Source organism: Sphingomonas sp. 7/4-4, assembly GCF_027941955.1.
Taxonomy (GTDB): Bacteria; Pseudomonadota; Alphaproteobacteria; order Sphingomonadales; family Sphingomonadaceae; genus Sphingomonas.
On sequence record NZ_CP115960.1, the window covers coordinates 2,569,301 to 2,987,500 of the forward strand.

351 protein-coding genes, 3 tRNA genes, 2 rRNA genes and 63 pseudogenes (2 of these 419 only partly in view) are annotated in these 418,200 nt (G+C 65.9%); 206 read left to right on the forward strand and 213 right to left on the reverse strand.

The window, feature by feature from the left end; translation table 11 throughout:
* Together PIB19_RS12980 and PIB19_RS12985 are read right to left on the reverse strand one after the other, a co-directional pair.
* Nucleotides 1–305: pseudogene (locus tag PIB19_RS12980) on the reverse strand (DUF2147 domain-containing protein) (its annotated part extends 106 nt beyond the left edge of the window); the annotation flags it as partial.
* A 167-nt stretch (nucleotides 306–472) separates the two neighbouring features.
* Complete coding sequence (locus PIB19_RS12985) at nucleotides 473–1,849, reverse strand: helix-turn-helix domain-containing protein (RefSeq protein ID WP_271237711.1); 1,377 nt, start codon at nucleotides 1,847–1,849, stop codon at nucleotides 473–475.
* A 199-nt stretch (nucleotides 1,850–2,048) separates the two neighbouring features.
* Between PIB19_RS12985 and aceA the strand changes: the two genes are divergently transcribed.
* Entirely contained in the window at nucleotides 2,049–3,326 is a 1,278-nt protein-coding gene (gene aceA, locus PIB19_RS12990) for an isocitrate lyase (RefSeq protein WP_271237712.1), read from the forward strand.
* A gap of 14 nt (nucleotides 3,327–3,340) precedes the next feature.
* Complete coding sequence (locus tag PIB19_RS12995; protein ID WP_271237713.1) at nucleotides 3,341–3,496, forward strand: hypothetical protein; 156 nt, start codon at nucleotides 3,341–3,343, stop codon at nucleotides 3,494–3,496.
* Between the two features lie 104 nt (nucleotides 3,497–3,600).
* Here PIB19_RS12995 and PIB19_RS13000 read toward each other — a convergent pair whose 3' ends face one another.
* Nucleotides 3,601–5,085: an MFS transporter gene (locus PIB19_RS13000; RefSeq protein WP_271237714.1), complete on the reverse strand. Its 1,485-nt coding sequence runs from the start codon at nucleotides 5,083–5,085 to the stop codon at nucleotides 3,601–3,603.
* Nucleotides 5,086–5,233: 148 nt separating this feature from the next.
* Between PIB19_RS13000 and PIB19_RS13005 the strand changes: the two are divergent.
* Nucleotides 5,234–6,378: pseudogene (locus tag PIB19_RS13005) on the forward strand (acyl-CoA dehydrogenase family protein).
* Nucleotides 6,379–6,382: 4 nt separating this feature from the next.
* Nucleotides 6,383–7,170 (forward strand): annotated as a pseudogene (locus PIB19_RS13010) (SDR family oxidoreductase).
* Here PIB19_RS13010 and PIB19_RS23705 read toward each other — a convergent pair.
* The 5 genes from PIB19_RS23705 to PIB19_RS13030 form a co-directional block, all read right to left on the reverse strand.
* A complete protein-coding gene (locus tag PIB19_RS23705) occupies nucleotides 7,136–7,501 on the reverse strand; it encodes a UrcA family protein (RefSeq protein ID WP_443018611.1) in 366 nt (121 codons plus the stop codon). The pseudogene PIB19_RS13010 and the gene PIB19_RS23705 overlap by 35 nt on opposite strands.
* Nucleotides 7,502–7,584: 83 nt before the next feature.
* Complete coding sequence (locus PIB19_RS13015; RefSeq protein ID WP_271237715.1) at nucleotides 7,585–8,799, reverse strand: M56 family metallopeptidase; 1,215 nt, start codon at nucleotides 8,797–8,799, stop codon at nucleotides 7,585–7,587.
* A 25-nt stretch (nucleotides 8,800–8,824) separates the two neighbouring features.
* Nucleotides 8,825–9,091 (reverse strand): hypothetical protein, encoded by a 267-nt coding sequence (locus tag PIB19_RS13020; RefSeq protein WP_271237716.1) that lies wholly within the window; start codon nucleotides 9,089–9,091, stop codon nucleotides 8,825–8,827.
* Nucleotides 9,091–9,465 carry a BlaI/MecI/CopY family transcriptional regulator gene (locus tag PIB19_RS13025; RefSeq protein ID WP_271237717.1) on the reverse strand — a complete coding sequence of 125 codons (375 nt, stop codon included), beginning with the start codon at nucleotides 9,463–9,465 and terminating at the stop codon, nucleotides 9,091–9,093. Before PIB19_RS13025 ends, PIB19_RS13020 begins: the two co-directional genes overlap by 1 nt.
* A 69-nt stretch (nucleotides 9,466–9,534) precedes the next feature.
* Nucleotides 9,535–11,793 carry an NADP-dependent malic enzyme gene (locus tag PIB19_RS13030; protein WP_271237718.1) on the reverse strand — a complete coding sequence of 753 codons (2,259 nt, stop codon included), beginning with the start codon at nucleotides 11,791–11,793 and terminating at the stop codon, nucleotides 9,535–9,537.
* A 205-nt stretch (nucleotides 11,794–11,998) separates the two neighbouring features.
* On the opposite strand from PIB19_RS13030, the gene mutS reads away from it, so the two are divergent.
* From mutS to PIB19_RS13045, 3 genes are all read left to right on the forward strand, one after another.
* Complete coding sequence (gene mutS, locus PIB19_RS13035; protein ID WP_271240980.1) at nucleotides 11,999–14,581, forward strand: DNA mismatch repair protein MutS; 2,583 nt, start codon at nucleotides 11,999–12,001, stop codon at nucleotides 14,579–14,581.
* Between the two features lie 397 nt (nucleotides 14,582–14,978).
* Nucleotides 14,979–15,788: an ATP-binding protein gene (locus PIB19_RS13040; protein WP_271237719.1), complete on the forward strand. Its 810-nt coding sequence runs from the start codon at nucleotides 14,979–14,981 to the stop codon at nucleotides 15,786–15,788.
* A 79-nt stretch (nucleotides 15,789–15,867) separates the two neighbouring features.
* A complete protein-coding gene (locus PIB19_RS13045; RefSeq protein ID WP_271237720.1) occupies nucleotides 15,868–16,878 on the forward strand; it encodes a sensor histidine kinase in 1,011 nt (336 codons plus the stop codon).
* Between the two features lie 35 nt (nucleotides 16,879–16,913).
* Here PIB19_RS13045 and PIB19_RS13050 read toward each other — a convergent pair whose 3' ends face one another.
* Complete coding sequence (locus PIB19_RS13050) at nucleotides 16,914–18,692, reverse strand: ABC-F family ATP-binding cassette domain-containing protein (protein WP_271237721.1); 1,779 nt, start codon at nucleotides 18,690–18,692, stop codon at nucleotides 16,914–16,916.
* A 97-nt stretch (nucleotides 18,693–18,789) separates the two neighbouring features.
* Here PIB19_RS13050 and PIB19_RS13055 point away from each other — a divergent pair, with 97 nt between their 5' ends.
* The 3 genes from PIB19_RS13055 to PIB19_RS13065 all read left to right on the forward strand — a co-directional run bounded on the left by PIB19_RS13055 (nucleotide 18,790) and on the right by PIB19_RS13065 (nucleotide 21,269).
* Nucleotides 18,790–19,053, forward strand: a complete 264-nt coding sequence (locus tag PIB19_RS13055) for a hypothetical protein (RefSeq protein WP_271237722.1) — start codon at nucleotides 18,790–18,792, stop codon at nucleotides 19,051–19,053.
* A gap of 91 nt (nucleotides 19,054–19,144) precedes the next feature.
* Complete coding sequence (locus PIB19_RS13060; RefSeq protein WP_029937243.1) at nucleotides 19,145–19,813, forward strand: response regulator transcription factor; 669 nt, start codon at nucleotides 19,145–19,147, stop codon at nucleotides 19,811–19,813.
* Between the two features lie 106 nt (nucleotides 19,814–19,919).
* Nucleotides 19,920–21,269 (forward strand): sensor histidine kinase, encoded by a 1,350-nt coding sequence (locus tag PIB19_RS13065; RefSeq protein ID WP_271240981.1) that lies wholly within the window; start codon nucleotides 19,920–19,922, stop codon nucleotides 21,267–21,269.
* A gap of 147 nt (nucleotides 21,270–21,416) precedes the next feature.
* Here PIB19_RS13065 and PIB19_RS13070 read toward each other — a convergent pair.
* Nucleotides 21,417–22,300 (reverse strand): annotated as a pseudogene (locus tag PIB19_RS13070) (LLM class flavin-dependent oxidoreductase).
* 233 nt (nucleotides 22,301–22,533) lie between these two features.
* Here PIB19_RS13070 and PIB19_RS13075 point away from each other — a divergent pair.
* The 4 genes from PIB19_RS13075 (at nucleotide 22,534) to PIB19_RS13090 (ending at nucleotide 26,001) form a co-directional block, all read left to right on the forward strand.
* Complete coding sequence (locus PIB19_RS13075) at nucleotides 22,534–23,196, forward strand: pyrimidine 5'-nucleotidase (protein WP_271237723.1); 663 nt, start codon at nucleotides 22,534–22,536, stop codon at nucleotides 23,194–23,196.
* A 1-nt stretch (nucleotide 23,197) separates the two neighbouring features.
* Complete coding sequence (gene dapD / locus PIB19_RS13080; protein ID WP_271237724.1) at nucleotides 23,198–24,019, forward strand: 2,3,4,5-tetrahydropyridine-2,6-dicarboxylate N-succinyltransferase; 822 nt, start codon at nucleotides 23,198–23,200, stop codon at nucleotides 24,017–24,019.
* Nucleotides 24,020–24,130: 111 nt separating this feature from the next.
* Nucleotides 24,131–24,895 (forward strand): tryptophan 2,3-dioxygenase, encoded by a 765-nt coding sequence (locus PIB19_RS13085; protein ID WP_271237725.1) that lies wholly within the window; start codon nucleotides 24,131–24,133, stop codon nucleotides 24,893–24,895.
* Nucleotides 24,892–26,001 carry a class V aminotransferase gene (locus PIB19_RS13090; RefSeq protein WP_271237726.1) on the forward strand — a complete coding sequence of 370 codons (1,110 nt, stop codon included), beginning with the start codon at nucleotides 24,892–24,894 and terminating at the stop codon, nucleotides 25,999–26,001. Before PIB19_RS13085 ends, PIB19_RS13090 begins: the two co-directional genes overlap by 4 nt.
* Before the next feature lie 124 nt (nucleotides 26,002–26,125).
* Here the strand turns inward: PIB19_RS13090 and PIB19_RS13095 are convergent, their stop codons facing one another.
* Nucleotides 26,126–26,563, reverse strand: coding sequence for a CoA-binding protein (locus PIB19_RS13095; RefSeq protein ID WP_271237727.1), 438 nt, complete (start codon nucleotides 26,561–26,563; stop codon nucleotides 26,126–26,128).
* A 5-nt stretch (nucleotides 26,564–26,568) separates the two neighbouring features.
* A pseudogene (locus PIB19_RS13100) lies at nucleotides 26,569–27,533 on the reverse strand (P-loop NTPase).
* A 338-nt stretch (nucleotides 27,534–27,871) separates the two neighbouring features.
* Between PIB19_RS13100 and hflK the strand changes: the two are divergent.
* From hflK to PIB19_RS13125, 5 genes and pseudogenes are all read left to right on the forward strand, one after another.
* Nucleotides 27,872–28,399: pseudogene (gene hflK, locus PIB19_RS23710) on the forward strand (protease modulator HflK); the annotation flags it as partial.
* 319 nt (nucleotides 28,400–28,718) lie between these two features.
* Nucleotides 28,719–29,576: a protease modulator HflC gene (gene hflC, locus PIB19_RS13110; RefSeq protein ID WP_271237728.1), complete on the forward strand. Its 858-nt coding sequence runs from the start codon at nucleotides 28,719–28,721 to the stop codon at nucleotides 29,574–29,576.
* A 94-nt stretch (nucleotides 29,577–29,670) separates the two neighbouring features.
* A complete protein-coding gene (locus tag PIB19_RS13115; RefSeq protein ID WP_271237729.1) occupies nucleotides 29,671–31,170 on the forward strand; it encodes a Do family serine endopeptidase in 1,500 nt (499 codons plus the stop codon).
* A gap of 69 nt (nucleotides 31,171–31,239) precedes the next feature.
* Complete coding sequence (locus PIB19_RS13120; protein ID WP_271237730.1) at nucleotides 31,240–32,853, forward strand: helicase HerA-like domain-containing protein; 1,614 nt, start codon at nucleotides 31,240–31,242, stop codon at nucleotides 32,851–32,853.
* A gap of 44 nt (nucleotides 32,854–32,897) precedes the next feature.
* Nucleotides 32,898–34,925 carry an OPT family oligopeptide transporter gene (locus PIB19_RS13125; RefSeq protein ID WP_271237731.1) on the forward strand — a complete coding sequence of 676 codons (2,028 nt, stop codon included), beginning with the start codon at nucleotides 32,898–32,900 and terminating at the stop codon, nucleotides 34,923–34,925.
* A 144-nt stretch (nucleotides 34,926–35,069) separates the two neighbouring features.
* Here the strand turns inward: PIB19_RS13125 and PIB19_RS13130 are convergent.
* The 4 genes and pseudogenes from PIB19_RS13130 to PIB19_RS23715 all read right to left on the reverse strand — a co-directional run.
* A pseudogene (locus PIB19_RS13130) lies at nucleotides 35,070–36,355 on the reverse strand (glycoside hydrolase family 130 protein).
* Nucleotides 36,356–36,392: 37 nt separating this feature from the next.
* Nucleotides 36,393–38,665 (reverse strand): annotated as a pseudogene (locus tag PIB19_RS13135) (glycosyltransferase).
* A 140-nt stretch (nucleotides 38,666–38,805) separates the two neighbouring features.
* Complete coding sequence (queF, locus tag PIB19_RS13140) at nucleotides 38,806–39,249, reverse strand: preQ(1) synthase (protein WP_271237732.1); 444 nt, start codon at nucleotides 39,247–39,249, stop codon at nucleotides 38,806–38,808.
* Nucleotides 39,250–39,345: 96 nt separating this feature from the next.
* Nucleotides 39,346–39,528, reverse strand: a pseudogene (locus PIB19_RS23715) (DUF7662 domain-containing protein); the annotation flags it as partial.
* A gap of 92 nt (nucleotides 39,529–39,620) precedes the next feature.
* Here PIB19_RS23715 and PIB19_RS13145 point away from each other — a divergent pair.
* The 4 genes and pseudogenes from PIB19_RS13145 (at nucleotide 39,621) to PIB19_RS13160 (ending at nucleotide 44,141) form a co-directional block, all read left to right on the forward strand.
* Nucleotides 39,621–40,453 (forward strand): annotated as a pseudogene (locus PIB19_RS13145) (sulfurtransferase).
* Nucleotides 40,450–41,634, forward strand: coding sequence for a cystathionine beta-lyase (metC, locus tag PIB19_RS13150; RefSeq protein WP_271237733.1), 1,185 nt, complete (start codon nucleotides 40,450–40,452; stop codon nucleotides 41,632–41,634). Before PIB19_RS13145 ends, metC begins: the two are co-directional and overlap by 4 nt.
* A gap of 94 nt (nucleotides 41,635–41,728) precedes the next feature.
* Entirely contained in the window at nucleotides 41,729–42,907 is a 1,179-nt protein-coding gene (locus PIB19_RS13155) for a mechanosensitive ion channel family protein (protein WP_336297143.1), read from the forward strand.
* A gap of 95 nt (nucleotides 42,908–43,002) precedes the next feature.
* Nucleotides 43,003–44,141 (forward strand): annotated as a pseudogene (locus tag PIB19_RS13160) (GNAT family N-acetyltransferase).
* A gap of 147 nt (nucleotides 44,142–44,288) precedes the next feature.
* Here the strand turns inward: PIB19_RS13160 and PIB19_RS13165 are convergent.
* The 5 genes and pseudogenes from PIB19_RS13165 to PIB19_RS13185 all read right to left on the reverse strand — a co-directional run bounded on the left by PIB19_RS13165 (nucleotide 44,289) and on the right by PIB19_RS13185 (nucleotide 50,595).
* A complete protein-coding gene (locus PIB19_RS13165) occupies nucleotides 44,289–45,974 on the reverse strand; it encodes a hypothetical protein (protein WP_271237734.1) in 1,686 nt (561 codons plus the stop codon).
* Between the two features lie 9 nt (nucleotides 45,975–45,983).
* Entirely contained in the window at nucleotides 45,984–46,760 is a 777-nt protein-coding gene (locus PIB19_RS13170) for a hypothetical protein (protein WP_271237735.1), read from the reverse strand.
* The gene (locus PIB19_RS13175; protein ID WP_271237736.1) at nucleotides 46,757–47,761 is read right to left on the reverse strand and encodes a hypothetical protein; all 1,005 of its coding nucleotides are present in this window, start codon (nucleotides 47,759–47,761) and stop codon (nucleotides 46,757–46,759) included. The genes PIB19_RS13170 and PIB19_RS13175 overlap by 4 nt, the downstream gene beginning before the upstream one ends.
* A pseudogene (locus PIB19_RS13180) lies at nucleotides 47,758–49,268 on the reverse strand (NAD(P)/FAD-dependent oxidoreductase). The gene PIB19_RS13175 and the pseudogene PIB19_RS13180 overlap by 4 nt, the downstream one beginning before the upstream one ends.
* A gap of 82 nt (nucleotides 49,269–49,350) precedes the next feature.
* On the reverse strand, nucleotides 49,351–50,595 hold the full coding sequence (locus tag PIB19_RS13185; RefSeq protein WP_271237737.1) for an argininosuccinate synthase: 1,245 nt from the start codon (nucleotides 50,593–50,595) through the stop codon (nucleotides 49,351–49,353).
* A gap of 98 nt (nucleotides 50,596–50,693) precedes the next feature.
* Here PIB19_RS13185 and PIB19_RS13190 point away from each other — a divergent pair, with 98 nt between their 5' ends.
* Nucleotides 50,694–51,113 carry a DUF1801 domain-containing protein gene (locus tag PIB19_RS13190; protein WP_271237738.1) on the forward strand — a complete coding sequence of 140 codons (420 nt, stop codon included), beginning with the start codon at nucleotides 50,694–50,696 and terminating at the stop codon, nucleotides 51,111–51,113.
* A gap of 120 nt (nucleotides 51,114–51,233) precedes the next feature.
* Here PIB19_RS13190 and PIB19_RS13195 read toward each other — a convergent pair.
* From PIB19_RS13195 to PIB19_RS13210, 4 genes and pseudogenes are all read right to left on the reverse strand, one after another.
* Nucleotides 51,234–52,486, reverse strand: a pseudogene (locus PIB19_RS13195) (class I SAM-dependent methyltransferase).
* Between the two features lie 99 nt (nucleotides 52,487–52,585).
* Nucleotides 52,586–53,317: pseudogene (locus PIB19_RS13200) on the reverse strand (molybdopterin-binding protein).
* Entirely contained in the window at nucleotides 53,314–54,021 is a 708-nt protein-coding gene (locus PIB19_RS13205) for a cytochrome b/b6 domain-containing protein (RefSeq protein WP_271237739.1), read from the reverse strand. Before PIB19_RS13205 ends, PIB19_RS13200 begins: the two are co-directional and overlap by 4 nt.
* A 14-nt stretch (nucleotides 54,022–54,035) precedes the next feature.
* The gene (locus PIB19_RS13210) at nucleotides 54,036–54,794 is read right to left on the reverse strand and encodes a sulfite exporter TauE/SafE family protein (RefSeq protein WP_271237740.1); all 759 of its coding nucleotides are present in this window, start codon (nucleotides 54,792–54,794) and stop codon (nucleotides 54,036–54,038) included.
* Nucleotides 54,795–55,063: 269 nt separating this feature from the next.
* Between PIB19_RS13210 and PIB19_RS13215 the strand changes: the two genes are divergently transcribed.
* Nucleotides 55,064–55,537 (forward strand): class I SAM-dependent methyltransferase, encoded by a 474-nt coding sequence (locus tag PIB19_RS13215; protein ID WP_271240983.1) that lies wholly within the window; start codon nucleotides 55,064–55,066, stop codon nucleotides 55,535–55,537.
* On the opposite strand, the gene rlmN is transcribed toward PIB19_RS13215, so the two are convergent.
* Entirely contained in the window at nucleotides 55,534–56,718 is a 1,185-nt protein-coding gene (gene rlmN / locus PIB19_RS13220; protein WP_271237741.1) for a 23S rRNA (adenine(2503)-C(2))-methyltransferase RlmN, read from the reverse strand. The two genes, PIB19_RS13215 and rlmN, sit on opposite strands and share 4 nt — an antisense overlap.
* Nucleotides 56,719–56,910: 192 nt before the next feature.
* Between rlmN and PIB19_RS13225 the strand changes: the two genes are divergently transcribed.
* A complete protein-coding gene (locus PIB19_RS13225; RefSeq protein WP_271237742.1) occupies nucleotides 56,911–57,324 on the forward strand; it encodes a DUF4168 domain-containing protein in 414 nt (137 codons plus the stop codon).
* A gap of 40 nt (nucleotides 57,325–57,364) precedes the next feature.
* Here PIB19_RS13225 and PIB19_RS13230 read toward each other — a convergent pair whose 3' ends face one another.
* Both PIB19_RS13230 and PIB19_RS13235 read right to left on the reverse strand, forming a co-directional pair.
* Nucleotides 57,365–57,769, reverse strand: a complete 405-nt coding sequence (locus tag PIB19_RS13230; protein ID WP_271237743.1) for a hypothetical protein — start codon at nucleotides 57,767–57,769, stop codon at nucleotides 57,365–57,367.
* A gap of 77 nt (nucleotides 57,770–57,846) precedes the next feature.
* The gene (locus tag PIB19_RS13235; protein WP_271237744.1) at nucleotides 57,847–58,305 is read right to left on the reverse strand and encodes an NAD(P)H-binding protein; all 459 of its coding nucleotides are present in this window, start codon (nucleotides 58,303–58,305) and stop codon (nucleotides 57,847–57,849) included.
* A 135-nt stretch (nucleotides 58,306–58,440) separates the two neighbouring features.
* Between PIB19_RS13235 and PIB19_RS13240 the strand changes: the two are divergent.
* Nucleotides 58,441–59,193: pseudogene (locus PIB19_RS13240) on the forward strand (LysR family transcriptional regulator); the annotation flags it as partial.
* A 667-nt stretch (nucleotides 59,194–59,860) separates the two neighbouring features.
* Here PIB19_RS13240 and PIB19_RS13250 read toward each other — a convergent pair.
* Nucleotides 59,861–60,526, reverse strand: coding sequence for a histidine phosphatase family protein (locus PIB19_RS13250; protein ID WP_271237745.1), 666 nt, complete (start codon nucleotides 60,524–60,526; stop codon nucleotides 59,861–59,863).
* Between the two features lie 155 nt (nucleotides 60,527–60,681).
* Between PIB19_RS13250 and PIB19_RS13255 the strand changes: the two genes are divergently transcribed.
* The 6 genes from PIB19_RS13255 (at nucleotide 60,682) to PIB19_RS13280 (ending at nucleotide 64,908) form a co-directional block, all read left to right on the forward strand.
* Nucleotides 60,682–61,272: an outer membrane protein gene (locus PIB19_RS13255; RefSeq protein WP_271237746.1), complete on the forward strand. Its 591-nt coding sequence runs from the start codon at nucleotides 60,682–60,684 to the stop codon at nucleotides 61,270–61,272.
* A gap of 277 nt (nucleotides 61,273–61,549) precedes the next feature.
* A complete protein-coding gene (locus PIB19_RS13260; protein ID WP_271237747.1) occupies nucleotides 61,550–62,203 on the forward strand; it encodes an outer membrane protein in 654 nt (217 codons plus the stop codon).
* A 131-nt stretch (nucleotides 62,204–62,334) separates the two neighbouring features.
* Nucleotides 62,335–63,447 carry a DNA polymerase III subunit beta gene (gene dnaN / locus PIB19_RS13265; RefSeq protein WP_271237748.1) on the forward strand — a complete coding sequence of 371 codons (1,113 nt, stop codon included), beginning with the start codon at nucleotides 62,335–62,337 and terminating at the stop codon, nucleotides 63,445–63,447.
* A gap of 93 nt (nucleotides 63,448–63,540) precedes the next feature.
* On the forward strand, nucleotides 63,541–63,702 hold the full coding sequence (locus PIB19_RS13270) for a hypothetical protein (RefSeq protein ID WP_271237749.1): 162 nt from the start codon (nucleotides 63,541–63,543) through the stop codon (nucleotides 63,700–63,702).
* A 73-nt stretch (nucleotides 63,703–63,775) separates the two neighbouring features.
* On the forward strand, nucleotides 63,776–64,135 hold the full coding sequence (locus PIB19_RS13275) for a hypothetical protein (RefSeq protein ID WP_271237750.1): 360 nt from the start codon (nucleotides 63,776–63,778) through the stop codon (nucleotides 64,133–64,135).
* A gap of 11 nt (nucleotides 64,136–64,146) precedes the next feature.
* On the forward strand, nucleotides 64,147–64,908 hold the full coding sequence (locus PIB19_RS13280; RefSeq protein WP_271237751.1) for a Coq4 family protein: 762 nt from the start codon (nucleotides 64,147–64,149) through the stop codon (nucleotides 64,906–64,908).
* A 3-nt stretch (nucleotides 64,909–64,911) separates the two neighbouring features.
* Here PIB19_RS13280 and PIB19_RS13285 read toward each other — a convergent pair whose 3' ends face one another.
* Complete coding sequence (locus PIB19_RS13285; protein WP_271237752.1) at nucleotides 64,912–65,610, reverse strand: hypothetical protein; 699 nt, start codon at nucleotides 65,608–65,610, stop codon at nucleotides 64,912–64,914.
* Nucleotides 65,610–66,404 (reverse strand): hypothetical protein, encoded by a 795-nt coding sequence (locus tag PIB19_RS13290; RefSeq protein ID WP_271237753.1) that lies wholly within the window; start codon nucleotides 66,402–66,404, stop codon nucleotides 65,610–65,612. The genes PIB19_RS13285 and PIB19_RS13290 overlap by 1 nt, the downstream gene beginning before the upstream one ends.
* A 71-nt stretch (nucleotides 66,405–66,475) precedes the next feature.
* Between PIB19_RS13290 and recF the strand changes: the two genes are divergently transcribed.
* The 6 genes from recF to gyrB all read left to right on the forward strand — a co-directional run bounded on the left by recF (nucleotide 66,476) and on the right by gyrB (nucleotide 73,392).
* Complete coding sequence (gene recF / locus PIB19_RS13295; protein WP_271237754.1) at nucleotides 66,476–67,543, forward strand: DNA replication/repair protein RecF; 1,068 nt, start codon at nucleotides 66,476–66,478, stop codon at nucleotides 67,541–67,543.
* A gap of 34 nt (nucleotides 67,544–67,577) precedes the next feature.
* Nucleotides 67,578–67,937, forward strand: coding sequence for a hypothetical protein (locus tag PIB19_RS13300; RefSeq protein WP_271237755.1), 360 nt, complete (start codon nucleotides 67,578–67,580; stop codon nucleotides 67,935–67,937).
* A 356-nt stretch (nucleotides 67,938–68,293) separates the two neighbouring features.
* Nucleotides 68,294–69,394, forward strand: a complete 1,101-nt coding sequence (locus tag PIB19_RS13305) for a sensor histidine kinase (protein WP_271237756.1) — start codon at nucleotides 68,294–68,296, stop codon at nucleotides 69,392–69,394.
* An 18-nt stretch (nucleotides 69,395–69,412) separates the two neighbouring features.
* Nucleotides 69,413–69,871, forward strand: coding sequence for a response regulator (locus PIB19_RS13310; RefSeq protein WP_271237757.1), 459 nt, complete (start codon nucleotides 69,413–69,415; stop codon nucleotides 69,869–69,871).
* 462 nt (nucleotides 69,872–70,333) lie between these two features.
* On the forward strand, nucleotides 70,334–70,678 hold the full coding sequence (locus tag PIB19_RS13315) for an ArsR/SmtB family transcription factor (protein WP_271237758.1): 345 nt from the start codon (nucleotides 70,334–70,336) through the stop codon (nucleotides 70,676–70,678).
* A 191-nt stretch (nucleotides 70,679–70,869) separates the two neighbouring features.
* Complete coding sequence (gene gyrB / locus PIB19_RS13320; RefSeq protein WP_443018612.1) at nucleotides 70,870–73,392, forward strand: DNA topoisomerase (ATP-hydrolyzing) subunit B; 2,523 nt, start codon at nucleotides 70,870–70,872, stop codon at nucleotides 73,390–73,392.
* Nucleotides 73,393–73,436: 44 nt separating this feature from the next.
* On the opposite strand, the gene PIB19_RS13325 is transcribed toward gyrB, so the two are convergent.
* Nucleotides 73,437–74,717, reverse strand: a complete 1,281-nt coding sequence (locus PIB19_RS13325) for an MFS transporter (protein WP_271237760.1) — start codon at nucleotides 74,715–74,717, stop codon at nucleotides 73,437–73,439.
* Nucleotides 74,714–75,454 carry an SDR family NAD(P)-dependent oxidoreductase gene (locus tag PIB19_RS13330; protein WP_271237761.1) on the reverse strand — a complete coding sequence of 247 codons (741 nt, stop codon included), beginning with the start codon at nucleotides 75,452–75,454 and terminating at the stop codon, nucleotides 74,714–74,716. Before PIB19_RS13330 ends, PIB19_RS13325 begins: the two co-directional genes overlap by 4 nt.
* Nucleotides 75,455–75,608: 154 nt before the next feature.
* Between PIB19_RS13330 and PIB19_RS13335 the strand changes: the two genes are divergently transcribed.
* From PIB19_RS13335 to PIB19_RS13345, 3 genes are all read left to right on the forward strand, one after another.
* Nucleotides 75,609–76,229, forward strand: coding sequence for a TetR/AcrR family transcriptional regulator (locus PIB19_RS13335; protein ID WP_271237762.1), 621 nt, complete (start codon nucleotides 75,609–75,611; stop codon nucleotides 76,227–76,229).
* A 228-nt stretch (nucleotides 76,230–76,457) separates the two neighbouring features.
* Nucleotides 76,458–77,243 carry a right-handed parallel beta-helix repeat-containing protein gene (locus PIB19_RS13340; RefSeq protein WP_271237763.1) on the forward strand — a complete coding sequence of 262 codons (786 nt, stop codon included), beginning with the start codon at nucleotides 76,458–76,460 and terminating at the stop codon, nucleotides 77,241–77,243.
* Nucleotides 77,244–77,596: 353 nt separating this feature from the next.
* Nucleotides 77,597–78,004 (forward strand): hypothetical protein, encoded by a 408-nt coding sequence (locus PIB19_RS13345; RefSeq protein ID WP_271237764.1) that lies wholly within the window; start codon nucleotides 77,597–77,599, stop codon nucleotides 78,002–78,004.
* A 270-nt stretch (nucleotides 78,005–78,274) separates the two neighbouring features.
* Here the strand turns inward: PIB19_RS13345 and PIB19_RS13350 are convergent, their stop codons facing one another.
* The 5 genes from PIB19_RS13350 to PIB19_RS13370 form a co-directional block, all read right to left on the reverse strand.
* Nucleotides 78,275–80,296, reverse strand: coding sequence for a glycoside hydrolase family 97 protein (locus tag PIB19_RS13350; RefSeq protein ID WP_271237765.1), 2,022 nt, complete (start codon nucleotides 80,294–80,296; stop codon nucleotides 78,275–78,277).
* A 74-nt stretch (nucleotides 80,297–80,370) separates the two neighbouring features.
* Nucleotides 80,371–82,254, reverse strand: a complete 1,884-nt coding sequence (locus tag PIB19_RS13355) for a TonB-dependent receptor domain-containing protein (protein WP_271237766.1) — start codon at nucleotides 82,252–82,254, stop codon at nucleotides 80,371–80,373.
* The gene (locus tag PIB19_RS13360) at nucleotides 82,251–83,030 is read right to left on the reverse strand and encodes a hypothetical protein (protein WP_271237767.1); all 780 of its coding nucleotides are present in this window, start codon (nucleotides 83,028–83,030) and stop codon (nucleotides 82,251–82,253) included. Before PIB19_RS13360 ends, PIB19_RS13355 begins: the two co-directional genes overlap by 4 nt.
* A 92-nt stretch (nucleotides 83,031–83,122) precedes the next feature.
* Nucleotides 83,123–83,785, reverse strand: coding sequence for a hypothetical protein (locus PIB19_RS13365; RefSeq protein ID WP_271237768.1), 663 nt, complete (start codon nucleotides 83,783–83,785; stop codon nucleotides 83,123–83,125).
* 171 nt (nucleotides 83,786–83,956) lie between these two features.
* Nucleotides 83,957–85,381, reverse strand: coding sequence for an MFS transporter (locus PIB19_RS13370; protein ID WP_271237769.1), 1,425 nt, complete (start codon nucleotides 85,379–85,381; stop codon nucleotides 83,957–83,959).
* Between the two features lie 143 nt (nucleotides 85,382–85,524).
* On the opposite strand from PIB19_RS13370, the gene PIB19_RS13375 reads away from it, so the two are divergent.
* Nucleotides 85,525–86,538: a LacI family DNA-binding transcriptional regulator gene (locus tag PIB19_RS13375; protein ID WP_271237770.1), complete on the forward strand. Its 1,014-nt coding sequence runs from the start codon at nucleotides 85,525–85,527 to the stop codon at nucleotides 86,536–86,538.
* A gap of 165 nt (nucleotides 86,539–86,703) precedes the next feature.
* Here the strand turns inward: PIB19_RS13375 and PIB19_RS13380 are convergent, their stop codons facing one another.
* From PIB19_RS13380 to PIB19_RS13410, 8 genes and pseudogenes are all read right to left on the reverse strand, one after another.
* Nucleotides 86,704–89,028: a glycoside hydrolase family 31 protein gene (locus PIB19_RS13380; RefSeq protein ID WP_271237771.1), complete on the reverse strand. Its 2,325-nt coding sequence runs from the start codon at nucleotides 89,026–89,028 to the stop codon at nucleotides 86,704–86,706.
* Nucleotides 89,029–89,116: 88 nt separating this feature from the next.
* Nucleotides 89,117–89,620: a hypothetical protein gene (locus PIB19_RS13385; protein ID WP_271240984.1), complete on the reverse strand. Its 504-nt coding sequence runs from the start codon at nucleotides 89,618–89,620 to the stop codon at nucleotides 89,117–89,119.
* Nucleotides 89,569–90,717: a GH39 family glycosyl hydrolase gene (locus tag PIB19_RS13390; protein WP_271237772.1), complete on the reverse strand. Its 1,149-nt coding sequence runs from the start codon at nucleotides 90,715–90,717 to the stop codon at nucleotides 89,569–89,571. The genes PIB19_RS13385 and PIB19_RS13390 overlap by 52 nt, the downstream gene beginning before the upstream one ends.
* Nucleotides 90,714–91,928: a tryptophan halogenase family protein gene (locus PIB19_RS13395; protein WP_336297144.1), complete on the reverse strand. Its 1,215-nt coding sequence runs from the start codon at nucleotides 91,926–91,928 to the stop codon at nucleotides 90,714–90,716. The genes PIB19_RS13390 and PIB19_RS13395 overlap by 4 nt, the downstream gene beginning before the upstream one ends.
* 95 nt (nucleotides 91,929–92,023) lie before the next feature.
* A pseudogene (locus PIB19_RS23090) lies at nucleotides 92,024–92,251 on the reverse strand (tryptophan 7-halogenase); the annotation flags it as partial.
* The gene (locus PIB19_RS13400; protein WP_271237773.1) at nucleotides 92,248–93,810 is read right to left on the reverse strand and encodes a tryptophan halogenase family protein; all 1,563 of its coding nucleotides are present in this window, start codon (nucleotides 93,808–93,810) and stop codon (nucleotides 92,248–92,250) included. The gene PIB19_RS13400 and the pseudogene PIB19_RS23090, both read right to left, overlap by 4 nt.
* Nucleotides 93,811–93,863: 53 nt before the next feature.
* Entirely contained in the window at nucleotides 93,864–95,600 is a 1,737-nt protein-coding gene (locus PIB19_RS13405; RefSeq protein WP_336297332.1) for a TonB-dependent receptor, read from the reverse strand.
* Nucleotides 95,534–96,835 carry a TonB-dependent receptor plug domain-containing protein gene (locus PIB19_RS13410; protein WP_271237774.1) on the reverse strand — a complete coding sequence of 434 codons (1,302 nt, stop codon included), beginning with the start codon at nucleotides 96,833–96,835 and terminating at the stop codon, nucleotides 95,534–95,536. The genes PIB19_RS13405 and PIB19_RS13410 overlap by 67 nt, the downstream gene beginning before the upstream one ends.
* A 607-nt stretch (nucleotides 96,836–97,442) precedes the next feature.
* On the opposite strand from PIB19_RS13410, the gene PIB19_RS13415 reads away from it, so the two are divergent.
* Nucleotides 97,443–98,210 (forward strand): FadR/GntR family transcriptional regulator, encoded by a 768-nt coding sequence (locus PIB19_RS13415; RefSeq protein ID WP_271237775.1) that lies wholly within the window; start codon nucleotides 97,443–97,445, stop codon nucleotides 98,208–98,210.
* A gap of 19 nt (nucleotides 98,211–98,229) precedes the next feature.
* Here PIB19_RS13415 and PIB19_RS13420 read toward each other — a convergent pair whose 3' ends face one another.
* Nucleotides 98,230–99,084, reverse strand: coding sequence for an oxygenase MpaB family protein (locus PIB19_RS13420; protein WP_271237776.1), 855 nt, complete (start codon nucleotides 99,082–99,084; stop codon nucleotides 98,230–98,232).
* 352 nt (nucleotides 99,085–99,436) lie between these two features.
* On the opposite strand from PIB19_RS13420, the gene PIB19_RS13425 reads away from it, so the two are divergent.
* Both PIB19_RS13425 and ppc read left to right on the forward strand, forming a co-directional pair.
* A complete protein-coding gene (locus PIB19_RS13425) occupies nucleotides 99,437–100,123 on the forward strand; it encodes a L,D-transpeptidase family protein (RefSeq protein WP_271237777.1) in 687 nt (228 codons plus the stop codon).
* 33 nt (nucleotides 100,124–100,156) lie between these two features.
* Nucleotides 100,157–102,829: a phosphoenolpyruvate carboxylase gene (ppc, locus tag PIB19_RS13430; protein ID WP_271237778.1), complete on the forward strand. Its 2,673-nt coding sequence runs from the start codon at nucleotides 100,157–100,159 to the stop codon at nucleotides 102,827–102,829.
* 4 nt (nucleotides 102,830–102,833) lie between these two features.
* On the opposite strand, the gene PIB19_RS13435 is transcribed toward ppc, so the two are convergent.
* The 6 genes from PIB19_RS13435 to PIB19_RS13460 all read right to left on the reverse strand — a co-directional run bounded on the left by PIB19_RS13435 (nucleotide 102,834) and on the right by PIB19_RS13460 (nucleotide 107,153).
* A complete protein-coding gene (locus tag PIB19_RS13435; protein WP_271237779.1) occupies nucleotides 102,834–103,226 on the reverse strand; it encodes an acyl-CoA thioesterase in 393 nt (130 codons plus the stop codon).
* Between the two features lie 49 nt (nucleotides 103,227–103,275).
* Nucleotides 103,276–104,148 carry an MliC family protein gene (locus tag PIB19_RS13440; RefSeq protein WP_271237780.1) on the reverse strand — a complete coding sequence of 291 codons (873 nt, stop codon included), beginning with the start codon at nucleotides 104,146–104,148 and terminating at the stop codon, nucleotides 103,276–103,278.
* A gap of 57 nt (nucleotides 104,149–104,205) precedes the next feature.
* The gene (locus PIB19_RS13445; protein WP_271237781.1) at nucleotides 104,206–104,613 is read right to left on the reverse strand and encodes an ExbD/TolR family protein; all 408 of its coding nucleotides are present in this window, start codon (nucleotides 104,611–104,613) and stop codon (nucleotides 104,206–104,208) included.
* Between the two features lie 202 nt (nucleotides 104,614–104,815).
* Nucleotides 104,816–105,409 carry a YdeI/OmpD-associated family protein gene (locus PIB19_RS13450; RefSeq protein WP_271237782.1) on the reverse strand — a complete coding sequence of 198 codons (594 nt, stop codon included), beginning with the start codon at nucleotides 105,407–105,409 and terminating at the stop codon, nucleotides 104,816–104,818.
* Between the two features lie 60 nt (nucleotides 105,410–105,469).
* Nucleotides 105,470–105,820, reverse strand: a complete 351-nt coding sequence (locus tag PIB19_RS13455; protein WP_271237783.1) for a DNA primase — start codon at nucleotides 105,818–105,820, stop codon at nucleotides 105,470–105,472.
* A 97-nt stretch (nucleotides 105,821–105,917) separates the two neighbouring features.
* Nucleotides 105,918–107,153, reverse strand: a complete 1,236-nt coding sequence (locus PIB19_RS13460) for a multidrug effflux MFS transporter (protein ID WP_271237784.1) — start codon at nucleotides 107,151–107,153, stop codon at nucleotides 105,918–105,920.
* Between the two features lie 105 nt (nucleotides 107,154–107,258).
* On the opposite strand from PIB19_RS13460, the gene PIB19_RS13465 reads away from it, so the two are divergent.
* Nucleotides 107,259–107,762, forward strand: coding sequence for a hypothetical protein (locus PIB19_RS13465; RefSeq protein ID WP_271237785.1), 504 nt, complete (start codon nucleotides 107,259–107,261; stop codon nucleotides 107,760–107,762).
* An 80-nt stretch (nucleotides 107,763–107,842) separates the two neighbouring features.
* A complete protein-coding gene (locus PIB19_RS13470) occupies nucleotides 107,843–108,793 on the forward strand; it encodes an isopenicillin N synthase family dioxygenase (RefSeq protein ID WP_271237786.1) in 951 nt (316 codons plus the stop codon).
* Between the two features lie 3 nt (nucleotides 108,794–108,796).
* Here the strand turns inward: PIB19_RS13470 and PIB19_RS13475 are convergent, their stop codons facing one another.
* Entirely contained in the window at nucleotides 108,797–109,417 is a 621-nt protein-coding gene (locus tag PIB19_RS13475; RefSeq protein ID WP_271237787.1) for a hypothetical protein, read from the reverse strand.
* Between the two features lie 108 nt (nucleotides 109,418–109,525).
* On the opposite strand from PIB19_RS13475, the gene PIB19_RS13480 reads away from it, so the two are divergent.
* The 4 genes from PIB19_RS13480 to PIB19_RS13495 all read left to right on the forward strand — a co-directional run bounded on the left by PIB19_RS13480 (nucleotide 109,526) and on the right by PIB19_RS13495 (nucleotide 113,971).
* Nucleotides 109,526–110,824 carry a homoserine dehydrogenase gene (locus PIB19_RS13480; protein ID WP_271237788.1) on the forward strand — a complete coding sequence of 433 codons (1,299 nt, stop codon included), beginning with the start codon at nucleotides 109,526–109,528 and terminating at the stop codon, nucleotides 110,822–110,824.
* A gap of 267 nt (nucleotides 110,825–111,091) precedes the next feature.
* Nucleotides 111,092–112,060 carry a class II fructose-bisphosphatase gene (gene glpX, locus PIB19_RS13485; RefSeq protein ID WP_271237789.1) on the forward strand — a complete coding sequence of 323 codons (969 nt, stop codon included), beginning with the start codon at nucleotides 111,092–111,094 and terminating at the stop codon, nucleotides 112,058–112,060.
* 52 nt (nucleotides 112,061–112,112) lie between these two features.
* A complete protein-coding gene (locus tag PIB19_RS13490) occupies nucleotides 112,113–112,880 on the forward strand; it encodes a CocE/NonD family hydrolase (RefSeq protein WP_271237790.1) in 768 nt (255 codons plus the stop codon).
* Nucleotides 112,877–113,971: a CocE/NonD family hydrolase gene (locus PIB19_RS13495; protein WP_271237791.1), complete on the forward strand. Its 1,095-nt coding sequence runs from the start codon at nucleotides 112,877–112,879 to the stop codon at nucleotides 113,969–113,971. Before PIB19_RS13490 ends, PIB19_RS13495 begins: the two co-directional genes overlap by 4 nt.
* Here PIB19_RS13495 and PIB19_RS13500 read toward each other — a convergent pair.
* The 6 genes and pseudogenes from PIB19_RS13500 to PIB19_RS13525 all read right to left on the reverse strand — a co-directional run bounded on the left by PIB19_RS13500 (nucleotide 113,964) and on the right by PIB19_RS13525 (nucleotide 121,151).
* Nucleotides 113,964–114,452, reverse strand: a complete 489-nt coding sequence (locus tag PIB19_RS13500) for a GNAT family N-acetyltransferase (RefSeq protein WP_271237792.1) — start codon at nucleotides 114,450–114,452, stop codon at nucleotides 113,964–113,966. The genes PIB19_RS13495 and PIB19_RS13500 overlap by 8 nt on opposite strands.
* 3 nt (nucleotides 114,453–114,455) lie before the next feature.
* The gene (locus PIB19_RS13505) at nucleotides 114,456–115,226 is read right to left on the reverse strand and encodes an ABC transporter permease (protein WP_271237793.1); all 771 of its coding nucleotides are present in this window, start codon (nucleotides 115,224–115,226) and stop codon (nucleotides 114,456–114,458) included.
* Entirely contained in the window at nucleotides 115,223–116,173 is a 951-nt protein-coding gene (locus PIB19_RS13510) for an ABC transporter ATP-binding protein (protein ID WP_271237794.1), read from the reverse strand. The genes PIB19_RS13505 and PIB19_RS13510 overlap by 4 nt, the downstream gene beginning before the upstream one ends.
* Before the next feature lie 100 nt (nucleotides 116,174–116,273).
* The gene (locus PIB19_RS13515; protein WP_271237795.1) at nucleotides 116,274–116,933 is read right to left on the reverse strand and encodes a DsbA family protein; all 660 of its coding nucleotides are present in this window, start codon (nucleotides 116,931–116,933) and stop codon (nucleotides 116,274–116,276) included.
* Between the two features lie 94 nt (nucleotides 116,934–117,027).
* The gene (locus PIB19_RS13520; protein WP_271237796.1) at nucleotides 117,028–118,392 is read right to left on the reverse strand and encodes a M48 family metalloprotease; all 1,365 of its coding nucleotides are present in this window, start codon (nucleotides 118,390–118,392) and stop codon (nucleotides 117,028–117,030) included.
* Between the two features lie 117 nt (nucleotides 118,393–118,509).
* Nucleotides 118,510–121,151 (reverse strand): annotated as a pseudogene (locus tag PIB19_RS13525) (Rne/Rng family ribonuclease).
* Between the two features lie 535 nt (nucleotides 121,152–121,686).
* On the opposite strand from PIB19_RS13525, the gene PIB19_RS13530 reads away from it, so the two are divergent.
* The 4 genes and pseudogenes from PIB19_RS13530 (at nucleotide 121,687) to PIB19_RS13545 (ending at nucleotide 127,540) form a co-directional block, all read left to right on the forward strand.
* Complete coding sequence (locus tag PIB19_RS13530; protein ID WP_336297145.1) at nucleotides 121,687–122,892, forward strand: N-acetylmuramoyl-L-alanine amidase; 1,206 nt, start codon at nucleotides 121,687–121,689, stop codon at nucleotides 122,890–122,892.
* A gap of 116 nt (nucleotides 122,893–123,008) precedes the next feature.
* Nucleotides 123,009–125,522 (forward strand): annotated as a pseudogene (locus PIB19_RS13535) (penicillin-binding protein 1A).
* A gap of 127 nt (nucleotides 125,523–125,649) precedes the next feature.
* Nucleotides 125,650–126,777 carry a peptide chain release factor 2 gene (gene prfB / locus PIB19_RS13540; protein WP_271237797.1) on the forward strand — a complete coding sequence of 376 codons (1,128 nt, stop codon included), beginning with the start codon at nucleotides 125,650–125,652 and terminating at the stop codon, nucleotides 126,775–126,777.
* A pseudogene (locus PIB19_RS13545) lies at nucleotides 126,774–127,540 on the forward strand (class I SAM-dependent methyltransferase). The gene prfB and the pseudogene PIB19_RS13545 overlap by 4 nt, the downstream one beginning before the upstream one ends.
* Here PIB19_RS13545 and PIB19_RS13550 read toward each other — a convergent pair.
* Together PIB19_RS13550 and PIB19_RS13555 are read right to left on the reverse strand one after the other, a co-directional pair.
* The gene (locus PIB19_RS13550; RefSeq protein WP_271237798.1) at nucleotides 127,532–127,930 is read right to left on the reverse strand and encodes a JAB domain-containing protein; all 399 of its coding nucleotides are present in this window, start codon (nucleotides 127,928–127,930) and stop codon (nucleotides 127,532–127,534) included. The pseudogene PIB19_RS13545 and the gene PIB19_RS13550 sit on opposite strands and share 9 nt — an antisense overlap.
* A gap of 95 nt (nucleotides 127,931–128,025) precedes the next feature.
* A complete protein-coding gene (locus PIB19_RS13555; protein WP_271241072.1) occupies nucleotides 128,026–128,190 on the reverse strand; it encodes a hypothetical protein in 165 nt (54 codons plus the stop codon).
* On the opposite strand from PIB19_RS13555, the pseudogene PIB19_RS13560 reads away from it, so the two are divergent.
* From PIB19_RS13560 to PIB19_RS13595, 8 genes and pseudogenes are all read left to right on the forward strand, one after another.
* A pseudogene (locus tag PIB19_RS13560) lies at nucleotides 128,116–128,888 on the forward strand (thymidylate synthase). The gene PIB19_RS13555 and the pseudogene PIB19_RS13560 sit on opposite strands and share 75 nt — an antisense overlap.
* A complete protein-coding gene (locus PIB19_RS13565) occupies nucleotides 128,888–129,694 on the forward strand; it encodes a glutaminyl-peptide cyclotransferase (RefSeq protein ID WP_271237799.1) in 807 nt (268 codons plus the stop codon). Before PIB19_RS13560 ends, PIB19_RS13565 begins: the two are co-directional and overlap by 1 nt.
* 5 nt (nucleotides 129,695–129,699) lie before the next feature.
* On the forward strand, nucleotides 129,700–130,182 hold the full coding sequence (locus PIB19_RS13570) for a dihydrofolate reductase (RefSeq protein WP_271237800.1): 483 nt from the start codon (nucleotides 129,700–129,702) through the stop codon (nucleotides 130,180–130,182).
* Nucleotides 130,179–131,344 (forward strand): annotated as a pseudogene (locus tag PIB19_RS13575) (dipeptidase). The gene PIB19_RS13570 and the pseudogene PIB19_RS13575 overlap by 4 nt, the downstream one beginning before the upstream one ends.
* Nucleotides 131,345–131,536: 192 nt before the next feature.
* Complete coding sequence (locus tag PIB19_RS13580; RefSeq protein WP_271237801.1) at nucleotides 131,537–132,460, forward strand: bifunctional riboflavin kinase/FAD synthetase; 924 nt, start codon at nucleotides 131,537–131,539, stop codon at nucleotides 132,458–132,460.
* A gap of 104 nt (nucleotides 132,461–132,564) precedes the next feature.
* A pseudogene (ileS, locus tag PIB19_RS13585) lies at nucleotides 132,565–135,443 on the forward strand (isoleucine--tRNA ligase).
* Nucleotides 135,443–135,957 (forward strand): annotated as a pseudogene (gene lspA, locus PIB19_RS13590) (signal peptidase II). The pseudogenes ileS and lspA overlap by 1 nt, the downstream one beginning before the upstream one ends.
* Nucleotides 135,950–136,423: a DUF3035 domain-containing protein gene (locus PIB19_RS13595; RefSeq protein WP_271237802.1), complete on the forward strand. Its 474-nt coding sequence runs from the start codon at nucleotides 135,950–135,952 to the stop codon at nucleotides 136,421–136,423. The pseudogene lspA and the gene PIB19_RS13595 overlap by 8 nt, the downstream one beginning before the upstream one ends.
* 68 nt (nucleotides 136,424–136,491) lie before the next feature.
* Here PIB19_RS13595 and PIB19_RS13600 read toward each other — a convergent pair whose 3' ends face one another.
* The 4 genes and pseudogenes from PIB19_RS13600 to PIB19_RS13615 all read right to left on the reverse strand — a co-directional run bounded on the left by PIB19_RS13600 (nucleotide 136,492) and on the right by PIB19_RS13615 (nucleotide 138,849).
* Complete coding sequence (locus PIB19_RS13600; protein ID WP_271237803.1) at nucleotides 136,492–137,286, reverse strand: TorF family putative porin; 795 nt, start codon at nucleotides 137,284–137,286, stop codon at nucleotides 136,492–136,494.
* Nucleotides 137,287–137,474: 188 nt separating this feature from the next.
* Nucleotides 137,475–137,941, reverse strand: a pseudogene (locus PIB19_RS13605) (RidA family protein).
* Between the two features lie 9 nt (nucleotides 137,942–137,950).
* Nucleotides 137,951–138,586, reverse strand: coding sequence for an HAD family hydrolase (locus tag PIB19_RS13610; RefSeq protein WP_271237804.1), 636 nt, complete (start codon nucleotides 138,584–138,586; stop codon nucleotides 137,951–137,953).
* Nucleotides 138,583–138,849: a DUF3572 domain-containing protein gene (locus tag PIB19_RS13615; protein WP_271237805.1), complete on the reverse strand. Its 267-nt coding sequence runs from the start codon at nucleotides 138,847–138,849 to the stop codon at nucleotides 138,583–138,585. The genes PIB19_RS13610 and PIB19_RS13615 overlap by 4 nt, the downstream gene beginning before the upstream one ends.
* 22 nt (nucleotides 138,850–138,871) lie before the next feature.
* On the opposite strand from PIB19_RS13615, the pseudogene PIB19_RS13620 reads away from it, so the two are divergent.
* A pseudogene (locus PIB19_RS13620) lies at nucleotides 138,872–139,243 on the forward strand (response regulator); the annotation flags it as partial.
* Nucleotides 139,244–139,467: 224 nt separating this feature from the next.
* Here the strand turns inward: PIB19_RS13620 and PIB19_RS13625 are convergent.
* The 3 genes and pseudogenes from PIB19_RS13625 to PIB19_RS13635 form a co-directional block, all read right to left on the reverse strand.
* Nucleotides 139,468–140,931, reverse strand: a complete 1,464-nt coding sequence (locus PIB19_RS13625) for a S41 family peptidase (RefSeq protein ID WP_271237806.1) — start codon at nucleotides 140,929–140,931, stop codon at nucleotides 139,468–139,470.
* A gap of 48 nt (nucleotides 140,932–140,979) precedes the next feature.
* A pseudogene (gene ung / locus PIB19_RS13630) lies at nucleotides 140,980–141,674 on the reverse strand (uracil-DNA glycosylase).
* An 18-nt stretch (nucleotides 141,675–141,692) separates the two neighbouring features.
* Nucleotides 141,693–142,256 carry an endonuclease III domain-containing protein gene (locus tag PIB19_RS13635; RefSeq protein ID WP_271237807.1) on the reverse strand — a complete coding sequence of 188 codons (564 nt, stop codon included), beginning with the start codon at nucleotides 142,254–142,256 and terminating at the stop codon, nucleotides 141,693–141,695.
* Between the two features lie 233 nt (nucleotides 142,257–142,489).
* Here PIB19_RS13635 and PIB19_RS13640 point away from each other — a divergent pair, with 233 nt between their 5' ends.
* The 4 genes from PIB19_RS13640 (at nucleotide 142,490) to PIB19_RS13655 (ending at nucleotide 144,895) form a co-directional block, all read left to right on the forward strand.
* Entirely contained in the window at nucleotides 142,490–142,840 is a 351-nt protein-coding gene (locus PIB19_RS13640; protein WP_271237808.1) for a GFA family protein, read from the forward strand.
* 20 nt (nucleotides 142,841–142,860) lie between these two features.
* Nucleotides 142,861–143,874, forward strand: coding sequence for an ATP-dependent DNA ligase (locus PIB19_RS13645; RefSeq protein WP_271237809.1), 1,014 nt, complete (start codon nucleotides 142,861–142,863; stop codon nucleotides 143,872–143,874).
* A 10-nt stretch (nucleotides 143,875–143,884) separates the two neighbouring features.
* Nucleotides 143,885–144,256, forward strand: a complete 372-nt coding sequence (locus PIB19_RS13650) for a tRNA-binding protein (RefSeq protein ID WP_271237810.1) — start codon at nucleotides 143,885–143,887, stop codon at nucleotides 144,254–144,256.
* 84 nt (nucleotides 144,257–144,340) lie between these two features.
* Nucleotides 144,341–144,895 (forward strand): carbohydrate binding domain-containing protein, encoded by a 555-nt coding sequence (locus tag PIB19_RS13655; protein WP_271237811.1) that lies wholly within the window; start codon nucleotides 144,341–144,343, stop codon nucleotides 144,893–144,895.
* Nucleotides 144,896–144,901: 6 nt separating this feature from the next.
* Here PIB19_RS13655 and ubiG read toward each other — a convergent pair whose 3' ends face one another.
* Nucleotides 144,902–145,633, reverse strand: a complete 732-nt coding sequence (ubiG, locus tag PIB19_RS13660) for a bifunctional 2-polyprenyl-6-hydroxyphenol methylase/3-demethylubiquinol 3-O-methyltransferase UbiG (protein ID WP_271237812.1) — start codon at nucleotides 145,631–145,633, stop codon at nucleotides 144,902–144,904.
* A 58-nt stretch (nucleotides 145,634–145,691) separates the two neighbouring features.
* On the opposite strand from ubiG, the gene PIB19_RS13665 reads away from it, so the two are divergent.
* From PIB19_RS13665 to PIB19_RS13675, 3 genes and pseudogenes are all read left to right on the forward strand, one after another.
* On the forward strand, nucleotides 145,692–146,972 hold the full coding sequence (locus PIB19_RS13665) for an aspartate kinase (RefSeq protein ID WP_271237813.1): 1,281 nt from the start codon (nucleotides 145,692–145,694) through the stop codon (nucleotides 146,970–146,972).
* Nucleotides 146,973–147,193: 221 nt separating this feature from the next.
* A complete protein-coding gene (locus tag PIB19_RS13670; RefSeq protein WP_271237814.1) occupies nucleotides 147,194–147,988 on the forward strand; it encodes a hypothetical protein in 795 nt (264 codons plus the stop codon).
* A 52-nt stretch (nucleotides 147,989–148,040) separates the two neighbouring features.
* Nucleotides 148,041–149,070: pseudogene (locus PIB19_RS13675) on the forward strand (NAD(P)H-dependent flavin oxidoreductase).
* A 32-nt stretch (nucleotides 149,071–149,102) separates the two neighbouring features.
* Here PIB19_RS13675 and PIB19_RS13680 read toward each other — a convergent pair.
* On the reverse strand, nucleotides 149,103–149,831 hold the full coding sequence (locus PIB19_RS13680) for a hypothetical protein (RefSeq protein WP_271237815.1): 729 nt from the start codon (nucleotides 149,829–149,831) through the stop codon (nucleotides 149,103–149,105).
* A gap of 252 nt (nucleotides 149,832–150,083) precedes the next feature.
* Complete coding sequence (locus PIB19_RS13685; protein WP_271237816.1) at nucleotides 150,084–150,425, reverse strand: PadR family transcriptional regulator; 342 nt, start codon at nucleotides 150,423–150,425, stop codon at nucleotides 150,084–150,086.
* A gap of 189 nt (nucleotides 150,426–150,614) precedes the next feature.
* On the opposite strand from PIB19_RS13685, the pseudogene ptsP reads away from it, so the two are divergent.
* From ptsP to PIB19_RS13720, 8 genes and pseudogenes are all read left to right on the forward strand, one after another.
* Nucleotides 150,615–152,890: pseudogene (gene ptsP / locus PIB19_RS13690) on the forward strand (phosphoenolpyruvate--protein phosphotransferase).
* A 108-nt stretch (nucleotides 152,891–152,998) separates the two neighbouring features.
* Nucleotides 152,999–153,841, forward strand: a complete 843-nt coding sequence (locus tag PIB19_RS13695) for a helix-turn-helix domain-containing protein (protein WP_271237817.1) — start codon at nucleotides 152,999–153,001, stop codon at nucleotides 153,839–153,841.
* 74 nt (nucleotides 153,842–153,915) lie between these two features.
* On the forward strand, nucleotides 153,916–154,152 hold the full coding sequence (locus tag PIB19_RS23095) for a hypothetical protein (RefSeq protein ID WP_336297146.1): 237 nt from the start codon (nucleotides 153,916–153,918) through the stop codon (nucleotides 154,150–154,152).
* A complete protein-coding gene (locus PIB19_RS13700; protein ID WP_336297147.1) occupies nucleotides 154,149–154,865 on the forward strand; it encodes a tetratricopeptide repeat protein in 717 nt (238 codons plus the stop codon). Before PIB19_RS23095 ends, PIB19_RS13700 begins: the two co-directional genes overlap by 4 nt.
* Entirely contained in the window at nucleotides 154,843–155,826 is a 984-nt protein-coding gene (gene tilS, locus PIB19_RS13705; protein ID WP_271237818.1) for a tRNA lysidine(34) synthetase TilS, read from the forward strand. The genes PIB19_RS13700 and tilS overlap by 23 nt, the downstream gene beginning before the upstream one ends.
* Nucleotides 155,827–155,955: 129 nt before the next feature.
* Nucleotides 155,956–157,929: an ATP-dependent zinc metalloprotease FtsH gene (ftsH, locus tag PIB19_RS13710; protein WP_271237819.1), complete on the forward strand. Its 1,974-nt coding sequence runs from the start codon at nucleotides 155,956–155,958 to the stop codon at nucleotides 157,927–157,929.
* Between the two features lie 186 nt (nucleotides 157,930–158,115).
* On the forward strand, nucleotides 158,116–158,310 hold the full coding sequence (locus PIB19_RS13715) for a hypothetical protein (RefSeq protein ID WP_271237820.1): 195 nt from the start codon (nucleotides 158,116–158,118) through the stop codon (nucleotides 158,308–158,310).
* 43 nt (nucleotides 158,311–158,353) lie between these two features.
* A complete protein-coding gene (locus tag PIB19_RS13720; RefSeq protein WP_271237821.1) occupies nucleotides 158,354–158,731 on the forward strand; it encodes a hypothetical protein in 378 nt (125 codons plus the stop codon).
* Nucleotides 158,732–158,735: 4 nt separating this feature from the next.
* On the opposite strand, the gene PIB19_RS13725 is transcribed toward PIB19_RS13720, so the two are convergent.
* Together PIB19_RS13725 and PIB19_RS23720 are read right to left on the reverse strand one after the other, a co-directional pair.
* A complete protein-coding gene (locus PIB19_RS13725) occupies nucleotides 158,736–159,320 on the reverse strand; it encodes a hypothetical protein (RefSeq protein ID WP_443018613.1) in 585 nt (194 codons plus the stop codon).
* A complete protein-coding gene (locus tag PIB19_RS23720; RefSeq protein ID WP_443018614.1) occupies nucleotides 159,236–159,694 on the reverse strand; it encodes a DUF3667 domain-containing protein in 459 nt (152 codons plus the stop codon). Before PIB19_RS23720 ends, PIB19_RS13725 begins: the two co-directional genes overlap by 85 nt.
* Before the next feature lie 144 nt (nucleotides 159,695–159,838).
* Here PIB19_RS23720 and PIB19_RS13730 point away from each other — a divergent pair, with 144 nt between their 5' ends.
* The 12 genes and pseudogenes from PIB19_RS13730 to PIB19_RS13785 all read left to right on the forward strand — a co-directional run bounded on the left by PIB19_RS13730 (nucleotide 159,839) and on the right by PIB19_RS13785 (nucleotide 167,219).
* Nucleotides 159,839–161,098 (forward strand): glutamate-5-semialdehyde dehydrogenase, encoded by a 1,260-nt coding sequence (locus PIB19_RS13730; RefSeq protein ID WP_271240987.1) that lies wholly within the window; start codon nucleotides 159,839–159,841, stop codon nucleotides 161,096–161,098.
* 31 nt (nucleotides 161,099–161,129) lie between these two features.
* Complete coding sequence (locus PIB19_RS13735) at nucleotides 161,130–161,381, forward strand: CopG family ribbon-helix-helix protein (RefSeq protein ID WP_271237823.1); 252 nt, start codon at nucleotides 161,130–161,132, stop codon at nucleotides 161,379–161,381.
* The gene (locus PIB19_RS13740; protein ID WP_271237824.1) at nucleotides 161,378–161,668 is read left to right on the forward strand and encodes a type II toxin-antitoxin system RelE/ParE family toxin; all 291 of its coding nucleotides are present in this window, start codon (nucleotides 161,378–161,380) and stop codon (nucleotides 161,666–161,668) included. Before PIB19_RS13735 ends, PIB19_RS13740 begins: the two co-directional genes overlap by 4 nt.
* Nucleotides 161,665–162,323 (forward strand): annotated as a pseudogene (locus PIB19_RS13745) (nicotinate-nucleotide adenylyltransferase). Before PIB19_RS13740 ends, PIB19_RS13745 begins: the two are co-directional and overlap by 4 nt.
* Nucleotides 162,324–162,401: 78 nt before the next feature.
* Nucleotides 162,402–162,713 (forward strand): ribosome silencing factor, encoded by a 312-nt coding sequence (rsfS, locus tag PIB19_RS13750; protein ID WP_156022401.1) that lies wholly within the window; start codon nucleotides 162,402–162,404, stop codon nucleotides 162,711–162,713.
* 36 nt (nucleotides 162,714–162,749) lie between these two features.
* Nucleotides 162,750–163,172, forward strand: coding sequence for a 23S rRNA (pseudouridine(1915)-N(3))-methyltransferase RlmH (locus PIB19_RS13755; RefSeq protein WP_271237825.1), 423 nt, complete (start codon nucleotides 162,750–162,752; stop codon nucleotides 163,170–163,172).
* A gap of 130 nt (nucleotides 163,173–163,302) precedes the next feature.
* On the forward strand, nucleotides 163,303–164,007 hold the full coding sequence (locus PIB19_RS13760) for a hypothetical protein (protein ID WP_271237826.1): 705 nt from the start codon (nucleotides 163,303–163,305) through the stop codon (nucleotides 164,005–164,007).
* On the forward strand, nucleotides 164,004–164,348 hold the full coding sequence (locus PIB19_RS13765; protein ID WP_271237827.1) for a murein hydrolase activator EnvC family protein: 345 nt from the start codon (nucleotides 164,004–164,006) through the stop codon (nucleotides 164,346–164,348). Before PIB19_RS13760 ends, PIB19_RS13765 begins: the two co-directional genes overlap by 4 nt.
* Before the next feature lie 65 nt (nucleotides 164,349–164,413).
* Nucleotides 164,414–165,744, forward strand: a pseudogene (locus PIB19_RS13770) (S41 family peptidase).
* Between the two features lie 3 nt (nucleotides 165,745–165,747).
* On the forward strand, nucleotides 165,748–166,230 hold the full coding sequence (locus PIB19_RS13775; RefSeq protein WP_271237828.1) for a disulfide bond formation protein B: 483 nt from the start codon (nucleotides 165,748–165,750) through the stop codon (nucleotides 166,228–166,230).
* The gene (locus tag PIB19_RS13780) at nucleotides 166,227–166,760 is read left to right on the forward strand and encodes a demethoxyubiquinone hydroxylase family protein (protein ID WP_056609989.1); all 534 of its coding nucleotides are present in this window, start codon (nucleotides 166,227–166,229) and stop codon (nucleotides 166,758–166,760) included. The genes PIB19_RS13775 and PIB19_RS13780 overlap by 4 nt, the downstream gene beginning before the upstream one ends.
* Before the next feature lie 48 nt (nucleotides 166,761–166,808).
* A complete protein-coding gene (locus tag PIB19_RS13785; protein ID WP_271237829.1) occupies nucleotides 166,809–167,219 on the forward strand; it encodes a hypothetical protein in 411 nt (136 codons plus the stop codon).
* 6 nt (nucleotides 167,220–167,225) lie between these two features.
* Here PIB19_RS13785 and PIB19_RS13790 read toward each other — a convergent pair whose 3' ends face one another.
* The 3 genes from PIB19_RS13790 to PIB19_RS13800 all read right to left on the reverse strand — a co-directional run bounded on the left by PIB19_RS13790 (nucleotide 167,226) and on the right by PIB19_RS13800 (nucleotide 168,989).
* The gene (locus PIB19_RS13790; protein ID WP_271237830.1) at nucleotides 167,226–168,086 is read right to left on the reverse strand and encodes a hypothetical protein; all 861 of its coding nucleotides are present in this window, start codon (nucleotides 168,084–168,086) and stop codon (nucleotides 167,226–167,228) included.
* Nucleotides 167,995–168,438, reverse strand: a complete 444-nt coding sequence (locus tag PIB19_RS13795) for a hypothetical protein (protein ID WP_271237831.1) — start codon at nucleotides 168,436–168,438, stop codon at nucleotides 167,995–167,997. Before PIB19_RS13795 ends, PIB19_RS13790 begins: the two co-directional genes overlap by 92 nt.
* Before the next feature lie 71 nt (nucleotides 168,439–168,509).
* Nucleotides 168,510–168,989 carry an Lrp/AsnC family transcriptional regulator gene (locus PIB19_RS13800; protein ID WP_271237832.1) on the reverse strand — a complete coding sequence of 160 codons (480 nt, stop codon included), beginning with the start codon at nucleotides 168,987–168,989 and terminating at the stop codon, nucleotides 168,510–168,512.
* Between the two features lie 115 nt (nucleotides 168,990–169,104).
* Between PIB19_RS13800 and PIB19_RS13805 the strand changes: the two genes are divergently transcribed.
* From PIB19_RS13805 to PIB19_RS13820, 4 genes and pseudogenes are all read left to right on the forward strand, one after another.
* Nucleotides 169,105–169,467 (forward strand): VOC family protein, encoded by a 363-nt coding sequence (locus tag PIB19_RS13805; protein ID WP_271237833.1) that lies wholly within the window; start codon nucleotides 169,105–169,107, stop codon nucleotides 169,465–169,467.
* Between the two features lie 65 nt (nucleotides 169,468–169,532).
* Nucleotides 169,533–170,723 carry a parallel beta-helix domain-containing protein gene (locus tag PIB19_RS13810; protein ID WP_271237834.1) on the forward strand — a complete coding sequence of 397 codons (1,191 nt, stop codon included), beginning with the start codon at nucleotides 169,533–169,535 and terminating at the stop codon, nucleotides 170,721–170,723.
* Nucleotides 170,720–171,739: an SO2930 family diheme c-type cytochrome gene (locus tag PIB19_RS13815; RefSeq protein WP_271237835.1), complete on the forward strand. Its 1,020-nt coding sequence runs from the start codon at nucleotides 170,720–170,722 to the stop codon at nucleotides 171,737–171,739. Before PIB19_RS13810 ends, PIB19_RS13815 begins: the two co-directional genes overlap by 4 nt.
* Nucleotides 171,739–172,395, forward strand: a pseudogene (locus PIB19_RS13820) (UdgX family uracil-DNA binding protein); the annotation flags it as partial. The gene PIB19_RS13815 and the pseudogene PIB19_RS13820, both read left to right, overlap by 1 nt.
* Here PIB19_RS13820 and PIB19_RS13825 read toward each other — a convergent pair.
* From PIB19_RS13825 to PIB19_RS13845, 5 genes and pseudogenes are all read right to left on the reverse strand, one after another.
* Nucleotides 172,392–173,198 (reverse strand): aldo/keto reductase, encoded by an 807-nt coding sequence (locus PIB19_RS13825; protein WP_271237836.1) that lies wholly within the window; start codon nucleotides 173,196–173,198, stop codon nucleotides 172,392–172,394. The pseudogene PIB19_RS13820 and the gene PIB19_RS13825 overlap by 4 nt on opposite strands.
* A gap of 111 nt (nucleotides 173,199–173,309) precedes the next feature.
* The gene (locus PIB19_RS13830; protein WP_271237837.1) at nucleotides 173,310–174,923 is read right to left on the reverse strand and encodes an alpha-amylase family glycosyl hydrolase; all 1,614 of its coding nucleotides are present in this window, start codon (nucleotides 174,921–174,923) and stop codon (nucleotides 173,310–173,312) included.
* Nucleotides 174,920–176,707: an alpha-amylase family glycosyl hydrolase gene (locus PIB19_RS13835; protein ID WP_271237838.1), complete on the reverse strand. Its 1,788-nt coding sequence runs from the start codon at nucleotides 176,705–176,707 to the stop codon at nucleotides 174,920–174,922. The genes PIB19_RS13830 and PIB19_RS13835 overlap by 4 nt, the downstream gene beginning before the upstream one ends.
* Nucleotides 176,704–178,157: pseudogene (locus tag PIB19_RS13840) on the reverse strand (tryptophan halogenase family protein). Before PIB19_RS13840 ends, PIB19_RS13835 begins: the two are co-directional and overlap by 4 nt.
* 114 nt (nucleotides 178,158–178,271) lie before the next feature.
* Nucleotides 178,272–181,058, reverse strand: coding sequence for a TonB-dependent receptor (locus PIB19_RS13845; RefSeq protein ID WP_271237839.1), 2,787 nt, complete (start codon nucleotides 181,056–181,058; stop codon nucleotides 178,272–178,274).
* Nucleotides 181,059–181,370: 312 nt separating this feature from the next.
* On the opposite strand from PIB19_RS13845, the pseudogene PIB19_RS13850 reads away from it, so the two are divergent.
* Both PIB19_RS13850 and PIB19_RS13855 read left to right on the forward strand, forming a co-directional pair.
* Nucleotides 181,371–182,413: pseudogene (locus PIB19_RS13850) on the forward strand (LacI family DNA-binding transcriptional regulator).
* A gap of 145 nt (nucleotides 182,414–182,558) precedes the next feature.
* A pseudogene (locus tag PIB19_RS13855) lies at nucleotides 182,559–184,050 on the forward strand (MFS transporter).
* Nucleotides 184,051–184,142: 92 nt separating this feature from the next.
* On the opposite strand, the gene PIB19_RS13860 reads toward PIB19_RS13855, so the two are convergent.
* The 4 genes and pseudogenes from PIB19_RS13860 to glmM form a co-directional block, all read right to left on the reverse strand.
* Nucleotides 184,143–184,775, reverse strand: a complete 633-nt coding sequence (locus tag PIB19_RS13860; RefSeq protein WP_271237840.1) for a ribonuclease HII — start codon at nucleotides 184,773–184,775, stop codon at nucleotides 184,143–184,145.
* A pseudogene (gene thiD / locus PIB19_RS13865) lies at nucleotides 184,768–185,924 on the reverse strand (bifunctional hydroxymethylpyrimidine kinase/phosphomethylpyrimidine kinase). Before thiD ends, PIB19_RS13860 begins: the two are co-directional and overlap by 8 nt.
* A gap of 4 nt (nucleotides 185,925–185,928) precedes the next feature.
* On the reverse strand, nucleotides 185,929–186,153 hold the full coding sequence (locus PIB19_RS13870) for a DUF1272 domain-containing protein (RefSeq protein ID WP_271237841.1): 225 nt from the start codon (nucleotides 186,151–186,153) through the stop codon (nucleotides 185,929–185,931).
* Between the two features lie 108 nt (nucleotides 186,154–186,261).
* A pseudogene (glmM, locus tag PIB19_RS13875) lies at nucleotides 186,262–187,601 on the reverse strand (phosphoglucosamine mutase).
* Between the two features lie 71 nt (nucleotides 187,602–187,672).
* On the opposite strand from glmM, the gene PIB19_RS13880 reads away from it, so the two are divergent.
* Entirely contained in the window at nucleotides 187,673–188,944 is a 1,272-nt protein-coding gene (locus PIB19_RS13880) for a dicarboxylate/amino acid:cation symporter (RefSeq protein ID WP_271237842.1), read from the forward strand.
* A gap of 3 nt (nucleotides 188,945–188,947) precedes the next feature.
* Here PIB19_RS13880 and era read toward each other — a convergent pair.
* The 4 genes and pseudogenes from era to lepB (PIB19_RS13900) form a co-directional block, all read right to left on the reverse strand.
* Nucleotides 188,948–189,855: pseudogene (gene era, locus PIB19_RS13885) on the reverse strand (GTPase Era).
* 52 nt (nucleotides 189,856–189,907) lie between these two features.
* Complete coding sequence (locus tag PIB19_RS13890; protein WP_271237843.1) at nucleotides 189,908–190,249, reverse strand: GIY-YIG nuclease family protein; 342 nt, start codon at nucleotides 190,247–190,249, stop codon at nucleotides 189,908–189,910.
* Between the two features lie 103 nt (nucleotides 190,250–190,352).
* Entirely contained in the window at nucleotides 190,353–191,045 is a 693-nt protein-coding gene (rnc, locus tag PIB19_RS13895; protein WP_443018617.1) for a ribonuclease III, read from the reverse strand.
* A pseudogene (lepB, locus tag PIB19_RS13900) lies at nucleotides 191,018–191,880 on the reverse strand (signal peptidase I). Before lepB (PIB19_RS13900) ends, rnc begins: the two are co-directional and overlap by 28 nt.
* 257 nt (nucleotides 191,881–192,137) lie before the next feature.
* Here lepB (PIB19_RS13900) and pgi point away from each other — a divergent pair.
* Nucleotides 192,138–193,476 (forward strand): annotated as a pseudogene (pgi, locus tag PIB19_RS13905) (glucose-6-phosphate isomerase).
* Nucleotides 193,477–193,486: 10 nt separating this feature from the next.
* Here the strand turns inward: pgi and PIB19_RS13910 are convergent.
* On the reverse strand, nucleotides 193,487–194,407 hold the full coding sequence (locus PIB19_RS13910) for an NmrA family NAD(P)-binding protein (protein ID WP_271237844.1): 921 nt from the start codon (nucleotides 194,405–194,407) through the stop codon (nucleotides 193,487–193,489).
* Between the two features lie 53 nt (nucleotides 194,408–194,460).
* Between PIB19_RS13910 and gorA the strand changes: the two genes are divergently transcribed.
* Nucleotides 194,461–195,807: a glutathione-disulfide reductase gene (gene gorA / locus PIB19_RS13915; RefSeq protein WP_271237845.1), complete on the forward strand. Its 1,347-nt coding sequence runs from the start codon at nucleotides 194,461–194,463 to the stop codon at nucleotides 195,805–195,807.
* A gap of 32 nt (nucleotides 195,808–195,839) precedes the next feature.
* Here the strand turns inward: gorA and PIB19_RS13920 are convergent.
* Nucleotides 195,840–196,520: pseudogene (locus tag PIB19_RS13920) on the reverse strand (NAD-dependent deacylase); the annotation flags it as partial.
* Between the two features lie 51 nt (nucleotides 196,521–196,571).
* Here PIB19_RS13920 and PIB19_RS13925 point away from each other — a divergent pair.
* From PIB19_RS13925 to PIB19_RS13995, 15 genes and pseudogenes are all read left to right on the forward strand, one after another.
* Nucleotides 196,572–197,276 (forward strand): hypothetical protein, encoded by a 705-nt coding sequence (locus PIB19_RS13925; protein WP_271237846.1) that lies wholly within the window; start codon nucleotides 196,572–196,574, stop codon nucleotides 197,274–197,276.
* A 135-nt stretch (nucleotides 197,277–197,411) separates the two neighbouring features.
* Nucleotides 197,412–198,383, forward strand: a complete 972-nt coding sequence (locus tag PIB19_RS13930; protein ID WP_271237847.1) for an AraC family transcriptional regulator — start codon at nucleotides 197,412–197,414, stop codon at nucleotides 198,381–198,383.
* A gap of 224 nt (nucleotides 198,384–198,607) precedes the next feature.
* The gene (locus PIB19_RS13935) at nucleotides 198,608–198,973 is read left to right on the forward strand and encodes a putative quinol monooxygenase (protein WP_271237848.1); all 366 of its coding nucleotides are present in this window, start codon (nucleotides 198,608–198,610) and stop codon (nucleotides 198,971–198,973) included.
* Between the two features lie 63 nt (nucleotides 198,974–199,036).
* A complete protein-coding gene (locus tag PIB19_RS13940; protein ID WP_271237849.1) occupies nucleotides 199,037–199,684 on the forward strand; it encodes a DUF1579 family protein in 648 nt (215 codons plus the stop codon).
* A 170-nt stretch (nucleotides 199,685–199,854) separates the two neighbouring features.
* Nucleotides 199,855–202,242, forward strand: a complete 2,388-nt coding sequence (locus PIB19_RS13945) for a glycoside hydrolase family 2 TIM barrel-domain containing protein (protein WP_271237850.1) — start codon at nucleotides 199,855–199,857, stop codon at nucleotides 202,240–202,242.
* A 115-nt stretch (nucleotides 202,243–202,357) separates the two neighbouring features.
* A complete protein-coding gene (locus tag PIB19_RS13950) occupies nucleotides 202,358–202,687 on the forward strand; it encodes a UrcA family protein (protein WP_271237851.1) in 330 nt (109 codons plus the stop codon).
* Between the two features lie 314 nt (nucleotides 202,688–203,001).
* Nucleotides 203,002–206,013 (forward strand): TonB-dependent receptor plug domain-containing protein, encoded by a 3,012-nt coding sequence (locus PIB19_RS13955; protein WP_271237852.1) that lies wholly within the window; start codon nucleotides 203,002–203,004, stop codon nucleotides 206,011–206,013.
* Between the two features lie 66 nt (nucleotides 206,014–206,079).
* Complete coding sequence (locus tag PIB19_RS13960) at nucleotides 206,080–207,669, forward strand: amidohydrolase (protein WP_271237853.1); 1,590 nt, start codon at nucleotides 206,080–206,082, stop codon at nucleotides 207,667–207,669.
* Between the two features lie 190 nt (nucleotides 207,670–207,859).
* On the forward strand, nucleotides 207,860–209,029 hold the full coding sequence (locus tag PIB19_RS13965; RefSeq protein ID WP_271237854.1) for a hypothetical protein: 1,170 nt from the start codon (nucleotides 207,860–207,862) through the stop codon (nucleotides 209,027–209,029).
* A 126-nt stretch (nucleotides 209,030–209,155) separates the two neighbouring features.
* Nucleotides 209,156–209,758 (forward strand): RNA polymerase sigma factor, encoded by a 603-nt coding sequence (locus tag PIB19_RS13970; protein ID WP_271237855.1) that lies wholly within the window; start codon nucleotides 209,156–209,158, stop codon nucleotides 209,756–209,758.
* Nucleotides 209,727–209,828 (forward strand): annotated as a pseudogene (locus PIB19_RS13975) (anti-sigma factor); the annotation flags it as partial. The gene PIB19_RS13970 and the pseudogene PIB19_RS13975, both read left to right, overlap by 32 nt.
* A 271-nt stretch (nucleotides 209,829–210,099) precedes the next feature.
* Nucleotides 210,100–210,708, forward strand: a complete 609-nt coding sequence (locus tag PIB19_RS13980) for a FecR family protein (RefSeq protein WP_271237856.1) — start codon at nucleotides 210,100–210,102, stop codon at nucleotides 210,706–210,708.
* A gap of 90 nt (nucleotides 210,709–210,798) precedes the next feature.
* Nucleotides 210,799–212,799 (forward strand): TonB-dependent receptor, encoded by a 2,001-nt coding sequence (locus PIB19_RS13985; protein ID WP_271237857.1) that lies wholly within the window; start codon nucleotides 210,799–210,801, stop codon nucleotides 212,797–212,799.
* A complete protein-coding gene (locus tag PIB19_RS13990) occupies nucleotides 212,724–214,040 on the forward strand; it encodes a TonB-dependent receptor domain-containing protein (RefSeq protein WP_271240989.1) in 1,317 nt (438 codons plus the stop codon). Before PIB19_RS13985 ends, PIB19_RS13990 begins: the two co-directional genes overlap by 76 nt.
* Nucleotides 214,040–215,671: an alkaline phosphatase D family protein gene (locus tag PIB19_RS13995; protein ID WP_271237858.1), complete on the forward strand. Its 1,632-nt coding sequence runs from the start codon at nucleotides 214,040–214,042 to the stop codon at nucleotides 215,669–215,671. The genes PIB19_RS13990 and PIB19_RS13995 overlap by 1 nt, the downstream gene beginning before the upstream one ends.
* Before the next feature lie 138 nt (nucleotides 215,672–215,809).
* On the opposite strand, the gene PIB19_RS14000 is transcribed toward PIB19_RS13995, so the two are convergent.
* From PIB19_RS14000 to PIB19_RS14030, 7 genes are all read right to left on the reverse strand, one after another.
* On the reverse strand, nucleotides 215,810–217,264 hold the full coding sequence (locus PIB19_RS14000; RefSeq protein WP_271237859.1) for a serine hydrolase domain-containing protein: 1,455 nt from the start codon (nucleotides 217,262–217,264) through the stop codon (nucleotides 215,810–215,812).
* Between the two features lie 369 nt (nucleotides 217,265–217,633).
* Complete coding sequence (locus PIB19_RS14005; RefSeq protein ID WP_271237860.1) at nucleotides 217,634–218,395, reverse strand: hypothetical protein; 762 nt, start codon at nucleotides 218,393–218,395, stop codon at nucleotides 217,634–217,636.
* Between the two features lie 270 nt (nucleotides 218,396–218,665).
* Nucleotides 218,666–218,742, reverse strand: a tRNA-Arg gene (locus tag PIB19_RS14010).
* A gap of 69 nt (nucleotides 218,743–218,811) precedes the next feature.
* Nucleotides 218,812–219,486 carry an endonuclease III gene (nth, locus tag PIB19_RS14015; RefSeq protein ID WP_271237861.1) on the reverse strand — a complete coding sequence of 225 codons (675 nt, stop codon included), beginning with the start codon at nucleotides 219,484–219,486 and terminating at the stop codon, nucleotides 218,812–218,814.
* Complete coding sequence (dapB, locus tag PIB19_RS14020) at nucleotides 219,483–220,211, reverse strand: 4-hydroxy-tetrahydrodipicolinate reductase (protein WP_271237862.1); 729 nt, start codon at nucleotides 220,209–220,211, stop codon at nucleotides 219,483–219,485. Before dapB ends, nth begins: the two co-directional genes overlap by 4 nt.
* Nucleotides 220,212–220,251: 40 nt before the next feature.
* Nucleotides 220,252–220,584: a hypothetical protein gene (locus PIB19_RS14025; protein ID WP_271237863.1), complete on the reverse strand. Its 333-nt coding sequence runs from the start codon at nucleotides 220,582–220,584 to the stop codon at nucleotides 220,252–220,254.
* Nucleotides 220,585–220,654: 70 nt separating this feature from the next.
* The gene (locus PIB19_RS14030; protein WP_271240990.1) at nucleotides 220,655–221,119 is read right to left on the reverse strand and encodes a low molecular weight protein-tyrosine-phosphatase; all 465 of its coding nucleotides are present in this window, start codon (nucleotides 221,117–221,119) and stop codon (nucleotides 220,655–220,657) included.
* Nucleotides 221,120–221,190: 71 nt separating this feature from the next.
* Between PIB19_RS14030 and PIB19_RS14035 the strand changes: the two are divergent.
* Nucleotides 221,191–222,749, forward strand: a pseudogene (locus PIB19_RS14035) (MFS transporter).
* Here the strand turns inward: PIB19_RS14035 and PIB19_RS14040 are convergent.
* The gene (locus PIB19_RS14040; protein ID WP_271237864.1) at nucleotides 222,746–223,216 is read right to left on the reverse strand and encodes a hypothetical protein; all 471 of its coding nucleotides are present in this window, start codon (nucleotides 223,214–223,216) and stop codon (nucleotides 222,746–222,748) included. The pseudogene PIB19_RS14035 and the gene PIB19_RS14040 overlap by 4 nt on opposite strands.
* Here PIB19_RS14040 and PIB19_RS14045 point away from each other — a divergent pair.
* Together PIB19_RS14045 and PIB19_RS14050 are read left to right on the forward strand one after the other, a co-directional pair.
* Nucleotides 223,190–223,882 carry a hypothetical protein gene (locus PIB19_RS14045; protein ID WP_271237865.1) on the forward strand — a complete coding sequence of 231 codons (693 nt, stop codon included), beginning with the start codon at nucleotides 223,190–223,192 and terminating at the stop codon, nucleotides 223,880–223,882. The genes PIB19_RS14040 and PIB19_RS14045 overlap by 27 nt on opposite strands.
* A 26-nt stretch (nucleotides 223,883–223,908) precedes the next feature.
* Complete coding sequence (locus tag PIB19_RS14050) at nucleotides 223,909–224,130, forward strand: hypothetical protein (RefSeq protein WP_271237866.1); 222 nt, start codon at nucleotides 223,909–223,911, stop codon at nucleotides 224,128–224,130.
* Between the two features lie 16 nt (nucleotides 224,131–224,146).
* On the opposite strand, the gene PIB19_RS14055 is transcribed toward PIB19_RS14050, so the two are convergent.
* The 3 genes from PIB19_RS14055 to PIB19_RS14065 are packed head-to-tail and all read right to left on the reverse strand — an operon-like array spanning nucleotide 224,147 to nucleotide 226,199.
* A complete protein-coding gene (locus tag PIB19_RS14055; protein ID WP_271237867.1) occupies nucleotides 224,147–224,575 on the reverse strand; it encodes a hypothetical protein in 429 nt (142 codons plus the stop codon).
* Complete coding sequence (locus tag PIB19_RS14060) at nucleotides 224,548–225,294, reverse strand: hypothetical protein (RefSeq protein ID WP_271237868.1); 747 nt, start codon at nucleotides 225,292–225,294, stop codon at nucleotides 224,548–224,550. Before PIB19_RS14060 ends, PIB19_RS14055 begins: the two co-directional genes overlap by 28 nt.
* The gene (locus tag PIB19_RS14065; protein WP_271237869.1) at nucleotides 225,294–226,199 is read right to left on the reverse strand and encodes a glycoside hydrolase 43 family protein; all 906 of its coding nucleotides are present in this window, start codon (nucleotides 226,197–226,199) and stop codon (nucleotides 225,294–225,296) included. The genes PIB19_RS14060 and PIB19_RS14065 overlap by 1 nt, the downstream gene beginning before the upstream one ends.
* Nucleotides 226,200–226,293: 94 nt before the next feature.
* On the opposite strand from PIB19_RS14065, the gene PIB19_RS14070 reads away from it, so the two are divergent.
* Nucleotides 226,294–227,841 (forward strand): N-acyl-D-amino-acid deacylase family protein, encoded by a 1,548-nt coding sequence (locus tag PIB19_RS14070; protein ID WP_271237870.1) that lies wholly within the window; start codon nucleotides 226,294–226,296, stop codon nucleotides 227,839–227,841.
* Here the strand turns inward: PIB19_RS14070 and PIB19_RS14075 are convergent.
* Nucleotides 227,838–228,488 (reverse strand): hypothetical protein, encoded by a 651-nt coding sequence (locus PIB19_RS14075; protein WP_271237871.1) that lies wholly within the window; start codon nucleotides 228,486–228,488, stop codon nucleotides 227,838–227,840. The two genes, PIB19_RS14070 and PIB19_RS14075, sit on opposite strands and share 4 nt — an antisense overlap.
* Nucleotides 228,489–228,895: 407 nt before the next feature.
* On the opposite strand from PIB19_RS14075, the gene PIB19_RS14080 reads away from it, so the two are divergent.
* Nucleotides 228,896–229,354: a hypothetical protein gene (locus PIB19_RS14080; protein WP_271237872.1), complete on the forward strand. Its 459-nt coding sequence runs from the start codon at nucleotides 228,896–228,898 to the stop codon at nucleotides 229,352–229,354.
* Between the two features lie 54 nt (nucleotides 229,355–229,408).
* Here the strand turns inward: PIB19_RS14080 and PIB19_RS14085 are convergent, their stop codons facing one another.
* From PIB19_RS14085 to PIB19_RS14120, 8 genes are all read right to left on the reverse strand, one after another.
* Nucleotides 229,409–229,558 (reverse strand): hypothetical protein, encoded by a 150-nt coding sequence (locus PIB19_RS14085; protein WP_271237873.1) that lies wholly within the window; start codon nucleotides 229,556–229,558, stop codon nucleotides 229,409–229,411.
* A 205-nt stretch (nucleotides 229,559–229,763) separates the two neighbouring features.
* Entirely contained in the window at nucleotides 229,764–230,363 is a 600-nt protein-coding gene (locus tag PIB19_RS14090) for a hypothetical protein (RefSeq protein ID WP_271237874.1), read from the reverse strand.
* The gene (locus tag PIB19_RS14095) at nucleotides 230,357–231,076 is read right to left on the reverse strand and encodes a hypothetical protein (RefSeq protein ID WP_271237875.1); all 720 of its coding nucleotides are present in this window, start codon (nucleotides 231,074–231,076) and stop codon (nucleotides 230,357–230,359) included. Before PIB19_RS14095 ends, PIB19_RS14090 begins: the two co-directional genes overlap by 7 nt.
* Nucleotides 231,077–231,524: 448 nt before the next feature.
* The gene (locus PIB19_RS14100) at nucleotides 231,525–232,718 is read right to left on the reverse strand and encodes a serine hydrolase domain-containing protein (protein ID WP_271237876.1); all 1,194 of its coding nucleotides are present in this window, start codon (nucleotides 232,716–232,718) and stop codon (nucleotides 231,525–231,527) included.
* A 95-nt stretch (nucleotides 232,719–232,813) separates the two neighbouring features.
* The gene (locus PIB19_RS23100) at nucleotides 232,814–233,107 is read right to left on the reverse strand and encodes a superoxide dismutase family protein (RefSeq protein WP_336297148.1); all 294 of its coding nucleotides are present in this window, start codon (nucleotides 233,105–233,107) and stop codon (nucleotides 232,814–232,816) included.
* A gap of 305 nt (nucleotides 233,108–233,412) precedes the next feature.
* Nucleotides 233,413–234,432 carry a hypothetical protein gene (locus PIB19_RS14110; protein ID WP_271237877.1) on the reverse strand — a complete coding sequence of 340 codons (1,020 nt, stop codon included), beginning with the start codon at nucleotides 234,430–234,432 and terminating at the stop codon, nucleotides 233,413–233,415.
* A gap of 224 nt (nucleotides 234,433–234,656) precedes the next feature.
* Nucleotides 234,657–235,496, reverse strand: a complete 840-nt coding sequence (locus PIB19_RS14115; protein ID WP_271237878.1) for a hypothetical protein — start codon at nucleotides 235,494–235,496, stop codon at nucleotides 234,657–234,659.
* An 81-nt stretch (nucleotides 235,497–235,577) separates the two neighbouring features.
* Nucleotides 235,578–236,723, reverse strand: a complete 1,146-nt coding sequence (locus PIB19_RS14120; RefSeq protein WP_271237879.1) for a lipase family protein — start codon at nucleotides 236,721–236,723, stop codon at nucleotides 235,578–235,580.
* 184 nt (nucleotides 236,724–236,907) lie between these two features.
* On the opposite strand from PIB19_RS14120, the gene PIB19_RS14125 reads away from it, so the two are divergent.
* Nucleotides 236,908–237,069, forward strand: a complete 162-nt coding sequence (locus PIB19_RS14125; RefSeq protein WP_271237880.1) for a hypothetical protein — start codon at nucleotides 236,908–236,910, stop codon at nucleotides 237,067–237,069.
* A 169-nt stretch (nucleotides 237,070–237,238) separates the two neighbouring features.
* Here the strand turns inward: PIB19_RS14125 and PIB19_RS14130 are convergent, their stop codons facing one another.
* Genes PIB19_RS14130 through PIB19_RS14140 form a run of 3 tightly spaced genes read right to left on the reverse strand, consistent with a single transcriptional unit; the run spans nucleotide 237,239 to nucleotide 239,136 of the window.
* The gene (locus tag PIB19_RS14130) at nucleotides 237,239–237,631 is read right to left on the reverse strand and encodes a type II toxin-antitoxin system death-on-curing family toxin (protein ID WP_271237881.1); all 393 of its coding nucleotides are present in this window, start codon (nucleotides 237,629–237,631) and stop codon (nucleotides 237,239–237,241) included.
* Entirely contained in the window at nucleotides 237,628–237,762 is a 135-nt protein-coding gene (locus PIB19_RS14135) for a hypothetical protein (protein WP_271237882.1), read from the reverse strand. The genes PIB19_RS14130 and PIB19_RS14135 overlap by 4 nt, the downstream gene beginning before the upstream one ends.
* Before the next feature lie 51 nt (nucleotides 237,763–237,813).
* Nucleotides 237,814–239,136 carry an nSTAND1 domain-containing NTPase gene (locus PIB19_RS14140; protein WP_271237883.1) on the reverse strand — a complete coding sequence of 441 codons (1,323 nt, stop codon included), beginning with the start codon at nucleotides 239,134–239,136 and terminating at the stop codon, nucleotides 237,814–237,816.
* 338 nt (nucleotides 239,137–239,474) lie between these two features.
* Here PIB19_RS14140 and acnA point away from each other — a divergent pair, with 338 nt between their 5' ends.
* Complete coding sequence (gene acnA, locus PIB19_RS14145) at nucleotides 239,475–242,144, forward strand: aconitate hydratase AcnA (RefSeq protein ID WP_271237884.1); 2,670 nt, start codon at nucleotides 239,475–239,477, stop codon at nucleotides 242,142–242,144.
* A gap of 207 nt (nucleotides 242,145–242,351) precedes the next feature.
* On the opposite strand, the gene PIB19_RS14150 is transcribed toward acnA, so the two are convergent.
* The 4 genes and pseudogenes from PIB19_RS14150 to PIB19_RS14165 all read right to left on the reverse strand — a co-directional run bounded on the left by PIB19_RS14150 (nucleotide 242,352) and on the right by PIB19_RS14165 (nucleotide 245,726).
* The gene (locus tag PIB19_RS14150; RefSeq protein ID WP_336297149.1) at nucleotides 242,352–242,843 is read right to left on the reverse strand and encodes an FKBP-type peptidyl-prolyl cis-trans isomerase; all 492 of its coding nucleotides are present in this window, start codon (nucleotides 242,841–242,843) and stop codon (nucleotides 242,352–242,354) included.
* 56 nt (nucleotides 242,844–242,899) lie between these two features.
* Nucleotides 242,900–243,343, reverse strand: coding sequence for a DUF6916 family protein (locus PIB19_RS14155; RefSeq protein ID WP_271237885.1), 444 nt, complete (start codon nucleotides 243,341–243,343; stop codon nucleotides 242,900–242,902).
* Nucleotides 243,344–243,436: 93 nt separating this feature from the next.
* Nucleotides 243,437–244,302: pseudogene (mtnP, locus tag PIB19_RS14160) on the reverse strand (S-methyl-5'-thioadenosine phosphorylase).
* A complete protein-coding gene (locus PIB19_RS14165; RefSeq protein WP_271237886.1) occupies nucleotides 244,299–245,726 on the reverse strand; it encodes an amino acid permease in 1,428 nt (475 codons plus the stop codon). The pseudogene mtnP and the gene PIB19_RS14165 overlap by 4 nt, the downstream one beginning before the upstream one ends.
* Before the next feature lie 120 nt (nucleotides 245,727–245,846).
* On the opposite strand from PIB19_RS14165, the gene PIB19_RS14170 reads away from it, so the two are divergent.
* A complete protein-coding gene (locus tag PIB19_RS14170) occupies nucleotides 245,847–246,353 on the forward strand; it encodes a rhodanese-like domain-containing protein (RefSeq protein ID WP_271237887.1) in 507 nt (168 codons plus the stop codon).
* A gap of 36 nt (nucleotides 246,354–246,389) precedes the next feature.
* Here PIB19_RS14170 and PIB19_RS14175 read toward each other — a convergent pair whose 3' ends face one another.
* From PIB19_RS14175 to PIB19_RS14190, 4 genes are all read right to left on the reverse strand, one after another.
* The gene (locus PIB19_RS14175; protein WP_271237888.1) at nucleotides 246,390–247,499 is read right to left on the reverse strand and encodes a sensor histidine kinase; all 1,110 of its coding nucleotides are present in this window, start codon (nucleotides 247,497–247,499) and stop codon (nucleotides 246,390–246,392) included.
* A 153-nt stretch (nucleotides 247,500–247,652) separates the two neighbouring features.
* On the reverse strand, nucleotides 247,653–247,991 hold the full coding sequence (locus PIB19_RS14180) for a hypothetical protein (protein WP_271237889.1): 339 nt from the start codon (nucleotides 247,989–247,991) through the stop codon (nucleotides 247,653–247,655).
* A complete protein-coding gene (locus tag PIB19_RS14185) occupies nucleotides 247,936–250,413 on the reverse strand; it encodes a xanthine dehydrogenase family protein molybdopterin-binding subunit (RefSeq protein ID WP_271237890.1) in 2,478 nt (825 codons plus the stop codon). The genes PIB19_RS14180 and PIB19_RS14185 overlap by 56 nt, the downstream gene beginning before the upstream one ends.
* A gap of 3 nt (nucleotides 250,414–250,416) precedes the next feature.
* Nucleotides 250,417–250,878, reverse strand: a complete 462-nt coding sequence (locus PIB19_RS14190; protein ID WP_271237891.1) for a (2Fe-2S)-binding protein — start codon at nucleotides 250,876–250,878, stop codon at nucleotides 250,417–250,419.
* Between the two features lie 127 nt (nucleotides 250,879–251,005).
* Here PIB19_RS14190 and PIB19_RS14195 point away from each other — a divergent pair, with 127 nt between their 5' ends.
* The 5 genes and pseudogenes from PIB19_RS14195 to PIB19_RS14215 all read left to right on the forward strand — a co-directional run bounded on the left by PIB19_RS14195 (nucleotide 251,006) and on the right by PIB19_RS14215 (nucleotide 257,607).
* Nucleotides 251,006–251,566 (forward strand): RNA polymerase sigma factor, encoded by a 561-nt coding sequence (locus PIB19_RS14195; RefSeq protein ID WP_271237892.1) that lies wholly within the window; start codon nucleotides 251,006–251,008, stop codon nucleotides 251,564–251,566.
* Nucleotides 251,567–251,659: 93 nt separating this feature from the next.
* The gene (locus PIB19_RS14200; protein WP_271237893.1) at nucleotides 251,660–253,414 is read left to right on the forward strand and encodes a vWA domain-containing protein; all 1,755 of its coding nucleotides are present in this window, start codon (nucleotides 251,660–251,662) and stop codon (nucleotides 253,412–253,414) included.
* A gap of 825 nt (nucleotides 253,415–254,239) precedes the next feature.
* Nucleotides 254,240–254,653 (forward strand): tetratricopeptide repeat protein, encoded by a 414-nt coding sequence (locus PIB19_RS14205; protein WP_271237894.1) that lies wholly within the window; start codon nucleotides 254,240–254,242, stop codon nucleotides 254,651–254,653.
* Between the two features lie 112 nt (nucleotides 254,654–254,765).
* Nucleotides 254,766–256,873: pseudogene (locus PIB19_RS14210) on the forward strand (TonB-dependent receptor).
* 23 nt (nucleotides 256,874–256,896) lie between these two features.
* Nucleotides 256,897–257,607 (forward strand): phosphatase PAP2 family protein, encoded by a 711-nt coding sequence (locus PIB19_RS14215; RefSeq protein WP_271237895.1) that lies wholly within the window; start codon nucleotides 256,897–256,899, stop codon nucleotides 257,605–257,607.
* Between the two features lie 130 nt (nucleotides 257,608–257,737).
* Here the strand turns inward: PIB19_RS14215 and galE are convergent.
* Nucleotides 257,738–258,732: pseudogene (galE, locus tag PIB19_RS14220) on the reverse strand (UDP-glucose 4-epimerase GalE).
* A gap of 86 nt (nucleotides 258,733–258,818) precedes the next feature.
* Between galE and msrA the strand changes: the two are divergent.
* The gene (msrA, locus tag PIB19_RS14225; RefSeq protein ID WP_271237896.1) at nucleotides 258,819–259,364 is read left to right on the forward strand and encodes a peptide-methionine (S)-S-oxide reductase MsrA; all 546 of its coding nucleotides are present in this window, start codon (nucleotides 258,819–258,821) and stop codon (nucleotides 259,362–259,364) included.
* Between the two features lie 35 nt (nucleotides 259,365–259,399).
* Here msrA and aqpZ read toward each other — a convergent pair.
* Nucleotides 259,400–260,127 (reverse strand): annotated as a pseudogene (gene aqpZ, locus PIB19_RS14230) (aquaporin Z).
* A gap of 55 nt (nucleotides 260,128–260,182) precedes the next feature.
* Nucleotides 260,183–261,157, reverse strand: coding sequence for an L-threonylcarbamoyladenylate synthase (locus PIB19_RS14235; RefSeq protein ID WP_271237897.1), 975 nt, complete (start codon nucleotides 261,155–261,157; stop codon nucleotides 260,183–260,185).
* Between the two features lie 55 nt (nucleotides 261,158–261,212).
* On the opposite strand from PIB19_RS14235, the gene PIB19_RS14240 reads away from it, so the two are divergent.
* Nucleotides 261,213–262,907 (forward strand): acyl-CoA dehydrogenase, encoded by a 1,695-nt coding sequence (locus PIB19_RS14240; protein ID WP_271237898.1) that lies wholly within the window; start codon nucleotides 261,213–261,215, stop codon nucleotides 262,905–262,907.
* On the opposite strand, the gene PIB19_RS14245 is transcribed toward PIB19_RS14240, so the two are convergent.
* Entirely contained in the window at nucleotides 262,874–264,007 is a 1,134-nt protein-coding gene (locus PIB19_RS14245; protein WP_271237899.1) for a GNAT family N-acetyltransferase, read from the reverse strand. The two genes, PIB19_RS14240 and PIB19_RS14245, sit on opposite strands and share 34 nt — an antisense overlap.
* Nucleotides 264,008–264,101: 94 nt before the next feature.
* On the opposite strand from PIB19_RS14245, the gene PIB19_RS14250 reads away from it, so the two are divergent.
* A complete protein-coding gene (locus PIB19_RS14250; RefSeq protein ID WP_271237900.1) occupies nucleotides 264,102–264,560 on the forward strand; it encodes a DUF2721 domain-containing protein in 459 nt (152 codons plus the stop codon).
* Between the two features lie 7 nt (nucleotides 264,561–264,567).
* Here PIB19_RS14250 and PIB19_RS14255 read toward each other — a convergent pair.
* The 5 genes and pseudogenes from PIB19_RS14255 to PIB19_RS14275 all read right to left on the reverse strand — a co-directional run bounded on the left by PIB19_RS14255 (nucleotide 264,568) and on the right by PIB19_RS14275 (nucleotide 270,740).
* Nucleotides 264,568–266,167: pseudogene (locus PIB19_RS14255) on the reverse strand (amidase).
* Between the two features lie 279 nt (nucleotides 266,168–266,446).
* Nucleotides 266,447–267,607, reverse strand: a pseudogene (gene chrA / locus PIB19_RS14260) (chromate efflux transporter); the annotation flags it as partial.
* Nucleotides 267,608–267,691: 84 nt separating this feature from the next.
* Nucleotides 267,692–268,789 carry an HlyD family secretion protein gene (locus tag PIB19_RS14265; protein WP_271237901.1) on the reverse strand — a complete coding sequence of 366 codons (1,098 nt, stop codon included), beginning with the start codon at nucleotides 268,787–268,789 and terminating at the stop codon, nucleotides 267,692–267,694.
* Between the two features lie 39 nt (nucleotides 268,790–268,828).
* On the reverse strand, nucleotides 268,829–270,493 hold the full coding sequence (locus tag PIB19_RS14270; RefSeq protein ID WP_271237902.1) for an MFS transporter: 1,665 nt from the start codon (nucleotides 270,491–270,493) through the stop codon (nucleotides 268,829–268,831).
* Nucleotides 270,494–270,551: 58 nt separating this feature from the next.
* Nucleotides 270,552–270,740 (reverse strand): dihydrofolate reductase family protein, encoded by a 189-nt coding sequence (locus PIB19_RS14275; protein ID WP_271237903.1) that lies wholly within the window; start codon nucleotides 270,738–270,740, stop codon nucleotides 270,552–270,554.
* A 17-nt stretch (nucleotides 270,741–270,757) separates the two neighbouring features.
* On the opposite strand from PIB19_RS14275, the gene PIB19_RS14280 reads away from it, so the two are divergent.
* The 4 genes from PIB19_RS14280 to PIB19_RS14295 all read left to right on the forward strand — a co-directional run bounded on the left by PIB19_RS14280 (nucleotide 270,758) and on the right by PIB19_RS14295 (nucleotide 274,812).
* Entirely contained in the window at nucleotides 270,758–270,895 is a 138-nt protein-coding gene (locus PIB19_RS14280; RefSeq protein ID WP_271237904.1) for a hypothetical protein, read from the forward strand.
* Between the two features lie 391 nt (nucleotides 270,896–271,286).
* Complete coding sequence (locus PIB19_RS14285) at nucleotides 271,287–271,775, forward strand: winged helix-turn-helix transcriptional regulator (protein WP_271237905.1); 489 nt, start codon at nucleotides 271,287–271,289, stop codon at nucleotides 271,773–271,775.
* A gap of 595 nt (nucleotides 271,776–272,370) precedes the next feature.
* Nucleotides 272,371–274,284 carry a ribonucleoside-diphosphate reductase subunit alpha gene (locus PIB19_RS14290; RefSeq protein ID WP_271237906.1) on the forward strand — a complete coding sequence of 638 codons (1,914 nt, stop codon included), beginning with the start codon at nucleotides 272,371–272,373 and terminating at the stop codon, nucleotides 274,282–274,284.
* Between the two features lie 153 nt (nucleotides 274,285–274,437).
* Nucleotides 274,438–274,812 carry an endonuclease domain-containing protein gene (locus PIB19_RS14295; RefSeq protein ID WP_271237907.1) on the forward strand — a complete coding sequence of 125 codons (375 nt, stop codon included), beginning with the start codon at nucleotides 274,438–274,440 and terminating at the stop codon, nucleotides 274,810–274,812.
* A gap of 67 nt (nucleotides 274,813–274,879) precedes the next feature.
* Here the strand turns inward: PIB19_RS14295 and PIB19_RS14300 are convergent, their stop codons facing one another.
* Nucleotides 274,880–275,146: a DUF2171 domain-containing protein gene (locus PIB19_RS14300; RefSeq protein ID WP_056610399.1), complete on the reverse strand. Its 267-nt coding sequence runs from the start codon at nucleotides 275,144–275,146 to the stop codon at nucleotides 274,880–274,882.
* A gap of 68 nt (nucleotides 275,147–275,214) precedes the next feature.
* On the opposite strand from PIB19_RS14300, the gene PIB19_RS14305 reads away from it, so the two are divergent.
* From PIB19_RS14305 to PIB19_RS14330, 6 genes and pseudogenes are all read left to right on the forward strand, one after another.
* Complete coding sequence (locus tag PIB19_RS14305; protein WP_271237908.1) at nucleotides 275,215–275,541, forward strand: hypothetical protein; 327 nt, start codon at nucleotides 275,215–275,217, stop codon at nucleotides 275,539–275,541.
* Nucleotides 275,538–275,756: a hypothetical protein gene (locus tag PIB19_RS14310; protein ID WP_271237909.1), complete on the forward strand. Its 219-nt coding sequence runs from the start codon at nucleotides 275,538–275,540 to the stop codon at nucleotides 275,754–275,756. The genes PIB19_RS14305 and PIB19_RS14310 overlap by 4 nt, the downstream gene beginning before the upstream one ends.
* The gene (locus PIB19_RS14315) at nucleotides 275,753–275,977 is read left to right on the forward strand and encodes a hypothetical protein (RefSeq protein ID WP_271237910.1); all 225 of its coding nucleotides are present in this window, start codon (nucleotides 275,753–275,755) and stop codon (nucleotides 275,975–275,977) included. Before PIB19_RS14310 ends, PIB19_RS14315 begins: the two co-directional genes overlap by 4 nt.
* 4 nt (nucleotides 275,978–275,981) lie before the next feature.
* Nucleotides 275,982–277,039 (forward strand): annotated as a pseudogene (locus PIB19_RS14320) (ribonucleotide-diphosphate reductase subunit beta).
* A gap of 3 nt (nucleotides 277,040–277,042) precedes the next feature.
* Entirely contained in the window at nucleotides 277,043–277,390 is a 348-nt protein-coding gene (locus tag PIB19_RS14325; protein WP_271237911.1) for an AlbA family DNA-binding domain-containing protein, read from the forward strand.
* A 311-nt stretch (nucleotides 277,391–277,701) separates the two neighbouring features.
* Nucleotides 277,702–278,058, forward strand: coding sequence for a hypothetical protein (locus PIB19_RS14330; protein ID WP_271237912.1), 357 nt, complete (start codon nucleotides 277,702–277,704; stop codon nucleotides 278,056–278,058).
* 210 nt (nucleotides 278,059–278,268) lie between these two features.
* Here PIB19_RS14330 and PIB19_RS14335 read toward each other — a convergent pair whose 3' ends face one another.
* From PIB19_RS14335 to folK, 3 genes and pseudogenes are all read right to left on the reverse strand, one after another.
* Nucleotides 278,269–278,580: a GIY-YIG nuclease family protein gene (locus PIB19_RS14335; RefSeq protein WP_271240992.1), complete on the reverse strand. Its 312-nt coding sequence runs from the start codon at nucleotides 278,578–278,580 to the stop codon at nucleotides 278,269–278,271.
* 179 nt (nucleotides 278,581–278,759) lie between these two features.
* Complete coding sequence (locus tag PIB19_RS14340) at nucleotides 278,760–279,227, reverse strand: DUF1905 domain-containing protein (protein ID WP_271237913.1); 468 nt, start codon at nucleotides 279,225–279,227, stop codon at nucleotides 278,760–278,762.
* Nucleotides 279,224–279,687, reverse strand: a pseudogene (gene folK / locus PIB19_RS14345) (2-amino-4-hydroxy-6-hydroxymethyldihydropteridine diphosphokinase). The gene PIB19_RS14340 and the pseudogene folK overlap by 4 nt, the downstream one beginning before the upstream one ends.
* 23 nt (nucleotides 279,688–279,710) lie before the next feature.
* Between folK and PIB19_RS14350 the strand changes: the two are divergent.
* Nucleotides 279,711–280,355, forward strand: coding sequence for a uracil-DNA glycosylase (locus PIB19_RS14350; RefSeq protein WP_271237914.1), 645 nt, complete (start codon nucleotides 279,711–279,713; stop codon nucleotides 280,353–280,355).
* Between the two features lie 354 nt (nucleotides 280,356–280,709).
* On the opposite strand, the gene aguB is transcribed toward PIB19_RS14350, so the two are convergent.
* Genes aguB through PIB19_RS14370 form a run of 4 tightly spaced genes read right to left on the reverse strand, consistent with a single transcriptional unit; the run spans nucleotide 280,710 to nucleotide 284,644 of the window.
* Nucleotides 280,710–281,558, reverse strand: a complete 849-nt coding sequence (aguB, locus tag PIB19_RS14355; protein WP_271237915.1) for an N-carbamoylputrescine amidase — start codon at nucleotides 281,556–281,558, stop codon at nucleotides 280,710–280,712.
* Between the two features lie 11 nt (nucleotides 281,559–281,569).
* Complete coding sequence (locus PIB19_RS14360) at nucleotides 281,570–282,034, reverse strand: GNAT family N-acetyltransferase (protein WP_271237916.1); 465 nt, start codon at nucleotides 282,032–282,034, stop codon at nucleotides 281,570–281,572.
* Nucleotides 282,031–283,005 (reverse strand): agmatine deiminase family protein, encoded by a 975-nt coding sequence (locus PIB19_RS14365; protein WP_271237917.1) that lies wholly within the window; start codon nucleotides 283,003–283,005, stop codon nucleotides 282,031–282,033. The genes PIB19_RS14360 and PIB19_RS14365 overlap by 4 nt, the downstream gene beginning before the upstream one ends.
* Nucleotides 283,006–283,015: 10 nt before the next feature.
* Complete coding sequence (locus PIB19_RS14370; RefSeq protein ID WP_271237918.1) at nucleotides 283,016–284,644, reverse strand: M28 family metallopeptidase; 1,629 nt, start codon at nucleotides 284,642–284,644, stop codon at nucleotides 283,016–283,018.
* A gap of 132 nt (nucleotides 284,645–284,776) precedes the next feature.
* Between PIB19_RS14370 and PIB19_RS14375 the strand changes: the two genes are divergently transcribed.
* The 5 genes from PIB19_RS14375 to PIB19_RS14400 all read left to right on the forward strand — a co-directional run bounded on the left by PIB19_RS14375 (nucleotide 284,777) and on the right by PIB19_RS14400 (nucleotide 287,234).
* Entirely contained in the window at nucleotides 284,777–285,070 is a 294-nt protein-coding gene (locus PIB19_RS14375; RefSeq protein ID WP_271237919.1) for a hypothetical protein, read from the forward strand.
* 618 nt (nucleotides 285,071–285,688) lie between these two features.
* Nucleotides 285,689–285,973, forward strand: coding sequence for a phage tail protein (locus PIB19_RS14385; protein WP_271237921.1), 285 nt, complete (start codon nucleotides 285,689–285,691; stop codon nucleotides 285,971–285,973).
* Nucleotides 285,973–286,191: a phage tail protein gene (locus tag PIB19_RS14390; RefSeq protein ID WP_271237922.1), complete on the forward strand. Its 219-nt coding sequence runs from the start codon at nucleotides 285,973–285,975 to the stop codon at nucleotides 286,189–286,191. Before PIB19_RS14385 ends, PIB19_RS14390 begins: the two co-directional genes overlap by 1 nt.
* Before the next feature lie 12 nt (nucleotides 286,192–286,203).
* Nucleotides 286,204–286,722 carry a phage tail protein gene (locus PIB19_RS14395; RefSeq protein WP_271237923.1) on the forward strand — a complete coding sequence of 173 codons (519 nt, stop codon included), beginning with the start codon at nucleotides 286,204–286,206 and terminating at the stop codon, nucleotides 286,720–286,722.
* Complete coding sequence (locus tag PIB19_RS14400; protein ID WP_271237924.1) at nucleotides 286,722–287,234, forward strand: GNAT family N-acetyltransferase; 513 nt, start codon at nucleotides 286,722–286,724, stop codon at nucleotides 287,232–287,234. The genes PIB19_RS14395 and PIB19_RS14400 overlap by 1 nt, the downstream gene beginning before the upstream one ends.
* Here PIB19_RS14400 and PIB19_RS14405 read toward each other — a convergent pair.
* The gene (locus PIB19_RS14405; RefSeq protein WP_271237925.1) at nucleotides 287,231–287,506 is read right to left on the reverse strand and encodes a DUF6916 family protein; all 276 of its coding nucleotides are present in this window, start codon (nucleotides 287,504–287,506) and stop codon (nucleotides 287,231–287,233) included. The two genes, PIB19_RS14400 and PIB19_RS14405, sit on opposite strands and share 4 nt — an antisense overlap.
* Nucleotides 287,507–287,711: 205 nt before the next feature.
* Nucleotides 287,712–288,326, reverse strand: coding sequence for a 30S ribosomal protein S4 (gene rpsD, locus PIB19_RS14410; protein WP_271237926.1), 615 nt, complete (start codon nucleotides 288,324–288,326; stop codon nucleotides 287,712–287,714).
* Between the two features lie 211 nt (nucleotides 288,327–288,537).
* Between rpsD and PIB19_RS14415 the strand changes: the two genes are divergently transcribed.
* On the forward strand, nucleotides 288,538–288,840 hold the full coding sequence (locus PIB19_RS14415) for a chorismate mutase (protein WP_271237927.1): 303 nt from the start codon (nucleotides 288,538–288,540) through the stop codon (nucleotides 288,838–288,840).
* 18 nt (nucleotides 288,841–288,858) lie between these two features.
* On the opposite strand, the gene PIB19_RS14420 is transcribed toward PIB19_RS14415, so the two are convergent.
* From PIB19_RS14420 to rpiB, 5 genes and pseudogenes are all read right to left on the reverse strand, one after another.
* The gene (locus PIB19_RS14420; protein WP_271237928.1) at nucleotides 288,859–289,065 is read right to left on the reverse strand and encodes a hypothetical protein; all 207 of its coding nucleotides are present in this window, start codon (nucleotides 289,063–289,065) and stop codon (nucleotides 288,859–288,861) included.
* An 83-nt stretch (nucleotides 289,066–289,148) separates the two neighbouring features.
* Nucleotides 289,149–289,888, reverse strand: a pseudogene (locus PIB19_RS14425) (RNA methyltransferase).
* A pseudogene (gene nrdR / locus PIB19_RS14430) lies at nucleotides 289,866–290,324 on the reverse strand (transcriptional regulator NrdR); the annotation flags it as partial. The pseudogenes PIB19_RS14425 and nrdR, both read right to left, overlap by 23 nt.
* On the reverse strand, nucleotides 290,325–291,635 hold the full coding sequence (glyA, locus tag PIB19_RS14435) for a serine hydroxymethyltransferase (RefSeq protein ID WP_271237929.1): 1,311 nt from the start codon (nucleotides 291,633–291,635) through the stop codon (nucleotides 290,325–290,327).
* The gene (rpiB, locus tag PIB19_RS14440) at nucleotides 291,632–292,084 is read right to left on the reverse strand and encodes a ribose 5-phosphate isomerase B (protein WP_271237930.1); all 453 of its coding nucleotides are present in this window, start codon (nucleotides 292,082–292,084) and stop codon (nucleotides 291,632–291,634) included. The genes glyA and rpiB overlap by 4 nt, the downstream gene beginning before the upstream one ends.
* A gap of 63 nt (nucleotides 292,085–292,147) precedes the next feature.
* Here rpiB and PIB19_RS14445 point away from each other — a divergent pair, with 63 nt between their 5' ends.
* Nucleotides 292,148–292,417 (forward strand): hypothetical protein, encoded by a 270-nt coding sequence (locus tag PIB19_RS14445; protein WP_271237931.1) that lies wholly within the window; start codon nucleotides 292,148–292,150, stop codon nucleotides 292,415–292,417.
* Here PIB19_RS14445 and PIB19_RS14450 read toward each other — a convergent pair.
* Nucleotides 292,414–292,584, reverse strand: coding sequence for a hypothetical protein (locus PIB19_RS14450; RefSeq protein WP_271237932.1), 171 nt, complete (start codon nucleotides 292,582–292,584; stop codon nucleotides 292,414–292,416). The two genes, PIB19_RS14445 and PIB19_RS14450, sit on opposite strands and share 4 nt — an antisense overlap.
* 719 nt (nucleotides 292,585–293,303) lie before the next feature.
* Between PIB19_RS14450 and PIB19_RS14455 the strand changes: the two genes are divergently transcribed.
* The 3 genes and pseudogenes from PIB19_RS14455 to PIB19_RS14465 all read left to right on the forward strand — a co-directional run bounded on the left by PIB19_RS14455 (nucleotide 293,304) and on the right by PIB19_RS14465 (nucleotide 295,861).
* The gene (locus tag PIB19_RS14455) at nucleotides 293,304–293,876 is read left to right on the forward strand and encodes a DUF1579 domain-containing protein (protein WP_271237933.1); all 573 of its coding nucleotides are present in this window, start codon (nucleotides 293,304–293,306) and stop codon (nucleotides 293,874–293,876) included.
* An 88-nt stretch (nucleotides 293,877–293,964) separates the two neighbouring features.
* Nucleotides 293,965–295,208: pseudogene (locus PIB19_RS14460) on the forward strand (DUF3419 family protein).
* Nucleotides 295,205–295,861, forward strand: a complete 657-nt coding sequence (locus tag PIB19_RS14465; RefSeq protein WP_271237934.1) for a class I SAM-dependent methyltransferase — start codon at nucleotides 295,205–295,207, stop codon at nucleotides 295,859–295,861. Before PIB19_RS14460 ends, PIB19_RS14465 begins: the two are co-directional and overlap by 4 nt.
* Here the strand turns inward: PIB19_RS14465 and PIB19_RS14470 are convergent.
* Nucleotides 295,858–296,457: a hypothetical protein gene (locus PIB19_RS14470; protein ID WP_271237935.1), complete on the reverse strand. Its 600-nt coding sequence runs from the start codon at nucleotides 296,455–296,457 to the stop codon at nucleotides 295,858–295,860. The genes PIB19_RS14465 and PIB19_RS14470 overlap by 4 nt on opposite strands.
* Before the next feature lie 10 nt (nucleotides 296,458–296,467).
* Nucleotides 296,468–297,711 (reverse strand): annotated as a pseudogene (hemA, locus tag PIB19_RS14475) (5-aminolevulinate synthase).
* Between the two features lie 272 nt (nucleotides 297,712–297,983).
* Here hemA and PIB19_RS14480 point away from each other — a divergent pair.
* Nucleotides 297,984–298,148 (forward strand): hypothetical protein, encoded by a 165-nt coding sequence (locus PIB19_RS14480; protein WP_271237936.1) that lies wholly within the window; start codon nucleotides 297,984–297,986, stop codon nucleotides 298,146–298,148.
* Here the strand turns inward: PIB19_RS14480 and murI are convergent.
* A pseudogene (gene murI, locus PIB19_RS14485) lies at nucleotides 298,145–298,940 on the reverse strand (glutamate racemase). The gene PIB19_RS14480 and the pseudogene murI overlap by 4 nt on opposite strands.
* 114 nt (nucleotides 298,941–299,054) lie before the next feature.
* Here murI and plsY point away from each other — a divergent pair.
* From plsY to topA, 4 genes are all read left to right on the forward strand, one after another.
* Complete coding sequence (gene plsY, locus PIB19_RS14490; protein ID WP_271240993.1) at nucleotides 299,055–299,639, forward strand: glycerol-3-phosphate 1-O-acyltransferase PlsY; 585 nt, start codon at nucleotides 299,055–299,057, stop codon at nucleotides 299,637–299,639.
* Nucleotides 299,632–300,711 carry a DNA-processing protein DprA gene (gene dprA, locus PIB19_RS14495; protein ID WP_271237937.1) on the forward strand — a complete coding sequence of 360 codons (1,080 nt, stop codon included), beginning with the start codon at nucleotides 299,632–299,634 and terminating at the stop codon, nucleotides 300,709–300,711. Before plsY ends, dprA begins: the two co-directional genes overlap by 8 nt.
* A 92-nt stretch (nucleotides 300,712–300,803) precedes the next feature.
* Nucleotides 300,804–301,706, forward strand: a complete 903-nt coding sequence (gene yghU / locus PIB19_RS14500) for a glutathione-dependent disulfide-bond oxidoreductase (protein WP_271237938.1) — start codon at nucleotides 300,804–300,806, stop codon at nucleotides 301,704–301,706.
* Between the two features lie 170 nt (nucleotides 301,707–301,876).
* On the forward strand, nucleotides 301,877–304,402 hold the full coding sequence (topA, locus tag PIB19_RS14505; RefSeq protein WP_271237939.1) for a type I DNA topoisomerase: 2,526 nt from the start codon (nucleotides 301,877–301,879) through the stop codon (nucleotides 304,400–304,402).
* A 37-nt stretch (nucleotides 304,403–304,439) separates the two neighbouring features.
* Here topA and PIB19_RS14510 read toward each other — a convergent pair whose 3' ends face one another.
* Entirely contained in the window at nucleotides 304,440–304,736 is a 297-nt protein-coding gene (locus PIB19_RS14510; protein ID WP_271240994.1) for a hypothetical protein, read from the reverse strand.
* Between the two features lie 74 nt (nucleotides 304,737–304,810).
* On the reverse strand, nucleotides 304,811–305,659 hold the full coding sequence (gene panC / locus PIB19_RS14515) for a pantoate--beta-alanine ligase (RefSeq protein ID WP_271237940.1): 849 nt from the start codon (nucleotides 305,657–305,659) through the stop codon (nucleotides 304,811–304,813).
* Nucleotides 305,660–305,759: 100 nt separating this feature from the next.
* Between panC and PIB19_RS14520 the strand changes: the two genes are divergently transcribed.
* The 5 genes and pseudogenes from PIB19_RS14520 (at nucleotide 305,760) to PIB19_RS14540 (ending at nucleotide 309,632) form a co-directional block, all read left to right on the forward strand.
* A complete protein-coding gene (locus PIB19_RS14520) occupies nucleotides 305,760–306,533 on the forward strand; it encodes a division plane positioning ATPase MipZ (RefSeq protein ID WP_443018621.1) in 774 nt (257 codons plus the stop codon).
* Entirely contained in the window at nucleotides 306,533–306,745 is a 213-nt protein-coding gene (locus tag PIB19_RS14525) for a J domain-containing protein (protein ID WP_336297151.1), read from the forward strand. Before PIB19_RS14520 ends, PIB19_RS14525 begins: the two co-directional genes overlap by 1 nt.
* 415 nt (nucleotides 306,746–307,160) lie before the next feature.
* A pseudogene (gene pgmG / locus PIB19_RS14530) lies at nucleotides 307,161–308,554 on the forward strand (phosphoglucomutase/phosphomannomutase PgmG).
* A gap of 74 nt (nucleotides 308,555–308,628) precedes the next feature.
* Complete coding sequence (locus PIB19_RS14535; protein WP_271237942.1) at nucleotides 308,629–308,808, forward strand: hypothetical protein; 180 nt, start codon at nucleotides 308,629–308,631, stop codon at nucleotides 308,806–308,808.
* A 59-nt stretch (nucleotides 308,809–308,867) separates the two neighbouring features.
* Nucleotides 308,868–309,632 (forward strand): exonuclease domain-containing protein, encoded by a 765-nt coding sequence (locus tag PIB19_RS14540; protein WP_271237943.1) that lies wholly within the window; start codon nucleotides 308,868–308,870, stop codon nucleotides 309,630–309,632.
* Here the strand turns inward: PIB19_RS14540 and PIB19_RS14545 are convergent.
* From PIB19_RS14545 to PIB19_RS14585, 9 genes and pseudogenes are all read right to left on the reverse strand, one after another.
* Nucleotides 309,629–310,105, reverse strand: coding sequence for a DUF1440 domain-containing protein (locus PIB19_RS14545; RefSeq protein WP_271237944.1), 477 nt, complete (start codon nucleotides 310,103–310,105; stop codon nucleotides 309,629–309,631). The two genes, PIB19_RS14540 and PIB19_RS14545, sit on opposite strands and share 4 nt — an antisense overlap.
* Entirely contained in the window at nucleotides 310,105–310,980 is an 876-nt protein-coding gene (locus tag PIB19_RS14550; protein ID WP_336297152.1) for a TraB/GumN family protein, read from the reverse strand. The genes PIB19_RS14545 and PIB19_RS14550 overlap by 1 nt, the downstream gene beginning before the upstream one ends.
* Nucleotides 310,981–311,014: 34 nt before the next feature.
* Nucleotides 311,015–312,240: pseudogene (locus tag PIB19_RS14555) on the reverse strand (NAD(P)/FAD-dependent oxidoreductase).
* Nucleotides 312,237–313,070, reverse strand: coding sequence for an S-formylglutathione hydrolase (gene fghA, locus PIB19_RS14560; protein ID WP_271237946.1), 834 nt, complete (start codon nucleotides 313,068–313,070; stop codon nucleotides 312,237–312,239). Before fghA ends, PIB19_RS14555 begins: the two are co-directional and overlap by 4 nt.
* Nucleotides 313,070–313,441 (reverse strand): cupin domain-containing protein, encoded by a 372-nt coding sequence (locus PIB19_RS14565; RefSeq protein ID WP_271237947.1) that lies wholly within the window; start codon nucleotides 313,439–313,441, stop codon nucleotides 313,070–313,072. Before PIB19_RS14565 ends, fghA begins: the two co-directional genes overlap by 1 nt.
* Complete coding sequence (locus tag PIB19_RS14570; RefSeq protein ID WP_271237948.1) at nucleotides 313,423–313,821, reverse strand: VOC family protein; 399 nt, start codon at nucleotides 313,819–313,821, stop codon at nucleotides 313,423–313,425. The genes PIB19_RS14565 and PIB19_RS14570 overlap by 19 nt, the downstream gene beginning before the upstream one ends.
* Before the next feature lie 16 nt (nucleotides 313,822–313,837).
* Nucleotides 313,838–314,950 (reverse strand): S-(hydroxymethyl)glutathione dehydrogenase/class III alcohol dehydrogenase, encoded by a 1,113-nt coding sequence (locus PIB19_RS14575; protein ID WP_271237949.1) that lies wholly within the window; start codon nucleotides 314,948–314,950, stop codon nucleotides 313,838–313,840.
* A gap of 173 nt (nucleotides 314,951–315,123) precedes the next feature.
* Nucleotides 315,124–315,198: transfer RNA gene (locus PIB19_RS14580), tRNA-Thr, on the reverse strand.
* A 308-nt stretch (nucleotides 315,199–315,506) separates the two neighbouring features.
* Nucleotides 315,507–317,301 (reverse strand): annotated as a pseudogene (locus tag PIB19_RS14585) (aminopeptidase P family protein).
* Between the two features lie 59 nt (nucleotides 317,302–317,360).
* On the opposite strand from PIB19_RS14585, the gene PIB19_RS14590 reads away from it, so the two are divergent.
* From PIB19_RS14590 to PIB19_RS14620, 7 genes are all read left to right on the forward strand, one after another.
* Nucleotides 317,361–317,684 carry a hypothetical protein gene (locus PIB19_RS14590; RefSeq protein ID WP_271237950.1) on the forward strand — a complete coding sequence of 108 codons (324 nt, stop codon included), beginning with the start codon at nucleotides 317,361–317,363 and terminating at the stop codon, nucleotides 317,682–317,684.
* The gene (locus PIB19_RS14595; RefSeq protein WP_271237951.1) at nucleotides 317,633–318,490 is read left to right on the forward strand and encodes an alanine racemase; all 858 of its coding nucleotides are present in this window, start codon (nucleotides 317,633–317,635) and stop codon (nucleotides 318,488–318,490) included. The genes PIB19_RS14590 and PIB19_RS14595 overlap by 52 nt, the downstream gene beginning before the upstream one ends.
* A 95-nt stretch (nucleotides 318,491–318,585) precedes the next feature.
* Nucleotides 318,586–318,837 (forward strand): hypothetical protein, encoded by a 252-nt coding sequence (locus PIB19_RS14600; RefSeq protein WP_271237952.1) that lies wholly within the window; start codon nucleotides 318,586–318,588, stop codon nucleotides 318,835–318,837.
* A complete protein-coding gene (locus PIB19_RS14605) occupies nucleotides 318,834–319,442 on the forward strand; it encodes a GGDEF domain-containing protein (protein WP_271237953.1) in 609 nt (202 codons plus the stop codon). Before PIB19_RS14600 ends, PIB19_RS14605 begins: the two co-directional genes overlap by 4 nt.
* A 20-nt stretch (nucleotides 319,443–319,462) precedes the next feature.
* Nucleotides 319,463–321,526 carry a S9 family peptidase gene (locus tag PIB19_RS14610; protein WP_271237954.1) on the forward strand — a complete coding sequence of 688 codons (2,064 nt, stop codon included), beginning with the start codon at nucleotides 319,463–319,465 and terminating at the stop codon, nucleotides 321,524–321,526.
* A 132-nt stretch (nucleotides 321,527–321,658) separates the two neighbouring features.
* Nucleotides 321,659–322,390: a hypothetical protein gene (locus PIB19_RS14615; RefSeq protein ID WP_271237955.1), complete on the forward strand. Its 732-nt coding sequence runs from the start codon at nucleotides 321,659–321,661 to the stop codon at nucleotides 322,388–322,390.
* A 55-nt stretch (nucleotides 322,391–322,445) separates the two neighbouring features.
* Nucleotides 322,446–322,928 (forward strand): cytochrome c, encoded by a 483-nt coding sequence (locus PIB19_RS14620; protein WP_271237956.1) that lies wholly within the window; start codon nucleotides 322,446–322,448, stop codon nucleotides 322,926–322,928.
* A gap of 3 nt (nucleotides 322,929–322,931) precedes the next feature.
* Here the strand turns inward: PIB19_RS14620 and PIB19_RS14625 are convergent, their stop codons facing one another.
* Together PIB19_RS14625 and PIB19_RS14630 are read right to left on the reverse strand one after the other, a co-directional pair.
* Nucleotides 322,932–323,579, reverse strand: a complete 648-nt coding sequence (locus tag PIB19_RS14625) for a DUF4893 domain-containing protein (RefSeq protein ID WP_271237957.1) — start codon at nucleotides 323,577–323,579, stop codon at nucleotides 322,932–322,934.
* Between the two features lie 280 nt (nucleotides 323,580–323,859).
* On the reverse strand, nucleotides 323,860–324,288 hold the full coding sequence (locus PIB19_RS14630) for a winged helix-turn-helix transcriptional regulator (protein ID WP_271240995.1): 429 nt from the start codon (nucleotides 324,286–324,288) through the stop codon (nucleotides 323,860–323,862).
* A 223-nt stretch (nucleotides 324,289–324,511) separates the two neighbouring features.
* On the opposite strand from PIB19_RS14630, the gene PIB19_RS14635 reads away from it, so the two are divergent.
* The 4 genes from PIB19_RS14635 to PIB19_RS14650 all read left to right on the forward strand — a co-directional run bounded on the left by PIB19_RS14635 (nucleotide 324,512) and on the right by PIB19_RS14650 (nucleotide 329,453).
* Nucleotides 324,512–324,826: a CC_3452 family protein gene (locus PIB19_RS14635; protein WP_056610293.1), complete on the forward strand. Its 315-nt coding sequence runs from the start codon at nucleotides 324,512–324,514 to the stop codon at nucleotides 324,824–324,826.
* 151 nt (nucleotides 324,827–324,977) lie between these two features.
* Nucleotides 324,978–327,065, forward strand: a complete 2,088-nt coding sequence (locus PIB19_RS14640) for a RelA/SpoT family protein (RefSeq protein ID WP_271237958.1) — start codon at nucleotides 324,978–324,980, stop codon at nucleotides 327,063–327,065.
* A gap of 58 nt (nucleotides 327,066–327,123) precedes the next feature.
* Nucleotides 327,124–328,149, forward strand: a complete 1,026-nt coding sequence (locus PIB19_RS14645; protein WP_271237959.1) for a glycosyltransferase family 2 protein — start codon at nucleotides 327,124–327,126, stop codon at nucleotides 328,147–328,149.
* A gap of 134 nt (nucleotides 328,150–328,283) precedes the next feature.
* The gene (locus tag PIB19_RS14650; protein WP_271240996.1) at nucleotides 328,284–329,453 is read left to right on the forward strand and encodes a phospholipase D-like domain-containing protein; all 1,170 of its coding nucleotides are present in this window, start codon (nucleotides 328,284–328,286) and stop codon (nucleotides 329,451–329,453) included.
* On the opposite strand, the gene PIB19_RS14655 is transcribed toward PIB19_RS14650, so the two are convergent.
* Entirely contained in the window at nucleotides 329,450–330,091 is a 642-nt protein-coding gene (locus PIB19_RS14655; RefSeq protein WP_271237960.1) for a TetR/AcrR family transcriptional regulator, read from the reverse strand. The two genes, PIB19_RS14650 and PIB19_RS14655, sit on opposite strands and share 4 nt — an antisense overlap.
* A gap of 90 nt (nucleotides 330,092–330,181) precedes the next feature.
* Between PIB19_RS14655 and PIB19_RS14660 the strand changes: the two genes are divergently transcribed.
* Genes PIB19_RS14660 through PIB19_RS14670 form a run of 3 tightly spaced genes read left to right on the forward strand, consistent with a single transcriptional unit; the run spans nucleotide 330,182 to nucleotide 334,334 of the window.
* Nucleotides 330,182–331,651, forward strand: coding sequence for an efflux transporter outer membrane subunit (locus PIB19_RS14660; RefSeq protein ID WP_271237961.1), 1,470 nt, complete (start codon nucleotides 330,182–330,184; stop codon nucleotides 331,649–331,651).
* Nucleotides 331,644–332,792, forward strand: coding sequence for an HlyD family secretion protein (locus PIB19_RS14665; RefSeq protein WP_271237962.1), 1,149 nt, complete (start codon nucleotides 331,644–331,646; stop codon nucleotides 332,790–332,792). Before PIB19_RS14660 ends, PIB19_RS14665 begins: the two co-directional genes overlap by 8 nt.
* Nucleotides 332,793–332,804: 12 nt before the next feature.
* A complete protein-coding gene (locus PIB19_RS14670; protein ID WP_271237963.1) occupies nucleotides 332,805–334,334 on the forward strand; it encodes a DHA2 family efflux MFS transporter permease subunit in 1,530 nt (509 codons plus the stop codon).
* A gap of 100 nt (nucleotides 334,335–334,434) precedes the next feature.
* Here PIB19_RS14670 and PIB19_RS14675 read toward each other — a convergent pair whose 3' ends face one another.
* The 9 genes from PIB19_RS14675 to PIB19_RS14715 all read right to left on the reverse strand — a co-directional run bounded on the left by PIB19_RS14675 (nucleotide 334,435) and on the right by PIB19_RS14715 (nucleotide 342,140).
* A complete protein-coding gene (locus PIB19_RS14675) occupies nucleotides 334,435–334,803 on the reverse strand; it encodes a YdbL family protein (protein ID WP_271237964.1) in 369 nt (122 codons plus the stop codon).
* Nucleotides 334,803–334,994, reverse strand: coding sequence for a YnbE family lipoprotein (locus tag PIB19_RS14680; protein WP_271237965.1), 192 nt, complete (start codon nucleotides 334,992–334,994; stop codon nucleotides 334,803–334,805). Before PIB19_RS14680 ends, PIB19_RS14675 begins: the two co-directional genes overlap by 1 nt.
* Before the next feature lie 112 nt (nucleotides 334,995–335,106).
* Complete coding sequence (locus tag PIB19_RS14685; protein ID WP_271237966.1) at nucleotides 335,107–337,683, reverse strand: intermembrane phospholipid transport protein YdbH family protein; 2,577 nt, start codon at nucleotides 337,681–337,683, stop codon at nucleotides 335,107–335,109.
* A gap of 226 nt (nucleotides 337,684–337,909) precedes the next feature.
* Nucleotides 337,910–338,068 carry a hypothetical protein gene (locus tag PIB19_RS14690; protein WP_271237967.1) on the reverse strand — a complete coding sequence of 53 codons (159 nt, stop codon included), beginning with the start codon at nucleotides 338,066–338,068 and terminating at the stop codon, nucleotides 337,910–337,912.
* 150 nt (nucleotides 338,069–338,218) lie between these two features.
* Entirely contained in the window at nucleotides 338,219–339,793 is a 1,575-nt protein-coding gene (locus tag PIB19_RS14695) for a sensor histidine kinase (RefSeq protein ID WP_271237968.1), read from the reverse strand.
* The gene (locus PIB19_RS14700) at nucleotides 339,790–339,987 is read right to left on the reverse strand and encodes a winged helix-turn-helix domain-containing protein (RefSeq protein ID WP_271240997.1); all 198 of its coding nucleotides are present in this window, start codon (nucleotides 339,985–339,987) and stop codon (nucleotides 339,790–339,792) included. Before PIB19_RS14700 ends, PIB19_RS14695 begins: the two co-directional genes overlap by 4 nt.
* A 38-nt stretch (nucleotides 339,988–340,025) precedes the next feature.
* Nucleotides 340,026–340,508, reverse strand: a complete 483-nt coding sequence (locus PIB19_RS14705; RefSeq protein WP_271237969.1) for a response regulator transcription factor — start codon at nucleotides 340,506–340,508, stop codon at nucleotides 340,026–340,028.
* Between the two features lie 40 nt (nucleotides 340,509–340,548).
* On the reverse strand, nucleotides 340,549–340,800 hold the full coding sequence (locus PIB19_RS14710; protein ID WP_271237970.1) for a hypothetical protein: 252 nt from the start codon (nucleotides 340,798–340,800) through the stop codon (nucleotides 340,549–340,551).
* Nucleotides 340,801–340,877: 77 nt separating this feature from the next.
* Nucleotides 340,878–342,140, reverse strand: coding sequence for a DUF4153 domain-containing protein (locus tag PIB19_RS14715; protein ID WP_271237971.1), 1,263 nt, complete (start codon nucleotides 342,138–342,140; stop codon nucleotides 340,878–340,880).
* Between the two features lie 395 nt (nucleotides 342,141–342,535).
* Here PIB19_RS14715 and PIB19_RS14720 point away from each other — a divergent pair, with 395 nt between their 5' ends.
* A complete protein-coding gene (locus PIB19_RS14720; RefSeq protein ID WP_271237972.1) occupies nucleotides 342,536–347,776 on the forward strand; it encodes an Ig-like domain-containing protein in 5,241 nt (1,746 codons plus the stop codon).
* Between the two features lie 30 nt (nucleotides 347,777–347,806).
* Here the strand turns inward: PIB19_RS14720 and pncB are convergent, their stop codons facing one another.
* Nucleotides 347,807–349,111, reverse strand: a complete 1,305-nt coding sequence (gene pncB, locus PIB19_RS14725; protein WP_271237973.1) for a nicotinate phosphoribosyltransferase — start codon at nucleotides 349,109–349,111, stop codon at nucleotides 347,807–347,809.
* A gap of 18 nt (nucleotides 349,112–349,129) precedes the next feature.
* Nucleotides 349,130–349,837 (reverse strand): NUDIX hydrolase, encoded by a 708-nt coding sequence (locus tag PIB19_RS14730; protein ID WP_271237974.1) that lies wholly within the window; start codon nucleotides 349,835–349,837, stop codon nucleotides 349,130–349,132.
* 278 nt (nucleotides 349,838–350,115) lie between these two features.
* On the opposite strand from PIB19_RS14730, the gene PIB19_RS14735 reads away from it, so the two are divergent.
* Together PIB19_RS14735 and PIB19_RS14740 are read left to right on the forward strand one after the other, a co-directional pair.
* Nucleotides 350,116–350,490, forward strand: a complete 375-nt coding sequence (locus PIB19_RS14735; RefSeq protein ID WP_271237975.1) for a hypothetical protein — start codon at nucleotides 350,116–350,118, stop codon at nucleotides 350,488–350,490.
* A 144-nt stretch (nucleotides 350,491–350,634) separates the two neighbouring features.
* Nucleotides 350,635–350,946, forward strand: coding sequence for a PilZ domain-containing protein (locus PIB19_RS14740; protein ID WP_271237976.1), 312 nt, complete (start codon nucleotides 350,635–350,637; stop codon nucleotides 350,944–350,946).
* Nucleotides 350,947–351,095: 149 nt separating this feature from the next.
* On the opposite strand, the gene PIB19_RS14745 is transcribed toward PIB19_RS14740, so the two are convergent.
* Entirely contained in the window at nucleotides 351,096–351,326 is a 231-nt protein-coding gene (locus PIB19_RS14745) for a twin transmembrane helix small protein (protein ID WP_336297153.1), read from the reverse strand.
* 10 nt (nucleotides 351,327–351,336) lie between these two features.
* Nucleotides 351,337–352,297 (reverse strand): annotated as a pseudogene (gene gluQRS, locus PIB19_RS14750) (tRNA glutamyl-Q(34) synthetase GluQRS).
* A 100-nt stretch (nucleotides 352,298–352,397) separates the two neighbouring features.
* On the opposite strand from gluQRS, the gene PIB19_RS14755 reads away from it, so the two are divergent.
* The 5 genes from PIB19_RS14755 to PIB19_RS14775 all read left to right on the forward strand — a co-directional run bounded on the left by PIB19_RS14755 (nucleotide 352,398) and on the right by PIB19_RS14775 (nucleotide 357,291).
* Entirely contained in the window at nucleotides 352,398–352,964 is a 567-nt protein-coding gene (locus PIB19_RS14755) for an HNH endonuclease (RefSeq protein WP_271237977.1), read from the forward strand.
* A gap of 107 nt (nucleotides 352,965–353,071) precedes the next feature.
* On the forward strand, nucleotides 353,072–355,129 hold the full coding sequence (locus PIB19_RS14760) for a transglycosylase domain-containing protein (RefSeq protein ID WP_271237978.1): 2,058 nt from the start codon (nucleotides 353,072–353,074) through the stop codon (nucleotides 355,127–355,129).
* A complete protein-coding gene (locus PIB19_RS14765; RefSeq protein WP_271237979.1) occupies nucleotides 355,096–355,302 on the forward strand; it encodes a hypothetical protein in 207 nt (68 codons plus the stop codon). Before PIB19_RS14760 ends, PIB19_RS14765 begins: the two co-directional genes overlap by 34 nt.
* A gap of 31 nt (nucleotides 355,303–355,333) precedes the next feature.
* Complete coding sequence (locus PIB19_RS14770; protein WP_271237980.1) at nucleotides 355,334–356,335, forward strand: threonine aldolase family protein; 1,002 nt, start codon at nucleotides 355,334–355,336, stop codon at nucleotides 356,333–356,335.
* Nucleotides 356,332–357,291 (forward strand): DMT family transporter, encoded by a 960-nt coding sequence (locus PIB19_RS14775; RefSeq protein WP_271237981.1) that lies wholly within the window; start codon nucleotides 356,332–356,334, stop codon nucleotides 357,289–357,291. The genes PIB19_RS14770 and PIB19_RS14775 overlap by 4 nt, the downstream gene beginning before the upstream one ends.
* Here PIB19_RS14775 and PIB19_RS14780 read toward each other — a convergent pair.
* From PIB19_RS14780 to PIB19_RS14795, 4 genes are all read right to left on the reverse strand, one after another.
* Nucleotides 357,201–358,040: an NAD(P)-dependent oxidoreductase gene (locus PIB19_RS14780; protein WP_271237982.1), complete on the reverse strand. Its 840-nt coding sequence runs from the start codon at nucleotides 358,038–358,040 to the stop codon at nucleotides 357,201–357,203. The genes PIB19_RS14775 and PIB19_RS14780 overlap by 91 nt on opposite strands.
* Nucleotides 358,041–358,174: 134 nt before the next feature.
* On the reverse strand, nucleotides 358,175–359,779 hold the full coding sequence (locus tag PIB19_RS14785) for a M20/M25/M40 family metallo-hydrolase (RefSeq protein WP_271237983.1): 1,605 nt from the start codon (nucleotides 359,777–359,779) through the stop codon (nucleotides 358,175–358,177).
* 47 nt (nucleotides 359,780–359,826) lie between these two features.
* Entirely contained in the window at nucleotides 359,827–361,434 is a 1,608-nt protein-coding gene (locus PIB19_RS14790; protein WP_271237984.1) for a M20/M25/M40 family metallo-hydrolase, read from the reverse strand.
* A 2-nt stretch (nucleotides 361,435–361,436) separates the two neighbouring features.
* Nucleotides 361,437–363,122 (reverse strand): M28 family metallopeptidase, encoded by a 1,686-nt coding sequence (locus tag PIB19_RS14795; RefSeq protein WP_271237985.1) that lies wholly within the window; start codon nucleotides 363,120–363,122, stop codon nucleotides 361,437–361,439.
* 113 nt (nucleotides 363,123–363,235) lie between these two features.
* Between PIB19_RS14795 and pepN the strand changes: the two genes are divergently transcribed.
* Nucleotides 363,236–365,824, forward strand: a complete 2,589-nt coding sequence (gene pepN / locus PIB19_RS14800; RefSeq protein WP_271240999.1) for an aminopeptidase N — start codon at nucleotides 363,236–363,238, stop codon at nucleotides 365,822–365,824.
* Nucleotides 365,825–365,986: 162 nt separating this feature from the next.
* Here the strand turns inward: pepN and PIB19_RS14805 are convergent, their stop codons facing one another.
* On the reverse strand, nucleotides 365,987–367,477 hold the full coding sequence (locus PIB19_RS14805; protein WP_271237986.1) for an alkaline phosphatase D family protein: 1,491 nt from the start codon (nucleotides 367,475–367,477) through the stop codon (nucleotides 365,987–365,989).
* A gap of 253 nt (nucleotides 367,478–367,730) precedes the next feature.
* Between PIB19_RS14805 and PIB19_RS14810 the strand changes: the two genes are divergently transcribed.
* Nucleotides 367,731–369,197, forward strand: a complete 1,467-nt coding sequence (locus tag PIB19_RS14810; RefSeq protein ID WP_271237987.1) for a hypothetical protein — start codon at nucleotides 367,731–367,733, stop codon at nucleotides 369,195–369,197.
* Here the strand turns inward: PIB19_RS14810 and PIB19_RS14815 are convergent.
* The 3 genes from PIB19_RS14815 to PIB19_RS14825 form a co-directional block, all read right to left on the reverse strand.
* A complete protein-coding gene (locus PIB19_RS14815; protein ID WP_271237988.1) occupies nucleotides 369,131–370,333 on the reverse strand; it encodes a glycosyltransferase in 1,203 nt (400 codons plus the stop codon). The two genes, PIB19_RS14810 and PIB19_RS14815, sit on opposite strands and share 67 nt — an antisense overlap.
* 10 nt (nucleotides 370,334–370,343) lie before the next feature.
* Nucleotides 370,344–370,757, reverse strand: a complete 414-nt coding sequence (locus PIB19_RS14820; RefSeq protein ID WP_336297154.1) for a DUF2141 domain-containing protein — start codon at nucleotides 370,755–370,757, stop codon at nucleotides 370,344–370,346.
* A gap of 93 nt (nucleotides 370,758–370,850) precedes the next feature.
* Entirely contained in the window at nucleotides 370,851–371,687 is an 837-nt protein-coding gene (locus PIB19_RS14825; RefSeq protein WP_336297155.1) for a hypothetical protein, read from the reverse strand.
* Between the two features lie 283 nt (nucleotides 371,688–371,970).
* On the opposite strand from PIB19_RS14825, the gene PIB19_RS14830 reads away from it, so the two are divergent.
* Nucleotides 371,971–373,062, forward strand: coding sequence for a glycosyltransferase (locus tag PIB19_RS14830; RefSeq protein ID WP_271237989.1), 1,092 nt, complete (start codon nucleotides 371,971–371,973; stop codon nucleotides 373,060–373,062).
* A gap of 80 nt (nucleotides 373,063–373,142) precedes the next feature.
* On the opposite strand, the gene PIB19_RS23110 is transcribed toward PIB19_RS14830, so the two are convergent.
* The 8 genes and pseudogenes from PIB19_RS23110 to pyrE all read right to left on the reverse strand — a co-directional run bounded on the left by PIB19_RS23110 (nucleotide 373,143) and on the right by pyrE (nucleotide 379,696).
* A complete protein-coding gene (locus tag PIB19_RS23110; RefSeq protein WP_336297334.1) occupies nucleotides 373,143–373,562 on the reverse strand; it encodes a TonB-dependent receptor domain-containing protein in 420 nt (139 codons plus the stop codon).
* Nucleotides 373,499–375,190 (reverse strand): TonB-dependent receptor plug domain-containing protein, encoded by a 1,692-nt coding sequence (locus PIB19_RS14835; protein WP_336297156.1) that lies wholly within the window; start codon nucleotides 375,188–375,190, stop codon nucleotides 373,499–373,501. Before PIB19_RS14835 ends, PIB19_RS23110 begins: the two co-directional genes overlap by 64 nt.
* Complete coding sequence (gene maiA, locus PIB19_RS14840; protein ID WP_271241001.1) at nucleotides 375,187–375,807, reverse strand: maleylacetoacetate isomerase; 621 nt, start codon at nucleotides 375,805–375,807, stop codon at nucleotides 375,187–375,189. The genes PIB19_RS14835 and maiA overlap by 4 nt, the downstream gene beginning before the upstream one ends.
* Before the next feature lie 114 nt (nucleotides 375,808–375,921).
* Nucleotides 375,922–376,989: pseudogene (locus PIB19_RS14845) on the reverse strand (AI-2E family transporter); the annotation flags it as partial.
* Nucleotides 376,986–377,867 (reverse strand): signal peptidase I, encoded by an 882-nt coding sequence (gene lepB / locus PIB19_RS14850; RefSeq protein WP_271237990.1) that lies wholly within the window; start codon nucleotides 377,865–377,867, stop codon nucleotides 376,986–376,988. The pseudogene PIB19_RS14845 and the gene lepB (PIB19_RS14850), both read right to left, overlap by 4 nt.
* A complete protein-coding gene (gene acpS, locus PIB19_RS14855) occupies nucleotides 377,867–378,280 on the reverse strand; it encodes a holo-ACP synthase (RefSeq protein WP_271237991.1) in 414 nt (137 codons plus the stop codon). The genes lepB (PIB19_RS14850) and acpS overlap by 1 nt, the downstream gene beginning before the upstream one ends.
* On the reverse strand, nucleotides 378,277–379,005 hold the full coding sequence (locus PIB19_RS14860; protein WP_271237992.1) for a pyridoxine 5'-phosphate synthase: 729 nt from the start codon (nucleotides 379,003–379,005) through the stop codon (nucleotides 378,277–378,279). Before PIB19_RS14860 ends, acpS begins: the two co-directional genes overlap by 4 nt.
* Before the next feature lie 106 nt (nucleotides 379,006–379,111).
* Nucleotides 379,112–379,696, reverse strand: coding sequence for an orotate phosphoribosyltransferase (gene pyrE / locus PIB19_RS14865; protein ID WP_271237993.1), 585 nt, complete (start codon nucleotides 379,694–379,696; stop codon nucleotides 379,112–379,114).
* A gap of 390 nt (nucleotides 379,697–380,086) precedes the next feature.
* Here pyrE and coxB point away from each other — a divergent pair, with 390 nt between their 5' ends.
* The 12 genes and pseudogenes from coxB (at nucleotide 380,087) to PIB19_RS14925 (ending at nucleotide 390,761) form a co-directional block, all read left to right on the forward strand.
* Entirely contained in the window at nucleotides 380,087–380,989 is a 903-nt protein-coding gene (gene coxB, locus PIB19_RS14870; RefSeq protein WP_443018622.1) for a cytochrome c oxidase subunit II, read from the forward strand.
* A 4-nt stretch (nucleotides 380,990–380,993) separates the two neighbouring features.
* Entirely contained in the window at nucleotides 380,994–382,670 is a 1,677-nt protein-coding gene (gene ctaD / locus PIB19_RS14875) for a cytochrome c oxidase subunit I (protein WP_271237994.1), read from the forward strand.
* A gap of 282 nt (nucleotides 382,671–382,952) precedes the next feature.
* Nucleotides 382,953–383,905 (forward strand): annotated as a pseudogene (locus PIB19_RS14880) (serine hydrolase domain-containing protein).
* A gap of 51 nt (nucleotides 383,906–383,956) precedes the next feature.
* Nucleotides 383,957–384,858, forward strand: a pseudogene (locus PIB19_RS14885) (heme o synthase).
* Nucleotides 384,855–384,995 carry a hypothetical protein gene (locus PIB19_RS14890; protein ID WP_197021395.1) on the forward strand — a complete coding sequence of 47 codons (141 nt, stop codon included), beginning with the start codon at nucleotides 384,855–384,857 and terminating at the stop codon, nucleotides 384,993–384,995. Before PIB19_RS14885 ends, PIB19_RS14890 begins: the two are co-directional and overlap by 4 nt.
* Before the next feature lie 47 nt (nucleotides 384,996–385,042).
* Complete coding sequence (locus tag PIB19_RS14895; RefSeq protein ID WP_271241002.1) at nucleotides 385,043–385,525, forward strand: cytochrome c oxidase assembly protein; 483 nt, start codon at nucleotides 385,043–385,045, stop codon at nucleotides 385,523–385,525.
* Nucleotides 385,526–385,830: 305 nt separating this feature from the next.
* On the forward strand, nucleotides 385,831–386,715 hold the full coding sequence (locus tag PIB19_RS14900) for a cytochrome c oxidase subunit 3 (RefSeq protein ID WP_271237995.1): 885 nt from the start codon (nucleotides 385,831–385,833) through the stop codon (nucleotides 386,713–386,715).
* A gap of 9 nt (nucleotides 386,716–386,724) precedes the next feature.
* A complete protein-coding gene (locus PIB19_RS14905) occupies nucleotides 386,725–387,228 on the forward strand; it encodes a DUF3291 domain-containing protein (RefSeq protein ID WP_271237996.1) in 504 nt (167 codons plus the stop codon).
* Nucleotides 387,207–387,590, forward strand: coding sequence for a DUF983 domain-containing protein (locus PIB19_RS14910; RefSeq protein WP_443018624.1), 384 nt, complete (start codon nucleotides 387,207–387,209; stop codon nucleotides 387,588–387,590). Before PIB19_RS14905 ends, PIB19_RS14910 begins: the two co-directional genes overlap by 22 nt.
* Before the next feature lie 70 nt (nucleotides 387,591–387,660).
* Nucleotides 387,661–388,212 carry an SURF1 family cytochrome oxidase biogenesis protein gene (locus tag PIB19_RS14915; protein WP_443018625.1) on the forward strand — a complete coding sequence of 184 codons (552 nt, stop codon included), beginning with the start codon at nucleotides 387,661–387,663 and terminating at the stop codon, nucleotides 388,210–388,212.
* Between the two features lie 177 nt (nucleotides 388,213–388,389).
* The gene (thrC, locus tag PIB19_RS14920; protein WP_271237998.1) at nucleotides 388,390–389,781 is read left to right on the forward strand and encodes a threonine synthase; all 1,392 of its coding nucleotides are present in this window, start codon (nucleotides 388,390–388,392) and stop codon (nucleotides 389,779–389,781) included.
* A gap of 111 nt (nucleotides 389,782–389,892) precedes the next feature.
* Nucleotides 389,893–390,761: pseudogene (locus tag PIB19_RS14925) on the forward strand (class I SAM-dependent methyltransferase).
* 4 nt (nucleotides 390,762–390,765) lie between these two features.
* Here the strand turns inward: PIB19_RS14925 and PIB19_RS14930 are convergent.
* Genes PIB19_RS14930 through PIB19_RS14940 form a run of 3 tightly spaced genes read right to left on the reverse strand, consistent with a single transcriptional unit; the run spans nucleotide 390,766 to nucleotide 394,409 of the window.
* Nucleotides 390,766–392,448, reverse strand: coding sequence for an AMP-binding protein (locus PIB19_RS14930; protein ID WP_271237999.1), 1,683 nt, complete (start codon nucleotides 392,446–392,448; stop codon nucleotides 390,766–390,768).
* 31 nt (nucleotides 392,449–392,479) lie between these two features.
* Nucleotides 392,480–392,686: a hypothetical protein gene (locus tag PIB19_RS14935; RefSeq protein WP_271238000.1), complete on the reverse strand. Its 207-nt coding sequence runs from the start codon at nucleotides 392,684–392,686 to the stop codon at nucleotides 392,480–392,482.
* 40 nt (nucleotides 392,687–392,726) lie between these two features.
* Nucleotides 392,727–394,409, reverse strand: coding sequence for a GGDEF domain-containing protein (locus tag PIB19_RS14940; RefSeq protein ID WP_271238001.1), 1,683 nt, complete (start codon nucleotides 394,407–394,409; stop codon nucleotides 392,727–392,729).
* A 115-nt stretch (nucleotides 394,410–394,524) separates the two neighbouring features.
* On the opposite strand from PIB19_RS14940, the gene PIB19_RS14945 reads away from it, so the two are divergent.
* The gene (locus PIB19_RS14945; RefSeq protein WP_271238002.1) at nucleotides 394,525–395,721 is read left to right on the forward strand and encodes a DUF418 domain-containing protein; all 1,197 of its coding nucleotides are present in this window, start codon (nucleotides 394,525–394,527) and stop codon (nucleotides 395,719–395,721) included.
* On the opposite strand, the gene PIB19_RS14950 is transcribed toward PIB19_RS14945, so the two are convergent.
* On the reverse strand, nucleotides 395,673–396,062 hold the full coding sequence (locus tag PIB19_RS14950) for a hypothetical protein (RefSeq protein WP_271238003.1): 390 nt from the start codon (nucleotides 396,060–396,062) through the stop codon (nucleotides 395,673–395,675). The genes PIB19_RS14945 and PIB19_RS14950 overlap by 49 nt on opposite strands.
* A gap of 1,108 nt (nucleotides 396,063–397,170) precedes the next feature.
* Between PIB19_RS14950 and PIB19_RS14955 the strand changes: the two genes are divergently transcribed.
* Complete coding sequence (locus PIB19_RS14955; protein ID WP_271238004.1) at nucleotides 397,171–397,428, forward strand: hypothetical protein; 258 nt, start codon at nucleotides 397,171–397,173, stop codon at nucleotides 397,426–397,428.
* Nucleotides 397,429–398,052: 624 nt separating this feature from the next.
* On the opposite strand, the gene PIB19_RS14960 is transcribed toward PIB19_RS14955, so the two are convergent.
* From PIB19_RS14960 to PIB19_RS14975, 4 genes are all read right to left on the reverse strand, one after another.
* Complete coding sequence (locus PIB19_RS14960; protein ID WP_271238005.1) at nucleotides 398,053–398,433, reverse strand: hypothetical protein; 381 nt, start codon at nucleotides 398,431–398,433, stop codon at nucleotides 398,053–398,055.
* A 757-nt stretch (nucleotides 398,434–399,190) separates the two neighbouring features.
* Nucleotides 399,191–401,833: an RHS repeat domain-containing protein gene (locus PIB19_RS14965; protein WP_271238006.1), complete on the reverse strand. Its 2,643-nt coding sequence runs from the start codon at nucleotides 401,831–401,833 to the stop codon at nucleotides 399,191–399,193.
* A gap of 20 nt (nucleotides 401,834–401,853) precedes the next feature.
* Complete coding sequence (locus PIB19_RS14970; RefSeq protein WP_271238007.1) at nucleotides 401,854–403,530, reverse strand: DUF6531 domain-containing protein; 1,677 nt, start codon at nucleotides 403,528–403,530, stop codon at nucleotides 401,854–401,856.
* A gap of 204 nt (nucleotides 403,531–403,734) precedes the next feature.
* On the reverse strand, nucleotides 403,735–404,019 hold the full coding sequence (locus PIB19_RS14975) for an Ig-like domain-containing protein (RefSeq protein WP_271238008.1): 285 nt from the start codon (nucleotides 404,017–404,019) through the stop codon (nucleotides 403,735–403,737).
* 469 nt (nucleotides 404,020–404,488) lie between these two features.
* Between PIB19_RS14975 and PIB19_RS14980 the strand changes: the two genes are divergently transcribed.
* Entirely contained in the window at nucleotides 404,489–404,770 is a 282-nt protein-coding gene (locus tag PIB19_RS14980) for a hypothetical protein (protein WP_336297157.1), read from the forward strand.
* 702 nt (nucleotides 404,771–405,472) lie between these two features.
* Here the strand turns inward: PIB19_RS14980 and PIB19_RS14985 are convergent.
* From PIB19_RS14985 to PIB19_RS14995, 3 genes are all read right to left on the reverse strand, one after another.
* Nucleotides 405,473–405,796: a hypothetical protein gene (locus PIB19_RS14985; protein WP_271238009.1), complete on the reverse strand. Its 324-nt coding sequence runs from the start codon at nucleotides 405,794–405,796 to the stop codon at nucleotides 405,473–405,475.
* 2 nt (nucleotides 405,797–405,798) lie between these two features.
* Nucleotides 405,799–407,178, reverse strand: a complete 1,380-nt coding sequence (locus PIB19_RS14990) for a serine hydrolase domain-containing protein (protein WP_271238010.1) — start codon at nucleotides 407,176–407,178, stop codon at nucleotides 405,799–405,801.
* A gap of 167 nt (nucleotides 407,179–407,345) precedes the next feature.
* A complete protein-coding gene (locus PIB19_RS14995; protein ID WP_271238011.1) occupies nucleotides 407,346–408,551 on the reverse strand; it encodes a LytR/AlgR family response regulator transcription factor in 1,206 nt (401 codons plus the stop codon).
* A gap of 614 nt (nucleotides 408,552–409,165) precedes the next feature.
* Between PIB19_RS14995 and PIB19_RS15000 the strand changes: the two genes are divergently transcribed.
* The 3 genes from PIB19_RS15000 (at nucleotide 409,166) to PIB19_RS15010 (ending at nucleotide 412,699) form a co-directional block, all read left to right on the forward strand.
* Nucleotides 409,166–410,350, forward strand: coding sequence for an alpha/beta fold hydrolase (locus tag PIB19_RS15000; protein WP_271241003.1), 1,185 nt, complete (start codon nucleotides 409,166–409,168; stop codon nucleotides 410,348–410,350).
* 1,066 nt (nucleotides 410,351–411,416) lie between these two features.
* Nucleotides 411,417–411,959, forward strand: coding sequence for a hypothetical protein (locus PIB19_RS15005; protein ID WP_271238012.1), 543 nt, complete (start codon nucleotides 411,417–411,419; stop codon nucleotides 411,957–411,959).
* Between the two features lie 68 nt (nucleotides 411,960–412,027).
* Entirely contained in the window at nucleotides 412,028–412,699 is a 672-nt protein-coding gene (locus PIB19_RS15010; protein ID WP_271238013.1) for a hypothetical protein, read from the forward strand.
* Nucleotides 412,700–413,083: 384 nt separating this feature from the next.
* Here the strand turns inward: PIB19_RS15010 and PIB19_RS15015 are convergent, their stop codons facing one another.
* From PIB19_RS15015 to PIB19_RS15050, 8 genes are all read right to left on the reverse strand, one after another.
* Entirely contained in the window at nucleotides 413,084–413,653 is a 570-nt protein-coding gene (locus PIB19_RS15015) for a hypothetical protein (protein WP_271238014.1), read from the reverse strand.
* Nucleotides 413,608–414,123 (reverse strand): right-handed parallel beta-helix repeat-containing protein, encoded by a 516-nt coding sequence (locus PIB19_RS15020; protein ID WP_271238015.1) that lies wholly within the window; start codon nucleotides 414,121–414,123, stop codon nucleotides 413,608–413,610. The genes PIB19_RS15015 and PIB19_RS15020 overlap by 46 nt, the downstream gene beginning before the upstream one ends.
* Nucleotides 414,117–414,695 carry a glycosyl hydrolase family 28-related protein gene (locus PIB19_RS15025; protein ID WP_271238016.1) on the reverse strand — a complete coding sequence of 193 codons (579 nt, stop codon included), beginning with the start codon at nucleotides 414,693–414,695 and terminating at the stop codon, nucleotides 414,117–414,119. The genes PIB19_RS15020 and PIB19_RS15025 overlap by 7 nt, the downstream gene beginning before the upstream one ends.
* A 234-nt stretch (nucleotides 414,696–414,929) precedes the next feature.
* Nucleotides 414,930–415,889 carry a tyrosine-type recombinase/integrase gene (locus PIB19_RS15030; RefSeq protein WP_271238017.1) on the reverse strand — a complete coding sequence of 320 codons (960 nt, stop codon included), beginning with the start codon at nucleotides 415,887–415,889 and terminating at the stop codon, nucleotides 414,930–414,932.
* 82 nt (nucleotides 415,890–415,971) lie between these two features.
* Nucleotides 415,972–416,154: an Arm DNA-binding domain-containing protein gene (locus PIB19_RS15035; protein ID WP_271238018.1), complete on the reverse strand. Its 183-nt coding sequence runs from the start codon at nucleotides 416,152–416,154 to the stop codon at nucleotides 415,972–415,974.
* 185 nt (nucleotides 416,155–416,339) lie between these two features.
* A tRNA-Met gene (locus PIB19_RS15040) sits at nucleotides 416,340–416,416 on the reverse strand.
* A gap of 181 nt (nucleotides 416,417–416,597) precedes the next feature.
* Nucleotides 416,598–416,712: ribosomal RNA gene (rrf, locus tag PIB19_RS15045) — 5S ribosomal RNA — on the reverse strand.
* Nucleotides 416,713–416,874: 162 nt separating this feature from the next.
* Nucleotides 416,875–418,200: ribosomal RNA gene (locus tag PIB19_RS15050) — 23S ribosomal RNA — on the reverse strand (it continues 1,468 nt past the right edge of the window).

Genomic DNA, 418,200 nt, shown 5'->3' on the forward strand with positions numbered 1-418,200 from the left:
CCGTCCTCGGCATTGTAGATCTTGCCGCCGGTCCAGTAATTGCCGCTCTGCGTGAAGCCGCTCAGGATCTGGAGCCCGCGCAGCGGCCGATTGCGCAGCGCCGCGTCGGAATTCTTGGCGTCCTTCAGGTTCGGATTGGTCCGCAGCATATCGGACGTGAGAATCCGCCCGCAGATCGAAGCGCCGCAGCGCTGGATCTCGACGATCCCGCCGCGTGTCTCGGTCTTCCAGCGGCCGATCGCCGCGTCGGCGGATTGCGATGGAGGCGCCGCCGCGACGGCCAGTCCGATCAGGGTAAGCAACATACACATCCTCTCGACACGCCTCCTTACCGGGCAGCCCGGCGGAGGTCAGGATAGCGTCGGGACCAAAGCCCCGCGCTCAGGCACGCAACCGCGCCAGGGCGCGCTGGTTCCAGAGCAAACCGACGCAATTATGTCCTTTTATGTCCGGCAAGTTGCACCGGCGGCGGTCAATCGCTGGCGAAACCGAACGGCGTCACGCCGCTTTCGCGCTCGTTCGACAGCATCGCCCGGCCGGCAGGCGGCGCGGAACGCTGCGGGCAATCGGGGCGCGTGCACGCCCGGCAACCGAGCCCGATCGGAACTGCGCGCGCCGCCAGATCGCGCCCCGACGTTACGGCAAGCGTCGCCGCCTGGTCGGCCGCGAGTCCGATGCCCATCACGAAGCGCGCGGGGACGCTCGCCACGCGCGCACCCTGCGGATGCACTGCGCGGGCCAGCGTGAACCACCGGCTGCCGTCCTCGAGCTCGACCAGATGGCTCAGGATTTCGTCGCGGGCGAACGCCTCGAAAATATTCCACAGCGGACAGATTCCCGGCCCCTCGACCAGCGGCGAGGCGCTCGCGCCGGCATAGCGTTTCGAAACCTGCCCGGCGCAATCGACTCGCAGCAGGAAGAAAGGCAGCCCGCGCGCACCCACCCGCTGGAGCGTGGTCAGCCGATGCGCGACCTGGCTGAAGCTCGCACCGAAGCGGCGCTGGAGCAATTCCACGTCATAGCCGCTCGCCTCGCACGCGCGCAGGAAGCGGGCATAAGGCATCATCACCGCGGCGGCGAAATAGCCGGTGAGATGGCGCCGGTAGAGGCGTTCGGCGGCGCGATCCAGCGCGGCACCCTTCACCAGCGCGTCGATCTCCGCCCGCGCCTCCTCGGCCAGCCGTTCGGCCAGCGCGAAGCTGCGCGCCGACGCATCGAGCATTTCCGAGAGCTGGATCTGACGCGCATGCAAGTCGAGCCGCTTCATCCGATCGGGCATCACATCGGCGGGCAGGATGCGCACCGCGAGCTGGTGCTTGACCCGCAGCCGCTCGGCCATCGCGCCGTAAAGGTCCCCCGCGGCGATGCGGAGTTCGTCCGCCAGCGCTTCGGCGGCGGCGTCGAGATCGCCGAAATGATTGCGCCAGCGTTCGATCTCGCGGCGGACCTGGCGGCCGGCATCGTCGGGCTCGGCCGCGCCCGCCGTCCCGCCGCCGATCCGGTCATAAGCGCGCGCGAACGCCTCGGCGCCGCCGGGCGCGCCCGCCAGCCATTCCTCGAGCTGGTGCCGATCGATCTCGAGATCAGCGAACAGCGGGTCGGCGAGCCGCCGCCGGAGCGCCTCGCTGCCGCCGCCCGGCTCGCTCGCGGCGAGCCTGCGCGGATCGAAGTCATAGGTCTGGGCAAGCCGCAACATCAACGTCGCCGAGACCGGGCGCTGGTTGCGCTCGACGAGATTCAGATAGCTCGCGCTCACGCCCAGCGCCTCGGCCATTGCTGCCTGGCTCAGTCCCAGCTGGCGGCGCAGCCGGCGGATCGCATGCCCGGCGAACAATTTCGCATCTGCCATTGCCTATACGCCTTGTTCCTATTATGTTCTAATTCTCGACTCGGACTCAGTTTGTAAATATATTTACATAGTTACAAGAACGGCCTGTTTTTCGACCACGTGTCAACGCTACAATTGAACGAATTTCCGACAAAAGAGTCAATTTAGCGCGCAGATCAGCTTCCGACACCGTTCACATTGTCAAGGAAGTGACATGCCGATGACGTTCGAAGATCTCGTCCCCGCCCCCAGCGGCCGCTTCGACGGCATCGTCCGTCCCTATTCGGCCGAGGACGTGACCAGGCTGCGCGGCTCGCTGCCGATCGAGCACACCATTGCCCGCCGCGGCGCGCTCAAGCTGTGGGAGTTGCTGAAGAGCGAGGATTATATCCATGCCCTCGGCGCGCTTTCGGGCAACCAGGCAATGCAGATGGTCCGCGCCGGATTGAAGGCGATCTATCTGTCCGGCTGGCAGGTCGCGGCCGATGCCAACACCGCCGGGCAGATGTATCCCGATCAGTCGCTCTACCCCGCCAATGCCGGCCCCGAACTGGCCCGGAAAATCAACGCGACGCTCCAGCGCGCCGACCAGATCGAGCATATGGAGGGCGGCGCGACCCGCGACTGGTTCGCGCCGATCGTCGCCGATGCCGAAGCCGGCTTCGGCGGTCCGCTCAACTGCTTCGAGATCATGAAGGCCTATATCGCCGCAGGCGCCGCCGGGGTGCATTATGAAGACCAGCTCGCATCGGAAAAGAAATGCGGGCACCTCGGCGGCAAGGTGCTGATCCCGACCCAGGCGCATATCCGCAACCTGGACAGCGCCCGGCTGGCGGCGGACGTGTCCGGCGTCCCGACGGTGATCTGCGCACGCACCGATGCCGAAAGCGCCAGGCTCATTACCTCGGACGTCGACGCGCGCGACCACGAGTTTCTGACGGGCGAGCGCACCGCCGAGGGCTTCTTCCGATTGAAGGAAGGCACCGGGGTCGATCATTGCATCAAGCGCGGGCTCGCCTTCGCGTCGCATGCCGACCTGCTATGGTGGGAGACGTCGAAGCCCAATCTCGACGACGCCCGCCGCTTCGCCGAGGCGATCAAGCGCGAACACCCCGAGAAGATGCTGGCCTATAATTGCTCGCCGAGCTTCAACTGGGAGAAGAATCTCGATCGCGACGACATCGCCCGTTTCCAGCGCGAATTGGGCGCGATGGGGTACAAGTTCCAGTTCGTCACGCTCGCGGGCTTCCACCAGCTCAATTACGGGATGTTCGAGCTGGCACGCGGCTACCGGGATCGCGGCATGGCAGCCTATTCGGAGCTCCAGCAGGCCGAATTCGCCGCCGAGGCAAACGGCTACACCGCGACGCGCCACCAGCGCGAAGTCGGCACCGGCTATTTCGATGCGATCGCCCAGGCGGTGGCCGGCGGCGAGAGCTCGACCACCGCGCTCGCCGAAAGCACCGAAGCCGCCCAGTTCAACAAGCAAGCTGCCTGAAAGGAGCAACTACGATGACCGGAGAACCCCAGCGCAGCCGCGCCGTCTTCTCGACCGAGGATTTCCGCCTGATCCGCGAGGCGGTCGGCACGCATCTGACCAAGATCAAGGACCAACCTGAATCGATCAAATACGCCAATCTCTATCACCGCCTCGGCCGCGTCGCCTGAGGCGAGACTTTCCTGGGGAGGAAAGGATGTCCGCCGGAGCTCAGGCCCCGGCGGACATTTCCCGTATGACGGTGCTCCGGCGAAGGCCGGAGCGTAGGCAGCCGTCAGCCCTCGCCCTCCAACGCTCCGGCCTTCGCCGGAGCACTGCTCTCGGCCAGCCGCTCCACCCGGGCGAGGTGCTCGTCCTTGCCGAACGGGAAGCGCCGGTAGAAGAACGCCGCCGCGAAGCCGAGCGACAGATAGAGCGCGGCGAACAATATCGTCAGCCGGTCCACCGTCTCCACCGGCACACTCCCCGGCTTCGCCGCCTCGGGAAAGCCGGCGATGGCGAGGATCGATCCGGCGACGAAGATGCCGAGCCCGCTCGTGCATTTCTGGACGAAGAACGCCCCGGCAAAAAACACGCCCTCCGAACGCCGCCCGGTCTCGGCCTCCGAATGCTCGACGACATCGGCCATCATCGACGCACCGAGGATGGTCGACGAGACCGAGCAGGTCGCGTTGATCGTGAAGATCGCAAGCAACAGCGGCACCAGCACCGGATTGCCCGGCTCCGGGAACAGCCCAGCCAACCGCAGCCAATAAGGCAAAGTGAGAAGCACCGCCGCCGCGATCATGAACCCCATCCCCGCGACCGGCTTGCCGGTACGCTTGGCGACGCGCGGCGCGATCAGGAAGGCGCCCACCACTCCGAGCAGGAGGACCAGCCCCAGCCACTGGAAGTCGGCGCCGCGAAATCCCCAGACATGCGCATAGAGATAATTGGACAGCGCGTAGCTGATCCCCTGCGCCGAATAATAGCAGATGCCCGCCGCCATCAGGATCAGAAAGGCACGGTTGCGCACGCTCTCGCGCAGCTCGCGGAAATTGGCGGCGAGCGACTGGCGCTCGATCTCGGGGCGGGGAAGCTGCCCGATCTCGCGGTGCGTGCCCAAGGCCGAGACGAGGATCGCGACGAACATCGCCACTGCGCCGGCAAGCGCGAAGCCGACATAGCCCTGCCGGTTGAGCAGCCCTGTCTCCTGCCCCGGCTCGGGCGCGAGGAAATAGCTGTACGAAGCCACCAGCATCGCCATGCCGCCCGCCCAGCCGAACAGATAGCGATACGCCATGATCCGCGTCCGCTCGTCATAATCGGCGGAGAGTTCCGGGCTCAGCGCTTGCGACGGCACTTCATAGGCCGAGACCGCGGTACGTACGAGCACCGCGCTCGCGAATACCCAGACCAGCATCGCCCCGTGCGACCAGGCGGGCGGATTCCACAGCAGCAACCAGCCGAGCGCGATCGGCGCCGCCGACGCATACATCCATGGATGCCGCCGTCCCCAGCGCCCGCGCGTACGGTCCGACAGGAAGCCGATCGCCGGATCGATGAACGCATCGAGCAGCAGCGCGCACATGATCGCGAAGCCGACCTGCGCGGAGGGCAGGCCGAGCACCTGATTGTAGAAGAGCAAAAGGAAGGTGGAGAAACAGAAGTCCTTCACGCCGTAAGCGACTGCGCCGAAGCCATAGGCCAGCATGGTGCCCTGACGCACCCGGCGGACCGGCGGAATCGCGGGCGTGCCTGCGGCTTCGTTCGCGGCCATGGCCGATCCTCTCACGCTTACTCTTCGCCGCAGCATAGGTGGCGCAGTGGCTGCGTCAATCGCCCGAATTGGAAGATCGGGTATGGCTTGCCGGATGCATAAGGGCGGCTATAGCTTGCCGCTTCGAACAACAGGAACGGTTCCCCCGATGGCGCTCGACCCGGAGATCTTCGATACGCTGATCGACACGATCCGCCGCTTCGTGCGCGAAAGGCTGCGTCCGCTCGAAGGCGAGGTCGAGGCCGCCGACGCTATTCCCGATGCGGTGATCGAGGAGATGAAGGGGCTCGGCCTGTTCGGCCTGTCGATCGCCGAGGAATATGGCGGGCTCGGGCTGACGATGCTCGAGGAGTGCAAGGTCGCGATCGAGCTGGGGCGCACCACGCCCGCGTTCCGCTCGACCTTTGGCACCAATGTCGGGATCGGCAGCCAGGGACTGGTGATGGCCGGCACGCCCGCGCAAAAGGCCGAATGGTTGCCGCGCATCGCCAGCGGCGAAGTGATCACCAGCTTCGCGCTGACCGAGCCCGATGTCGGCTCGGATTCGGGCGCGGTGAAGACGCGAGCCGTTCGAGACGGCGACGTCTACCGCCTGTCGGGCACCAAACGCTTCATCACCAATGCCGACAAGGCACAATTGTTCACCGTGATGGCGCGGACCGGCGACGAGCCCGGAGGACGTGGCGTCTCGGCCTTTCTCGTGCCGCGCGACTTGCCCGGCATATCGATCGGCGAGCCGGAGAAGAAGATGGGCCAAAAGGCGCGCGCGTCGCCGATGTGGTGTTCGACGACACTCCCGTTCCCGCCGCCAACCGCCTCGGCGAGGAAGGGCAGGGCTTCAGGATCGCGATGCAGGTGCTCGATCGCGGGCGGCTGCACATCTCTGCAGTGTGCGTCGGCGTCGCCGAGCGGCTGATCGCCGATTGCGTCGCTTATGCCAGCGAACGGAAACAGTTCGGCAAGCCGATCGCCGAGCACCAATTGATCCAGGCGCTGATTGCGGACTCAAAGACCGAAGCGATGGCCGCGCGGGCACTGATGCTCGAGACCGCGGCACGCAAGGACGCCGGTGAGAACACCACGATGGAAGCCGCCGCCACCAAATATTTCGCCAGCGAGATGGTCGGCCGCGTCGCCGATCGCGCGGTGCAGATCTTCGGCGGCGCGGGCTATATCGCCGATTACGGGATCGAACGGCTCTATCGCGACGTTCGGCTGTTCCGGATCTACGAAGGCACCAGCCAGATCCAGCAGCTGATCATCGCGCGCGAGACGCTCAAGCGGGGAGGATAAGACCATGGACACCAACAGCTTGTTCCGCCTCGACGGCCGCATCGCGCTGGTCACCGGCGGATCGCGCGGGATCGGGCGGATGATCGCCGAGGGCTTCGTCGCGCAGGGCGCCAGGGTCTATGTCTCGTCGCGCAAGGCCGAGGCATGCGAGGAGACCGCCGCGGCGCTCGGCGAGAATTGCATCGCCCTGCCCCACGACATCTCCACCGTCGAAGGCTGCCGCGCGCTCGCCGAGGATCTGGCCGCGCGCGAATCCCGGCTCGACATCCTCGTCAACAATGCCGGTGCCGCCTGGGGCGAGCCGTTCGAGACCTTTCCCGAAGCGGGCTGGGACAAGGTGATGGACCTGAACGTCAAATCCCCTTCTTCCTGACCCAGGCGCTGCACGCTCTGCTCAAGGCCGGCGGCTCGGCCGACCGTCCGGCCAAGGTGATCAACATCACCTCGATCGACGGCCAGCGGCTCAATCCGTGGGAAACCTACAGCTATCACGCTTCCAAATCCGCGTTGATATATTTGACCAAGCGCATGGCCGCACGGCTGGTGCACGATCATATCAACGTCACTTCGATCGCCCCCGGCGCCTTCGCCAGCGACATGAACAAGGCTGCGCGCGATCATAAAGATGCGGTTGCCAAGGCGATCCCGGCCAAGCGCATCGGCAGCGACGAGGACATGGCCGGCACCGCGATCTACCTCGCCAGCCGCGCCGGCGACTATGTGATCGGCGACACGATCACGGTCGACGGCGGGCTGGTCAACGCCTCGCTTGGCGGCAGCATCGACGGCTAGAGCCGCCGTCCGCGAACCCCTGCCTCGCGCCGTGCCATCGCATAGGCCTTGCGGATGTCGGGCGACATCCCGCCGACAATCCACGACCGGAGCATATCGGTGCAGTAAAGGGATCCCATCGCGCCTCGTAGGGCGCAAAGGCCGCGCCCTGCGCCGTACAATAAGCGCGCGCCGTGTGCGCCACCCGTTCACGCAATGCGGCGCGACCAGCCACGATATCGAGGCGCAGCTCCGACAGGGAAACCCGTATCGGCGCTTCATGCGCCAGCCCGGGTCCTCCCGAAGCGCATGCGGCGAGCAGTATCGCACAAGCCGGAATCGTCAGGCGCATCTCAACCTCCCTTCGTTCGCCGGACAGCCGGCCCCGTGGCGCGGAACGCGCTTCTTGCTTCGATTTTCATGGTCGGCGGCGGCCTAGCCGCGCGTCATTTCCGCCGCCTCTGCCTCCAGCTTGGCCGCGCCGTCCCGAAGGCTCTGTGCCCCGGCTCGATGGCCGTTAAGGAGCGACTCCGGCTGGTCGGGCTGATCGGCGATCTGTTCGAGATTGTCTGCCTGACGGCGCAGGTCGGCCGCCGAATCGAGCATCGACCGGGCACCTTCCCGACGGCCCTGATCGGCACCACGTCGACCCTCCTCTGCACTGCGCTGGCCCTCCTCTGCCGAGAGCCGCCCCTGCACAGCGGGATCCTCAGGTGCCCCGATGATCGTGGCGCCCCCGGGCCCCACGATTACCTTGGCACCGGTTCTACCGATGATCTGGGTAACGCCCGACGCGGGTTGGATCGCCGGTATGGTGGCAGCTGGTATCGGCTTGCGATCGGGCGTAGCCGGAAGAATGCTCGGTCTCCGCCCACTTTCGGCGCGAGCAACCACGCCCGCACTGGCGATAGCGACACGAGCGGGAGTCGCTCGAGGCGATACGGATTCGAGCAGCGTAGAAGCGGGCCGCTCCTGCCCGGGTGCAACCGCATGCACCAACTCGACGGCGCCGAGGGTCGGCGCTGCTGCGATCCCGCAGCCCAGCACGAGTATCGCCAGAACTCGGCTGCTCCGCCGGTGTGATCGAAGCTCGACCACGCGTGCGATCCTGTCCCTCAGCGTGTGGGGCCACAGCGCCATTCCCGTCGCCGCGCCATGTCCGGCAGGCACGGAAGCAAAGGCGAGCAATGCCTGCGCGTAATCGAGCCGCTCGACCCGCCGTATGGCGGCCTCGTCGGCGGCGATCTCGCTCTCGCGGGCAAGCGCCCGGGCAAGCAGCCACACCAGCGGATTGAACCAGTAAAAGGCCACCGCGATCCGCGCAGCGATCAGCATCGACCAATCGAAGTTGCGTACATGCGCAGCCTCGTGCGCGGTGACCGCATCTGCGGCTGCACGCCGCGCGAGGCTGTCCGCATCGACCAGTATCCAGGCAGGCGCGACTCCCCAGCTCAGCGGACTGGTCACGTCGCGCGAAACAAGCAGCCGCACCGGCCGGCGCAACCCCGCCGTCGCGGAGCGGAGCGCGTCCTGCCAACGCGCATCGGTGACCGGCGTGGCACGGCGTGTCCAACGGGCTAGCGCCGCGACTCCGGCAGTCAGGTGCAGTAACAGCGCAGCGGAGCCGATGACGTAAAGCGCCGCCGCCAATGTCCCGATTTCCCATCCCGGCGGTTCAGGCGCCAGGCGCCACCTGCCGCACCGCTTCGCTCGTCGTGATCGCCGTCACTGCGTCGGCCGGCGCGCGTGCCGGCAATACCCCAAGTTCGATAGCGGGGAGCAAAGCCGCCGCAATCGGCAGTGCCACCAGCATCATGATCGCGACGCGCAGGAGGAACACGCGTTCCTGCGCGGGGCGCGCGCGCATCGCCTGGCTGGCGGACAACGCCAGCGCGGCGACCAGCGCCGATTTCCAGGCCAAGGCACCCAACAGTGCCAGCATCACTCCGCCTCCTTGCGGGCACGGTCGATCATACGCTGGATGGCTTCGATCTCGCCAGCGTCGAGCCTCGGCTCCATTCCCAGCAGCGCCGTCGCTGCGCTGGCGGCAGAGCCGTGGAAAAATGTCTGGACCAACCGTTGCAAAGCAGTTTGCGCCATTGCGTCGGTTTGGGGAGCAGGCGAGTAGACATAGGCTTGGTTGGCCGTGCGATGCTCGACCAGTCCCTTCGTCACCAGTCTCGAAAGCAACGTGCGCACGGCCGAATCCGTCGGCGGGTCGATCATCGCGCTCCGCACCGCCGCAGCCGTGGCCTCCTGCAGGCTACACAGGATTTCGAATACCTCGCGCTCGCGGCGCGGCAGCGACTCGATCATCACGGCCCCCGCTACTTCATCCTGCTACGTTTGCAGCATGTTACAAATGTAGCAGCAAGGGCACGAATATCAGCGCGCGATGCCTCCCGCGGCGAGCACCGCCAGCGTCACCAATTCGCTCGCGGTCGCGGTCATCGGTGCGATCTGGACCGGCTTCTCCATTCCGATCAGCATCGGCCCGATCGTCGAGTCGCCACCCAGCTCGCGGAGCAATTTGGCCGAGATATTGGCCGATTGCAGTCCCGGCATGATCAGGACATTGGCGGGCCCCGAAAGCCGCGCGAACGGATATTTCGCCATCTGCCGCGGGTTGAGCGCGACGTCGGGCGACATCTCGCCTTCATATTCGAACTCGACCGAGCGCCCGTCGAGCAGCTTGATCGCGCCGCGGACATTGTCGAGCCACTGGCCCTCGGGATTGCCGAAGTTCGAATAGCTGAGAAAGGCGACGCGCGGTTCATGTCCCATGCGGCGCGCGACTTGCGCCGTACCTTCGGCGATATCGGCCAGCTCCTCGGCATTGGGACGTTCGTTCACCGTGGTGTCGGCGATGAACACGGTGTGCGACTGGCCGACCAGCACGTGCATGCCGAACGGCGTGCGGCCCGGCTGCGGATCGATCACGCGCTTCACCTGACGCATCGATTCGGCCCAGGTGCGCGTGACGCCGGTGATCATCGCGTCGGCCTTGCCGAGCTGGAGCAGCAGACCGCCGAAGATGTTGCGGTCGCGATTGACCATGCGCTCGGCGTCGCGGCGCAGATACCCGCGGCGCTGAAGCCGGCAATAGAGGAACTCGACCATCTCGGGCACCAGCGGCGAATTGACGCTGTTGTGCAGTTCGAAATCCTCCGGGTTGGCGCCGAGCGCCTTCAGCCGGTCGTGTACCGATTCGCGGCCGACCAGCACCGGCGTGCCGTATCCGCCGTCCTTGAACGCGATCGCCGCGCGGAGCACGACTTCCTCTTCGGCTTCGGCGAAGATCACGCGCTTCGGATTGGCGCGGGCGCCCTCATAAGCAAGGGTGAGCACAGAAGTCGTCGGGTTCAGCCGCGCGCGCAGCTCCTGGCGATAGGCCGCCATATCGGTGATCGGCTTGGTCGCCACGCCCGAATCCATCGCCGCCTGGGCGACGGCCGCGGGAACGATCTCCATCAGCCGCGGATCGAACGGCGCTGGGATGATGTATTCGGGACCAAAGCTGTGCTGCACGCCGTAAGCGGCGGCGACTTCCTCGGGCACCTGCTGGCGGGCGAGTTCGGCGAGCGCCCGCGCGGCGGCGATCTTCATCGCGTCGTTTATCGTCGTCGCCCGCACGTCGAGCGCGCCGCGGAAGATGAACGGGAAGCCGAGCACGTTGTTGACCTGGTTCGGATAGTCCGAACGCCCGGTGGCGATGATCGCATCGGGCCGCGCCGCCTTGGCGAGCGGCGGGCTGATCTCGGGATCGGGATTGGCCATCGCGAAGATGATCGGATTGGGCGCCATTGCCTTCAGAAGCTCGGGCGGCAGCGAATTGGCCGAGGCGAGGCCGAAAAACACGTCGGCGCCGTCGAGCGCGTCAGCCAGCGTGCGCTTGTCGGTGGCCACGGCATGCGCCGACTTCCACTGGTTCATGCTCTCCTGGCGGCCCTGGTAGATCACGCCCTTCAGGTCGAGCATCAGCAGATTGTCGTGCGGCAGGCCCATCGCCTTGATCAGCTCGGCACAGGCGATCGCCGCCGCGCCCGCGCCCAGCATCACGCAGCGGGTGCGCTTGATGTCGCGGCCGGTGAGGTGGAGCGCGTTGATCAACCCTGCGGCGGCGATGATCGCCGTGCCGTGCTGGTCGTCATGAAACACCGGGATGTTCATGCGTTCACGGAGCGTCTGCTCGATCACGAAGCATTCGGGAGACTTGATGTCCTCGAGGTTGATGCCGCCGAAGCTCGGCTCCATCAGCTCGACTGCGTCGATGAAGCGATCGACATCCTCGGTCTTCAGCTCGATGTCGATCGAATCGACGTCGGCGAAGCGCTTGAACAGCACCGCCTTGCCTTCCATCACCGGCTTGGACGCCAGCGCGCCGAGATTGCCGAGGCCGAGGATCGCGGTGCCGTTGGAGATCACCGCCACCAGATTGCCCTTGGCGGTATAGTCATAGGCGAGCGAGGGATCCTCGGCGATGGCGCGGACGGGCACCGCGACGCCCGGCGAGTAAGCGAGCGCGAGATCGCGCTGGGTCGCCATCGGCTTCGATGCGATGATCTCGATCTTACCCGGCCGTCCCTCGGAGTGGTACAGCAGCGCCTCGCGCTCCGAAAACTGGACGTTCGATTCCTCAGACATGCATCTCTCCCATAGCGGCTCTTTAGGGACCGCATACGGGAGCCGCAACACGTCCGGGATGCCGCATGCAAGAAGAATGATAGCGCTACCAAGTGGTTTGCGCCGACTGGTTGCCCGTTGTCCCCAGGAAATCGGAAGGGCGGAGTTGATCGGCGGGCGCGTTCGGCTAACTCGGGGCCGCATGTCCAGCGCGGCCCCTACCCCGATGATGGCGCAGTATCTCGCCTTGAAGGCGGAGGCCGAGGACTGCCTATTATTCTATCGCATGGGCGATTTCTTCGAATTGTTCTTCGACGATGCGAGGATCGCCAGCGCCTGCCTCGACATCGCGCTCACTGCGCGCGGCGAGCATGACGGCGAGCGCATCCCGATGTGCGGCGTGCCGGCGCATGCGATGGACGGCTATCTCGCCCGGCTGATCAAGGCGGGCCACCGCGTCGCCATCGCCGAGCAGACCGAGACCCCGGAGCAAGCCCGGAAGCGCATGGGCTCCAAGGCACTGGTCAACCGGGCGATCGTCCGCGTGGTGACCGCGGGGACGCTGACCGAGGAAGCATTGCTCGACAGCCGCAGCGCCAATTGGTGCGTCGCGATCGGCGAGGCGGCGAGTGGAGTGGCGATCGCCTGCGCCGATATCTCGACCGGACGGTTCGAAGTGATCGAGACCGACGGTGATCGCGTCGCGGCGGAGATCGCGCGGCTGAACCCTGCCGAGACGATCGTGGGCGACGCCACTGCCTTCGCCGATCTGGCGACCGCGACGCGGCCGAGGGTGGATTTCGACAGCGCCGGGGGCGAGGCCCGGCTCAAGCGCCTGTTCGGCGTCGCGACACTGGACGGATTCGGCAACTTCTCGCGCGCGGCGCTCGCCGCAGCAGGCGGGTTGGTCGCCTATCTCGAACATACCGCCAAGGGATCGCTGCCGTTCCTGCGGCCGCCCCGCCTCAGCCGCACCGATGCGGCGATGGCGATCGATGCCGCCACGCGCGAGAGCCTCGAGCTCACCGTCAGCCAGTCGGGCGCGCGCAAGGGCAGCCTGCTCGACGCAGTCGACCGCACCGTCACCGGCGCGGGCGCGCGGTTGCTGGGGCAGGACGTGGCGGCACCGCTGATGGACCGCGGCATGGTCGAGGCGCGGCTCGACCTCGTGCAGCGTTTCCACGACGATCCCGGCCTGCGCGACATGGTGCGCGGCAGCCTGCGCGCATTGCCCGATATCGGCCGCGCGCTCGGGCGGCTCGCGGCAGGGCGCGGCAGCCCGCGCGACCTCGGCCAGCTTCGAGACGGCCTCGACGGCGCGTGGCGGCTGGGCGAGCGGCTCGACGCGATCGACACGCCGCCTCCTCTGCTCGCCGAGCTGGTCCCGCAACTGCGCGGACACGGCGCGCTGATCGACCTGCTCGCCCGCGCAATGGTCCCCGAACCGCCGATCGACGCTTCGCATGGGGGCTATATCGCCGAAGGGTATGACGCCGCGCTCGACGATCTGCGCGATGCCGGCGCGGGCGGGCGGCGCGCGATGGCGGCGCTCGAGGCCGAATATCGCGGGCGCACCGGTATCACCGCGCTCAAGGTGCGGCACAACGGCGTGCTCGGCTATCATATCGAAGTGCCCGCCCGCGTCGCCGACCCGCTGATGAAGCCGGAGAGCGGCTTCACGCATCGCCAGACGCTGGCCGGGGTGGTGCGGTTCAACGCGCCCGACCTTCACGATGTCGCGATCAAGGTGACGCAAGCGGGCGCGCACGCGCTTGCCGCGGAGGCGGCGCATCTGGAGGAACTGACCGGCCGCGCGCTCGAACGGCGCGAGGCGATCGCCGCAACCGCCGACGCGCTCGCCCGGATCGACGTCGCCGCCGCGCTTGCCGAACGCGCGGCCGAAGGCGGCTGGGCGCGCCCGGCTCTGGTCGATCATGCCTGTTTCGAGATCGAGGGCGGACGTCATCCCGTCGTCGAGGATGCGGTGGCACGCGCCGGCGGCCGCTTCGTCGCGAACGACTGCAAGCTTTCGGAAGATTCGCGGCTATGGCTGGTCACCGGGCCGAACATGGGCGGCAAATCGACCTTCCTGCGCCAGAACGCGCTGATCGCCGTACTCGCACAGGCCGGCAGTTATGTTCCCGCCGCATCGGCGACCCTGGGACTGGTCGATCGGCTGTTCAGCCGGGTCGGCGCATCGGACAATCTCGCGCGCGGGCGATCGACCTTCATGGTCGAGATGGTCGAGACCGCAGCGATCCTCGCCCAGGCGACACCGCGCAGCTTCGTCATCCTCGACGAGGTGGGGCGCGGCACCTCGACTTATGACGGGCTGGCGATCGCCTGGGCCGTGGTCGAGGCGATCCACGAGGATAACCGGTGCAGGTGTCTGTTCGCGACGCATTATCATGAGCTGACCCGGCTTGCGGAACGCTGCGAGGCGCTGACGCTGCACAATGTCCGCGCGCGCGAGTGGAAAGGCGAGCTCGTCCTGCTCCACGAAGTGGCGGAAGGGCCGGCGGATCGCAGCTACGGTCTCGCAGTGGCGCGGCTCGCGGGACTGCCACCGGTGACGATCAAACGCGCCAAGGCAGTGCTCGACAAGCTCGAGGCGGGGCGCGCGAAGACCGGCGGGATCGCGGCGGGGCTCGACGATCTGCCCCTGTTCGCAGCGGCGGCCGAGGCCGAGGAGGAGAAGGTCGACGCATTGCGGAGCGAGCTGGAGGCGATCGACATCGACGCGCTCAGCCCGCGCGAGGCGCTGGAGACCTTGTACCGGCTGAAGGGGCTGGCGGGCGAGCCAAACTAGGGGCCCACGATGGGAAGCCCGTCGCGGGCAAGGACTTTCGCAGCGGCGCGCGCCTCTTGCGAAACCAAAGGTCACACAAAGGTCACACTGCCGAGCATGTTCCAGCGGCGGTGTGGCCATGCGGAAAAATCTCGAAGTTCAGCCCGACGCGATGGGCGTTCTGGCCGGGATCGACATTGTCAAAGAGCGAGGGGTCAAAGAGCGAGGGCGAAGCGCCCGAGCATCGATCTCAGCAGGCGAAATCCTACATTTCAAGCGGTTTGTCAGGCCGCAGCCAGACGCCCCTCTGCCACAGGGAGACGGCCATCGCCCAGCCGCGCGCCCGTCGGTTCCAATCGGGCACAAATCCGGGGCCTCCCCGCTTCGCGAGGGGGATTTTGGGGTATAGCCGCCTGCGATGACCGACCCGATGATCCGTATCGCCGAGGCGCTCGAACGCCTTGCGCCGCCGCCTGCCCCGCCTGCCGACCCGCTCGCCCATCCCGCTTATGTATGGCGCGGGCACAGCCTGGCGGCAGCGCGTGCATTCGCACCATTGCCGCTCGAAATGCTCCGCGGAATGGAGCCGCAGCGCGATGCACTGCTCGCCAATCTCGAGAGGTTCGCCAGCGGGAACGCTGCACAGGACGTGCTGCTCTGGGGCGCGCGCGGGACGGGCAAGTCGGCACTGGTGAAGAGCGCAGTCGCATCCGTGCAGACCAAAGGCGGCGGCCTCGCTTTGGTCGAGGCGGTCACCCAGCATCTCGATGCCCTGCCGGAACTGTTCGCTTTGCTCGCCGCTTCGGCCCGGCCCTTCGTCGTGTTCCTCGACGATCTCGGCTTCGACGCGGCGGGCGATGCGCGGGCGCTGCGCTCATTGCTGGAAGGCGGCGCCGAGGCGCGGCCGGCCAATACGCGGCTGATCGTCACGTCGAACCGCCGCCATCTGATCCCGCGCGACATCGCCGAGCAGGCCAGTGCGATCAATCCGCGCGATTCGGTCGACGACAGTCTCGCGCTCGCGGACCGCTTCGGGCTGAGCCTCGGCTTTCACGCGATCGACCAGGACACCTATGTCGATATCGTTCGCGGCTATGCCGAGGCGCATGGTTTGAGCTTCGATCCTGCGGAGGCGATCAACTGGGCGACGCGGCGCGGCAGCCGTTCGGGACGGGTCGCCTGGCAATATGTCGTCGACCTCGCGGGACGCTCGTCCAAGTCTTTGTAAAATACAGTTGATCCAGATCAAATATAACCAAGACGAGGCTTGACAGCAGTAAGACAAGTGGGCCTTTTCAGCTCCGGATATGGGGCGAATAGGAGAGCTCGACCTGCCCGAAAGGCTGGCGCCGTACGCGCCGGCCTGGGTGACGCAGTTGCTGTTCGCGTTTCTCTGCGCCGCGGCAGGAATATTCGCGCGCGCACTCGTCGACATCTTCGCGCCGGGCGCTGGTCCGTTCGCGCTGGGCTATCCGGCGGTATTGGTCGCGGCGCTCTTCGCGCGTTGGCAGTCGGGCGCGCTCGCCGCCCTTCTGACATTGCTCCACACCTGGTATTTCCTGCTGCCGCCCGTCAATTCCTTCTACCCCAAGGGTCCCGGGGATGGGTCGCGGCTGCTTGTCATCGTGATCGCTTATGTGATCATGCTCGCCGTCGCCGAAATCTTCCGCCGGGCAGTGCGCCGCGCCAGCGCCGAGCGCGACCGCCAGATTGCCGAGCGCGACCTGTTCCTCGAAGAATTCGATCATCGGGTGAAGAACAACTTCACGCTCGTAGCGTCGCTGCTCGACATGCAGCGCCGCCGCGCGGGCGAGGGCGAGACCGCCGAGGCATTGGCGAGCGCATTGGCGCGGGTGGAAAGCATCGCCCGCGCGCACCGGCATCTGTACCGCGGTGCCTCGGCGCCGGGAACGGTCGACATGGCGACCTATATCCACGAGCTCTGCACCGCGCTGGAGGAAGCGCTGTTCCTGCGCGGCGCGATCACGCTCATGTGCGGAGCCGATCATGCCGCTCTGCCCCGCGACCGCGCCGTGTCGATCGGACTGATCCTCAACGAGCTCGTCACCAACGCCGCAAAGCACGCGTTCGGCGAGCGTGAGAGCGGCGCGATTTCGGTGCGGTTCTCGGCACGTCCGGGAGGCTGGAGGCTGATCGTTGCCGACAATGGCAACGGCATGCCGGTGGGGACCCGGAAAGGCCGTCCGGGCGGGCTCGGCCAACGGCTGATCGAAGGCTTCGTCCGGCAGGCACGAGGGGCGATCCGCACCGAGAGCAGCGGCGAGGGGACCGTAGTTACCGTGGATCTGGAGGCTTAGTCTCTCCCTGCCTCTCGGGGAGGAAGTAGTTCAGTTTACCCCAGCGCCTCGACCTGCTCGGCGAGCTCCAACCAGCGCATCTCGGCTGCGTCCTTCTCGTCGCGCAGCTTCGTGATCCCATCGCTCAAGCTGGCGAACTTGCCCGGATCGCGGGCGTAGAGATCGGGATCGGCGAGCGCGGCCTCGTCCTTCGCGATCTGCGCCTCGATCTCCTCGATCCGCCTGGGCAGCAGATCATAATCGCGCTGGTCTTTGTAGCTGAGCTTGGTCGCTTTCGCCTTGGGTGGTTCCGCCGCGACCTGCTTGGCCGCAGCCTTTTTCGGCTCGGCGCGTGGGGCACGCTGTGCCTCCCAATCGGCATAGCCGCCGGCGACGACATCGACCTTGCCGCTGCCGTCGAGCCCCAGGGTCACCGTCACCGTGCGATCGAGGAAGTCGCGGTCGTGGCTGACGATCAGCACGGTGCCTTCGTAATCGGCGATGACTTCCTGGAGCAGGTCGAGCGTCTCGAGATCGAGATCGTTGGTCGGCTCGTCGAGCACCAGCAGGTTCGACGGCCGCGCGAATTCACGTGCGAGCAGCAGCCGCGAGCGCTCACCGCCCGAAAGCGTACCGATCTTCGCATCGGCGAGGTTGGGCTCGAACAGGAACTCCTTGAGATAGCCGTGGATGTGCTTCTTGACGCCGAGCACCTCGATCCATTCGCCGCCCTGGGCGAGCACGTCGCGCACGGTCTTGGCCGGATCCATCAGGCTGCGCTGCTGATCGATGATCACTTCGTCGAGCGTCTTGGCCAGCCGCACACTGCCTTCGTCGGGGGCCAACTCGCCGGTGAGCAGCTTGAGCAAGGTGGTCTTGCCCGCGCCGTTCCGGCCGACCACCCCGACCCGGTCGCCCTTGGTGATCCTGAGCGTCAGGTCCTTGATGATCTCGCGGTCGCCGAAGCGCTTGGTGATGTGCTTCGCGTCGATCACCACCTTGGTTTGCGCCCCGTCGGATCCGATCGCCAGCTTCGCCGCACCCTGCGGCCCCATCATCGCGGCGCGTTCGGCACGCATTTCCTTGAGCTTGGTCAGCCGGCCCTGGTTGCGCCGCCGCCGCCCCGTGACGCCGCGCAGCAGCCAATGCTCCTCGATCTTGAGCTTCGCATCGAGCTTCTGCGCGTTGCGCTCCTCCTCGGCATAGACCTGTTCGGTCCACGCCTCGAAGCCGCCGAAACCGATCTCGGCACGGCGGATCGTGCCGCGGTCCAGCCACAAGGTCTGTTTCGTCAGGCGGGTGAGGAAGGTGCGATCGTGGCTGATCGCGATGAAGGCGCCGTTGTAGCGGCTCAGCCAGTTCTCCAGCCAGTCGATCGCCGCGATGTCGAGATGGTTGGTCGGCTCGTCCATCAGCAGCACGTCGGGGTTCTGTGCCAGCGCGCGGGCAATCGCGGCGCGGCGGCGCTCACCGCCCGAGGCAGTGGCGGCGTCGCGGCCGAGATCGATGCCGAGCTGGTCCGCAATCGCCTCCGCCTCGTAGCGCTCGGGAGCATCGTCTCCGGCGAGGACGAAATCGAGCAGGGTATCGAAGCCGGTGACCTGCGGGTCCTGTTCGAGCAGGACGACATGCGTACCCGGCACGATCGTGCGACGGCCCTCGTCGGAATCGATGCGGCCGGCGATCAGCCGGAGCAGAGTCGACTTGCCCGCGCCGTTGCGGCCGATCAGCGCGAGGCGGTCGCGCTCGCTGATATAGAGGTCGAGCCCGCGGAACAGCCAGCCGGAGCCCTGGACCAGTCCGAGGCCCTCATATGCAAGTACAGGTGCAGCCATGGCGGGCCACCTAGGGGGCCGCGCGCGCGCTGCAAGTTACACGCGGCTGACATGCGTGTTCAGGGGCTATTCAATGGCCGGACCCTATGCCATGCGGATGAAGATGCTGGCGAAACCGGTTTTATGCGCGTGCCTGGCAGGCCTCTCGCTCGTCGGGAGTGCCGACGCGCGCGTCCTTTCGATCGGGCAGGACAGCAATCAGGAGGCCGCCAACCAGCGCCGGCAGAGAGGCCAGAACCTTCCGGTCCGCGAGATCGAGCGCCGGGTGATCCCCGCGTTCCCGGGGCGCAATATCTCGGATTCGATTACGATCCCGGCACGGACATTTACACGCTCAAGTTCCTGCGCAATGGATCGGTGATCTGGGTGGATGCCGACGGACGGACGGGCAACATCATTCGACGCACGGGCAATTGAGCGCCGGCTACGGGCGCGAGCACAGGGATTAGAGCATGCGACTTTTGATTGTCGAGGACGAACCCAATCTCGGACAGCAGCTCCGCAACGCGCTGGAAGGCGCGGGCTATGCGGTCGATCTCGCCACCGATGGCGAGGAGGGCCATTTCCTCGGCTCTACCGAGCAATATGACGCGGTGATCCTCGACCTCGGCCTGCCCGAGATCGACGGGCTGACCGTGCTCGATCGCTGGCGCAAGGAAGGCAAGACCACGCCGGTGCTGGTATTGACCGCGCGCGACAGCTGGTCGGACAAGGTGGCCGGGCTCGACGCCGGCGCCGACGATTATGTCGCCAAGCCCTTCCAGACCGAGGAACTGATCGCCCGCCTCCGCGCGCTGATCCGCCGCGCTTCGGGCAATGCGTCCGCAGAGCTCATTGCCGGCGATATCCGGCTCGACACCCGCTCGGGCAAGGTCACCAAGGCGGGCGAGCCGGTCAAGCTGACCGCGCAGGAATATAAATTGCTCAGCTATCTGCTCCATCACAAGGGCAAGGTGGTCAGCCGCACCGAGCTGATCGAGCATATCTACGACCAGGATTTCGACCGCGATTCGAACACGATCGAAGTGTTCGTGACGCGCATCCGCAAGAAATTGGGCGCCGACGTGATCACTACCATCCGGGGGCTGGGCTACAGTCTCGAGGAACCCGCGGACGCCTGAGATGGACATATCCGGGGACAGCGTCCCGTCCCCCGTGAGCGACGAAGCGGCGATCGAGCCGCAGCCCCGCCAATATGCACGCGCCCGCGGCTCGGTGAGCCGGCGGATGATCCTGATCGCCAGCACGTGGATCTTCGTGCTGCTGGTAGGCGGCGGCGTCGCGCTCGACCGCGTGCTGACCACTGCACTCGAGCGCAATTTTAACGAACAGCTCGACTATTTGCTCAACTCGATGATCGTCACGGCCGAGCTCGGGCCCAGCGGCGAAGTGGTGAACAACCGCGAGCTCGCCGACCAGCGTTTCCTCGAGCCCGGCTCGGGCGCCTATTGGCAGATCAGCGGCGGGGGATTCGAGCCCTACAAGTCGCGCTCGCTCTGGGACCGCACGCTGCGCGTCAACCAGCGCCACGACGACCGCGACGTCCACATCTACGACAGCGACGAGTTCGTCGACAAAACCCCGCGCGCCGACCGCGACTCTGATGAGTCAAGCAACCAGCTTCTGCGGATCGCCGAGCGCGACATCAAGATGCCCGGCTCGCCGGTGCGCTGGAGGTTCCAGGTGGCGCAGAGCCGAGACGGGCTGAATGCGCAGATCGCAACGCTTCGCCGGACCCTGGTGCGCAGCTTCGTGCTGCTTGGCCTCGGGCTGATCGTGATGGTCGGGCTGCAGACCTGGTACGGCCTGCTGCCGCTGCGGAAGGTGCGCAAGGAGATCGCGCGGCTGCGCGCGGGCAAATCGAAGCGGATCGAGGACCGGATGCCCGCCGAAATCGCGCCGATGGTCGAGGAATTGAACGCTTTGGTCGAGCATAACGATCGCCAGGCCGAGGAGGCTCGGCGACATGCCGGCAATCTCGCCCACGCGCTCAAGACCCCGCTCAGCGTGATCATGAACGCCGCCGCGGCGGGTCAGGACGATCTCGGCCCGACGGTGATCCGCGAGGCGCGGACGATGCGTCGCCAGATCGACCACCACCTTGCCCGCGCCCGCGCCGTCGGCCGCCGCGGCAGCGCGCACAGCCGCGCGCAGGTCTGGCCGTCGGTCGAGGCGGTCGAGCGCGCGGTGGCACGGCTCTACCCCAATGTCCGCATCGACGTGGACGGCCAGAAGGACCTGATCGCGCATATCGAGCGGCAGGACCTCGACGAGATCCTCGGCAATCTGGTGGAGAATGCCGCCAAATATGGCGGGGGCAGCGTGTTCATCACCGCGGGCGTGCAGGCGGGGTTCGTCGAGATCATCGTCGAGGACGACGGCCGCGGCATCCCCGAGGCGGACCGCATCCGCATCTTCGACCGCGGCGTCCGTCTCGACAGCGGCAAGCCCGGCACCGGGCTCGGCCTCGCCATCGTCCGCGACGTCGCGGAGATTTACGACGGCACCGTCAGCCTTGAGGAGAGCGACGATCTCGGCGGACTGCTCGTGCGCCTGCGGCTGCCGGCGGCGAGCTGAGCGTCTGGGGAAATAAAAATCCTCCCTCGCGAAGCGGGGAGGTGGCGCGCGTAGCGTGACGGAGGGGGCGTAGCCGCAAGTACATAGCTCGCGGAGAGGCCCCTCCACCAGCTTCGCTGGTCCCCTCCCCGCTTCGCGAGGGAGGATTTAGAACGAGCGCATCGCTTCGGCGGCGATCGTGAGGCTTTTCCTGCGCGCGTCGTGATCGAACATCGCGCTGGTGAGCATCAGCTCGTCGGCGCCGGTGCGGGCGATAAAGGCAGCGAGTTGATCGCGGACCTTGTCCGGCCCACCGATCGCGCTGGCCGAGAGCACCTGATCCAGCATCACATTGCCCTGCGGGCCGAGGCTTTCGCGATAGCCGTGCACCGGTGGCGGCAGCTGGATGCCCCGCCCGGTGCGGATCGCCACGAAAGCCTGTTGCTGCGACGTCGCGAGATACGCTGCCTCCTCGTCGCTGTCGGCGGCGAAGACGTTGAAGCCGAGCATCAGATGCGGCTTTTCGAGCGCTGCCGAGGGGCGGAAGTTGCGGCGGTACATGTCGCTCGCCTCGTCGAGCAGCCCCGGCGCGAAATGCGAGGCGAAGGCATAAGGCAGTCCCAGCGCCGCCGCCAATTGCGCGCCGAACAGGCTGGAGCCGAGGATCCATAGATCGACCTTCGCCCCCGCCCCGGGCGTGGCGCGAACGCCGGTCTGGCCATCGTCGGCGAAATAGCTCTGCAGCTCGATCACGTCCTGCGGGAAGTCGTTGCCGTCGCCGCCCAGCCCACGCCGGATCGCCGCCGCGACGCGCTGGTCCGAACCCGGCGCGCGGCCCAGCCCGAGATCGACGCGGCCGGGGAAGAGCGCGTCGAGCGTGCCGAACGCCTCCGCGACCTGCAACGGCGAATGGTTGGGGAGCATGATGCCCCCGCCCCGACACGGATCGTCGCGGTTGCCGCGCCGACATGGGCGATGACCACGGCGGTGGCGGCACTGGCGATCCCCTCCATGCCGTGATGCTCGGCGACCCAATAGCGGGTGAAGCCCAGGCTTTCGGCATGGCGCGCGAGATCGGCGGCATTGGCGAGCGCCTGGCCGGCGCTCCCGCCCTGGACGATGGGAACGAGATCGAGCAGCGAATATGCGGTCATGGGAGCGGAGATGGGGCGCACCCCGCCCGAGCGCCACCCGAAGCTTTGCTTTCAGGCGGGCAAGAAGCTTCTCGGGAATACCCCGGGGTCCACCTTGCGGCACTCGCGTCCACTGCCTAGAGCCCGGGACGATGCTTCCCGCGCTCTCGCATATCCGCAACTGGATCTTCGATCTGGACAACACGCTCTATCCGGTGAGCGCGAACCTGTTCGCGATGATCGATGCACGGATCGGCGACTATGTCCGCACCCTGCTGAACTGTACGCCCGAGGAGGCGCACCGCATCCAGAAGGGCTATTTCCACGCGCACGGCACCACGCTGTCGGGACTGATGGCCGACCACGGCACCGATCCGCATCACTATCTCGCCGACGTCCACGATGTCGACATGAGCGTGCTGACACGCAACGAGGCGCTGATCGAGGCGCTGACGCGGCTGCCGGGGCGCAAACTGGTCTTCACCAACGGCGACGCGCCTTATGCGGGGAAGGTGCTCGACCGGCTGGGGCTGGGTGAGACCTTCGAGGCGATCCACGACATTCACGCGACCGAATATCGCCCCAAGCCCGATCCCTCGGCCTATCAGGGGTTGTGCGACGCCTATGGCCTGGACCCGAAAGAGTCGCTTTTCGTCGAGGACATGGCGCGCAATCTGAAGCCCGCCAAGGCGATCGGCATGACCACGGTGTGGATCGACAACGGCTCCGAGCAGGGACCCGACGAGGGCCGCAACTTCATCGACTATACCGTGACCGACCTCGGCCAATGGCTGCACGAAATTTTGGAGGATTGACGTGACCGACCTCGCCGCAACCATCGACGCCGCCTGGGAAGACCGGGCCAATCTCGGCTTCGGAACCGGAGGCGCGGTGCGCGAAGCCGTCGCCGAGGCGCTCAACCTGCTCGACCGCGGCGAAGCGCGCGTCGCCGAACCGACCGCGGACGGCGGCTGGCAGGTCAACCAGTGGCTCAAGAAGGCGGTGCTGCTCAGCTTCCGGCTCAACGACAATGTCGTGATCGAGGGTCCCGGCGGCGCCGGCTGGTTCGACAAGGTGCCGAGCAAGTTCGCGGGCTGGGGCGAGGCGGCTTTCCGTGAGGCGGGCTTCCGCGCCGTGCCCGGATCGATCGTCCGCCACGGCGCGCATGTCGCCAAGGGCGCGGTGCTGATGCCGAGCTTCGTCAATATCGGCGCCTATGTCGGCGAGGGCACGATGGTCGATACCTGGTCGACAGTGGGAAGCTGCGCGCAGATCGGCAGGAACGTCCACCTTTCGGGCGGCGTCGGCATCGGCGGCGTGCTCGAGCCGCTCCAGGCGGACCCGGTGATCATCGGCGACGGTGCGTTCATCGGCGCGCGCGCCGAAGTGGCCGAGGGCGTGCGCGTCGGCGAGGGCGCCGTGCTGTCGATGGGCGTCTATCTCGGCGCCTCGACCAAGATCATCGACCGCGCGACCGGCGAGGTCCATCGCGGGCATGTGCCGCCTTATTCGGTGGTGGTGCCGGGCAGCACCGGCGGCGGCGACGGCAAGCCCGCGCTCTATTGCGCAGTGATCGTCAAGACGGTCGACGCGCAGACGCGGAGCAAGACCGGGATCAACGAGTTGCTGCGCGATTGATGCCCTGATCGTCACCCCGGCGAAAGCCGGGGCCCAGAGCCACAAGTCGCGTCGCCCGTGACTCTGGATCCCGGCTTTCACCGGGATGACGGGATAGCGTAGAGCGTCGACATGACCGAACCCATGACCTATGGGCGCTATCTCGCGCTCGACCGGCTTCTCACTGCCCAGCATCCGCTGTCGGACCGGCACGACGAACTGCTGTTCATCATCATCCACCAGACCAAGGAGTTGTGGCTCAAGCAGATGATTGCCGAGTTGTTGCCGGCCAAGGCGCTGGTGCGCGAGGGGCGGCTGATCGAGGCGTATAAGGGGCTTGCCCGGGTGAGCCGGATCCAGGCGGTGATGACGCTGAGCTGGGACGTGCTCGCGACGATGACGCCGTCCGATTACACCCACTTCCGCGAAGTGCTGGGCCCAAGCTCGGGCTTCCAGTCGGACCAGTTCCGCGCAGTCGAGACCTTGCTCGGCGTGCGCGGCGGCGGCGTGCCGGGGCCGCTGACCACCGAATTCGCCGCGCAACCGAGCCTGTGGGACGATGCCAATGCCGCGCTCGCACGCGCCGGGTTCGACGTCCCCGCCGAAGCCCTGATGCGCAACTGGCCCGACAAATACGAGCCCAATGACCAAGTCCGCGCGGCCTGGACCGTGGTCTATCGCGATCCGACGACGCATTGGGACCTCTACCAGCTCGCCGAGAAACTGGTCGATATCGACGACGCGTTGGCGACGTGGCGGCACAAGCATGTCCTCACCGTCAGCCGGGTGATCGGCGGCAAGAAGGGCACCGGCGGCACCGCGGGCGTGCCCTATCTCGAATCGACTCTCGTCAAGCGCGCCTTTCCGGAGCTGTGGTCGCTCCGCACCGACCTGTGAAATCGTACAAGCACCTGTTCCAGCGGGCGATCGCCGCAGCGCCCGAACGGCTGCACTTCGCCGCGCATTCGCATCATTTGTGGCCCGATGCCTCTTATGTCGGCCAGCTCGCCGCATGGGAGGACGGGGTGCGCCTTGCCGACCGCAAATGGGAGCGCGTGATGGGCGAGATCTGGCCCGCGGCGCAGGGCCATGTCGCCGCCGAGCTGGAACTGCCCGACCCTTCGACGATCGTCTTCGCGCCCAACACACACGAATTGCTGCTGCGGATCGTCTCGGCGCTGCCCCGGCGACCGCTGCGCATCCTGACCAGCGACGGGGAATTCCACAGCTTCCGGCGGCAGAGCGCGCGGTGGGAAGAAGCGGGCAGCGCGGTGGTCGAACGCGTGCCGCTCGATTCGCTTGTCGAGCGGGCGGGTTCGGGCGCGCATGACCTGATCTTCGTCAGCCAGGTCCAGTTCGGCACGGGACACGTGTTCGACGGGATCGCCGAACTCGCGGCGCTGGCGCGTCCCGAGGGGCCGTGGGTGGTGATCGACGGCTATCACGGCTTCATGGCGCTCGAGACCGATCTCTCGGCAGTGGCGGACCGGGTGTTCTACCTCGCCGGCGGGTACAAATATGCGATGGCGGGCGAGGGCTGCGCGTTCCTCCATGCGCCACCGGGGTTCGGGCCGCGGCCGGAGACCACCGGCTGGTATGCCGAGTTCGACGATCTGTCGCTGCCCCCGGGCAGCGTGGGCTACGCACCCGATGCGCGGCGTTTCCTCGGCGCGACCTTCGATCCCTCGGGGATCTACCGGTTCGTCGCGGTGCGCGACATGCTGCGGCAGGAAGGACTGGGCACCGGCGACATCGCGGCGCATGCGGGCGCGCTGAAAGCGCATCTGCTGGCGGAGCTGCCGCTGAAGGCGGAGCTGCTCAATCCGGGATCGCCGGCGCGGTTCCTCGCATTGCGCTCGCCCGAGGCGGCGCGGTGGAAGGCGCGGCTCGAGGCGGAGGATGTGATCGTCGACGTGCGCGGCGACGTGCTGCGGATCGGGTTCGGGCTGTACCAGGACGCGCGCGATCTTGAGGGGCTGATCTGGGCGTTGAAGCGGGTCTGAAGGTGTCGCCACTCCACCGTTCGTGCTGAGCCTGTCGAAGCACGGTCTCAGGCAAATCGCTTGCGGATAGGCGCCCTTCGACAGGCTCAGGGCGAACGGAAGAAAGAGCGTTTGTTCAAAAACCTCAATGTGCGCCGCCGACCCGGGGCACGCCGAGCCGGGGGATCTCGATCTTGGGGCAGCGGTCCATCACTACCTCGAGCCCCGCCGCCTCGGCGCGCGCGGCCGCTTCCTCGTTGATCACGCCGATCTGGAGCCAGACCGATTTCGCCCCGGCGGCGATCGCCTCATCGACTGCCTCGCCCGCCGCGATGGAGCGGCGGAAGATGTCGACCATGTCGATGGGTTCGCCGATCTGGGCAAGGTCGCGGAACACGAATTCGCCGTGGATGTGCTCGCCGGTGATCTGCGGGTTGACCGGGATCACGCGGTAGCCGCGGCTCTGGAGATAGGCCATCACGCCGTAGCTCGGCCGATCGGGCCGGTCCGACGCGCCGATCATCGCGATCGTGCGCGTCTCCTCGAGCAACTGGCGAATGTCTTCGTCGCGGGTCAGCGGCATGGGCTTCAATCTCCGTTCGCGGCGAGCCAGTCATCCAGCCGTGCCGCCAGTGCAGCGAACGTCTCCGCCTGCGGGCCGTTCCCCGCCGCCGGCGGATCGCCTGCGTCCGAGGCGGTGCGGATCGTCAGTTCGAGGGGCACGCGGCCGAGAAACGGCAGCCCCATCTTCGCCGCCGCAGCCTCTGCACCGCCGCTGCCGAACGGATCCGAGATCTCGCCGCAATGCGGGCAGGCATAGCCGGACATGTTCTCGATCATGCCGACGATCGGCACGTTGACCTTGTTGAACAGGTCGATCGCCCGGGTCGCGTCGATCAATGCGAGATCCTGCGGCGTCGAGACGATGATCGCCCCGGCGGGCTTGTGCTTCTGGACCATCGTCAGCTGGAGATCCCCGGTGCCGGGCGGCAGATCCATGATCAACACTTCGGCATCGCCCCAATCGGCATCGACCATCTGGCCGAGCGCCCCGCCCGCCATCGATCCGCGCCACGCGATCGCCTGCCCGTCGGGCACCAGCCCGCCCATCGAAAGCAACGGCACGCCGAATTTGGTCTGCACCGGGATCAGAGTCTTTCCGCGCGCCTGCGGCCTTATGCCGTCGACGCCGAGCAGCCGGGTCTGCGAGGGCCCGTAGATATCGGCATCGACCAGTCCGACCCGCCGGCCGCGCTTCGCCAGCGCGATCGCCAGATTCGCCGCGACGGTGGACTTGCCCACGCCGCCCTTGCCGCTGGCCACGGCGATCAGCCGCCGCGTGCGCCGCTCGCTGGTGAGCAGCACGCGGACTTCCATGACTCCCGGCGCGGCCTCGGCAGTGCGCCGGACATCGGCCTCGAGCTCGTCGCGCGCCTCGGGCCCGAGCCCGGTCACGTCGAGCACGATGCTCGCTTTGCCCCTTCGAAGCGCACCGTCGCGCGGCCCGCCGCGATCGGCGCGAGCGCCGCTTTCAAGCTCTCTGAGTCAGTCATTACGCGCCAGATAGGCGCACAATCGGCGGCTGCCACTGTAAATCCGCGTATGCGTCCTTATAAAGACAGGCATGATGAACCTATCGGGCTGGCGCGGACTGGCCGGCATCTTCAAGAACGAAGCCCCCAAGAGTCCGTGGGGCAGTGGCGGCGGCGGCTCCGGCAACGGGGGCGGCTCGGGCAATGGCGGCAATGGCGGCGGCCCGCGCAATCCCTGGTCCTTCCCGCCCGACGGCAAGCGTCCGCGCCCCGGCGCGACCAGCCTCGACGAGCTGCTCAAGCGTGCGCGCGGTGGTGGCGGCGGCTTTCCCGGACTTCCGTCCGGCAGCCGGCTGTGGATGCTGGTGATCGGCGGCCTGCTGCTGATCTGGGTACTCTACACCAGCATTCATCCGATCGGCCCGCGCGAACGCGGCGTCGTGACCACGCTCGGTTCCTATTCGGCCACGCTGACCCCCGGGGTTCGGCTGACCTTGCCCGCGCCGCTTCAGCTCGTCGACGTCGTGGATGTCGCCAATATCCGCACCGAGAATTTCCCGACCGGCGGCGAGAATCTGATGCTGACCGGCGACCAGAACATCGTCGACCTCGCTTATTCGGTGCGCTGGGACATCAGCAGCGCAGTCGACTACAAATTCCAGATCGCGCGGCCCGAGGACACCGTCCGCGCGACTGCCGAGAGCGCAATGCGCCAGATCGTCGCGACGACATCGCTCAACGAAGCCATCGGCCAGGGCCGTTCGCGGATCGAAGGCCAGGTCCAGGCGACGATGCAGCAGATCCTCGACCAATATCATTCGGGCATCCGCATCCAGGGCGTCGCGATTCAGAAGGCCGCCGCGCCGCAGCAGGTGGACGAGGACTTCAAGCAGGTCACCGCCGCGCAGCAGGAAGCGCAGGCCAACAAGAACAACGCCAATGCCTATGCCCAGCAGGTGCTCGCCCAGGCGCAGGGCGAAGCGGCCGAGTTCGACAAGATCTATGAGCAGTACAAGCTCGCACCCGAGGTGACCCGACGCCGCATGTATTACGAGACGATGGAACAGGTGCTTTCGCGCACCAACAAGACGATCGTCGAGGCGCCCGGCGTGACGCCCTATCTGCCGCTGCCGGCAGTGCGCGGCGGGGCAGCACGCCTGCGGCCGAGCCCACGGTCCGGCCCCAGGCCCAGGCAGGAGCGCAACGATGACCGCCAGCTGGCTCCGCAGCCCGATCGGCATCGCCGTCGCCGTGATCCTCGTGCTCGTGGTGATCATGAGCACGATCGCGATCGTCCCCGAAAGCAAGCAGGTCGTGATCCTGCGACTCGAACAGCCGCTCCGGACAATCAACGCCTATCGGGCCGGCGAGCAGTTCGGCCGCACCCAGGCGGGGCCGATCTTCCGCATCCCGTTCATCGACCGCGTCGTGTGGGTCGACAAGCGCGTGCTCGACATCGACCTGCCCAACCAGCCGGTGCTCTCCACCGATCAGTTGCGGCTCGAAGTCGATGCCTATGCCCGGTTCCGCGTGGTCGATCCGCTCAGGATGGTCGTAACCGTGGGTTCCGAAGAACGCGTGCGCGACCAGCTTCAGCCGCTATTCGGCTCGTCGCTGCGCAACGAGCTTGGCAAGCGGCCCTCGTCCACCTTGCTCAGCCCCGAGCGTGGCGAAGTGATGGACAATATCCAGAACGCGCTGCAGCGGCTCGCCAGCCAATACGGCGTCGAGATCGTCGACGTGCGGATCAAGCAGACCGAGCTGCCGACCGGATCGCCGCTCGACAGCGCACTCAACCGCATGGCGACGGCGCGGCGGCAGGAAGCGGCGACGATCAAGGCGCAGGGCCTGAAGGAAGCGCAGATCATCCGCGCGACTGCCCAGGCGCAGGCCGCGCAGGTCTATGCCCAGGCATTCAACAAGGACCCCGCATTCTACGACTTCTACCGCGCGATGCAGTCCTATCGGGCGACCTTCCTCGCGCAGGGCGAAGGCAAGGGCGAAACGTCGATCGTGCTCTCTCCGCAGAACAGCTATCTGCGCGAGTTCATGGGGCAACGATGATCCTGCAACTTCGTTCATATTCAATCAGCGTTCAGCATTCGGGCGCGACAACCGCGCCCGAAACCTTGCCCATCCTTTGAAGGGATTCGTATCCGTGCGTTACGCCTACGCTCTTACCACTGCCCTTGCCCTGAGCGGCGCCGCCGCCGTGATGACCCTGAACACCACCGCCGGCGCGCAGACTGCGCAGAACGAGCCCGGCGCGATCCAGGCGAGCGCGCCGCGCGCCGGCGCGCCGATGAGCTTCGCCGACATGGTCGCCAAGCTCCAGCCCGCGGTGGTCAACATCTCGACCACGCAGCGCGTGCAGGTGAACACCAATCCGTTCGCGGGCACCCCGTTCGAGGGGCTGGTCCCGGGCCAGGGCGGCCAGCCGGTGACGCGCCAGGCGGAATCGCTGGGATCGGGCTTCCTGATTTCGGCCGACGGCTACATCGTGACCAACAACCATGTCGTCACCGCGGGCACCCGCGGCGCCGTGGTCGAATCGATCACCGTCACGCTGACCGACCACAAGGAATACAAGGCACGCCTCGTCGGCCGTGATGCGCAGTCGGACCTCGCCGTGCTCAAGATCGACACAACCAACCTGCCCTTCGTTCGCCTGGGCGATTCCAATCAGGCGCGCGTGGGCGATTGGGTGGTCGCGATCGGCAGTCCCTTCGGCCTGGGCGGATCGGTGACCGCCGGCATCGTGTCGGCATTGCATCGCTCCACCGTGGGCGGGGCGTTCGACCGTTTCATCCAGACCGACGCCTCGATCAACCGCGGCAATTCGGGCGGTCCGCTGTTCGACCTCAGCGGTAACGTGATCGGGATCAACTCGCAGATCCTTTCGCCGACCGGCGGCAATGTCGGCATCGGCTTCGCCATTCCTTCGACCGAAGCCAAGCCGATTCTCGACCGGCTGATGAAGGGGCAGACGATCACCCGAGGCTATCTCGGCATCCAGATGCAGGAGCTCACCGCCGATCTCGCCGAATCGTTCGGCGTGCCCAAGAACGGCGGCACGATCGTCGCCCGCGTCGAACCCGGCCGGCCGGCGGAAAAGGCGGGCCTCCGCCAGGGCGACGTGATCGTCCGCGTCAACAACCAGGACGTCACGCCGGATCAGACGCTGAGCTACATCGTCGCCAATGTGGCGCCGGGCGCGCGCATCCCGATCGAGCTGATCCGCGACGGCAAGCGCCAGACCGTCACCGTCACCGTCGGCACGCGCCCGGCCGAGGAAGAACTCGCGCAGCAGTTCGATCTCGACGACAATGACAGCGGTCCGCAGGACGGCGAGACGACCGCGGCCGCATCGCTCGGCGTCGCCGTGACGCCGCTGACGCCGCAGATCGCGCGCCAGATCGGTGCCGATGCCAATGCCCAGGGCGTCGTCGTGGTGCAGGTCGATGCGAGCAGCGATGCCGCCGGCAAGGGCCTTACCCGCGGCGACCTGATCACCACGGCCAACCGCATCCCGGTGCGCACCGCGGCGGATCTGGCGCGGATCGTGGGCCAGGCGAAGAGCGGCGGCGCCAAGCAGGTGCTGCTGTTCGTCCAGCGCCGCGGGCTCGGCCGTTATGTGACGGTGCAGATTCCCGGCTGAGCGATCACGTTCGACGGCTGACTATTGCCCGTTTCTCCCCTAGAACGATCTCCTGAAAGGGAGTTGGTCATGGCGGGAGAGACGGGCATTTTCATAGGCACGGCCGGCGAAGCCCGGCAGGAGCTGGTGCTCCGCCGCGCCAATCGCCACGGGCTGATCGCCGGCGCGACCGGCACCGGCAAGACCGTGACACTGCAGGGACTAGCTGAGGGCTTCTCGGCGGCGGGCGTTCCGGTGTTCGTAGCCGACGTGAAAGGCGACCTTTCCGGGCTGGGCATGGCCGGATCGCCGACCGCGAAGACCCATGAGATCTTCGCGAAGCGGGCGCAGGAGATCGGCGATACCGAATGGCGCTATGGTGCGCTGCCGGTGCAGCTCTGGGACCTGTTCGGCGAGCAGGGACACCCGATTCGCGCGACCATTTCGGAAATGGGGCCGCTGCTGCTCGCGCGGCTGCTCGACCTCAACGAGACGCAGGAAGGCGTGCTCAACGTCGTCTTCCACGTCGCCGACGAGGAAGGACTGCTGCTGCTCGATCTCGACGATCTGCAGTCGATGCTCGCGCATTGCGCCGATCGCGCGGGCGAGCTCTCGACCAAGTTCGGCAACATCACCAAGCCCAGCGTCGGCACGATCCAGCGCCAGCTGCTGCAGCTGCGGGCACAGGGCGCCGAACATTTCTTCGGCGAGCCCGCGCTCGACATCAGCGAGTTCATTCGCACCGACGAGAACGGGCACGGGGTGGTCAACATCCTCGCCGCCGACAAATTGATGTCCAGCCCGCGGCTCTATGGCAGCTTCCTGCTGTGGATGCTTTCCGAGCTGTTCGAGACGCTTCCCGAAGTGGGCGACCCCGACAAGCCGAAGCTCGTTTTCTTCTTCGACGAAGCGCATCTGCTGTTCGACGACGCCCCCAAGGCGCTGCTCGACAAGATCGAGCAGGTCGTGCGGCTGATCCGATCGAAGGGCGTCGGCGTCTATTTCGTCACGCAGAACCCGATCGACATCCCCGAGGACGTGGCGGGGCAGCTCGGCAACCGCGTGCAGCACGCGCTGCGGGCATTCACGCCCAAGGACGCCAAGGCAGTGCGATCGGCGGCGGAAACCTTCCGCGCCAATCCGGACGTCGATGTCGCGACGGTGATCACCGAGCTGAAAGTCGGCGAGGCGCTGGTTTCGGTGCTGCAGGAGGACGGTTCGCCCTCGCCGGTGCAGCGCACGCTGATCCGCCCGCCGGGCACGCGTGTCGGCCCGCTCGCGCCCGAGGAACGGGCAGTGCTGGTGACCACCGATGCGGTGGGCGACAAATACGACACGCCGATCGACCGCGAATCGGCCGAGGAGATCCTCGCCGCGAAAACCAACGAAGCGGTCGCCGCCGCCGCCGAGGCGCAGGCCGAGACCGAGGCCGACAAGGCCGCCGCGGCGCAGGCCAAGGAGCAGGCGCGGCTGGCGAAGGAAGCCGAACGCACCCGTATCGCCACCGAGCGCGCGCAGGCGACGGCGACTTCGCCCTGGGCCAAGATGGCGACGTCGGCCGCCCGGTCCGCTTCGTCCTCGATCGGCCGGCAGGTCGCGAACGAGATCGGACGCGAGATTTTCGGCGGTTCCAAGAAGCGCTCCGGCGGGGGCCTGGGCGCGCAGCTGATACGCGGCGTGCTGGGCGGGCTGTTCAGGGGGTGACAAGCGCGGCATAGTATCTCCCGTTACCTTGGGGAGATAAGGACTTGGCGACCGACGCCGCGGCCCGCGCGCCGCTAGAACTCACGCTTCGCGGCGTTCTGCTGGGGGCAGTGATCACTATCCTGTTCACTGCGGCGAACGTCTATGCGGGCCTCAAGGTCGGGCTGACCTTCGCGACGTCGATCCCCGCCGCGGTGGTCTCGATGGCGATCCTGCGCTTCTTCCGCGGCGCCACGATCCTCGAGAACAACATCGTCCAGACGATCGCGAGCGCGGCGGGCACTCTCGCTGCCATCGTCTTCGTGCTGCCCGGGCTGATCATGGTCGGCTGGTGGTCGGGCTTCCCTTATTGGACCACCGTCGCCGTGTGCACCACGGGCGGCGTGCTGGGCGTGATGTTCTCGGTGCCGCTGCGCCGCGCATTGGTGACCGGCTCCGACCTTCCCTATCCCGAAGGCGTCGCCGCCGCCGAAGTGCTGAAGGTCGGATCGAACAGCGGCGCGGGCGATCTCGAAAATGCCACGGGACTGCGCGTGCTGATGCTCGGTTCGCTCTTCTCGGGCGGGTTCGCGCTGATCGCCAAGATGAAACTGGTCGCCGAGGAGGCGGGCAAGAATTTCGCGATCGGCGGCACCGCCACCGGCTGGTCGACCAGCTGGTCGATGCTGCTGATCGGCGTCGGCCACCTCGTTGGCATCTCGGTGGGCGCGGCGATGTTCTTCGGGATGATCATCTCGTGGACCGTGCTCGTGCCGTGGCTGGCTTCGAGCGGCGATCTTTCGGCCGGCGTCGATGCCCTGGTCGGCGGCACCTTCCGCGGGCAGGTGCGCTTCATCGGCGCGGGCACGATCGGCATCGCGGCGATCTGGTCGCTGCTTAAGATCATCGGCCCGATCATCGCCGGCCTCCGCTCGGCGCTGGCGGCGTCGCGCGCGCGCACCGCGGGCGAGACGCTCGACCTGACCGAGCGCGACTTGCCGATCGGCATCGTCGCATTGGTCACGCTCGCCACGCTCGTCCCGATCGCGTGGCTGCTCTGGGATTTCTCCGCCGGCGGCCCGGTGCACGATTATCCGATCGCAGTGATCGGTGGCACCTTGCTCTATCTGCTCATCGTCGGCGTACTGATCGCGGCGATCTGCGGATACATGGCGGGCCTGATCGGCGCGTCGAACTCGCCGGTCTCGGGCGTGGGCATCCTCGCGGTGCTCGGCGCATCGCTGCTGCTCGTGCTGATCTTCGGGCACGAGGCCGACCCGACGCGCACCAACGCGCTGATCGCCTATGCCTTGTTCACCACGGCGATCATCTTTTCGATCGCGACGATCTCGAACGACAATCTCCAGGACCTCAAGACCGGCCAGCTCGTCGGCGCGACGCCGTGGAAGCAGCAGGTCGCTTTGGTGATGGGGGTGGTGTTCGGCAGCCTTGCGATTCCGCTGGTACTCGACCTGCTCAAGAATACCCTCGGCTTCGTCGGCATGCCCGGCGCCGGACCGAACGCTCTGTCCGCGCCGCAAGCCGCGCTGATCTCGTCGATCGCCAAGGGCGTATTGGGCGGCGACATCGACTGGGGCCTGATCGGAATCGGCGTCGCGATCGGAGCGGGCGTGATCCTGCTCGACGAAACCCTCGGCCGCGCCCGCAAGATGCGGCTGCCGCCGCTCGCCGTGGGCATGGGCATCTATCTGCCGATGGCGCTCACCTTGCTGATCCCGGTGGGAGCGCTGATCGGCAGCCTGTACGACCGCTGGGCACGGCGCAGTGCCAATCCCGAATTCGCCGAGCGGATGGGTGTGCTGGCGGCGACCGGCCTGATCGTCGGCGAGAGCCTGTTCGGCGTGGCATTCGCGGGCGTGCTCGCCTGGGCGAACCGCCATTCGCCGATCCCGCCCAACGACGCGCCGCTGGCGCTGATGGGCGAAAGCTTCGAGAGCGTGGCGATGTGGCTGGCGCCCTTGTTCTTCTTCGGGCTGATCGCGATCGCCTATGCGATGACGCGACGGATGGTGGCCAGCGTGCCGCCTGTCTCCGAACCGCCGGTCGATCAGGACATCGCGAACTATCGGTGAACTCTTAATCCTCCCTCGCTTCAGCGGGGAGGTGGCACGCGCAGCGTGACGGAGGGGCTTGGCCGCGAGCGAACCGCCTGTGGAGAGGCCCCTCCGTCGCCTTCGGCGCCACCTCCCCGGTTCCCGGGGAGGATTAAAGATGGGTCAGTCCATCTGCTCGATTAGGGATTTGATCGGCACGAAGGCGAAGGCGACCGAGCTGTCGGCCACGCCGTAGGGAATGAACAGCTTGCTGCCGTGGCGGATCGCGCCGCAGGTGTAGACGACGTTGGGGACATAGCCCTCGCGGTCCTGATCCGCCGCCGCCAGCAAAGGCTCCTTCGAGCGCGCCAGCACCTTGGACGGATCGTTCTTGTCGAGCAGAGCCGCGCCGATCGAATATTTGCGCATCGCGCCGACGCCGTGGGTGAGCACCAGCCAGCCCTCGTCCACTTCGATCGGCGGGCCGCAATTGCCCATCTGGACGAGCTCCCATGGATATTGCGGCTTGATCAGCAGCTCGCCGCCTTCCCAATGGGTGATGTCGTCGGAGGTATGGAGGAAGATGTTCTCGCCGTCCTGCCGGCCGAGCATCATGTACTTGCCTTCGATCTTGCGCGGGAACAGCGCCATGCCCTTGTTGCGCGATGCGCCGCCGCTCATCGGCACCAGATCGATCGACCGCCAGTCGCGTGTGCGCATCAGCTCGGACTGGATCACCGAGCCGTTATAGGCCGTGTAGGTGCCGATCCATTCCTCGGTGCCGTCGTCATGGGTGAAGTGGCAGATGCGCAGATCCTCGAGCCCGTTGGACTGCGCCTTGGTGATCGGGAAGATCACCGTGCCCGACAGAGTCGAATCGCGGTGGCGATAGACCGTCACCGGCCCCTCGGGAATCCGCATCTCTTCCTCTTCGCGCGCATCGGCGGCAGTGGCGAAGGGCGGCTCGGGAGCGAGAGTCAGCTCGTTCTTGTCGGTGATGATGCCTTCGCGGAACGACACCGACGAGATGTGCCCTTCCCCACTGCGCGCAGCGACATGAGGATGCGCAGCGATCCCTTGGGCATGCCCGACTGATCGTAGTGCGGCACGGCGCTGGGGTTCATCAGCGCGGCGGCGGCATAGCTGTATTCGTGGCAGAAATAGGCGCCGAGCAGCTGGCGCTTCTCGTCGCCGATATCGCCGCCGTCGAGCTTGAGCATCTCCTCGATCTCGTCATAGCGCGTCATGAACACGCGGCGGGTCTGCCAGTGGCGCGCCTCGAAATCCTTGAGCACGATCTCGAGCTGGGCGCTCGCCTCGGCGGGCGACATCGCCAGCACTTCCTGAACGATGCGCTCGGAACGGCTGGGTCCCGAGCCGTTCTGCGCCCAGGCGATGTGAAAGGGGCGAACCACAACGCGCGACGGATCTGCCCGTAGCCGCAGCGTGTGATTGAACAATTCCTGCATTAACCCCCGATACCGTCCCGGTAGCCGGCGCGCAGGGTTACGCGACAGCGGTGCGCGGGGTGCTTGCCACGTTTTCGGCGGGCTTTGAAAGGGCGGAAATGGCACAATTCGCCAATTGGAGCGCCAGAATCGACTCGGCGCCCTGATTCCGGTTCAAACCGGTTGGCATCAGCCCGTCGAAGCACCCGCCGTCCGCTGCGGTGGCAAGCGGCAGTTCGAGGTCGTTCGCGCCGAGATACCAGCGATAGGCCCGCATCGCCTCTTCGCACCAGCGCTTGTCGCCGGTCGCCTGATAGGCCGCGACGCACGCATCGACCGTCGCCTGCGCCTCCAGCGGCTGCTGATCGAACTGCAGCGGTTCGGCATAAGGACGGCCGAAGCTCTCGCTGCCCACGGCGCGGAAACGGCCCTCGGGCGAGGTCTGGCGCCCGACGATCCAGTCGAGCGTCTCGAGGCCGACCTGGAGGAAATCCGGGCGGTGCAGCGCTTCGCCGGCGCGCAGCAGCGCCTCGGGAAGCCGGGCATTGTCATACGCCAGCACGATCTCGAACCACTGCCATTCGGGGCGTCGCGCCTCGTCGAGCAAAGTGATCAGTTCCTCGCCATAGCGGGTGAGGATCGTGCGCGAGAGCGCGTGGCCGGGATGCGCCTCGATCATCGCGGCGGCGCCGAGCATCGCAAAGGCGTGGCTGCGCGGCGCCTCGAGCTCGAGCGCGATCGACGCGGTATCGTCGAACAGCACCGAGGCCCAGTCGCGATGCTTCTGCGCCCGCGCATCGCGCGCCGTGACGCCGAGCGCCCAGATCGCGCGGCCGTTCGAATCCTCCGAGCCGACATCCTCGCACCAGGTGCGATCGAAATTCATGAAATTGCGGAAGCGGCGCTCATCGGGATTCCACGCATATTGGACGAACGAGGCATAGATGCTCGTCCACTTGTCGCGCACGCTTTCGTCGATCCCGTCGATCTTCGACATCAGGATCAGCGCGCGGGCATTGTCGTCGATGCAATAGCCATGGCGGCGATCGGGCACCGAATAGATCGAATGCTGGAGCATGCCGGTCGAATCGCTCATCCGCTCGACCGCGGCGAGAGTGGGCTTCAGCGTGGCGAGCTCGGCCGGCGCCTTGTGGAAGCGGTGCGGCTTGGCGGCGACGATCGCGCCGAGCTCGACCATCGCATTCTCGGCGAGGCGCGGCCAGATCATCGTGCGGCCGCGGGCATAAGCGCGCTGCGCCAGCGCCAGCCGCTCCTGCCCGTCGGTCAGCAGCCGGTCGATCTCGCGCGCGAAGCCGGCGCTGTCGCCGAAATTGACGAGCACGCCGTGATCGTCGGCCAGGATTTCGGTGGCGTGGACATAGGGGTGGAGATCACCGGTTTGCCGACGCCGACCGCGTAGGAGAGCGTTCCCGAAGTGATCTGCGCCGGGTTGGTGTAGGGCGTGACGTACAGATCCGCCGCCTCGAGATAATCGATCAGCTCGTCATGTTCGACGAACGCGTCGATGAACTGGACATGCCCGGCGACGCCCTTTTCCTCGGCAAGCGCTGTGAGGCGATCGCGATAGGCCTCGCCTTCGTGCGCGACGAGGTTCGGATGCGTCGCACCGAGCACGACGTAGAGCGCCTGCGGGTGATTGGCGACGATCTGGGGCAGCGCCGCGATCATCGTCTCGATGCCCTTGTTGGGGGCGAGCAGGCCGAAGGTCAGCACGACTTCGCGGCCTTCCCAGCCGAACCGGGGCTTCATACTGTCCGGATCGGCAAAAGCGCGATCGGGCACACCGTGCGGGATCATCACGATGCTCTTGTCGTCGGCGCCGTGCACGCGCTTGAGGATATCGCGGCCCTTCTCGGCCATGACGATGATCCGCGACGAGCGGCGCAGCAGAGCCTCCATCACCCGGCGCTCGTCGGCGCTGGGCCGTTCGAGCACGGTGTGGAGCGTGGTGATGATGGGAATCGAGAGCCGATCGGTCAGCGCGATCAGGAACTCGCCCGCGGGGCCGCCATAGATGCCGTATTCGTGCTGGATCCACAGCGCCTGCGCGCCGCTCGCCTCGATCGCGCGGGCCGCGTCGAGATAGGCGGCGCGATCATGCTGCGGGATCGCGCGGGTGACGGCATCGGGATAATCGTAGCGGCCGGGATGATCGTCCATCGCATAGACGTCGACCTGAAGATCGGGATAGCGCTGCTGGAGCGCGTTGTAAGTGTCGGTCGTGTAGGTCGCGAGGCCGCACTTGCGCGGAAGAAAGTTGCCGAGAAGCGCGAGGCGGGTGATCCCCTGTCCGAGCATGAACGGCGCCATTCGTTTTCCTTCGCTATTGCAACCAATCAGGCCGTCGTAAGCCCGCGACACGTCTCCCAACTCTTGCTAAGCAATATGGTTTCATTCTTGTTGCAATGCAACATAAATGAATCCGACGAACCGTGCCGTAAATCTGAGGTTCAGCCTCGGCCGCGGTAACCCGGCACGTCCTGCGGCGGAATCCAGACGCCGGCGGGGGCCTCGCCCGACTGCCAGAAGACGTCGATCGGGATGCCGCCGCGCGGATACCAATAGCCGCCGATCCGCAGCCATTCGGGCTTCATCTCCGCGAACAGCCGCTCGCCGATGCCGACGGTGCAATCCTCATGGAACGCGCCGTGATTGCGGAAGCTGCCGAGGAACAGCTTGAGCGACTTGGATTCGACGATCGTCTCGCCGGGCACATAGTCGATCACGAGATGCGCGAAATCGGGCTGCCCGGTGATCGGGCAGAGCGACGTGAATTCGGGGGCGGCGAAGCGGATCATGTACCGGCTGCCGGGGCGCGGATTGGCGACGTAATCGAGCTCCGCTTCCTCCGGCGTGGCGGGGAGGCTGGAGGTCTGGCCGAGATGCTTGGGCACGCCGGAAGCTCGACGCTCCGTATTCGACGGAGAGCGCTCAAATGTAACGCAGCCCTTGAACATATTCACTTCGCACGTCCGCCACCCGGCGCTTTGCCAAACTTGCGAATGCCGATGCGTGCTGTCATCGGTTTGGTTCGCCCACCATGCTTGGTGTTCGTAGGCGCTCCTCGGGAGTGGCACCCCCACGACCTCCTCGATCTGCTTGAAGTATGCAGTCCAGCGGTCGGTCTCGAGGCTGGAGAGATGGTCTCCAAGCTTGGAAAATTTGCTCATCATCAATCCTTTGATATATACACTGTATATAACTGTATATTTCTCAGGTCAAGCGGAGTCGACGCGTCTATCCGGTGCCTCTAGAAGGCGAGCTTATGCACGCACTCGTAACGACAGAGTGGCTGGCAGGCGCATTGGGCTCGGAAGGCCTCGTGATCCTCGACGCCACCTACACCTCGACGCTGCCGGGATCGGCGAAGCAGGACCCCAAAGTCGAATATGCCGTGGGGCATATCCCAGGCGCATTACTGCTCGATCTCGATACCTTGGTCGACGCGGACGATCCGCTCCCGTCGATGCTGCCGCAGCGCGACCTGTTCGAGGCGCGGATGGCGGATCTGGGCATCACCGCGGAGAGCCGCGTCGTCCTGTACGACAACAGCCCGCACCACACGTCGTGCCGGGCATGGTGGGTGCTGGGGCGGTTCGGAATCGAGGCGGCCTTGCTCGACGGCGGCATCGCGAAGTGGACGGCGGAGGGGCGACCCGTCGAACGGGAGGTTCTGAACCCCGCTCGCAGCCGGTTCGAGGCCGGAGCGCCGCGAACGCAGGTGCGCAGCCTCGTCGAGATGCAGGCGACCGACGAGCAGATCGTCGACGCGCGTTCGGCGGCACGCTTCACCGGCGACGAGCCCGATCCGCGCAAGGAATGCGCGCCCGGCCATATCCCCGGATCGAAGAACATCCCGCAGGGCCGCTTCTTCGAGGCGGACGGCACCTGGAAGTCGCCCGAGAAGCTCCGCGCCCTGTTCGAGGAGGCGGGTCTCGATCTCGGCAAGCCGCTGGTGGCGACCTGCGGATCGGGGATCACCGCGTCGGTGATCGCCTTCGCCGCGCATCTGCTGGGCCGCGACGTGCCGGTCTATGACGGCAGCTGGTCCGAATGGGGGCGCTTGCCGCCACGCCTAAGGCGGTGGGCCCGGCATGAGCGACGAGAAGGACGCGACAAAGGTCGTCCAGGCCGGCCGGCGATCCGAGTGGACGCAGGGCATCGTCAATCCGCCGGTGTGGCGCGCCTCGACGATCCTCTACGATTCGGTCGCCGAGCTCCGCGCGCGCGGAGCGGCGGATACGCACCACAAGCTGTTCTACGGCCGGCGCGGCACCCCGACCCAATGGTCGCTCGCCGAGGCGCTGACCGAGCTCGAGCCCGGCGCCGAGGCGACTTTGCTCTATCCCTCCGGTGTCGCGGCAGTGGCGGCGGCGTTGCTCGCAGTGCTCTCGCCCGGTGACGAATTGCTGCTGGTGGACAGCGCCTATGATCCGACCCGCAACCTCGCGAACGGACTGCTCGAGCGCTTCGGCATCACCACGACCTTCTACGATCCGCTGATCGGCGCCGGGATCGCCGAACTCTGCACGGATCGGACCAGGGCGATCTTCATGGAGAGCCCAGGCAGCCTGACCTTCGAAGTGCAGGACATTCCGGCGATCGTCGCCGTGGCGAAAGAGCGCGGGATAGCGACCCTGCTCGACAATACCTGGGCGACGCCCCTGCTGCTGCCCGCGATCCAGCTCGGCGTCGATTATTCGATCCTCGCCTGCACCAAATACGTCGTCGGCCATTCGGACGTGATGCTCGGATCGGTCACTGCCGCCGAGGGCCAATATGAGCGCCTCCGCGCCGTGACCTACCAGCTCGGCCAGACCGCCAGCCCCGACGACGCCTGGCTCGGCGCGCGCGGGCTCAGGACAATGGCGGTGCGGCTCGATCAGCACGGGCGCTCGGCGCTCAAGATCGCCAAGTGGCTCGAGACCCGGCCCGAAGTCGCGCGGGTGCTGCATCCGGCGCTGCCCGGATGCCCGGGGCACGAAGCGTTCGTACGCGACTTCCGGGGCGCGTCGGGGCTGTTCTCGTTCGTGCTGGACGGCGGATCGGACAAGGCGCGCACGGCGCTGATCGACGGACTGAGGCATTTCGGCATCGGCTATAGCTGGGGCGGGTTCGAGAGCCTCGCCATCCCGGTCGACCCGCAGCGCTATCGCAGCGCGACGAAATGGGAGGCCGAGGGGCCGATGGTGCGGCTCCAGATCGGGCTGGAGGATGCGGACGATCTGATCGCCGATCTCGAAGCCGGGCTCGCGCGCTACACTGCGGCGCGCGGCTGATGGAGCGGCTCGGGGCCTGGCTGGCGGGACATAATCTGCCGGGCACCGCCGAGCTTCGGAAGCCACGATCGCGGCCGGGCTGGCGGCGATCGCGATGATCCTGGGCTGGCTCGCCGGGCGGCATATCGGCACCCGGATCGCCGCCGCCTGGGCCGAGCGCATCAACGGCAACGCCGCGACCTTCCACCTGCGCGCCTGCGCGATCGTGCGCTGGAGCTCGGCGGCGATCCTGCTCGGGCTGATCGCCGTGAGCTGGCCATGGATGCCGCTGGGCGCGCTGGTCGTCGGGCTGGTTCAGGCCTTTTCGGTGGCGATGCTCGCGGTCGCCGTACTGCGCGGACTCAATCTGCCGCGCTGGGCGGCCTGGACGCTGGCGGCGCTCGCCTTCGTCGCGGTGCTCAGCCACGCGATCGGGGGCTTCTCGGTGGTCGAGGTCACGCTCGATCGCGTCGGCATCCAGATCGGCCAGCGGCGCTTCTCCTTGCTCTCGGCGCTCACCATCGGCGTCACCGTCCTGCTGCTGTTCGCCGGCGTGCGGCTGGCGAACAAATTGCTGAGCCATTCGATCGGCAGTGTGCGCGGGTTCGATCCGACGCAGAAGCTGCTGGTCCAGAAGCTCGCCGGCATCGCAGTGGTGGTGCTCGCCTTCTTCATCGGCGTCGACCTGCTCGAAGTGGACCTCACCGCCTTCACGGTCTTCTCGGGCGCCTTCGGGCTCGCGATCGGCTTCGGCATGCAGAAGACGATCGGCAATTTGATCGCGGGGATCCTCCTGCTGATGGACCGATCGATCAAGCCGGGCGACGTGATCGTGGTGGGCGACAGCTTCGGCTGGGTGAACAAGATCGGCGTCCGCGCGGTCTCGGTGGTCACCCGGGACGGCAAGGAGCATCTGATTCCGAACGAGAATCTGATGACGCAGGAAGTGGAGAACTGGTCGTACACCGACCGCAACGTCCGCGTCCGCATTCCGGTGACCGTCGCTTATGACTGCGATCTCAAGCTCGCGCAGGAACTGATGCTGCGCGCCGCCGCCGAGAGCCCGCGCGTGCTCGACAATCCGAAATCGAACGTGTGGCTGATGGCATTCGGCCAGACCGGTGCCGAGCACGAGATCCTCGTCTGGATCAGCGATCCCGAAAGCGGCGTGGGCAATGTGAAGAGCGATTTGCTCAACCGGCTCTGGGTGCTGTTCAAGGAACATGGCATCCAGATCCCTTATCCGGTTCGCGACGTGCGCGTGCGCGAATGGCCGGGGCGGGAAAAGGCGTAGGACAACAGGCGCCTCCAAACGCCGTCATTCCGGAAGTTACGAACCTTCTTCACTCCCCTCTCCCGCTCAGCCCGTTCCACGCCTATCTTGCGCCCGTGAGTTCCCAGCCGATTACCGCCCGCATCGCCGACGGCGTCGCTTCGATCCCCTCGGCGGAGTGGGATGCCTGCGCGGGCGAAGCCAATCCGTTCGTCGGCCATGCCTTCCTGTCGATTCTCGAGCGATCGGGATCGGCGACTGCACGTACGGGCTGGCAGCCGCTGCCGATCCTGGTCGACGGCTGTGCGGGGGCCGCCGGGGCGATCGCGCCAGCCTATGTCAAATCGCACAGCCAGGGCGAATATGTCTTCGACCATGGCTGGGCCGATGCCTGGGAGCAGGCGGGCGGGCAATATTATCCCAAGCTGCAGGTGGCGGTGCCGTTCACGCCGGTGCCCGGGCCGCGGCTGCTGCTGCGCGACGAAGCGCTCGCGCCGGCGCTGATCGCGGCGATCGAGGCAGTGACCGACCAGAACCGGCTGTCCTCGGCGCATGTGACCTTTATCGAAGACGCGCAGCTGCGCTGGTTCGAGAGCGCCGGGTGGCTGGTACGCGCCGGCACCCAGTTCCACTGGCAGAACCAGGATTATGCCGGCTTCGACGATTTCCTCGCCGCCCTCTCCAGCCGCAAGCGCAAGGCGATCCGCAAGGAGCGCGCCGCGGCGCTGGAGGGCCTGACCGTCCGGCATCTGACCGGCGCCGAGATCACCGAGGCGCATTGGGACGCGTTCTGGGAATTCTATCAGGACACCGGATCGCGCAAATGGGGGCGGCCTTATCTGACCCGCGCCTTCTTCTCGATGCTCGGCGCGGAGATGGCGGACAAGGTGCTGCTGATCTTCGCCGAGCGCGACAATGTGCCGATCGCGGGAGCGCTCAACCTGATCGGTGGGGACGCGCTGTACGGGCGCTATTGGGGTGCAGTCGAGGAAGTGCCGTTCCTCCATTTCGAGCTTTGCTACTATCAGGCGATAGACGCCGCGATCGCGCGCGGTCTGGCGCGGGTCGAGGCGGGCGCACAAGGCGAGCACAAGCTCGCGCGCGGCTATGCCCCGGTCACCACCTGGTCCGCGCACTATATCCCGGATCCCGGCTTCCGCCGCGCAGTGGCGGACTTCCTGCGGCGGGAGCGCGAGGCGATAGAGCGCGAGCAGGAATGGCTGGGGAAATGACGCCGTTCAGGCGCGGGGGATGATGCTCCCGCTCTCTGCAAGCACCTGTGGGAACGGCAAGTAGCATCCTCGTGCTCCGGCGAAGGCCGGAGCGTTGGCGGTCGAAGGAAAGGCTCTCCAGCGCTCCGGCCTTCGCCGGAGCACGTATATGCTCAAGGACAGCAATCTGACTAAGGCAGAGGCGAAGGCGATGCCTCGGGCTCGGGCAGGTTGCTGGTGAACTGGCGACCGTCGTTGAGGATAAGGTCGCGCTCCCATTTGGGGAGCGGCAGCTCGCCGGGGCGGATGACCGGCGCAGGAACATTGTGATCGACGCGGTAGAGCCCGCTATGGCTGTGATCGTCGACATAGATGGGCACCAGCCCCTGCAGGAAGCGCTGGTCGAACTGCGGCGGGCGGATCATCCAGACATAATCGAACGCATCGCGCGGGAAGCGAGTCAGCGCCCAGGCCACCGGGCGCCACCATTCGCGCGGGCACTGGATGTCGGTGACGATCTGCGAGGGATCGTGCGCGAAGCGTTGGGCGTCGGCATAGCGCACCGTCAGCAGCTGGGCGCCGGGCATCGACCATTGATCGTTGGTGTAAGCGAGCTTGCGTTCGAGCGCGAGCGCGGGGACGTGCTGGAGGCGCGTCATCTTCCACTCGTTGTAGCAGGTCTCGCCGACGAAGCTGACCAGCCGGGCGCCTTCGGGCAGATGCTCGAGCGCCTTCAGCTCGCGATCATAGGATTTGTCGTAGAGGAAGAAGCTCCACGTCGTCGCGGCGATGCGCGCAGTGAAGAACGCCATGCCGATCGCCGCCACCACTGCCGCGCCGCGCATCGACATGCCCGGCTTGGGGCGGATCGCGATGATTCCGATCGCCATCAGGAACGGCACCAGCCGCATATCGGCATAGGCCGATCCGAACACGATCCGCGGCAACAAGACATAGACTGCCGCGAGGAACAGGAACGACAGGCTCAGATTGCGCGAATACTGGAGGTTGGGGTCGCGGATCGCCTTGAACAGCAGCAGGAACAGCACGCCGACCGAGGCGATGTCGAACAGCTGCCAGCGATCGCGGAAGACCTGGACGATCCACAGCATCTTGGCGCGCCAGTTGAACCAGTCCGCGGTCTGCCCGGTGACATGGCCGCCGCTGCGCCACATCAGCATCAGCAAGGCGGGCGGCGCCAGCACGAGGCACTGGATGCCCGCCTTGAACCAGGGAAGCAGCCACTCGCGGGCGAAGCCCTGTCCGCGATGCGCATCGTGGTGGCGGACCAGTTCGGCCGAGAAAGCGAGTACGCCGAGCACGCCCCAGCCGAATGTGTGCGTGATCCAGATCAGCACCGAGATCGGCAGGAACACGAGGCTGCGGAAGTGGAACTTGCCGAGTCGCCCCAGCCGCAGCCACCAGCCGAAGGCGAGCAGCGCCATGCCCATCGACAATGCGAAATTGACGAAGCCGAAATGGAAGGGGAAGGCATAAGCCAGCGGCAGCGCGAACAGGGCCGTGGCGGGAATGCGGCCATGGACCTCGCGCGCGATCATCAGCAGCCCGGCGACGGTCATCGCAGGGATCGTGATGACGATCAATTTGACCGCGAGTTCGAGCCCGAACACCTTGGACATGGGGATGACGAGCAGGTCGACTCCCAGATTGCCCATCAGGCTCCAGCTGAAATTATACCAGTCGTGCAGGTGTGGATATTGCGCGTAATCGAGCTGGACGCGGTACCGCCCCATATGACCGGGCAGGTCGACCAGCGGCGGAATGTCCGGCCACAGCAGAGGCACGATCGCCATGAACGTGGCGAGCGCCACGAACCATCGTGTCTGCCACCAATGCAGCCTTTCGCCCCGATCCATCGCGCGGCTTTAGTCGCGCATATGGGCTTGCCGCAAGCGGGCGTTAGCTACGCACGCGCCACACGAGGACAGGCGAATCCGCAATCGGGACCGGCTGCAGCCAGTCGAACCGTTCCCCCGCTCGAGGCGCGGGCCGAATCCGGCCGGGTTCCACTCGCGATAGACCTCCGGCTCGTTGAGGCCGGGACAGATCACGACATAGTCCGCCCCGGAACGGCGGATCAGCGCGTGCGCGGCTTCGGGCGTGCCGGTGAAGGCGGAAATGACGTCGCGCATCATCGCCATGTTCCGATGGTGGCCGCTGGCCATCGCCCGATGGTGCGTGGCCACGACGATATCGGGCGCGATGTCGAGCGGCGCGAACAACAGGGCCGGCGGCAATTGGGCGACGGCGCGGGCCTGGGTGCCGTCGATGCAGGCGGGATGCCCCGCCTCGGCGTAACGTTGCTGTGTCTCCCGGGCCGCCTGCGCCTGCGGGAAGCCGAGCAGTGAAAACGCGACGAGCCCCGGCGAGGCGGCGAGCAGCGCTCCGGCCGTGGCCAGCGTGCGCTTGAGTACGGAAGATATCGCCCGTGCCCGCGTCAGCATCGCGTGAAGTGCCCAGGCGGCGCCGGGAAGCGCGAATGCGCTGGCCGTAGCGCCCGCGCGCGCCACCAGCAACGCGAGCAGGAATGCGGGCAATTGCGCGGCGATCAGGAGGATCCATCGCGTCCGCGTTTCGCCTTCGCTGCCGCGGAGCGCGAGGACGGAACCGATCAGGCCGACGATCGGCAGGCCGATCGTCATGATCGCCCAGCTGGGATATTGCTCCCAGAAGGGAGCCCTTCGGAGACTTTCTGATACCACAAGGCGCGCGTCAGCGGATCGAGCTGGGCGAACGGGCCGGCGACGCATTCGGGTGCCGTAGCGAGCAGCAGCCCGAGCGGAACGCAGCCGGCCAGGCCGAGCGCCCCGAGCCGCAGCGCGAGCGGCGCCCGCCCGGCAAGCGTGGCGAAGCTCACCGCGACTGCGGCCGCTCCGGCCACCGCGACCCAGTCGAACGTCACCGCATCGCATAACGGCGCCGCGTAATGGAGCCCGCGCGTGGCCAGCTGAAGCGTCGCGAGGCTAGCGAAAAGCGACCAGGCGATGCCGAGGAGCACGAAGCGGCGGGAGGGCTCGAACGCCCATGCAATCGCTGCGATGCCGCACAAGGCGGCGGCGATCGGCAATCCCTCGAGCGAGATCATGATCAGCACCGCGAGGCAGAGCCCGATCGCCGCGCCGTTTCGCAGCGTCGGCTTGCCGAGCAGCAGGAACAGCGCCGCGAGCGCGAGCACCACTTGCCACCCGTGATGGTCGATCCGCATCGGACGCAGCTGGTACAACAAAGGAACCGAGAGCGGCGCAATCAGCACCGCGAGCCGGGCGCGTTCGGTGTCGAGGACTCGGCGCGTCAGCCCGGCGCCCAGCGCGAGCACTGCGAGCAGAGTGGCGAGCGGGACTATGACGAGCGCGATACGCTCCGCGCCCGCCTGACCGAATAGCGGCGCGGTCAGCAGCATGACCGCCGCCAGCGGCAGATCGACGAGCCGCGACCAGTGCATGTCTCCCGCGACGAGACGGTACTGGGTCACGTCCCACCAGCTCTGTCCCGCCAGCCAGTCGCGCACTTCCATGAGGCGCATGGCATCGTCGGGATCGGGAAACGCCAGCGTGTAGATGCTGCCGGCGCTGACAGCGAGAAGCACTGCGGACGCCAGCAGCCAGCCGGTCAGCACCGCCAGCCAGGGCGAGCGTTCGCTCATGCCGCCTTCAAGCGGCCCGGGACGAGGCGCTCGGAAGCGAGCGCGGCCTGTTCGCCTTCGGTGCCCGATTCGTGATATTCGGCATCCTCGTTGACGTTCCAGACGTCGTAGACCCGGCTGCCCGCCGCGATATTGCGGACGGTGAGCATCGCCGTCATCATCGCATGGTCCTGGTTGTTGTAGCGATGCATGCCGTTGCGGCCGACCATGTGAAGCGTGGGATAACGGCTCTCGAGCTCGCGGCGGAGCGTGTCGACATTGTCGCGATAGCTGTCGTCATAGACGGGATAGGCCTTTTCCTGACGCACCACCGCACCGCCGACGACCGTCGCGGGATCGGCCAGCCCGAGCTGCGCCAGCTCGCGCGTTGCGAGTGCGACCAGTTCGTCGTCGCTGGAGGTCCACAGGCCATCGCCTTCGAAGCAGAAATATTCGAGGCCGACACAGGCAATGCTCTCGTCGGGCACCATTTCGGGCGACCAGCTGCGGAAGTTCTGAACGCGGCCGACCTGGACCCCTCCTCATGGATGTAGATCCAGTTGTCAGGGAAGAGATCCTCGGAGCGGATCATCAGCGCGACGGTGAGGAAGTCGCGGTAATGAAGGTCCATCGCCGCCGGAATGCTCGCAGGGAGCGGCTGGATGCGACCGGCGAGCTCGCGCATCGGTGCCGAGGAAATCACGTGCGCGGCGTTGATCACGACCATCCGGTCGCCCTGCATGGCCTGCACGGTCCAGCGCTGCGTGGCATGGTTGAACGCCAGCGCCTTGAGCGCATGATCCATCAGGACGCGGTTGCCGCCCTCGACGACACGGTCGCGCGCGGCCTCCCACATCATCCCCGGACCTTTGCGCGGATAGCGGAAGGTCTCGAGCAGGGTCTTGGTGGCCATGCCGTCATTGGGCTTTTTGTTCAGCCCGAGCGAACGCTTGAGGCCGTCGATCACGGCCTTGCCGAGGCTGAGCCCCTTGATGCGCTGCGCCGCCCAATCGGCCGACATCTCGTCGCACGGCATGCCCCACACCTTCTCGGTATAGGTCTTGAAGAAGATCGAATAGAGCTTGTGGCCGAACTGGTTGACCACCCAGTCCTCGAAGCTCTTCACGTCCTTCTTCGGAAACAGCTTCGCCCTGGCATAGCTCGCCATGCACAGAGTCGAGGTCCACACGCCCAGGTTCATCAGCGCTTCGAAGGCACGCAGCGGATAGCTGTAGAATTTGCCGCCATAATAGATGCGGCTCATCCGCGGCCGCTCGATGAAATCGTCGGGAAGGATCTCGTTCCAGAGATCGACGACTTCCTTCGATTTGGAAAAGAAGCGGTGGCCGCCGATGTCGAAGCGGAAGCCTTCATGCTCGACCGTGCGGCTGATGCCGCCGACATAGACCGGATCCTTCTCGATGACCGTCACCGAATAACCCGCCTTGGTGAGCAGATAGGCGGCAGTCAGCCCGGCCGGGCCGGCACCGATGATGGCGACATCAACGGCGTTGGTGGATTCAGGCATTACTGGTCGTCCCCCGGTGCGAGTGCACGAGGAGGTACGGTCAAGGCGATAAAGTTAGGTTAACGCGAAGTGAAATCCGGCCTCAGCCGTCGCGCCGCCCGAGCAGCCGCAAGCGCAGCGCATTGAGCTTGATGAAGCCCGCGGCGTCGCGCTGGTCGTAGGCGCCCTGATCGTCCTCGAAGGTCACGACTTTCTCGCTGTACAGGCTGTTGGGCGAGCGGCGGCCGGTGACGGTGACATTGCCCTTGTAGAGCTTGAGGCGGACGGTGCCGGTCACCTTCTCCTGGCTGTGATCGATCGCCGCCTGGAGCATCTCGCGCTCGGGGGCGAACCAGAAGCCGTTATAGATCAGCTCGGCGTAGCGCGGCATCAGCTCGTCCTTGAGATGCGCGGCGCCGCGGTCGAGCGTGATCTGCTCGATCCCGCGATGGGCGAGATGATAGATGGTGCCGCCCGGCGTCTCGTACATCCCGCGCGACTTCATGCCGACGAAGCGGTTCTCGACCAGATCGAGCCGGCCGATGCCGTGCTTGCGGCCGAGTTCGTTGAGCGCGGTCAGCAAGGTCGCGGGCGACATCGCCTCGCCGTTCAGCGCAACGCCGTCGCCGCGCTCGAAATCCACCGTGATCGTCTCGGGCTTGTCGGGCGCGTCCTCGGGATTGACCGTGCGCGAATAGACATAATCGGGGACTTCGTCCCACGGATCCTCGAGCACCTTGCCCTCGGACGAAGTGTGGAGGAGGTTCGCGTCGGTCGAGAACGGCGCCTCGCCGCGCTTGTCCTTGGCGACCTGGATCTGGTGCTGCTCGGCGAATTCGATCAGCCGGGTGCGGCTGGTCAGATCCCATTCGCGCCACGGCGCGATGACCTTGATGTCGGGCGCGAGCGCGTAATAGCCGAGCTCGAAGCGGACCTGGTCGTTGCCCTTGCCGGTCGCGCCGTGGCTGACCGCGTCGGCGTTGACCAGCCGTGCGATCTCGATCTGGCGCTTGGCGATCAGCGGGCGCGCGATCGAGGTGCCGAGGAGATAGAGGCCCTCGTACAGCGCATTGGCGCGCATCATCGGGAATACGAAGTCCTTGACGAACTCCTCCTTCAGATCGTCGATGAAGATGTGCTCGCGCTTGACGCCCGCTTGCTCGGCCTTGCGCCGCGCGGGCTCCAATTCCTCGCCCTGGCCGAGATCGGCGGTGAAGGTCACCACTTCGCACTGATATTCCTGCTGGAGCCATTTCAGGATCACGCTCGTGTCCAGCCCGCCCGAATAAGCGAGGACCACCCGTTTGATGCCGGCATCGCCGGCGGGGCGGTTGATCTTGTCGGACATGAGGCAGGCGACTCCTGAGATGTGCGGGAAAACCGGGGGCGCTCTAGGGTTCCTGCACTCGCGGCGCAACCATGGTAAGAGCCGGGACGGAGGAGAGGATGGCCGAAACCAGGACCAAGCCGACCCAGATGCAGGTCGCCGACTTCATCCATGCCGCCCCGGACACGGTGCGCCGCGAAGATGCGAGGACGCTCCTCGCGCTGATGACGCGGATTTCCGACGAGGAACCGGTGATGTGGGGACCCTCGATCATCGGCTTCGGCAGCTATCATTACCGCTATGAGAGCGGGCACGAGGGCGACGCGTGCCGGCTGGGCTTCAGCCCGCGCAAGGCGGAGCTGGTGCTCTATGTCCTGAACGGCAGCCCCGAGCAGGAAGCCCAGCTCGCGCGGCTGGGCAGACACAGGACCGGCAAGGCGTGCCTCTACATCCGGAAGCTGGCCGATGTGGACATGGCCGCGCTCGAGGAGATTATTCGCGGGGCACTCGCCTCGATGGACGCGCGCTATCCGCGCTGACGCCTGTCCCACACGCCGTCATCCGGCGAAAGCCGGGATCCAGAGCCCCACAGACCATCACTTGTGACTCTGGTACTTGTGACTCTGGGCCCCGGCCTTCGCCGGGGTGACGAAAAGGGATTAGCCCGCCTCGCGCATCGCCTCGGGGGTGGCTTCGCGCAACGCCGTCTCCGCTTCCATCATATAGTCCCGGGTGATCGGCAGTGCCGTGCGCGAGCGCGAGAACTGGAGCTGGTAATTGACCAGCCCGCCATTGACGAAGGCGACATAGGACCCGGCGAGATAGAAGGTCCACATCCGGAAGAAGCGTTCGTCATAGAGCGCGACGATCTCGTCCTTCGCGGCGACAGTGCGGTCGTACCAGGCCTTGAGCGTGTGGGCGTAATGCAGCCGCAGCACCTCGATGTCGGTCGGGAACATGCGCAGGCCTTCATAGCCGCGCGCGATCTCCGACAGCGCCGGGATATAGCCGCCGGGGAAGATGTATTTCAGCGTGAACGCATCGGTGACGCCGGGGCCGCCCGCCCGCCCGATCGTGTGGAGCAGCATCACGCCTTCGGGGGTGAGCAATTCGCGGCACTTGTGGAAGAAGGTCCGGTATTGCGGCGTGCCGACATGTTCGAACATGCCGACCGACACGATCCGGTCGAACTGGCCGGTCATCTCGCGATAATCGATCAGCTCGAAGCGCACCTTGCCGTGCACCCCGCGCTCGGCGGCACGCTCGCGGGCGACCTTGAGCTGCTCTTCGGACAGCGTGATGCCGACGACTTCGGCGCCGGTCTTCTCGTGGAGATAGAGCGCCATCCCGCCCCAGCCGCAGCCGATATCGAGCACGCGCATGCCGGGCTCGATCGCCAGCTTGGCGGCGATATGCGCCTTCTTGTCGAGCTGGGCCTGTTCGAGGTTGTTCGCCGGATCGGTGTAGTAAGCGCAGCTATATTGGCGGTCGGCGTCGAGGAAGAGATCGTAGAGCCGCCGCGACAGATCGTAATGATGCGCGACGTTGCGCTTCGCCCGCCGCGCCATGTTGTAGCGGCCGATGCGGTGCATGACGGTGTTCGCCAGTCGGGCAAGCGGCTTGGGATCGAGCGCGGCGGTCGCGTCTTCCCAGCGATTGTTGCTCGTCATCAGCACGAGCAGGTCGAAGATGTCGCCCTGCTCGATCGCGAGACGGCCGTCCATGAAGCATTCGGCGGCGCCCAAGCTGGGATCGCGCACGATCGCCGCGGCTGCACCGGGGCCGAACCGTACCGTGACTGGCTTGATGTCCGGATCCGGCGCCCCGAAGCTGCGGCTGGTGCCGTCCGCATGGATCACTGTCAGCTGCCCGCGCTTCACTGCGCGCGTAAAAACGTATCGATCAACGCCATTGGCCGTACTCGTCAACAGCCCCCACCAGACCCTTAAATTAGATGCGTAACGAGTTTCCGCAATGCGGAAAAAACACAGGGACGCGCAAGAGCGCGGCGTCAGATGCCGGCATACCATTCATAGCCGTTCGAATCCTCCCAATAGCCCCCTTGCCCGCGCCGATTCCGGCCAGGCTGGCCACGGCTTCAATCCGCATGACGTACTTCGCCTGTTTGTAGCCGAGCTGGCGCTCGACCCGCAGCCGCACGGGCGCGCCGTGACCGACCGAAAGCGTTGCGTCGTTCATCGCCCAGGCGAGGATCGTCTGGGGGTGGAAGGCGTCGACCAAATCGATCGATTCGTAGAAGGGCGTGCCGCCGAAGCGGTCGGCGCAGTGGAAGACGATATAGCGCGCGGTGTCGCGGATGCCGGCGAGCTGGAGCAAGGTCTCGAGCCGCGGCCCCTGCCATTTGCCGATCGCGCTCCAGCCCTCGACGCAATCGTGCCGGGTGATCTGCGCGCGCTGGGGCAATGCCTGGATCTGCGCGAGGCTGAGACGGAGCGGGCGCGCGACGAGACCGTCGACCGTCAACCGCCAGTCGGCGAAGCGGTTGGCGGCGAGGGCATTGTACGCGGGCGTGTTCGGGCTCGCGGTGCCGTTGACCCGGAAGATCGGGCTGCGTTGTTCGGCGCGGAACTCGCGGGCGAGCGCGGCGCGCCCGTTGATCGAACGCTGAAGGAAACGATGCGCGTCCTCCGCGCGCATCAGCACCGGACTGTCGGTGAGCGAGATCGCAGCCGGCCAGCAGGCTGGCGCCGGTGCCGACGAGCAGGGTCCGCCGCGTGATCACGAATGATCCTCCTCGGGCACGCGCCACCAGCCGGTGATCATCGAGCGCACTTCGTTGATCGGGCCGGCGAGGATCACCAGCGTCAGGTGGATGACGACGAACAAGGTCATACACGCCATCGCGATGAAGTGGACCGAGCGCGCTGACTGGCGCCCGCCGAACAGGTCCGCCAGCCACGGCCACATGCCCGGCGAGATCGCGAGGCCCGATGCGATCAGCAGCGGGAGCAGCACGAAGATCACGCCGGCGTAGCTCGCCTTCTGGAAGATGTTATAGGCGCCCGGCTTGGCGGGATCGTGAAAGCGTAGCGCGAGATGCGCCCTGAGATCGGCGGCGAGGTGGCTTGGCGCCAGCTCTGCGCGGCGGATGCGCAGGTCGCGCTGGAAGTGGCGGTTGATCAGGCTGGCGATCATGTACGCCAGTAGCCCGAAGCCGAGCACCAATGCGAAGAACAGATGCCAGTGGCGCGCACCGGCGAGGCTGTAATGGCTGGGGATCGTCGCCCAGCCGGGGAAGCGCGGCAGCTCGAGCCAGGCGTGGTCGAAATTGGCGCCGTAATGCCCCCAATAGAGCCGGGGGTGCGCGTTGAAGATCATCAGCCCGCTGGGGATCAGGATCAGGATCGCGAGCGCGTTGATCCAGTGCCAGAGGCGCGTGAACAGCCGGTGCCGATAGACCGTGCGGGGCTCGGGAGGCGCATCCATTCCAGCCCCTTAGCCTATCCGCCGTATGCGCGCACGAAGAAGACGAGCGTGGTGGCGCCGGTGACCAGCAGCGTCCATGCGCGCACCATGCCGGGCGACAGCTTCTTGCCAATCACTGCACCGAGCCAGCCGCCAAGGATCGAGCCGATCAGCATCGGCAGGCACGCCCACCACCAGACCATCGCGAAGCCGATGAAGATGAACGCCGCGGCGAAATTGGCCACCGCCAGCATCAGGGTGCGGATCGCGAACAGCTCGCGCGGGCGGATATTGGCGAGGAGGCCATAGACCGCCGTGGTGATCAGCCCCACGCCGCCGCCGAAATAGCCGCCATAGATGCCGAGAAACGCCTGCGTGATCAGCAAGGTCGGGCGACCGATCGTGACGCGGGCATGAAGCCAGTCGGCCGCGCTTTTGCCGAACACCATCACCGCGAAGGCGAAGAGGAGCAGCCATGGGATGAGCAGATCGAACACCGCAGTCGGAGTGAGCACGAGCAACAGGCTGCCGACCAGCCCGAACGCAAAGGTGATCGCAGCCAGCAGCCGCACCGACAGACCCGCAACGGGCGCCAGCTCGTCGCGATACGCCCAGGCGCTGGTGCCGGCGCCGGGCAGCAAGGCGACATTTGAGGTGGCATTGGCGATATTGGCGGGAAGCCCGAGTGCGATCAGCGCGGGCAGCGTCGCGAAGGTGCCGCCGCCCGCCAGCGCGTTCATTGCACCGCCAAGCACGCCGGCTCCGGCGGCCAATGCTATCGAGAAGAAGTCCACCGTAAATCCGTTCGCCTTGAGCCTGTCGAAGGGCCGTACTTCTTTTCCGGCGGTGAAAAGAAGAACGGTGCTTCGACAAGCTCAGCACGAACGGGTTAGGGTCATCCGACCTGTTTCCATGCGGGAGAAAAGCGGATGAACGATGTGCTGGCCGATTATGCCGCAGCGGCGACTCCGGAGCTGATCGCCGGCTACGACGCGCTTCCTCCCGAGCAGATCTATGCGGCGGTGCTCGATCTCCTGCCGCGGGGCCCGCCCGGATCGCCGATATCGGCGCGGGGACGGGCCGCGACGCGGCGTGGCTCGCCGAACAGGGGCATCGCGTGCTGGCGGTCGAGCCGGTGCAGGCGTTCCGCGAGGCAGGGATTGCGCTCCATGGCGACCGGATCGAGTGGCTGGACGACCAGCTTCCCGAGCTTTCGAAGCTGCAGCAGCACGGCCCCTTCGATCTGGTGATGCTGTGCGCCGTATGGCACCATCTCGATACCGCCGGCCGCGCGCGCGCCATCCCCGGCCTCGCGCAAGCCACAGCGCCGGGAGGCCAATTGATCCTGTCGCTGCGCCACGACCCGACACCCGACCGCGGCACCTTCCCTGCACCGCCGGAAGAAGCGATCGAACTGGCATCTGCGGCAGGATTCGATCTGACTCGCCGGGCGGAAACGGAGTCGGTGCACCCCGTAAGCCGGGCGAACGGAGTCAGCTGGACCTGGCTCGTCCTGACGAAGGCCGAGCGCCCTTAGCCCAGAGCCGCGAGCTTTTCCTCGGCCTGCCGGTCGAGCTCGGCGCGGCTCTTCTTCTCGGAGGCGGTCTTCAATTGGCCGCAGGCGGCGTCGATATCGCGCCCACGAGGCGTGCGCACCGGCGCCGAATAGCCCGCTTCGAACAGGATGTTCGAGAAGGTGCGGATCCGCTCCGGCGTCGAGCATTCGTACGGCGCGCCCGGCCAAGGGTTGAACGGAATCAAATTCACCTTCGCTGGCAGCTTGTACTTCTTGATCAGCCGGACGAGTTCGTGCGCCTCTGCATCGCTGTCGTTCTTGTCCTTGAGCATGACGTACTCGAAGGTGATCCGCCGGGCATTGTTGGCGCCGGGATAATCGGCACAGGCCTGGAGCAGCTCCTCGATGCCATATTTCCGGTTCAAGGGCACGATCTCGTCGCGGACTTCCTTGGTCACGGCGTGGAGCGACACCGCAAGGTTGACGCCGATCTCCTCGCCCGCGCGCGCCATCATCGGCACCACGCCCGAAGTGCTCAGCGTGATCCGGCGCTTCGACAGCGCAAGGCCGTCGCCGTCCATCACCAGCTTCAATGCATCGCGGACATTCTCGAAATTGTAGAGCGGCTCGCCCATGCCCATCATCACGATGTTGGTGAGCATGCGCCCCTCGGGCTGGCTCGGCCATTCGCCCAACGCGTCGCGCGCGAGCATCACCTGGCCAACAATCTCGGCGGGGTTGAGGTTACGCACCAGCCGCATCGTGCCGGTGTGGCAGAAGCGGCAATTGAGCGTGCAGCCGACCTGCGACGAGACGCACAAAGTTCCCCGATCCGCATCGGGGATGAAGACCATCTCATAGTCCTGTCCGTCATCCGAGCGCAGCAGCCATTTCCGGGTGCCGTCGGTCGAGACCTGCGCCTCGACGACTTCGGGGCGCGAGATCACGAAGCGCTGCTCGAGCCAGGGCTGCATCGCCTTCGAGATGTCGGTCATCAGCGCGAATTCGGTGACGCCGCGATTGTAGATCCAGTGCCACAGCTGCTTGGCGCGGAGCTTGGCCTGTTTCGGCTCGAGCTGCGCGGTCTCCAGCGCCATGCGCAGATCGGCCTTCGAAAGGCCGAGCAAGTCGATGCGGCCGTCCGCGCGCGGCTTGAATTCCCGGGGCACGGGCACGGGATCGATGTGCCCCGGAATGGGCATGAGGGCGGCCGACTCTGTCTGCATGACGGCGCATCTAGTCGATTTCGCGCGCGAATTCCACTCCCGGTGGCGAATCCCGCCGCAAAAGGCTGCTCCATCCCGCTTCTGCCACGCCGCGTCGCGGAGCGGTTGCCCCGGCGGGACCCCGCCGTCCAGCTTGGCGTTGGGGGCGTACCCAATTCGGAGCGTAATATGAAGTTTCGTACCTCGATGATCCTCTCCGCGGCGCTGATCTGCGCGCCGGCGGCGATGGCACAGACTGCCCAGACCTCGCCTGCGCCCGCCGAGCCGGCACCCGCCGCGCCGGCACAGGAAGGCACCACCGGTGCCGGCACCGCCTCTACCGCTACTGCGGTGAGCGATGCCGAAGTGACTCAATTCGCTACCGCGGCGCTCGCCGTCGCCAAGGTCCGCCAGGACGCGACCGTTCCCGATGCGGAAAAGAACGCCAAGATGGTCGAGGCGATCACCGCGACGGGGCTTCCGGCACAGCGCTTCAACGAGATCGCGCAGGCGATGCAATCGGATACGGCGCTGAACAAGAAGATCCAGGACGCCGCAGCGGCACAGCAGCCCGCCGCGGCGGCAGCCCCGACGCCGAAGTAACCGACCAACGGGCGGCGGTGCGATCGCCGCCCGCATCGGCTCAGGCAATGCCTAGCGCGGCAAAGCTGGCCGCCAGCGATTGCGCCAGCGGCGTATGCGGCTCCTCGCCCAGAAAGGCGACGAGTTCGCGATTGTCGGGCCGCACCGGATGCCGCCAATAAGGCCGCATCTCGATCATCTCGCGCATCGTCGGATTGAACGGCGCGATCAGCGGCAATGCCCACCACGGCATGCCGCGCACAGGCAATTTCCTGCCGAGCACTTCCTGAATCGAGCGCGTCAGGCGCGTGCCGTCGGCATCCCAGAGCCCGGCGAAATGGAAGCGCGCAAAGTGCGGCAGCTCAGGCTCGCGATCCAGCAGCCGCGCGAAGGTCTCGGCGATATCGGGCAGATAGGCCCAGGCATGGCCGACGCCCTTGCCGCCCGGATACAGGATCGAGCGCACTCGCCCCGGCTTCACCATCCCCTGCGACAGCCAGCTATTGCCCGGCCGCGGGCCGTAGAAATCGCCGGCGCGCAGGATCAGCGCGCGGACCCCGAAGCTTCGATGCTCCGCTCCATCTCGACGCGGATCCGTCCCTTGCGCGTCGCCGAATCCTGCGGCGAATCCGCCTGCGCCACCGGCGTGGCGACGGGATCGTAATTATAGATCGTGCCCGGCAGCACCAGCCGCGCGTCGTTCGCCCGCGCTGCGGCGATGCTGTTGGCGAGCATCGCCGGCACGAGCCGCGCCCAGTCGCGATAGCCCGGTGGATTGACGGCATGGACGATCGCCGCGACGCCCTGCGCGGCGCCCGATACCGCGGCGGCATCCATCGCATCGCCTTCAATCCATTCGATCACGGCGTCGAGCCCCGGCCGCGTATTGCGCACCAGCCCTCGCACCTTCCAGCCGTGCCGCACCAGCGCACGCGCCGTTTCGCCGCCCACGCCCCCGGTCGCACCGAGCACCAATGCCGTCTTCTCCATGATCGTCTCCATTGCTTGACGGACAGGAGATGGACGCGGAGCAGCTCAAAGAAAATTGCCGGACCTTTGCAGCTCGCCTATACAAATTTGATGAGCTCACTCGAAGCCGGGATCGATTGGGAACGCCAGCGCGCGTTCCTTGCGGTGATGACCGAAGGCAGCCTGTCGGCCGCCGCCCGGCGGATCGGCATCGCGCAGCCGACGGTCCGCCGGCGCATCGAAGAGCTCGAGGCCGAGATCGGCACGCCTTTGTTCACGCGCAGCCCCAGTGGCCTGCTGCCTACGGAGCAAGCGCGCGCACTCGCCGAACATGCCCGCGCGATGGCGCTCGCCGCCGATGCGTTCGGGCGCACCGCCTCTGCCGAAGCCGCCGAGATCGCGGGGCGCGTGCGGATCTCGGCGAGCGACGTGATCGCCATCGAGGTGCTGCCGCCGATCCTCGCACGCCTCGCGGCAAGGCACCCGGCGCTGGTGATCGAGCTCAGCCCCAGCAACCGCAACGAGGACATGCTGCGCCGCGAGGCCGATGTCGCGGTGCGGATGGTCGCTCCGATGCAGGAGGCGCTGGTCGCGCAGCGTATCGGCGCGGTACGGCTCGGGCTCCACGGCCATCCCGACTATCTCGCCGCGGCGGGGACGCCGCACACGCTCGAGGCGGTGCGCGACCATCGGCTGATCGGAGTCGAGCGCGATACGCCGATACTCCGCGCGCTCCAGGCGCAGGGATTTCCGGGGCGCCTTGCCGACTTCGCCTTCCGCAGCGACAGCGATCTCGCCCAGCTCGCCGCGATCCGCGCGGCGCTCGGCATCGGCGTGTGCCAGGTGCCGCTGGCGGCGCGCGACGGGCTGGTACGGCTGGTGCCCGAAGGCTTCGGCTTCGATCTGGAGACCTGGGTCGTCTGTCACGAGGATCTGCGCGGCGTGGCACGGGTGCGCGCAGTGTTCGACGCGCTGGTGACGGGGCTGCGGGAGTATCTCGGTCCGTCCAATCCTCCCCCGCCAGGGGGAGGTGGCATGCGCAGCATGACGGAGGGGAGGAAGCACTTCGCTAAATCAGCGTTTCCTCCCCTCCGTCGCCTTCGGCGACACCTCCCCTGGCGGGGAGGATTGAAACCAGCGCCCGGCGCACCCCAGAGCCGCTGCATCGATCGCAGTCGCGGCGCCCTTCAGCGCATAGGTATCCGCAAATGCAGCGCCGTTGGCCGAAACCGTCTCGACGCTCATGCTGCGACCGTCACGGATCGCCGCCACCACCGCGGCATCGGTGCGCGGATCGGGGCCCCAGGCGTCCATATCGCCCGCGCGCAGCTCGAAGCGACGCTCGCCGATCGCCAGCGTCACCCGGGCGTTGGCCGCCCGCGTACGGCTGAGGCGGATATGAAGCTGGTTGCGCGCGCCTTGCCCCGGCCAGGTCGCGATGCTGGCGAAGGGCTGGCTCCGGCCGCGCTCGACCGGCCTGGCGATCGCGAAGCAGCGCAGCGGCGAAGAGTCGCGAAACGCCCCCAGCTCCCGAAAACCCCCAGCGCATCGCGCGGCTGGAGCAGCAGCAGCGCCAGAGCGAGCGCGATCATGCCGGCGCCGCGCCGCGTCCGGTGCCGAGATGGACGACACGCTCGACACCCTGCTCGATCAGCACGATCGAGCCTTGCGGCAGATCGGGCGCCACCGGCGCGTCGAACTGCGGCATCACGTCGGCGCCGGTCATCACCCCGCGCAGGATGCGGCTCGACATGCCGTGCATGATCACCAGTCGGTCGCCCGGATCCTGGTCGGTATCGGCGAGCCAGCCCGAAACCCGCGTGGCGATCGCATCATACCATTCGCCGCCTTCGGGCGGCCGCGTATAGAGCCCGTGCTCGAGATCGAGGAAGGTCCCGACCTCCTTCTGCAGATCGGCGTAATAGCGCCCGCTCCAGCTCCCCATGCCGATCTCGACGAGGCGATCGTCGGTCTTCGCCTGATGCCAGTCGAGCTCGAGATGCTCGGCGATGATCGCCAGCGTCTGCAGCGCCCGCCCCGCGCTCGACGACCACAGGGTCAGCTTCGGCTTCGCGCCGAGCAATTCGCGCAGCGCCGCACCCATCGCATCGGCCTGGGCGAAACCGGCGCGGGTGAGCGGCGTATGCGGGTGATCGCCCTGCATCCGGCGTGCGATGTTGAACACCGTCTCGCCGTGACGGGCGATGAAATCGCGGCCCTTCCTGGTGCTGACGGGGCAGTTGCTGGCTGGCATGTGTCCTTCCTCAGCGCCTCCCGGCGCCAAAGGCAATGGCGGAATTGCGGCATGCCCCGATTCCGCCTCGTTTCGTTCATGCAACAAACAGGTGGCTTACGGCATCAGCACACCGGCTCCGTCATCGGAGCTCAGTACAGTAAATGGAGTATCTCATGCGTAAGCTTATCCTCGCCGCGCTCGCCGCATCCGCCGCAGCCACTCCCGCCTTCGCGCAGGACGCGACTTTCACCGGCCCGCGCGCCGAAGCGATCGTCGGCTGGGATCATGTCGGCGACGATTCGATCAGCAACGGATCGCGCGACGGCGTCGTCTATGGCGGCCAGCTCGGCTATGACTATCAGGCCGGCAAGGCCGTGTTCGGCGTCGAAGGCGAAGTCACCGGTTCGACCACCAAGGACACCGCCAACGGCGTGCTCGTCGCCGGAGACCGGCTGAAGACCTCGGCCGGCCGCGACCTCTATGTCGGCGCCCGCGCCGGTTTCGTCGTCGGCGAACGCGCGCTGATCTATGCCAAGGGCGGCTACACCAATGCCCGCTTCAACTCCGAATATACCTCCACCACGGGCACGATCGAGGACCATGACACGGTCGGCGGCTTCCGCGTCGGCGCGGGTGCCGAGGTCAAGCTCAACGACAAGGTCTATCTGAAGGGCGAGTACCGCTATTCGAAGTACGATTCGGACAGCACGGGCATCGACGCCAAGCGCCATCAGGTGCTCGGCGGCGTCGGCGTCCGCTTCTAGAAAATATTCCTCCCTCGCTTCAGCGGGGAGGTGGCGTGCGCAGCACGACGGAGGGGCCTGGTCGCGAGCGATGTGCTCGTGGCCAAGCCCCGCCACCCGCTTCATAGTCCCCTCCCCGCTTCGCGAGGGAGGCTTCAGGCGCTTCAACACCCGCCCCGGTGTTGCTCAAATATCACGATTTTTTCTGTTTATCTGAGGTTCATGCAACTGCGGACTCGCATCCCCAGTTAGGGCCCGGCTCGCTCGAACAAGCGGGCCGATTACCCAAGGAGTAGTTATGCGTAAGCTTGTATTCGTCGCCGCCCTCGTCGCTTCGTCGGCACTCGCCGCCCCCGCCTTCGCGCAGGATGCGGCCCCCGGCGGTTTCCGTGTCGGCGTGGTCGGCGGTCTCGATATCGTCCGTCCGGGCGACAGCGAGGATTCGCGCGTCCGTGGCGACGATCAGAGCATCGAGGGTGTCCAGTACGGCGTCGAGGCCGGTTATGACATTCCGGTCGGTGGCGTGGTTCTCGGCCTCGAAGGTGAATTGAGCGGTTCGACGGCCAAGGTCACGACCGACACCAGCGATCCCAATTTCTTCGGCTATGGCCGCGTCAAGGCGGGCCGCGACATCTATGTCGGCGCACGCGTCGGCGTTCCGGTCGGCACGGGCACGTTGCTCTATGCCAAGGGCGGCTACACCAATGCCCGGCTGGACGTGACCGCCGACAACGGCACGACCACGCAGGACGAGAATTTCCAGCTCGATGGCTGGCGTGTCGGTGCGGGCGTCGAGCGGTCGATCGGCCGCAACACCTATGCCAAGGTCGAGTATCGCTACTCGAACTACACCAATGCCGATTTCCAGTTCGCGAACGGCACGGTGACCGACACGTTCAACGTCGACACCGACCGGCATCAGGTGGTGGCGGGCGTCGGCTTCCGCTTCTGAAGCCGTCTTACGCCAATTTTGGTGTGCATGAGAGGGTCGGGGCGCTTGCCCCGGCCCTTTTGGCGTTAGAGATTAAGGTCGAGCCAATCGTCAGCGCCCGGATTCGAGCGCGGCACCGGGGGTTTTGAGTGATGAAGGCGACGATCGAACGCGCAACTCTGTTGAGGGGCCTCAGCCACGTCCAGTCCGTGGTCGAGCGGCGCAACACGATCCCCATTCTGTCCAACGTGCTGATCGAGGCGCAGGCGGGCGGGACGATGCGGCTGATGGCGACCGATCTCGACCTGCAGATCGACGAGACGATCGCCGCCGCGGTCGACCAGCCGGGCGCGATCACCGTCTCGGCGCACACCTTGTTCGACATCGTCCGGAAACTGCCCGAAGGCTCGCAGGTCGAACTCGCCGCCGCCGAGGGCAGAATCACCGTCAACGCCGGCCGCGCCAAGTTCACCCTGGCGACCTTGCCGCGCGACGATTTCCCGATGATCGCCGAGGGCGAACTGCCCACGACGTTCGAGCTGCCGGCCGAGACGCTCAAGCAGATCATCGACAAGACTCGCTTCGCGATCTCGACCGAAGAGACACGCTATTATCTCAACGGCATCTTCCTCCACGTGACCGACGACGCCCAGCCGTTGCTGCGCGCCGCCGCGACCGACGGCCACCGTCTCGCGCGCGTCACCGTGGCGCGCCCCGACGGTGCCGAGGGCATGCCCGACGTGATCGTGCCGCGTAAGTGCATCGCCGAGCTGCGCAAACTGCTCGACGATGTCGATGGTTCGGTCGGCGTGTCGCTGTCGGGCTCGAAGATCCGCTTCGATCTGGGCCAGGCGATCCTCACCTCGAAGCTGATCGACGGCACCTTCCCCGATTACAGCCGCGTCATCCCGACCGCGAACGACAAGATCCTCAAGATCGACCCGAAGAGCTTCATGCAGGGCGTCGATCGCGTCTCGACGATCGCCACCGAGAAAACGCGCGCCGTGAAGATGGCGCTCGATCGCGACAAGATCATCCTCTCGGTCACCAGCCCCGAAAACGGCGCGGCGGCGGAAGAGGTGCCGGGCGAATATGCCGCGATGCCGTTCGAGATCGGCTTCAACAGCCGCTATTTGATGGACATCCTCGCGCAGATCGAAGGCGACCTCGTCGAGGTCCATCTCGCCGACGCCGCGGCACCGACGCTGATTCGCGAGAATGACAGCTCGCCGGCACTGTATGTGCTGATGCCGATGCGGGTCTGAATCGCGACGAATCGAGGCCGGTTATCCACGTATTTCCGCGAGTCGCATCAATACGTAGGATTTTGTTTTCACCCGCGATGCTACAGCGTTGTCATGCACGCACTCGAGGCTTTGGTATCGTTCAATTGGCGTCGCGCACGCGAAGAGCGCGAGCGGGCTGAACGCGCGGCCAATGCGCGCGACCGTGCGCTCCACCTCGAAATGGCGTCGATTTTCGAGCGCCGGGCCGAGGTTCGCCAGCGCCTGCTCCAGTAATTCTCAGCGTGCCTTGAGGGCACTCACATCGGCGCGGGCGCGATCGCGGACCGCGCGAGATCTGCGCATCGGCATGACGCTCGACGATCTTGGCCTCCTTGCGGAGTGCCTCGGCGCGGGTCTCGAGCCGCTCGGCATCGAAGCTGTTGGCGATCTCGGCCTGGCTGGCGATCGTATCGGCCTCGGCACGAATCGCCGCGGCCTCGTTCCCGGACGCGGACTTGATCGCATCGGCCTCGGCCTCGGCCGCCTGCTGGATATTGTCGATCCGGGCCTGCTCGGGAGTCTGCGGGCCGCAACCCGCGAGCAGCAAGCCGATGAATGCGGCGGGCACGATCCAGCTTCGCATCTTTTTCTCCCTGTTCGCCGATCAGGATGGACCGAATTGAACTTTCCGACAATGTTTGCTATTTACACTATTGTCAGTAGTTGAGCAGGCAGATCATGGCGACCCAGGCACCCGAGCCCTTCAATCCCGGCATCCCGATGAAGCGCGAATGGGGCACTGCGCTCTCGGCGCTGCGCCGGCTGCTGTCGAACGGCGACGATACCGAGCAGGTGTTCCGCATCATGCGCGCGCTGAACGGCGACGTTACCCAGAAGAATTACCGCAAGCTGCTCACCGTTCCCGGCGGCGGCAAGCTCGCTTATCACCGGCTCGAGCTGGCCGAGCGGCTGACGGACCGCAGCTGGATCAACGGCTTCGCCGAGGGCACCGTGGGTGCCACCTATCGCGCGTTTCTCGATGCCACCGGCTATTCGGCGAAAGGACTGGCGGAAGTCAGCATGAACGCGATCGGTGCCGACGCGCTGGAGATCGAACATCCGTACGCGTGGATGGGCCGCCGCGAGCGCGACATCCACGATCTCTGGCACGTCCTCACCGGCTACAAGGCCGACGAGCATCTCGGCGAGGCGTGCCTCGTCGCCTTTTCCTACGCGCAGACCGGCGGGCTCGGCTGGGCATTCATCGCCGCCGGCGCCGCGCTCAAGAGCATCCGCATCACCGGCAAGCTCGATTTCCTCCGCGCCGTGATCGAGGGATACCAGCACGGCAAGCAGGCCGGCTGGCTCCACGGCGAGGATTATGAGGCACTGCTCGCCGAGCCGATCGACGTGGCGCGGCGCCGGCTCGATATCGCCGAGCCGCAGGCCTATCGCGTCGCGCAGGCGAGCCTCGCCGAAGCGGGGCTCACCGGGATCTGAGACTCAGGGCTTGGCGGGCGGCTGCGTCGGTTCGCCGAGCGCGGCATCGAATGCCGCCGAGTCGAGCAGTTCCGTGGGACTCGCGAAACGCCCGGCATCGATCTCGTCGCCGTTCACATTTTGCAGCACGATGCTTTCGGGGCCGGCGATGCGCAATACCGCCCCCTTGGCCAATACGGCAGTGATCTGATCGCGGAAGCCCGTATTGTTCTCGAAGGCCGACGCGAACGCATCGAGTGCGCGCACGATGGTCCGATGGAACACGCCGCCGACCGGCACGAGTTGCGCGTCGGTGCTCATCACCATCACCAGCGCGCCGGGGCCCTGCGCCTCCGGCGCGATCTGCCAGTTGCTGCCCTTGCGGCCGGCGACGACCTCGTCCTTTCCCTGCGTCGTGACGAAACGCATCGTCGCACCCGGCCCGTCGGCCGAAGGCCCTTTCGCCGTCTTCGTCTTGAGAAGCGCGAAGAATATGTCGCTGCGCGTTGCGCGCACCTTGCCATTGTGGGTGATCATGATGAATTCGTCGCCGCCGTGGCGGACCAGCGCGAACTTGCCCGGTATCTCGGCACGATAGTCGCCGCTGTCGTCGACCTCGATGGTGAGCTGCGACTTGCCGACCGAATAGGTCGCGGTGACGTCGGCCGCAGCTGGCAGCGGCGCCAGCGCAAGCGCGAATCCAAGAACGAATGCCCGGCGCATCACTTCGCCTTGGGTGCAGGCGTCGGCGCGGGCGCAGGTCCCGATCCCGGCTTCTCCACCGGCGGCGTACCCGATGCGGCGCGGGCGCGGGCGCGTTCGGCGTTGAGCCGCGCCTTGAGCGCCGTCTTGTCGATCACCGCCGGCAGCGCGAAGACCTTGGTGTCGATCGGCGCCTTCTCGATCTTGTCGAGCTTGAGGGCGTCGCCGAAGCGCAGCACCATGCCCTTGTCGAGCATTTCCTCGACGCGCTTCTCGAGATTGCCCTGCCCGCCCTGGACCTGCTGCATGCCCGCGGTGCTGAGGCGCGTCTGCATCGACAGCGCCTTGCCGACATTGGCAAGCGCCGGATCGCCGCTGATCACTGCCTCGATCGTCTCGGTCGGTGGGGCGGCCTTGGCGTCCTTGGCCGGCTTCGCGCGCACGTTCCACACATCGCCTGCGATGCCGGTCACGGTCTCGGTGCCTTTCTTGACGAGCTCATAGTCGCTCTGCGGCCCCAGCCCGCTGGGCTTCATCCCTTCCTCGCGCATCATCTCGCCCATCGCCGCGATGAAATCGCTCACCTTTGCCGCGAACCGGCCCTTGCCGTCGGTCAGCACGAGATATTCGGTTCCGCCGTTGCGGACGAGGACCTGCTGGCCGGCCTCGACCCGCGCATCGCCATTGGCGGCCGCCTGGACGGTGATCGTCCCCACGCCGCCGCCCAGCGTGTAGCGGGCAGTGGTGTCTTCGGGCGCCTTCGAACAGGCGGCAAGGGCTAAAACCGCGAACGCGGCAACGCAGATACGGATCATGATGTCTCCTTTGCGCCTTCATCGGCGAAGCGCTGTCCGGCGGCAAGTGGCTGCGCTAGAGGAACGGTCAAATGGCCGTCACGCGACTTGTCCTCACCGATTTCCGCAACCATCGCGACGCCGTCCTCGTGGCCGGTCCGGGATTCGTCGTGCTCACCGGCGAAAACGGCGCGGGCAAGACCAATGTGCTCGAGGCGCTGTCGCTGCTCGCCCCCGGCCGCGGGCTCCGGCGCGCACCGCTGTCGGAAATGGTGCGGCAGGGTGCCGCCGGCGGTTTCGGCGTGGCGGCGACGCTCGGCGATGTCGAGATCGGCACCGGCACCCAGCCCGACGCCCCCGAGCGGCGGCTGGTGCGGATCAACGGCGCGGGTGCCGCAGCCGCCGTGCTCGCCGAATGGGTGACGATGCTCTGGCTCACACCCGCGATGGACCGGCTGTTCGTCGAGGGGCCGGGCGAACGCCGCCGCTTCCTCGACCGCCTCACCCTCGCCCTCGCCCCTGGCCATGCGCACCACTCGACGCGCTACGAAGCCGCGATGCGCCAGCGCAACCGCCTCCTCGCCGAGGAGGCGCCCGCCGACCCCGAATGGCTGACGGCGCTGGAAGCGCGGATGGCCGAGCACGGTGCCACGATCCACGCCGCCCGGCGCGATGCCGTCACAGCGTTGGCCGAACGGCTGGCGGCGCAGCCCGAGGGCGTCTTCGCCCGGGCGGGCCTCGCGATCGAGGGCTGGGAGGGCGATGCCGAAACGCTCGCCCGCGAATTGCGCGAAGGCCGCCGCCGCGACGCCGCCGCCGGGCGCACGCTCGCCGGCCCGCACCGCACCGACCTGCTCGTCACCCATCTCGGCAAGTCCCAGCCCGCGCATCTCTGCTCGACCGGCGAGCAGAAGGCGCTGCTGCTCGGCCTCGTCCTCGCCCATGCCGAACTGGTCGCCGACCGCGTCGGCCGCGCGCCGATCCTCCTCCTCGACGAAGTCGCCGCGCACCTCGATCCGGGCAGGCGGGCGGCATTGTTCGAACGCCTCGCCGGCCGCGGCCAGGTCTGGATGACCGGCACCGAAGCCACCTTGTTCGATGCCGTGCCGGTCGACGCGACGCGCTATGTCGTGGCCCACGGAACGATCGACCTCAGCTAGCGGCGATGGCGCTCGAACCTGTGTGGAGAAAATGATGACGGATCCGCCAAAGGCCTGGGATGCAGAACTGGTCGGCAAATGGCTCGAGCGCCGGTTGGCAGCCGCGCGACACGATCAGGCGGCGGCGGACCGGCGCGGCTACGAAGCCCAGGACGATTACGACAAGGCGGCGGCCGAGGAATGGGTTTGCCGCGCGCTGCAGTCGCCCGACTGCACCGGGGACCAGGTCGCGCTCGCCCGCCGCATCAAGGAACTGATCGGTCAGGACGACTATCGGGCGACGGGCATCTACGACGACATACGGTTCGAACGCCATGTTCGCGGCCACCTCAGGAAACTGGCGAAGATGACCAAGGCGAATGAGGGCTTCGAGAAGACGCTGCGCTATCAGTGAGCGGGGTGGAGGGCTTCTTCCTGGACCGGAGCGAGTGGCAGCTAACGCCCCAATCTCGGACGTTCAGGTCTGATTCCCCGCTTCCCAGAACCGGACGTTGGTTCATGTCCCGAGCTTCGGCCTCGTCTGGGCCGGTAGCGGACTGGCAGCTTTTGGGGAGATAGACGGTCAAGCTGACATAGGTGAACTGCGAGACGGTCGCGGCATTGTTCACTGCCGCAACTTTGCACGCCGTCATCCGTTTATACTTTTACGCGACCACGCCCAAGGGTGTCGATCCACGCCCGCTCTGACCCTCGCGACTTCCCGGCCACTGGCTTTCGCTCCGCGAGCCTCCGGTTTTCCGAAGGCTGATTATGTCTGCCGACAAACATAGCCCTGAAGACGTAGCGCTCAGCCTGACCTTGGCTATAGTCACGTCCTCGCCCACGCCGCTGTTGCTGTTGGACGGTCAACTCACCGTCATCGCGGCGAGCGCGTCATTCTGCTCGGTTTTCGAAGTCAGCGCGGCGCAGTTGACGGGCCAACAGCTCTACGCCCTGGATGACGGCAAATGGGACAGTCCCCAACTGCAATCCTTGATCACCGCAACGATGTCGGGTGACGGGGCGCCCGACTCCCGCGATATAGACCTCCAACGGTCGCGGCTGCCCGTTCGGCACCTGATCGTCCAGGCCAAGCGGTTGGTCTACCTCGATCTTGAACAGACGCGCATTCTCGTGGCCGTGTCGGATGTCACGGATGCGCAGGCCGACGCAACATTGAAGGAAGAAGCGGCCCGCGGAAATCGTATCCTGCTGCAAGAGGTTCGCCACCGGGTCGCCAATAGTTTACAGATCATCGCCAGCGTATTGCTGCGCAATGCGCGAACGACCACGTCGGAAGAGACACGCGGCCATCTCCAGGACGCCCATCATCGGGTGATGTCCGTGGCGGCCCTCGAACGATTGCTGTCCACTTCCGAAGACGGCGACATCGAAGTGCATGCCTATTTCACCCGGCTTTGCGAAAGTATCTCGGCTTCGATGATTGGCGAAGTCGATCCGATCTCCTTGATTGTTGAAGGTGGAGACGGCGTGGTCGAAGCAAGGGTGTCGGTGAGCCTGGGCTTGATCGTGACCGAGCTGGTGATCAACGCGCTGAAGCATGCCTTTCCCGATGGAAGGCCGGGAAAGATCACGGTCGACTATAATTTCCACGGGCCGAACTGGATCCTGTGCGTGCGCGACGACGGGGTCGGCATGCCGCTGACTGGGCCTGCGCGAACCGGTCTGGGCACCAGCATCGTCGCGGCGCTGGCCGGACAGTTGAATGCTTCGGTCGAAGCAACACCGAAGCACCCGGGGACCCAAGTTTCCATCAAGCATACCCAGATCGCTCTGGTCGAGGATGCGCCGGATTTCGAAAGCGAGCCGCACACGGCGGCACGCCCGGCGAGCAGCGCGATCGGCAGCTGACAAATAGAGGAATTGATCATGACCGCACCGCAAGATCGAAAGCCAACCCAGACTCTGATGATTGTCGAGGACGAAGCGCTGGTAGCGACGCTTCTCCGGGATGAACTGCGGGAGGCGGGATACAAGGTCCTCGACCTGACGGACCGTCATGCCGAGGCGCTGGAAGTCGCCAAAGCTGAAAAACCGCATCTGGCGTTGGTCAATATCCGGCTCGCCGGGGGTGACGATGGCATCCAACTCTCAGAGCATCTGAAGGCTCTGGATATTCCGGTCCTGCTCATCAGCGGACAGGTCAGCCGGGCCAGTTCGGCAAAGACCGTAGCGATAGGCTCGATGCCCAAGCCCTATGACGCTGCGGAGATGGTGCTCGCCGTGACCTATCTCCTCGCGCGCCTGAGAGGCGACGCTTCGCTGCCAAGGCCGGACCAACTCGAAGTATTTGACGAAGAGGGCTTTGATCTCGCGCCGGCCGCCTAGCGCGGCGCCTGTGGTCTGAGAAGGGTGTGGGCCGGCCCGGTCAGGCCTACTACGCAACTCTCCGCAGGTAGGGCAATAATCGCAAAAGGCGGCTTTTGGAAAGTTGCTTCGCGACACTGAACGACCGGGATCGGGCGCGTAGCTGCCGTTGCGCTCCAGCTGAATGAACGGCCGGAATCGTCGGATTGCCGCCCGAAAGCAGCCAGGTTGCCATCCAACAATAGCCACCCGCCTCCGTCCACCGAATCCGCTGGAAATGTAGGATTTGTTCTGCTTTCGTTCACTCATGAGCGAACCACAGAACCCCCGCGCCACCGCCCCTCGATCGGCCTTGTCGCTTGACTCGCAAACACGCAAACGCGTCAAGCAAGACTCCCCGGTCCGACCGCCACATCCGGCAAGACCCGCGGAAATCCGCCATTTTCCGAGCCAACCAAAAGGTTGGATCCCGCCGGCGCGGCCGTGCTTGCCAACCTTATGGTTGGCTATCGGCTTGACGCGACGTTCCGCGCGCTCGCCGATCCCACGCGCCGCGCCCTGCTCGCACGGCTTGCCGGGGGCGAGAAGCGCGTGACCGAGCTCATCCGCGGCTTCGCGATGAGCGAGACCGCCGCCGCCAAGCATCTCGCATTGCTCGAAGCCGCCGGGCTGGTCCGCCGGCGCCGCGACGGCCGCCACAGCTTCTGCACGCTCGCCGCCGATCCGCTGACCGAGGCGGCGTTGTGGCTGCGTCGCTGGCAGCGGTTCGAGAGCAAGCGCGCCGCCGGGCTTCGCCGGCTGTTCGATGTCCCGCAAGGCGCCGAATGACGCCCGCCGCCGTCCACCTTGCTTCTCCTGAAGCCCCTCCCCTTCAGGGGAGGGGTTGGGGGTGGGGCCTGGCCGTCTCACCGAGACTTTCGCTTGGGGCACTGCCCCACCCCAACCCCTCCCCTGAAGGGGAGGGGCTACTTCCACCCATTTTGCTTCCGTTTCGCAGGGAGCGACCCTATATGCTCGGCATGGCAAATACCGACGATCAGACTCCCGAAAACCTCCCCAACGCAAATGCCTACGGCGCAGACTCGATCAAGGTCCTCAAGGGCCTCGACGCAGTGCGCAAGCGCCCCGGCATGTATATCGGCGACACCGACGACGGCTCGGGCCTTCACCACATGGTGTTCGAGGTTTCGGACAATGCGATCGACGAGGCGCTCGCCGGGCATTGCGACAAGATCATCATCCAGCTGAACGCCGACGGATCGGTCTCGGTCGAGGATAACGGCCGCGGCATCCCGACCGGCATCCACTCGGAAGAAGGCGTCTCGGCAGCCGAAGTCATCATGACCCAGCTCCACGCCGGCGGGAAGTTCGAGAACACGTCGGACGACAATGCCTATAAGGTGTCGGGCGGCCTGCACGGTGTCGGCGTCTCGGTGGTCAACGCGCTTTCCGAATGGCTCGATCTCAACATCTGGCGCGACGGCGAGGAGCATTACATGCGCTTCGCGTTCGGGGATGCGGTCGCCCCGCTCAAGGTCCTCGGCCCCGCGCCGGAAGGCAAGAAGGGGACGCGCGTCACGTTCCTCGCGAGCCCCGCGACCTTCAAGATCACCGAATATGATTTCGAGAAGCTCGAGCATCGCTATCGCGAGCTCGCCTTCCTCAACTCGGGCGTCCGCCTGTTCCTGCGCGACGCGCGGCACGAGGAAGTGAAAGAAGTCGAGCTCTATTACGAGGGCGGCATTGCCGCGTTCGTGAAGTATCTCGATCGCAACAAGATCCCGCTGATGCCCGATCCGGTGGCGATTGCCGGCACCCGCGACGACGTGACGATCGACGTCGCGCTCGAGTGGAACGACTCTTATTACGAGAACGTCCTCTGCTTCACCAACAACATCCCGCAGCGTGACGGCGGTACCCACCTCGCCGCGTTCCGCGCCGCGCTGACCCGCACGCTCAACAACTATGCCGACAAGTCGGGCATGCTGAAGAAGGAGAAGGTCACCCTCACCGGCGACGACATGCGTGAGGGGCTAACCGCGATCGTCTCGGTCAAACTGCCCGATCCCAAGTTCAGCTCGCAGACCAAGGATAAATTGGTCTCGTCCGAAGTCCGCCAGCCGCTCGAAAGCCTGATGGCCGACAAGCTCGTCGAATGGCTCGAGGAGAACCCCGCCCATGCCCGTTCGATCATCGGCAAGGTGATCGACGCCGCCGCCGCGCGCGAAGCCGCCAAGAAGGCGCGCGAGCTCACCCGGCGCAAGGGCGTAATGGACATCGCGTCGCTGCCCGGCAAGCTCGCCGACTGCCAGGAGCGCGATCCCGCCAAGTCCGAACTCTTCCTCGTCGAGGGTGACTCGGCCGGCGGATCGGCCAAGCAGGGCCGCGACCGCCATTTCCAGGCGATCCTTCCGCTGCGCGGCAAGATCCTCAACGTCGAGCGCGCGCGCTTCGACCGGATGCTGGGCAGCCGCGAGATCGGTACGCTCATCCAGGCGATGGGCACCGGCATCGGCCGCGACGACTTCAACGTCGAGAAGCTCCGCTACCACAAGATCGTCATCATGACCGACGCAGACGTCGACGGCGCGCACATCCGCACGCTGCTGCTGACCTTCTTCTACCGCCAGATGCCCGAGATCATCACCAACGGGCACCTCTACATCGCCCAGCCGCCGCTCTACAAAGCGAGCAAGGGCCGCAGCGAAGTCTATCTCAAGGACGATTCGGCGCTCGATCAATATCTGGTCGATGCCGGCGTCGGCGGGAACGTGCTCGAAGGCCCCGGCGGCGCACGCAGCGGCGAGGATCTGCGCAGCCTCGTCGAGCATGCCCGCCGGATGCGCACGCTCATGCGCTATGTCCCGCGGCGCTACGATCCGATGATCATCGAGGCGCTGGCGCTCGGCAACGGGCTCGATCCCGCCGCGACCCGCGAGCAGCGTGCCGCGAGCCTCACCAGTGTCGTCACCCGGCTCGACGCCGCCGATGCCGAGGCGCGCTGGTCGGCGCGCGTGACCGAGGATGGCGGCTATCATTTCGAGCGGCGCTGGCGCGGCGTGACCGATCACCACATCGTCGAGGCGGCGTTCCTCGTCTCGGCCGAAGCGCGCAAGCTCCATTCGCTCGCCACCGAACAGGCCGAGAGCTATCTGCTGCCGTCGAAGCTGGTGCCGTCCAAGGCGATCCCCGCCACCGAGATCGAGGCCGCGGCCGCGCTCGAGGGCGAAGAGGGCGAGGAGCCGGTGACGGTCGCCAAGGGCGAGGCTCTGGTGTCCCGCCCGAGCCAGCTGCTCGACGCGATCCTCGCCGCGGGCCGCAAGGGCCTGTCGATCCAGCGCTACAAGGGTCTCGGCGAGATGAACGCCGAGCAGCTCTGGGAGACCACGCTCGATCCGCAGAACCGCTCGATGCTGGTGGTGCAGGTCGATCAGGCCGATGTCGCCGACGCGATCTTCACCCAATTGATGGGCGACGTGGTCGAACCGCGCCGCGAGTTCATCCAGGAAAATGCGCTGAGCGTCGCGAACCTCGACGTCTGAGGACTTGGTGTGAGTAGACCCAAATACGGCGTATCTGGCCTTACTCACGCAGTAGATGGAGATGGCCATAATTGAACGGGAACGGCCTGCAGGCACTCAGCAGGCTGTTGGCGTGTTCCTGTCAGTGACTCCCGTGTCGCCGTGTGAGCACGGTGAGCGCCTTTACGCCCCCGGTGACGCGTCACAGCTGCTCCGTTCTCGTAGCATGCCTCTTCCAACAGCAGGGCGACCGATCCAGAGCGCGACGCCCATCGAACCCGTTGCCAAGGCAAAGGTCGTGAGTGCCAGGGCAAGGGGCCCCGTTCGATCGCAAGGCCGCCTGCAAGGGCACCGATCGCGATGCCAATATTGGCGGCGGAGATGTTGAGGGCTCCTGCAAAGCCCGGCGCCTCCGGTGCCACCGCCATCACGCGCACCTGGCAGAAGACGAAGCCCGCCGAATGCGCCAGTCCCCAGAGCAGGATCACCAGGCCGATGGCGAAGGCGTCCGGCCGGGCAATCAACGACAGCCACGCCGTCACGGCGACGACGGCCAGCGCCACGCCATGGGTAGCCGTCAATGCCCGTCGGGCCAGCAGGCCGGCGAGCCAATTGCCGACAAGTCCCGCGCCGCCGAAGCCGAGCAGCGCGACAGTGACTGCATCGGGATCGAGCCCGGCGCGTTTTAGCAACAATGCGATGTAACTATAGCCCGAGAACATCGCCGCGAAGATCAAGGCCGAGAGCAGAAGATGTGCCGGCATCGGGGCGCGGCCGAGCAGTCGCCACGAAATGCCGCGATCGTCGCTGGGCTCGCGTTCCGAGAGCAGGAGGCACGCTGCAGCCGCAATCAGAGCGAATGCGCCAAGCGCCGCCAGCGGCACTTCCCAGCCGAGCCGTGCAGCGGCAAATGCCCCGGCCGGCGGCGCCAGCGTGCCACCAATTGTCACGCCGACATACAGCAGGGCGATGCCCGCTCCCGCGCCTCGCCCCATTGCAAGCTGGGCGCCGGCCAGGCTCATGAACAGCGGCAGGGCGGCGCCTTGCAGCACGCGCAGGACGACCGCCACCGCGAAGCTCGGGAACGGGAAAAGCAACAGGCTCGCCGCGAACGGCACAAGCGCGGCCGCCAGTATCGGCGCCGGGCGAAGACGTGCGGTCATCGCGACCAGCACCGGGCCGAGCAGCGCCGAGGCGAGCGCGAACACCGTTACGAGAGAGCCGGCCTGGGCAGGCGAAAGCGCGAGTTCGTCCGTCATCGCCGGTGCCACCCCGATGACGACGAACTCCGCCGCGACCACGACCGCCGCACCGAAGCCCAGCAGCGTGGCCGCCCCCGCCCTCATGCGTTGGCGCCGCTATCGACGAGGATCGAGGTGCCCGTCACGGCCCCTGCCTCGGGCGCGGCGAGATAGGCCACTGCGGCGGCGATATCGTCGGGCGTTCCGAAGCGCTTGAGCGCGGTACGGGCAACCTGACCAGCGGCGTGAGCTCCGTCCGCGGGGTTCATGTCGGTGTCGGTCGATCCGGGATGGATGGTATTCACGGTGATGCCGCGCGGCGCCAGATCGCGCGCCAGCGCTTGGGTCATCATCGCGAGACCTGCCTTGCTGGCCGAATAAGCAGCGAGACCCGCATCCGGCGCCTGGATCGCGAGATTGCTGCCGATCGCGATGATCCGGCCGCCCTCCCCCATATGCGGCAATACCGCGCGGACCGCGACGAACGCCGCGCGCAGGTTCACCGCGATGGTCGCATCGAAATCCTCGAGCGTGAGCGAGTCCACCGGTGCGGCGATGAAGATACCGGCATTGTTGACGAGGATGTCGATGCCGCCAAAAGCGCGCGCGGCTGTTTCGACCGCCGCTTCGATCGCCCCTGCGTCGCGATTATCCGCTTTGATCGCCAACGCCCTGCGGCCCTGGCGCTCGAGTTCACCCACTATCCGGGCGGCCGCGTCGGCCGATGCGGCGTAGGTAATGGCCACATCCGCGCCTTCGGCCGCGAGCCGGCGTGCGATGGCGGCGCCGATACCCCGGCTTCCGCCGGTTACCAATGCGCGCTTGCCAGTCAGTCTCGTCATTGCCTTTCTCCATATCTGTAGTGATTGATACAGATATGGTAGACTTGGCGGATCCGTCAATATGAATATATAATGATCGCTACAGAAAGGAGGATATATGGTGGAGCGTGGACGGCGGCGCGGGTTCGATCGCGCGGAAGCGCTCGGGCAAGCGATGCGGCTGTTCTGGCGCAAGACCTATGAGGGCACCTCGCTCGCCGATTTGACCGAGGTGATGGGCATCAATCCGCCGAGCCTCTATGCCGCCTTCGGGAGCAAGGAGGAGCTGTTCCGGGAGGCGGTGGCGCTCTATGCCGAGCATCAGGGTGTCGAAATCTGGCGCGCGCTGGAGGAAGCTCCGACGGCACGCGAAGCAGTCGAATCTTTCCTGCTGGTGACCGCCCATGCCTATTCGGAGCCGGACGATCCGCCCGGCTGCCTCATCGTGCTCGGGGCACAGCATGGCCTCGACGAGGACAACGCCGCGCGTCGCGAGCTTAGGACCCGGCGCCGCAACAATCTCACTCAGATCGCCGACCGCTTTGCGCGCGCGGTGCTTGAAGGCGAATTGCCGCCGGCATTCCCGGTCGAGGATGCCGCGGCATTTTATCTCAGTGTCCAGAGCGGCATGTCGGTGCTCGCGCGCGATGGTGCCGATCGCGCCACACTGGAAGCTGTAGCGCGGGGGCGATGCTCGGTTGGGATCGCTGGTGCGTCGACGGAGCGTCTCACTGAGACGTCGCAGCGGTCGACGAATGTCTGCCGAAAAGCTGTTCGTCGAGCGGGAGTGAGCTGACGCGAGCCTGAAGCGGCCCTTTCAAGTCAGTTCGTGGTGCCTGACAGGCGGCCGCCGGTCGTCCGACGAAGCGATACCCGCCACGTTGATCCGGCGCCCAACTCCAACCCCAGCATGATGCCAATTGCAGACGAGACCCGATCCAGCCTTGCTATGTTGGATTTCAAATGTTCCTGAAATGTTCTCGGCAACGCGGTTGCGGAGATAATGATAATAGGAGCACCAGATATGTATACCATCAGGGCCGAAGCCTCCGGCGCCTTTTTCGACGGTGTGACCGACGATACGGACGCGCTCAAGCGGGCAATCTCCGCTGCCGGCGCGGTCTACAACGGCGTCCTCGAATTGCCCGCCGGCATTGCCATCATCAGCGGCACGCTCGATCTTCGGGGGCAATACATCACCATCCGCGGGGCAGGCTATGCCAAGACGAAGCTGCTCGCCAGGGGTGCGCTGACCATCATGCTCGACGCGGGCGACGGTTGGGACGATCAAGAAGGCACCAGCGATGTCATCTATTCGCCGCTTGTGCTCGACGGATTTACGATCGACGGCAACAACAGTATAGTCGCTCCGGTCGGCACTGCGGAGACTGGCGTCCGCATCAGTCATCGCCACAACAGCGTTTTTTCCAATCTCGTCGTCCAGAATTGTGCGACGGGCGTGCTCGAGCGCGATACTTGGCTCTCGCGTCGCTATAACTGTCGCTCCGAATCGTGCGGGGTTGGTTGGCACCTGCTGGGATCGAATCATGCCAGCATCTTCGAGGGTTGCAGCTTCAACGGCGCGAGCCACACCCACCTGCTGATCGACAGCCAAGGCACGGCGATCGACGGCAATCAGGCGCTCACCTTTCAGACGTGCGATGTCGAGTTCAGCCGCGCCGGGAGCACTGCGCGGGGCGTTGTCATCGCCGAAGGGGCGCTCGCCCGGTTCGAGGGCTGCTATCTCGGTGAAAACGTCACAGGCCCGATCCTGACCAACAGCGGGCACACCCAAATCGAGGGGGCGTAATCTACTTTGGCAACCAGCCGGCCAGCAAAGGCATCACCTGTCTGGAGGGGCGCGTCGTCGTCAACGGGAGCGGCCTTTACGGCAATGACACGGCCGGTGCAGCGAGCTTTGGCACGCTGGTAGCGGGCAATGCCGTTTCAGATAAGAACCGCGGCCGCGTCAAGTTTTACTGACGTCCGCAGCCAATTTCCCATCGCTTCCGAGAACGCGATCGAGGGCGATCCGCTCGACTATGGCCCGGCCGCACATGTCTTTGCGCCGCGTCTCGGTCGAATGTACCAGCCGTTCTTCTTCAATGCGACCGGCACGTCCAGTCTGGGTACCGACGCCACCGCGAACTCGCTCACCGTTGCTTGTACCAGCTCGTCGGCGACCAATCGGTCATCGGAATGTCGGCTCCCCTGACGGGTACCGACTGGCGCCGTGGCGAGCCCTTCTATCTGGTCGTGGTCTACGAGGCGACGCAGGATGTGGTTGTGCGCTTGTCCGCCGGGGCGGGTGGCACATTGCCACTCGCGCCGTTGGCCGTTCTGCCTGCGACTGCGACCGCCAAAACCTATGTCCGGGTCGATATCGATGCGACCGACGAAGCCGTCAGCGTCATCGAGTTGTTCGTACAGCTCGCCCCCGATGCGGATGAAGCAGGCCAGAGCCTGACGCTGCACGAGCTATTCCTCGCCGACAGTTCAGTCGTAGGCCATCACGCTCAAAGTTCGAGCGCCTCGAGCGCGGGTGCCGTCGCGAACCTTCTGAAGTGCTGACGGCCGCACGCGTCCAATCGACTGCGGTCTCGGTGGAATACCCGGCGCCGTTGTGAAGTTGGCGGCCGGTGGGACGGGAAGCTCTCGTTCTGCCGGCCCCCAATCAATAAGATTACGCGTCCTTTACGATCATGCCACTCGGCGTCCAGCGCAACTGCGCCAACAATTGTCAGCGAACGACGAGAATCAGGATTGGAGACCGGCAGCTGCAGGGAGCCCAAGGCGTGATAGCCGTTACACGGTGGCGGGTGCGGGCCACCAGCGAATGCCTCAGCCTGGGACCGCGCGAAAGCGGATCGCCGTACCGCCGCCGGGTTGCAACGCCAGATCGAGCACATCCTTGCTGGTAACGCTGCGCCTTTCGATGCGCAGGGCCTGCGGATTGGTGCGGTAGTCCGCACCCGGTGCGTCGGCATAGATCTGCGCCTCATAGCTCTTGCCTGGCGCCAGGAAATCAAGCGGCAGGTGCAGCGTGCGCGCGTTCTCGTCGGTGATGGCGCCGAGATACCAGTCCGCGCCGCCGCGCTGCTGGCGCGCCACGACGACGAAGTCGCCGATCTCGGACTGCAATGTGCGCGACTGCTCCCAGTCGGTGGGCACATCCTTGATGAACTGGAAGGCTTCGGGGCGCGCCTCGTAATTCTCGGGCAGGTCCGCCGCCATCTGCACCGGCGAATAGAGCACCACATATTCGGCCAGCTGCGTCGCGAGCGTCGACTGGACCCGGCGGGTCAGCTCGGTCTGGCCATGGGCGAGATCGAAGATGCCGGGAGTGAAGTCCATCGGCCCCGCGAGCATCCGCGTGAACGGGAGGATGGTGAGGTGCTCGGGCGGGTTGGTCGGCACGCCCCAGGCATTGAACTCCTGCCCACGCGCGCCTTCGCGGCTGACCATGTTGGGCCAGGTGCGCCTGAGCCCGGTATCCTTGACCGGCTCGTGCGCGTCGATCGCGATATGGTGCTTCGCCGCGACCTCGGCGACGCGGAGATGGTGGCGGACCATATATTGGCCGGCGAACCATTGCTTGCCGCCTGCCGCATCCACGATCTCGCCGCTGTGGCGGACATAGCCGGTCTTGACCAGGCCGACGCCGAGCCTAGCGTACATGGCCATCGCGTCTTCCAGCTGCGCCTCGTAATTCTCGACTGCGCCGGCGGTCTCGTGGTGGCCGATCAGCCGCACGCCCTTTTCGCGCGCATAAGCCGCGAGCGCCGGCGCGTCGAAATCGGGATAAGCGTGCGTGAAGCTGAACTTCTCGCCATTGGCGATCCAGTCGCCGTCCCAGCCCTGGTTCCAGCCTTCGACCAGCACGCCATCGAAGCCGTTCTTCGCGGCGAAATCCACGTAACGCTTGACGTTGGCGGTATTGGCGCCGTGACGCCAGCCGCTGCCCCAGGTCGAGTGGTTGAGGTGCATCTCCCACCAGATCCCGACATATTTCCCGGGCTTGAACCATGAGACGTCGCCCAGTTTGTTGGGCGCGTTGAGATTGAGCTCGATCCGACTATCCGCGAGGGCGGCGGGGGAATCGCCGATCAGCACAGTGCGCCACGGTGTGGTGAACGGTCCGGTCTTGTCGGCCGCGCTCCCGTCGGGCGCAGGCATCAGCGACGCGGTGAGCGTTCCCGTGCCGTTGCCGGCGAGCAGCATACTGGGGAAATCGATCAGCGCGGCTTCGTGGAAGGCGAGATAGACGCCATTGTCGCCCTTGAGCGTGAGCGGCGTTTCGGCCAGCGTGATCCGGCGCGCATCGGTCTGGGTATAGAGATATTCGTCGCGTTCCTGGCCGAGCGCCTGATACCACCACGCCTGATTGCGGCCGATCGGGCGAAACTGGGTATTATCGGCGGTTACCTTGACCCGCTGTCCGGCGGGGATCGCGCCATAGCCGTAGCGCAGCCCGATGCCGTCGTCGAACAGACGGAAGGTGACGTCCACCGCACGGCTGAGCGGCGTGTCGCCTGCCAGCGTGACGATCAGTTCGTCGTGGCGGTCGCGGATCACCCGTTGCTCGCCCCAGGGCTGCTCCCAGCTGGTATCCACCGAGCTGCGCCGCGGATCGAGGAGCGCAGTGAAACGCGCGGCAGGCTCGCCCCGGAAGCTCAGGCCCAGCGCGCCCGGCGCGAGCACCGGCACGCCGCGGCGACTGACTTCGTACACCGCCTTGCCTTCGCGTACCTCGACGCACAGCTCGATCACCTTGCCCGGCGACTGCGCGCACTCGCGCGCCTCGGCCGCGGCGATGCCCTGCGCGAGGACGGCGAGCGAGACGAAGGCACGGCGAACATGCATGGTGAAATCCTTTGCTGAGCCCTGAAAAATACGCGCCGCCGCAGGGGTTTTTGCGGCGGCGCGAAGGAGGGTCTTCAGAACTTGGCGCGGACGCCGAACTGGAAGCGGCGGTCGACGCGGCTCCACGCGGAGTCGAGATAAACCGGCCGGGCATCCGGGGTCTGCGGCGAGTCGCCGAAGATCTGCTGCTGATACACACTGGTCGTGTTGAGCAGGTTCGATGCGTCGACCGACAATTCGAGGAAGCGATTGACCGAGAGACGCAGCGATCCGTCGAGGAAGCCCGAAGCCTTTTGGAACACCGGCAAGCCGATGCAGCAATCGAGATTCTGCGTCAGATAGCGTGAGCGCCAGTTATAGGCGAGGCGGAAGCCCACCGGCCCCTTCTCGTACAGCGCGACCGCGTTGAACGTGTGATCGGAGATGCCGGCAAGCCGATGCGAGTCGAGCACCGATCCAGTGCCGCCCAGCGATTGCTGGCCCGCGCCGAACGCACCGACATCGCCGCTCGACGAGGCCGTGAACAGGTTCGAGTTGTTGATTCCCGACTGGTGGACATAGGTGTAGTTGAGCTGCGCGCCGAGCCCGCTCAGCACCCCGGGCAGGAAGTCGAAGAACGACTGGAAGGCCGCTTCGAACCCCATCAGCTCGCCACCATCGTCCGTATTCGCCGGCCCGAGGATACGCACCGCCTGGGCGGAGCCGTTGTTGGTCAGCGTGCGATCGAACTGACCGAAGCTGATCGAATTCTTGAGCTTCTTGTAGAAGCCGGTGAGCGTCAGCGACGAGCTGCGGCCCATATAGCGTTCCAGCGACAGATCGAACTGGTCGGCGATGACAGGCTTGAGCGCCGCATTCCCCGAATTGGCCTGGAACACGAAATTATAGCCGGTGACGTTGGCCGCAGTGTGCGCCGCGGTCGGCGAGTTATAGACGATATAGGGCGAATCCGGTCCGGTGTTGATCACCGGCGCGTTGATCGCCAGCGTGTTGCGCAGATAGCCGAATTCGGGCCGCGACATCGCGCGCGAATAGGCGAAGCGGAGGAAGTCCTTGTCGCTGAGCCCGAAGCGGATGTTGAAGCTCGGCAGCCACTGGGTGTGCGACCCCTTGTAGCTGTCGACCGTCGCGGCGCCGTTGGCGAAGGCGCGCACCGCCGGCGTCAGGTAGCAGGAAGGATTGACGATCGCAGTGCCCGAGAGTGGCGTGCCGCATGCCGGCAGATTGTTGAAGATGGTTGCCACGGGGAAAGCGAGGCTGCCGTCGCTGGTCTCGCGGGTATTGACCACGCGGAGACCGATATTGCCGACCACGCTCATCCCGCCGATCGTCTTGTCGTCGCCGCCGAAGCGCATCATCAGATACGCCGCCTTGGTCTGCTCGCGCACCTTGAGGATCTCGCCCGGCGTGAAGCAGTCGTCGACCGTGGCTTCGGCGCGGTCGCAGATCGCCGTATAGCCCGACGGGACCGGCGAGTTGGTGGCAGCGCCGCTCAACGAACCGATCAGCTTGCTGAAGTCCTTGAGCGTGTCGCGGTTGAGGAAGACGAGCGGTCCGTTGGGGAAGACCTTCCCGTCATAGAAATCCCCCATCGCATAGGATTCCCAGATCCCCGCGCCATAGCCCTTGAAGGGCGCATGCCCGGCATTGCCGCCACAATTGCCGGTGTTTGTGGGATAGGCGCCGCCGGTAGTGTTGTCGGCATTGAAGCCCGGGCCGTTGCAATACCAGGGGGCCGCGATCGGGGTCCAGTTGAAGGTCGAATAGCGGACGTTCTGCTTGCGGTCGGCGTAACGGACACCGCCCTTGATCGAATCGAACCAGCCGTCGTCGCCAAATTCATATTCGAGGTCGCCGCGCAGCGCGACTTCGGTCGCGTCATTGTCCTCGACATGGCCCTGGATGAACGGGATCCAGTAATTATGCGCATTGGCGAGCCCGCCGGTCGCGTAATTCACGTTCGAGCCGGGCAGATACGCGATCTGGGGGTTCCGTTCTCGTTGGTGCTGTACTGGAAATTCGCCATCGAGCCCGAGGCGACGAGGATGTCGTTATTGTAGGTCGACGCATCGATATATTGCCCGTCGAGATTGGCGTGCAGCCGGTCCGAAATGTCCCATTTGAGATTGGCCGAGTAATCGCGCGTCCCTTCGCGGTGGGCGAAGTTGCGCGCCTCGTTCTCGAGATAGAGGCCGTCGCGGAGCGTGGTGCACACAGAAGGCGCGGCGCAATTGTTGACGAAGGGCATGCCGGGGATCGCCGAGCCGGCATTGATCGCCGCCTGGGTGCTCTCCCACGTGCCGCTGAAGCTGCCATGCCCCTGCGTCAGAATGCCCGACTGCAGCATGCCGTTGGCGCCGAACACCAATGCCCCAGTGCCGTCGGCTGGTCCCAGCACCGTCCCGGTGCGCGGATTGAAAGCGGGCGTGCCGAAATAGCCGCCCTCGAGCTTGGCGTGGCTGGCGCGCTCGAACCACGCATTGCGATAGTGCGAGTCGACATATTGCAGCGTCGCGCGGACCGTGCCGGCATTGTTTTCATATTGCGCGGCAAGCGCGATGCCGCGGCGCTTGCGATCGTAATCGACTTCCGAAAAGCGGACGCCGTCCGGTGCATAGCGGAAGCCCGAGCCGCCGAACGGATTGGCGGTGCAATTGATGCTGCCGTCCGAAGTCACCGTGCCCGCGGCCGGAGTGCCGAAGCCGGCACCGCAATAGGTGTCGATCTTGTCCATGATCACGCTCTCGGTGCGCGTGACGACCTTGCTCTCGGCATAGCTGGCGAGCAGGCCGAACCGGCCGATCGGGGTTTCGAAGGTGTTGCTGATCAGCCCTGAGAATTCGGGGTCCAGCGATCCGAACGATCGCCATAATTCATCCGGAAGTTGCCGGTGACGGTCAGCCCCTTCTGATCGAAGGGCAGGCGGGTGCGCAGATTGACCGTGCCGGCAATGCCGCCCTCGATCATCTCCGCGGTCTGGTTCTTGTACGCATCGACGCCGGCGAGCAACTCGGGCGAGACGTCGTTGAACTGGAGCCCGCGCGCCGAATCCGCCGAGAAGCTGTCGCGCCCGTTGAATTCGGTGCGCACCTGCGTGAGGCCGCGGATCAGCACGCCGGTAGGCTCGCCCGAGGGTGCGTGCTGTCGTCGGCCGACTGGAGGCGGCTGACGGTGATGCCCGGCACGCGGGCCAGCGCCTCGGCCGCCGACTTGTCGGGGAAGGCGCCGATGTCGGTCGCGGTGATCGAGATCGACGAAGGTATCGGCGTTCCGCTTGATGTTCTGCGACGTATCCAGCGCGGCGCGCACACCGACCACGACGATGTCGGGCCCGGCCTCGCCTTCCGCTTCCGTCGGGCCCTGTTGTGCCTGCGCCTGGGCATCGGTCTGCGCCCGTGCGGCGGATGCCGTGCCGATCGCGATCAGCGCGCAGAGCGAAACACCGCCGTGCAGCGCGCGAAACCGACGCGTGGAATTGAAACCCGTCATGCATACCTCCCCATGTGCTCCGCTTTTCGCGGATGCGGTTCGGGTACGGCTATGCGCCGCCCCTCTCGGTTGCATTGAATTGCGTAAATTTGCACAACTTGCAAGTGGCTTTTTTACTAGCGTTGCTCGCTTATATTGTCTCTCCTACCAGAATATTTATGCAAATTTGCATTACGCGGGTGCCTTGGGAATGGTCAATGCCAGGCACGCGCCGATCCCCAGCGCGAGTGCGGCGCTCGTCATTGCTCCGGCAGGAGCACCGTCGAACGGGATGCGCACCAGCGCCCCGAGCGTCGCCGCGGCGACGAGTTGGGGCAGCACGATGAAGATGTTGTGGATGCCCATATACACCCCCATCTTTCGTGCCGGCACGCCGTCCGACAGCATCGCATAAGGCAATGAGAGGATCGCTGCCCAGGCGATCCCGATGCCGATCGCGGGCAGCCAGAGGTCCGTCGCCCGCCCGAAGGTGGCGAAGCCGAGCAGCCCGAGCGCGCCACAGCCGAGACAAAGGGCATGGCAAGCGCGTCGCCCCACCCGACGGGCGGCCGCGGGTAAAACCAGCGCCACGAGCGCCGCCACGGCATTATATTCGGCGAACAGCATGCCGACCCAGTCGGCGCTGCGGCCATAGCCCGCCGAGGCGGGATCGCGGCTGGCGGGATCGAGCGCGGCGACCGCGGGAATCGCATAGACCCAGAGCGCGAACATCCCGAACCAGGTGAAAAACTGGACCAGCGCCAGCCGCTTGAGCACCAGCGGCATGTGAAGGATGTCCTCGACGATCACCACCATGCCGATCGACCTGCGCCCGCGCCGGCGCAGCGCCACCGCCGCGAGCTGGAGCAGCCCGAACACCGCGGCGATGCCGGCCATAAGATAGAGCTCGCGCGGCGCCCGCAGTGCCGCGGTCAGCCCGGCGAGCAGCGCTCCGCCCAGCGCCCATGCGCCGCCGCTGAACGCCAGCGCCGCCGCCCCGCTCGCGGTCGGCACGTCGGGATGCGCGATATCGCCGGGACCGGCGAGCTGCCCGGGCGGGCGCTCGCGCGTGGTCGCGACCGACCAGACGACGGTCACCACTAGCACCACCGCACCCACCGCGTAAGCGGCGGCAACCGTATCGCCCCTGCCCCCCACGCCGAACCAGTTGGTCAGCATCCAGGGCAGCGCCGAGGCGAATACCGCGCCTGCGCCGATGAAGAACACCTGCAGCGCGAATGCCGAAGTCCGTTGCGGCTCGGGCAAGGTATCGGCGACCAACGCGCGAAACGGTTCCATCGCGATGTTGATCGACGCAGTGAGCACCCACAGCATCAGGCAGGCCGACCAGAGCGTCGTGACGCTCGGCATCGCCAGCAGCGCCAGCGCAGTGAGCAAGGCACCGGCGAGGATATAGGGCCTGCGCCGCCCGAGCCGGCCCCAGGTGCGATCGCTCAGATGCCCGACGACCGGCTGGACGAGCAGCCCGGTGATCGGCGCCGCGATCCACAGCAAGGCCAGCTCGTCGACATTCGCGCCGAGCGTCTGGAAGATGCGGCTGGTGTTGACGTTCTGCAGGCCCCAGACGATCTGGACGCCGAACAGGCCGAGGCACATATTCCATAAATGCCATGCGGCACCGCGCGGCGCGGCGGCGCGACCGGGACCCCGGCTTCTGCCGACCGCCTCCTGATCGCTTGCAAAGCCCCCTCCCGATGCGCTACTATGCCGCATTCGGCGTTGCCGTAAGTCTGGGTCCGATGGGTAGCAATAGCAACAACAATACCACCCTGCAGGATCTGGCGACGCTGGCGGGCGTGTCGGTGTCTACGGTGTCGCGTGCGCTCAACGACCACCCGTTGATCAGCACCCGGACCAAGCAGCGCGTCTGGGCACTGGCGCGCGATCACGACTATCCGTTCAAGCCCACCATGCCCTCGGGCCCGATCGGGGCAGTGGGATCGATCGCGATCGTCACGCCGGTGATGCGCGGCCGGCCGCTGCCGCTGTCGCACCCTTTCTTCCTCGAGCTGCTCGCCAATATCGGCGAGGCGGCGCGCGAGCGCGACTGCGACTTCACCGTCAGCCATACCGCGCCGACCAGCTTCGACGATCTGATCGTCGCGACGACGACCAGCCGCGCGGACGGCGTGATCTTCCTCGGCCAGTCCGTGCTCCACGACGAGTTCAATCGTCTTGCCGGGACCAATGCGCGCTTCGTGGTCTGGGGTGCGCAACTTCCCGGCCAGCTCTACTGTTCGATCGGGTCGGACAATCTCCTCGGTGGCGGGCGCGCGACGCGGCACCTGGTGCGGCTCGGGCGGCGCCGGATCCTGTTCCTCGGCGGCAGCGACCCCGAGGCGATGCAGCGCCGCCGCGGCTATATGGAAGCGCTCACCGAGAGCGGGCTCGAAACGGACCCGGAACTGATCGTCTCGGTCGAGTTCGAGCTCGAATCGGCCTTTTCGGCGGTGAGCGGGTTGCTCAAGCGCGGCGTCGTGTTCGACGGCGTCGTAGCGGCAAGCGACCTGATCGCGCTCGGCGCGATCCAGGCGTTGCGGCACGGGGGCAGATCAGTGCCGCAGGACGTCTCGGTGGTCGGCTATGACGACATGCTGCTCAGCCGGCTGAGCACGCCGACGCTCAGCACGGTGCGGCAAGACACGTTCGCCGCGGGCCGCCTGCTCGTCTCGCGGATCATGGACAAGGACGATCACCAGGAAAGCAAGCGGCTGCCCACCGAACTGATCATCCGCGAGTCTTGCGGCGGGTAGCGCGCGAAAACGCCCGTCTCTCGAACACGCACTCGAGTTGCTCAGTACGATGCAGAGCGACTTAGGTGGCAAGACGCCCGGACAAAGCGCGGAACATCTGCTGGAGTCTCTCCATTTCGCGCGTTCCCCGATCTCTTTATGGGCCTATTCACACTTGGCGTGGCGTCACTGCGCCGCGCCGCCCATGATCTGCACCAGCTTCTTCGGATCCTGGTTCGAGGGTAATGGCGAGCGGCTGGTCAGCGTTCGATTGGCGTCGTTCCAGATCAGTTCGGCCTTGACGCCCTTGCCGCTGCGATAGCCGTTGGTGGTGCCGTCGTCGTCATAGAGCGTGAAGCGCGCGTCGCGGCCCGGATATACCCGGATCGCCTCCAGCGCCTGCTTCTCCGAGGTATTGGCCACCGGCGACCCGACCGGAAGGATCGAGCCGGCGCGGACGAACAGCGGAATCCGGTCGATCGGCGCCGCGGCCTCGATCGTCTGACCGCCGCTGTAGCGCCGGTTGGTCCAGTAATCGTACCAGTCGGCGCCGGCCGGCAGATAGACCGGGCGGGTGGTCCGTCCCTGCTCGGTGACCGGCGCGACGAGGAACGCCGGGCCGAACATATATTGGTCGCCGACGGTCGCGGCCTTGGGATCGTCCGGAAAGTCCATGAACAGCGCCCGCATGAACGGCGCACCTGTGTCGTAGGTCTGCCGGCCGAGCGAATAGAGATAGGGAATGAGCGCGTAGCGAAGCTTGAGATAGCTCGCGAGGATCGGTTCCGCCGCCGGGCCATATTCCCAGATCGCCGTGGCCGGACGCTGCCCGTGGATGCGCAAGGTCGGCGTAAACGTGTTGTACTGGAACCAGCGGACGAAGAGTTCGGGATAGTCGGCATAATCCGGCCCCATTGCAGTCGCACCCGCCGGCGCGACCAGCACCGGCCGTTCGGCCTTGGGTCCGTTGGGCCACATCCAGCCGCCCGTGTCGCTGCTCCAATAGGCGATCCCGCTCGCCGTGAAATTGAGCCCGGCGGGAACCTGTCGCCGCAGCGCCTCCCATGTCGAAGCGACGTCGGAAGACCAAAACAGCCCGCCGTTGCGCTGCGCGCCCAGATAGGCGGCGCGGGCGAGGATCAGATTGCGCTTGTCGGGCCGGTCGCGCGCCGAACCGTCGGCGACGATGCTCGTATGCACCAGCGGATAGACATTATAATAGCGGTCGCCCGAGCCGATCGAGAAGAAATAGCCGCTCGGCACCAGATCGGGCTCGGTCTCGTCCAGCCAGAACCAGTCGAAGCCTTCGCTCGCGATATTGTCGCGGATCCTGTTCCAGAACCACTCCCGCGCCTGCGGGTTGGTGCTGTCGAGGAGCGCGCCTGCGCGGTCCGACCGGACGGCGAGACCGTCCGCGACTTGGCCCTCGGCGTCCTTGAGGAACCAGCCCTTGGCCGACAATGTATTGTAGTAGCGTGATTCGCGTTCGAAGCGCGGCCAGACGCTGATGATCGAGTGCATGCCCCAATCGTGAAGCTGGCGGTTCATGCCGGCGGGGTCCGGAAAGGCGTTCCGATCGATGTCGAGCTGCCCCATCCGCGTCCAGTGGAACCAGTCGAGCACCATGACGTCGAGCGGATAATGGCGGCTGCGATACCCTTCCGCGATCCGCATCAGTTCGTCGCGGCTCTCATAGCGTGCCTTGCTCTGGATGAGGCCGAACGCGGCCTTGGGCGGCAGCGGGGTTTCGCCGGTCAGCTTGGCATAGCCCGCGTAGATCTCGTCGGATGTCTTGCCGGTGATGATGAAGAACGACACGCGTTCGCCGACTTGGGACTGGAAGCGCGTGGCATTGTGCAGGCCCGGCGATACGGTCGTCGCCGACGCATTGTCCCAGATGATCCCATAGCCTTTGTTGGTGACGAGGAAGGGCACGCAGACCGACTCGCCTGCCGGCGCATCGTAATTGTGCCGGCAGTCGATCGTCCTGCCGCGTAGATCGAGCGCGCCCTCCTGATTCTGCCCGAGGCCGTAATAATGCGTGTCGGCAGTGTCGGCGAAGCTTGCGCCCACCTTGAACGTCTTCTCGCCATTCACGGTCTGGGGCGCCATCTCCCAGCCGTTCATGCGCGTGATCTCCCTGCCGTCGGGCGTGCCGATCGTGATCGAAACCGGAGGGAGCGACGGCGCGAAATAGCGCTGCATCTGGGTCGGTGGCTTGGGCCAGGGCTGGGCGTTGACCGTCACGCGCAATGCCGAAGACGTGAACAGATCGCCCGAAGCGCCGCCGCTATGCGTCCAGCCGCTCGCATCCGGCTTGGCGCTGATACCGTATCCCGGCCCTTCCTCGACCTCCTTGCGGTCGAGCGACAGCGTCACGCGAACGATGTTGGGGCCATAGGCCTCAACCGAAACCAGGCTGCCGTTGCGATCCATGGTCGCGAGCGACTGGGCGGCGGCCGGACCAGCGGCGAGCGCCGCGCTCGCGAGCAGAATGTGACGCAAAATCATGAAGTCTCTCCATCGATTCTCTGGCTTTCGCCGTGACTGGTGTTCTCGCAGGTCGCGCGTCAGGCCCCGTACGGGCGCGCGCGATATGTCACTTGCCGCGCACCGGCTTCACCGGCTCGAGCAGAGCCAGCACGACATCGTTGCTCCGCATCGGCACCCGCAAAACATAGTTTCCGTCGCTACCGATACGGACGGTCATGTTCTTCTCCGGCGCATCGCTTGTGAGAGACTGCAGCTCGGTGAGCTGCGTGCGGGACAGCGAAGCGGGCGAACCCATTTCGAGATAGCGCGTATGGGCGTCGTTGGCCTTGAAGCCGGTACGGCGGACCGTCAGCCGATAGCTTCCGCGTGCCAGTCCGCGGAAACGCACTTCCGCGCTGCGCGCTGCCTGCGCAGGCAGCACCCTGGTGAAGAACGGCCGGTTGCTCAGTTCCTGCTTCGGCAGTTGCCAATCCCAGAACAGCACGCCGGTCCTGCCCTTGTCGGTCGTGATCCACGTCTGCGGGTCCGCCGACGGCACTTCACGGCCGTTCAACGCATTCAGATATTTGTACGCGAAGAATGCGGGTTTGCGGATGCCTTCGCGATTGATGAGGCCGAAACCGCCGTGGAAAGGCGTGGGCGGGGGCCAGCCTCTTCGAACAGGTCGCTGAAGGTCCAATAGCTCATTCCCTGCGCGAACGTGCGCGTCGCGCGCAGCTTGGTCAGGATATAGGCGGCGCTGATATAGGAATCGTGGACCGGATCGCGCGGGTTGTAGCTCGCGCTCCATTCGGTGAAGAACAACGGCAGCGAGGGAAATTTCGACGCCGCGATCTGCTCCCGCACACGCCGCACATCGCCGACGACCGCGTCGGGATTGGTCGAAAGCCTGTTGTCGTCCTGCCCCTTTTCATCGAGGAAGCCGCCATCGACACCATAGGTATGCGTCGCGACGAAATCGACGGGGATGCCCCGGCTCGCGGCATAATCCAGGAACTCGGGAACCCAGGCTGCTCCCGCCGTGGCCGGACCGCCTACCCGCAAGCCCGGATCGATCGCCTTGATCGCACGCGCGCTCGCCTCATAGAGTTCGAAATACGCTTTCTGATCCGCGCCCTCCCAGAAACCGCCGAGATTGGGCTCGTTCCATACCTCGAAATACCAGCTGCGGACCTCGGCCTCGCCATATCGGCTGCGCAGATGGTGCACGAACGCGTCGACAAGCGCACTCCACGCCTTCGGATCCGGATGCGACGTGTTGCCCTTCCAGTAGAAGATCGTCTGCGGCGAGCTCGCCATCGCCTCGGGCGTGAAGCCCAATTCGACGAAAGGCTTGATCCCCATGCCGAGCAGCGCGTCATACAATTGGTCGATCTTCGTCCAGTCGTAGATCGTCTTGCCGTTCTCGACCCGAACGGTCCGGAAGACATCGTGGAAGATCGCGTGGAACCGGACATAGCGGAAGCCCAGCTCGTCGACGGCGAGCTTGAGCTGCGCCAGACTCTCGGGACGGATCAGCGTGCCGGGATAATCCGATCCGACCGAGAAATTGAACGAGCGGTCCAGCGGTCCGGCGGCCTTGCGCAGGTCCACTTCGATGTGCCGCGGCTGCGCCTCGGCGGCAACCTGCGGTTGCGCGGCCGAAGCCGGCGCCATCACGCAGGCGGCCGCCGCCGCGAATGCCATGCCGAGTCTCTTGAAATTCATTGCGCCGCCTGGCGCGCCATGGCGCAGTTCATAGCAATATAGTCCTCGTGGGTCGGCATCGCCTCGGCGGTGCGCGCGACGATCTCGCGCATATGGTTCATGAACTGGACGGTCTCTCCGACCGGCAGCATCGCCACCAAAGGATCGGCGGCCCGCGGGACGATGTTCTGGCCGAGAAGGACGGCGATCCAGCTCTCCTCGGTGAAGAGCGAATTATGCGCCCTGAAGATTCGCCCCTTTTCGCGCCACAATTCGATCCGCGCGGCGAGGCTGTCTGGGACATCCATCGTGCGGCAATGGTTCCAGAAGTCGGAATCGGCGCGCTCGGTGGCGTGATAATGCAGGATGATGAAATCGCGGATGTGCTCGTATTCCTCGATCAGCCAGCGATTATATTCGTCGATCTCGATTCCGCTGAAGCCGCGATCCGGGAACAGCGACATCAGGCGGAAGATGCCGGACTGGATCAGATGGATGCTCGTCGATTCGAGCGGCTCGATGAACCCGCCGGCGAGGCCGATCGCCACGCAGTTCTTCTCCCACAGCTTCTCCCGCCGCCCGGCGGTGAAGCGAAGCAGCCGCGGATCGGCGATCGTCGGCGCGTCAAGCCCGTCGAGCAGCCGCTGCAGCGCAGTCTCCTCGTCGGTATGCGCGCTCGAGAAGACGTGGCCGTTGCCCACGCGGTGCTGCAGCGGAATGCGCCAGCGCCATCCGCCCTGCTCCGCATTCGCGCGCGTATAGGGGACGGGCGGTGCGACGTTCGCAGTGGGCACTGCGATGGCGCTGTCGCAGGGCAGCCAATGCTGCCAGCTGCGATAGGGAACGCCCAAGGTCTGCCCGAGCAGCAACGCGCGGAATCCGCTGCAATCGACGAAAAAGTCGCCTTCGATCCGCCGGCCGTCTTCGAGGACGACCGCAGTGATATGCCCGTCGAGCGGCGCCTGCTCGACGTTCGCGATCTTGCCCTCGACGCGCTTCACGCCGCGCGCTTCCGCATGCCCGCGCAGGAATTTGGCATAGAGGCCGGCATCGAAATGATAGGCGTAAGCGAGGCCGGACAGCACCGCGTCGGGATTGCTGGCGGGCTTGGCGAAGCGCCTCCGCCGGGCCGCCGCAATCGAGATGGCATAATCGTCCACCGGACCCGGATCCGCATCGCCGCCCAGCAGATGCTGGCGCAGCCAGATCTGGTGGAAATTGATGCCCAGCATCGAACGGCCATATTTGCCGAAGGGATGGATGTACCTGTCCCCCGCCTGCCCCAGTCGACGAATTCGATCCCGAGCTTGAACGTGCCCTGCGTCGCGGCGACGAATTCGTTCTCGTCGATGCCGAGCGCGGCATTGAAATCCAGCAAGGGCGGGATCGTCGCCTCGCCCACCCCGACTGTGCCGATCTCGTCCGATTCGACCAGGGTCACGGCGACGCCCGCAGCGACCAGGCGCGACACCGCGGCCGCCGTCATCCAGCCGGCCGAACCGCCGCCGACAATCACCAGCCTGGTGACCGGCGCTTCCGTCGGCGGCCGCGTCATGCTGCGTTCGCGCCTGGACCGAAGCCGGACTTCTGCGCGAAGCGGACCAGTTCGCGGTTCGACGGCAGCTGGCGGAGCGCGAATTCGGCCTGCTGCCGGATCTTGGCAAAAGCCGCCTTGGCGTCCTCCTCGAACCGGAAAACGCCAGCCTTGGCCGACAGATCGGTTTTCCAGCCCATCCCGTACAGCACATATTGCCAGCTGGATTCGGTGAAGATGTCCACGTTCCGGTCGACGTCCATCTCGTTTGGCGGCCGGAACCGCCAGCGATCGAGCAATTCCTTCAGGCTGTCGGGAACCGAGGCCGGATCGACATTATCACGCCAGAATTGGCTGTCGCGCCGTTCGCTGAGGCAATAATGCAGCTTGATGAAATCGAGCGTGCGCTCGTAGCGACGGCGCATATTGGCATTGAACTGGCGCGCCGAAGTCTCGAAATCGCCCGCCCAGGGAAAGAGATTGGCGATCACGCCCGCGGCGATTTCGGAGAAGACGATTCCCGTCGCCTCAAGCGGTTCGAAGAACCCGCTGGAGAGGCCTACCGCCACGCAGTTCTTGTACCAGTTCACTTCGCGATATCCGGCGTCGAAGCGGAACCTGCGCGCCTCCAGCTTTGCACCGGCGGGGCCGATATACTCGCGCAAAACCCGTTCCGCCTCGTCCGCGTCGCCATGCGCGGACGAATAGACGTGGCCGATGCCGCGCCGGGCCTCGAGCCCGATGTCCCAGATCCATCCCGCCTGCTGGGCAGTCGAGATGGTGTAGGAAGCGATCGGATCGTCGGGCCGTGCATAAGGGACCTGGATCGCCACCGCGCCGTCGCAGAAAAGCACGTCGCGGCAGGACTTCCATGGCTGGCCGAGCGCCTTGCCGATCAGCTCGGCACGAAAGCCCGTGCAATCGATATAGAGATCCGCCGTCAGGACGCCGCGTTCGGCGCAGCGGACCCCGGCGATCGCCCCGTCTTCGCCGAGCAACACTTCCTGCACGGTATCGACCAGATGCGTCACGCCATTGGCGATGCCCTGCTCGCGGAGCAGCACGGCGAGCGATACCGCATCGAAGTGAAAAGCGTAGTTCAGCGGCCCGACAAAATCGGGATGGCTCGGCAATTTGGGCGCACGGTGCGCGTCGGCCGCGCGCTTCTGCGGCGTGTTGACTTCATCCCAATTGGCATCGCCGGCGAGACCGAGCAGCCAGTAGGGGAGGAGCTCCGGACCGTCGCGGTCGTCGGTTTCCTGAAAGGCGTGAAGATAGTGATCGTGCCCCGGCGTGCCGGGCGTGTGCCGCCAGTGGACGAATTTGGCACCTTGCTTGAACGTGGCGCCGCAGCGACGGACCAGTTCGGCCTCGTCGATTCCGATCCGCGCCAGCGTCCTGCGGATCGTCGGGAAAGTGCCCTCGCCGACGCCGAGAATGCCGATATCGTGCGATTCCACCAAAGTGATCGCAACGCCGCCGGGAAGATCGGCACCCAGCATCCGCGCGAGATACCCTGCCGTGATCCAGCCGGCAGTCCCGCCTCCCACGACCAGGATTCGCCGGCATTCGGAAACCATCGATGCACTCCGAACAAAATTGGTGGCGGGCCCGGCCCGCCACCAGGAGGGTATCAGAATGCCAGGTTCGCGCCGAGACTCACGCGCCGATCGCTCTGAAACCAGCTGCGCGTATAGATGGCGTCGTTCTTGTAGCCGCCCATCAGCGTGCGTTGTGTCGCGTTGAGCACGTTCGTGCCCCTGATGGTGAACGACAGATTGTCGGTCACCTTATAAGTCAGGCCAACGTCCACCTGACCATAGGCATCACCATAGACCGGCAGCGCGATCTGCACACTCTGCCCGGCCGCCCCCGGCGCCGAGACAAAGGTATAGGTCGGGGTGGTGCCGTTCGCGTTGGTCGACTGAAGATATTTCGACCGCCACGAATAAGCCACGCGCGCCGAGAGCTGGCTGCGTTCGTAGAGCAGGGTGAGGTTGTAATTGTGCTTCGAAAGCCCCTGGAGCGGCGCATCGTTGCGGATCGCACCGAAGATGTCGCGATAGAGGTCGCCCGGATTCTTGCTGTCGATGTAAGTGTAGTTGGCTTCGATACCGAAGCCGGCGAGAGCACCCGGCAGCATATCGAGGAAGGCGCGGCCGCCCACTTCCACGCCCTTCACCGTGGCGGCTTCCGTGGCGGTGATCACGTCCGAAGCCGCCGCGCTGGCGAGCTCCGTGGTTCCGTTTTGATACCGGATCGTCACGTCACGCTGGGTCAGCGAGAAGATCGGCAGATCCGTGATGCGCTTGTAGAAGCCGTTCAGATAGAACATCGTTCCCGGCTTGGCATACCATTCCAGCGACACGTCGACATTGTTCGACATGGCGGGCTTGAGGAAGGGGTTGCCGGTCGAGGCCGTGAAGTTGGTGAAAATGCCCGGCTGGCCCGAAATCGGATTCGAGGTCGTCGCGACACCGATGTTGCCGCCGCCGCGCGTCGCGTTGAAGTTCGGCAGGTCCATCGTGATGTTGTAGGCGGCGCGCAGCTTGACGTCCTCGGCCGGCTGCAACTGCAGGTTCACCGAAGGCAGGAACCGTGTGAAGCTCGCGCTGCCTCCGCGCGGATCGACCCGCTGCGCCAGGCTTACCGTCTGGCCATTGCGGATATAGCTAAAGGCGTCCTGGACGATGAAGCCCTGGGACTCGTTCTTCACGTGCACCACGCGTCCGCCGATGTTGCCCGAGAATCCGAGCTTGCCGGCCTCATAGTCCCGCCCGAAGCGGACCTGCGCATAAGCGGCGGAAGTTTCGGTCTTCCACAGGCCCAGGTCCTGCGGCAGGAACGAAGCTGGCCGCGACCGCGCACCGCCATATCCCAGGGGTGCAGGGCGGTGCAGTTCGTCGGCGGTCACCCCCTCGAGGAGCGCGATGGATGGCCACAGCGTATTCGCCGGGACACCGATATCGCCGTGGAAGAAATTGTCGAAGGCGTAATATTCCACATCCCCCGGCCGGGCGTCGGCGAAGGTCAATTGCGGATCGCCGTTCCAGCCGCGGCCCAGCGCCGTCCAGGTGAAGCCGTTGTTGAGATCGCGCTCCCTGCGCTCCGACACGCGCCCGCCGACCTTCACGGCACGGAAGAAGCTGTCCTCGAACGTGTATTCCGCATCGAGGTTGAACGAATCCATCGTTCCGCGATTGCGCTCATTATGCGGCATCGCCGCCGACCAGCTATAGTTTGCCGGATTGGCGAGCGTGGTCGCGACCGATGCCGGTACGGTGACCTGGGGGAAGTCACCGGTCAGATCGAAGCCGAACGTCGAGGGAAGGGGACGTCGCGGAATATCGCGAGGCGATCGAGCCGGGATGTCGACAGGGTATTCTGGTAGGCGCCCGAAATTTTGAGCGGGCCCTGTCCCGGCTGCCAGCTGAATTGGGCCGAGATATCCCGGGTCATCGAGTTCGAGCGCGTGCCCTCGGTGCCGCCGCCGCCATTGATGGTGCCGCCGGTGGGCAGAAAGGTGTTCGCATCGCGCAGGAACATCGAGCTTGTCGACAACAGCGCGCCGTTATCGTCGAACGTGCTCCCGGTTCGATTGACGGCCAGATCCTGCGAGGTCTGCATCGCGAAGTGCGACTGGTTGTGGTTCTTGTAGCGTGACTGGAAGTAGATGCCGGTCAGCGTCAGATCGTCACTCGGCGCCCATTGTGCTGCGGCGTAGATGCCGCTCCGGTTGCGCTTGAATTCCTCATCGCCATAGTCATAGCCGCCGGGGAGGAACACGTCCTGGGTTTCTCCCAGCAGCCGCCGGCGAAAATAGGGCTCGGTGCGGAAGAAGTTGGACCGCGAGGTGAGCTGGCTGGTCGCCAGATCGACGAGGATGCCGATATCGCCGATCCCGGTGTGCCAGCGATTCGAGAGGAGCATCGATCCGGAATAATCCGTCTTTTGCGTCAAATCACCGTAGCTGACTTCCGCGCTGCCGGCGGCATGCCAGCCGGGCGAGAAATCGAACGGCAGCTTGGTGCGCAGATCGATCTGGCCGCCAGTCCCGCCTTCGATCAGGTCGGCCGTCGCCGATTTGTAGACGTCGACCGCCGACATCAGCTCCGGAGTGACGTCACCCCAGACGAGTCCGCGTCCGCCATTGGCACTGAAAATCTCGCGGCCGTTCAGGCGCGAGGCGACGCCGCTGAGGCCGCGCACCTGAATGCCCGACCCTTCGACCGAGAAATGGTCCGGATCGCCCAGCGCGCCGAAACGAACGATGCTCACGCCCGAGACGCGTTGGAGGACTTCGGTGATGGAATTGTCGGGCAGCTTGCCCGCTTCATCGGCCACGACCGAATTGATGATGCTTTCCGACGCCTTCTTGCGCTCGTCGGCCGCCTGCAGCGCGGCGCGGCGGCCCGTCACGACGATGGTCTGTTCCTCGCCCTCGGTAGGAGCTTGCGCCTGTGCGCCTTGCGCGTCCTGCGCACCAGCGGCGGCCGGCTCGTTCTGCGCAAGCGCCGGATGCGCCGCTCCTGCCAGTGCCAGCAAAGAGACGCCGGTGCGCACAGCCCAACCACGTCCGTTCCGCCCAGACTTTCCGATCGCCATTCAATCCTCCCCAAGGGTGAACCTCCGCACGCATCATTGCCGTGCCGAAGTCGCAAACCGCGCTTTCTGAGCGTCGGTAGCGCTAACATGATTATTCCGATTAATGTTTCTCGTCCAGCAATAATAATATCATTATGACGCAAAACGCTATGTGGGCGCCGGGGTGTGCCGATCTTGCAACAGCATAAATTGGTCGGCGGAATGCGTTAGCGTTAACATATTTTTGCCGCGCACTCTGACCATCCCCGACGCGCCTTATCGCTTCGAATTACGCCTACTCTACTCGGTGTCTCACGCTGCGCGGGGCGCAGCGCTAAAGCAGATTGCCTTCTGTTTTCAGTTACATACCGAGAATCAATATGCCTGCCGCTCTAACGGCGGTAGATTTTATATATGCAGGATAAATTCACCCATGAGAAGTCATTAAAATACGGTCAAATTGTTGCCGCTCGCACGCGCATTGCGTATGTGAGCGGTAACGTTCTCATGTGAGAGAATGCCGTTCTGCGGCGGCGGGCGCGTCAGCAGAAATGCGCACTAAGTAGAGGATTTTCGCGATTTTCCCGGTACGGGCGAGTATCGCGCATGGGGAAAAGGCACGACAGCGATGTTCAGCAGTCGGGATGTGGGACGCGCTGGGCGAAATGTCGGCCATGATGAGATAGCGGCGATTCTGGGATGCGAGATTCTCTCGGGATCACGTCCTCCCGGTTCGCGCATGCCCGGCGCGCCCGAGCTCTTCGAGCGATTCGGCGCGTCCCGGGTGTTGATGCGCGAAGTGACCAAGACCCTCGTCGCCAAAGGCATGATCAGCGCAAAGGCTCGCGTCGGCACGCAGGTGTTGCCGCCGGACCAGTGGAACTGGTTCGACCCCGACGTGCTGGCATGGCGCGCGCGGGTCGGCCTCGACGCCAGCTTCGTCCGACATCTCGGCCAGATGCGCCGGGCAGTGGAGCCGGCGATTGCCGCCCTCGCCGCGACCGAGCGCACGCCGGATCATCTCGATCGGATGCGGGCGGCACTTGCGGCGATGCGGTTGGCCGGCATCAACCGGCACGCATTCGCCAAGGCGGATCTCGAATTTCACGTCGCGGTCGCGATTGCTTCCGGGAACCCGATGTTCCGCTCCTTCGCCAGCGTCATCGAAATCGCCTTGGGGGCTTTATTCTCCTTGAGCAGCCCGGATCGGCCGGACGCGATTGCTGAAAATGTCGCCCGGCACGCAGCGATCGCCGACGCCATCGAACGCGGGGATGCCGAGGCCGCAGCCGCCGCGATGCTGGCGGTCATCCACATGGGCTCCGATTATATGACAGGCAGCGGCAACCATGAACTGAGCTCGGTCCGCCCCCAGGAAGCAGTCAAGACCGCCTAGCCTCCCGAACCGGCGGGCCTCAAGCCTGGCCGAACGCCCAGCGCAGGGTGCCGGCCACACCGCGTGTGCCCATCCGCACTGCCGGCGTCGCCAGTCCCGGTCCCTGCAGTCCGTGCATCGCACGCGCCCAGCCCGGCAGCAGGTCCACGGCCGCGCCGAAGGTCAACGCCTGAAAGGGCTTCACTGCAAGGCTCGGCGCGGGCTGATCGAGCACCATCCGCGCGACTTCGCGCGTCCGCGCATCGGCAACCAGTTCGCCGCGCATCTCTGCGATCAACGCATTGGCCTCGGCGCGGCTGCGCGGGATCGGATCTGCGCCCAGTGCCTCGGCGATGTGCGCGAAATCGGCGAAATAGCGGTCCTGATCGGCGAGCGGCATGTGCGGCTCGGCATAGCGAATCCATGCGTCGAGGAAGCTCACCGCCTCGGTCACGTGCACCCAGGCGAGCAGCCGCGGATCGTCCGCCGTATAGGGCGTGCCATCGGGCAGAATGCCCTTCACGCGCGTGTGCACGTCGCGCACCTTCTCGATCATCGCCTCGGCCTCTTGCGCCGAACCATAGGTCGTGACGGCGATGAACCGCGCGGTGCGTCGCAGGCGCCCGAGCATGTCGCCGCGGAAGCTCGAATGGTCCCAGACGCCCGCGAGCACCGCCGGGTGGAGCATCTGGAGCAGTAACGCCGCGACTCCGCCCACCATCATCGTGGTGACATCGCCATGCACCCGCCACACCACGGATCGCGGCCCGAACAGGCTCTCCTCGGGCTTGCGCTGGACCGGCTTCTCGCCTCTCGACTGATCGTTGAACACCGCGCGCACCTGCCCAATCAGGGCGCGTCTGAGCGTGCGGGCGACGGGAGCGGCTGGAGTCATCGGCTCCCAAGCTAGGGGTTCACGGCGCGGCCGCAACCCGCCCGTGCACAGTTCCGTCTCCGCGCTTTCGCTGATAGGCTCGCATTAACCATATCGGGGGACTCGCGGACTTGCCGAACCTCAGGCCCGCCTGCGTATTGCTGCTCGCCGCGACATTGCTCGCCACGGCCGGACGTGCCGTCGGCACTGATCCCGCGATCGAGAGCCTGCCGCAGCCCGCCATCGAAGGTGTGGCTCCGATGCTGGTGGTCGTCGACCTCGCGAGCCAGCGCCTCGTCGCCTATCGCGGCGGTGAACCGATCGCGACCTCCCCGTCTCCACCGGCAAGCCCGGCCACGGTACCCCACGCGGCGTGTTCACGATCCTTCAGAAGAAGAGCTTCCACCGCTCGAATCTCTACAGCGACGCGCCGATGCCGTTCATGCAGCGCCTCACCTGGAGCGGCGTCGCGCTGCACGCCGGCACTCTGCCCGGCTATCCCGCCTCGCACGGCTGCATTCGGCTGCCGCACGATTTCGCGCGGAAACTGTTCGGCGAGACGCGCACCGGAATGACAGTCATGGTCGTCGGCCAGCGATCCTCCGTGCGGGTCCGCCCGATGACCGGGCCGGCCTGGTGGCGGCCCGGCCTCGCCACGCGCGGTCCGGTGACGATCGTGGTCAGCGGCGCCGACCGTCGGATGATCGTGCTGCGCGACGGCATGCAGATCGGCTCGGCACCCGCCGCATTCGACGGGGTCGTCGAGCGTCCCCAGGCCTATGTGCTCCGCGCGGACACCGGCTGGACCCGCGTCACGCTGCCGGGTGAGCGCGTGACGCCGCGCATTCCCTTCGCAGTTGCCGATAGCGATGATTCGCAAGCGCGTGACCCCTTCCAGCGCGGGCTCGCCACGGTGGTCGGGCCGGGCGCGACGATGGTGGTCGTGCCCGAAAGTCTTGCCTCCGGGGTCGGCGCATTGCCGCCGCCGCGCCAGTTGTCCGGCGACGAGGAGATGGTCGACCAATGGCTTGCCGATGACGGGGTGAGCGGAGGGCGTTGACCGCGCGCCTTTTGCAGTGCAGCAACCGCTGCCATGGCTAGCCTGGCGATCGCAAACAACCCGGACATCCGTTTTCTGGGTCGGCTCCTCGGCGACGTGATCCGCGCTTATGGCGGCGAGGAGCTGTTCAAGCGCATCGAATATATCCGCGCCACTTCAGTCGACCGGCATCGCGGCGTCGCCGGTGCGGGGGCGATCGATTCGGGACTCGATCGGCTGACGCTCGACGAGACGCTCGATTTCGTCCGCGGCTTCATGCTGTTCTCGATGCTCGCCAACCTCGCTGAGGATCGGCAGGGCGTCGAGACCGAGCCGCATGCCGACATCGCCTCGGCGCTCGCGCGATTGAAGGAACACGGCATCGGCCACGACGCCGTGATGGCGCTGCTCGATCACGCTTTGGTCGCCCCGGTGCTGACCGCGCACCCGACCGAAGTGCGCCGCAAATCGATGATCGACCACAAGAACCGGATCGCCGAGCTGATGTCGCTCAAGGATCGCGGGGTCGAGGAGACCGAGGACGGCGACAAAGTCGACGAGGCGATCCTGCGCCAGATCGCTTTGCTCTGGCAGACGCGGGTGTTGCGCCGCGAGAAGCTCGGCGTCGCCGACGAAGTCGAAACCGCGCTCTCTTATCTGCGCGACGTATTCCTGCCGGTGCTCCCGGCGCTCTACGCCCGCTGGGATCGCGCACTCGGCGAACGCGCGCCCTCGTTTCTGCGCGCGGGGAGCTGGATCGGCGGCGATCGCGACGGCAATCCGTTCGTCACGGCCGACTCGATGAAGCTCGCACTCGCGCGTTCGGCCGAGGCGGTGCTCGCTTATTATATGGACGCGGTCCACGCGCTCGGTGCCGAACTGTCGATCTCGACCGAGCATGCCAGCGTCAGCGAGGCAGTGCTCAAGCTCGCCGAAGCGAGCCACGATACCGGCCGCAGCCGCGAGGACGAACCCTATCGCCGCGCGCTCACCGGAATCTATGCGCGGCTGTCGGCGACGCACGAGAAGCTCACCGGCAAGCGCCCCGGCCGCCCGGCGCCGCTTCAGGGTGAACCCTATGCCGAACCTGCGCAGCTTCGCGAAGAGCTCGCCGCCATCGCACGCGGGCTGGCGGCAGAGGGTGCCGGCCCGCTCGCCAGCGGCGGCGCGCTCGGCCGGCTGATCCGCGCCGTCGAGACCTTCGGCTTCCACCTCGCCACGCTCGACATGCGCCAGAACAGCGCGGTCCACGAACGCGTGATCGCCGAATTGCTCAAGGCCGGCGGCGTCTGCGACGATTATGCCGCGCTCGACGAGGATGCGCGCATCGCATTGCTCCGCCGCGAGCTGGAAAGCGTGCGGCCGCTGACCAGCCCCTATGCCGACTATTCGGAAGAGACCGCCTCCGAGCTGGCGATCGTCCGCGCCGCGGCCGACGCGCACGCCAGATACGGGCGCGAGTGCATCACGCATTACATTGTCTCGATGGCACAATCGGTATCGGACCTGCTCGAGGTCCATGTGCTGCTCAAGGAAGCCGGCCTCTACATTCCCGGCGAACGGCCGCAGGCGCACATCATGGCGATCCCCTTGTTCGAGACGATCGCCGATCTCGAAGGCGCGCCGGCGATCATGGAAGCCTGGCTGAGTCTCCCCGAAGTCGCGGCGATCGCCGCCGGGCGCGGCCATCAGGAAGTAATGATCGGCTATTCGGATTCGAACAAGGACGGCGGGTACCTCACTTCGACCTGGCAGCTTTCGCGCGGCTCGACTGCGTTGAAGCCGGTATTCGAAAAGGCCGATCTCGCGATGCAGCTGTTCCATGGCCGCGGCGGCGCGGTCGGGCGCGGCGGCGGATCGAGCTTCTCGGCGATCCTCGCCCAGCCGCCAGGCACGGTGCAGGGCCGGATCCGCATCACCGAACAGGGCGAAGTGATCGCCGCCAAATACGGCACGCGGGCGAGCGCGATGACCAATCTCGAGGCAATGGCTTCGGCGACTCTGCTCGCCAGCCTCGAGCCCGAACAGCTCGCCCCCGCCGATGCCGAGCGCTTCGCCGCCGCGATGGACGAACTCTCGGCGACGGCGTTCAAGGCCTATCGCGGGCTGGTCTATGGGACCCAGGGCTTCACCACTTTCTTCCGGCAGGCCACGCCGATCGCCGAGATCGCCGGCCTCAAGATCGGTTCGCGCCCGGCGAGCCGCAAGAAATCGGACGCGATCGAGGATTTGCGCGCCATCCCCTGGGTGTTCAGCTGGGCGCAGGCGCGCGTGATGCTGCCGGGCTGGTACGGCGTCGGCGCGGCGATCGAGGCGTTCGAGGACAAGGGCCTGCTGCGCGAGATGGCCACCGGCTGGCCGCTCTTCGCCTCGACGCTGGCGAACATGGAGATGGTGCTCGCCAAGTCGGATATGGACGTGGCCCGGCATTATGCCGCCCTTGTCGAGGACAAGGCACTGCGCGACGGGATTTTCGGCCGAATCCGCCACGGCTGGAAGGCCACGCATGACGGGCTGCTGACGGTGACGCGCCAGACCCGATTGCTGGAGAAGCATCCCGGCCTCGAAACCTCGATCCGGCTGCGCACGCCCTATATCGAGCCGCTGAACCTCCTGCAGATCGAATTGCTCAAGCGCCACCGCGCCGGCGAGGAAGACGCCCGGATCGGCGAAGGCATCCTGCTCTCGATCAACGCGATCGCCACGGCGCTCCGCAACAGCGGCTAGTTCGTCAGGCCAGAAAAGGCGCCGCCACTTCCGGCGGCACGCGCACCAGCCGGCCGGTGGCGCGGTCGAGGATCGCCCAGGTCGTCTTCGCCTCGACGCGCACCTTTCCATCGGCGCCGGTGAACTTCATGTACCGGTTGAACCGCGCACCCTTCGGCGGTTCGGGGACCCAGGTCTCGGCGGTCACGGTCTCGCCTGCGGAGACATTGCCGCGATAGTCGATCTCGTGGCGGGTCACGACCCAGATATAGGCGTCGTGATGCTCGGGAGCGGCGATCGCGTGCCAATGCGCCACCGCGACATCCTGGATCCACTTGACCCACACCGCATTGTTGACGTGGCCGAGAATGTCCTCGTCCTCGGGACCCGCGATGATCGTGGCGATGTAGGGCGTCATGGCCGACCCTTAGCGCAACTGATCGCCGAAGGTCAGCCTCAGGCCGCGCTCAGCGAATGGCCGTGCACGCGATCGGCGGCGTGCCGGGTGCCGTAAAGGTCATGTCGCCGCCCTTGCCGCGCAGTTCATACCCCTTGGCCGTGTAGCGAATCCCCGAGGCGACGCGCTGTCCGTTCAATGTCGCGAGGGCCTTGCCGCCGCGCGAGACGGTGACGCGGTCATTGTCGGGATCGAAGCGGGCGACGAGGCGCGATCCGTCCATGCAGCGATAGCGCGCAGTCGAGCGATTATCCTCGGTCGGCACCGGCGAAGGCATCGCCTCGCCCGGACTCGGTTTGATGTCGGTGCTGCGGATGCGCCAGCGGCGCTGCTCCGCCGTCGCGCCGTCGATATCGCCGGCACGGTGCAGCGTCACCGATCCGCGCATGTTGAACGGCCGCGCACCCTGCTTCAGCCGGCCATAGACCTGCACCGGCACCGTCACATAACGCTGCCCCGCGCCCGCATCGATCCTGCCCGGCGCACCGATATTGGCGTGATATTCGGAATAGCGGGCGAAGCTCGCCGCGAAGACCTTTGCGTCCATCCCCGCCGCGCCCGGCTCCCACAGCCGATACGCCTGGCCGTATTTCCCCTGCTCCAGCAGCGCATAATAGGTCTGCACGACATTGGCCGCGCCCTGTGCGCTGTCCTCGGTGAACGGCGCCTCGCTGACCGGCGTCCTGTCATCATCGAGCCCTCCCGGCTCGCCGGGCGCCGGCGGATTGAGCGGCGCGGGCGTCGCCGCCACCGGCGGAGACGCGGGGCTCGGCGTAGCTTCGTCCGGAAGTACCGCGACCTGGTTCGCGGGCACCGCGACATTCTCGGCAGGTTGGGAAGAGCAGGCGGCAAGCGTCAGAAGCAACGGCAGGGACAGGCGCATGAAATTGATCCGTGTTAAGCGGCGGGCGACGAACGCACCCGCCGCCGCGCCAGTTCCTCAATTCGGGAAAGGACGGTTCCCGATAAAGCCGAGCCGATCGACGCCGGCACGCTTCACTACCGCAAGAACGCTGTCGAACCGGTCATAGCGCGCATCGGGATCGGTGTTCATGTGAAGCACCGCCGCGGTATCACGCTGCATCGCCTCCAGCAAAGCCGGCAGCTCGGCATCGGCGATGCGGCGCCCGTCCCAGAACAGCGCGCCGCCGCGATCGATCGCCAGCTGGTGCGGCCGTTCGATCGGCGGATCGCCAATACCGGTGGGCAAGTCGATCGGCACCTTGTGCGTGGCGAGGGGAATGCTGAGGATCATCACGATCAGCAGCACCAGCATCACGTCGATGAACGGCGTGACGTTGATCGCGCTGAACGGAACGGGCTCGGGGACACGCGCGGCCTTGACCATGGCACCTCTCCTCATCGTTGATGATGTAACATATCATGATGAGGAGAGGCCACAATAGTTCTTTCAAATCCTCCCTCGCGCAGCGGGGGAGGTGGCGCCGAAGGCGACGGAGGGGCCTCTCCACAGGCGGTCGCTCGCGGCCAGGCCCCCACCACCAGCTTCGCTGGTCCCCTCCCCGCTGCGCGAGGGAGGATTTTGGCCCTCAGCAATTCTCGTATTTCCAGTTGCGCCGCTTGCCCTCGCGCATCCACTCCACCGCTTCGGCGACGCGCTTCGCCTTGGTCTCGGGCCGCTTGGCCTCGGCGATCCATTCGCAATATTCGCGGCGGCAGCTCGGCGGAAAGCCGGTGAAGGTCTCCGCCGCCTTCGCATCGCCCGCGAGCGCCTCGGCGAGCTCGGCCGGCACTTCGGCCTCAGGCTTGGGCGCCTTTGCCGCGCGCACCGGCTTGTGCCCGGCATCGATCCGCGTGACCGCATCGCGGACCTGCGCTTCGAATATCTCCGCAGAAGGCAAACCGTCGAGGCTCTCGATCCGGCCATACTGGCCCATCGCCTCGCCTTCCTTGCCCGTCGCCAGCGCCTGGCGATCCCAGAAGCCGAAAGTCGCATGCGCCTTGAACGCAGCCACGTTGGCCAGCGGCTTACCCTTATAGGTGAAGGCCGGCATCGACCATTTGATCGACTCCTCCACCTCCGGACACGCCGCATGGACGCGCTCGCGCATCCAGCCGAGGATCGGCTGCGCGAACTCCGCCCTGCTGGCGATATAGGTATCGACGCGCGTGTCCCGCGGCATGGCGCCCCTCCGATTGACCGGCGGCATGCTGGGTTCGCGCCGCCGCCCCGTCAAGCAGGGTCAGGGCTCGAGCGCGATGTCGTCGCCGTCGTCGAGCTCTTCGTCGAGATCCGCCTCGTCGACATCGTCGTCGTCGAGATCGGCCTGGATCTCGTCCTCGCGGACATCTTCGTCGTCCTGGTCGACATCGTCGTCCTCCTCGCCGAGCTCGTCGTCGATCATATCGAGCTCGTCGGTATCGTCCTCATCGCCATCGTCGCCGAGGTCGATCGGGATGTCGGTCAGGATGTTGCCGTCGCTGGGCGCGTCGTTGGTCGCCTCGATGATCTCGGCGCGCTGGCTTTCGTCATAGCCGTCCTCGTCGAAACCGTCGTCGTTGGGGCCCTGTGCCGGAACCTGATGACCACCCATCGCCTGTCCTTTTCGCTTCGGGGACATAGGAATGTCCCCCATCACCGGTCGAACGGGGATCATGCCACATCCGTTCCGTGATAGCGGAAGGAACCGTTCAGCTCGGGCGGAAAAGCCTGCCCTTCTCGGCGATCGCGATCGCCACGAAGGCAAGCACGCCCAACACGAGGAAACCCAAATAGAGCGGCACGGTGGTACCATCGAACGACTGGCCGATCTGCGCGCCGATCAGTGCCCCGCCCAAGGTCGCGACGAAGCCCTGCAGGCTCGAGGCGGTCCCGGCGATCTCGCCCATCCGCTCCATCGCCATCGCCGAGAAATTCGAAGTGGCGAGGCCGAAGCTCGCCATCATCAGCGCCTGGAGGATCGCAAAGGTCCAGAGGTTCTCATGCCCCGAAAAGGCGATCACGAGGTGGATCGCGGCGAACAGGATCAGCGCCGAGAGCGCGGTGTGGGAGATCCGCCGCGTGCCGATCTTCATCACGATCCGCGAATTGAGGAACGATCCGATCGCCATCGTGCTCGCCACCGTCGCGAACACCACGGTCAGCAGCTCGGGGCGACCGAACACGTCCTGCATGATCTGCTGGACCGACCCGATGAAGCCGAATAGCCCACCCGAAAGCAGCGCGGCGGCGATCGTGTAGCCCACTGCGCAGCGATCCCGCAGCACCAGCCCGTAATCGGCAAGGATCCGGCTCGGCTGAAGGCTCTGGCGCGAATCCGGGTTGAGCGTCTCCGGCATGCGCAGCCAGAACCACGCCACCACCAGCGCCGAAACCGCGCCGACGCCCCAGAAGATCATCCGCCACGATCCGCCCGCCGCGAGCACGCCCTGGCCGAAGGCGGGGGCGAAGATCGGCGCGGCCATGAAGACGATGAACGCGAGGCTCATCACGCGCGCCATCGCCCGGCCGGCGAAGCAATCGCGCACAAGCGCTACCGTCACCACCCGCGCGCCCGCCGCCGACGCGCCCATCGCCGCCCGCGCGATCAGCAGCAGGACGAAGCTGCCCGAGATCGCCGCGAGCGCGCTGGTGAGCACATAGCTGGTCAGCGCGATGATCAGCACCGGCCGCCGCCCGAACCGGTCCGAGAGCGGACCGTAGACGAGCTGCGCGAAAGCGAAGCCGAGCAGGAACGCTGTGATCACGAACTGACGGTGATTGGGCTCGGTCACGCCGAGGCTGTCGCCGATCGCCGGGAGCGCCGGCAGCATCGAATCGATGCCGAGCGCGGTCAGCGCCATCATCGACGCGATCAGCGCCACGAACTCGCCGAACCGGAGCGGCGCGCGATTGGCGGATTCGGTGGAGAGATGCGGCGCGGACATGACTGGAGCCAATGGCGGATCGCCGCGCGGGCGTCACCCCTTGTTGACGCTCGGGCGACCGATCCCTAGTGTGTTGTGACAATAATACGCATGCGGAGATCCGGAATGCATCGTGCCTTGCTGCTGTTGACGCTCCTGCCTCTCGCCGCCTGCGGCGGATCGGGGACGGGCACCAGCTTCTCGATCAACGCCACGTCCGACGAGGACGGCAATTCCACGATCACCACCGACAGCAACGGCCAGATGGCGATCAAGGCTCCCGGCTTCGAAGGCGCGATCAAGCTGCCCAAGTTCCATGTCAACGCCGAGAATTTCGATTTCAACGGCGTCAAGCTCTACCCCAATTCGCAGGTCAGCGAGCTCAACGTCGATGCCGACGACAACAAGACCGGCGAGGGTAGGGGCAAGGTCCGCGTCGCATTCGAAAGCCCGGCGGCACTGGCGAAGGTGCAAGGCTGGTTCCGCGAAAAGATGACTGCGCGCGGCTTCAAGATCGAAGCCGATGGCGACGGGCTCAAGGGCACCACCAACGACGGCGACCCCTTCAGGCTCGTGCTCGGCGCCGACGGCGACCAGAAGACCAAGGGCAAGCTCGAGATCGGCAGCTGAGCCTTGAACAGATAGCAAGGCGGACCCGCTTGTTCCGCAGCGGGTTGCGGGTCTAGGTGGAGCATAACCCGGAGACTCGCATGCTCGACACTCTCGCTGAAATCCCGGCGCTTTCGCTCGCTGATCAGCAATCCGATCCCGACGGCTTCGCTCAGGAGTTCGGCCGTTCCTTCCAGCGCTTCGGCTTCGCCGTGGTGCGCGAACACGGCATTCCCGCCGATCTGATCGAGCGCGCCTGGGCGATGACCAAGGCGTTCTTCGACCTGCCGGAGGCGGAGAAAAGCAGCTATTTCGTCGAGGGCGGCGGCGGCGCGCGCGGCTATACGCCGTTCAAGACCGAAATCGCCAAGGGCGCGACTCATGTCGACCTCAAGGAATTCTGGCATGTCGGCCGCGAGATCGCGCGAAGCCATCGCTTCGCCGAACAGATGCCGGCGAACATCTGGCCCGACCGGCCCGAGGGTTTCCGCGAGACCTTTCTCGAGCTATTCCAGGCGTTCGACGATGCCGGCGACAAATTGCTCTCGGCGATCGCGCGCTATCTGGGGCTGACGCCGAACTGGTTCGACCCGGCGGTCAAAGACGGCAATTCGGTGCTCCGCCTGCTCCATTATCCGCCGGTCGACGCAAATGCGCCCGAAGTCCGCGCCGGCGCGCATGAGGACATCAATTTGATCACCCTGCTGCTCGGCGCCGAGGAGGCCGGGCTCGAATTGCTCGACCGCGACGGCAAGTGGCTGCCGGTCAAGCCGCCCGAAGGCGCGATGGTGGTCAATGTCGGCGACATGCTCCAGCGGCTGACCAACCATGTCCTGCCCTCGACCACGCACCGCGTGGTCAATCCGCCGCCCGAACGCCGCGGCCATGCGCGCTATTCGATGCCCTTCTTCCTGCATCCCGCGCCCGATTTCCTGATCGAGACCCTGCCCGGCTGCATCAGCGCGGAGCGGCCCAACCGCTATCCCGAGCCGATCAGCTCGCACGACTATCTCCACGAACGGCTCGTCGAGATCGGCCTGATCAAGAAGTAAGTGCTAGAGCCCCTTGCGCCCGAAGCCCGGGCGCTCGGGTGTGCGCGGCGCCGCCATCAGCGAGTCCCGCCGCTCGGCGAGATAGCGCGCCATGATCGCATCCGCGTCGAAGCTGGCGCTGGCCGGCTCGTTTGGCGCGGGCGCGGCACCACAGGGCGGCGCCGAGGCGGCGATTGGCGTCGAAACATCGCGCGCGGCACTGAGTTCGGCGGCGAAGGCTGCGGCGGCCTTGCTCCCGCCCGTGACATTGCCGAGCGTGATCGCGAGCTTGCGCACCCCGGTCATGCGGGCGAACAGGCCGTCGCTCTCCTGCGCCCGGAACGAAAAGATCATGTGGCGGCTCGTCGGGATGAAATTGACCCAGAGCGTCCGCTTCTCGATGCCGATCAGGTCGGCGATGCACGCCGTCCTGCTGCCGATGCGGACATGCGCCCCTTCGATCCGCGCGACCACGCGGGTAGGCAACTGCCAGCCGAGGAACGGTGATCCCAGGATCACCAGCGGGTACAGGCGATCGCCGAACAAAGGTGCGCCGAACAGGCCGGTGGTGATCATCGGCCACACCACGAGGGCGAGTCCCAAGGCGAGCAGCGCATTGTGCCAGCGTGCGGATCTGAGTTCCATGCAGCGAGCCTCCCGGCCCCGAATAACCCAGGCGGCTTAACGCAATCTCTACTGCGGGGCAGATTTGCTTGGCTTGCGGCGCGGGGGAAGTTCCTCTAGGCGAGGCGCATGCCTGAAACACCGCCTCTCCGCATCGCACTCGCCGGCCTCGGCACCGTAGGCGCGGGCGTGATTCGCCTGCTCGATGCCAATGGCGAGCTGATCGCCCGGCGCGCGGGGCGGCCAATCGTGGTGACGGCGGTCTCGGCACGCGACCGCACCAAAGATCGCGGCGTCGATATCGGCCGCTTCGAGTGGGTCGATGATCCCACCGAGCTGGCGCGGCATCCGGAAGCCGATGTGGTGGTCGAACTGGTCGGCGGATCTGACGGCCCTGCCCTCGCACTCGCCCGCGCGACGCTCGCCGCGGGCAAGAGCCTCGTCACCGCCAACAAGGCGATGATCGCGCATCACGGGCTCGAACTCGCGCGTGCCGCCGAAGGGGCGAACCTCGCGCTCAAGTTCGAAGCCGCGGTCGCCGGCGGCGTACCGGTGATCAAGGGCCTGCGCGAAGGCGCCGCCGCCAACGTGATCGCCCGCGTCTACGGCATCCTCAACGGCACCTGCAATTTCATCCTCTCCAAGATGGAGGCCGAAGGCCGCGACTTCGCCGAGATCCTCAGCGAAGCCCAGGCATTGGGCTATGCCGAAGCCGACCCCAGCTTCGACATCGACGGCGTCGATGCCGCGCACAAGCTCTCGATCCTCGCCAGCGTCGCGTTCGGCACGCAGCCCGGCTTCGACGATGTCGCGATCACCGGCGTGCGCCACATCCTCGCCGCCGACATCGCCGAGGCCGCGGCGCTCGGCTATCGCATCCGCCTGCTCGGCGTGGCGGATGCAGGGCCGCACGGCCTGTTCCAGCGCGTCCACCCGCACCTCGTTCCGCTCAGCCACCCGCTCGCGCACGTCATCGGCTCGACCAACGCCGTCGTCGCCGAAGGCAATTTCGTCGGCCGATTGCTGTTCCAGGGCGCCGGCGCGGGCGACGGGCCGACCGCTTCGGCCGTCGTCGCCGATCTGATCGACATTGCCCGCGGCGAATTCGGCCATCCTTATGCGATGCCCGCCGATGCGCTCGCCGCGCAGCACGCCGCCGAAAGCGGCGACCGCCGCGCCCGCGCTTATGTGCGCCTGACCGTCACCGACAAGGTCGGCGTGCTCGCCGAGATCGCCGCGGCGATGCGCGATGCCGGCGTCTCGATCGAGAGCCTGATCCAGCGCGGCGCCAATCCCGACGGCAGCGTCCTCGTCGCGATCGTCACCCACGAAGGCCCCGAGCGCAGCGTCGCCCAGGCGCTCGAGAAATTGCGCGGATCGCAGAGCCTCGTCGGCGAGCCGATGTGGATGCACATCCTCGGCGAATAGGCGCGAGTGGCTTCGATTTCCCCGTTCGTGCTGAGCCTGTCGAAGCACTGTTCTTTTGCGGTAGGAAGAACGGCCCTTCGACAAGCTCAGGGCGAACGGGGCTATGCGGACCAGCATCAGCAGCCGCGAAATCCTTGATCCTTGCGACGAAGCGAGGCTGCCGCGCGGTTGTGATGAGAGTGCAAACCGTCTGACAGCGCTAGCAGCCTCGACAGTGCAATATGCACCCCTATCGCGACCGGACATCTGTAAGGGGATTACCAGCCGATGACGACCGCCAGCCACGTTCTCGATCGTGTCCTCGTGCTCGAAATGGTGCGCGTCACCGAAGCGGCGGCGATCGCCGCGTCGAGCCTGGTCGGGCGGGGCGACGAGAAGGCGGCCGATCACGTCGCGGTCGAGGCGATGCGCGAGGCGCTCAATTCGCTCTATATGGACGGCACCGTGGTGATCGGCGAAGGCGAGCGCGACGAGGCGCCGATGCTCTATATCGGCGAAAAGGTGGGTTCCGCGATCGGTACCGGCCCCAAGATCGACATCGCGCTCGATCCGCTCGAGGGCACGACGATCTGCGCCAAGGCCGGCCCCAATGCGCTGGCGGTGCTCGCAGTCGCCGAGCATGGCGGTCTGCTCAACGCTCCCGACGTCTATATGGACAAGATCGCGGTCGGTCCCGGCTATCCCGACAATATCATCGACCTCGCCAAATCGCCGACCGACAACGTCAAGGCGCTCGCCGCCGCCAAGGGCGTCGAGCCCAACGAGATCATCGTCTGCGTGCTCGATCGCCCGCGCCACGAGAAGATGATCGCCGAATTGCGGTCGATCGGCTGCGGCATCGTGCTGATCGGCGACGGCGATGTCGCGGGCGTGATCGCCACCACCAATCCGGACACCACGATCGACATATACATGGGCTCGGGCGGCGCTCCCGAGGGCGTTCTCGCCTGCGCGGCTTTGCGCTGCGTCGGCGGCCAGTTCAAAGGCCGGCTGGTATTCCGCAACGACGACGAGCGTGCCCGCGCGCGCAAATGGGGCATCGAGGATCTCGACAAGATCTACGACCTCACCGAACTCGCCAAGGGCGACTGCATCTTCGCCGCGACCGGCGTCACCGACGGCTCGCTGCTCGAAGGCGTCAAGCGCGTCCGCGGCAAGATGACCACCGAGAGCGTGGTGATGCGCGCAAGCTCGGGCACGGTGCGCTGGGTGAAAGGCGAGCACCGGCTCGATTGACAGCCGCGCGGAGCGTCCCTTTAGTCCGGCCAGAACCGGACGGGGATCGCACATGAACAAGCTGATGTTGTTGCTCGCGGCTGGCGTTGCCGCGCTTCCGATGGCAGCGGCGCCCGCGCGTCAGCAGACGTCCGCATCCGTCGCGGACTTTCCCTTCACTTACGAAGAAGTGATGGTGCCGATGCGCGACGGCGCCAAGCTCCAGACCGTCATCATCCGCCCCAGCGGCAAGACCGGCAAGCTGCCGATCCTGCTCCAGCGCACGCCCTATGGCGTCCCCGGCCAGCCGCCGTCGAGCGTGCCCGCATCGATGCGCTTCCTGATGGAGGACGGCTATGTCCTCGTCTTCCAGAACATGCGCGGCCAGTTCAAGTCGGACGGCGATTTCACCATGTCGATGGCGCTCGACGCGAAGGGAAAGAATCAGGTCGACGAGGCGACCGACGCATATGACACGATCGACTGGCTGGTGAAGAACGTGCCCGACAATAACGGCAAGGTCGGGATGTGGGGCGTCTCCTATCCCGGCTATGCGTCGGCGGTGGCGCTCGCCCGCCCGCACCCGGCGCTCAAGGCGGTCAGCCCGCAAGCGGCGTGGAACGACTGGTGGATCAACGACGACCTCCATCGCTACGGCGCGATGCGGCTCTCCTACGCCACCGACTGGCTGTTCAGCCTCCAGAACAACGACAAGGGCGACGATTTCGACTATGGCGGCAAGACGCCAGTCGACACCTATGACTGGTTCTTGAAGCTCGGCCCGGTCGCCAATCTCGACAAGCTCTATTTCAAGGGAGCGTGCCCCAACTCACCGCGATGATCGAGCATCCTGATTACGACGATTTCTGGAAGCGCCAGCGCTGGACCGAGAAGCTCGGCCGCACGACGGTACCGACGCTCCACGTCGCCGGCTTCTGGGATCAGGAGGATCCGCTCGGCACGTGGAAGATCTACGAGAAGATGGAGACGCAGGACCCCGACGGCCTCAACATGATCGTCGCCGGCCCCTGGGCGCACGGCACCTGGCGTTCGCCGGGCAGCGATGTCGGCTATATCAAGCACGGCAAGGAGAGCGGCACCGAGTTCATGCGCGACATCGAGGCGCCGTTCTTCGCCTATTGGCTCCACGGCAAGGGGACCAAGCCCGCCTTCGAGGCGCGCATGTTCCAGAGCGGATCGTGGGAGTGGAAGTCGTATCCCAAATGGCCCGCCCCCGGCGCGACCCTGACCAACCTCTATCTGCAGAGCGACGGCACGCTTTCCTTCACTGCCCCCGCCGATGCCGGCCAGTGCCGCGAGTACGTCTCCGATCCCGCCAATCCGGTGCCGTTCCGCGAACGCCCGATCTCGCGCACTTATCCCTCGCAGGAATGGCGCTGGTGGGAAGCGGCGGACCAGCGCTTCGTCGATCACCGGCCCGATGTGCTGAGCTACACCAGCACCCCGCTCGAGGCGGACCTGACCGTCACCGGCGAAGTCGCGGCGAAGCTGATGGCCTCCACCTCGGGCACCGACAGCGACTTCGTGGTCAAGCTGATCGATGTGCTGCCCGACGATTACGAGCCCTTCCGCCCCGGCGCGCTCGGCGAATACCCGCGCACGATGAACGGCTATCAATTCCCGATCGCAATGGAGGTCCGCCGCGGCCGCTATCTCCAGAGCTTCGAGAAGGCGACGCCGCTCACCCCGAATCAGGTGATCGCATGGGGCGTGCCGCTGCGCAGCCACGACCATGTCTTCAAGAAGGGCCACCGGATCATGGTGCAGGTCCAGTCGAGCTGGTTCCCGGTGATCGACCGCAACCCGCAGAAGTTCGTGCCCAACATCTACAAGGCGGCGCCCGAGGATTTCGTGAAGGCGACCCAGCGCGTGTGCGGCGGATCGCTGATAGCGCTGCCGGTCGTCAAATAGCGACCGGCATCCGCATCAGATGCGCGCCCGCGCCGTAGGAGGGGTCGGCCTCGCGCGGGACAGTGTCGAAGCCCTGCGCGGCCCAGTAAGGATCGGCGCCGCCAACCGCTATCAGCGTGATGTCGGTGAAACCGAGCGCGCGGGCGTCGCCGACGACGAGGTCCAGCGCCGTCTTGCCGGCGCCGGTACCGCGCGCCGAGGGCAGCAGCGCAATGTCGTGGAGGTAGAAGGTGTCGGCATCCGCAGGGATCGCACCGAGCAGCGCCCCCAGCTTTGGTGGGCTCTGGCGATGCCACGGGTGGCTGATCAGATAACCGACGGCTTCGCCCTCGCACTCGAACACCCGACATCCGGCAGGATGCAGCGCCAGCCGTTCGGCATAGACTGCCACCGGCTCGGTATAGCGCCCGTGCACCGCATCCGAGATCGCCGACACCGCCGCGAGGTCACCGGCGCGCATCGATCGCCAGAACCCCGCCACTGACTAGCTCTTCAGCCGGTATCCGGTCCGGAAGATCGTGACGATCAGGCCGAGGCACAAAACGAGGAACAGCCCGGTCACGCCGAGGCTCCAGCCCACGCTGACATCGCCCGCGCCGAAGAAGCTCCAGCGGAAGCCGCTCACCAGATACACCACCGGGTTGAACAGGCTCACCGTGCGCCACGGCTCGGGCAGCATGTCGATCGAATAAAAGGCACCGCCGAGGAAGGTCAGCGGCGTGACCAGCAATGCCGGCACCACGTTCAGTTGCTCGAAGCCCTTGGCCCAGATGCCGATGATGAAGCCGAACATGCTGAAGGTTACGGAAGTGAGCACCAGAAACGCCAGCATCGCCGCCGGATGATCGATCCGCAGCGGCACGAAGAACGCCGAAGTGATCAGGATGATCAGCCCGATCACGATCGACTTGGTCGCCGCCGCGCCGACGAACCCGATCACCATCTCCACTGCAGAGATCGGCGCGGAGAGCAGTTCGAACACCGTGCCGGTGAATTTGGGGAAATAGATGCCGATCGATGCATTGGCGATGCTCTGCGTCAACAGCGAGAGCATGATCAACCCGGGCACGAGGAAGCTGCCGTAATTGACGTCGCCGATCGACTGGATCCGGCTGCCGATCGCTCCGCCGAAGACGATGAAATAGAGCGACGTGGTGATCACCGGCGTCGCCACGCTCTGCCAGAGCGTGCGCAAGGTGCGCGCCATCTCGAACCGGTAGATCGCCCAGATGCCATGGAAGTTGACGCCGGTCATGCCACAGCTCCTTCGTTCGACGCGTGCTTCGCCTCGACCAGATCGACGAAGATGTCCTCGAGGCTCGACTTGCTCGTGTCGAGATCCTTGAACGCGATCCCCATGTCCGAGAGCTTGCGCAGCAGCGAGGGAATGCCGGTGCGCTCGGCCTGCGCGTCGAACACGTAGCGCAGCCGGTGCCCCTCGTCCTCGAGGCTGAGATGCCATTCCTCCAGCCCCGCCGGAACCGCCGTCATCTGCTCGACCAACGCGATGTCCATCTCGCGCTTGCCGAGCTTCTTCATCAGCGCGGCCTTCTCCTCGACCAGCAGCAGCTGCCCCTTGTTGATCACGCCCACCCGATCGGCCATCTCCTCGGCCTCTTCGATATAATGGGTGGTGAGGATGATCGTCGTGCCGCGCTCGCGCAGCTTTCCGATCATCTTCCACATGTCGCGACGCAGCGACACGTCGACACCCGCGGTGGGCTCGTCGAGGAACAGGATGTCGGGCTCGTGGCTGAGTGCCTTGGCGATCATCACACGGCGTTTCATGCCGCCCGACAATTCCATGATCTTCGCGTCGCGCTTGTCCCATAGCGACAGGTCCTTGAGCACCTGATCAAGATGCGCCTGGTCGGGCTTCTTGCCGAACAGCCCGCGCGAGAAACGCAGGGTCGAGCCCACGGTGGAGAACATGTCGACTGCGATTTCCTGCGGCACCAGCCCGATCCGCGAGCGCGCCTCGCGCGGGTGGCGGATCGCGTCATTCCCGTCGACGAGGATCGTCCCCGAGCTCGGCGTGACGATGCCGCAGATGATGCTGATCAGCGTGGTCTTGCCCGCGCCATTGGGGCCGAGCAGTGCGAAGATCTCGCCGCGGCGGATCTCCAGATCGACATGCTCGAGCGCCTTTTGGCCCGAACCATAGGTCTTGCTGACCTGAGAAACCGTCAGAATGGATTGCATGGGGGACCCCGGACCGGAACGGACCCGTTACGTAGGGGCGGGGCCGGGAGAGGACAAGCGGTGCGAAAAAATCCTCCCCCGCCTGGGGGAGGATCGAAACCTACTTCCCCGCCCGCGCCTCGGCGACGGCCGCGGCCAGTCCGGCATAATCGCGCGCGCCGGAGAGCAGTTTGCCGCCGATCACCCAGGCCGGCGTTCCGGTCATCGCCAGCTTTTCGCCAAGCTTATGATTGGCGAGAATCTCCTGCTCGACGGCTTTGGACCGTACCGCCTTGTTCACCAATTCCTTGTCGAGCCCGGCCTTGCCCGCGGCCAGCGTGATGTTCTCCACGTTCGGCGATCCCGCCGCATAGAGCGCGTCGTGGAATGCCCGGAACTTGCCCTGCTCGGCTGCCGCCAGCGCCCAGCGCGCCGCGACCACGCTCTCGGGCCCGAGCACCGGGAATTCGCGATAGACCACGCGAACATTCGGATCCTTGGCGAGCAGTTCCTCAATCCCGGGCAGGCTCGCCCGGCAATAGCCGCAGGCATAGTCCATGAACGCGACGACGGTGACGTCGCCGTTCGGATTGCCCGCCCAGGCGCCGGCATAGGGCTTTTGCAGCTGCGCGAGATGCTGCGGCACGGCCGCCTGTGCGCCCTGCTGCGCCTTTTCGTAGCGCGCGGTCTCGCGCGCCTGAAGCCGGTCCATCGCCTCGGGCAGCACTTCGGGATGCTCGAGCAGATAACCGCGGATCGCCGGCCCGGCGATCCCGGGCACCAGTTCAGGATCAGCGCGAACAGGCCCGCGCCGAGCAAGGCGGACACGAGCATCGCGCTGGCGAGCGCCAGCGGGCTGCGCAACAGTCTTTCGGTCATCGCCGCCGCCGTTTCTCTTCGTCCATCGCGGTCTGCGATACCATCGAAATGTCCTGCGCGCGGATCCAGTCCGCCGAGCCCTGCGGCAGGTTCGCCATCGCCGATCGCGCGCTCACCAGAGCGGTGCGCGCATCGCCCATCAGGTTCGCGCGCTCGGCAGTGGCGAGCGCGGTGCGCGGCTCGTCGCCCTTGCGCTCATAGACGGTGCCGAGCTGCATCCAGGCGAAGGGGTTCTCCTTGTCGCGCGCGACTGCGGTGCGCAGCACGCCCTCAGCTTCGGCGAGATTGGCCTTGTCCTCGGTCGCGAGCAGCGCGTGGCCGAAGGTCGCGGCGATCAGCGGCTGGTTGTTCGAACGCTTCGTCGCCTCGCGCAGCGGGGCGATCGCTTCGGCCGGCTTGCCCGATTCGAGCAGGATCTGTCCTTCGAGCTCGAGAAAATAGGGATCGTCGGGCGCGGTCTTCACCAATGCGGTCGTCTCCGCCGCCGCCTGCTCGGGATAGCCCGATTTATGATAGGCATAGGCACGCGCATAATGCGCGGGCGCCGACTGGTCGGTCGCCGGATAGATGCGCAGCGTCGCCTCGGGCTCGTTGACGAACCCGCGCAATTTGGCCTGCACCCGCTTGAAGCGCGCTTCCAGCTTCGGATCGATCGACTTGTTCCATGCCGGCGACGATTCCAGGTCGGCCCGGAGATTCTCGACGCGATCGGCCGACATCGGGTGAGTCTGCGCGAACGGATCGACTTCGGGATTGGCCTGGGTCGCGTAATAGCCGTAGCGATGCATCTGCGCGGTCAGCTTGTTGAAGAAAGTCAGCATCCCCTTGCCGGTGACGCCGGCGGTGTTGAGGAAGCGCGCGCCCGCGGCGTCGGCCGAGGATTCCTGGATGCGGCTGAAGGCGAGATATTTCCCGATCGCGGCGCGCTGGCCCATCATCAATATGCCGGTGCCCGCCTCGCCCGCGCCCGCCGCCATCGCCGCGGCGCCGAGCAACAGGCTGAGGATCGAGATCTTGGTATAGCCGCCGTCGTTCTGGAACACCGCGTGCCCGCCGACGATATGGCCGATCTCGTGCGCGATGACGCCCTGGACTTCATTGGCGTTGTCGGCGGCGTCGATCAGCCCCGAATGGATATAGACGATCTGCCCGCCGGCGACGAAGGCGTTGATCGACGGATCGTTGACCAAAACCACGCGGACATTGTTGGGCGAGAGCCCCGCCGCCTGGATGATCGGCCGGGTCATGTCGGCGAGCATCGCCTCGGTCTCGGCATCGCGCAGGATCGATTGCGCCATTGCCGGGCGCGCCGCGAACAGGCTCAGGCAGAGCAGGGCGATCAGGGCCGCAAAACGCTTCATGCGCGGCATCATCGGGGCAAACTCCTCTGGCGGCAACGCTGTTGGATATGCGCGATGAACATGTCGTGAAGCCTCTCGGGAGCGCGCGGACCCACCGGCCCGCGCGCTCCCCTGAAGTCAGGCGCCGAAGGTCCGCTGCCACCAGCCGCGGCGCGGGCCCGATTCGCCGTCGGCGTCGCCCTCGGCACCGAGATCCTGCGCCAACGCCTCGGCTTCGGCAGGTGCCTCGACACTGGCGTCGGCGGGCGCCGGAGCGGCCTGCGCGGCAGCCTTGCGGCGCGCCCGCTTGGGCTTTTCGGCCGGAACCTCGGCAAGTTCGGCGACCGGTGCGGCTTCGACCGCGACCGGTGCTGCCTCGGCATCGGTATCGGCCTTTTGCGACGCGCACGCTTCGGCTTTTCGGCCGGAGCCTCTGCCTCGGGAGCGGCGACGACAGCAGCCTCGGCCACACTCTCGGCAGGCGCTTCGGCATCGGCCTTCTTGCGGCGCGAACGCTTGGGCTTCTCGGCCGGAGCCTCGGGCTCGGGAGCCACCTCGGCCAGTGCCTCGACGTCACCCACAGGCTCCGCGGCGTCGCCAGCCTCGACGACATTGTCCTCGGCATGACCCCGACGGCCGCCACGGCGACCGCGACGACGGCGCTTGCGACCGGCCTCACCCTCGCCGCCTTCCTGCTCGGCACGCTCGGAAGAGCCTGCCTCAGCAGTGACGTCCTCGGCGTCCTCGGACTCTTCGCCCTCGCCCTTGGCCTCGTGCTCGCCTTCGGTGCCTTCGCCGGCCTCGTTCTCACGACCACGGCGACCGCGGCCACGGCGGCGGCGGCGGCGCTTGCCGCGGCCTTCGCCTTCGCCCTCGTCGCGCTCGCGCGCTTCGCGGGGCTGGCGGTCGCGCGGCGCTTCGGCCTCGACTTGCTCTTCCTCTTCTTCCTCGTCGATCTCCTCGACGTAATCGTCCTCGTCCTCGGCGACATCGATGAGCCGCTCGATCTTGGGTGCGTGCGCCGGCGGCGGACCGCCCGCCTCGACCGACATGCGGGCGCCCTCGACCTCGCCGTCCGACACGACTTCGACGAGGACGCCGTAGCGATCCTCGATCTCGGCGAGCTCGCCGCGCTTGCGGTTGAGCAGATAGAAAGCCGCTTCCTGGCTGGCACGCAGCGTGATCTGCGATCCGCGGCCGCGCGCGGCCTCGTCCTCGATCAGGCGCAGCGCCGAGAGGCCTGCCGACGAAGCGGTGCGGACCAGCCCGGTGCCTTCGCAATGCGGGCACTGGCGAGTCGATGCCTCAAGCACGCCGGTGCGCAGGCGCTGGCGGCTCATCTCCATCAGGCCGAAGGCCGAGATGCGGCCGACCTGGATGCGGGCGCGATCGTTCTTGAGCGCCTCCTTCATCGCCTTCTCGACCTTACGGACATTGGATCCGTGATCCATGTCGATGAAGTCGATGACGACGAGGCCGGCCATGTCGCGCAGCCGCAGCTGGCGCGCGATTTCCTGCGCGGCTTCGAGGTTGGTCTGGGTCGCGGTCTGCTCGATCGAATGCTCGCGCGTCGAACGGCCCGAGTTGATGTCGATCGAGACCAGAGCCTCGGTCGGATTGATCACGAGATAACCGCCGGACTTCAGCTGCACCACTGGATGGTACATCGCCGACAATTGCTCCTCGACGCCGGCGCGCTGGAACAGCGGCACCGCATCGGCATATTGCTTCACCTTGCGGGCATGGCTCGGCATCAGGAGCCGCATGAACTCCTTGGCTTGGCGATAGCCGTCCTCGCCCTCGACGATGACCTCGTCGATGTCCTTGTTGTAGATATCGCGGATCGCGCGCTTGAGCAGGTCGCTGTCGCCATAGACCAGGGCCGGCGCCGACGACTGCAATGTCGTCTCGCGGATCCCGTCCCACAGTCGCGCGAGATAGTCGAAGTCGCGCTTGATCTCGGTCTTGGTGCGCTGGAGTCCGGCGGTGCGGACGATGCAGCCCATCGTCGGCGGCAGCTTCAGGTCCGACATGATCGTCTTGAGGCGCTTGCGATCGGCGGCCGAGCTGATTTTCCGGGAGATGCCGCCGCCATGCGCGGTGTTGGGCATCAGCACGCAATAGCGGCCGGCGAGGCTCAGATAGGTGGTCAGCGCCGCGCCCTTGTTGCCGCGCTCTTCCTTGACGACCTGGACCAGCAGCACCTGACGGCGGCGGATCACGTCCTGGATCTTGTAGCGGCGGCGCAAGTTCATGCGGCGCTGGCGCAGCGCCTCGGCCTCGTCTTCCTTGCCGCCACGCCCGCGGCGACGGCCACGACCGCGTCCGCGACCGCCTTCGCTGCTTTCCTCGCCCTCGGCGCTCTCGCCTTCGGAATCCTCGTCGTGCTCCTCGTCGTCGTGGGGACGCTCGAGAACTTCTACGCCGTCCTCGCCTTCGTGATCCTCGTCGTCGCCGTCATCCTGCGCGCGCAATGCGGCTTCCTCGGCGGCGTGCTCGGCCTCCTCACGGAGCAGCGCGTCGCGGTCCTCCTTGGGGATCTGGTAGTAATCGGGGTGGATTTCCGAGAAAGCGAGGAAGCCGTGGCGGTTGCCGCCGTAATCGACGAACGCAGCCTGGAGCGACGGCTCCACCCGCGTGACCTTGGCCAGATAGATATTCCCCTTGAGCTGCTTTCGCTCGGCAGACTCGAAGTCAAACTCCTCGATTCGGTTCCCTTTGACGACGGCAACCCGGGTTTCCTCCCGGTGCCGCGCGTCGATCAGCATACGCATGGTCATTTATTGTTCTCCGGGCGCGCCGGCCTGGACCCCTGAGGGTAATGTTCCTGAAGGGCTGGGGCGCGTGCGCGCGATACAGAATGCGGCCTTGGCCGGTGTCGCCGGCTGCGGTCTCGCAGGTTTCGAAAACTGCTGCTGCTCGAAGGGCACGCCCGGACGCGTGGTCCGGAAGCTTCGCCATCGTCACGCGGCCGGCCGAAAGGGCCTGGCGGGTGGGACGATGGGAAAATTGCCTCATGCGAGCGTCAACCTGAACTGTCGCGACGAATTTGGTCGCGAATACGGCCCGATGCAAGGATCGGAGCGAACTCCTGCTAGCACCCCCGCGCCATGCGGCAACCGCGGGCGGCCGGTTAAATGCGCGGCGCCGCGGCGGCAACCGCCTGCCGGTCTCCGGCAGATTTATGCCGGTTAACCAAGCTGTTTCACTTCGATTTGAAGGTCCCCGGCTACCACGCTCCCGTCAGGGAAGACGCGTTCAAGAGTTGATCAATATGCATTTGGGCTGGACCCCCGAGTTCCTGCGCGGCATAGCGTGCGGGTGCTATTCCTGCTTGCCCTGATCTCCGGCTGGTTGACCGGGGTGCCGAGCTGGGCAGGCGTCGTGCAGGAAGTGCGCGTGCACGGTGACCGCGTCGTCGTGAAATTCGACGCGCCGGTCACCCAGGCGAGCGCTTTCCTGCTCTCCGGGCCGCAGCGCATAGCGCTCGACATCGCCGGTGCCGAACCGGGCCGCAGCGCCGCCGCCGGCGGCGTGGTCGCGAAGATCCGCCAGGGCGCGCAGGGCGACGGCGCGCGCATCGTCTTCGATCTCGCACGTCCGGCGATCGTGAGCGAAGGCAGCTTCGGCAAGGACGGCCGCACGCTGACGCTCCAGCTCCGGACCGTCGACGACGAGCGCTTCGCGCGCGCCGCGGCCGAGCGGCGGATGAGTTTCCTGCCGCCCTTCACCTATCTCCAGCCGGCCAGCCGGCATCCGTACAGCGTGTCGATGGCGCTGCCGAAGCGCATGCCCGCCGCGCCGCTGCCCCGCGTCTATGGCGATGCGCGCCGTCCGCTGGTAGTGATCGACGCCGGGCATGGCGGGCACGATCCCGGCGCGCTCTCCGGCGACGGCAGCCTGCGCGAGAAGGACGTCACGCTCGAAGTCGCCAAGGCGATCAAGGCCGCCCTGCTCGCCTCCGGCCGCGTCCGCGTCGCGCTCACCCGGGAGGATGACCGCTTCCTCGTGCTCCAGGAGCGCTACGGACTCGCGCGGCGATTGAAGGCCGACCTGTTCATTTCAGTCCATTGCGACAGCGCCGGCAACGCCGACGCCACCGGCGCGACCGTCTACACCCTTTCCGAAGTCGCCTCCGACAAGGAAGCCGCGCGGCTCGCCGCGCGCGAGAACAAGGCCGATATCCTCGCCGGCGTCGATCTCGGCGCCGCCAGCCCGGACATCTCGTCGATCCTGATCGATCTCACGCAGCGCGAGACGATGAACGCCAGTGCCAATTTCGCCCGATTGCTCGGCCGCGAGGCGCAGCCGCTGATGCCGATCAAGCCGAACTATCACCGAATGGCGTCGCTGATGGTGCTCAAGGCGCCCGACATGCCGTCGGTGCTGTTCGAGACCGGTTATATCTCCAACGCCGCCGATGCCGCATTCCTCGCGTCGAACGAGGGGCAGCGCAAGGTCGCGCAGGGCGTGCGCAAGGCCGTGGAGATCCACTTCGCCACTCGCATGGCCGCGCGCTGATGCTGCTGTTCCGATAGTCCCCACCCCGTCCTTATAGAGCGGAATGCGACGGGTTGGTTTCGGGCGCGTTTTGATCGGGTTTCATCGCCCGAGAAAGTTGCTACACCGCACCCCGCATGGCGGACGGCAGCATTTCCAGCGAAAAGGTGACGATCAAGCGCGGGGCGGGCGGAGTCCGCGGCTGGTATGACCGCGTGCATCGTCGCTGGTGGTTCCGGATCCTCGCCTGGCTGGCGCTGCTTTCGGGCCTTTTCTGGTTCCTGATCTGGGCGCTGATCGCGCGCAACCTGCCCTCGGTCGATAGCTTGCGCGCCTATGAGCCGCCGTTGCCGACCAATGTCCGTTCGGTCGACGGGGTGCCGATCCACAGCTATGCCCGCGAGCGCCGCGTCCAGCTGAGCTACGCCGAATATCCCAAGCAGCTCGTCGAGGCCTTCATCTCCGCCGAGGACAAGACCTTCTTCAGCCATCACGGTGTCGATTTTCCCGGGCTGGCGCGCGCCGCCTTTCAGGGAATCGTGAGCGGCGAGACTCCCCGCGGCACTTCGACGATCACCCAGCAGGTCGCCAAGAACCTGCTGATCGGCAACGAAGTCAGCTATCTGCGCAAGGGCAAGGAAGCGATCCTCGCCTGGAAGATCGAGAATGCGCTTCCCAAGGAGCAGATCCTCGAACTCTATCTCAATTCGATTGAGCTCGGCCGCAATGCCGGCGGCGTCGAGGCGGCGAGCCAGGCCTATTTCGGCAAGGCGCTGAGCGAACTCAGCCTGCCGCAAATGACCTATCTCGCGATCCTGCCCAAGGGCCCCGCCAATTACGCTCCCGAACGCTACGAGGCCCGCGCGCTCGAGCGGCGCAACTGGGTGCTCGGGCAGATGCTCGCCAACGGCTTCATCACCGAGGCGCAGCATGCCGAGGCGGTTGCGGCGCCACTGGGCACGATTCCGCGACAGACCCCCGATATGAGCGCGTCGGCGGCTATTTCGTCGAAGAGGTTCGCCGCCAGCTGATCGACAAGTTCGGCGAGCAGGCCGCGGACGGCCCGAACAGCGTCTATGGCGGCGGCCTGTGGGTGCGCACGTCGCTCGATCCCCGGCTTCAGGAATATGCGCAAAAGGCATTGCGCGACGGCCTGCTGCGTTACGATCGCGGGCGCGGCTGGTCCGGACCGATCAACCATGTCGACGTGTCGAAGGGCTGGCTGCAGCCGTTCCTCAACACCAATATCGGCGTCGACTATGAGGATTGGCGCGCCGCTGTCGCGATCGAGCGCAATGCCGGCGGCTGGCAGATCGGTTTCGACAACGGCCAGACCGGCACGCTCCTCGCGACCTCGCGACGATGCCGGTGCGCGGCCAAGGCGGCGAGGCATATGGTGCGATCAAGCCCGGTGACATCCTCGCCGTTGCGCCCGAAGGCAACAGTTGGTCGCTCCGCTCAGTGCCCAAGGTCTCGGGCGGCATGGTGGTCGAGAATCCCCGCACCGGCCAGATCTACGCGATGCAGGGCGGGTTCGATTCGCGCATCCAGTCGTTCAACCGCGCGACGCAGGCGCAGCGCCAGCCGGGCTCGACGATCAAGCCGCTGGTCTATGCCGCGGCGATGGAGCAGGGGCTGACTCCGCGACGATCGTCGTCGATGGCCCGTTCTGCGTGTGGCAGGGCGCCAATCTCGGCCAGAAATGCTTCCGGAATTTCGGCAATCAGCGCGGCGCCGGCCCCAAGACGCTGCGCTGGGGCGTCGAGCAGTCGCGCAACCTGATGACCGTGCAGGTCGCCAACCAGATCGGCATGGAGCACGTCGTCGACCTGATCCAGCGCGTCGGCGTCTCGAAGCAGAAATTCCCAAACTACCTCAGCTACGCGCTGGGCGCCGGCGAGACGACCGTGCTGCGCATGGTCAATGCCTATTCGATCCTCGTGAACCACGGTCGCGCGCTCAACCCGACGGTGATCGACTTCGTCCAGAACCGCCGGGGCCAGGTGATCTGGCCCGAGAATTGGCGCGCCTGCGACCGCTGCAACGCGCGCGACTATGACGGCGGCGCCATGCCGCGACCGATCACCCGCGCCCGCCAAGTCGTCGAGCCGATGAGCGCCTATCAGATCGTCCACATCACCGAAGGCGTGATCCAGCGGGGCACCGCCACGACGCTGCGTGAGCTCGGCCGGCCGATGATGGGCAAGACCGGCACCACGTCGGGACCGACCGACGTGTGGTTCGTCGGAGGCACGCCGCAGCTGATCGGCGGGCTCTATCTCGGCTATGACAGCCCGACCAATCTGGGCGGCTATGCCCAGGGCGGATCGATCGCCGCGCCGATCTTCAAGCAGTTCGCCATCCCCGCCTTCAAGGGCATGGAAGTGCTGCCCTTCACTGCCCCCGCCGGCATCCGCATGGTCCGCATCGATCGCGCGAGCGGCCGCAAGGTCGCCGGCGGCTGGCCGACCAGCGATCCGCTGGCCGGCGTGATCTGGGAAGCCTTCAAACCCGAGAGCGAGCCGCAGCGCCGCCGCCGCACCCCGGCGGAGGAAGCGGCCGAAAGGAAGACCGTCGAGAAGAAGGCCGCGCCCGCCACCAAGGCGCCCTCCGACAGCGACTTCTTGCAACGTCAGGGCGGAATCTACTAGCGCCGCCAAAGCACCCTATATGCGTCATCCCGGCGAAGGCCGGGATCCAGAACCACCGGCGAGGTGGCTTGTGGCTCTGGGCCCGGCTTTCGCCGGGGTGACGGCAAGTTTCGAAAGGTTACTCCCAATGCGCGCCGAAGCGCAGGCTCATGTCGACAAGATCAAGGCGGCGCTGGCGCTGCTGCGCCGGTTCCTCGATTGGGACCGCGCGTTGCGCCGGCTCGACGAGCTCAACGCGCGCGTCGAGGATCCGACTCTCTGGAACGATGCCAAGGCCGCCCAGGACGTGATGCGCGAACGCCGCCGCCTCGACGAGGCGGTCAGCGCGACGCGCGCGATCGAGACCGAGCTCAACGACACTGCCGAGCTGATCGAGATGGCCGAGGCCGAAGGCGACGAAGAGATGGCGAACGAAGGCACCGCCGCGCTCGCCGCCCTCGCCAACCGCGCCGAGATCGACAAGGTGAAGGCCCTGCTCTCGGGCGAGGCCGATCCAAACGATACCTATATCGAGATCAATTCGGGCGCCGGCGGAACCGAGAGCCAGGACTGGGCGGGCATGCTCCAGCGCATGTACACGCGCTGGGCCGAGCGCCACGGGCTCAAGGTCGAGTTGATCGATTATCATGCCGGCGAGCAGGCCGGGATCAAATCGGCCACTCTGCTGATCAAGGGCGAGAACGCGTACGGCTATGCCAAGACCGAGAGCGGCGTGCACCGGCTCGTGCGCATCTCGCCCTATGACAGCGCCGCGCGGCGCCACACCAGCTTCTCGAGCGTGTGGGTCTATCCAGTGATCGATGACGACATCAACGTCGAGTATAACGAGAGCGATCTGCGCATCGACACCTATCGCGCCTCGGGCGCGGGCGGGCAGCACATCAACACGACCGATTCGGCGGTGCGCATCACGCACATCCCCACCGGCATCGTCGTCCAGTGCCAGAACCAGCGCAGCCAGCACAAGAACAAGGCCGAAGCCTATAACCAGCTCCGCGCCCGCCTCTACGAGCGCGAGCTGCAGATCCGCGAGCAGGCCGCCAATGCCGAGAACGCCACCAAGACCGATATCGGCTGGGGCCACCAGATCCGCAGCTACGTGCTCCAGCCCTATCAGCTGGTGAAGGACCTGCGCACCGGCGTGACATCGAGTGCGCCGGGCGACGTGCTCGACGGAGACCTCGACGCGTTCATGGCGGCTGCGCTATCGCAGCGGGTGACCGGCGAAACGGTCGAAGTGGAGGATGTCGATTGAGGCCAGCGCTCGCCCTGGGCACCGCTCTGCTGCTGCTCGCCGGGTGCGACGGCGGCAAGCCGGTCCTGCGCGAGCAGAAGGCGCAGACCAAGAATACCGGCTTCCCCGCCGCCGACCGTCCTGTGGCGACGATCGTCTCGGCACGCTGGTCCACCGAAGAGGCGCGCGACCGGCTCAACGAAGCGGGCCAGGTGATGAACCTCGCCGGGATCAAGCCCGGCATGACCGTCGCCGATATCGGGGCGGGCGAAGGCTATTACACGATCCGCCTCGGCCAGCGCGTCGGCAAGGAGGGCCGCGTCGTTGCCGAGGACATCGTGCCCGAAGTTCGCGACGCGCTGGCGACGCGCGTGGTGCGCGAGCGGCTCGACAATGTCAGCGTCCGGCTCGGCCTGCCCGCCGATCCGCGGCTGCCCGAAGCGAGCTTCCACCGCGTGCTGATGGTGCACATGTACCACGAGATCGAATCGCCCTACGAATTCCTGTGGCGCCTGCGCCCATCGCTGACGCCCGACGGCCAGGTGATCGTCGTCGATGCCGATCGCCCCACCGAGCATCACGGCACGCCCCCGAACTGCTCAAATGCGAATTCGCCGCGGTCGGCTACGAACTGGTCTCGATGCGTCCCATGCCTTCGGCCGGCGGCTATCTGGCGATCTTCCGAGCCGCCGGCGAACGTCCCGAGCCCGGCATGATCAAGGCGTGCAAGAGCGGCGCGCGCGCTACTCCGGCGGCAATGCAACCGGGCGAAGGCTCAGAGTAATCCCAGGCTGCGGAAGCTGACGATTCCTCCGGTCGCCACGATCAGATGGTCGACCAGCCGGATCTCCAGCGTTTCCAGCGCCCGCGCCAGCAGACGCGTCGCCTCGCGATCGGCGATGCTCGGATTCGGGTCCCCGCTCGGATGATTGTGCGCCATCACCACCGCCGCCGCGCCGAAGGCGAGCGCGTCGGCCGCGATCTCGCGGATCGGCAATACGAGCCGGCTGGCCGAACCCGAACGCGCATGGCGCAGCCCCAGCACCCGCTGCTCGGCATCCAGATAGACGAACGCCATCACTTCGACCGATTCGTCCGCAAGGCAGGCGAACAGCGCACCGGCGGCATTGGCATCCGCGAGACGGCGCGGCGCGTCGAGGGCTTCGAGGGCCATCGCCGAAAGCTGCCAGCGCCGCGGAGCGCACCGAAGCGCAGACCGCTCCACTTCGGCGTGACCGGCTTATTCCTCCCCGCTTCGCGAGAGAAGAATTAGATGCGGCGCGATCTTGCCGCCTCGACCCGCTTGGCGCGCGCGCGCGGCCCGGCTAGGCTGCCGCGATGCGTCAATATCTCGACCTGATGGAACGCGCGCTGGAGCACGGCGCCGAGACGATGGACCGCACCGGCACGGGCACGCGCTCGGTGTTCGGCCACCAGATGCGCTTCGATCTCGCGGCGGGCTTTCCTTGCTCACCACCAAGAAGCTCCATATCCGATCGATCATCATCGAATTGCTGTGGTTCCTGCGCGGCGACACCAATGTCCGCTGGCTGCAGGAACGCAAGGTGAGCATCTGGAACGAATGGGCCGACGAGGCCGGCGATCTCGGCCCGGTCTACGGCAAACAATGGCGCCGGTGGGAAACCGCCGACGGCCGTGAGATCGATCAGATCGCCGAATTGCTCGACCAGATCCGCAACAATCCCGGTTCGCGCCGCCAGATCGTCAGCGCATGGAATCCCGGCGAGCTCCAGGCGATGGCGCTGGCGCCGTGCCACTGCCTGTTCCAGACCTATGTCGCGAACGGCAGGCTCAGCCTGCAGCTCTATCAGCGCTCGGCCGACATCTTCCTTGGCGTGCCGTTCAACATCGCCAGCTATGCTTTGCTCACCCATCTGCTCGCCCAGCAAGCGGGGCTCGAAGTGGGCGAGTTCGTCTGGACCGGCGGCGATTGCCATCTCTATTCGAACCACCTGGAGCAGGCTCGCGAGCAGTTGACCCGCGAACCGGGGCCGCTCCCCCGGCTCGAGATCCTGCGCAAGGCGCCTTCGATCGACTCCTATGACTATGAGGATTTCGTGATCCACGATTATGCGGCGCAGCCGCACATCAAGGCGGCGGTGGCGGTTTGATGCGCAAATCGATCATGTCCGGGCTGCTGGTCCTGGCCGGCTGCGGTGCGCAAGACGAGATGCCCAGGGTGCAGGCCGTCGAGGTAGTGAAGAGCTACCCGCACGACACGCAGGCATTCACCGAGGGACTGTTCCTCGACGGCGGCACCTTGTTCGAGAGCACCGGCGAGGAAGGCACTTCGGGCATCCGCAAGATCAATCTCGACAGCGGCGAAGTCGTCGCGCAGGCACCCCTGTCGCCGCCTTATTTCGGCGAGGGGATCATCGGCTGGAAGGACAAGATCTACCAGCTGACGTGGAAGGACCAGAAGGGGTTCATCTACAGCAAGGCCGACTTCAAGCCGCTCGGCGAATTCGCGTACAAGGGCGAAGGCTGGGGGATGACGCATAACGGCAAGTCGCTGATCATGAGCGACGGCACCGCGACGCTGCGCTTCCTCGATCCCGAGACGATGGCGCAGCAATCCACGCTCGACGTCACTGCCAATGGCTGCGCGGTCAAGGAATTGAACGAGCTCGAATGGATCCAGGGTGAGATCTGGGCGAACATCTGGCGCACCGATCTGATCGCGCGGATCGATCCGGCCAGCGGCAAGGTGAAGAGCTTCGTCGACGTCTCCGCGCTCGGCCCGCCCACGCCGAGCGAGGACGAAGTGCCCAACGGCATCGCCTATGACGCGAGCGGCAAGCGCATCTTCGTCACTGGAAAGATGTGGCCGCAGCTCTACGAAGTGAAGCTGAGCGACGCCCCGCCCAACGGATCGGCGCAGGACCAGGCTGCGGCGCTGATGCGCTGCCAGCCCTGAGCCGCATGGCGCGCATCACCTTCCACCTCGCCCGCGCCGATAACGGCGTGATCGGCAAGGACGGTAAACTGCCCTGGCACCTGCCCGCCGACCTCAAACGCTTCAAGGCGCAGACGATGGGCAAGCCGATGGTGATGGGGCGGAAAACCTTCGAGAGCTTCCCCAGTCCCCTGCCCGGCCGCCGCCACATCGTACTGACCCGCGATGCGGGCTGGCATGCCGAAGGCGCCGAAGTTGCGCATTCGCCCGCGGCGGCGCTGGCACTGGCGGGCGACGGCGAAGTCGCGGTGATCGGCGGCGGCGAAGTGTTCGCGCTTTTCCTCGACCGCGCCGATTGCGTCGAACTGACCGAAGTACATGTCGATGCTGAGGGCGACGCGACCGTCCCGGAATTCGGCGAAGGCTGGCGCGAAACCGCGCGCGAGGATCATGCGAGCGAAGCCGGGCGCCCCGCCTACAGCTTCGTAACCCTGGAGCGCGTGCGATGAGAAAATGGCTCTGGGGTCCGGCGGCGGTCCTCGCGCTCGCCGCAATCGGCTTTTCGGCTTCGCGCCGGCGATGGTCGAATCGGATATGAACAAGGTCGCACCGGTCGCGCTCCCCAGGGTGACCGACCAGACCCGCGCGCTGCACGCTTCGCTCCAGATCGTCGATATGCACGGCGACACCCTGCTCTGGCGCCGCAGCCTGCTCGACCGGGCGAATCGCGGCCAGGTCGATCTGCCGCGGCTGATCCAGGGCAATGTCGCGCTGCAGATCTTCTCGTCGGTGACCAAGACGCCCAAGAACCAGAATTACGATTCGAACGGCGCCGATACCGACAACATCACCATGCTGACGGTGGCGCAGCTCCAGCCACCCAAGACCTGGTCCTCGCTGCTCGAGCGCTCGCTGTGGCACGCCCGCAAACTCGATCGCGCCGCGGCCGGATCGGACGGCAAGCTGCGCGTGATCCGCGCGCCCGCCGAACTCGACCGGCTGCTCGCCGATCGAGCGGGCGGCAAGAAGATCGTCGGCGGCATGCTCTCGATCGAGGGGCTGCAGGATATGGAGGGCCAGCTCGCAAATCTCGACAAGCTCCACGCCGCGGGCTTCCGCATGGCCGGCCTCGCCCACTTCTTCGACAACGAAGTCGCCGGATCGATGCACGGCGTGAACAAAGGCGGGCTCACCCCGCTCGGCGTCCAGACCGTGCGGCGGATGGAACGGATCGGGATGATCGTCGATATCGCCCATTCGAGCCACAAGACGGTGGCCGAAGTGCTCGCGATGGCGAAGCGCCCGGTGGTCTCCAGCCATGGCGGCGTGCAGGCGACCTGCAAGGTCAATCGCAACCTCACCGACGAAGAGATTCGCGGCGTGGCGAAGACCGGCGGCGTGATCGGCATCGGCTATTGGGACGCGGCGATCTGCTCGACCGCGCCCGCGGCGATCGTCAACGCGATCGCGCATGTCCGCGATCTGGTGGGGATCGATCATGTCGGGCTCGGCTCCGACTTCGACGGCGCGGTTACGACCGGGTTCGACACGTCGCAACTCGCGGCAGTGACACAGGCGCTGGTGGACCGCGGGTTCACGCCGGAGGATATCCGCAAGGTGATGGGCGGCAATGTCCTGCGCGTGCTCAGGGCGGGGATCGTTCCCCAATAAATTCCTCCCTCGCTTCAGCGGGGGAGAGGGCGACGGAGAGGGCCGGGCCTGAAGGGGCATCGCCTGCGGAGTGCGGGGTCGAACATGCGGGGCATGTTCGACCCCGCGCTCCCCTCCACCACTTCATGGTCCCCTCCCCGCTTCGCGAGGGAGGAATTGCTAGGCCCAGCCCCTCTCCCTATAGCCACCCCGATGGAGCGACTGGACAACGGCTCGCCGGTGCCGGCGCGGCTTCGCGGCGGGATCGTCGCACTGGGCAATTTCGACGGGTTTCACCTCGGGCATCAGGCCGTGATCGGCCGTGCTGTCGCACACGCGCGGGCCGAGGGGCGGCCAGCGATCGTCGCCACCTTCGATCCGCATCCCCAACGCTATTTCCAGCCGCAATCGGGGCATTTCCGTCTCACCACGCTCGACCAGCGCGAACGCCTGTTCGCTGCGGCGGGCGCCGACGCGATGCTGGTCTTCCACTTCGACGCGGCGCTGGCCGGGCTGAGCGCGCGCCAATTCGCCGAGCAGCAACTGGTCGAGATCATCGGCGCGGGCGGCGTGGTGACGGGCGGCGACTTCACCTTCGGCAAGGGCCGCGAAGGTGACGTCATGACGCTGGCCGCATTGGGCGAGGAACTCGGTTATTCGGCGGGGGTGGTCGCGCCGGTGACGCTCGACGGCGAGACCGTCTCGTCGAGCCGCATCCGCCAGTATCTGCGCGAGGGCGATCCGCGCGGCGCCGCGAAGCTGCTCACCCGGCCGTTTGCGATCCGGGGACCGGTGCAACACGGCGCCAAGCTCGGCCGTGAGCTGGGCTATCCGACCGCGAACATGGACATGGCCAATTATCTGCGCCCGGCATACGGCATCTATGCAGTGCGCGGTCGGCTGGCCGACGGGCGCGTGCTCGACGGAGTCGCCAATCTCGGCATCCGCCCGAGCATCGATCCGCCCGAGGAATTGCTCGAAAGCTATTTCTTCGATTTTCAGGGCGATCTCTACGATCAGGTCATCGAAATCTCGCTGATCGAATATCTGCGCCCCGAGGCGAAGTTCGATTCGATGGACGCGCTCAAGGTCCAGATGGACGCAGATGCGGCGAAGGCACGCGCGGTGCTGGCCTGATTTCCCTGTCACCCCGGCACGAAGCCGGCGTGGAGGGGATGAAATGGGGTGCAGCAACATCGGCTTTGCAACTATCGGGCCCATCCTCTAATCGGCGCGGACCCATGACCGACGCAACCGATTCCACGCGCGACTGGCGCGACACCGTCTTCCTGCCGAAGACCGATTTCCCGATGAAGGCCGGCCTTGCCGCCAAGGAACCGGCGATCCTCGAACGCTGGGCGAAGATCGGGCTCTACCAGAAGCTGCGCGAGGCGCGCGCGGGCCGTGAGACCTTCCTACTCCATGACGGCCCACCCTATGCGAATGGCGACATTCACATGGGCCATGCGATGAACAAGATCCTCAAGGACATCGTGGTGCGCAGCCAGACCCTGCTCGGCAAGGACGCGCCCTACGTCCCCGGCTGGGACTGCCACGGCCTGCCGATCGAGTGGAAAGTCGAGGAAACGTACCGCGCCAAGAAGCTCAACAAGGACGAAGTCGACCCAGTCGCCTTCCGCGCCGAATGCCGGGCCTATGCCGAAAAATGGGTGGCGGTACAGCGCGGCCAGTTCGAGCGGCTCGGGGTGATGGGCGATTGGGCCACGCCGTATCTCACGATGAACTATCAGAGCGAGGCGATCATTGCCGGCGAGCTGCTCAAGTTCGCCGAGAGCGGCCAACTCTATCGCGGCGCCAAGCCGGTGATGTGGTCCCCGGTCGAGAAGACGGCATTGGCCGAGGCAGAGGTCGAATATGAGGACGTCGTGTCGACGCAGATCGACGTGGCGTTCGAGATCGCGGAGGCGCCGAACGCGCCCGAGCTGGTCGGCGCGCATGCGGTGATCTGGACGACCACGCCGTGGACGATCCCCGTGAACCAGGCTTTGGCTTATGGGCCTGAGGTTGAGTACACTGCCGTCCGTGCTGCTGGCCGAGTATTACTCTTCGCCGGCGACCTCCTTGTGGAGTCAATGGGCCGCTATGGGCGCGCTCTTTCGCCTTGGCTTTCAGAGGGTGAAGGCTGGACGATCGTTTGGACCGGCAAGGGCTCTGATCTTGCCGGCGCAGTAGCGCGCCACCCAATGCGCCATCTCGGCGGGTTCTTCGCCAAGCCGCGCCCGTTCCTGCCCGGCGACTTCGTCACCACCGATGCCGGCACCGGCCTCGTCCATATGTCGCCCGATCATGGCGAGGACGACTTCCTGCTCTGCAAGGCGCACGGGATCGATCCGGTGTTCGCAGTCGATGGTGCAGGCATGTACCGCGCCGACTGGCTGTGGCTCGGCGGCCAGGGTTCGGTGATCAACAAGAAGTTCGTCGCGTCGGACGGCCCGATCTGCACCGATCTGCGCGCGGCCGGCGCCCTGCTCGCGGCCTCGGACGATTTCGCGCACAGCTATCCGCACAGCTGGCGGAGCAAGGCCAAGATCATCTTCCGGGCGACGCCGCAGTGGTTCATTCCGATGGATACTCCTTCTCCCTCTCTCCGGATGCGGGGAGAGGGCCGGGGAGAGGGGCTATCGATAGTTCGTCGCACTCATCCCTCTCCTCGACCCTCTCCCCTGAAGGGGAGAGGGAGACGAATGGTGCCACCCTCCGCGGCATTGCCCTCGATGCGATCGAGACCACCCGCTGGGTGCCCGAGCGCTCGATCAACCGCATCCGCTCGATGGTCGAAGGCCGCCCCGATTGGGTGATCAGCCGCCAGCGCGCCTGGGGCGTGCCGATCGCGCTCTACGTCAACCGTGCGACCGGCGACTATCTCCGCGATCCCGAGGTCAACGCGCGCATCCTGCAGGCCTTCACCACTGGCGGCGCCGATGCGTGGTTCCAGGCCGATCACCAGTCCCTGCTCGGCGAGAAATACAACCTCGCCGACTATGAGGTGATCACCGACATCCTCGACGTGTGGTTCGACAGCGGCTCGACCCACGCCTTCGTGGTCGAGGCGCGCTACGGCGAAGGCGTCCGCACCGACCTCTATCTCGAAGGCTCGGACCAGCATCGCGGCTGGTTCCAGTCGTCTTTGCTCGAAAGCTGCGGCACGCGCGGGCATGCACCCTATGGCGCCGTCCTCACCCACGGTTTCGCGCTCGACGGCAATGGCCGGAAGATGTCGAAGTCGCTCGGCAACGTCGTCGATCCGCTCAAGATCATCGGCGAGAGCGGTGCCGACATCCTGCGCCTGTGGGTCGCGCAGACCGATTATTTCGAGGACGTCCGCATCGGCAAGGAAGTCCTCGCCGGCACCGGCGACACCTACCGGAAACTGCGCAACACCTTCCGCTACCTGCTCGGCGCGCTCGACGGGTTCGACGAGAGCGAGAAGGTCGCGGTATCGGAGATGCCCGAGCTCGAGCGCTACGTGCTCGCCAAGCTCGCCGAGCTGGATGCCGAGTTGAAGGCGGCGGCGAACGATTTCGAGTTCAACCGCTACAGCCGCGCGCTGACCGACTTCGCCAATGAGGACCTGTCGGCCTTCTTCTTCGATATCCGCAAGGACTGCCTCTATTGCGACGCGGCCACGGATCCGAAGCGGCGCGCGTACCGCACCGTGCTCGACACGCTGTTCCATGCACTGGTGCGCTACGCCGCGCCGATCCTGAGCTTCACTGCCGAGGAAGTATGGCAGGCGCGCTTTCCGAGCGAGGACGGATCGGTCCATCTGCTCGACTGGCCGGTGCTGCCCGAAGGCGCGGCCACGACCGCCGACTGGACCGGCATTCTTTTCCTGCGCGGTCTCGTCACTGAAGCAATCGAGCCGAAGCGCCGGGAGAAGATCATCCGCTCAAGCTTGGAAGCCGAAGTCACAGTTCCGGATCTGCCTGCATCAAGCGAACTTCTGACGGAGCTCTTCATTGTCTCGAAAGTCGAGCAGGGGTCGGCCATCACGGTAACGCCCACCCAGCGCCATAAATGCGGCCGGTGCTGGCGGCATCTTCCCGAGGTTGCGGAGGACGGCTTGCTGTGCGACCGCTGCGCCAAGGTGGTGGGTTGATGAAGAATTGGCATATCGGGCTGCTCGTCGCAGCGGGCGTGTTCCTGATCGATCAGGCCGCCAAATATTATGTGACGGGCCCGCTCGGGCTCGACGTGCAGGACGCGTCGTTGACCGTGCTGCCGGTCTTCGACCTGCGCTTCGTCAAGAATGTCGGCGTGTCGCTGGGGCTGCTGCCGGCTAGCGGGGCGACGATGCGCTGGCTGCTGGTGCTGCTGACCGCGGGAATCGCGGCGGGCGTGCTCTGGTGGATGTTGCGCGAGAAGAAGCGGCCCGACGTGATCGCTCTGGGCCTCGTGCTCGGCGGCGCGCTGGGAAATATCCTCGATCGGACGCGGCTCGGCTATGTCGTCGACTTCGCCGATTTGCATTTCGGGAACTGGCGCCCTTTTTGGTCTTCAATGTGGCCGATGCGGCGATTACCATCGGCGTGCTGATCCTGTTGATCCGCGCCCTGTTCGTGCGCGATAAGGCCGGGCAAGCGCCCGCTGTGGAGAATGAAGTCAATGCGTAAGTTGATCACCGTCGCTGCGGGCATCGCGCTCGCGGGCTCGCTCTCCGCCTGCGGCAAGAGCGGGATGGACCGCAGCCGTCCCGATGAATTCGCCGTCGCGCGCGCCGCTCCTTTGGTGATCCCGCCCGATTTCTCCCTGGTGCCGCCGCGGCCGGGTGCGCCGCGCCCGCAGGACGCCAATCCCTCCAGCCAGGCGCTCGACGCGCTGTTCGGCGGATCGCAGGCGCGCAGCGCTTCGGAGAACGCCACGCTCGATGCCGCCGGCCGCACCTCGGCCGAAATCGGCACGCGGAGCAGCGCCGGCAGCCCGACCACCAACGTGGTCGACAAGGGCAGCACGACCCGCGACATCATCGCCGCGCCGCAGGGCGACGGCCAGGCCGCCCGCGCCAGCACGCCGCAACCCGCCGCGCCGCAGACCGCCGCACCGCAGCCCGCTACGCCGCAGCCCGCTACGCCGCAATAACGCGGTACCAGACATGAAAAAGGGCCGGTCGCTCGACGAGCAACCGGCCCTTTGTTCGTTCCGCGCCTTTAGAAGGCGAAGGTCAGATAGCCGAGCACGGTCTGCTTGCCGCCGACGAGCCTGTTGAACTGTTCGCCGCCGAGACGGGTCGAAGTGATGTCGGTATCGACATATTGAACGCCCAGGGTGAAGCCCTTCTGCGAAACCTCGGCACCGAGCGACCAATCGAGATAGGAATCATCGTTGGGATCGAGGTTGAACGCCCCGAGCGCCCCCTTCGAGCGCCCGACATGGCCGAGCAGCTTGATCGGGGTCGTCGGAATGCTGGCGCTGACATTGCCGTACAGATAGAGGCTGTCATCGTCGCCGAGGCCCGACTGGCCGCTCCACGCATAATTGCCGCCGACCTTCACGTTCACCGGCCCGAGCGTGTAGTTCACCGATGCATAGGGCTCGAAGAAGTCGGTGTCGTTGTCGGCACCGCCGAGACGGTTGGGCGCGCTGGCGTAGAAGTAATAGAGTAACCCCACGTCGAAGCCGACGCCGCTCTCGAGCGTTTTGGTGTAGCCGCCGTACAGATCGACCTCGACATCGCCATAACCGGGAAGCGACGTCTGATCGTCGATCGTCGACGTCCAGACCCCGGCATAGAGCCCGGATTCGTGGTTGACGTTGACGGTCGATTGCGCAGCCACTTTCTTATCGGACTGGCTGAGACCGCGGAAGCGGTAGTCGGTCGTGAGCGTGATGCTGCCGGTAATGGTGACGGGGCTCGCCGGCTCGGTCTCGGTCGCATCCTGCGCCATTGCAGGCGCGGCCGCGGCGAGCATGAGCGCGCCGAGGCTGATCATCGAATAGCGCATGGAAATCCCTTTCAATTCAAACGCAAGGGTCCCCACCTGCTGTCGCCGGCGCCGTATCTATTGAGCATCAAGTGCCCGCACGGCTTTCGGTCGACACAAGATCATTGCCGGATGACGCTGCAGCGCACAACATTATTTGCGGTTTTGTTGCTCGATCGTGACGAACTGTTGCTGTACCGCCACAGCGATCAGCTGCGGATCGCCACCACTGCGTCGACTTCGACCGCCGCGCCGAGCGGCAGCGCCGGCACGCCCACCGCGCTGCGCGCGTGCCGGCCGGCCTCGCCGAACAGCGCCTGCATCAGCTCCGACGCGCCATTGGCGACCTTGGGCTGATCGGTGAAATCGGCAGCCGAATTGACGAACACGCCGAGCTTCACGACGCGCTCGACCCGGCCGAGATCGCCGCCCAAGGTCTTCTTGATCTGGGCGACGAGCATCAGCCCGCACCGCTCCGCAGCCTGCCGGCCATAATCCAAGTCGCGATCCTCGCCGAGCCGGCCGGTCATCAATTGGCCGTCGAGAAACGGGAGCTGCCCGGAAACATATAGGAGGCCGCCCGCCTCGACCGCTGGAACATAAGCCGCGACCGGAGCCGCTGCTTCGGGGAGGAAAGGCCGAGCTCGGCCAGCTTCGCGTCGATTGCGTCAGTCATGACAGGTGCTCAACCATTCGCGGCATCGGCGGTCAAGCCCGCCGCGAACCGCGCCGCGATCCAGTCGCGCGCCTCGCGCCAATCGTCGATCCGGGCATGTGCGTGCGGCGCGGGCGGGACATCTGGGGCAAGGCTCGGCTCGGCGATCATGTGGAGGCGGTGGACCTGCGGCGCGTGCCTGGCGACCGATTCGTGATGGACCGCAAGATCATCGACGAACACCGCGACCGGCGCGCTGAGCTCGGCGACCAGCCTCGCCACCGGCGGCCCTTTCGGCCCCTGATTGCATTCGACGCGGTGCGCGATGCCATGGGTGGCGAGCTGGGCGATGCGGTGCTCGCGGCAATGATCGCCGAGATTGGTGAGGACGACAATATCGGCGTGCTCGGCAAGCGCAGCCAAAGCCTCGCGGGCATACGGCACGAGTGTCTGGCGATCCATCTCGGCGGGGAAGAAGCCGTCGAGCAATGCCCACATCTGCGTACGCTCGACCAGCGCCTGATCGGCGCGACGGCGCATCGAAGTGGCGAAATCGCCGCCATTGGGGGTGAAATCGATATCATGCGCCTCGTCGAGCCAAACGCCGAAATGGCGGACCATGTGGAGCAGGACTTCGTCGCAATCGGTGATCAGCAGCGGTTTCATGCGCGTTCGAGCTCTGCACGGGCGGCGACGAGTTCCGCCGGCTTGACCGACAGTGCCTCGGCACAGGCGACGAGATCGGGCTCGTGCGCCTCGAGAAAACCGAGCGTCGCCGCGAGCAATGCGGGCTCGCCGGCCCGGGCGCGCAGCCCCTCGGGATCGAGCCCGGTGAGATCGAGCAGCCGCGACGCGCGCCCGGGATCGCCGAGCGTCCAGACCAATGCCTGGAGCGCAATTGCGTCTGCGTTTGTTTCCATTCGCGGCATCGCCTAAACCGTCTCCAACTGCATGAGGTCTGCGCGTGGCAAAAGGGTTCTCGTTGTCGAGGATAACGAACTCAATCTGAAGCTGTTCTGCGATCTGCTCCGCGCGCATGACTTCGCCGCGGAGCCGGTGGTCGACGGGCGCGAGGCGGTGGCCAAAGCGCGCGAGTTCGAACCCCATCTGATCGTGATGGACATCCAGATGCCGCATGTCACCGGATTCGACCTGATCCGCGAGATGAAGCAGGACGCCGGCCTGCGCGCTATCCCGATCATGGCAGTAACCGCCTATGCAGGCCGGGAAGATGAGGATCGCATACGCGCTGTGGGTGCGAATGCCTATGTCTCCAAGCCGATCAGCCTTGCGCGCTTCATGGAGGAAGTGCGGGCGCTGGTGCCGGGCGGCGGCAAGGCGGTCGAGGAAACGGAGATCGACGAGCCAAAGGCCGACGACGAGACATCGCGCAGTAGCGAAAACTAATTCCTCCCTCGGCGCAGCCGGGGAGGGGACCGCCAGCGTAGCTAGTGGTGGAGGGGCTGGCCGCGAGCGGCGTCGCTTGCGGAGATGCCCCCTCCGTCGCCTTCGGCGCCACCTCCCCGCTCCGCGAGGGAGGATTTCGTTTAGAACGCCCCGGGAACCTCCCGCTGGACGGTGCTCGGCCGTTCGGGGGTGAGCAGTTCGCGGGCCGTGTCGGTCGTGGTGGCGGTGGTGCGGAGCGCGAGCGTGGTTGGACCGCTCGATGTGATCGCAGTGCAGCTGCGGCCCGCGAGGAAATCGAGCGCTGCCTTGGTCGAGGCCTCGCGCGGATCGCCGAGCGGCAAGGAAATGTCGTCGCCGGCGCGGCAGCTCGCTTCGACGGTGCTCGCCAGACCACTAAAGTAATTGCCCTGATGCGCGGCGTTCTGCGTGGCGAACGCGATCACGCGGAGGCGATCGTCGCACGCGGCGCGATCGACTGCGATCTGGCCGACCGGCTTGCCATAGGTGTTCGTGCCGATCAGCCCCGCATTGGCGTGGAGATACGGAATGAAGGCATTGACCACGAGCTCGCTCGCCGATGCCGTGCCGCCGGTGCCGATGAAGGCGATGCGCGTCGGCGCGATCGATTCGGTCTTCGGCTGGAAGAAGCGCGTCTCGTTGTTCTCCACCGATTTCTCGGGGCGGAAGACCATATAGTCGAACACATCGGTCGCTGCGCGATTAGCGCCCATCAGATCGCCCATCAGCTGGGCGATCGAAACGAGACCGCCGCCATTGTAGCGCAGATCGACGATCACTTGCGTGATTCCCGCGGCCTTGAACTGCGCGAAAGCCGCGCGCAGTGCGGGGTCGGCAGTGGAAATGAAGGTGCGCAGATTCACATAGCCGACCTTGCGGCCGCCATCGTCCAGGACCTTGGCGCCGTAACGCGACGACACCGGCGTCAACGCAAAATCAGCCATGGCGACGGTCAGGTCGCGGGTGCCGGCGGCGTCGCTGATGCGCAGCACGCGCGTCGTGCCGACCGCCGAGGGACCCAGCGCCTCGGTCACGCCAGCCGTGCCCTGGCTCGCCAGGATTGAACTGACCGTGCGCAATGTAGCCGTGCTGGTGCCGATCGCGACGATCTGGGCCCCACGATCGATCCCGGCATTCAGCGCCGGTGCGCCCTCGAACGCTTCGGCGACGAATATGCGCCCGCCCGCCGAATCATAAGCAAGGCGGAAGCCGTATCCCGCGCTGGAGCCCGAGGAATAATAGGCATTCTCCTCGGCGATCGAGGTCAGATAGGTGAAATAGCGATCGCGGCCCTGCGCCCGCGCGGTGGCAGTGAGCGCGTCGATATAATCGTCGACATTGCCATAAGCGGCGGGGCTCAAGCCGGCCGGCAGCGTCTCGGGGAAGAGGTACCATTCATTGAGCTGCGCCGCCGCCCAATCCTGCCGCTCCCGGAGCGAGCAGCCCGCGACCGCAGTAGGAGTCGGGGTCGGGGTCGCGCCCGTTGGGGGCGGCGTGACCACCGATCCGCTGCCGCCGCCACCTCCGCCGCAGGCGGACAGGACCATCGCGAAGCTCAACACGGACGCAACGGGCTTACGCATCATCGGGTCTTTCTAAATATTCTAGATGCTTACCAGCGTGGCGACCCCATGTCACGGCAGCGCCCAGTCGATCGGCTTCTGCCCGCGGCTCACAAGGAATTGGTTCGCCTTCGAGAAGTGCTTGCAGCCGAAAAACCCGAATGGGCGGAGAGCGGCGACGGATGCGGCGCCTTGAGCACCAGGTGCCGCCCGCCTTTGTCGATCGAATCGACGAATGCCGCCTTTTTCTGCGCGTGGCTGCCCCAGAGCAGGAACACCACCGGCTCCTGCTTGGCATTGACCAGCCGGATCACCGCATCGGTGAAACGCTCCCAGCCGCGCCCCTGATGCGATGCCGCCATGCTCATCTGGACCGTGAGCACTGCATTGAGCAGCAGCACGCCCTGCTCCGCCCAATGCTCGAGAAAGCCGTGGCGCGCCCGGGGAATGCCGAGATCGGCCTCCATCTCCTTGTAGATGTTGACGAGGCTGGGCGGGATGCGCGTTCCCGGCCGCACCGAAAAGCACAGGCCATGCGCCTGCCCTTCGCCGTGATAGGGATCCTGCCCGAGGATAACGACGCGGACATCCTGGAGCGGCGTCAGATCGAGCGCGCGGAACCATTCGCCGCCGGCGGGGAAGATGCGCTTGCCCGCGGCCTTCTCGGCAACGAGGAATTCGCGCAATGCCGCCATGTACGGCGACGCGAACTCGCTTTGCAGCGGTTCGAGCCAACTCGGGTGCAGCTTTACGTCCGCCATGGACATCAATTGCGGTATGCAGCGCTACTCCGTCAACCGCTTCGCGCAAGCGGCGGAGAGTGGACAGGCATCGCATTGCGGTGCGATCGGGCGACACCAAATCTGCCCCACCAGCTTGAGCGCGACATGGAGATCGAGGAAGTTCCTGCCCTGCCAATCGGGCAAGGCGGCAGTGGCGGTTTCGCTTGCGACGCGACCGTCGGCATGCCCGCCGACGAAGCCGAGACGCTGAAGCACGCGCAGCACATGGCTATCGACGATCAGCACGGGGCGCGAAAGCGTGCTGGCATTGAGCGTCGACGCCGCGACCTTGCGGCCGACTCCCGGCAGACGCTCGAGCCAGGCGAGCGCATCGTCGAGCGGAAGATCGGCGAGGAAATCGAGATCGAAGCTTCGGCGCTCCACCGCGATCCGGCGCAGCGCGACCACGAGGTGCGTCGCCTTGACCTCGGCGAAAGTGACGCCCCGGATCACGCGCTGCACGTTTCGCGCATCGGCGGTGGCGACCGATCGCGGCGAGCCGAACGTCGCGACCAACCGGTCATAGGCGACCTGCGACACCGCATCCCGGGTGCGGCCGCTGATCATCGATTTGACCAATTGACCGACTGGCCGCCGTGCCGGGTGGGGCCGGACCCGCTCCAGCAGCGGAGTCAGCCTCCGATGCCAGAGAAGCAGATCGTCGCGGCCTCGAAACGCGAAGCTCGATTGCATTGCCCAAGTCTAGAACATATCAGGAACATTTGCAATGGTCCTCACGGCAAATCCGGGGTATCGGATCGCCCGACGCGCGAAGACGTTCACAAGCCAGGAGACAGGACATGCCGTTCACCGGAAGCTGCCATTGCGGCGCGATCAGCTACACCGTCGACGAGGAACCGCCAACCAGCGCATTGGCTTGCAATTGCTCGATCTGCCGGCGCAAGGCGCCGCTCCATCACTTCACCACCCCGGACAAGTTCACGCTGCACGGATCGCGCGGCGCCGTCGGCACCTACAAGTTCAACCATCATGTGATCGGCCATCATTTCTGCAAGACGTGCGGAACCGCGCCCTTCGCCGAGGGCACGGGTCCCGACGGCAAGGCGATGGTCGAGATCAACCTGCGCTGCGCCGACGGAGTCGATCTCGAAGCGCTCGAGATCCAGCATTATGACGGGGCCAGCAGCTGAAACTCGCCGGCATCGAGCCCATGGAGGCCCGGCTCGTCGAGGCCCTGCCCGACGAGCCGGGCTGGCAGTTCGAACCCAAATGGGACGGGTTCCGCTGCCTCGCCTTCAAGCGGCGCGGCGGAGTCGAGCTCCAGTCCAAATCGGGCAAACCGCTCGCGCGCTATTTCCCCGAAGTGGCGGCGGTGATCGCGGCACTGCCGGTGGAGCAGGTGGTCCTCGACGGCGAGCTGCTGATTCCAATGGGGCCGACTCTGTCGTTCGAAGCATTGCAGATGCGGCTGCATCCGGCGGAGAGCCGGATCCGGAAACTCTCCGTCGAAACGCCGGCGCGGCTGATGCTGTTCGATTGCCTGTGGTCGCCCGAACGGGGCGCGCTCGCCGATCGACCGCTGGCGGAGCGCCGGGCGGTGCTGGAAGCCTTTCATGCGGAGCATCGCTCGGAGACGTTGCGCCTGTCGCCGCTGACCGAGGACCGAGCAGTCGCGCAACGCTGGCTCGACGCGGCGGGCGGGGCACTCGACGGCGTGATCGCCAAGCGGCGCGACGAGGCCTATCAGCCCGGCGAGCGCGCGATGCTCAAGGTCAAAAGGCTGCGCACCGCCGATTGCGTGGTCGGCGGCTTCCGCTACGCCAGCAAGAAGCGCGAGGTCGGCTCGCTTCTGCTCGGGCTCTATGACGATGCCGGCCTGCTCCATCATGTCGGCTTCACCTCGGCGATTGCCGCGGCCGAGCGTCCGGCGCTGACCAAGCGGCTGGAAGCATTGGTCGAGGCGCCCGGCTTCACCGGCGACGCCCCCGGCGGGCCGAGCCGCTGGTCCACCGAACGCTCGGCCGAGTGGCAGCCGTTGCGGCCCGAATTGGTCGTCGAAGTGCGCTACGACCATGTCACCGGCCGCCGCTTCCGCCACGGCACCGGCTTCCTGCGCTGGCGGCCGGACAAGGCACCCCGGCAATGCACGATGGCGCAACTGGGCGAGGAGGCGCGGCCGGCGTTGGTCGAAGCGGCCTTGGCGGAGGCGGAGTCGGCGCGATAAAGGGCCGGCCATGCACGTCACCCACGATCCCGCCGCCCTCCCCGCCGAGACGATCGGCTTCGACCAGTTCCTCGCCGTCGACATCCGCGTCGGCACGATCGTCGAGGCGTTGCCGTTTCCGGAGGCGCGCAAGCCCGCCTACAAGCTGTTGATCGATTTCGGGCCGGTGATCGGGCGCAGGCGCTCGTCCGCGCAGATCACCGAGCATTATCGCCTCGAGGAGCTGCCCGGAATGCAGGTCGCCGCCGTGGTCAACTTCCCGCCGCGGCAGATCGGGCCGGTGATGTCCGAAGTGCTGACGCTCGGCTTTCCGGACGAAGCGGGCAAGGTCGTGCTGGTCCGGCCGAGCACCGCTGTGCCGAACGGGGGCAGGCTGTTCTGATCGCTGCGTTGGCCCGCCCGATTTGCCGTTGACGGCGGCGCGGCGCGGCATAGTCTCTCCCTCAAAGACATAAGGAGGGGAATCATGAACTTGCGGATCGCACTCGCGCTGGGGGCCGCCGTGCCTGCCTTGCTCGCAATGCCCGGCGTCGCGCAGGATGCCAAATCGGCCGACGACGCGCTCGCGGAGAAGGTGATCACCAACACCAACCCCGCGAGCTTCCAGGCCTATGGCTTCACTCCCGCGCCCAAGCTGGTGAACGACAAGGCGGTGCAGGGTGGTAAGGCGCTTCGCCTGCCGCTGACCGGCACGGGCGACCCGTGGAGCATGGGAGTCAACGTGCCACTGCTCAAGCCGGTCAAAGCGGGCGACAAACTGGTCGTCGCTTTCTATGCCCGGCTGAACAAAAGCGACGCGCCGACCGCCAAGATCAATGCGCAGATCCAGCTTACGACCGCGCCCTACACCGCATTGTTCGGCAAGCCGTTCGACGTCACGCCCGAATGGAAGCTGCTCCAGTTCTCGGGCAAGGTCGACAAGGACTATGCCGTCGGGACGATCGGCGCGGCGTTCCACCTCAATACCGGCAAGCAGGTGATCGACATGGGGCCGGTCGCAGTGCTCGACATGGGGCAATAGGGACGCTCAGGCACGGCGCGCGGTGACCAGATAATCGAGGCTGGTATCGTCGCGGAGGACGAAGCCGCGCGCGGGCGAGAAACCGAGACCGCGCAGGTCGCCGACCTTCAGCCCTGCGCCCTCGAGCAACGCCGTCAGCTCGTCGGGCGTGAGGAATTGGTTCCAGTCGTGCGTGCCCCTGGGAATCGCGCCGGTGCCTTCGCCGAGCGTGATCATCGCCAGCCGCGACAACGCGGTGCGATTGGGCGTCGACAGGATCATCAGCCCGCCGGGCGCGAGCGCATCGGCGAGGCCGGCGACGAAGGCGGCGGGATTCGTGACATGCTCGATCACTTCCATCGAGGTGACGAGATCGAAGCGGCGGCCGGGCAAATCCTCGATCCCGCCGGCGATATATTCCACCGCGACTCCGGCAGCAGCGGCGTGCGCGCGGGCGGCGCCGATATTCTCGGGCGCGGCGTCGAGGCCGGTAACTTTCGCACCGAGCCGGGCGAGCGGCTCGGCGAGCAGGCCGGCACCGCAGCCGACATCGAGCGCGGTCTTGCCGGCGAGCGGCGTGAACGACATGCCGTCGCCCTGGAAATGCGCGTCGGTGACTTCGCGGATATAAGCGAGGCGCGCGGGGTTGAGGCGGTGGAGCATCGCCGACGAACCCTTCGGGTTCCACCAGTCCGCGGCGAGCCTGCCGAAATGCTCAGCTTCTCGGCGGTCAATAGTTGCTTTGGTTGCGTTCGCCATGGCCGCCTCCTATCAGGCCGCCTCATCCTTCCCAAGGCCCGGAAAACAAGCACCCGACATGGCACGCATCGTGATGAAGTTCGGCGGCACCTCGATGGCCGGCATCGAGCGCATCCGCAATGTGGCCGCCCGCGTCAAACGCGAATGGGAAGCGGGCAACCAGGTCGCAGTGGTCGTCTCGGCGATGGCCGGCGACACCGATCGGCTGGTCAATTTCTGCCGCGAGGCGAGCTCGCTCTACGATCCGCGCGAATATGACGTGGTGGTCTCGAGCGGCGAGCAGGTCACTTCGGGGCTGCTTTCGGTCGCGCTGCAGGCGCTCGGCGTGCCCGCGCGCTCGTGGCTCGGCTCGCAAGTGGCGATCCACACCGACAGCGCCCACGCCAAGGCGCGCATCCAGTCGATCGATGCCACCGGCCTCGAGGAAGGCTGGAGCCGTGGCGAAGTCGCGGTGATCCCGGGTTTCCAGGGCGTGACGAGCGACGGCAGCAACCGCGTCACCACGCTCGGCCGCGGTGGATCGGACACGTCCGCCGTCGCCGTGGCGGCGGCGGTCAAGGCCGATCGCTGCGACATCTACACCGATGTCGACGGCGTCTACACCACCGATCCGCGGATCGTGCCGCGGGCGCGCAAGCTCAAGAAAGTGACGTACGAGGAGATGCTGGAGCTCGCCAGCGTCGGGGCCAAGGTGCTCCAGACGCGTTCGGTGGGACTGGCGATGAAGGAACAGGTCCGCGTCCAGGTGCTGTCGTCGTTCACCGGCGACACGGCGCCGATGGCGGACACATTGCCCGGCACGATGATCGTGGGCGAAGAGGAGATTCAGGACGTGGAAAGCCAGCTCATCACCGGCATCGCGCACGACAAGAACGAAGCCAAGATCACGCTGACCGCAGTGCCGGACAAGCCCGGCGCAGTGGCGTCGATCTTCGACCCGCTGGCCGAGGCCAACATCAACGTCGACATGATCATCCAGAACATCGCGCACCAGAGCTCGGGTTCGGCGAGCGCGACCGACGTGACCTTCACGGTGCCCGCGGCCGACCTCGCCCGATCGATCGAGACGCTCAACCAGTCCAAGGCCGATATCGGTTTCGCCGAACTGCTCCAGGACACGCGCGTCGCCAAGATCTCGGTGGTCGGCGTGGGCATGCGCAGCCATGCCGGCGTCGCCGCGACGATGTTCAAGACGCTGGGTGCGCGCGGGATCAACATCCAGGCGATCACCACCAGCGAGATCAAGGTCTCGGTGCTGATCAACGAGGACGAGACCGAGCTCGCGGTGCGCGTGCTGCACACGGCTTATGGTCTCGACGCGGAAGACGCCGCGGCCTGATTGCCAACCGGATGGTGGTTGACTCGGTTGACTCGAAACGCGGTTTTCCGCGGAACTTGGCACACGGTTGACACTGTCGCCGGTTTGCGCGCGGCGTGTCAACGAGGCGGGGCTGGTCTCCATCGATCAGGATACAGCAGGCGAAATCCTACATTACCAGCACCGATTGGAGCGCGACTGACATCTTTCCGCCGCCTTCGGAACGCATCGCTCGCACCGCCTTGTCCGTAGCCGATTCCATCGAAACGCGCCCCAGCGCTACCGTCCGGCTGCGCGCCTCGCTCGGCCAGCGCGGCATCGCGTTCGTCCTCGCGCTGCTGATCGAATTGCTGGTGGCGCTGCTGCTTTGGTTCATGACGCCGGTGATCCCGGGCAAGGAAAAGGGCGATGTGCCGAGCGTCTTCGGCATCGAGGGACCACGCAGCGACAGCGAGGAAGCGGACAAGACACCGGAGAAAAAGGCCGTCGAGCGCAAGACGGAAAGCGGCAAGCCCCGCCCCGTGCCGCCCAGGCCGGTGGAGCCGCCGCCCGTGCCCAAGCCGCCGACGCCGCCGCTCCCGCCCACCTTCGTCCGGATGACGCGCCCCGAATACAAGGCCGCGGACATTGCCGACAGGGGCTCGGCACCAGCGCCGGCGCCGGAGGGCGAAACGGCAGCCGCGGTGGAATCGGGGAGCCGGCCGGGCGACAGCGCCGTGGTGGGCAAGGCGCCCAATGGCGAGCCGCTCTACGCCGCCGAATGGTTTCGCCGTCCGCGGGACGTGGAGCTTTCGCCCTATATCTCCAGCCGCGCCCGCGGGCCGGGCTGGGGGCTGATCGCGTGCCGCACCGTCGCCGATCACAGGGTCGAGGATTGCCAGGAGCTCGGCGAGGGACCGCGCGGCTCGGGCTATGCCGGATCGGTGCGGCAGGCGGCATGGCAGTTTCGCGTGCGTGCGCCGCGCGTCGGCGGCAAGGAGCTGACCGGCACCTGGGTCAGCATCCGCATCACTTATGGCACTTTAGCGGACGAGTGAGCCGCGTTCCGCGCTTGCCCCAAAGCCTTCGCCCCGGCTAGGCCCTGCCGCCATGACCACTGACAGCAGTATCGGCGCCGAGCGCCTGGCCCGCCGCATGGCGCGCGGATGCGAATTCCTGGGCAGCGAGGTCGCGATCATGTGCGGCGCGATGTCATGGGTGAGCGAGCGCAATCTCGTCGCGGCTATGTCCAACGCCGGCGGGTTCGGGCTGATCGCGTGTGGGGCGATGAACCCCGAGCAGCTCGACAAGGAAATTGCGGGCACCAAGGCGCTGACGGACAAGCCGTTCGGCGTCAATCTGATCACGATGCATCCTCAGCTGCTCGAGCTGATCGCAGTGTGCAAGAAGCACGAGGTCACCCATGTCGTGCTCGCGGGCGGCCTGCCCCCGCCGGCAGCCTCGACGCGATCAAGGAATTCGGCGCAAAGCTGATCTGCTTCGCGCCGGCGCTCAGCCTCGCGAAGAAGCTGATCCGCTCGGGCGTCGATGCATTGGTGGTCGAGGGCATGGAGGCCGGCGGGCATATCGGCCCGGTTTCGACCAGCGTGCTGGCGCAGGAGATCCTGCCCGAGGTGGCGACCCAGGTCCCCGTGTTCGTCGCCGGCGGGATCGGCCGCGGCGAGGCGATCGCCGGCTATCTCGACATGGGCGCGGCGGGCGTCCAGCTCGGCACGCGCTTCGTCTGCGCGACCGAGAGCATCGCGCACGCCAATTTCAAGAAGGCGTTCATCCGCGCATCGGCACGCGATGCCACTGCCAGCGTCCAGATCGATCCGCGGCTTCCCGTGATCCCGGTGCGCGCGCTCAAGAACGCCGCCGGCGAATTGTTCACTGCCAAGCAGCGCGAAGTCGCCCAGTTGCTCGACGAGGGCAAGGTCGAGATGATGGAGGCCCAGCTCCAGATCGAGCATTATTGGGCGGGGCGCTGCGCCGCGCAGTGATCGACGGCGATGTCGAGCATGGCAGCGTGATGGCCGGCCAGTCGGTCGGCATGGTCACCAAGGAAGAGCCCGTCGCCGAGATCATCGCCACGCTGATGGCAGAGGCCGCACACGCACTGGAGAAGCGCGCGGCCTGAGCCGCCCTCCCGGCTTTCGCCGGGAGGAGGTTTCAACGAACCGGGCGCTCCCGATAGATCTGCCAGAGCTCCGCTGCGCATTGCCAGACGGAGACCAGCGCAACCGCTACGACCGCCACCCCTAGCCCGGTATCGAGACCGTGCTGGATCTCTGCTGCCTTGGCGGCGTCGGTGGCGATCGGCGTGACGAGGACGATGCGTCCCGCCTGATGGAGCACCGCCGCGATGGCGAGGGTGCCGGCGGTACCGCCGATGGAAAGTGCGGCACGCAGCGGCTTCCATCCCGGCCGGAACAGCGTGACCAGTCCCTGGAGCATGCGCAGCGAGACCAAAGCCGCGACCGGCCAGAACAAGCTCGCCCAGACTGACGCTGCATGGATCGCGACATCGGAATCGTGCGGAAGGAACGGCACCCGGATCGCACCGAACCACCAGGCGAGGAAAGCCGCACCGAACGCGATGCTGGCCACCGCTTCCCAGACCCGGTTCCACGGCGTGCGCTTCGGGTGATGAATCCGCAGCGCCGGCAGATCGGGCAATTCCTCGGGCTTCCAGCGCGCGAGATAGGCGGCGAGCAAGCCCGTCCGCTCGACCACCGCGAAGCCGAGCGTGACCCACGCGGCATTGACGAGCAGCGAAGTGATCATCCCGCCCCCGCCGTGGGCCAGTGCGGCGCCAAAGGCCTCGCTGCCGGTCACGAACCGCCCCGCGACCTGGATCGCCTCGATCACGAACACGATGGCGAGGACGATCTTCAGCACGAACCAGTAAAGGAAACAATTCGGGTCCGATGAGCGCGCGCTGATCGTGATATTGCCCGGCGACGGCGATCGGATGGCCGAATTCCCGGAGCAGCGCGCTCACTTCGTTCCGCGTCAGCGCGCGGCCGAGCGTTTCTTCGCGATCCTCGATCCGGGCAGCGATCAGGTCGCCGAGCTCGGCGAGGATGTCGTCGGCCTTGGCGGCGGGAAGGTTCCAGCGCACCGCGCCGAGATAGCGTTCGATCAGGTCCATTATCTGTCTCCCTCGGTCAGGCGGACAATCGATTCGGAAATGGCGTTCCATTCGCCGAGCAACTGGGCGAGGATCTCGAGGCCTTCGGGCGAGAGGCGGTAGAAGCGCTTGTTGCGCTTCGCCTCTTCGCGCCATTCGCTGGTGAGCAGGCCCTGCGTCTCGAGCCGGCGCAGCAGCGGATAGAGCGCGCCTTCGTCGATCGGCAGCCCGGCCTCTTCGAGGCTGGTGCGCAATGTGTAGCCATAGCGCTCCTCGCGCAGCGCCCCGAGCACCGCCAGCACCAGCGAGCCGCGCCGGAGCTCGACGCGCAACTTTTCGAACAGGTCCTCTTCGATGGGCATTGCCGTGTCTCACATGGTATGTGTCATACACTGTATGATATACAGTAATGGCAAATGCAATAGGGAAATTGCACGCAAGGATGCCGGCCGCGACCCGGCTCCTCAGTGGTTCGGCGCGCCGGTTCGCCGAGGCGCGCTTTGTCTTGCGGGACAATGGCGCGCGCCGGGACAATCTGTTAGCCGAGGAGCATGGCCCTCACTGCCGCCGCTTCCGCCCGCGAGATCCTCACCCGCCTTCACGACGTGATGGCCAAGCGGCTGCCTGCGCAGTCCAAGCTCAATTCGGTGGCGGAGATCATCGGCACCACGCTGGATAGCGAGGTCTGCTCGATCTACCTGCTGCGCGAAGGCGTGCTCGAACTGTTCGCGACGCGCGGCTTGGCGCAGGAAGCGGTGCACGTCACCAAGCTCGCATTGGGCGAGGGTCTGGTCGGCACCATCGCGGCCAATGTCGAGACGTTGAACCTCGACGAGGCGGCGACGCATCCCGACTTCGCCTATCGCCCCGAAACGGGCGAGGAGCGCTTCCACAGCTTCGCCGGCGTGCCGATCATCCGGCGCGAGCGCGCGGTGGGCGTGCTCGCGGTCCAGCATGCCGAGCCGCGGCGCTATGCGGATGTCGAAATCGAGGCGCTGCAGACCGTCGCGATGGTGCTGTCCGAGCTGATCGCCAACGCCGATCTGGTCGACCAGACCGGCGGCGCCACCACGCGCCCGCAATCGACCGCGGCGACGCGATCGACGGGATTCAAGCTGGTCGAGGGCATGGCCGCGGGAGTCGCGGTGTTCCACCAGCCGCGCATCACCATCGAGCATACCGTCGCCGAGGACATCGAGGTCGAGCGCCACCGCGTCTATGCCGCGTTCGACAAGATGCGCGACCAGATCGAGCGCATGGCCAGCCAGGCCGAATTCGGCGGCGGCGGCGAGCATGACGAGGTCCTCGCGACCTACAAAATGTTCGCCTATGACGAAGGCTGGAGCCGGCGGATCAACGAGGCGATCGACTCGGGGCTGACCGCCGAGGCGGCGATCGAACGCGTCCAGCAACGCACCCGGATGCGGATGCGCGAGATCGACGATGCGCTGCTGCGCGACCGGATGCACGATCTGGAGGACCTTTCCAACCGACTGCTCCGCATCGTCTCGGGCCAGCTGGGCACTGCGGCGCAGATGGGCCTGCGGCAGGATTCGATCCTGATCGCGCGCAATCTCGGCCCGGCCGAATTGCTCGAATATGACCGGCGGCGCCTGAAGGGCGTGGTGCTGGAGGAAGGATCGCTGACCGCGCACGTCACCATCGTCGCGCGGGCGATGGGCGTGCCCGTGCTCGGCCGCGTGCGCGACGTGCGGCGGCTGATCGCCGAGGGCGACATGCTGCTGCTCGACACCGCCGAAGAGAGCCTGTTCGTCCGCCCGACCACGGCGATGCAGGAGGCGTTCGAGGCCAAATTGGCGCTCAGCCAGAAGCGCCGCGCCGCCTTCGCGCAGTTGCGCGGCGAAATCCCGATAACCAGTGACGGGCACCGCATCACGGTGATGGTCAATGCCGGCCTGCGCGACGATCTCGCCGCACTGGACCTGACCGGCGCCGACGGGATCGGGCTGTTCCGCACCGAATTCCAGTTCCTCGTCTCGGCGACCCTGCCGCAGCGCGAAGCGCAGAAGCGGTTGTACAAGGACGTGCTGGAGGCCGCAGGCGAGCGCCCGGTGACCTTCCGCACCGTCGATATCGGCGGCGACAAGGCCCTGCCTTATCTCAACCACGACGAGGACGGCAACGAGGAGAACCCGGCGATGGGCTGGCGCGCGCTGCGGCTCGCGCTCGATCGCGACGGCCTGATGAAGGCGCAGGCGCGCGCGCTGATCGAGGCGGGCGCGGGCAAGACGCTCAACATCATGTTCCCGATGGTCTCAGAGCCTTGGGAGTTCGACGCCGCGCGTGACCTGTTCGAGGCGCAGCGCGCATGGCTGGCGGCGCGCGGGCGGAAAATGCCGACCGAGATCCGTTATGGCGCGATGCTCGAAGTACCGGCGCTCGCCGAGGTGCTCGACATCTTGCTGCCGAAGATCGACTTCCTGTCGATCGGCACCAACGATCTCACCCAATTCCTGTTCGCCGCCGATCGCGCGCATCCCAAGCTGGCGCTGCGTTACGACTGGCTGAGCCCGTCGATCCTGCGCTTCCTCAAGCGCGTGGTCGATCACGCGCACGCCGCCGACGTGCCGGTGGCGGTATGCGGCGAGATGGGGGGCGTCCGCTGGAGGCGATGGCGCTGATCGGGCTCGGCATCGACCGGCTTTCGATCACGCCGGCGGCAGTGGGACCGATCAAGGCGATGGTCCGCTCGCTCGACCGCGGCGCGCTGATCGACGTGATGACGCCGTGGCTCGCCGACCCGCGCGCGCCGCTGCGCGACGTGCTCACGGGCTGGGCGAGTGAGCATTCGGTCGAACTCGCCTGATCTTTCGCCAGATTTGCTGCGGCAGCGTTGACAGGCGCAGCGGCGTGAGGGACACCCGCGCAAAGGCGGGAGCACCCAGGGCCGCGAACCCTTCCGCCGGAGGTGAGAATGGAAGGCGAAAACGCCGACAACCCGACGCTTTTCCCCGCCACCGTGGGCGAGAAACTGCGTGCGGCGCGCGAGGCGCAGAAGCTCGAATTGAGCGAGATTGCGAGCCGCACGCGCATTCCGCTACGCCATCTCGAGGCGATCGAGCAGTCGAACTTCTCCAGCCTGCCCTCGTCCACCTATGCGCTCGGTTTCGCCAAGGCCTATGCCCGGGCGATCGGCGCCGACGAAGTCGAACTCGCCCGCGAATTGCGGCTCGAGATCGGCGAGCGGCCGGAGCGCCCCGCGCCGCCCCCGGCCTATGATTTCAACGAGCGCTCGCGCACGCCGCCGAGCGGCATCGTCATCGTCGGCGTGATCGTCGCCGTGCTGGTGCTGATCGGCGTCGGGCTCTGGTATGGCACCGATCTGTTCCGCGGCGGCGCGCCGGACGAGAATGTGATCCCCATTGAAAATACGATCGCCGCCGATCCGGGCAATGCCACGGCACCCGCACCAGCGCCGGTCACCGGCGGGCAAGTGACTTTGGTGGCGACCGACAGTGCGTGGATCCGCGTGACCGATGCGAGCGGCAAACGGCTGTTCGAGAAGGAAATGGCGCCGAACGAGCGCTATGACGTACCGGCCGATGCCGATCGCCCGCGGGTTCGCACCGCCCGGCCCGACCGGATCCAGGTGCTGCTCAACGGCTCGAACGTGCCGCCGCTGGGCACCGGCGTGACGACTGTCGAAGTCGAGGTGAGTGCCGCGGCGCTACAGGCGCGCGGGCAATCCGGCGCGCCAGCGACCCCATCTGCCGCACCCGTGGACGCGCCTGCTGGCAACGCCGCCGCCACGCTTTAAGGCTGGCGACAAGGCACGGCGTGTCGACTATATCATCTGGTTAATTCCCGAAATCAGCACCGGGGGTGTGACGAATGCGTTTTCTGATTGTCGCGGCAGGCCTGACCGCCGCCATTGCAGGGCCGGTCTCCGCCCAGGCCCAGACCACAGCGGTCGAGGGCCGCGTCGACCGGCTCGAGCGCGAGATGCGCGCCGTGCAGCGCAAGGTGTTCCCGGGCGGCGCGGGCCAGACGATCGAACCGCAGATCGTGCCCGACGCCGCCACCACCGAGATGCCAGGCGTCCTTCGGGGAGCCCGGTCGCCGACTTGACCCAGCGCGTCGCCGCGCTCGAGAATCAGGTGCAGTCGCTCACCGGACAGGTCGAGCAGGACGGATATCGGCTCCGCCAGATCGAGGACGGGTTCAGCGCCTATAAGCGCGCGACCGACGCGCGGCTGAAGGCGCTGGAAGACGGCGGCGCGCAGATCGGCGCATCGGGCGCCCCGGTAATCGCACCGGTCGATCTCGGTGAAACCTCCACGCGGCCCACCCGGCCCGCGACCCGCCCGCCCGCCGAAGAGACGCCCGCCGCCAAGCCGACGGGCACCCGCGCGCAGCAGGTCGCGGCGATCCAGAAGCCCAATTCGGGCGATCCGGCCGAGGACGGCTATACCTATGGCTATCGCCTGTGGCAGGCCAAGCTCTATCCCGAGGCGCGCCGCGAACTCGAGGCGGTGGCGACCAAATATCCGGAGCATCGCCGTGCGAGTTTTTCGCAGAACCTGCTCGGCCGCGCCTATCTCGATGCCGGTGCGCCGAGCCTCGCGGCGGTCGCCTTTTACGAGAATTACAAGAAGAACCCGAACGGCGAGCGCGCGCCGGACAGCCTCTATTATCTGGCGCAGGCGCTCACCAAGCTGAAGAAGCCCGCGAGCGAAGTGTGCAAGGTCTATACCGAGCTCGACCAGCTTTACGGCGCGCGGCTGTCGGCGGAGATGAAGAACGGCATCGCCGAGGGACGTGTCGCGCAAAAGTGCAAATGAGCTGACGCCTCCGGCGGAGCTCATCGCGCGCTTCCGGCGCGACCTGGAGGCGATCATCGGACATGCGCCGGATGCGGAGCATAAGCTCGGCGTGGCCGTTTCCGGTGGAGCGGATAGCCTTGCGCTGCTGTTGCTCGCCGCCGCCGCCTATCCGGGACACGTAGTCGCAGCCACAGTCGACCATGGCCTGCGGCCCGAAGCCGCGGAGGAAACGGCATTCGTGCATCGTCTCTGCGAACGCCTCGGCGTACCTCACGACATTCTGACGCGCCCGGACGGCACTCCGCCTGTCGGCAATTTGCAGGAATGGGCGCGCTGGCTACGCTATTTCCTCCTTCAATTCTGGGGCGCATCCGGAACGTTCCGGTCGGACCGGCCATGGCGCGCCGAGTGGGTGGCGGTCGCGCACCAGCAGGATGACGTCGCGGAAACCTTCCTGATGCGGGCGCGGCGGGGCGCCGGCGTGCGCGGGCTGGCGGCAATGCGTCGCACGCGTCCGCTGTGTGAAGGCATTCCGGGGCCCGCACTCGTGCGGCCGCTTCTCGGCTGGAGCCGGACCGAGCTGGCGGATATCGTGGCGACGGCGGGATTGAGCGCGGTTGAAGATGCGTCGAATAGCGATGCCCGCTATGACCGGGCCCGCATGCGCGCGCTCCTTGCGGAAAGCGACGAATTGCCGGCCGCGCGCCTGGCGCTGGCAGCATCCAACCTGCGGCACGCAGAGGATGCACTGAAATGGATTGCCGAACGCGAATGGTCCGCGCGCAGCCGAATCGAGAATCATGAAGTCGTCTGGCTCGACCCGACCGATCTGCCCCACGAACTCCGGCGCCGACTGGCAGAAGAGCGATCGACTACATCCGGTTCGAGTTCGAGCTGGAGACGGAAATCCGCGGCGACAGCCTCGATCGCATCGTCGCCACACTCAACTCCGGAGGCACCGGTACGATTGCGGGGGTGAAAGCCGAGGCCAAACGTGCTGAATGGCGTTTCAGCAAAGCTCCGGCGCGCCGATCACACTGATCGACGTTGTTCCATTGCCATTAACCCGGCGGTGCCTATCTATGACGGGCGAAAGGTATCGAGCTCGATGAACGACAACAACAAGCCGCAGGGTCCCGAAAACGGCGGCGGCAATCCCTGGATGAAGAGCCTCCTGATCTGGGTGGGCATTCTCGCAGCGCTGGCGCTATTCGTGACGATGTTCGATCGTCCGGGCGCGCAGACCGCGGGCGACGCGATGTCCTATTCGGCCTTCCTCGACAAGGTTCAGGCCGGCGAGGTCAAGTCGGTCAACATCGCCGCGGGTTCGGCGGGCACGAGCATGGTCTCGGGCACGCTCTCCAGCGACGCCAAGTTCCGCACCAACGCGCCCAACGATCCGCAACTGATCTCGACGCTGCGCGAGAAGGGCGTCGCGATCAATGCGCGCCCCGAGGAGCAGCCATCGATCTGGTTCTACATCCTCTACCAGTCGCTGCCCTTCCTGCTCTTCCTCGGCATCGCCTTCTTCGTGCTGCGCCAGATGCAGAAGAATTCGGGCTCCGGTGCGATGGGCTTCGGCAAGAGCCGCGCCCGACTGCTGACCCAGAAGGAAGGCAAGGTCACCTTCGACGACGTCGCCGGCATCGACGAGGCGCGCGAGGAACTGCAGGAGATCGTCGAGTTCCTGCGCGATCCGACCAAGTTCGCTCGCCTCGGCGGCAAGATCCCCAAGGGCGCGTTGCTGGTCGGTTCGCCCGGCACCGGCAAGACCCTGCTCGCCCGCGCGATCGCGGGTGAGGCGGGCGTGCCGTTCTTCACCATCTCGGGTTCGGACTTCGTCGAGATGTTCGTCGGCGTCGGCGCGAGCCGTGTCCGCGACATGTTCGAACAGGCCAAGAAATCGGCGCCGTGCATCCTCTTCATCGATGAGATCGACGCGGTCGGCCGTTCGCGCGGCGCGGGCCTGGGCAACCAGAATGACGAGCGCGAGCAGACGCTCAACCAGCTGCTGGTCGAGATGGACGGCTTCGAGGCGAACGAAGGCATCATCATCATCGCGGCGACCAACCGCCCCGACGTGCTCGATCCAGCGCTGCTGCGTCCGGGCCGCTTCGATCGCCAGGTCGTGGTGCCGCGTCCGGACATCGAAGGCCGCGTGAAGATCCTCTCGGTCCACATGAAGAAGGTGCCGCTGGCGCCCGACGTCGATCCCCGCGTCATCGCGCGCGGCACGCCGGGCTTCTCGGGTGCCGACCTGGCGAACCTCGTCAACGAAGCGGCACTGCTGGCGGCACGCCGCGGCAAGCGCCTCGTCGCGATGAGCGAGTTCGAGGACGCCAAGGACAAGGTCATGATGGGCGCCGAGCGCAAGTCGATGCTGATGACCGAGGACGAGAAGCGGATGACCGCCTATCACGAGGCCGGTCACGCCATCGTCGCGATGCACGAGCCGGCTTCGGATCCGATCCACAAGGCGACGATCATCCCGCGCGGCCGCGCGCTGGGCATGGTGATGCGCCTGCCCGAGCGCGACCAGAACTCGATGCACCGCGACCAGATGTATGCGCATCTCTCGATCGCGATGGGCGGCCGCGTCGCCGAGGAGCTGATCTTCGGCTATGACCGCGTGTCTTCCGGTGCTTCGTCGGACATCCAGTCGGCGACGCGTCTCGCGCGCTCGATGGTCACCCGCTGGGGCATGTCCGAGGCGGTCGGTCCGCTCGAATATGCCGAGGATGACCAGAATTATCTGGGCTACGGCATGGCGCGCCCGGCGCAGATGTCGAACGAGACCGCGCAGCTGATCGATGCCGAGATCAAGAAACTGGTCGAGGGCGGGCTCAATCGCGCCAAGCAGGTGCTGACCGACCATGTCGACCAGCTTCACAGCCTCGCCCAGGCGCTGCTCGAATATGAGACGCTGACCGGCGAGGAGATCAAGCGGCTGATCGCCGGCGAGGACATGGGCCGCGAGGATGCCGGTTCGAAGGCGGCGCCGGTCGCCACCGCGGGCACTTCGATCCCCAAGATCCGCAAGCCCAAGGGCCCGTTCGGCAATCCTGCCCCGCAAGGTGCGTGAATTCAGTCGGCGTTAAACCCGTTGCGACTAGCCCTCCCCGAGAAATCGCGGGAGGGCTTTTCATATGCGGCGTCTGACGGCTGTGGTTGCCGTGTTGGTACTGGTATTGCCGAATGCGGCGCAGGCGATGACCGTCGCGCAATTCCTCGCCAAGGCGAAAGCGCTGCAGGCACAGGGGCGCTGGCGTTGCTCTCGCCCGATGCCGAGCTGCTCAAGCGTGAAGTCACCGCGATCCGGACTGCCTATACCGCCGACCTGCGTGCCGCGCGCGCCACCGGCAAGCCCCCGCACAGCTGCCCGCCGGAGACCGGCAAGCCGAAGCTGACACCGAAGCAGATGCTCGCCGAGCTCGAGAAGATCCCGCCGGCGAAGCGGGGATGAGCATGAAGGCAGCGGTCTACGCCTATATGAAGCGGACTTATCCGTGCCGGTGAGGCATCGGCTGCTTCCGGCTGCGGCGATCAGCCTGTTCGCGGCTCCCGTGCAGGCAATGCCGGTCCGCGAATTCATCGCGCGATGGACTGCGGTGGGGAAGCTCGGCGAGATGGCGAAGCTCGATCCCGAGCTGCGGCGGCTCACGAACGAGCTGGAAGCGATCCTCGAGGCCTGGCGTGCCGATGTCGACAAGGCGAAGGCGACGGGGAAACCCATCGCGTGTCCGCCGCCTCCCGGACAGGCAACATTCGATAGCGACAAGCTCATGGCCTATTTCAAGGCGCTGTCGCCGGCCGAGCAGGAAGTCGAACTCAAGGACGGCCTCTACGCCTATCTCAACAAGACCTACCCCTGCCCGATGGTATAGCCACTCAGCCCGTCATCCCCATCGCCACCAGGATCAGCAGGAAGAGCACCAGCACGATCGTGATGAACCAGGTGAGCACCATCGCGCGCAGCACCGCCGACCACCAGCGCAGCTGATAGGCCTGCTTGAGCTGCCGGGTGATGTGGAGGAACGGGATAAACACGCCCGCCGTGCCCAGCCAGCCCGAGGGCACTCCCAATTGCGCCGCCAGCGTGATCACGATGAACAGCAGCGACATGAACGCGATCGAATAGATGATGAAGACCGCGTGGTCGTAGAGCTTGTACTGGCGCTTCCAGAAGAACAGCAGCCAGAGGAACGGCAGCGACAACGGGATCAGCAGCCACGAGAATTTGTAGACGCTCGACTGGAGCTTGTAGATCATCAGCGCGGGGTTTTGCTGCCACTTCTCGATGCCGTGATCGAGCGCGTACCAGCCGGTATGCGCGACATTGACCTCGACCGGATCTTCCTTGAGTGCCTTGGCGGCGCTGTCGAGGTCTTTCAGCCGCGCATCGGCTTCGGCGAGGTCCTTGACCGCGTCCGCGCGGTCATCGGCATCGAGATCGGCGTCCCGGGTCTGGCGCAACGCCTTCTCCCGCTGCTTCTCGACCTGGCCCCGCTCGGTCTTGATCGCCGCGAGCGGATAGGTGTTGACGCCGCGCATGTCGGTCGGGGGTGAAATCCCCGCGAACGAGAACACCGCGAACATCGCGAAGATCGAGAAGAGGAAGATCGCCATCGGCGAGACGAAGCGCGCGCGCTCCCCGCGACATAGCGCCGGGTGAGATCGCCCGGGCGCCATGCGAGCAGCGGCAGCGTACGCCAGAACTTGCCTTCGAAGTGGAACACGCCGTGGACGATCTCGTGCCCGACCGCGCCGAGCGAACGATGGACGTGGCCCGATTGTCCGCAATGATGGCAATGCGCACCGATCAGCGCGGTGCCGCAATTGAGGCACATCCGGTGCCCATGTGGTTGCCCCTCGCCGGCCCGCGGCTCCAGCGCGCGGCCCAGCAATCCTCCGGTGACGATTTCGCCGGCTGCTTCGAATTCCCCATGTGCGACGCCTACCAGCTTGCACCAAGTCGTGCTAGCGGGTGCAGCATGGCCGATGCCGATATCCAGATGCTGATCGCAGACATAGCCGCGCGGGCCCGCACCGCCTCGCGCCGGCTTGCCGCGATGACCAGCGACCAGAAGAGCCGCGCATTGCTCGCGGCCGCAGCAGCGATCCGCGAGGCGAGCGACGCGATCGTCGCGGCCAATGCCGAGGACATGGCCGCGGCCGAAGCCTCGGGGCTGTCGGGTGCGCTGCTCGATCGGCTCCGGCTCGATGCCGGACGCGTCGAGGCGACCGCAGCAGGCGTCGAGGCCGTCGCCCGACTCGACGATCCGGTCGGCAAGGTGATCGAACGCGTCGAGCGCCCCAACGGGCTGGTGCTGACCCGCGTGCGCATCCCGATCGGCGTGATCGGCATCATCTATGAGAGCCGCCCCAACGTCACCGCCGATGCCGGCGCACTCTGTGCGATGTCCGGCAATGCCGCGATCCTGCGCGGCGGCTCGGAAGCGATTCGCAGCAATCGCGCGATCCATGCCGCCCTGGCCAAGGGCCTCGAGGCCGGCGGGATGCCCGCCGATGCGGTCCAGCTCGTCCCGGTCACCGATCGCGCCGCAGTGGGCGCGATACTGACTGCCGAGGGCGCGATCGACATGGTCGTGCCGCGCGGCGGCAAGGGCCTCGTCGCGCGCGTCCAGGCCGAAGCGCGCGTGCCCGTGCTCGCGCATCTCGACGGGCTCAACCACACCTTTATCGACCGTGCCGCCGATCCCGCGATGGCCCGGGAGCTGGCGCTCAACGCCAAGATGCGCCGCACCGGTATCTGCGGCGCGACCGAGACGCTGCTGATCGACCGCGGCTTCGGCGATCCCGCGCCGGTCCTCGCCGCGCTCGCCGATGCCGGCTGCGAGCTGCGCGGCGATGCCGAAATCCAGGCGATCGAGCCGCGGGCGCTGCCGGTGGAATGCGGCGACTGGGACACCGAATATCTCGACGCGATCCTCTCGGTGAAGCTGGTCGACGGCGCCGACGAAGCGATGGCGCATATCGCCGCGCACGGATCGCACCACACCGACGCGATCGTCACCGGGGATGCGGGCACTGCCGAACGCTTCCTCGCGCAAGTCGACAGCGCGATCGTGATGTGGAACGCCTCGACGCAATTCGCCGACGGCGGCGAGTTCGGCCTCGGCGCCGAGATCGGCATCTCCACCGGCCGCCTCCACGCCCGCGGCCCGGTCGCGCTCGAGGGGCTGACGACGTATAAATGGGTGGTGCGCGGGACCGGCCAGGCGCGGCCTTGAACGCGACGTATCACTTGTATACATTCGTTGCATGAAGACTTCGGTTGTCACTGCCCGCCTCGACCCGGAGACGCTCGCCGCCCTGGATCAGCTCGCCGAACATCATGAGCGCTCGCGCGCCTGGCTCGTCGCCAAGGCGGTCACGCGATATGTGAAGGAAGAGAGCGAATTCCTCGCGTTCCTCCAGGAGGGTGAAGACGCCATCGATCGCGGTGACTATGTCACGCACGAAGAGCTCGTCGCGGAAATTCAGGGAATGCGGCAGCGCAAGGACGCTGCTTGAAACGCCTGATCTGGGCGGGGCCGGCGCGCCGCGATCTCTTTCGCATCGCCGCCGACGCGGGTGAACTGGACCGTGATCTCCCGCTCATTCTGCTGGAACGCGTCGAGAAGGCACCGCTGAAGTTGCTTGACTATCCCGGGATGGGAACCCCGCTCGGCAGCACGCGACTGCGCAAATGGCCGGTCCGGAAGACGCCCTTCATCCTCATTTATGCCGAACGTGGCGATACGGTGGAGATTCGACGCGTGCTTCACGCCGCCTCGGACTGGCTTGCGCTCTTTTCATGAAACGCATCGGCCTGCTCGGCGGCTCGTTCAATCCCGCCCATCGCGGACACCGCAAGCTCTCGCTCCATGCAATCCGCGCGCTCGGGCTCGACGAGGTGTGGTGGCTGGTCTCCCCGGCAATCCGCTCAAGGACAAAGCGGGAATGGCGCCGTTCAAGGCGCGCATGGCCTCGGCACAGAGGATGGCGCGCCACGCACCGATCCGCGTCACGGATATCGAGAAGCGGCTCAGGACGCGCTATACCGCCGATACGCTGGATCGGCTGCCGCGCATCTTCCCCAAACATCGCTTCATCTGGCTGATGGGCGCCGACAATCTTGCCCAATTCGATCAATGGGAGCGGTGGCGCGACATTGCGCGACAGGTTCCGATTGCGGTGATTGCACGTCCAGGCTATGATGCACGCGCTCACGCTAGTCCCGCGATGAGTTGGCTGCGGCGCGCTGTGCGGCCCGCAGGCCAGGCGAAGAAATGGACGAGTTGGAGATTGCCGGCCCTCGTGCTGCTGCGCTTTCGCCCCGATCCGACTTCGGCGACCCGCATCCGCGCCGCCGACCCTGCCTGGCACCGGCACTTTCCGAACGCGCGTTCGATATCCATATCGGCGCCGTCCGTGCCGTCTCCACCGTCGCGCACAGACATGTCGCAACCCTGAGGAATTAACTTGGCCACTTCCCCCAATGTGCAGCGCGTCCCCGGTGCCGATGGCGTCGAGGCATTGCATGCACTCGTGATGACTTCGCTCGACGACGATCAGGCGGTCGAAACCGTCTCGATCCCGCTCGCCGGCAAGAGCAGCATCGCCGACTATATGGTCGTCGCCTCCGGGCGCTCGACGCGCCAGGTGGCATCGATGGCGACCAAGCTCGCCGAGAAGATCAAGGCCGAGTTCGGCCGGAGCCCACGCGTCGAAGGCCTGCCCACCGCCGATTGGGTGCTGATCGACGCGGGCGACGTGATCGTCCATCTGTTCCGCCCCGAAGTGCGCACCTTCTACAATCTCGAGCGGATGTGGTCGTTCGGGGAAAACGCAGGGCAGGCGTAGTTTGCGGTTGAAGGCCCGTCCTGCGACCGAAGTCTAATGCTGCTCCACATCGTCGCGCGCGGGCGCATCGGGCGCGGGCCCGAGGCCGAGCTGGTCGAGCGCTATCTGAAGCGCGTCGCGTGGCCGACCAGGATCACCGAGCTTCCCGACACCAGCGGCAGGATGCCCGAACAGGCGCCGGGCACGCGGATCGTCATGCTCGACGAGACCGGTGAAAACCTGCCTTCGCGCGTGCTGGCGGAGAAACTCGGGCGCTGGCGCGACGACGGGGTGCGCGAGACGCGGTTCCTGATCGGCGCGGCGGACGGCTTCGACGATGCCCAGCGCGCGCAGGCCGACCTGCTCGTCTCGTTCGGGCGCGCGACCTGGCCGCATCTGATGGCGCGCGCGATGCTCGCCGAGCAATTGTGGCGCGCCACCTCGATCCTTGCCAATCATCCCTATCACCGCGAAGGGTGAGCCATGGGACCCGCGCGGAGCACCGCCACCGCTGTCGCACTGCTGGCGATGCTCGCCGCGGGAAGCATGGCGGGCGCGCAGCAGTTGCGCGAGCAGCAGGTTCGGCTGACATCGGCGAAAGCGGCCTCCAATGCCGCGCAGGCGCGCGCACAGGCGCTCGAGGCCGCCGCCGCCAACGAGCGCGATCAGGCCCTACAGGCACGCGCGCAGGAAGCCGCAGCCGCCGAACGCATCAAGGCCGCCGAGGCCGACATCATCGCCGCCGAGGCGCGAGATCGCGATCGTCGATCGGCTGCTCGCGGGGCAGCGCAGCCAGGTCGCCGAGCGGCAGGGCCCGGTGGTGCGGCTGATCGCGGCGCTGCAGTCGATGGCGCGCCGCCCCGCGGTGCTCGGGCTCATCCAGCCCGGCTCGACCGAAGACATGGTCCATGTCCGCGCCGTTTTGGGCACCACCATGCCGGTGGTCGAGCGGCGCACCGCCGAAGTCCGCGCCGAACTTGCCCGCGTCCAACAGCTTCGCGCCAATGCCGGGACGGCGGTAAAGAGCCTGCGCGACGGCCGGGCGCGGCTCGAGGCGGAGCGTATCGGGCTGGTCCGGCTCGAGGCCGAGCATCGCGCACGCTCGCAGGAACTGGGCCGGAGCGCGCTGGTCGAATCGGACCGCGCGCTCGCGCTCGGCGAACGTGCGCGCGAGATCGTCGACCAGATGGAGACGCAAGGCGAGGCCGAGCAGATACAGGGGGCATTGCTCGCCCTCCCGGCCCGCTGCCGCGCCCCGATGCCCAATCCTCGCCGACGGCTGCGAAGCGGGTGGCGGCCTATCGCCTGCCGGTGACCGGGCAACTCGTCACCGGCCTTGGCGAGCTCTCCGCCACCGGCGTCCGCGCCCGCGGCCTCACGCTGGCCACCGTTCCCAATGCCCGCGCCATCGCGCCTGCCGGGGGACGCATCGTCTATGCCGGGCCGTTTCGCGCCTATCGCGGCGTGATCATCATCGATCACGGCAATGGCTGGACCTCGCTGATCGCGGGGCTCGGTGGGCTGGCAGTGCGGGTCGGCGATCAGGTTTCGCCGGGTCAGTTGATCGGGCGGGCGCCCGGCGCGGGCGATCCCCGGGTGACGATCGAGCTGCGCCGTCGCGGGCAGCCGATGGACCTCACGCAATTGCTCGACTGACAGGCCGTGGAAATGCCGTTATCCTGCACTAGATTACCACGCTTGTTTCCGTCGAAGGTAGTATGATGCTTCGTCCGCTTCTCCAGGTCACTGCCGCAGTCAGCGCGCTCGCACTCGTCCCCATCGCCTCCGGCGCGATGGCGGGTGTCGACACCAACAGCTACCGCGAGCTCGACACCTTCATGGAAGTCTTCAACCAGGTGAAGGCGAACTATGTCGAGAAGGTCGACGATCAGACACTGATCAAGGGCGCGATCCAGGGCATGCTCGCCGCGCTCGACCCGCATTCAAGCTATGCCGACGGGCTCGATTTCGACAATCTCAAGATCCAGACCGACGGCAATTACGGCGGTCTCGGCCTCACCGTGACGCAGGAAGACGGCGCGGTGAAGGTGATCGCGCCCACCGAGGATACCCCCGCCGCACGCGCGGGCATCAAGTCGGGCGACTTCATCACCCATCTCGACGGCAAGTTCATCGTCGGCGGTAGCCTCGACGAGGCAATCGAGCAGATGCGCGGCCAGCCCGGCACCAAGATCAACCTGACGGTCGTCCGCCCCGGCGCCGACAAGCCGCTCCAGTTCAGCCTCGTGCGCGAGATCATCGTGCAGAAGCCGGTGAAGTGGGAGGTCAAGAACGGCGTCGGCTATATCAACATCAACACCTTCACCGCGCAGACCGGCGCCGACACGATCAAGGCGATCCAGGAATCGACAAGCAGCTCGGCCACAAACCGCTCGGCTATGTCGTCGACCTGCGCGAAAATGGCGGCGGGCTGCTGAGCGAGGCGATCGCGGTCTCCGACGTGTTCCTCGGCCATGGCGAGATCGTCTCGCAGCGCGGCCGCGAGAAGAACGACATCGAGCGTTATTACGCCGAATCGATGGTCCCGGGCGATCTCGCCAAGGGATTGCCGGTGATCGTATTGGTCGATTCGGGCACCGCTTCGGCTTCCGAGATCGTCGCCGGCGCGCTGCAGGATCATCATCGCGGGCTGGTGATGGGCGTACGCAGCTTCGGCAAGGGATCGGTGCAGACCATCCTGCCGATGGGCCAGCGCGCCGCGCTGCGGCTCACCACCGCACGCTATTTCACGCCCTCGGGCCATTCGGTGCAGGAAGGCGGGATCAAGCCCGATCTGCTCGTGCCGCAGATCTCCGATCCCGATTACAAGGATCGCACGGTGATTCGCGAGGCGGACCTTCGGAAGCATTTGATCAACGCCGAGAAGGTCGACGACGCGACGCTCGAGGACGACGCGCGCACCGATCCGCGCTTCGCCCAGACCGCCGAGCAGCTCAAGAAGCAGGGCATCGAGGACTTCCAGCTCCATTATGCGCTGCAGACGATCGCCCGCTCGGGCGGCAAGCCCCAGGTCGCAGTCAAGGGCCGCTGAGGCGTGCGCAAGGACGGGCTCCGCACCGCGCGGCTGATCGCGCTCCTGCTGCCGGCCGCATTGCTGGCCGGGGCGTGGGGATCGCAATTGTTCGGGCTGGTGCCGTGCGAGATGTGCCACTGGCAGCGCTGGCCGCATTATGCCGCGGTGGGTGTCGCGGTGCTGGCCTTCGTGCCGTTGCCGCGTCCGGTGCAGATGCTGCTCGTGCTGTTCGCCGCGGTGCTGATCGCAGTCAGCGGTGCGATCGGCGTGTTCCACGCCGGAGTCGAATATCATTGGTGGCAGGGTATCACCGCGTGCAGCGCGCCGGTGGTCCATGGCGACGCGATGGACATCCTCAACCAGGCACTTCGCCGACCGCTCGTGCGTTGTGACGTACCGCAATGGACACTGTTCGGGATCAGCCTCGCGGGCTTCAACGCGATCCTCTCGCTGGGCGGAGCGGTGACGATCTTCGCGCTGGCGCCGCGAAAGGCGCGGCGATGAGCTGGAAGCCGGGCGATCGCCGCGAGGGCCATGACGCGATGGTCCGCGTCGATCAGGCCGGCGAATATGGCGCGACGCGCATCTATGCGGGGCAACTCGCGGTGATGGGCGATCGCACGCCGATGGCGCGCATGATCAACGGCATGGCCAATCAGGAAGAGCGCCACCGCGCGTTCTTCGACGCGATGATCGCGCGCCGCGGTGTTCGCCCCACCGCGCTGCAACCTTTCTGGAACGTCGCCGGTTTCGCATTGGGTGCCGTTACCGCAGCGATCGGTCCGTCCGCCGCAATGGCCTGTACCGCGGCGATCGAAACCGAGATCGACCTGCATTACCAGCGCCAGCTCGCGGAGTTGGGCGACGGCGATCCCGAATTGCGCGATGCCGTGGCGCAGTTTCGCGACGAGGAGATCGAGCATCGCGACACTGCGATCGCATCGGGCGCCGAGAATGCAGTGGCCTATCCCTTGCTCTCGGGATTGATCCGGATGGGCTGCCGCGCGGCCATTGCAGTATCGAAACGGATATGACAGGCCGGGTCAGGCGTTGAGGCGCCAGGACAGGCGCGAGGAGACAGCATGATGCTCAAGCGGATCGTGATCGTGGCGGGGCTCGCCGCAGCGCCCCTGCTGGTACCGGCCGCGCAGGCGCAGAATGCCGTGCAGAACGGCGTGCTGGTCATCTATGGCGACGACAAATGCCCGACCAACGACAATGGCGACGAGATCGTCGTGTGCCAGCGGCTCGACGAGGGCGAGCGCTTCCGCATTCCGCAAACGCTGCGCGACCAATCGGTCCGCCCGCAGATACGCGAGAGCTGGGCCGTACGTTCGGAGGACGCGCTGGATACGGGCCGGACGGGCGGCGTCGGCAGCTGTTCGACGGTGGGCCCCGGCGGCTCCACCGGATGCTTCGTGCGCCAGGCCACCCGCGCGCGCGCCGAGACGCGGGCGCGTCGGGAAGAAGCCTCGAACCTGCCGCTGCCCTGAACGGGCTCAGGCCCTGCGCACCAGCCATGCCGGCGGATCGCGGACCACGCACTCGCCGATGATCCACAGCATCGCCGCGGCGCGGAAACTCGCGGCGATCGCGATGTGGAGCGGGGTGGTCGCCGGCCAGCCATGCTCCATCCCCGCGAACCACCAGAATTCGGCGAAATAGGCGGCCACGTCGCCCAGCACGAACAATGCGACCGGCCATAATCGCGGCGCGGTCATCAGCAGCAGCGGATAGAGCCACAGGTCGAATTGCGGTGAATAGACCTTGTTGGTCAGCATGAACCAGGCGAGCACCGGAGTGAACAGCACCCACAAATGCGTCCGATGCTTGCGCCAGCCAAAGCCCAGGATCAGCACGAAGCCGATGACGAAGGCGATCGCCGCGTAGCGATTGCGCTCCTCGATCAAGGTGAACCACCAGCCCATATTGGCCAGCACGTCCCATGTCGCCGCCGCCGTCCCCGACCGCCCCTGCGAGAAGCGGTAGAATTCGCTCCAGTTCTCGAACGCGAAGAGGGCGACCGGCAGGTTCACCAGCGCCCAGGCACCGATCGCCGCCGCCGACAGCGCGGCGGCGCGGAGCAGACGCTGCGCCCACGGCCGATCGTCGCCAAACAGCGCGCTCAGCCCGATCAGCGGCAGCGCGAGCACCGGAAACAGCTTCGCGGCGGTGCCGAGCCCGGCCGCGGCGGCCGCGGGCACCAGCCGCCCTTCGCGCGCGAGCAACATCGCACCGATCGCGAATACGGCCGCGGCCATGTCCCAATTATGCCCGACATAGAGGACGAGCGGCGGCGCCAGCGCCCACGCCCACAGCCTGCGCCGATCCATCCCGGCCTGCAGGAACAGCTTCAGCACCAAAGCCGCGAGCAGTCCGTTGGCGACCACCACCACGCCGAGGAAATGCCAGTCGCGCGCTCTCTCCGAACAGCAATCGCGCCGCGCCGCCTTCGACCCAGATCTGCGCGCCGGTGAGCACCGGATATTCCATCCGCGATTGGAAATAAGGCACCTTGCCCTCGGCGACCGCGCGGCCGTGCCAGAAGGGCATCACGTCGTTGTAGCAGCCGGTGGTATATTGCTCGGCATCGGTCCAGCCGCCGGGCACGCAATGCCCCTTGAACAGCCAGCCCGCGCCGATGGTGAGGGTCAGCGCGATCCACAGCCACGCCACGCGCCAGTTCACATCGCGTGGAAGAGCCCAACCCATGGCCCGGCTGCTTATCGCGCGCGACGAACGGCGTCCATGCCGCTGGACCGCTTGTCGAATGCCGATAAGCCTCAGTCCTCAAGCTCTACGGGCACGAACAGGCTGCGCTTGCCCACGCCGAGCGCGACATTGGTGGTGAAGCGGCGGACGTTCGGATTGTCGCCCATCAGCCGGCTCATCAGCGTGTCGTACGCACCGACATCGGGTGCGACCACCACCAGCACGAAATCGGCGGTGCCGGTGACGTAATAGACCTGCTGGATCCACGGCTCGGCCACGAGCCATTGGCGCAGGCGCGCGATCAGCTCGGGCCGCTCGCGCTCGATCTCGAGCGCGGCGAGGAAGAAATTCGGTTTTCCCACCTTCAGCGGATCGACCACCGCGGCGGTGGCGACGATGACACCGTCGTCGCGCAGTCGCTTGAGCCGGCGCAGCACGGCGGAGGGCGAGAGCCCGACTTCCTCGGCGAGCGCATCTGCGGTGCGCGCCGCGTCGCGCTGGACGAGGGTGAGGAGCTTGCGGTCGAACGCGTCGAGGTCGGAACGGGCCATCGCCGTCACTCTAGCGCCGATCTTCGCCGAAATCCGCCATTTCTATACGTCATTTCGCCGGAATCCGGCGCGCGCCGCCCTTATCTCTCTCCGTGCATTCTTCAAGGAGACCCCGATGATCGACCATATCGAGATCCGCACGTCGCGCATGGCGGAAAGCCTGTCCTTCTATGCCAAGGCGCTCGGCCCGCTTGGCTACACCCAGAAGGTCGATGGCGACGCCAAGGGTTTCGGCAATGACGATGCGCTCGACCTGTTCCTCGTCGAGGGTACGCCGTCGGACGTGCATTTCGCCTTCGCCGCGCCCGATCGCGCGATGGTGGACCGGATCTACGACGCCGGCCGCGCGGCTGGGCTGACGCTGGATCGGGCACCCGCGCTCGCCCCGCACATCCACCCGAATTACTATGCCGGCTATCTCCGCGATCCCGACGGGCGGTTGGTCGAGTTCGTCTGCCACGCCGCCGAACCAAGCTAATTAACAAGGGTGTCAATTCGCTTCGCTCTGATTATCATGCCCCAAAAATGAAGAGGGAGAGCAGGATGAAGCGATACTGGACGCTCGCGGCCGTGCTGGCTGCCAGTCCCGCAGCGGCGCAGACCGTGACCGTGGAGGCCGGCGCAAATGCCCAGGAGCGGCTGCAGGCCGCACTGATTGAAGCCAAGCCCGGCAGCATCGTGCGGATCGGCGCGGGCCGCTTCGAGCTCACCGACGGGCTCAGCCTCGATGTCGACCGCGTGACCGTGCGCGGCGCGGGGCCGGACAAGACCGTGCTGAGCTTCAAGGGGCAGCTCGGCGCGGGCGAAGGCTTGCTCGTCACGTCGGACGATGTGGTGCTGCGCGGCTTCGCGGTTGAGGACAGCAAGGGCGACGGGATCAAGTCCAAGGGCGCCGACCGGATCGTCTACAAGGACATCCGCGTCGAATGGACCGGCGGACCCAAGGCGACCAACGGCGCCTATGGCGTCTATCCGGTCGAGAGCAGCGACGTGCTGATCGACGGGGTCCTGGTGAAGGGCGCGTCGGATGCGGGCATCTATGTCGGCCAGTCCGACCGGATCATCGTCCGCAATTCGATCGCGACGCACAATGTCGCGGGGATCGAGATCGAGAATAGCGGCCACGCCGACGTGACCGGCAACATCGTCACGCACAATACCGGCGGCATCCTGGTGTTCGACTTGCCGGCGCTGCCCCGGCGCGGCGCGGGATGGGTGACGGTGAGCGGCAACAAGGTGGTCGACAACGACACGCCCAATTTCGCGCCCAAGGGCAACATCGTCGCGACCGTGCCCACCGGCACCGGCGTGCTGATCATGGCTGCCAACAACGTCACCGTCACCGGCAACGATCTCGCCGGCAACGGCACTGCCAACATCATGGTCATCGCCTATCGCCAGCCCTTCGACGACAAGGGCTACAACCCGCTCCCGCGCCATATCCACCTCGCCGCCAACAGGCATGGCCGCGCCGGCTTCGCACCGGCGATGCCGGGCGGCGCCGAGCTCGCCAAGGCATTGGGAGGCACCTTGCCGCCGATCTTCTGGGACGGCACCGGCGGCGACGCAGTGGACCTGACCGGCGACAATCAGGTGCCGGTACTGTCGCTCGGCCTCGCGCTCGGCGCGGGGATCGAGACCGCCAAGCCGCAGCCGGTCAAGCTTCGCGAAGAAATCCCGCCGCCGCTCGGCGTGGTGACCTTGCCCCCGGCGATGGAGGCCGCGGCCAAGTGAAGGCGCTGCTGAGCGCCGCGGCACTGCTGCTCGCGGCGCTGTTCGCGCGGGGCCACGGCGTCAACCATGCGGCGATCACCGGCGACGCCTTCCCCGCGCATCTCTCCGATTTCGGGCTGTTCGGTGATCTTCGGGCGCGCACTCCCGCGGCACGCCTGGTGCGCTACGATCTCGAGACCGCGCTCTTCTCCGATTACGCCGAGAAGGAGCGTTACCTCTATCTGCCCGAGGGCGCGCAGGCCCGATACGATCCCGACAAGGCGTTCGACCTCCCGGTGGGCGCGGCGCTGGTCAAGACCTTTGGTTATCGCGCGGGCGGCGTGTTCAAGCCGCTCGAGACGAGGCTGCTGCTCCACCGCGCGAGCGGCTGGGTGGCGCTTCCCTATGTCTGGAACGCCGCAGGCACTGATGCGGACCTGAAGCGCGCCGGCACGCGAATCCCCGTGACCTTCACCGATCCCGCGGGCACGCAGCGGAGCATCAGCTATGCCGTGCCCAACCAGAATCAGTGCAAGGATTGCCACGCGCTGAGCGGTCGGGTGACACCGATCGGGGTCAAGGCGCGCTACCTCAACCATAACGGCCAGCTCGAAAAGCTGCTCGCCGCCGGCATGCTCGACCGGCTGCCGCCCGACGCGCCGCGCATCGCCCGCTGGGATGACCGCGCCGCATCGATCGAGGACCGCGCCCGGGCCTATCTCGAGATCAATTGCGCGCATTGCCACAATCCCGCGGGTGCCGCGTCGAACTCGGGGCTGTTCCTCGACTGGCGCCAGCGGGACCCCGGCGCGCTCGGCATCCTCAAGCGCCCGGTCGCGGCGGGACGCGGCAGCGGCGATCGCGACTTCGCCATCCAGCCGGGTGCCCCCGACGCGTCGATCCTGGTCTATCGGATGGAAAGCACCGATCCGGGGATCGCCATGCCCGAGCTCGGCCGCGCCACCGTCCACAAGGAAGGCCTCGCACTCGTCCGCGAGTGGATCGCGGAGATGCCGAAATCCGGCCCCGTGCGTTAGGAGCGGATGCCCGGATATGGGAGGCAAGGATGGTGCGGACAGCGCGAAACTCGATCGGCGGCAATATCGAGACGGCCTGGGAAGCGCTGCGTGATGAAGCGACAGGCTGCACGCGCTGCCATCTGTACAAGCATGCGACGCAGACCGTGTTCGGCGAAGGCCCGGTCGACGCGCGGATGATGTTCGTCGGCGAGCAGCCCGGCGATCAGGAGGATCTGGCCGGGCTGCCGTTCGTGGGACCCGCCGGGCAAAAGTTCGACAAGGCGATCGGCGCGGCGGGGATCGATCGCGCGGGCGTCTACGTCACCAATGCGGTCAAGCATTTCAAGTTCGAGCCGCGCGGCAAGAGGCGGATCCATTCGAAGCCCGATGCCGGCGAGATCCAGGCGTGCCGCTGGTGGTACGAGCAGGAACGGCTGCTGGTGAAGCCGGAGATGACCGTCGCGCTGGGCGCCACTGCGGCGCGGCAGATGCTGGGCAAGGTCGTGACGATCAGCGGCACGCGCGGCCAGGCGATCGAACTGGCCGAAGGCGGGCTCGGCTGGGTGACGATCCACCCCAGCTTCCTGTTGCGCATGCCCGACAAGAGCCGCGCCGAGGACGAATTCGCCGCTTTCGTTGAGGATCTGAAAGGGGCGGCGAAAGTCGTCGGCTAGAGCTTGGCGGGGTCCGGGCCGAGCCGGCCGGCGGGATCGTCGAGCGTGTCGATCGCAGCCATATCCTCCGGTTCGAGCGTCACGCTGCCCGCCGCGAGATTGGCGGCGAGCCGTTCGCGCGCCGAAGCCTTGGGAATCACCGCGAGCCCGTGATGGAGATGCCAGGCGAGGATCGCCTGCGCGGGCGTGCAGCCCCGTGCTTCGGCGATGCGGACGATCTCGGGACGTCCGAGCATCGTCCCCTGCCCCAGCGGCGCCCAGCTCTGGGTCAGGATGCCGTGCGCGACGTGGAATTCGCGCAGGACGCGCTGCTGGAAGCCCGGATGAAGCTCCACCTGGTTGAGCGCCGGCGCCACGCCGGTCGCGTCGATGATCGCGCGCAGATTGTCGGCACCGAAATTCGACACGCCGATCGACTTCGCCCGCCCCTCTTCGCGCAGCCGGACGAGCGCCTTCCACGTCTCGACATAGTTGCCGAGCGAGGGCATCGGCCAGTGGATCAGGTACAGATCGACATCATCGCGGCCGAGCTGTTCGAGGCTCCGGTCGAACGCCCGCAGCGCCGAATCGAAGCCCATGTCGCTGCGCCACAGCTTGGTCGTGACGAAGATGTCGCCGCGCCCACTCAGGCCCTCGGCCACGCCCGTTTCGTTGCCGTAAAAAGCGGCGGTGTCGACCAGCTTGTAGCCAACTTCGAGTCCTTCACGGGTGATCCGCGCGGCATCGTCATTGGGGACCAGATAAGTGCCGAAGCCGATCGCGGGGATCGTGCGGCCATCGTTCATCGTCAGCGAATCGGGCATGCCCGCCGCTTAGCCTTGCGGACCGCCTTGTGCCAGCCGCGCGGCGATGGCGCGGACCTTCTCTTCGCGACCGCGGTGACGCCACCCCGGTGGTAGGGTACTTACCCGCCGCTATTCCGCGATCAGCGCGGCGAAGGGCGGCAGCAGTTCGGGGGTGGCGCCGTTGATCGCCTGAACCACGCGCCGGCCGTGCACCGCCGCGGGTGCCGGCAACGCGCTGTCGCCGAGGTTGAACGCGCAGAGCAGGGTCTGGCCTCCGGCCTCGCGCTCGAACAGCAGCAGTGCTTCGTCCGCCTGCCGGATCGTGATCGATCCGGTCATCAGCGCCGGGCTCGAATGGCGCAATGCGATGAGGCGGCGCGTGAGGTTGAGCAGGGATTCCGGATCGGCCTCCTGCCGATCGACTGCCAGCGCGGCATGATCGGGGCCGAGCGGGAGCCAGGGGCGGCCCTGCGTGAAGCCGAGCTGGGGCGCATCGGCCTTCCACGGCATCGGCGTGCGCGCGCCATCGCGGCTCAGGGTCAGCGGCCAATTGGTGATCGCCTCGGGATCACGGAGATGCTCGAAGCCGATCTCGACCTGGGTGAGCCCCAATTCCTCGCCATAATAAAGGATCGCATTGCCGCGCAGCGACAGCAGCAGCAGCATCTTCAGCCGCGCGAAGGCGGCCGCATGTTCGGGTGCGATCCAGCGCGAGATCGCGCGGGGTGCATCGTGATTCTCGAAAGCCCAGCTCGGCCAGCCGATCCCCGGGGCATGCGGCCAGCCCGCCACCGCACCCTGCACCAGAGCGGGAGTCAGGCGATCGGCGTAGAGGAAGTTGAAGCCATAGGCGCTGTTGAGCCGGATCTCGCCTTCGGTAAACAGGTGCATCTCGGGCTCGGGAGCGGGCCCGCCGACTTCGGCCACGGTGAAGCGGCCGCCGAAATCGTCCGCCAGCGCGCGCAGCTTTTCGAGGAAGCGCGGGATATCGGTGTGGCTCTGGTTGTAGATATGCTGCTGGAAATCGAACGAGCGGGTGCGCGGCGCGCCGGTATCGGGCGCGGGCGGGTTATCGCGCAGTTCGGGATCGTGCATCGTGAAGTTGATCGCATCGAGCCGGAAGCCGTCGACCCCGCGTTCGAACCAGAAGCGCGCGACGCCGAGCGCGGCTTCCTGCACCGCCGGATTGTGGAAGTTGAGATCGGGCTGCTCGCGCAGGAAATTGTGGAGATAATATTGGCCGCGGCGCGCGTCCCATGTCCAGGCCGGGCCGCCGAACACCGATTGCCAGTTATTGGGGGGCGAGCCGTCGGGGCGGGCGTCGGCCCAGACATACCAGTCGGCCTTGGGATTATCGCGGCTGGCGCGGCTTTCCTGAAACCACGGATGCTGATCCGAACTGTGCGAATAAACCTGATCGATCAGCACGCGCAGCCCCAGCTGGTGCGCGCGCGCGATCAGTGCGTCGAAATCGGCGAGCGTGCCGAATACCGGGTCCACGCCGCAGAAATCGCTGATGTCATATCCGAAATCGCGCATCGGCGACGTGAAGAAAGGCGACAGCCACACCGCATCGACGCCCAAGGAGGCGACGTGATCGAGATGCGCGGTCACGCCCGCCAGATCGCCGACGCCGTCACCGTTCGAATCGGCGAAGCTGCGCGGATAGATCTGGTAGATCACCGATCCGCGCCACCATTCGCGCGTATCGGTGTCGGGTTGCGGGGCAAGCACTCGGTTCATTGCGACTTTCCGGCGGCGCAGACGGCATAGCCGAAGGCGGGTAGGGTCAAAGTGACGCTGCCGGGGGCGGCGGCGGTTGCGGGGCAGACGCCGGCGAGCGACGCGAAGGTCGTCGAGCCGGCCTCCACCTGAACGTTGCCGGTCCAGGGCTGCGGGCTCGAATTGAAGGCGATCAGGATCTCCCCGCCGGTGACAGGATCGAAGCGCGAGACCGCGAACAGGCCGGGCTTTTCGCCGGCGAAGCGCAGGACCTGCCGGCCGCGGGTGAGCGCGGGGTGCGCGCGGCGCAGCTTCGCCAGTGTGGCGATCTCGCGGAACAACGGGTGATCGGTGTCGAAATTGGCGACGGCGTTGGTGCGGGTCGTGCCGAGCAGCTTGTTGTCGTTATAGACCGCCACCTTGCTGGCGAACATGTCTTCGCGCGCATTCTGATCGTCGCCGTCGCCGACGAAGCCCTGCTCATCGCCCGAATAGATCGTCGGCACGCCGCGCAGCAGGAGCAGCATCGCGTGGGCGAGCCGGTCGCGGGCGAGCAGTTCTTCCGCGCTCGCATTCGGATTGGCCTTGCGGATGAAGAAGGCGGCGCGGCCCTGATCGTGATTGCCGATGAAGGTGGGGAGCCTTCGCGCCGTCGCCTCGCCGCCTTCGTAGAGCGGATCGGCGGCGAAGACGGCGGCGAGCTTGTCGGTGCCGACCTCGCCTGCGCTCACGGCGTTGACGGTGCGTGCGAAGGCGAAATCGAGGACGGTCGGCAATTTGTCGACGCGGGTGTGCCGGGCGAGTGCCGACGTGTCGGGATCGGCGACTTCGCCGAAGATGTGGAAGTTCGGGATGCCCTTCGCCTTGGCGCGTGCCTGTATCGCGGGGACGAAGGCGGCCCAGAATTCGGGGTTCACGTGGCGCGCGGTATCGATGCGGAAGCCGTCGATCCCGAAGCGGTCGATCCAGCTCGCGAAGATCTCGATCATGCCCGCGATCACCCGCGGATGCTCGGTGAACACATCGTCGAGCCCGACGAAATCGCCCATCGTCGAGCTCTCGCCCGCGAAGGTCGAGTTGCCGCGATTATGGTAATAGATCGGATCGTTGAGCCAGGCGGGAACCTTCACGTGCCGCTCGGCCGCGGGCACGAACGGCGTGTAGGCGTAATCGGGCCGGGTCAGTTTCGCGAAATTTTCGGGCGTCCGGATGTCGTCGCCGGCGAAGCCGTTGTTGATCGCCGCACCAGCGACGCCGCCTTTGCGCCCGTACGGAAACTCGGCGCGGCTACGATAGGCGCAGTCGCCGCACTCGCGATACTGGATCACGTCCGCGGTGTGATTGACGATGATGTCCATATAGACCTTGATCCCGCGGGCATGCGCCGCGTCGACCAGGGCCTTGAAGTCCGCATCGGTGCCGAGATGCGGATCGACAGTGGTGAAATCGGTCACCCAATAGCCGTGATAGCCGGCGGATTCCTGCCCCTTCGGGCCCTGCACCGGCTTGTTCTTGAAGATCGGGCCGACCCAGATCGCCGTGGCGCCGAGCGCCTCGACATAATCGAGCCGCGCGCGCAGGCCCTTGAGGTCGCCGCCATGGTAGAAACCCTTGGCCGCGGGATCGAAGCCGGTGACGAGCCGGCCGCCCTTCAGCCCGCCGCGATCATCGGTGGTGTCGCCATTCTCGAACCGGTCCGGGAGCAGAAAATAGAGAACCTCGTCCTCGGGCAGGCGATCGCGATAGCCCTGCGCGGCGGCGGGCATGGCGGCGAGCATGGCAAGGAAGAACGCGGCGAGCTTCATGCGGCGATCTCCTCACGCGCGGCGCAATGCTGGCGGATGAAAGCCGCGTGATCGGACATCTGGGCGACCTCGCGCGCAGTGAGCTTGGCGAGCAGATCGAGATATTCGGCGAGCTCCGCGCTGCCCGGCTGATCGGCGAGCGGGTGGTGCCCTCGGCGGCGATCCCCTGCCCGACGAGCACCTGCAGCCACGCGACTTCGCTGAACAGGTCGCTCTCCTCGCGGACGATCTGGCCCGAGGCGCGCCACAGTTCGATCTTGTGCGCGAGACTCTCCGGCAGCGGCGTCTCGCGGCGCGCGCGCCAGAAAGGCTCGTCGCGATCATTGGCCGCGTAATGGAGGATCAGGAAGTCGCGGATGCGATCATATTCCCGATCAGCCTGACGGTTATATTCTGCGCGCTGGGCCTCGCCGATGCGCCGTCCGGGAAGGAGCTTGAGGATGCGCTCCACCGCCGACTGGATCATGTGGATGCTTGTCGATTCGAGCGGTTCGAGAAAGCCGCTCGCGAGGCCGACTGCAATGACATTGGCCTGCCAGAAGGCACGGCGCTTGCCCGGCGTGAAGCGCAGCGGACGCGGATCGGCGAGCGCGGGTCCGTCGAGATTGGCGAGAAGCTGCGCCGCCGCTTCGTCGTCGGACAATGCGTCGCTCGAATAGACGATGCCGTTGCCGGTGCGATGCTGGAGCGGGATGCGCCATTGCCAGCCTGCCTTGTGCGCAGTGGCGCGGGTATAGGGCGTGAAGTCCTCCGCCCGCGCACTCGGCACCGCGAGTGCGCGGTCGCAGGGCAGCCAGTGCGACCAGTCTTCGTAACCGACGCCCAGCGCGTCGGCGATCAGCACGCCGCGAAAGCCGGTGCAATCGATGAACAGGTCGCCGGGAATGCTGCGTTCGCCGTCGAGCCGCAGCGCAGTGACGTCGCCGGTCCCGGAATCGCGCTGCACCTCGACGATCCGCCCCTCGTGCCGCGTGACGCCGGCCTGCTCGGCATAGCTCCGCAGGAAGCGCGCATAGAGGCCCGCGTCGAAATGGAATGCGTACGGCATTTCGGGAAGCATCGCCGCGGTGCGCGCGGGGCCACGCTGCATCCGGTTGGCGAGCGCGGCGGCGTTGTTGAGCGAATAATCGGCGAGCGGGCCGGCCACGCCCTCGGCCCTGCCGCGCAGCCAGCTGTGCTGGAAGGCGACGCCTCCATTGGGCCGGCCGACATCGCCGAACGCGTGCATATAGCGCCCGCCCTTCGTCCAGCCGACGAATTCGATCGCGAGCTTGAACGTCGCCTGCGTCGCAGCGATGAACGCGTTCTCGTCCACGCCCAGCCCGGCATTGAACATGCGGATCTGCGGGATGGTCGCCTCGCCCACCCCGACCGTGCCGATCTCTTCGGATTCGACCAGAGTCACGCTGAAGCCGGGGCCGAGGAAGCGGACCAGCGCGGCGGCGGTCATCCACCCTGCGGTGCCGCCCCCGGCCACGACGATGCGATAGGGCTGTTCGGACGACACGCTACGCTCCCGGAAAGGCCATGGCCCGGGCTCCGCGGAGCCCGGGCAGGGTACGCATCAGAACTTGTACGAGAGGCCGAGATAATAATCGCGGCCGTAGCGCTGATATTCGCGCGTGAGCCGCGTATCGCCCGCCTCGGTGGTGATGAACGGCGCGTCGGTGAGGTTCTTCGCCTGGGCGAGGATCGAGAGGCCGGTGAGCGGACCGCTCTGGAACTCGTAGCCGATCTGGGCATCGAGCACGCCTTCGGCCTTGCCCGTGCGATATTCGGGATTGGCCGAGAGACCCGCCAGCTCGGCGAGGAACTCGTCGCGCCAGCGATAGGTCGCGCGGGCCTGGAAGCCGTTCTTCTCGAAATAGGCCGTGCCGGTGCCGATCCACTTCGACTGGCCCGGCAGCGTCACCGGGCTATTGTCGGCATAGACGATCTTGCTGTCGACATAGCTGCCGGTGGCGAAGATGCCGAAGCCGTCGAGCGCCTGGCTGAACACGCTGAACGGCAAGGACGCAGTCGCCTCGACGCCGAGGATCTCGCCGCGGCCGGTATTGGCCGGCGCCTTGACGAGGCCGAACTGCGCGTTCTGCGCCACCACGATCGCGCGCTGCGGCGCTGGCAGCACCGAGAGCAATGCCGAGAAATCATAGAGCACGCTGTTGTTCGGATCGACGAAGTCGGTGAGGTGCTTGAAGAAGCCGGTCAGCGCCAGATAGCCACCGCCGTGGAAGTATTTCTCGAACGAGACGTCGATATTGTCCGACTTGTAGGGCTTGAGCTCGAAATTGCCGCCGTTCGAGCTGAACGGGCTGTTCTGCGGCGAACCGCCGAGGCCGATCTTCGAGAAATCGACGCTGACCGCCTGGGTGATGCGCTCCTGGTCGAGGCGCGGGCGCACCATCGTCTGCGCGGCGCCGAGCTTGATGTAGAAGCCGTCGTCGAGCTCGACGCTGAACGTCGCCGAGGGCAGGAAGTTGGTGTAGCTGATCTCGCCGTCAACCGGCGCGGTGATGACGGCGCCGGCCTGGAGCGCGGCGATCTGCCCCGACGAACCCTGCTTGGTGTGCACCACCTGGAAGCCGAGCGAACCCTTCAATGCCTTGCCGCCGACGGTGCCGTCGATCGCGAGCTTGGCATAGCCGGTGAGCACCTTCTCGGTGATGATATTGTCGCGGACCAGCGAGTCCGGGCGGTTGTCGAACACCGAATTGAGCAGGCCGTAGACCTTCATCGGATCGTAGGTCAGCATCTTCGGCACGCCGAGATAGTCGAGCGAGACCTGCTCATCGAGCAGCGCGTCGGCCGGGACGGCGAAGCTCGTGGGCGTGCCGCTGGCGACGGTGCAGTTGGTGCCGCCGCCCGGCGGGCAGAGGAAATACGACGTGTAGCGGCTCTGCTTCTCGCGGCGGCTGTAGTTCGCGCCCACTTCCCAGCTCTTGACGATCGAGTTGCTGAACTCGCCGTTGAAGCTGGCGCGCAGCGACTTGAGATCGTCGGTGAAGTCCGGGCGGTTGAGGAAGCCGGCCTGGACCACGGTCTGGGTGCCGTTGAAGCCCCAGCCGCGCGGATCGGTCAGGCTGATGATGCCGGTATTGGTGTAATCGAGCGTGGGCACGATGTCGTAGGTGCCGTCGCTGTTGTGCGAGATGTGGATCGTGTCCTTGGCGCCCGACGAATTATAGCCGGTGCCCGAATAGGTCTCGAGCAGGAAATCGGTGCGGGTCGCGCGGCTCCAGCTGGCGTCGACGACGAAGTGGACCGAATCGCTGAGGCGGAAATCGTTGTTCCAGCCGAGCGAGAGATTGTCGGCGGAGCGCTTGTTGAAATCGTTGCGCTGGACGCCGACGACATTGGTCAAAGTCGCTTCGGTGACCAGCCCGTCCTCGACCGTGTAGCCCGGCTGGATGATTGCGTTCGAGCCCCAGTTCGGCGCGATCGGGAATTCGATGCCGCGCAGCCGCTGCGTCTCCTCGAAATTCGAATAGAGCGCGTCGAAGGTCGAATGGAAATTCTCGCTCGGCTCCCACTCGACCGTGGCGACGCCGCCATAGCGCTTGAGCACGTTCGACTGGACGTACGGCTTGGCACCGCCGAGGAAGAGGTTGCCGCCGGCGAGCGGCTCGGTCGGGAAACCCCAGGCGGCGTAGCGCTCGATCTGGGTCGGCGTGCTCTGCGCCGACAGGCCGATCGCGATGCCCAGCGTGTCGCCCGCGAACTTGCCGACATAGGTCGCCGAGGCGCGATAGCCGTAGCGGCTGCCGTCGGGATTGAGCTTGTCCTTCTCGTTCATCTGCCCGCGCGCCGATACGACGAAGGCGGTCTTGGAATCGAGCGGACGCAGCATGCGCAGGTCGACCGTGCCGGCGATGCCCGCGGCGACCAGCGAGGCGTCGGCCGATTTGTAGACATTGACCGTCTTGAAGAATTCCGAGGGGTATTGGTCGTATTCGACGCCGCGATTGTCGCCCACGGTCACCTGCTCGCGGCCGTTGAGCAACGTGGTCGAGAAATCGGGGCCGAGGCCGCGGATCGACAGGCGCTGGTCGCGGCCCTCGAGGCGCTGTGCGGTCACGCCGGGGAGGCGGGCGAGCGAATCGGCGATCGAGACATCGGGCAGCTTGCCGACGTCTTCTGCCGAGATCGAATCGACGATCATCGACTGATCGCGCTTGATCGCGGCCGACGAGGCGAGCGAGGCGCGGATGCCGGTGATGACGATCTCTTCGCCCTGGGTGTCGGCGCTCTGCGCCGGATCGGCGGCGGGCGCGTCCTGCGCCATGGCCGGCGCCGCGAAGGCCGCGAGCGCGAGCGCGACGCCAAGTGCGTGGCTGCTTGCCCCAAGAGCCATGCGAGTGGCCGAACGGCCACGGTTATTGCTGATCAAAGTCCATCTCCCCTAAACCGCGCAACGTTCCGGCTCTTGGCGGCCGGTTCATTTCGAATGCGCAACATGTGGCCCGCAAGGAACTGCGTGCCGTTGGGCCGCACTTCTTCCGAAACACCCCTCCCCGACCAGCCAGTCACATACGTATTCAATGCCGTTCTCCGCCCAGAGTGGCCCGTTTGCATCACCCCTGTCGTTGACCTGGGAGGCGATCTGCGCGCATTGCATATTATGCGAAGCGGCACAGACCGCCTGCGGGGAAGGACAGCCAGAGGCATGCAGCGCAAGCCGACCTCATTCGATATCGCGCAACTGGCGGGCGTCTCGCAGCCCACCGTCTCGCGTGCGCTGCGCGGCGAGCTGGGGGTGAACCCGGCGACGCGGCTGCGCATCGAATCGATCGCCAAGCAGCTCAACTACCGCGTCGACAAGGCTGCTTCGAACCTGCGCACGCGCCATTCGCAGACGCTGGCACTGCTGATCTTCGAGGATCCGACCGCGGATGATTCGCTGATCAATCCCTTCTTCCATTCGATGCTGGGCTCGATCATCCGCGCCTGCGCCGAGCACGATCACGATCTACTGATCAGCTTCCAGCAGCTCTCCAGCGACTGGCACACCGATTACGAGGATTCGCGCAAGGCCGACGGGATCATCCTGCTCGGCTATGGCGATTACGAGCTGTATCGCTCGCGGCTGCGCGCGCTCGAGGATGCCGGCACGCATTTCGTGCGCTGGGGCTCGGTCCAGTCCGAAGCGTACGGCCTCACCGTCGGCTGCGACAATCATGGCGGCGGCAAGGAAGCGACGCGGCACCTGCTCGATCTCGGACGGCGCAGCATCGCCTTTCTCGGCAGCGCATCGAGCCATTATCCCGAATTCCACGATCGCTATCGCGGCCACGTCGCCGCGCTCAAGCAAGCGGGGATCATTCCCCGCCCCGGCCTCCAGTTCGACGCGATCACCACCGAGGAAGCCGGCGCCGCAGCGGCGAACGCGTTGCTCGCAAGCGGCGAGAAGTTCGACGCGATCCTCGCGGCCAGCGACTTGATCGCGATCGGCGCGATGCGCGCGCTGCAGGCGGCGGGGCTGGGCGTGCCGGACGAGGTGGCGATGGTCGGCTTCGACGATATCCCCGCCGCCAGCTCCGCCAGCCCCCGCTCACCACGGTGATGCAGGACCCGCGGCTCGCTGGGCGCAAGCTGGTCGAGACGCTGATCGGCCGCATCCGCGAGCAGCCGATGGGTTCGGCGCTGCTGCCGACCAGATTGGTGGTGCGCCGCTCGTGCGGTGCGCCCGAGCAGCCTATTGCAAAGTAGGATTTGTTCTGTTTTTGTTCGTACCGGGGAAGCCCGGATCGGACGGGGATTCCGTGAAATATAATTACGAGATGAATCGCGTTTCGGCGAATTGAGTCAATTTAGTGCCGGTCACGGGCTGCGGCGCCAGCGGGAAGATGAGCAAATGATCGAAAAGCCGCGCCAGTCTCTTGCCGGCCTGTGGAACATCAGTTTCGGCTTTTTCGGCATCCAGATCGGCTTCGCGCTGCAGAACGCCAATATGAGCCGGATCTTCCAGACCTTCGGCGCGAACATCGACGATCTGCCGTGGCTATGGGTGGCGGCGCCGTTGACCGGATTGCTCGTCCAGCCGGTGATCGGGCATATGAGCGATCGGACGTGGCTCGGCCGGCTGGGTCGGCGGCGGCCCTATTTCTTCGCCGGCGCGCTGCTCGCGGCGCTGTCGCTGTTCGCGATGCCGCTGGCGCCCGCCTTGCTGTTCGCCGCCGTGATGCTGTGGGTGCTCGATGCCTCGCTCAACGTCTCGATGGAGCCGTTCCGCGCGTTCGTCGGCGATATGCTGCGCAAGGACCAGCACGCCGCGGGTTATGCGGTGCAGACCGCGTTCATCGGCACAGGCGCGGTGGTGGGATCGATCTTCCCTGGGCACTGGAGCATCTCGGCGTGTCCAATGCGGCGGCGGACGGCGGCATCCCGGATACCGTGCGCTTCGCTTTCTGGTTCGGCGGAGCGGCCTTGTTCCTCTCGGTGCTGTGGACGGTGGTGACGACGCGCGAATATGCGCCCGACGCCATGGCGGCATTCGATAGCCCTGCCGAGCAGGATGCAGGCGACGGCAACACGCTTGCCGGGCGCGGCTATGGCGCCAGCGCGGCCTGGCTGGCCGCGGGTGCGCTGGTCGTCTGGGCGGTGGGGCAGTTCGGGCTGGAAAAGGAAGTCTATCTGCTCGGCGCATTGCTGCTCGGCTATGGCCTCTCCAGCGCCGTTGCGATCGCGCTGGCAAAAGCGGGTCGGCGACCAACATGCTGAGCAGCATCGTCGGCGACTTTTCGGGCATGCCCTTGCTGATGAAGCGGCTGGCGGTGGCGCAGTTCTTCAGCTGGTCGGCCTTGTTCATCATGTGGATCAACACCACGCCGATCGTGACACAGGTCTTTTACGGCGCCGCCGACGCGAGCGACCCGCTCTATCAAAAGGGCGCGAACTGGGTCGATGCGCTGTTCGCCACCTATAACGGCGTCGCCGCCATCGCCGCGCTGACGCTCCTGCCCTTCCTTGCCGCGCGGATCGGCCAGGCGCGAACGCATATCGTCGGGCTGCTGTGCGGCGCGGCGGGCTATGCGAGCTTCTTCGTGATGCCCGACCGGCACTGGCTGCTCTTGAGCGAAGTCGGGATCGGCATTGCCTGGGCGTCGATCCTCGCAATGCCCTATGCGATCCTCGCCTCGAGCCTGCCGCAGAAGAAGCTCGGCATCTATATGGGGCTGTTCAACGTCTTCGTGGTGGTGCCGCAATTGCTGGTCGCGACCGCCATGGGATCGATCATGAAGCGTTTCTTCCCCGGCGAGCCGATCTGGACGATGGCCTTCGCGAGCGCGACGCTGGTGCTGGCGGCGCTGGCGATGCTGCGAGTCGCTCGACTGACGCGGGGGTAATGCTGCCCTTCGTTCGTGCTCCGGCGAAGGCCGGAGCCTTGGCCGAAGCCACCGCTCGCCTCCAACGCTCCGGCCTTCGCCGGAGCACGGGGTCATTCCGCCGCCTGGATCGCCGGCCCGAAATCGAGTTCGGCCTGGGCGACGGGCGCGAAGCTGCGGCGGTGGTGCGGCGTCGGGCCGAGCCGACGCAGCGCTTCCTGGTGGACCTTGGCGGCGTACCCCTTGTTGCTCGCCCAGCCATAGCCGGGAAACGCTACATCAAGCTCGGTCATCATGCAGTCGCGGCGATGCTTGGCGACGATCGAGGCCGCCGCGATCGACAGGCACAAGGCGTCGCCGCCGACCACCGCGTGGCTCTGATGGTTCCAATCGGGGCAGCGATTGCCGTCGACCAGCACGAACGCCGGCACGAAGCCGAGCGCATCGACCGCGCGGGTCATAGCCAGCATCGTCGCCCAGAAGATGTTGAGCGTGTCGATCTCCTCGACGCTCGCCATCCCGACGCCGACCTTGGCGCACTCGAGGAGGCGGGCGCAGAGATCGGCGCGCTTCGCCGCAGTCAGCACCTTCGAATCATCGATGCCATCCGGAATGCATTTGGGATCGAGCACCACCGCGGCCGCGACCACCGGACCCGCCAGTGGACCGCGCCCCGCCTCGTCGACACCGGCGACAAAGCCCTTATGCAGACGCTGATAGCGGCGCTCGAACTTCAAATCAGGCATCGTCGAGCCGCCATGGCGGAAAGCGGCGCATCTCGCCAGCCTGATAGAGACGGATCGCATTGCCCGCCGGATCGCGCAGCCGCGCCTCGCGCCAGCCCCAGGGCTCGTCCTTGGGTTCCTGTTCGAACGTGAACCCCTGTTGCTGGAGATAGGCGACGGTCACGTCGAGATCGCCGCATTCGAAATAGACCACCGGCGCGGTGTAATCCTTGTCGGTGGCGACCGAGAAGGTCGCGCCGCCCTCGGTCTCGAAACGGGCGTAACGCGGGCTAGCCCGGACGACCTGCCGAAGGCCCAGCAGGCGATAGAAACGCTCGGACGCGGCGAGATCCCGCGCGGGCACCGTCACCTGGTTCAGCATCGGCTCGAAGAAGCTCATGTTGAGATCGAGCCGCACCGCCTGCTGCCCCATCGGGCCGTGGCCGCGCCCGAGATCGGGTGCCTCGCGCATCGCGATCCGTACGAAACGGCGCGCGCGGTTGACGGCTTCGGGCAGGTCCCATTCGGCCGCGAGGCCGCAGGCGATCGCCGAAGAGAGCGTACAGCCAGTGCCGTGCGTCGCCTCGCTCTCGATCCGCGGATCGCTCCATTCGATCATCGGCGGATCATCGGGATTGGCCGAGTGCAGCCGATCGGTGACTTGCGGCGTATCGCCATGCCCGCCCTTGACCAGCACCGCGCAGCCATGCGCCGCCACCAACGCCGCGGGATCGCCGCCCAGTGCTTCGAGCTCGGGGAGATTGGGCGTGACGATCGTCGCGCGGGTCATCAGCCGCTCGAACGCGGCGACCGTCGCCTCGTCCGCCAGCGTCGCGCCGCTGCTCGCGACCATGACGGGATCGAACACCACCGGCACCCCGGGAGCTCGGCGAGCTTGTCGGCAAGCGCAAGCGCAGTGCGCGCCGATCCGATCATCCCGATCTTGATCGCATCGACGCCGATATCGCGCACCACTGCGTCGATCTGCGCGATCACCATGTCGGTGGGCACCGGATGCACGGCGCCGACGCCGAGCGTGTTCTGCGCGGTGATCGCAGTGATCGCGGTCATCGCATGGCCGCCGAGCATGGTGACGGTCTTGATATCGGCCTGGATGCCCGCGCCGCCACCCGAATCGGAACCGGCAATGATCAGGATACGCGGCGTCACTGGTCTATCCCTTGAACTTGCGCTCCGCCGACGCGGGGTGGCGCTCGAGCGCCTTACCAGTTCGCGTCGGCCGGTCCATCAGTTCGCCGCCGCAATTGGGGCAATTCTCGTCCATCGCCTCGGCGCATTCGGCGCAGAAAGTGCATTCGAACGAGCAGATGAACGCGCCGGGATCGTCGGCGGGGAGATCCGTGCCGCAGCGTTCGCAATCGGGGCGCATTTCCAGCATCGTCACACACCTCCGTTCGCCCTGAGCTTGTCGAAGGGCTGTACTTCTTCTTGTGCCGCGGATGAAGAAAGAACGGTGCTTCGACAAGCTCAGCACGAACGGATTGGGTCAGGCGGCCGCCTCGCGCACTGCGTCGCATACCCGGTCGACCACCGCCTCGACCTGACCGCGATCGTCGCCCTCGGCCATCACCCGGATCACCGGCTCGGTGCCTGAGGCGCGGATCACCAGCCGGCCATTGCCGTCCAGCTCGGCTTCGGCGGCCGCGATGGCGTCCTTCACCCGCGCATCGTCGAGCGGCTTGCCGCCCTTGAAGCGGACATTCTTGAGTATCTGCGGCAGCGGATCGAAGCGGTGGAGCACTTCGCTGGCCGGCGCGCCGGCGCGGACCAGTTCGGCGAGGACCTGCAGCGCCGCGACGAGGCCGTCGCCGGTGGTGGCATAGTCCGAGAGGATGATGTGCCCCGATTGCTCGCCCCCGACATTGTAACCGGAGGATCGCATCTTCTCGAGGACGTAGCGGTCGCCCACCGCGGTCCGCACCATGCCGAGGCCCTGTGCGGCAAGATGCCGTTCGAGCCCGAGATTGGACATCACCGTCGTCACCAGCCCGCCCCCGCGAGGCGGCCCTGCCGCGCCCAGCCGCCGGCGATCAGGGCCATCAATTGGTCGCCGTCGATCACCCGGCCGGTCTCGTCGGCGACGATCAGCCGGTCGGCGTCGCCGTCCAACGCGATGCCGATCTGCGCGCCGCTCGCGACCACCGTCTCGCACAGCGTGTCCGGCGCGGTCGAGCCGACGCCGTCGTTGATGTTCTTGCCGTTGGGGGTGACTCCGATCGCGATCACTTCGGCGCCGAGTTCCCAGAGCGCCGAGGGCGCGACCTGATAGGCCGCGCCATTGGCGCAATCGACCACGATCTTGAGCCCGTCGAGCGTCAGATCGCCCGGAAAGGTGGACTTGGCGGCGTGGATATAGCGTCCCCGCGCATCCTCGACGCGCCGCGCCCGGCCGATATTGGCGGCGGGCGCCAGCGGGACCTCGCCGTCGATCAGCGCCTCGATCGCGAGCTCGTCTTCGTCGGAGAGCTTGTAGCCGTCGGGGCCGAACAGCTTGATGCCGTTATCGGCATAGGGATTGTGGCTGGCCGAGATCATCACGCCCATGTCGGCGCGCATCGATTGGGTGAGCAGCGCCACCGCCGGCGTCGGCATCGGCCCGACGAGCACCACGTCCATGCCCACGCTGGTGAACCCCGCCACCATCGCGTTCTCGAGCATATAGCCCGAAAGCCGGGTGTCCTTGCCGATCACGACGCGGTGCCGGTGATCGCCGCGCGCGAAATGCGCACCGGCCGCCATCCCCACCTTCATCGCCATCGCCGCGGTCATCGTCGAGACGTTGGTCGTGCCCCGAATTCCGTCGGTACCGAAATATTTTCTTGCCATGCCCTGCCTGTTCGCGCCCTTGTGGCGTTTCGTGCCCGCAGAGATAGCGGCGAAAACTACAAAGGGCGAGCATGTCGCAACCTACCCGTATCCTCCTCGCATTGATCGCGGGGCTCGTCATCGGCGTGATCGCCGCCAACTGGTCCCCGAATGTCGCGCTGCAGGTCGCAGACTGGGTTCAGCCGATCGGCACGATCTGGCTCCACGCATTGCAGATGACGATCGTGCCCCTGGTCACTTCGCTGCTGATCACGGGAATCGCCGCAACCGCCGAGCGGGCCAAAGCGAGCCGCCTCGCGACGCGCGCCTTCGTCACCTTCATCGTCCTGCTCTGGGTTTCCTCGGCATTGGGAGGCGCGCTGACGCTCGGCTTCCTCGACCTCTGGCCGCTCGATCCGGGCGCCGCCGCCGCGCTGAAGGGCGCGCTTGCGCAGGAAGCGCCCAAGATCGGCGAGGTACCGCCGTTCTCCGACTTCCTCATCGCGATGGTGCCGTCGAACCCGGTCACTTCCGCCGCGAGCGACGCCTTCCTGCCGCTGATTCTGTTCACTACCGTCTTCGCCTTCGCAGTGACCCGCCTGCCCGCCGAGGAGCGCCAGCGCCTGACCGGCTTCTTCGAGGCTTTGGGCAATGCGATGCTGGTGGTGATCAACTGGGTGCTGTGGCTCGGACCGATCGGCGTCGGCGCCCTGGCCTATGTCGTCGGCGCGCGCGCGGGCACCTCGGCGTTCGGCGCGCTGCTCCATTATGTCGCGGTGATCTCGGCCGTCGGCATCGTATTGTGGCTGCTCGCGGCACCCTTCGCCTGGATCGCCGGCCGGGTATCGCTGCTCCGCTATCTGCGCGCGGTCGGCCCCTCGCAGGCAGTCGCGCTCAGCACCCAATCGTCACTGGCGAGCCTGCCGGCGATGCTCAAGGCGACCGAGAAGCTCGACGTGCCCGTCGCGCATTCGGGCGTGACGCTGCCGATCGGCGTCGCGATCTTCCGATGGACCGGCCCGGCGATGAACTTCGCAGTCGCGATCTATGTCGCGCACTGGTTCGGCATCCCGCTCGGGCCCGGTCAGCTCGCCGCGGGGCTCGCCGCAGGGGCGATCACGACGATGGGCGCGGTCGGGCTGCCGGGCACGGTGAGCTTCGTCAGCTCGATCGCGCCGATCGCCATTGCCATGGGCGTGCCGATCCTGCCGCTCGGGCTGCTTGTCGCGGTCGAGACGATCCCCGACATCTTCCGCACGCTCGGCAATGTCGCGATGCAGGTGTCCACCACGCGTGCGGTCAGCATCCGCTCGGGCGACGTCGACGAGTCCGCTAGCGAGGCCGACGCGCTGCTGAGCGAATAAGGATCACTCGACCCAGTCGAGCCCGATCTCGCGATAGAGCGAGCGGTCTTCCTCCCATTTCGGGTTGACCTTGACGTGCAGGTACAGGTGCACCGGCACGCCCATGATCCGCGAGAGTTCGGCGCGGGCACGGGCGCCGATCTCCTTGATCCGCGCGCCGCCCTTGCCGAGCACGATCGCGCGCTGGGTCTCGCGTGCGACGAGGATCTGCTGGTGAATCTCGACCGAACCGTCGGGCCGCTCGGAATATTTCTCGGTCTCGACTGCGCTCGCATAAGGCAGCTCGGCATGGAGCTGGAGATAGAGCTGCTCGCGCGTGACTTCGGCGGCGATCATCCGCTCGGTCGCATCGGACACCTGGTCCTCGGGAAAGTGCCAAGCGCTCTCGGGCATCGCCGCGGCGAGCGCGGTCTTGAGCTCGGGGATACCGTCACCGGTCTGCGCGCTGACGAAATAGGTCTCGTGGAACGGCAGCATCTCGTTGAGCCTCGCGGCGTGGCCGAGCAGGCGCGGCTTGTCGGCGATGTCGACCTTGTTGAGGATCAGGATTTTCCGCTCGGGGCGGCCCGCGAGACTCTCGACCACCTGCTGGACCTTTAGCCCCGTCCCGCCCTTGCCGTCGACCACCAACGCGATCAGGTCGGCGCCTTCCGCGCCTTCCCACGCCGCGGCGACCATTGCGCGATCGAGCCGGCGTTCGGGCGTGAAGATGCCCGGCGTGTCGACGAGGATCAGCTGGGCGTCCCCTCGATCGCGATCCCCATCAGCCGCGCGCGCGTGGTCTGCGCCTTGGGACTGACGATCGCGACCTTCTGGCCGACGAGCGCATTGACGAGCGTCGACTTGCCCGCATTGGGCGCGCCGACCACGGCGATCACGCCGCAATGTGTGGTGGGGGTGGGTTCGGTCATTGTTCTCGCGGTTCGGGCTAGCGCCCTTCGACAAGCTCAGGGCGAACGGTATTTAGCTTGCGCCCGGGTTCACAACAGCCGTTCGCCCTGAGCTTGTCGAAGGGCGGCCATCGTCCTGGCGATTTCGCGCCAGTATAGACAATCGCTCCCAATCGCCAGCGATCAGCGCTTCCTTCTTCGCGCGGCTCCAGCCTTTGATCCGGCGTTCGGTTACGATCGCTTCGTACCGGGTCGGAAACTCTGCGCACCACACCAGTTTCACCGGCAACCGGCTCGAAGTGAATCCTTTGATCACGCCGGATTGATGCTGCGTTACGCGCGCTTCCACGTCTTCGGCGTGGCCGGCATAATAGGCGCCATCCCGACAGCGGAGCAGATAGACCCAGAAGCCCATCGCTTGAGACTGCGGCAGGGACGGCGCTTCGACAAGCTCAGCGCGAACGGAGAGAGGACGTATCTACCCACCGTTCGCCCTGAGCTTGTCGAAGGGCGCGTTTTTACTTCGCCAGCTTCTCCAGCAGCGCCGCCGCTGCCGCGGTCTCGGCTTCCTGCTTGCTCGTCCCGTCGCCCGTCGCCTCGGCGAGCTTGCCGATCGCGACCTTCACCTTGAAGCGTGGCGAATGGTTGGGGCCCGAGCGATCGACGATCTCATATTCGGGCGGGCGGCGGCTGTGCGCGGCGGCCCATTCCTGGAGCGCCGACTTGGGATGCCTGGGTGCCTGCACCTGCAAATCGATGCGCTTCGCCCAGGTTTTCCGGATGAAGTCGCGCGCGGGCTCGATGCCGAATTCGAGATAGAGCGCGCCGATCAGCGCCTCCATCACGTCGCCGAGGACATTGTCGCTGTCCGCGGCGCCGTCCTCGCGTGCCTGTTTGCCGAGACGCAAATGCGGGACCACGCCCACTTCACGCGCGACATCGGCGCAGACCGGGCCGGTCACCAGCGCGTTGAGCCGGCGCGACAGCGCGCCTTCGGGTTCCTCGGGAAAGCGCTCGAACAGCCATTCGGCAATCACGAGGCCGAGCACCCGATCGCCGAGGAATTCCATCCGCTCGTAATTGGCGGCGGCCTGGCTGCCATGGGTCAGCGCGCGGGTATAGGCAGTGAGGTCGGCGGGCTTGCGGCCGAACGTCTCGGCGATCCATCCCCCCAGCGCCGCGGTCAGAAGCCTTCTCCGATGCGGTCCCAACGCGCCGCGGTGAACCAGGTCCAGGGCAGGAACCAGTTGGCGCTGCCGTCGGTCGACCAGAAATTCACCACTGCCTTGCCCTCGAGATTCTCCAGCGGCACGAACTCGATGCCCCCATCGGCGTGGCTGAATCGGCTGTCGGTCGAATTGTCGCGGTTATCGCCCATCAGGAAGACATGGCCGGCGGGCACGGTGTAGATGCCGGTATTGTCCTTGGGATAGGTGCCCTGATCGAGCACCTCATAGGTCTTGCCGTTGGGCAGGGTCTCGCGGAAACGCGGGATGCTGCACACCTGATTGCCCGTCGCATCGATGTTCTGGAACTGCGGCTGGCAGCGCTGGAAATTGGGAGTGATTGGCAGCACGAACTTGGCCACCTCGTCCTTGGGGATCGGCTTGCCGTTGAGGATCAGCTGGCCGTTGACCATCTGCACGCTATCGCCCGGCAGGCCGATGACGCGCTTGATCCAGTCGGTATCGTTGCCGGGGGCGCCTTGAACACCACCACGTCGCCGCGCGCGGGCGTGCCGCCGAAGATGCGGCCCGGGATCAGCGGCAGGCTCCACGGTAGCGAATGCTTCGAATAGCCGTAATTCCATTTGGTGATGAACAGATAGTCGCCGATCAGCAGCCGCGGCAGCATCGATTCGGACGGAATCGAAAAGGGCGAGAAGATGAAGCTCCGCACCACGAACACGATCAGCGCGAGCTTGAGCAGGAAACTGCCCAGATCGCGCCATTCGGACTTGGGTTTCTCCGTCGCGGTCCCCACCGAATAAGGCTTCGGGGCTTCGGCTGCCGGCTTTTCGGGCTCGGTAGAGGGCACATTATCCATATGGCGTGCTCTGCTTGGGCTAAGCGGGGAGGTCAAGCGGCTGAATCCGGCTGGAAGCGACCGGTGCGGGACGTTAGGGGCAGCCTGCATCCAAGGAGATGAACATGGCATTGCCCGACTGGTCGACGATCCGCGCCCTGAAATCCGCCCCGTTGCAGCAGCTTTTCGATGCCGATCCGGGCCGTGTCGCCACGCTTTCGGCCGATGTCGCGGGCATTCACTTCGACTGGTCGAAGACGCATTTGACTGCCGAGGCAGTGCAGGCATTCGCGGGCCTGGCGGACTCGATGGGGCTCGCCGCCAGCCGCGACTCGCTGTTCGGCGGCCATGCGATCAACGTCACCGAGGGCCGCGCCGCCGAGCACAGCGCCGAGCGGGGCGAAGGCGCGCCCGAGAGCGTGGCGCGGGCGCGCGGTTTCCACAGCCGGATGCGGGCGCTGATCGATGCGATCGAAGCCGAGGCGCTGGGGCCGGTGCGGCACATCCTGCATATCGGAATCGGCGGATCGGCGCTGGGCCCCGATCTGCTGGTCGACGCGCTGGGCCGCGATGCTGACCGCTACGATGTTGCAGTGGTCTCGAACGTCGACGGGCTGGCGCTCGACGAGGCTCTCGACCGCTTCGATCCGCAGGCGACGATCATCGCGGTCGCGTCGAAGACCTTCACCACCACCGAGACGATGCTCAACGCCGACAGCGCACTCGCCTGGCTCGAAGGGAACGGCGTCGAGGACCCCTATGGCCGCGTCATCGCGCTCACCGCCGCGCCCGAAAAGGCGATCGAGTGGGAGTCGACGAGACTCGCGTGCTGCCTTTCGCCGAGAGCGTCGGCGGGCGCTATTCGCTCTGGTCGTCGATCGGTTTCCCCGCGGCGCTGGCGCTCGGCTGGGACGCGTTCGAGGAGATGCTCGAAGGCGCCGCCGAGATGGACCGGCACTTCCGCCTGACTCCGCTGGAGAGAAACGCCCCCGCCCTCGCCGCATTCGCCGACCTCTATTACACCCAGGCACGCGGCTGCGAGACGCGCGGCGTGTTCGCCTATGACGAAAGGCTGCGGCTGCTGCCGAGCTACCTCCAGCAGCTCGAGATGGAATCGAACGGCAAGAGCGTCACTGCCAAGGGCCAACCGGTTGAATGGCCGACCGCGCCGATCACCTGGGGCGGCGTCGGCACCGACGCGCAGCACGCGGTGTTCCAGCTGCTCCATCAGGGCACGCGGCTGGTGCCTGTCGAGTTCGTCGGCGTGATCGAGCCGGGCGACGGCCAGGCCGACGCGCATCACAACCAGCTGCTGCTCAACATGTTCGCCCAGGGCGCTGCGCTGATGGCGGGCAAGGCGCATGACGATCTGGCGCGCGCCTATCCGGGCGACCGGCCAAGCTCGACCCTGCTGCTCGACACGCTCGATCCGCGCACCTTGGGTGCGCTGCTGGCCTTTACGAGCAGCGCACCTTCGTCAACGCGGTGCTGCTCGGCATCAATCCGTTCGATCAGTTCGGAGTCGAGCTCGGCAAGGAAATGGCCAAAGCGGCAGGAGCCGGCGGCGGCGACTTCGATCCCTCGACCACCGATCTGATCGCGCGCGCCTTTCCCTGAAGCGCGCTCGTCAGGCGGGCACTGCCGCCTGCTCGACCAGCGTGGCGATATAGTCTTCGAGGCGCACGGCTCCGCGAACCGGATCGTTAGGAACCTCGAGATCATCGACGGTCGCCGCAGTCATTCGCGCATAGCTTTCGGCGGCGGGGCTCGAGAAGCCGATCGCCTTGAACGCGGGCGTCCACTGGTCGCGCGGAATGGTCTCGACCCGCACCGTGCGGTCGAGCGCCGCCGCAAAGGCATTGGCGACGTCCTGCGGCGTATAGAGACGCGGCCCCTCGACGAAGAAAATGCCGGTGCGGTCGTCGGTCATCAGCGCGGCGGCATGCGCGCCAAGGTCCTCGGGCGCGACCATCGGCAGTTCGAAATCAGCGTCGAACATCGTTCGCAGCACGCCTTCGTCGCGCGCTTCCGCCAAACTCGCCGCCCAATTGGTGTAGTAATAGGCGCCGCGATTGACGGCGTAGGGAATCGGCTGGGCCGCGAGGCCGTGCTCAAGCTCCCATAATGTGTTCAGATCACCGCGCCGCTCGCCCGGTTGCGCGCCGTAGGTCGATTCCGCCACCAGCTTCTCCAGCCCGGAATCCGCGACCGCGGCAAGGATCGCGGCGACCGTGCCCTTTTCCTCCGCATCCGTGTCGGTGTGCGGCGCCGCGGGCGGGTTGAGCAGGAAGGCGCGTCGTCCGCTTTGAAACACGAAACGCAATGCTTCGACGTCATGGACGTCTGCGATCGCGATCTTCGCGCCCTTCGCCTTCCATGCTTCGCCTTTCACCGGGTCGTGGCTGACGATCGTGACCGGCTCGTTTCTGGCGAGCAGCGCATTGGCGACTGCCGACCCGACGTGGCCGGTACCGCCGAGGATGATGTGCATGGTCCTTCTCCTAACCCGTATCGCAACCCCCGTCGCGCGCGCCCGTTCCGTTGGCATTCGGCGCAGGCGCGCCTATCTGCGGCTCCAGCGCGACGAAGCGGGAGCATTGCATGGCCGACTATGATTACGACCTCTTCGTCATCGGCGCGGGGTCCGGCGGCGTGCGCGCTTCCCGCGTTTCCTCGGCCTATGGCGCGAAAGTGGCAGTGGCCGAGGAATATCGCGTCGGCGGGACCTGCGTGATCCGGGGCTGTGTGCCCAAGAAGCTGCTCGTCTACGGCGCGCATTTCGCCGAGGACCTGAAGGATGCGCGGCGCTTCGGCTGGAACGTGCCCGATTGCAGCTTCGACTGGGCGACACTGCGCGACAATGTCCTCGCCGATGTCGATCGGTTGAATGGCCTCTACACCCAGGGGCTGGAGAATGCCGGCGCCGAGATCATCCTCGAACGCGCCACGGTCACCGGTCCGCACGAAGTGACGCTGGCGAGCGGCAAGAAGGTCACCGCCAAATACATCCTGATCGCCACCGGCGCGCACCCGCACATTCCCGAATTTCCCGGCAACGAGCATGGCATCACGTCGAACGAAGCCTTCCACCTCGAAACCCTGCCCAGGCGCATCATGATCGCGGGCGGCGGCTATATCGCCAACGAGTTCGCCGGCATCTTCAACGAATTCGGCAGCCATGTGACCGTGGTCAACCGCACCGACGTGATCCTGCGCGGCTATGATCACTCGGTTCGCGACCGATTGCTCCAGATCTCGCTGACCAAGGGCATCGACTTTCGCTTCCACGCCGAATTCGAGCGGATCGAGAAGCTGGAGAATGGCTGCCTCAAGGTGTTCCTCACCGGACAGGAGCCGGTCGAGGTCGACGTCGTCCTGTTCGCCACCGGCCGCGTTCCCAATTCCACGGGCCTGGGGCTCGAAGAGCTCGGCGTGGAGATCGACGCCAAGGGCGCGATCAAGGTCGATGCGCAGAACCGCTCGAACATGGACAGCATCTATGCCGTCGGCGACGTGACCAACCGCATCCAGCTCACGCCGATCGCGATCCGCGAAGGCCAGGCGTTCGCCGACACCGTGTTCGGCGACAAGCCCAGGACGGTCGACTACAACAGCGTCCCCAGCGCGGTGTTCAGCCATCCGCCGATCGCCGCGGTGGGCATGACCGAGGGCGAGGCGCGCAACAAGCTCGGCTCGGTGAAGGTCTATACCTCCGATTTCCGGGCGATGAAGAACGTCCTCGCCAACCGCAACGAGCGCGCGCTGTACAAGATGGTGTGCGACGGGATGACGGGACGCGTGGTCGGCATCCACATGATCGGCCCCGACGCACCCGAGATCCTCCAGGCCGCGGCAGTGGCAGTGAAGGCGGGGCTCACCAAGGAAGCGTTCGACGATACCGTCGCGCTCCATCCGAGCATGGCGGAGGAGCTGGTGCTGCTGAAGTGATCAGGCCCGGTTAGGCGCCGAGAAGCGAGATCGACCCAGGCCGGCACCAGCGCGCCAGCCGGCCCCATCCGGCTCTCGCCGAACCAGGCGCTGCCCTCGGAGCGATCGAGGTTGAGCTCCAGCGTCGCGGCGCCGTGATGGCGCGCGGTCTGGACGAAGCCCGCCGCCGGATAGACTGCGCCCGAGGTGCCGATCGAGACGAACAGGTCGGCGCGGGCGAGCGCGCGCTCGATCACGTCCATCTGGTACGGCATCTCTCCGAAGAAGACGATGTCGGGCCGCAGCGCCGGCGTCCCGCAATCGGGGCATTCGGTTTCGGGCGGCAGCGCGTCCTCCCAGTCGCTACGGTTGCCGCACGCCGCACAGAGCGCCGATTTCAGCTCGCCATGCATGTGCACCAGCCGCTGCGATCCGGCGCGCTCGTGCAGATCGTCGACATTCTGCGTCACCAGCAGCAGCTCGCCCGGCCATTCCAGATCGAGCCGCGCCAGCGCGCGATGCGCGGCATTGGGCTCGACGCTGGCGAGCTTCGCACGCCGTTCGTCGTAGAAACGGTGGACCAGCTCCGGATCGCGGAACAGCGCCTGCGGCGTGCAGACATCCTCGACCCGATGCCCTTCCCACAGCCCGCCCGGCCCGCGAAAGGTGGCGACGCCGCTCTCCGCGGAGACGCCGGCGCCGGTCAGGATCACGATGTTGCGAATGTCAGCCATCGCACGAACCTTTTCGCGCGGAGGCCCAGTGGTCAAGGGCCGTCTACCGACGTGGCGGTCGTAGCGAAATTGTGCTGGAACCGCCGCATGAACTTCATGCAGTTCCTCAAGTCGCTCGACGACTTGCTCTACGAGATCATGACGTGGGCGGTTTTCTATCCGGTCACGATGTGGCGGACGCTGCGGCGTCCATGGACGATGATGGAATATGCCGATTCCGAACTCGAAGACAGCGCCGAGCAGCAATTCACCGACACGTTGAGCCCGCCCTTGTTTCTGCTGCTCACCTTGCTGCTGTCGCACACGATCGAGCTGGCGGTGCTCGGGCAGAACCCGCTGGTGGCCTCGCGCGACGGACTGGCGAGCCTGATCACCGACAATACCTCGCTGCTCGTCATGCGGCTGCTGGTGTTCAGCAGCTTCCCACTGATCATGGCGGTGCGGATGGTGCGCAAGCAGAAGATGGCGCTCACCCGCGACACGCTGAAACAGCCTTTCTACAGCCAATGCTATCTCGCCGCGCCGTTCGCGCTGCTGATCGGGCTGGGTGCGATCGGCACGCAATTGCCCTGGATCGGGCTACAGCTTGCCGGCCTTGCGCTGATGGGGGTCGCATTGCTCTGGTATGGCGGACTCCAGTCGCGCTGGTTCGCGCGCAAGCTGGGTGTATCGCCGTTACATGCGTTCTGGATCGCCTCGGTCGGCATGGTCGAATGCGTGGTGGCGATCGCCTTGCTGGCGCCGCTGATCGTCTGAACTGGCGTATGAGCGCGCGGCAAGATGCACCGGCGATGTTTCGATAAATGAACCGGCCAACTGGCCGAGGCCGAAACGGTGTCGTCAAAGCTGCCAATAAGGGTCACCAAGGCCTGCAGCGGGAGAATCATTGCGATGTATGCGGAATTCAAACCGGGGGATCGAGCCGGCCTTGGTGCGGAGAGTGTCTGCGTGCCGCCGCGCGGGCCCGACCTGCTCAGTGAGGTGCTGCAGGATCTCCGGCTGTCGAACGCCACGTACGGCCGGAGCGAATTGACGGCCCCATGGGGCATCCAGATTCCGTTCAAGGAAGGCGTTCGCTTCCATTTCGTGGCCGAGGGACGCTGCCTGATGCGCAGCGACGGTCTGAAACCGGTGATGATGAACGAGGGGGACGTGGTTCTCCTGCCGCATGGCTCGGCGCATGAAATCGCGAACGATCCCACATGCGCCACGCGGCCGCTCGCGGAACTCGAGCCTGCGCTGGTCGGTAACGGAACCTATCGCCTGGCAGCCGGCGGAGGGGGCGAGCGAAGTCTGATCGTCTGCTGCACGATCGGCTTTGAAGGGCCAACCGCCAATCCCCTGCTCGAAATGCTTCCCTCGGTCATCCATGTCCGTCGGGACGAGATAAGGGATTCCTACATCGCGACCGTTCTTGGGCTCATGGCGGAAGAAGTCCGGACGCCGCGGATCGGAGGCGCGACGGTCATGGCGCGGCTGGCCGACATCATCCTCACGCATATCGTTCGCACATGGGTGGAGAGCGCGGACGCGCAGCTCACCGGATGGCTTGCCGCCATCCAGGATCCGCAGGTGGGGCGGGCATTGGCCGTCATCCACCGCGACCCGGGCGTGGCCTGGACCCTCGACTCGCTGGCGGAAATTGCGGGGATGTCGCGGTCGCAGTTTTCACGGCGGTTCGGCAAGCTCCTGAAAATCTCTCCCACGCGCTATCTCGCGCTGTGGCGCATGCGCCTCGCCACTGCCTGGATCCGCAACAACTTCATGACCGTGGCCGAAGCCGCGTCGCGGCTTGGCTATGAATCGGAAGCGTCGTTCAGCCGGGCGTTCAAGCGCGCGATGGGCATTCCCCGAGCTTCGTGAAGCGGCCCGCCGCATAGGCGCCGGGGATACAGCAGGCCGCTGAGAAGCGCACAAATGGCCAAGCGAATGATATTTTCGGCAATGGGAAAGGCGTCTGCGTCTTCCTATTCCTGGCCCATCGATCGTCATGGCGACCCGGAGCGCGGCGCACCTTTCAAATGCTCGCCGATCCTGCCGCGATGACTGAATAATATCTTCGAGGGCCCTTCCATCAGGAGACATGTATGGCGCTGACGTTGCCTGATCTGCCCGGGCCGGCCGCCGGCGAAGACACGCCCTACTGCGTCATCGCGAAGCATCGCGCCGCTCCCGGTCAGGGCGATGCGCTGGTTGCGCGGATGCTCGAGGATCTCGAAGCGACGCGATCGGAAACCGGATGTCTGCAATTCCACATCCATCGCGATCGATCCGACCCGGATCTCCTGATAATCTACGAGATCTGGCGCAGCATCGATGCACTCAAAACGCACTTTGCCGAGGACTATGTCCAGAGGTTCGTCGCGGCCGCCGGCAAATATGAGCCCGGCGACATGGAGACGCAGTGGCTCGAGATGCTGAGCCCGTATGCCAGCGGCAGGGATTCCGGATGATCGGTGACGCGCAGCCTATGCGTTGCAGCAACTTGTTGGAGACGGTGAACGATGAATAGAAAAGTGATCGGGGCGCTGCAGGGCTCCTTGTGCTTCATTGCAACTGCTCTCTCCTTTTCCTCCGGCGCCTTGGCGCAAAGTGGCTCTGCCGAAACCGGACTCCCGCCTCAGTCGGAGATGCCCAAATGGTTTAGTCGTGGATTGCCGGGCCCAGGGCATGCGGTTCTGGCGCCGCTGGTCGGCACCTGGCGCGTCCAGATGAGCTTCTATGGCACGCTCGGCCGCAGCCCCGATCAGCCGCCGCTGGTCACGGAAGACCTGGTCAGCCGCCGGCAGTGGGTGGCGGGCGGGCGCTACATCGAAGACACGATGGAGGGGACGCTGAACGGATCGCCGGTGTGGCGCAAGGGATGGCTCGGCTTCAGCACCATGGACCGACGTTACGAATGGGTCACGATCGATCCGGTCAACACCACCATGATGTACTTCACCGGCGCCCCCAATTCGGAGGGGCAAACGCCGATCACCATGTCCGGCGTCTTCACCGATCAGGGAGTGGCCGGCGAAGAAACCGTCGGCAAGAGCGTGGGAATGCGTACGGTAATCAGGATCGAGAATGCAGACCGCAATGTCTTTGAACTCTATTTCACCCGTCCGGGGCAGAAAGAGACGTTAGCAACGCGGGCCATCTACACGCGGCTGAAGGAGTGAGCGCCGGCGGCCCCGCGCCCGGATTATCGCCTGCTCAACGTGGCCCGCTCCGCGCGCCGAACCTAATCGAGGGGGAATGCAACTCTCAATAACTGGAACGCATCTTTACATTGCGGGATAATCCTTTCTATCCTCCGGCGCCCGCCGCCAGAGCGGAAAAGGAGAGACCCATGCCTGTTGCCCTGGTCGCGCGTGTCGCGCTCGTCCTGCTCGCCGCGTTCCTCTGGGGCGTGCCTGCGCATGCGCAGGTCACCGGAGCGACACCGGTCGACGCCGACTGGCGCTTTTCGAAGGGCGACGTCGCGGGGGCCGAAGCGGCGGGTTTCGCCGACGCGGCGTGGCAGCATGTCGATCTTCCGCACGACTGGGCGATCGCGGGCCCGTTCGATGAGCATGCACCGGCCACCGGATCGGGCGGCTTCCTGCCGAGCGGCGTCGCCTGGTATCGCAAGCATTTCACAATGCCCGCACGCGACGCCGGCAAGCGCGTGTTCGTCGAGTTCGACGGCGCGATGGAGCGATCGGGCGTGTGGATCAACGGCCACCATGTCGGGCATCGCCCCAATGGTTATGCCAGCTTCCGCTATGAGCTGACGCCGCACCTCAATCCGGCGGGTCAGGACAATGTCATCGCGGTGCGCACCGACACCTCGGCGCAGCCGGCATCGCGCTGGTATGCAGGCTCGGGCATCTACCGCCACGTCCGGCTGATAATGCTGGGCGACGTCTATGCCGATGCGTGGCGGACCGCGGTGCGCATCGACAGGCTGGATGGTGAGAGCGCGCAGCTTTCGATCACGAGCGACGTGACCAACCGCACCGCCGCACCGGTCGACGCCCAATTGGAAGCGACGATCCTCGCGCCGGACGGGAAAACGATCGCGACCTTCGTCGGAACGCGGGCGCAACTCGCGGCCGGCCGGGCGACGCCGCTCACGCTCGGAGGCAGCCTCGCGAAGCCGCGGCGCTGGGATTTGGACGATCCCGCACTCCATGTCGCATTGGTCCGCGTGCGCGGCGCGGATGGCACCTTGCTCTATGAGGAGCGCATCCCCTTCGGCATCCGCGAGGCGAAGTTCGAGGCGGCATCCGGTTTCTGGCTCAACGGGCGCAATATCAAGCTCAAGGGCGTTGCGATCCACGCCGATGGCGGGCCGTTCGGAATGGCGGTGCCGCTCGCTTTCTACGAGCGTCGGCTGAAGGGGCTCAAGGCGCTCGGCGTCAATGCGATCCGCACTGCGCACCATCCTTTCGCCCCCGAATTCCTCGATCTGTGCGACCGGCTCGGCCTGGTTGTCATGAACGAGGCGTTCGACATGTGGACCGTCGCCAAGAACCCCAACGACTATCACTTGTTCTTCACCGACTGGTCATCGATCGACGCGCGCGATTTCGTCCGGCGCGATCGCAATCATCCCAGTGTGGTGATCTGGTCGATAGGCAACGAGATCCACGACACGCCCTATCCCTTGGTGGCGCAGTCGATCATCCAGCGTCTCCAGAAGATCTTCCACGAAGAGGATCCGACGCGCCCGGTGACGATGGCTTTGTTCCGCCCCAACACCACGAAAGACTATGAGAACGGCACCGCCGACCTGCTCGACGTGGTCGGCCAGAATTACCGCGAGAACGAGCTCGCCAAAGCACATGCCGACAGACCGACGCGGAAGATCATCGGCACCGAGAACAGCAAGAACCGCGCGAGCTGGCTCGTGGTGCGCGACGATCCGGCCTATGCCGGCATGTTCCTGTGGACCGGCGTCGATTATCTGGGCGAGGCCGATCGCGCGGGCTGGCCGGCGATCAGCAACCCCTCAGGGCTCGTCGACCGCATCGACGGCGTCAAGCCGATCGGCTGGGAGCGGGCGAGCTGGTGGTCCAACAAGCCGGTGGTCAGGCTCGCGCGGCGCGTGACGCCGGTGATCGACACCAGCGAATTGCCGACGATGGTCGGCGTGGCGATGCCGCAGCCGCGCGGACCCGGCGCGCTTGCCGATTGGACGCCCGAGAGCCTCGCCGCGCATGACGAGAAGGTCGAAGTCTATTCCAATGCCGACGAAGTCGAGCTCCTGCTCAACGGGCGTTCGCTCGGCCGCAAGCCGCGCAATGCCGACGACAGTGCGATCGCCTGGACCGTCGGCTTCGTTCCGGGCGAGTTGCGCGCGATCGGCTATCGCGGCGGCAGGAAAGTCGCGGAGGACGTGCTGCGTACCGCGGGTGCCCCTGCGGCGATCCGCGCCGTCGCCGAAAGCCCGAAGGTCGGCACCGGCTTCGACGATGTCGCGGCGGTCCGGTTCGAGATAGTCGATGCCAAAGGCGTGCTCGTGCCGAATGCCCGCGACGTGCTGACGGTCGCAGTGACCGGCCCCGCCACGCTCGCCGCGTTCGATAATGGCAGCGTCACCGATCACACTGCCTTCGCCTCGCCGGAGCGCGCCGCGGCGGGCGGCAAGGCGGTCGCGTTCGTGCGCGGCACCGGTTCGGGCCAGGTGACCGTGCTCGCCACCGCGCCGGGCCTGAAGGCCGGCCGTATTACGCTTCAGGCCAAGGAGGACTGACCGCCTTCGCGACTGCAAGGTGCGGAGTTTGCATTTTCCGCGCAGCATTTCGCGCCTAGGGAGGGACCGTGAGCCACTGGCGATCAGACCAGGTGCCGCAGCAGGAGAGAATGCCATGACCAACGCGATGCTGCTCGCCGCAGCAACGGCCTGTGCCGCGCTGATTCAGCCCGCCCTCGCCACTCCCGAACCCGAAACTACCGTTGTCGTTTCCGCTGCATCCTATGACCTCGGGACCGCCGAAGGCCGCGCCGCACTGGAGACGCAGGTGGCGCATGCGGTGGATGCCGTGTGCGGCAAGGTCTCGGACCCGCAGGAAAGCCGCAAGCACGAGGCATTTAGCTGCCGCCGCGAGACCGTGCCGAATGTGCGGGCACAGCTCGCCCGGCTCTTTCATCCCGGTGCCGGCAAGGTCACGATCGATCGCTCCGCTTCCGGGCGCTGATCCGACGCGGAAACGAAGCAGCAACGTAATTTTCCCGTAATACCCATTGCGCTGCAGCATATGATGTGATTGTTTTGCTCACGGGCGAGCACTTTTGGGCAAGGAAAGTGCGCATTTGATTCCATAAAGGACACAAACGAACGGAGAGGTTTGAAACGGCTGCGCGCCGCAAAGATGCGTGCGCAGCTCCTGAAGGCGTTGTTTCCCGTTGAGGGTGCCTGTGCGGTGAAAACCGAACACAGGGGGAAACGATGGTCGATTACGGGTCGAAAACAGGCGGCAAAAAAGTCGCATACCGAATTCGTTTGATTGCATTGACTGCTACCGCCACCGCCGCGCTGATCGCCGGGTCCGCCGCTTATGCGCAGGACGTGCCGGCGGTCGAAACCGATCCCGCCGTCGAGCTTGCCTCTACGGAGGGGCAGACTGCCGAAGCGCCTGCCGATCCGACGCAGGAAATCAGGGTAACCGGTTCGCGCATCGTGCGTGACGGCTATAGCGCGCCGACTCCGGTGAGCGTGATCAGCGCCGAGGAAATCCGGAGCGAGGCGCCGGCCAATATCACCGATTTCGTCAATACGCTGCCGGCGGTGCGCGGCAGCGGGACCGCGGCGACCTCCAACGGTTCGCTGAGCAACGGCGCGGCGGGCATCAATACCGTGAACCTGCGCAATCTGGGTGCGGCGCGCACGCTGGTGCTCTTCGACGGCCAGCGCTCGGTCGCCTCCGCGACGACCGGCGTGGTCGACGTCAACACGTTCCCGCAGGCGCTGATCGAGCGCGTCGAAGTGGTGACCGGCGGCGCCTCCTCGGCCTATGGATCGGACGCGGTGTCGGGCGTGGTGAACTTCATCCTCGACAAGAATTTCACCGGCTTCAAGATGGATTACGAGTTCGGCATCACCACTTATGGTGACGGCCAGAACCACAAGGTTTCGGCGACGGCAGGCCAGAGCTTCGCCGACGGCCGCGGCCATCTTCTCCTGAGCGGCGAGTATTTCTCGCAGAACGGCATCCAGTCGATCGATCGAGACTGGAACGACGGCGGCTTCTTCCAGATCGACAATCCGGCCTATAATGCCGCGGCCTGTTCGGACGGCAATTCGGCGACGCCCTGCGTCCCCGCCCGCCTGATCCAGGGCGGCATCGGCACCGGCCAGTTCACGCCGGGCGGGCTGATCAGCACGGGCGCATTCCGCGGCGTCTATTTCGGCGCGATCGACCCGGCGACCGGGCGGGCGACGACAAACCAACTCGCCTTCGGCCCCACCAGCGGCCAATGGATGGTCGGCGGCGATTACGACATCACCAGCCAGGGCCACCGCAGCAGCGCGACGCTGCTTCCCGCCGAGAAGCGCGGCAGCCTGTTCGGGCGTCTCAGCTACGAATTCGCCGACGCCTTCAAGCTGTTCGGCCAGGTATCGTACAGCTACTATCGCGGGCAGAGTTATTATCAGCAGACGCCGACCACCGGCGTGGCCGTTCAGGTCGCGGCTTCGGCAGCCAATGGCGGGCTGATCAACCCCTTCCTGCCCCAGGCGTTCGTCGATCGGGTGAGCGCCTATAATCTCGCCAATCCCGGCGCGCGGGTCACCAGCGTGCAGATCGGTACCAGCAATATCGGCATCCCGCCGCAGGGCAGCGACAATACCCGCGAAGTGTATCGCTATGTGGTCGGCGCGAACGGCGACTTCGGCGCGGTGGGCATCGACTGGAGCTGGGACGCTTATTACCAGCGCGGCGAGACGCGGACGAGCGAACTGCTCACCAATGCGTGGAACCTCGCCCGGATGGCCGCGGCGACGGACGCGGTGGCGGCGCCGGCCGGCAATGTCGGCGGCTATGCCCCGGGATCGATCGTCTGCCGGATAAACATCGACGCGAACGCCGCCAATGACGACCGTTCCTGCGTGCCGCTCAACCGCATCGGCGTGGGCGGCATGTCGCAGGAGGCAGTCAATTACGTGCTCTATAACGGCCTGCAGCCGCTGCGCGACCAGACGCTGACCCAGGACGTCGCCGCGTTCAACCTGTCGACCAACAACCTCTTCGACCTCTGGGCCGGCCCGGTCAGCATCGCGGTCGGTGCCGAATGGCGGCGCGAGACCGTCACCGGCAGCGTCGATCCGCTATTCCGCCCGGTCGTTTCGGCAGGCGTCACCAGCGGGACCTGGATCTACGGCAATTATCTGCCCACGATCGGTGCCTATGATGTGAAGGAGGCGTATCTCGAGACCCTGATCCCGCTGTTCGAAGGCGCGGACCTCAACGGCGCGGTGCGAGTCACCGATTATTCGACATCGGGCACGGTCACCACCTGGAAGGGCGGAGTCACCTGGCAGGTGATCCCCGACATCAAGCTGCGCGGCACCATCTCGCGCGACATCCGCGCGCCGAACCTCGGCGAGCTGTTCGCGCCGGGCGTGGGCCGCACCAACACGGTCAACGTGCCGTCGGGCGGAGGCTTCCGCACCGATCAGTTCAACGAATCGACCGTCGGCAATGCCGCGCTCGCGCCCGAAGTGGCCAAGACATACGGCATCGGCGTGATCGCGACGCCCTCCTTCGTGCCGGGCCTCGCCTTGTCGGTCGACTATTTCGATCTCCAGCTGGACGGCGCGATTTCGTCGCTTACCGCCCAGACGCTGATCGACCAATGCTATATCCAGGCGATCGCCGACGCCTGCACCTTCGTCTCGACGACCGGCGGGCGCGGCGTCACGACGCCCGGGCTGGCGGTGACCAGCATCGAGATCAAGCCGACCAACTTCGTCGGCATCGAAGCCAAGGGCCTCGACATCGAGGCGAGCTATCGGCGCACGCTCGGCCCCGGCAACCTGACGCTGCGTGCGCTCGCGTCGCATGCGATCAGCCTCTACACCAATAACGGCGTCGACGTGCCGACCGAGGGTGCGGGCCAGAATTCGGGCAGCCTTCCCGATTGGACCTATCGCCTGTCGGCCGGATACGATGTCGACGGCTTCAACGCGCAATTGGTCGGGCGCGGCGTGAGCGGCGGCGTCTATGACAACAGCTATATCGTCTGCTCGACCGATTGCCCGGTCTCGACCGTGGCGAACCGGACGGTGAACCGCAACGACATCGCCGGCGCCTTCTACCTCGATTTCAACACCAGCTACGAATTCGAGGCCGGCGGCGGCAAGTTCGAGGCGTTCCTGTCGATCCGCAACCTGCTCGACACCGATCCGGTGCTGGTCGGCAACGGGCCGACCGGCAACAACACCCCTGCTTACCCGCAGACCAACCGCGCCCTCTACGACGTGCTCGGCCGCGTCTTCCGCCTCGGCATGCGCATCCGGATCTGACCGTCCCGGCCGGCGCGAATTTCCTCGCGCCGGCACTTCCTCAAATTCGTCACCAGGAGAGCTCCCATGAACATCAAGCTTCGTACTGCGCTTTCGTTCGGCGCCGCGCTCGTGCTCGTTCCCGCCACTGCCCATGCGCAGGCCTCCGCCGGGCTGAAGGCGGAGGCGGCCGCCAGCGTCGACGCCAAGGCCAAATTGGTCCAGGAAATGGTGGATTCGGTGTTCAGCTTCGCCGAGCCCGGCTTTCAGGAGTTCAAGACCTCCGAATATCTGACCGGCATTCTCGAGAAGAACGGGTTCAAGATCACCCGCGGCGTGGCCGGCATTCCCACGGCATGGACGGCGACCTGGGGCGAAGGCGGTCCGCTGATCGCGTTGGGCAGCGACATCGACGGCCTGCTCGGCCTCTCGCAAACGCCCGGCCTGCCCTATCTCAAGCCGCAGGTGCCCGGCGCGCCCGGGCATGGCGAGGGGCATAATTCGGGCATGCCGCTGATCGTCGCGGCGGCGCTCTCGGCCAAGGAAGTGATGATCAAGCACGGCATCAAAGGCCGGCTGATGCTCTGGCCCGGCGTCGCCGAGGAACTGCTCGCCACCAAGGCCTATTATGTCCGCGCCGGCCTGTTCAAGGACGTCGACGCATCGATCTTCACGCATGTCGGATCGGGCTTCGGCACCGGCTGGGGCGACATGGGCAATAACGGGATGGTCTCGGTCGAATACAACTTCAAGGGCAAGACCTCGCATGCCGCGGGCGCGCCCTGGGCGGGACGCAGCGCGCTCGACGGCGTCGAGCTGATGGACATCGCGTGGAACATGCGGCGCGAGCACCTGCCGCTCACGCAGCGCTCGCATTACGTGATCACCAATGGCGGCGGCCAGCCGAACATCGTGCCGGGCGACGCGACCGTCTGGTATTATTTCCGCGAACAGAAGTTCGACACGATCCGCGAGCTCTACGAGACCGGCAACACGATCTCCGAGGCCGCGGCCAAGGCGACGGGAACCAGCGTGACGCACCGCGTGCTCGGCTATGCCGCGCCCAATTACGGCAACCGCCCGCTCGCCGAGGCAGCGCAGAAGAATATCGAGCTGGTCGGCATGCCGAAATGGACCAGCGACGACCAGGCCTTCGCCAAGGCCGCGCAGACCGCGAACGGCCTCAAGCTGAAGCCGCTCGAGGCGACCGTCGGCAAGATCTCCACTCCCGATTCGCGCGGTGAATCGATGGGCGGCGGCTCGGACGATATCGGCGACATCATGTGGACGGTGCCGACCATCACCATCCGCTTTCCGTCCAATATCCCCAGCATGATCGGCCACAACGTCACCGCGGCGATCGCGATGGCGACTCCGATCGCGCACAAGGGCGCGGTGGCGGGTGCCAAGGCGGTGGCGATGACCGTGCTCGATCTCGCCACCACGCCCAAGCTGATCGCCGAGGCCAAGACCTATTTCACCGACGTCCAGACCAAGGAGGTGAAATACGATCCGGCACTGACCGCCGAGGACAAGCCTGCGATCTGGCTCAACGAGAAGCTCATGAAGGAGATGCGGCCGGAGATGGAGAAATATTACTACGATCCCGCCAAATATCCGACCTATCTCGAACAGCTCGGCATCAAATACCCGACGCTGACGACCACCGCGCCTTGATCGTTCCATAGCGCCCGTCTCTTGATGCTGGCCGCCGAGGAGCATGATGCTTCACCTTCGGCGGCCAGCGGATGCGTGTCCCGCGCTCCGATCCGCACGAAACAGGGAACGGGACCACGGGGCCCGTCTTCAAGATGCAATCTTGCGGGGGCAGGTCGATGCTTCGAAGCCCGCTTACCCGCAGGACGCGATGTACCTTATTCTTCCTCTCCTGCTCGCTTCCGCCAACGTGGCACCGGTCCAGCTGGCCAGCCCTGCCGCGATTGCCGGCCTGCCGCGCACGCAGAATGGCGGCACCTGGGATTCCGGTCATGTGCAGGGCATCGCCGTCGACGTGCAGGGCGGCTACATCTATTATTCCTTCACCAACCTCCTCGCGAAATATGATTTCAGCGGGAAGCTCGTCGGCACGCTGGTCGGCTGGACGGGACATCTCGGCGATCTCGACTTCAACCCCGCCGACGGGAAGCTCTACGGCTCGCTCGAATATAAGAAGGACAAGGCCTTCTATATCGCCGTGATCGACGTGCGCGGGCTCGACCGGATCGGCGTCGAGGCGAGCCGGACCGCGATCTTCCGCACGGTCTATCTGCCCGAAGTCGCCCGGGACTATTCGGCGGACCTTGATGGCGACGGCAAATTCGACGGCGACGTCGCCGCGACGCCCGATCATCGCTACGGATGTTCCGGCATAGACGGCGTGGCGTTCGGTCCGGCATTCGGACGCAGCGACGGCAAACGCTATCTGACTGTCGCCTATGGCATCTACGGCAACACCGGCCGGGCCGACAACGACCACCAGGTGCTGCTCCAGTACGACGTGGCCGATTGGGGCCGCTACGCCAGCCCGCTCACCGAGGCGGCTCCGCATCGCCGCGGCCCCGCCACGGCGCGCGGCAAATATTTCGTCCGCACCGGCAATACGCAATACGGCGTGCAGAACCTCTCTTATGACGAGACGCTGCAGCGCTGGTTCCTCGGCGTCTATCCGGGGAAGAAGCCGTCCTTCCCCAATTACCTGCTGTTCGCCGTCGACGCGCGCGAAAAGCCCGTGCGCGCCGATCTCGTCGGAGTGCCGGGACCCGGCGGCAAAGGCTGGGAGCAGGGCATGCTGCTCGGCCTCGCCCAGGACGGGCTCAAGGACCCGGCCACCGGAATCCGCGGATGGAACCAGAAGGCCGATGTCGGCTCGCAGCCCGTCGGCCAGGGGCTGTTCTACTTCTCCGTCAATTCCGGCGGCAAGGGACGGCAGAGCGCCGATCTCACGCTGATGCGCTGGACCGGCAACCCGGAAAAGCCGTTCGTGCCGATGACGGCGGAAGAGCGGCAACGGCCGGCAAGGGCTCCGGCCGGCCGTTGAGCGGGCGCGTCCGAAGCCTGAGTGTCACAATCGCGGGCTAGGCATCGTCTCGAATCAAGCGGTGCCGTCCGGTCGTCCTGGCCGGGTGCTCCGCAAGCGGACGAACGTCCGGTCAGCGGGTCAGGAATGAACGGCACCGACAGGGAAAGAGCACGCTGGCTGCTGCGCAATATCCTGCCACACGAGCCTGCGCTTCGCGGCTGGCTGGTCCGGCGCCCGTTGCCCGGCCTCGATGCCGACGACATCATCCAGGAAGCCTATACCATCCTCGCCGAGCTCGAGACCGTCGACACCATATATTATCCGCGGGCCTATCTGTTCCAGGTCGCGCGATCGGTCATCACTCGCCATGTCCGCCGCACGCGGATCGTCCCGATCCACGCAGTCGACGATCTCGAACGATTCGACCCTCCCGACGATGCGGCCTCGCCCGAACAGCATGCGATCGACCGGGACGAATTGCGCCAGCTCGCCCGCGCGATCGCGGCGATGCCGGCCAAGACGCGTGAGGCTTTCATCCTTCGCCGCGTCGAAGGCTTGCCACAGCGCGAGATCGCGGCGCAGATGGGCATATCGGAGAATACGGTCGAAACGCATATTTCACGAGGCATCCGATTCTTGATTGATTGGTTCGGGCGTGGCGGAAAGGCATCGTCCCAAACCTCTAGGCAGATGGAACCGGAGATTGCCGCGTTAGATGGCCGAGCGAGAAACCAGTCGAGACATTGATCAGGCGGCGTCCGAATGGACGGCGCGGCTGGATCGTGGGCCGCTGACCCCGGGACAAGACGAAGCATTCCAGGCCTGGCTGCAGGGCGATCCCCGCAGAAAGGGCGCGCTGCTGCGCGCGCAGGCGCTGTCGATGAGGAGCGAGTCCGCGCAGGCGCTCGGGCCGGATTTCGATCCCGCCGCGTTCGAGGAGCCCCGGCAGTCGCCCCCGGGCATCTCCCGCCGCAAGACTTTGATCTGGGCGGGCGGGGCAGTGGCTGCGACCACTCTGGTGGCGCTGGGGCTGAACATCCCTCCGGCGGGGGCAGTGATCAGCACCGGGCGCGGCGAGATCTCGTCTGGTGCCGCTCAAGGACGGCTCGACCGTGCTGCTGAACACCGCGAGCCGCATCCGGATCAAGGAGGATGCGGAAGCGCGCCGCGTCACGTTGCTCGAGGGCGAAGCCTATTTCTCGGTGGCGCGCGATCCGCGGCCCTTCACCGTCGAAGTCGACGGACGCCGGCTGCGAACGACGCAGGCGGGGTTCCGCGTCCGCAAGCTCGGCGGAAGCCCCGTCGACGTGCTGGTGGATCGGGGCCGGGTCGACCTTGCGGCGCCGAACCAGGCCGATGTGGCGCTCGGCGCCAACACACGGCTGCTGCTGTCCGACGATCGGTCCGAGCAGCCGCAATTGATCGCGCCGGAGATCGTCTCGCGCGAGCTTTCTTGGCGCGAGGGGAAGCTGGCTTTCGAGGGCGAAACGCTGAGCCAAGCGGCGGAAACCTTCGCGCGCTACAGCGACATCCGCATCCAGATCCGCGATCCCGAGCTCGCGCGCGAACCGGTGACCGGACTGTTCGCCGCCAACGATCCCGTCGGGTTCAGCCGTGCCATTGCACGCGTATTCGATGCCACGCTCGAACAGCAGGGCGACGAGGTCGTCCTCGCCCGCAATGGTGCAGCGCATTAAAAATTTCTGGTTCCGATAGCGGAACCGGCCGGCTGACGGCTCTCAATCCCGAACGTCGCGACCAACGCGATGCCATTGGGGGTCGGCCAAATGCATTCTCGTCATTTCCTCCGCTGCGGAGCTGCCGTCGTCGCGCTTGCGATCGCTGCGCCTGCCGCTGCGCAGGAGCGCATCTTCGATATTCCGGCGCAGCCGGCGGTTCGCGCCATTCCGGAACTCGCCCGCCAGGCGCAGGTGCAGATCGTCGCGCCGGCGCGCGACCTGCAGGGAATTTCGACGCCGGCGGTCAAAGGCCGGATGGACGTCCGCACGGCGCTTCGCCGCCTGATCGCCGGCACGCCGCTGCGGATCGATACCGACGACGGCCAGATCATCACGCTGCGATCCTCGACGGGCGCATCGACCGCGGGACAGGTGCAGAGCGCCGGCACCGGCAGTGTGCGCGGCCGTGTCTTCAACACCGCGACCGGCGAATATGTCCGCAACGCCGAGGTCCGTGTCGAAGGCACGACGATCGGCGCGCTTTCCGATGACGATGGCGATTTTCGGCTGACGGGCGTGCCCGCAGGCGAAATGACCGTCGTGGTGCGATATACCGGCCTGCAGGAGGCACGTGCCGTCGCCAATGTCGTCGCCGGCGAGGTCGCCATGCTCGACGTCCAGCTGCAGGCATTCTCCGACACGGCTAGCGTGGCGGACGACAATGAACTGGTGGTCACTGCGATCCGTTCGGGCCAGGCCAGCGCGATCATGGAGCGCCGCGCCGCGCCGAACGCCAAGAACGTCGTCGCCGCCGACAATTTCGGCGCGCTCACCATGGGCGATGTCGGCGAGTTCATGAAGAACATGCCGGGCATTTCGCTCGACTATACCGAGGTGGACGCCACCGCGGTGCGCATTGGCGGGCTCGACCCCAAATATTCGACCTTCACCACCGACGGCGCCCGCATGGCGACCGCAACCTCGAACAACAATAACGGCCGCCAGAATTCGTTCGAGCAGATGTCGATCACCGGCGTGGATTCGATCGAGCTCAACAACACGCTCACCGCGAGCATGGATGCCGACTCCCCAGGCGGCAATATCAACCTGCGCAGCAAATACGCCTTCCAGCGCAAGGGCCGGCTGCTGCGTTTCCAGCTGGGCGGCGTCGGGACCTCGGATTCAGGCCTGTCCTCGGCCTATTTCCCGGACGACAAGAAGCATGCGCGGATCTATCCCTCGGCGCAGATCGGTTACGCCGACGTCTTCCTCGACGGCACGCTCGGCGTGGCGTTCAACGCCAGCTACAACGCCAATTACGTCCAGCAGGACCGTATCCAGACCGACTGGTCGTATCTCGCGAACGGCCGGGTGATTCCCTATCAGGTGATGTGGCGCCCGGGCCCGAAATTCACCCACCGCGAGGCCGCCAACCTCAGCGTCGACTATAAGGCGAGCGACAAGCTCACCCTGTCGTTGCGCAGCAACTATTCGTTCTACGACGTCGAATATTTCAACCAGTACACCTTCCTGATATTCGGCACGACGACGTCGACGCGCGCCACTGCGGATTCCACGCCGACCCATATCGTGGTCAATCCCAACGGAACGACCGCCACCCGGCTGCACACCCAATATTCGCACCGTTATGCCGGCACCCCGGCATGGCTGGTCGCGCCCAAGATCGAGTATAAGGACGACAGCTTCGAGGCGGTGCTGCGCGGCAGCTATTCGAGCTCCGAGTTCAACTTCCGAGACAATAGCAAGGGCTTCTTCCAGCGCACCGACAGCTGGCTGACCCGGATCGGCTTCACGATGGACCGCCCCTCGGTAGATTCCAACGAATGGACGCTGACCCAGACCGCGGGCCGCCCCTGGGGCGATCCCGCGAACTTCAACCGCGACGACGATATCGGCAACAATATCCGCACGTCCGAATCCAATGCCGTGAACGAGATGTACGGCGGCAATCTGGACCTGAAGAAGAAGTTCGACGTCGCCGGCGTGCCGTTCACGCTGCTGGGCGGCGGGGGCTGCGTCGCAACGACTGGCGCACCAATGAAGGGTCGTTCAACCAGTTCCAATATGTCGGCCCCACCGGCGACCTGACCCAGCGCGCGCCCGAAGCGGTGATCCCGTGGACGCAGAACTACCAGTTCCAGATGCTCGGCTTCGATGCCGGCAACATGAACGCACAGAACTGGCGCGCCGACAGCAATTACGCGACCTACGATATCTTCAAGGCGCATCCGGAATATTTCGTGCCCGACACCGTCGGCAATCTGAAGCGCGACCTCGACAACAACAAGCGCGTCACGGAAGACGTCTTCGCCGGCTATTTCGAGGTTCAGGCGCGCACGGGCCGGGCGCGGTTCGATCTCGGGCTGCGCTACGAGAAGACCAAGACCGGCGCGAAGGTCGCCAATATCCGCCCGGTCAAGGACGTCACTGCGGCCGGCCTGTCGGTCAGCACGGTCGAGGGCCTGCTCTACCAGTATAACGGCGGCAGCTATTCGACGCGGCACGGCGAATATGACGACTGGTTCCTGAGCGGCGGGATCAAATACGATTTCACCGACAATCTCGTCGGCCAGTTCGCCTACAGCCAATCGATCCTCCGGCCGGATTACGGTAATCTCGGCGGCGTCGTATCGGTCAATGACGACACCCAGATCGTCAACGTGCCCAACACGCTGCTCAAGCCCGAGCATTCGACCAAATATTTCGCCGGCCTCCAATATTTCCTCGAGCCCTCCGGCGTGGTCGGCGTCTCTTATTACCGGCTCGACATCAAGGACATGCAGGTCACCGGCATCACCGTCGATCCCGAGGATGTCGGCTATAGTTCGGGCGACTATCCCGGCTACATCTTCCGCAGCGCGCAGAACGCGCCGGGGATCAGCACCAACGAAGGGGTGATCTTCGAATATGACCAGCAGTTCAGCTTCCTGCCCGGCGCGCTCAAGGGCTTCGGCATGCGCGCCTCGCTGACGATGATCGACCCCGATGGCGAGCGGGTGAACATGCCCAAAAAGGCGGCGAACTGGGGCTTCCGTTACAGCTATAGCGGGTTCGACCTCCAGCTCACCGGCAACTGGCAGGACAAATACCGCACCAGCGCGCTGAGCAACACGTCCACCACCGCGAACAACGGCATCCTCTACCACGCCCCGCGCGAGCTGTGGAACCTCAGCGCCAGCTACAAGATCGACAAGAATTTCGAAGTGATGCTGGCGGGGCGCAACATCTTCAACGCGCCGGACGTGATCTATTCGAACGTCCCCGGCCGGGTGCAGCAATACACGATCTACGGCTCGATGTGGAACCTCGGGATCAAGGGCACTTTCTGATGGCACTCAATATCGATCGTCGCAGCCTGATCGTCGGCGCGGGTCTCGGCCTTGGCGCGCTCGTACTGCCCGCCGGCCGGGGCCTCGCGCAGCAGCTCCTCGCCTCGAAAGGCTTCACGCACAATGTGGCGAGCGGCGAGCCCGGCCCGGATTCGATGCTGCTATGGACGCGCTACGTGCCGGCAGCGGGCGACAATGCGATCCGGCTCGATGCCGAGGTCGCGCTCGATCCGGACTTCACCAGGCCAGTATCGGGCGGCAGCGTGCAAACCGGTCCGTGGCGCGACTGGACCGCGAAGATCACCGTGGACGGGCTGAAGCCGGGAACCCTCTATTGGTACCGCTTCGTCGCACCGGACGGCAGCAAGTCTCCGGTCGGGCGCACCAAGACGCTGCCGGTGGGCGATGCCGGCCGCTTCGGGCTGGGCGTGTTCTCGTGCTCGAACCTGCCCTACGGCTGGTTCAATGCCTATGGCCATGCCGCCGCGCGGTCCGATCTCGACCTCTGGCTCCATGTCGGCGATTACCTCTACGAATATGGCACGCCGGCAGCGACCGACGTACGGGTGCTGAACGATCGGGCACTCGCACCGGAACATGAGATCCTCGCCATCGCCGATTACCGCATGCGCTACGCCTGTTACCGCGCGGACCCCGATCTCCAGCGGCTGCACCAGATGGCGCCGATGGTGGCGTTCTGGGACGATCACGAATCGAGCAACGACAGCTGGGAAGGCGGCGCGCAGAACCACCAGCCGGCGAAGGAGGGCGACTGGAACCTGCGCCGCGCCGCCGCGATGCAAGTCTATCGCGAATGGATGCCGGTCTCGGACGAGCCGTGGAAGGCCTATCCGATCGGGACGCTCGCCACGCTATACCGGACCGAATCCCGCCTGCTCGCGCGCACAAGGCAGGCCGATATCGGCGCTACGTTCAACGCGGCCGATCCCGATGCCGCGCTCAAGACGTTCCGCGACGGGATCTGGCACGATCCCTCGGCGACGATGCTCGGCTCGACACAGGAAAGCTGGCTGGCGCATGCACTGAAGGCCAATGCGCGCTCTACTGCCTGGCAGCTGGTCGGCATGGGGACGATACTCGGGCGGACGGTGATGCCGCAGGAAGCGGTGAGCTGGCTTCGTCCCGATGCCACCGAGAAGAGTGTGGCGAGCTTCCGGAACAATGCGCGCGCAGCGAAGCTCGGCCTGCCGATGTGGATGGATCGCTGGGACGGCTATCCCGCGGCGCGTTCGCGATTGCTCAAGGCCGCGCAGGCGGCGGATGCGGATCTGGTGATGCTCTCCGGCGACAGCCACAATGCCTGGGCTTATGCGCTGGTCGAGGACGGCCGGCCGGCCGGCGTCGAGTTCGCCGGCCACGCCGTCACCTCTCAGGGAATGGAAGGCAGCATGGCCGCCGATCCCGCAATCGTCGCCCGCGGCTTCATCGCCGCCAATCCCGAGCTCAAATGGGCGGACACCAGCCGGCGCGGCTATATGATGCTCGAAGTCACGCCCGAGCGCGTCACCGGCGAGTGGCTGTTCCTGCAGACGATCAAGGCGAGAAACACGGCCATGGCGGGCACGCACCGGATGCACGTCCGACGCGGGCGGAGAGTCTTTGCGGACTGAGTCGCGGCAATCTTTGCCATGGGCCTGGCGGCAACGCGACGCCGGCGATTTTCGGGCGCCGGAGACCAATCCGCCAGGTGCCTCGGGCTTCAGCAACGCTCATTTCGCGCCAAAGGCCGCCTTTGCGCCGTCACGCGCTCAATCGGCAGGCAGCCGATGCGCGGCAAACAGCGCAATGCTCTCGGCCGCGCCGGGATCGCGATTGGCCAATACGATCACCGTGACGCCGCGCTTCAGGAAGTGGTGCAAGGAACCGCTCATTCCCGGCGCACCGCCGCCGTGTCCGATGAAGCGTCCGGTTCCCGCCATCGATCCGCCGAAATCGAAGGGGGCGAACTGCCCGTTCTTCGTTCGTATTCCGCCGTCGATCAGCTTCTGAAGCGTGTCGCTCCGCAAAAGCCGATGGGACGTCAGGCCGTTGACGAACCTGTTGAAGTCGCCGACCGTCGAATAGCCGCCGCCCGCGGCCGTGCCGTTGAGCGGCAGCGTCTCATCGGCGCGCTTGAGCCGAGCCCCGGACCCCATATAGCTGACGGCCCGGCGTGACAGCACCGCTCTCTCCGGCTGGTTTCCCGTCGAGGCCATGCCCACGGGATCGAAGATCTTCCGCTGAATGTACGCGTCGTAACTGAGGCCAGAGACCTCCTCCACGATCCGTCCCAGCAGGATAAAGCCATAGTTGCTGTAGGAAGAGCGACTTCCCGGTGCGAAATCCAGAGCGCGCGCGCCATACAGATCCACATAATCCTTCGTACTGCGCAGCGATGCCTTGTGCGCGTCGAACTCGGGTCCGAAAATGTCGCCGGTTCCGCCCGTATGGGTGAGAAGGTTGCCGACGGTCACCTTGGTCGCGACGTCCTGGTTCGGATAATCGGCCAGATAGCGTCCGATCGGCGCCTCCAGGTCGATCTTGCCGTCCTGGGCCAGCTGCATGATCGCGATGGCCGTGAACATCTTGCCCATCGATCCGAACCGAAACTGCGTGTCGAGCGTGTTAGGCTTGCGGTTCTCGCGGTCCGCCAGCCCATAGGCCTTCTGGAGCAGCACGCGCCCGTTCTGCGCCAGCAGGATCGCGCCCGAGAACTGATCCTTCGCCGTCCGGCTCGCCGCGCGCGTTTCGACGGCCTTGATCAGCATGGGCAGCGCGAGCTTCGCCGGCCTGGCGGCGCCGGGCGGAACGTCCTCGCTCCCTCCCAGGAAGACGAACTCGATCTTGTCGGCGGGCGTCGCGCCCAGCTTGAGATGCATGATGCCATACGAATCCCAGTTCGGATCGTAGCTCCACAGCTGCACGCTGCCGGCATCGGCGGATTTGACCCCGCACAGCTGAATGCCGCGCAGATTGTCCCGCAATTCCAGCCACCGCTCCGGACCATCCCGCAGCACGGGGCCACGATCCCTTACGAAGCGGACATAGGTGGCGTCATCCGCCGTGTTGATCACATTGATCCAGTCCCCGGCCAGGCGCACCGCCGTCACCGTCGACGGCAATTGCGATCCCTCCGCCGGCGGAACCTGTCCGCAAACAGTAGATTCCGAGAATGACCCGGGACTTGCAGCGGCAAGCAACATTGTGAGCGCAAGCGAAAGCATGGGGATCTCCTTCGGTCGGATCCGAGTAAACCATTCATGCGGCGAGGTTGCTACGGCGGAGGCGCGACCGATACGCGGCTCGCGAGGAGAAGCGCGCCGAACGGACCCGCGTCACTTCCGGCCTCGAGGTCGACCTGAGGCCAGCGCAGCGACAGGATCGAGCCCGGCCGGGCGCCGGTGTAAAGCCAATCAGGACGTAGAGGGGAGATACAGGCGCACGTCGCCGCGGTTGGTGCGCGCGGCATTCAGCTGCATCGCGGCTTCATGGTGCGTCAGCCAGCGACCCTCCTCATCGGTACCGCTTTAGCAGTAATGCCGCGGCCAGCGCGAGGCCGATCCGGCCATCGGCGACGCCACTTTGCACCGGACTTACATCGGGCTATCAGAGCCGCGCTTTTTGCGCGCGGCCATCTTCGCAACGGCCCATTCGGCCTGGTGTGTTGCAGCGAGAGAAGGGGACTCACTCAAGGCTTCTCGCGCCGCGGTCAATAGGTCAGCATGCGCGGAGCCCAGACTGGGGCGCTCCAGGTACGCGTCCAAGGCGCTTCGGTGGACCAAGCTTGGCAGATCACTGAGGGAGACGACCGCGCGCTCCACTCTCGCCATTCGTTCATCGAAGGCCGCCAGTACTTCATCACGTGGGTCCTGACGTTTGCCGAGCTCGAACAACGCCTTGGATTGCGTCACCGGATTGCTGACCGAATAATCGGACTCCAACGTCCTCGCCGCAGCGTTCTCTAGCCGCGTCTTAGCGCAGACGATGCTGTTATAATCGCCCAAGTCGACAAAAATCGTACGCTGATCCTTATTGTCGAAGGGTAGAGCGACCTGTTCGGTGGTTATGTGAATGGTGGGAAGCTGCGCGCCGTGCCGAATGCCCAGTTCGTAAAATGCATTCGGATTAAACCCCGATAAATCGGCGACCACCAACGGTGCTTCGAGCACGTCCTTGATGAGTGCCGCCGTGATTGAGCCGGGCTCCGCGTCGTCATCGGCTCGCTTGATCGGATCGAAGCCCAAGGGTGCCAACACTGGCCGAAGAACGAGCTCGAGAAGTAAATCCGCCTTTTTGCGGGTTTCGCTTCCCGCTTCGCCAATCGGACCAATGACGAAGCACCAATTATTGGACACGGCTCGACCCTCCTAACCTGCAGTTCTCTTGTGCCCGGAATAATGTGCCGCGCAAGCCTCCTGCCTTCGGAGCACAACGACTGAGCCTCAAAGCCGCAGAAAACCGCGCTAGCCGCAAACCTGTCGGAAGAAACAGGCCGAGAACAAGCACGGAAACGAGCAGATTTGCGCCGGACTCCGAAATGGGACGCGCGATTCGTGCGTTACTCGCACATAACTTGCACGCTGGCCGTCTCGGCCCGCGTGATTTGTCACTAAGTTGTTGAAGGCTGGCGCACCCGACAGGATTCGAACCTGTGGCCTCTGCCTTCGGAGGGCAGCGCTCTATCCAGCTGAGCTACGGGTGCCTTGGAAGCCGCGCCTAGCAAAGCAGAACGGAGCGCGCCAGCCGTTTCCTCGTCGGCGCGTTGCCGGCTTCACTGGCTGGAACCTCGAGTGCCGGGCTTGCGCGCGGACGGCGCGGGGGTCTTGGGCTTGAACGCGCAAAGATCGGCGACGACGCAACGCCAGCATTCGGGCGTCCGTGCCTTGCAGGTGTAGCGGCCGTGCAGGATCAGCCAGTGATGCGCGTGGAGCCGGAAGGGCTGGGGCACGCGCTTTTCGAGCTTGCGCTCCACATCGAGCGGCGTCTTCCCGCGCGCCAGCCCGGTGCGGTTGCCGACGCGGAAGATGTGGGTGTCGACCGCGAAAGTCTCCTGCCCGAAGGCGCTGTTGAGCACGACATTGGCGGTCTTGCGGCCGACCCCGGGCAGCGCCTCCAGCGCCTCGCGGTCGGCGGGAACCTCGCCATCATGCTGCTCGATCAGCGCGCGGCTGAGCGCGAGGACGTTCTTCGCCTTGGTGTTGTAGAAGTTGATCGTGCGCAGCCGCTCCTTGAGCGTCTCCTCGCCGAGCGCGAGCATCTTCTCGGGCGTGTCGGCCTCGGCGAACAGTTTCCGCGTCGCCTTGTTGACCCCGACATCGGTCATCTGCGCCGAGAGCACCACCGCGACGAGCAACGTGAACGGGTTCGAATATTCGAGCTCGGTCTCCGGGTGCGGATTGTCCGCCGCCAGCCGCGCGAAGAATTCGACGATCTCCGCCTTGTTCAAATGCCGAGCACCTGGTCCATCGTGTAGCGGCCCGGCTGCTGGTTCCTGAGCCAGAGCGCCGCCTGGACCGCGCCGCGCGCGAAGATCGCGCGATCGTCGGCGCGGTGGGTGAGTTCGATACGCTCGCCCGCGGTGGCGAAGATCACGCTATGGTCGCCGACCACCGATCCGCCGCGCAGCGAGGCCATGCCGATCGTGCCCTCGGCGCGCGGGCCGGTGAGCCCGGCGCGATCGGTCACGCCGGCTTCGGCGAGCGTGGTGCCGAGGCCGTGCGCGGCGGCATTGCCGAGCATCAGCGCAGTGCCTGAGGGTGCATCGGCCTTGTTGCGATGGTGCGTCTCGACGATCTCGATGTCCCAATCGGGCCCGAGCCGTGCCGCGGCTTCGCGTACCAGCCGGGCGAGCAGGCCCACGCCCATCGAAGTGTTGCCGGTCTGCAGCACCGGGATTTCGGCAGCGGCGGCGTCGATCAGCGCGTGATGGTGCGCGCCAAGACCGGTGGTGCCGATCATGATCGGCGTCCAGGCGGCACGCGCGGCGCCGAGATGTGCCTCGAGCGCGGCCGGCGCGGAGAAATCGACCAGCACATCGGCCTTGCGCGCGAGATCGGCGGGATTGTCGCCGACGTCCGAACCGCCCGCCAGTTGCGCGCCGAGGCTTGGGGCGACCGCGGCGATCGCCTGCCCCATCCGGCCCATGCTCCCGAAGATTCCGATGCTCGTCATGCCGTCTGCTGTGGCACAATCGGGGGCAGCGCGACAGGGGCTATTTCTTGCCCTTGCCCAGCGGAATGCGGAATCGCACCATCGCGGCGGGGCCGCCGGCGCCCGGAAGCGTGCGCTGCTCCGCTTCGACCGAAACTTCGCCGGGTCCCAGTCGGGTGGCTGCGCGCACCGGCTGCTCGACAAAGCGGGGCCCGATTTTGGGCAGCCGATACCGGTTCGGATCATTCTCGCCGCAGACCACGATCTCGTCGGGATCGGTGCCGCAGCTTCGTGCTTCGCTTTTGACGATGTCGAGATCCTCGCCGCCGGGGACGAGGGTCGGGCGGTCCTGCGCGGCCATGGCGAACAGCATCAGCGTTGCGAATCCGGCCAAGGCGTTCCTCCCGCCGCGCGAACACAATCGAACATTGCGGCAGCGGCAAGGCCGGCTTTGACCCGCTCCCTCACCGCTGCAGCATCGCCACCAGCGCATCCGCCGCCGCGCGGACCTGGTCCCACACCGCGTCGAAATCCGCGTCCCCGCCATAATAGGGATCGTGCACCGCCTGCCCCGCGCGGCCGGGCACGTGGTCCATCAGCAGCGCGATCCGCGCGCTGCTCCGCGCCGGCGCCATCGCGCGCAGGTCGCGCAGATTCTGCGGATCGAGCGCGAGGATGTAATCGAAGCCGGTAAAGTCCGCATCGCGCACCGCCCGCGCGCGCAGGCCCGAAATGTCGATCCCGTGGCGGAGCGCCACTGCCCGGCTGCGCGGATCGGGTGCATGGCCCGCGTGCCATCCGCCGGTCCCCGCCGAATCCGCCACCGCCTCCAGCCCCGCGCGCGCCGCCGCATCGCGAAACGCCGCCTCGGCCAAAGGCGAACGGCAGATATTGCCGAGGCACACGAACAACAAAGACGGCGGACGCAGCGGAAATCCCCTCTTTCGTAAACGCGGTATGCTCGCTAGCCTGTACGAAAGACATATAAGGGAGAGAGTGGATGGCCAGTTCGAACGCGGCCGAAGCCGATCGCAAGGCGGGGCCCTATGCCTGGTATGTTCTGGTCATCCTGTTTTTCGTCTATGCGCTGAACTTCATCGATCGCCAGATCCTGACGATCCTCGCTCCGCATATCCGCCGCGATCTCGGGCTCAGCCACGCCGATATCGGCTTTCTCTACGGCACGGCGTTCGGCGTGTTCTACGCCCTGTTCGGCATCCCGCTCGGCCGCCTTGCCGACAGCTGGCACCGCGTCCGTCTGATGACGGTCGGCCTCGCTTTGTGGTCGACGATGACGGCGGTCTCGGGCCTGTCGCGCAGCGGCTTCCAGCTCGCCGCCGCCCGCATCGGCGTCGGCGTGGGCGAGGCGACTGCAAGCCCCTCGGCCTATTCGCTGATCTCGGACTGGTTCCCCAAGCGCCAGCGCGCCACCGCGCTCGCAATCTATTCGGCCGGCATCTATTTCGGCGGCGGCTTCTCGCTGTTCCTCGGCGGCGCGATCGTCGACTGGTGGAATGCGGCCTACCCCGTCGACCCGCCCTTCGGGCTGGTCGGCTGGCAGGCGGCGTTCATGGCGGTGGGCCTGCCCGGCCTCGTCCTCGCGCTCCTGGTGCTGACCTTGCGCGAGCCGATGCGGGGCCAGTCCGAAGGGCTGACGGCGGCGCCGCACCCCGCGCCGTTCAAGAGCTTCCTCGAGGATCTGCTGACGATCATCCCGCCGCTCACCTTGCTCGGCGCCGCCCGCAACGGCGCCAATGCGCTGCTTCGCAACCTCGTCATGCTCGCGCTCGTCGCCGCCGCGATCTACGCTTTGGTCCGGCTCGGCGAGCCGCTGCCGCAATGGCTCGCGGTCGGGATCGGCGTCTATGCGGTCTACAGCTGGTCGGCCGCGCTCCGCCACCGCGACGCGCCCACCTCCAGGTTGATCCTCGGCACCCCGGCCTTCCTCGCGGTCGTGCTGGCCTACGGCCTCAACGCCTTCCTCGCTTACGCCGTCGCCGGTCTCGCCCCCAGCTATGCCGTGCAGGTCTTCGGCATCACCAGCCGCGAGGCCGGGCTGTGGATCGGCGGCCCCGCTATCCTCGGCGGGTTCCTGGGCGTGACTCTGGGTGGGATCGCAGCCGATCGCCTGCGCCGCCGCTGGGCCTCGGGGCGGATCATGGTGATCCTGTTCGGCAGCCTCGCGCCGATCCCCTCGCTGATCATCGCCTTCACTACTGCCGACAAGGCGCTGTTCTACGCGATGCTGCCGCTCACCCAGATATTCTCGAGCTGCGCCCTGGGCGCAGCAGCCGCCGCGACGCAGGACCTCGTCCTCCCCGCATGCGCGGCACCGCCACCGCGGCCTTCTTCATCGGCACCACCCTGATCGGTCTCGCAATGGGCCCCTATCTGGCCGGCCGCGTCGCCGATCTGACCGGCAGCCTGTCGACCGGAATCCTCTCGCTGCTGGTCACGTTGCCGCTGGCGGTGGCCGCCGCGATCACTGCCCTCCGCCTCGTTCCCGCCGCCGAGGCGAGCCGCGAAGCGCGGGCAAGGGAAGCGGGCGAGCCGCTCTAGCCCCGCACACGCAGCCGCAGCCGCGCCATCATCATCCGCACATTCTCCAGCGGCCGCTCGAGCGCCTCGGCAATGTCCTCGGGCAAGCCACCCAGTTCGAGGCGGCTCCGCAGCTCGGTGATGTGGCTCTGGGTCCAGCGCTGATGTGCAATCATCCCGCGCCTATGCACCATACCAGGCGGCGAGGCGCGTTCAATCGGCGCGCAGGGCGGAACGGCGGCTTCCGACGGGAGAGAAGTGAACGCCGATACGTCCTGGACGGACCCGCATTTCCCGTCTTGCGCCGCCTCCGCCGACGCGACATTCTCGCATCCGGGGAGAAGATTCATGGCGAAATACATGCGATGCGCGGGCTTGCTGCTGGCGGCCGCGATGCTGGCCGTGCCGGTCGTCGCGCAGGCCCAGCGGTCGCGCACGATCGAGGTTCCGGCAGGCACGAAATGGCGGCACGCCGGCACCGGCATCATCGTCCCGCAATCGCTGGCGGGACTTCCCGGACCGGCATCACCGACAGCACTGCCGACGAAACCGACATCTTCCTCCAGTTCGGCGATCCGGAAACCACGTCGCTCACGGTGTATCTCTTCCGCCCCACGCTCGCCGACGTGCCCGTCTGGTTCGATCGGGTCGAGCCGCAGATCCTCGGCCGGGACGTCTATGGCAAGGCGACTCCGAACAGCGACCCGGTCGCCTTCGCCCCGCCGGGCGGCGGCACCACTGCCGGCGCGCTCCGCCGCGTCTATGTCCCGGGCAAGCGCCCCTATACCGCCACCGGCGCGGCGATGCTGCCGCTCGGCGAATGGCTGGTCGCGGCGCGGTTGAGCTCGACCACGCTCGATCCCGCCGCGCTCGATGCCAGGCTACTCGAAGCGGTCACCGGCCTCGGCTGGCCGGCGCCTGCCGCGGACGCGAAGCCGGTGCCCGCCGCGGCGCCGATCCAGCCTTGCGCCACGCCGCTGGGCTTCTCGAAAAAGGCGAAGCTCAAGAAACCCGATATGAGCACCTCGCTGCTCGGCGCGCTGGTGGCGATGGCGGCGCAGGATCCCGGCATCAAGAAGACCTGGTCGAGGGGCCGACCGGCTTCTGCCGCGAAGGCGCGCCCGCGCTCGAATCGGCAACCTATCGGGCGCTGAACGGCAGCGAAGGCTATACGATCGCGATGGGCGATGCCGGGCGGACGATCAGCGTCTATCGCGAAGTGAAGCTCGACAAAGGCGAGCCGGGCTATGCGGTGGCGCTCAACGACCTGTCGGTCACCTATGTCTTCCCGTCGTTCGACAAGCTGCCCGCGCCCGACAAGGTGATCGAGATGATCCGGAAGACAGCTCCGATCTCGTCCAACGCCCGCGGCTCGAAGGCCCTGAACATCAACCTGAAATAGGCGCCGCAGTCACCGCTCAGCGCTCGCCAACCGCCACCACGAACCGTGCATGGTCCGCGCGGTCGGAGCGCGCGCCCGGGCTGGTCGCGGAGACTTGCCCGCTCGCCGGATCGACGGTCAGATAGCGGTTGGTCGCCAGCGACATCAGCATCGGCTCGCCATAGATCGTTTCCATCCACTGGAAGGTCTCGCCGACGCCTGCTTCGCCCGGCTTGACCCATGCGTCGCCGGTCGCGTTGATCGAGAGGTGCCCGCCGCCGAGCGCCAGCGCCACGCGCCCGGCTCCCATGCCGACGATCCGGAACCGCGCCGCCTCACCGCCGTCCTGCGCCAGAATTGAAGTCTCGTGCTCGGCCAGCGCCAGTTTCGTGCCCTGCAGCGTCAGCGTCACGGTCTTGTCCAGCGGGATCGGATGCATCAGCCCCTTCGCATTGGGCTCGGCCACCGTGAAACTGTCGAAATCGGCATAGCCCCCGCGCGTCCCGCCGCGTTGAACGCGAACAGCGCGTAGCGGATGCCCTGGAAGGTCTTGAGCTGGAACGCCATCGCGAACGGCTCGCCGATCGGCGTGAAGCTCCGCCCGTCGAGGCTGTAGGCGAAGCGCGCCTGCTCGGTCAGATAATCGGCATCCGCGCGCAGCCAGATCCGCTTGCCCGTGAACGGCACGCACACGCGCCTGTCGCCCAGCTGATCATGGAACTCGATCGCCAGCCCGCCACCTTCGCGCTTCACGCCGAGCGTCCGATACGGCAGCCCGAGCAGCGCCAGCCCCGCGACATCGCCGTCGCGCAATCCCCCGGTCTCGAGCACCGCCGTCGGCACCGAGCGCGGCCCGATCGCCCGCTGGGTCAGCGAATTGTGCGCCGCCATGAAATCCGTGGCCGGCAGCGTGTGCAGCCGCAGATACCCGCGCCGCTCCTTCAGCGACCAGCGCGAATCGTCGGGCACATGGTTCCACTGCCACACCCGCCCCAGCGCCGGCCCTGAGAACGCATCGTCGCGCACATAAGGCGCGAACGGCTTCTGCTTCACGCCGGTCGCCGGCTTCAGCCATGTCCGCGGCGTCCGCCCCAGATTGCCCGGCAGCCCGAAATACGGCCAGCCGTCCTGCCACGTCACCGGCGACAGCCCGGTCAGCCGCCCCAGCGAATTGAAGTCGGTCATCAAGAAGCCCCAATACGCTCCTTGCGCCGTCTGGACCAACCCGCCCTGGTGGAGGACGTTGCGCCCCAGCGTCGTGGTCGGCGGCGCGATGTCGAACGGCGGTTTCGCCGCGCCGCGGTGGCGATAGCCGACCTCGCTCCCCAGCCCTCGTCGAGGCTGACCGCATGGTTCACTTCATAGGGTCCGTACGGCTTGTCGGCGCGCGCCATCGGCATGCGCATCCGCCCCGAATACCACGCGCTGGTGATGAAATAGCGCCCCTCGATCTTGTAGAGATGCGCGCCCTCGCCCATCCCCTGATCGGCGCGGATGATCACCCGCTCGCTCCCCGGCACCAGATCGTCGAGCGCCTGGTTGAGCTGCGCCATCCGCACTTCGCGATAGCCCCAGACGACATAGACCTTGCCGTCGTCGTCGAACAAAACGCCGAGGTCGTGGAGCGATCGCTTCATCGGCGTGCGCGTCCACGGCCCCGCCGGGTTGGTCGCGCGGAAGACCTGGGTGGTGTGCCCGTTGACGTTCGAGAAGATGTAGAACGTGCCGTCGTGATAGCGGAAGCTCGGCGCCCAGATCCCCTGCCCGTACATCTCCTTGCCGCCTTCGAGCCGCATGTCGGGGCCCAGATCCATCCGGTCGAAGGCGTAGCCGAGCAGCTCCCAGTTCACGAGATCGCGCGAATGGAGGATCGGCAGCCCCGGCATCGTGTGCATCGTGGTGCCGGTGAGATAATAGTCGTCGCCCACCCGGATCATGTCGGGGTCGGAGAACTCGTCGTAGAACAGGGGATTGGTGAAGGTGCCGTCGCCGCTGTCGGCGGTCCAGGTCCTGCCGGGCGTCTGCGCCGCCGCGGGCAAGCCGGCCAGGCACAGCAGCAATGCGATCCATAGCCGCGAAGCCCGAGCCATATTCCCCTCCTGCATGGTAGCACAGCGCTATTGAGGGTGCCGCGAAACTGTCAATCGAATTATCAGACTATTGGCAATCAAGGGGAGAGACACGATGTCCCAGCGTCTGACGCGCCGGCAGCTGATCGGCGGAGCCGCGGCGGCCGGCGGTCTTGCGAGCCTTCCCGGCCGTGCCGCGGCTCGCGCTCCGGCCTCGACATTGTTCCGCGAAGTCCTGCTCGTCGACGGCACCGGCGCCGCCCCGCGCCTGGCCGACGTGCTCGTCACCGGCGATCGGATTGCGCGGATTACTGCGCCCGCCACCGCGACGCGCGTCACCGCCACCCGCATCGTCGCGGGCGAGGGCCGCGTCCTCGCGCCCGGCTTCATCGACACCCACAGCCACGGCGATCCGCTCGACGATCTGTATGAGAGCTTCCTCGCAATGGGCGTCACCACGATCGTCCTGGGCCAGGACGGCAGCGGCCCGCGCATCGGCAAGGACCTCGACCTGCGCAGCTGGATGCACGCGGTCGATCGCGCCCGCATCGACGTCAACGTCGCCGCGCTCGCCAGCCACGGCACGCTCCGCCGCGCGGTCAAGATCCCCGACGCGGTCCGCCGCCCCGACGATGCTGCGCTCGCCCGCATGGCGGCCCAGCTCGAGGCCGAGCTCCGCGCCGGCGCGTTCGGCCTGTCCTATGGCCTCGAATATGTCCCCGGCATCTATTCGCAGACGCCGGAGCTGACCAATCTCGGCCGCGTCGTCGCGCGCCACGACGGGGTGGTGATGAGCCATATGCGATCGGAGAATGACGAGGAGATCGAAGCCTCGATCGACGAGCTGATCGCCTCCTCGCTCCCCGCCCGCCCGCACATCTCGCATCTGAAGGTCGTGTTCGGCAAAGGCGAGGCCCGCGCCCGCGCCCTGCTCGATTTCCTCGCCGCCAAGCGCGCGCAGGGCATCGGCCTCACTGCCGACGAATATCCCTATACCGCCGGCTATACCGGCATCGCGATCCTCTTCCCCGAATGGGCGCTGCCGCCCACCGATTATGCCGGAATCGTCGCGGCACGCCGGCAGGAATTGCGCGACTATCTCGAGAAGCGCATGCTCCGCCGCGGCGGTCCCGAGGCATTGCTGCTCGGCACCGCGCCCTATGCCGGCAAGACCCTCGCCCAGGCGGCGCAGGAGGCAGGCCTTCCCTTCCCCGATTTCCTCGTCAAGCTCGGCCCCCAGGCGGGGTCGGGTGCGCATTTCACGATGGACGAAGTGCTGCAGGACACGCTGATCGTCGATCCCCATGTCGCGATTTCGACCGATGGCGGCCCCGGCATGCGCCATCCCCGCGCCACCGGCACCTATGCCAAATGGATCGAGCAATATGTCGTCCGCGACAGGAAGCTCCCGATCGAGGAAGCGGTCCGCAAGGCGACCGGCTTCCCCGCCGCCATCCTCCGCCTCGCCGATCGCGGCGTGATCCGCGAAGGCGCGCAAGCCGATTGCATCCTGTTCGATCCCGCAAAGGTGAAGGCGCGCTCCACCTACGTGAATCCCTTCGCGATGGCCGAGGGCTTCGATCTGGTGATGGTCAACGGCCAGCCCGCGTTCGAAGGCGGCCAGCGCATCGCCACCGCTGGACGCCTGTTGCGGGCGCGTTAGGTGCCGCGCGTATCGAAGAACGCGAACACCTTGAGCGCCCGGAACAGTCCCTCGAAGACAGGCTTTTCGAGGCCGAAGACCGGGGATTCGAGCGCGCTCGCAATCGCCCGATGCTCGATCTGCGGCACCGCGCATAACGGGCTGGCCCGCACCATCCCGAGCAGATAGTCCCGATTCTCCTCGATGCCGCGCCGCGCGACGGCACCGAAGCTCTCCTTCTTGTAATCGGTCTCGTAGACCGGGTTGCCGAGCGCCCGGGTCAGCGCTTTTCGCAGCAATGTCCGGTCGCGCCGATATGCATAAGGCAGGCACGAGACGAAGCGCGCCAGGGACGTGTTGATATAGGGATAGACCGGCCAGAGCCCGAAGCGAAGGACGCGCTGCGATCGTGCCGCGGCGCTCTGCCAGCAGGAGGGCTGCAGCCACGACATGGGATAGTCGCTCGCGAGCAGGTGCGCCCGCTGCAGGCCCTCCTCCGAAAGGAACGGCGATGCCCCGTCCGGCTGCGCGCTTTCTTCCTCGCCTTCGTAGACGGTGTACAATTCGTCGCCCCCGAAGCCGGAGATGAGCGTGTCCATCCCGGCCGAACGCAGTGCGGCGAACAGGATTTCGAAGAGCTCCGGATAATTCTCGTCGTCCGGCAGCACGTTGAAGCCCAGCCGGCGGGCGGTGCCGGGCGCGAAGGGGCGAACCGGTCGGCGGGCACGACCAGATCGTCGAAACCGGCGCGGTCGATGATGAGGCGGCGGCGCGCGTCCTGCGCGCGGCCCATGTCGCCGCGAAAGCGTGCCCCGGCACTCAGCAGGGTGCCTCCGATCGCCTCGGCGGCGGCGAGCGCGGTGAGCGCCGAATCCATCCCGCCGCTCACTTCGACCGCTACGTTCGCGGACGACAGCGGCCGCGCCGCGATTATCGCCGAGACGGTGTCGAACAATGCCGTTTCCAGATCGGCTCCCTGCACGATCTCCTGCGGTCCTTCATACGCGATGGCCGCCGGATAGCGCACCTCCAGGCCCGCCGGGCTGACGGTGATCGTGGAATCGGCCGTCACGCGGTGCAGGCCCTCGACCACGGTGCGCGTGTCGTAGACCGATCGCCCGGCAATCTGGGCAAGCACGATATCGAGCGCCGGGCGGACCGATATCCTGCCGAGCAGGCGGGCATAGTCCCAGTCGATCAGGACCGTGCCGCCGCTGGCGTGGACATAAGCAGGCACCGACACGAGCGGCGAAGCGCTGTACCGGACGAGCGATCCACGCCGATCGAGGAGCAGGACGGCGAAATCGAGCGGATAGTCGCGCATCGCCGCAAGCGCGGCGTCGATCTCCGCATCCTCTGCCTGACGATATTCGCCCGACGCCGCTTCGCCGTCACAGGAGCGTTCGGACGCGAGGACGACCACGCGGCCGGGGCTGGCCAGCACGCGCCAAACTACCATCCGATGATCGAGCGGGCGGACGAACGAGCTGCCAAAAACAAGCGCCCCGTCTGCGATCTCGCAGGGGGCGCTTAGGTCACGAAAGTCGAGATCGGCCTGGAACATGCCGACCGAGCCCGTTTGTCTGTATCAGCCGCGGGACCCGAAAACGGCGTCTTCACCTTCGAAGACCTTGGCCGGGATCGGACGCGCGTTCGAACGAACGCCGCCACGGGCCAGCATCTGATCCAGATTGTTCAGGCGGACGCGCAGCTCATTGGACTTGACGGGAACATTCATGACTTTCTCCAATCGCTAGACGCCGGTTCCTCACATCTTTCGGCGCAAGTCAAAGGCTGAGCCGCACGGAACAGGGGCGCAAGGAGAAGAAGTCGAAGCGTTCCTTTTTGTAGACCAGTTGCCCAGTCAGGCATTCCGCCAAAATTTATTCTCGTCCGAGCTGCTTACCGTTGTTTAGTGTGGGATCAGCGCCTTGTCCTCAGCTTCACTGACCGTTGCGCATGTCTTTGTCGCTGAGTTTCGCGTCGCCGCCCCGCAACCGCTGAATCTTGGTGATTTTTCCGTCAGCCACGTCGTAAGCAACCGCGTCATAGGACCAGCAGCAGTCTGGAGGGGGCGTTCGGCCCCAGCTCGCGAGAGAACTGAAATACTCGATGAACAACAGTCGCCCGGTCGAGGAATAGCCGGATACCATTTTAAATTGGACACCCGGCGCCACGAGTTTCTTTCCGAATGAAGCCATCCATTCACGTTTGCTGGAGGCAACCCGCCGCCCTTCCTCATATACCTGAAGATCGTCAGCCAGCAGGCCAGCATAGGCGACGGCGTCTTTTCGCAATAAGGCATTTGCCAGTTTGGTGCCCAGATCCGATTGACCGGGCAGCGAGGGCGGTGGTGGAACCTGCGCATGAGCAGTGGTCGCTCCTGCCGAGGCTACAGAAACGATCGCGGCCAGACAGAGCGTTCGCGCATATTCACGTACAGCAATTAGTCTGTTACGAGGCATAAAAGAACCCTCCGAAGCATGATGGAAAAGAGCAGATACGCCATTCTGTCCGAACAGCGTATCATTCGCGTTCAGCAAACCTGATAACCGTATGTCGGCGTGAACCCGCTTGCAGATCTATTCATTAATGCCTGGATGGCTCGGCCAACCGTATTGGCGCGTGCCTCGTTCTCCTTGAATTGATCGCTGTTAGGGTACTGTGCGACTTGCTGCTCGTAGGTGAGCCCTGCACCGGCGCCAGTAACATATGCCTCCCATAGCTGCTTGTTGTAGGTTTGCATTGCGTTCAGAGTATGAGCTATTTCATGCGCGACCAAATAGGAGATGCCGTTCGGTAAACTTGCACCTGCATAGGCCTTAACCGCTGTCGCATTGAGACTCACCGGAACACTGTTTCCGTCAGTCGTCCCATGGTAGTTGGCGCCTGCTCGGCCCTCCCCAAAATTCTGGGTCGTGATCGAGAATTTGAGGTTATTGATAATGCTATAGAGTTCCCGCCCTGTCACGTTTCCAATGCAGGGGATGCTATGCGTCCCAGTCAGAATCGGAATGGCTGCTCCCGTGTGATATAGGGCTATAAGTTCCTGTTTGAACTTTTGAGCTACAACCACGATTTCATCGTCTGACGCAGCCGGTTCAACTGTCACGCTCGCATTCGCTTTAGCCTGAGATCTCTGTGCGAACTGGAGTGCACCACCGTCGGTAGACGGACCGGGGGTCGGATTGGTTTGATTGCCGATTGTGACCACATCGGGCTTTGCAATTACAATGATTTCGTTCGAATCTGGCATTTTCATGTTCTCCTCAAGGTTCGCACCGATCTGATGCGGAACGTCTACGGGCCTCGATTCGTGTAGGAACGCTTTTGTTCACTATATGTTCCACAGAAAGCATCGCCTAGTTAGGCGTGTATGATAATAAGTGGCAATAGCAATCCGCCGCGAGAAATTCGGGTATCGCACGATTTTTCGGATTTTTACCCACCCGAATGGCTAAAAAGCCACGTTTTATCAAAGATTTGTGAGCCGATCACTGACACCCAACACAGAATATCGCCAAGAACACCAACGCGCGCGAGGCCGACCTGTGGATAACTTTCGGGACGGGAGCTGAACGAAGAAGAAGCGCAACCTGGGTCTTGGGGAGGACAACGGTTGCTCCGGGTATTGTACCAGCATCGACAGAATGCCCCATTCCAGAGAGTGCCCGAGGGGCTCAGCCGCCTCGCAGATTCACCCCTCACCCCGCCTTGCAAAGCCGGTCGGTCGCCAGCGCGATCCGCGATTCCGCGGTGGTCCGGTTCGAAGGGTCGTTCTCCACGCCGCGCGTCTCGGTGTTGAACGCCAGCAGGCTGCCGATCCCCTGATCGGGGCACAGGCTCAGATAGGCGCGGAAGCCGTTCTGGTCGCCATTATGGCCCACGATCCGCACGCCGTCGCTCCGGTCGAGGAAGAAGGAAAGCCCGCTCCACGTCGTCTTCGCCATCCGCCCCTGGGTGAAGTCCTCGCCCGCCGCGATCTGCGGCCGCCACATCTCCTCGAGCGACGCCCGCTTGAGCACCCCGTCATATTCCGCCGCGCGCCCCGGATCGCCGAGCAGGAACGCGACATATTTCGCCATGTCGGGCAAAGGCGCGTTGAGCCCGCCGTTCGACACCGTCACGCCGGTATCGACGTCGAACGGCGCGGCGGTCCGCTTGCCGCCGCGCACATAATAACTGTGCGACCGGTGCGGCTGCAGGAACGGCGGCGTGCGGTCGAAATAACTCGCATGCATGCCGAGCGGGCGCAGGATGTTCTTGTCGACATAGACTTCGAAATCCTCGCCCGAGAGCCGCTCGATAACCTGGCCGAGATAGACGATCCCCGGATTGGAATAGCTGAACCGGCTGCCCGGCCGGAACTTGACGTCGGTATAAGGCAGCATCGCCGCCAGCTGCGCCCAGCTCTTGGGCTCGAACGGCTGCCAGTCGCGATCGCGCCAGCGCCAGGTGCCGCCGCCGAAGCCGGCGCTGTGGCTCATCAGCTGGCGCAGCGTGATCGCGCCCGTGTCGCCGAACGGATTATGCACCGCCGCCAGCTCGGGCACGTAGCGGACGATCGGGTCGTCGAGCGTCAGCAGCCCGCGGTCGCGCAGCTGCAGGATCGCGATCCCGGTCATCGTCTTGGTGATCGACGCCCAGTGATAGATCGTCTGCGCGTCCACCGGCACATGCGCCTCGGCATCCTGCTCGCCGAGATGATCGGCGATGATCGTCCGCCCGCCGCGCACCACATAGAAGCTGCTCCCGACGATCCCCGCCTTGCGCATCTCGGCGCGGTGCAGCGCGCGGAACTCGGCCACTGCCTTGTCGAACGCCCGCTCGTCGGCCTTTGCCGGCCCCGCGGCCAGCGACGATGCGAGCAGCAGGCAGGCGGCGAGCCGGCGGAACATAGGCAACCTTCCTCAGGGGATGAGCGGTCGCCGATTGTGCGGGCTGGCGGGCGGCTGCGCAACCGGAATACCGGCGCCGACGGCCGCCCCCTGCCTCACATCGCCTGGAACACCCCGCAGGCGATCCGCCCGCCCGAATTGCCCGAGGGATCGGTCTTGTAGTCGTCGGGATCGGCGTGGATCACGATCGCCGCGCCGTCCTGGTCGAGCAATTGCTGATAGGTGCCGCCCGGCAGCGTGAAGATCGTCCGGTCGCGGCCGGTGCCGCCCTCGCCGATGTCGAGATTGGGCATGTCGCCGGCATGCGGCCCCGCGGGGTTCTCCTTGCCATGCTGGTGCGTGGTCGGGTTCCAGTGCGGCCCCGCGCTCGCGAAGCTGGGCCCTCGCACTTGCCGATCGCGTGGATATGCGTGCCGTGCGGCCCCGGCGGAAGCTTGCCCGCCTCGACCATCACCCGGATCGAACCGTCGACTTCCTCGGCGATCGCCGTGCCGATCGACTCGCCCGCGGCGTTCTTGATGTCGGCTTGCGCGCGATAATGCCCCGCCATGTAGCGGGCATTCTCCTGGGGCGTCGCGCACCCGCTCAGGCCCACCACTGCCGCAACCGCCACCATCGCACCGCGCTTCATGACTCACTCCTGCCGGTCATTGTCCGGCTCTAATGGACCCGCATCGCGCAGGTTCCAATCCCCTCAGCCGGTTCCCAGGCAATCTCCGTCGCGCTTACCGCTCACGCTGCCGATGCCGAGCACGATCTTGCCCCGCCGCGAGAAGGTCAGCGCCTGCCAGCGCCCGCTATTCCCCACTGCGGTGCGGCTGCGGATAAAGGTCAGGTGGAGCATCTCATATTGCTCGGGATCGATCATTCCCCTGTCGATCATGCAGCGCCACTGCGCGACGTTCCACGCATAATCGCGCGCCACCCCGTCCTGGTCGATGGTCCGGCTCAGTGCTTCATACCAGGCGAAGATCGCGCGCAGCCGGTCCCAGCGCTCGGCCTCGGGCATCGCCGCCAATTTGCCCCGCAGCCGCGCCAGGTCCTCGTCCGCCGGAAAGAAGCCCTGCTGAATTTTGGTGTCGATCGCCCAGCGCACTTTCCGCATCGTGATCGGCTGCCCCGCGAACACGCGGAGCAAGTCCGCCCGCACGTCCATCAGCAATGCGACATAAGCGTCGGTCTGCACCTGCAGCATCGCATCGCTCTCGAAGATCGCGGTCAATTCGGCGAGGATCACCGGGTTGAGCTTCCCGTCCGCGCCATGCGCCGCGAGGATCCCTTCCCGGCATTTGTCCTTCACCGGCACCTTCAGGCAGGCCTTCGAGAACAGCAATTTGCCGTATACCGGCGCCAGCATTTTGCGCGTCCGCCCGAACCTGCCGCCCAGCCGCTTCTTCCACGCCGCGAGCACCGGCTGCAGGCTGCCCGTGCCGTAATTCCACTGGCTCATCCCCACCGAGACGAGCTGGCTGTCGAAATTGCCCACCGGCATCGCCCAGCAGCCCATCGTCTCGGGGATCGCGGTCTCGGCCATCCGCTCGAAGATCGCCGCGCGGTCCAGCCCGATCTCCGCCAGCCGCGCCGCCGCCTCGGGATCGACTCGCAGAAACGCCTCCTCGCGCACCCGCCGGCACCCCGGCGCGGGCAGCGGCACCGGCGCAACCTGCGGCACCGCCTGGATCATCACGGCAAGCGCCAGCCCCAGCATCCCCATCCCCTCTCCCTCCGTTCGGCCCTGAGCAAGGCGTATCGGCGTTCAAATCCTCCCCGCCAGGGGAGGTGGCGCCGAAGGCGACGGAGGGGAAGTAAGCAGCGCACTTTCCAATCGAGCGCAGTGATTCCGCCCCTCCGTCACGCTATGCGTGCCACCTCCCCCTGGCGGGGGAGGATTTGAAAGCCTCGCTCGCCTGAATGCCACACACGCCAGCACCCCGCCCCTCAGCCGCCGGACCCCGGCGTCCCGCCCCAGCACGCCTGCCAGCGCGCCCAGTCCTGCGCCTGCGCCGTCTCGGCTTCGTTCGCCAGCCTCCGCTTCGCCGCGGCGATCGCCTTGGCCAGAGCGGCGTTGGTCTCCTCGCGCGTCGCCACCGGCTTGCGGAAGACCTTCCCGCCCCGCGCCTGCGCCGGATTCGCCGCACCGGCCCTTGCTCCGCCCGCCGCCGCATCGCGCTGCCCGCGCAGCACCAGCGTGCGCAGCAGCGATTCCGAGAAGCGCCAGCGGTGCCCCACGATCTGTCCGCCGTGCACGATCGGCTCTTCCCAGCCATGCACCGCGCGCTCGAACGCGACTTGCTCCACCGTCACTGCCTGGGTTTCGAGCGCAATGTCCCAGTCCTTGGCGAACCGCGCGCATTGCTCGCGCAGCCGATAGGCCGAAGTCGACGAGATCCGCGCCCGCGCACAGGCATCGCGGACGCTCCCGGTCTCGGAAAGCGCGCGCAGGAACAGCTTCCGCCGCGCCTCGCCCCAGCCGTCGCGCCGCTGCCGCAGGTCGCCCAGCGGCTCCTCGGCCGGCGCCCGCGCCGCCTTGCCCTGCTCGGCGATCCACGCCGTCTGCTGCTCGGCGAGCACCGCCGCCCAGCGCGCCGCGAAGTCCGGACAGCGCCGCCGCCGTCTATAGGCGACCGATTGCGACCGCCCGATCGCCGCCGCCGCATCGCGCACTCGCCCGGTGAAGCGCAGCGCGAGCAGGAACGCCTGCTCGGTATCCACGCTCCACCGCGCGAACGGCTTGGGCGCGGTCCGCGGCGCCCAATGCGGCGGCGACATATCGGTCATCGAAGCGGCTCCCCATCTCAGCGAGCCGAACCAGTTATCGCATCTTTTCCAACATTGAAAGAACCAAATAGGAACAAACCATCACGCCGGCGCAGCTTCCTGCTCCGCCGCCGCGGCCGCCGTGGCAGCCGCGACTGCCTCGCCGACCCCGCTCACGCCCAGCACCAAAGGCAGCAGCGGCGGCTGGATCCAGCTCTGCACTTCGGCCGGGTCGAACAATGCGGTCACCCCGAATTCCTCGTTATAGGCCACGGTGTGCTGGAACAGTATCTCCTTCGCCAGCGTCGCGCTGTCGGTGATCTGGCCATATTGGCGCGCGCCGGTGAACAGCGCATTGTTGTTGGTGGCGACATAGGGATTGGACGATCCGCCCGCGAAGGTCTCCGCCATCGTGCGCAGCGCCGCCACCTCCCCGCTCATCTTGACGCCGGTATAATACATCGCCGTCGTCCACGAGAAGATCCCGGTGGTGACCTGCGCCAGCCCCGGCCCGGTGCTCGCGCCGGCCCAGGCATTGGGCACCAGGTCGTGCGCATTATACTGGTTGGCGTTCCACATCTGATAGCCGCTGCCCGAAACGACCGGATAGGCGGCATTGAACGCAGTCGCGAACGCCGCGTCCGCCGTGGTCGGCCCCGCGGTCGGAAAGGTATAGACGTTCTGCCAGCCGCTGCCCGACGTGCCGTTCGGATAGAGCGTGTAGGCGAGCAGGGGCGTCAGCCCGCCGCCCAGGCTGTGCCCGCAGAACACCAGATCGTCGGACGCATTCGCCGTGCCGCTCAGGAAATCCTGCAGCGATGTCCCGCCCGCCTGGAGGCCCAGCAGCGCCTGCAGCCCGGCGAAATTGCCGACCGTGACGTTCCCCGCATTGGTCCCCGGCACCGGCACCATGTAGAGCGGCACCGCGGCGAGATCCTCGAAGAACACATTGTACGGCGAATGCGGATTGGTCGCCGAGACCGGCACGACATAGACGTTCTGGCTGCTGTTGTAGCAGACCGCCGCGGCCTGATCGGAAAAGTCGCTGAACGGCGCCTGCCACATGGCCGGGCCCCACACGATCTGCCAGTCGTCGCCATTGGTGAAGTCGGGATTGGTGATCAGGGCCTGCAATTCGCCCTGCAGATAGGTCGCCAGCGTCGCCGCATCGCCCGTCTGCGTCGCCGCCGCGCAAATTTCGATGGCCAGACAATATACTTGCTGCTGAATGGTCGTGCAAACAGACATCGCCATACTCCTTCGGTTGGGAACGAAGAGACGCAGGGAATTCTATTGAATACCTGCAAGGAGTCCAGACGATATCTTGCCTAACCGCCATCTCACCATTTCTTCAAGGTGCGCGATTGTTTAATTTACATGAAACCACGGTTTAATTTACATGAAACCGCCGGGTACTCTCCGACATGCCCGATTGAAGGTCACTGGCGACGGCTTCACCGGCATCAAGGTCAACCGCTACCCGGCCGGCGAGGGCCGCACCCTCGAGGTCAAGGACTATACCGGCTATGTCGATAACCCCTCGGCCCAGGGGCGGCGGGACATGGAGATGATCGTGAAGGCGTGCCGGGGGTGACCCCAGACTCCCTCCCTGCAAGGGAGGGGCAGGAGGTGGGTGCGCGCGTCTGCGCGCCCAAAAGAATCGTCAGACCCACGCTTCGCCCGACCCTTACAGGCAAGCGAATGGCTGGAGCCAATACGCCCCACCCGAAAATTCCTCCCCAAGCCAAGCGTGAACGGGAGAGTTACCGCACAATCACATGCGCATCGATCGCCGCCAGATACTCCTCTTCGGAAATCTGGTGATCCACCACGGCGATCATCAGCTCGGCCAGTTCGAGGTCGTCGGGATCGCGGAAAGTGTAGCCGTTGATCCAGAGGAACCGAAACAGCGCCGCCTGCGCCGTCCGCTTGTTGCCTTGGCGAAAACAGTGATTCTGCGCGACCGACACGGCAAGCGCCACGCCTAGCCGCACCACGTCCTCGTCCTTTTCGTAGTGCCGTATCTGCCGGGGCCGATGCACCGAGCTGTCGAGCAGCCCGGCATCGATCAGCCCGAAAGGCTCGCCGCTATCCTCGACCGCGAGCCGATTGAACTCGATCAGCTCGTCAGCTTCGATCCAGCTCGGCGCGCTCACTCAGCGAGCTTGGCCATCACTTTCGGATAAAGCTCTTTGGCCTGCTCCAGCGCAGCCGCCGGATCGAACTTCTCGCCCGTCGGGCGCGCCTTGCGAACAGGGCGCTGATCGGGCTTGCGCAACGCAACCATGCTGTCCTCCTGCTCAATCGCATATGGATATCGGTAGTATCAGGGGTTGAGTCAATGTGAGGTGAACGGTCCGCCTGCTGCATGCCACGAGCAACGGCCATACCAATCTGATTGGCATCTAATCCACTCAGGGGAGTCTGCAAATAATTGCCCCTGCTCAGGAAATCGCAAAAGACCCTTGGCATCTTCCGAAACCATCCCATCAGCTATGCCCTTCATCAATACATAAGGAAGCATCGCAGGATCTCTGAAACGGTATCGATAGCCCCGCTCTTCACCCTTCCTCTGCAGGATCGATCCACGCTTTTCCGTAATGAAATCTGCGAGATGATTGCGGTATTGCGCGATCGTCATTGGCTTTCCACGGATCTTTTCGAAGGGTGTCAGAACTGCCGCAGGGGCAAAATAGCCTGCATCATCAGCAGGCGCCAATGCACAAGAAAGAAGTATTTCTTTAAATAAACTTCCTGGCTGATTGCTATAAATAGCTCTTTCATATCCAACTCGGAGAGATTCTAGGGAACCCCTAAGAACTTCCTCAATGGAATAGTCGACATCCTCTTCATTTATACGCCTTCTCAAGTCGCTTACAGCTCGTCCCGCCGCGTGCTTACCTAAGCGGTGCACATATGTTGGCAGGCCTCGCGCCAAGATAATAATCTTCCATCGAGCGTCTGGCTCTATGTTCAAACCCAATGCCTTCAAACGGGTGTCAATAATCTCACCAAGTTCATCGCGAGACATTCTCGGCATGGGCACTTCTTCAGTGCAGCGCTGTATGGATTCATGTCCAGCGAATAATTGCGAAACACTGTCGCCGACACCAACAATAACTATAGTAGCCGGAACGCCATCGTCTGACAAAGCTTTAATAGTATTCGCGAACAATTTGGCGGTCTCGCCCGCATCCTCTATTTCATTAAATTCATCTACAACGAAAATGGGGATATCATTTGCTGAAAATGTTTTCATTTCACGCAAAATATCGTCCGGTTCAAGCTCGCGACCAGTATAAACATCATTTAACGATGCTACGCGCTGCTCGCCATCTTCAACATGAGTGAATTGCATGTCTTTGAAGAATTTTCGCCAGATCGTTTCGTAAGTGTCCCCTGGGGCGCATGCCTTGCGGGCATGAACTACCGTTTGACGTCCAGCGGGGACGAATAACGCCAGAACCTGAGAGAGCGAGGTTTTGCCTACACCACGCTCTCCGTAGAGAATGGCATGTCGTCCGGGTTCAGCGACCGCATTGAGCAGCTGACCGATCTGCCTCCTTCTTCCAGCAAATAGGTCAGCCAATCTGATGGGCGTTGATGGGGTGAAAAGTTGCCCGATCTCAAAGAGAAGCGAAGGGACATCGTCGCTCGTCAATCTCGGCAAGGGCGCAGGCTTTATACTCATACTCAAACTGATATCACTAAACCCGATAGTGATACAACTTCGGCCGATACTAAAACCCTTTTTGGTTGAAAGCAGGGCATTTTTGACGTCATGAATGCTTGCCGATCATAGCCTTGTGGCGTGAGGATGGCTCACTGTCGGACATCAATGTGCTGTTGCTCGACAGACGCTTCCCCTCCCGCCCCCTCCGCGCTAAGGCCCGGCCCGAATCTCGCATTCGCAGCACCCTCCGGCGCGCCCGCGCGTTCCTCCCAAGGATCGCGTCCCCCGAGCGCCCGGGCCGGACAGTAGAAAGGATCCCGCGCCCCATGACCGCCATCGGCAACGATACGCTCGGCACTCGCGACACGCTCACCGTCGGCACCGCCACCTACAGCTTCTATTCGCTGCCCAAGGCCGCGAAGAAGCTCGGCGACATCAGCCGCCTGCCGTTCAGCATGAAGGTGCTGCTCGAGAACATGCTGCGCTTCGAGGACGGCAAGACCGTCACGAAGGACGATGCCCAGGCGATCGTCGACTGGCAGAAGGATGCCCGCTCGAACCGCGAGATCCAGTATCGCCCGGCGCGCGTGCTGATGCAGGATTTCACCGGCGTGCCCTGCGTGGTCGATCTGGCGGCGATGCGCGACGCGATCACCAAGCTGGGCGGCGATGCGGCCAAGATCAATCCGCAGGTCCCCGTCCATCTCGTCATCGATCACTCGGTGATGGTCGACGAGTTCGGCACCCCGCAGTCGTTCGGCCAGAATGTCGAGCTCGAATACGAGCGCAACCTCGAGCGCTACGAGTTCCTGAAATGGGGCTCGAAGGCGCTCGACAATTTCCAGGTCGTGCCCCCGGGCACCGGCATCTGCCACCAGGTCAATCTCGAATATATCGCCCGCTCGGTCTGGTCGTCGCAGGCGCCGGACGGCTCCACGATCGCCTATCCCGACACGCTCGTCGGCACCGACAGCCACACCACGATGGTCAACGGCCTCGGCGTGCTCGGCTGGGGCGTCGGCGGGATCGAGGCGGAGGCGGCGATGCTCGGCCAGCCGGTGTCGATGCTGATCCCCGAAGTCGTCGGCTTCAAGCTGACCGGCGCGCTGGGCGAGGGCATCACCGCCACCGATCTGGTGCTCACCGTCACCCAGATGCTGCGCGCCAAGGGCGTGGTCGGCCGCTTCGTCGAATTCTTCGGCCCCGGTCTCCACTCGATGACGCTGGCGGACCGCGCGACGATCGCCAACATGGCCCCTGAATATGGCGCGACCTGCGGCTTCTTCCCGATCGACGAGAAGACCATGGACTATATGCGCCTCACCGGCCGTCCGGACGAGACGATCGCTCTGGTCGAGGCCTATGCCAGGGCGCAGGGCATGTGGCACGATTTGGACAGCCCCGAGCCGATCTTCACCGACAGCCTCGAGCTCGACATGTCGAGCGTCCGCCCGTCGCTCGCCGGCCCCAAGCGCCCGCAGGACCGGGTGAGCCTCGACGCCGTCGACGAAGTGTTCAACGCCGACCTTCAGAAGGTCTATCACAAGGACCGTCCCGAGCGCGTCGCGGTCGAGGGTGCCGAGCATGACATCGGCGACGGCGACGTGGTGATCGCCGCGATCACCAGCTGCACCAACACCTCGAACCCCTCGGTGCTGATCGCCGCCGGCCTCGTCGCCCGGAAAGCGCGGGCGCTGGGCCTGACGCGGAAACCCTGGGTCAAGACTTCGCTCGCCCCCGGCAGCCAGGTCGTGACGGACTATCTCAACAAGGCCGGCCTCAGCGAGGATCTCGACGCGATCGGCTTCAACCTCGTCGGCTATGGCTGCACGACCTGCATCGGCAATTCGGGCCCGCTGGCCGAGCCGATCAGCGCCGCGATCAACGGCAACGACATCGTCGCCGCCTCGGTCCTGTCGGGCAACCGCAATTTCGAGGGTCGCGTGAGCCCCGACGTCCGCGCCAACTTCCTCGCCTCGCCCCCGCTCGTCGTCGCTTATGCCCTCAAGGGCACCGTGACGGAGGACATGTACGAGACGCCGATCGGCGAGGGGACCAACGGTCCGGTCTTCCTGAAGGACATCTGGCCCTCGAACGAGGAGATCGCCGGGCTGATCGCTGCCAACATCGACGATGAAATGTTCCGTACCCGATATTCGAATGTCTATCTGGGCGATCGTCACTGGCAGGGCATCACCGTCGCCGGTTCGGACACCTATTCCTGGCGCGCCGGCAGCACCTACATCCATAATCCGCCTTATTTCGAGGGGCTTACGATGACCCCGGCACCGGTGCAGGACATCATCGAGGCCAAGCCGCTGGCGATCCTCGGCGATTCGATCACCACCGATCACATTTCGCCCGCGGGCAGCATCAAGGCGGACAGCCCGGCCGGAAGTTTCCTTCAGGAACATCAGGTTAGCCGGAAGGACTTCAACAGCTACGGCGCCCGCCGCGGCAATGACGAAGTGATGGTCCGCGGCACCTTCGCCAATATCCGCATCAAGAACGAAATGGTCCCCGGCATCGAAGGCGGCATGACCAAGTATCACGATCAGGTTATGCCGATCTACGACGCCGCGATGCGCCACAAGGCCGACGGCACGCCGCTGGTGATCGTCGCCGGCAAGGAATACGGCACCGGCTCGTCGCGTGACTGGGCGGCGAAGGGCACCAACCTGCTCGGCGTCCGCGCAGTCATCACCGAAAGCTTCGAGCGCATCCACCGCTCGAACCTGGTGGGCATGGGCGTGGTCCCGCTCCAGTTCGCCGAGGGCGTCACCCGCGAGACGCTGCGGCTCGACGGTTCGGAGACCTTCACGATCACCGGCGTCGCCAGCCTGCGCCCACGTCAGGACGTCGAAGTCACGCTCACCCGCAAGGACGGCAAGACCGAGACCTTCCAGACCCGCTGCCGCATCGATACGGTCAACGAGCTCGAATATTTCCTCAACGGCGGCATCCTGCAATACGTGCTGCGCAACCTCGCGGCGTAAGCCGTTCGGAACAGACAAAAGGCCGCGGCGGAGCGATCCGCCGCGGCCTTTTGCTGCGCCTATGCCGCGAGTGCCACGCCGCGGGAAATTTCGGGCTTGCAATGTAGGATTTCGCATGGAACAAACCAGAAACATCGTTTCCGGTTTGAACAGCACTGACACACCGTGCGGAAATTTTTTCGGCGAAGGAAGAAAAAACGAAGCGGCTTATTCCTGGATGCCGAGCAATTCGATCTTGAACAGCAGGGTCGCGCCGCCCGGGATCGGGCCCTTGCTCACCGGGCCATATGCCAGGTCGGACGGCGTGGCGATTTCGATCGTGTCGCCCACGCCCATCATCGGCACGGCCAGCTGCCACGCCGGGATCAGCGCGCCGAGCGGGAAGGTCGCCGGTTCGCCGCGGGTGTAGGAGCTGTCGAACTCGGTCCCGTCGACCAGCGTGCCGGCATAATGGATCCTGACCGTGTCGCGCACGGTCGGATGCTTGCCCGATCCGTCGCCCTTGATCCGCCGCCAGCGCAGTCCGCCCTGAAGCGACTGCCACCCGTCGCTGCCCTTCAATTGCGCGAGCGCCAGCATCTGGCGGTTGTGCCACGCGGTATCCTGCGAATGGTCTTCGCCGCCGGCCTGCATCGCCACTGCCGCAGTGCCGAGCAGCACCACCGCGAGCCCGACACCGACGAGTTTCGCGTTCTTCAAGCCAATCACTCCTGTCCCCGAGACGTTACGAGGCAGCGCCATAGCGTGGCGAAGGGCTAGTTGAACAGCGCGAGCACGACGGCCTTGCCGCGCTTGTCGGCGCCGCGGCCCAGGAACAGATTGATCGCGCCCTTCGCCGGATGCGCCACGGTATAGGTCCGCTGGCCCGCGGGCGCGAGGCGCGTGTCCATCTCGAACCAGGCAGTGAAGGGCTGCAGGCGCGCCAGCCCCGCCGGCCGCTTCGGATCGAATGCCGGCCGCTCGACCGCGGCGAGCTTCGCCACCGCCTTGCCTGCCTCGCCGCCGATCAGGAAGCTCGCGCCCACCAGGCTCTCCCATTCGGCGACTTCGCTGCGGGTCGCAGTCGGCGCCGTGGTGCCCCCGGATGTCGCCAGCGACGTGCGCGTAAGCTGTGCCGCGGCAAGTGGCCCCATGCACGCGGCAGCGGCGGTGCCGCCCAGAACGAACGCGCGCCGCGAACTACGACTCGTGGTTTCCATGATTTTCACCCCCGGTTACGCGAAGCGTACTCCAGTGGATTGCAACGCGCCAGAAACATATCCGATATGGAGGTTCCCGATACCGGACAGTGTTCAGCGCAGCGCCCGGCCCGCCACGGCGTCGAGCGCCGCCACCAATGCGGGATCACGCGCCGAAGGCGCGGTGATCAGCGCCGTGTCGAAGCACGTGTCGATCGGCGATGCCGGCCGCGCTTCGGGCAGGTTGCGGAGCAGATGCATCACCAGCCTGCGCGCCTTGGCGGCGTTGGCCGAGAGCTGCGCGATCACCTGCGCGACATCGACCGCATCTTCGCCCTCGCGCCAGCAATCATAATCGGTGACCATCCCCACCAGCGCGTAAGGCAGCTCCGCCTCCCGGGCGAGCTTCGCCTCGGGCATCCCGGTCATGCCGATGACGTGGCAGCCCCAATTGCGATAGAGATGGCTCTCCGCCCGGGTCGAGAATTGCGGCCCCTCCATCGCCAGGTACGTGCCGCCGACATGCGTCTCCGCCCCCGCCGCCCGCGAGGCATCGACCGCCAATGCCGAGAGCCGCGGACACACCGGGTCCGCCATCGAGACATGCGCGACCAGCCCGGTGCCGAAGAAGCTCGACGGCCGGCTTTTGGTGCGATCGATGAACTGGTCGGTCACGGTGAAGCTGCCCGGCGGCCGATCCTCGACCAGGCTGCCGACCGAAGAGATGGCGAGCACGTCGGTCACGCCCAGCCGCTTGAGCACATCGATATTCGCGCGGGCGTTGAGCTCGGACGGGCTGATCCGGTGTCCCCGCCCGTGCCGCGGCAGAAACACCACCCGCACAGGACCGACCCGACCGACGAAGCACGCGTCGGAAGGCTGCCCCACGGGCTCGCCGTCTCGACCCATTCGCCGTCTTCGATCCCCTCGACGTCGTAGAGCCCGGAGCCGCCGATGACTCCGATCGTCCAGCCGCTCACACTGCCCCCTTGTCCACGTTGCGGCGCGCCCAGGCGAAATAGAGCAGCAGCCCGATCACGTTCCACACGCCGAACAACAATTGCGTCTGATGCGGCAGGCTTATGAAAAGATAGAGACAGCCGAACGCCGCGCCGAGCCCGACCAGCCACGCCGCCGGGGTGCGGAACGGGCGCACTGCGTCGGGCGCGCGGCGGCGCATCACCAGCATGCAGATGCCCACCGCCGCGAATGCCGTCAGCGTGCCGGCATTGGCGAGCGCCGCGATCTGGTCGATCGGGAAGAATGCCGCGAAGAACGTCACCACCGCGGCCGTGAAGATCGTGATCCGCACCGGCGTCCCGCGCCGCGACACGGTCGCCAGGCTCTCGGGCAGCATGCGATCGCGTGCCATCACGAAGAAGATGCGGCTCTGTCCGTAGAGGAAGGCAAGGATCACCGTCGGCAATGCGATCACCGCCGAGGCGGCGAGGAAGGTCGCGGTCTTCGGCTGGCCGATCTCGCGCAGGATCAGCGCCAGCGGCTCGGGGCTGTCGGCGAAGCGCGTATAGCTGAGCGCACCCACCGCAGTGACCGCGACGATCATGTAGATCGCCACGCACGCCACCATCGATCCGACGATGCCGATCGCGAGATCGCGGCTCGGATTCTTGGCCTCCTCCGCCGCGGTCGAGATCGCGTCGAAGCCGTAGAATGCGAAGAAGATGATCGCCGCCGCCGCCATCACGCCGCGCTCGACGCCGTCCGGGCTCATGTGCTTGGCGAAGCCGAACGGCGCGAAGGGCTCGAGATTGGCGCCGTCGAAATAGGGCAAAGCCACAGCCACGAACACGGCGAGCGCGATCAGCTTCACCACCACCAGGATGGCGTTGAGCGTCGCACTTTCCCGCGTGCCGACGATCAGCAGCCCGGCTACCACCGCGACAATGAACAAGGCCGGCACGTTGACGCCCCATTCGACGATCTGCCAGCCCGACATCACCGGACCGTGCGTCAGCGCCGCCGGCAGGTGTACGCCGAGCCCATCGAGGAACCCGACGGAGTAGCCCGACCAGCCGACCGCGACGGTCGCCACCACCAAGGTATATTCGGCGAGCAGGCTCCACCCGACCACCCAGGCGATGATCTCGCCGAGCACGACATAGCTATAGGTATAGGCGCTGCCCGAGGCGGGGATCATCGTCGCCATCTCGGCATAGGCAAGCGCGGCGCAGGCGCAGATCGCCCCGGCGACGGCGAACGACAGGATCACCGCCGGACCCGCGCGATCGGCGCCCACGCCGATCAGCGTCAGGATACCCGTGCCGACGATCGCGCCGACGCCGAGCGCGACGAGATGCGGCCAGGAGAGCGTGCGCTGGAGGCGGTGCGCCTGCGGGCGATCCTCCTCCGCGACGATCTGCTTCAGGCGGAACAGGCTGGCCATGGATACTCCCTGGATGGTCTGCGCATCGTGATAGCGCGGACGGGCACGCGCGCAATCGCGTTCATCGCCGGTGCAGCGGGCATGGCGGATCGTTACGGCTATAGATCGATGGAGGCTTCCATGCTGCTCCCCGCGCTCGCCTTGCTGTTGCTCACCGTTCCCGACGATCCGGCGCCCAACCCGCAGATCGACTATGCCGGCTTCGCCACGCTCACCGGCGATGTCCGCGCTTCGCGTGCGAAGCGACTGCTCGGCTTCGACGCGTTCAAGGCGAAAGCGGCGGAGAAGGGTGCGCTGATCCTCGACGCCCGCTCGGCGGACAAGTTCGCGGAAGGGCATATCGCCGGCGCGGTCAACCTGCCGCTCACCGACTTCACTGCCGAGGCGCTGGCCGAAGCGATCGGGCCGAACCGCGACCGCCCCATCCTGATCTACTGCAACAACAATTTCTCGAACCACCGCGCCCCGGTGATGCTCAAGAAGGCGGCGCTCGCGCTCAACATCCAGACCTTCATCAATCTCGTCGGCTATGGCTATCCGAACGTCTGGGAGCTGCGCGACGTGGTGGATTTCAACGATCCACGGGTTGGCTGGACAGCCGGCGCCGCCGCGAAAGCAGGAGCCTGAAGACCGCTTGCGGTGACTTGTCGTCGTGCGTCAGGGCTAAGGCAATGGTTGGGAAATGTAGCGCGAGGTGAAGCTTGCCTTGGTCACCATGGTCTGCAGCCCCACCGCCTGGCCGCCGATCTCGACCGTGGCGCCAAGCTGCTTCGACAGCGCCTTGACGATGGTAGTGCCCAAACCGGTTTCGCCCGCTATTCTCGCAGCGCCGGCCAGCCCTACGCCGTTGTCCGACACCGTCAGCTTCCAATCATCGTCGTCGCGCTCGTATTGGACACGGATCCGCGCATCCGGCTTGTGGTCGGGAAAGGCGTATTTGATGGCGTTGATGACCAATTCGGTGATGATCAGTCCGAGGCTGACCGCCGTCGCGGATTCCGTCACGCCGGGATCGGCGTGAACCTCGATCGAGACGGGGCTGTCTTCCCCGATCATAGACGAACTCAGTCCTGCGCACAGCTTTGCGAGATATGCCGCGACATCGATCTCGGCGACGCCGTCCTGCAGATGCAGGTGATGCTGAACGGTCGCGACCGACATCACACGCAGATGGGCATCCTTCAGATGGTTGCGCGTCTCTTCTGAAACCACCGCCCGCGCTTTCAACAGCAGGATGCTGGCAATGATCTGCAGGCTATTGGCGACGCGGTGCCGCATTTCCTCGAGCAGCATCTGCTTTTGTTCGAGGAGTTGTTCGGTCTGCGCGAGGAGGACCGCCAGATCGGCCGCGATCAGCCGGCTCGCGGTCACGTCACGGAACGCCAACAGGATCGTGATCGCCGGGCTCTCTTCGTAGACCACCTTACGTGCATTCAGCAGCATGGTGCGACTGCCCAGGCCGGGGAAGTCATGTGCGACCTCGAAGCCGTCCATCGCCACGCGATCGGGAATGATGGTCTCCAGCAGATGGCGCAGCGCCGGGATGTTCCACTGGCCGTCGCCAAGTGCGAACAGGGAGCGCCCTTGCGTAGCCGCGGCATCGACCTGGAACACCTCGTAAAAGGCGCGGCTGGCCGCCAGGACATGGAACTTCTCGTCGAGGATCAGGAATGGATCCGGGATGGTATTGACGATGGCGAGCGCAAGGACCTGCGCGTCCTGCAGGCTGTTGAGCGCGTCTGGCAGGAGGGCGGAGGGCGAGCTGGGGATCACGGCGGACTCTGCTTGCAGGCGAGAGCACGATGTCTCCCGGTCACTTTTGCCTGCGCGACGGATCGGTGATGGCTCATATTAGCATCCGATGGCCGGGATAGCCATCCGCAGCTTCGGAACGCACCGATCAGCACGCAGGCAATGCGAACGCCCTTAGCCCGTCGGACACTTCGCCCCGCTCGCCACCCAGGCCCGGGTCAGCTCGCCGAACTGCGCCTGCGTGCCCGGAACCGGGGTGCGCCCGGGTCCCGGGTTCCAGCCCCAGCCGACCAATGTGTCGTGCGCATTATGCTCGATCAGCTGCTCCAGCGTCTTGCCGCCGTTGCGCTTGCGGTCCTTGATCTGCGCGCAGATCTGGCCGAGCGTCTTGCCTTCCCACGCCATCCCGATCGGCGCGACATGCCATTCGGGATGTCCGGGAATGCTGCCGGTGCCGTTAGTGAAGGCGACATTGCGCGGCCCGTGGCAGGTGCTGCATTCGAGCCCCGCCATGCCGCGATCGGCCGGCCCGCGCGAGACCGGCGGGTTGTGCGGCTGCTGCGCGTCGCCCTGCAGCGGACGATCGGTGCGCGGATGGCAGTTCACGCAGCGCGGATGCTGGATCACCTTGCCCATCTCGGCGAAGATCGCGAGCGAGCGCGCATTCGGATCGGCGATGCCGGCGAAAGCACTGACCGGCTTCAACCCTTCCACCTTCTGCTCGCGCGCCTGGCCGGCGATGGCGAGCCCGAGGGTCAGCGCCGCGGCGCCGAGTGCATATGCGCCCAGCTTCATGCCTTGCCTCCCACCACGAACGGAAGCCGCCGCACGGATTTCCCGGTGAGCTTGCGCCACGCATTGGCGACCGCGGGGGCGATCGGCGGCAGCCCCGGCTCGCCGACCCCGTCGGGTTTTCGCTCGACGCGATGATCGCGACTTCGACCTCCGGCATCTCGCCGATCCGCAGCGAGCGATAGCTGTCGAAATTGCTCTGCTTGACGATTCCGCCCTCGCCCAGCTCGACTTCCGAATAGAGCGCGTGGCCGAGGCCGTAGCCGATGCAGCCCTCCATCTGCGCACGGATCACGTTCGGGTTGACTGCGATCCCGCAATCCACCGCGCACCACACCTTATGCACCTTGGGCAGTCCATCGGGCCCCTTAGACACCTCGGCGACCTGCGCGACATAGGAGCCGAAGCTCTTCCACGCCGCCACGCCCCGGGCGCGGCCGGCAGGCGGCTTCCTGCCCCAGCCGGCGATCTCGGCCGCCCTGGCGAGCACCGCTCTGGTCCGCGCATCCTCCATCAGCGCCAGCCGTCCCGCGACCGGATCCTTGCCGCCCATTTCGAGCAGCTCGTCGATAAAGGTCTCGACCGCATAGGCCGTATGCGTATTCCCCACCGATCGCCACCACAGGGTCGGCACGCCGCCGTCCATGATGTGCTGCCCGATATATTGGTTGGTGAACTTGTAGCTCTCGGCGATGCCCTCGGTCAGCGCGTCGTCGATACCGTTCTTCATGCCCATCCCCTCCATCGGGGAATTCTTGAAGAAGCTCTGCGCGGCGACGACCTGGTCCCAGGCGACGATCTTGCCCGCAGGATCGAGCCCGCCGCGGATCGTGTGCACTGCGAGCGGGCGATAGCGGCCACCGCGAATGTCGTTCTCGCGGGTCCAGACATGCTTGACCGGGCCCTTGCCCCACGCCTTGAACGCCGCTGCCGCCTCGATCGCGAACTCCATCGCCGGCGTCGCGCGGCGCCCGAAGCTGCCGCCGGCGAATTGTTCGTGCAGCGATGCCTTCTCGAACGGCACGCCGAGCGTCGCGCAGATCGCACGAAGCTCGCCGACCTGGAACTGGCTGCCCATCCACACGTCGAGCCTGTCCCCGTTCATCTCGATCACGGCGTCCAGCGGCTCCATCGGCGCATGCGCGAGATAGGGGAATTGGTACACCGCCTCGAGCTTCTTCGCCGCGCCCTTCAGGGCGGCCGCGGTATCGCCGGTCTTCTCGACCTGCTTGCCCGGCGCCTCGCTCGCCTCGGCATATTGCGCATAGAGCTCGTCGCTCGTGCGCTTCTCGGCTTTGGAGAGATCCCAGGTCACGTCCAGCGCCGCGGCGCCCTTGCGCGCGGCATAGCCATCCTGCGCATAGACCACGACGCCTTGCGGGATCGTCTTGACGGCGAGCACGCCGGGCACTGCCAGCGCCGCGGTGTCGATCACGGCCTTGACCGTCCCGCCGAACGCCGGCGGATGCGCGATCGCGGTGTGCACCATCCCCGGCCGCTGGATGTCCATCGTGAACATCGCGGTGCCGTTGGTCTTGGCGACGCTGTCGACCTTGGGCGTATCCTTGCCGATCAAAGTGAACTGGTCGGGCGATTTGAGCACGGGTTTTTCGGGCGGCTTGAGCGAAGCCGCGTCCGCCGCCAGCTCGCCGAAGCTCGCCTTGCGCGCGCCGCTGGAAACCATGCCTTTCGATACCTTCACCGACGCGGCCGGCACGCCCCAGCGCTTCGCCGCCGCCTCGACCAGCATCGCCCGCGCCGAAGCCCCGGCGTTGCGCATCTGCATCCAGCTGTTCGAGATCGCCGACGAGCCGCCGGTGCCCATCGTCCCGAAAGCGAGATTCTTGTAGAGCGGGTCATTGGCCGGGGCCATCTCGACACGGACCTGGCCCCAATCGGCGTCCATCTCCTCGGCCACCAAGGTGGCGAGCCCGGTCGCGGGACCCTGCCCGAACTCGACATGCTTGATGATCACGGTGACGAGATTGTCGGTGCCGACGCGAACGAAGGCATTGGGCGCGAAGGGCAGGCCGGTCGTCTGGCCCGGCGCGGCCTTCGCCGCATTGCCGATCGGCAATGCCATGCCGAGCACGAGCCCGGTCGACTGGAGGAAGCCGCGGCGGGTTGGCGTGATGGCGTTCATCGCTCAGGCCTCCATCGCTTTGGCGGCGTCATGAATCGCCTGCCGGATCCGGACATAAGTGGCGCAGCGGCAGATATTGCCCGCCATCGCCGCGTCTATGTCGGCATCGCTCGGCTTCTTCTTCAGCTTCAGCAGGCCCACCGCCGACATCACCTGCCCCGACTGGCAGAAACCGCATTGCGGCACGTCGATGGCGACCCAGGCGCTCTGGACCGCCTCGGCCTCCCTGCCCGCGACGCCCTCGATCGTAGTGACCTGCTTGCCCGAGACCATCGATACCGGTGTGACGCACGAACGCCGGTTCTTGCCGTCGAGATGCACGGTGCAGGCGCCGCACTGGGCGATCCCGCAGCCATATTTGGTGCCGGTCAGCCCGAGATGGTCGCGCAGCACATAGAGAAGCGGCGTCTCGGGATCGCCGTCGAAGCTCGCCGGCTTGCCGTTGAGCGTGAAATCGGTGGTCATGATCCCTCCGTTGCCGCTGGCCCGACCGGATCATAGACACGTTTCCCAAACGGAATCTACCGCCAGTCCATCGGAGCACATTGAAGCAGAGATGGATTGTCCCAACACATTGGCATCCCCGGCCCGAATGAGGCACACAGCGCGCAATGGCGGAAGGGGAGAAGATTCGGACGCCAGGCTGATCGCCGCGGCGGCAAGCGGCGACCGGGACGCGTTCGGCGCGCTGCTTCAGCGCCACTATAACCGCATCCACGGCCTGGCCTGGCAGTTCACCGGATCGCGCGCCGATGCCGACGACATCGCACAGGACGTCTGCTGCGTCCTCGTCGAAAAGCTCGCGACCTTCCGTGGCGAGGCGAAGTTCAGCACCTGGCTCTGCGGCATCGTCGTCAATGCCTGCCGCGACCTGCAGCGCCGGCGCCGCTCGTTCCGTGGGCTGACCGAACGGTTCGCAGTCGTCGCCGGCCTCGCGCGCGGCCCCGACGGGCGCGATCTTCACGACACGATCTGGGTGCAGAGTGCGATCGCGCGGCTGAAGCCCGCTTATCGCGACGCAGTGGTGCTGGTGGCGGGCCAGCAGCTCAGCCATGCCGAGGCGGCGGAGATATTGGGCGTCGCCGAGGCGACGATATCGTGGCGGATGCACGAGGTGCGGCGGATGCTCGGCTCGGGCGGTGACGGCGCCTGAAAAATTTTCGCAGGCGGTCCCAAGGAAATCCGGCGGAGCGGCGTCCCAGTGACAGGCGGGCAATCGTGCACCGCTTTCGTCAGGGAGTGTCTCATGTCCCGATATTATCTTCTGATCGCCGGTGGCCTCTCCGCCGTGCTGCTCGCCTCGTGCACCGGGTCCGCCGTCGAAGAGGCGGCCGCGCCGCCCGCACCGGCGGAGGAAGTCGTCGTCACGGGGTACAAGGCAAACGGAATCGCTTCCGAGCAACGCGCCCGCACCGCCGACATGGCCCAATACGCCCCGGCTCCGGAGCCGGTGTCCGCTCCGGCACCGCCCCCGCCTTCAATCGTCGTGACCGGCAGCAAGATGTCCGCAGGTGCCTACGCGCCTTCGCTCGAACGCCGCCCGTTCCCCGGCACCTACCAGGATGTCGGCCGCGACAAATTCACCAGCGTCGCCGAGAACCCGTTCAAGGTTGCGCGCGAAGAGCCGGTCTCGACCTTCTCGATCGATGTCGACACTGCTTCCTATTCGTTCGTGCGTGCCTCACTCAACGGCAACGTCCTGCCCCAGCCGGCGGCGGTGCGGACCGAGGAAATGATCAACTATTTCCCCTATGATTATGTCGGCGCGCGCTCGGCCGATCAGCCGTTCAGCACCAATGTCGCGGTGTTCCCGAGTCCCTGGACCCAGGGCCGCAAGCTCGTCCGCATCGGCATCCGCGGCTACGAGATCCAGCGCGCCACGCGGCCGCGCGCCAATCTCGTCTTCCTGATCGACACGTCGGGATCGATGAACGCACCCAACAAGCTGCCGCTCGTCAAGCAATCGCTGTCGATGTTGCTCGATCAGCTGAGCGGCGACGACCGTGTCGCGATCGTCACTTATGCCGGCAGTGCCGGCACCGCCCTCGAACCGACGCGCGCCAGCGAGAAGGGCAAGATCCTCGCGGTGCTCGACCGGCTCGGCGCCGGGGGCAGCACCGCGGGCGCCGAGGGCATCCGCCAGGCCTATGCGCTGGCCGAGCAGAATCTCGATCCGCAGGGCGTCAACCGCGTGATCCTCGCGACGGATGGCGACTTCAACGTCGGGATCACCAACCAGGAGGAACTCAAGGGCTTTGTCGAGCGCGAGCGCGGCAAGGGCGTGTTCCTCTCGGTGCTCGGCTTCGGCATGGGCAATTACAACGACGCGCTGATGCAGACGCTTGCCCAGAACGGCAACGGCGCCGCGGCCTATATCGACACGGTGAGCGAGGCACGGAAGACTTTGGTCGATGAAGCCACCTCTACCCTGTTCCCGATCGCCAAGGACGTGAAGATCCAGGTCGAGTTCAACCCGGCCACCGTCGCCGAATATCGGCTGATCGGATATGAGACGCGGATGCTCGCGCGCGAGGATTTCGACAATGACAAGGTCGATGCCGGCGATGTGGGATCTGGGCAGACGGTGACCGCACTCTACGAAGTCGTGCCTGTCGGCGGCCCGCGGGCGATCGGCGACCTGCGCTATTCCACACCCGCCGCGCAGCCCCGCGTCGCTATCGCTGGCGAATACGGCTTCGTGAAGATCCGCTACAAGACGCCCAAGGCGAACACGAGCCGGCTGATCTCGACGCCGATCAGTCGTGCGGTCGAAGTCGCCCGCTTCGAGGATGCCCCGCGGGACGCGCGCTTCGCCACCGGCGTGGCAGGCTTCGCCGAACTGCTGCGCGGCGGCAAATATAGCGGCACGATGAGCTATGACGACGTGCTGCGGATCGCGCTGGCGGCGCGCGGCGACGACGGCTTCGGCTATCGCTCGGAGTTCGTCCAGCTCGTCCGTCAGGCCAAGACCGCCGCATCTTTGGCGCGGGTCGGCCGATAAAGGATACGGGCGCGTGCGGCGATCTGCGTCGCCGCACGCGCCGCATTCGACCCGCCCGCAATTGCAGCTATAAGGCCGGCAAATGCCGTTTTCCGTTCCCTGCCGCCGATCTTTCGATTCCCGCATGTTCGCGGGCAGGGGCTTCTGAATGCCGAGCGACGAAGACCTCTCGGCGCTGCTGCCCGAGCCGCCACCACCCCGCAACACGCGACGCGATGCCGCCATCGAGGCGGCGATGCTGCGCTTCGACGGCAAGGAACCGGCCCCTGCCGCGGCGCCACCACGCCCGGTTAGACCCGCATCGCGCTGGCCGCTGCTCGGCCGACCGCAATTCGGCGCGCTGCTCACTGCCGTCCTGGTCGGCGTGATCGCGGTACCGGTCTGGCTGTCGAACGGCGACCAGCTCACCCCCAAAAGTCAGCCGACCCAACCGGCAGCGCCGCCAGCCACGCCGTCACCGGCTGCGCAGCCCTCCGCCACGCAAATCGCCCGGGCGGATACGCCGCCCGCCAATCCCTCGTCGCCCCCGCATGAAGGCAGCAGCCGCGCGGCGAAACCAGTGGCCATGGGCCAGGTCGCCGAGATGGCGGCGGAGTCCCTGCCACCGCCACCGGCTGAGCCCATGCCGGCCTTTGCCCCGGCCGCGCCCCCACCCCCGCCCGAACCCGCACCCGCGCCGACCCAGATGGCGGCACGCAGCGCAGAGGTGCAGGACGAAGCCGAGGCCGTCGTCGTCACGGGCTCGCGAATGGCCCCGCGCGGCTTCGCCCAGCGCGCGGAAGCCAAGCGCGTCCGCTCGGTCGCCAGGGCAGCCGAGAATGGCGCGTGGGATGCCTGTACGGTGCGCGATTCCGCGCAAAACCTCTCCGCCTGCAAGAAGTTGGTCGATCCCTCGGCCAGCGGCCGCAAGGGCGCGCCGCGGCGCAAGTCGCCGATGGCCTGTCGGCAGCGTGGCGCGGCGACAGTGACGCCGCGATCGCCGCGTTCGACCGCGCGATCGACCAGTCGCCGGGACTCGCTCTCGCGTGGCTCAACCGCGGCCTCGTCCAGGAGCAGAAAGGCGACACTGACCGGGCGCTTGCCGATCTGGACAAGGCAGTGCGCCTCGCCCCCAATGTGGCGCGCAATTACTACCAGCGCAGCCTGTTTCACAGCCGGCAAGGCGAAACCCGACGCGCACGCGAAGACTGGGAGCGCGCGACCAGGATCGATCCGCGCCTCGAGGATGGCGACGAATAATAGCGCGATCGTAACCTGGCCGAACCGTCGCATAAAAACGACAAAAGATATTGATACTTTATATCATCGCCGTTACCGCAGCGCAGCACATCCTGGAGTTCGGGGATCTTTCATGCTGCGTAGCCTTCTGCTTGCCACCGCCACCTTCATCGCGCTGCCGGCACATGCCGAAGAGAAGCCATCGAGCCCCGTGACTTCGGACACGCCCGCCGATGCGCCGGATCCCGATGCGCAGGACCATGATCAGCCCAATCAGGAGATCGTCGTCACCGGCACGCGCGCCCGCGCCACTGCCGATGTGCTCGGCGGCACTGCGATCCTCGCGGCGGAGGAACTGACCCGCGAGATGCGCCCGACCATCGGCGAGACGCTGGCAAAGCAGCCTGGCGTCTCCGCGACTTCGTTCGGCCCCAACGCCTCGCGCCCGGTGCTGCGCGGCTTCACCGGCGATCGCGCACGGCTGCTGATCGACGGGATCGGCAGCATCGACGTGTCGAATACCTCGGCCGATCACGCCGCGATCATCAATCCGCTCACCGCCGATCGCATCGAGGTCCTGCGCGGCCCCTCTGCCTTGCTGTTCAGTCCCTCGTCGATCGGCGGCGTGGTCAACGTCATCGACAGCCGCATCCCGCGCCGCATGCCCGAAAGCCCGCTCCACGCCGACGGAATCGCGACCTATGGCAGCGCGTCCGACGAGCGCTCGGCCTCGGGCGCCGTCGACGTGCCCGTCGCGGGCAAGCTCGTCATCCATGCCGATGGCAGCTACACCAAAACCGGCGACATGCGCAGCGGCGGCTATGTGCTGACCCCCGAACTGCGCGCGCAGGCCGCGGCGAGCGCCGATCCCGCGATCCAGGAACTGGCCGGTCTCAAGGGCGAAGTGCCCAACACCGCGGCACGCACCTGGGACATTGCCGGCGGCGCGGCGATCATCGACGACCGCGGCAGCCTCGGCTTCTCGGTCTCGCGCTACGACAGCCTGTACGGCGTACCGATCCGCTATTCGCTCGATCCGGCGATCGACGCCGAAGCGGTCCGGCTGCATGCGAAGCAGACCCGCCTCGACGTGCGCGGCGACATCCTCACCGAGACCGCAGGCATCCACCAGATCCGCATGCGCCTCGCCGCCGCCGACTATCAGCACAGCGAGATCGAGGACACCGGCGAGGTCGGCACGACCTTCTACAGTCAGGGCTTCGAAGGCCGGCTCGAACTGGTCCAGGAGACCCATGGCGAGTGGGAAGGCGTGACCGGCGGTCAGTTCTCGACGCGCAACACCCGCATCGTCGGCGAGGAGAAATTCCTGCCGCGGACCGAGAGCAACCAGTTCGGGCTGTTCACGCTCCAGTCGCTCGATTTCGGCGCGCTCAAGGCCGAGGCGGCGCTGCGCTACGAGCATAACAGCCTGCGCGCCCAAGCCGATGCCGATATCGGCAATCCACTGCTCGATCGCGGCTTCGACAGCCTCTCGGCCTCGCTCGGTGCCAGCTATGCGCTCGCCGACCATCTGCGGCTCGGCATCAACGTCTCGCGCAGCGAGCGAGCGCCGACGCAGGAGGAATTGTTCGCCAACGGCCCGCATGCCGGCACCCAGGCGTTCGAGATCGGCAACCCTGACTTCACCACCGAAAAGGCGTGGGAGTCGAAGGCACGCTCAAGGGCTCGGGCGACGGCTGGAGCCTGTCGGCCGCCGCCTATTACAGCCGCTTCAGCGACTATATCTACGACGCCCCCACCGGCGCGATCGAGGACGATCTGCCGGTGTTCCAGTACAACCAGGCCGACGCCCGCTATTACGGCTTCGAGATCGAGGGATCGGCGCGGCTGGCGCAGCTCGGCAATTTCGCGATCAATGCCGATGCGCTCGCCGATTACGTCCATGCCGACATCGTCGATCAGGGGCCGGTGCCGCGCATTCCGCCGCTGCGCGTGATGGGCGGGCTCGAGGCGCAGTCGGATGCGCTGACCGGCCGGGTCGAAGTCGAGCACAGCTTCGAGCAGGATCGCGTCACCGATTTCGAGACCCCGACCAGCGGCTTCACGCTCGTCAACGCATCCGTCTCGTGGAAGCCGTTCGGCGCGGGCTCGCACACCAGCCTGATGCTCTCGGCGAACAACATCTTCGACGTCGAGGCGCGCCGCCACACCAGCGTGCTCAAGGACTATGCCCCGCTCGCCGGTCGCGACCTGCGCGCGACACTCAGGGTGCAACTCTGATCCTGATCCGGCATTAGGGGCGGATGGCGAGTCCGTCCCCCGAACCGGTCGTTGAACTGAAGTCCGAGGCCGCGGCATCGCGCCGCATCCCCTGGCCGATCTTCGCGCTGGGCGCGGTGGCGCTGTTGCTGCTGGGCCTGATCGGGTTCGGCCGCGAAGTGATGGAAGGCGACGTCGCGGAACTCGACCGCGCGATCATGCTCGCGATGCGCGTGCCCGGACATCCCCAACAGCCGCTCGGCCCGCATTGGCTGCCCTCGGCGGTGCGCGACGTGACCGCACTCGGCAGCTCGACCGTGCTGACGATGGTGGTGCTGGTCACCGCTGCCTTCCTTGCTTTGAAAGGGCGGTTCCGCTCGGCCGTGCTCGTGATCGCAGCGACGACGCTGGGCGCGCTCGCCGTGACCTTGGTCAAGGTGCTGATCGCCCGCGCACGCCCCGATCTCGTCCAGCAACTGATGCAGGAAGCGTCGAGCAGCTTTCCAAGCGGCCACGCCGCCAACAGCGCGATCGTCTATCTGACGCTCGCCACGCTGCTCTTCCCGGTGGTGCGCGGCTGGCGGATGCGTGGCTTCGTACTCGCCGTCGCGATGCTGCTGGTCGGCCTGATCGGCATCAGCCGAGTCTATCTCGGCGTCCACTGGCCCAGCGACGTCCTCGCCGGCTGGGCGTTCGGCAGCTGCTGGGCGCTGCTCTGGTGGGGCGTGGAACTCCGGATGTTCCGCAAATCATAATCCTCCCTCGCTTCAGCGGGGGAGGTGGCGCCGAAGGCGACGGAGGGGCTCTGGCCACGAGCGAATCGCCCGCGGAGATGCCCCTCCACCACTTCGTGGTTCCCTCCCCGCTTCGCGAGGGAGGATTGAGTCAGGATCGCTCGCCCAGCTTGCGCTCCCAGGCGAGCGCGTCCTTGACGATCCCCTCGAGATCGTCGTGCTTCGGCCGCCATGGCAAGGTGCTCAGGATCTTGCTGTTGTCGGCGACCAATGCGTCGGGATCGCCGGCGCGACGCCCCTCCAGCCGGCGGTCGATCTTGCGGTTGGTTACGCGATCAACTGCGTCGAGCACCTGCAGCACCGAGAATCCGCGGCCATAGCCGCAGTTCATCGTATGGCTCTCCTCGGGCCGCGCGATCAGCAGGTCGAGCGCGTCGACATGCGCCGCGGCGAGATCGCTGACATGGATATAGTCGCGCACGCCGGTGCCGTCCTCGGTCGCGAAGTCGGTCCCGAACACCGACACCGCCGCGCGCTTGCCCGTCGCCGCCTCGGCCGCGATCTTGATCAGGTGCGTCGCCCCCGCAGTCGACTGGCCGCTGCGGCCCTGCGGATCGGCGCCGGCGACGTTGAAGTAACGCAGCGCGCAATAGTTGATCGGATGCGCCGCGGCGACGTCGCGCAGCATGAACTCGGTCATCAGCTTGGACATGCCATAGGGATTGATCGGCACCTTCGGGCTGTCCTCGGAGACCGGCACCTTCTCGGGAATGCCATAGGTCGCGGCAGTCGAGGAGAAGATGAAGTGCTTCACCCCGAAGCGACCGCGCTCTCGATCAGCGAGCGGCTCGCGACGGTGTTGTTGCGATAATATTTGAGCGGATCGGACACCGACTCCGGCACCACCACCGATCCGGCGAAATGCATCACCGCGATCACGCCTTCGCCCTGCATCGTCGCGCGAATGGTCGCTTCGTCCTCGATGTTCGCGACCACGAGCTTGGCGCGCTTGTCGACCGCCCAGTCGAAACCGGTGACGAGATTGTCGACCACGACGACTTTCCAGCCCGCATCGAGCAGCGCCAGCACCGCATGGCTGCCGATATAGCCCGCACCGCCCGTCACCAGCACCGTACCGTCGCGCATGCCCGTCTCCCTTGTCGCGCCTCGCCTAGGGCCGCGATTGCGCTCCGCCAAGCCCCACCTATCTTGGGCGCGACAAGGAGAATGAAATGACAGTCGAAACCGCGACGCTCGCCGGCGGATGCTTCTGGTGCACCGAGGCGGTGTTCAACGACGTGATCGGCGTGAGCAAGGTCGAGAGCGGCTATATCGGCGGCACCGTCCCCAACCCCACCTACAAGCAGGTGTGCGGCGGCGACACCGGCCATGCCGAGGCGATCCGGGTGACCTTCGACACCGATCAGATCAGCACTGGCGAGTTGCTCGACGTCTTCCTCGGGACGCACGACCCGACCCAGCTCAACCGCCAGGGCAACGATATCGGCACCCAGTATCGCTCGGCGATCTTCCCGCATTCCGCGGAGCAGGAGGCCGAAGCCTATGCGGCGATCGAACGCGCCCGGCCCGATTGGCCTCAGCCGATCGTCACCACGATCGAGCCGCTCTCCGACTGGTACCCCGCCGAGGATTATCACCAGGAATATTGGCAGGGCGAGGGCCAGCGTAATCCCTATTGCCTCGCAGTGATCCCGCCCAAGCTGCGCAAGCTCCGGAAAAGCTTCGCCAATCGCCTGAAGGAAGGCGCGACGGCGTAACCCAAATCCTCCCCGCGAAGCGGGGAGGAACCGGATTACCCTGGAAGCGCCTCGCCTGCGATGGGCGGGCGCTTCGCGGCCTCGGCGCCGAGCAGCTTGTAGGCGATCCCGCCGAGTATGCCCCCGGCGATCGGCGCGACCCAGAACAGCCAGAGCTGGTGGAGCGCGATCCCGCCCTCGAGCAGCGCCGGTCCGGTCGAACGCGCAGGGTTCACCGAGGTGTTGGTCACCGGAATCGAGATCAGGTGAATCAGCGTGAGCCCCAGCCCGATCGCGATCGGCGCGAAGCCGGCGGGCGCGCGGCTGTCGGTCGATCCCATGATGATCAGCAGGAAGACGAAAGTGAGCACCACTTCGATCGTCGCAGCTGCGACCAGCGAATAGCCGTGCGGCGAATGCTCGGCGAAGCCGTTCGACGCCAGCCCCCGGTGAAGCCGGGCGCACCGCTGGCGATCTCGTAGAGCAGCACCGCCGCGATCACCGCACCGACCACTTGCGCGATGACGTAGAGTGGAATGTCGCGCGCCTCGAAGCGCCCGCCCGCCCATAGCCCGATCGTCACCGCCGGATTGAGATGGCAGCCCGAGATATGGCCGATCGAATACGCCATGGTGAGCACGGTGAGCCCAAATGCGAGCGACACACCGGCGTAAGCGATGCCGAGCTCGGGAATCCCCGCGGCCAGCACGGCGCTGCCGCAGCCGCCGAACACCAGCCAGAAAGTGCCGATCATCTCGGCGAGTCCGCGTTGTACGTTGGTCATGCTGATCCTCCCTGTGACACCGGCATATCATGGCTTGCGCGTCGGCGGGAAGCCGTCAGGACCGGGGATGCGCCGCCCGCCGCAGCCGATCGTTGATCGCCACGCCGATCCCGGTCTCGGGGATCGGCGCCACCGCAATTTCCGGCGCGGAGGACGCATCGGCGCGGTGGAGGGCGTCGAACAGATTTGCGGCGGCTTCGACGAGGTCGCCGCTGGCGGAGAGCGTGTCGTCGCCGGCGACATCGCCGAAACCGATCAGCCATTCGCCTTCGTGGCGCTCGGCGGCATCGAGGCGCAACAGCTTGCCCGGCGCATAGTGGCTGGCGAGCTGCCCCGGGGCGACCGGCTTGTGCTCCGGCGAAGGCCGGAGCGCTGGATCACCGGGTACTTCGCTCTGCAATCCACGACTCCGGCCTTTGTCGGAGAACAAGTCGGCCTGGCTTAGCGGCCCCGGCCGCAGGATCGTGCGGCCCATGACGATGGTAGACTCGATCCCCGCGCTCGTCGGCCCATCATCGATCACCAGCGGAATGCGCCCGGCAAGGCTCGCCGCGACATGCGCCGCGCGCGTCGGCGAGATCGAGCCGCTGGCATTGGCCGAAGGCGCCGCGAGCGGCTTGCCTGTAGCCGCGAGCAGCGCCTGCATCGCGCGATGATCGGGCACGCGGATCGCGATTGTGTCGAGCCCGGCGGTGACCAAAGCGGCGATCCCCGCATCGGCGCGGACCGGCAGCACCAGGGTCAGCGGCCCGGGCCAGAAGCGCGTCGCCAGATCGCGTGCAACGGCATCGAACAGCGCAATCCGCTCCGCCGCCGCCAGATCGGGGACATGTACGATCAGCGGATTGAAGCTCGGCCGGCCCTTGGCTTCGTAGATCCCCGCCACCGCGCGCGAATCGGTGGCGTCGGCTGCGAGACCATAGACCGTCTCGGTGGGCATTGCGACGCAGCCGCCGGCGCGAATCACTTCCGCGGCTTCGGCGATCGCAGCCGTGCCGTAGAGTAAGATGCGGGGATTTGTCGGGCTCACCCGGGCGGGGCTATAGCGCGGGAAACAAGACGACAAGAGAGGCCCCCGGAAGACCATGAGCTTCACCCCCGCCATCGCCGAGCAGCGGTTCGTCCTCGAGCATATCGTCGGCCTCGCCGAGATCAGTCCCGAGGCGGCTGAAATGGCCGATGCGGTGCTCGAAGGCGCGGGCCAGTTCGCCGCAGGCGAATGGGCGCCGCTCGACCGCCTCGGCGACACCGACGGGCCGAAATGGAGCGAGGACGGCGTGACGATGCCGGCAGGCTTCGCCGCAGCGTACAAGGCCTATGTCGAGGGCGGCTGGGGCACGATCGGCTCGCCCGAGGCATATGGCGGACAGGGATTGCCGGTCAGCCTGTCTATCGCCGTGCTCGAGACGCTCGGCACCGCGAACATGGGCTTCGCGCTCGCCCCGATCCTCACCGTCGGCGCGATCGAGGCGCTGACGCATCACGGCACGCCCGAGCAGCAGGCGCTCTATTTGCCGAAGCTCGCGACCGGCGAATGGACCGGCACGATGAACCTCACCGAGCCACAGGCGGGTTCGGACGTCGGCGCACTCAAGTCGAAGGCCGAGCCGGTCGGTGACGGCACGTACCGGATCAAGGGCACTAAGATCTTCATTTCATTCGGCGATCACGACATGGCCGACAACATCGTCCACCTCGTCCTCGCCCGCACCCCCGATGCGCCCGCCGGCACCAAAGGCCTGTCGTTGTTCCTCGTGCCCAAATATCGGCTCGATGCCGAAGGCACTCCCGGCGACTTCAACGACGTCCGCGTCGTCTCGATCGAACACAAGATGGGGCTCCATGCCTCGCCCACCTGCGTGCTCAGCTTCGGCGATCACGACGATTGCATCGGCACGGCTGTAGGCGGCGAGATGGGTGGCATCCGCGCGATGTTCACGATGATGAACAACGCCCGGTTGAATGTCGGCCTGCAGGGCGTCCAGGTCGCCGAGCGCGCGACCCAGCGCGCGGTGAGCTACGCCCGCGAGCGCGTGCAGGGCGTCCGCGCCGGCGCGCCCGCCGCGATCGTCGAGCATCCCGATGTCCGTCGCATGCTGCTGCGCATGAAGGCGCAGACCCAGGCGGCGCGCGCGCTCGTCTATTACGCCTTCGGCCAGCTCGACCGCGGCCGCGCTGGTGACAAGGCCGCGCAAGCCCGCGTCGAATTGCTCACCCCGCTCGCCAAGGCGCACGGCACCGATCTCGGCAACGAAGTCGCCAGCCTCGGCATTCAGGTCCATGGCGGCATGGGCTATATCGAGGAGACCGGCGCCGCCCAGCATTTCCGCGATGCGCGGATCACCTCGATCTACGAAGGCACCAACGGCATCCAGGCCGCCGACCTTGTCGGCCGCAAGCTGAGCATGGACAATGGCGGCACGCTGCTGGCGCTGCTCGCCGAGATGCGCGGCGATGCCGAGGATGCCGAGCTGCTCCGCCTGATCGACGCATGCGAGGAAGTCGCGCGCAATTTGCTCGCGTCGGAGACCGACGATCGGCTGGCGGCGAGCTACCCGTTCCTGACGATGCTCTCGGTCGCAGTGTGCGGCTGGCTGCTGGAGCAAAGCGGCCGCATCGCCGGGCGTTCGGAGGGCGATCCCGCCTTCCTCAAGATGAAGGCGGCGACTGCGCACTTCTATGTCGCGCAGATCGTTCCCGAGGCGATGGGTCTCAAGGCCGCCGCGATGGCGCCGGCGGATGTCCTCTATTCGATCGACGCGGAGGCGTTCGCGGCCTGAACCTTGGGTTCTGCGTGCCCGCTGCGCCGCCACAGCCCGCGCAGCAGCTTGCCGACGAGCGCGGGAAAGCCGGGCCGCACGAATAGCCAGTCGCGAATCGCCGGGCCGCGCTCGGCGCCGATCACGCGCTTGTAGCCGCTGTCTCCGGCGCCCCAGTCCACGCAGGTGATGCCGTCCTCGATCCCGCGGACGAGGTTGCGATAGTAAAGCAGCTTGCCGGGCGAATGTTTCCCGTAAGCGGGGTCATAGCTGTTGGCGATCGCGTATTTGAGCGCGCCGGCGTTGAGATCGAACGAGAAGGCCGCGGGCGCTCCGTCGACACGAAGCACCGCCGCCCACATCATCTCCGCTATCACCGGATCCGCCGAAGCCGCGCGCCAGAAGCTGCCATGGCCTTCCATAGTGAATTTGGCGTCCGATCCGTCGGTCCGCGCGGCGATCCAGCTCTTCGTCTCGACCTCGGCCAGCGCGTCGAAGGCGGCCTCGTCCCAGCCCGCACCCGAGACGAAGTCCCAGTCGAGCACGCCATGGCTGCCGAGATGCTTTTCGTGGAAGCGGTTCTTGCGCAGCGTCGAATTGCGCGGCCAGGTGCCTTCGGCCTGCAGCGCAGCGACATCGAGCAGGAAGCTCTCCGCGACGAACCGGTCGAGCACTGCCCAGCCGCGCGCCGCCGCCGCCTGCTTGAGCAATTCGAGCGCGGGATCGCCGTCATAGACCGGCCCCAGCCGCAATGCATTGGCCTCGCGCCCGAGCCGTGCCAACAGCGCCTCGCCCACCTCGACTCCGGCATCGTCGCGCACCGGGAAGCTGCGGAACGGCCAGTAGCAGCCGGGAACGCTCGCCAGCTTGAGCCACGCAGGCCCCGCCGCCACGATCGGCAGCGCCACAGCGGGCTCGCCTTCGCGCGCGACGGTCAGCGTCCGCGCCGCGCCGCCATAGGCGCGCAAAGCCGCGGCGAACCAGCCATAGCGCAGGAAACGATGCGACGGCGCGGCGCGCGCGGCGACTTCGTCGATCCCGGCGGCCAGCCCGTCGACACAGTCGGCCGCCAGCGTCGGCGGCAGGCGCGTGAATTCATCGAGCGGCATAGGCTTGGTCATCGCGAGGATAGTAGCCGCCCATCGGTTACCAACCGGTGAGCCTGTTCATAGCGTCTTCACGCGCACGCAGGAGCAGGTAATAACAGGCCGGATGATGTCAGGCCCCTATCTCTCCACCGTCGCCGATACGATCCAGAGTGCGATCGCACCGGTGTTCCTGCTCGCCGGCATCGGCGCGATCCTCAACGTGATGGTGGGCCGCCTCGCGCGCATCGTCGATCGCGCGCGAAATCTCGAGGAAATCCATCCGCGCTCGACCGGGCCCGAGCATGACCGCCATGTCTGGGAACTGCGACTGATCGACCGGCGCATCTCGGTGATCAACATGGCGATCTTCCTGTGCGTCTCCAGCGCGCTGGCGACCTGCTTCGTGGTGGCGCTGATGTTCGTCTCGCGGCTGTTCGGCCTCCATGTCGGCGCGATCGTCGCGGTCGCCTTCGTCGTCTCGATGCTGCTGCTGATGACTGGCCTCGTCTATTTCCTGATCGAAGTGCGGATGTCGCTCGGCGCGATCCATGTCCGCGAGGAACTGCTCGAGCTCGACGGCCAATAGACGCGGCTCACCTGAGCCTCTGCGGCCCCAGATCGGCGGGCGCGCTCGGCAGGTAGCGTGGCGCCACCCGGGCATGCGTCGCCTGCTCGTACGCATAGCCCGCCCTGAGCAGCAACCCGTCGGAATCGGCAGTGCCGATGAACGACAGCCCCGCCGGCAGGCCACCGACGAGCCCCATCGGCACGGTCAGATGCGGATAGCCCGACACCGCGGGGAGCTCGCTCGCCGAGGGACCGCTGAACTGGTCGCCATGTGCGGGGTCGCTCAGCCACGGCGTGCCATAGGTCGGCGTCACGAGAATCTGCGCATCCGCCGCCTCGAGCATCGCGCCGATTCCTCCATGCCCGCCAGCCGCGCCGATTTGGCCCGGGCGCCGAGATATTCGGGATCCTGCGTTCCGCGAGTCTTCTCGGCCTTGAGGAAGCTCTCCTGCCCGAAAAGGGCATCTCGGCCGCCTTGTTCGCCTCGTTGAAGGCGATGACGTCGGCGAGCGTGCGCACCTTCACCGAAGCCGGCGTGGTGGCGAGATAGGCGGCGAGATCGTCCCTGAGCTCGGTATAGAGCACTTCGCTCTCGGCATCGCCGAGGCCCTTCAGCTCGGGCATCTTGACCTCGACGGGGATCGCGCCCGCAGCGCGGAGCTCGTCGAGCGCCTTGTCGAATCGGGCGGCGAGATCGGCACTCATCTCGGGCTTCCAATAGCCGACGCGAATACCCTTGAGCGCATCCGCCGACAGCTCGGCGGCATAATCGGCCAGATAATTGTTCGCATCGATGGTCGCCGGATCATCGGGATCCTTGCCGACCATCGCCGAGTACAGGATCGCGACATCCTTGACGCTGCGCCCCATCGGCCCCGGCGTGTCCTGGCTATGGCTGATCGGCACGACATGGGTGCGGCTGACCATGCCAAGGGTCGGCTTCAATCCGACCAGCCCGTTCATCGCCGAGGGGCAGACTACCGAACCGTCGGTCTCTGTCCCGACCGCCACCGCGGCGAGGCTCGCCGCCACTGCCGCGCCCGATCCGCTCGACGAACCGCAGGCGGAGCGATCGAGCGCATAGGGATTGCGCACCAGTCCCCCGACCGCGCTCCACCCGCTCATCGAATTGTTCGAGCGGATGTTCGCCCATTCGCTCAAGTTGGTCTTGCCGAGGATCACCGCGCCCTGCCTCCGCAGCTGCGCCACAACCTGCGCGTCCCGGCCGGTATGGTTGTCGGCCAGCGCGAGGCTGCCGGCGGTCGTCGGCAGCTCCAGCGTCTCGATATTGTCCTTGATCAGCACCGGAATGCCGTCGAGCGGCCCGAGGCGCTTGCCCGCCTTGCGCCGCGCGTCGCTCGCCCGTGCCTGTTCGAGCGCGTTGGGTGCAATCGCGATCACCGATCGCAGCGTCGGCCCCTTGCGGTCGATCGCCTCGATCCGGTCGAGATAGGCCTGGGTCAGCCGTGCGCTGGTCCATTTTCCCGACGCCAGCATCGCCTGGAGCTCGTCGATCGACTTCTCGACCACCGCCGCACCGGCCGCGGACGATCCGGAAGGCCCGGCATCCTGCGCGGCCACCGGAGCCGCCGAAATCAAAGCCGCAACCGCCAACCATTGCCGCATCTTCGCCCCCGGGATCACTGATTCCGAGGGGAAGCTAGGCGAACGCCATACCGAGCGCCAGCCCGCCCAGCGCGGATGCCGCGAGGAGCTTGAACACACCCAGCCGGAGGCGAAACAACAGCAGGATCGCAAGCAATGCGAGCACACCTGCGCGCCAGTCGAAGCTCGACCAATCGGGCGCGATGACGCGCACCGGACCCCATGCGACCTCCCCGTCCTGGCGAACAGCACGTGGACTGCGAACCACACCGAAAGATTGGCGATCACGCCGACCACCGCGGCGGTCAGCGCGGCGAGACCGCCCTTCAGCCGCTGTGCCGATTCGAGCCGCTCGATCCACGGTGCGAAGGCGAAGATCCACAGGAAGCAGGGCGCAAAGGTCACCCAGGTGGTGAGTGCCGCCGCGGCGATGCCGCCGCCGAGCGAGCCGAGCACGCCGCCCCCGCGCCAGCCGGCCATGAAACCGACGAACTGAGTCACCAGGATCAGCGGCCCGGGCGTGGTCTCGGCCAGCCCCAGCCCGTCGGCCATCTCGCCGGCCGAGAGCCATTGGTGGGTCTGCACGGCTTCCTGCGCCATATAAGCGAGCACGGCATAAGCGCCGCCGAAGGTCACCACCGCGAGCCTGGAGAAGAACAGGCCCACTTCCCACAATACATGCCCGCGCCCCAGCGTCACCAATACCAGCACCATCGGCGCCGCCCACACTGCCGCCCAGCCCAAAACGGTCGCGACCGTCTTCCACAGCCGCGGCCGCGGGCCAGGAGCTGTCGACGCATTTTGCTTGATTCCCACCCATTCGGCGGGCGCCAGCGCGCCCAGCAGTCCGGCGCCGAGTACGACGAACGGGAACGGCGCGGAGAACAGGAACAATGCGAGGAACGCCGCCAATGCGATCCCGCGCTTGAAGCGCGTCGTCAGCGCGCGGCCGCCGACCCGGATCAGGGCCTGCAGCACGATCGCGATCACCGCGGCCTTCACGCCCAGAAACAATGCGGCGAACCAGTCGAGCTGTGCTGCGCTGACATAAGCCAGCGCCAGCCCGAGCATCACCAGCGCACCGGGCAGTACGAACAGCAAACCCGCCGCCAGTCCCCCTTTCACACCATGCAGCCGCCAGCCGATATAGGTGGCGAGCTGCTGTGCCTCGGGCCCGGGGAGCAAATGGCAGAAGTTGAGCGCATGGAGGAAATGCGCCTCGTCGATCCACTTGCGCTCGTCGACCAGCTCGCGGTGCATCAGGGCGATCTGGCCGACCGGCCCGCCGAAGCTCAGCCAGCCGATCCGCGCGGAGACCCGGACCAATTCGCCGAAGCTCGGTCTGTCGCGGTCGCGAATATCCGGCGACGTGTCCACATCATTGTCACCGGAGCTATCGATGGAAATGCCGGTCATGCGTCCTCCTTGTCGGCCAAAGCCTCGGAAGCAACGCTTGGGCATGACGCCTCGCCGGGAGGTTGCGGGTCCCGGTAGCCCATGTGTAACCGGCCGAATCGAGCGCGACAAGGCGGCGACGCCTGCGCCCTACCGCACCAGCTCCACTTCGGCCTCGACCGACATTCCCGGCCGCAACCGCGCCGCCGCCGCCTGACCGGAATCGATCCGGATCCGCACTGCGATCCGCTGCGGCACCTTGACGAAATTGCCGCTCGCATTGTCGGGCCGGATCACTGCGAACTCCGATCCCGCCGCCGGTGCGAGCTGCTCGACGCGGCCGGTCAGCCGCTCGCCGCCCAGCGCATCGACCTTGAAGCGCGCCACTGCGCCGGGGCGGATCTTCGCGGTCTGCGCTTCCTTGAAATTCGCGATCACCCACAGATCGTGCGGCACCAGCGACATGAGCTGGGTTCCCGCAGTGACATATTGTCCCTGCCGCACGCCGATCTCGCCGAGCTGCCCGGCGACCGGCGCACGGATCACGGTGTTGCCGAGATCGATCTCGGCAAGCCTCAGCGCCGCCTGGGCACCCTCGACGCTCGCCTGCAATCCGCCGCGGTCGACTTCGACGCTCTGGATGCCCTCCTCGGCGATCGTCCGCGCCGCCTCGGCCTGACGCAGATCGGCCTGCGCCTGGCGCAGCGCCGCGCGCGATGCGTCGCGCTCGCGATTGGCGACGAAACCCTGCCCCGCCAGCGCCTCGATCCGGGCATTGTCCGCCTGGGTGCGGGTCAGTTGCGCCCGGGCCGCGTCGATCGCCGCCTGCTGCGATCGCAGGGTCGCCGCGCGCGTCGCCGCCTGCTGGGGGTTGTCGGCAAGCGCGGCGCTCGCATTGGCGACATTGGCGCGCGCCTGCGCGACTCGCTGGCGATAGATGCGGTCGTCGATCCGCGCGAGCACGTCGCCCGCCTGCACCGTCGCGAAATCCTTGACCGGCACTTGTGTGACATAGCCGCTCACCTGCGGGCTCACGATCGTCACCTGCCCGCGCACATAGGCATTCTCGGTCGATTCGACTCCGCCGGCGAACGGCCCCACGCGCCACGCCATCAGGATCGCGACCAATGCGGCGATGACGAGGATCACGATCACCACCAGCCCCGCCCGCCCCGGCCGCGGCGGGCTCCAGCGCCGCGCCTCGGGCGCCGGGACAGCATCGGCGCCCTCGCGCGTCTGCGGCGGCACCGGCTCGGCGGGCTCGGCCTCCAGCGGCGGAGGGTGCGGTCAGCCATTTTGCGCTCCTGCCCGTTCGGCGGCGATGCGAGCGAGATTCTCGCGGCGCACGCGGAAGATGTGGAACGACGCCCAGACGATCGTGCCCAATGCGATCGCCGCGATCAGCAGGAACACGTCGTTATAAGCGAGGATATTCGCCTCGCGGCTTGCCTGTTGCGCCAATATCGCCGCGCCCTCCGCCTGGCGCAGCGCCGGATCGGTGAGCACCCGGCCATAGGCACTCGCATTCTGCTGGATGCGCTGCGCTACCAGCGGGTCGGCGAGGTTGAACCCCGCGGTGATCTCGGCGCTGTGCGCGCGCTCCCGCACCACCTGGAAAGTACCGAGCATCGCCGCGCCGAACAGCCCGCCCAGATTCTGGGTGATCCCGAACAAGGCCGAGAAGCTGACGAAATGAGTCGGCCCCTGCTGGAGCGCGCGGGTCAGCCCGACCAGCATCGCCGGCCCCATGAACAAAGCCCCGGCAAAACCGAGCAAGGCCTGGCTCCAATACATGTCGTGCGGCCGCGTGAGGTTGGTCGAGCTCGAATCGAGCCATGCGCCCAATGCGATCAGCGCCAATGCGATCAGGATCGGCCGGCCCAGAAAGGTCGGGTCGATCGTCAGTGCGCTCACCACCCCACCCGCGAAGGTCGCGAGCAGCACCACCAGGAAGAGCATCCGCATCTGGTCCTGCCCCATGCCCAATACGGTCAGCAGCCCGCTCGCGCCCACGCCCTGTTCGGAGAGCACGACGCGAACGAGGATCGCCACCAATGCGAACCGCAATATGTCGCCGCTCCCCAGCCAGCGGGTGTTGAGCAAGGGGTTCTTGCGATAATGCTCGATCACCAGAGCGGCAGGGATCAGCACCGCCGCGCCGAGCAGTGCCGGCCCGATCCACGGCGCCTCGAACCACCACAGGGTTCGCCCCATGCCGAGCACCGCGCAGAGCAGTCCCATGCCGATCGCGAACAACGGGAAAGTGACGAAGTCCATCGGCTCGAATGCCTTGACTCGCTCGACCGGGGGCAGCGCCAGCAGCCGGACGCCCGCAAGGCACAGAAGCGCCAGTCCCAGCTCGAACAGATACAGGGTCTGCCAGCGGTCCGCCTCGAAAGCGCTCGACGGGAACAGCCGCGCCAGTGGCACCGCCAGCTGCGGCAGCGTGATCGCCGTGACGATCCCCTTCAGCCGATGCTTCGCCGACCAGGCCTGGACCATGTAGAGGAACCCGACCGTGCTCAGCGCGGCCCCGGCGATCCCCGAAAACGCCCGCACGAGAATCGCCGACCAGAAGCTGTGCACCAGCAGGTGCGCGCCCGTGGTCAGCACGAAGCCGATCAGGAAGATCTGCGTGAACAGCCGGATGCCGAATTGCTGGCGGAACTTGATCAGCACCATGTTGGCGCAGACATTGGTCATCACATAGACCGTCGGCAGCCATTGCAGCTCGGCCTGATACAGTCCCAGCGAACCCTGCAGATTGGTGAGATTGGCCGTGACGATGCCGTTGCCCAGCGCGCCCGCCATCACCACGAGGGTGGCCAGTGCTCCATAAGCAAAGCGGCGATGCGGCGGATGCCAGGGTGTCGGCGGCGAGCCCGGGATCGGCGAGCGCTCGTGCGGCGCGGGCTGCCATTGCTGCTCCTCGGATCCGCCGCTCGTTGCCATAGCGATATAAAGCGGAAGCGGGACGAACGATCCCGCTTCCGAAACGAGGCGCGGCCGCTCAGTCGCCGCGTACGATCGTCAAATGCACGGCATTCTCGCCCGCTTCCTGGCTGGCGACGCGATAGCCGAGCGCATCGAGGTCGAGCCCGGCGAACAATGCCTCGCCCTTGCCGAGCAGCACCGGCGTCACCGGGATGTGCAGCTCGTCGATCGCCCGCGCGGCCAGATATTCGCGGACCGTTTCCACGCCGCCGCCGATCTCGGATGTCGCGCTCGCCCGCGGCGGCCCGCGCCTGCTCCAGCGCGCTCTCGATGCCGTCGGTGACGAAGTGGAACACCGTGCCGCCCGCCATCTCGAGCGGCGGCCGTTCGTGGTGGGTCAGCACGAACACCGGGCAGTGATAGGGCGGATTGTCGCCCCACCAGCCCTTCCAGTCATGGTCGGGCCATTCGCCGCGCACCGGGCCGAACATGTTGCGGCCCATGATCCATGCGCCGAGCCCCGCCATGCCGCGCGCTGCATAGCCTTCATCCATGCCGTCCGATCCGCCATCATTGCCATACATCTTCCGGAAGGTTCGGGTGCCGAATACCCATTCGTGCAACTCCTCGCCTCGCCGCCCGAGCGGATCCTCGAGGCTCTGATCGGTCCCGGCACCATATCCATCTGCCGAGATGCTGAATGCGTTCACGCGAACCTTCGACATTGCCTTTCTCCATCTGCTTGCATTTTGCAACTAGTTGCGAGTTACGTAAACTGATTGTATATTGCAAGCGGTTTTTGGAGGCCGTGATGGAAGAGCCGCGTTCGGGCTGCCCGATCAATCTCGCGCTGGAAGTGCTCGGCGATCGCTGGAGCCTCGTGATCATCCGCGACATGATGTTCGGCAATCATCGCCATTTCCGCGTGCTGCTGCGCGGATCGATCGAGGGGATCGCCTCGAACATCCTCGCCGATCGGCTCAAGCGGCTCGAGGCGGCGGGGTTGATCAGTCGCGCCGATGATCCCAGCCACAAGCAGAAGACGCTTTACAGCCTCACCGAAAAGGCGATCCAGCTCGTGCCCGTGCTGGTGGCGATGGGCGCCTGGGGCCGCGCGCATCTGCCCGTCACGCCCGAGCTCGCGATCCGCAGCCGGCTGCTCGAGGAAGGCGGCCCGGCAATGTGGGAGCAGTTCATGGACGAACTCCGTGCGGCGCATCTCGGCGCTGCGCCCCGGCCGGGTCCCTCGGTCGCCGAGCGGCTTGGGGCGGCATATCGCGAACTGGCGGGCGCAGAGTGAGCACCGGGTCGTATCGGTATTCAATCCTCCCCCGCCAGGGGAGGTGGCAGGCGCAGCCTGACGGAGGGGAGGAAGCACGCCGCGAATTTGGTGCTTCCTCCCCTCCGTCGCCTTCGGCGACACCTCCCCTGGCGGGGGAGGATGGGGACTGCCCAAAATACCACCCCCGAAATACCACCCATTGTGTCCACCGATTCCTCCCCGGAATATTTTTTCGGTTCGCGCTGTGTTCTCTTGCCTTTGCGGGACCCGAGGATTGACCATGCGTCGCGGCCCGCCACGCGCGTCAGCCGTCCGTGAGTCGAGTCATTTTAGCGACGAACCGTTTGGTTAACCGATGATTTAACCCCTTGTGCCGGGACTCGGTTTGGCACAATCTGTAGTGGTAGGACTGAGGGGCAGGCTCAACTACTGGTAGAACCGCCACCGCATACCCATATGCGGGACAGGCTCTATCGTGCCCGGCAGACCGCGCGAGGATCACTTTTTGTTCTCGCGCGGAGCCGTGGCGATGGTACCATCGCCGTGCCGCCCCCGAGTCGCACCGAGGCCTCCCGGAAGGAGGCGCGTGCAAGGGTATAAGGGGTCGGATGACATGGAATTCAGGGACACGGAAAACAGCGTGAACGACACCGTCGCCGAAGCCACGATTGCCGCCGGGACCAAGGCGAAGCCGCGCAAGTCCGCCAAGGACCAGGACACACGCGCCGTCGCGCCGCAGCTCTACACGCTCGAAGTCGATCATTCGCGCGATGCCCTGCTCACAGAATTCGGCAAGGAGACGCTGAAGGACCGCTATCTCCTTCCCGGCGAGACCTATCAGGATCTCTTCGTCCGCGTCGCTTCGGCCTATTCGGACGACGCCGCGCACGCCCAGCGCATCTACGATTATATCTCGAAGCTCTGGTTCATGCCCGCCACGCCGGTTCTCTCGAACGGCGGCACCGGGCGCGGCCTGCCGATCTCGTGCTTCCTCAATTCGGTGCCCGACAGCCTCGGCGGCATCGTCGATACGTGGAACGAGAATGTCTGGCTCGCCTCGCGCGGCGGCGGCATCGGCACCTATTGGGGCAATGTCCGCGGCATCGGCGAGCCGGTCGGCCTCAACGGCAAGACCAGCGGCATCATCCCGTTCGTCCGCGTGATGGATTCGCTGACCCTCGCGATCTCGCAGGGGTCGCTGCGCCGCGGTTCGGCCGCCTGCTATCTCGACATCTCGCACCCCGAGATCGAGGAGTTCCTCGAGATCCGCAAACCCTCGGGCGATTTCAACCGCAAGGCGCTGAACCTCCACCACGGCGTGCTGATCCCCGATGCTTTCATGGAAGCGGTGCGGAACGGCGAGGAATGGACGCTGCGTTCGCCGAAGGACCAGTCCGAGCGCGGCAAGGTCGATGCCCGCGCGCTCTTCCAGAAGCTGGTCGAGACACGCCTGGCGACCGGCGAGCCGTACATCATCTTCGCCGATCACGTGAACTCGAACATGCCCAAGCATCACCGCGATCTGGGCCTCAAGGTCTCGACCTCGAACCTGTGCTCGGAGATCACGCTCCCCACCGGCAAGGACCATCTCGGCAACGAGCGCACCGCGGTCTGCTGCCTCTCGTCGCTCAACCTCGAGAATTGGGACGAGTGGAAGGACACCAAGGGCTTCATCGAGGACGTGATGCGCTTCCTCGACAACGTGCTGCAGGATTATATCGACCGCGCCGAGCCGGGCATGGAAAAGGCCGCTTATTCGGCCAGCCGCGAGCGTTCGGTCGGCCTCGGCGTGATGGGCTATCACAGCTTCCTCCAGGCGCGCGGCCTCGCTTTCGAAGGCGCGATGGCGAAGTCGTGGAACCTCAAGATGTTCAAGCACATCAAGGCGCAGGTGGATGAGGCTTCGATGCAGCTCGCGGCCGAGCGGGGGCCGTGCCCCGACGCCGCCGAGATGGGCGTGATGGAGCGCTTCAGCTGCAAGATGGCGATCGCGCCGACCGCGAGCATCTCGATCATCTGCGGCGGCACCAGCGCGTGCATCGAGCCGATTCCGGCGAACATCTACACCCACAAGACGCTGTCGGGCTCGTTCTCGGTCAAGAACCCCTATCTGGAGAAGCTCCTCAGCGAGAAGAGCAAGAATTCCGAAGGCGTATGGAGCTCGATCCTCGAGCAGGGCGGCAGCGTCCAGCACCTCGACTTCCTGAGCCAGGAAGAGAAGGACTGCTACAAGACCAGCTTCGAGATCGACCAGCGCTGGCTGCTCGAGCTCGCCGCCGATCGCACGCCCTATATCGATCAGTCGGCGTCGCTGAACCTGTTCATCCCGGCCGATGTCGAGAAATGGGACCTGCTGATGCTCCACTTCCGCGCATGGGAGCTCGGCATCAAGTCGCTTTACTATCTCCGCTCCAAATCGGTGCAGCGCGCCGGCTTCGCGGGCGGCGTCGAGGCCGACAACACGATCGACCTGCGCGAGATCCAGGTCGAATCGAAGGATTACGACGAATGTCTGGCGTGCCAGTGAGGTGGCAGGGGTAAATCACCCTCACCCTCCCACGTCGCTTTGCGACGCGGGCCCCTCCCTCTCCCGAAGGGAGAGGGGTGAAATGGCGCGCCTTACTGTCCCTCTCCCTTTGGGAGAGGGAAGGAGCCGCGCAGCGGCGGAAGGGTGAGGGTGATGCGCCTGTACCAGAGCCAGCCTTCCGGAACGGTGTCCCGCGCAAAGCAACTCCGTCGTGACGCCTCCCCGCCCGAACGGCGATTGTTGCGAGCACTTCGCGAAGCACTTCCGACACACAAATGGCGGCATCAGGCACCGGTCGGCCCATTCTATGCCGACATTCTTTGTTTTTCCGAGGCGCTGGTGATCGAAGTCGATGGCGATACGCATGCCGATGCAATGGAACGCGACACCGCGCGGACCGCAGTGATTGTGGCCGAAGGCTATCGCGTGGTCCGGTTCACCAACGGCGACGTGATGGGCAATCTGGAGGGCGTGCTCTCGAGCGTTGCCTCGATGCTCGCGGACAAGGCAAAGGGCAGCACCGCATGAACGCCGCTGCCCTCACCCTTCCGGCGCTGCGCGCCTCCTCCCTCTCCCAAAGGGAGAGGGATTCAGTTCACCCCTCGGACTCTTCCTCGAACAGCACTGCGTTCGCCGCGGTGGCGCTGAGCCGCACCTGGTCGCCCTCGACATCGGCGACGAGGCCGATCGAGATGTAATGGTGATGCCCGGCATGGCTGCCCTCGGCGCCCTCGATCTCGGCGCCCGAATCCTTCTTGGTCAGCTTGATCCGGTCGCCCTCGACATGATCGACGGTGCCGACATGGACGCCGTCTGCGCCGATCACTTCCATATGTTCCCTGATTGCACTCGCGTCGGCCATGGAAAAGCTCCTCTGGTTGGTTCGGCTCGGCAACGCATGAACGCTGCGAACGATGCAGGAGATAGGAAATGATCCGTCTGCGTAACAGTGCCGCGCTCGCCGCGCTGATGCTGCTCGCCGGATGCGCGACACAAGTGAGCGCCGGCGTGTCCCCGCAGGCGCCCGGCTTCCTGCTCGGACTGTGGCACGGCTTCATCTTCCCGGTCGCCTGGTTCCTGTCGCTGATCATGCCCGACGTCGCGGTCTATGCCGTGCCCAATAACGGCGGCTGGTATGATTTCGGCTATTTCCTCGGTATCGTGGTGTTCGGCGTCGGCGCCAATCGCGGCCGGAAAATCGTCTATCGCGACCGCGTGATCCGCGAGAAGCGCACCACGATCATCGACCACGAATGACGCGCAGTCTCGCCTTGATGGCCGGGCTGGCCGGAGCGGCAGGCGCCGCGGGGCTGACGACGCTCGTCCGCCCGTCGCTCGCCCGCCGCGCCCTGCGCCTGCCCGATGCGGAGGCGACCGGCTACGCCCTACGCATCGCCGGCATGATGCTGTTCGCGCTCGGCTTGTTCCTCGGCGGCTTTGCGGCGGTCGCGACGATGACGGGGGTGGCATGAAGATCCTCCCGATCCTCGGCGCCACGCTCATCGTTGCGCAAGGCCTGCTGATGCTCTTCGCGCCGCAGCGTTTCGCCGCAATCACGCGTTGGAATTACCGCCTGATCGGCGCCCGCCCCGCCGAGCCGGGCCGCGGCACCTTCCTCTTCTATCGCATCCTCGGCGCTGCGCTGTGTGCGCTCATCGCCTTCATCCTCATCACCAAGTTCGTCCCGGAGTAATCCCATGCCTCTTCTCGAAGCCCGCAAGACCTACAAGCCGTTCGAATATCCGTGGGCCTATGAGTTCTGGAAGCGCCAGCAGCAGATCCACTGGATGCCCGAGGAAGTGCCGCTCGGCGAGGATTGCCGCGACTGGGCGCAGAAGCTCACCGATCACGAGCGCAACCTGCTCACCCAGATCTTCCGCTTCTTCACTCAGGCCGATATCGAGGTGCAGGATTGCTACCACGAGAAATACGGCCGCGTGTTCAAGCCGGTCGAGGTCAAGATGATGCTCGCCGCCTTCTCCAACATGGAGACGGTGCACATCGCCGCGTACAGCCATCTGCTCGACACGATCGGCATGCCCGAGAGCGAATACGGCATGTTCCTCGAATATAGCGAGATGAAGGACAAGCACGACTATCTGCAGAAGTTCGGCGTCGACAGCGACGAGGACATCGCCAAGACGCTCGCGATGTTCGGCGGCTTCACCGAGGGGCTCCAGCTCTTCGCCAGCTTCGCGATGCTGATGAACTTCCCGCGCTTCAACAAGATGAAGGGAATGGGCCAGATCGTCTCCTGGTCGGTGCGCGACGAGAGCCTCCACTGCGAGGGCATCATCCGCCTGTTCCACGCCTTCACCCGCGAGCGCGACTGCCTGACCAAGGCGGTCAAGTCCGACATCATGGACATGTGCCAGACCACCGTCCGCCTCGAGGACGCGTTCATCGACCTGGCGTTCGAGCACGGCCCGGTCACCGGCATGACGCCCAAGGAGATCAAGAAGTACATCCGCTACATCGCCGACTGGCGGCTGGGCCAGCTCGGCCTCAAGCCCATCTACATGATCGACGAACACCCCTCCCCTGGCTCGCCCCTTTGCTCAACGGCGTCGAGCACGCCAATTTCTTCGAACAGCGCGCGACGGAATATTCCAAGGGCGCGACGCGCGGGGCATGGAACGAAGTGTGGGACTCGTTCGACAAGCGCCAAAAGGCGAAGGCCGTGCCCGCGGCGAACGAGGATGCGTCCGGTGAGGGCGGGGATATGTTCAAGCAGGCGGGGATTGCGGCGGAGTGAGCTATGGGGCTCTCTGAAGCGCAGTTTAATGAGGCGGCCCTTCTGCAGCTCTGCGTAGACCGAGCTCCGGAATCTCTTACCCTTGAATTCAAGCGAAGCCTCCCTGGTCGTAGCGATCGAGATCGAGCCGAGTTTCTCAAGGATGTTTCCGCGTTGGCCAACGCCGCTGGAGGGCAGCTAGTTTACGGCGTTGAAGAGAAAGACGGTACGGCCGCTGCGTTGATTCCAACCAGTGATGAAGTCATCGACGATATTGTCAGAAGACTGAGTCAAGTTTTGGACGCGGGAATTGAGCCACGATTGGCAAACGTCAGCTTCCACCCCGTCTCGTTAGAAGGGGTTACGCATTAATTATAGATGTTAAACCGTCCAGAAACGGACCACACCGTTACTTATATAACGGGAATAGTCGATTTGTGATTAGGAACGGCACTCACACGTCCGAATTAAATTACGACCAATTGAGAAGCGCTTTTGATAAAAGCGCTTCTTTGGCTGCCGCCGCTCGAATGCTATCGCGAGAGAGATACAACGCTCTAGCTAATAGACAAACGTGGCGCCCATTGCCCGATGGCCCTATATGTGTTGCGCAGTTTATTCCTATCCTCTCCATGGATCCTCGATCAAAAATTGACATAAATTGGGTCCATGAAAATTTCACAATGCTCATGTTTAACGATTGGGGAGGGGCGTCCCGAGCTTTTAATCTGGACGGCGTCGTTGCCTATTCAGGATCTCCAGAACGAGTTGGGGCATACACTCAGGTTTACCGTAACGGAATGATGGAAGCTGTTCGGATGGGAGGACATTCTTTCATGGAACGGCCAGTAGTTCCATCAACTACTGTTTCAACATTCTATCGAGATGCCATTTCAAAATATGTTCATTTCGCCAAACAAGCCTATCTTGCTGGGCCGATAATGGTAACTGCTGCGCTTATAGGTGTTGATGGCCATGAATTTGGCATAGGTGGAAACTTTTTTCTCGCTCCACTCCGATTTCAGATCGCTCTAACATGATATTGCCAGAAATTATGATTGAGGACATTCAATCTGCAGATAATGTGGATGATGTAGCGAGACCGCTACTCGACATACTTTGGCAATCCTTCGGATTACTTAACTGCGCCGAATATACGGAAGAAGGAGTGTGGCAACCTCGTACTTAGAGGGTAAGCACTTGCCACAACCGTCACCCCGGCCTTGTGCCGGGGTCCACCGCGCCGCGCGTCACACCGCCAGCGGCTCCAGCCCCAGCCCCACCGCAAGGTCGTTCCACGCCGGGTTCTCCCGCTCGATCAGATTGCGCTTCCAGTCGCGCCGCCAGCGCTTGAGCTGCTTCTCGCGCGCGATCGCGCCTTCCATCGATTCCCCGGTCTCGAAATAGACCAGCCGGTAGATGCGGTGCTTCTTGGTGTGCCCGTCGAACGTGCCTTCGCGGTGCTGGAGAATGCGGGCGATCAGGTTTGAAGTCACGCCGACATACAGCGCGCCGTTGTAGCGGTTTGCGAGGATGTAGACGCAGGGCGTGCCAAGGATCATCGGCTGTGCAGCCTGTCGCCCGGTGGACCCCGGCACAAGGCCGGGGTGACGGAGCTGGACGGAAACCACACCGATCCGGACACACTTGCCGCGCAACGCCCGCCCACGCATAGTTCGGCAAGTCGACGGATTGGGGATCACGATGCGGCGCATCTTGGGAATAGCAGTGGCCGTGCTGCTCATCGCCGGCGCGGGCGTTTACGCGTTCCACGACCAGATCTGGCCCGACACCAGCGGCCCGCATCGCGGCGCCGGGGGCACCGCCGGGGACAATCTCGGCAAGAAGCGGGGTGGCGGCTGAGCGCGCCGCCCTCGACCCCGCTAGACCCAGATCCCCACTTCCACCAAATCCCCTCACCCACGCCGGCCTTGCGCCGCACCTCGGCCTTGACCGGCAGCAGATAGCCCCCGCTTTCCTTGTGCGGGAATACCGAGCTGTCGAACGCCACGCCGTCGACGCTCGCGCGGACCCGCACCGATCCGAACCCCCGCGCTCCGCCCATCGCGCGCAGCTCGAAAGCCCGCGCGCGGATCGCGTCCGCCGCCTCCCCCACAATCGTCACGAAATACCAGCTCGCCTTGGCCGGCGGCTCGGGCGTCCAGCGCCACAGCTCGGTCTCGAGCACCAAGGGCGCATCGTCGGTCATCGCCGCCCCAGCCGCGCCGCCAATTGCCGCACGCTGAGCCCGCTCACCGGATCGCGCCACTCGGGCACCACCGCCAGCAGCGGCCGCAGCACGAAATCGCGTTCCCGGAACGCGGCATGCGGCACGGTGAGGCGCTTCTCGCCCCAGGCGCCTTCGGACCAAAGGATGATGTCGAGATCGATCACCCGCGCCGCCCAGCTCCGCCCGCGCCGCCGACCGAACGCCCGCTCGATTGCCTTCAGCCGCGCGAGCAACGCCGGCGGTTCCTCGTCGCTCTCGATCAGCGCGGCGGCATTGGCGAAGCGGCGCTTCGAGGGCCGAGCGGCGGCGTGCGCAACACCGGCGACACTGCGACCACGCCGCCCAAAGCCGCGAGCGCCGCGGCCACTTCGGCCTCGGGACTGCCATGGCGCCCCCGGCGATTGGAGCCCAGCGCGATGACATAACTTGTTGTCGGCACGTCCCCGGGACTATCGCGGCTCCATGCCCGCGCCAAGCCCTTTGCCCGATCACGATTGCCCGCTCTGCCCGCGGCTGGCGGCGCTGCGCACCAGCCTCCGCACCGAGCATCCCGACTGGTGGAACGCCCCGGTCCCCGCGCTCGGCGATCCGGATCCCTGGCTGGTGATCATCGGCCTCGCCCCCGGCAAAAACGGCGCCAACCGCACCGGCCGCGCCTTCACCGGCGACGCCTCGGGCGACCTGCTGTTCGCGACGCTGGCGAAGTTCGGCCTGGCCGATCAAGGTGAGCCGCAGGGCGTATTGATCCTCAACGCCGTCAAATGCCTGCCACCCGACAACAAGCCGGTACCCGCCGAAATCCACGCCTGCCGCGACTTCCTCACCGCCGAGATCGCCGCTCTGCCCTCGTCCCGGATCTTCGTCGCATTGGGCGAGATCGCGCACCAGTCGGCGGTCAAGGCATTGGGCGGGCGCCTGCCCAAGGCACGCTTCGGCCATCTCGCCGAGCATCGCCTGCCCGGCGGGCGGGTGCTGATCGATAGCTATCACTGCTCGCGCTACAACCAGAATACCGGCCGCCTGACGCCCGGGATGTTCGAGGCAGTGTTCGCCCGCGCGCTGGCGATCCACGAGAGCATCGGCGACGATGCCGGGAATCAGCGCTAGCGGCTATCGACATTCACTTCCCTCTCCCGTCGGGAGAGGGTTGCGCAGACTTGGGTCTTGCGCAGCAAGGCCTTAGTCGGAGCTGGATGAGGGGATCGCCTTCTCGATAGCAGGACACCCTCACCCAGCTCCGCTAGGCAGCGAGCTGCCAAGCTTCGCTACCTCTCCCACCGGGAGAGGAGAAGAGCTGCCGAATGCCCACGCCACCCAAGGCTTCCAATGTAGGAAATGCTGTGCTGTGGTCTCCCGGCTCTTTGAATCGGTCAGGCTAAGCGGCGGCTTTTCGCGCAACATGCTTTCCCGAACGCGCAATTTTCGTTCGAGAACGATGCGACTTCCGCAAACCGAGTCAATTTAGATGTCTTCCACCAGCCGCCCATAGAGCTCCGGCCGGCGATCGCGGAAGAAGCCGAACGCGGCGCGGTGGCGCTTGATTCGCTCGAGATCGAGCTTGGCGACGATCACGCCGGTCTCCTCGCGGTCGAGCTCCGCCAGGATGTCGCCGCGCTCGTCGGTGATGAAGCTGGTGCCGTAGAAAGTCTGCCCGTGCTCCGTGCCGACGCGATTGGCGGCGACCGCGGGGACGACGTTCGACACGGCATGCCCCACCATCGCCCGGCGCCACAGCCGCGCGGTATCGAGGCTGTCGTCATGCGGCTCGGATCCGATCGCGGTCGGATAGAACAAAACCTCGGCGCCCATCAGCATCATCGCCCGCGCGGTCTCGGGATACCATTGGTCCCAGCACACCCCCACGCCGATCTTGGCGCCCGGGCCGTTCCACACCTTGAACCCGGTATTGCCGGGGCGGAAATAGAATTTCTCCTCATAGCCGGGGCCGTCGGGGATGTGGCTCTTGCGATAGACGCCCTCGATCCGCCCGTCGGGGCCGATCATCGCGAGGCTGTTGTAGAAATGCGGTCCGTCGGCCTCGAAGAAGCTGGTCGGGATGTGGATGCCGAGATCGGCGGCGAGATGCTGCATCGCCAGCACCGCCTTGTGCTCGTGCGCGGGCCGCGCATTGGCGAACAGGCCCTCATCCTCCACCCGGCAGAAATACTCGCCTTCGAACAATTCGGGCGGCAGCACGACCTGCGCGCCTCGGCTCGCTGCCTCGCGGACGAGTTCGGACACGGCCTTGATATTGGCATCGATATCGTTGGTGAAGGCGAGCTGGAGCGCCGCGACGGTGATCTCGGTCATGGTCAGCGCATTTAGTCGATGTCGGCCCGGTTGCCACCCTGCGCGGGCAGAATATCGAAGTGGTGAACCCGGCGCCCCTCGCCGAACCGCGCGTAGAGCGCCTGCGCCGCCGCGTCGTCGTCATCGGCCTGGACGAAGATCGCGGATGCGCCGAGCTTCGTAGCGAGCCCGCCGAGCGCCTCGATCAGTGCGCTCGCCACGCCGCGGCGCCGATGCGCTTCGGCGACGGCAAGGTCATAGAGGTACAGCTCGTCACGCGCCGGATCCACGTGCGGAAGCGCATAGGCGAGCAGCCCGCCGACCAGTTCGCCGCCGTCCTCCGCGACCAGCAGGATCACCTCGGCGCGCGCGAGAAGCCGTTCGAACCCGGCATCTGCCGCCATGCGCCCGGGCTGCTCGAAGGCTTCGTCGAACAACGCCTTCAGCCGGCCCAGCACGGCGGCATCACCCGCACCGAGCCGGCGGACGCCGATCACAGCCGCGGGAGCTGCTGGCTGATGCAGTGGAAGCTCCCGCCGCCGGTCAGGATATGGTCGGCACGCTGGCCGACAACCTGACGGCCCGGGAAAAGCTCCGCGAGCGCGGCGATTGCCGCGTCGTCATTCGCCTGGCCATAGACCGGCACCACGATCGCGGCGTTGCCGATATAGAAGTTCATGTAGCTCGCGGGCACGATCTCCTCCTCGGGGCTGAGCACCCGGCCCGGCGAGGGGAAGCGGACGACTTCAACTCCGAAGCCCCGCGCGCGCTGCGCGGCGTCCTGATAGACGCGCCAGTTCGGATCGTTGTCGGTCGCCTCGGGGATCAGCAGCCGGTTCTCGCCCACGAAGCGCGCGAGATTGTCGACATGGCCGTCGGTATGATCGTTGACCAGCCCGTCACCGAGCCACAGCACCCGGGTATAGCCGAGATCGGCGGCGAGCAGCGCCTCGACATCGGCCTTGCTCAGGCTCGGATTGCGATTGGGGTTGAGCAGGCATTGCTCGGTGGTGACGCACAGCCCGGTGCCGTCGCCGTCGACCGCACCGCCCTCGAGGATCCAGGGATGCGCCTCGACGCCCAGCTGCGCGCGCTTCGCCAGCCGCAGGCCGACATCCGAATCGCCCTCGAGATCGTATTTCCCGCCCCAGCCGTTGAAGCGGAAGTCATGCGCCCGGCCCGCGCCGTCGACGATCGGCCCGGTATCGCGCAGCCAGATGTCGCCGAACGGTTCGATCACGATATGCGCACTGCCGCCGGCATAGCTGATCGCCGCAGCGGCCGCCTCTTCGTCGGCGGCGACGAGGATCACCTTCTCGCCGCGCCCGTCGGCATGGACCGCCCGGGCGAAGGCGGCGACTTCCTTGCGCGCGGGCTCGAGGTCTTCGAGCCACAATTCGGGGTGGCTGGGAAAGCCGATCCAGACGGCGTCGTGCAAAGCCCATTCGGGCGGAGGCGGCTGAGTCATGCGCGCGCTCTTACTTCCCCGCGCGGCTCTTGTCTCGGATCGCGCGGAATTCGGCGGTGGGATACCAATTGGGCCATGCCGACCCCTCGGCGAGCTGGCGCCCGAGGCCATAGAAGATCGTCAGATCCTCGATCGCGCCGTCCCAGTTCCAGTTCGGATCATATTGGTCCTGCGGCTTGTGGTAGCGGTGCTCGGTATAGTCGTCGGAAGCCTTCTTGCCCGCTTCCTTGCCGCCGACGCGCAGATCCTCGCCGCTCTCGCCATAGAGCATCGGCACGCCCAATTTGGCGAAGCTGAAATGGTCCGAGCGGTAATAATAGCCGCGCTCGGGCGTGGGCTCGGGGACGATGATCCGGTCCTGCGCGGCCACGAAGGGCTTCACCAGATCCTCGAGTTCGGACTTGCCGACGCCGACCAGCACGAAGTCCTTAGCCCGGCCGACATTGTTGACGCCGTCCATGTTCACCCCGCCCACCGTCTGGCTGAGCGGAAACACCGGGTTCTCGGCATAGAATTTGGAACCGAGCAGCCCCGATTCCTCGGCAGTCACCGCCAGGAAGACGAGGCTGCGCTTGGCCGGCCCGGCCTTCACATGCGCCTCGGCGAGCGCGACCAGCGCGGCGGTGCCCGAGGCATTGTCGAGCGCGCCGTTGCAGATGTCGTCGCCGTTCACTGCATCGCAGCGGCCGAGATGGTCCCAATGCGCCGAGTAGAGCACGACTTCGTTCGGCCGCTCGCTGCCGGGGAGAATACCGACGACGTTCTTCGATGCCTGGCGCCGGATCGTGTTGTCGAACGACACGTTCGCCTTCACCCCCAGCGGTACCGCCTTGAAGCCCTTGTGCTTCGCCGCTTCGACAAGCGCCGCATAATCCTTGCCGGCGCTGGCGAAGAGTGCCTTGGCGGAGTCCTGCTGGATCCAGCCGATCGCCTTGGACTGGTCCATATGGTCGCCCGGTGTGTCCTGCTCGAGCTGCGGGCCGGTCCACGAGGATTGCACCACGCCCCAGCCATAGGCGGCGGGCTCGGTATCGTGGACGATGATCGCGGCGGCCGCACCCTGCCGTGCAGCTTCCTCGAACTTGTAGGTCCAGCGGCCGTAATAGGTCATCGCCCGGCCGCCGAATTCGCCCTGCAGTCCCGGCGTCTGCCAGTCGGGGTCGTTGACGAGGATGATCACCGTCTTCCCCTTCACGTCCACGCCGGCATAGTCGTTCCAGCCGCGCTCGGGGGCATTGATGCCATAGCCGACGAACACGACGTCGCTGTCCTTCACCGCGGTCTTCGGCGTGACCTGATACGTCGCGATCACCATATCCTTGCGATAATCGAGACTGACCGGCGCCTTGCCCCCGGTGAAGCTGAGCGCGGAAACGTTCTGCCCGGTAATCTCGACCAGCGGCACGTCCTGGAACCAGCTGCCCTTGTTGCCGGGCTTGAGCCCCGCTTTCCGGAAGCGCTCGACGAGGTAGGCGAGCGTCTTCTCCTCGCCGGCGGTGGCCGGGGCGCGGCCCTCGAATTCGTCGGACGAAAGCCGCTCGGTCACTTGCCTGAGCGTGTCGATCGAAATCTGCGGTGCGGTCTGCGCGGCCGCGGACGTGCCGGCGAGCAAGAGCATGGCGGAAAGAGCAAGGCGCATGGAGAACTCCTGGGATGGGATTGTCGCGAGTGTGGCAGCGCGCTGGAGCACCGGCAAGCATTGCAGCTGGCGCGGGCGGGCCCTCAAACATGCCGGTCGCTGACCGAACACGATCTGTCGATCGACTCGCATATGCTGATCACCCTCGCCGTGCCGCGTCCGATATTTATCGGCGCAAGCACGATCGATACGGGTGACGGCTGGGTCGATCCGAAAGGCAGCTTTCTCGCGGCCGCCGCGGCATCGCCGGCCTGGTCGTTGCTGGGACGGCGCGGGCTGTCGACCTCCGATTTTCCGTCAGTATTGACGGCAGTTATCGAAAGTAGGGTCGGTTTTCGACAGCATCATGGCGGCCACAGCGCTCGCGACAACTGGCCCGTCTTCATCGACTTCGCGTCGAAGCATCTTTTCGGGCAAGAACATTGACTTGCAGTACCCCCGTCGCGCTGGTTCCGGGGGTCTGAATAATAAGACTTGCCCAAGTTCGTTTCATGAGTACATTATTGCTCATCGGGGGAGATGCAGGCATGTCTGAGCCGTTTCTATCGGAGCTGAGGCTTTTTCCTTTGCCTTCGCGCCAAAAGGCTGGGCGCTATGCAATGGCCAGCTGCTGCCGATCAATCAGAATCAAGCACTGTTCTCGCTGTTGGGCACCACCTATGGCGGCAATGGCCAAACCAATTTCGCGCTTCCGGATATGCGTGGCCGCGTGCCGATGCATGTCGGCAGCGGGCACACGCTCGGCGAGCACGGCGGCGAACAGGCGCACACGCTCACGATCAACGAGCTGCCCACGCATACGCACGTATTGCAGGCGACCACGACGGTGGCGACCACCAACATCCCCAACAATACGATGCTTCTGGGTTCCACCGCCCCGAACGACTTTTACACCGGACCGGCGGCGCTGACCCCCACCGCTCCGGGCTCGGTCGCCAGTGTCGGCGGGAGCCAGGCGCATCTCAACATGCAGCCGTTTCTGACCTTGTCCTGGTGCATCGCGCTCCAGGGCATCTTCCCTCGCAGAACTGAGGAAACGAGCCGATGGCACAACCTTATGTCGGTGAGATCCGGATGTTCGCGGGCAATTTCCCGCCCGCCGGCTGGATGTTCTGTGAAGGGGCGCTCCTGCCCATCTCCGAGAACGAGACGCTCTTCCAGCTGATCGGTACCACTTATGGCGGAGACGGTCAGTCGACCTTCGCACTGCCCGATCTGCGCGGCCGCGTTCCGCTGCACCAGGGTAACGGCTTTATCCTCGCCGAAACCGGCGGAGCCGAGGAAATCACGCTTACCGTCAACCAGATTCCTCGCACACCCACACGTTGATGGCGTCCCTCAACGTGACGAGCTCGGCGACGCCGACCAACACCGTGATCGGCAAGTCCGGCTCGATCGACGCCTTCATCAACGCCCAGCCGACTGACCCGCTGAACGCGCTCTCGGTAACGTCGATCGGCAACAATCAGCCGCACACCAACATGCAGCCCTATCTCTGCATCGACTTCATCATCTCGCTGTTCGGGATCTTCCCGAGCCCAACCTGAGGAGCCCCTCCAGTGGCCGATCCGTTCGTCGCCGAAATCCGGGTCTTCCCGTTCAACTTCGCGCCCAGAGGATGGGCGTGGTGCGATGGCCAGTTATTGCCGCTGTCGCAGAATACCGCACTCTTCTCGCTGCTGGGCACAGTCTATGGCGGCGACGGCAAGAGTAATTTCGCGCTTCCCGATCTGCAGGGCTCGGTACCGTTTCATCCGGGACAGGGCCCCGGCCTCTCGCTCTACGATCTCGGTCAGGTGGGCGGCTCGGAAAGCGAGACCTTGCTCCAAACGGAGATTCCGTCGCACACGCACGCCCTTCGCGTCTCGACGAGCGACGATGCGGAGACGAATATACCGACCAACAATGCCCTCTCGCGGGCCAAATCGAACATTTACTCGAGCAACACCACCGTCACGCCGATGGCGCCCGAGGCGCTCGCTCTCGCCGGCGGCGGCCTGCCGCACAACAACATGATGCCGTATCTGACCCTTTATTTCTGCATCGCACTTCAGGGCGTGTTTCCACCACGCCCCTGATGACGAGCGTGCCGTTGCCGTTGCGCGAGGCCGCTGCGCTCGACGTCGCGCTGCGCCCCATGTCGGATGCGGACCTGGCCTTTACCGCCGCACTCTATGCCTCGACGCGTGCAGAGGAGCTGGCGCCGGTGCCGTGGCCCGCCGAGGTCAAACAGGCATTCCTCGCGCAGCAGCACGCAGCGCAGCACGCCCATTACCGGCAACATTATCAAGGCATGCACGCGATGATCATCGAGCGCAGCAGCGCGGCGATAGGACGGCTCTATCTCTATGCCATGCCCGCCGAGATCCGGATCGTCGACATCTCCCTGATGCCCGAGGCGCGACGCCAGGGGATCGGCGCGGCGTTGCTGCGCGACGTGCTCGCTCAGGCCGCCTCCTTCGGCAGGAATGTCACGATCCATGTCGAGAAGAACAATCCCGCACGCACGCTCTATGAACGCCTGGGTTTCTCGATCACCGACGACGATCGGGGCGCGTATGACCTGTGGGAATGGCGCCCTGCGGCCTAGTAGAAGATCGCTTCATACCGTGTGCCACCGGCGTCGCGGGCAATCGGCACGATGAAGATGTCGTGATCTGTCCCCTCGCCGACGAAGCGATAGGTCGCCTGTGGCAGGATCGGATCGGCAGGCCCGACGAATTCGAGCCGGAATGCCCCACCCTCGCGCCCTGAATCCGACAGGTCCTGGCCCTTGTCGAGCGTGAGCGGATAGGTCGCGTCGGTCGCGGATACTTCATAGACGGTGCCGGCCACGAAGTCGGAGAGCCGCGGGCCGCTCATGCGATTTTCCCAATCGGCGAAGGAACGGCAATCGAAGCGAAACGCATGCGGCATCCTGACGAACGTGACCGGAGCCGAGTGTGGCAGTGCGATCACACGGCGGCAAGCCCGAGCGGAAGGCCGGCCACCGAACCTGCCCGCATCTCCCAAAGAAAAGGGCAGCCCCGAAGGACCGCCCTTGTTCGTTCCCGAGTGGGAAGCCGGGTCAGCGCGAGTAGAACTCGACGACCAGGTTCGGCTCCATGCGCACCGGATAGGGCACTTCGTCGAGCGTGGGCACGCGCGTGAAGGTGATCTTCGACGCGCCTTCCGGAACGACATAATCGGGGATGTCGCGCTCGGAGAGGCTCTGCGCTTCCATCACCAGCGCCATTTCCTGCGCCTTGGACGAAAGCGACACGATCTGGCCCGGCTTGATGCGGCGCGAACCGATGTTGCACTTCTCGCCGTCGACGCGGACATGGCCGTGGTTGACGAGCTGGCGCGCGGCGAAGATCGTCGGCGCGAACTTGGCGCGATAGACGATCATGTCGAGGCGCATCTCGAGCAGGCCGATCAGATTCTGACCGGTGTCGCCCTTCATGCGCGACGCATCTTCGTACGACTTCTTGAACTGCTTCTCGGTGATGTCGCCGTAATAGCCCTTGAGCTTCTGCTTGGCGCGCAGCTGGATGCCGAAGTCCGACATCTTGCCCTTGCGGCGCTGGCCGTGCTGGCCGGGGCCGTACTCGCGCTTGTTGACCGGGCTCTTCGGGCGACCCCAGATGTTCTCGCCCATCCGGCGGTCGAGCTTGTGCTTGGCGCTGGAGCGCTTCGACATATCTAATCCTTTGCAATCACAGAACAACGTAATCCGCTCTCCCTGTCGGGAATGCGGGGTTAGTCCCGGTATCCGCCTGCTGGTTCCTTGTGGGGAGGGCAGGGCCACCGCTTCACCGGGGTGCGGGGCCATTGCGAATGGCGCGCGGTTAGCCGCCATGCGTCGGCGAGTCAAGCTGGACAGGCGCGCGGGCACCCGCCAAGGGGCTGCCATGCAAGACATTCTCGATCCCGAAGCCTGCACGACGATGGCCGAGGTCCGGGCCGGCGTCGACGCGGTCGATCGCGCCCTGGTCGCCCTGCTCGCGCGCCGCTTCGGCTATATGGATGCCGCCGCCCGCATCAAGCCCGAACGCGGCCAGGTCCGCGACGAGGCGCGCAAGGCACAGGTCATCGCAAACGCGCGTGCCCATGCCGAAGCGGCGGGCATCCCGGAGACGTCCGTCGCGGAGATCTGGGAATTATTGATCGAGGCGTCGATTGCCTATGAGCTTGAGGCGTTCGACCGCCGCTGAAGCTGGCAAAACGCCGGCTCAGTGGAGGCGCGAATCGCGCTCGACCCGCTCCTGCTGCTCTTTCATCTCGCGCTCGGTGCGGCAGATGCGCTTGCGGGCGAGCCGCGAGTAAGAGGATTGCTCGACGACGCAAATCTTCTTCTCTTCGGCCGGTTTGGCGGCTTCCGGCGCAGGGGCATTCTGAAGCGCGGCGGCGAGGGTCAGCGCGAAAAAGCTCGTGAACATTCAATAACTCTCCGGAAGCACCTCAGAATCGGCGCATGCACCACTTCTAGACGCGCAGACGCGCTTCTGCAAAGCTGGAGAGTTCATCGGTCGCGATACAGCTTTCGCCCGGCGAGCGCCGACAGCACGCCCCGCATCGTGCGGACTTCCTGCGACGTCCAGCCCGGCTTGGTCAGCAGCGTGCGAAGCGTCCGTCGTGTGGTGGGCGCGCGCGCGGGCGGGAAATAATAGCCCGATCCCTCGAGCATGGCCTCGAGCTGGCTGATCATCCCTTCCAGCTCGTCCTGCGGCGCCGGCGGATCGAGATCGGTGGCCGGCGGGCTGGCGAGATTTGCTCCTTCGACCATTCGTACGCGATGAGGATCACCGCCTGGGCGAGGTTCAACGAACCGAATTCGGGATTGATCGGCACGGTGATGATCGTCCGGGCGAGCGCGACATCGTCGGTCTCGAGGCCGGAGCGCTCAGGTCCGAACAGAATCGCCGAACGCTCTGGAGCGGAACGGATCTCGCTGGCGGCAAGCTCGGGCGTGACCACCGGCTTGGTGACGCCGCGCTTGCGCACCGTGGTGGCATAGACCTGTCCGCAATCGGCCACCGCATCGGCGACGCTGCCGAACACCTGCGCCTTTTCCAGGACGATGTCGGCACCGCTGGCCGCCGGTCCGGCCGACGGATTGGGCCAGCCATCCCGCGGGGCCACGAGGCGCATCTCGGTCAGCCCGAAATTGAGCATCGCGCGTGCCGCTTTGCCGATATTCTCGCCCAATTGCGGACGCACGAGAACGATGACGGGGTTCACCCTTCCCCGCCTCGCTGACATTGCCGGCGAATTCCTCGAAATCCTTCGCCTCGCGGAAGTCCTTATAGACGCTGGCAAAGCGGATATAAGCGACTGAATCCAGGCCCTTCAGACCGTCCATCACCATCTCGCCGATCCGCTGCGAGGGGATTTCGCTGTCGCCCAGCGTCTCGAGCTGGCGCTGGATGCCCGATACGAGCCGCTCGATCTGTGCCGAAGTGACCGGACGCTTGCGCGCGGCGAGCGTCACCGAACGGATGAGCTTGTCGCGCTCGAACGGCTCGCGGCGGTCTTGGTTCTTCATCACGGTCAGGTCGCGAAGCTGAATCCGCTCGAACGTCGTGAAGCGCGCGGCGCATGCCTCGCACTGCCGCCGCCGCCGGATCGCCGCCCCGTCTTCGGTGGGGCGGCTGTCCTTCACCTGGCTGTCTTCATTTCCGCAGAACGGGCAGCGCAATTACAGCTCCGGATAGATGGGGAAGCGTTCGCACAGCGCACGGACACGCTCGCGAACGTTCGCTTCGATCTGCGCGTCGCCCTGTTCGCCATTCTTGCGCAGCCCTTCGAGCACGTCGGCGACCATGTTGCCGATCTCGCGGAACTCGGCGGGGCCGAAGCCGCGCGTCGTGCCGGCGGGCGAGCCGACCCGGATGCCGCTGGTCTTCACCGGCGGCAGCGGATCGTTGGGTATGCCGTTCTTGTTGCAGGTGATCGCGGCGCGTTCGAGTGCCTCGTCGGCATCCTTGCCGGTGACGCCCAGCGGCGTGAGGTCGACCAATGCGAGATGCGTGTCGGTGCCGCCCGAGACGAGGTTGGCGCCGCGCTCGTTGAGCGTCGCCGCGAGCACCTTGGCGTTCTCGACGATTGCCGCGGCATAGCTCTTGAAGTCGGGGCGCAGCGCCTCGCCGAACGCAACGGCCTTGGCGGCGATCACGTGCATCAGCGGGCCGCCCTGCAAGCCGGGGAACACTGCCGAATTGATTTTCTTGGCGATCGCTTCGTCATTGGTGAACACCGCGCCGCCACGCGGGCCGCGCAGCGTCTTGTGCGTGGTGGTCGTGACGACATGCGCATGGCCGAACGGCGTCGGGTGCACGCCGCCGGCCACCAGGCCCGCGAAGTGCGCCATGTCGACCATGAAGATCGCGCCCACTTCATCGGCGATCGCGCGGAATTTGGCGAAGTCGATGATCCGCGGATAGGCCGAGCCGCCCGCGATGATCAGCTTGGGCTTGTGCTCTTTGGCCTTCGCCTCGACCTCGTCGAAGTCGATCAGGTGCGTGGTCGGATCGACCCCGTACTGGATCGCGTTGAACCACTTGCCGCTCATCGCCGCACGCGCACCGTGGGTGAGGTGCCCGCCCGAATCGAGGCTGAGCCCCATGATCGTGTCACCCGGCTTGGTCAGCGCCAGCATCACCGCGCCGTTCGCCTGTGCCCCCGAATGCGGCTGGACGTTGGCGAACTCGCAGCCGAACAATTGCTTCGCCCGATCGATCGCCAGCTGCTCGACTTCGTCCGAAGGGTGGCAGCCCTGATAGTAACGCTTGCCGGGATAGCCCTCGGCGTACTTGTTGGTGAACACCGATCCCTGCGCCTCGAGCACCGCCTTGGAGACGATGTTCTCGGATGCGATCAGCTCGATCTGGTGCTGCTCGCGGTCGAGCTCGTGGCGGACGCCGGCGAAGACCGCGGGATCGACTTCGGAGAGGCTCTTGGTGAAGAAGCCGTCGGGCTGCAGCCCTGCCATCTGGGGGTTGGTGCTCATACGGGGCTCCTTTCAGGATGGCTGAGTTTGTCGACTCGACGCTGGTGGCGATCGCCGAGGAATTCGGATTCGAGGAAGGCGGTGACGCAGGCCTTCGCCATTTCGAGGCCGATCAGCCGGGCGCCCAGGGCCACGACATTGGCGTCGTTATGCTGGCGCGCAAGACTCGCCGAGAGCGGCTCGGAGACCAAGGCGCAACGCGCGGCGGGATTGCGATTGACGGCGATCGAGATGCCGATCCCCGATCCGCACAGCGCCACCCCGACCTCGGCTTCGCCCTGCTCGATCGCACGGGCGAGCGCATAGCCATAATCGGGATAATCGACGCTGTCGGCATTGGCGGGGCCGAGATCGAGCAGTTCGTGGCCCTCGCCACGCAACCATTCGGCGAGTTCCGATTTCATGACGAAGGCGGCATGATCCGAGGCGATGGCGATACGGCGCGGCATGCGGCGCTCCCTACGCCCTCGGGCCTGTGCTGGCTAGACCGAGACAACCTTTGGGAGACCGAAATGCGTAAATCAATTCTGGCTTGGACGCCCGCGCTCGCTTTTGGCCTGGCCCTGGGCGCATGCTCGCCAAGCGCACAGGACAATCTGACCAGCGCCGTCGATCAGACCGGCGACAGCCTGGAGAACGCCGCCGACAAGACCGGCGACATGATCGAGAATGGTGCCGATCGCGCCGGCCGGGCCATCGAGAACACGGCGGACGATGTCGGCGACACGGTCGCACAGGGCGCCCGCGACACCGGCAACGCGATCGACAATACGACTCGCTAGTCTCCCGCGCGCGGCGGCGGGCGGAGCCATTGCCGCCGCCGTGCTTCCGCCGCGTAGGTGGCGCTGACCGATATCGCCGCTCCGCCGGCGAGCCGCAGCCGCCAGCGCCGGCCGTCGCGCTCGGCGCCTTCGACCGCATCGGCCGCGACCCAGGCGCCGCGATGCACCTGCGCGCCGTCGACTCCTCCAGCTCGGCGAGCGCGTCGCCGAAGCGGTAGTGGATGAGCGCGCTTTGTCCGTCGCGGCGCCGGACTCGGCAATAATGATCCTCGGCCTCCACCGCGGCGAGCGCCTCGGGCGCCACCCGCGCGCGGCCGAGCAAGCCATCGGCCGGAACCGCGGCGGGCTCGGCTTTCCGGCTCAGCACCACCCAGGCGACCAGCGACGCAACGACTATGATCAGCGCGGAGATCGCCAGCGCGCTCACCCAGGTCTCGAACGGGTTGAGCACGAACGGCGCGCCAACCGCACTGGCGCACAGCGCAATCTCGAGCGGAAGCGGCAAGTTCAACAGCGGCGCCCCGATCAGCGATGCTCGCGGCCAGTCGGCCGGCTTGCGGACGAGCCAGGCGAACCAGAGCTGCCACTTGAGCGCGCTCCAGCCCATCAGCAGCAGCCAGAAGCCGATGCGCGGCCCCAGCGACAGGTTTCCGGTGCCGAAGCCGCCGGTCACCACCATCAGTGCCGCCGCGCCGAAACACGCGATCCACAATATCGGAAAGCCGGGCGGGAAATCGCGCCATGCACGTTTCGCGAAGCCGCGAACGCGGTTCGCGAAACGCGGCTTGCCGGTCGCCGTGTCGCGGCGGCTTCGATGTGCGGTCCGGACTGCAGCCATATGCGCAGGCTGCCATGCGCCGGACGACACGACAATTGGAGATTCCAGATGCGGAAGTTGATGCTCTTCGGACTGACGGCATTGTTCGCCGCACTGCTCGCGCCATCGGCGCAGGCGCAACCGACGGACACCGCAGCGATCGCCGCGCAGCGTGAGGCGATGAAGAAGCTCGACTGGATGCACGGCGTCTGGCGCGGCCCCGCCGTCAGCCAGTCGCCCCAGGGTGAGCACCGTGTGATTCAGACCGAGCGGATCGGCGGATTTCTGGGCGGCACGCTCACGGTGATGGAGGGCAAGAGCTACAATTCGGACGGCAGCGTCGGCTTCAATGCGCTCGGCGTTGTCTCGTACGACGCACAGGCCAAATCCTATTGGCTGACGAGCTGGGCGCTGGGCCGCGGCGGCAAGTTTCCGATGCAGGTGACCGACACCGGCTATATCTGGGAAATCCCGGCCGGCGCGATGACGATCCGCTATACCGCCACCGTAACCAATGGCAGCTGGACCGAAGTGGGCGACTATATCGCGCCCGGCCAGCCGCCCCGCCGATTCTTCACGATGACGCTCACCCGCGTCGGCGACAGCGACTGGCCGGGGGCCGGCGGCGTCACGAAACAGTGACCTGACTGACCGGCAGCTGTCACATGCCCGGGCTAGCAGGGCGCGACACCGCCCGGCAGTCCGGGTGGCGCGCATCTGGAGTCCGGCCATGGGAACTCTCGTCAAGGCGCCGAAGAACGGCGCCGTCCGCGGTGCAGTGCATCGTCACGAACATCTGAGCAAGGAGGGCCTGCTCGAACGCGCCTTCACCTTCGCTTTTCGCGGGCTGGTTTATGCGCAAATCTGGGAAGACCCGGTGGTCGACATGGAGGCGCTGGAGATCACGCCCGATTGCCATGTCGTGACGATCGCTTCGGGCGGCTGCAACGTCTTCTCCTACCTCACCGCCGATCCAAAGCGAATCACTGCGGTGGACCTCAATCCCGCGCATATCGCGCTCAACCGGCTCAAACAGGCGGCGGCGCTGCATCTGCCCGATTATGCCAGCTTCCGCGCTTTCTTCGCCGATGCCGACCGCGCCGAGAATATCGCTTTGTACGAGCGCCATCTGCGCCCGCATCTCGACGCGGCGACGCGGAGCTATTGGGAAGGCCGCGACATCAGCGGCCGCCGCCGGATCTCGGGTTTCGCGACGGGCTTCTATCGCCGCGGGCTGCTCGGCAATCTGATCGGCTTCGTCCATTTCCTCGGACGGCTCTATCGGATCGATCCGCGCGAGATCCTGAAGGCGCAGACGATCGAGGAGCAGCGTGCGATCTTCGAGACGCGCTATGCCCCTTCTTCGAGAAGAAGTTCCTGCGCTGGTTGGTCGATCAACCCGCTGCCCTGTTCGGCTTCGGCATTCCGCCGGCGCAATACGACCTGCTCAAGGCCGACGACGCGCAGGGCATCACCGGCGCGCTCAAGAGCCGGCTGCGCAAGCTCGCCTGCGATTTCGACATCAGGGACAATTTCTACGCATGGCAGGCGTTCGGCCGCGGCTATGGCAAGCATGACGCCGCGCCGCTGCCGCCCTATCTGCAGAAGGCGCATTACGATCAGGTTCGGGAGCGCGCCGATCGGGTGGAGATCCGGCACACCAACTATGCCGATTATCTGGAGAGCATGCCGGCGCAGTCGCTCGACCGCTACATATTGCTCGACGCGCAGGACTGGATGACCGACGCGCAGCTCACCCGGATCTGGAGCGAGATCACCCGCACCGCGAAACCCGGCGCCCGCGTGCTCTATCGCACCGCGGCCGCGCCCGACGTGGTCGCCGGTCACGTTCCCGCGATGATCCTCGACCAGTGGGAATATGCCGATGCGGCGAAGCGCGACGACTGGACGCGGCGCGATCGATCGTCGGTCTACGGCGCGACGCATCTCTGGACGCTGAAGCCGCACGCATGACCACGGCCACGCACGACCAGAAGGTGCTGATGGACGACGTCTATTCGCTCCATCGCCATTTCTACGACTTCACCCGGCGGTTCTATCTGTTCGGTCGCGACCGGCTAGTCCGGAGCCTCGCCCCGCCGCCGGGAGGGACGGTGCTGGAAGTGGGCTGCGGCACCGCGCGCAATCTGGTCGTGGCGGCGAAGTGCTGGCCCGAGGCGCGCTTTCACGGCTTCGACATCAGCGAGGCGATGCTCGAGACCGCGCGCAAGTCGGTCGTGAAGCAGGGGCTGGCCGGGAAGATCAGCCTCGCTCAGGGCGACGCAGGCAATTTCGACACGCGCGCGCTGTTCGGGCTGGAAAAGGTCGACCGGATCTTCATGAGCTACACGCTGTCGATGATCCCGCTTTGGCAGGAAGCGATCGAGCGCGGCGCGGCGAGCCTCGCTTCCGGCGGCAGCCTGCACATCGTCGATTTCGGCCAATATGAGCGGCTGCCGGGTTTCCTGAAGCGGCTCCACTTCAAGTCGCTCAACGACTTCCACGTCTTCCCACGCCGCGAATTGCCCGCGGTGCTCCGCCGCGTCGCCGAAGAGCAGGGGCTCAGCCTCGAATTCACGCCGCTCTATCGTGGCTATGCCTGGAGCGCGGTGCTCGGCCGGCCTTAACCACGCCCCGGATCGTACACGCGGATGATCCACGACACGTAATAGATGAGATAGAGCAATGCGAAGAACAGGTGGAAACGCGCGTTGCGCGTGCGCATCGCCACCAGTGCGAGCGCGATGGTGACGATGATCCGCGCCGGATATTCGAGGCCGAAGCTCGCCAGATAATCATGCCCCTTGATCGCGGTGTCGAACCAGTCGGTGAGCATCGACACGATCAGCAAGCCGAAGAACCAGCCCCGCCGCGACTGAAAATAGTCCTGATAGCCTTCATATTCCTCGAGTTCGTCGGGGAAGAGGATGTTCGCCATCAGCGCGAACAGGAAGGCGTAGAACAGGACAAACAGGAACAGTTCGAACCGCCAGGTCGTGACCGCGGTCAGCCCGAACTCCCACCACCAGAAATGGATCGACGCGATCAGGACGATCAGCGCCCACAGGATGTGGACCGGATAGACCTTGAGCTTGCCCGGATGCTGGACGAACCGCGCAAGACCGGCGAGCACGCGGGTGATCGCGATCCCCAGCACGATGCTGATGATCACGCGGATATGAAGGTAGAGGTCGTGAGTGAGTTCGGGGCTGGGCGCGCGCACAGCCAAGGCTTCAGGCCGCGAGCCGGAGTTCCAAGCGGCCCCATATCTCGACCAGCGCTTGCGTGAGCTCGCGCATCATCGCCTCGTCATGCGCGGGGCCGGGGGTGAAGCGCAGCCGCTCGGTGCCACGCGGCACCGTGGGGTAATTGATCGGCTGGACGTAGACGCCGTATTCGGCGAGCAGCACGTCGCTGATCTTCTTCGCCTTGACCGGATCGCCGACCATCAGCGGCACGATGTGCGTGGTCGAGGAAGTACCGGCAGCCCGGCATCGGTCATCAACGCCTTGAGCTTCGCGGCTGATTCCTGCTGCCCTTCGCGCTCGACAGTCGATTGCTTGAGGTGCTTCACGCTCGCCAGCGCCCCCGCGACGAGGACAGGCGACAGCGAGGTGGTGAAGATGAAGCCCGGCGCATAGCTGCGGATCACGTCGACGATCACCTGATCGGCAGCGATGTATCCGCCCATCACGCCGAAAGCCTTGCCCAGCGTGCCCTCGATGATCGTGATCCGCTCCGCCACGCCGTCGCGCTCGGAGATGCCGCCGCCGCGCGCGCCGTACATGCCCACGGCATGGACCTCGTCGAGATAGGTCAGCGCGTTATACTTGTCGGCGAGGTCGCAGATCGCGGCGATCGGCGCGATATCGGCGTCCATCGAATAGACGCTCTCGAATGCGATCAGCTTGGGCGCGCCGGGATCGTCGGCGGCGAGCAGCTCCTCGAGATGCGCGAGATCATTGTGGCGGAACACCCGCTTCTCGCAGCCCGAATTGCGGATGCCGGCGATCATCGACGCGTGGTTCAATTCGTCCGAATAGACGATGCAGCCCGGCATCAGCCTGGCGAGCGTCGAGAGCGTCGCCTCGTTCGAGACATAGCCCGACGTGAAGAGCAAAGCGCCTTCCTTGCCGTGCAAATCGGCCAGCTCGCGCTCCAGCTCGATATGGTAATGGGTATTGCCGCCGATGTTGCGCGTGCCGCCCGATCCGGCGCCGACATCATGGAGAGCTTCCTCCATCGCCGCGATCACCTTGGGATGCTGGCCCATCGCCAGATAATCGTTCGAGCACCACACGACGATCGGCTTGGGGCCGTTATGGCCCGCGAAGCAGCGCGCATTGGGATAGGCGCCCTTGTTGCGCAGGACGTCGATGAACACGCGGTAGCGGCCCTCGGCGTGCAGGCGATCGATCGCCTGGTTGAAGACCCGCGAATAGTCGATGGCGGGTGCAGGGCTGTCCTTCGTGTGCATGGGCCTGCTCCCTACCCCCAAAATCCGTGCATTTCCAGCCATCCGGCACAAGCGAATATCGCATGGACCATGCGCAGTCGCCATGCCGCTTCGAGGGCCGAAGCGATAGAAAAGTTCGAGAATCACCGCGTAAAGCCCGAATCCTGATCCGGATCAGCACAGGACGCCCTGCGAAATGATAGGGATTCGAACATCGTGGGCGACTCGAAGCTTCAAGCGAGCCCGCGGCAGAGAGACAGTTCGTGCTCCCGCTTGTGCAACGGAGCGGCAATATGAACAGCCGAGATCTTGAATATTACCAGCAGCGCGAACGGCAGGAGCGCGAGCGGGCCGCGCGCGCCGACGACACGACCGCGCGGCGAGTCCATCTCGAACTGGCGGAGCGTTATTTGACCCTGGCGCAGAGCCCTGCGTCGTTGGGAGCGGTGCAGGCCTAGAGCCCCTCGATTTCGGTCAGGCCGAAACGCGCCAGCGCGGGCGCGAGCTTTCCGGTACGCGCATTCCTCGCAGTGAAGACGGCGCGGCCGGGCCCAGAGGCCTCCGGCCATTGCTGTCCCTCGGTCAAATGCGCGACGCGCCGCGCGATTCCGGGCCGCCGTCGATAAAGCGGATGTTCCCCCGGTGGCGGCGACCAGCTCGTCCTCCAGCAGCGGAAAATGGGTGCAGGCGTTGACGATCACATCGATCTCATCGCCGCGATCCTGCGTCAGGAGGCCATCGAGCGCGGCACGCACCGAAGCCAATGAAGGCCGCTCTCCGCCCAACGCTGCCTCGGCCATTTCGACCAGATCGGCAGAACCGTGGCGGAGCACGATGCAATCGGCGGCGAAGCGCGCGGCGAGATCCGCGACATAGGGCTGGCGCACCGTCGCCTCGGTGCCGAGCACGCCGATGACGCGGGTGCGGCTCATTTCGGCGGCCGGCTTGATCGCGGGGACGGTGCCCACAATCGGCACGTCGAGCGCGGCACGGACATGCTGGAGCGCGATCGTCGAGGCGGTGTTGCACGCGATCACGATCAGTCGCGGATCGTAGCGCTCCGCCAGCCGCCCCAGCAGCGCGGGCACGCGCGCGGCAATCTCCGCCTCGCTGCGGGTGCCATAAGGAAATCCGGCCGAATCGGCGACATAGACGAGCGGCGCGCGGGGCAACAGTTTCGCGGTCGGCGCCAGCACCGAAAGCCCGCCCACGCCGGAATCGAAGAACAGGATCGGGCGGCGATCGGCCATGCCCGCGAATGGCTTGCCGCCCGGCGCGCGTCAACCACGCCGCGGTTGCGCCGTGCCGGACAGCGATTATGTTGGCAACATCAGGGGAAGCCGTTGCCGACCGAAATAATCTGGATGCCTCCTGCTGCCGCGATCCTGCTCGGCTATCTGCTGGGCTCGATTCCGTTCGGCGTGCTGCTCACGCGCATGGCTGGCGCGGGCGATCTGCGCCAGATCGGCTCGGGCAATATCGGCGCCACCAACGTGCTGCGCACCGGACGCAAGGGTCTGGCGGCGGCGACTTTGCTGCTCGATCTGGCCAAGGGTGCGGCGGCGGTTTTGCTCGCCGAACGGCTGTTCCCCGGAACCGGCGTGCTCGCCGGGCTGGGCGCCTTTTTCGGCCATTGCTATCCGGTCTGGCTGCGTTTCAGGGGCGGCAAAGGCGTCGCCACATTGATGGGGATCGTCGTCGCGCTGCATTGGCCCTCCGGGATGGTCTATGCCGCGGTGTGGCTGGGCTTGCTCGCGGCGTTGCGCATCTCGTCACTAGCCGGGATCACCGCTGCGATCAGCGCGCCCGTCAGCGCCGCCTTCTGGGGGCGCATCGACTTGGTATTGTTGTTCCTAGCGCTCGCGCTGGTCGTGCTGTGGAAGCACCGCGACAATATCGATCGGCTGTTGAGCGGCACCGAGCCACGCATCGGCAAGAAGCGTGACTGACAGCCGCGAAGCGCGGCTGCGGCTGCTGCGCTCGGCGAATATCGGCCCGATAACCTGGCGTCAGCTCATCGCGCGCTTCGGCACCGCCGAAATGGCGCTTGAAGCGCTGCCGATGCTCGCCGCGCGTGGCGGCGGGCGCGTCCCGAGGATCGCGGACCTCGCATCCGTCCGGCGCGAAATCGCCGCGGTCGAGAAGCTCGGCGCCCGCTATCTGTTCCTCGACGACCCCGGCTACCCGGCGCTGCTCGCGGAGCTGGAGAGCGCCCCGCCTGCGCTGATCCTGCGCGGCAGGCTCGACCTGCTCGACCGCACGTGCGTCGCCATGGTGGGCGCGCGCAACGCCTCGGCCGCCGCCTGCCGTTTCGCACGCCAGCTCGCGATCGGTTTGAGCGAGGCGGGCGCGACGATCGTCTCCGGCCTCGCCCGCGGAATCGATACCGCCGCGCATGTCGGATCGCTCCAGGCCGGAACGGTGGGCGTGATCGCCAGCGGGATCGACATCGCCTTTCCGCCCGAAAATGCCGAACTCCAGGAGCGCGTCGCCCGCGAAGGGCTCCTGATCGCCGAGCAGCCGCCCGGCACCGAGCCGCTCGCCCGTTTCTTCCCCTCGCGCAATCGCATCATCGCCGGCCTCGCGCTCGGCACCGTGGTGGTCGAGGCCGCGCCACGTTCGGGCAGCCTGATCACCGCGCGGATCGCCGCCGAGGCCGGGCGCGAGGTCATGGCGGTCCCCGGCTCGCCGCTCGATCCGCGCGCGCAGGGCTGCAACCTGCTGATCCGTGAAGGCGCGACTCTGGTGCAATCGGTCGACGACATCCTCGAGATGCTCCGCCCGATCGACGCGCGCGCGGTCCGCTCGCCCGCACATCCGTTCGGCGGCCCGCCCCCGCTCGACGCCAGCGACGCCGATCGCCGCAGGATCACGGAACTGCTCGGCCCCGTTCCGGTCGCGGTCGACGAGCTGGTCCGCCAGTCCGGCCTCGCGCCAGCCCTGGTACAGACGGTGCTGCTCGAACTCGAGCTCGCCGGGCGGCTCGAACGTCATGCCGGAGGCAGAACGAGTTTGATCTAATAAACCAAAACCATCACCCACCGGTCTGGCAGGTCGGTGGCCGACGCCTACATCGTCACCACCGATGGTCCTGCTTTCCAGGGAGACTTCACATGGCCGATGCCCCCGACCCCGCCAGCAACCAGCCTGCCGGGTATGTGCCTCCCAAGGTCTGGACGTGGGAGCAGCCCAGTGGCGGCCAGTTCGCCAATATCAACCGGCCGGTTTCGGGTGCGACGCACGACAAGGAACTGCCGGTCGGCAAGCATTCGATCCAGCTCTATTCGCTCGGCACGCCCAACGGGCAGAAGGTGACGATCCTGCTCGAGGAGCTGCTCGCCGCCGGCCACGCAGGGGCCGAATATGACGCATGGAAGATCGACATAGGCGAAGGCGATCAATTCGGCAGCGGCTTCGTTGCGATCAATCCCAATTCGAAAATCCCCGCTCTGGTCGATCGCTCGGTCGATCCCGCGCTCAGCGTGTTCGAGAGCGGCGCGATCCTGATCTATCTCGCCGAGAAGTTCGGCGCCTTCCTCCCCACCGATCCGGCGAAGCGCGCCGCGACGTTGAGCTGGCTGATGTGGCAGATGGGCTCCGCGCCGTTCCTCGGCGGCGGTTTCGGCCATTTCTACGTCTATGCGCCGTTCAAGATCGAATATGCGATCAATCGCTATGCGATGGAAGCGAAGCGTCAGTACCACGTGCTCGATACCCATCTGGCCGAGCACCGCTATCTGGCAGGCGACGACTATACGATCGCCGACATGGCGGTCTGGCCCTGGTATGGCGGCGTGGCGCGCGGCGACGGCTATACCGGTGCGGCCGAGTTCCTGAACACTGCCGAGTACAGGCATTTCAACCGCTGGGCCGAGGAAGTCGCCGCACGCGAGCCGGTGCAGCGCGGCCGGCTGGTCAATCGCGGCTCGGGCCCCGAGGAGTTCCGCCTCGCCGAGCGCCACACCGCCGCCGACATCGACGTGATCCGCGCGCGGATGAAGGCGGCTGCGACCTAAGGCGTATCGACACTCATTCCCTCTCCCATCGGGAGAGGGTTGCGCAGACTTGGGTCCGCTTCTTCAGCATGAAGCCAGAACTTGCCAGCCGGCATGCCGTTCCCCGGCTTGACGGGGTCGGTCCAACCTCCCCACCTTACACGCGTACACGTGAGGAACGCTTAACCCCCATGCAGCTTGTCATCGTAGAATCGCCCGCCAAGGCGAAGACCATCGAGAAGTATCTCGGCAAGGATTACCGCGTCCTCGCCTCCTATGGCCATGTCCGCGACCTGCCGGCGCGCGACGGATCGGTGAACCCCGATGAGGGGTTCGCGATGGATTGGGAGACCTATGCCGACAAGTCGAAGCAGCTCAAGGCGATCACCGATCTCGCCAAGACCGCCGACCGCTTGATCCTCGCGACCGACCCCGATCGCGAAGGCGAGGCGATCAGCTGGCACGTCCAGGAAGTGCTGCGGAACAAGAAGGCGCTTCCGAAGGAAGTCGAGCGCGTCACTTTCAACGCGATCACCAAGCCGGCGATCCTCGAGGCGATGAAAGCGCCGCGCGAACTCGATACCGACCTGATCGACGCTTATCGCGCCCGCCGCGCGCTCGATTATCTCGTCGGCTTCACGCTCTCGCCGGTGCTGTGGCGCAAGCTTCCCGGCGCCAAGTCGGCCGGCCGCGTCCAGTCGGTCGCGCTGCGCATCATCGTCGATCGCGAGCGCGAGATCGAAAGCTTCCGCCCCCAGGAATATTGGTCGGTCACTGCCGATATGGAGCAGGACGGCACGTCGTTCCTGACGCGCCTCGTCAAATATAAGGGCGATAAGCTCGATCGCCTGTCGATCGGCGACGAAGGTACCGCGCTCGCCGCGAAAAAGGCTGTCGAGGAAGGCCGCTTCTCGGTCGCCTCGGTCGAGACGAAGCCGGCGATGCGCAATCCGCCGCCGCCCTTCACCACTTCGACGCTCCAGCAGGAGGCGGCGCGCAAGCTCGGCTTCTCGGCGAGCCACACGATGCGGATCGCGCAGGGCCTCTACGAGGACGGCGCGATCACCTATATGCGTACCGACGGCGTCCAGATGGATGGCGGCGCGATCCAGGAAGCGCGCAAGGCGATCGCGACGCGCTATGACGGGTCGTACGTTCCCGACAAGCCGCGCCAGTACACCGCGAAGGCCAAGAACGCGCAGGAAGCGCACGAAGCGATCCGCCCGACCGACTTCTCCAAGGACAAGGCCGGCAGCGGCGATCACGGCCGCCTCTACGACCTGATCTGGAAGCGCGCGCTCGCCAGCCAGATGGCGTCGGCGCGCATGGAGCGCACCACGATCGATCTCGAGGACGGCACCGGCCAGCACGGCCTGCGCGCCACCGGCCAGGTCGTGCTCTTCCCCGGCTATCTCGCGCTCTACGAGGAAGGCCGCGACGATGAGGGTGACGAGGAATCGCGCCGCCTGCCGCGCATGTCCGCAGGCGATGCCCCCGCCAAGAAGGCAGTCAACGCCGAGCAGCATTTCACCCAGCCGCCGCCGCGCTTCTCGGAAGCCTCGCTGGTCAAGCGGCTGGAGGAACTCGGCATCGGCCGCCCGTCGACCTATGCCTCGATCATCCAGACGCTCAAGGACCGCGCTTACGTAAAGATCGAGAAGAACCGCTTCTTCGCCGAGGAAAGCGGCCGGCTGGTGACGGCGTTCCTCGAACGCTTCTTCGAGAAATATGTCGGCTATGATTTCACCGCCGAACTGGAGGAAGAGCTCGACGACGTCTCCGGCGGCCGCGCCGAATGGCAAGCGGTGCTCGAATCCTTCTGGAAGGACTTCAAGCCGCGCACCAGCGAAGTGATGGAGCAGAAGCCGAGCGAGGTCACTGCCGCGCTAGACCTGTTCCTCGAACCCTATCTCTTCCCGGCCAAGGCCGACGGCAGCGACCCACGGCTGTGCCCGAACTGCGGAAACGGCCGACTCGCGTTGCGCGGCGGCAAGTTCGGCGCTTTCGTGGCGTGCTCGAACTATCCCGAATGCAAATTCACCCGCCGCTTCGGTCAGCCGGGCGGCGAGGGCGGCGAGGATTCGGGCCCTGAAGTGCTGGGCCAGGATCCCGAGACCGGGCTCAACGTCGAGCGCAAGTCGGGGCGTTTCGGTCCGTACATCCAGCTCGGCGAAGGCAAGGAGGCCGCGCGCGCCTCGATCCCGAAGGACGTCGATCTCGACCTCGAATGGGCGCTGAAGCTACTGAAGCTGCCGCGCACGATCGGCAACCATCCCGAGACCGGGAATCCGATCACCGCGTCGATCGGGCGCTATGGGCCGTATCTCGCGCATGACGGCAAATACGCCCGGCTCCAATCGACCGCCGAAGTGTTCGAGACAGGCATGAACGCCGCGGTGGTGAAGCTCGCCGAAGCCGCCGCCAATGGTGGCCGCCCGGCGCGCGGCGCATCACGCGAGCCGCTGAAGGTGCTCGGCAAGCATCCGCGCACCGAGGCCGAGATCAAGCTGATGGAAGGGCGCTACGGCGCCTATGTCACCGATGGCGAGACCAATGCGACCTTGCCCAAGTCGATCGACAAGGACCAGCTGACGCTCGAGGAGGCCGCGCAATTGATCGACGCGCGCGCCGCAGCGGGGCCCGCCAAGGGCAAGGGGAAGAAAAAGGCCGCGCCGAAGAAGAAGGCAGCGCCCAAAAAGGCAGCGGCGAAGAAGTAACCGTCCTCCCGGCGAAAGCCGGGATCTCAGGCGGCAATCAGGCCGCCCGCATCTCCAGCCCGCGCAGCCATGCGCGCGCCGCCTTTTGCGCCTCGATGATCTCGCGCGCGGTCATGTCCTCGGCGATCTCGGCACGGCATTCCTGCGCGCGCTCGCTGCCCGAGACGGCGGCGATGTTGAACCACTTATGCGCCTCGACGAGATCGACGTCGATTCCCTCGGCGCCGCTCGAATAGACGATACCCAAATCGAAACAGGCCTTTGCGTCGCCGCGCGCGGCGTCGTGCAGACGACTTTCGACGAGGAAACGTGCGCTCTTGAGACTGTTGCCCATTGCTGCCCACCCCATTGCTTATCCCAACGTTTGCAAGGATTGGCAGGTAAGCGGAAAACAAAAGGTTAACGGGGTTAACCGTATTCGTTCGTATTCACCGGGATATTGTCGATCAACCGCGTACCGCCGATCCGTGCAGCGGCGAGCAGGCGCATCGGCTGGCCCTCGACCGGATCGCCCAAAGTCTCGGCATCGGCGAGCGTCACATAGTCGATCTCGAACCCCGCGGCGGTCAGCATCTCGCGCGCCTGCGCCAACGCGGCCTCGGGATCGCCGCCCTTGGCGATCGCGCGTTCGGCGATGCCCAGCGCGCGCGGCAGCGCCACGGCGCGGGCGCGATCCTCGGGCACCAGATAGACGTTGCGTGACGACAGCGCGAGCCCGTCATCCTCGCGCTGAGTCAGCACGCCCTGGATCTCGATGTCGAGATCGAGGTCCACGACCATCCGGCGGATCACTGCGAGCTGCTGCCAGTCCTTCTCGCCGAACAAGGCGATATCCGGGTGCACCTGATTGAACAGCTTGGTCACCACCGTCGCCACCCCGTCGAAATGGCCCGGGCGATGCGCGCCGTCGAGCACGTCGCTGACGCCGCGCACCGAAATGTTGGTCGCGAAGCCCTCGGGATACATCACCTCCGCCGGTGGCATCCACAGCAGGTCGACTCCCGCCGCCGCCAGCATTCGGGAATCCGCCAGTTCCTTGCGCGGATATTTGGCCAGGTCCTCGTTCGGACCGAACTGCTTGGGATTGACGAAGATCGACACGACGACGCGCCCGCCCGCCCGCTTCGCGGCCTCGACCAGCGCCATATGCCCGTCATGCAGCGCGCCCATGGTCGGCACCAGCGCGACGCGCTCTCCGGCGGCGCGCCATGTGGCGATCGCCTCCCGCAGGAGATCGAGCTGACGGACGGTTTGCACGCTTGGACACTTTCGATAAGACAGGAGCGCGGCCTTCTATGGGGCTGGGGCGGCTGGATCAATAAAGGAAGTTGTGGGCTTGACCGACGGAGCTAAGCGCTTGCACGTGCTCGTTTTTGCCAATGAGAAGGGCGGCACCGGCAAGTCGACGACTGCGGTTCACGCTGCGATCGCCCTGTCCGCCAAGGGCGCGCGGGTCGCATGCTTCGACTTGGACCACCGCCAACGCACGATGGGCCGCTATCTCGACAACCGCCTCGCGACGGTGAAGCGCACCGGCCGCGACCTGCCGACGCCGGTCTATGAGACGCATGACGGCGAGAGCATGGACTATTTCGGCGAGACGCTCGAGCGGCTCGGCGCCGACGCCGACTTCCTCGTGATCGACACGCCCGGCCGCGACGACAAGTTCGCGCGCATCGCCGTCACCAATGCCGACACGCTGGTCACGCCGATGAACGACAGCTTCGTCGATTTCGACCTGATCGGCCATGTCGACCCCGACACCTACAAGGTCACTCGGCCGAGCTTCTATTCCGAACTGATCTGGGAATCGCGCAAGCGCCGCGCCAAGGCCGATGGCGAGACGATCGACTGGGTGGTCCTGCGCAACCGCATGCAGCACATCGAGGCGCGCAACATGCGCCGCGTCTCCGAGGCGATCGACCAGCTTTCGAAGCGCGTCGGCTTCCGCGTGATCTCGGGACTGTCCGAGCGGGTGATCTATCGTGAATTGTTCCCGCAGGGGCTGACGATGCTCGACAGCCGCGAGTTCGGCGAGATGGGCCTCAGCCACGTCGCCGCGCGGCAGGAACTGCGCGAGATGATGGCGGGGCTTGCGCTTCCCGAAGCCGCAATGCCGCTGTTCGCCTGATGACCAAGGCGCTCCTCGCCGCGCTGATCATCGCGGCGGTCTATTATCTGTTCCTCAAGCCGCGGCCCAAGCCCCGCGCGCCCAGAATGCCGCAGGACGAGGCGCGCGCGATCCTCGGCGTGAGCGCCAATGCCGACGAAGAGGCGATCCGCAGTGCGCATCGCCGATTGGTGAGCGCCGTGCATCCCGACAAAGGGGTTCGGCCGAATTGACGCGGCGCATCAATGCCGCGCGTGATACACTGCTTCGCCGTAGCGCATAGCAGACACAGACCGCCGCTTCGGTCTTGTTGCGCTGCGGCAATTGAACTTTCGCGGCGCTCGCGGTTTGGGGCCTGTACTCAGTACCCGCAACGGCCATGACGGAGCGGAGTTTGGCGCTGGGCAAGAAATGAGGAGGGAGCGATGCGATGCCATCGTGACCGACGAATGACGCCGCCCGGCGCCAAACTCCGCCCGCCGCTTGCGGTCGCCCGGAGACGAACGCTGGACTGCGTCAGCGCACTTGCACGGGCCGCCAGCCCGCGCTGCGCGAGCTTCCTTGCCAGCGCCCGTCTCCGGACGATCCTGGCCATTGCGGGTACTGAGTACAGGCCCTAGGCCGGCAACACCCTTTCCCGGAGGCATCATGACGCACCGTTTCGACCCCACTTCGCTGCGCGAATACGACATTCGCGGGATCGTGGGGAAGCGCTTGGCCCCGACGACGCACGCGCGATCGGGCGCGGTTTCGCAACCCTGCTCCGCCGCGCCGGCGGGCACCGTGTGGCGGTGGGCCGCGACGGCCGCGTCTCGTCGCCCGAACTCGAGGCGGCGCTGGTCGAGGGGCTGACCGCATCGGGCTGCGACGTGGTGCGAATCGGCCTGGGGCCCACGCCGATGCTATATTATGCCGAAGCCACGCTGGAGGTGGATGGCGGCATCCAGATAACCGGCAGCCATAATCCCGGCAATTACAACGGCTTCAAGATGGTGTTCCAGCATCTGCCGTTCTTCGGCGAGGACATTCAGAAACTCGGCCGGATGGCCGCCGAGGGCGATTGGGAATCGGTCGAGCCCGGCGACGAAGGCAGTGTCAGCGACTATGACATCCTCGACGATTATGTCGGGCGCCTGATGGCGGGCTATGCCGGCGGCGCCTATCGCGTCGGATGGGATACGGGCAACGGCGCCGCCGGCCCGGTGATCGAGAAGCTGGTCAAGCTGCTGCCGGGTGAGCACCACACGTTGTTCACCGAAGTGGACGGTCATTTCCCCAACCATCATCCCGATCCTACCGACGAGAAGAACCTCGCGGACCTGAAGCGGCTTGTCGCGGAGAAGAACCTCGATTTCGGACTGGCCTTCGACGGCGACGGCGACCGGCTGGGCGCGATCGACGGGCAGGGCCGCGTCGTCTGGGGCGATCAGCTTCTATCCATTCTGGCCGAACCTGTGCTGCGCGAGGTCCCCGGCGCGACGATCATCGCCGACGTCAAGGCGAGCCAGGCGCTGTACGACCGCGTCGCCGAATTGGGCGGCGTGCCGCTGATGTGGAAGACCGGCCATAGCCTGATCAAGACCAAGATGAAGGAGACCGGCGCGCCGCTTGCGGGCGAGATGAGCGGTCACATCTTCTTCGCGCACAATTATTACGGCTTCGACGATGCGCAATATGCCGCCCTGCGGCTGATCCAGGCGGTGCATGTGATCGGCAAGTCGCTGACCCAGCTCAAGGACGAGATGCCGGCGATGGTCAATACGCCGGAGATGCGCTTCCAAGTCGACGAATCGCGCAAATTCGCAGTGATCGACGAAGTGCTCGATCGGCTCGAGGCCGAGGGCGCCGACGTCAACCGCACCGACGGCGCGCGGGTGAATACGCCTGATGGCTGGTGGCTCCTCCGTGCATCGAACACGCAGGACGTGCTCGTCGCGCGCGCCGAGGCGAAGAGCCAGGAGGGGCTCGACCGGCTGATGGCGATGATCGACGCCCAGCTCGCCGCGAGCGGCCTCGAGCGCGGTCCGCAAGCCGCCCACTAAATACGTCGAACCGTTCGGGCGGGTGGAACCCTTGATTTGGATCAAGGGTTTATCCGCCTGAGTGGGATCGGGTTGTGACTGACAAAAACATCAACGACATCGCTGAAATCGAGAACGCGCAGGCCGGACTGCGCGAGAGCATCGAGGCTACCAAGCAATTGTCCGAGCGCGCCGAGCACCTTTTGCAGAGATGCAAGGCGCGGACCGCGCGGGATGCTCCGTCGTCAGGCGAGCGGCCGCGAATCCGGCATTGACCCCGGCAACTGCAAGTTTCGGCTGGCATTTCGCACACTTCCGCCCCACCTAGGCGCGCATGGCCTCACCCGCCCCTTCCATCATTCGCGTCATCGATCTCGAAACCACCGGCCAGGCACCGCCTGCGCATGGCGTGTGCGAGATCGGCTGGCAGGACGTCGCGCTCCAGCGCGACGGCCGCTGGGAGATCGAGGGCGAAGGCGGCAGCCGGATGGTCAATCCGGGCCGGCAGATCCCGCCGCTGACCATGGCGGTCCACCATATCCGCGACGAGGACGTCGCCGACGCGCCGTGGTGGCATGACGTCGCTCGCCCGGTGCTCGATCCGTGGCCGCGCCGCGTGGCGCTCGCCGCGCATCGTGCCGATTTCGAGCAGCAATTCTGCACTGCATCGCTGACCCGCGGGAACGACTGGATCTGCACCTGGAAGTGCGCGATGCGGCTCTGGCCGAGCTCGCCGGGCTTCTCGAACCAGATGCTGCGTTACTGGCGCAAGCCCGAGGGGCTGGTGCACGAGCGCGGCCTGCCCGCGCACCGCGCATTTCCCGATGCCTATGTGACTGCGTTCCATCTGCGCGACATGCTCAACGAGGCCAGTGTCGAGCAGCTGATCCAATGGTCGAAGGAGCCGGGGCTGCTGCCGCGCGTCCGCTACGGCCCCGACCGCGGCAAGGAATGGAGCGAGATCGACGACGAATCGCTGGCCGTATTTCTCAACGACCGCGACGTCGATGTCCGCCACACCGCGCAGCAGGAGCATATCCGCCGCACCGGCGGGGGCTCCGTGGGCCGCAACTCGGCGACCCAGGATTTGCTGCTCTAGCGCCGCCCGGCGATCAGCGCCCGGATGCCTTCGAGCACCCAGCCATAAACGAGATGCGACGCCGCGCCGTAAGCGTGGGCGGCGAGCGGCGTATCCTCCGGCGCAGGCGCCAGTCCCACCGCCGGCACCGCCGCCTCGTCGAGCAACGCCGCCGTCGCGATGCCATAGGCGCCGCCGAAGCCCGAGCGCGCTTCGGGCCGATATTCGGTGAGCACGCCGTAGATGCCGCCGATCACCGCGCCGGCGACATAATGGACCATCTGTCCGGCCGGCTCACGATACGGCTCGGGGACGGGATCGCCGATCACCGCCTCGCTCGCCACATCCGCGGCCTTGACGGTAGCCGGATCGCCCTCGCCCGGATCCGGCAGCAGCTTCTGCGCCTGCGCCTGGAACACCGCCATCGCCGCCGACGCGACCAGCCCGGCGGCGACGCCGGCGAGCAATCCGACAAAGGGTCGCGGGCGCGCCATCAATAAGCGACGCGCGTGGCGGTGAGCTTGTGCTTCGCGAGCTGCACCTGGACGCTCTCGGCACCCGCGAGATGCCCTGCGCCCACTGCGACGAACACGGTGCCCGGCTTCTGCAGGCGCGCTTCGATCCAGTCGGCCCAGCGCGCATTGCGATCGGCGAGCAGCACCTTGGCGAGCTCGGGCGTGTCGGCCAGCTCCTCGTTCATCGTCTTGCCCAGCGTCTCGGGATCGCCGGCCGACCAGCTCGCGATCATCTTGTCGAGCTCGGCCGCCATTTTCGGATAATCGTCGACAGTGGAGACGAGGAATTTGACCTGGAGCGGTTCGGGCAGATTATCGAAATAGCCGAGCTGCTGCTCCGCGGTCTCCAGCCCGACGATCCGCTTGTTGGCGGCCTTGGCGGCAGTGGTGAGCGTGCGCTCCGCGCCGCTCTCCGGATCATAGCCGAGCTTGGGGAGACCGGCGAGGCTCAGCGTCACCGCGGCGAACCACGGATCGAAACGATCCAGCGCCGCGGCCGGAACGCCGACATCGGTCATCGCCTTGGCATAGGCTTCGCGCTTGTCGGCGGGGAGCTTCTCGGTGAGCGTCGGGCCCGCAGGATTGAGCGCGGTCTTCATGATCAGGCCCTGCATCGTCGCGGTGTCGGGCTCGAGCATCTCGAGCACCAGTTCGTCGCTCTTGTCGAACGCCGCCTTCACGGCCTCGTCGAACCAGCTGAGGCCGGGCTTGAGGACGTGGACGGTGCCGAACAGATAGATGGTGGTGTCGGCGTCCTTGACCACCCACAAAGCGGGATCGGCGTCCTTGACCGCCTGCGCCTGGACCGCGGGGGCGAAGAGCAGCGCGAGCGCGGCGAGGGTCTGCTTCAGCATCTGGTTCATACTCCGACGTGAGACTTTCGATTATTCAACTGCTCGGCAAATCCTTGAGCGGCGTGGCCGGATCGGCCAGCCGCGCCGGATCGATCGTCGCGGCCTCGAGGACTAGCTTGCGTCCCTGAACATAATCCTTCGTGGCGTTGACGCAGTCGAGCGCGATGACGCGGCCCGCGCGCAGATAGATCACCGAGAAGCTCCGCGTCGCCGGATCGCCGCGCACTACTGCCGCGTCGTACCCCGTGGAGATACCGACGGTCTGGAGCTTGAGGTCGTACTGGTTCGACCAGAACCATGGGACGGCATCATAACTCGCATCGATCCCGAGAATCGTCTTCGCGGCGACGGTCGCCTGATCGTTGGCGTTCTGGACCGATTCGAGCCGGATCAGGCGATCCCCGGCGAAACGATTGGCATGGAGCGCGCAATCGCCCACCGCGAACACGTCGGGCAGCGACGTGCGGCATTGATCGTCGATCGCGACGCCGTTTCCACCGTTCGCGCCTGCATCGAGCAGCGGTGCGACCGCCGGTTCGATGCCGATGCCCACGATTGCCATTTCGGCAGGCACGGTTTCGCCGCCGGCCAGCTGAACACCGGTGACACGGTCTTCGCCGAGTATGGCATCGACCGAGACGCCGAGCCGCAATTCGACGCCATGCGCGCGATGCTCGTCCTCGAAGAAGCGCGAGAGCGGTTCGCCGGCGACGCGGGCAAGGACGCGGTCCTGTGCTTCGAGCACTGTGACTTGCCGCCCGAGCTTGGTCAGCACCGCCGCGGCCTCGAGACCGATATAGCCGCCGCCGATCACCGCCACGCGACGCACGTCGGGCAATTCGGCAATCATCCGGTCGACATCAACGCGGGTGCGAACGGTGTGGACGCCGACAAGGTCGCCCCCGCGCAGGCGAGCCGGCGGGGCTTGCCGCCTGCGGCCCAGATCAGGCTGCCATAGCCGATCGTCTCTCCATCCATGGTGGTCACGCTGTGGCCGACCGGGTCGACTCGCACCACCGAACGCCCGGCGAGCATCGTCACCTCGCGCTCTTGCCAGAAGGCAGCATTGCGGATCAGCAGCCGCTCGAACGATTTGTCGCCGGCGAGATATTCCTTGGAGAGCGGCGGGCGCTCATAGGGAAGCTCGGGCTCGTCGCCGAGCAGGCCGATCGAGCCCGAGAACTTGTTCTGGCGCAGCGCGATCGCGGCCTGCGCGCCGGCATGGCCCGCACCGACGATCAGGACATCGTAGCGGCTCATGCGCGCAGCCGCTCGGCGTGCCAGGCGACATGTTCGGCCAGGAAACTGGAGACGAAATAATAGCTGTGATCATAGCCCGGCTGAATGCGCAGCGTCAGCGGAATGCCCGCGGCGTCGCACGCCGTGCGGAGCAGTTCAGGGCGGAGCTGTTCGTGGAGAAACTGGTCGGCATCGCCGACATCGACGAGCAATTCGGGCACGCGCGCGCCGTCGAGGATCAGCGCGCAGGCATCGTACGGGCGCCAGCCGTCGCGATCCTCGCCGAGATAGCCGGCGAGCGCCTTTTCGCCCCAGGGTACGACGCTGGGCGCGACGATCGGAGCGAAGGCGGAGACGCTGCGGAAGCGATCGGGGTTGCGGAGCGCGACGGTGAGCGCGCCATGGCCACCCATCGAATGGCCGGTGATGCCCTGCCGTGCCATGTCGGCGGGGAATTCGGCGGCGATCAGCGCGGGCAGCTCCTGCTCGACATAGGCACGCATGTGGAAATGCGAGGCCCAGGGCGCCTGAGTCGCGTCGACATAGAAGCCCGCGCTCTGGCCGAAATCATAAGCGGGATCATCGGCGACGCCCTCGCCGCGCGGCGAGGTATCGGGGGCAACGAAGATCACGCCGTTCTCGGCACAGGCGCGGCGATACTCGCCCTTGTCGGTGACGTTGGCGTGGGTGCAGGTGAGCCCGGAGAGATACCAGAGCACCGGCAGCTTCGCGCCCGCTTCGTGCGGCGGGACATAGACCGAGAAGGTCATGTCGGTGCCGGTGGCCAGCGAGGCGTGGCGATACACGCCCTGCACGCCCCCGTGCGATTTGTTGGTGGAGACGGTCTCCATCAGATCGCCACGGCGCGCGTTGCGGTCGCGGAGTCGCCGGTATTGTCGGTGCCGGCGGGCTCGATCACGATCATCCGAACCTCGCCGTGGCGCGCGACCGGACGATGCTCGACGCCGCGCGGGACGACGAACAATTCGCCGGGACCCACCGTCACAATACGGTCGCGCAACTCGATATCGAGGACGCCGTCGAGGACGAGGAAGAAATCGTCGGTTTCGTCATGCTTGTGCCAGACGAACTCGCCCGCGACCTTCACGATGCGGATGTCGTTGTCGTTATAGGTCGCGACGATCCGCGGCGCCCAATGCTCGGAGAAAGTGGCGAACTTCTCCGCCAGGTTGACGGCGCCGTTCATGCCGGCACGCGCCATAGGGCACAGAGCTTGTTGCCATCGGGATCGCGCAAATAAGCGAGGTACATCGATCCCAGCGAGCCGCCCTCGCGCACGCCCGGCGGATCCTCGATAGCGGTGCCGCCATGCGCGACACCCGCCGCGTGGAATGCCGCCGCCTGCTCGGGTGAGCTGCACTTGAAGCCGATCGTCGCGCCATTGGCGCAGGTCGCGGGCTCGCCATCGATCGGCTCGCTGATGCAGAAGCTGCCGCCGTCATGCCGATAGAACAGCCGGACCTTGCCGGTAGCGTTCACATGGCGATACGGTTCACCGACGCCGAGCGTGCCGAGCACGGCGTCGTAAAAGACCTTGGATCGGGCGATATCGTTGCTGCCGACCATGATATGGCTGAACATGTGCCGTCCCCTTTGCCTAATATACCACGACGCTGCGGATGCTCTCGCCGGCATGCATCAGATCGAAGCCCCTGTTGATCTCGTCCAGCGTGAGGACGTGGGTGATCATCGGGTCGATCTGGATCTTGCCGTTCATGTACCAGTCGACGATCTTGGGCACATCCGTCCGCCCCTTGGCACCGCCGAACGCTGTGCCGCGCCAGTTGCGCCCGGTGACGAGCTGGAACGGGCGTGTGGCGATCTCCTTGCCCGCTTCGGCCACACCGATGATGATGCTGGTGCCCCAGCCGCGGTGACACGCCTCCAGCGCAGTGCGCATCACTTCGGTGTTGCCGGTGCAATCGAAGGTGAAGTCGGCGCCGCCATCGGTGAGCGCGAGAATCTCGGCGATCGTCGCTTCGCGCGACTTGCCGCGCCCATCGATGAAGTCGGTCATGCCGAATTTGCGGCCCCATTCCTCGCGGTCCGGATTGATGTCGACGCCGATGATCCGGTTCGCACCCGCCATCCTCGCGCCTTGCAGCACGTTGAGCCCGATCCCGCCGAGGCCGAACACGACGATGTTGTCGCCGACCTGGACCTTGGCGGTGTTGACCACCGCGCCGACCCCGGTGGTGACGCCGCAGCCGATATAGCAGCTGGTCTGGAACGGCGCGTCCTTGCGGATCTTCGCCACCGCGATTTCGGGCAGCACGGCGAAATTCGAGAAGGTCGAGCAGCCCATGTAATGGAAGATGGTCTGGCCCTTGTAGCTGAACCGCGAGGTGCCGTCAGGCATCAGTCCCTTGCCCTGCGTGGCGCGGATCGCGGTGCACAGGTTGGTCTTGCCACTGAGGCACGACTTACACTGGCGGCATTCGGGGGTGTAGAGCGGGATGACGTGGTCGCCGGGCTTCACGCTGGTGACGCCTGCCCCCACTTCGCGGACCACGCCGGCGCCTTCATGGCCGAGCACGCTGGGGAACAGTCCCTCGCTGTCGAGCCCGTCGAGTGTATAGGCATCGGTGTGGCAGATGCCGGTGGCCATGATCTCGACCAGCACTTCGCCGGCCTTCGGCCCTTCGAGATCGAGCTCGACGATCTCGAGCGGCTGTTTCGCCTCGAACGCGACGGCGGCGCGGGTCTTCATCGGCAATCTCCTTGCTTCCGCGCCTGATCGAAGATGCGAGAGACGCTGGCAAGGCGCTTAAATTGACTCACTTGGCGAAAACGCAATGGATCTCGCAACAATATTGCGCAGCCGGCGCGTCACCGCTCCCCGCAGGGGAAGCGGAGATTATCCTACATTGCAAGAAGGAAAAATGGTGCTGCCGGTGAGGATTGAACTCACGACCTCAGCCTTACCAAGGATGCGCTCTACCACTGAGCTACGGCAGCACTCGCCGGTCCGGGACCGGGCGGGAGGGGCCTATGTGCTTGGGGCCGACCGATTGTCAACCCGAAGCAGACCGGTTTATCGACTGTCCGCATGAACGATGCAGAGAAGAAGGCGCGACTCGCCGAGGCGCTGAGGGCGAATCTGCGGAAACGCAAGGCACAGGCGCGCGAGCAGCACGCCGAACCTGCGCCTCAGAGCGAATTCACCCAGGCAGCGGCGAACGCAGCGAAGTCATAGGCCTTGTCCACGATCGCGTGCGGACCCTTCATGTACATCGCCATGGTGACGGCGCCCGCCAGGAACCACATCATCCGATTGGCGCGACCTTCGCTTCCAACCATTGCCGTTCATCCTCAACCAGCTGCGGGCCAACCACTTCGAGCACCCGCGCGTGATAGGCATTAAGCCACTGAAGTTCCTTTGAGGTTAACAGCGACGGCGCGATCAGCGTGCGCTCGATCGGCGCGAAAGTGAGCGTCTCGAAGCTCAGCATCGGCTGCTCGGCGCCGGGGATCGAGGCCTCGGTCACCAGCACCAGATTCTCGATGCGGATGCCGTATTCGCCGGCCTTGTAATAACCGGGCTCGTTCGAGAGGAACATGCCCGCGCGCAGCGGCTCGAGGCTCTGGCCGCCGGGATAGAAAGGCTGTGCGATGCGCTGCGGGCCCTCGTGCACCGAGAGATAGGCGCCGACGCCGTGGCCGGTGCCATGGCCGTAATCCATCCCGACTTCCCAGAGCGGCGCGCGGGCGAAGCTGTCGAGCTGGGCACCGGTGGTGCCTTGGGGAAGATTGCCGTTGCAATGCCGATATGGCCCTTGAGCACGCGGGTGAAGCGATCCTTCATCTCGGAGTCGGCTCCCCGACGGGCATGACGCGCGTCACATCGGTGGTGCCGTCAGCATATTGGCCGCCCGAATCGACGAGGTAGAGCTGGCCGGATTCGATCGGCAGGCTCGATTCGTCGGTGACCTTGTAGTGCGGGATCGCGCCGTTGGGGCCGGTGGCGGAGATGGTATCGAAGCTGAGGTCCTTGAGCACGCCGGTCTGGTCGCGGAATTCGCGGAGCTTGTCGGCGGCCGACATTTCGGTGAGCTGGCCGGCGGGCGCGGTTTCCTCGAACCATTTGAGGAAGCGGACCAGGGCGGCGCCGTCGCGGGCCTGCGCGGACTTGTGGCCGGCTATCTCGGCAGGATTCTTGAGCGCCTTGGCGAGGACGACCGGGTCGCGCAGGCTGAGGATCTTCGCGCCGCCCGCGTCGAGCGAATCGAAGATCGCGGCGACCGCGCGCTCGGGATCGGCGGCGACGCGCTTGCCGGCGAACCCCTTGAGCGCGGGAGCGAAGGCGGCGCGGTCATGCAACCGGATCGCGTTGCCGAGATGCTGGCGGACGGCGTCGGTGATCTTTTCGGGGCTCACGAACAGGTCGGCGGTGCCGTCCGCATTGACGATGGCATAAGCGAGCGCGACCGGCGTGTGGCTGACGTCGTTGCCGCGGACGTTGAACGCCCAGGCGATCGAATCGAGCGCGGAGAGCACCACCGCGTCGGCCTTGCGCGCGGAAAGCCACTCGGCGATCTCGGCGCGCTTGGCGGCCGAGGTGCGGCCAGCGGCGGCATCGTCCTGCACGCTCAGCGTCGCATCCGAGGGCGCGGGGCGATCGGGCCAGACCGAATCGACCGGATTGGTGTCCACCGCAACCAGCTCGGCACCTTTTTCGGCGAGCGCCTTCTTCGCTTCCTCGACCCAGGCGCGCGTGTGCAGCCAGGCGTCGTAGCCGATGCGGCCGCCATCAGGGGCGTGTTCGCCCAACCACGAGGCCATGCTGGTGCCGGGCACCGAGACATATTGCCACTGATCGGCCGAGACCTGCTGGCGGACCTGCAGCGTGTAGCGCCCGTCGGTGAAGATCGCCGCTTCGCTCGACAGCACCACCGCGCTGCCGGCGCTGCCCTGAAAACCGGTCAGCCAGGCGAGGCGCTGGGCATAAGCGCCGACATATTCGGACATGTGCTCGTCGGTGAGCGGCACGACGAAGCCGTCGAGGCGGTCGCGCTTCAATTGCTCGCGAAGGGCGGAGAGGCGATCGGCGTAGCTGGACATGGCGGTTCCTCGAACATCGGATGCCGCGGACTTCGGACGCGCGCGAGTCGAGCGGCTGATTGCCCGACCGTTTGGCCGATGGAATCGCGATTGGGAAGCGCTATGCCCTGGCGCATGACCACGCCCTCCCCCGCCGCGACCTGCCCACGCCCGCCTTACTGATCGATCGCGCCGCGCTGGAGCGCAACATCGCCGCGATGGCGGCCTTTGCCGAGGCGCAGGGCATCACGCTCCGGCCACACGCCAAGACGCACAAGAGCGGCGAGATCGCGCGGCGGCAGATCGCGGCGGGCGCGGCGGGATCTGCTGCGCCAAGCTCGGCGAGGCCGAGGTGCTGGCCGCGGACGGCGTGGGGAATATCCATCTCACCTCGCCGGTGGTGACTCCGGCGGCGATCGGGAGGCTGGCGGCGCTCAACGAGCAGATCGCGCTGTCGGTGGTGGTCGACCATCCCGGCAATGCGCGGGCGCTCGGCGCGGTGGAGGGGCTCACCGTGTTCATCGATCTGGATCCGGGGAGCCACCGCACCGGCGTGACTTCGGCGGAAGCGGCCGTCGCGCTGGCGCGGGCGATCGCTGCGACGGGCACGCTGAAGCTGGGCGGCGTGCAATATTATTGCGGCTCGCATCAGCACATCCGGAGCCTCGCCGAGCGGCGCGCCGCGATCGTCGAGCGGACCGACTATCTGCGCGGCGTGCTGGGCGCGCTGGCCGATGCCGGATTCGCCATCCCGGTGGTGACCGGCGGCGGCACGGGCACTTTCGCAATCGACGCTTCGCTGGGGGTGTTCACCGAGCTTCAGGTAGGATCGTACATCTTCCTCGATCGCGAATATCTGGATTGCGAGCTGGCCGGGCCGGATTTCGAGCCGGCTTTGTTCGTCGACGCCACGGTGGTGAGCGCCAACACGCCGGGGATGGTGACGATCGATGCTGGGCTGAAGGCCTTCGCGACCGATGCCGGTGTGCCGGTGGTGCTCGGTGGCGCGCCGGAAGGGACGCGCTACGCCTTTACCGGCGACGAGCACGGCGCCTTGCTCGGCGACGGGCTCCCCGGACTCGGCGCGCGCGTGACGCTGATGCCGCCGCACTGCGATCCGACGGTCAATCTCTACGACCTTTACCATGTGCTCGACGGCGACATGGTGACCGGGAGCTGGCCGGTGACTGCGCGCGGCCGATCGACCTGAGCGGATGATTCGCCTGCGTTAAGCTTTACCGTTTCGAATATTTTGACGGCCATGATGGAGAGAGGATCGCTGCAGCCACGAGCGTGAAGGGATCCATGCGCTTTTATTTCGCCACTTCGCCCGCGTTTCCCCGCGCCCTTCGATTGCGGCTGGCCGCGGTCTGCGCCGCGGCGACGAACCTGCCGTTGCTCGTCTGGCTCGGCGGGAGCGTGGCGACCGACGGCGTAGCGCCGGGTCCGTTCGTGGCACTGACGCTGGCGAGCCTGATGGGCACGGCAATCGCATTGTTCGGATCGGGCGCGGTGCTGGCGGGGCTTCCCTGGCGCAGGAACGGCGCGCCTCGGTGACGCCGCTGCCGCAACGCAACGAGGATCCGATCGGCGCCCTTCTCGCCGGGGTCAATCGCCCGGCGAGTGCCGCCGAGAACCGCCGGCGCGAACTCGATCTCGCGGCGAAGGAAGACCTGCTCACCGGAGCGCGCAACCGCCGCGGCTTCCTGGCCGATATCGAAGATTTCCTGCCCGCCGAGCGGCGCGGCACGGTTGCGCTGATCGATCTCGACCGGTTCCGCCAGATCAACGATCAGTTCGGGCACGAAGTCGGCGACCGCGTGCTGCGCGATTTCGCGGGACGGCTCTCGTCCGAGCTGCGCCGCGGCGATCTGGTTGCGCGCTGGGACGGCGAGGAATTCGCGGTCCTGTTCCGCGGCGCCACCGAAGACGAAGCCGCGGGCGTGCTGGGCCGGGTGACCCGGCGGCTGATCGCCAATCCGCTGATCGTGCTCGACGGAGAGGCGCTGACCTTCTCCGCCGGAGTCTGCCGTTTCGGCGGCGAGGCGATCGACGCGACGGTCCTCGGCGCGGAGAAGGCGCTCCACGAGGCGAAACGCGCAGGCCGGGCCCGCGTCGCCTGCGCGAGCCGCCCCGGACAGATATTGTTGCCGCTCGCCTGAACGGCGCGATAAGGCGGGGAATGACCGACCTTCCCAAGCCGCCCGTCGCGGCCACTCGCCCGCACAGTTTCTCCATCCATGGCGTCACCATCGACGATCCCTGGGCGTGGCTGAAGGATCCCGGCTATCCGGAGGTCACCGACAAGGACGTGCTCGCCTATCTCGAGGAGGAGAACGCGTATTTCGAGAAGGTGATCGCGCCCTTGAAACCGCTCAGCGAGCGGCTGTTCAAGGAGATGCGCGGCCGGATCAAGGAAGACGAATCGACCGTGCCGCAAAAGGACGGCGACTGGCTCTACTGGACCGATTTCGAGACCGGCGGCGAATATCCGCGCTGGTGGCGCAAGCCGGTGAGCGGCGGTGAGGACCAATTGATCCTCGACGAGCCGGCGCTGGCCGCGGGCAAGGAATATTTCCGGCTTGGCGCGTTCAGCGTCAGCCCCGACGGGCGCTGGCTCGCCTACGCCGTCGACGATAACGGTTCGGAGCGGTTCGAAGTGCGGGTCAAGGATCTCGAGAGCGGCGAACTGCTGCCAGACACGATCCCGGGCATGCTTTCCGAGATCGTCTGGACCGCGGACTCGAAGGGCTTTCTCTACGGCGTCGCCAACGAGAATTGGCGCACCGACAATGCCCGCTGGCACAAGCTGGGCGAACCGGTGGAACGCGACGTCGAGCTCTTCAAGGAGGCCGATGAAGGCTATCGTGTCGCAGTAGGCGAGACGAGCTCGCGCAAATGGCTGGTGGTCGCGACCGGCGATCACCTGACCAGCGAAGCCTATCTGCTGCCGGCCGACGACCCTTCCGCACCATTGCTGTGCGTATCGCCACGCAAAGTCGGTCGTGAGTATGACGTCGACGAGCATGACGGGACATTGTTCATCCACACCAACGACGTGGATCCGCAATTCCGGCTGGTGACCGCCAGCATCGACAATCCCGGCGAATGGGCCGAACGGATCGGCCCTTCGAAACACTTTTACATGACCGGGGTGAACTGCTTCGCCGACTTCTTCATCGTCGAGGGGCGCGACGACGGGCTCGATCAGGTCGAATTGCACCGTTACGATCCTGCCATCCCACCGGTGCGGCTGCGCTTCCCCGAGGCGAGCTATGTCGCGGGGCTGGGCGACAATCCGGAATACGCTGTCGACACGCTGCGGCTGAGCTACGAATCGATGGTCACCCCGGGGACGGTGCAGGATTACGACGTCGCCACCGGCGCGATCACCACGCTCAAGGTCCAGGAGATACCGAGCGGCTACGACGCGTCGAAATACGGCACCGAGCGGCTGACCATCGCGGCGCGCGACGGGACGCAAGTACCGGTCTCGATCGTCTATCCGAAGGACTTCCCGCGCGACGGCAGCGGCAAGCTGTATCTCTATGCCTATGGCGCGTACGGCTATGCGATCCCGCCCGGCTTCTCGACCAGCCGGATGTCGTTCCTCGACCGCGGCATGGCGTTCGCGGTCGCGCATATCCGCGGCGGCGACGATCTCGGCCAGCAATGGTATCTCGACGGCAAGCTCGACAAGCGCGAGAACACTTTCAACGATTTCGTCGACGTGGCGAAGGGGCTGATCGAGTACGGCTATACCCACAAGGGCGGGATCGCGATCGCCGGGCGCAGCGCCGGCGGCGAGCTGATGGGCGCGGTGGTCAATTCGGACCCGGACCTGTGGGGCGCAGTGGTCGCCGACGTGCCGTTCGTCGACGTGCTCAACACGATGCTCGACGAGAGCCTGCCGCTAACCCCGGGCGAATGGCCCGAATGGGGCAATCCGGTGGAGGATCCCAAGGCATTCGAGCTGATCCGTTCCTACTCGCCCTACGACAATGTGAAGCCGCACGCCTATCCGCCGATGTTCATCTCGGGCGGGCTCAACGATCCGCGCGTTACCTATTGGGAACCGGCCAAATGGGCGGCGAAGCTGCGCGCGACCAGGACCGACGACAATGTGCTGGTGCTCAAGACCAACATGGGTGCGGGGCACGGCGGCAAATCGGGCCGCTGGGAGAGTTTGAAGGAAGCCGCCGACGAGATGGCGTTCGTGCTCTGGCAGCTGGGAGTGGAGGAATAGCGGGCCTGGGGCTGAGGAACCTCTTGCGGACTCGATACCGAGGGGCATTCCTCAGTCTTTCCTCACCTTCCGCTCATGCCGCGCGTTGCCGCCCATGCCACGATATGCCTTCAATTCCGCAGGAGGCGCCCAATGACCGGATCGAAGGAGCAAGCGAGCGGTAGCAGGAACTATGGTGCGGGAGTCGCAATCGCGGTCGTGACATCGTTTCTGACGGTGTGGACCACCGTGGTTCGCGACGATGGCCATGGCATCGGCTTTTTCCTGCTGGTCCTGGCCGCGGGCACAGGCGGGTTCGCCGCCTGGTTTCAGCCCGTAGGCATGGCGCGGACCATGGTTGGCGTCGCGATCATGCAGGCATTGCTCGGGCTGGCCATCGCAACCGCTCCGTCGACCGCGAACATGCCGGGCGGCCCGTTCAAGATCCTGCTGTTCAGTGGGGTCTTCATGATGCTGTGGCTGATATCGGCGGCTTTTTCCGCGCCGCCGGGAAAGCCTGAAGGAAGCCGCCGACGAGTTGGCGTTCGCGCCGTGGCAGCTAGGGGTGGGGGAGTAGCGCGCCCTCAATCCTCCCCCGGAGGGGAGGATTTGATATCGTCCGGCTACCGCCGCGCCCGTTCGATCAGCCGGCTCTCGCGGTGGCAGGTGTGGCAGAAGGCGAAGTCGAATATTTCGCTGAGCATCCAGGCCTGGCTTTCCAGATTCCATTCCGCCCACGCGTCGCGCGTCACCGCCACGCTGCCGCAGCGTTCGCACGCATATTCTACCCGAGGAGTTCTGCCTTCTGCCACGCGCGCATGGTGGCACGGTTCGGGTCCGCTTCGGAGCGAAGTGCCTCCGAAACGGAGAAGTCTGCGCCGATGATTGCCGTGGCGCCGATGCCGCGATAGCCTCGCCCCGGATCAGCGGGAGAATGGATATGCGGCGTACGACAATGGGGCTGGCGGCAGCGGCCCTGATGCTGGCGGGATCGGTCGCGGCATCGGCAGGCGGCCGTGCGGCGGCGCCCGACTCGCAGTCGGACGTCATTGCCGGGCGTCAGGCGGCATTCCGGATGTCCGGGGCATTGATGGGCAGCATGGGCGCGGTCGCGAAGAGCGGCGGCGACGTGAAGACGCAGGCGTTCGCGGCGCGCGCGCTCGCCAGCTGGGCCAAGGCGCTTCCCGGCATGTTCCCCGCCGGCAGCACGGCCGCCAATTCGGCCGCGCTGCCCGCCATATGGAGCGACCGGGCGACATTCGAGGCGCGTGCTGCGGACTATGCCGCGGCCGCCGACAAACTCGCCGAGTTGGCCAAAGCGGGCGACAATGCCGGCTTCGCGGCGCAGCTGGGTGCCGTCGGCAAGACCTGCGGCGCGTGCCATGACGGCTATCGCAAGCCCGAGGAGCGGCGTCCGGGCTGAGGATCAGCCGCGCGGCTGCTGGTCGGCGGGGACGGGAGTGAGCTCGTAGATGTCGAGCTGGCGCGCGTCGGCACCCGCCACCGCGAGGCGCCAGCGGAAGCCGCCGACGCGCTCGACCACGCCGACCATGTCGCGCGCGGGCTCGTTGCCATAGCCGAGCGAATTCTCACCGGCGCGGCGCTGGCGCGCGCCGAGAAAGACGTAGCGCTTGCCATCGGGGTAGAAATAGCCCGCCGCGGGATCGCTGCCGGTCTGCTTGACGAAAGCGACGCCTTCGTCGGTGGCCGAGACGAAGCAATAATCGTTCGTCGAACTGCGGGCGCTCGCCGCACCGCGCGGCGTAGTGCGCAGCCGGACGATGCGGCAGCGATAGGAACCGGGCGTGAGCGACGGCAGGTCGAGGCCGGCACCGGGATCGACCAGCTTGCCCTGGGCGGTGCGCACTCGGGCGGGCAGCCTGGCGTGGAGCTTGCCCCAATCCTCTCCCAGCCGATCGAGCCGGGCGTCATCCTCCGGGGTGATCGACTTGCGCCACTCGGGAACCTCCTCGATCGGCACGGGGGTCACCAGCACGACGCGCGGCGGCTTCTCCTGCGCCGCGCAGGCCGCGAGCAGGGAACACAAAACAATAGTGACGATGCGCCGGTACATTGGCCACCCTCCGATCAACGTCCGGATTGTCGAAAACTGTTATCGAAAAATGAACGTCGGGGGTTAACGAAAGGTAAACGGCGCGGGGCTTTGTTTGCAGCGCAGCGCAGAATGCGGAGGAAACTCCCGATGCCGCAACCCGGATACGCTGGGCATATGCGGCATCGGTGCGGGCAGAATCGACGAGCGCTGCGTTTGTTGCATCGCAACGGAGAAAAACCGCCGCTGGGGGAAAACTGTGGCGCGAAGGCCACGCTTCCTGGACCTCACATAGCCGAAGCTATTCGGCAGCGCGCGCCTCGGGCTCGTCCTCGTCCTCGGCGACATCTTCGGGCAGCGCCCAGACGAGATCGCCTTTCTGGAGCACGCGACCGTCGTGCGACTGGACAGTGACCTGCGCGATCGGCTTGCGGTCGCGCGTGTCGACCAGCACCGGGAAAGCGGGAACGCAGGTCTCCCAGCGCTCGCCCCATTGGCGGAGTGCGATCATCGTCGGGAGCAGCGCATAGCCCTTGTCGGTGAGGCGATATTCGATCTTCCGGCGATCCTCGGGGCACGGCCGCCGCTCGAGGATGTCCTTGTCGACCAGCCGCGCAAGGCGATTGGCGAGGATGTTGCGCGCGATGCCGAGTTCGGACTGGAACTCCTCGAAATGATAGAGTCCGTTGAACGAGCCGCGCAGGATCAGGAACGACCAGCGCTCGCCCATCGCTTCCAGCGCCGCCGGAAGGCTGCACTCTTTCGCCAGCTCGCGCAGCGACTCTCCGGACCGCACCACCCATGACTGAACACCTTACTCCAAATCGCCGATCCAGGGAAACGGCATAACGTATTGCAACGCAGCAAGAGTTTCTGCTTGCAACTTACTTCTATGTCAATTAGGTATTGATTCGCAACTGATGTTGCGAACAGAGGTTCCCCAGGAGGAAAACATGAACCGTTATCTTGCCGTCGCGGCAGCTGCCGCGGCCACGCTGGCGCTCACCCCTGCGGCCAGCTTCGCCCAGACCGCCCGCGGCTATTACGCCGCCACCCCGGTGACTTCGCCCGAGAAGACCAGCCTCGTCACGCGTTCGACGATCTGGAAGTGCGGCGAAGGCGTGTGCGTGGCGTCCAAGGCCAATGCCCGCGACAACATCGTCTGCGAACTCGTCGCCCGCGAAGTGGGCCAGCTCTCGGCCTTCCGCGTGAACGGCGCCGACTTCGACGCCGACGCGCTTGCCAAGTGCAACACGAAGGCACGTTGATCTGAGCGGTGCCAGCCCGCTCCCCATCCGGCCACCCAGAATATACTGCCGTTGGGTGGCCGGGTGGGAGCGGGCCGGCGCCGAACAATGAAGGCACGCTAAAACAACTATTTCGTTGCAATGCCGCAGCACGGGACGCCATCTAGGCCCCGTGCTGCGTCAATATGAACTTGTAGACCGGGTCCTCTCCTACGACCCACAGGCCGACGAGGCGCTGCTCAACCGCGCCTATGTGTTTTCGGTCAACGCGCATGGCAGCCAGAAGCGCGCCAGCGGCGACCCCTATTTCAGCCATCCGATCGAAGTCGCGGGCATCCTGACCGACCTGCATCTCGATGCGGAGACGATCGCCACGGCGATCCTCCACGACACGATCGAGGATACGGTCGCCACCCCCGAGGAGATCCACCGGCTGTTCGGCGACAATGTCGCGCGGATGGTCGACGGGGTGACCAAGCTCTCCAAGATCGAGGCGCAGACCGAGAGCGAGCGCGCCGCCGAGAACCTCCGCAAATTCCTGCTGGCGATGTCCGACGACATCCGCGTGCTGCTGGTCAAATTGGCCGACCGGCTGCACAACATGCGCACGCTCCATCACATCAAGAATCCGGACAAGCGCAAGCGCATCGCCCGCGAGACGATGGATATCTATGCCCCGCTCGCCGAGCGGATCGGCATGTACGAGTTCATGAAGGAGATGCAGACGCTCGCCTTCAAGGAACTCGAGCCCGAGGCTTATGAGAGCATCAGCAAGAGGCTCGACAGCCTGTCGGTCGAAGGCGAGGACCGGATCGCCAAGATCGCGTCGGGGCTCAAGCTGCTGCTCGCGCGCGGCGGCGTCGATGCCGAGATATCGGGGCGCGAGAAGCATCCTTATTCGATCTGGAAGAAGATGTCCGAGCGCCACGTCTCGCTCGAGCGGCTCAGCGATATCATGGCGTTCCGCGCGATCGTCGAGACCGAAGAGGAATGCTATCGCGCGCTCGGCGTGATCCACCGCCGCTGGCCGATGGTGCCGGGGCGGTTCAAGGATTACATCTCGACGCCCAAGCGCAACGGCTATCGATCGCTCCACACGACGATCATGCACGCCGGCGACACGCGCGTGGAGATCCAGATCCGCACCCGCGACATGCACGCCCAGGCCGAGTTCGGGCTCGCCGCGCATTGGGCGTACAAGCAGGATTCGGTGCGGCCGGACACGCAGGTGAGCTGGATCCGGGACCTGATCGAGATCCTCGAACATGCCGAAAGCCCCGAGGAGCTGCTCGAGCATACCCGGATGGCGATGTACCAGGACCGGATCTTCGCCTTCACGCCGAAGGGCGAGCTGATCCAGCTGCCCAAGGGCGCCACGCCGATCGACTTCGCTTATGCCGTACACACCGATCTCGGCGACCAGGCCGTGGGTGCCAAGGTCAACGGCAAGGTCGTGCCGCTGCGCACCGAGATCCAGCAGGGCGACCAGGTCGCGATCCTGCGCTCCAAGGCGCAGGAACCGCAGGCAAACTGGCTCAACTTCGCGATCACCGGCAAGGCGCGCGCGGCGATCCGCCGCCACATCCGCCACAAGGAGCGCGACGAGACCGTGGCGCTGGGGCGCAAGCTCTATGACGACATCGTCCGGCGGCTGCCGACGCCGCCCGGCGAGAGCGCGCTGACCGACGCGCTCAAGCGCTTGAAACTGGCCGACGAAGAAACGCTGATGGAGGCCATCGCGCGGCGCAAGCTGACCGACAGCCAGGTTCTCGAAGCCGTGATGCCCGGATCGACCGAGGGCGCCGAGCATGAATTGCCGACCCAGGCACAGGCGATCGAGATCAAGGGACTGACCCCCGGCGTCGCCTTCCATTTCTCCGAGGACTGCCGCCCGGTCCCCGGCGACCGGATCGTCGGCGTGCGCCGCGCCGGCGAGCCGATCGAAGTGCACCGCATCGATTGCGCGAGCCTCGCCGACACCGACGAGGAGGATTGGGTCGACCTGACCTGGGGCGACAAGGCCGAGGGCGGGACCGCGCGCATCGCAGTGACGCTGAAGAACGAGCCCGGCGCACTGGGCGCGGTGGCGACGCTGATCGGCCAGCAAAAGGCCAACATCCTCGGGCTCAGGATGGACAATCGCGACACCACTTTCCACACCAACACGATCGATCTCGAGGTCCGCAACGCGGCGCATCTGATGAAGCTGCTCGCGGCACTGCGCGCGGCAGACGTAGTGAATTCGGCCGAGCGGATTTGACCACCCCGTTTGGATTTTCATGTGACGCAGACCCCATGCGGCGTTACAGCGGCCGGTCATGAAGAGGCCCAAGCTTTCCATCGTCGTCCCCTGCTACAATGAAGAGGCGTGCCTCGAGATGCTCCACGCGCGCATCTCGGCCGCGGCGCAGGCGAGCGTGGGCCAGGATTACGAGATCGTGCTGATCAACGACGGCTCGCGCGATGCGAGCTGGAAGGTGATGCAGCGGCTTTCCGAAAGCGATCCGCGCCTCGTCGCGATCAACCTTTCGCGCAACCACGGGCACCAGCTTGCGCTCACCGCCGGGCTCGATCTGTGCGCGGGCGAGGAAATATTGATCATCGACGCCGATCTGCAGGACCCGCCCGAATTGCTGACCGACATGCGCGCGGCGATGAAGAGCCAGGGCGCCGATGTCGTCTATGCCGTTCGCCGCAAGCGCGACGGCGAGACGATCTTCAAGAAGATCACCGCCGCCTTTTTCTATCGCATGCTCGACCGGATCACCGACACGCCGATCCCGCTCGACACCGGCGATTTCCGGCTGATGACCCGGCGCGCGCTCGACGCCTTCCTGTCGCTGCCCGAGCAGGCGCGGTTCATCCGCGGGATGGTGGCGTGGATCGGGTTCAAGCAAGTGCCCTTTCCCTATGACCGCCATGAGCGGCATGCCGGCGAGAGCAAATATCCGCTGGGCAAGATGATCCGGTTTGCGCTCGACGCGATCACCGGCTTCTCGACCGCACCTTTGCGCTTCGCCAGCCATGTCGGGCTGCTGCTGACCGGCGCCTCGGCACTGCTCGTGCTTTACATCCTGGTCGGATGGCTGTTCGGCCGGGCGATCCCGGGCTGGACCTCGCTGATGCTGGTCGTGGTGGTGCTCGGCGCGGTGCAGATGTTCGTGCTGGGGATGATCGGCGAATATCTCGGACGGCTCTATGTCGAATCCAAGCGGCGGCCCTTGTATCTGGTCGCCGATGTCGCCGGACCGGTGCGCGGGCATGCCTCGCTCGGCTACCGCTTCGAGGATTCGGGCGAAGTCAGCGTCTCGCCGCAGACGGTGCGAAGCGAGGCGGCGGAGTAGTCCATCCCGTCATCCCGGCGAAGGCCGGGATCCAGAGCCCAGCAGGACTGTCGGGACAGAGTAAGGATCTAGGCATGCGATTGCCGGAGACCGCCACACTTGCCGCCACGGTCGGCGCGGCCCATGAGGCCGCCATGGATCCCTGGTCGCAGCCCTTCACGGTGGACGGTAACCGGCTGACGATGCTGCCCAAGGGGCCCGAACGGATGGAAGCGCTGCTTGCGCTGATCCGCTCGTCGGAACGGACGCTGCGGGTTCTGTACTATATCTACGTCGACGACGCCGCTGGTGCCGCGATCCGCGACGCACTGATCGCGGCCGCGAAGCGCGGTGTGAAGGTGCACCTCATCGTCGACGGGCTGGGCAGCGAGCATGCCGCCGCTCGCCACTTCTTCGATCCGTTGCACGCGGCGGGGGTAGACGTGTGCCGCTTCGTGCCGCGCTGGGGGCGACGCTATCTGCTGCGCAACCACCAGAAGCTTGCCTTGGCCGACGAATCACGCGTGATCATTGGCGGATTCAACATCGAGGACAGCTATTTCGGCACCCCCGAGCAGAACGCCTGGCGCGACCTGGGGCTGATCGTCGAAGGACCGGCGGCCGCCCGGCTGGTCGGCTATTTCGATGCGCTCTCGCGCTGGGCGAAGCGGCCCCGCGCATCGATGCGCTCGCTTGCGCGCATGCTCAATTCGTGGAGCGAGCCCGAAGGCGCGGCCCGCTGGCTGCTGGGCGGCCCGATGCGGCGGCTCTCGCCCTGGGCGCGAGTGGTCAAGCGCGACATGCAGCGGGCGCGGGCGATCGACCTGATCACTTCCTATTTCACGCCCAATCCGGCGATGCTCCGCCGGCTCGACAAAGCGGGGAAGCGCGGGCGGGTGCGGCTGGTGCTGCCGTCCAAAGTCGATCACACCGCTTCGCTCTGGGCCGCGCACTTCACTTATGCCGGCCTGCTGCGCAAGGGCGTGCAGATCTACGAATACCAGCCGTGCAAGCTGCACACCAAGCTGTTCGTCATCGACGACGTCGTCTACATCGGCTCGGCCAATTTCGATATCCGCAGCATGTTCCTGAACCTCGAACTGATGCTCAGGATCGAGGACAGGAAGTTCGCGGCGCATGTCCGGCGCTTCGTGGAGGGCGAGATCGCCCAGTCCGAGCTGATAACCGCCGAAATCCACAAGGCGCGCACGGGGGCATGGACGCGGGTCAAGCAATTCGCCGCTTATTTCGTGATGACCGTGCTCGACTATAACGTCACGCGACGGCTCAATTTCGGCACTCCGCAACGGCGGCGGCGCGGCTAGCTCCGCGCGATGTCGAAAGCGCGGGCGAAGATGTCGGCGGCGTAGCGCGCTTCCTTCTCGACATCGGCCGGAGTCGGCTCGACGATTCCCCACAGCACACGCTGGTGGAGTCCGCCGATGCAGAGGCTGGCGAGCACGCTGGCGGCGGCGAGCGGATCGTCTTCGCGCATGTGCCCCGCCGCCATCTCGTGCAGGAAGAAATCGGCGAGCATCCGCTGGGTCGGCTGCGGCGCGCGGCGGAAGAAGATCTCGCCGACCTCGGGGAAGCGGCCCGCTTCGGCCGCGATCAGCCGGTGCAGCCGGATGCCGTCCTCCATCGTGATCTTGCCGATGAAGCTGTGGCAGAAGGTGACGATCGTCGCATAAAGATCGGCCGAAGGCTGGAGCACGCTGCTCAGCTGCTGACGATAGGCCACCGTCGCGTGATCGAGCACCGCGGCGAACAATTCTTCCTTCGAGGGAAAATAGCTCCATAGCGTGCCCTTCGAGCCGCCGAGCTCGGCCGAGATCGCCGACATCGACGTTCCCGAATAGCCGCTCTCGAGGAAACTGCGCTTGGCAACCTCCAGGATCGCCAGCCGCCGCTCTTCCTTGCGCGCCTCGCGCTTGCCGGGCGCCTTATCCGTTAGAGTTTCCATAACCGTACTATAGGGTACGATTTTCTATTGACAAGGCGCGAGGCCGAGACCATTTGCGCAGCCGTACCCTCCAGTACGGTATATAAATTCATGATCGCTTCCCGTTTCCGGCCTGCCCTTCTCTCGACGCTGGCCCTTCCTCTCCTGTTTTCCGCCTGCGCGCCGGTGCCGCAGCTCGGCGCGCGGCCCGAAGTCCGCACCGGCGACAGCTATGCCGCAAGCCAGACGCTCGCCCCTGCCGTCACGGCCTCGGCCTGGCCGGCCACCACTTGGTGGACCGATTATGGCGACGCGCAGCTGACCGCATTGATCGAAGAGGGCCTGACGGACGCGCCCGATCTCGCCGCCGCCGCCGCGCGGCTGCGCTCGGCCCAGGCTTTCGCCCAACAGGCCGGTGCCGCCCGGCTGCCCTCGATCGGACTCGATGCGAGCGCGACCGAGGCCAAGCAGAGCTACAACAACGGCATCCCCGCCGCGTTCGTGCCGCAGGGCTGGAACGACAGCGGGCGCGTCGCTGCCAGCCTGAGCTTCGACCTGGATCTGTGGGGCAAGAACCGCGCCGCGCTCGCCGCCGCGACATCGGACGCCGAAGCGGCACGGATCGAGCTCGAGCAATCGCGGCTCGTCCTCTCGACCAATATCGCCGGCGCCTATGCCGATCTCGCACGCCTCGCCGCCGAGCGCCGGGTGCAGGAGAATGCGCTGAGCATGCGCACCCAGACGCAGAAGCTGGTCTCGGACCGCGTCGCCGCCGGCCTCGATACCCGCGCCGAGCTCAAACAGGCCGATTCGGCCGTCCCCGCCGCGCGCGCCGACCTTGCCGCGACCGACGAGGCGATCGGCCTCACCCGCAACCGCATCGCCGCCCTGCTCGGCAAGGGTCCCGATCGCGGCCTGACCATCGCCCTGCCCGCCGCGCCCGCCGAAGCGCGTTCGCTGCCCGCCGGCGTGACCACCGACCTGATCGGCCGCCGCCCCGACGTCGCCGCCGCGCGCGCCCGGGTCGAGGCGGCGGCCAGCCGGATCAAGGTGGCGCGGGCCGATTTCTACCCGTCGGTCAATCTCAGTGCGCTGATCGGATTCCAGTCGCTCGGCCTTTCCAACCTGTTCGACAGCGGATCGACCTTCGGCCAGGCGGGCCCGGCGATCAGCCTGCCGATCTTCCGCGGCGGGCAATTGGCCGGCCAGTATAAGGGCGCGCGCGCCAGCTATGACGAAGCGGTCGCCAATTACGACGGCATTGTCGCCACGGCGTTCCACGAAGTCGCCGATGCCGTGACCAGCCAGCGCGCGCTGGGCACGCGACTGTCCGAAAGCCGGCAGGCGCTGGCCGATTCGGAAGCCGCCTATTCGATCGCCAGGCAACGTTATGAAGGCGGCCTGTCGACCTTCCTCGATGTTCTGACTGCCGAAGAGAGGGTGCTGCAGAACCGCCAGATCGTCGTCGACCTCGAGGCGCGGGCGTTCACGCTCGACGTCCAATTGGTCCGCGCGCTCGGCGGAGGCTTTTCCAACAACATCGCGGCTAGCCCCGCACGCAAGGATTCGACCAATGGCTGACGCAGATCCCGCAGGCCTCCAGTTGCGCACCGACGAGGAAGCGCCGAAGCCCAACACGCTCCGCAAGAAGCTGCTCGGCGGCATCGCCGCCGCGGTCCTGCTCGCCGGCGCCGGCTATGGCGGCTGGTATGTTCTGGTCGGCAGCCACCATGTGAGCACCGACAATGCCTATGTCGGCGCCGATACCGCGAGCGTGACTCCGATGGTCGCCGCGCAGGTACTGAATGTCCGCGTTTCGGACACCCAGGCGGTGCGCAGGGGCGACGTGCTGGTCCAGCTCGACGACAGCGATGCGCAGATCGCCCTCGCGCAGGCCGAGGCCGAACTCGCGCGGACCCGCCGCCAATATGGCCAGACTTCGGCGACCAGCACGGCGCTCGCCGCGCAGGTCGACGCCCGCAATGCCGATATCGCGCGTGCCCGCGCCCAACTCGTCTCCGCACAGGCGGATTACGAGCGGGCACGCGTCGACCTCGCCCGGCGCCAGCGCCTCGCCCCCAATGGCGCGGTGTCGGGCGAGGAACTCTCGTCCGCGACCAATGCCTTCGCTTCGGCAAGGGCAGCGCTCGAACTGGCCCGCGCGGGCATCGCACAGGCCAGCTCGACCAAAGGCGCGGCGAGCGGCGAACTGGCCGCCAACAACGCGCTGATCAGCGGCACCACGGCCAACAACGCGCCCGAAGTGCTCGCCGCACAGGCTAAGGTGGCACAGGCGAAGCTCGATCTGGAGCGCACCGTGATCCGCGCGCCGATCGACGGCGTGATCACCCGGCGCAACGTCCAGATCGGCCAGCGCGTCGCTCCCGGCACTGCGCTGATGCTGATCGTCCCGGTCGCCCAGCTCTATGTCGACGCCAATTTCAAGGAAGGCCAGCTTACCCAAGTCAAGGTCGGCCAGGCGGTGACGCTCACTTCCGACCTCTATGGCGGCGATGTCGAATATCACGGCAAGGTCGTCGGGCTTTCAGGCGGCACGGGATCGTCGTTCGCGCTGATCCCGGCGCAGAACGCGACGGGCAACTGGATCAAGGTGGTCCAGCGCCTGCCCGTCCGCGTCGCGCTCGATCCGAAGGAATTGCAGGCGCACCCGCTGCGGGTCGGCCTCTCCATGGACGCCGAGATCGACGTCTCCGCCAAGTAAGGACGGTTCGAAATGAACGCCAAGGCCGAGGCAGCGGCGCCGCTCACCGGGTTCCGCCTCATCCTCGCGGGCGCAGTGCTCGCGCTCACCAACTTCATGGTGGTGCTCGACACCACGATCGCCAACGTCTCGGTGCCGCACATCGCCGGCAGCCTCGGCATTTCGAGCAGCCAGGGGACGTGGATCATCACCTCCTATGCGGTCGCCGAGGCCGTGTGCGTGCCGCTGACAGGCTGGCTTGCCACCCGGTTCGGCACGGTCCGCACCTTCGCTTTCGGGATGATCGGGTTCGGCATCTTCTCCTTGCTGTGCGGCATGTCGACGTCGCTCGGCATGCTCGTCGCCTGCCGGATCGGGCAGGGGCTGTGCGGCGGCCCGCTGATGCCGCTCAGCCAGACGCTGCTGATGCGCATCTTCAAGCCCGAGCAGCGCGCCCAGGCGATGGGCGTGTGGGCGATGACTACGGTTACCGCGCCGATCCTCGGCCCGATCCTTGGCGGCACCATCTCTGATTCCTGGTCCTGGCACTGGATCTTCTTCATCAACTTGCCCGTGGCGGCACTCTGCGCGTTCGGCGCGATGCGGCTGCTGCGCTCGTCGGAGACCAAGACCGAGAAGATGCGAAGCGACGGCGTCGGCCTCGCACTGATGCTGCTGTGGATCGGCGCGCTGCAAATCATGCTCGATCTCGGCCGCGAGCATGACTGGTTCAGCGATCCGACGATCGTCGCGCTGGCCGTGATCGCCGCCGTGGGACTGGTCGTATTCCTCGCCTGGGAGCTTACCGAGGGCCAGCCGATCGTCGACCTGCGGGTGTTCCGGCATCGGGGATTCACGGTGGCGGTGGCGTCTTTGTCCTTCGCCTTCGCGACGTTCTTCGCATCGGCGGTGATCATCCCGCAATGGCTGCAGACCAGCATGGGCTACACCGCCACTTATGCGGGCTATGCCACCGCGTTCACCGGCGTGGCGGCGGTGATCATGTCGCCGATCGTCGCCAAGCTATCGACGAAGGTCGATCCCCGCGCGCTGGTGTGCTTCGGCATCCTCTGGCTCGGCATGACCTCGCTGCTGCGCGTCCACTGGAACAGCGGGGCGGATTTCTGGACGCTCGCCTTCCCGCAATTGCTCCAGGGCTTCGGCATGCCGTTCTTCTTCATCCCGCTGACGACCCTCGCGCTCGCCGCGGTGGAACCGGAGGAGACCGCCTCGGCGGCGGGCGTGATGAGCTTCCTGCGCACCATGGCGGGCGCGATCGGCACGTCGGTCTCGGCGACGATGTGGGACGACAGCAGCCGGGTTGCCCGCAGCGAGATCGTCTCCAGCCTGAACACCCAGGGCACCAGCGACGCACTCGCGGCGCAGGGCTTTTCGGTGGATCAGATCCGGGCGGTGATCGCGCAGCTCGTCGACAAGGAAGCCCTGGCAGTGGCGACCACGCACATCTTCCTGATCTCGGCAGTGGTGTTCGCCTTCGCGGCGATGATCATCTGGCTCACGCCGCGGCCTTCACGGACGGTCGAGATGGGGGCGGCGCACTAACCGCCCCCGCCGTCATCCCGGCGGAAGCCGGGATCCGGAGTCAAATCGGACAGCATTCGTGGGCTCTGGATCCCGGCTTTCGCCGGGATGACGATTCAAATCACAGGCAGCGGGGATCCCGCACGGGTGCCCCGGCACCGCGCGTGAGCCAACGGCCGTCGGGTGCCTGGTATTTCTCGCCCGGCGCAGTGCGCAGGATCAGGTTGCAGCCGGTGACGAATGCCATCTGCTGCACCGTCGAGCCGGCGGCCGCCTGATCGGTATATTGCTTCTTGCGCTGGATATTGAGGTTGTTGACCAGCGCGCGGAGCTCCGGAGTCGCCGTGCCGACGATCCCGAGATAACCGTCGGGCTGCTCGCCGACCTGGCCCGCGGCGCGCGCCGCCGCATAAGCCGGATCGCGTTGCGCGAGCGCGGGCGTGGCCAAAACGGCTGCCGCGAGCGCGGCGGTGAAGAGCATGTGGCGCATCAGAATATCCCCGGATTTTCCTGGATCAGTGTCTTCGCCTTGTTGTCGAGGCGATACACCACTTCCTGGGTGATCGATATGTTGAGGTTGATGACGATCGGCTTGTCGGGCGCCGTCACGTTGACGCAGCCGCCGGCCATCATCACCGGCAGTGCCGCCGCCAAAAGGCCTTGTGTTCGATTCAACCGCATCACGGCTCCCTTCATCGCAGCTTGTCGCTTTCGCGCGGCTGAACCGGCTTCGCGCCGCTTTCGCCGCCAGATCGTTCCTGTTCTTCGAGCAACGAGGGCAGATTGCGCTCGATCAGCCGGTTCGGATCGTACCAGGATTGCACCGAATCGAGCAGTTGCTTGAAGGGGGCGCTGACCCGGACGTTGAACACGAAGGGCAACTTGGCCAGCCGCCGCAGCAGGAAATGGACTTCGTCCCCTTGCCCTGGCTCACCCCGGCGAAGCGGATTTCGGTGACCATGTCGCCGGCGAGCGGACCGTTCATGTCGATCGTCAGGCTGCGATAGTCGAGCGCCTTGAGCGCCTGGAACGCCATATTGCCCCAGAAACCCACGTCGCGTTGCGAGATCTCGCCGACATAGGCGATCGAGCCGCCGGCGCGGGCGCGCAGCGATCCGCCTTCGATCCGGCCGCCTTTCTCGTCGAAGACCATCGGCAGCGTTCCGTCGAACGTGCCGGTGGCGTCGAGATTCTCGAACGCCATCTCCTTCAGGAACAGCGCCGCGTCTGCGCCGATCACGCGGAAGGTCATGCGCCGCTCGCGGCTCTGGCTGAAATCGAGGATCGTCGGTTCGAGCACGAGCTCGCCGCCGGCAAAGGGCCAGCGCCCGCCTTCCACTTCGACGCGCTGGCTGTCGAGCAGGCGGAAGCGGATCGTGCCGCTGGTGACCGGGGCCCCCGGGTTTACCTCCGCGATCGTCGCGACCTGGCCGGGTTCGGTGCGCATGTTGAGCAAGTCGCTGAACCGCACTTCGGTGGCGAGGCCGCGCACCGATCCGAACGCCGCGGCGAGATCGGTGGCGCGGGTGCCGAAGCGGCCGGTGCTGGTCACGGCTTCGGGCGACCATTGGATCCGGCCCTCGCCTTCCACCGATCCGCCGACATCGGCGATGACGCCGAAAGTGAGCGGCGTGAGGTCGCTCGGCTGCAACCCGCCTTCGGCGAAGCGCAGGCCCGGCACTGCGATCGTCGCGACGCCCTTGCCGGTGGAGAGATCGTGCCGGATTTCGACGCGCCCCACCGGCACGCCCGCCGCCGGCGTCTTCAGTCCCGCTGTCGCGACGATGTCGTTGCCCACCAGCCGCAGCATCGCGTCGTCGCTGGCGAGCGGATGGAAGCGCACCGGCGCTGCGGTGTCGGCGACTTGCAGCTTGCCCGCGAGCGACAGGCCGGCGTCATCGGCTTTCCACGTGCCTGCGCCGCCGGAGATTACCAGCGGCACGGTGCCGATCTGCCCGCCGAGATCGGCAAAGTCACCGCCGATGACCTGGCCGAAGCGCCCGGAGAGCGTGCCGATATCGAGGCGCGTGACGCTCTCCGTGCCAAGGCGCACCGCCGCCTCGGTCACGCCGAACCGGCGCGTGCCCAGATCGAGCCGCGCCTCCGCGGCACGCAAGGTCAGCGGGCTGGATCCGACCTGGCCGGAGAGATCGGGGCGCACGAGGCGAATGCCGCCGCCGACACCATCTGGCCCGGTGTGCAGCATCGCACTTCCCAGCGGACAGGCCGTTACACCGCCCGGCGCCAGCACTGCCCCCGCCGCGGCGATCCGCTCGAAACGGACCGGAACGCAGCCGGGATTCAGGGTGATGCTCCCGCCGCGCCAGCGTGCATCGAGCGGGAGCGCGAGGCGATCGATCCGGCCGCCCGCGAATGGGCCCGAGAGGGTGGCGAATGTCCGCATCGTGCCGCTGCTTTCACCGAGCACGAAAACCACGTTCGACAGTGCGAGGCTCGAACCTCCTGCGGCATAAGGCTGGACGAAACCGACGCCGTAGAGCCGCGCGTCGCCTGGTTTCTGGGACAGGCGGACCAGCGCCTCGGGCATTCCGCCACCGCGCAGCGCGAGCGAGCCGTCGATCCGCGGCGCCGTGCCGCTGCCGTCGCCGCGCACGCCGCTCCCGCGGTCGAAGGAGAATCGGGCACCATTTGCCGCGGCGACTTCGAGGCGGGGCAGGCGGTAGTGCATTCCGGTCGGCGAGACGGCGAGGACGAGATCGGCACTCGCATCGAAGGCAGCGGCCGCCGTGGCGGCGGCTCCGGCGATCTGCGCGACGACGGGTCCGAGCGGCGTGCCGTGCGCCGCCGCGGCGGTACCCCGGACCTTGTCGAGCAACGCCTGCGAGAGACCCGCCGAGCCGGCGGCGACTCTCCCGCGATATTCGAAGCCGCCGCTACGCTGGGCATAGTCGCCGCGGAGCTGCAATTGCCCTCCCGCAGCCTCGGGCATGGCGAAGCGCCCCGTGCCGAGAGCGATCTTGCCGTGCGTTCCCGAAACGCCACCGGCGAAGGAGACGTCCCCCGTCACATCGGAAACCCGCCGCTGTGGCATCGAAAGCGCGGCGAGGTTCACCCGCGCCGTGCCGTTCCAGCTGTCCAGCCCCTCGCTCAATATCGCCTTGAGCGCGACCTGCGGCCGATCGGCGCGGATCGTGCCGCAGTCGAGGCGCGCTGCGGCCAGCGGGCCAGCCAGATCGGGCCGGGCCCGGCGGATGTGCAGCTTTACCGTGCCCGACAGGCCAAGCATCGCGCAGCCGGCGAGATCGAGCCTGGACGCGGCAACGCGCGCAGTGCCCGCGAAGCCATTGTCGAGCATCCCCTTGCCCGCGAAACCGAGATCGACGAAGCCGTGGCCGCTGTCGAGCCGCATCGCCAGATCGGCGACATCGAGTTCGACATGCGGCAGCGTGAAAGGCTTTCCGGAAGGGGCGGCATCAGCCGGTCGATCTCCCCCAACGACAAATGTCCCTGCACCAGCCGCGCCTTGATGCGGACCCGGCCGGCGCGCAGGGCCAGCACCCTGGCGCCCCATGGCGACAGCGTAGTGCCCAGCTCGATCCAGTCGGCCACCAGATCGGGATTGCGCGGATCGCCGATCACGACGTTGGTGAGCCTCTGGCGCCAGGAGAGAGCTGGTCGATCTGATACTGCGCGCGGACGCCCCGACGGCTCAGTTCCTGATCGACGAATTCGCGCGCGATGGTTCGCCGCTGCAACCATGCGACGAGCAGCACGGTCAGCAGCAGCACGAACAATGCGAAAAAAGCCGCCGCCAGCGGGCACGGCGAGGGCGCACTCCCGCAATCACTTCGTCCGGCGCTTCATCCAGGCTTGTCGTCACGCCGTAGCAACTCCCGCGCGACCACTATGGCTGCGTTCGAACCTGGTGTCGATTGCGGGCCCGTCTATGTCGCGGCGCGGGCGAGCGGCAAGAGTATCCGGAAACGCGAGCCGCTTTCGACGGGATGATCCAGCGCGAGCCGCCCGCCGCCCGCCCGGAGCAAGGACACCGAGATCGCCAGCCCGAGTCCGGTGCCGCCGGCAGCGCGCCGGGTGGTGAAGAAGGGTTCGAACACGCGTTCGGCATCGGCCGGCGCTATCCCGCGGCCATTGTCGGCCACTGCGATCTCGAGAACGCCGACCCGACGATGCACTTCGATCGCCACGCGATCGGCGCCTGCCTGGCGGGCATTGTCGAGCAATGTGTTGAGTACCGCCTCCACCGTCGACGCCGGCACCCCTACCGGCGGCGCGCCCTCCGACGTGATCGTCACGCGGAAAGCCGGGCCGTCATGGGCATCGGCGATCTGGCGGATCACGGCGACGGCGTCGATCGCCGCATCGGGATCGGGCTGCGCCATGTCGGCGCGCGCCAGATCGAGCAGGCGCGTGACGAGCTGGGACAAGCGCGCCGCATCCGCCTTGATATTGCCGAGAAAACGCTCGCGTTCGGCGGGCGTCATCGCGGCGCCATGATCTTCGAACAGCTCGATCGCGCCCGATATCCCGGCCAGCGGCGTCTTGAATTCGTGGCTCACCGAAGCCGCGAAGTCGCGCAGATAATGCGAGCGTCGGTCGATGGTGGCCGCCATCGTGCGGAAATTCTCGAACAAGGCGCGGATCTCGATCGCGGCGGTCACCGGCGTATCGGGCACCTTGCCCGTGCCGTTGGCGACGCCGTGCGATGCTTCGCCGAGCGCCTCGATCGGCCGGGCAATGCCGCGCGAGAGCAATCCGGTCAGCACCAGGAGCACGAGGAAGATCAACCCGATGCCGAGCAGGATCTTGCCGCGATCCTCATAGAGCCCGCGGAACAATGCGCGCGGCGAGCGCGACAGCAGCAATGCCCCGACCACCCGCCCGTCGACGACGATCGGGCGGACATGATGGATGCGCAGCGACGACGCCCGGCTGAGCCATTCGAACGCGTAGCGCTGGCGATAAGCGCCGTTCTGGCGCAGCACGGTGCCGACCCGCCCCTCGAGCGCAGCCGCCACTTCGGGCACTGCGGCATAGGAACCGCCTGAGTCGTGTCCGAGCAGCACAATGCCGTTGCGATCGATCAGCTGGAGCGATGCCAGCGTCGTGCGCGCAGTAGTGGCGAGGATCGGGGCCAGCCGCCGCGTCATGTCGAGCGCAACCGCGTCTGGCACGCCGGTCCGCGGCTGCGCCGGCGGCCGCTCGCCGAGTACAAGCGTGGTTCTCAGGTCGATCGTCGAGGCTTCGGGGCGGAAAGGTCGCGGATCGCTCGAGTCCGGCGCCGCGTGCGGCCAGATCGCCTGCGCCGCGGCGGCCAGCGCAGCACCCTGCGCGATCAGTTCCGCCTCGGTCTGGCGGACCAAGGTGTTCTCGTACACGCGCAGGAACAATGCACCGACGCCGGGCAGCGCTGCCGTGAACAGCAAGGTGCCGAACAGGATCGTCCGCAGCCGGAGTGCCGGCCAGTGCCGCTTGAGCCGTGCTTTCAGCGCTGCGATCAAACGCGTGCGCCCGTGCAGCTCCCGAGCCGGTAGCCCACCCCCGCGCGCGTCTCGATCACATCGGTGCCGCCGACGCCTGCGAACTTGCCGCGCAGATTGCGGATATGGCTGTCGATCGTCCGGTCGGTCACTGCGAAGCCGGGGCCGTGCAGCCGATCGATGATCGCGTCGCGGCTGAACACCTTGCTCGGCATCACCGCCAAAGTGCGCAGGATCGAGAATTCGGTGACCGTCAGCGCAACCTGGGTGCCTGCCCAGCTGGCGCTCCAGCCCTCGATATCGATCGCGAGCTGGCCGTGATCGATGCGCCGCCCTTCGTCGATCGTGGGGGCCTGGCGCTGGCGCGCCGCAGGATCGCCATCGACCGCGCGACGACTTCACGAGGCGAGAAAGGCTTCACGACATAATCGTCGGCGCCCAGCTCGATCCCCAGCACGCGATCGATCTCGTCGTCGCGCGACGACAGGAACAGGATCGGCAGATCGCCCGCCGCGCGGATCCTGCGGCACGTCTCCAGCCCGTCCAGCCGCGGCATGTTGATGTCGAGGACGACCAGGTCGACACGCCGGCTTTCGAGCAGCGCGAGCGCCGCCTCGCCATCATCGGCCTCGACCGTGTCGAGCCCCGCTTTGGCGAACGCGAACGCCAGAAGCTGGCGGATGTGCGGATCGTCGTCGGCGATCAGGATGGTGCGCGGCATGGGACACATGATCATTGCGCAGCCTCGTTCGTCAATGCCGCGGCAGCCTCGTTCGTCAATGCCGCGGCGGTCGCGTTGGCGGGGTCGAGGGGAGCGGCGAGCCGGTGGCCGGCGCCGATGGCACCGCGCGTGCTTCGCTTTCGACCGGCTGCCGCATCGTGCCGTCGCAGTCCCGCCAGCCCGGCCCCGCCGGCGGCCGTGCAGGCAGGGCCTTCCCGCCCAGCATCCGATCGACCTCTGCCAGCCGCCGCGCGTTGCGCCAGGTCCATTCGCCGCTGTTCTGGCGCGCGACGGTTTCGTCCAGCACGTTGCTGCGCACCCAGGCGAGCCGCTCGGCAAAACCGGGTTCGAGCTCGTGGCCGTGCTCGAGCGCGACCAGGGAGGTCAGCGACGAGGGTCCGAGACGGGCGAGATAGCAAAGGTCGAGCGCCGCGCCCCTGCCTCCGCTTCGCGCGCGTGGCGGACGTTCCAGCTGGCGGCGATCGATCCCAGATCCACCATCGTGCATCCGGCCAGCACGATCAGCGCGGCCGCGGCGTTGGCATTGATCAGCCAGGCGGCGCTGCGCCCCTTGAGCATCCGCCAGACGATCAGGACCAGCCCGACCGCGACGAGCGCCATCCAGACCAAGGCCGCGATGCGCAGCCGGGTCAGCGAATAAGCGTCGATATAATCGAGCGTGCGCAGGATGCTCGAGGCGACGAGGAAGACGTTCTGCGCGATCCAGAGCACCACCAGCCGGCGGATCGCAGGCACCGCCGCAGTATCGGAGCCCGGCCGCAGCGCGACCAATACGAACAGCCCCGCAAGCAGCGCAGTGGCGATCAGCGGATAGGCGCCGCGATGCGCATAGGTGGCGAGCGTCATCCCCTCGGGCAGCGGGGCCCCGCTCCAGAGAAAAGCGATATCGAGGCCGTTCTGCAATGCGAACAGCCCGTTGAAGGTCAGCAGCGCGAGCGTCACCGACCCGACCGTAACTCCCGGCAGGATCTTCTCCGGAGCCACCGACGGCTGCGCCGCGCGGATCGACGTCTTGCGTGGGCGCAGCGTCGCCCAGACCGTGGTCAGCAACACTATCCAGAACAGGAACCGCGCAACCGCAATCCCATCGAGCCGAGGCAGGCCGATATCGTAGAGCGCGTTGCCGATCATCGGATTGGCTGCGGCGAACAGCGCGAGGAACACCGCGCCGCCGAGGAGCGGCAACGGCAGCAGCGGCAGGATGCTCTGCACCCGCATGCGATCGCCTAGCCGGCGCCGCATCCGGAGCAGATCGCGCCAGGGGCCGACGACGCTGACCACGCCATGGACCGCAAGGCGAAGCGCCCAACGCCCGGCGTGATCGAAGCCGGCGGCGCGCGGCAGCAGCACCGCCACCGTCAACCCTGTCCAGAACAGCATGAAGGCGAGCAGGCCTGGGCTGTCGGCGAGCGGCACCGCGAACAGCAGCGCACCCGCGGCGGCGATCCAGCTCCGCCAGTCGCGCCTGATCGCCGGAGTCAGCAGCAGCGTCACTCCCGCCCAGGCCAGCGCGAACAATCCGAGATTGGATCCCACGCCGCCGCCGCGCCAGAACAGCCAATCGCCGGTTCCGACCAGCGCCGCCGCGGCGATGACCTTGGCAACGAAACTTGACCTGATCCGCATCGCGACACTCCCCAATGACGGGAGCTTCTTCGCGGCTCGATATGCCGATCGGTCGGCGGAAGGCGACTGCGCCCGGGGTGATTCCGTGCAGATCCGATGCAGGCGGCGGGCCCCGCTTCGCCGAAGCCGCGCAGCGCGAACCGGCCAAAATGATTTGCTATGGACTCGAAGTCACCGGCGAGTAACCTATGCCTGTTCCGATATGAAATAATGTCGAGTCGCACGGGGCAAAGGTTCGTTCGAGATTTCGAGCGCTGCGATCGGACGGGGGATTGGGACTACCACAACAATTTCTGGAATGCGCGCGCCCATCGTGGCGAGCTTTCTAATTGTTATTCCATATTCTTTTCATCGTGAATCGCCTGTTTTCTGCAATGCAACAATAGGAGACGGATGTGCCCATCTACACCGGCAATAATGGTAACAACACCATCAACGGCTCCAACGGCGACGACACGATCTACGGTCTCGGCGGCAACGACCATCTCTACGGGCGTGGCGGCAACGACACGATCTATGGCGGTACGGGCAACGACGATATCGAAGGAAACGACGGCAACGACACGCTTTACGGCGAAGACGGCAATGACGTTATGTCGGGAGGCAATGGCAACGACGTCATGAGCGGCGGTACGGGCAATGACGACATGTCCGGCGACGCCAATGACGACACGCTGACCGGCGGGACCGGCAACGACGTGCTGCACGGCGGCACGGGCAACGACATCCTCTATGGCGAAGCCGATAGCGACACGCTGTATGGCGATGACGGCAACGATTATCTCCACGGCGGCGCGGGCCTCGACCATCTGTACGGCGGCACCGGCGCCGATACGCTGGATGGCGGCACCGAGGATGACGAATTGTGGGGCGGCACCGGCAACGACATATTGATCGGCGGCGACGGCAACGATCAGCTTTCCGGCGACGACAATGACGACACGCTGTCGGGCGGCAACGGCAATGACAGCCTGTCCGGCGGCAATGGCAACGACACGCTCACCGGCGGTGGCGGAATCGACTTTATCGACGGCGGCGCGGGCACCGATACCGCGGTCTATTCCGGCTCGCTGGCCGATTACACGATCTACCGGCTCGGACCGATCGCGGGGGTGGTCCATAACGGGCCCGGCGGGCCGGGTTCGGGCGCGGACGGCGCGGACCTGCTGGTCTCGGTCGAGCGGCTGCAATTCGCCGATGTCACTATCGACCTCACTGCGAACAACGCGCCGTTCGCGGCCAATGACGCGGCCGCGCTCACCGAGGATGCCGGCAACTACAACAGCGGCACCGCGAGCGTGCTGGACAACGACTTCGATTTCGAAGGCGATACGCTGACCGCCACGCCCGGCGTGTTCAACGGCACCTATGGCACGCTGACGCTCAACGCGAACGGCACCTATAATTACGTGCTCAACGCGACCGCGCAGACGCTGGCGCAGGGGCAGGTAGTCCAGGACAGCTTCACCTACACCGCGTCGGACGGCAGCGCCTCGGACACCGCCAATCTGGTCTTCACGATCACCGGCGTGAACGACGCACCCGTCGCCCATCCCGACAATGCGGCGACGAGCGAAAATGCGAGCGTGCTGATCAACGTCCTCGCCAACGACACCGATGTCGACAATAGCGCGGTGCTCACCGTCACCACCGCTTCCGCCCCGGCGGGCCAGGGCAGCGCCGCAGTGGTCGGCAACCAGGTCCAGTTCAATCCGGGCAGCAATTTCGATCATCTCGCGGTGGGCGCCACCGCCAGCGTCACGGTCAGCTACACGATCCAGGACCAGTTCGGCGCGGCCTCGGCCTCGACCGTGACGGTCATCGTCACCGGCACCAACGACGGCCCCGTCGCCAATCCGGACGCCGCCGCGACGACCGAGAATGCGACGATTCTCGTCAACGTCCTCACCAACGATACCGATGTGGATGACGGCGCGGTGCTCACCGTCAGTTCGGCCTCCGCGCCGGCGGGGCAAGGCACCGCATCGGTGGTCGGCAATCAGGTGCAGTTCGCGCCCGGCAGCGACTTCGACTATCTCGCCGTCGGCGAAAGCACCGTCGTCACGGTCGGCTATTCGATCACCGACGAACATGGCGCCACCGCCGCCTCGACGATCGCCCTCACCGTCACCGGCACGAACGACGCGCCGGTGATCGATGCCGGCGGCACCGATGCGACGGGCAGCGTCACCGAACTGCCCAACGGCGATCCGAACGAGAATGCCTTCACGCATCAGGACAGCGGCACGATCGCGTTCGACGATGCGGATCTCAGCGATACCCACAGCGCGGGCTTCGCGCCCCAGGCCGGCGGCTATGTCGGCACCTTCACGCTCGATGCGGTAAATCAGGGCACCGACAGCGTCGGCTGGCATTTCGCAGTCGACGACAGTGCGATCGACTTCCTCGATGAAGGCGAGACCTTGACGCAGGTCTACACCGTCACCGTCGCCGACGGGCATGGCGGCACCACGACGCAGGATGTCACCGTCACCATCACCGGCGAATCCGACAATCTGCCGCCCGACGCGGTCGACGACGCCTATTCGGTGGCAGGCAACGTCACGCTCACCGTCGATGCGAATGACGGCGTGCTCGCCAACGATACCGACGACGGCGGCGTCGGCGCGGGGCCGGGCGAGGCTTCGGTGACCGCCTTCGACGCTACATCGGCGAACGGCGGCAGCGTGACCGTCAATCCGGACGGCTCGTTCAGCTACGAACCGCCGGTCGGCTTCAGCGGCGCCGACAGTTTCACCTACACGCTCACCGACGCCGAGGGTGAAACCGACATCGCAACGGTGACCGTCAATGTCGGCGCCAACCAGGTCTGGTTCATCGACAATGCCGCGACCGACAGTGCCAATCTCGGTACGCAGGCCGATCCGTTCACGTCGCTCGCGGCGTTCAACGCGGCGCAAGGGTCGCCGAGCGGTCCCGGCACCGGCGATACGATCTATCTGCGCGAGGGCACCGGCACCTATTCCGAGGCGGACGGCATCAACCTGCTGAACGGCCAGACCTTGGTCGGCGGTGGCCAGGATCTCGTGATCGGCGCCGAGACGATCGAGCAAGGCACCGGCCGCCCGACGATCGTCGTCACCGGCGGTGCCAATAACGGCGTCGATCTCGCCCAGAACAACCATGTGTCGGGCTTCGACATCGGCGACACCACCGGCGCGGGCATCGCCGATGGCGGCGGCAGCGTCGGCAGCCTGACGATCAGCGACGTCGGCAAATCGGGTGCCGGCCAGATCGTCGACGTGGATCAGGGCGGCACGCTCAACGTCACGCTCAACAGCGCCGCCTCGTCGGGCTCGAGCGGCGGTGCGATCGACCTCGCCGGAGTGGCGGGCAGCTTCACCGTCACCGGCGCGACCTCGATCACCGGCACGCATAGCGGCGGCGGCATCGACATCACCGGCTCCTCGCTCAGCGCGAGCTTCGCCGGCGGCGGCACCGTGGCGACCTCCACGACCACCGCAGTGAATTTCGTCGGCAATAGCGGCGCGCTCGCGCTCGGCGGCGGGCTCGACATCGTCACCACCAGCGGCGCAGGCCTCAATGCCAGCGGCGGCGGTTCGGTGACCGCGACCGGGGCGGGCAACAGCGTGACCTCGACGACCGGCGTTGCGGTGGCGGTCAGCGGCACGGCGATCGGCGCTGCCGACCTCACCTTCGAGAGCGTCTCGGCCGATGGCGGCGCCTATGCGATCCGCCTCAACGGCACCGGCGCGGCGGGCGGGCTGCACATCACCGGCACCGGCACGACCGACGGCTCGGGCGGCGTGATCCAGAATATCGGCGTGCGCGGCATCGAGCTGATCAACACCACCGAGGTGAGCATCGCCAACGTCGCGCTCACCAACGCCAACACCGTCAACGGTACTTCGACCGATCTCGACGTCAGCAATTCGAACGGGGCGATCTATCTGAGCGGCGTCACCGGGGCGTCGCTCAGCAATGTCGACATCGACGGCGCGGCCGACAGCGGCGTGGTCGGCATCAACGTCGCCGATTTCGTCATGAACAACAGCACGATCACCCAGGCCGGCAATGCCCTGAACGAGAGCGGGCTCGAGTTCACCAACCTCTCGGGCAATTCGTCGATCTCGAACACCGATATCTCTTTCTTCGAGACCAACGGGCTCGACATCGTCAACACCGATGCGGGGCTGAACCTGGTGCTGGACAACGTCACCATCCGCGACAGCCAGACAGCGTCGTCGGGCGGCCCGGCCAATGCCAATGGCGATGGCGGGCTGCAGTTCCGCAGCTTCAGCACCGCGCCGGGCGCGCCGGTCACCAATATCGACATCATCGACAGCGATTTCGTGCGGCTCCGGACCCAGGCGATCCAGGTCATCGGCGACCATGATTCGGTCGTCAGCGTCGATATCGTCAACAATCTGATCGACAGCGAGGCAGCGGCCGGCACCGGCATCGACCTCAATGCGAGCAGCGCGTCGCAATTCGCGTTCAACGTCATCGGCAACACCGTGACCAGCCGCGGCGGCAATGCGATCAACGTCACGGCTTTCGGCGGCGCCGACATCGAGGGCCGGATCAACGACAATATCATCACCGCCAATACGGCCGGATCGGGCGTGCGGATCCTGCCGCAAGACACCGGCAGCACCGCGATCGTCGAAGTGCGCAACAACAGCATCACGATGGGGGTGGGCAACAGCAATGCCGCGATCGACGCGCAGGCGCGGTTCGGCGACGCACGGCTCGACCTCACGCTCGACAACAACACGCTGGATTCGAACCCGACGGCGCTTGCCGATATCAACATCACCTCGGGCTCCTCGGCATCGGGCGAGACCAGCCAGGTCTATGCCAATATCATCGACAATGACGTCCTTGCCGGCGGACCGACCAACGCGCTGCGCCTGCGCGTAGCGGATCTCGACGGCACTTCGGATCCGCGGATTTTCCTCGGCGGTTTCGTGGAGGGCGGGGCCGGCGTCGACGACGATGCGGTCGCCACCTGGAACGCCAATGGCAACACGCCGATCGTCACTGCGGCGACCGTCGCGGTCAGCCTGACCGGCGGCGCGACGGCGCCCAGCGCGGGCACGGCCCTGGTCCCCGACAATCCGACGCCATTGATGGCAGGCGCAGTGGCCGGCGCCTCGAGCGGAACGGGCCATCTGCTCGCCCAGGCCGATCTGGACGGCCTTGTCGATGCCGCCATCCAGCGCTGGGCCGATGCGGGTGCCGGCGCCGATGCAGTCGCCGCGATGCACGCCACGTCATTCGCGGTCGCCGATCTCGCCGGGCTCGATCTGGGCCTGCACGGCAGCGGCGGCGTGCTGATCGACAGCGATGCCGCGGGCTTCGGCTGGTATCTCGACGCGACGCCGTTCGACGATTCCGAATTCCTGGGCGGCAACGGCCCCGCGGGCATCGACCTGCTCACCGTGGTGATGCACGAACTCGGCCATGTCGCCGGTCTGGAGGATCACTATTCGGCAGCCGCCGGCGGCGACCTGATGTTCGGTTTCCTCCTCGAAGGCGAGCGGCGGGCACCGGACGGCGGGGAGACGGAAAGCTCCGGACAGCCCGAATGGGCCGACATCTCGATGCGTGATTATGCCATGCCGCAGCATCATCTGGACTATTGGGTGTAGGGGCACGTGACGGCCGTTCTTTCACGGCCGTCACACGAGGACGGGCAGTACCCCGCGATCTGCGTTCCCGAAAACCCGCAAGTAGCGCTCGATTTCCGATGGCTCGCCCGTTGCCTTTTCGGGATTGTCGGAAAGCTTGACCGCAGGGCGGCCATTGGCGCTGACCACCTTGCAGACGAGCGAGATCGGCGCGAGGCCGGAGTCTCCATCGGGATCGCAGCCGCGAAAGTCGTTGGTCAGGTTGGTGCCCCAGCCGAAGCTCGTGCGCACACGGCCATGGAAATGCCGATAGGTCGCCTCGATCGAATCCACGTCCATGCCGTCGGAAAAGATCAGCAGCTTCTCGCGCGGATCACGGCCATGCGTGCGCCACCAGTCGAGGATCTGCTCGCCGCCTGCGATCGGCGGCGCACTGTCAGGGCGGAATCCGGTCCAGTCGGCGACCCATTCGGGCGCGTTGCGCAGGAAAGCAGTCGTGCCGAACGCGTCGGGCAGCGCGATCAGCAAATTGCCGCCATAAGTGTGCCGCCATTCGTCGAGCACGCGATAGGGCGCCGTTGCCAGCGCCGCATCGTCCCCGGCAAGCGCGGCGGTGACCATCGGCAGCTCATGCGCGTTGGTGCCGATGGCCTCGAGGTCGCTGTCCATCGCGAGCAGCACGTTCGACGTTCCGATGAAGCGGTCGCCCAACCCTTCCTTGACCGCCTCGACGCACCAGCGCTGCCACAGAAAGCCGTGGCGGCGGCGCGTGCCGAAATCGGAAAGAACGAGATCGGGCAGCTGCTGGAGCCGCTCGACTTTGCCCCACATCTTGGCCTTGGCGCGGGCATAGAGAATATCGAGCGCAAAGCGATCCTTGCCGACCATCGCGGCGCGCGCCCGCAATTCGTTGATGATCGACAGCGCCGGGATCTCCCACATGGTGGTGTGCGTCCACGGCCCGGCGAAGTGCAGCTCGAACTGACCGTCCAGGACGCGCAGCTCATAGTCGGGGAGCTGGAAATCCTTGAGCCAGGCGAGGAACTCGGGCTCGAACATCCGCGCGTTGCCGTAGAAGCTGTTGCCCGCGAGCCAGATCAGCTCCTTCTTGCCCAGCCGAAGCGTGCGCGCGTGATCGAGCTGCGCGCGCAGCTCGCCCTCGTCGATCACTTCGGCGAGGCGCACCGACCTGGTGCGGTTGATCAGCGCGAAAGTCGCCCGGGTCTCGCGGTGCAGTTTCCAGATCAGCTGGAGCATCAGCAGCTTGTAGAAATCCGTGTCGAGCAGACTGCGCACGATCGGGTCGAGCCGCCAGCTGTGGTTGTAGGTGCGCGTGGCAATATCGGTGTAGACCATCGATGGCTCCGGGACGGGTCAGCGGGCGCTGAGGCTGAATAATTCCGCGGGACGATGCGACGCGTCCTCCTCGCGCGTGCCAGTCGCAATCAGTCGACCGCGATCGAGCATCCGGCGGCGAAAGGCGGGCTTGTTGAGCGGCGCTCCCAGCACCGCTTCATGCACATCCTGCAGCGCGCGCAAGGTGAAGCGTTCGGGCAGAAACGCGAAGGCAACGTCCGAATAGTCGATCTTGCCGCGCAGCCGATCGCGTGCGAGCGTCAGTATCTCCTGGTGATCGAAGGCCAGTGGCAGCGCTGCCCCGTCCTCGCCGATCGCCGCGACCGTCTCGCCTTCGAGCGCGGCGACGGTGACCAAACCGGCGCGTGCGGCCGAGGCCATCTGCTCCTCGCGGAGCAATGCCAGATAGGCGATCGTGATCACACGCATGCGAGGATCGCGGTCGACGGCGCCGAAGCTGTAGAGCTGCTCGAGATGGGCGCCGTCGAGGCCCGCCTTGTCGCGAAGCAACCGCGCGGCCGCGGCGTCGAGACTCTCGTCGATCGCGACGAAGCCGCCGGGCAATGCCCATCGCTCCGCCTGCGGCGGTTGGTCGCGTTGGACCAGCAATGCCGACAGCCGGCCGCGATGCATGCCGAGCAGTACCAGATCCACAGTGACCGAGGGCCGATCATAGGCCGCAGGATCATAGTCGCTCAGGAATGCCGCATCCTGGCTTATATCCATAATGCACTTTACTTATATCCATATGGCGTCTATGTCAATGCGGCTGATCGGAGATGCGGAATGCAACGCTTTGTGATCGTCGTGGATACGCAGGCTGATTTCATGCGAGCGGACGGGGCGCTGTCGGTCGCCGGCGCCGAGGCGCTGATCGCGCCGATGCAGCGATGGCTAGCGTCGCTCGGGCCGGCGGAAACCGCGGGCGTGCTGTTCACCTTCGACACGCATTCCGCCGATGCATATCCGGCTCCGCCGAGGCCGGACAGTTTCCCATCCACTGCGTGTATCGCACACCCGGCTGGACGAACGTGCTCGATGCCGGAGCCATCGATCCCGCGGTTCCGGTCTACCGGCTCGAGAAAGGCGTGTTCGACATGTGGGCCGAACCCGATGTCGCGATCGAGGCGGTTGGCACGGGCGAGAAGGTGGCGCGCGACGCCTTTTTCATGGAGCTGGAGGCGCGGGGCGTGACCGAGGTGACGGTGATCGGCGTCGCGGCCGATTATTGCGTGCGCTGGGCGATCGAGGGCCTTGTCGCGCGCGGGTTCACGGTCGACGTGCCGCAGGGATTGACCCGCGGCATCGCACGGCCGATCGCACAGGTCATTGCCGAAGACTTCGCGGATGCGCCGGTGCGGCTGGAGCCCGCGGCATGATCGCCCCGTGGCGCGTGTCGAACCATTGCAACCCGGCCTGCGCTTCCGCGCCGCGGCCCGCAGCGATTTTATGCGCCGCTAACCCTGTTCCGGCACCGCTCGTAAACCCCTGGGGAGATATCTGGTCAGGCAGGGGAAATCCGCATGAACCCAATCGATCATGAAACGAACGGCGCGCGCATCGGCAGCATCGCGCAGCCCGATCGACGCGCCAATCCGCGCACCTCGACTGCCCTGACCGCGACGATCCGTGCGAGCGGCGAAGCGCGCCGGATCAAGGGCGAGGTCGCCGATGTCTCGGTCGAGGGATGCAAGGTCTTCACCTGGGGCCTGCACGAAGGCGACGAAGTGTGGGTGGAATCGCGCATCTGGCGCCGATTCCGGCGACGGTGGTCTGGTCGCGCGAAGGCGTGGTCGGGATCAGGTTCAAGAGCCCGCTCCACCAATCGACGGTGACGCATCTCGGCTTCCTGTGAGCGGAACCTAGAGGCGAGCCGATGCGCCGCCCGCCTTTGCTCGATCTTGGACTCGGAATCCTGCTCAGCCTGATGCTGATCGCCCTGATAGCGTGCCTGGCGATCCTCAGCCGCTGAGCGGCATGCCGGTCAGCCCTTCGCCGAAAGGATCAGCAGCAGCAATGCGATGATCGCGATCGCGACTCCCTGCAGCAGGATGCGCTGCTGCATCAGCTTGTTCGACTTGAGCGCGCGATCGCTGGGGCCCTCGCCCTCCAGATCCTTCGTGGTGGTCTGCGCCATGTTCACCAGTCCCTTGATGAGCACGAAGACGACCGCGAGCATGGCGGCGATGAGCAGGGCGGCGAGGAAGAAGGTCATGCCCCCAGCCCTACGCCTTTGCCGACGCGAATCCAACCGGAAGCAGGCCCCGACGGAGCCGATCGGCGAGCGCGCGCCCGTCCTCGCCCCCAGCCGCATCGCCTCGAGGCTGGGCGCGCCATGGCGCTTGGCGAGGCGCGTGCCGTCGGGACCGAGCAGCAAAGGGTGATGGCGATATTCGGGAGTCGGCAGGCCGAGCAGCGCCTGGAGCAGGCGGTGGACATGGGTGGCGGGGAACAGGTCCGTGCCGCGCACGACATGGGTGATGCCCTGCGCGGCGTCGTCGAGGGTGACGGCGAGGTGATAGCTGGCCGGCGCGTCCTTGCGCGCGAGGATCACGTCGCCATGGGATAGCGGATCGGCGCGGACCCAGCCGGCGAAAGCGTCGTGCCAGTATAGCCCCTCTCCCCTTGTGGGAGAGGGGAGGGGCCCGCTCGCGAAGCGAGTGGGAGGGGTTGAGACTCACTCCCTCTCACCCTTCCGCCGACTTCGTCGGCTCCCTCCCTCTCCCACAAGGGGAGAGAGATAGATTGCACCGCCTTCTCCACATCCAGCCGCCAGCTATGCGGTCGCGACAGGTCCGGATCCGCCAGCCCGCGGCAGGTCCCCGGATACAGCGCGCCCTCCGGCCCGTGCGGCGCCGACAGGCTCGCGGCGATGTCGGCACGGGTGCAGAAGCACGGATAGAGCAAATCCATCGCGCGCAATCGATCGAGCGCCGCCTGGTACAGCTCCAGCCGCCGCGACTGGAACGTCACTTCCCCGTCCCACCCGAGATCCAGCCATTCGAGATCGCGCAGGATCGCATCCATATGCTCCGGCCGGCTTCTCGTGCCGTCGATATCCTCGATGCGCAGGCTGAAACGCCCGCCTTGCGCCCGCGCGAAATCATGCGCCTGGATCGCCGAATAGGCGTGCCCCAGATGCAGGCGCCCCGTCGGGCTCGGCGCGAATCGCGTGTGGATAACCATCAGACCGGCCCTTGACCGCGAGTCGCGGCATATGCTGTCATGCGCCCGTCACCATTCCCGGCCAGGGAATGCTGGCCGAGCAAAACGGGTGAGGGAGCGCATGTACCATCCCGATCTGATCCGCCATCCGGACAGTTGCCCCGCGCTCGTGCTCAACGCCGATTACACGCCGCTGAGCTATTATCCACTCAGCGTGTGGCCGTGGCAGACCGCGATCAAGGCCCTGTTCCTCGACCGGGTCGACGTGGTCTCCTTCTACGAACGCGAGGTTCGAAGTCCCAGCGCGAGGCTGAAGCTCCCTTCGGTCATCGCGCTCAAACAATATGTCAGACCTTCGCAGTTCCCGGCCTTCACGCGCTTCAACCTGTTCCTCCGCGACAAGTTCTCCTGCCAATATTGCGGGACCCAGCGCGACCTCACCTTCGATCATGTCATTCCCCGCGCCCAGGGCGGGCGCACCACGTGGGAAAATGTCGCCACAGCCTGCGCGCCGTGCAACCTCAAAAAGGGCGGGCGCACTCCGAAACAGGCGGGGATGCCGCTCCATATCGAGCCGATCCGCCCGACCAGCTGGCACCTCCAGGAGCATGGCCGGCGCTTTCCGCCCAATTATCTCCACCAGACCTGGCGCGACTGGCTCTACTGGGACGTCGAGCTGGAGGCTTGAGGCAGACACCTGCACATTTCCGAACTTGCCCCGCGAACTGTCTTATAATAACAACACACCGTGGTGTTGTGCTTTTCCCAATGGCCTGAGGCCGATAAGAGGCCCTGATGGCCCGCGAACCCGGCTCCGGCGATGTCCGCTTCCCGCTCCGGCGACCTGCTGAAACCGGCGAAGACCCGGCGGCGGTGCAGGTCCGCGCGTGGCGGCCCTCGCGCGCCGATCCCGCCTCGCTGGACGTGAAGATCGGCCCGGTGGCGCCCCAGCCGCCCAAGCCGACCTTGACGCCCGATCCGTTCTGGCGCGCCGCGACGCCGCCACCGCCGCCGCCTCCCGCGCCGCCTGAAGACAGATCGCCCGCCGGCGAAGGCGAGACGCCAAACCTCCCCGCGATCCGCAAACGGTTCCGCTTCCGCTGGCGCTGGGTGAGCTGGGGTGTCGCCGGGTCCATCCTGTTGTTCGTGATCGCAGTGGCGTGGCTCGCGCTGACCGCGCCCTTGTCGAAATCGCTCCAACCGCCGGCGCCGCCGTCGATCACGTTGCTCTCGGCGGAGGGCAAGCCGATCGCGCGACGCGGCGCGGATATCGCCGCGCCGGTCGACGTCACCAAGCTGCCCAAGCATGTCGCCGGCGCCTTCATCGCGATCGAGGACCGGCGCTTCTTCGACCATATGGGCGTCGATCCGCGCGGTATCCTGCGCGCCTTCCTCCACAACGCGACGAGCAGCGGCGGCTCGCAGGGCGGCAGCACGATCACCCAGCAGCTCGCCAAGAACGCGTTCCTCACCTCCGACCGGACAGTGACGCGGAAACTGCGTGAAGTGATGATCGCCTTCTGGCTGGAGGCTTGGTTGACGAAGGATGAGATTCTCTCGCGGTATCTCTCCAACGTCTATTTCGGCGACAATGTGTACGGGCTGCGCGCGGCTGCGCAGCATTATTTCAGCGTCGAGCCCGAGAATCTGACGCTGAGCCAGGCGACTCTGCTTGCGGGACTCGTCAAGGCACCGAGCCGGCTCGCGCCAACGGGCAACCTCAAGGGTGCGCGCGAGCGGCAGAAGCTGGTCGTGGGCGCGATGGTCGCGGCGGGGCTGCTCGACAAGGACGAGGCCGCCCGCGTCCGCCCCGCGGTGCTCCGGGTCAGCAAGGAGAAGGAACTGCCCAACGGCACCTATTTCGCCGACTGGGTGCTCCCCGAGGCACGCGACCGCGCCGGCGGCGTGGCGACCGAGCAGACCGTCAAGACCACGCTGGAGACCAACATCCAGGCGGCGGCCGAACGCGCAGTACGCGGCGCCGGCCTCAGGAAGACGCAGATCGCCCTGGTGGCGATGCGGCCCGACGGGCGCGTCGTCGCGATGGTCGGCGGCAACAGCTATCGCGACAGCCCGTTCAACCGCGCCACCCAGGCGCGGCGCCAGCCGGGATCGACCTTCAAGCTGTTCGTCTATCTCGCGGCCCTGCGCTCGGGGATGACCCCCGACAGCTTGGTCGACGATTCGCCGGTGACGATCGGCGGCTGGTCTCCGACCAACAGCAACGGGCGCTATGCCGGCAAGATCACGCTGCGCCAGGCCTTCGCCAAATCGAGCAACGTCGTGGCGGCGCGGCTGACCAACGAGATCGGCGTGGCCAAAGTGACCCGCGCCGCGCGCGATCTCGGCATCTCGACGCCGATCGCCAACGACGTCTCGATCGGGCTGGGCACCTCGACCGTGTCGCTGCTCGAGCTGACCGCCGCTTATGCCGCGGTGGCAAACGGGAGCTATCCGGTGCGCCCGCGCGGGCTCGACGACGCCGAATCCGCCGACGACTGGCTGGCGGCGCGGCTGGGATCGGCGACGCGCTTCCGCGGCGGCGAGCTCGACGACATGCGTTCCCTGCTGGGATCGGTGGTGACTTCGGGCACCGGACGCAGCGCCGCGCTGTCGATCCCCGCCTTCGGCAAGACCGGGACGACGCAGGACAATCGCGACGCCTGGTTCATCGGCTATGCCGGCGACCTGGTCGCCGCAGTGTGGATCGGCAATGACGACAATTCGCCGAGCCCCGGCCTGTCGGGCAGCGGCATCCCGGCGCGGGTGTGGCGTGATTTCATGGTTCGCGCATTGGGCGTCTCGCTGCCGCCGGCCCCGTGGTCGAGGACGATTATGGCGACAACGAAATGACGCTCGACGACGTGTTCAACGCCGTCGGCGATTTCGTCGAAGGCTCCGGCGTCGAGACCGAGGTGGCACCCTCGCGCGATCGGTTACCGCCCGACGATGAGGGAATCCCGGGAGACGAGCCGGGCCCGCCGCCGCGCGACCGTGACGAGCGCCGCGAGGACACAGGGAATTGACCTGAAGCGCAGGGGCCGCGATGGCAGCCGCATGCGCTTCTTCTCCGACAATGCCGCCCCGGTCTGCAGCCAGGTGCTCGATGCGCTCTCGCGCGCGAACACGCTCGACACGCCCTATGACGGCGATCGCTGGTCGCAGCAGCTCGACGGCGCCTTCTCGGATCTGTTCGGCACGCCGGTACGCGCGCTCTGGGTGCCTTCGGGAACCTCGGCCAATGCGCTGGCGCTCGCCGCGCTCTGCCCGCCGCACGGCAGCGTCGTCTGCCACCGCGATGCGCATATCCAGAACGACGAATGCGGCGCCCCAGAATTCTATACCCACGGCGCCAAGCTAGCGCTCGCCGAAGGGACAGGTGCCAAACTGACGCCCGAGAGCGTGACGGCAGTGCTCGACCGCGTCCAGAGCGGCGTCCATTGGGTCCAGCCGCACGCGATCTCGATCACCAACGCCACCGAATATGGGCTGGCTTATACGCCCGATCAGGTCGCCGCGATCGGTGACGTGGCAAGGGAGCGCCGACTGGGTTTGCATATGGATGGCGCACGCTTTGCAAATGCCGTCGCGCATCTCGATTGCGCCCCCGGCGACGTGACGTGGCGCGCGGGGGTCGACGTGCTGAGCTTCGGCTTCGTCAAGAATGGCGGGATGAGCGCCGAGGCACTGATCTTCTTCAAGCCCGAACTCGCCGACGCGACGCTCTATCGCCGCAAGCGCGCCGGACTGCTCCTTTCGAAGGGGCGCTACCTCGCGGCGCAGCTGCTAGCGATGCTCGAAGGCGATCTGTGGTTCGCCAATGCCCGCGCGGCGAATGCCGGCGCACGACTGCTCGCCGCTGCCGCGGGCGACCGGCTGGTCCATCCGGTCGAGGCCAACGAGATATTCCTCAAAGCCAGCCCCGACGAAGCCGCGTCGCTGCGCGCACTGGGCTTCGACTTTTACGACTGGGCGCCGGGCGAAGTGCGGCTGGTGACCTCATGGGACCAGAGCGAGGACGCGATCCGGCCGCTGGCGGAGGCGATCGCAAGGCTGTGAGACGGTTCACCTCCTACAAGGCACCGATCATCGAGCCGCCGGTCGAGCCGGTTCCGCCGCGTTCGGCGCACCTGGTCGTACTGATCCCGTTCCTCGTCGTGACATTGATCTGGGGATCGACCTGGATCGTGATCCGCGACCAGCTCGCCGTGGTGCCGCCGAGCTGGTCGGTGACCTATCGCTTCACGATCGCGGGGATCGTGATCCTCGGCTGGGCGCTGCTGCGGCGCGATTCGCTGCGGCTCGACCTGCGCGGCTGGGCCTTTGCGATCGCGCTCGGGTTCGCGCAGTTCGTGCTCAACTTCAACTTCGTCTATCGTGCCGAGCAGCACATCACCTCCGGCGTGGTGGCGATCGTCTATGCGCTGCTGCTCGTGCCGAACGCCATCCTCGCGCGCATCTTCCTAGGCCAGCTGATGGGACGCCAGTTGCTGATCGGATCGGCGGTGGCGATGGCGGGGGTGGCCTTGCTGTTCCTCCACGAGGCGCGGCTGAGCGACGCGGGTCCCGAACAGGCGCTCATCGGCATCGGCATCGCCTTGCTGGGCGTGCTCTCGGCCTCGGTCGCCAATGTCATGCAGGCGATGAAGACCGCCAGGGCCTATCCGATGGCGACGACGCTCGGCTGGGCGATGCTGACCGGCGCGGCGATCGATGCGGTCTGGGCCTGGACGACCGTCGGCCCGCCGGTGATCGAGCCGCGCTGGGGCTATGTCGCGGGGACGCTCTATCTCGGCGTGTTCGGTTCGGCGCTGGCCTTCACTATCTATTTCCAGCTGATCCGCACGATCGGCCCGGCCAAGGCCGCCTATACCAGCGTGCTGATCCCGGTGATCGCGATGCTGCTCTCGACGCTGTTCGAGGGCTATCGCTGGTCGCTGCTCGCCGTGTCGGGTGCTGCATTGGTGATCGTCGGGCTGGTGCTGGCGCTCAGGGCGCGCAGGCCCAACCGATAATCCGGGAAAAGCGGCCGCCAGCGTAATAGGCGCTTCGCCTTGCCATTGGCGATGCGGCGGTTCTCCGAATAAAAGGCGCGTGCCTGCGGGCTGAGTTCCGCCTCTTCGAGCGGCACCAGCGGCGGTGGGGCGATGCCGAGCAGCGCACAGGCGTAAGCGACCACATCGCTCTGCGGCGCCGGCAGATCGTCGGCGAGGTTGTATGCCCCGGCCGGCGCGTCGAACCCCGCGACCACGCCGGCGACGATATCGTCGCGGTGGATGCGGCTGAAGACCTGGCCGGGCACGAGGATCCGCGCCGCCTCGCCGCGCGCGGCCCGCTCCAGCGGCGATCGGCCGGGTCCGTAGATGCCGGGCAGCCGGAACACCCGCGCACCGCGCGCGAGCCATGCCGCATCGGCCTCGGCGCGGGCAGCGCGGCGGCCGGTGCCGATCGGCGCGGTCTCGTCCACCCAGGCGCCGCGCGTGTCGCCATAGACTCCGGTCGAGGAGAGATAGCCGAGCCAGGCGCGCGCGGCGGCGAGCTGCGGGCCGTATGCGGCGAGGATCGGATCGGTCTCGTCGGGCGCCACAGTCGAGAGGATGTGCGTGGCGTGGCCGATCTCGAAGGCGACGCGATCGGCATCGGCGAACGCGATGCTGCCGTCGCGCCCGTCGCGCGTGACTGCCGCGATCCGCCAGCCGCCGGGGGCGAGGTGGCGGGCGAGCGCGCTTCCCGTATAGCCGAGGCCGAAGATCAGCAGGCGCATGCGCCGATCCTCCCCCGGAGGAGGGGGACCAGCCGCAGGCTGGTGGAGGGGTAGTTACCACAGGCGACATCGTTCGCGGAGACTACCCCTCCGTCGCGCTGCGCGCGCCACCTCCCCTCCGGGGGAGGATTTGATCACCGCGCGCCATGGCCGCCGAATTGCGCGCCGAAGAAATCGCCCTTGTTCCAGCTTGGCCGCGCATCCGAATCGGCGAGCGCACGGACGGCGGCATAGTTGACGCGGGTGAACTTCGCCGCGGCGGCCCAATCGATCGGCAGGGTGATATCGTCCGAAGGCTTGTGATAATGGTTGGCGAGGAAGTCCTGCGCCGCCGCCGCGCCGGGGCCTCCTGGGCCGGTGTCGATCGAGACCGCGGGAATGCCCGCCTGGACGAAACTGTAATGATCCGAGCGCACGAAGAACATCTCTTCGGGGGTGGGATCGGGCACGACCTTGAGCCCCTCCGTCGCGGCGGCGGCGGCATAGGTCGCGCCGAGGCTGGAGCGCTCGCCGCCGAGCACGACGATATCCTGCATCGCGAAAGTGAGGATCGGCATGTCGAGATTGACGTCGGCGACGAGCGTGCCGGTCACTCCCGGATGCGCGGCGAAATAGCTCGAGCCGACCAGTCCCTTCTCTTCGGCAGTCACGGCGACGAACAGGATCGAGCGGCGCGGGCGCTTGCCCGAAACCTCGAATGCGCGCGCCACTTCGAGCATCGTCGCGACGCCCGAGGCATTGTCCATCGCACCGTTATAGATGGCGTCGCCCTTTTCGGGCTCGCCCACCCCGACATGATCGAGATGCGCCGAGACCACGACATATTGGTTCCTGAGCGCCGGGTCCGAGCCTTCGAGCATTCCGACGACATTGCTGCTGCGCGCCGTCGCGACGCGCGTGCTGGCCGTCGCCTTGAGCACGCCGACCAGCGGTCCTGTGGGCATCCGCGTGCCGCGGCGCTCGGCGGCGAGCACGTCGCGCCACTTGATCCGCGAGCCCGCGAACAGTTTCTCGGCGCCCGCCTGACCCATCGTGCCGACCACCGGCGCGCCGGGGGCGACGATGTACGCCTTGCCGTCCTGGCCGACCCAGGTGGTGCGCTCGTAGTCATAATAAGGCGCCATCGCCTCGAGCGGGAATTCGGCGCGCCGTTCGAGCGATTCGATGATGACGACCGCCTTGGCGCCGCGCGCCTGCGCCAGCCGCGCTTTCTGATCGTCGTCTCCCAGATGCGCGGCGACTTCGCCCGGCAGCCCTTCGGGCACGCCCGCATAGATCGCGACGATCTTGCCGCGCACGTCGAGCCCGCGATAATCGTCGCGCTTGCCCTCGGGATAGACGAGGCCGTAGCCCGCGAAGACGACCTGTCCCTCGGCCGTGAAATCGGGCGTGGTCGGGATGCCCGAATTGACGAAGTCGATCCCGAACTGGAGCGGGATCGCCGTGCCGCCACGCGTGAGGGTCCATTTTGCCCTGGCGGCGGGCCGATAGGTGACGAGCCCGACCGGTTGGAACCAGCCCTCCTCTCCGGCGGGTTTCAGTCCGACGCCGAGCATCTGCGCAGCGACATATTGCGCGGCGATATCATATTCGTGCGTCCCCGCCTCACGCCCGCGCAAGGCATCGGCGGCGAGGAACTGGACATGCGCCTTGAGCGCCGCCTGTTCGGGCGCGAGCTGCTGCGCCTCGGCAAGCGGCGCCAGCACGAGCAGCGGCAGAAGGAGCAGGCTACGCAACATCGAAACTCCTCAGGGCTCCCTCTCCCGCCGGGAGAGGCAGGTCGGCGCTACTTCGCGCCCGGGCCGCCGTACAGCGTTCCGAAGAAATCGCCCTTGTTCCACAAGGGACGCTGATCGGCATCCGCCAGCGCGCGGGCAATGGCATAATTGAGCTTCACGAAGCGCACGCCCTGCGTGAAATCGATCAGCGTGATTTCGTCCGAGGGCTGATGGTAATGCTTCTCGCCGAATTCCTCGACCGCGGCCTTGCCCGGACCGGCGGGGCCGGGTTCGAGCGATACCGCCGGGATGCCGGCGCGGACGAAGCTGTAATGGTCGGAGCGGACGAAGCTCGCTTGCTCGGGCGCGGGATCGGGCGTGAGCGCCAGCCCCTCGGCCTTGGCGACTGCCGCCACCGTCGGCCCGATGCTGGTGCGATCGGCGCCGTACACCACCAGATCCTCGAACTTGTAGGTGAGCACCGGCATGTCGAGATTGACGTCGGCGACGATGCTGCCCTTGGGGACGGTCGGGTTGGCGGCGAAATAGTCGGAGCCGACCAGCCCCTTCTCCTCCGCCGTCACCGCGACGAACAGGATCGAGCGGCGCGGCCGCTTGCCCGATGCAGTGAACGCCTTCGCGACTTCGAGCATCGACGCAGTGCCGACGGCATTGTCCATCGCGCCATTGTAGATCGTGTCGCCCTTCGCGTCGGGCTTGCCGACGCCGACATGATCGAGATGCGCCGAGATCACGACATATTGGCCCTTGAGCGCCGGATCCGAGCCTTCGAGCAGCCCGACGACATTGTTGGCGGAGAGCGTCTTGATCTCGGTATTGGCGGTGCCCTCTGCGGTCACCCCCAGCGCGCCGGTGGGGAGCTTCTTGCCGGCCTTGTCGGCGGCGAGGATTTCGGCCCATTTGATCTTCGAGCCGGCGAACAGTTTCTCGGCGCCGACCATGCCGACATAGGCGAAGGCAGGCGCGCTCGGCCCCTCGCTGTGCGCGCGGCCGTCGGGATCGGCCCAGGTCATGCCCGGGCTGTTCCAATACCCCGCGCTCGCTTCGAACGGGAAGATCGCGTGGCGGGTATTGCCCTCGATCAGGATCACGCCCGCGGCGCCATGCGCGGCGGCGTTCTTCGCCTGCTCCTCGGGCTGGCTCAGATGCGCGCGGACTTCGCTGGGTAGCGATTGCGGGGCATCGCGCAGGATCGCGACGATCTTCCCCTTCACGTCGAGGCCCTTGTAATCGTCATAGCCGGTGGCGCGATCGGTCACGCCATAGCCGGCGAAGACCACCGGCCCCGACACCGCGACCCTCGCCTCGCGCGCGTTCGAGCGGGCGACAGTGTCCTTGCCCCATTCGAGCGGAGTCACCGTCGTGCCGCGGGTGAGCGTCAGCCTGCCGTGATCCATGCCCCTGAACGAGACGAGCGGCACCGGCTGCAGCCACGCGCCGTTCGGCCCGCCGGGCGTGAGCCCCGCGGCGAGCATTTGCGCCGCGACATATTGCTCGGCGATCGCCAGCTCGGGCGAACCGGTGTCGCGCCCGCGCATCGCATCCGAGGCGAGGAAAGCGACATGCGCCTTGAGCGCCGCCTCGGCCGGCGCGAGATCCTGCGCGACGGCGGGCGTGGCGAACAGGAGCGGGAGAAGGACCAGGGACTTGCGCATGATCACTTCTCCATCGGTCCGCCGAACAAGGTTCCGAAGAAGTCGCCCTTCTTCCACATCGGCTTCTGATCGGCATCGGCGATCTCGCGGGCGATGCGATAATTCACGTCCACGAAGCGCGCGCCCGATTCCCAGTCGATCGCCGGCTGCTGGATCAGATCGTCCGAGGGCTGGTGATAATGGGTGCTGAGGAACGCATCGGTCGCGGCCTTGCCCGGGCCCTTCTCGCCCGGCCACAGGAAGACCGAGGGCACGCCCTGCTGGACGAAACGGTAATGGTCCGAGCGGACGAAGAACGCTTCGTCGGGACGCGGGTCGCCGCCCATGCCGACGCCGATCTGCCCGGCGGCGCGCGCCACTGTCGCACCGAGAGTCGAATGCGCCGCGCCGTAGGGCGTCACATCCTCGAACTTGTAGGTGATGATCGGCATGTCGAGATTGACGTCGGCGACCATGTCCGCCTTGGGCACCGTCGGGTTGTTCGCGAAATAATCGGAGCCGATCAGCCCCTTTTCCTCGGCGGTGACGGCGAGGAACAGCACCGAACGGCGCGGCGGCTTGCCCGATGCCTTGAAGCGGCGCGCCTCCTCGATCAGCGAGGCGATGCCGACGGCATTGTCCATCGCGCCGTTATAGATCGTGTCGCCTTTCGCATCGGGCTTGCCGACGCCGACGTGATCGAGATGCGCGGAGAGCACGACGACTTCCTTGCCGAGCGCCGGATCGGCGCCCGGCAGGAGCCCCGCGACATTGTAGCTGGTGATGGCAGTGTTGGCGGTGTTGAGCGTGACCGACAGCGTCTTGGTCAGCTGCGTCGCCTTGAAGGTAGCGCCGTCATCCTGCGAGAGTTTGGCGACATCGTCCCACTTGACCTTCGCGCTTTCGAACAGCTTGGCCGCACCCGCGATGCTCAGCATGCCGAGGCCGGGCGCGGTCGGCGTCGGGATATGGCCCGAACCGTCCGCCTCGGCCCAGGTGAAGCGGGCGCGGTCCCAGTTCGCCGCGATCGTCTTGAACGGATAGCTGCCGCGGCCCGCGCGCGGCGATTCGAGCGTGATATAGCCGACCGCGCCCTTCTTCATTGCGATTTCGGCCTTGGACGCCGGGCTGCTGAAATGCGCGCGCTCCTCGGCCGGGAAGCTCGACGGCGCGCCGCCGAAAAAGGCGACAATCTTGCCCTTCACGTCGACGCCCTTGTAGTCGTCGCGGCCGAGCCCCGAGATGCCGTAGCCGACGAACACCACCGGCGCGGTCAGCTGGAAGGCGGTCTTGTTCGGATTGCCGGCAGGAAGATAATCCTCGCCGAAGACGAGGCTGACCGGCTGGCCGCCCTTGGCCGTGAACGCCATACTGCCCTTGTCGGCGGGCTTGTAGCTGATCAGCGGCACCTTCTGGAGATAGGCGCCGTCGTCGCCGGCGGGGCGCAGGCCCTGCTCGTAGAATTGCGACGCGACATATTGCGCGGCGATGTCGTATTCGGCGCTGCCTGCCTCGCGGCCACGCATCTGGTCCGATGCGAGGAACATGATGTGGCTCTTGAGCGCCGCCTGATCGGCGGGAAGCTCGGCATTGAGCAGCGCATTGTTCTGGGCGGCGGTCGGCGCGGGCGTGGGCGCCGGTGCCTCCTGCGCCATCGCCGAAGTGGCGACGAGCGCGATCAGGCCGAGCGGCGATGTCAGTCGAAGCATAAGGGAGAAACCTCGGTGTCTCTGGAATGCCGTATCGGTAGCATCGCGCCACTCATAGGCAAGCGGCAGTTTGTTGTGGCGGCACCATGGGTTGATCCTATATCGCGGCGATGATGGCAGACGTTCAGACCGCAACCCAGACGCCCAAGGTGACGCGCCGCGAGGATTATCGCGAGCCCGATTGGCGCGTGCCCGAGATCGCGATGGATTTCGACCTCGATCCCGCGGCGACGCGCGTGCGAACGACTCTGCAGGTCGAGCGCAACGGCGTCCACGATCGGCCGCTGCGGCTCGACGGCGACGGCCTGACCGCGATCAGCGTCAGGGTCGACGGTGTCGAAGCCAGCGGCTGGAGCATGGACGGGCCGAACCTCGTCGTGCCGCTGAGCGGGGCTGCGCACACGATCGAGACCGAAGTCGAGATCGCGCCCGAACGCAACACGCAGCTGCAGGGGCTCTATGCTTCGTCGGGCATGCTCTGCACTCAGTGCGAGGCGGAAGGCTTCCGCCGCATCACCTTCTTCCCCGATCGGCCCGACGTGCTCAGCCGCTACAAGGTGAAGCTGACCGCCGACAAAGTTCGCTTCCCGGTGCTGCTGGCGAACGGCGATCCCATCGCGCAGGGCGATCTCGAAGATGGGCACCACTGGGCCGAATGGCACGATCCCTTCCCCAAGCCGAGCTATCTGTTCGCTTTGGTCGCGGGCGATCTCGTCGCCAATCGCGGCACCTTCGTCACCATGTCGGGCCGCGACGTCCAGCTCGGCATCTGGGTGCGCGCACCCGATCTGCCCAAGACCGATCACGCGCTCCGCGCGCTCAAGCTGTCGATGGCGTGGGACGAGAAGGTCTATGGCCGCGAATATGATCTCGACGTGTTCAACATCGTCGCGGTCGACGATTTCAATTTCGGCGCGATGGAGAATAAGGGGCTGAACGTCTTCAACAGCCGCTACATCCTCGCCGATCCCGACACCGCCACCGATTATGATTACGATGCGATCGCCGCCGTGGTCGCGCACGAATATTTCCACAATTGGTCGGGCAACCGCGTCACGTGCCGCGACTGGTTCCAGCTCTCGTTGAAGGAAGGCTTCACGGTCTTCCGCGACCAGAGCTTCTCAGCCGATCAGGGCAGCGCCGCGGTCAAGCGGATCGAGGACGTCCGGGGCTTGCGCGCATCGCAATTCCCCGAGGATGCCGGTCCGCTCGCGCATCCGGTGCGCCCCGACGAATATATGGAAATCTCGAATTTCTATACCGCGACGATCTACAACAAGGGCGCAGAGGTCATCCGGATGATGGCCACGATCCTTGGCCCCCAGAAATTCCGCGCCGCGACCGACCTTTATTTCGACCGCTTCGACGGCACGGCCGCGACCTGCGAGGATTTCGTCCAGTGCATGGAGCAGGGCGGCGAAGTCGATCTCACCCGGTTCCGCCGCTGGTACACCCAGGCCGGCACGCCGCGCGTCTCGGCCTCGCTGGCGCAGGAGGGTGGCCGCGCACGGCTGCAGCTGCGTCAGGTGGTGCCGCCGACCCCCGGACAGCCGGTCAAGGAGCCGATGGTCCTCCCGCTCAAGGTCAAGCTGTTCGGCGCGGTCAGCGGGCGGCCGCTGTGCGACGAACAACTCGTCTTGCTGGAGAACGAGAGCCACGAACTGGTGTTCGAGAACCTTGCCGAGCAGCCGGTCCTGTCGATCAATCGCGGCTTCTCGGCTCCGGTGATCGTGGAAACCGACCGTACCGCGAAGGATCTCGCCTTCCTCTCGGCGCACGATGACGATCCGTTCGCACGCTACGAGGCGATGCAGCAATTGATGCTCGACACGCTGGTCGCCTCGGTCGCCAATGGGGGCACCGATCATGCGCCGGTGATCGACGCGGTGCGCAACACGCTTACCGACGCCAGGCTGGACCGCGCCTTCATCGCCGAAGCGGTCTTGCTACCTTCCGACAGCTTCATCGGTGATCAGATGGCGGTGGTCGATCCCGAGGCGATCTTCCGCGCGCGGGAAGCGCTAAGGCAGGATCTGGGCAAGGCGCTGGCGGGCGAATGGCGCGCCGCCTACGAAGGCAGCCTGGCCAACCGCTTCGAATATTCGCCGGCGGCCAAGGGCGCGCGGCGGCTCAAGACGGTATCGCTCGGCTATATCGCAGCGAGCGGCGAGCCCGATGCCGACACTTTGGCCTTCGACCAGTTCAGCGGCGCCGACAACATGACCGACCGGCAGGGTGCGCTGACCACGCTCGTCAACGGCGATTCGCCGCTGCGCGGGCAGGCGCTCGACGCATTCTACCAGCGTTATGCCGGCAACGGGCTGGTGCTCGATAAATGGTTCCAGACCCAGGCACTGTCGGCGCGCGAGGACACTGCGGAAATGGTCGAGCGGCTGGCCGCGCACCGCGACTTCACGCTTTCCAACCCCAATCGCGCGCGTTCGCTGATCGGCGCGTTCAGCGTCAACCAGCGCGCCTTCCACGATCCGTCGGGCCGCGGCTATCGCTTCGTTGCCGACCAGTTGATCGCACTCGACAAGCTCAATCCCCAGACCGCGGCCAAGCTGATCCCGCCGCTCGGCCGCTGGAAGCGCTTCGACGCCGCGCGTGCCGCCCTGATGCGCGCCGAGCTCGAACGGATCGTCGCGACTCCGGGCCTGAGCAAGGACATGTTCGAGCAGGCGACGAAGTCGCTGGACTGACTTTAAGTCCCGCCCTTTCAGGGGAGGGGCTTTTAAGGAAGTCAGGCCATCAAATTGCGCCCGCGCTGCACCACCGCGGTGTGCCCGACTTTTGCCGCCATGCTCCGCGTCAGGATCGTGTCGACGAACACCCAGTCGTTCGACGCGCGCTCGGGGTGAGGGTCAGCGCCATATAGCCGCGCCGGCTGGTGTCGCACCATTTGAGTTCGGGATTGGTCGCGACCAGCGCCCCGCGACGATCCTGGGGTCGGTCGCCGTCGCGCTCTCATAGCCCGGCGACGTCACGCTGTGCCCGGCGAACTCGACACCGGCGGGCTTGCCGTCCTGTCCCAGATCGAACGCCCAGGCATTGTGGCTGTCGCCGCAGAGCACCAGGAGATTGGCGCCCGCAGCCTGCGCTGATTTGAGGAAACGCGCGCGGGCGGCGGGGAAACCGCCCCAATTGTCGAGATCGGACGGCAGTCCCGCCTTGCTTGCCGCCACGCCGTTGCGGACCCAGGCCTTGGTCCGCTCCGGCGCGTCGGGCTTGAGCCAGTCCATCGCCTGTTCGGGGGTGCGCTGCTGGCCCAGAATCGTGCCGAACTGGACGACCTGCCATTTGCGCCCGCTGCGCACCGAGCCCAGCATCGCGTGCGCCAGCCACGCCTCCTGCTCGGTCCCCAGCATCGTCCGTGCCGGATCCTGCAGCGGCCCGTCGCGAAATTGGGCGAGCGCCGCAGCGGGATTGGCAGCCTTGAACAAGTCGCCGATTTCGGGCTCGTCGCTGCGCGCGATCAAGCGGCTCTCGGTGCGGAACAAGGTCGCGAGGCCGCCGATGTCATAGCTGCCCCAGGGCGTCTCGGAGACCGGCATCCATTCCTTGAACGCCTGCAGCGAAGCCGCCTTGCGATCGCTCCACAGCCCCTCGAACTCGGGCTGGTTGTTCTGCGCACTCATCTCGCGGCTGTTATTGGCCGATTCGTGATCGTCCATCTGGACGAGCATCGGCTTGAGGCGATGCAGTTCCTGGAGGTCTGGATCGCTGCGATAGCTGGCATAGCGGAGGCGATAATCGGTGAGATGGATCATCTCGGTCACCGGCTCGGGCCATCGCCCGCCGACCGCGCCGTCCTCGGGCGCATAGCCGCCCTTCGCATATTCGTAGAGATAGTCGCCGAGATGGACCCACAGATCCACGTCGTCGCGCATGGCGGCATGGCCATAAGCGTTGAACCAGCCGAAGGGCAGGTTCGTGCAGGAGAAGACCGCAATGCCGAAGCGGCGGACATTGCCGTCAGGTAGCGTCTGCGTCCGGCCCACCGAGGAAAAGCTGCCGTCGGGCGCGACGAAGCGGTAGAAATAGCGCGTGCCCGGTGCGAGCCCCTGCACGGTGATCTTGGCGGTGTGATCGCGCCACGGCCCGGTGATCATCTCGCCGCCGCTCACTACGCGCGCGAAATCCTCGCTGATCGAGACTTCGGCGCGCAGCTTTGCCGCGCCGCCGCCCGCCGGCACGTACCGCGTCCACAGCAGCATCGTGTCGGCGCCCGGCTCGCCGCTGGCGACCGAATGGGTGAACCCGCTTGCCGCCTGGCCGAACGCGAAGCCCGGGATCGAGAGTGCGGCAAGCCCGAAGGTGCCGGTGAGCAGCAGGCGGCGGCGATCGATGTTCATGGCGTGGATACCCCTTTTCGTCGCAAGGCTTGCCCGGAAAACTTGGCGGGTTCGTGACAGCGGACCGCGCCTTCGCTAAGCAGCAGCTAAGTGGGTCGCAAACAAGGCAGAAATCGCATGGTCTCGTTTCGGAAGGCGGACTCCGGGCATGGTCGCCTGAGCTGATGGCCGGCAACGGCAACGGCGCCGTCGCAGTGCGCACGGCGCGCTTGCCCTCGCTTGCGGTTCTGCTCGACGCAGTACCCCCTGGGCGGTGCTGCTGCTCGCGGCGATCGCGGTGCGCGCCGTCGCGTTCGGCAACCCGGTGGTCCATGTCGACGAGGAATTCTACTTTCTCACGGCGCAGCGGATGCTCGACGGCGCCCTGCCGTACGTCGACATCTGGGACCGCAAGCCGATCGGGCTGTTCCTGATCTACCTCCCTGCCGCGGCGTTCGGCCCGGTGCTCGGCCTGTGGATCTATCAGGTAATGGCGCTGGCCAGCGTGGTGCTGACCGCAATGCTGATCCTGCGGCTCGCCGCGCATGCCGGCTGGGAAAAAGGCGGGCTGGTCGCGGCCCTGCTCTATATCCTCATGCTCGGCTTCGGCGACGGCCAGAGCGGGCAGGCGCCGGTCTTCTACAATCTGATCACTGCCTTCGCGATGCTGCTCGCATTGCCCTGCGCCGCCTCGGCCGATTCGGAGCGGCTCCGCAAGGGCAAGGCAATCGCGGCGATGGCGCTGATCGGCGTCGCGCTGCAGGTCAAATATTCGGTGCTGTTCGAAGGCATGTTCCTCGGGCTCTGGCTGCTGTGGCGCGAGCGGCGGCTGGGCTATCCGCTGCATAGCATCGTGCGCTTCGGCGCGGCACTGATCGCAGTGGCGATGATCCCGACCCTGCTCGCTTGGGGCGTTTATGCGGCGATCGGGCACGGCAATGCGTGGTTCTACGCCAATCTCGGCTCGATCCTCGCCCGCAACAGCGATCCGGCGCTGGTTCTGGTCGGTGCCTTCCTCAAGGTCGCATTGATCCTCGGGCCGCTGCTGATCGTCAGCGGGCTCTCGCGCCATGTGCCGGTCAACGACGAGAGCGAGCGCCCGGTGCGTGCGCTCTATTTCGGCTGGCTGATCGCCTCGGTGTTCGGGCTGATCGTGTTCGGGACGTACTTTAACCATTACGCGCTGCCGGTGATGCTGCCGGCCTGCCTGTGCTGCGCCGGCTTCCTCGGCAGCCACCAGGCGGGCAGGCGGATCGTGACGCCGTTGCTGCTGCTCGCCGCCGGGCTTGGCGGGGAATATACCGTGTTGAGCGCCGGCTGGCATCGCGGCAACGCCGCACAGCTAGAGACGCTGACCGAGGTGATCGGCCAGGGCCCGGGCTGCCTGTATGTCTATTCGGGCAATTCGAGCCTCTATTCGCGCTCCGGGCGCTGTGCGCTGAGCCCCTGGGTCTATCCCAGTCATTTGTCCCGCGAGCGCGAGAACGGCGCGGTCGGCGTCGATCAGCTCGCCGAGATCGGCCGGATCTTCGCAAAGCGGCCAGAGGTGGTCGTGATGGCCCCTGCCTTTTCCGGAGAACGCGCGGAATCGCGCAATCTGGTGATCGAACGGCTGCGCGAGGGGAAGTACGCGCTGCGCGGGCGCTATCCGCTCGGCAAGTCGCTGCTCGAAATCTATGCCGCGCCGGGCAGCACCGCAGGCCTGGCCGTGCCCCGCCTCGCGGCAAGAAGCCCTTCATAATAAGCCATCAACTCGACCGTATGGTCGCGGTCGCTGCGCACCTTGCCCGCAGCGACGCGGGCGGCGGCGCGCAGGATCGCCGGTTCGCGCGCGAACATGCGGCGGATCGCATCGGCTGCCGACAGCGCATCGCGGGCCGCGTAGGTCTCGGCGAACAGAGGGTCGGCAAGCTCGGCGAACCCGCCCTCGTCGGGCCCGATCAGCGGCAGGCCCGACGCCAGAGCTTCCGACGCGACCAGGCCGAACGGCTCGGCATCCGAGCCATGCACCAGCGCATCGCAGCTCGCCATGATCCGCGACAGCCGGACGCGATCATAGACCGGTCGGAAGATGCGGATATGCGGACTGCCGGCGATCCGCGCCTCGAGCTGCCGGCGCTCGGGCCCGTCGCCGATCAGGATCAGCCCGACCGGAATATCGGTCGCCGCCGCCTCGACGGCATCGATCACCAGCGGCCAGCGCTTTTCCTTGTGATGCCGCCCCAATCCGAGCAGCAAATGCCCCTCGGGCGGCAAGCCGCATTGCTCCAGCAAGGCGACGCGGAGCTTCTCGTCGCGCAGATCGGGGGAGAACCAGCTGCGTTCGATCCCCAGCGGCATCGATGCGTCGACATGCATGCCGCGGCGGCGGAAGCGCTTGGCGAGCGCCGGCCCGTTGGTGACGAACGCATCATAATGGCCGAGGAAGCGGTTCATGTACCGCGTGTACCAGGCAAAGGCGTTCTCGACCTGGATCGGGCTGGCGACGCTGTCGAGCCAGCGCTGGGGATAGGCGCCGATCTGGTCGCCATGCGCGAAGAATACCTTGAGCGATGGGCCCTTCCAGTTGGCGACCGTCCAGGCGGGCAGCCAGGGCGAGCTGCATTCGAGGATGTCGGGCTGAAGCTTGTCGAGCAATTCCCACACCGGCTCGTCCTTGACGAAGATGCAGTAATTCCGGTCGAGCAGCAACGCGGGCGACTTGACCCACAGGATTCGGCCGCCGCCCGGGCGATCCTCGACGCCGTCCTCCAGCGCCGGCGCGATGACGGTCAGCTCATGGCCCAGATCGGCCATGATCCCGATTTTCCGGTCGATATAGGTGCGCACCCCGCCGCCGGTCGGCGAGTAGAATTCGTTGACGTCGACGATCCGCATGGCCGTCTCCTCAGTCGAGCGGGCCGAAGCCGCCCAGCCCTTTCAGATATTGCGCGCGCACGGTGATCTGGCCGCCGGCGGCCGGAATGTTGACCAGCGCCTGACGCACCTTCGGGCGGCTGCGGCCGAGCCGCTGGTTGCTCGGGAAGCCGGCGCCGTCCTGCCAGAAGTTGAACTTGTTCTTACCATCGCGATCGTGGGTGAACAGCAAGGCCCATTGCCCGGCGCTCGGCGCGCGGATGCACAAAGTGACCGGGCCTGAGGCGGGCATCTGCGACCAGACGCGGCGCATCTGCTTGCCCTCCGCCTTGATCGTGCGATCGTCCTTGAGGAAATCCTCCTCGTTGCCCGGATAGAGTTCGAGCTTGAGACGGCCGCTGCGATCCTTGAGGCCGGTCACGTTGACATAGAGCTTGGGCCCCACGCCGTGCGCGCACGAACCGTCGATCGGATCCTGCGCGCGCGCCGCGCCGGGCAGCGCCAGCGCAGCAAGCGCGAGGGAGAGAAGCGGAGCGGATCATTTCTTGTTCCTCGTGACCAGCGCATGGACGCTGAAGGCTGCGATCAGCGCGACGTGCGCGAGCAGCGTCAGCGCCGCGATCAGCGCCATCAGTTCGGAGAGCGCTTCGCCTTGTCCGATCACGACGCCGGCGATCGTCGCGAAGGCGACTTCCTTGTTGGGGACGAGCGGCAGGCGCCAGACGAGCAGGCGTCCGGCGGCCATCAGCAGCCAGAAGCCCACCGAGACCTGCGGCAGCGCGAAATGCCAGGCGACCGCGATGAGAAACGAACCGGTCAGGATACGCACGCAATGGACGCCGAAGATCCACCACAAGGTGCCGCGCGGCAGCGAGAAGACACGCCGCGAGAAGATCATGAAGGGCAGCGAGGTGGCGACGATGATCGCGATCGATCCCCATACCCAATTCTGCTGGACATGGGTGAGCAGGCCCATGCCGAACGGCGCGGCGAGCAGGATCATCGCCAGCGTGACCATGTTGCCGGCGATCGCCGACAGGATCGTCACATCCTTCACGGCGCCGAAGGGCGCTGCCACCATCTGGGTACGTTGCCGCGCCCAGGCGTAGAAATAGGCCTCGCCTGAATAGCCGACCAGCACTTCATTCGAGATGCGCTTCTTGTGGAGCGCGGCCATGCCGGCGAGCGGGATGTTCCACAGCCGCCTGAAGATCACATAGTCGAAGGTCGGCGGCCCGAGATAATATAGCGCGAAGGCCAGATAGAAGAATGGGCTGGTCGGCAGCCGCCGTGAAAGCCCGGCAAGCCCCGAATCGAACAGCTCGTGCGCCAGTGCGCCGATCATCAGCAGCGTCAGCGCGCCGCCCAGCAGCATCGGCCAGCGGCGCGTGATTTTTCGACGGGTTCGAGGCCCGCAAGGTCCGGCGCGCTCCCCAATGGAGCTTCGACAGCGCTGGTGTTCACCGAAGCCTCCACTGCTGGTTCATTCACTGGGTCATTTCCGATGCAGACACGTCAAAACAAATTTCGCTTTGTTTCCGCGTCTTGCATCGCCTCCCCGATATGCGCGCCCGTGCGGAGGTGGCGGATTGACAGCAGATTGCGGTTTATTGCGGGGGCGATTTGGGCCTAAGAGTGGCAATCCGCAAGGGCATATGTTGCACCGCACCTATTCCGAAACCGCGCAGCACATCCTAACCTGCGCCCAAACCATGCGCGGCGGCGGGGTCGAACGCGCACTGCTGCGCATGGCCGAAGGGTGGCTTCGCGAGGGCCGGCGCGTGACGCTGGTGCTCGGCAGCGAAGAAGGGCCGCTGGCCGCCGAGATCCCTGCGGGCATCGAATTGATCCGGCTCGGCGACGCCCGCTATTCGGCGCTGTTCGCGCTCGCCGGGCATGCCCGCGCGACCGCTCCGGACCTGATCTTCTGCCCCGGCAATCACTATAGCGCCGTCGCGGCGATGGCCCGGCTGCGCCTCGGCCGCGCATCGCCGCCGATCGTCGCCAAGGTTTCGAACGCACTGATCCGACCCGAGCAGGGCCGCATCGCCGCCTGGGCCTATCGGCGCTGGCTGCGGCTTCATCCGCGCTTCCTCGACCATGTCGTGGCGATGACTCCGGCGATGGCGGCGGAGGCGAGGGCCGAGATGGGGATGCCGGCCGATCGAGTGAGCGTCATCGCCAATCCGCCTGCACTGCGGCGTCCCGATGCCGCGCCGGTGAAGCTGCCTGACGGCCGCTACATCATCGGCGTCGGCCGGCTCGAGCCCCAGAAGCGCTGGGACCGGCTGATCGCCGCACTTCCCCATATCGCCGACAGGCACGTGAAGCTCCTGATCCTCGGCGAAGGCGGCGCGCGGGCAGCCCTTGAAGCGCAGGTAGCGGCGCTGGGCCTCACCGCGCGGGTCTCGATGCCCGGCCACGTCGGCGATCCGCTCCCCGCGCTTGCCGGAGCGACCGTGGCGGTACTCACGTCGGACTATGAAGGCGTTCCCGGGGTGCTTCGCGAGGCCTTGTCGGTGGGAACCCCGGTGATCTCGACCGAGTCGAGCGTCGCCGTCCGCGAGATCATCACTCTGCCCGAACACGGAATGGTCATTCCCCGCGAGGATCCCGAAACGCTGGTCGCGGCGCTAGACCATTGGCTGAACCCGGCCGCCATCCGTCCCTCTCCCGTCGCCGCCGCCGGCGATCCGATCGCGGAATATCTCGCATTGTTCGACCAACTGGCCGCTGCCCGCCACACCTGAATCGTGCTCCGGCGAAGGCCGGAGCCTAGGGTAGCGGGTACCATGCTCGCCCACGCTCTGGCCTGCGCCGGAGCACGGATTCAGCGCAGCCGGTAGCGGAGGCCCAGCCACAGCGTCCGCGGCGTCGCCCGCTCGATCACGCCCGGCCCGCTGATCCCCGCCTCGACCCGCGCATCTGCGAGGTTCTCGGCGCGTCCCTCCACGCTCAGGTTTCGGGTGAGCGGCAGTGCGGCAACCGCGTCGAAGGTGAGCGCATCGGCGAGCTCGCGGCTGTTCTGGTCGTCCTCATACTGAGGCGAGGCATAACGCGCAGTGAGCGACGCACCGAGATCGCCGCGATGCCAGGCCAAGGTCGCCGAGGCTTGATGCGTGGCGGTCTGCGCCGGGCGAAGATCGTCGAGCGCGGCGGCGCTGCCCGATGCGCGGACGCGTGCATCTACAAACGCATATGACGCACCGATGCTGAGGGGCCCGCTTTCGAACCTGCCGTCCAGCTCGATACCGCGCGCCTCGACTGCATCGAGGTTCTGGCGCTGGCGATAGACGCCCGCCGCAGAGACGAAGCCGACTCCCGCAAAGGTGCCCGGCCCCTGGCGAGCGTGACATTGGCGATCGCATCGTCGAGCCGGTTCCAATAGCCGGTGGCGCGCAGCGTCAATTGCGGGACCGGACGCCAGTCGACACCGATCTCGGCACCGCTCAGCCGTTCGGGATCGAGCGCGGCGTTGGCGGCGGTCGCGTCGGCACCGACGCGGAACGGGCGGTACAATTCGTTGAGCGTGGGAAGCCGCCAGCCGCGATAGGCCGCGGCGCGCAAGGTGACGGGCCCGGCTGCGAACGCTGCCCCGACCCGTCCGGTCGCTTCGGTTCCGCTGCGATCGGCAAAGGCCATGTCGGTCAGCGCCGCCCCGCCTGCAAGCGGCCGCTCGACCAGCGAACCCTTGGTGATCGTCCAGCGATCGAGCCGCCCGCCGGCATTGAGCGTGAGCGCCCCTGCTTCGTAGCTCGCGTCGGCGAATCCGCCGATCGTAGTGCTTTCGCCTCCGGCGACCCGGCGGCGCGTCGGCGCGCGGGAGACGAAGGTGTAGAGCTCCTGCGTCCGGCCCGAGACATGCCGGACATCGCTGCCCAGCCGGAGCGTGATTCCGTTGCCGATCGGGGGTGCGATCTCGATGCGCCCGCCGACCCCCGTGGCCGGGACATTATATTGATCGAGCGTCGCAGTCGCCGTGGTGCGCGCATCGTCGACGCTGGCGAAACCGCTCGCGAACTGGCGGGTCTGGACATAGCCGAGCACCGACCATCCCCAATCGCCGCGCTTGACCAACCGGATGCTGGCATCGGCACCGTCGCTGGCGACGCGGGTGAAATCGACTCCGCGGTCGCGCCGGTCGGTGAAGCCCGAGACATTGGCCTGGAGTTCGGCGCCGCCGATGTCGACGACGCTGCGCAGCGCGAGGCTGGCCTGCTCGTACGGCGCGGCGCGATCGGCGGGGCCGCGATCCTCCTCGACCACGGGGATGAAGCCGTCGCCGCGCGCATATTGCCCGGCGAGCGTGACGAAGCCGGTGCCGAGCGTTGCCGAGGCCAATGCCGTCGCGTCGACGCTGTCGCGGCTGCCATAGGCCGCGCGGAGCCGGAGGGCGCCGAGATCGGCGGGCGATCCGCTGGTCAGGTCGATCGTGCCGGCGAGCGCGCCCGGCCCGGCATAGCCACTGCCCCCGCCGCGCGTGATGCGGACCGAAGCGAGCCGTTCGGGCAGATAGGCCGGGAACGCCACCCAGCCGCCGAACGGATCAGCCTGCGGCACACCATCGAGCATCACCAGCGCCCGGCTCGACGCATTGCCGCCGAGCCCGCGCAGCGTCACTCCCTGGCTGGTCGGATGCGCCGAGCGCGAATCGGAGCGGCGGAATTGCGCCACACCGGCGGCGTCGCGAAGCGCGTCCTCCAGCCGGTTGCTGGCGGTGGAAGTCAGCCGTTCGCGTTCGATGGTGACGATGTCGTACGCGGCTTCGCCGGGCGGCGCATCCAGTCCCCGGCCGGTGACCAGGATCTCGTTCGGATCGGTCTGCGCCAGCGCGGGCGTGGCGAGCAACAGACCCGCCCCGACGCCGAATCGCCTCATTGGGGCGCCACGCGGTCCGGATGCGCGGCGGCGAAGGCCTCGATCTCCTGTGCCGCCGCATCGGCGCGAACCAGCTTGGGGAACGCGTCGATCGAGGCGCCGAAGCGGCGCGCATTGAACATCTGGGGGACGAGGAACACGTCGGCGATATAGGGCGTGGCGCCGCCGAGGAACGGGCCGTCTCCCATCATTGCTTCCAATGCGGCGAAACCCTCGGCGATCCAGTGGCGCGTCCATTCGTCGCGTGCGTCGTCCTCGATGCCCATCGCCTTGAGTCGCCGCATCACGCGCAGATTGTTGAGCGGATGGGTGTCGGCGGCGATCACCAGCGCCTGCGCCATCGCCGCGGCGCGGGCATCGGGATCGGCAGGGATCAGCCGCGGCTCCGGATAGCGCGCATCGAGCCACTCGATGATGGCGAGGCTCTGGGTCAGCACCTTGCCGTCGATCTCGAGCGCGGGAACGAAGCCCTGCGGATTGAGCGCGAGATGCTCGGGGCTGCGCTGCTCGTTCTCGAGCAGCATCACCTCGCGCCTTTCATACGCGACATGCTTCAGGTTGAGCGCGATACGGACACGATAGGCCGCGGACGAGCGAAAATAGTCATGGAGCAGCATGGGACCTCCCCGGGGTGGCTCAAGTAACGGGGGTTGCCCCGGCGGTTCCGCGATGGTTGCGGCGACGGTGTCGCGGTGGCGCACCCGCCAGTGGAAGGCGCGAGGCTCCCTGTCCTGCGCCTTCGCGGCGCGCTCGGCCTCGCTTTCGAGCGCGACCTTGATCATCGCGACGATCGGATCGGCGAGCGCCAGCCCCATGAAGCCGAACAGGGTGCTAGCGAGGATCTGCGCCGAGAGCGTGAGCGCGGGCGGCAGATCGACCGTCTTCTTGGCGACCAATGGGATCAGCACATAACCGTCGAAGGTCTGCACGCCGAAATAGACTGCGATCGCCCAGAAGCCGGTATCGGTTCCCGCACTGAACCCCACCGAGATCATCAGCACCCCGCTGACGAACGCGCCGATATTGGGGATGAAGGCGAGGATGCCGGTGATGATCCCGAGCAGCAGCGCCATCGGCACGCCGGCGATCGACAGCAGGATCCACGTCACCACGCCTTCGAACACCATGCCGAGCAGGCGCCCCGCGAGCAGCACGCGCAGCATCCGCGCCATCCGGCCGATCGTCACCGAGAAATCGTCGCGCGCGGCGACGGGCACCATCCATTGCAGCCCGCGCTCATAGATGCGCGGCTCGATCGCGACGAACAGGCCGATCGAAAGCACCATCAACAGGCTCGCGCCGGCGCCGAGCACCGATCCCACCGCGGAGGTCAGCCGCCCGATCGATCCGAGCGCCTGCTGCGCCATGCTGGTAATGTCGGCGCGTCCGGGCATCAGCCCCAGCCCCGAGATCCACTCGACGACGCGGTTGCCCTGGACTTCCAGCGTGGTGCGGAGCTGCTCGGCCTGCAGCGCGATCTGGACTCCGGTCAGATAGAAGACGCTGCCGATGAAGCCGAGCACGAACAATACGACGATCAGCAGCCGCAGCCCGCGCGGGATCGGCAGCACGCGGCCGAGCAGCCGCACGCCGCCGTCCAGCATCGACGCGACGACGAGTCCGCCGAAGATGATCAGCAGCGGCTGGATCAGCAGCACTACCAAGGCAACGCCGATGCCCAGCCCGAACCATACCGACGCCCGCTTCAGCTCGGCGCGCACGATCGGATCGCGCAGTTCGTTGGGGCCGGGCTCCTGCACGACCCGGATACCTTCGCTGTGCGGAGACTCGGCGGTCATTTGGCCTCCTGTGTCGGGTGGAGCGACGTGCCGGCGCGCCCCGAACGGAACGACGCCGGCCAGCTCAGGGGATTCCAGCTCGCGCTGCCGTCCAGCGAGAAGGTGATGAACTCGGCGCGGCCGCCGATATTCTCCCACGGCACCGGCCCGCCCAGCCCGTTCTGCGCGATCGAGAAGCGGCTGTCGGCGCTGTTGTCGCGATTGTCGCCCATCAGGAACACGCGGTCCTTCGGCACGCGGATCTCGGCGAAATTGTCGCCCGGGCTCCAGCCGAGATCGACGGTGTCGTAGGAACGGCCATTGGGCAGCGTCTCGCGCACGATCGGCAAGCGGCAATAGGCCTTGCCGTCGGCGCCGCGGACCAGCCGGTCGCGATAATGGTCGGCGTCGCAGCGGGTATTGGCGTCGACCGGAATGTCGCGCGTGCCCGTGGCGCGGCGCGGGACCGCCTTGCCGTTCAGATAGACCACGCCTTCGCGCACCGCGATCGTGTCGCCCGGCAGCCCGATCACGCGCTTGATATAGTCGGTCTCGGTGCCTGGCGGCGTCACGATCACCACGTCGCCGCGCTTCGGCAGGCTGCCGAACAGCCGGCCGGGCATAAACGGCAGCAGGTGGAAGGTCGGCGTAACGAAGCTGTAGCCATAGGGATATTTGGTGACGACCAACCGATCGCCGACCAGCAGCCCCGGCATCATCGATTCGGACGGGATGTAGAAGGGCTTGGCGACGAGGCTGTGAAAGCCGAGCACGGCCAGCACCAGCCAGAATATGCCGCGCAATTCGGCCCACCAATCGGTGCCCCGGCGGGTCTCGGCCGCGTCCTCGTACAAACCCTCTTCGTGCGTCAACGCCAACTCATCCGCGACCAAGGTCATCAATCGTCCTTCCCGACCGCGATCGCCTCGATCATCACGCAGGCGAACGCCCAGGGATGATCGTCGGTCAGGGTGAGATGCACCTTCGCGACGTGGCCGTCGGGAGTGAGGGCGTCAAGCCTTGCCTTCGCTCCGCCGGTCAACGCCAGCGTCGGCGCCCCCGATGGCGCATTGACGACACCGATGTCCTTCAGGAACACGCCCTGCTTGAACCCGGTTCCGACCGCCTTGGAAAACGCCTCCTTGGCGGCGAAGCGCTTGGCCAAAGTCGCGGCGTAATTGTGCGGCCGGCGCGCGGCCTTCTTGATCTCGATCTCGGTGAAGGCGCGCTGCTCGAAACGGGCGCCGAAGCGGTCGAGCGAGGACTGGATCCGCTCGATGTTGCAGAGGTCGGAACCGAGACCGAGGATCACCGCGCCGAATCCATCAGCGCGCGCATGCGCTGCACCACCGGTGCCAGCCCCTCGAAGATCGCTTCGCCGATCAGGAAATGGCCGATGTTGAGCTCCATCACCTGCGGGATCGCGGCGATGGGGACGACATTGTCGAAGGTCAGGCCGTGACCCGCATGCGGCTCGAGCCCGGCCTTGGCGGCGAGGGCGGCGGCGTCGGCGATGCGGCGCAGCTCGCCGGCGCGCTCTTCCTCGGCCAGTTCGCAGTAACGCCCGGTGTGAAGCTCGACGACGGGCGCCCCGAGGCGGAGCGCCGCGTCGATCTGGCGCTCGTCGGGCTCGATGAACAGCGAGACACGGCTGCCGTTTTCACGCAATTTCGCCACCATCGGCGCGAGGTGATTGTGCTGGCCGGCGGCGTCGAGACCGCCCTCGGTGGTGCGCTCCTCGCGCTTTTCGGGGACGATGCAGACGGCGTGCGGGCGATGGCGCAGCGCGATCGCGAGCATCTCTTCGGTGGCCGCCATTTCGAGATTGAGCGGGATCGTCAGCTCGGCGGAGAGCCGGGCGATGTCGTCGTCGGTGATGTGGCGGCGATCCTCGCGCAGATGCGCGGTGATGCCGTCGGCACCGGCCTCGGCGGCGAGCAGGGCCGCACGCACCGGATCGGGATAGCCCGATCCGCGCGCATTCCGCACGGTCGCCACGTGATCGATGTTGAGGCCGAGGCGAAGTCTGTTGGTCATCAACCCCTCCGTTCGTGTCGAGCGAAGTCGAGACACATTGGCGAGCGCTTCGGATGCGTTTCTCGACTGCGCTCGAAACGAACGGCGGAAGGGTGGCAGATTTGCTTCATGCGCTCGCCCGGCTTCCCGGCTTGATCGCCGGGATCGCTGCGAGCTCGGGCGGCAGCGCGTCGGGTTCGTAGGTGGGAACGTCGAGCTGGAGCAGCGAGAAGAACGGCACTTCGAACACTGCATTGCCGCCCGAGCGATCGACCAGCGACGCCATCGCGATCACCTGGCCGCCGGCTTCCTCGATCGCCCTGATCGCCTCGCGCGAGGAGAGGCCCGTGGTGACGACGTCCTCCATCATCAGCACTTTCTGGCCGGCCGCGAGACGAAAACCGCGGCGCAGCTCGAAGGTGCCGGTGGGGCGTTCGACGAACATCGCCTCGACGCCGAGCGCACGCGCCATTTCGTGCCCGGCGATAACCCCGCCCATCGCCGGCGACACCACTGCCGTGATCTGCGCGCGAAGATCGGCGGGGATGCGCGCGGCGAGCGCCTCGGCCAGCCGGCTCCCGCGCTTCGGATCCATCAGCACCCGCGCACACTGGAGGTAACGCGAGCTTCTGAGCCCCGAGGAAAGGATGAAATGACCCTCGAGCAGCGCGTCCGCGGCGCGGAACTCCTCCAGAATCTCGTCTCGGGTCAACGCAGGCACTCCTTCAGCTCCAGGCGGCGGCACTCTTAAGGGGGCACCCCGTCACCGCAACGGCCATGCAAAAAGGGTTGAGAATGGGGTCGAGCGGGGTATAGGCCCCTGACTCGGTTCCTTTCCTTTTTCTCTCGCCTACGGCGCAGCCACGCGAACAGGGTGAATATACAAGATGCGCATGCTTGGGTTGACTTCGATTGTCCTGGCAGCGGGGCTGGCGCTTGGGGCGCCCGGCCACGCCCAGGAGCCCGCCGCCGCACCTGCGGCAAACGCCACGGCGCCTGAGGCGACCGTCGCTCCGGCGCCCGCGGTCGCGGCGACTCCGGCACCCGTCGCGGCGGCGACCCCGCGGTCGCCGATCCGACGCTCGATGCGTCGGGCAAGCCGTTGCTCGGCCCGTCGACGACGATCGGGCAGCCGCAGGACGCGCTCTACGGCCTGCAGGAGCAGGTCACGCCCAATGGCCGCGAGGCGCACTGGTTCCACAACGTGATCCTCGTGCCGCTGATCACGATCATCTCGCTATTCGTGCTCGTGCTGCTGATCTGGGTGATCATCCGCTATCGCCGCGGCGCCAACCCGACGCCGTCGCGCACCAGCCACAACACCGCGATCGAGATCGCCTGGACGCTGGTGCCGGTGCTGATCCTGATCGCGATCGCCGTCCCCTCGATCAAGCTGCTCGCCGCGCAGTTCAAGCCCGCGCCGGACAATGCGGTGACGCTCAAGGCGATCGGGAACCAGTGGTTCTGGAGCTATGAATATCCCGATCACGGCGACATCAAGCTGACCGCCAACATGCTCAAGGAGCAGACCGAAGTCCCCGCCGGTCAGCGCTACCGCACTGATGTAGACGGGCCCCGCCTGCTCGCGACCGACCAGCGCGTCGTGCTGCCGGTCGGCGTGCCGATCCGCCTGATCACCACTGCGCAGGACGTGATCCACAGCTGGGCGGTCCCCGCCTTCTGGATCAAGCTCGACGCCGTTCCCGGCCGCCTCAACGAGACCAGCTTCATCATCGAGAAGCCGGGCCTCTATTTCGGCCAGTGCTCGGAGCTGTGCGGTGCGCGCCACGCGTACATGCCGATCGCAGTCGAGGCAGTGAGCCCCGAAGTGTTCGCGCGCTGGGTCGCATCGAAGGGCGGCAAGATGCCGGCCCCGAAGGGTGCCGCCGCTGCGCCGGCACCCGGCAACGAGGCGGCTCCTGCCGAAACCAACGCCGCCGAGCCGGCAGCCACCAACGAAGCCGCGGCCGACAACGCCGCCGCCGGCAACACGACGGGCAACTGAGACCATGACCGACACCGCCGTTCCCTACGCCGCGCATGCCGATCATGCGCATGACCATCACGATGCCGACCATAAGCCGGGCTTCTTCGCCCGCTGGTTCATGTCCACCAATCACAAGGACATCGGCACGCTCTATCTGATCTTCGCGATCATCGCCGGCATCATCGGCGGCGGCATCTCGGGCCTGATGCGCGCCGAGCTGATGCACCCGGGCATCCAGTATCTGCCGACCTGGCTCGCCTATCTGCACGGCGGCGGCCACAGCCTCGACGACGCGCTCCACTTCTGGAACGTGCTGATCACTGCGCACGGCCTGATCATGGTGTTCTTCATGGTCATGCCGGCGATGATCGGCGGCTTCGGCAACTGGTTCGTCCCGATCATGATCGGTGCGCCGGACATGGCGTTCCCGCGCATGAACAACATCTCGTTCTGGCTGCTGATCCCGGCATTCACCCTGCTCCTCGCCTCGCCGTTCGTCGGCGTCGGCGCAGGCACGGGCTGGACGGTCTACGCCCCGCTCTCGACCTATGGCGAGCCCGGGCCGTCGGTGGACATGGCGATCCTGTCGCTCCACTTGGCGGGCGCCAGCTCGATCCTCGGCGCGATCAACTTCATCACCACTATCTTCAACATGCGCGCGCCGGGCATGACCCTGCACAAGATGCCGCTGTTCGTGTGGTCGGTGCTGATCACTGCCTTCCTGCTGCTGCTGGCGCTGCCGGTGCTGGCTGCTGCAATCACCATGCTGCTGACCGACCGCAATTTCGGCACGGCGTTCTACGATCCCGCTTATGGCGGCGATCCGATCCTCTACCAGCACCTCTTCTGGTTCTTCGGCCACCCCGAAGTGTACATCATGATCCTGCCGGGCTTCGGCATGGTCAGCCAGATCGTCTCCACCTTCAGCCGCAAGCCGGTATTCGGCTATCTCGGCATGGCCTATGCCATGGTCGCGATCGGCCTGGTCGGCTTCGTGGTCTGGGCGCACCACATGTTCACCACCGGGCTTTCGGTGACCGTGAAGATGTACTTCACCGCGGCGACGATGGTGATCGCGGTGCCCACGGGCGTGAAGATCTTCTCGTGGATCGCGACGATGTGGGGCGGCTCGCTGAGCTTCAAGACGCCGATGCTCTGGTCGCTGGGCTTCATCTTCATGTTCACCGTCGGCGGTGTGACCGGCGTCGTGCTCGCCAACGGCGGCGTCGACGACTATATGCAGGACACCTATTACGTCGTCGCGCACTTCCACTATGTGCTGTCGCTCGGCGCGGTGTTCTCGCTGTTCGCCGGCTTCTATTACTGGTTCCCGAAGATTTCGGGCCGGATGTACAACGAGCTGCTCGGCCAGCTGCACTTCTGGGTGTTCTTCATCGGCGTGAACGTGATGTTCTTCCCGATGCACTTCCTCGGGCTGCAGGGCATGCCGCGCCGCATTCCGGACTACACCGAGCAATACGCGCACTGGAACCAGGTCGCGACCTATGGCTACATGATCATGTTCGCCGGTGTGGTGATCTTCTTCATCAACATCATCTGGTCACTGATCGCGGGCAAGAAGGCGGAAGCCAATCCGTGGGGCGAAGGCGCGACGACGCTGGAATGGACCCTGTCCAGCCCGCCGCCGTTCCACCAGTTCGAGACGCTGCCGGTGATCGACGGCAACGCGCACCACTAAGCATTCGCCGAAAGGCAGACGCAAGCGCCCCGGGGAAACTCCGGGGCGTTTTCGTTTGGGCGCTGGCGAACTGTATTGCCCTTGTGAGGCACAAGGCCGCACGATACCTTCGTGATGCGATTCCATCGCGGGAGAATGCAAAATGCGCCTCGTCTTGCTCGGCCGGGTCATCGCGCTGGTCGCGATCGCCGCACCCTCCTCGGCGCAACGGCGGTACGCGATGCTCCCGCCGCTGCCAGCGAGACCGGCTTTACTGCCGCCGATGGCGTGGTTCTCGACGAAATGCGCAAGCAGCACATCCCCGGAGTCGCGCTCACCATCCTGCGTGACGGCAAGATCATCCATCAGGCGGGCTTCGGCGTCGCCGATCTCGAGCAGGATCTGCCCGTCCGCGCCGATACCGTGTTCAACATCGGCTCGCTCAGCAAGCAGTTCCTTGCCGAGGGGATTCTGCTGCTGGTCCAGGACGGCAAGGTCGCGCTCGACGCACCGGTGTCGCTTTATCTGCCCGATGCGCCGGCAAGCTGGTCGGCGATCACGATCCGCCATTTGCTCAGCCACACCGCCGGGCTCATCCGCGAAGCGCCGGGCTTCGACGGCGACAAGGTACAGAGCGACATCCAGGTCATTCGCTCGGCCTATGGCGTGCCGCTGAACGCCCCGACCGGCACGCGATTCGAATATAGCAATCTCGGCTATTTCATCCTCGCCGAAGTGATCAGCCGTACCTCGGGCAAGCCCTGGCCCGCCTTCTTCGCCGAGCGCATCTTTAGGCCGCTTGGCATGAACGCGACGCGACCGACCAGCCTGACCGACCTGATCCCGCATCGTGCGCGCGGCTATTCCTGGGGGAGGGGCGCCTCCTAAACGCGCAATCCTATCTGGCGCTTCGCCCGAGCGGCGCCTTCACCTCGACCGCGGCCGATCTCGCCAAATGGGAAGCCGTGCTGGCGCGAGGCGGCCTCACCGGCGGCGCACCGCGCGCGGCGATGTGGACTCCGGCGAAGCTCTCCAGCGGTGAAGCCGCCCCTTATGGTTTCGGCTGGCGGCTCGAATCGGTCGAGGGTCATGCCGAGATCGGCCATGGCGGCAGCCTGCCCGGCTTTCGTTCCTATTATGCGCGCTATCCCGAGGCGAAGCTGGCGATCATCGTGCTGACCAACAATGGCGGCGCCGAACCGCGCGAAATCGCCCGCGGAATTGCGAAGGTCATGCTGGCGAAGCCCGGCGCCTAGATTGCGGCCCTTTCGCCTTTCGCAAGCGGGGCTTATAGCGCCTCGCGAGTCATGACCACCACCGCCGCCCCCATCGCCCTTCCCGCCGACTGGCGCGATTTCCTTGCGCTCACCAAGCCGCGGGTGATGACGCTCGTCGTGTTCACCGGGCTGTGCGGGATGCTCGCCGCACCCGTGCCGATCCATCCGATCCTCGGTTTCACCGCGATCCTGTGCATCGCATTGGGCGCGGGCGCGGCCGGCGCGCTCAACCAATGGTACGAGGCCGATCTCGATTCCAAGATGCGCCGCACCCAGGGCCGGCCGCTGCCCGCTGGGCGGATGGACCGCCAGTCGGCGCTGCATTTCGGCGTGGGTCTCGCCTGTTTCAGCCTCGCACTCATGTATTTCGCGATCAACTTGGCCGCGACAGTCATCCTCGCCGTCTCGATCCTGTTCTACGTCTTCGTCTACACGATCTGGCTCAAGCGCCGCACGCCGCAGAACATCGTCATCGGCGGTGCCGCGGGCGCCTTCCCGCCGCTGATCGGCTGGGCCGCGGCGACGGGGACGTCGCGCTGCTGCCGGTGCTGCTCTTCGCCTTGATCTTCCTGTGGACGCCGCCGCATTTCTGGGCGCTCGCATTGTTCGTGAAGACCGATTACGCCAATGCCGGCGTGCCGATGCTGCCGGTGGTGGCGGGCGAGCGCAGCACGCGCACCCAGATCGGGCTCTACACGCTGCCGATGGTCGCCGCGGCGATCGCGCCCTGGCCGCTGGGCCTCACCGGTGCGCTCTATGGCTGGTCGGCGGTTCTGCTCAACGCGATCTTCCTCGGCCTCGTCGCGCAGGTGACCTTTCGCAACTCGGTCCCGGACGACACGATGGCGCCCGAGAAGCGGCTGTTCAAATATTCGATTCTGTATCTTTTCCTGATGTTCGGCGCACTGGTCGCCGATAGGTGGTTTGCATGAGCGATATCGACCAGACCAATCTGATCCGTGCCCGCCAGCGTTCGCGCGCGCGGATCATGGGCGTGCTGCTCGCGGTGTTCGTCGTCCTCGTCTTCGCGATTTCGATCGTGAAGATCACGCAAGGCTACGGCCCGTGACGCGCAACCTGCGCACCGCATTGCTCGCCGCACTCGGCGTCTGCACGATGACCGGGGTCGGCTTCGCCAGCGTCCCGCTCTACCGGATGTTCTGCGAAGTGACCGGGCTCAACGGCACCACCCAGCGCGGCCTGCGCGCGCCGGGCACCACCGGCCAGAAGGTGACCGTGGCGTTCGACAGCAACGTCAGCAGCAAGTTGCCGTGGAAGTTCGAGCCGGAACGCCGTGCCGACACGATCGACATCGGGGGCCGCGACATGGCGTTCTTCAAGGCGAAGAACCTCTCGGACAAGCCCGTCACCGGCACCGCGACGTTCAACGTCACCCCCGCCGCGGCAGGCAAATATTTCACCAAGATCCAGTGCTTCTGCTTCACCCAGCAGACGCTCCAGCCGGGCGAGGAAGTCCGCATGCCGGTGATCTTCTACGTCGATCCGGCGATCCAGAACGATCCCGACGCGAAGGACATTCAGGAGATCACGCTCTCCTATACATTTTACCCGGTGGATTCCGGGAAAACCTCCAGCTGAGAGCTCGAATCCGCTTCCCGCAATGGTCGGGACGGAGGCGGATTTGCCCGCTGAGTAGAAGCGAGGAGTGAGCGATGCCAAAGCATCGTGATCGACGAGCGACGCCCTTCAGCGGGCAAATCCGCCCCGCCGCTTCGCGGTCGCCCGTAGCAGGCCGCCGGACGGCGTCAGCCGGCTTGCCCGGGCATACCAGCCCGGTCGGCGCCGCCTTCCTTGCCGGCGACCTGCTACGGGCGATCACGACCGTTGCGGGAAGCGGATTCGAGCCCTAAAGCAGCGCCAAACCAAGGAACAGGGACGAGCCGATGGCCGGTGCCAAGAACCATCAATACCATATCCTTCCGCCCAGCATCTGGCCGCTCTTCGGCGCGATGGCGGCCCTGGTGCTCGCATCGGGCGGCATCATGTGGATGCACAGCATGCCGAGCGCGAACCTCGTGTTCTTCGCCGGCGTCGCGGGCATCCTGATCACCTTTTTCGGCTGGTGGTCCGACGTGATCAAGGAAGCGCATCAGGGCGATCACACGCCGATCGTCCAGCTTCACCTGCGTTACGGCATGATCCTGTTCATCGCCTCCGAAGTGATGTTCTTCGTCGGCTGGTTCTGGGCGTGGTTCGATTTCGCGCTCTTCCCCTCGACGGTCGAGGCGGTCGGCGGGACATGGCCGCCCAAGGGCATGGAAGTGCTGAACGCGTGGGAATTCCCGCTGCTCAACACGCTGATCCTGCTCTGCTCGGGCTGCACCGTCACCTGGGCGCACCACGCGTTGCTCCACAATCAGCGCGGCGGCGAACTGAAGGGCCTGTGGGGCCTGCTCGGCGTCGGCGAGAACGACGGCGTCAAGAAGGGCCTGTGGCTGACGATCATCCTCGGCCTGATCTTCAGCTGCGTGCAGGCATATGAGTATGTCCACGCGCCGTTCCCCTTCAAGGGCGCGAGCGAGGGCGGATCGAGCTATGGCGGCGCCTTCTTCATGGCGACCGGCTTCCACGGCTTCCACGTGCTGGTCGGCACGATCTTCCTGATCGTGAACCTCGTGCGCGTCTACAAGGGCCACTTCACCCCGCGGCAGCATTTCGGCTTCGAAGCCGCCGCCTGGTATTGGCACTTCGTCGACGTGGTGTGGCTGTTCCTCTTCGCCTCGATCTATGTCTGGGGCGGCTGGGGCGCACCCGTCCACGGCGGCTGACAAGCGGACATGCGCCGCTGGCATCTTGCGCAGATCAATATCGGCCGGCTCGTGGCGCCGGCCGATGATCCACAGGTCGCCGGCTTCTTCGCCGCGCTCGACCGCGTCAATGCGCTCGCCGAGGCGAGCCCGGGCTTCGTCTGGCGATTGAAGGGCGAAGGCAACAACGCCACCGATATCCAGGCGACACCCGATCCGTTGCTGATCCCCAATATGAGCGTGTGGGAGGATGCCGACGCACTCTTCGCCTTCGTCTATCGCAGCGCGCACACGCCGGTGATGGCGCAGCGCCGCCAGTGGTTCGCGCCTTTCGACGGCGCGTATCAGGCATTGTGGTGGATCGAGGCGGGGCACCTCCCCACTGTCGCCGAGGGCCTGTCCAGGCTGTGGCTGCTCGATCGCTTCGGGCCGAGCGCGCAGGCCTTCACGTTCAAGGCCCGCTTCCCGGCGCCGGGCGAGGCCGGCCTGCCCACCGACATGCAGCCCGATCCATGGTGCATCGGCACGGCGTGAGCGAGCGTCCCGCTTTCGATTCGGGGCTCCATGCCTGCTGTCCGCGCTGCGGCGCGAAGACCTTGTTCCGCAACTTCGTCGCCTTCGCCGATCGCTGCTCCGGCTGCGGGCTCGACTATCGCCAGTTCAATGTCGGCGACGGACCGGTGGTGTTCCTCACCCTCGGCATCGGCGCGCTGATCACTGCATTGGCCTTGTGGGTCGAGTTCACGTTCGAGCCCGGCCTGCTGATCCACATCCTGCTCTGGGTGCCGCTGACCGCGGCGCTCACGGTGGGGTTCCTGCGCATCGGCAAGGGCTGGCTGCTCGCGCTCGAATATCGCAACCGCGCCGGCGAAGGCCGGATCGCGGAGGATCCATGAGCCGGCGCATTCCCCTCATCCCCACCGCGATCGTCGCACTGGCCGTCGCCGCGATGATCGGGCTGGGCCTGTGGCAGCTTTTGATCCGCAAGCCGCAAAGGAGGCAGCGCTCGCGCAGCTCGCCGCCAATCCGGCGCTGCCCGAGATCGCCTTCCCGCGGCTTCCCGACGACAAATTGCTGTTCCGCCGCGCCCACGGTTTTTGCGTCGAGCCGGTATCGGGCAAGCTCACCGGCGCGGGCAATGCCGGCTTCCGCTACATCGTCGAATGCCGCACCGGCGGCGCCGAAGGGCCCGGCATGCTCGTCCAGCTCGGCACCACCCGCGATCCGATGGCAAAGCCCGTCTGGAAGGGCGGCGAGGTCCGTGGCACGATCAGCCACGCGCCCGACGGCCGCTCGATGCTCGCCTCGCTGTTCGATCGCACGCCCAAAAGGCTGCTGCTGGTCGCCGACACCCCTGCCACCGGCCTCGCCCCCAACGGCACGCCGGACCTGTCGTCGGTGCCGAACAACCATCTCGCTTATGGCGTCCAATGGTTCCTGTTCGCGCTCGTCGCCAGCGTGATCTACGTTCTCGCGCTGCGCTGGCGCGGGCGGAAGGCGCTCCCTTCGTCCCAATAGCCGTCACCCCGGCGAAGGCCGGGGCCCGGAGCCAGAAACAATATCGCTTGTGACTCTGGATCCCGGCTTTCGCCGGGATGACGAAGATGGGTTGAGCCGAACCACGAAGACCGCTGACGAACACGAGTAAACATTGCCTATCTTGTGAGCCTGCGCCCGCACCGCTAACCCGCGCCCATGCGCTACCAAAGCACCCGAGGCGCCGCGCCTTTGCTCGGCTTTCGCGACGTCACGCTCGCTGGCCTCGCCAGCGACGGCGGGCTCTACGTGCCCGAGGCATGGCCGAGCCTGACCCGCGACGAGATCGCGGACCTCGCCGGCCTGTCCTATGTCGAGACCGCGGTGCGGGTGATGCTGCCCTTCGTCGGCCCGGACCTGTCGGAAGACGAGCTGCGCGCTCTCTGCACCCAGGCTTATGGCCGCTTCTCGCACGCCGCGGTGACGCCGCTCGTCCAGCTCGACCACCAGCATTGGCTGCTCGAGCTGTTCCACGGCCCCACCCTCGCCTTCAAGGACGTGGCGCTCCAATTACTCGGGCTGCTGTTCGAGAAGTTCCTCGCGGGCACCGGCGATCACCTGACCATCGTCGGCGCGACTTCGGGCGATACCGGCAGCGCCGCGATCGACGCGGTCGCCGGGCGCGCGGGCATCGACATCTTCATGCTCCACCCCAAAGGCCGCGTTTCCGAAGTCCAGCGCCGCCAGATGACGACGGTGCTCGCCCCCAACGTCCACAATATCGCGATCGAAGGCAGCTTCGACGACGCCCAGGCGCTGGTGAAGGCGATGTTCAACGACGCGGACTTCGCCGGCCGCTTCCAGGTGACCGCGGTCAATTCGATCAACTGGGCCCGGCTGATGGCGCAGGTGGTCTATTATTTCTACGCCGCGGTCCGCCTCGGCGCCCCCGACAAGCCGGTCGCTTTCGCAGTTCCAACCGGCAATTTCGGCGACGTGTTCGCCGGCTATGTCGCGGCGAAGATGGGACTGCCGATCGCCAGGCTGATCGTCGCGACCAACGTCAACGACATCCTCCATCGCGCGCTCTCGTCGGGCGACTATTCGACCGGTATCGTCACCCCCACCGCCGCACCGTCGATGGACATCCAGGTCAGCTCGAACTTCGAGCGGCTGCTGTCCGATCTCGCCGGCGGTCCGATCGCCGATCAGATGCGCGGGTTTGAGGCCGAGCGCGCGATGCGGCTCACCAATGCCCAGCGCGAAGGCGCCGCATCTTTGTTCGCCAGCGACCGTATCGACTCGAGTGCAATGAACGAAGCGATGCGCTGGGCGCATTCCGAGGCCGGCGAAGCGCTGGATCCGCACAGTGCGATCGGCCTCGCCGCTGCGCGCCGCGCCGACTTGCCGGCCGAAGTGCCCGTGGTGACGCTTGCCACCGCGCACCCCGCCAAGTTCGCCGAAGCGGTCGAGCGCGCGACCGGCCTGCGTCCTCCGGTCCCGGCGCGGGTCGGCGATCTCCACGAGCGGCAGGAGCGCTACGACGTGCTTCCGGCGACCTTCGAGGCGGTGACCGCCTATATCGCCGAGCGCGCGACCCCGAAGGCCTGACCGTCACCCCGGCGAAAGCCGGGGCCCAGAGCCAGAGGCGACTCGCTCTTCACTCTGGGTCCCGGCTTTCGCCGGGATGACGAATATGGTGTGGCGCTCTAAGGGAGGCCCATGGACCTCATCACTCTCACCGGCGAGCCCTGGACCGATTACGGGCTGATCGACAGCGGCCATGGCCGCAAGCTCGAGCGCTACGGCAAATACCGCTTCATCCGCCCCGAGCCGCAGGCACTGTGGGCGCCCGCGTCCGCCGATTGGGACGCGCATGGCGAATTCCTCCCCGGATCGGATGAGGAAGGCGGCGGCCGCTGGGTGTTCCAGAAGCCGGTCCCGCGCGAGGGCTGGTCGCTCGCCTGGCACGAGGCGCATTTCACTGCGCAGACCACGCCCTTCCGCCATCTCGGCTTCTTCCCCGACATGGCGCCGGTCTGGTCGTGGATGCGCACGCAGATCGCCGACAAGCCCGAAGCCGAGTGCATGAACCTGTTCGGCTATACCGGCGTCGGCACGCTGGCGCTGGCCGCCAAGGGCGCGCGGATGACGCATGTCGATGCGTCGAAGAAATCGGTCGCCGAGGGCAAGGCCAATGCCGCGCTGTCGGGGATGGAGGACCTGCCGATCCGCTGGATGATCGACGATGCCGGCAAGTTCGTCGCACGCGAAGTGCGCCGTGGGCGCCGCTATGACGGCATCATCCTCGATCCCCCAAATGGGGCCGCGGCCCGAACGGCGAAGTGTGGAAGCTCGAAGAGGGCCTCCCCGGCCTGATCGCCGATACGCGGAAACTGCTCGACGCCGATTCGCGCTTCCTGTTCCTCACCGTCTACGCAGTACGCATGTCCGCACTGGCGATCGGCGAGCTGGTCCGCCAGTCGTTCGGCGACCTGGGCGGCAAGGTCGAGGCCGGCGAGCTGACGGTGCGCGAGGAAGCCCGCGGCCTGATGCTACCCACTGCGATCTTCGCGCGCTGGAGCCGCTAGGCGGTCAGGATCCGCCCCGCACTTCGGCCAGCAGATCCTTGCGGCTCAATTTGCCGATCATCGTCTTGGGCAGGCTCTCCCGGATCACGACTTCGCTGACGCGTTCGTGCTTGCCGAGCTGGGCGTTCAGCCAGAGGCTGAGCTCGGGGCCGGAGATCGTTTCGGCATCCGCGTCGAGCACGACATAGGCATGGGGAAGCTCGCCGTGATAGGCGTCGGGCAGGCCGAGCACGAGCGCCTCCTTCACCGCCGGATGGCGATAGAGCACCGCTTCGATCTGGCTCGGAAAGACCTTGAAGCCGCCGACCGCGATCATGTCCTTCAGCCGGTCGACGATCCGGATATAGCCGTCCTCGTCGATCGTGCCGACGTCGCCGGTGCGCAGCCAGTGATCATCGACGAACACGTCGGCGTCGGCATCGGGGCGGTTCCAATAGCCCTTCATGATCTGCGGCCCCGAGACGACGATCTCGCCGGGCTCGCCGGGCGGCGGCGGGCGCGTCGGGTCTTCCTTGTCGACCAAGCGGACACGGGTGGCGGCGAGCGGCTGGCCGATCGTGCCGGGCTTGTTGAGTCCGTTATAAGGATTGGTGGAGACCACGCCCGAGCTTTCGGACAGGCCATAGCCTTCGATCACCCGCGCGCCGGTGGTGTGTTCCCACTCCTCCTTGAGCTGGGCCGCGAGCGGTGCGCCGCCCGAGATGCAATAGCGCAGGCTGGTGAAATCGGAGGGCTTCATTCCCGGCGCGTCGAGCAGCGCCTGGTACATGGTGGGCACGCCGGGGAGCGAGCGCGGCCGGGTGCGGCGCAGCTCGGCGAGCGCCTGCTTGGCGTTGAAGCGCGGCAGCATCACGATCTCGCCGCCGGTGAGCACGGTGCGGTTGAGCACGCAGGTATTGGCGAAGACGTGGAAGAACGGGAGCACGCCGAGGATCGTATCCTGCGTCTTGCCCATTTCGGGATCGAGCTGCGCGACCTGCCGGGCATTGGCCGAGAGATTCTGGTGCGTCAGCATCGCGCCCTTGGGCGTGCCGGTGGTGCCGCCGGTATATTGGATCAGCGCGAGATCGCGTTCGGGATCGAGCGCAACCGAATGGCAATCCCCCTCATTGGCGATGAGCTTCGAGAAAGCGAGGATGCGCGGATCGTCGGGGCGGGGCGCGACTTCCTTCGCCTTGAACCAGCGATAGAATAGCGACTTGGCAGGCGGCAGCGCGCCCGCCACCGATCCCACGACCAGCCGCTCGAGCCCGCTCTGCTCGAGCACCTTCAGCGCAGTGGGCAGCAGCGCCGAGGCCGAGAGCGTAAAGAGCAGCTTCGTCCCCGAATCCTCGACTTGTGCCGCCAGTTCCTCGACCGAATAGAGCGGCGAGAAATTGACCACCGTCGCGCCGAGCCTGAGGATGCCGTAATACGCCGCGACATAATGCGGGACGTTGGGGAGGAAGAGCCCGATCCGGTCGCCGTGACCATAACCCAGCGCCGCGAGCCCGCAAGCGACGCGCCGGGCGCCGTCGAGCGTTTCGGCGTAGGAATATTTCCGGCCCATGAAATCGAGGAGCGGCGCGTGCGGATGCGCCGCGGCGCTCGCCTCGAAAAGCTCGACCATGGAAACGGGCGGGAAGACATCGTCCCATTTGCCCGGATGATTATACGCGGTACGCCAGACCTGCTCGGGATCAGTCATTGACATTGGTGTAAGCAGGCCTCGCTTACGGTCAAGAGCCCAGCCGCTTGCTCCAGGTCACGAGGACCGAGATGGAAGCGAGGCCGAGATCGACGACTGCCTGTGCCTTTTGCGGATCGAGATCGCCGGCGCGGTGCGTGAGGATTCGGATGTCGGCGCGGTGATCGGGCGAGGCGAATGCGATCAGGACCAAAGCCGCCGCGACTGCGATCAGGATCGTTCGGCGGCGCTGCTTCATCCCCGTTTCCATAAACCCCGCCGAGCGAGGCGGCAAGCGATCAGGCGGCGTCGCGCAGCGCATGGCGGACGCGGTCCCGCCCTGCCGACTTGGCGTCGAACAAAGCTGCGTCGGCGACTCGGTACAGCGCTTTCCAGTCGACTTCGCTGGCGAGCGTGCCGCGGCAGGTGCCGATGCTGGCAGTGACCTGGACGTCGAACGGCATGCGCATCTGGCGCAGCCGGACGAGCAATGCCTCGGGCTCGATCGGCGCTTCGGCGGGCGTGAGGATCGCGAATTCCTCGCCGCCGATGCGCGCGACCAGCGTGCCCTGCGGCACCGAGGTGCGCAGCATCCGGGCGAAGACGCGGAGAACCTCGTCGCCGCCGTCATGGCCGAGCGTTTCGTTGACGCGCTTGAAGTGATCGAGATCGATGATCAGCAGCAACTGCTCGCCCTGGCGGCCGATCGCCTGGTGGAGGAAGGCGCGGCGATTGAGCAGCCCGGTGAGCGGATCGGTGTCGGCCAGGCGGCGCATCATCACTTCGCGCTCGGTCGCGTCGTCGCGCTCGTCGCGCAGCAGCCGGATGCGATAGGCGACCGCGAGCGAGGAAACGATCGCCTCGACGATCATCGCGAGGATCGTCGAATTGTCGATCCAGAAGCTCCACGGCAGCACGTGGAGATTGGCCAGCGCGCGCAGCACCGAAGTCAGGAGCGGCGTGCCCCAGGCGATGGCGAACAGCCAGAGATAATTGCTCCTGAGCCGCCACGCCCGCCACAGCACCGGCACCACCGCGGCGGCCAGCGCGACGAACCCACAGGTGAAGGCGAGGTCGACCGCCTGAATCGCGAACGGCGCAGTGAGGAAGTAGAACAGCCCGATGCCGCTCAGCGCGACACTGACCCAGGTCGCGTAGCGGCCGAGCCAGCCGGCGAAGATGCGCTCCTCGAAGAAGCTGCGCGCGAAGACCAGGGCAGCAGTCCCGGTACCGCCGACCAGCAGGTAATTGATGCGCAGCCGGGTGTTGTTGGCGATATCGGGCCAGGCCCAGGCGAGCGCGCCCGACGAGGAGAACGTATAAGCGAGCAGCAGCCCGACCATCATGCAGTAATAAAGCTGGAAGCGGTGGCGCAGCGCTCCCCAGAGCGCGAGATTGTAGATGATCAGCGCGATCGCGAGGCCGGCGAAGCCCGCATAGAGGGCGGCCATGGCCAAGTTGGCGGCCTGGCTCTGGGCCGCGGTGGAGAGGCGGGCGCCGAGGAGGATGCCGCGCAGATTGCTGGCACCCTCGACATGCCACATCAGCCGGACGACCCTGGGCTGCAGACGCGGCAGCGGCTGTTCGACGATCGCGCCGAGCTGGATGTACGGCGTGACTCCGCGCGCGTCGGTGCTCTGCGAGCGGATGCTGCCGTCGCCATAGAGGACGTGGAGCGTGAGTCCCTGCTGCCACAGGCTGGCGACCCGGACGTTGAGCGGCGCACGCGAGCGGGAGCGCTGGCCGATGTCTTCGGAGATTGCCCAGTAATTGCCGGGGCCGAGCCGGTGCTGCGGCGTAACGCAGTCGAAGCGGCCCGGCTGGCGGATCAAGGCCGCGGCGTCCATCCCGCCGGTATCGCGCATCACGCAGACCCGGAGCGGCCTGCCCGCGACGCCCGCCTGCGCCTGCGCGGGCGCGCCGCACCACAGCAGGGTGCACGCGGCGAGCGCCAGCAGGCAGTTCTTCAATCCCCCGAGCATGCCGAACGCTAGCCGCCGCATCCCCAACAACCCGTAAAGATCGAACGCCAAAGCACGGAGAGCACGTTGATTTCGAGGCCGCGGCCGCTAAGTCGTTGCGAAAACGGGAGCACGCATGCACGCCATCACGACCGCCAGGGCCAGCGACGCGCGGCTGGAATCGGTCGACATCGTCCGCGGCTTCGCGCTGCTCGCCTTGTTCCTGGTCCATATGATCGAGAGCTACGAGCTCTATTGGGCCGATCCGAAGACCGGCCCGATCTCCGACGCCGTCTATCTGCTGTTCATGGGCAAGAGCTTCTCGCTGCTCGCGCTCTGCTTCGGGTTCAGCTTCTTCATCCTGATGGACCGCGCGGCGCAGCGCGGCGTGGACTTCACCGCGCGGTTCGCCTGGCGGCTGACGATGCTGTTCGGCATCGGATTCGTCCACGCGATGATCTATCGCGGCGACATCATCCAATTGCTCGCATTGATGGGCTTCCTGCTGCTCGCCTTCCACCGCGTGCGCAGCAACCGACTGCTGATCGGAGTCGCATTGCTGTGCTTCGTCAATCCGATCCAGCTCGTCCAGCTGGCCGCGGCCATGTCCGGGGCAGGCTGGGCCAACCAGCCGCCGCACCATTTCTCGGACCCGGCGATGGCGGTCTATCTGCACGGCAACCTCGCCGAACATTTCCGCGCGAACCTGTGGACCGGCCAGCTGCCCAAATGGTGGTTCATGGTCGAATCGGGGCGGTTCACCCAGATCCTCGGCCTGTATCTGGTCGGCATGGTGCTGGGGCGGATCGGTTTCTTCGCGCGGCTGGGCGACTTCGCCAGAGCGCGCTGGATCGCGCTGGCAGCCGCCGCGGCAACGGCATTGGCGTTCTATTTCCTGCGCGACGGCATCAAGGCATGGTTCGCTGCGCAGCATCACGGCGAGGCGTCGGACCGATTGCTCTCCTACCTGCTCGGCAGCTGGTTCGAGCTTTCGGGCACGGCCTTGTGGCTGCTGGTGCTGCTCGCGCTCTTCCAGAGCCCCGCGCGCGTCGCGATCCGCCCGCTCGCCGCGGTCGGCCGTACGACGCTCACGCTCTACATCCTGCAATCCCTGGTGTTCGTGCCGGTCTTCTACGGCTTCGGGCTGGGCCATTATGACGACTGGAACCAGCTGACGCGATTATGGGTCGGGATCGGCGCGATCGCCGCGCAGCTGCTGCTCGCTGGCTGGTGGCTGCGGCACTTCCAGTACGGGCCGATCGAATGGGCGTGGCGCGCGCTGACTTACTGGCGGCGCGACGTGCCGTTCCGCAGAGTCGCCGCTTCCGCCTGACGCCCGCGAACGAATCCCCGGACCATGGCGGCAAGCGCCAGCGTGACCAGGATCGCGACCGTATCCGCCACCCAATCGCGCCAGTCGGAATCGCGGTGAAGCGCCGGGATCGCCTGAACGACTTCTATCAGCGCGCCGAATGCCGAGAGGATGATCAGCAGCCGCAGCCGCGATATCGCCGGCCAGGCGAGGTGCGCGAGCGCCGTGAGCACCGTGAACGCCGCCATATGCTGGACCTTGTCGACCGGATCGCCCGGAATCCGCGGCGGATGCGGCAGCGCCGCCATGACGAAGGTAAAGGCGAGAGCGGCCCAGAAGGCCCAGGGAAGCAACCGGCGCATGCCGGGCGGGGAATGCCCGAAGCTGTGTCTTCGGGCAATCGCAGCGTTATCAGGGTGGGCGCAAAGAGCTCCGAGGCATTGCCGCCGCGGCATGAAAGGCGTTCGGGGCGCGCGTGGACGCTGGCGACTCCCATTGGAAAAGGCGCTAAACTGTCGGAATGACGCTTCGCAGCTACCTTCGATCTTTCTTCACGCGCGAATATTGGGGAGCTTTTGGAAGCTTCCTGTTCGGCGCGGTTTACCTTCGCCATACAATCCGAACGCAGTTTTGGGAGAAGGTTGAGCGGGAGGCGGCGGCCGATGAGCGTGCGGATAGGCCGGCGTGAGCGGCTCACACGCAGCGGTCTATCTCACTGTTTTATTGATCCTCACGCTATCGATCATTGCCGTTGCGCTTTTGGTCGGATGGTTGTGGCGACGCAGGGCGCGCTAGGCCGTAGTGACGCAACTCCCGTCCCTGCAAGATCATCGGGTCGACCATGCCCCCGGCATGGCCTGAACAGCGCGGGGCGCTGTTCACCCGATGATGGGCCGGGAGTGGGTGCGAGAGTAGCGAGCCCATCGAACCGCTCGGAGAATTGGAGTCGCCCTGGGCCTGCGTTGCGCCTCGCCGGCGGCAAGACGCGAAAAGCCCGCGTGCCTTTGTGGCATGCGGGCTTTGGTGTTTGGTTGCGGGAGCAGGACCTTTTCTCGATCCGATCGAAGTCGCATCTATTTGGAGAAGCTCAACATTTCCTGAGCCCGATTGCCCCGATACCCCTTCTTATACCTCCGCCTAGTTAAAGACGCGATGAAACGCCTTCGGATTGAGCCGACGCGCCGTCGCCGTCGCCGTCATTGCTTAGCTGGCTGGATCGGCACGCTCATGGATGCTCCAGACGCTCAGCCGTTCGCAGCTTCGAATCCCATCCTCTCCGCCACTTTCTTCTTCTATATCACTGATATCTAAAGATACTTCCCGGTGGAGAGATTTCGGTCCCACTGAGGGTCCCATTTACATTCGGGGATTTTATGGAGCGTCTTCGGACTTCCTTAGTCGGATCTCGCCCATGGGAAGGCCCGCTAACGCCCCACCAGCGGACTGTGGTCGCCTCCTATGTTCGGCCACATGCGCATCTTTCTTATCGCCATAGCGATGGCGGCATTTGCATCCGACCTCGCCGCCATCGGTGCGCTGATGCGTCCGCCGATCATATTGGCAATCGAAGTAGCTTTTGTCCTTGGTTGGGCGGCCATCCACTGGCGGAATCGGCAAATTTTGAAGCCCCCTTGGGTCAACTGGGCAACCGGCCTCGTCACTATTTTTGGGCCTCTCCGCTGGGCGCTGTTCAACTGGTGCCTTTTGGTTGAAAGATGCGTCGCCTGAAGAGTCCGCTAACCACCCAATAGCGGCCGTTCGACCGTAATCCCCATAGCGGTCGTTTACGGCTCACGGCCCAATTGACCAGCATGCGTCATTATCCCAGGATCATTTTTCCTGAGTTGGCACCACGAGCGTTGCGTAAAGAGCAACCGCTTGCCGTTCTGGGCCAGCTATCTTCAACTAGGGAGATTTTCCGGGCAGACCTATGACAATCTTGAGCCGGCCTTCGAGACGCTAGACGTCTCCACCCCATATGCCTCCCCACACTGCCCCGGCGAATAGACACAGCATCGAAGCTGCAGCCAGAATCACGACGCGATAGCGTGACAGAATTGCAAGTCGGCTGACAAGCAATGTGAAGGCAATCATTCCGACTGGAATTCCAAGTAGGTAATATAAATCGCGATGAAATTCGCCGTGTCGCCACCACCCAAAGGTTGCCATGCCTAGAAGTAACAACCAAAATAAGCACGCTATAGCAATAAGGGAGCGCGACATCCTCCTATAATACCCGAAGGGCCTAGGTTCGCAACCCTTCTTCCCGACCGACGCTCCGATTTCGTTTCCGGATCCGTGAACGGCCTATGATACAATCCGGACCACTCAGAAGGAGGCACCTCACCTTGTCTACGCGACTCTTGCCTCAATGCGACGGGCACGTACGAAAAAGCCGTCTGTGTCGCTAGGTTCAACAACGATTTGCCCCGCTGCCGGAAGCGTCGCCGCATCGGGATCAAGCGACAAGTAGAAACTACCATCATCCAACTTAAGTAGTTTCAAATCCCATATGTCTAGAAAGGCATTTCCCTCGCAGAAATCCATACTAAATTCGATTATTCCGTCGAAATGTATCATGACGCGGCTAAATGTCGATCCTGCTCTTGCTTCGAACTCAAGCAAAATGGCAGGAACGCCTAAGGAGGAAGCTATTTCGACCCTAACAAGAGACGCATCCCTGAGAGTGTCTTTCCCCTGAAGTAAGGAGATAACCTCTTCGTTTGCAATCATGAGGCGATCCAATCGTGTCTTAGTTGGGTTCGAGGCGCTTGAGAGGAGGAGAGGGGGTTTTGGAGGCCCCGTCATATCCCCAGGTCCGGGCGACCGAGGGGCTCGCGCTTGGGGGAGTGCCGGGAGGCGCTCCTGGTCTCGGATTGTGGTCATGAATATGTGGCTTATCTCCGGGGGCTGGATGGCCTGGATGCCCGCCTATCAATAGCTGTCATTGAACTATAGCACATTGTCGCAAAATGACGCGATGAGATCAGTGGCTACGTCTATCCTTCGTATTGATGCTTGTGGCGACTTCTGGAGCGGCCTAGCTGCGCACCCGCGCGGCCATCTGCAACGCCGGCTGCACGCCACGGCACAACCGCGCGCGCAGCAGAGCGTCGATCTACACTGACAGCCGCGCCGGCCTCATCGGCACACTCGGATTCCGCGGCGGGCGCAGGTAGGGGCAATCGACACCGCCATGCCTGCCGACACTATGCTGTCAAATGGAATCATATTTCTAGAATATAATTAGTCAGGATGTAGCCAAAGGTCACAGCCATCAGCCCGGAGATTAACAGAGCCGCTGCTAAAACAACCGCCGACTCTCCGGCCTTCTTGTCCAGGATGTAATTCGCTCCGGTATAAAACAAGCATACCAATATCAGAAAGCCAATTCCGACATTTCTCCCCCACAAGGCAGTCACGACCGTAGTCAACATACCTATTATACACGATGATATGAATACAGCCGGAAACGTATAGAATCGTGTTATCATTGCGCGCACCCTGTTACGCCTAGCTTGCAGAAATTTTCCGCAGGCAGCGGTTTGTTGGCCCCGGGAAGGGAGTATCCCTGTGGAATAGGCACGTTCTTTGCGCCGACTGCCTCCAGGACACCATATGCGAAGCTATTTGAGTTGTAATCGTCGCCATTCGCAGATGGGAAAAGGCTATAAGGCTTATCATCCTTATAACTCTCGGCTACGCCCACCATGCGATTGATGAGACTGTTTTCATTGTCACCCTTCCCAGGAACAATGCGCGCTACTTCAAGACTTTCACCAGAAAGTGTCTTTGAAATATCTGTGGGTCGATTGATGCCTCCGACAAGTGGCCCGAATATATTGAGTTTAGTGTCGGGACCTCCCCCAATTGTCATAAATCGAACGCCATTCTCATCTGATTGAAATCGCTTATCGTTCATGAACGCTTTCTGGTTATCAGGCACAATGACGATCTTTGTATGATATTTACCGGCGCCTACCTCGTGTATGACTACGCTGATGCGTTTACCGGTTGCATCCTTCAAGTTCACCGGATCGTTTCCGACATAGGCATAAAGATTGACCTGATCCTCATACCCGATGGGATCGGTCTGCAGGAAGCGCCCGAGCGTCGGCGAGTAGATGCGGGCCTTGTAGTGGTACATCCCGGCCCCGGGCAGCCACATCTGCCCCGTGTACTGAAAGCGCCCGAGATTAGGCGTAGTCCCAGGCAAGGCACCATTCGGAATGCCATATTCGTCATATGCATTTATGCTGATGGCGGCCCCATACCCGTCAGCCACTGAAACCACAGAGCCTTGATGATCGACCTGAAGGCTTCGACGATCAACCAGGTTCGCACCCTCGTACCAGATGAGAGGATCGTCCGCGCCGTCGCCGTGGACGTACCGCCGCAATAACGCGCCGGTTACGTTATCATATTCGGCCACGACCTGATCGCCGTCATAAAGGAAGCGCGTCGATACCGAAGTGTTCACATAGGCGTACATCCGACCCTGAGGATCGTAGACCATCGCGAACTTGGCGTAACCCGAACGGAGGCGATTCTCAGCATCATAGAGATAGCTAGTGACGCCGTCCGATATCAGATTCCCCGAAGCGTCATACGTAAATGCCGTGCCATTCACGCTTGCATATTGGTTCAAGCCGTTGACGGTATGGGGTCGGCTCACGGCAGTGATACCGTTGAACGCGTAGGTGGCGTTCGATCGAGCGCGGGTAACGATTTGACCCGCAGGATTGTATGTCAACGTCGTCGTGACGTCCGACGCGGTCCCGGCTAGATCGTCGGAAACGCTTGTGAGCCGCGAGAAACCGTCATAGCCATAAGTAGTCGTGACGTACCCCCGGGTTTCGGTAGCGCGATTGCCTGTCGCGCCGTAGCTGCTCCACTCAATTGTCGCGCCTGCGTTCTCCTGGATCGATTTTAGGCGATTCAGGCCGTCGTAGGTGTAGTTGAAGTAGGTGCCGTCCGGATGCGTCAACCGCGTTCGATTTCCGTCCTCGTCATACTGATAGAGTAGCGTCCGGCTCGTGCCGTACATCGACGTCGTGGAAGACTCGAGCCGCCCGAAGCCGTCATAGGTGCTGAGCACCGCATCGGACCCCGCCGGGCCATCATATCGCGCGGAGACCTGAAGGCCTCGTGCATCATACGCATAATAGACATCGCGAACCCATTCGGCGAGAGGCGCCGATATGGGCGCGGCGCAGGGGAAGCTAGGGTCGCACGCATTTGGAATTGTCTTCGTCGTCACGCGATTCAGCGCATCATAGGTATAGGTGAGCGCCCGTCCGTCGCGCTTTCGTAGCGAGGTGCGATTGCCATTGGCATCATAGGCATAGCCTTCGAAGTCGGTCGCACTGACCGCTCCCGCTGTCGAATAGACTGAAGACACGGTCGAGGGATTGAACGCCGAGGGCGGCGTGGTTGACGGAAAGTACCAGCCCGTCTGCCGGTCAAACCCGTCATAGGTCAGCTGTGCCTTGTTGCCATTGGCATCGATCACGAACTGCTGCTTGCCGTTTTCGGTATAGGCATAGGCGATATAGGCCTGTTCGAGGCTGGTCCCCACTGCCTTGCGCACCTGCACGAGCTGCCCGGCGTCGTCGTAGATGTTCTTCGTGACCCGGTCCGGGCCCTGCGCGCCCGACGTCCCCAATGTGCAGGCGCTCGCCGGCAGGGCGCCGAATGCCGCCGGGTTCATTCGCACCGTGGAGCATTCCAACCGGCCCACAGTATCGTAGCTGTACTGTGTCACGGCGTAGTTTACGCCTGAAGCCCAGACCCGCTCGATGATCTTGCGGCCCATTGCGTCGTACGTCGTGTCGACTTGGTTGAATATTGTCAGTCCGGCCCAGTTCTCAGGCAGCACAGCCTCGGACTGCCACGCCGCAAGCTCACCTTTCTCCGCGCGGATCAATCTTCCCGCCGCATCATAGGTGTTGCGTGTTATGAGGTGGTGCAACGGTCCGGCACCATCGGGATCTGGCGCGATCGTACCTGTCACCCGACCTTGAAGATCATAGCGGGTGGCGCTGGTAAAATTCGATGGCGAGGCCTGGGCGAGCGCCGCCGAAGGAAGTGCAATGGCGACCAGGCAAAGCAGCCCGGCGATGGTCTTCTTCATGGCCATTCCCCCCATGCCGCTCATTGGCACACCGAAAGCCCGGCCCGCGGGCTGGTCTCCCAGATTCTTTTACCCTTCCAGTCATAGCCGTAGCAGGTACGCAGGCTAACGCCGTCTGCGCTTTCCACCTTGGCTCGCAAAAGGAGGTTATTTGCTGACCCATCGGCCCCGTATTCGTACGTCATAGTGCGTATCGGTGCCGCCGGATCGCATGTCGCGGCGTTCGAACCCGCGGCCGTCTGGCACTGCATCTCGGTGGCTGGCAGCCAGATCGGAGATGAAGCTTGCGTCAGCGACCCGCCAGAGCTCAGGATGTAGGCGTATTTCTGAACATAGGTATTCAGCTTCAGCGGTCGAGCAGACCTGGCCGCAGGGGCGGGGCCCATCGTCGACAAGACTCCACCATGCGTCTGATCATAGGCAAAGTCGGTAACATTCCCTTTCGCATCGCTGATGGTCAACGGAAGATAACAGGTTGCGCTGCTGGTGCAGGGCTGCGTGGGAAAGGTCTGCGCTCCCTGCGTAATGGTCGTCAGCCCGGAGTTAGGCTTTGGATAGAAGATATAATTTGGAAATCTCTCGTCTCGCGTGCCGATCACGGCCTTGTTGCCCTCGGGCGAAGTCACGCTGGTAAGATACCGTCCGAAATAGGTCGGTAGATATTGCAGCCCTCGTTGATCCGTGAAGGATACCAGAACATAGCCATGATAATCGAATGAAACCGAATTTCCTGCAGGATCGGTCCATGATGAATTATCATCAGGAAAATCCACATCCCCATCGCTCCGCCCTCCGGTTCCGGAACAGCTGCAATAGAAATACCAGTTCGATCCATCGGCAAGCACCTGATGTTCCACATTATTACGGCCAGTGGCGTAGTAGTTATTTATTTTGCAGGTGGTTGTCCCGGGGTCGGTCAGGCATGTCATTTTTTGCGACCCATACGTCCCATAGTCATAATGAGCCGTATTGCCCCGCACGTCGGTAGCTCCTGTCAGATTTCCGCTCGTATACTGATAGGTAGTTTTCAACGCCGCCGTTGCACAAGTCGTTGAAGTAGATACGTAGTTCTGAGATAAGTTGAAAGCGCAGGCGGCACTTACGGAGGTGCCACTGTAATCGAAAACCAGCGCGGAGCCATCGTTTGCGGTTACCAGCTTGGGAAGTCCGTTCAAGCGAACGACATCAACGTTCAGTCCGTTTGGATGCCTGATGTTAACATCTCGGCTTGTGCCATTAATAGTGTAAACCACGCCATTTCTGTTGGTGAATACGTAGTTTCCGCTAACCACTTGCAGGCTGGTATCTTCCTCGTCACTTTGCGGAACGGCCGAGGCCGGCAATCCATAATAGACATATTTCTCCCGGCCGATGATCACCGTCGTAGTCGCTTCGTGCGTCATTGAGGCGTTCCGCCATGTGATCCAGATGTCGTAATTGTGCGTCCAATTTGGTCCGAACCGCTTTGAGGAAGTCTCCTGCCCGCCAAGATACGATCGCTCCAGCGTCAGCGCCCCGATCGAAAGATCGGTCGCCGACGTAGTGAAAGTGCCGTCGACCATGTTTATGCCAGTGGGGCTCGCCGTAATCACTTTGGGTGGGGTGAGCGTCGACTGCGCTTCCGCGGATGCCGTGAAACCAGCCGCGGCCGTTATGGCCAGCGCTGCGAACGCAGCCCGGCGCGAAATCCGGAACATCGATTTCCCCTTCTCAAAATATTGTATCGCGCGGCGTTGTTTACGTATTCCCGGTGAGCCCGGAGACCGCCGCGAGGGCCGGAGACGACGGTGGATCAAGGTGAACAAGGTTGACGTCAAACTGCCTACTGTCACCGTCAGTGTCCCTTAGAAGCTGCTCCCGAACTGCCGATGATGCAGCCGGAACCGGAAGCTGTGAAATAGCTAGACCTGCACACAAACATTTGAGTTACCTGTCACGGTAACGCTGACGCTGCCCGCGGCGGTCGCCCCCAGACTATCCGAAACCGTATAGTTTACTGTGTAAGATCCCGGCAGGCTGGCCGCCATCTGGATGGAGGTGGAGTTCGCGATATCGACCCACATCGATGGGTCGGAAGCGGTGACGCCGACCAGCGAGAGCGGCGTGTTGCCGTCCGGGTCATAGTCGTTGGCGAGCACATTCAGCGTCTTGTAGCTCGCGCAGTGGAAGGACGTGCTGTCCGCCACCGCAACCGGCGGTGTGTTTGTCGGCGTAGGGGTAGGCGTCGGAGAGGGCGCGGGCGTCGTGCAGGGTGCACCGACTGCTCCCACAACATACTGCGCGCGGTTCCCCGCGGCGTCGAAGCAAGTCCCCGTCACAAAGCCGGTGTTTGGCCCGCCGCTCGTGCTCGTGCTCACCAGACGCCCCAGGGCATCATAGGAGTAGCTCGTGGACTCCTGTGCGCGGGCATGGCTCGACGTGGCGACCAGTGCGCCGAGCGCAGACCCGGTCATCCAGCAGGCGCGCAGGAAAGTTCGGCGCGCCGAAGGCCGCAGATTCATTTTAGATGTCCCCCATACGAGCGGGTATGCGGCCGCCGTAAGAAACCGAATTCAATCGCTATCGTGAATTTCGCCTGCGAGCCCCGTGGCGAATCGATTTTCGTTTCTAGGAGAATGTGAGCGCAAGCCACGCTTATGCGCAACATTTTATTGGATGGTTATCGAGCGGCTAAGTACGAACTCTCTCTGTGCCCGCCAGCAGACCGGTGCGCATCGTGGACCGGTGCTGGATTCGCCAACCTTCACAGCTGTGCGTCAGGTTTCGGCCACGACCTGGTCTTACGGCTCCTCGCTCACCGATCCGCCAGGTTCGAGCGTCCTCGTCGCGTCCGTTGACTGGCTGGAAGGAACGTTGCTCGGCACGATCGCGACGACCATCGCCGTCATTTCCGTCGCCAGCATCGGGTTAATGGTGCTCCCGGCAGGGTGGACCTGAGACGCGCTGCCACCGTCATATTGGGATGTTTCATCCTGTTCGGGGCGTCGAGCATCGTCGCCGGACTCGAAGGCGTGGCGAGAGAGCGGAACACAGTTGGACCTGCCCTTCCACGGATTGTCTCGATCGACGTTTCGTCGCTCGCGCGGCCATCATGGCCGCCGACCGGCTACGATCCGTATGCACGGGCTTCAGTTCCCATGCACTAGGTTTGAGTGTCGATGTTGAGACCGTCCAGCGAGAAACCGGGGTCTTGGCACGAGGCGCACGTACTCGGCTACTTAGTGCATCCACGCTTATAAAGCTGCCGCGGCTAACGGGTACATCTTGCCATTCCACCCAAGATGCAGCGAGTGTTCGTTTTGCGGCAGATGAAACCTAGAAGCGGACGGGCAGCTAGCGGCCCACTTCCTGCCGTAGGGCTTCCGTAGGGATCACCATCGTCAAGCGGAGAACGGCAAAACTGCGCCGTCTCAGGCGATCTGCCCAAAGTCGTTCCCACTTTTCGTCCCACACTTTTCCGCGGCTTTGATGGCATGATCTGGCATGTCATGAGCAATCCCTTGCGATTCTCAATTCCGCTCAATCGCAGAGTCACGATCTTAGCGGCGGCTTTTGGGCCGGAAGCAGACCGACCGGTTTCAAGCTATAAACTTGAGAACCGGTCGTGGACGGCTTTCGCTGGAACGCGCCGACGAAGGGCTATGGCTTCCGAACAAACCGTACATTGCGCGCTCCATTCGCCCACGCGGCAAAGCCGTCAACCTGGCCATCACGGGCCCGCGTGAAGACGAAACTGGTCGTACCACGCAGACGCGTCGTGAAACCGTCGGCGAAACTCGGTGCCAACTGCCATTCGGTCGCGAAGGGTTGCCGCATCAGCAGGGCGTCACCCTCCCGTACTACCGAAATCCGCGTGTCCAGCTCCGCGCTGTAATAGCTTCCGACATAGGCAGTGAGTGCGTCGCGACCGGTTCGGGCAGGCCCGACCGCAACGAAGCGCTGGCTCGGGGCATCGGCACCCAAGGTTAGTTCGACGGCCTTTCCCTTGGCCCGGACAAACCGCACGATACTCCCGTCCGCGCGCTGGAAGCGCTCTCCCCCAATTGGGCTAGCACCTGCGCCGATCCTTGCTGAAAGGTCAGCTGCTGGTCGACGACTTCTACTTTCACCAGTTCGCCGGTGACGGGGTTCCGAAACAATCCTTGGTACGGCGTCAGTTCTGTGCCGGTCATACCAGTCAGCGGCGCACTCTTCCGGGCGGCTGGGCTTGCGGGCCCGCCCTCGATGTAACCGCTTCCGTTGAGGGCATGCTCGGCGACCTTCTCGCCGAGGTCTACCGGATCGACACCGCCATTGTTGCAGAGCACCGCGACCGAGATGCCCTTGTCCGGATAACGGCCCAGCCAAGCCTTGTAGCCTGCGGTCGAGCCGCTGTGCGAGATCAGGCGCAATCCATGCGCACGGGTGACCTCGAGGCCCAGGGAGTATTCGAGAGCTGTGCCATTGCGTAGTTTACCCGGCTTTTGCAGGGCCGCCACCAGAGCCTCGCCGTCGTGTAGATCCGAGGGATGGTCGAGGAACGCGTTCCAGCGCAGCAAGTCCCCGATCGTGGTGAGTAGCCCGCCATTTCCATAGACGTTGGTGAAGGGCATGTTGGCGATGAAGCCATCGCCGGTCGAAGCGTAGGCCATTGCCCGCCCCGGCACGACCGTGCGGAAGTCCTCCCGCCATCGGCTGTTACCCATTCCGAGCGGCTGGAACAGGCGCTGTTCGGTGAAGCGTTGCAGGCTCATGCCGCTCACACGCTCGATGATGATCGCGGCCAGCGCGTAATTGGTGTTGGTGTAAAGGAATTCCGCACCGGGCGCGAAGTTCAGACCCTCCTGACGCGAGGCGAGGTCGAGGATCGTGCCCTGCGTATGCACCTGACTTCCGGGGCCGTTGCCGGTCAGAGCGAGCAGGCTCCATTGCTCGCGCAGTCCGCTGGTGTGGGTGAGCAAATGGCGGATCGTAATCGGAATGCCGTAGTCCGGCATCTCCGGCAGGTAGCGTCTGATATCGTCGTCGAGTGCCAGTTTGCCGTCCTGAACCAGCAATAGCATGGCGGCAGCCGTGAACTGTTTGGCGAGCGATCCCGTCTCGAGCACGCTATCCACGGTGAGCGGTACGAGGTGCTCGAGATCGGCCAGCCCGTGAGCGCGCGTGACAGGCGCCGCCCCCGCGATTTTTAAGCCCACCACGCAGCCAGGTCCCGTAGGAGCGATCGACGCCAATTCTGCATCCAGGTCGATTGCGGGCCGATTCTGTGGGATCGCCGCGAATGGAAGACTCCTGTTTTCGACAGCCGCGCCCCAAGCCACACTCAAGGGAACGCAGGTCAGGGCCGCGATGGTAACGAAGCGCATGGAACGCATTGGACTCTCCGATTGATTCGGCACCGCTGAAGCCCAGTCCGGACGGCAGCCCAACAGCGGATCGGTGAACGGCCCATGCGAGCGGTGAACGACGGCAATAAGCTACCTCACGGGCGTTGAGCGGCCAGGAACAGCTCGGTGCGCAGCGCGATCGTCAGCTAAACCGCCACCGCCGACGCGAGGGGCGGGCTGTCCAGCGCCTCGCGCAGGGCAGGCTGGCGGGAGCGGCTGACTGGCAGGGGCGCGCCCTCACTCAGGTGCAGCCGCCAGCGGTCGCCGTCCCGCTCCAGGCGCTGGACCTGCGACAGGTTTGCGATCACTGACCGATGGACCCGCAGGAAGCTTGCCGGCAGTTGAGTTGCCAGACCGTCCAAACGGGCGGTGTGCAGCAGGCTGCGGCCGCCGACCAGCCGCAGCTCGACATAGTCGTCGGCCCCAACGACGGCGAGGATCTCCGCGATCGGCACCAGCTCGACGCCGCGCGCCGACGCCACGGTCAGCCGGTCGGGGCGGCTGGCGGCGCGCGTCAGGGCGGCCTCGCGGCCACGGTCGTCGCGGCCCAGCCGAACCACCTCTCCCATCAGCAGCGGCAGCACCAGGCCGGCGGCAAGGAGGAAGTAGGAGAAATCGGCCAGCCATTCGGGGAAGCCGAGGGCTAGCGCGAGGAACAGCGCCAGATAGCCCAAGGTCAGCCGCGCGCCGGGCTGTTTACCGCGTGCGCCAGCCGCAGCCGGCACCACGGCGAGCGCCACCCCGCCGATCAGTGCCCATACCGTCTTCACGTCGAAGCCGGGCAACAGAACGGTTGCTCCGACGACGGCCAGGGCAACGCCGATCATCAGGGCACGCGCCTTAGGCAGGAACCGGATGGTAACATAGGTCACCAGCAGGATCGCGAAGGCAGCCGCCAGCACCCAGATGGCGCTCATCCGCCATGCGTGCAGAGGATAGGAATAGTCGAACAGCGGCCGCAAGCTCTCGACAACGGCCTGCAGCGCCGCGACCCCGGCGATCGCGGCCAGGATCAGGCTGGATCCCGTGCGACGCATGGCGTGGATGACGCCGAAGCCGAACGCCGCCGCCAGCAGGGCGCCGGCCGCTACGAAGGTGATGGCCAACAGCGCGGCGCGCTGCGGATAGGGATAGGGTAACACGATTATCGCGCCCATCGGGCGATCGAGACGCAGGCCACCGTGGAAGGATGACAGGTGCCGTACCAGCAGGTTACCACCGGGTTGCCAGATGGCCTCGCGGATCGGAAAGGTAGCCTGGTACTGCCCGGGAACCTCTTCCCGCGCGGTGGCGCCGGGGCGACCGTTGATGCCCAAGCGCTGGCCGTTGAGCCAAGCTTCGGACGAGGCCACGCCCGCCACATAAAGGGCGCGCGGGCGGATGTCGCCGGGGAGCTGATCGTGGAACGGATCCAGAGCTCGCGCCCCTGTGGATCTACGAAATCCTCGATCGGGCGACAGTCGCTCAGCACCGGACCATCCGGTCCGACCACGCCATGACAGGCCTGCCACGGCAAATCCTGGGCTCGGGCCGGGATCGCGAGACTTGTCAGTAGAACGGTGAGGATCAGGATTCGCCACATGCGCGCCGCTCTAGGGCGCCACTCGCCGAGATGCACCGCCATTCGCCGATGACCCACCGCCATTGACCGAAGCGGGGTGGATGACAGCATCGTGAGCAGCTCTGTCGTCGGCATGACCCAGATATCGCTCAATCGCCGTGCCGTGCTCGCTGCCGCCGCCCTCGCCTTTCCTGCCCTGGCACTCGCCCGGGCCTCCACGCAGACGGCCTCTCCGTCGCAGGCTGGCCCGATCCGCTTCAAGGGCTGGCGCGGCGCGGAGACCGACGCCGAACGGGGCTATTTCGAGGTCCCGGAAGATCGCCGCGATCCCGGCTCGCGGAGAATCCGGCTGGGCTATGTCCGTTTCCCTCGACGTCGGCCAGACCCGGTCCGCCGATCGTCTATCTGGCCGGTGGACCGGGCGGTGAAGGAACGGGCGCGGCGACCGGACCGCGCTTTCCGATCTTCATGGCCTTGCGCGCGGTGGCCGACGTCATCGCCTTCGACCAACGGGGCACAGGCCTGTCCAGTACCATTCCGGAGCGGCCGGCCTCGGGACGCCCGCTGCCAGTATTCAACGAGGCCGGGCTGACGTCCTGGTACCGCGCCGAACTCCAGAGCGCCTGGGCCGACTGGACGAAGGCCGGCGTGGCGATGGCCGGCTACAACACCGAACAGAGCGCGGACGACGTGGAGGATCTCCGGCGTCATCTCGGCGCGGAGAAGATCGACCTGTGGGGCACCAGCTACGGCTCGCACCTCGCGCTCAGCGTGCTCAAGCGACACGGCGACAGAGTGAACCACGTGGCCCTGTCAAGCCTCGAGGGTCAGGATCAGACCGTGAAGCGGCCGGCGCGCACCGACGCCTATCTTCGTCAGGTCGACACCCTGTTGGACGCGGACCCCGCCGCGCGTGCGGCCATACCCGATTTGCTCACCCTGATGCGCCGCGTGCACAGCCGGTTGGAGGCGCAGCCGGCCGTTACGGCGGTAACCCTGAACGGCACGCCGGCCAAGATCCGAATGGGCGGCTTCGGCGTCCAGATGCTGGCTGGCGGGCTGATTGCCAATCCACAGACCCTGGCCATGCTGCCGGGCCTGTATCTCGCGCTCGACGCCGGCAAGACCGCCGGGCTGGCACCGTTCCTGGGCGATATGGCCGACTTCCTGAACCTGAGAGGCATGCCCGAGGCGATGGATCTAGCGTCCGGGATTTCTCCGCGTCGGCTGGCCTTGGTGCGTCGGGAAGCGCGGACCGCGGTGTTGGGCGAGACGCTGAACTTTCCGATGCCGCAATTGCTGGGCGCGATCCCAGGCGTCGATCTCGGCGAACGCTTCCGAGCGCCGATCCGCATCGATCATCACACCCTGCTGATCGCCGGTTCGCTGGACGGCCGCACCGTGCTGGCCGAGCAAGATGAAGTCGCGGCCCAGTTCCAGCGCAAGTCCCGAGTGATCGTTGAGAACGCCGGTCACAACGTCTTCGAGGCCCATCCCGACGTGCAGGTCCTGCTGGTGCGGTTCTTCGGCGGCGAGGCTGTGGCCGACACCCGGCTGGCACTGCCGCCGCCGAAATTCCGGTTGGCGTGATCGAGCGTTCGGCGAGGAGGAGGGAGGACCGCTTTCAGGAAGTGCGTGATGGCAGTCGAAAGACCGCAACTGGGCGCATTGCTGCCGCTCGGGACCACTTCGATCCAAGAGCTATGCTGCCATCGCTTCGATGTTTCAATTTGCTCGATTTTCCGGCGCAAGCGACGGCAGCGCGTCGTGAGCGACGGCGCTAATCTCCTAAATTTCACAACCATATGCGCCCCTGCCGACGGCTGCGCTTTTATCTTGCCATAGCTCCGATCGTGCATCCGGCAAGTATCGGCACCCTCCGAACCAGAGCTGAAAGGCCCGCCCGATCATTGGCTGGTCTGTAGCGTTGTAGATCAGGCGACCAGAGTACTAGCTTGCGCCGACGACGGCTCACGGGAGCCGTGGGCCGTAATAGCTGCCCGTCTGGATCGCACCTCCGGAACGTCGGTAGGCGCCTCACCAGCGGACGTTTGCGCGTGGGCAGTTAAAGCTGTCTTTGATCAGGCCGTGAGTCGCTTTGCGATTTTGCCGGCTTTCCCGCCGCTCTTCACGATAACGAGTGCGTCGCGGGCATCTCTCGCCGAGTGGCTCAAGAATCCGATGTTCTACAAGGTCGAAGATCAGCACCGCACATGATCCCGGCGCCGGGATCGCACCACCGTGCCGCTCGACGCTCTACCGAAATTTGGAAGCCGGCACTTTCCCCGAGGGACATCAAGATCAGCACACCGGATGCCGGATGGCACGAGCCCGGGGTTCGCGGCTGGTTTGAGAACCCCGATATCCAACGCAGCGACGATCGGGAAGCTGCGGAACGCCCGTAAACGAGTATGGCCGCGCCGAAGTGTCTCGCCTCTACCCGTTTGACAGTCCTGCAGCCCGCGCTGCTATCTCGCACCCTGTTGGCAAGGAAGGTGAAGTTGGAGCACCGCACATTGGGTCGCGCAATTCAGGTGTACGGTGCCGCAGGCGCCGCCCTGCTCTGCCTCGTTCAGCCTTGTCATGCACAAGAGGCGGCGGCCGCGGCCAGCGCGACCTCCCCTCTTCGCTCGTCGGCGAATATGTCCACTCGCAGATGGAACTCGTCGCCGGTATCCGCCTCAATCCTGACGGCACATTCCTCTACGGCCTCACCGTTGGTTCCCTCGATGAGCGCGCGCGGGGACGCTGGAAAGCCTCGGGCAATCGCATCGAACTGACCAGCGACCCCCGGCCGATCGCGCCCGTTATCACGCCAGCAAAAATAGAAGCGGCACCCAGCCGGCCCTTCGCACTTCGGATTGTGGCGCCCAATGGCCGCGACATCCCGGGCGTGGATCTCCTGCTCGAGTTCGACGCCGGCGAACCGCTCCAGTCCTATGCGGCCGGCGAACCCTGGACGCTGCCAGTCGAAGAGCGGCGAACGCCACGCTTCGTCACCTTCAGCATGCCGTCCTATCGCCTGAGGTCCGACCGGCTCCCGCTCGATGCCAAAGCCGGCACGGTCGCAAACTTCACCCTCACCCCGAACGACTTCGGGGTCGCAGATCTGACCGGTGTGCAGGGCGAGATCCAGGGCGACACGCTGACACTGCTTCGGCCCGAAGGCACGATGCAGTTCAGGCGAGCAGAGAAATAGATGTCGCGCGCGACCGATCGCCGCGTACGCCGCTTGACCGCTCCCTCCGCAGGTGATGGAACGGCGCTGTGAGCGAAGATACTCCCGGCGAGCAGTCCGAACAGGCGAAATCCGGCACGCGTGCCGAGGAGCGCGCGGTAGAAGCAGCGGCGATCCGGCGCCGCTGGATCACGCTGGGCGAAGTACTGGCGGTGATCGCCGTCACGATCTCGGCTCTGACTCTTTGGAACGGCTGGAGCGAGCGGAGCGAGAGCAAGGCAGCGAAGAGCGCGGAAGCCAGGCAGACATCGGCCAAGGCAGCGACGCTGGTGCTCGTCGCCGGAGACAGCGGAAAGCGAGAGCTCACACTCCAACCCGCTTCCGCCGGACAGTCCGTCCAGAGCCAGAAGATCCTGCTTCCCGGCGCACTGAAAGTGGTGCCGGTGGAAACCACCGGAGAGCCTCGCATCGAAGCGAAATGGTTCGAGAGCGCCCTCATCAAAGCGCGCGAGGCGGCGCACCTGCCGGACGACAGCCGTGGCGACGAGCGGCTACCCGTGGTGATAATTACGCGTTTTCTCGCCGATGGCGTTCCACATGAGGATGTGGCGCTCTACGACGTTGGCTACACCGTGACCGGTCGCCTGCTCAGCGGACACAACGTTACCCTGCGCGGCCTCTCTTTCGTCTCACGGGCCACCCCTGAGAACGCCCGGGCCAGGCTTGATGCGCGCTGGAAGACCCTCGTTCCTTCACCGTAGCGCCCGTCACGCTCGCACGCGGTTCAATTTCGTCCTCTGCCCGACGCTGCCGCGGCTGGTTGCTTACTAAGGTATGTGTGGGCCACACCGCCTGAATACGATCGAGGACTGAGGACGACAGCTATGCGCCCAGATGCGGTCACTGCTGTCGTTTTCCACTCCGCTCAAAAGGGGACGTTCATTCGGGTATTGCCTTCGACCAAGTCGGTTCGAAATCCTTGACATGACCGGTGCCGGAGAGGGCGAGGAAGTCCAGATGACCCTCGCCAAGCGCCCAAGGCACCTCGCACGACCGGGTGAGATGAACCGGGCCAATTTCATCAACCGCCTTGGCCGGCGGGGTCGCACTCCCCGCCGGCCTCTCTTCAGATCAAGCGTTCGAGGTCAGACGACTACGGTGCGGACTTCGCTTGTCGCTGTCTTGTAATCACCGCCCACCCCAACGCCTCCTGCAAGGGCAGCGGCATTGTCGGCGAATGTACGTCGGAAGATGCTCACATCGCCGTTTGCGCGAACGACGAGCGAATTCTGCGCTTGCCCAGCGCGATAGATTATTAGGTTGGGCCCATCCGGTCCCTCCTCCTGTCCCAAATAGAAGACAGGCACGCCGGCGGTATTAGTGAACAGGATATGGGCAGCAAGGCCGGCCTGCGGCGTCAAGGTCGCGCCCACACCATCCGACGCATAGAAGACCTGAGGCGCGACGCTGACGTTGCCGGCAAACTCGACGATTCCTTTTCCTTCGGCCCCCTCCGTGAAGCTGTTTGTCCCGAGGCGAACATCGAACGATGTCTGAGTACCGTTGCCGTCATCGATCCGTAGCGACACGCCGTTACCGATCGTGGAATTGTTACCGATGATACAGCGACCCGAGTTCGCGCCGATGTAAATTGCCGCGCCCCAGCCGTTTACGAAGACATTGCCGGTGATCGAGCTGCCAGGTGAGCCGAACACCTTAAGGGCCTGGTTGATCGGTGACTGCGCTTCGCCTGTGCTCTCTGTCGTATTGCCGATGCAGGCGGTTCCGGGGCTAGCTCGATGTTGATGCCGTTCTCGCGGCAGCGGGCGATCGTGTTGCCGACGAAGACAGTGCCGAACAGCTTGCCGCTGTTCGCCCCGCCGCCAAAGCCGCCTTCAGCGTGAAGGCCGTTATAGTGTCGAATATCGGTGATCCGATTGCCATCGGCGACGTTACCCCGACAATCTGCATTCCCGGCGAGGAAGCCAAGCCCCTGTGAAACGAACCGCACGTAGCAGTTGGCGATCAGGTTATCGTTGCCATTGAAGAAGAAGATCCCGCCGTCCGAAAAACCCGAAACTTCGACGCCCGTGATTTCACACTTGTTGCACCACTCGAGGAAGATGGCCTGTCCATTGACGACGGACGGCACGGATCCCGTGAACGTGGCGTTGCCCATCAGCATGAAGTTCCGCAGCTTGATCCTTTCCAGCGGCGCACCCTGCACGCCGCCCCCTTTATGAAGCCTTTGCGGGTATCGCTGTCGGGGTATATTTTGATCCAGTGAATGACCGAGGCGGAGCCCGCGCCGACGAGCTCGATATTCGAATAGAGCCTCAACGTATCGCTGATCCGATAGTCGCCACGGGGAATGTAGACTGATCCACCGCCGCGGGCATTCACCGCATCGATCGCGGCTTGAAACGCTGCCGTATCGTCTTCTTCGCCGTCGCCGATGGCGCCGAAGTCATACACCGACACCACATCGCCAAGCTTCGTGGAAGTCGGCCGCCTCGTTGACCCGATCGCGTCAAGTTTGAAGCTGATGGCGTCTGCCTGCTGACGTACCCAGGCGCCGACAGTCAGAGCGGTATCGTCCTGCTTAACGATGTTGATGTCGTCGGCGGGCCCCTTCGGCGGGCCAGAATAATCACCTTCCGTCCAGATAAACAGGCCTTGCCGGCCCGCCTCGGTCAAAACAGTTGCCCCTTCGGTTGTGCTGAGCGCCTTCAGCGCCGTTAGAGAGGCTACCGCCATGATCGTCTCCTTTGAAGAATCGCGGCCTACCCGCGACTCACCGTCGGAACAAAGAAAGAACATTCCAACATTGCAAGCGCCAAGACGCCGCCACGGCTCGCGGCCAAAGCCCTATAGGGTGCGCCTCTTGGTGAGGCTGATCCCCAGAGCCAGTAGCGGCCTGCCTTCCCTCGGCTTCTAACGTCCGCCCTTCGCAAATATCGATAGAAACCGGACCTTCAGCTTTCGGCCCAATCACGCCATAGCCGGCGCCATGTCGACATCCGATCCGATGTTCATGGTGCCATCGATCATGCCGGCTACCACCTCAGCCCAGTCCTCGAGCATTCGCCGCCGCGGCGTGAGATAGAGCGCGCTGTTATACGTGCTGCGGACATCATCGCGATCGGCGTGGGCGAGCGCCGTCTCGATCCAGTCGGATCGATAGCACTCGGCCTCGTTCGCCCATGTGGAGGCTAGCCCGCGAAAGCCGTGAACGGTCTGCCGGCCGCGATAGCCCATGCGATAACAGGCGTAGATCATGGTGTTCTGGGAGATGGGCTGACCAGGCTTGTCGCCGCCAAAGACGTAGCCGCCACTGGAATATGCGCGCACTTCGGCAAGCAGCGCCACCACCTGCGGTGCAAGGGGCACCAGGTGCTCGCGCTCCATCTTCATGCGGCCGGCGGGCTCGCGCCAGAGCGGCTCGGCGCCGTCGAATTCCTCAAACTCCGCCCACCGCGCGAGCCGGGTCTCATTGGTTCGTGCCCATGTCAGCAGTGTGAAGAGCAGCGCGGCCCGGGTGACGGCGCGCCGCCGCGGCGTCTCCTCGCCGTCATAGCGATCGATCGCGCGCACAAGCGCCGGAAGCTCGTTGAGCCCTACCCGCGCCATATGGCGCGTCCGTGGCTTCGGCTTCAGCAGATCACTCAGATACGCGGCGGGATCCTGATCGGCCCACCCCTGCGGGATAGCGAAGCGATAGATCTGGCTGACATGCTGCTTGAGGCGTCGACTGACGTCGAGCGCCCCGCGCGCCTCCACGGAGCGCACCATGGCGAGCACATCGCCGCTGGTCACGGAGCGCAGGTCCCGCGCGCCGAGCGCCGGAAAGGCGTCGCGCTCAAGTCTGGTGAGCAGCCGGCTGGCGTGCCCGCCATCGAGTGCTTCAAGCCGGTTCTTGTGCCACGCACGGGCAGCCTCTTCGAACGTCATCGCCGGCGCCGCGGTCTCCTTCGCGCCAGGATCTATCCCCTTCGCCAGCGCGACCTTTGCCTCAGCGCGGCGCAGCCGCGCCTCAGCGAGGCTTAGATCGGGATAGCGGCCAAGGCGAGAGCAGCTTGCCGTCGAAGCGGTACTTGAAACGCCACAGCTTTGAGCCGTTGGGGCGAATCAGGAGATAGAGGCCGCCTCCGTCTGCAAGCTTGTAGTCCTTCGCGCGTTTCGTTGCGTAACGGGCTTCGAGTTCCTTGAGAGCCATTTGGGGGTACTCCGCAGGTGTCTGCGGGATTACCCCAGAAAATACCCCCAAATGCAAATCGACGCAGTGGCATCCGGCGGCATCCGGCGAGACGCTCTGGATCCTCGCGACTCGGCTTAAGCTACAGAAAAAGGCACAAAAAAACCGCCCCAGGATGTTCCGGGACGGTTTGATTATTGCGACCTTGGTTGCGGGAGTAGGATTTGAACCTACGACCTTCAGGTTATGAGCCTGACGAGCTACCGGGCTGCTCCATCCCGCGCCACCATGGTGTTGGGATCAGGGACGGAGGCGAAGCCTCCGCAAGGCCGACCGGCCGCCGCGCCTTATTGGCGCGAAAGCCAAAGCCGCGGATGCGGCTGCCGGCGCCTGAGGCCAACAAAGAAAGTGAATGGGTTTTTCCTGTGGGGAACCTTGGATTTGCGTTTCGCACGGGCTGCAATGCCTGGCGACGACCTACTCTTCCATCGCTTGAGCGATAGTACCATCGGCGCTGTCTGGTTTCACGGCCGAGTTCGGGATGGGATCGGGTGGTTCACAGACGCCATAGCCACCAGGCAATGGAGCCCGTGCGACGGGCAGCCGGTGAGGCTGCCCTTTTGGGCGCAAATCTTGGGGTTCAAATCGATACCGTGCACATGTGTTCGAATATAGCTGCGATGATCATCCGACCATTTGCAACACCGGGTGGTACCCAGAATTGTCATTGATGGTGGAACTCTCAAGCGCGAATAGGACAATTAGTACTGGTTAGCTCCATGCGTTACCGCACTTCCACATCCAGTCTATCAAGGTCGTGGTCTCCGACCGTCCTAAGAAATCTTATCTCGAGGGAGGCTTCCCGCTTAGATGCTTTCAGCGGTTATCCCGTCCATACATAGCTACCCAGCTGCGCTCTTGGCAGAACGACTGGTACACCAGAGGTATGTTCAACCCGGTCCTCTCGTACTAGGGTCAACTCCTCTCAAATTTCGACGCCCACGGCAGATAGGGACCAAACTGTCTCGCGACGTTCTGAACCCAGCTCACGTACCACTTTAATTGGCGAACAGCCAAACCCTTGGGACCTGCTCCAGCCCCAGGATGTGATGAGCCGACATCGAGGTGCCAAACAACCCCGTCGATATGAGCTCTTGGGGGTTATCAGCCTGTTATCCCCGGCGTACCTTTTATCCGTTGAGCGATGGCCCTTCCACGAGGGACCACCGGATCACTATGACCGACTTTCGTCTCTGCTCGACTTGTCAGTCTCGCAGTCAGGCTGGCTTATGCCATTGCACTCTAACAGACGGTTTCCAACCGTCCTGAGCCAACCTTCGCGCGCCTCCGTTACTCTTTAGGAGGCGACCGCCCCAGTCAAACTACCCGCCACAGAGGGTCCCAGCACCGGATGACGGTGCGTGGTTAGACATCAGAAACAAACAGGGTGGTATTTCACATTGTGGCTCCACACGGGCTGGCGCCCATGCTTCAAAGCCTCCCACCTATTCTACACAGTTTCTTCCTAATGCCACTCTGAAGCTGCAGTAAAGGTGCACGGGGTCTTTCCGTCTAACCGCGGGTACTCCGCATCTTCACGGAGAATTCAATTTCGCTGAGCATGTCCTGGAGACAGTGGGGAAGTCGTTACGCCATTCGTGCAGGTCGGAACTTACCCGACAAGGAATTTCGCTACCTTAGGACCGTTATAGTTACGGCCGCCGTTTACCTGGGCTTCATTTCGGAGCTTGCACCCCTCCACTTAACCTTCAGGCACCGGGCAGGCGTCAGACCCTATACGTCGTCTTGAAGCCGACTTAGCAGAGCCCTGTGTTTTTGCTAAACAGTCGCTACCCCCTGGCCTGTGCCCCCTCAAAAAGCTTGCGCTCAGTGAGGGCCTCCTTCTTCCGAAGGTACGGAGGCAATTTGCCGAGTTCCTTCAGGACACTTCTCTCAAGCGCCTTGGTATACTCTACCTGACCACCTGTGTCGGTTTCGGGTACGGTCTATACGGTGGGGCTATTTCCCGGGACCTCTTCGAAGCACGATCAATCCGATAAGATCGTA

Bases quoted from the DNA above. Each gene is read 5' to 3' on its own strand.
- PIB19_RS14365 (WP_271237917.1), bottom strand. From the start codon at position 283,005: ATGACTCAGCCGCCTCCGCCCGAATGGGCTTTGCACGACGCCGTCTGG.
- PIB19_RS13175 (WP_271237736.1), bottom strand. From the start codon at position 47,761: ATGAGCGAACGCTCGCCCTGGCTGGCGGTGCTGACCGGCTGGCTGCTG.
- PIB19_RS14180 (WP_271237889.1), bottom strand. From the start codon at position 247,991: ATGGCGGGGCTCGAATGCAGCACCTGCCACGGGCCGCGCAATGTCGCC.
- PIB19_RS13800 (WP_271237832.1), bottom strand. From the start codon at position 168,989: ATGGCCCGTTCCGACCTCGACGCGTTCGACCGCAAGCTCCTCACCCTC.
- PIB19_RS13610 (WP_271237804.1), bottom strand. From the start codon at position 138,586: ATGAAACCGCTGCTGATCACCGATTGCGACGAAGTCCTGCTCCACATG.
- PIB19_RS13645 (WP_271237809.1), top strand. From the start codon at position 142,861: ATGGAGGCCCGGCTCGTCGAGGCCCTGCCCGACGAGCCGGGCTGGCAG.
- PIB19_RS13780 (WP_056609989.1), top strand. From the start codon at position 166,227: ATGAGCTGGAAGCCGGGCGATCGCCGCGAGGGCCATGACGCGATGGTC.
- PIB19_RS13505 (WP_271237793.1), bottom strand. From the start codon at position 115,226: ATGACCGGCGTCAACTTCCATGGCATCTGGGCGATCTACCGGTTCGAG.
- PIB19_RS13880 (WP_271237842.1), top strand. From the start codon at position 187,673: ATGTCGCAACCTACCCGTATCCTCCTCGCATTGATCGCGGGGCTCGTC.
- PIB19_RS14390 (WP_271237922.1), top strand. From the start codon at position 285,973: ATGGCGTCCCTCAACGTGACGAGCTCGGCGACGCCGACCAACACCGTG.
- PIB19_RS13040 (WP_271237719.1), top strand. From the start codon at position 14,979: ATGACCGACCCGATGATCCGTATCGCCGAGGCGCTCGAACGCCTTGCG.
- thrC (WP_271237998.1), top strand. From the start codon at position 388,390: ATGCGCTACCAAAGCACCCGAGGCGCCGCGCCTTTGCTCGGCTTTCGC.
- PIB19_RS14545 (WP_271237944.1), bottom strand. From the start codon at position 310,105: ATGGCGCGCCCGCGACCCTTTGTCGGATTGCTCGCCGGCGTCGCCGCC.
- PIB19_RS13450 (WP_271237782.1), bottom strand. From the start codon at position 105,409: ATGCCGCGGGACACGCGCGTCGATACCTATATCGCCAGCAGGGCGGAG.
- PIB19_RS14110 (WP_271237877.1), bottom strand. From the start codon at position 234,432: ATGGGGATGCTGGGGCTGGCGCTTGCCGTGATGATCCAGGCGGTGCCG.
- PIB19_RS13805 (WP_271237833.1), top strand. From the start codon at position 169,105: ATGATCGACCATATCGAGATCCGCACGTCGCGCATGGCGGAAAGCCTG.
- PIB19_RS13270 (WP_271237749.1), top strand. From the start codon at position 63,541: ATGCACGCACTCGAGGCTTTGGTATCGTTCAATTGGCGTCGCGCACGC.
- PIB19_RS13375 (WP_271237770.1), top strand. From the start codon at position 85,525: ATGGGTAGCAATAGCAACAACAATACCACCCTGCAGGATCTGGCGACG.
- PIB19_RS14980 (WP_336297157.1), top strand. From the start codon at position 404,489: ATGGTTATCGAGCGGCTAAGTACGAACTCTCTCTGTGCCCGCCAGCAG.
- PIB19_RS13755 (WP_271237825.1), top strand. From the start codon at position 162,750: ATGCTGCTCCACATCGTCGCGCGCGGGCGCATCGGGCGCGGGCCCGAG.
- PIB19_RS13420 (WP_271237776.1), bottom strand. From the start codon at position 99,084: ATGACTCCAGCCGCTCCCGTCGCCCGCACGCTCAGACGCGCCCTGATT.
- PIB19_RS13380 (WP_271237771.1), bottom strand. From the start codon at position 89,028: ATGATTTTGCGTCACATTCTGCTCGCGAGCGCGGCGCTCGCCGCTGGT.
- PIB19_RS14085 (WP_271237873.1), bottom strand. From the start codon at position 229,558: ATGAATGTTCCCGTCAAGTCCAATGAGCTGCGCGTCCGCCTGAACAAT.
- PIB19_RS14635 (WP_056610293.1), top strand. From the start codon at position 324,512: ATGAACCGTTATCTTGCCGTCGCGGCAGCTGCCGCGGCCACGCTGGCG.
- PIB19_RS13350 (WP_271237765.1), bottom strand. From the start codon at position 80,296: ATGCATGTTCGCCGTGCCTTCGTCTCGCTCGCCGTCCTCGCGCAGGGC.
- PIB19_RS13490 (WP_271237790.1), top strand. From the start codon at position 112,113: ATGAACAAGCTGATGTTGTTGCTCGCGGCTGGCGTTGCCGCGCTTCCG.
- PIB19_RS14565 (WP_271237947.1), bottom strand. From the start codon at position 313,441: ATGGCGCGTGCCGGCATGAACGGCGCCGTCAACCTGGCGGAGAAGTTC.
- PIB19_RS14700 (WP_271240997.1), bottom strand. From the start codon at position 339,987: ATGCCGAGCAAGGTGTTCAGCCGCGACGCGATCATCGATCGGCTGCAC.
- PIB19_RS13950 (WP_271237851.1), top strand. From the start codon at position 202,358: ATGACCAACGCGATGCTGCTCGCCGCAGCAACGGCCTGTGCCGCGCTG.
- PIB19_RS14285 (WP_271237905.1), top strand. From the start codon at position 271,287: ATGGAAGAGCCGCGTTCGGGCTGCCCGATCAATCTCGCGCTGGAAGTG.
- PIB19_RS13305 (WP_271237756.1), top strand. From the start codon at position 68,294: ATGTCTGCCGACAAACATAGCCCTGAAGACGTAGCGCTCAGCCTGACC.
- PIB19_RS14050 (WP_271237866.1), top strand. From the start codon at position 223,909: ATGGGCGATGCCGGGCGGACGATCAGCGTCTATCGCGAAGTGAAGCTC.
- PIB19_RS14670 (WP_271237963.1), top strand. From the start codon at position 332,805: ATGAACGCCAAGGCCGAGGCAGCGGCGCCGCTCACCGGGTTCCGCCTC.
- PIB19_RS13665 (WP_271237813.1), top strand. From the start codon at position 145,692: ATGGCACGCATCGTGATGAAGTTCGGCGGCACCTCGATGGCCGGCATC.
- PIB19_RS14290 (WP_271237906.1), top strand. From the start codon at position 272,371: ATGGAATTCAGGGACACGGAAAACAGCGTGAACGACACCGTCGCCGAA.
- PIB19_RS14165 (WP_271237886.1), bottom strand. From the start codon at position 245,726: ATGGCCAGCCTGTTCCGCCTGAAGCAGATCGTCGCGGAGGAGGATCGC.
- PIB19_RS13060 (WP_029937243.1), top strand. From the start codon at position 19,145: ATGCGACTTTTGATTGTCGAGGACGAACCCAATCTCGGACAGCAGCTC.
- PIB19_RS14340 (WP_271237913.1), bottom strand. From the start codon at position 279,227: ATGACCGACGATGCGCCCTTGGTGCTCGAGACCGAGCTGTGGCGCTGG.
- PIB19_RS13785 (WP_271237829.1), top strand. From the start codon at position 166,809: ATGATGCTCAAGCGGATCGTGATCGTGGCGGGGCTCGCCGCAGCGCCC.
- PIB19_RS13050 (WP_271237721.1), bottom strand. From the start codon at position 18,692: ATGGCTGCACCTGTACTTGCATATGAGGGCCTCGGACTGGTCCAGGGC.
- lepB (WP_271237990.1), bottom strand. From the start codon at position 377,867: ATGACCTTGGTCGCGGATGAGTTGGCGTTGACGCACGAAGAGGGTTTG.
- PIB19_RS14730 (WP_271237974.1), bottom strand. From the start codon at position 349,837: ATGGATATAAGCCAGGATGCGGCATTCCTGAGCGACTATGATCCTGCG.
- PIB19_RS14060 (WP_271237868.1), bottom strand. From the start codon at position 225,294: ATGACCGACTTCAATTCGCTGGGGCGGCTGACCGGGCTGTCGCCGGTG.
- PIB19_RS14120 (WP_271237879.1), bottom strand. From the start codon at position 236,723: ATGTCTGTTTGCACGACCATTCAGCAGCAAGTATATTGTCTGGCCATC.
- PIB19_RS14745 (WP_336297153.1), bottom strand. From the start codon at position 351,326: ATGACCTTCTTCCTCGCCGCCCTGCTCATCGCCGCCATGCTCGCGGTC.
- PIB19_RS14755 (WP_271237977.1), top strand. From the start codon at position 352,398: ATGTACCATCCCGATCTGATCCGCCATCCGGACAGTTGCCCCGCGCTC.
- PIB19_RS14930 (WP_271237999.1), bottom strand. From the start codon at position 392,448: ATGACTGATCCCGAGCAGGTCTGGCGTACCGCGTATAATCATCCGGGC.
- PIB19_RS14790 (WP_271237984.1), bottom strand. From the start codon at position 361,434: ATGCGCAAGTCCCTGGTCCTTCTCCCGCTCCTGTTCGCCACGCCCGCC.
- PIB19_RS13835 (WP_271237838.1), bottom strand. From the start codon at position 176,707: ATGAAGCTCGCCGCGTTCTTCCTTGCCATGCTCGCCGCCATGCCCGCC.
- glpX (WP_271237789.1), top strand. From the start codon at position 111,092: ATGACGACCGCCAGCCACGTTCTCGATCGTGTCCTCGTGCTCGAAATG.
- rsfS (WP_156022401.1), top strand. From the start codon at position 162,402: ATGACTTCGCTCGACGACGATCAGGCGGTCGAAACCGTCTCGATCCCG.
- PIB19_RS13625 (WP_271237806.1), bottom strand. From the start codon at position 140,931: ATGATGCGTAAGCCCGTTGCGTCCGTGTTGAGCTTCGCGATGGTCCTG.
- PIB19_RS14305 (WP_271237908.1), top strand. From the start codon at position 275,215: ATGATCCGTCTGCGTAACAGTGCCGCGCTCGCCGCGCTGATGCTGCTC.
- acnA (WP_271237884.1), top strand. From the start codon at position 239,475: ATGACCGCCATCGGCAACGATACGCTCGGCACTCGCGACACGCTCACC.
- PIB19_RS13460 (WP_271237784.1), bottom strand. From the start codon at position 107,153: ATGTCCGCGCCGCATCTCTCCACCGAATCCGCCAATCGCGCGCCGCTC.
- PIB19_RS14330 (WP_271237912.1), top strand. From the start codon at position 277,702: ATGCTCATGTTTAACGATTGGGGAGGGGCGTCCCGAGCTTTTAATCTG.
- PIB19_RS14195 (WP_271237892.1), top strand. From the start codon at position 251,006: ATGAGGCACACAGCGCGCAATGGCGGAAGGGGAGAAGATTCGGACGCC.
- PIB19_RS13275 (WP_271237750.1), top strand. From the start codon at position 63,776: ATGACGCTCGACGATCTTGGCCTCCTTGCGGAGTGCCTCGGCGCGGGT.
- PIB19_RS13395 (WP_336297144.1), bottom strand. From the start codon at position 91,928: ATGCTGGGCATCAATTTCCACCAGATCTGGCTGCGCCAGCATCTGCTG.
- PIB19_RS13165 (WP_271237734.1), bottom strand. From the start codon at position 45,974: ATGGATCGGGGCGAAAGGCTGCATTGGTGGCAGACACGATGGTTCGTG.
- PIB19_RS14805 (WP_271237986.1), bottom strand. From the start codon at position 367,477: ATGAACATCGATCGCCGCCGCCTGCTGCTCACCGGCACCTTCGGGCTT.
- PIB19_RS14455 (WP_271237933.1), top strand. From the start codon at position 293,304: ATGCGGAAGTTGATGCTCTTCGGACTGACGGCATTGTTCGCCGCACTG.
- PIB19_RS13810 (WP_271237834.1), top strand. From the start codon at position 169,533: ATGAAGCGATACTGGACGCTCGCGGCCGTGCTGGCTGCCAGTCCCGCA.
- rpsD (WP_271237926.1), bottom strand. From the start codon at position 288,326: ATGTCGAAGCGCTCCAGCGCCAAGCACAAGCTCGACCGCCGGATGGGC.
- PIB19_RS15035 (WP_271238018.1), bottom strand. From the start codon at position 416,154: ATGGCTCTCAAGGAACTCGAAGCCCGTTACGCAACGAAACGCGCGAAG.
- PIB19_RS14570 (WP_271237948.1), bottom strand. From the start codon at position 313,821: ATGTTCAGCCATATCATGGTCGGCAGCAACGATATCGCCCGATCCAAG.
- PIB19_RS14270 (WP_271237902.1), bottom strand. From the start codon at position 270,493: ATGGCAACGAGCGGCGGATCCGAGGAGCAGCAATGGCAGCCCGCGCCG.
- PIB19_RS14630 (WP_271240995.1), bottom strand. From the start codon at position 324,288: ATGGGCGAGCGCTGGTCGTTCCTGATCCTGCGCGGCTCGTTCAACGGA.
- PIB19_RS13155 (WP_336297143.1), top strand. From the start codon at position 41,729: ATGATCCTGGGCTGGCTCGCCGGGCGGCATATCGGCACCCGGATCGCC.
- PIB19_RS14325 (WP_271237911.1), top strand. From the start codon at position 277,043: ATGGGGCTCTCTGAAGCGCAGTTTAATGAGGCGGCCCTTCTGCAGCTC.
- PIB19_RS13170 (WP_271237735.1), bottom strand. From the start codon at position 46,760: ATGACGATCGGCCTGCCGATCGTCGGCCTGATCGGTTCCGTCCTCGCG.
- PIB19_RS13965 (WP_271237854.1), top strand. From the start codon at position 207,860: ATGTACCTTATTCTTCCTCTCCTGCTCGCTTCCGCCAACGTGGCACCG.
- plsY (WP_271240993.1), top strand. From the start codon at position 299,055: ATGCCTCCTGCTGCCGCGATCCTGCTCGGCTATCTGCTGGGCTCGATT.
- PIB19_RS14715 (WP_271237971.1), bottom strand. From the start codon at position 342,140: ATGCGGATCAGGTCAAGTTTCGTTGCCAAGGTCATCGCCGCGGCGGCG.
- PIB19_RS14335 (WP_271240992.1), bottom strand. From the start codon at position 278,580: ATGATCCTTGGCACGCCCTGCGTCTACATCCTCGCAAACCGCTACAAC.
- PIB19_RS13250 (WP_271237745.1), bottom strand. From the start codon at position 60,526: ATGCCAGCCAGCAACTGCCCCGTCAGCACCAGGAAGGGCCGCGATTTC.
- PIB19_RS13045 (WP_271237720.1), top strand. From the start codon at position 15,868: ATGGGGCGAATAGGAGAGCTCGACCTGCCCGAAAGGCTGGCGCCGTAC.
- PIB19_RS13935 (WP_271237848.1), top strand. From the start codon at position 198,608: ATGGCGCTGACGTTGCCTGATCTGCCCGGGCCGGCCGCCGGCGAAGAC.
- PIB19_RS13695 (WP_271237817.1), top strand. From the start codon at position 152,999: ATGGAAGGCGAAAACGCCGACAACCCGACGCTTTTCCCCGCCACCGTG.
- PIB19_RS14540 (WP_271237943.1), top strand. From the start codon at position 308,868: ATGGCCTCACCCGCCCCTTCCATCATTCGCGTCATCGATCTCGAAACC.
- PIB19_RS14510 (WP_271240994.1), bottom strand. From the start codon at position 304,736: ATGGGCAACAGTCTCAAGAGCGCACGTTTCCTCGTCGAAAGTCGTCTG.
- ctaD (WP_271237994.1), top strand. From the start codon at position 380,994: ATGACCGACACCGCCGTTCCCTACGCCGCGCATGCCGATCATGCGCAT.
- PIB19_RS14310 (WP_271237909.1), top strand. From the start codon at position 275,538: ATGACGCGCAGTCTCGCCTTGATGGCCGGGCTGGCCGGAGCGGCAGGC.
- PIB19_RS13520 (WP_271237796.1), bottom strand. From the start codon at position 118,392: ATGAAGCGTTTTGCGGCCCTGATCGCCCTGCTCTGCCTGAGCCTGTTC.
- PIB19_RS13650 (WP_271237810.1), top strand. From the start codon at position 143,885: ATGCACGTCACCCACGATCCCGCCGCCCTCCCCGCCGAGACGATCGGC.
- PIB19_RS13335 (WP_271237762.1), top strand. From the start codon at position 75,609: ATGCGGCTGTTCTGGCGCAAGACCTATGAGGGCACCTCGCTCGCCGAT.
- PIB19_RS23720 (WP_443018614.1), bottom strand. From the start codon at position 159,694: ATGTGCCTCAATTGCGGCACCGCGCTGATCGGTGCGCATTGCCATCAT.
- PIB19_RS14385 (WP_271237921.1), top strand. From the start codon at position 285,689: ATGGCACAACCTTATGTCGGTGAGATCCGGATGTTCGCGGGCAATTTC.
- metC (WP_271237733.1), top strand. From the start codon at position 40,450: ATGAGCGACGAGAAGGACGCGACAAAGGTCGTCCAGGCCGGCCGGCGA.
- PIB19_RS13410 (WP_271237774.1), bottom strand. From the start codon at position 96,835: ATGGCGATCGGAAAGTCTGGGCGGAACGGACGTGGTTGGGCTGTGCGC.
- PIB19_RS14000 (WP_271237859.1), bottom strand. From the start codon at position 217,264: ATGCTTTCGCTTGCGCTCACAATGTTGCTTGCCGCTGCAAGTCCCGGG.
- PIB19_RS14575 (WP_271237949.1), bottom strand. From the start codon at position 314,950: ATGAAGACCCGCGCCGCCGTCGCGTTCGAGGCGAAACAGCCGCTCGAG.
- aguB (WP_271237915.1), bottom strand. From the start codon at position 281,558: ATGACCGAGATCACCGTCGCGGCGCTCCAGCTCGCCTTCACCAACGAT.
- PIB19_RS13640 (WP_271237808.1), top strand. From the start codon at position 142,490: ATGCCGTTCACCGGAAGCTGCCATTGCGGCGCGATCAGCTACACCGTC.
- PIB19_RS14900 (WP_271237995.1), top strand. From the start codon at position 385,831: ATGGCCGGTGCCAAGAACCATCAATACCATATCCTTCCGCCCAGCATC.
- PIB19_RS14960 (WP_271238005.1), bottom strand. From the start codon at position 398,433: ATGATTGCAAACGAAGAGGTTATCTCCTTACTTCAGGGGAAAGACACT.
- PIB19_RS13550 (WP_271237798.1), bottom strand. From the start codon at position 127,930: ATGGCCCTCGAAGCCCTCGACGCGCCGCGCCGTCTCGCGGATGCCAAT.
- PIB19_RS13945 (WP_271237850.1), top strand. From the start codon at position 199,855: ATGCCTGTTGCCCTGGTCGCGCGTGTCGCGCTCGTCCTGCTCGCCGCG.
- PIB19_RS14185 (WP_271237890.1), bottom strand. From the start codon at position 250,413: ATGAACGCCATCACGCCAACCCGCCGCGGCTTCCTCCAGTCGACCGGG.
- recF (WP_271237754.1), top strand. From the start codon at position 66,476: ATGGCCGTCACGCGACTTGTCCTCACCGATTTCCGCAACCATCGCGAC.
- PIB19_RS13960 (WP_271237853.1), top strand. From the start codon at position 206,080: ATGAACATCAAGCTTCGTACTGCGCTTTCGTTCGGCGCCGCGCTCGTG.
- PIB19_RS14680 (WP_271237965.1), bottom strand. From the start codon at position 334,994: ATGCGGTTGAATCGAACACAAGGCCTTTTGGCGGCGGCACTGCCGGTG.
- PIB19_RS13635 (WP_271237807.1), bottom strand. From the start codon at position 142,256: ATGATCAGCGGCCGCACCCGGGATGCGGTGTCGCAGGTCGCCTATGAC.
- PIB19_RS13255 (WP_271237746.1), top strand. From the start codon at position 60,682: ATGCGTAAGCTTATCCTCGCCGCGCTCGCCGCATCCGCCGCAGCCACT.
- PIB19_RS14445 (WP_271237931.1), top strand. From the start codon at position 292,148: ATGCGTAAATCAATTCTGGCTTGGACGCCCGCGCTCGCTTTTGGCCTG.
- PIB19_RS14905 (WP_271237996.1), top strand. From the start codon at position 386,725: ATGCGCCGCTGGCATCTTGCGCAGATCAATATCGGCCGGCTCGTGGCG.
- mutS (WP_271240980.1), top strand. From the start codon at position 11,999: ATGATGGCGCAGTATCTCGCCTTGAAGGCGGAGGCCGAGGACTGCCTA.
- aceA (WP_271237712.1), top strand. From the start codon at position 2,049: ATGACGTTCGAAGATCTCGTCCCCGCCCCCAGCGGCCGCTTCGACGGC.
- PIB19_RS14400 (WP_271237924.1), top strand. From the start codon at position 286,722: ATGACGAGCGTGCCGTTGCCGTTGCGCGAGGCCGCTGCGCTCGACGTC.
- PIB19_RS14705 (WP_271237969.1), bottom strand. From the start codon at position 340,508: ATGATCATGTGTCCCATGCCGCGCACCATCCTGATCGCCGACGACGAT.
- gorA (WP_271237845.1), top strand. From the start codon at position 194,461: ATGGCCGACTATGATTACGACCTCTTCGTCATCGGCGCGGGGTCCGGC.
- PIB19_RS13825 (WP_271237836.1), bottom strand. From the start codon at position 173,198: ATGCCCGATTCGCTGACGATGAACGATGGCCGCACGATCCCCGCGATC.
- PIB19_RS13330 (WP_271237761.1), bottom strand. From the start codon at position 75,454: ATGACGAGACTGACTGGCAAGCGCGCATTGGTAACCGGCGGAAGCCGG.
- PIB19_RS13930 (WP_271237847.1), top strand. From the start codon at position 197,412: ATGTATGCGGAATTCAAACCGGGGGATCGAGCCGGCCTTGGTGCGGAG.
- ubiG (WP_271237812.1), bottom strand. From the start codon at position 145,633: ATGGCGAACGCAACCAAAGCAACTATTGACCGCCGAGAAGCTGAGCAT.
- PIB19_RS14095 (WP_271237875.1), bottom strand. From the start codon at position 231,076: ATGCCAGATTCGAACGAAATCATTGTAATTGCAAAGCCCGATGTGGTC.
- PIB19_RS13910 (WP_271237844.1), bottom strand. From the start codon at position 194,407: ATGCCAACGGAACGGGCGCGCGCGACGGGGGTTGCGATACGGGTTAGG.
- PIB19_RS13390 (WP_271237772.1), bottom strand. From the start codon at position 90,717: ATGAATTTCAAGAGACTCGGCATGGCATTCGCGGCGGCGGCCGCCTGC.
- PIB19_RS14780 (WP_271237982.1), bottom strand. From the start codon at position 358,040: ATGCGCCTGCTGATCTTCGGCCTCGGCTATACGGGAAGCGCGCTCGCC.
- PIB19_RS14940 (WP_271238001.1), bottom strand. From the start codon at position 394,409: ATGCTCGGGGGATTGAAGAACTGCCTGCTGGCGCTCGCCGCGTGCACC.
- PIB19_RS13190 (WP_271237738.1), top strand. From the start codon at position 50,694: ATGGCCGAAACCAGGACCAAGCCGACCCAGATGCAGGTCGCCGACTTC.
- PIB19_RS12995 (WP_271237713.1), top strand. From the start codon at position 3,341: ATGACCGGAGAACCCCAGCGCAGCCGCGCCGTCTTCTCGACCGAGGAT.
- PIB19_RS13870 (WP_271237841.1), bottom strand. From the start codon at position 186,153: ATGCTGGAAATGCGCCCCGATTGCGAACGCTGCGGCACGGATCTCCCC.
- PIB19_RS13600 (WP_271237803.1), bottom strand. From the start codon at position 137,286: ATGCGCTATTCGATGATCAGCCTCGGCGCGCTCATGCTCGCCGCGGCC.
- PIB19_RS14240 (WP_271237898.1), top strand. From the start codon at position 261,213: ATGAGCTTCACCCCCGCCATCGCCGAGCAGCGGTTCGTCCTCGAGCAT.
- PIB19_RS23705 (WP_443018611.1), bottom strand. From the start codon at position 7,501: ATGCGCCTGACGATTCCGGCTTGTGCGATACTGCTCGCCGCATGCGCT.
- PIB19_RS13085 (WP_271237725.1), top strand. From the start codon at position 24,131: ATGACCGAACCCATGACCTATGGGCGCTATCTCGCGCTCGACCGGCTT.
- PIB19_RS13795 (WP_271237831.1), bottom strand. From the start codon at position 168,438: ATGGGTTGGGCTCTTCCACGCGATGTGAACTGGCGCGTGGCGTGGCTG.
- PIB19_RS13225 (WP_271237742.1), top strand. From the start codon at position 56,911: ATGAAGTTTCGTACCTCGATGATCCTCTCCGCGGCGCTGATCTGCGCG.
- PIB19_RS14835 (WP_336297156.1), bottom strand. From the start codon at position 375,190: ATGAGGCGATTCGGCGTCGGGGCGGGTCTGTTGCTCGCCACGCCCGCG.
- PIB19_RS14375 (WP_271237919.1), top strand. From the start codon at position 284,777: ATGCTGATCACCCTCGCCGTGCCGCGTCCGATATTTATCGGCGCAAGC.
- PIB19_RS13000 (WP_271237714.1), bottom strand. From the start codon at position 5,085: ATGGCCGCGAACGAAGCCGCAGGCACGCCCGCGATTCCGCCGGTCCGC.
- PIB19_RS13615 (WP_271237805.1), bottom strand. From the start codon at position 138,849: ATGCCGCGAATGGAAACAAACGCAGACGCAATTGCGCTCCAGGCATTG.
- PIB19_RS13065 (WP_271240981.1), top strand. From the start codon at position 19,920: ATGATCCTGATCGCCAGCACGTGGATCTTCGTGCTGCTGGTAGGCGGC.
- PIB19_RS14655 (WP_271237960.1), bottom strand. From the start codon at position 330,091: ATGGAAACTCTAACGGATAAGGCGCCCGGCAAGCGCGAGGCGCGCAAG.
- PIB19_RS13995 (WP_271237858.1), top strand. From the start codon at position 214,040: ATGGCACTCAATATCGATCGTCGCAGCCTGATCGTCGGCGCGGGTCTC.
- rlmN (WP_271237741.1), bottom strand. From the start codon at position 56,718: ATGCCCATTCCGGGGCACATCGATCCCGTGCCCGTGCCCCGGGAATTC.
- PIB19_RS13310 (WP_271237757.1), top strand. From the start codon at position 69,413: ATGACCGCACCGCAAGATCGAAAGCCAACCCAGACTCTGATGATTGTC.
- PIB19_RS13735 (WP_271237823.1), top strand. From the start codon at position 161,130: ATGAAGACTTCGGTTGTCACTGCCCGCCTCGACCCGGAGACGCTCGCC.
- PIB19_RS14770 (WP_271237980.1), top strand. From the start codon at position 355,334: ATGCGCTTCTTCTCCGACAATGCCGCCCCGGTCTGCAGCCAGGTGCTC.
- PIB19_RS14785 (WP_271237983.1), bottom strand. From the start codon at position 359,779: ATGTTGCGTAGCCTGCTCCTTCTGCCGCTGCTCGTGCTGGCGCCGCTT.
- glyA (WP_271237929.1), bottom strand. From the start codon at position 291,635: ATGAGCACCAACCCCCAGATGGCAGGGCTGCAGCCCGACGGCTTCTTC.
- PIB19_RS13075 (WP_271237723.1), top strand. From the start codon at position 22,534: ATGCTTCCCGCGCTCTCGCATATCCGCAACTGGATCTTCGATCTGGAC.
- rpiB (WP_271237930.1), bottom strand. From the start codon at position 292,084: ATGCCGCGCCGTATCGCCATCGCCTCGGATCATGCCGCCTTCGTCATG.
- PIB19_RS13830 (WP_271237837.1), bottom strand. From the start codon at position 174,923: ATGAACCGAGTGCTTGCCCCGCAACCCGACACCGATACGCGCGAATGG.
- maiA (WP_271241001.1), bottom strand. From the start codon at position 375,807: ATGCTGCTCCATGACTATTTTCGCTCGTCCGCGGCCTATCGTGTCCGT.
- PIB19_RS14550 (WP_336297152.1), bottom strand. From the start codon at position 310,980: ATGCTGAAGCAGACCCTCGCCGCGCTCGCGCTGCTCTTCGCCCCCGCG.
- PIB19_RS14045 (WP_271237865.1), top strand. From the start codon at position 223,190: ATGGCGGCACGCCGGCACCGGCATCATCGTCCCGCAATCGCTGGCGGG.
- prfB (WP_271237797.1), top strand. From the start codon at position 125,650: ATGCGCGCCGAAGCGCAGGCTCATGTCGACAAGATCAAGGCGGCGCTG.
- PIB19_RS14040 (WP_271237864.1), bottom strand. From the start codon at position 223,216: ATGATGCCGGTGCCGGCGTGCCGCCATTTCGTGCCTGCCGGAACCTCG.
- PIB19_RS14955 (WP_271238004.1), top strand. From the start codon at position 397,171: ATGCGCATCTTTCTTATCGCCATAGCGATGGCGGCATTTGCATCCGAC.
- PIB19_RS13055 (WP_271237722.1), top strand. From the start codon at position 18,790: ATGAAGATGCTGGCGAAACCGGTTTTATGCGCGTGCCTGGCAGGCCTC.
- PIB19_RS13655 (WP_271237811.1), top strand. From the start codon at position 144,341: ATGAACTTGCGGATCGCACTCGCGCTGGGGGCCGCCGTGCCTGCCTTG.
- PIB19_RS14415 (WP_271237927.1), top strand. From the start codon at position 288,538: ATGCAAGACATTCTCGATCCCGAAGCCTGCACGACGATGGCCGAGGTC.
- PIB19_RS15025 (WP_271238016.1), bottom strand. From the start codon at position 414,695: ATGGCGGTAGCCTCTCTAACGGCGCTGAAGGCGCTCAGCACAACCGAA.
- PIB19_RS14860 (WP_271237992.1), bottom strand. From the start codon at position 379,005: ATGACCAACAGACTTCGCCTCGGCCTCAACATCGATCACGTGGCGACC.
- PIB19_RS14610 (WP_271237954.1), top strand. From the start codon at position 319,463: ATGACCGACCTTCCCAAGCCGCCCGTCGCGGCCACTCGCCCGCACAGT.
- PIB19_RS14295 (WP_271237907.1), top strand. From the start codon at position 274,438: ATGCGCCTGTACCAGAGCCAGCCTTCCGGAACGGTGTCCCGCGCAAAG.
- PIB19_RS13365 (WP_271237768.1), bottom strand. From the start codon at position 83,785: ATGACGGGTTTCAATTCCACGCGTCGGTTTCGCGCGCTGCACGGCGGT.
- PIB19_RS14600 (WP_271237952.1), top strand. From the start codon at position 318,586: ATGCGCTTTTATTTCGCCACTTCGCCCGCGTTTCCCCGCGCCCTTCGA.
- PIB19_RS14910 (WP_443018624.1), top strand. From the start codon at position 387,207: ATGGTGCATCGGCACGGCGTGAGCGAGCGTCCCGCTTTCGATTCGGGG.
- PIB19_RS13470 (WP_271237786.1), top strand. From the start codon at position 107,843: ATGCTCGACACTCTCGCTGAAATCCCGGCGCTTTCGCTCGCTGATCAG.
- PIB19_RS14675 (WP_271237964.1), bottom strand. From the start codon at position 334,803: ATGCGCCACATGCTCTTCACCGCCGCGCTCGCGGCAGCCGTTTTGGCC.
- PIB19_RS13455 (WP_271237783.1), bottom strand. From the start codon at position 105,820: ATGGGTGGTCATCAGGTTCCGGCACAGGGCCCCAACGACGACGGTTTC.
- PIB19_RS13580 (WP_271237801.1), top strand. From the start codon at position 131,537: ATGGAGCGACTGGACAACGGCTCGCCGGTGCCGGCGCGGCTTCGCGGC.
- PIB19_RS13030 (WP_271237718.1), bottom strand. From the start codon at position 11,793: ATGTCTGAGGAATCGAACGTCCAGTTTTCGGAGCGCGAGGCGCTGCTG.
- PIB19_RS13325 (WP_271237760.1), bottom strand. From the start codon at position 74,717: ATGAGGGCGGGGGCGGCCACGCTGCTGGGCTTCGGTGCGGCGGTCGTG.
- PIB19_RS13095 (WP_271237727.1), bottom strand. From the start codon at position 26,563: ATGCCGCTGACCCGCGACGAAGACATTCGCCAGTTGCTCGAGGAGACG.
- PIB19_RS14420 (WP_271237928.1), bottom strand. From the start codon at position 289,065: ATGTTCACGAGCTTTTTCGCGCTGACCCTCGCCGCCGCGCTTCAGAAT.
- PIB19_RS14370 (WP_271237918.1), bottom strand. From the start codon at position 284,644: ATGCGCCTTGCTCTTTCCGCCATGCTCTTGCTCGCCGGCACGTCCGCG.
- PIB19_RS13290 (WP_271237753.1), bottom strand. From the start codon at position 66,404: ATGATCCGTATCTGCGTTGCCGCGTTCGCGGTTTTAGCCCTTGCCGCC.
- msrA (WP_271237896.1), top strand. From the start codon at position 258,819: ATGACAGTCGAAACCGCGACGCTCGCCGGCGGATGCTTCTGGTGCACC.
- PIB19_RS14620 (WP_271237956.1), top strand. From the start codon at position 322,446: ATGCGGCGTACGACAATGGGGCTGGCGGCAGCGGCCCTGATGCTGGCG.
- PIB19_RS14815 (WP_271237988.1), bottom strand. From the start codon at position 370,333: ATGCGGATCGTCGACGTCAACGAATTCTACTCGCCGACCGGCGGCGGG.
- PIB19_RS14250 (WP_271237900.1), top strand. From the start codon at position 264,102: ATGTCAGGCCCCTATCTCTCCACCGTCGCCGATACGATCCAGAGTGCG.
- PIB19_RS13845 (WP_271237839.1), bottom strand. From the start codon at position 181,058: ATGGCTCTTGGGGCAAGCAGCCACGCACTTGGCGTCGCGCTCGCGCTC.
- PIB19_RS14245 (WP_271237899.1), bottom strand. From the start codon at position 264,007: ATGACCAAGCCTATGCCGCTCGATGAATTCACGCGCCTGCCGCCGACG.
- PIB19_RS15005 (WP_271238012.1), top strand. From the start codon at position 411,417: ATGGAACTCGTCGCCGGTATCCGCCTCAATCCTGACGGCACATTCCTC.
- PIB19_RS13440 (WP_271237780.1), bottom strand. From the start codon at position 104,148: ATGCGCCTGTCCCTGCCGTTGCTTCTGACGCTTGCCGCCTGCTCTTCC.
- PIB19_RS14135 (WP_271237882.1), bottom strand. From the start codon at position 237,762: ATGGTTGCGTTGCGCAAGCCCGATCAGCGCCCTGTTCGCAAGGCGCGC.
- PIB19_RS13020 (WP_271237716.1), bottom strand. From the start codon at position 9,091: ATGCTGGCACTGTTGGGTGCCTTGGCCTGGAAATCGGCGCTGGTCGCC.
- PIB19_RS14625 (WP_271237957.1), bottom strand. From the start codon at position 323,579: ATGTACCGGCGCATCGTCACTATTGTTTTGTGTTCCCTGCTCGCGGCC.
- PIB19_RS13970 (WP_271237855.1), top strand. From the start codon at position 209,156: ATGAACGGCACCGACAGGGAAAGAGCACGCTGGCTGCTGCGCAATATC.
- pncB (WP_271237973.1), bottom strand. From the start codon at position 349,111: ATGGTCTACACCGATATTGCCACGCGCACCTACAACCACAGCTGGCGG.
- PIB19_RS13890 (WP_271237843.1), bottom strand. From the start codon at position 190,249: ATGGGCTTCTGGGTCTATCTGCTCCGCTGTCGGGATGGCGCCTATTAT.
- PIB19_RS14155 (WP_271237885.1), bottom strand. From the start codon at position 243,343: ATGGAAACCACGAGTCGTAGTTCGCGGCGCGCGTTCGTTCTGGGCGGC.
- PIB19_RS14170 (WP_271237887.1), top strand. From the start codon at position 245,847: ATGCTGCTCCCCGCGCTCGCCTTGCTGTTGCTCACCGTTCCCGACGAT.
- PIB19_RS14215 (WP_271237895.1), top strand. From the start codon at position 256,897: ATGGCGAGTCCGTCCCCCGAACCGGTCGTTGAACTGAAGTCCGAGGCC.
- PIB19_RS13570 (WP_271237800.1), top strand. From the start codon at position 129,700: ATGGCGCGCATCACCTTCCACCTCGCCCGCGCCGATAACGGCGTGATC.
- PIB19_RS14965 (WP_271238006.1), bottom strand. From the start codon at position 401,833: ATGAAGAAGACCATCGCCGGGCTGCTTTGCCTGGTCGCCATTGCACTT.
- PIB19_RS13340 (WP_271237763.1), top strand. From the start codon at position 76,458: ATGTATACCATCAGGGCCGAAGCCTCCGGCGCCTTTTTCGACGGTGTG.
- PIB19_RS14660 (WP_271237961.1), top strand. From the start codon at position 330,182: ATGATCGCTTCCCGTTTCCGGCCTGCCCTTCTCTCGACGCTGGCCCTT.
- PIB19_RS13300 (WP_271237755.1), top strand. From the start codon at position 67,578: ATGACGGATCCGCCAAAGGCCTGGGATGCAGAACTGGTCGGCAAATGG.
- PIB19_RS14405 (WP_271237925.1), bottom strand. From the start codon at position 287,506: ATGAGCGGCCCGCGGCTCTCCGACTTCGTGGCCGGCACCGTCTATGAA.
- PIB19_RS14645 (WP_271237959.1), top strand. From the start codon at position 327,124: ATGAAGAGGCCCAAGCTTTCCATCGTCGTCCCCTGCTACAATGAAGAG.
- topA (WP_271237939.1), top strand. From the start codon at position 301,877: ATGCAGCTTGTCATCGTAGAATCGCCCGCCAAGGCGAAGACCATCGAG.
- fghA (WP_271237946.1), bottom strand. From the start codon at position 313,070: ATGGAGACCGTCTCCACCAACAAATCGCACGGGGGCGTGCAGGGCGTG.
- PIB19_RS13985 (WP_271237857.1), top strand. From the start codon at position 210,799: ATGCATTCTCGTCATTTCCTCCGCTGCGGAGCTGCCGTCGTCGCGCTT.
- PIB19_RS13235 (WP_271237744.1), bottom strand. From the start codon at position 58,305: ATGGAGACGATCATGGAGAAGACGGCATTGGTGCTCGGTGCGACCGGG.
- PIB19_RS13120 (WP_271237730.1), top strand. From the start codon at position 31,240: ATGGCGGGAGAGACGGGCATTTTCATAGGCACGGCCGGCGAAGCCCGG.
- PIB19_RS14795 (WP_271237985.1), bottom strand. From the start codon at position 363,122: ATGCTTCGACTGACATCGCCGCTCGGCCTGATCGCGCTCGTCGCCACT.
- PIB19_RS15030 (WP_271238017.1), bottom strand. From the start codon at position 415,889: ATGACGTTCGAAGAGGCTGCCCGTGCGTGGCACAAGAACCGGCTTGAA.
- PIB19_RS14665 (WP_271237962.1), top strand. From the start codon at position 331,644: ATGGCTGACGCAGATCCCGCAGGCCTCCAGTTGCGCACCGACGAGGAA.
- PIB19_RS14480 (WP_271237936.1), top strand. From the start codon at position 297,984: ATGAACAGCCGAGATCTTGAATATTACCAGCAGCGCGAACGGCAGGAG.
- PIB19_RS14760 (WP_271237978.1), top strand. From the start codon at position 353,072: ATGGCCCGCGAACCCGGCTCCGGCGATGTCCGCTTCCCGCTCCGGCGA.
- PIB19_RS13685 (WP_271237816.1), bottom strand. From the start codon at position 150,425: ATGCCCATCGAAGAGGACCTGTTCGAAAAGTTGCGCGTCGAGCTCCGG.
- yghU (WP_271237938.1), top strand. From the start codon at position 300,804: ATGGCCGATGCCCCCGACCCCGCCAGCAACCAGCCTGCCGGGTATGTG.
- PIB19_RS14950 (WP_271238003.1), bottom strand. From the start codon at position 396,062: ATGCGCCGGTTGCTTCCCTGGGCCTTCTGGGCCGCTCTCGCCTTTACC.
- PIB19_RS14990 (WP_271238010.1), bottom strand. From the start codon at position 407,178: ATGCGCTTCGTTACCATCGCGGCCCTGACCTGCGTTCCCTTGAGTGTG.
- PIB19_RS14970 (WP_271238007.1), bottom strand. From the start codon at position 403,530: ATGTTCCGGATTTCGCGCCGGGCTGCGTTCGCAGCGCTGGCCATAACG.
- PIB19_RS13495 (WP_271237791.1), top strand. From the start codon at position 112,877: ATGATCGAGCATCCTGATTACGACGATTTCTGGAAGCGCCAGCGCTGG.
- PIB19_RS14100 (WP_271237876.1), bottom strand. From the start codon at position 232,718: ATGTTCCGCCGGCTCGCCGCCTGCCTGCTGCTCGCATCGTCGCTGGCC.
- PIB19_RS13480 (WP_271237788.1), top strand. From the start codon at position 109,526: ATGCCTGAAACACCGCCTCTCCGCATCGCACTCGCCGGCCTCGGCACC.
- PIB19_RS13595 (WP_271237802.1), top strand. From the start codon at position 135,950: ATGCGTAAGTTGATCACCGTCGCTGCGGGCATCGCGCTCGCGGGCTCG.
- PIB19_RS14935 (WP_271238000.1), bottom strand. From the start codon at position 392,686: ATGAAGCAGCGCCGCCGAACGATCCTGATCGCAGTCGCGGCGGCTTTG.
- PIB19_RS14650 (WP_271240996.1), top strand. From the start codon at position 328,284: ATGGATCCCTGGTCGCAGCCCTTCACGGTGGACGGTAACCGGCTGACG.
- PIB19_RS13025 (WP_271237717.1), bottom strand. From the start codon at position 9,465: ATGATCGAGTCGCTGCCGCGCCGCGAGCGCGAGGTATTCGAAATCCTG.
- PIB19_RS12985 (WP_271237711.1), bottom strand. From the start codon at position 1,849: ATGGCAGATGCGAAATTGTTCGCCGGGCATGCGATCCGCCGGCTGCGC.
- PIB19_RS13370 (WP_271237769.1), bottom strand. From the start codon at position 85,381: ATGTGCCTCGGCCTGTTCGGCGTCCAGATCGTCTGGGGCCTGCAGAAC.
- PIB19_RS14200 (WP_271237893.1), top strand. From the start codon at position 251,660: ATGTCCCGATATTATCTTCTGATCGCCGGTGGCCTCTCCGCCGTGCTG.
- PIB19_RS13185 (WP_271237737.1), bottom strand. From the start codon at position 50,595: ATGTCCGACAAGATCAACCGCCCCGCCGGCGATGCCGGCATCAAACGG.
- PIB19_RS15020 (WP_271238015.1), bottom strand. From the start codon at position 414,123: ATGCTGATGGGCAACGCCACGTTCACGGGATCCGTGCCGTCCGTCGTC.
- PIB19_RS13445 (WP_271237781.1), bottom strand. From the start codon at position 104,613: ATGGTCAAGGCCGCGCGTGTCCCCGAGCCCGTTCCGTTCAGCGCGATC.
- PIB19_RS14525 (WP_336297151.1), top strand. From the start codon at position 306,533: ATGACCAAGGCGCTCCTCGCCGCGCTGATCATCGCGGCGGTCTATTAT.
- PIB19_RS13860 (WP_271237840.1), bottom strand. From the start codon at position 184,775: ATGCCTGATTTGAAGTTCGAGCGCCGCTATCAGCGTCTGCATAAGGGC.
- PIB19_RS13400 (WP_271237773.1), bottom strand. From the start codon at position 93,810: ATGGTTTCCGAATGCCGGCGAATCCTGGTCGTGGGAGGCGGGACTGCC.
- gyrB (WP_443018612.1), top strand. From the start codon at position 70,870: ATGGCAAATACCGACGATCAGACTCCCGAAAACCTCCCCAACGCAAAT.
- ppc (WP_271237778.1), top strand. From the start codon at position 100,157: ATGGCTAGCCTGGCGATCGCAAACAACCCGGACATCCGTTTTCTGGGT.
- PIB19_RS14945 (WP_271238002.1), top strand. From the start codon at position 394,525: ATGCACGCCATCACGACCGCCAGGGCCAGCGACGCGCGGCTGGAATCG.
- PIB19_RS14615 (WP_271237955.1), top strand. From the start codon at position 321,659: ATGACCGGATCGAAGGAGCAAGCGAGCGGTAGCAGGAACTATGGTGCG.
- PIB19_RS13730 (WP_271240987.1), top strand. From the start codon at position 159,839: ATGGCCGATGCCGATATCCAGATGCTGATCGCAGACATAGCCGCGCGG.
- PIB19_RS14890 (WP_197021395.1), top strand. From the start codon at position 384,855: ATGAGCGATATCGACCAGACCAATCTGATCCGTGCCCGCCAGCGTTCG.
- pepN (WP_271240999.1), top strand. From the start codon at position 363,236: ATGGCAGACGTTCAGACCGCAACCCAGACGCCCAAGGTGACGCGCCGC.
- PIB19_RS13285 (WP_271237752.1), bottom strand. From the start codon at position 65,610: ATGCGCCGGGCATTCGTTCTTGGATTCGCGCTTGCGCTGGCGCCGCTG.
- PIB19_RS13260 (WP_271237747.1), top strand. From the start codon at position 61,550: ATGCGTAAGCTTGTATTCGTCGCCGCCCTCGTCGCTTCGTCGGCACTC.
- PIB19_RS14190 (WP_271237891.1), bottom strand. From the start codon at position 250,878: ATGACCACCGATTTCACGCTCAACGGCAAGCCGGCGAGCTTCGACGGC.
- PIB19_RS14685 (WP_271237966.1), bottom strand. From the start codon at position 337,683: ATGCGGCTCGACAGCGGCCACGGCTTCGTCGATCTCGGTTTCGCGGGC.
- PIB19_RS13280 (WP_271237751.1), top strand. From the start codon at position 64,147: ATGGCGACCCAGGCACCCGAGCCCTTCAATCCCGGCATCCCGATGAAG.
- PIB19_RS13360 (WP_271237767.1), bottom strand. From the start codon at position 83,030: ATGGACAAGATCGACACCTATTGCGGTGCCGGCTTCGGCACTCCGGCC.
- PIB19_RS14465 (WP_271237934.1), top strand. From the start codon at position 295,205: ATGACCACGGCCACGCACGACCAGAAGGTGCTGATGGACGACGTCTAT.
- PIB19_RS14825 (WP_336297155.1), bottom strand. From the start codon at position 371,687: ATGCTGCTGGGCGGCGCGCTGACGCTGCTGATGATCGGCGCACTGGCG.
- PIB19_RS13565 (WP_271237799.1), top strand. From the start codon at position 128,888: ATGCGCAAATCGATCATGTCCGGGCTGCTGGTCCTGGCCGGCTGCGGT.
- PIB19_RS13465 (WP_271237785.1), top strand. From the start codon at position 107,259: ATGCATCGTGCCTTGCTGCTGTTGACGCTCCTGCCTCTCGCCGCCTGC.
- PIB19_RS13435 (WP_271237779.1), bottom strand. From the start codon at position 103,226: ATGACGCCCTACATCGCCACGATCATCGCGGGTCCCGAGGACGAGGAC.
- PIB19_RS14115 (WP_271237878.1), bottom strand. From the start codon at position 235,496: ATGACCGATATGTCGCCGCCGCATTGGGCGCCGCGGACCGCGCCCAAG.
- PIB19_RS14300 (WP_056610399.1), bottom strand. From the start codon at position 275,146: ATGGCCGACGCGAGTGCAATCAGGGAACATATGGAAGTGATCGGCGCA.
- PIB19_RS13205 (WP_271237739.1), bottom strand. From the start codon at position 54,021: ATGGATGCGCCTCCCGAGCCCCGCACGGTCTATCGGCACCGGCTGTTC.
- PIB19_RS13510 (WP_271237794.1), bottom strand. From the start codon at position 116,173: ATGCAATCCATTCTGACGGTTTCTCAGGTCAGCAAGACCTATGGTTCG.
- PIB19_RS14315 (WP_271237910.1), top strand. From the start codon at position 275,753: ATGAAGATCCTCCCGATCCTCGGCGCCACGCTCATCGTTGCGCAAGGC.
- dapB (WP_271237862.1), bottom strand. From the start codon at position 220,211: ATGACGAGCATCGGAATCTTCGGGAGCATGGGCCGGATGGGGCAGGCG.
- PIB19_RS13475 (WP_271237787.1), bottom strand. From the start codon at position 109,417: ATGGAACTCAGATCCGCACGCTGGCACAATGCGCTGCTCGCCTTGGGA.
- PIB19_RS14895 (WP_271241002.1), top strand. From the start codon at position 385,043: ATGACCGGGGTCGGCTTCGCCAGCGTCCCGCTCTACCGGATGTTCTGC.
- PIB19_RS23095 (WP_336297146.1), top strand. From the start codon at position 153,916: ATGCGTTTTCTGATTGTCGCGGCAGGCCTGACCGCCGCCATTGCAGGG.
- PIB19_RS13760 (WP_271237826.1), top strand. From the start codon at position 163,303: ATGCCGCGCAGGCGCGCGCACAGGCGCTCGAGGCCGCCGCCGCCAACG.
- PIB19_RS14070 (WP_271237870.1), top strand. From the start codon at position 226,294: ATGTCCCAGCGTCTGACGCGCCGGCAGCTGATCGGCGGAGCCGCGGCG.
- PIB19_RS14065 (WP_271237869.1), bottom strand. From the start codon at position 226,199: ATGGCTCGGGCTTCGCGGCTATGGATCGCATTGCTGCTGTGCCTGGCC.
- dnaN (WP_271237748.1), top strand. From the start codon at position 62,335: ATGAAGGCGACGATCGAACGCGCAACTCTGTTGAGGGGCCTCAGCCAC.
- ftsH (WP_271237819.1), top strand. From the start codon at position 155,956: ATGAACGACAACAACAAGCCGCAGGGTCCCGAAAACGGCGGCGGCAAT.
- PIB19_RS14280 (WP_271237904.1), top strand. From the start codon at position 270,758: ATGTCGCGCTCGCCCGCGGCGGCCCGCGCCTGCTCCAGCGCGCTCTCG.
- hflC (WP_271237728.1), top strand. From the start codon at position 28,719: ATGACCGCCAGCTGGCTCCGCAGCCCGATCGGCATCGCCGTCGCCGTG.
- PIB19_RS13415 (WP_271237775.1), top strand. From the start codon at position 97,443: ATGTTCAGCAGTCGGGATGTGGGACGCGCTGGGCGAAATGTCGGCCAT.
- PIB19_RS14350 (WP_271237914.1), top strand. From the start codon at position 279,711: ATGCCCGCGCCAAGCCCTTTGCCCGATCACGATTGCCCGCTCTGCCCG.
- PIB19_RS14740 (WP_271237976.1), top strand. From the start codon at position 350,635: ATGAACCCAATCGATCATGAAACGAACGGCGCGCGCATCGGCAGCATC.